At 60.0% G+C, this 432,460-nt stretch carries 367 protein-coding genes, 3 tRNA genes, 2 other RNA genes and 3 pseudogenes (1 of these 375 running past the window's edge); 207 read left to right on the forward strand and 168 right to left on the reverse strand.

Annotated features, from left to right (window positions below):
- The 6 genes from CRX69_RS07545 to CRX69_RS07570 form a co-directional block, all read right to left on the reverse strand.
- On the reverse strand, positions 1-410 hold the beginning of the coding sequence (locus CRX69_RS07545) for a phosphatidate cytidylyltransferase (RefSeq protein WP_047229452.1). The gene continues 523 nt to the left of window position 1, outside the view; 410 of the gene's 933 nt are visible here — the first part of the coding sequence; its start codon is at positions 408-410; its stop codon lies beyond the left edge, outside the window.
- A 1-nt stretch (position 411) separates the two neighbouring features.
- Complete coding sequence (locus CRX69_RS07550; protein ID WP_107321793.1) at positions 412-1,032, reverse strand: lysophospholipid acyltransferase family protein; 621 nt, start codon at positions 1,030-1,032, stop codon at positions 412-414.
- A 175-nt stretch (positions 1,033-1,207) separates the two neighbouring features.
- Positions 1,208-1,663 carry a hypothetical protein gene (locus CRX69_RS07555; protein WP_107321794.1) on the reverse strand — a complete coding sequence of 152 codons (456 nt, stop codon included), beginning with the start codon at positions 1,661-1,663 and terminating at the stop codon, positions 1,208-1,210.
- Entirely contained in the window at positions 1,653-2,996 is a 1,344-nt protein-coding gene (locus CRX69_RS07560; protein WP_107321795.1) for a phosphatase PAP2/dual specificity phosphatase family protein, read from the reverse strand. The genes CRX69_RS07555 and CRX69_RS07560 overlap by 11 nt, the downstream gene beginning before the upstream one ends.
- Complete coding sequence (locus tag CRX69_RS07565) at positions 2,996-4,753, reverse strand: bifunctional alpha/beta hydrolase/class I SAM-dependent methyltransferase (RefSeq protein ID WP_107321796.1); 1,758 nt, start codon at positions 4,751-4,753, stop codon at positions 2,996-2,998. Before CRX69_RS07565 ends, CRX69_RS07560 begins: the two co-directional genes overlap by 1 nt.
- A 10-nt stretch (positions 4,754-4,763) precedes the next feature.
- Complete coding sequence (locus tag CRX69_RS07570) at positions 4,764-5,387, reverse strand: CDP-alcohol phosphatidyltransferase family protein (protein ID WP_107321797.1); 624 nt, start codon at positions 5,385-5,387, stop codon at positions 4,764-4,766.
- Positions 5,388-5,641: 254 nt separating this feature from the next.
- On the opposite strand from CRX69_RS07570, the gene CRX69_RS07575 reads away from it, so the two are divergent.
- Positions 5,642-6,100: a GNAT family N-acetyltransferase gene (locus CRX69_RS07575; RefSeq protein WP_047229458.1), complete on the forward strand. Its 459-nt coding sequence runs from the start codon at positions 5,642-5,644 to the stop codon at positions 6,098-6,100.
- Between the two features lie 506 nt (positions 6,101-6,606).
- Positions 6,607-7,881 (forward strand): glycoside hydrolase family 68 protein, encoded by a 1,275-nt coding sequence (locus tag CRX69_RS07580; RefSeq protein ID WP_107321798.1) that lies wholly within the window; start codon positions 6,607-6,609, stop codon positions 7,879-7,881.
- A gap of 576 nt (positions 7,882-8,457) precedes the next feature.
- Here CRX69_RS07580 and CRX69_RS07585 read toward each other — a convergent pair.
- The 5 genes from CRX69_RS07585 to CRX69_RS07605 all read right to left on the reverse strand — a co-directional run bounded on the left by CRX69_RS07585 (position 8,458) and on the right by CRX69_RS07605 (position 17,550).
- Complete coding sequence (locus tag CRX69_RS07585) at positions 8,458-10,548, reverse strand: AIPR family protein (RefSeq protein ID WP_107321799.1); 2,091 nt, start codon at positions 10,546-10,548, stop codon at positions 8,458-8,460.
- Between the two features lie 16 nt (positions 10,549-10,564).
- The gene (locus tag CRX69_RS07590; protein ID WP_157952116.1) at positions 10,565-11,503 is read right to left on the reverse strand and encodes a PD-(D/E)XK motif protein; all 939 of its coding nucleotides are present in this window, start codon (positions 11,501-11,503) and stop codon (positions 10,565-10,567) included.
- Positions 11,487-14,225: a Z1 domain-containing protein gene (locus CRX69_RS07595; protein WP_107321801.1), complete on the reverse strand. Its 2,739-nt coding sequence runs from the start codon at positions 14,223-14,225 to the stop codon at positions 11,487-11,489. The genes CRX69_RS07590 and CRX69_RS07595 overlap by 17 nt, the downstream gene beginning before the upstream one ends.
- The gene (locus CRX69_RS07600) at positions 14,222-15,688 is read right to left on the reverse strand and encodes an ATP-binding protein (protein ID WP_107321802.1); all 1,467 of its coding nucleotides are present in this window, start codon (positions 15,686-15,688) and stop codon (positions 14,222-14,224) included. The genes CRX69_RS07595 and CRX69_RS07600 overlap by 4 nt, the downstream gene beginning before the upstream one ends.
- A gap of 236 nt (positions 15,689-15,924) precedes the next feature.
- The gene (locus CRX69_RS07605) at positions 15,925-17,550 is read right to left on the reverse strand and encodes a DNA cytosine methyltransferase (RefSeq protein ID WP_107321803.1); all 1,626 of its coding nucleotides are present in this window, start codon (positions 17,548-17,550) and stop codon (positions 15,925-15,927) included.
- 28 nt (positions 17,551-17,578) lie between these two features.
- Here CRX69_RS07605 and CRX69_RS07610 point away from each other — a divergent pair, with 28 nt between their 5' ends.
- A complete protein-coding gene (locus tag CRX69_RS07610) occupies positions 17,579-17,986 on the forward strand; it encodes a very short patch repair endonuclease (protein ID WP_107321804.1) in 408 nt (135 codons plus the stop codon).
- Positions 17,987-18,510: 524 nt separating this feature from the next.
- Here the strand turns inward: CRX69_RS07610 and CRX69_RS07615 are convergent.
- The 9 genes from CRX69_RS07615 to exaC form a co-directional block, all read right to left on the reverse strand.
- On the reverse strand, positions 18,511-19,242 hold the full coding sequence (locus CRX69_RS07615; protein ID WP_107321805.1) for a LexA family transcriptional regulator: 732 nt from the start codon (positions 19,240-19,242) through the stop codon (positions 18,511-18,513).
- 194 nt (positions 19,243-19,436) lie between these two features.
- A complete protein-coding gene (gene ppa, locus CRX69_RS07620; protein WP_047229468.1) occupies positions 19,437-19,964 on the reverse strand; it encodes an inorganic diphosphatase in 528 nt (175 codons plus the stop codon).
- Between the two features lie 111 nt (positions 19,965-20,075).
- Entirely contained in the window at positions 20,076-20,888 is an 813-nt protein-coding gene (locus CRX69_RS07625) for a M90 family metallopeptidase (RefSeq protein WP_107321806.1), read from the reverse strand.
- 6 nt (positions 20,889-20,894) lie between these two features.
- Positions 20,895-21,551, reverse strand: coding sequence for a DedA family protein (locus CRX69_RS07630; protein ID WP_107321807.1), 657 nt, complete (start codon positions 21,549-21,551; stop codon positions 20,895-20,897).
- 466 nt (positions 21,552-22,017) lie between these two features.
- Complete coding sequence (locus tag CRX69_RS07635) at positions 22,018-22,479, reverse strand: GNAT family N-acetyltransferase (protein ID WP_076383489.1); 462 nt, start codon at positions 22,477-22,479, stop codon at positions 22,018-22,020.
- A 106-nt stretch (positions 22,480-22,585) separates the two neighbouring features.
- Positions 22,586-23,410, reverse strand: coding sequence for an ethanolamine ammonia-lyase subunit EutC (gene eutC / locus CRX69_RS07640; RefSeq protein WP_107321808.1), 825 nt, complete (start codon positions 23,408-23,410; stop codon positions 22,586-22,588).
- Between the two features lie 27 nt (positions 23,411-23,437).
- Complete coding sequence (locus CRX69_RS07645; protein WP_107321809.1) at positions 23,438-24,832, reverse strand: ethanolamine ammonia-lyase subunit EutB; 1,395 nt, start codon at positions 24,830-24,832, stop codon at positions 23,438-23,440.
- A gap of 57 nt (positions 24,833-24,889) precedes the next feature.
- A complete protein-coding gene (gene eat, locus CRX69_RS07650) occupies positions 24,890-26,338 on the reverse strand; it encodes an ethanolamine permease (RefSeq protein ID WP_107321810.1) in 1,449 nt (482 codons plus the stop codon).
- A gap of 224 nt (positions 26,339-26,562) precedes the next feature.
- Entirely contained in the window at positions 26,563-28,083 is a 1,521-nt protein-coding gene (gene exaC / locus CRX69_RS07655) for an acetaldehyde dehydrogenase ExaC (protein WP_092394646.1), read from the reverse strand.
- A gap of 498 nt (positions 28,084-28,581) precedes the next feature.
- Between exaC and CRX69_RS07665 the strand changes: the two genes are divergently transcribed.
- The 4 genes from CRX69_RS07665 (at position 28,582) to CRX69_RS07680 (ending at position 33,017) form a co-directional block, all read left to right on the forward strand.
- On the forward strand, positions 28,582-30,486 hold the full coding sequence (locus tag CRX69_RS07665) for a sigma-54-dependent Fis family transcriptional regulator (protein ID WP_107321811.1): 1,905 nt from the start codon (positions 28,582-28,584) through the stop codon (positions 30,484-30,486).
- Between the two features lie 260 nt (positions 30,487-30,746).
- The gene (gene mpl, locus CRX69_RS07670) at positions 30,747-32,096 is read left to right on the forward strand and encodes a UDP-N-acetylmuramate:L-alanyl-gamma-D-glutamyl-meso-diaminopimelate ligase (RefSeq protein WP_076383495.1); all 1,350 of its coding nucleotides are present in this window, start codon (positions 30,747-30,749) and stop codon (positions 32,094-32,096) included.
- Positions 32,093-32,740: a flavin prenyltransferase UbiX gene (gene ubiX / locus CRX69_RS07675; protein ID WP_047229478.1), complete on the forward strand. Its 648-nt coding sequence runs from the start codon at positions 32,093-32,095 to the stop codon at positions 32,738-32,740. Before mpl ends, ubiX begins: the two co-directional genes overlap by 4 nt.
- The gene (locus CRX69_RS07680) at positions 32,733-33,017 is read left to right on the forward strand and encodes a YceK/YidQ family lipoprotein (protein ID WP_047229479.1); all 285 of its coding nucleotides are present in this window, start codon (positions 32,733-32,735) and stop codon (positions 33,015-33,017) included. The genes ubiX and CRX69_RS07680 overlap by 8 nt, the downstream gene beginning before the upstream one ends.
- Before the next feature lie 146 nt (positions 33,018-33,163).
- On the opposite strand, the gene CRX69_RS07685 is transcribed toward CRX69_RS07680, so the two are convergent.
- The 3 genes from CRX69_RS07685 to CRX69_RS07695 form a co-directional block, all read right to left on the reverse strand.
- Positions 33,164-33,805 carry an oxidoreductase gene (locus tag CRX69_RS07685; protein WP_047229480.1) on the reverse strand — a complete coding sequence of 214 codons (642 nt, stop codon included), beginning with the start codon at positions 33,803-33,805 and terminating at the stop codon, positions 33,164-33,166.
- A gap of 27 nt (positions 33,806-33,832) precedes the next feature.
- The gene (locus CRX69_RS07690; RefSeq protein WP_107321812.1) at positions 33,833-35,551 is read right to left on the reverse strand and encodes a C13 family peptidase; all 1,719 of its coding nucleotides are present in this window, start codon (positions 35,549-35,551) and stop codon (positions 33,833-33,835) included.
- A gap of 97 nt (positions 35,552-35,648) precedes the next feature.
- The gene (locus CRX69_RS07695; protein WP_107321813.1) at positions 35,649-36,104 is read right to left on the reverse strand and encodes a MaoC family dehydratase; all 456 of its coding nucleotides are present in this window, start codon (positions 36,102-36,104) and stop codon (positions 35,649-35,651) included.
- Positions 36,105-36,297: 193 nt separating this feature from the next.
- Between CRX69_RS07695 and CRX69_RS07700 the strand changes: the two genes are divergently transcribed.
- From CRX69_RS07700 to CRX69_RS07710, 3 genes are read left to right on the forward strand one after another with little or no spacing between them, the layout of a single operon-like run.
- Positions 36,298-36,663: a CidA/LrgA family protein gene (locus CRX69_RS07700; RefSeq protein WP_047229483.1), complete on the forward strand. Its 366-nt coding sequence runs from the start codon at positions 36,298-36,300 to the stop codon at positions 36,661-36,663.
- Positions 36,660-37,376: an LrgB family protein gene (locus CRX69_RS07705; RefSeq protein WP_047229484.1), complete on the forward strand. Its 717-nt coding sequence runs from the start codon at positions 36,660-36,662 to the stop codon at positions 37,374-37,376. Before CRX69_RS07700 ends, CRX69_RS07705 begins: the two co-directional genes overlap by 4 nt.
- Before the next feature lie 10 nt (positions 37,377-37,386).
- Positions 37,387-37,977 (forward strand): LON peptidase substrate-binding domain-containing protein, encoded by a 591-nt coding sequence (locus CRX69_RS07710; protein ID WP_047229485.1) that lies wholly within the window; start codon positions 37,387-37,389, stop codon positions 37,975-37,977.
- Between the two features lie 68 nt (positions 37,978-38,045).
- On the opposite strand, the gene CRX69_RS07715 is transcribed toward CRX69_RS07710, so the two are convergent.
- Complete coding sequence (locus CRX69_RS07715; RefSeq protein ID WP_107321814.1) at positions 38,046-39,362, reverse strand: bifunctional DedA family/phosphatase PAP2 family protein; 1,317 nt, start codon at positions 39,360-39,362, stop codon at positions 38,046-38,048.
- A gap of 157 nt (positions 39,363-39,519) precedes the next feature.
- Positions 39,520-40,200, reverse strand: coding sequence for a DNA-3-methyladenine glycosylase (locus tag CRX69_RS07720; RefSeq protein ID WP_107321815.1), 681 nt, complete (start codon positions 40,198-40,200; stop codon positions 39,520-39,522).
- A gap of 186 nt (positions 40,201-40,386) precedes the next feature.
- On the opposite strand from CRX69_RS07720, the gene CRX69_RS07725 reads away from it, so the two are divergent.
- The 12 genes from CRX69_RS07725 to lipA all read left to right on the forward strand — a co-directional run bounded on the left by CRX69_RS07725 (position 40,387) and on the right by lipA (position 51,842).
- Positions 40,387-41,658 carry a glutamate-5-semialdehyde dehydrogenase gene (locus tag CRX69_RS07725; protein WP_047229488.1) on the forward strand — a complete coding sequence of 424 codons (1,272 nt, stop codon included), beginning with the start codon at positions 40,387-40,389 and terminating at the stop codon, positions 41,656-41,658.
- 1 nt (position 41,659) lies between these two features.
- The gene (nadD, locus tag CRX69_RS07730; protein ID WP_047229489.1) at positions 41,660-42,346 is read left to right on the forward strand and encodes a nicotinate-nucleotide adenylyltransferase; all 687 of its coding nucleotides are present in this window, start codon (positions 41,660-41,662) and stop codon (positions 42,344-42,346) included.
- A gap of 73 nt (positions 42,347-42,419) precedes the next feature.
- Entirely contained in the window at positions 42,420-42,914 is a 495-nt protein-coding gene (rsfS, locus tag CRX69_RS07735; RefSeq protein WP_014340379.1) for a ribosome silencing factor, read from the forward strand.
- A 9-nt stretch (positions 42,915-42,923) separates the two neighbouring features.
- Positions 42,924-43,391 carry a 23S rRNA (pseudouridine(1915)-N(3))-methyltransferase RlmH gene (rlmH, locus tag CRX69_RS07740; protein ID WP_047229490.1) on the forward strand — a complete coding sequence of 156 codons (468 nt, stop codon included), beginning with the start codon at positions 42,924-42,926 and terminating at the stop codon, positions 43,389-43,391.
- A gap of 10 nt (positions 43,392-43,401) precedes the next feature.
- On the forward strand, positions 43,402-45,297 hold the full coding sequence (mrdA, locus tag CRX69_RS07745; protein WP_047229491.1) for a penicillin-binding protein 2: 1,896 nt from the start codon (positions 43,402-43,404) through the stop codon (positions 45,295-45,297).
- 31 nt (positions 45,298-45,328) lie between these two features.
- Positions 45,329-46,432, forward strand: a complete 1,104-nt coding sequence (rodA, locus tag CRX69_RS07750) for a rod shape-determining protein RodA (RefSeq protein WP_047229517.1) — start codon at positions 45,329-45,331, stop codon at positions 46,430-46,432.
- 17 nt (positions 46,433-46,449) lie between these two features.
- The gene (mltB, locus tag CRX69_RS07755; RefSeq protein WP_047229492.1) at positions 46,450-47,460 is read left to right on the forward strand and encodes a lytic murein transglycosylase B; all 1,011 of its coding nucleotides are present in this window, start codon (positions 46,450-46,452) and stop codon (positions 47,458-47,460) included.
- Entirely contained in the window at positions 47,460-48,485 is a 1,026-nt protein-coding gene (locus tag CRX69_RS07760) for a septal ring lytic transglycosylase RlpA family protein (RefSeq protein WP_107321816.1), read from the forward strand. Before mltB ends, CRX69_RS07760 begins: the two co-directional genes overlap by 1 nt.
- Positions 48,486-48,656: 171 nt before the next feature.
- Positions 48,657-49,814 (forward strand): D-alanyl-D-alanine carboxypeptidase family protein, encoded by a 1,158-nt coding sequence (locus tag CRX69_RS07765; RefSeq protein ID WP_107321817.1) that lies wholly within the window; start codon positions 48,657-48,659, stop codon positions 49,812-49,814.
- Between the two features lie 81 nt (positions 49,815-49,895).
- Complete coding sequence (locus tag CRX69_RS07770) at positions 49,896-50,171, forward strand: DUF493 domain-containing protein (protein WP_047229495.1); 276 nt, start codon at positions 49,896-49,898, stop codon at positions 50,169-50,171.
- Positions 50,171-50,818: a lipoyl(octanoyl) transferase LipB gene (gene lipB, locus CRX69_RS07775; protein ID WP_107321818.1), complete on the forward strand. Its 648-nt coding sequence runs from the start codon at positions 50,171-50,173 to the stop codon at positions 50,816-50,818. Before CRX69_RS07770 ends, lipB begins: the two co-directional genes overlap by 1 nt.
- A gap of 1 nt (position 50,819) precedes the next feature.
- A complete protein-coding gene (lipA, locus tag CRX69_RS07780) occupies positions 50,820-51,842 on the forward strand; it encodes a lipoyl synthase (RefSeq protein ID WP_047229497.1) in 1,023 nt (340 codons plus the stop codon).
- Positions 51,843-52,425: 583 nt separating this feature from the next.
- Here the strand turns inward: lipA and CRX69_RS07785 are convergent.
- Positions 52,426-52,620: a nucleoid-structuring protein H-NS gene (locus CRX69_RS07785; protein ID WP_080962927.1), complete on the reverse strand. Its 195-nt coding sequence runs from the start codon at positions 52,618-52,620 to the stop codon at positions 52,426-52,428.
- 103 nt (positions 52,621-52,723) lie between these two features.
- Here CRX69_RS07785 and CRX69_RS07790 point away from each other — a divergent pair, with 103 nt between their 5' ends.
- A complete protein-coding gene (locus CRX69_RS07790) occupies positions 52,724-53,680 on the forward strand; it encodes a S66 peptidase family protein (protein WP_047229498.1) in 957 nt (318 codons plus the stop codon).
- 103 nt (positions 53,681-53,783) lie between these two features.
- On the opposite strand, the gene CRX69_RS07795 is transcribed toward CRX69_RS07790, so the two are convergent.
- The 5 genes from CRX69_RS07795 to leuS all read right to left on the reverse strand — a co-directional run bounded on the left by CRX69_RS07795 (position 53,784) and on the right by leuS (position 59,997).
- Complete coding sequence (locus CRX69_RS07795) at positions 53,784-55,106, reverse strand: lytic murein transglycosylase (protein WP_107321819.1); 1,323 nt, start codon at positions 55,104-55,106, stop codon at positions 53,784-53,786.
- A 73-nt stretch (positions 55,107-55,179) separates the two neighbouring features.
- Positions 55,180-55,344 (reverse strand): alternative ribosome rescue factor ArfA, encoded by a 165-nt coding sequence (gene arfA / locus CRX69_RS07800; protein WP_047229500.1) that lies wholly within the window; start codon positions 55,342-55,344, stop codon positions 55,180-55,182.
- Between the two features lie 275 nt (positions 55,345-55,619).
- Complete coding sequence (gene holA, locus CRX69_RS07805; RefSeq protein WP_047229501.1) at positions 55,620-56,657, reverse strand: DNA polymerase III subunit delta; 1,038 nt, start codon at positions 56,655-56,657, stop codon at positions 55,620-55,622.
- A 39-nt stretch (positions 56,658-56,696) separates the two neighbouring features.
- A complete protein-coding gene (locus tag CRX69_RS07810; RefSeq protein ID WP_107321820.1) occupies positions 56,697-57,302 on the reverse strand; it encodes an LPS-assembly lipoprotein LptE in 606 nt (201 codons plus the stop codon).
- 88 nt (positions 57,303-57,390) lie between these two features.
- On the reverse strand, positions 57,391-59,997 hold the full coding sequence (leuS, locus tag CRX69_RS07815; protein ID WP_047229503.1) for a leucine--tRNA ligase: 2,607 nt from the start codon (positions 59,995-59,997) through the stop codon (positions 57,391-57,393).
- Between the two features lie 293 nt (positions 59,998-60,290).
- Between leuS and CRX69_RS07820 the strand changes: the two genes are divergently transcribed.
- Together CRX69_RS07820 and CRX69_RS07825 are read left to right on the forward strand one after the other, a co-directional pair.
- Positions 60,291-60,611 (forward strand): hypothetical protein, encoded by a 321-nt coding sequence (locus CRX69_RS07820; protein WP_047229504.1) that lies wholly within the window; start codon positions 60,291-60,293, stop codon positions 60,609-60,611.
- Positions 60,612-60,714: 103 nt separating this feature from the next.
- Complete coding sequence (locus tag CRX69_RS07825) at positions 60,715-61,476, forward strand: YdcF family protein (RefSeq protein WP_107321821.1); 762 nt, start codon at positions 60,715-60,717, stop codon at positions 61,474-61,476.
- Positions 61,477-61,617: 141 nt separating this feature from the next.
- On the opposite strand, the gene lnt is transcribed toward CRX69_RS07825, so the two are convergent.
- The 5 genes from lnt to miaB all read right to left on the reverse strand — a co-directional run bounded on the left by lnt (position 61,618) and on the right by miaB (position 67,054).
- Complete coding sequence (gene lnt / locus CRX69_RS07830) at positions 61,618-63,141, reverse strand: apolipoprotein N-acyltransferase (protein ID WP_076383507.1); 1,524 nt, start codon at positions 63,139-63,141, stop codon at positions 61,618-61,620.
- 27 nt (positions 63,142-63,168) lie between these two features.
- Entirely contained in the window at positions 63,169-64,008 is an 840-nt protein-coding gene (locus CRX69_RS07835; RefSeq protein WP_025215634.1) for an HlyC/CorC family transporter, read from the reverse strand.
- Between the two features lie 40 nt (positions 64,009-64,048).
- Positions 64,049-64,507: an rRNA maturation RNase YbeY gene (gene ybeY, locus CRX69_RS07840; protein WP_047229507.1), complete on the reverse strand. Its 459-nt coding sequence runs from the start codon at positions 64,505-64,507 to the stop codon at positions 64,049-64,051.
- Complete coding sequence (locus CRX69_RS07845) at positions 64,500-65,510, reverse strand: PhoH family protein (protein ID WP_047229508.1); 1,011 nt, start codon at positions 65,508-65,510, stop codon at positions 64,500-64,502. Before CRX69_RS07845 ends, ybeY begins: the two co-directional genes overlap by 8 nt.
- Positions 65,511-65,725: 215 nt before the next feature.
- Positions 65,726-67,054, reverse strand: a complete 1,329-nt coding sequence (miaB, locus tag CRX69_RS07855; RefSeq protein WP_172833785.1) for a tRNA (N6-isopentenyl adenosine(37)-C2)-methylthiotransferase MiaB — start codon at positions 67,052-67,054, stop codon at positions 65,726-65,728.
- Positions 67,055-67,187: 133 nt separating this feature from the next.
- On the opposite strand from miaB, the gene CRX69_RS07860 reads away from it, so the two are divergent.
- Positions 67,188-67,517 (forward strand): DUF1820 family protein, encoded by a 330-nt coding sequence (locus tag CRX69_RS07860; RefSeq protein ID WP_016773045.1) that lies wholly within the window; start codon positions 67,188-67,190, stop codon positions 67,515-67,517.
- A 140-nt stretch (positions 67,518-67,657) separates the two neighbouring features.
- On the opposite strand, the gene CRX69_RS07865 is transcribed toward CRX69_RS07860, so the two are convergent.
- The 4 genes from CRX69_RS07865 to CRX69_RS07880 all read right to left on the reverse strand — a co-directional run bounded on the left by CRX69_RS07865 (position 67,658) and on the right by CRX69_RS07880 (position 71,179).
- The gene (locus CRX69_RS07865; RefSeq protein ID WP_047229510.1) at positions 67,658-68,212 is read right to left on the reverse strand and encodes a tetratricopeptide repeat protein; all 555 of its coding nucleotides are present in this window, start codon (positions 68,210-68,212) and stop codon (positions 67,658-67,660) included.
- A 218-nt stretch (positions 68,213-68,430) separates the two neighbouring features.
- Positions 68,431-69,714 (reverse strand): glutamate-1-semialdehyde 2,1-aminomutase, encoded by a 1,284-nt coding sequence (gene hemL, locus CRX69_RS07870; protein ID WP_107321822.1) that lies wholly within the window; start codon positions 69,712-69,714, stop codon positions 68,431-68,433.
- 24 nt (positions 69,715-69,738) lie between these two features.
- Complete coding sequence (thiE, locus tag CRX69_RS07875; protein WP_047229512.1) at positions 69,739-70,365, reverse strand: thiamine phosphate synthase; 627 nt, start codon at positions 70,363-70,365, stop codon at positions 69,739-69,741.
- 16 nt (positions 70,366-70,381) lie between these two features.
- Positions 70,382-71,179 (reverse strand): hydroxymethylpyrimidine/phosphomethylpyrimidine kinase, encoded by a 798-nt coding sequence (locus CRX69_RS07880; protein ID WP_076383510.1) that lies wholly within the window; start codon positions 71,177-71,179, stop codon positions 70,382-70,384.
- 313 nt (positions 71,180-71,492) lie between these two features.
- Here CRX69_RS07880 and CRX69_RS07885 point away from each other — a divergent pair, with 313 nt between their 5' ends.
- The 4 genes from CRX69_RS07885 (at position 71,493) to CRX69_RS07905 (ending at position 78,401) form a co-directional block, all read left to right on the forward strand.
- Entirely contained in the window at positions 71,493-73,877 is a 2,385-nt protein-coding gene (locus CRX69_RS07885; protein ID WP_107321823.1) for a hybrid sensor histidine kinase/response regulator, read from the forward strand.
- 74 nt (positions 73,878-73,951) lie between these two features.
- Positions 73,952-75,601 (forward strand): acyl-CoA dehydrogenase family protein, encoded by a 1,650-nt coding sequence (locus CRX69_RS07890; RefSeq protein WP_107321824.1) that lies wholly within the window; start codon positions 73,952-73,954, stop codon positions 75,599-75,601.
- A gap of 576 nt (positions 75,602-76,177) precedes the next feature.
- Positions 76,178-77,677, forward strand: a complete 1,500-nt coding sequence (gene amn / locus CRX69_RS07900) for an AMP nucleosidase (RefSeq protein WP_160893475.1) — start codon at positions 76,178-76,180, stop codon at positions 77,675-77,677.
- A 157-nt stretch (positions 77,678-77,834) separates the two neighbouring features.
- Positions 77,835-78,401, forward strand: a complete 567-nt coding sequence (locus CRX69_RS07905) for a pseudouridine synthase (protein ID WP_160893474.1) — start codon at positions 77,835-77,837, stop codon at positions 78,399-78,401.
- Here CRX69_RS07905 and CRX69_RS07910 read toward each other — a convergent pair.
- Positions 78,396-78,605, reverse strand: a complete 210-nt coding sequence (locus CRX69_RS07910; protein WP_047230243.1) for a DUF2788 domain-containing protein — start codon at positions 78,603-78,605, stop codon at positions 78,396-78,398. The two genes, CRX69_RS07905 and CRX69_RS07910, sit on opposite strands and share 6 nt — an antisense overlap.
- Before the next feature lie 129 nt (positions 78,606-78,734).
- Positions 78,735-80,180: a SulP family inorganic anion transporter gene (locus CRX69_RS07915; protein WP_107321825.1), complete on the reverse strand. Its 1,446-nt coding sequence runs from the start codon at positions 80,178-80,180 to the stop codon at positions 78,735-78,737.
- Between the two features lie 345 nt (positions 80,181-80,525).
- Between CRX69_RS07915 and CRX69_RS07920 the strand changes: the two genes are divergently transcribed.
- The 4 genes from CRX69_RS07920 (at position 80,526) to CRX69_RS07935 (ending at position 84,742) form a co-directional block, all read left to right on the forward strand.
- Positions 80,526-81,875 carry a GntT/GntP/DsdX family permease gene (locus CRX69_RS07920; protein WP_107321826.1) on the forward strand — a complete coding sequence of 450 codons (1,350 nt, stop codon included), beginning with the start codon at positions 80,526-80,528 and terminating at the stop codon, positions 81,873-81,875.
- Positions 81,876-81,902: 27 nt separating this feature from the next.
- Positions 81,903-82,763: a MurR/RpiR family transcriptional regulator gene (locus CRX69_RS07925; protein ID WP_047230240.1), complete on the forward strand. Its 861-nt coding sequence runs from the start codon at positions 81,903-81,905 to the stop codon at positions 82,761-82,763.
- A 1-nt stretch (position 82,764) separates the two neighbouring features.
- Positions 82,765-84,237, forward strand: a complete 1,473-nt coding sequence (locus tag CRX69_RS07930) for an N-acyl-D-amino-acid deacylase family protein (protein ID WP_107321827.1) — start codon at positions 82,765-82,767, stop codon at positions 84,235-84,237.
- Between the two features lie 136 nt (positions 84,238-84,373).
- Entirely contained in the window at positions 84,374-84,742 is a 369-nt protein-coding gene (locus CRX69_RS07935) for a glyoxalase superfamily protein (RefSeq protein ID WP_047230238.1), read from the forward strand.
- A 150-nt stretch (positions 84,743-84,892) separates the two neighbouring features.
- Here CRX69_RS07935 and CRX69_RS28190 read toward each other — a convergent pair whose 3' ends face one another.
- The 3 genes and pseudogenes from CRX69_RS28190 to katG all read right to left on the reverse strand — a co-directional run bounded on the left by CRX69_RS28190 (position 84,893) and on the right by katG (position 89,445).
- Positions 84,893-85,756: a methyl-accepting chemotaxis protein gene (locus tag CRX69_RS28190; protein ID WP_409936843.1), complete on the reverse strand. Its 864-nt coding sequence runs from the start codon at positions 85,754-85,756 to the stop codon at positions 84,893-84,895.
- Positions 85,757-85,798: 42 nt separating this feature from the next.
- Positions 85,799-86,815, reverse strand: a pseudogene (locus CRX69_RS28195) (methyl-accepting chemotaxis protein); the annotation flags it as partial.
- Positions 86,816-87,180: 365 nt separating this feature from the next.
- Positions 87,181-89,445 carry a catalase/peroxidase HPI gene (katG, locus tag CRX69_RS07945; protein WP_076383515.1) on the reverse strand — a complete coding sequence of 755 codons (2,265 nt, stop codon included), beginning with the start codon at positions 89,443-89,445 and terminating at the stop codon, positions 87,181-87,183.
- 362 nt (positions 89,446-89,807) lie between these two features.
- Here katG and CRX69_RS07950 point away from each other — a divergent pair, with 362 nt between their 5' ends.
- From CRX69_RS07950 to CRX69_RS08000, 10 genes and pseudogenes are all read left to right on the forward strand, one after another.
- Entirely contained in the window at positions 89,808-90,398 is a 591-nt protein-coding gene (locus CRX69_RS07950) for a hypothetical protein (RefSeq protein WP_107321829.1), read from the forward strand.
- Positions 90,399-90,515: 117 nt separating this feature from the next.
- On the forward strand, positions 90,516-91,544 hold the full coding sequence (locus CRX69_RS07955; RefSeq protein ID WP_107321830.1) for a homoserine dehydrogenase: 1,029 nt from the start codon (positions 90,516-90,518) through the stop codon (positions 91,542-91,544).
- Positions 91,545-91,945: 401 nt separating this feature from the next.
- The gene (locus CRX69_RS07965; protein WP_047230248.1) at positions 91,946-92,632 is read left to right on the forward strand and encodes a hydrolase; all 687 of its coding nucleotides are present in this window, start codon (positions 91,946-91,948) and stop codon (positions 92,630-92,632) included.
- 272 nt (positions 92,633-92,904) lie between these two features.
- Positions 92,905-94,743: an amidohydrolase gene (locus tag CRX69_RS07970; protein ID WP_047230233.1), complete on the forward strand. Its 1,839-nt coding sequence runs from the start codon at positions 92,905-92,907 to the stop codon at positions 94,741-94,743.
- A gap of 2 nt (positions 94,744-94,745) precedes the next feature.
- A complete protein-coding gene (locus tag CRX69_RS07975; protein ID WP_107321831.1) occupies positions 94,746-96,344 on the forward strand; it encodes an MFS transporter in 1,599 nt (532 codons plus the stop codon).
- A gap of 24 nt (positions 96,345-96,368) precedes the next feature.
- A pseudogene (locus CRX69_RS07980) lies at positions 96,369-96,473 on the forward strand (LysR family transcriptional regulator); the annotation flags it as partial.
- Positions 96,474-96,484: 11 nt separating this feature from the next.
- Positions 96,485-97,267, forward strand: a complete 783-nt coding sequence (locus CRX69_RS07985) for an alpha/beta hydrolase (RefSeq protein ID WP_107321832.1) — start codon at positions 96,485-96,487, stop codon at positions 97,265-97,267.
- Positions 97,233-100,406 (forward strand): sensor histidine kinase, encoded by a 3,174-nt coding sequence (locus CRX69_RS07990; protein WP_157952117.1) that lies wholly within the window; start codon positions 97,233-97,235, stop codon positions 100,404-100,406. The genes CRX69_RS07985 and CRX69_RS07990 overlap by 35 nt, the downstream gene beginning before the upstream one ends.
- Before the next feature lie 29 nt (positions 100,407-100,435).
- Positions 100,436-101,041, forward strand: coding sequence for a response regulator transcription factor (locus CRX69_RS07995; protein WP_240539588.1), 606 nt, complete (start codon positions 100,436-100,438; stop codon positions 101,039-101,041).
- A gap of 108 nt (positions 101,042-101,149) precedes the next feature.
- Positions 101,150-101,764 carry a helix-turn-helix transcriptional regulator gene (locus tag CRX69_RS08000; protein ID WP_107321834.1) on the forward strand — a complete coding sequence of 205 codons (615 nt, stop codon included), beginning with the start codon at positions 101,150-101,152 and terminating at the stop codon, positions 101,762-101,764.
- A 406-nt stretch (positions 101,765-102,170) separates the two neighbouring features.
- Here the strand turns inward: CRX69_RS08000 and CRX69_RS08005 are convergent, their stop codons facing one another.
- The 6 genes from CRX69_RS08005 to CRX69_RS08030 form a co-directional block, all read right to left on the reverse strand.
- Entirely contained in the window at positions 102,171-103,106 is a 936-nt protein-coding gene (locus tag CRX69_RS08005) for a restriction endonuclease (RefSeq protein WP_107321835.1), read from the reverse strand.
- 26 nt (positions 103,107-103,132) lie between these two features.
- Entirely contained in the window at positions 103,133-104,518 is a 1,386-nt protein-coding gene (locus CRX69_RS08010) for a restriction endonuclease subunit S (protein ID WP_107321836.1), read from the reverse strand.
- Complete coding sequence (locus CRX69_RS08015) at positions 104,511-106,061, reverse strand: class I SAM-dependent DNA methyltransferase (protein ID WP_107321837.1); 1,551 nt, start codon at positions 106,059-106,061, stop codon at positions 104,511-104,513. Before CRX69_RS08015 ends, CRX69_RS08010 begins: the two co-directional genes overlap by 8 nt.
- A gap of 66 nt (positions 106,062-106,127) precedes the next feature.
- Positions 106,128-107,639: an RNA-binding domain-containing protein gene (locus CRX69_RS08020; RefSeq protein ID WP_107321838.1), complete on the reverse strand. Its 1,512-nt coding sequence runs from the start codon at positions 107,637-107,639 to the stop codon at positions 106,128-106,130.
- Between the two features lie 96 nt (positions 107,640-107,735).
- Entirely contained in the window at positions 107,736-111,200 is a 3,465-nt protein-coding gene (gene hsdR, locus CRX69_RS08025) for a type I restriction-modification system endonuclease (protein ID WP_107321839.1), read from the reverse strand.
- Between the two features lie 199 nt (positions 111,201-111,399).
- Entirely contained in the window at positions 111,400-112,416 is a 1,017-nt protein-coding gene (locus tag CRX69_RS08030; protein ID WP_240539589.1) for a hypothetical protein, read from the reverse strand.
- A gap of 174 nt (positions 112,417-112,590) precedes the next feature.
- Between CRX69_RS08030 and CRX69_RS27830 the strand changes: the two genes are divergently transcribed.
- The 4 genes from CRX69_RS27830 (at position 112,591) to CRX69_RS08045 (ending at position 118,079) form a co-directional block, all read left to right on the forward strand.
- Positions 112,591-113,307 carry a hypothetical protein gene (locus CRX69_RS27830; protein ID WP_240539590.1) on the forward strand — a complete coding sequence of 239 codons (717 nt, stop codon included), beginning with the start codon at positions 112,591-112,593 and terminating at the stop codon, positions 113,305-113,307.
- Positions 113,207-114,049: a hypothetical protein gene (locus CRX69_RS27835; protein WP_240539591.1), complete on the forward strand. Its 843-nt coding sequence runs from the start codon at positions 113,207-113,209 to the stop codon at positions 114,047-114,049. The genes CRX69_RS27830 and CRX69_RS27835 overlap by 101 nt, the downstream gene beginning before the upstream one ends.
- A gap of 63 nt (positions 114,050-114,112) precedes the next feature.
- Complete coding sequence (locus CRX69_RS08040) at positions 114,113-117,481, forward strand: TM0106 family RecB-like putative nuclease (RefSeq protein ID WP_107321840.1); 3,369 nt, start codon at positions 114,113-114,115, stop codon at positions 117,479-117,481.
- A complete protein-coding gene (locus CRX69_RS08045; RefSeq protein WP_107321841.1) occupies positions 117,474-118,079 on the forward strand; it encodes an ankyrin repeat domain-containing protein in 606 nt (201 codons plus the stop codon). The genes CRX69_RS08040 and CRX69_RS08045 overlap by 8 nt, the downstream gene beginning before the upstream one ends.
- Here CRX69_RS08045 and CRX69_RS08050 read toward each other — a convergent pair.
- The gene (locus CRX69_RS08050; protein WP_107321842.1) at positions 118,045-118,920 is read right to left on the reverse strand and encodes a BrxR family helix-turn-helix transcriptional regulator; all 876 of its coding nucleotides are present in this window, start codon (positions 118,918-118,920) and stop codon (positions 118,045-118,047) included. The genes CRX69_RS08045 and CRX69_RS08050 overlap by 35 nt on opposite strands.
- Before the next feature lie 120 nt (positions 118,921-119,040).
- Between CRX69_RS08050 and CRX69_RS08055 the strand changes: the two genes are divergently transcribed.
- Both CRX69_RS08055 and CRX69_RS08060 read left to right on the forward strand, forming a co-directional pair.
- Complete coding sequence (locus CRX69_RS08055) at positions 119,041-119,298, forward strand: hypothetical protein (RefSeq protein WP_107321843.1); 258 nt, start codon at positions 119,041-119,043, stop codon at positions 119,296-119,298.
- A gap of 9 nt (positions 119,299-119,307) precedes the next feature.
- The gene (locus CRX69_RS08060) at positions 119,308-120,360 is read left to right on the forward strand and encodes an ADP-ribosylglycohydrolase family protein (RefSeq protein WP_107321844.1); all 1,053 of its coding nucleotides are present in this window, start codon (positions 119,308-119,310) and stop codon (positions 120,358-120,360) included.
- A gap of 334 nt (positions 120,361-120,694) precedes the next feature.
- On the opposite strand, the gene CRX69_RS08070 is transcribed toward CRX69_RS08060, so the two are convergent.
- From CRX69_RS08070 to CRX69_RS08085, 4 genes are all read right to left on the reverse strand, one after another.
- Complete coding sequence (locus CRX69_RS08070) at positions 120,695-122,284, reverse strand: dynamin family protein (protein WP_107321846.1); 1,590 nt, start codon at positions 122,282-122,284, stop codon at positions 120,695-120,697.
- Positions 122,285-122,364: 80 nt separating this feature from the next.
- The gene (locus CRX69_RS08075) at positions 122,365-124,605 is read right to left on the reverse strand and encodes a dynamin family protein (RefSeq protein ID WP_107321847.1); all 2,241 of its coding nucleotides are present in this window, start codon (positions 124,603-124,605) and stop codon (positions 122,365-122,367) included.
- Entirely contained in the window at positions 124,602-126,689 is a 2,088-nt protein-coding gene (locus CRX69_RS08080; protein ID WP_107321848.1) for a dynamin family protein, read from the reverse strand. Before CRX69_RS08080 ends, CRX69_RS08075 begins: the two co-directional genes overlap by 4 nt.
- Complete coding sequence (locus tag CRX69_RS08085; protein WP_107321849.1) at positions 126,679-130,383, reverse strand: patatin-like phospholipase family protein; 3,705 nt, start codon at positions 130,381-130,383, stop codon at positions 126,679-126,681. Before CRX69_RS08085 ends, CRX69_RS08080 begins: the two co-directional genes overlap by 11 nt.
- Before the next feature lie 460 nt (positions 130,384-130,843).
- Between CRX69_RS08085 and CRX69_RS08090 the strand changes: the two genes are divergently transcribed.
- The 8 genes from CRX69_RS08090 to CRX69_RS27840 all read left to right on the forward strand — a co-directional run bounded on the left by CRX69_RS08090 (position 130,844) and on the right by CRX69_RS27840 (position 137,522).
- Positions 130,844-131,512 (forward strand): GTPase domain-containing protein, encoded by a 669-nt coding sequence (locus CRX69_RS08090; protein ID WP_107321850.1) that lies wholly within the window; start codon positions 130,844-130,846, stop codon positions 131,510-131,512.
- The gene (locus tag CRX69_RS08095) at positions 131,509-132,024 is read left to right on the forward strand and encodes a hypothetical protein (protein WP_107321851.1); all 516 of its coding nucleotides are present in this window, start codon (positions 131,509-131,511) and stop codon (positions 132,022-132,024) included. The genes CRX69_RS08090 and CRX69_RS08095 overlap by 4 nt, the downstream gene beginning before the upstream one ends.
- The gene (locus CRX69_RS08100) at positions 131,979-132,863 is read left to right on the forward strand and encodes a hypothetical protein (protein WP_152668447.1); all 885 of its coding nucleotides are present in this window, start codon (positions 131,979-131,981) and stop codon (positions 132,861-132,863) included. Before CRX69_RS08095 ends, CRX69_RS08100 begins: the two co-directional genes overlap by 46 nt.
- A gap of 76 nt (positions 132,864-132,939) precedes the next feature.
- Positions 132,940-133,476 (forward strand): LasR-specific antiactivator QslA, encoded by a 537-nt coding sequence (locus CRX69_RS08105; RefSeq protein ID WP_107321852.1) that lies wholly within the window; start codon positions 132,940-132,942, stop codon positions 133,474-133,476.
- 1,069 nt (positions 133,477-134,545) lie between these two features.
- Positions 134,546-135,946 carry a YfjI family protein gene (locus tag CRX69_RS08110; RefSeq protein ID WP_107321853.1) on the forward strand — a complete coding sequence of 467 codons (1,401 nt, stop codon included), beginning with the start codon at positions 134,546-134,548 and terminating at the stop codon, positions 135,944-135,946.
- Entirely contained in the window at positions 135,939-136,292 is a 354-nt protein-coding gene (locus tag CRX69_RS08115) for a hypothetical protein (protein ID WP_039592343.1), read from the forward strand. Before CRX69_RS08110 ends, CRX69_RS08115 begins: the two co-directional genes overlap by 8 nt.
- Positions 136,276-137,256, forward strand: a complete 981-nt coding sequence (locus tag CRX69_RS08120) for an integrase domain-containing protein (protein WP_039592342.1) — start codon at positions 136,276-136,278, stop codon at positions 137,254-137,256. Before CRX69_RS08115 ends, CRX69_RS08120 begins: the two co-directional genes overlap by 17 nt.
- Entirely contained in the window at positions 137,253-137,522 is a 270-nt protein-coding gene (locus tag CRX69_RS27840; RefSeq protein ID WP_107321854.1) for a hypothetical protein, read from the forward strand. The genes CRX69_RS08120 and CRX69_RS27840 overlap by 4 nt, the downstream gene beginning before the upstream one ends.
- Positions 137,523-137,686: 164 nt before the next feature.
- Here the strand turns inward: CRX69_RS27840 and CRX69_RS08130 are convergent, their stop codons facing one another.
- From CRX69_RS08130 to CRX69_RS08165, 8 genes are all read right to left on the reverse strand, one after another.
- Positions 137,687-138,952, reverse strand: coding sequence for an integrase domain-containing protein (locus tag CRX69_RS08130; RefSeq protein WP_107321855.1), 1,266 nt, complete (start codon positions 138,950-138,952; stop codon positions 137,687-137,689).
- 187 nt (positions 138,953-139,139) lie between these two features.
- Positions 139,140-139,533: a transfer-messenger RNA gene (gene ssrA / locus CRX69_RS08135) on the reverse strand.
- Between the two features lie 99 nt (positions 139,534-139,632).
- Positions 139,633-139,920 carry a hypothetical protein gene (locus CRX69_RS08140; RefSeq protein ID WP_047229080.1) on the reverse strand — a complete coding sequence of 96 codons (288 nt, stop codon included), beginning with the start codon at positions 139,918-139,920 and terminating at the stop codon, positions 139,633-139,635.
- A gap of 96 nt (positions 139,921-140,016) precedes the next feature.
- A complete protein-coding gene (locus CRX69_RS08145; protein ID WP_107321856.1) occupies positions 140,017-142,884 on the reverse strand; it encodes an FAD-binding and (Fe-S)-binding domain-containing protein in 2,868 nt (955 codons plus the stop codon).
- On the reverse strand, positions 142,881-143,552 hold the full coding sequence (locus tag CRX69_RS08150) for a LutC/YkgG family protein (RefSeq protein ID WP_076383522.1): 672 nt from the start codon (positions 143,550-143,552) through the stop codon (positions 142,881-142,883). The genes CRX69_RS08145 and CRX69_RS08150 overlap by 4 nt, the downstream gene beginning before the upstream one ends.
- On the reverse strand, positions 143,549-145,006 hold the full coding sequence (locus CRX69_RS08155) for a LutB/LldF family L-lactate oxidation iron-sulfur protein (protein WP_047229077.1): 1,458 nt from the start codon (positions 145,004-145,006) through the stop codon (positions 143,549-143,551). Before CRX69_RS08155 ends, CRX69_RS08150 begins: the two co-directional genes overlap by 4 nt.
- The gene (locus CRX69_RS08160; RefSeq protein ID WP_107321857.1) at positions 145,003-145,827 is read right to left on the reverse strand and encodes a (Fe-S)-binding protein; all 825 of its coding nucleotides are present in this window, start codon (positions 145,825-145,827) and stop codon (positions 145,003-145,005) included. Before CRX69_RS08160 ends, CRX69_RS08155 begins: the two co-directional genes overlap by 4 nt.
- Positions 145,828-145,978: 151 nt before the next feature.
- On the reverse strand, positions 145,979-147,673 hold the full coding sequence (locus CRX69_RS08165) for a lactate permease LctP family transporter (RefSeq protein ID WP_107321858.1): 1,695 nt from the start codon (positions 147,671-147,673) through the stop codon (positions 145,979-145,981).
- 263 nt (positions 147,674-147,936) lie between these two features.
- On the opposite strand from CRX69_RS08165, the gene CRX69_RS08170 reads away from it, so the two are divergent.
- On the forward strand, positions 147,937-148,704 hold the full coding sequence (locus tag CRX69_RS08170) for an FCD domain-containing protein (RefSeq protein WP_047229074.1): 768 nt from the start codon (positions 147,937-147,939) through the stop codon (positions 148,702-148,704).
- Between the two features lie 154 nt (positions 148,705-148,858).
- On the opposite strand, the gene smpB is transcribed toward CRX69_RS08170, so the two are convergent.
- Entirely contained in the window at positions 148,859-149,341 is a 483-nt protein-coding gene (smpB, locus tag CRX69_RS08175; protein ID WP_047229073.1) for an SsrA-binding protein SmpB, read from the reverse strand.
- Between the two features lie 118 nt (positions 149,342-149,459).
- On the opposite strand from smpB, the gene CRX69_RS08180 reads away from it, so the two are divergent.
- The 3 genes from CRX69_RS08180 to CRX69_RS08190 are packed head-to-tail and all read left to right on the forward strand — an operon-like array spanning position 149,460 to position 151,613.
- Positions 149,460-150,863 (forward strand): sodium-dependent transporter, encoded by a 1,404-nt coding sequence (locus CRX69_RS08180; RefSeq protein WP_047229088.1) that lies wholly within the window; start codon positions 149,460-149,462, stop codon positions 150,861-150,863.
- Positions 150,864-150,870: 7 nt separating this feature from the next.
- Complete coding sequence (locus CRX69_RS08185) at positions 150,871-151,314, forward strand: type II toxin-antitoxin system RatA family toxin (protein WP_047229072.1); 444 nt, start codon at positions 150,871-150,873, stop codon at positions 151,312-151,314.
- A complete protein-coding gene (locus CRX69_RS08190) occupies positions 151,311-151,613 on the forward strand; it encodes an RnfH family protein (RefSeq protein ID WP_107321859.1) in 303 nt (100 codons plus the stop codon). The genes CRX69_RS08185 and CRX69_RS08190 overlap by 4 nt, the downstream gene beginning before the upstream one ends.
- Positions 151,614-151,671: 58 nt before the next feature.
- Here CRX69_RS08190 and CRX69_RS08195 read toward each other — a convergent pair whose 3' ends face one another.
- Positions 151,672-152,199, reverse strand: coding sequence for an outer membrane protein assembly factor BamE (locus tag CRX69_RS08195; protein ID WP_047229070.1), 528 nt, complete (start codon positions 152,197-152,199; stop codon positions 151,672-151,674).
- Positions 152,200-152,296: 97 nt separating this feature from the next.
- On the opposite strand from CRX69_RS08195, the gene fur reads away from it, so the two are divergent.
- The gene (gene fur / locus CRX69_RS08200) at positions 152,297-152,707 is read left to right on the forward strand and encodes a ferric iron uptake transcriptional regulator (protein ID WP_076383526.1); all 411 of its coding nucleotides are present in this window, start codon (positions 152,297-152,299) and stop codon (positions 152,705-152,707) included.
- A gap of 55 nt (positions 152,708-152,762) precedes the next feature.
- Here the strand turns inward: fur and recN are convergent, their stop codons facing one another.
- Positions 152,763-154,436 (reverse strand): DNA repair protein RecN, encoded by a 1,674-nt coding sequence (gene recN, locus CRX69_RS08205; RefSeq protein ID WP_047229068.1) that lies wholly within the window; start codon positions 154,434-154,436, stop codon positions 152,763-152,765.
- A gap of 241 nt (positions 154,437-154,677) precedes the next feature.
- Between recN and grpE the strand changes: the two genes are divergently transcribed.
- The 8 genes from grpE to CRX69_RS08245 all read left to right on the forward strand — a co-directional run bounded on the left by grpE (position 154,678) and on the right by CRX69_RS08245 (position 165,239).
- Positions 154,678-155,244, forward strand: coding sequence for a nucleotide exchange factor GrpE (grpE, locus tag CRX69_RS08210; RefSeq protein WP_076383527.1), 567 nt, complete (start codon positions 154,678-154,680; stop codon positions 155,242-155,244).
- A gap of 101 nt (positions 155,245-155,345) precedes the next feature.
- Positions 155,346-157,262 (forward strand): molecular chaperone DnaK, encoded by a 1,917-nt coding sequence (dnaK, locus tag CRX69_RS08215; protein WP_047229066.1) that lies wholly within the window; start codon positions 155,346-155,348, stop codon positions 157,260-157,262.
- A 366-nt stretch (positions 157,263-157,628) separates the two neighbouring features.
- On the forward strand, positions 157,629-158,753 hold the full coding sequence (gene dnaJ / locus CRX69_RS08220; RefSeq protein WP_047229065.1) for a molecular chaperone DnaJ: 1,125 nt from the start codon (positions 157,629-157,631) through the stop codon (positions 158,751-158,753).
- Positions 158,754-158,762: 9 nt separating this feature from the next.
- Entirely contained in the window at positions 158,763-159,569 is an 807-nt protein-coding gene (gene dapB, locus CRX69_RS08225; RefSeq protein WP_107321860.1) for a 4-hydroxy-tetrahydrodipicolinate reductase, read from the forward strand.
- 294 nt (positions 159,570-159,863) lie between these two features.
- Positions 159,864-161,000 (forward strand): glutamine-hydrolyzing carbamoyl-phosphate synthase small subunit, encoded by a 1,137-nt coding sequence (gene carA, locus CRX69_RS08230; RefSeq protein WP_047229063.1) that lies wholly within the window; start codon positions 159,864-159,866, stop codon positions 160,998-161,000.
- Between the two features lie 105 nt (positions 161,001-161,105).
- Entirely contained in the window at positions 161,106-164,327 is a 3,222-nt protein-coding gene (carB, locus tag CRX69_RS08235) for a carbamoyl-phosphate synthase large subunit (RefSeq protein ID WP_047229062.1), read from the forward strand.
- 2 nt (positions 164,328-164,329) lie between these two features.
- A complete protein-coding gene (gene greA / locus CRX69_RS08240; protein ID WP_027911987.1) occupies positions 164,330-164,806 on the forward strand; it encodes a transcription elongation factor GreA in 477 nt (158 codons plus the stop codon).
- 28 nt (positions 164,807-164,834) lie between these two features.
- Complete coding sequence (locus tag CRX69_RS08245; RefSeq protein WP_047229061.1) at positions 164,835-165,239, forward strand: hypothetical protein; 405 nt, start codon at positions 164,835-164,837, stop codon at positions 165,237-165,239.
- A 10-nt stretch (positions 165,240-165,249) separates the two neighbouring features.
- Here the strand turns inward: CRX69_RS08245 and CRX69_RS08250 are convergent, their stop codons facing one another.
- Positions 165,250-165,558, reverse strand: coding sequence for a YhbY family RNA-binding protein (locus tag CRX69_RS08250; protein ID WP_003177852.1), 309 nt, complete (start codon positions 165,556-165,558; stop codon positions 165,250-165,252).
- A gap of 107 nt (positions 165,559-165,665) precedes the next feature.
- On the opposite strand from CRX69_RS08250, the gene rlmE reads away from it, so the two are divergent.
- From rlmE to CRX69_RS08335, 17 genes are all read left to right on the forward strand, one after another.
- On the forward strand, positions 165,666-166,316 hold the full coding sequence (rlmE, locus tag CRX69_RS08255; RefSeq protein ID WP_047229060.1) for a 23S rRNA (uridine(2552)-2'-O)-methyltransferase RlmE: 651 nt from the start codon (positions 165,666-165,668) through the stop codon (positions 166,314-166,316).
- Between the two features lie 191 nt (positions 166,317-166,507).
- Positions 166,508-168,421 carry an ATP-dependent zinc metalloprotease FtsH gene (gene ftsH / locus CRX69_RS08260; RefSeq protein ID WP_047229059.1) on the forward strand — a complete coding sequence of 638 codons (1,914 nt, stop codon included), beginning with the start codon at positions 166,508-166,510 and terminating at the stop codon, positions 168,419-168,421.
- Between the two features lie 8 nt (positions 168,422-168,429).
- Positions 168,430-169,281, forward strand: a complete 852-nt coding sequence (gene folP / locus CRX69_RS08265) for a dihydropteroate synthase (RefSeq protein ID WP_107321861.1) — start codon at positions 168,430-168,432, stop codon at positions 169,279-169,281.
- Positions 169,282-169,297: 16 nt separating this feature from the next.
- A complete protein-coding gene (glmM, locus tag CRX69_RS08270; RefSeq protein ID WP_107321862.1) occupies positions 169,298-170,635 on the forward strand; it encodes a phosphoglucosamine mutase in 1,338 nt (445 codons plus the stop codon).
- A gap of 66 nt (positions 170,636-170,701) precedes the next feature.
- Entirely contained in the window at positions 170,702-171,457 is a 756-nt protein-coding gene (gene tpiA, locus CRX69_RS08275; protein WP_107321863.1) for a triose-phosphate isomerase, read from the forward strand.
- Between the two features lie 4 nt (positions 171,458-171,461).
- Positions 171,462-171,845 (forward strand): preprotein translocase subunit SecG, encoded by a 384-nt coding sequence (secG, locus tag CRX69_RS08280; protein WP_047229055.1) that lies wholly within the window; start codon positions 171,462-171,464, stop codon positions 171,843-171,845.
- Between the two features lie 21 nt (positions 171,846-171,866).
- Positions 171,867-171,952: transfer RNA gene (locus tag CRX69_RS08285), tRNA-Leu, on the forward strand.
- Positions 171,953-172,049: 97 nt separating this feature from the next.
- Positions 172,050-172,126: transfer RNA gene (locus CRX69_RS08290), tRNA-Met, on the forward strand.
- A gap of 140 nt (positions 172,127-172,266) precedes the next feature.
- Positions 172,267-172,725, forward strand: coding sequence for a ribosome maturation factor RimP (gene rimP, locus CRX69_RS08295; protein ID WP_025211790.1), 459 nt, complete (start codon positions 172,267-172,269; stop codon positions 172,723-172,725).
- Between the two features lie 59 nt (positions 172,726-172,784).
- A complete protein-coding gene (nusA, locus tag CRX69_RS08300; protein ID WP_047229054.1) occupies positions 172,785-174,266 on the forward strand; it encodes a transcription termination factor NusA in 1,482 nt (493 codons plus the stop codon).
- Between the two features lie 27 nt (positions 174,267-174,293).
- Positions 174,294-176,816 carry a translation initiation factor IF-2 gene (gene infB, locus CRX69_RS08305; protein WP_047229053.1) on the forward strand — a complete coding sequence of 841 codons (2,523 nt, stop codon included), beginning with the start codon at positions 174,294-174,296 and terminating at the stop codon, positions 176,814-176,816.
- Between the two features lie 159 nt (positions 176,817-176,975).
- The gene (rbfA, locus tag CRX69_RS08310; protein WP_003177871.1) at positions 176,976-177,377 is read left to right on the forward strand and encodes a 30S ribosome-binding factor RbfA; all 402 of its coding nucleotides are present in this window, start codon (positions 176,976-176,978) and stop codon (positions 177,375-177,377) included.
- Between the two features lie 3 nt (positions 177,378-177,380).
- Positions 177,381-178,298 (forward strand): tRNA pseudouridine(55) synthase TruB, encoded by a 918-nt coding sequence (gene truB / locus CRX69_RS08315; RefSeq protein WP_076383530.1) that lies wholly within the window; start codon positions 177,381-177,383, stop codon positions 178,296-178,298.
- Positions 178,299-178,440: 142 nt separating this feature from the next.
- A complete protein-coding gene (gene rpsO, locus CRX69_RS08320; RefSeq protein ID WP_024684882.1) occupies positions 178,441-178,710 on the forward strand; it encodes a 30S ribosomal protein S15 in 270 nt (89 codons plus the stop codon).
- A 175-nt stretch (positions 178,711-178,885) separates the two neighbouring features.
- Complete coding sequence (pnp, locus tag CRX69_RS08325; RefSeq protein ID WP_047229052.1) at positions 178,886-180,991, forward strand: polyribonucleotide nucleotidyltransferase; 2,106 nt, start codon at positions 178,886-178,888, stop codon at positions 180,989-180,991.
- A gap of 125 nt (positions 180,992-181,116) precedes the next feature.
- Positions 181,117-181,192: transfer RNA gene (locus CRX69_RS08330), tRNA-Thr, on the forward strand.
- Between the two features lie 201 nt (positions 181,193-181,393).
- Positions 181,394-181,699 carry a DUF6388 family protein gene (locus CRX69_RS08335; RefSeq protein WP_047229051.1) on the forward strand — a complete coding sequence of 102 codons (306 nt, stop codon included), beginning with the start codon at positions 181,394-181,396 and terminating at the stop codon, positions 181,697-181,699.
- Positions 181,700-181,737: 38 nt separating this feature from the next.
- On the opposite strand, the gene nadC is transcribed toward CRX69_RS08335, so the two are convergent.
- Complete coding sequence (gene nadC / locus CRX69_RS08340) at positions 181,738-182,586, reverse strand: carboxylating nicotinate-nucleotide diphosphorylase (protein WP_047229050.1); 849 nt, start codon at positions 182,584-182,586, stop codon at positions 181,738-181,740.
- 288 nt (positions 182,587-182,874) lie between these two features.
- Here nadC and CRX69_RS08345 point away from each other — a divergent pair, with 288 nt between their 5' ends.
- The 4 genes from CRX69_RS08345 (at position 182,875) to CRX69_RS28200 (ending at position 188,847) form a co-directional block, all read left to right on the forward strand.
- Positions 182,875-185,085 (forward strand): DUF1631 domain-containing protein, encoded by a 2,211-nt coding sequence (locus CRX69_RS08345; protein WP_107321864.1) that lies wholly within the window; start codon positions 182,875-182,877, stop codon positions 185,083-185,085.
- A 64-nt stretch (positions 185,086-185,149) separates the two neighbouring features.
- On the forward strand, positions 185,150-185,710 hold the full coding sequence (gene ampD, locus CRX69_RS08350; RefSeq protein ID WP_047229048.1) for a 1,6-anhydro-N-acetylmuramyl-L-alanine amidase AmpD: 561 nt from the start codon (positions 185,150-185,152) through the stop codon (positions 185,708-185,710).
- The gene (gene ampE, locus CRX69_RS08355) at positions 185,707-186,543 is read left to right on the forward strand and encodes a regulatory signaling modulator protein AmpE (RefSeq protein WP_047229047.1); all 837 of its coding nucleotides are present in this window, start codon (positions 185,707-185,709) and stop codon (positions 186,541-186,543) included. The genes ampD and ampE overlap by 4 nt, the downstream gene beginning before the upstream one ends.
- Positions 186,544-188,142: 1,599 nt before the next feature.
- Positions 188,143-188,847, forward strand: a complete 705-nt coding sequence (locus CRX69_RS28200) for a methyl-accepting chemotaxis protein (protein WP_420821204.1) — start codon at positions 188,143-188,145, stop codon at positions 188,845-188,847.
- Positions 188,848-188,905: 58 nt separating this feature from the next.
- Here the strand turns inward: CRX69_RS28200 and CRX69_RS08365 are convergent, their stop codons facing one another.
- Together CRX69_RS08365 and cra are read right to left on the reverse strand one after the other, a co-directional pair.
- Positions 188,906-189,682, reverse strand: a complete 777-nt coding sequence (locus CRX69_RS08365; protein ID WP_047229045.1) for a TatD family hydrolase — start codon at positions 189,680-189,682, stop codon at positions 188,906-188,908.
- Positions 189,683-189,702: 20 nt separating this feature from the next.
- Positions 189,703-190,698 (reverse strand): catabolite repressor/activator, encoded by a 996-nt coding sequence (gene cra, locus CRX69_RS08370; protein WP_047229044.1) that lies wholly within the window; start codon positions 190,696-190,698, stop codon positions 189,703-189,705.
- A gap of 289 nt (positions 190,699-190,987) precedes the next feature.
- Here cra and ptsP point away from each other — a divergent pair, with 289 nt between their 5' ends.
- From ptsP to CRX69_RS08390, 4 genes are all read left to right on the forward strand, one after another.
- Positions 190,988-193,852, forward strand: a complete 2,865-nt coding sequence (gene ptsP, locus CRX69_RS08375; RefSeq protein WP_047229043.1) for a phosphoenolpyruvate--protein phosphotransferase — start codon at positions 190,988-190,990, stop codon at positions 193,850-193,852.
- Positions 193,852-194,793: a 1-phosphofructokinase gene (pfkB, locus tag CRX69_RS08380; RefSeq protein WP_047229042.1), complete on the forward strand. Its 942-nt coding sequence runs from the start codon at positions 193,852-193,854 to the stop codon at positions 194,791-194,793. Before ptsP ends, pfkB begins: the two co-directional genes overlap by 1 nt.
- A gap of 14 nt (positions 194,794-194,807) precedes the next feature.
- Positions 194,808-196,550, forward strand: a complete 1,743-nt coding sequence (locus CRX69_RS08385; RefSeq protein WP_107321866.1) for a PTS fructose-like transporter subunit IIB — start codon at positions 194,808-194,810, stop codon at positions 196,548-196,550.
- A gap of 200 nt (positions 196,551-196,750) precedes the next feature.
- Positions 196,751-198,292 carry an alkaline phosphatase D family protein gene (locus CRX69_RS08390; protein WP_107321867.1) on the forward strand — a complete coding sequence of 514 codons (1,542 nt, stop codon included), beginning with the start codon at positions 196,751-196,753 and terminating at the stop codon, positions 198,290-198,292.
- Between the two features lie 139 nt (positions 198,293-198,431).
- Here the strand turns inward: CRX69_RS08390 and CRX69_RS08395 are convergent, their stop codons facing one another.
- Both CRX69_RS08395 and CRX69_RS08400 read right to left on the reverse strand, forming a co-directional pair.
- Positions 198,432-200,957, reverse strand: coding sequence for a PepSY domain-containing protein (locus tag CRX69_RS08395; protein ID WP_107321868.1), 2,526 nt, complete (start codon positions 200,955-200,957; stop codon positions 198,432-198,434).
- Between the two features lie 191 nt (positions 200,958-201,148).
- A complete protein-coding gene (locus CRX69_RS08400; protein ID WP_047229038.1) occupies positions 201,149-202,312 on the reverse strand; it encodes a type III PLP-dependent enzyme in 1,164 nt (387 codons plus the stop codon).
- A 629-nt stretch (positions 202,313-202,941) separates the two neighbouring features.
- On the opposite strand from CRX69_RS08400, the gene CRX69_RS08405 reads away from it, so the two are divergent.
- Positions 202,942-204,387 (forward strand): DUF2599 domain-containing protein, encoded by a 1,446-nt coding sequence (locus CRX69_RS08405; RefSeq protein WP_107321869.1) that lies wholly within the window; start codon positions 202,942-202,944, stop codon positions 204,385-204,387.
- 50 nt (positions 204,388-204,437) lie between these two features.
- A complete protein-coding gene (locus CRX69_RS08410; protein WP_076383539.1) occupies positions 204,438-206,009 on the forward strand; it encodes a hypothetical protein in 1,572 nt (523 codons plus the stop codon).
- Positions 206,010-206,012: 3 nt separating this feature from the next.
- On the opposite strand, the pseudogene CRX69_RS08415 reads toward CRX69_RS08410, so the two are convergent.
- A pseudogene (locus CRX69_RS08415) lies at positions 206,013-206,203 on the reverse strand (glycine/betaine ABC transporter ATP-binding protein); the annotation flags it as partial.
- A 176-nt stretch (positions 206,204-206,379) separates the two neighbouring features.
- Here CRX69_RS08415 and CRX69_RS08420 point away from each other — a divergent pair.
- From CRX69_RS08420 to CRX69_RS08435, 3 genes are all read left to right on the forward strand, one after another.
- Positions 206,380-207,288 (forward strand): hypothetical protein, encoded by a 909-nt coding sequence (locus CRX69_RS08420; RefSeq protein WP_047229035.1) that lies wholly within the window; start codon positions 206,380-206,382, stop codon positions 207,286-207,288.
- A gap of 165 nt (positions 207,289-207,453) precedes the next feature.
- Entirely contained in the window at positions 207,454-209,037 is a 1,584-nt protein-coding gene (locus CRX69_RS08425; RefSeq protein ID WP_047229034.1) for a peptide chain release factor 3, read from the forward strand.
- 642 nt (positions 209,038-209,679) lie between these two features.
- Entirely contained in the window at positions 209,680-209,925 is a 246-nt protein-coding gene (locus CRX69_RS08435; RefSeq protein ID WP_047229033.1) for a hypothetical protein, read from the forward strand.
- Between the two features lie 197 nt (positions 209,926-210,122).
- Here the strand turns inward: CRX69_RS08435 and CRX69_RS08440 are convergent, their stop codons facing one another.
- The 8 genes from CRX69_RS08440 to CRX69_RS08475 form a co-directional block, all read right to left on the reverse strand.
- On the reverse strand, positions 210,123-211,103 hold the full coding sequence (locus CRX69_RS08440; protein WP_047229032.1) for a peptide ABC transporter ATP-binding protein: 981 nt from the start codon (positions 211,101-211,103) through the stop codon (positions 210,123-210,125).
- Positions 211,103-212,071 carry an ABC transporter ATP-binding protein gene (locus tag CRX69_RS08445; protein ID WP_076383541.1) on the reverse strand — a complete coding sequence of 323 codons (969 nt, stop codon included), beginning with the start codon at positions 212,069-212,071 and terminating at the stop codon, positions 211,103-211,105. Before CRX69_RS08445 ends, CRX69_RS08440 begins: the two co-directional genes overlap by 1 nt.
- 10 nt (positions 212,072-212,081) lie before the next feature.
- Positions 212,082-212,993: an ABC transporter permease subunit gene (locus CRX69_RS08450; RefSeq protein WP_047229030.1), complete on the reverse strand. Its 912-nt coding sequence runs from the start codon at positions 212,991-212,993 to the stop codon at positions 212,082-212,084.
- A gap of 10 nt (positions 212,994-213,003) precedes the next feature.
- On the reverse strand, positions 213,004-214,014 hold the full coding sequence (locus tag CRX69_RS08455) for an ABC transporter permease subunit (protein WP_107321871.1): 1,011 nt from the start codon (positions 214,012-214,014) through the stop codon (positions 213,004-213,006).
- 74 nt (positions 214,015-214,088) lie between these two features.
- Positions 214,089-215,684: an ABC transporter substrate-binding protein gene (locus CRX69_RS08460; protein ID WP_107321872.1), complete on the reverse strand. Its 1,596-nt coding sequence runs from the start codon at positions 215,682-215,684 to the stop codon at positions 214,089-214,091.
- A gap of 75 nt (positions 215,685-215,759) precedes the next feature.
- Positions 215,760-217,181, reverse strand: a complete 1,422-nt coding sequence (locus CRX69_RS08465) for an OprD family porin (protein ID WP_107321873.1) — start codon at positions 217,179-217,181, stop codon at positions 215,760-215,762.
- A gap of 171 nt (positions 217,182-217,352) precedes the next feature.
- The gene (locus CRX69_RS08470; RefSeq protein ID WP_047229026.1) at positions 217,353-218,954 is read right to left on the reverse strand and encodes an ABC transporter substrate-binding protein; all 1,602 of its coding nucleotides are present in this window, start codon (positions 218,952-218,954) and stop codon (positions 217,353-217,355) included.
- A gap of 304 nt (positions 218,955-219,258) precedes the next feature.
- A complete protein-coding gene (locus tag CRX69_RS08475) occupies positions 219,259-220,884 on the reverse strand; it encodes an ABC transporter substrate-binding protein (protein WP_076383545.1) in 1,626 nt (541 codons plus the stop codon).
- Between the two features lie 853 nt (positions 220,885-221,737).
- Here CRX69_RS08475 and CRX69_RS08490 point away from each other — a divergent pair.
- Positions 221,738-222,121, forward strand: coding sequence for a DUF6124 family protein (locus CRX69_RS08490; protein ID WP_107321874.1), 384 nt, complete (start codon positions 221,738-221,740; stop codon positions 222,119-222,121).
- A gap of 148 nt (positions 222,122-222,269) precedes the next feature.
- Here CRX69_RS08490 and CRX69_RS08495 read toward each other — a convergent pair whose 3' ends face one another.
- Positions 222,270-222,986, reverse strand: coding sequence for an SIMPL domain-containing protein (locus tag CRX69_RS08495; RefSeq protein ID WP_107321875.1), 717 nt, complete (start codon positions 222,984-222,986; stop codon positions 222,270-222,272).
- A gap of 368 nt (positions 222,987-223,354) precedes the next feature.
- Between CRX69_RS08495 and CRX69_RS08500 the strand changes: the two genes are divergently transcribed.
- The 4 genes from CRX69_RS08500 to CRX69_RS08515 all read left to right on the forward strand — a co-directional run bounded on the left by CRX69_RS08500 (position 223,355) and on the right by CRX69_RS08515 (position 227,994).
- The gene (locus tag CRX69_RS08500; protein WP_047229018.1) at positions 223,355-224,617 is read left to right on the forward strand and encodes an ATP-binding protein; all 1,263 of its coding nucleotides are present in this window, start codon (positions 223,355-223,357) and stop codon (positions 224,615-224,617) included.
- Positions 224,610-225,170: a response regulator transcription factor gene (locus tag CRX69_RS08505; protein ID WP_047229017.1), complete on the forward strand. Its 561-nt coding sequence runs from the start codon at positions 224,610-224,612 to the stop codon at positions 225,168-225,170. Before CRX69_RS08500 ends, CRX69_RS08505 begins: the two co-directional genes overlap by 8 nt.
- A 93-nt stretch (positions 225,171-225,263) precedes the next feature.
- Positions 225,264-226,991 (forward strand): ABC transporter ATP-binding protein/permease, encoded by a 1,728-nt coding sequence (locus CRX69_RS08510; RefSeq protein WP_047229016.1) that lies wholly within the window; start codon positions 225,264-225,266, stop codon positions 226,989-226,991.
- A 256-nt stretch (positions 226,992-227,247) separates the two neighbouring features.
- Positions 227,248-227,994, forward strand: coding sequence for a FadR/GntR family transcriptional regulator (locus CRX69_RS08515; protein ID WP_047229015.1), 747 nt, complete (start codon positions 227,248-227,250; stop codon positions 227,992-227,994).
- A gap of 33 nt (positions 227,995-228,027) precedes the next feature.
- Here CRX69_RS08515 and CRX69_RS08520 read toward each other — a convergent pair whose 3' ends face one another.
- Positions 228,028-228,237 (reverse strand): hypothetical protein, encoded by a 210-nt coding sequence (locus CRX69_RS08520; protein WP_107321876.1) that lies wholly within the window; start codon positions 228,235-228,237, stop codon positions 228,028-228,030.
- 305 nt (positions 228,238-228,542) lie between these two features.
- Here CRX69_RS08520 and kdgD point away from each other — a divergent pair, with 305 nt between their 5' ends.
- The 5 genes from kdgD (at position 228,543) to CRX69_RS08550 (ending at position 235,247) form a co-directional block, all read left to right on the forward strand.
- The gene (gene kdgD / locus CRX69_RS08525) at positions 228,543-229,454 is read left to right on the forward strand and encodes a 5-dehydro-4-deoxyglucarate dehydratase (protein ID WP_107321877.1); all 912 of its coding nucleotides are present in this window, start codon (positions 228,543-228,545) and stop codon (positions 229,452-229,454) included.
- 129 nt (positions 229,455-229,583) lie between these two features.
- Positions 229,584-231,029 carry an aldehyde dehydrogenase family protein gene (locus CRX69_RS08530; RefSeq protein ID WP_047228689.1) on the forward strand — a complete coding sequence of 482 codons (1,446 nt, stop codon included), beginning with the start codon at positions 229,584-229,586 and terminating at the stop codon, positions 231,027-231,029.
- An 85-nt stretch (positions 231,030-231,114) separates the two neighbouring features.
- The gene (locus CRX69_RS08535; protein WP_047228688.1) at positions 231,115-232,479 is read left to right on the forward strand and encodes an MFS transporter; all 1,365 of its coding nucleotides are present in this window, start codon (positions 231,115-231,117) and stop codon (positions 232,477-232,479) included.
- Positions 232,480-232,492: 13 nt separating this feature from the next.
- On the forward strand, positions 232,493-234,046 hold the full coding sequence (gene garD / locus CRX69_RS08540; RefSeq protein WP_047228687.1) for a galactarate dehydratase: 1,554 nt from the start codon (positions 232,493-232,495) through the stop codon (positions 234,044-234,046).
- A 259-nt stretch (positions 234,047-234,305) separates the two neighbouring features.
- On the forward strand, positions 234,306-235,247 hold the full coding sequence (locus CRX69_RS08550) for an AEC family transporter (protein WP_047228686.1): 942 nt from the start codon (positions 234,306-234,308) through the stop codon (positions 235,245-235,247).
- Between the two features lie 134 nt (positions 235,248-235,381).
- Here CRX69_RS08550 and CRX69_RS08555 read toward each other — a convergent pair whose 3' ends face one another.
- The 6 genes from CRX69_RS08555 to gatC form a co-directional block, all read right to left on the reverse strand.
- Positions 235,382-235,762 (reverse strand): carboxymuconolactone decarboxylase family protein, encoded by a 381-nt coding sequence (locus CRX69_RS08555; RefSeq protein WP_076383558.1) that lies wholly within the window; start codon positions 235,760-235,762, stop codon positions 235,382-235,384.
- Positions 235,759-236,820, reverse strand: coding sequence for a calcium/sodium antiporter (locus CRX69_RS08560; RefSeq protein WP_047228693.1), 1,062 nt, complete (start codon positions 236,818-236,820; stop codon positions 235,759-235,761). Before CRX69_RS08560 ends, CRX69_RS08555 begins: the two co-directional genes overlap by 4 nt.
- Positions 236,821-236,869: 49 nt before the next feature.
- Entirely contained in the window at positions 236,870-237,247 is a 378-nt protein-coding gene (locus CRX69_RS08565) for a septal ring lytic transglycosylase RlpA family protein (RefSeq protein WP_092394136.1), read from the reverse strand.
- A 194-nt stretch (positions 237,248-237,441) separates the two neighbouring features.
- Positions 237,442-238,887 (reverse strand): Asp-tRNA(Asn)/Glu-tRNA(Gln) amidotransferase subunit GatB, encoded by a 1,446-nt coding sequence (gatB, locus tag CRX69_RS08570; protein ID WP_047228683.1) that lies wholly within the window; start codon positions 238,885-238,887, stop codon positions 237,442-237,444.
- A gap of 10 nt (positions 238,888-238,897) precedes the next feature.
- On the reverse strand, positions 238,898-240,349 hold the full coding sequence (gene gatA / locus CRX69_RS08575; protein WP_107321878.1) for an Asp-tRNA(Asn)/Glu-tRNA(Gln) amidotransferase subunit GatA: 1,452 nt from the start codon (positions 240,347-240,349) through the stop codon (positions 238,898-238,900).
- 16 nt (positions 240,350-240,365) lie between these two features.
- The gene (gene gatC / locus CRX69_RS08580; RefSeq protein WP_047228681.1) at positions 240,366-240,653 is read right to left on the reverse strand and encodes an Asp-tRNA(Asn)/Glu-tRNA(Gln) amidotransferase subunit GatC; all 288 of its coding nucleotides are present in this window, start codon (positions 240,651-240,653) and stop codon (positions 240,366-240,368) included.
- 294 nt (positions 240,654-240,947) lie between these two features.
- On the opposite strand from gatC, the gene mreB reads away from it, so the two are divergent.
- The 8 genes from mreB to tldD all read left to right on the forward strand — a co-directional run bounded on the left by mreB (position 240,948) and on the right by tldD (position 252,181).
- Positions 240,948-241,985, forward strand: a complete 1,038-nt coding sequence (gene mreB, locus CRX69_RS08585) for a rod shape-determining protein MreB (protein WP_002555108.1) — start codon at positions 240,948-240,950, stop codon at positions 241,983-241,985.
- Between the two features lie 142 nt (positions 241,986-242,127).
- Positions 242,128-243,201: a rod shape-determining protein MreC gene (mreC, locus tag CRX69_RS08590; protein ID WP_076383560.1), complete on the forward strand. Its 1,074-nt coding sequence runs from the start codon at positions 242,128-242,130 to the stop codon at positions 243,199-243,201.
- Entirely contained in the window at positions 243,201-243,689 is a 489-nt protein-coding gene (gene mreD / locus CRX69_RS08595) for a rod shape-determining protein MreD (protein WP_047228679.1), read from the forward strand. Before mreC ends, mreD begins: the two co-directional genes overlap by 1 nt.
- A gap of 43 nt (positions 243,690-243,732) precedes the next feature.
- Positions 243,733-244,329 (forward strand): Maf family protein, encoded by a 597-nt coding sequence (locus CRX69_RS08600; RefSeq protein ID WP_047228678.1) that lies wholly within the window; start codon positions 243,733-243,735, stop codon positions 244,327-244,329.
- A gap of 56 nt (positions 244,330-244,385) precedes the next feature.
- A complete protein-coding gene (gene rng, locus CRX69_RS08605) occupies positions 244,386-245,843 on the forward strand; it encodes a ribonuclease G (protein WP_047228677.1) in 1,458 nt (485 codons plus the stop codon).
- A gap of 61 nt (positions 245,844-245,904) precedes the next feature.
- Entirely contained in the window at positions 245,905-249,708 is a 3,804-nt protein-coding gene (locus CRX69_RS08610) for a YhdP family protein (protein WP_107321879.1), read from the forward strand.
- 161 nt (positions 249,709-249,869) lie between these two features.
- Positions 249,870-250,733 carry a carbon-nitrogen hydrolase family protein gene (locus CRX69_RS08615; protein ID WP_047228675.1) on the forward strand — a complete coding sequence of 288 codons (864 nt, stop codon included), beginning with the start codon at positions 249,870-249,872 and terminating at the stop codon, positions 250,731-250,733.
- 5 nt (positions 250,734-250,738) lie between these two features.
- Positions 250,739-252,181 (forward strand): metalloprotease TldD, encoded by a 1,443-nt coding sequence (tldD, locus tag CRX69_RS08620; protein WP_047228674.1) that lies wholly within the window; start codon positions 250,739-250,741, stop codon positions 252,179-252,181.
- 45 nt (positions 252,182-252,226) lie between these two features.
- On the opposite strand, the gene yjgA is transcribed toward tldD, so the two are convergent.
- A complete protein-coding gene (gene yjgA / locus CRX69_RS08625) occupies positions 252,227-252,751 on the reverse strand; it encodes a ribosome biogenesis factor YjgA (RefSeq protein WP_003197830.1) in 525 nt (174 codons plus the stop codon).
- Between the two features lie 153 nt (positions 252,752-252,904).
- On the opposite strand from yjgA, the gene pmbA reads away from it, so the two are divergent.
- The gene (gene pmbA / locus CRX69_RS08630) at positions 252,905-254,251 is read left to right on the forward strand and encodes a metalloprotease PmbA (protein ID WP_047228673.1); all 1,347 of its coding nucleotides are present in this window, start codon (positions 252,905-252,907) and stop codon (positions 254,249-254,251) included.
- A 213-nt stretch (positions 254,252-254,464) separates the two neighbouring features.
- Here the strand turns inward: pmbA and CRX69_RS08635 are convergent, their stop codons facing one another.
- The 10 genes from CRX69_RS08635 to CRX69_RS08680 all read right to left on the reverse strand — a co-directional run bounded on the left by CRX69_RS08635 (position 254,465) and on the right by CRX69_RS08680 (position 261,471).
- Entirely contained in the window at positions 254,465-254,737 is a 273-nt protein-coding gene (locus tag CRX69_RS08635; protein WP_047228672.1) for an HPr family phosphocarrier protein, read from the reverse strand.
- A gap of 15 nt (positions 254,738-254,752) precedes the next feature.
- Positions 254,753-255,610 carry an RNase adapter RapZ gene (gene rapZ / locus CRX69_RS08640; protein ID WP_047228671.1) on the reverse strand — a complete coding sequence of 286 codons (858 nt, stop codon included), beginning with the start codon at positions 255,608-255,610 and terminating at the stop codon, positions 254,753-254,755.
- A 2-nt stretch (positions 255,611-255,612) separates the two neighbouring features.
- Positions 255,613-256,077: a PTS IIA-like nitrogen regulatory protein PtsN gene (gene ptsN / locus CRX69_RS08645; RefSeq protein WP_047228670.1), complete on the reverse strand. Its 465-nt coding sequence runs from the start codon at positions 256,075-256,077 to the stop codon at positions 255,613-255,615.
- A 12-nt stretch (positions 256,078-256,089) separates the two neighbouring features.
- Complete coding sequence (gene hpf / locus CRX69_RS08650; protein ID WP_047228669.1) at positions 256,090-256,398, reverse strand: ribosome hibernation-promoting factor, HPF/YfiA family; 309 nt, start codon at positions 256,396-256,398, stop codon at positions 256,090-256,092.
- Between the two features lie 76 nt (positions 256,399-256,474).
- A complete protein-coding gene (locus CRX69_RS08655; protein WP_047228668.1) occupies positions 256,475-257,968 on the reverse strand; it encodes an RNA polymerase factor sigma-54 in 1,494 nt (497 codons plus the stop codon).
- A gap of 163 nt (positions 257,969-258,131) precedes the next feature.
- The gene (gene lptB, locus CRX69_RS08660; protein WP_047228667.1) at positions 258,132-258,857 is read right to left on the reverse strand and encodes an LPS export ABC transporter ATP-binding protein; all 726 of its coding nucleotides are present in this window, start codon (positions 258,855-258,857) and stop codon (positions 258,132-258,134) included.
- Positions 258,857-259,405 carry a lipopolysaccharide transport periplasmic protein LptA gene (gene lptA, locus CRX69_RS08665; RefSeq protein ID WP_076383562.1) on the reverse strand — a complete coding sequence of 183 codons (549 nt, stop codon included), beginning with the start codon at positions 259,403-259,405 and terminating at the stop codon, positions 258,857-258,859. The genes lptB and lptA overlap by 1 nt, the downstream gene beginning before the upstream one ends.
- Positions 259,392-259,964, reverse strand: a complete 573-nt coding sequence (gene lptC / locus CRX69_RS08670) for an LPS export ABC transporter periplasmic protein LptC (RefSeq protein ID WP_047228665.1) — start codon at positions 259,962-259,964, stop codon at positions 259,392-259,394. The genes lptA and lptC overlap by 14 nt, the downstream gene beginning before the upstream one ends.
- A gap of 7 nt (positions 259,965-259,971) precedes the next feature.
- A complete protein-coding gene (locus CRX69_RS08675; protein WP_047228664.1) occupies positions 259,972-260,496 on the reverse strand; it encodes a KdsC family phosphatase in 525 nt (174 codons plus the stop codon).
- Positions 260,497-261,471, reverse strand: coding sequence for a KpsF/GutQ family sugar-phosphate isomerase (locus tag CRX69_RS08680; RefSeq protein ID WP_076383563.1), 975 nt, complete (start codon positions 261,469-261,471; stop codon positions 260,497-260,499). It abuts the gene before it with no gap.
- Positions 261,472-261,746: 275 nt separating this feature from the next.
- On the opposite strand from CRX69_RS08680, the gene CRX69_RS08685 reads away from it, so the two are divergent.
- From CRX69_RS08685 to hisC, 10 genes are all read left to right on the forward strand, one after another.
- Positions 261,747-262,556, forward strand: a complete 810-nt coding sequence (locus CRX69_RS08685) for an ATP-binding cassette domain-containing protein (RefSeq protein ID WP_047228662.1) — start codon at positions 261,747-261,749, stop codon at positions 262,554-262,556.
- Positions 262,556-263,353, forward strand: a complete 798-nt coding sequence (gene mlaE / locus CRX69_RS08690; RefSeq protein ID WP_047228661.1) for a lipid asymmetry maintenance ABC transporter permease subunit MlaE — start codon at positions 262,556-262,558, stop codon at positions 263,351-263,353. Before CRX69_RS08685 ends, mlaE begins: the two co-directional genes overlap by 1 nt.
- Complete coding sequence (gene mlaD / locus CRX69_RS08695; RefSeq protein ID WP_047228660.1) at positions 263,353-263,820, forward strand: outer membrane lipid asymmetry maintenance protein MlaD; 468 nt, start codon at positions 263,353-263,355, stop codon at positions 263,818-263,820. Before mlaE ends, mlaD begins: the two co-directional genes overlap by 1 nt.
- Before the next feature lie 11 nt (positions 263,821-263,831).
- Positions 263,832-264,485, forward strand: a complete 654-nt coding sequence (locus tag CRX69_RS08700) for an MlaC/ttg2D family ABC transporter substrate-binding protein (RefSeq protein WP_107321880.1) — start codon at positions 263,832-263,834, stop codon at positions 264,483-264,485.
- Positions 264,482-264,799, forward strand: a complete 318-nt coding sequence (locus tag CRX69_RS08705; RefSeq protein WP_047228658.1) for an STAS domain-containing protein — start codon at positions 264,482-264,484, stop codon at positions 264,797-264,799. The genes CRX69_RS08700 and CRX69_RS08705 overlap by 4 nt, the downstream gene beginning before the upstream one ends.
- Positions 264,800-264,913: 114 nt before the next feature.
- Entirely contained in the window at positions 264,914-265,153 is a 240-nt protein-coding gene (locus CRX69_RS08710) for a BolA family protein (protein WP_047228657.1), read from the forward strand.
- A 22-nt stretch (positions 265,154-265,175) separates the two neighbouring features.
- Positions 265,176-266,441: a UDP-N-acetylglucosamine 1-carboxyvinyltransferase gene (gene murA, locus CRX69_RS08715; protein ID WP_018614024.1), complete on the forward strand. Its 1,266-nt coding sequence runs from the start codon at positions 265,176-265,178 to the stop codon at positions 266,439-266,441.
- Between the two features lie 129 nt (positions 266,442-266,570).
- Complete coding sequence (gene hisG, locus CRX69_RS08720) at positions 266,571-267,206, forward strand: ATP phosphoribosyltransferase (protein ID WP_047228656.1); 636 nt, start codon at positions 266,571-266,573, stop codon at positions 267,204-267,206.
- Between the two features lie 123 nt (positions 267,207-267,329).
- The gene (gene hisD, locus CRX69_RS08725; protein ID WP_047228655.1) at positions 267,330-268,673 is read left to right on the forward strand and encodes a histidinol dehydrogenase; all 1,344 of its coding nucleotides are present in this window, start codon (positions 267,330-267,332) and stop codon (positions 268,671-268,673) included.
- On the forward strand, positions 268,670-269,722 hold the full coding sequence (gene hisC / locus CRX69_RS08730) for a histidinol-phosphate transaminase (RefSeq protein WP_107321881.1): 1,053 nt from the start codon (positions 268,670-268,672) through the stop codon (positions 269,720-269,722). The genes hisD and hisC overlap by 4 nt, the downstream gene beginning before the upstream one ends.
- A 195-nt stretch (positions 269,723-269,917) precedes the next feature.
- Here the strand turns inward: hisC and CRX69_RS08735 are convergent, their stop codons facing one another.
- The 3 genes from CRX69_RS08735 to algW form a co-directional block, all read right to left on the reverse strand.
- Complete coding sequence (locus tag CRX69_RS08735) at positions 269,918-270,637, reverse strand: DUF4198 domain-containing protein (protein WP_076383566.1); 720 nt, start codon at positions 270,635-270,637, stop codon at positions 269,918-269,920.
- A 12-nt stretch (positions 270,638-270,649) separates the two neighbouring features.
- The gene (locus tag CRX69_RS08740; protein ID WP_107321882.1) at positions 270,650-272,755 is read right to left on the reverse strand and encodes a TonB-dependent siderophore receptor; all 2,106 of its coding nucleotides are present in this window, start codon (positions 272,753-272,755) and stop codon (positions 270,650-270,652) included.
- 169 nt (positions 272,756-272,924) lie between these two features.
- Entirely contained in the window at positions 272,925-274,085 is a 1,161-nt protein-coding gene (gene algW, locus CRX69_RS08745) for a Do family serine endopeptidase AlgW (RefSeq protein WP_047228651.1), read from the reverse strand.
- A 104-nt stretch (positions 274,086-274,189) separates the two neighbouring features.
- On the opposite strand from algW, the gene CRX69_RS08750 reads away from it, so the two are divergent.
- The 3 genes from CRX69_RS08750 to cysN all read left to right on the forward strand — a co-directional run bounded on the left by CRX69_RS08750 (position 274,190) and on the right by cysN (position 278,025).
- Positions 274,190-274,948 (forward strand): Nif3-like dinuclear metal center hexameric protein, encoded by a 759-nt coding sequence (locus CRX69_RS08750; protein WP_047228650.1) that lies wholly within the window; start codon positions 274,190-274,192, stop codon positions 274,946-274,948.
- 251 nt (positions 274,949-275,199) lie between these two features.
- Positions 275,200-276,117 (forward strand): sulfate adenylyltransferase subunit CysD, encoded by a 918-nt coding sequence (cysD, locus tag CRX69_RS08760; protein WP_003178041.1) that lies wholly within the window; start codon positions 275,200-275,202, stop codon positions 276,115-276,117.
- A 9-nt stretch (positions 276,118-276,126) separates the two neighbouring features.
- Positions 276,127-278,025: a sulfate adenylyltransferase subunit CysN gene (gene cysN / locus CRX69_RS08765; RefSeq protein ID WP_047228649.1), complete on the forward strand. Its 1,899-nt coding sequence runs from the start codon at positions 276,127-276,129 to the stop codon at positions 278,023-278,025.
- Positions 278,026-278,220: 195 nt separating this feature from the next.
- On the opposite strand, the gene CRX69_RS08770 is transcribed toward cysN, so the two are convergent.
- From CRX69_RS08770 to CRX69_RS08780, 3 genes are read right to left on the reverse strand one after another with little or no spacing between them, the layout of a single operon-like run.
- On the reverse strand, positions 278,221-279,129 hold the full coding sequence (locus tag CRX69_RS08770) for an acyltransferase (RefSeq protein WP_047228648.1): 909 nt from the start codon (positions 279,127-279,129) through the stop codon (positions 278,221-278,223).
- Positions 279,130-281,229 (reverse strand): phosphate acetyltransferase, encoded by a 2,100-nt coding sequence (pta, locus tag CRX69_RS08775; protein ID WP_047228647.1) that lies wholly within the window; start codon positions 281,227-281,229, stop codon positions 279,130-279,132.
- A gap of 58 nt (positions 281,230-281,287) precedes the next feature.
- Positions 281,288-281,626 carry a DUF3565 domain-containing protein gene (locus CRX69_RS08780; RefSeq protein WP_076383569.1) on the reverse strand — a complete coding sequence of 113 codons (339 nt, stop codon included), beginning with the start codon at positions 281,624-281,626 and terminating at the stop codon, positions 281,288-281,290.
- Here CRX69_RS08780 and CRX69_RS08785 point away from each other — a divergent pair.
- From CRX69_RS08785 to CRX69_RS08795, 3 genes are all read left to right on the forward strand, one after another.
- Complete coding sequence (locus CRX69_RS08785; protein WP_047228645.1) at positions 281,595-282,080, forward strand: FKBP-type peptidyl-prolyl cis-trans isomerase; 486 nt, start codon at positions 281,595-281,597, stop codon at positions 282,078-282,080. The two genes, CRX69_RS08780 and CRX69_RS08785, sit on opposite strands and share 32 nt — an antisense overlap.
- Before the next feature lie 113 nt (positions 282,081-282,193).
- Positions 282,194-282,676: a glutathione peroxidase gene (locus CRX69_RS08790; RefSeq protein ID WP_047228644.1), complete on the forward strand. Its 483-nt coding sequence runs from the start codon at positions 282,194-282,196 to the stop codon at positions 282,674-282,676.
- Positions 282,677-282,835: 159 nt separating this feature from the next.
- A complete protein-coding gene (locus tag CRX69_RS08795) occupies positions 282,836-283,939 on the forward strand; it encodes an NADH:flavin oxidoreductase (protein ID WP_047228643.1) in 1,104 nt (367 codons plus the stop codon).
- A 129-nt stretch (positions 283,940-284,068) separates the two neighbouring features.
- Here the strand turns inward: CRX69_RS08795 and CRX69_RS08800 are convergent, their stop codons facing one another.
- Together CRX69_RS08800 and cysZ are read right to left on the reverse strand one after the other, a co-directional pair.
- Positions 284,069-285,268: a glycosyltransferase family 4 protein gene (locus CRX69_RS08800; protein WP_076383571.1), complete on the reverse strand. Its 1,200-nt coding sequence runs from the start codon at positions 285,266-285,268 to the stop codon at positions 284,069-284,071.
- Between the two features lie 39 nt (positions 285,269-285,307).
- Positions 285,308-286,063, reverse strand: a complete 756-nt coding sequence (gene cysZ / locus CRX69_RS08805) for a sulfate transporter CysZ (protein ID WP_047228641.1) — start codon at positions 286,061-286,063, stop codon at positions 285,308-285,310.
- 300 nt (positions 286,064-286,363) lie between these two features.
- Here cysZ and trxB point away from each other — a divergent pair, with 300 nt between their 5' ends.
- Positions 286,364-287,326: a thioredoxin-disulfide reductase gene (trxB, locus tag CRX69_RS08810; RefSeq protein WP_047228640.1), complete on the forward strand. Its 963-nt coding sequence runs from the start codon at positions 286,364-286,366 to the stop codon at positions 287,324-287,326.
- Between the two features lie 215 nt (positions 287,327-287,541).
- On the opposite strand, the gene CRX69_RS08815 is transcribed toward trxB, so the two are convergent.
- The 7 genes from CRX69_RS08815 to CRX69_RS08845 form a co-directional block, all read right to left on the reverse strand.
- Positions 287,542-288,792 (reverse strand): 2-aminoadipate transaminase, encoded by a 1,251-nt coding sequence (locus tag CRX69_RS08815; protein ID WP_047228639.1) that lies wholly within the window; start codon positions 288,790-288,792, stop codon positions 287,542-287,544.
- A gap of 304 nt (positions 288,793-289,096) precedes the next feature.
- Positions 289,097-289,435, reverse strand: a complete 339-nt coding sequence (locus CRX69_RS08820; protein WP_076383572.1) for a HopJ type III effector protein — start codon at positions 289,433-289,435, stop codon at positions 289,097-289,099.
- Positions 289,428-289,724: a DUF1244 domain-containing protein gene (locus CRX69_RS08825; protein ID WP_076383573.1), complete on the reverse strand. Its 297-nt coding sequence runs from the start codon at positions 289,722-289,724 to the stop codon at positions 289,428-289,430. The genes CRX69_RS08820 and CRX69_RS08825 overlap by 8 nt, the downstream gene beginning before the upstream one ends.
- Before the next feature lie 97 nt (positions 289,725-289,821).
- Positions 289,822-290,202 carry a dihydroneopterin triphosphate 2'-epimerase gene (gene folX, locus CRX69_RS08830; RefSeq protein WP_047228636.1) on the reverse strand — a complete coding sequence of 127 codons (381 nt, stop codon included), beginning with the start codon at positions 290,200-290,202 and terminating at the stop codon, positions 289,822-289,824.
- A complete protein-coding gene (gene folE / locus CRX69_RS08835) occupies positions 290,203-290,760 on the reverse strand; it encodes a GTP cyclohydrolase I FolE (protein ID WP_047228635.1) in 558 nt (185 codons plus the stop codon).
- A gap of 20 nt (positions 290,761-290,780) precedes the next feature.
- Positions 290,781-291,491 carry a dihydromonapterin reductase gene (gene folM, locus CRX69_RS08840; RefSeq protein ID WP_076383574.1) on the reverse strand — a complete coding sequence of 237 codons (711 nt, stop codon included), beginning with the start codon at positions 291,489-291,491 and terminating at the stop codon, positions 290,781-290,783.
- Between the two features lie 134 nt (positions 291,492-291,625).
- The gene (locus CRX69_RS08845) at positions 291,626-292,195 is read right to left on the reverse strand and encodes an antibiotic biosynthesis monooxygenase (RefSeq protein WP_047228633.1); all 570 of its coding nucleotides are present in this window, start codon (positions 292,193-292,195) and stop codon (positions 291,626-291,628) included.
- Between the two features lie 219 nt (positions 292,196-292,414).
- On the opposite strand from CRX69_RS08845, the gene CRX69_RS08850 reads away from it, so the two are divergent.
- The gene (locus CRX69_RS08850) at positions 292,415-293,374 is read left to right on the forward strand and encodes a MerR family transcriptional regulator (protein WP_107321885.1); all 960 of its coding nucleotides are present in this window, start codon (positions 292,415-292,417) and stop codon (positions 293,372-293,374) included.
- 23 nt (positions 293,375-293,397) lie between these two features.
- Here the strand turns inward: CRX69_RS08850 and CRX69_RS08855 are convergent, their stop codons facing one another.
- Complete coding sequence (locus tag CRX69_RS08855; RefSeq protein ID WP_047228631.1) at positions 293,398-294,003, reverse strand: hypothetical protein; 606 nt, start codon at positions 294,001-294,003, stop codon at positions 293,398-293,400.
- 54 nt (positions 294,004-294,057) lie between these two features.
- Complete coding sequence (locus tag CRX69_RS08860) at positions 294,058-294,534, reverse strand: PAS domain-containing protein (protein ID WP_047228630.1); 477 nt, start codon at positions 294,532-294,534, stop codon at positions 294,058-294,060.
- A gap of 156 nt (positions 294,535-294,690) precedes the next feature.
- Between CRX69_RS08860 and CRX69_RS08865 the strand changes: the two genes are divergently transcribed.
- The 4 genes from CRX69_RS08865 (at position 294,691) to CRX69_RS08880 (ending at position 298,165) form a co-directional block, all read left to right on the forward strand.
- A complete protein-coding gene (locus tag CRX69_RS08865) occupies positions 294,691-295,146 on the forward strand; it encodes a flavodoxin (protein WP_076383576.1) in 456 nt (151 codons plus the stop codon).
- Between the two features lie 158 nt (positions 295,147-295,304).
- Complete coding sequence (locus tag CRX69_RS08870) at positions 295,305-296,087, forward strand: class II aldolase/adducin family protein (protein WP_047228628.1); 783 nt, start codon at positions 295,305-295,307, stop codon at positions 296,085-296,087.
- The gene (locus CRX69_RS08875) at positions 296,087-296,989 is read left to right on the forward strand and encodes an alpha/beta fold hydrolase (RefSeq protein ID WP_076386551.1); all 903 of its coding nucleotides are present in this window, start codon (positions 296,087-296,089) and stop codon (positions 296,987-296,989) included. The genes CRX69_RS08870 and CRX69_RS08875 overlap by 1 nt, the downstream gene beginning before the upstream one ends.
- Positions 296,990-297,253: 264 nt before the next feature.
- Positions 297,254-298,165: an SDR family oxidoreductase gene (locus CRX69_RS08880; protein WP_076383577.1), complete on the forward strand. Its 912-nt coding sequence runs from the start codon at positions 297,254-297,256 to the stop codon at positions 298,163-298,165.
- Positions 298,166-298,208: 43 nt separating this feature from the next.
- On the opposite strand, the gene CRX69_RS08885 is transcribed toward CRX69_RS08880, so the two are convergent.
- Together CRX69_RS08885 and CRX69_RS08890 are read right to left on the reverse strand one after the other, a co-directional pair.
- Entirely contained in the window at positions 298,209-298,976 is a 768-nt protein-coding gene (locus tag CRX69_RS08885; protein WP_047228626.1) for an N-acetylmuramoyl-L-alanine amidase, read from the reverse strand.
- Between the two features lie 226 nt (positions 298,977-299,202).
- Complete coding sequence (locus tag CRX69_RS08890) at positions 299,203-301,476, reverse strand: S-type pyocin domain-containing protein (RefSeq protein ID WP_107321886.1); 2,274 nt, start codon at positions 301,474-301,476, stop codon at positions 299,203-299,205.
- A 635-nt stretch (positions 301,477-302,111) separates the two neighbouring features.
- Between CRX69_RS08890 and CRX69_RS08895 the strand changes: the two genes are divergently transcribed.
- From CRX69_RS08895 to CRX69_RS08905, 3 genes are all read left to right on the forward strand, one after another.
- Entirely contained in the window at positions 302,112-303,905 is a 1,794-nt protein-coding gene (locus tag CRX69_RS08895; protein ID WP_107321887.1) for a DUF1302 domain-containing protein, read from the forward strand.
- Between the two features lie 22 nt (positions 303,906-303,927).
- On the forward strand, positions 303,928-305,295 hold the full coding sequence (locus tag CRX69_RS08900; RefSeq protein WP_047228624.1) for a DUF1329 domain-containing protein: 1,368 nt from the start codon (positions 303,928-303,930) through the stop codon (positions 305,293-305,295).
- Between the two features lie 167 nt (positions 305,296-305,462).
- Entirely contained in the window at positions 305,463-308,015 is a 2,553-nt protein-coding gene (locus CRX69_RS08905; protein ID WP_107321888.1) for a helix-turn-helix transcriptional regulator, read from the forward strand.
- A 66-nt stretch (positions 308,016-308,081) separates the two neighbouring features.
- Here the strand turns inward: CRX69_RS08905 and CRX69_RS08910 are convergent, their stop codons facing one another.
- The gene (locus tag CRX69_RS08910) at positions 308,082-308,894 is read right to left on the reverse strand and encodes an IclR family transcriptional regulator (RefSeq protein ID WP_047228622.1); all 813 of its coding nucleotides are present in this window, start codon (positions 308,892-308,894) and stop codon (positions 308,082-308,084) included.
- Between the two features lie 163 nt (positions 308,895-309,057).
- On the opposite strand from CRX69_RS08910, the gene hmgA reads away from it, so the two are divergent.
- Genes hmgA through maiA form a run of 3 tightly spaced genes read left to right on the forward strand, consistent with a single transcriptional unit; the run spans position 309,058 to position 312,316 of the window.
- Positions 309,058-310,362, forward strand: a complete 1,305-nt coding sequence (gene hmgA / locus CRX69_RS08915) for a homogentisate 1,2-dioxygenase (protein ID WP_107321889.1) — start codon at positions 309,058-309,060, stop codon at positions 310,360-310,362.
- Between the two features lie 3 nt (positions 310,363-310,365).
- Positions 310,366-311,670 carry a fumarylacetoacetase gene (gene fahA, locus CRX69_RS08920; protein ID WP_076383583.1) on the forward strand — a complete coding sequence of 435 codons (1,305 nt, stop codon included), beginning with the start codon at positions 310,366-310,368 and terminating at the stop codon, positions 311,668-311,670.
- Positions 311,671-311,680: 10 nt separating this feature from the next.
- Positions 311,681-312,316: a maleylacetoacetate isomerase gene (gene maiA / locus CRX69_RS08925; RefSeq protein ID WP_047228619.1), complete on the forward strand. Its 636-nt coding sequence runs from the start codon at positions 311,681-311,683 to the stop codon at positions 312,314-312,316.
- A gap of 153 nt (positions 312,317-312,469) precedes the next feature.
- On the opposite strand, the gene CRX69_RS08935 is transcribed toward maiA, so the two are convergent.
- Entirely contained in the window at positions 312,470-313,273 is an 804-nt protein-coding gene (locus CRX69_RS08935; protein WP_076383584.1) for a SirB1 family protein, read from the reverse strand.
- Between the two features lie 186 nt (positions 313,274-313,459).
- On the opposite strand from CRX69_RS08935, the gene CRX69_RS08940 reads away from it, so the two are divergent.
- Positions 313,460-314,479, forward strand: a complete 1,020-nt coding sequence (locus CRX69_RS08940) for a Glu/Leu/Phe/Val dehydrogenase family protein (protein ID WP_047228617.1) — start codon at positions 313,460-313,462, stop codon at positions 314,477-314,479.
- Positions 314,480-314,551: 72 nt separating this feature from the next.
- On the opposite strand, the gene CRX69_RS08945 is transcribed toward CRX69_RS08940, so the two are convergent.
- The gene (locus CRX69_RS08945; protein ID WP_047228616.1) at positions 314,552-314,812 is read right to left on the reverse strand and encodes a YebG family protein; all 261 of its coding nucleotides are present in this window, start codon (positions 314,810-314,812) and stop codon (positions 314,552-314,554) included.
- Between the two features lie 305 nt (positions 314,813-315,117).
- On the opposite strand from CRX69_RS08945, the gene CRX69_RS08950 reads away from it, so the two are divergent.
- Positions 315,118-315,618, forward strand: coding sequence for a phosphate-starvation-inducible protein PsiE (locus CRX69_RS08950; RefSeq protein ID WP_076383585.1), 501 nt, complete (start codon positions 315,118-315,120; stop codon positions 315,616-315,618).
- On the opposite strand, the gene CRX69_RS08955 is transcribed toward CRX69_RS08950, so the two are convergent.
- Complete coding sequence (locus CRX69_RS08955; RefSeq protein ID WP_047228614.1) at positions 315,615-315,932, reverse strand: DUF3509 domain-containing protein; 318 nt, start codon at positions 315,930-315,932, stop codon at positions 315,615-315,617. The two genes, CRX69_RS08950 and CRX69_RS08955, sit on opposite strands and share 4 nt — an antisense overlap.
- A gap of 499 nt (positions 315,933-316,431) precedes the next feature.
- On the opposite strand from CRX69_RS08955, the gene CRX69_RS08960 reads away from it, so the two are divergent.
- Entirely contained in the window at positions 316,432-316,842 is a 411-nt protein-coding gene (locus CRX69_RS08960) for an HPF/RaiA family ribosome-associated protein (RefSeq protein WP_047228613.1), read from the forward strand.
- A gap of 85 nt (positions 316,843-316,927) precedes the next feature.
- Here CRX69_RS08960 and fecA read toward each other — a convergent pair whose 3' ends face one another.
- The 4 genes from fecA to CRX69_RS08980 form a co-directional block, all read right to left on the reverse strand.
- The gene (gene fecA, locus CRX69_RS08965; RefSeq protein ID WP_107321891.1) at positions 316,928-319,267 is read right to left on the reverse strand and encodes a TonB-dependent Fe(3+) dicitrate receptor FecA; all 2,340 of its coding nucleotides are present in this window, start codon (positions 319,265-319,267) and stop codon (positions 316,928-316,930) included.
- 110 nt (positions 319,268-319,377) lie between these two features.
- Positions 319,378-320,325, reverse strand: coding sequence for a FecR domain-containing protein (locus CRX69_RS08970; protein ID WP_172833786.1), 948 nt, complete (start codon positions 320,323-320,325; stop codon positions 319,378-319,380).
- An 8-nt stretch (positions 320,326-320,333) separates the two neighbouring features.
- Complete coding sequence (locus tag CRX69_RS08975; RefSeq protein WP_047228610.1) at positions 320,334-320,822, reverse strand: sigma-70 family RNA polymerase sigma factor; 489 nt, start codon at positions 320,820-320,822, stop codon at positions 320,334-320,336.
- A 129-nt stretch (positions 320,823-320,951) separates the two neighbouring features.
- Positions 320,952-321,827 carry a helix-turn-helix domain-containing protein gene (locus tag CRX69_RS08980; protein WP_107321892.1) on the reverse strand — a complete coding sequence of 292 codons (876 nt, stop codon included), beginning with the start codon at positions 321,825-321,827 and terminating at the stop codon, positions 320,952-320,954.
- 139 nt (positions 321,828-321,966) lie between these two features.
- On the opposite strand from CRX69_RS08980, the gene CRX69_RS08985 reads away from it, so the two are divergent.
- Positions 321,967-322,869 carry a DMT family transporter gene (locus CRX69_RS08985; protein WP_107321893.1) on the forward strand — a complete coding sequence of 301 codons (903 nt, stop codon included), beginning with the start codon at positions 321,967-321,969 and terminating at the stop codon, positions 322,867-322,869.
- A 42-nt stretch (positions 322,870-322,911) separates the two neighbouring features.
- Here CRX69_RS08985 and CRX69_RS08990 read toward each other — a convergent pair whose 3' ends face one another.
- The 4 genes from CRX69_RS08990 to CRX69_RS09005 all read right to left on the reverse strand — a co-directional run bounded on the left by CRX69_RS08990 (position 322,912) and on the right by CRX69_RS09005 (position 326,300).
- The gene (locus CRX69_RS08990) at positions 322,912-323,883 is read right to left on the reverse strand and encodes a 2-hydroxyacid dehydrogenase (protein ID WP_107321894.1); all 972 of its coding nucleotides are present in this window, start codon (positions 323,881-323,883) and stop codon (positions 322,912-322,914) included.
- Between the two features lie 263 nt (positions 323,884-324,146).
- On the reverse strand, positions 324,147-324,896 hold the full coding sequence (locus CRX69_RS08995) for a YkgJ family cysteine cluster protein (RefSeq protein WP_107321895.1): 750 nt from the start codon (positions 324,894-324,896) through the stop codon (positions 324,147-324,149).
- Between the two features lie 77 nt (positions 324,897-324,973).
- Positions 324,974-325,300: a hypothetical protein gene (locus tag CRX69_RS09000; protein ID WP_107321896.1), complete on the reverse strand. Its 327-nt coding sequence runs from the start codon at positions 325,298-325,300 to the stop codon at positions 324,974-324,976.
- A 97-nt stretch (positions 325,301-325,397) separates the two neighbouring features.
- Positions 325,398-326,300: a chemotaxis protein CheV gene (locus CRX69_RS09005; RefSeq protein ID WP_047228604.1), complete on the reverse strand. Its 903-nt coding sequence runs from the start codon at positions 326,298-326,300 to the stop codon at positions 325,398-325,400.
- Positions 326,301-326,332: 32 nt separating this feature from the next.
- On the opposite strand from CRX69_RS09005, the gene CRX69_RS27575 reads away from it, so the two are divergent.
- Positions 326,333-326,509, forward strand: coding sequence for a hypothetical protein (locus tag CRX69_RS27575; RefSeq protein ID WP_157952118.1), 177 nt, complete (start codon positions 326,333-326,335; stop codon positions 326,507-326,509).
- On the opposite strand, the gene norR is transcribed toward CRX69_RS27575, so the two are convergent.
- Positions 326,502-328,058 carry a nitric oxide reductase transcriptional regulator NorR gene (gene norR, locus CRX69_RS09010; protein ID WP_107321897.1) on the reverse strand — a complete coding sequence of 519 codons (1,557 nt, stop codon included), beginning with the start codon at positions 328,056-328,058 and terminating at the stop codon, positions 326,502-326,504. The genes CRX69_RS27575 and norR overlap by 8 nt on opposite strands.
- 151 nt (positions 328,059-328,209) lie before the next feature.
- On the opposite strand from norR, the gene hmpA reads away from it, so the two are divergent.
- The 7 genes from hmpA (at position 328,210) to cyoE (ending at position 335,869) form a co-directional block, all read left to right on the forward strand.
- Positions 328,210-329,391, forward strand: a complete 1,182-nt coding sequence (gene hmpA / locus CRX69_RS09015; RefSeq protein WP_107321898.1) for an NO-inducible flavohemoprotein — start codon at positions 328,210-328,212, stop codon at positions 329,389-329,391.
- 329 nt (positions 329,392-329,720) lie between these two features.
- Entirely contained in the window at positions 329,721-330,230 is a 510-nt protein-coding gene (locus tag CRX69_RS09020) for a disulfide bond formation protein B (RefSeq protein ID WP_047228601.1), read from the forward strand.
- 792 nt (positions 330,231-331,022) lie between these two features.
- Positions 331,023-331,970, forward strand: coding sequence for a ubiquinol oxidase subunit II (cyoA, locus tag CRX69_RS09030; RefSeq protein ID WP_047228600.1), 948 nt, complete (start codon positions 331,023-331,025; stop codon positions 331,968-331,970).
- Between the two features lie 3 nt (positions 331,971-331,973).
- Positions 331,974-334,004, forward strand: coding sequence for a cytochrome o ubiquinol oxidase subunit I (gene cyoB, locus CRX69_RS09035; protein WP_107321899.1), 2,031 nt, complete (start codon positions 331,974-331,976; stop codon positions 334,002-334,004).
- A gap of 3 nt (positions 334,005-334,007) precedes the next feature.
- Entirely contained in the window at positions 334,008-334,634 is a 627-nt protein-coding gene (locus tag CRX69_RS09040; RefSeq protein WP_047228598.1) for a cytochrome o ubiquinol oxidase subunit III, read from the forward strand.
- A complete protein-coding gene (gene cyoD / locus CRX69_RS09045; RefSeq protein ID WP_025211927.1) occupies positions 334,635-334,970 on the forward strand; it encodes a cytochrome o ubiquinol oxidase subunit IV in 336 nt (111 codons plus the stop codon). It begins immediately after the preceding gene.
- An 11-nt stretch (positions 334,971-334,981) separates the two neighbouring features.
- Positions 334,982-335,869, forward strand: coding sequence for a heme o synthase (cyoE, locus tag CRX69_RS09050; protein ID WP_047228597.1), 888 nt, complete (start codon positions 334,982-334,984; stop codon positions 335,867-335,869).
- A gap of 345 nt (positions 335,870-336,214) precedes the next feature.
- Here the strand turns inward: cyoE and CRX69_RS09060 are convergent, their stop codons facing one another.
- The 3 genes from CRX69_RS09060 to CRX69_RS09070 all read right to left on the reverse strand — a co-directional run bounded on the left by CRX69_RS09060 (position 336,215) and on the right by CRX69_RS09070 (position 339,181).
- Positions 336,215-336,919: a hypothetical protein gene (locus CRX69_RS09060; RefSeq protein ID WP_107321901.1), complete on the reverse strand. Its 705-nt coding sequence runs from the start codon at positions 336,917-336,919 to the stop codon at positions 336,215-336,217.
- Positions 336,920-337,057: 138 nt separating this feature from the next.
- Positions 337,058-338,071, reverse strand: coding sequence for a GGDEF domain-containing protein (locus CRX69_RS09065; RefSeq protein ID WP_047228595.1), 1,014 nt, complete (start codon positions 338,069-338,071; stop codon positions 337,058-337,060).
- A 192-nt stretch (positions 338,072-338,263) separates the two neighbouring features.
- The gene (locus CRX69_RS09070) at positions 338,264-339,181 is read right to left on the reverse strand and encodes a LysR family transcriptional regulator (protein ID WP_107321902.1); all 918 of its coding nucleotides are present in this window, start codon (positions 339,179-339,181) and stop codon (positions 338,264-338,266) included.
- A 98-nt stretch (positions 339,182-339,279) separates the two neighbouring features.
- Here CRX69_RS09070 and CRX69_RS09075 point away from each other — a divergent pair, with 98 nt between their 5' ends.
- Both CRX69_RS09075 and CRX69_RS09080 read left to right on the forward strand, forming a co-directional pair.
- The gene (locus CRX69_RS09075) at positions 339,280-340,455 is read left to right on the forward strand and encodes an aspartate aminotransferase family protein (protein WP_107323245.1); all 1,176 of its coding nucleotides are present in this window, start codon (positions 339,280-339,282) and stop codon (positions 340,453-340,455) included.
- 104 nt (positions 340,456-340,559) lie between these two features.
- On the forward strand, positions 340,560-341,294 hold the full coding sequence (locus tag CRX69_RS09080; RefSeq protein ID WP_076383595.1) for a YiaD family glycine zipper/OmpA-like lipoprotein: 735 nt from the start codon (positions 340,560-340,562) through the stop codon (positions 341,292-341,294).
- A 127-nt stretch (positions 341,295-341,421) separates the two neighbouring features.
- Here the strand turns inward: CRX69_RS09080 and ehuA are convergent, their stop codons facing one another.
- The 4 genes from ehuA to ehuB form a co-directional block, all read right to left on the reverse strand.
- The gene (gene ehuA, locus CRX69_RS09085; protein WP_370695169.1) at positions 341,422-342,291 is read right to left on the reverse strand and encodes an ectoine/hydroxyectoine ABC transporter ATP-binding protein EhuA; all 870 of its coding nucleotides are present in this window, start codon (positions 342,289-342,291) and stop codon (positions 341,422-341,424) included.
- Positions 342,291-342,947 (reverse strand): ectoine/hydroxyectoine ABC transporter permease subunit EhuD, encoded by a 657-nt coding sequence (ehuD, locus tag CRX69_RS09090; RefSeq protein ID WP_047228592.1) that lies wholly within the window; start codon positions 342,945-342,947, stop codon positions 342,291-342,293. Before ehuD ends, ehuA begins: the two co-directional genes overlap by 1 nt.
- Positions 342,944-343,603: an ectoine/hydroxyectoine ABC transporter permease subunit EhuC gene (ehuC, locus tag CRX69_RS09095; protein WP_047228591.1), complete on the reverse strand. Its 660-nt coding sequence runs from the start codon at positions 343,601-343,603 to the stop codon at positions 342,944-342,946. The genes ehuD and ehuC overlap by 4 nt, the downstream gene beginning before the upstream one ends.
- A 66-nt stretch (positions 343,604-343,669) precedes the next feature.
- The gene (ehuB, locus tag CRX69_RS09100; protein ID WP_047228590.1) at positions 343,670-344,527 is read right to left on the reverse strand and encodes an ectoine/hydroxyectoine ABC transporter substrate-binding protein EhuB; all 858 of its coding nucleotides are present in this window, start codon (positions 344,525-344,527) and stop codon (positions 343,670-343,672) included.
- A gap of 290 nt (positions 344,528-344,817) precedes the next feature.
- Here ehuB and ehuR point away from each other — a divergent pair, with 290 nt between their 5' ends.
- The 8 genes from ehuR (at position 344,818) to CRX69_RS09140 (ending at position 354,326) form a co-directional block, all read left to right on the forward strand.
- Positions 344,818-346,212, forward strand: coding sequence for a MocR-like ectoine utilization transcription factor EhuR (gene ehuR, locus CRX69_RS09105; RefSeq protein ID WP_047228589.1), 1,395 nt, complete (start codon positions 344,818-344,820; stop codon positions 346,210-346,212).
- Positions 346,213-346,425: 213 nt separating this feature from the next.
- On the forward strand, positions 346,426-347,397 hold the full coding sequence (gene eutB / locus CRX69_RS09110) for a hydroxyectoine utilization dehydratase EutB (RefSeq protein WP_047228588.1): 972 nt from the start codon (positions 346,426-346,428) through the stop codon (positions 347,395-347,397).
- A 24-nt stretch (positions 347,398-347,421) separates the two neighbouring features.
- Positions 347,422-348,414, forward strand: coding sequence for a cyclodeaminase (locus CRX69_RS09115; protein ID WP_076383598.1), 993 nt, complete (start codon positions 347,422-347,424; stop codon positions 348,412-348,414).
- Positions 348,415-348,455: 41 nt separating this feature from the next.
- The gene (gene doeA, locus CRX69_RS09120; RefSeq protein WP_107321903.1) at positions 348,456-349,646 is read left to right on the forward strand and encodes an ectoine hydrolase DoeA; all 1,191 of its coding nucleotides are present in this window, start codon (positions 348,456-348,458) and stop codon (positions 349,644-349,646) included.
- Between the two features lie 3 nt (positions 349,647-349,649).
- Positions 349,650-350,651 (forward strand): N(2)-acetyl-L-2,4-diaminobutanoate deacetylase DoeB, encoded by a 1,002-nt coding sequence (gene doeB, locus CRX69_RS09125; protein WP_047228585.1) that lies wholly within the window; start codon positions 349,650-349,652, stop codon positions 350,649-350,651.
- Between the two features lie 196 nt (positions 350,652-350,847).
- Entirely contained in the window at positions 350,848-351,327 is a 480-nt protein-coding gene (locus CRX69_RS09130) for an Lrp/AsnC family transcriptional regulator (RefSeq protein WP_076383599.1), read from the forward strand.
- A gap of 129 nt (positions 351,328-351,456) precedes the next feature.
- Complete coding sequence (locus CRX69_RS09135; protein ID WP_076383600.1) at positions 351,457-352,944, forward strand: NAD-dependent succinate-semialdehyde dehydrogenase; 1,488 nt, start codon at positions 351,457-351,459, stop codon at positions 352,942-352,944.
- A complete protein-coding gene (locus tag CRX69_RS09140) occupies positions 352,941-354,326 on the forward strand; it encodes an aspartate aminotransferase family protein (RefSeq protein ID WP_107321904.1) in 1,386 nt (461 codons plus the stop codon). The genes CRX69_RS09135 and CRX69_RS09140 overlap by 4 nt, the downstream gene beginning before the upstream one ends.
- 242 nt (positions 354,327-354,568) lie before the next feature.
- Here the strand turns inward: CRX69_RS09140 and CRX69_RS09145 are convergent, their stop codons facing one another.
- Entirely contained in the window at positions 354,569-355,006 is a 438-nt protein-coding gene (locus CRX69_RS09145) for a Z-ring associated ZapG family protein (RefSeq protein ID WP_047228581.1), read from the reverse strand.
- Positions 355,007-355,154: 148 nt separating this feature from the next.
- On the opposite strand from CRX69_RS09145, the gene CRX69_RS09150 reads away from it, so the two are divergent.
- The 3 genes from CRX69_RS09150 to zapE all read left to right on the forward strand — a co-directional run bounded on the left by CRX69_RS09150 (position 355,155) and on the right by zapE (position 358,359).
- A complete protein-coding gene (locus tag CRX69_RS09150) occupies positions 355,155-355,784 on the forward strand; it encodes an alpha/beta hydrolase (protein ID WP_107321905.1) in 630 nt (209 codons plus the stop codon).
- A 24-nt stretch (positions 355,785-355,808) separates the two neighbouring features.
- Positions 355,809-357,164, forward strand: coding sequence for a tryptophan--tRNA ligase (locus CRX69_RS09155; protein ID WP_107321906.1), 1,356 nt, complete (start codon positions 355,809-355,811; stop codon positions 357,162-357,164).
- A gap of 100 nt (positions 357,165-357,264) precedes the next feature.
- The gene (zapE, locus tag CRX69_RS09160) at positions 357,265-358,359 is read left to right on the forward strand and encodes a cell division protein ZapE (RefSeq protein ID WP_047228578.1); all 1,095 of its coding nucleotides are present in this window, start codon (positions 357,265-357,267) and stop codon (positions 358,357-358,359) included.
- 128 nt (positions 358,360-358,487) lie between these two features.
- Here zapE and CRX69_RS09165 read toward each other — a convergent pair whose 3' ends face one another.
- Positions 358,488-359,384 (reverse strand): GlxA family transcriptional regulator, encoded by an 897-nt coding sequence (locus tag CRX69_RS09165; RefSeq protein ID WP_172833813.1) that lies wholly within the window; start codon positions 359,382-359,384, stop codon positions 358,488-358,490.
- Positions 359,385-359,629: 245 nt separating this feature from the next.
- Between CRX69_RS09165 and CRX69_RS09170 the strand changes: the two genes are divergently transcribed.
- The gene (locus tag CRX69_RS09170) at positions 359,630-360,766 is read left to right on the forward strand and encodes an acyl-CoA dehydrogenase family protein (protein WP_047228576.1); all 1,137 of its coding nucleotides are present in this window, start codon (positions 359,630-359,632) and stop codon (positions 360,764-360,766) included.
- Between the two features lie 133 nt (positions 360,767-360,899).
- On the opposite strand, the gene CRX69_RS09175 is transcribed toward CRX69_RS09170, so the two are convergent.
- Positions 360,900-361,940, reverse strand: coding sequence for an NADP(H)-dependent aldo-keto reductase (locus CRX69_RS09175; protein ID WP_047228575.1), 1,041 nt, complete (start codon positions 361,938-361,940; stop codon positions 360,900-360,902).
- A 245-nt stretch (positions 361,941-362,185) separates the two neighbouring features.
- Here CRX69_RS09175 and rplM point away from each other — a divergent pair, with 245 nt between their 5' ends.
- The 7 genes from rplM to CRX69_RS09210 all read left to right on the forward strand — a co-directional run bounded on the left by rplM (position 362,186) and on the right by CRX69_RS09210 (position 367,061).
- A complete protein-coding gene (gene rplM / locus CRX69_RS09180; RefSeq protein ID WP_003205365.1) occupies positions 362,186-362,614 on the forward strand; it encodes a 50S ribosomal protein L13 in 429 nt (142 codons plus the stop codon).
- A gap of 14 nt (positions 362,615-362,628) precedes the next feature.
- On the forward strand, positions 362,629-363,021 hold the full coding sequence (rpsI, locus tag CRX69_RS09185) for a 30S ribosomal protein S9 (RefSeq protein WP_003205364.1): 393 nt from the start codon (positions 362,629-362,631) through the stop codon (positions 363,019-363,021).
- A gap of 256 nt (positions 363,022-363,277) precedes the next feature.
- Positions 363,278-363,871, forward strand: a complete 594-nt coding sequence (gene petA, locus CRX69_RS09190) for a ubiquinol-cytochrome c reductase iron-sulfur subunit (protein WP_047228574.1) — start codon at positions 363,278-363,280, stop codon at positions 363,869-363,871.
- A complete protein-coding gene (locus tag CRX69_RS09195) occupies positions 363,871-365,082 on the forward strand; it encodes a cytochrome b (protein ID WP_047228573.1) in 1,212 nt (403 codons plus the stop codon). Before petA ends, CRX69_RS09195 begins: the two co-directional genes overlap by 1 nt.
- Positions 365,082-365,864: a cytochrome c1 gene (locus CRX69_RS09200; protein WP_047228572.1), complete on the forward strand. Its 783-nt coding sequence runs from the start codon at positions 365,082-365,084 to the stop codon at positions 365,862-365,864. Before CRX69_RS09195 ends, CRX69_RS09200 begins: the two co-directional genes overlap by 1 nt.
- A gap of 149 nt (positions 365,865-366,013) precedes the next feature.
- Positions 366,014-366,631: a glutathione S-transferase N-terminal domain-containing protein gene (locus tag CRX69_RS09205; protein WP_047228571.1), complete on the forward strand. Its 618-nt coding sequence runs from the start codon at positions 366,014-366,016 to the stop codon at positions 366,629-366,631.
- Between the two features lie 16 nt (positions 366,632-366,647).
- Positions 366,648-367,061, forward strand: a complete 414-nt coding sequence (locus CRX69_RS09210) for a ClpXP protease specificity-enhancing factor (RefSeq protein ID WP_047228570.1) — start codon at positions 366,648-366,650, stop codon at positions 367,059-367,061.
- A gap of 1,132 nt (positions 367,062-368,193) precedes the next feature.
- Here CRX69_RS09210 and CRX69_RS09215 read toward each other — a convergent pair.
- From CRX69_RS09215 to CRX69_RS09230, 4 genes are all read right to left on the reverse strand, one after another.
- Positions 368,194-368,772, reverse strand: coding sequence for a BON domain-containing protein (locus CRX69_RS09215; RefSeq protein ID WP_047228807.1), 579 nt, complete (start codon positions 368,770-368,772; stop codon positions 368,194-368,196).
- Positions 368,769-369,362: a phosphoheptose isomerase gene (locus tag CRX69_RS09220; RefSeq protein ID WP_007928463.1), complete on the reverse strand. Its 594-nt coding sequence runs from the start codon at positions 369,360-369,362 to the stop codon at positions 368,769-368,771. The genes CRX69_RS09215 and CRX69_RS09220 overlap by 4 nt, the downstream gene beginning before the upstream one ends.
- Before the next feature lie 111 nt (positions 369,363-369,473).
- Positions 369,474-369,836, reverse strand: a complete 363-nt coding sequence (locus tag CRX69_RS09225; protein WP_047228808.1) for a YraN family protein — start codon at positions 369,834-369,836, stop codon at positions 369,474-369,476.
- Positions 369,836-371,647, reverse strand: a complete 1,812-nt coding sequence (locus CRX69_RS09230; RefSeq protein WP_107321907.1) for a penicillin-binding protein activator — start codon at positions 371,645-371,647, stop codon at positions 369,836-369,838. Before CRX69_RS09230 ends, CRX69_RS09225 begins: the two co-directional genes overlap by 1 nt.
- Before the next feature lie 209 nt (positions 371,648-371,856).
- Between CRX69_RS09230 and rsmI the strand changes: the two genes are divergently transcribed.
- The 18 genes from rsmI to lpxC all read left to right on the forward strand — a co-directional run bounded on the left by rsmI (position 371,857) and on the right by lpxC (position 391,302).
- Positions 371,857-372,729, forward strand: coding sequence for a 16S rRNA (cytidine(1402)-2'-O)-methyltransferase (rsmI, locus tag CRX69_RS09235; RefSeq protein ID WP_076383607.1), 873 nt, complete (start codon positions 371,857-371,859; stop codon positions 372,727-372,729).
- Between the two features lie 74 nt (positions 372,730-372,803).
- Positions 372,804-373,157, forward strand: an RNA gene (rnpB, locus tag CRX69_RS09240) — RNase P RNA component class A.
- 308 nt (positions 373,158-373,465) lie between these two features.
- Complete coding sequence (mraZ, locus tag CRX69_RS09245; RefSeq protein WP_003205355.1) at positions 373,466-373,921, forward strand: division/cell wall cluster transcriptional repressor MraZ; 456 nt, start codon at positions 373,466-373,468, stop codon at positions 373,919-373,921.
- Positions 373,918-374,865, forward strand: a complete 948-nt coding sequence (gene rsmH / locus CRX69_RS09250) for a 16S rRNA (cytosine(1402)-N(4))-methyltransferase RsmH (protein ID WP_047228811.1) — start codon at positions 373,918-373,920, stop codon at positions 374,863-374,865. The genes mraZ and rsmH overlap by 4 nt, the downstream gene beginning before the upstream one ends.
- Positions 374,862-375,155: a cell division protein FtsL gene (gene ftsL, locus CRX69_RS09255; RefSeq protein ID WP_047228812.1), complete on the forward strand. Its 294-nt coding sequence runs from the start codon at positions 374,862-374,864 to the stop codon at positions 375,153-375,155. The genes rsmH and ftsL overlap by 4 nt, the downstream gene beginning before the upstream one ends.
- Complete coding sequence (locus CRX69_RS09260) at positions 375,155-376,894, forward strand: peptidoglycan D,D-transpeptidase FtsI family protein (protein ID WP_172833814.1); 1,740 nt, start codon at positions 375,155-375,157, stop codon at positions 376,892-376,894. The genes ftsL and CRX69_RS09260 overlap by 1 nt, the downstream gene beginning before the upstream one ends.
- Positions 376,894-378,357 carry a UDP-N-acetylmuramoyl-L-alanyl-D-glutamate--2,6-diaminopimelate ligase gene (locus CRX69_RS09265; RefSeq protein ID WP_107321908.1) on the forward strand — a complete coding sequence of 488 codons (1,464 nt, stop codon included), beginning with the start codon at positions 376,894-376,896 and terminating at the stop codon, positions 378,355-378,357. Before CRX69_RS09260 ends, CRX69_RS09265 begins: the two co-directional genes overlap by 1 nt.
- On the forward strand, positions 378,350-379,717 hold the full coding sequence (locus tag CRX69_RS09270; protein WP_107321909.1) for a UDP-N-acetylmuramoyl-tripeptide--D-alanyl-D-alanine ligase: 1,368 nt from the start codon (positions 378,350-378,352) through the stop codon (positions 379,715-379,717). Before CRX69_RS09265 ends, CRX69_RS09270 begins: the two co-directional genes overlap by 8 nt.
- A complete protein-coding gene (gene mraY, locus CRX69_RS09275; RefSeq protein WP_047228816.1) occupies positions 379,717-380,799 on the forward strand; it encodes a phospho-N-acetylmuramoyl-pentapeptide-transferase in 1,083 nt (360 codons plus the stop codon). The genes CRX69_RS09270 and mraY overlap by 1 nt, the downstream gene beginning before the upstream one ends.
- A gap of 5 nt (positions 380,800-380,804) precedes the next feature.
- On the forward strand, positions 380,805-382,151 hold the full coding sequence (murD, locus tag CRX69_RS09280; protein ID WP_107321910.1) for a UDP-N-acetylmuramoyl-L-alanine--D-glutamate ligase: 1,347 nt from the start codon (positions 380,805-380,807) through the stop codon (positions 382,149-382,151).
- Positions 382,148-383,365, forward strand: a complete 1,218-nt coding sequence (gene ftsW, locus CRX69_RS09285; protein WP_047228818.1) for a putative lipid II flippase FtsW — start codon at positions 382,148-382,150, stop codon at positions 383,363-383,365. The genes murD and ftsW overlap by 4 nt, the downstream gene beginning before the upstream one ends.
- The gene (gene murG / locus CRX69_RS09290; RefSeq protein WP_107321911.1) at positions 383,355-384,425 is read left to right on the forward strand and encodes an undecaprenyldiphospho-muramoylpentapeptide beta-N-acetylglucosaminyltransferase; all 1,071 of its coding nucleotides are present in this window, start codon (positions 383,355-383,357) and stop codon (positions 384,423-384,425) included. Before ftsW ends, murG begins: the two co-directional genes overlap by 11 nt.
- On the forward strand, positions 384,418-385,878 hold the full coding sequence (murC, locus tag CRX69_RS09295) for a UDP-N-acetylmuramate--L-alanine ligase (protein WP_107321912.1): 1,461 nt from the start codon (positions 384,418-384,420) through the stop codon (positions 385,876-385,878). Before murG ends, murC begins: the two co-directional genes overlap by 8 nt.
- Positions 385,875-386,840, forward strand: coding sequence for a D-alanine--D-alanine ligase (locus tag CRX69_RS09300; protein ID WP_076383613.1), 966 nt, complete (start codon positions 385,875-385,877; stop codon positions 386,838-386,840). Before murC ends, CRX69_RS09300 begins: the two co-directional genes overlap by 4 nt.
- Before the next feature lie 2 nt (positions 386,841-386,842).
- Positions 386,843-387,709, forward strand: coding sequence for a cell division protein FtsQ/DivIB (locus CRX69_RS09305; protein ID WP_047228822.1), 867 nt, complete (start codon positions 386,843-386,845; stop codon positions 387,707-387,709).
- 15 nt (positions 387,710-387,724) lie between these two features.
- On the forward strand, positions 387,725-388,984 hold the full coding sequence (gene ftsA, locus CRX69_RS09310) for a cell division protein FtsA (protein ID WP_076383614.1): 1,260 nt from the start codon (positions 387,725-387,727) through the stop codon (positions 388,982-388,984).
- Between the two features lie 100 nt (positions 388,985-389,084).
- Positions 389,085-390,278 (forward strand): cell division protein FtsZ, encoded by a 1,194-nt coding sequence (ftsZ, locus tag CRX69_RS09315; protein ID WP_047228824.1) that lies wholly within the window; start codon positions 389,085-389,087, stop codon positions 390,276-390,278.
- A gap of 112 nt (positions 390,279-390,390) precedes the next feature.
- Entirely contained in the window at positions 390,391-391,302 is a 912-nt protein-coding gene (gene lpxC, locus CRX69_RS09320) for a UDP-3-O-acyl-N-acetylglucosamine deacetylase (protein ID WP_030139673.1), read from the forward strand.
- A gap of 754 nt (positions 391,303-392,056) precedes the next feature.
- Here the strand turns inward: lpxC and CRX69_RS09325 are convergent.
- The 5 genes from CRX69_RS09325 to CRX69_RS09345 all read right to left on the reverse strand — a co-directional run bounded on the left by CRX69_RS09325 (position 392,057) and on the right by CRX69_RS09345 (position 400,108).
- Positions 392,057-393,553 (reverse strand): sensor domain-containing diguanylate cyclase, encoded by a 1,497-nt coding sequence (locus CRX69_RS09325; protein WP_107323247.1) that lies wholly within the window; start codon positions 393,551-393,553, stop codon positions 392,057-392,059.
- Between the two features lie 245 nt (positions 393,554-393,798).
- Positions 393,799-395,166, reverse strand: a complete 1,368-nt coding sequence (locus tag CRX69_RS09330) for a heavy metal sensor histidine kinase (protein WP_171061319.1) — start codon at positions 395,164-395,166, stop codon at positions 393,799-393,801.
- Positions 395,163-395,834: a heavy metal response regulator transcription factor gene (locus tag CRX69_RS09335; protein WP_047228825.1), complete on the reverse strand. Its 672-nt coding sequence runs from the start codon at positions 395,832-395,834 to the stop codon at positions 395,163-395,165. The genes CRX69_RS09330 and CRX69_RS09335 overlap by 4 nt, the downstream gene beginning before the upstream one ends.
- 9 nt (positions 395,835-395,843) lie before the next feature.
- Positions 395,844-398,954, reverse strand: coding sequence for a multidrug efflux RND transporter permease subunit (locus CRX69_RS09340; RefSeq protein ID WP_107321913.1), 3,111 nt, complete (start codon positions 398,952-398,954; stop codon positions 395,844-395,846).
- Positions 398,951-400,108 (reverse strand): efflux RND transporter periplasmic adaptor subunit, encoded by a 1,158-nt coding sequence (locus CRX69_RS09345; protein WP_076383618.1) that lies wholly within the window; start codon positions 400,106-400,108, stop codon positions 398,951-398,953. The genes CRX69_RS09340 and CRX69_RS09345 overlap by 4 nt, the downstream gene beginning before the upstream one ends.
- Positions 400,109-400,344: 236 nt before the next feature.
- On the opposite strand from CRX69_RS09345, the gene CRX69_RS09350 reads away from it, so the two are divergent.
- Positions 400,345-400,599, forward strand: a complete 255-nt coding sequence (locus tag CRX69_RS09350; protein WP_047228828.1) for a hypothetical protein — start codon at positions 400,345-400,347, stop codon at positions 400,597-400,599.
- Positions 400,600-400,633: 34 nt separating this feature from the next.
- Here CRX69_RS09350 and CRX69_RS09355 read toward each other — a convergent pair whose 3' ends face one another.
- Positions 400,634-401,602: a LysR family transcriptional regulator gene (locus tag CRX69_RS09355; RefSeq protein WP_047228829.1), complete on the reverse strand. Its 969-nt coding sequence runs from the start codon at positions 401,600-401,602 to the stop codon at positions 400,634-400,636.
- Positions 401,603-401,913: 311 nt separating this feature from the next.
- On the opposite strand from CRX69_RS09355, the gene CRX69_RS09360 reads away from it, so the two are divergent.
- From CRX69_RS09360 to CRX69_RS09375, 4 genes are read left to right on the forward strand one after another with little or no spacing between them, the layout of a single operon-like run.
- Positions 401,914-403,386 (forward strand): efflux transporter outer membrane subunit, encoded by a 1,473-nt coding sequence (locus tag CRX69_RS09360; protein ID WP_047228830.1) that lies wholly within the window; start codon positions 401,914-401,916, stop codon positions 403,384-403,386.
- Positions 403,387-403,393: 7 nt separating this feature from the next.
- Positions 403,394-405,586, forward strand: a complete 2,193-nt coding sequence (locus CRX69_RS09365; RefSeq protein WP_107323248.1) for an FUSC family protein — start codon at positions 403,394-403,396, stop codon at positions 405,584-405,586.
- Positions 405,576-405,776 carry a DUF1656 domain-containing protein gene (locus CRX69_RS09370; protein ID WP_024617598.1) on the forward strand — a complete coding sequence of 67 codons (201 nt, stop codon included), beginning with the start codon at positions 405,576-405,578 and terminating at the stop codon, positions 405,774-405,776. The genes CRX69_RS09365 and CRX69_RS09370 overlap by 11 nt, the downstream gene beginning before the upstream one ends.
- 10 nt (positions 405,777-405,786) lie before the next feature.
- Positions 405,787-406,662 carry an efflux RND transporter periplasmic adaptor subunit gene (locus CRX69_RS09375; RefSeq protein ID WP_107321914.1) on the forward strand — a complete coding sequence of 292 codons (876 nt, stop codon included), beginning with the start codon at positions 405,787-405,789 and terminating at the stop codon, positions 406,660-406,662.
- A 118-nt stretch (positions 406,663-406,780) separates the two neighbouring features.
- Here CRX69_RS09375 and CRX69_RS09380 read toward each other — a convergent pair whose 3' ends face one another.
- The gene (locus CRX69_RS09380; RefSeq protein WP_107321915.1) at positions 406,781-407,605 is read right to left on the reverse strand and encodes an SDR family oxidoreductase; all 825 of its coding nucleotides are present in this window, start codon (positions 407,603-407,605) and stop codon (positions 406,781-406,783) included.
- A 31-nt stretch (positions 407,606-407,636) separates the two neighbouring features.
- Positions 407,637-408,101: a hypothetical protein gene (locus CRX69_RS09385; protein WP_047228834.1), complete on the reverse strand. Its 465-nt coding sequence runs from the start codon at positions 408,099-408,101 to the stop codon at positions 407,637-407,639.
- A gap of 173 nt (positions 408,102-408,274) precedes the next feature.
- Here CRX69_RS09385 and CRX69_RS09390 point away from each other — a divergent pair, with 173 nt between their 5' ends.
- Entirely contained in the window at positions 408,275-410,992 is a 2,718-nt protein-coding gene (locus tag CRX69_RS09390) for an RHS repeat domain-containing protein (protein ID WP_107321916.1), read from the forward strand.
- A 73-nt stretch (positions 410,993-411,065) separates the two neighbouring features.
- On the opposite strand, the gene CRX69_RS09395 is transcribed toward CRX69_RS09390, so the two are convergent.
- The 13 genes from CRX69_RS09395 to yaaA form a co-directional block, all read right to left on the reverse strand.
- The gene (locus CRX69_RS09395; RefSeq protein WP_047228836.1) at positions 411,066-412,517 is read right to left on the reverse strand and encodes a mannose-1-phosphate guanylyltransferase/mannose-6-phosphate isomerase; all 1,452 of its coding nucleotides are present in this window, start codon (positions 412,515-412,517) and stop codon (positions 411,066-411,068) included.
- A 151-nt stretch (positions 412,518-412,668) separates the two neighbouring features.
- Complete coding sequence (locus CRX69_RS09400; RefSeq protein ID WP_047228837.1) at positions 412,669-413,337, reverse strand: alginate O-acetyltransferase AlgF; 669 nt, start codon at positions 413,335-413,337, stop codon at positions 412,669-412,671.
- A 14-nt stretch (positions 413,338-413,351) separates the two neighbouring features.
- Positions 413,352-414,527, reverse strand: a complete 1,176-nt coding sequence (locus tag CRX69_RS09405; protein WP_107321917.1) for an alginate O-acetyltransferase — start codon at positions 414,525-414,527, stop codon at positions 413,352-413,354.
- 11 nt (positions 414,528-414,538) lie between these two features.
- Positions 414,539-416,104: an MBOAT family O-acyltransferase gene (locus CRX69_RS09410; RefSeq protein ID WP_047228839.1), complete on the reverse strand. Its 1,566-nt coding sequence runs from the start codon at positions 416,102-416,104 to the stop codon at positions 414,539-414,541.
- A 132-nt stretch (positions 416,105-416,236) separates the two neighbouring features.
- A complete protein-coding gene (locus CRX69_RS09415; protein ID WP_047228840.1) occupies positions 416,237-417,361 on the reverse strand; it encodes a mannuronate-specific alginate lyase in 1,125 nt (374 codons plus the stop codon).
- Between the two features lie 23 nt (positions 417,362-417,384).
- A complete protein-coding gene (locus tag CRX69_RS09420; protein ID WP_076383622.1) occupies positions 417,385-418,836 on the reverse strand; it encodes an alginate O-acetyltransferase in 1,452 nt (483 codons plus the stop codon).
- Positions 418,837-418,847: 11 nt separating this feature from the next.
- Positions 418,848-420,440, reverse strand: coding sequence for a mannuronan 5-epimerase AlgG (gene algG, locus CRX69_RS09425; RefSeq protein ID WP_047228842.1), 1,593 nt, complete (start codon positions 420,438-420,440; stop codon positions 418,848-418,850).
- Between the two features lie 26 nt (positions 420,441-420,466).
- Positions 420,467-421,951 carry an alginate export family protein gene (locus tag CRX69_RS09430; RefSeq protein WP_047228909.1) on the reverse strand — a complete coding sequence of 495 codons (1,485 nt, stop codon included), beginning with the start codon at positions 421,949-421,951 and terminating at the stop codon, positions 420,467-420,469.
- Between the two features lie 5 nt (positions 421,952-421,956).
- Positions 421,957-423,462 carry an alginate biosynthesis TPR repeat lipoprotein AlgK gene (gene algK / locus CRX69_RS09435; protein WP_269458132.1) on the reverse strand — a complete coding sequence of 502 codons (1,506 nt, stop codon included), beginning with the start codon at positions 423,460-423,462 and terminating at the stop codon, positions 421,957-421,959.
- Positions 423,463-423,477: 15 nt separating this feature from the next.
- On the reverse strand, positions 423,478-424,647 hold the full coding sequence (locus CRX69_RS09440; RefSeq protein ID WP_047228844.1) for an alginate biosynthesis protein Alg44: 1,170 nt from the start codon (positions 424,645-424,647) through the stop codon (positions 423,478-423,480).
- 35 nt (positions 424,648-424,682) lie between these two features.
- Positions 424,683-426,164 carry a mannuronan synthase gene (alg8, locus tag CRX69_RS09445; protein WP_420821199.1) on the reverse strand — a complete coding sequence of 494 codons (1,482 nt, stop codon included), beginning with the start codon at positions 426,162-426,164 and terminating at the stop codon, positions 424,683-424,685.
- Positions 426,165-426,264: 100 nt separating this feature from the next.
- Entirely contained in the window at positions 426,265-427,581 is a 1,317-nt protein-coding gene (locus CRX69_RS09450) for a nucleotide sugar dehydrogenase (RefSeq protein WP_076383623.1), read from the reverse strand.
- Positions 427,582-428,392: 811 nt separating this feature from the next.
- On the reverse strand, positions 428,393-429,172 hold the full coding sequence (gene yaaA / locus CRX69_RS09455) for a peroxide stress protein YaaA (protein ID WP_047228847.1): 780 nt from the start codon (positions 429,170-429,172) through the stop codon (positions 428,393-428,395).
- 177 nt (positions 429,173-429,349) lie between these two features.
- Between yaaA and CRX69_RS09460 the strand changes: the two genes are divergently transcribed.
- Both CRX69_RS09460 and CRX69_RS09465 read left to right on the forward strand, forming a co-directional pair.
- A complete protein-coding gene (locus CRX69_RS09460) occupies positions 429,350-430,474 on the forward strand; it encodes a polysaccharide deacetylase family protein (protein WP_047228848.1) in 1,125 nt (374 codons plus the stop codon).
- A 335-nt stretch (positions 430,475-430,809) separates the two neighbouring features.
- On the forward strand, positions 430,810-432,204 hold the full coding sequence (locus tag CRX69_RS09465) for a PhoH family protein (RefSeq protein WP_047228849.1): 1,395 nt from the start codon (positions 430,810-430,812) through the stop codon (positions 432,202-432,204).
- The last annotated feature ends 256 nt before the right edge of the window (positions 432,205-432,460 follow it).

The following is a 432,460-nucleotide window of genomic DNA, read 5'->3' on the forward strand; positions in this document are numbered from 1 at the left end:
CCCAGGGACGCCAGGATCGGCAGCAGCAGGAACACGTACACCGGGATAAAGATCGAAAACAGCCCGTACCAATCAAAATAAATCAGCAGGTATTGCAGCGGCAGCGCCAGGTAAAACGCCGCCACCAAGGCCGGGTAGTCGCTGCGTCGGGTCGGTGTCAGGGTCAGGAATTCCCGCAGGGCGTAAAACGACACGGCGTAGAACAGCAGGATGACCGCGGCGTTGCCCAGCCAGAACGCGGTGCCGATCACCAGCACCATCACCCACCAGGCGTTGATCCGTGCGTTGAGGTTATCGATGACCGAATTCGGCGCGCCTTTTGTCCGCAGTTTGAGAATGAAACCAATCACGGAGGCCAGCAGCAGAATTGCGCCGATCCCGCTAAACAGCATCAGGGTATGTCTATCCATGTCAGACGTGCTCCGGGGCCAGTGCCAGCAGCGCGGCCCGGCTGCGTTCAAGGAATTGCTCTTTGCCTTCATCTTCTTCGATGCACAGCGGCGCGCCGAAACTGGTGGTGCACAACAGCGGCAACGGCAGTACCCGACCCTTGGGCATGACGCGATTGAGGTTGGCGATCCACACCGGAATCACCTCGACCTCGGGGCGGCTTTTCATCAAGTGATAGATCCCGCTCTTGAACGGCAACAGGCCGTCCTCCGGGTTGCGCGTGCCCTCGGGGAAGATGATCAGCGAGTCGCCGTTTTCCAAGGCATCGAGCATCGGCTGCAAAGGGTTGTACGAAGGGTCCTTGCGCTCGCGGTCCACCAGCACGCCGTTGAACACCCGGTTGATGATGTAGCGCCGCAGCGGGCTGGTCTGCCAATAATCGGCGCCCGCCACCGGCCGGGTAAGCTTGCGCAGCGCCGGCGGCAACGAGGCCCACAGCAGCACGAAGTCGCCGTGGCTGCTGTGATTGGCGAAGTAGATCCGCTGCACCGGTTGCGGCGCGCAACCGAGCCACAGGCTGCGAGCGCCCGTGAGCATGCGGGCGGCGGAGGTGATGAGGCTGGCGACCACGGGTTCGAACATGAGGATTCCTTGTCCTGAGAAACATAAGCGTAACTGTGGCGAGGGAGCTTGCTCCCGCTGGGCTGCGCAGCAGCCCCCAAGAGGCTGAACACAATCAATCTGATACACCGCAGTGCTTGGTTTTGGGGCTGCTTCGCAGCCCAGCGGGAGCAAGCTCCCTCGCCACAAAAGCTATCTAGATACCTGAAGTTAGCCAGGGACTTGTGAGGATCAAGCCCAGCGTCAAGACAACTTGCGTGGCCAGCAACAACGACTGGCGGCGCAGCAGCAACAACGCGCCGTGCCGGCGCTCGGTCCAGAGGCGACCGCTGCGTTCGACCGGTTGCAGGCCGAGGGCGGTGAGGGCTTGATCCAATGTATAGGTTCGTTCGGCCAGCGATTGGGTGCTGTCCGCCATGCGCTGGAACAGGTCGGCATCAAACGCCACGCGCTGCGCCCAGTACTTTTGCAGCACGCCAAGCATGAATATCACGACGCTAAAGCACAGCAGCCACGGATTGACGCTACCGACCAAAAGTTGAGCCAGCCCCAGCAGCGCCGCTAACAGGGTCAGCCCCGTGGAAAGCTGATCCAACGAGTGACCTCGGCGCAACAGGCTCGCCACCGTGTGGAGTTCCATATCACTGATCATGGTCATTCCTCGTGCTTGTGGATAACCGTTCCAACGCCCGACGGTGCGCCGGATGCAAAACAACCTGCGGGCGGGCCCGCTGGATTTGGACGATGGCCGCATCGACGCTGGCGGCCCGGCCAGTGTGCAACAACCACGCGGCCACAGCGCTGGCGCTGCGCGAATAACCCAAGGCGCAGCAGACCAGCAGCGGCCCATGCTGACGAAGGTTCTCGATCATCCGTGCAGCTTCCAGGCACTGCTCGGCACTGGGCGCGGTCAGGTCAAGCACCGGCAATGCGCGATAGGCGATGCCGGTGCTGTCCATGGACATTTCGGCGCAAAGGTCGAGCACGCCGGTAAACGCACTGTCCTTCAATTCCATCGGCGTGGGAATGCGCCCCAGCCAGACGTTATCGGCCACCTGATCGGCCTGCGGATGCTTGCGCGTCCACCATCGGGAATTGATCCACGCCGCCGCTAGGTAAGGCGCCAACAGCCAGCGCACCGCCGGGCTCAATCGGCCATCCGCGCGCTTCTGAAAGCCATCGGCACCGAACACCAGGTAATTCAGCGCCACCCCCAGCACCGCCACCGCCGGCCAGATCAACCAGAGCCACGCGCCACCCAAGGCAAACGCCGGAACGAAAAACGCCGCAGCCCCTAAACCATAGCGCAAAGCCAATCGCAGACGAGCCGGGTCCGCGGTCACACGCGCATTTTTCAGCGGGCTGGGCCGATCCAGCGGCCACAACCAGACACACAACCACCCGGCCAACGCACCTGTGGGCAGGTCAATAAAGTGATGTTGATACGTGGTCAGCACCGACACGCCAATTAGCGCGAACCAACCGTGCATCAGCCAACGCCAGAGCCCTTGCAGGTGCCGCTGATAACACACCCACAGCACCACCAACAACGCGATGTGCAGTGACGGTGCCTGATTGAACGGCTTGTCGAACCCGGCCAGCACGTCGAACAGCCAACCGAACACCCCATCCATTTCCGGCCGGGCGAAGGTGAAGCGCAACGGCCAGATCAGAAAACAACTGACCGCAATCGCCTGGGCCGTGAGCAGACGCAAGGCGTGGCGTTTGAGTTCTTCGCGGCTGTTGGGCAACAGCAGGGACAGGCCGTACAGCAGATCAATCGACCAATAGGGCACGATGGTCCAGGCCATGAACGGCATGTAGCTTTCCCAACCAAACACCAAGCTGCCCACGTCGTCCCGCTGAGACGTCACCCAAGTGGCGAAGCCATAGGTGCTGAAAAACAACGGCGCCAACAGCAGTAACCACAGCACCGCCGGCTTCAACAGGCCGGGCTCGCGGGTCGGGGCGATGACGGCGCTCATCACTGCACTCGCTGAGCCAGCGAAACGCTGAAGATGCCCCACTCATCGACCCGCAAAGTGATCTTGCGGAAACCCGCCGCCTCCACCAGTTGATCCATCTCCGCCTGCGTGCGCCTGCGCATCACCCAGGCCTGCCCGGCGCGGTGGCTGGTGAGGGCGCGGGCGATCAGTTCCAGTTGTGGGTGCCACGGCTGCCCGGTGTAGACCAGGAATCCGCCAGGCTCCACCGCCTCGGCCAGGCCGGCGAGGGAGTCACCGACCATCTGATTATCGGCAAACAACTCATACAAACCGGACACCACCGCGAGCGTCGGTTTGGGCTCCAGCGCCGCCAGATTCGGGCGATCAAAGGCATCACCTTTGACGAACTGAGCGATATCGCCCAAGCCCTTCTCAAGAATCAGCGCACTGCCGTCCCGCACGTTGATGTCGCTGTAGTCGCGCAGCAGGATCGACTCCGGCAACGGACTGACACCTTGCAGCGCTTCGAGAATGTAACGGCCATGACCCGCGGCGATGTCGACAATGCGCACTTCGCGGTCCTGCTCGCGCAAACTGCCCATGGCCAAACGCAGCAGCTCCTCGACGTGCAACTTGCGCTGACGAATCCCGCGCCAGCCGATGGAGTTCAGGTAATTCTGGTCAATCATCCGTCCCAGGGCCGAGGTGCCGGTGGGGCGATTGCGGTAGACGTAATCCAGCGTGCTGCCGGAGTCGAAGCCGGTGTCGAAACCCAACTTCACCCCAGCCGACAACTTGCTGCCAAAGCGCATGCTGGCGCGGGTCATGCGCCAGTACAGGTCGCGCAACGAATTGTGCGGCAGCGGCGTCGCCAAGGCTTCGGACTCGGCGCAGGTCGCGCCCAGGCGATCAGCGTCCAGCAGGGAAGGGCGGTCCAGCGGGCGGGCAAAGTTTTGCAGAATGAACCGACGGGCACTGGCAATGGCCGGCGCTCGGTTTTTCTCGCCGAGGGTGTCGTGGAAGAACCCCGGCAGAATGTGTTTCTCCTTGTGCACACTGCCCAGCCGCTCGAAGAACTGCTCCTGGGGTTTGCGCTGCACCACAAAGTCGGAACCTGAGATCAACAACTGCGTCGGCACCTGAATCGCCTGGGCATCGGCCACCACGCGGTCGGCGGCTTCGTACAGGCCCAGCAGCACATTCACCGAAATCGCCTTGGTGATCAGTGGATCGCTGTCGTAGGACGCCACCCGCTCCGGGTCATGGCTGAGGAATTTCGCCTTGACGTAACTGTTGACGAAAAAGTTGCCGCGAAACCGCCGCATCAGCGCCAGGCCCGGACGAGCGAAAGGCACGTAAAGCTTGACCTTGAACGCCGGCGACGCCAGCACCAGCGAGCGAATGCGCGGCGCGTAATCGTGAACCCAGGTCGACGCAATCACCGCCCCGACACTCTGCGCCACCACGGCGATATTCTGTTCGTCGATCTGATGCGTTGCGCCGATGTGATCGCAAAGCGTCTGCACATCCCGCGCACTGGTGGCAAAACTCGGACTGTCGCCGCGCGCGCCCGGCGACTGGCCATGGCCGCGTGCATCCCAGGCAAAGAAGTCGAACCCGGGCAAATCCAGCTCATCCACCAGATGCGCAATGCGCCCGGAGTGTTCATGACCCCGATGAAACAACAACACCGCCTGACGAGGCTCACCCGGCGCCGCATCGACGGCCGGCCAATGCCGGTAAAACAAATCCACGCCGTCAAAGGTGGTAAACGTCAGTTCCTGGGCTTCGCGCATTGCAACTTCCTTATGCTGAGGGAGCGTTTTCCGTCACTTGATTCAGGCCATGACGCACCCGATTGACCAAGGTATAAACCAGCAGGGCGGCTACCACCGCCATCACACCATCAACCCAGAGTGTCCCGAGCCAACCCAGGGCAATCCCGGTCGCCAGCACGCCCAACACAAAGGCGCGATCACTCTTGCCCATCGGCCCGTCATAGCGCCGCGAAGCCCCCACCATCGCCCCCAGCACACCGGCGTATTCGCTGAACAACGCCAACAGCGTGACCAACAACACCAGCAACAGACTGGCATCGGCAAACAGGGCAAAAGGCAGGATCAAGGCAGCGTCGGCGATGATATCGCATAGCTCATTGAGGTAGGCGCCCAGATGCGATTGCTGCCCGAACTCCCGCGCCAACATGCCATCCACCGCGTTCAACGCCATGCGCAGAAGCATCCAGATCGGCACCAGGATAAACACCCCCGGATGATTGGCGAACCATGCCACCACGGCCCCCACCAGCACAGAGACAACGCCGGCGAGCAGGGTGACCTGATTGGCGGTGATGCCCTTGTCGTAAAGGCGCTGGACCATGGGGCGCAGCAGGTTCTGGAAGGCGGGTTTGAGCTGGTAGATGGAGGGCATGGGAATGAAATCTCGGCCGGTTACGGGGCTGGGCTTGTTCAGCTGCGAGATTACGATAGTTGGGGTTTGGCTGGAGGGGTAATTCTCGAGATGCGCGCGGGTAGGCATCTGGCAACGAATTCACCGGTGAATAAAGAACCCCTGTAGGAGCGGGCTTGCCACAAGCCTCTGTGGGAGCATAGCTTGCTCGCGATAGCGGTTCATCAGCCAAACAGGTCAACACCCTGTTGTCCCAAACATAAGGAACGCTCCAAATGCCGCAAATGGATTGGCTCGAAAACCACATGGACAAATGCGACCAGATGGCCGAGTGGCTTCACCAGGAATTCAGCTATGAATTCGCCCAGCAATCCCTCGCCAGTTGGCAGCAAGAGTTCGCTGCGGGCCAACGTGATGGACACTGGAAATGCCTGATCGCCACGGAGCAAGACCAGTTGCTAGGCGGCGTCTCACTGGCCAGCGACGACCTGCCCGACCGACCAGAACTCGGCCCATGGCTGGCATGCGTCTTCATCACCCCAACCGCCCGCCGCAGAGGCCTTGCCGCGCAACTGATCGAAGGCATCTGCAACCATGCCAGAGAAGCGGGATTCACCACCTTGTACTTGCACACCCACAACCAGCGCGACTACTACACCGGGCTTGGCTGGGAAGTGCTGGAGCGCTTTGAGGCATGGGGGAAAGAGCAATGGTTGATGTCGCGGCAGCTGTAGCCACCGCCGGGCCGCACACCAGCGAGTCGATTGTTCCTACGCGGATCCTGGGCATAGGCAACCCCCCGACACAACCCCAGCACCCATCAAGCATCTGACCCACCGCCATAGCAGTCATTTCGCGCATCCCCTGTGGGAGCGAGCCTGCTCGCGATAGCGATACACCAGTCAACATCAGCGCCACTGATTCACCACCTCACGAGCAGAACACGGCAATCCGCTCCCTCTATGCACTGCCTCCCATTGCGCAGTTACGCGCGCTTCCACCAATCAGCGATTCAAAGCACCGAGCGTGCAGGCAACGTCGCCGATCTACCCTGGAACTAACTTCTGCAAACGTTCATGGCTGAAACGTATCAGCTACAAGAAAAACCAAAATATGCACAAATGCATTTTTTCGCTTGACCCACATGGGTGAGCCTCTATAAGGTGGTTTCACTGTATGTGCATACAGTATTTCTAAAGCGTCATTTATTTGAATCCATTCATGGACGAGGCACTACCTTATGAAAACCAACACTGAAAAATTCGGTGTAACACCCCATCAACCCAGCCTTTGGACCCGCGCTGATGCGTTGAAAGTCCGGGCAGATGACCCCACCACCACTCAGCCGCTGGTCCGCGCGGATTTCCCGGTACTGAACAACGACGTATTCATCTGGGACACCATGCCCCTGCGCGACCTGGACGGTAACGTGACCTCCGTCGATGGCTGGTCGGTGATCTTCACCCTGACGGCCGATCGTCATCCAAACGACCCGCAGTACCTCGATGAGGACGGCAACTACGACATCCTCCGCGATTGGAACGATCGTCACGGTCGGGCAAAGATGTACTACTGGTTTTCGCGTACCGGCAAGAACTGGGAATTCGGTGGCCGTGTGATGGCCGAAGGCGTTTCGCCGACCGCTCGCGAATGGGCCGGTACGCCGATCCTGTTGAACGACCGCGGTGAAGTGGACCTGTATTACACCGCCGTCACCCCAGGCGCGACCATCGTCAAGGTGCGCGGTCGGGTGGTGACCACTGAACACGGTGTCAGCATGGTCGGCTTCGAGAAGGTCAAGCCGCTGTTCGAGGCCGACGGCAATATGTATCAGACCGAAGCACAAAACGCTTTCTGGGGTTTCCGCGACCCATGGCCATTCCGCGACCCGAAAGACGGCAAGCTGTACATGCTGTTCGAGGGTAACGTGGCCGGTGAGCGCGGCTCACATAAAGTGGGAGAGGCAGAAATCGGCGATGTGCCGCCAGGTTATGAAGATGTCGGCAACTCGCGCTACCAGACCGCCTGCGTTGGCATCGCCGTAGCCCGCGACGCGGACGGTGACGACTGGGAAATGTTGCCGCCACTGCTGACCGCCGTGGGCGTAAACGACCAGACCGAGCGCCCGCACTTCGTGTTCCAGGATGGCAAGTACTACCTGTTCACCATTAGCCATACCTTCACCTATGCCGACGGCGTGACCGGGCCGGACGGCGTGTACGGTTTCGTCGCGGACTCGCTCTTCGGCCCTTACGTGCCGCTGAACGGTTCCGGCCTGGTGCTGGGCAACCCGTCCTCGCAGCCATTCCAGACCTACTCGCACTATGTAATGCCAAACGGCCTGGTGACCTCCTTCATCGACAGCGTACCGACCGACGAAACCGGCACGCAGATTCGTGTGGGTGGCACTGAGGCACCCACGGTGGGCATGAAAATAAAAGGGCAGCAGACCTTCGTGGTGGCCGAGTACGACTACGGTTACATCCCGCCGATGCTCGACGTCACGCTCAAGTAAACCGACGCAGGGGTTTCAGGCAACGGGTTTGAGGTCGATGTCAAAATCGTTGTGGATATGATCGAGATATCCCGCCTGATTCATTGCGACGTTGCTCGCAAGCCCCATTGAATAACGAGTCGTAACCCTCTTCGCGACTGGCTGCAAGGATGCAGTCGGTCGCGAATGCGTTCCCTCGAGCAAACCCGCTCTGCCATTCCTATGTTTGAAATGCCTGACGTGTCGCCATTTTTGGATTTCAGCGACACGTTCTATCGTCATGTCGCCAGCAGCGACATATGCATACACGTTCCTCTGTGGGTGCGAGCCTGCTCTCGATAGCGGCTCATCAGCCAAATAGATCAGCAGCCTACAGACCAATCTGCAGCCCCGACACAACCCCAATATCCAGCCGACATCGCCTTGCGCTATTGCTTACAGTTGATTCGGAATGTCTGCTTGCCAATGGATATTGTTGAGGGTGAGGTAGGGCGTGACGCAAGCTGTCCTTCGGTCACAAAAAAGGTCTTGCATAGCAAGACCTTTCCGAAAACTAAGGTGGATATAAAAAAGACTAATCAATGAAATTCCACGCATTTATAGAGCAAGATAGCCGTCCTCAATCATCTGTCCCCGTAGTTTCCAAAGTTCTATACACTGACGTTCTGTAGGAAGCTTATGGGGGATTTGAGTTGCGATGCTCAATAGACTAACCTGCTTGGGCGAAAGTTTCCCCTTCTTGACCCCCCAATTTAATAGACGTGTCCATTCCGCGCCGGGCAAGTCTACGACCATAATTTGAAGTTGTATGCCATCATCTGTTTTTTGCATCGTCTTCGATTTTTTTCCATCCTCAACAGAGAGGCGCACATCCTGAAGAAAATCATCTGAGTTTAAAACTAGCTTTACTTTGGTGTTCTTTACTTGTTCCCAACAGGCTTGCATTTTTGCCCATTCAGTGACGTTATCCTTGGGTCTGTCAGGATCGGTAAGCACGAGAAAAACTTTTTCTGCAATTATAGATAGTTGGTCGCATAGTGCCTGCGGAACAGCCTGTAGGTCCCAAATAGCTCTGAAGTTGAATTGCTTGCCCAGTGCGTCCTCAGATATCAAATTATGAAGCTTAGCGATCGAGTAGGTTACGATGTTTGCACGATAACCCCCTTGGTACCATATCTGTTGGCTAACTAGAGACTCCGTTTTTCTGAAGATTATAGCTAGAGCAACTATGCTGCGAAAGTACTCTTCGTTATAAGTCTTGCCGTCCGATGTCCATGATTTTGAAATGATGTCAGCAAAAAATATAAAGTTTTTTTGCGCCCCCATGCTTACTCTATGGGGTTGCTCGCGCCAACTATTTTCATATTTTGCAACATCGGTTTTTGTAAATAGCTGGTTTTTTGGGTTCTGTACTAAGAAGTGGTTTTTTTGTGCGCTTGTGAGCTTGGCTTGTTCATTAAAATACTGACCTCTAGCTCGCTCATAAAACCAATGTGTTCCAAATTGTGCCCCAGTTTTGGGCGAGGTGAACAGTCGTCGAGAGAATTCTTGAAGGCGAATATGAAACGGGTGATTGGAGAAAAAGTCTGCATCGCTAACTTTATTCTGGCTATTCGCGTAACGTGCAATTTCCGGAGTTAATTCCCCAGCTTTTTCCGGTGGCAGAACAGAAAGTTTCATCTGCACCATAACTTTTGAGAGGTCCAAGCAGTCTTTACGTGCAGTACCACCTCTCTTTGCAAACGCTAACGATGCCGTGGTTTGTCCTCCGTTCACAATTTGAAGGTTCACCGCGCTTCGAATACGCATCCCCCCCCCCGCATCCTCCTCTAGTACAACGTTTTCAGCAGTCGCCGCAATTCCATTATTGAATGCAAAAAACATCTCTGGCTGATTACGAATCGTGTTTTGTATTGCAGCGTTCACCTTGCCTTTTGTACTCAAAAAAGTTCGAACATTACCTTCAAGCAATCGGCTGCCGTAAATGTCGTATATATCCGCTAAAGTGTCGCCGGGAATCATGCAAAGATAAGCGCTATAGTCCCCCTGAGATTCGGCAGCAGCAAGGCATTTCAGACCGCTCGTTTCGTTTGTCGAAAAATCAACAACAAGATCATCCCGTCCAGTAGCTGAGATATAAGCTGAATGAAATCGTCCGATATCCCAGATATGGAATTCGACAGGAGTACCGCTCACGGCATCTTCAGGCCATCCTTTCTGACGAGTTTTTAGCATGCCATCGCTGACGAAATAGAAACGGTATTTCGTTATTTTCGAATGCCAATTCATTAAGTCACATGCGAAGCCAAAGCCTGGTTGGCTTTCGTCTACACTACCGTCAGTTAAATTACCCTCCAATGCCTCTTCAAGAAAGGCCCGCAAATCACCGAGTGCAGCCTTTGCATCGGAAGTAATAAACGAGGGCACTTCATCCTCATTAAAAAAGTCAGCTATCAAAAGAGCCATAGAGTTGTCGGCATCATCGAATGAATAGCCATCCACTCGGAGTCTTTTGCGCTTTCCATTGACGCCCTCAAATCTGCACATTTCGAAGGAAAGAAGCTCCTCCGCCTCTACCAGCCTCTCTCCGCACTCCTCCACAAATGTGGTGCGAATAAAGTCGCGCGAAGATTCGGCTTTTGAACGGACGGTTTCTATGATGTCTTTATGAAATGTGAGGAGATCCATATGACTTACCCGTGCGCTATATCTGAAAAGGGATGCAGCTTTGGAGATTTAGTTTGTATTTGACACTACGAATTCCTGGTGATAGATCTTGTGGGCGAATACAGGGAAAACCAGCGCTGACTTTATAGCGGGTTACTTTTCCTAGAGTCATTACCCACGCGTCATATTCGGGGCGTATAACATAGCCAGATCTTAGTAGCGCACTTTCAAATGCTGAATACGTATCAAAATCTGATTTAATTGTTCTTCGAATTTCATCAATCAACTGATTCAGTGTGAAGCCAGCTTCCGTATCCTCAGATCCACTACCGAGCTCGATAACAATGAGCTCCAACTCTCGTTGGGTGAAGTCAAGTTGTCTTTCTGAGGCTATTATAACCTCATTCGCCGCAGGCCAAATTGTTTTGACCTCCCACGCGTTTTTTTCAAATTGGAAGTCCTGATCAGCTCGATCGGGTCCTTTCCAGCTCTGAACTGCCGCTGATGCGCTAATAGTCCCAATTAATGTCTTTAGGTGAAGAAGCTCACCAGTCAATCCTCGAACTTGCCCTTCGGTCAATAAATCGAAATTCCCCCGTTCAAATAGCAAGCGCCAGCTAACAAGGCGAGCTAAAACAAATGGAAGGCCTCTAGATTTCTCCCCGCATTGACGTGAGGATTCAATTAGGTCTCCGCAGAAGAGCAAGAATAACTCGGAAAGCTCAGGTTTTTCTAATATGAAAAGTAGAGACCATTGGTTATCTTCTCGGAGCACGCTGTGAATTTTTACTGATTGGAGTTCCAACTCAATACTAGGGTTTTTTTGTGTAATCAACAGGAGTGTGAGCCGGCCCATTGAGTCCACACCTGCGTAAAAATCGAGTAAGTGCTCCGCGTCAATTCGGCGAAAACCGGATCCGACACCTTCCGATTTAATCGCCGTCCAGATGGATTTAACCTTATTCATCATCTTCATCGTCCTCATCATCGTTGTCGTCTATGGAGGGATTATCTCCAGACAAAATATTTCTGAGTTCGACAAGGTTAATACGATAAGCGACTCGGTGACTCGACACGTTAAGAGAGGGGAAGCTTAGACCTATTGCCACCAGCGCATCACAATCGGGCGGAAGCGTATAAGCGATTTCCTCATTGCTCTCATCTCTCGGTTGAATCAAATGGATCAGCAGCAGCGGCGCCTGCCTTACAGCAGCATATGCTTTACCTGGTATTGTTTGAACGCTTTTCTTGGACTCGCTTCGGAAACGAAGGTCTGCTGCCTGAACTTCAGTTTCAGATAATCCCACTTTCTCATCACCTGCAGAACCCACTCGAAGTTTGTTTCCGTTAACAAGCAAGGCTTTGATACTTTCATCAATGGAGATTTTCCGAATTCGCCTTTTTACTTCTATGTCACCAACAAATCTGATTGAATCTCCGCTACCTGTTGGTAAAGCCACATCCCAGTGATCGAGTTTGTCGTCATTTGATTTCTCGATAAATTCTGCCAAGCTCGATGTTTGTAGTTTGATGCTAAGGGGATGGTTGACAAATGCCTTTAAGAATTTTACAACCAATTGCTTCGGTACGGATCGCCATACCGGAAAGGAGCCATTCTCAGGTTTTGCAGTTGGGCACGAGATCACTGAACGTACGAAACTTTGTGCTTCCTTATAGTTGGCGGTAACTATAGAAGGGTCTTTCAATAATCTAGGCGACTCTAAACTTTCTTCAGTTATAGAAATGATTTGTATTATTTCGTCCGAGTCCCTCATTTTATTTCTGGCTGTAATGAGTAGTGACTCAGGGTGAGACCTTACGCGCAATCCAAAGTCAATTGGTTTAAGGCGCGAGTTCTGCATTCGACGCACTTCATTACGTAGTTCGTCGGTGGCCTCCGAAATATGGGCATACCAATCAGCGGTTTCCTCAGTCATCCAGATTTTACACAGATCTTCATAGCCAACGCGATAGCCGAACCACCGCCCCATTTGAAGCAACGCGTCGTACATCTGAGTAGATCTGTAGAAATAACTGACACACAGTCCTTCTAACGTTAAACCACGCGCCAAGCTATTACCGCCTACCGCTATAACTCTTAGTCCATGTTCTTTGTAGGCGGTGTAATCTAGGCTAGCTGGTCCACTTTTTTGGTTTACGGCCGTAGTTTGAATCGGTAGTGTGGAGGCCACAAGCTGGGCTTGGACTTGGCCCCAAGATACCTCCAAATTGGAAAAATGCCGTTGAAACTTATTAAAAAGAGTGCTTATGGTTTGGTTTTGTATCGCCTCATCGAAGGACAATGATGCATAATTCTGAATGTCACCCTGCATCAGGCGGACCTCATGGTCCAAGATATCTCTTACTTGATCTTGTATTAGTGTGAAATGACTCACGTTTACTAGCATGGATCTGTGCTTTGGCATACTCGCACGAATATCCATCAGTGTATTAACCAAAAAAAAGCACACAACAGCGTCTATTAGAGAGGGGGGAACACCCTCTATGTTGCTATCAGAGGTTTGCCCACGAGGAAAATATTCTTCCGCGTCGTGAATTACCTCTAAGCATTTCAAATCAGATGTTTCGCTGAAAATCCGGCTTGCCCCAACATAGTTTGTAGGGGCTTCCAAGGTGTAAATAAAATCACGAGGAAATAAATCATCCCCCTCAACATTGTTCGTGGTGTCGGGATTTATAAATACATTCGCGAAGGGAGTGGCGGTGAATCCAACGTAGCTGGATCTCGGAAAAACTTTTAGCAACCCTCGTATGGCCGAATTTATCGCAGTTGCTTTTTTGGGGTTTGTATTAATGGACGCATTATCTGCTTCGTCATCAATCAGCAGTAGGGGGATGTCAATATTTCCACCTGCACTTGCATTATAGTTAACCAGCCAGTCGGCAAGATTTTCGAGAATCCGCTTATTTTTTTTTACTACAAGGAGTACCGGTTCCCTATAGTCTCTTAACCTAAATCCTAACTGATTTACAGTTGTTGCCTTGAAGTCGCCTACTGTAGATGTAAAAACCCCTGCTGACCTCGCAGCGTCAATTAATCCTACCCCGATTTCTTTTCTATGGCGTTTTCTGTTATTAACGACGCCCGAACTATCAAGCCCAACGAAGCCCGCGTCCAAACGTTCTTGGGTTTGCCGTCTCAAACTTTCTAACGTGCCCGTCAACAGAATCACTAGCTTATAACCGGCATCTGCTGCTTTGCAGATTAGACCAGTGTAATTTGACGTCTTCCCCGACTGAACGTCGCCCATTACCAAGCCCCGACGAGGCCATCCGGTGCGACCCGATGGATCTCCCATCAAATCCAAGATCTCATCTGTAACCTTGTCTAGAGAATTAACGACCTTGGGGCCCCAACCTTGTTTCAAAAGGTCTGTTTTATAGCGATTCCAATAAAATGGGTCGATTTCGGCTTTTCGTGCTCTTAACCATGGGTTTTGTTCGTCGTAAACACAGTCTCCCAATCCCATGTCAACTGTAAGGGCCTCATGAAGTCGCTTAATAACAGTTTCAAACTCCTCGTCGGTGACTGTATAGGGTGGGATTGACCGAAGAGTGGAGGCTAAGTCTAAAATGCCTCCCTCGGTTGGAATCCCATCCACCGTCAGCGCCGTGATAACACCTAGTTCCAAACGTCGAGCGTTCGCTGACAATACCTTCCTGGAAGCCTCACTCATGACTCATATTCCTCAATGATTTTTTTTGTCAGCGCCGGATACAAATTAAATGGTTCAATCAAGTGGAGGGACATTAGCAGTTGTTTTCGAGCCGGTGAGTCCAAAGGCATATTGCTCAGAAGATCGGCGATCATGCCGTTAATGCTTTCGACTGAACTGTCGTTGGCGAAGTCAGATCTGATATCGCTCGCCATCCGATTATACAAGGCGTCTGCGGGGAAGGAGCTTTCGATAACGCCTAGGATCAGATTGAGCTGCATTCTCCCTTCTTTATCGAGAGACTTAGAAAACTCTGAAATTAGTGGGTGCTTTCGATTGATATCGAATCGGACCCCTGATCTATCGATAACTTCGTTCCATCCAGTAGCGACCTCAGAGTCAGAGACTTTTCGGCCTTTAAAAGTGATGGTTCGCCCACTTACGGCTCTAATTCTATCTACGGTTCGTTTCAGATTTAATCGGACTATCTCAGGAGGGTGGGCAGCCGATTTTTTTATGTCTAAGGTCCAAAGATGATCGAGCGCATTTGGAATGTCCACCCGAACGCGCGCAAGTTTGCTCAGCTCATCTTTTCGCGCCAAGCGAAACCATGTGCCCCAAATGATTAGTCGTCTATTTCTGTAAATATAAAAACCCTGCTGGCTTCGAACTCCCTCGGTTCCCCCAACAAGTTGTGTGTCGTTATTACTAAGTTTGCTTATGTGAGGCAAGATAAAGGGTTTGACCACGACCTTCTTGCCCTCTACGGAAAAAATTTCCTCATCCAATGGCTGTGTGGCTTTGTGATGGGTAAGGAACGGGTCAAACGGCACAATTAAAGAGCCGTTCAAAGCTATTGAAATTTTAGGTTTGCTTCCCTCTTTAACTAGGAATCTATGGAAAACAAGTGATAAATGCTCGCGAGCGGTCAACATCTTCATGCCTAGCGCACTTTCTGGATCTGTCTCTCCAATAAGTAATTTATCTAAGTTTTGCCACAATACGATTGTTCCAGTTTTCTGCAACGAAAGCTGATTAAAATGAGGTAGAGCTTGGTATTCTGATGCTTCTAGCTGAAGCATTACCCAGGCACCTTTTTCGATAACGACATCAAGGTCCCAGCAATAGGCACTTATGTTCGCATCTTGTTTCGAAATAACTGTCATGCGCCGGCATTGAGATATGGAAGCGGTTTTTAATCCTAAGCCGTAGCGGCCCATATCTTCTCCGCTTCTTTCTAAAAGGGGATTTTTACTGCCGTGTCGCATCGCGTTCTGTAGCGCCTCATGCGACATACCTTTTCCATCGTCTATAACCGCGATGTAAGGAGTATCGTTAGGGCGGAACTCGATATAAATCTCTTTTGCGTGGGCGGAGATACTGTTATCTATCAAATCCGCCACGGCCGAATCCAATGTATATCCAATAGATCGCATTGACTCGAGCAAGGAGGCTGCGTGGGGAGGGTGTTGAACCTCTTTCATCGCAGCCGCCTTCCGGTACGGAAGTCAATCGAAATGGTCTCGAACAGAAGCATCCTTGTCCCCCTGCGGGCTGGTGTTAATTCCTTGCAGTCCATCCTGCCGCGCAGCATGGCTTTGATCATAGATTAGCCGACAAGGCATGACATCTATTGGCCACCATTCTTTACACAAATTTAGCTATGTCGCAAGTCCGATTCGTTGGTGGCGTTGCGTTATGTACCGTAGCAACCCCGTTTTCAGCTGATCATGGAGGCCACATTCCTTTCGGGACGCTGAGAGGAGATTCTACCCTTGATAATACGCTCGACTACTCTCGCAATTTTACTTGCAAGTAGAGGAGGAACGGCGTTGCCGACTTGATGGTATTGTTGTGTGCGATTTCCCAGAAAAAAATAATTATCGGGAAAGGTTTGTAATCTGGCCGCTTCCCTTACAGTCAAACTGCGACATTGATTAGGGTCGTAATGAATGAAATAGTGTCCATCTTTCGAGATGTGGCTGGTTATGGTAGAAGAGTGCTGGCGATCAATTTGAACCCGAAAACGATCACTAAATTTACCACTTTCCCAGTTTTTATGGTCAGGTGCTAATCCAGGAAGATTGAATTCTTGATGACCCTTTGGAGAGTAGTGATGGGCCTGCGCGAAGACTGACGCATAAATATAGCGCTTAAGATCAGCGCTCATGTGGCTTCGAGCTTCGTGGTTGAGCCAAACGCCTAATTTAGAGTCTGTAAGCCAAGAATTTAGTTCGTCCGAGTTTACTGATCCACTCCAAGAGCTGGTTTTTTTAACGCGTAGTCCTCCATTGTTTAAACTTCCGCCCGAAAAAGAATCTCGAAATATCCTAAGTTTCATTTCTAAAGTGAGATCCTTTTTTTCGGACGAAATAAGATCCCTATGTAGGGTTTCGAGATGTCTCAAAATCTCGTTGCACCACTTGTCTGGGGTGTCATTTCCTCTGGAGAGTGTACTGCGCAGTGGAGGGAGGTTTCCAAGAACGTCCCTAACGGTGACAGGTGGAGCGGATGCAAGTTTGTGTTCGCTTATGCCGCCAACGTAATCCTCAGATACGCCTACTAGTATAACTCTGTGGCGACCTTGCGGAATGCCGTAATCTTCTGCGCGTATTATAAAATTATTAAAATCTATAGAGTCTGGCTCCATCCCAGATTCATAGATGTCATCTGAAACTAAAGAGCAGATTTTATATTTTTTTCCGGTTCCGTTTTTTATCCCCAGCGCCGCATCAGGGTCGGCAAGGTCTTGGAGTATTTGGGGGAAAATTTGCGTGCCACCAACTTTTGAGGAAAGAATTCCTTTGACGTTTTCCATGACAAATACAGCAGGGCGCTTTCTCTGGATTATTCGCAGGTATTCCCTATATAAAAAGTGACGATGATCATCTTCCGCTTTGTAGTCGATATTTCCTTTGTTGCGCGCGCGCCCAACAATTGAATAAGCTTGACAAGGAGGTCCACCAATTAATACCCAAGGCTTACTGGTATCCAGTCGTTTCTCCAGAATCCGGTCTAGTTCGGCATTTCCTTCTACGCTTCCGAGTTTAATTTGACGAGCTTCGGTGTCGGCATGTTGCCATTCTTTATAACTGTCTGAGCTCCAAGGTTGTGCCACACCAGCCGTTTCGCAGTAATAATAATAATCTTCAAGGGCTGCTGGGTTGTATTTTTTTAGCGCTCGATAAAATGCGCGAAGTCTCAGTGTGGATCGAGCGAACGGATCCATCTCGGCAGAGACTAATATATCAAAGCTTCTGCCCCCACTGAGTGAAGAGAACCCTTCACCTAGGCCGCCGGGGCCGGCAAAGAGATCCACGACCTGTAAAGGGTTGTCACAATTCATGAGCTACATCTGCCAAAGGTAATCGAAAGTGGATGTTGTAGATAAAGAGACCAGGTCGAGGATGATGGCAGCAATAACCGGCAAAAATACGCAGCCTGAGCTTGCGTTGCGCCGGTTCCTTCATGCCAATGGTTACCGCTTTCGCCTGCACCGCAAGGACCTCCCAGGGAAGCCTGACATTGTAATTCCCAAACTACGGACCTGTATATTTGTACATGGATGTTTTTGGCATCGCCATGCGGGGTGTCGGTACGCTACTACACCTAAGACCCGGAGCGAATTCTGGGCAGCAAAATTTTCCAGAAATGTTGAGAGAGACCTCGAAAATGTTTACGCCTTGAGGTCCCTCGGCTGGAGGGTTATTACCATTTGGGAGTGTGAGATCAAGCGAGGTTCCGAATGCCTTTCTCAGCTGCAACACGCCCTTCAGGAGTAGGGCAACCATCGACAGGGCTATGTTTTCCTAGCTCACTCATGGACGCTAGCATTCAAAGGTCTATCCAGAGAGGCTGGCTACTCAGCGACCAGAGCTTCCACAAAATCCTTCATACAACAAGGCTGTAAAGATTTGGAAAGTGAGGATAAATTTCTTGCGTGCATTAAAAAGCCGGCTTATGGCCGGCTTCTCGTTGACTAACTCAGTTCGTTTTTGACAAACCTCACCAGCCTTCAAAACGTACATCCGGCTCTTGCGGCCGGCTGTGGGACTTGGTCAGAAAGTGATCTGCCTTGTCGGTGCGAGCGTGGGCTCGCAAATGTGGGGCGGAGGATACGCGGGTTTGCTTCAGAATCCCAGTGGTAAGTGGTGTGGAATCATTGGGTTAGGGGTGATTCAGGGGGAAAGCAGGGGGCTGCTGCGCAGCCCAGCGGGAGCAAGCTCCCTCGCCACAAAAGCTTCTGCCACAGCCTCTGCCACGGCTCCTGCCACAATTCCCGCCACGGTTTCTGGCCTTGGGTGGGTTAGTCGAACACCGGCGGTCTCCGTTTGTTGAGGGTGGACCACCAGAACACCCAGCCGATTACCCGGATGTGTTGCGCTTCGATCTGTTCGGCGCTGAAGACCTCGTCAGGATACGCAGCACAGTTATGGCTACGCAGGCGTAGCCGATTACCGGGAATGCGGTGCAGGTATTTGATGCGCAGCATGCCGTCGTGCTCAAGCGCATAGATATGGCCGTCGACGATTTGGGTCAGGCCGCGGTCGATGGCGAGGGTGGAGCCGTCTTCGATGCGTTCGGCCATGCTGTCGCCGACCATGGTGGTGCAGATGGCGTCGCCGGGGTCGATTTCCAGGGATTCTAGGTGGCTGCGGGGCAGGCGGATGGTTTGGTCGGGGATTTCGATGATGTGGGTTTTGGTTTCGCCGGGGGCGATGGGGGCTTCCTTGTAGAGGGGCAGTTCGATGTCCGTGGTTTCTTGCACGCTGTAGACGCCATCGTTTTCGGCGGCTTCATAGGTGATGCCAGGGCCCAGGCCCAGTGGGGTCTGCGGGCCTTCGCCGGTGGCGAGCCATTGCGGGCTGACGGTCAGCAGGCTGGCGATGGAGTAGATGCGCCCTGGCGGGATGCCACGGTTGAACCAGTTGTTTATGTGCTGGGATTTCACGCCGTATAACTTCGCGAAGTCGGCGGATCGGATATTCGCTTCTTTTAGAAGGGCTCTGAAGCGGTCGCCACTGGAAAGTATTTTCATAAACGGAAAGTTTAGGGGCGACTGTGTTTTCGGCAATAAACAAGTCGTGCAAATATATAAGACGATCTTTCCGTTTGCAGGATTTGAAAGGGGCGGGCTAAACGGGGTTAAACGGTATTAATACAACTTTGTATTTATCATTATTAAGACATAAAAAACCCCGGTGCAAACCGGGGTTTTTCTTTACTTCAGTCTCAGCCTTTGTAGGCGGCAACCGACTTGGTGATCGCTTCGCGGGCGGCGTCAGCACCGGCCCAGCCTTCGATCTTGACCCACTTGCCTTTCTCGAGATCCTTGTAGTTCTCGAAGAAGTGTTCGATCTGCTGGATCAGCAGGGCTGGCAGGTCGGTGTATTCCTTCACGTCGACGTACAGCTGCGACAGTTTGTCGTGCGGTACGGCGATGACTTTGGCGTCGCCGCCGCCGTCGTCGGTCATGTTCAGGATGCCAACCGGACGGGCGCGGATGACCGAGCCTGGGGCGACTGGGTAAGGGGTCACGACCAGCACGTCGAGGGGGTCACCGTCGTCGGCCAGGGTGTTGGGGATGAAACCGTAGTTGGCCGGGTAGAACATTGGGGTGGCCATGAAACGGTCAACGAACAGGCAATCGCTGTCTTTGTCGATTTCGTATTTGATCGGGGCGTGGTTGGCCGGGATTTCGATCGCGACGTAGATGTCGTTCGGCAGGTCTTTGCCAGCCGGAATCTTGCTGTAGCTCATTGGGCGGTGCCCCCGTTAGTTGACCAAATGACTGGTCGGATTGACCAAAAAGTGGCGGCGATTATAGGCATATTCGGCCGTCGATGCCACGTTACAAGGGTCTTAGAGACCTTAGTATGACGCCTGATAGACCGGATCTTCGGCTTGAAGTTGCCGCAGCCGGGCCAGCGGGTCCTGGCGGTAGAACGCCTTGAGCTGTTCATAGACCCGCGGGTACGCCTGGTGCAGCAGGTCTGGGGCGCTGAAGAAGTATTCGCTGGTGACGGCGAAGAACTCCGCCGGATTCTCTGCGGCGTAGGGATCGATGACCGTTTCTGCGTCCGGATCCTGGTCCAGTTGGCGGTTGAGGTCGTCGAAAGCCTGTTGCATGGCGTCGGCCCAGTCTTTGACCCGCATGTCGGCATGCAGCGGTGGCAGGCCGTTGGCGTCGCCGTTGAGCATGTCGAGTTTGTGCGCCAGCTCATGGATCACCAGGTTGTAGCCGTCCCAGCCGCCGCTGGCGAGCACGCCGTCCCAGGCCAGGATGATCGGGCCCTGGGGCCAGGCTTCGCCGCTGTGTTCGCCGTCCCATTCGTGCTCGATGCCGCTGGCGTCACGGTAGCGCTGGGGGCTGAGGAAGTCGTCGGGGTAGAGCACGATTTCGTGGAAGCCCTGGTACCAGTTCAAGTCGCCGAGGTGCATCAGCGGCAATTGGGCCTGGGCGGCGAGCAGCAGGCGTTGTTCCTGGTGCAGTTCGACGCCGGGCAGGGCGCTCAGGTGTTTGTCATGCAGGAACAGTACGCAGGCTTCGCGCAGCCATTGGTCCTCGGTGGCGCTGATGCCGTCGAGAAAGCTCAACTGGTGACGCACCCGCTGCCAGGTTTCCTCGCTGACGGGATGTTTGGCGAGGGTGCGTTGCCGGCGCCAGCCGCTCAGGGACCACATGGGCGATCAGCGCGGATGGGCTTTCGAGGCGCTGGCGGCGAGGCGGCTGCGGATCACGCCGATGATCATCGGTACCAGCGACAGCAGGATGATGCCCAGCACCAGCAGCGACAGGTTCTGCTTGATGAATGGCACGTTGCCGAAGAAGAACCCGAGGGTGACCAGGCCGCCGACCCACAGGATGGTGCCCAGGACGCTGAAGGCGAAGAAGCGCGGGTAGGGCATTTTTGCAACGCCGGCGACGAAGGGGGCGAAGGTGCGGATGATCGGCAGGAAGCGCGCCAGGGTCACGGTTTTGCCGCCGTGCTTGTCGTAGAAGTCGTGGGTTTGTTGCAGGTAGTCGCGGCGGAAGATTTTCGAGTTCGGGTTGCTGAACAGCCGTTCGCCTGCGGTGCGGCCAATGATGTAGTTGGTGCTGTCGCCGAGGATCGCCGCCAGCATCAGCAGGCCACCGAGTAGCACCGGGTCCATGCCGCCACCGGCGGCTACCGCGCCGGCGATGAACAGCAGGGAATCGCCTGGTAGGAAGGGCATCACCACCAGGCCGGTTTCGCAGAAGATCACCAGGAACAGGATGGCGTAGATCCACGGCCCGTAGTTGGTCACCAGCAGGTCGAGGTACACATCGAGATGCAGAATGAGGTCGAGGGGGTTGAAATCCATGCAAAGCACCTGTGGTCGCGGCCTGACTGGGTGGGGCCTGTGGGTCGGGCTTCGAGTAAGGCTACAGCGCGTGTAGCTTTTTCTTACAAGCCGGGAAGAGCGGCATTATACGAGGTCGAGGGTGGTGTGCGTGGTGAGTTTGTAGCGGGGGATGTCGGGAGGCTTCTGGCTGGGTGAAGAACTCTGTGGCGAGGGAGCTTGCTCCCGCTGGAGCGCGAAGCGGTCCCAAATGCAGCCAACCCGGTCTGCCTGATGCACCGCGTGCTCAGGTTCTGGGGCTGCTGCGCAGCCCAGCGGGGATAAATCCCCTCGCCACAACGTTTCACCCAACCACAGGGGTTATCGATCGTTCCTACGCTCCGCGTGGGAATGCATCCCGTGACGCTCTGCGTCAAGCGGAACGCGGAGCGTCCCTGGCGGCATTCCCACGCGGGAGCGTGGGAACGATCAGTCCGCGGTAATCGGGTCAGAGCTCTTCGCTGATCGGCAACACGTAGTTCTTGAACTCGGTGTCTTCCTTGAAGCCGATGGACTCGTAGGTTTTCTGCGCCACCTCGTTGTTGCTGCTGGTGGAGACGCGCATGCGTACGGCGTTGGTTTCCTTGGCCATTTTTTTCGCGGTGCGGATCAGGTTGTCGGCCACCAGTTGGCGGCGGGCGTCTTCGGCGACGTAGATGTCGTTGAGGATCCACACGCGCTTGAGCGACAGTGACGAGAAGCTTGGATAGAGCTGGCAGAAGCCCAGCAACCGGTTGTCATCGTCATCAGGCAACGCCAGGTAGATCACCGATTCCTTGCGGCGCAGGCGTTTTTCGAGGAAGGCTCGGGACGAATCCGGGTAGGGCAGCGAGCCATAGAATTCCCGGTATTTGACGAACAATGGGGTCAGCAGGTCCAGGTGTTCCAGGGTCGCTTGGATAATCCGCATAGTAGGTCTCGTCTGCAAAGGTCGACAGATACTCGGACAACAACGGCGTTCTGCCGTGCTTCGATGCTGCCTGAAAGCGGATCAAAAACGCAAACTTGTAAACGGATCAGCTTCGGGGCGGCATCAGTAGGAAGTTACCTTTCATATCGGCGGTGTTTTCCGAGTCTAGAGTTTGGACCTGGGCTTCGTCCTTCAGATTGACCCCCGAGAGCTGTCTGCGGCAGGCCTCGCGCATCAGGTAGATCAGGCGGTGGGCGGCCATGCCGTAGCTCAAACCTTCAAGGCGGACGTTGGAGATGCAGTTGCGATACGCATCGGTCAGGCCGACCTTGGGGTTGTAGGTGAAATACAAACCCAGGCTGTCGGGGGAACTGAGGCCGGGGCGTTCGCCGATCAGGATCACCGACATTTTTGCGCCGAGCCTCTGCGCCACCTCATCAGCCACCGCGACGCGGCCCTGTTCCACCAGAATCACTGGCGAGGTTGACCAACCATCAGCGGCGGTCTGTTCTTCCAGCCGCGCCAGGAACGGCAAGGTATGCCGATGCACCGCCAGCGCCGACAGGCCGTCGGCCACCACGATGGCCAGGTCTACGCCGCCGGGATTGGCCGCTGCGTAGTCCTCCAGGATTTGTACGGAGGACTCGTCGAGCCGTCGGCCCAGGTCCGGGCGCTGCAGGTAGCTGTTGCGGTCGCTGGCGGCGCTGTGCAGCAGCAGGCTTTCACGGCCGCGTTCGGTTAACTGTGCGCGAATGCCCTGGTGATCAAACGCCAGGTGCACCGCATCGCGGGCCTGGGCATGGGCGTACTGGAAGTCCAGTTGCGCCGAGGTTGGCAGGCTGGTGCCGGTGCGTCCCAGGGCGATGCGCGCCGGGGTGAGGTTGCGCAGATTCAGCCAAGGGTTTTGTGGATCTACAGGTTTTTTATCCATGGGCAGTTCTCTCATCCCAAATGCGGCTTATCCCAAATGAGCTAATGCGTGACGAAACGCCGGTGGCAGGTTGTCGCCGAACCGCACCCGGCCATCGGCCTGGGTGAAAATGCCCATGTTCGCCAGCCACGTTTCGAATTCCGGCGCCGGCTTCAGGCCCAGGGTCTGGCGGGCGTAGAGGGCGTCGTGGAACGAAGTGGTCTGGTAGTTGAGCATGATGTCGTCGGAGCCGGGGATGCCCATGATGAAGTTGATTCCGGCCACGCCCAGCAGGGTCAGCAGAGTGTCCATGTCGTCCTGGTCGGCTTCGGCGTGGTTTGTGTAGCAGATGTCGCAACCCATCGGCACGCCCAAAAGCTTGCCGCAGAAGTGATCTTCCAGGCCGGCGCGGATGATCTGTTTGCCGTTGTACAGGTATTCCGGGCCGATGAATCCTACAACCGTGTTCACCAAAAACGGCTTGAAATGCCGTGCGACGGCGTAGGCCCGGGTTTCGCAGGTCTGTTGATCGACACCGTGGTGGGCGTTGGCTGACAGGGCGCTGCCCTGGCCAGTTTCGAAATACATCAGGTTGTTGCCCAACGTGCCGCGATTCAGGCTCAGCCCGGCGTCGTAGCCTTCCTGCAAGATGTTCAGGTTGATGCCGAAACTGGCGTTGGCCGCTTCGGTGCCGGCGATGGACTGGAACACCAGGTCCAGGGGCACGCCACGGTTCGCCGCTTCAATGGAGGTGGTGACGTGGGTCAGCACGCAGCCTTGGGTCGGGATGTCGTAGCGCTGGATGATGGCGTCGAGCATTTCCAGCATGGCGCAGATCGACGCTGTGCTGTCGGTGGCCGGGTTGATGCCGATCATGGCGTCGCCATTGCCGAAGAGCAGGCCGTCGAGGATGCTTGCGGCGATCCCGGCGGGTTCGTCGGTGGGGTGGTTGGGTTGCAGGCGGGTCGACAGCCGCCCGCGCAGGCCGAGGGTGCCGCGAAATTTCGTCACCACGCGGATTTTCTGCGCCACCAGCACCAGATCCTGCACGCGCATGATCTTCGACACGGCGGCGACCATTTCCGGGGTCAGGCCCGGGGCCAGCGCCCGCAGGCTGTGTTCGTCGGCCGCATCGCTGAGCAGCCAGTCGCGAAAACCGCCGACGGTGAGGTGGCTGACGGCGGCGAAGGCCTGTTTATCGTGGGTGTCGACGATCAGTCGGGTGACTTCGTCGTCCTCGTAAGGAATCAGCATTTCTTGCAGGAAATGGCTGAGGGGCAGGTCGGCCAAGGCCATTTGCGCTGCTACGCGTTCGCCATCGTTGAGCGCCGCGACCTCGGCCAGAAAATCCCCGGAACGCGCCGGGCTGGCCTTGGCCATCAGGTCTTTGAGGCTGTCGAAGCGGTAGGTCTGGGCGCCGACCGTGTGTGCAAAACTGGCCATACAGGTTCTCCGTGACGGCGCCGCTGGGCGGCGCCGTGGTTTTCGGCGTTTTACAACTCAGTGCAAGGCTTCTTCAGCTTTCTGAATGGCCGCGAATTCTTCTTCGGGCGTGCCTGCTACCAAGTGATGCCGACTGTAGAACGCGAAGTAAGCAATTAACACTCCATAGATGATCGCCGCGCCGATGACCACCCGCGGATCCACCAGAAAGCCCGCTACTACGGCGATGCACGCCAGCACCAGGGCCACGCCCGAGGTGAAGATGCCGCCCGGTGTGCGGTATGGCCGGTCCATTTTGGGGCGGCGGATGCGCAGGGTGATGTGCGCGGCCATCATCAGCACGTAGGAGATGGTGGCGCCGAACACCGCCACCAGAATCAGCAGATCGCCCTGGCCGGTCAGGGACAGCCCGAAACCGATGATGCCGGGGATGATCAGCGCCAATACCGGTGCTTTGCTTTTATTGGTTTCGGAGAGCTTGCGTGGCAGGTAACCGGCGCGAGACAACGCGAAGATCTGCCGCGAGTAGGCGTAGATGATCGAGAAGAAGCTGGCGATCAGGCCCGCCAGGCCCACCAGGTTGACGAAGTTGCCCATCCAGGTCGAGCCGCCGTAGGCCTTGGCCAGGGCTTCCACCAGCGGGTTGCCCGAAGCCATCAGCGCATTGGAACCCGCACCGCCTGGGCCGATCACCAGAATCAGCAGGGCAAACGCCACCAGCACCAGCATGGCGCCGATCAGGCCGCGCGGCAGGTCGCGCTTGGGGTTCTTGGTTTCTTCAGCCGCCAGCGGTACGCCTTCCACGGCCAGGAAAAACCAGATGGCATACGGAATGGCTGCCCACACGCCGACATAGCCGAACGGCAGGAATGGGCTGGCGCCCGTGGCTGCGGTGACCGGGATGTCCAGCAGGTTGGCGACGTCGAAGTGCGGCACCATCGCCACCAGAAACACGCCCAGCGCCAGGGCAGCGACGGCGGTGATGATGAACATCAGTTTGAGCGCTTCACCCACGCCGAATATGTGGATGGCGATGAAGATGATGTAGAACGCCAGGTAGATCATCCAGCCGCCAATGCCGAATAGCGATTGGCAATACGCGCCGATGAACACGGCAATCGCCGCCGGGGCGATGGCGTATTCGATGAGGATCGCCGTGCCCGTGAGAAACCCGCCCCAGGGCCCGAATGCGCTACGGGCAAAGCCATAGCCGCCGCCGGCGGTAGGAATCATCGAGGACAGCTCGGCCAGGGAAAAGCACATGCACAGGTACATCGCGGCCATCAGCAGCGTGGCAAGAAACATCCCGCCCCAACCGCCCTGGGCCAGGCCGAAGTTCCAGCCGGCGTAGTCCCCGGAAATGACATACGCCACCCCCAGGCCCACCAGCAGGACCCAGCCCGCCGCGCCTTTTTTCAGTTCGCGTTGTTGGAAGTATTCGGAGCCGACTTTTTCAAAGTCGACCGAGGACGTTGCCGGTTGCGGGTTTGCTTGATCGCTTGGCATAAGGGTTTACCTGTTTTTATTGTTTTTTGGCCCTGTTGGAGCGGGGCTGCTCTTGGAACCGGTGTGTTGCATACAGCAGGGATGCAAGCTTGATTGTTCCCACGCTCTGCGTGGGAACACAGCCAGGGACGCTCCGCGTCCCAAAGAGCCGAACGCGGAGCGTCCGTAGAGGCGTTCCCACGCAGAGCGTGGGAACGATCGGCCGGGCACAAATTTCCCGCAGGTTAGAAGAACCCCAACGGATTGATGTCGTAGCTCACCAGCAGGTTCTTGGTCTGCTGGTAATGGTCGAGCATCATCTTGTGGGTTTCACGACCCACGCCGGACTTCTTGTAACCACCAAACGCCGCATGAGCCGGGTAGAGGTGGTAGCAGTTGGTCCAGACGCGACCGGCCTTGATCGCCCGGCCCATGCGATAGGCGCGGTTGATGTCGCGGGTCCAGAGACCGGCGCCGAGGCCGAACTCGGTGTCGTTGGCGATGGCCAGGGCTTCGGCTTCATCCTTGAAGGTGGTGATGCTCACCACCGGGCCGAAGATTTCTTCCTGGAACACGCGCATCTTGTTGGTGCCCTTGAGCAGGGTTGGCTGGATGTAATAACCCGTGGCCAGGTTGCCCTCGAGTTTTTCCACCTTGCCGCCGGTCAGCAGTTCGGCACCTTCGCCCTTGGCGATTTCCAGGTACGAAAGAATCTTGTCGAATTGCTGCTCGGACGCCTGGGCGCCGACCATGGTGTCGGTGTCCAACGGGTCGCCGCGCTTGATCTGCAGGACTTTGTTCATCACAACTTTCATGAACTCGTCGTAGATCGACTCCTGCACCAGGGCGCGGGAAGGGCAAGTGCAGACTTCACCCTGGTTGAAGAACGCCAGCACCAGGCCTTCGGCCGCTTTCTCAATGAAGCTCGGCTCGGCCTGCATGATGTCTTCGAAGAAGATGTTCGGCGACTTGCCGCCCAATTCCACGGTAGACGGGATGATGTTCTCGGCCGCGCATTTCATGATGTGCGAGCCGACCGGGGTCGAGCCGGTGAAGGCGATCTTGGCGATGCGCTTGCTGGTGGCCAGGGCTTCACCGGCTTCCTTGCCGAAGCCTTGCACCACGTTCAGTACGCCGGGCGGCAGCAGGTCGCCGATCAGCTCCATCAGCACGCAAATACCCAATGGGGTTTGCTCGGCGGGCTTGAGCACCACGCAGTTACCGGCGGCCAGGGCCGGGGCGAGTTTCCAGGCGGCCATCAGCAGCGGGAAGTTCCACGGGATGATCTGCCCGACCACGCCCAGCGGTTCATGGATGTGATAGGCCACGGTGTTGCCGTCGATCTCGGCGGCGCTGCCTTCCTGGGCGCGCAGGCAACCGGCGAAGTAACGGAAATGGTCGGCGGCCAGGGGGATGTCGGCGTTGAGGGTTTCGCGCACGGCCTTGCCGTTGTCCCAGGACTCGGTGATCGCCAGAACCTCAAGGTTCGCTTCGATGCGGTCGGCGATTTTCAGCAGGACCAGCGAACGGGCCTGGGCGGACGTGGCGCCCCAGGCATCGGCAGCGGCGTGGGCGGCGTCCAGGGCTTTTTCGATGTCTTCGGCCGTGGAGCGCGGGAATTCGGCAATGGGCTGGCCATTGACCGGGGAAGTATTGGTGAAGTACTGACCTTTGACAGGCGCGACGAACTCGCCGCCGATGTAGTTACCGTATTTGCTCTTGAACGAAACGATAGCGCCTTCAGTACCGGGGTGAGCGTAACGCATGATGAGTTCTCCTTGGCTTTTGTGCTTATACGGGAGGCCGCGCAAAATTGAGCGCTGGTAATTAAGCCTAGAGCAAAGGTCGGGCCACTGCCTTGCAGGGCCCGTAAATCAAGACTTTAGGAGCAGTTCGTCGGACAAACGGATGCCCTGCGTGACGATAGCGATACAGCGGGTGTGACAGTTTGTGCCAGATGCGAGACAGTCTGTGACTGACAGGTCGCGCCAGCATTGCAAAGGTGGGTGGGCTGGAGGATGCTGGGCCTCACCAGTTGGCCTGCCCAGCAAAGTTGTGGCGAGGGGATTTATCCCCGTTGGGCTGCGAAGCAGCCCCCAAAGCAGCCAACTCGATCAATCTGATACACCGCATGCTTAGGTTTCAGGGCTGCTTCGCAGCCCAGCGGGGATAAATCCCCTCGCCACAGGTTAAGTGTTGAACATTGGTTAAATGTTAAACAGTTGCTCCAGTGAGGCAGGTCCTTCGAGGAGAAATAATAAGAAATGCACAGCAACCACTTGAGTCGCCATGCCCAACAAGTCCTGACGGTCACCCAGGGCAAGGCCCATTTGCAGGGCCCTGGCAGCGATCCGTCGATTGCCCGTTCCTGGCTGCGCTGCCTTGAGGACTATCACCTCGACCCGGCGCAAAACCTGGCGCCGACGGTGCTTGAGCATGGCCGGGTGCTGGAAAGCCGCGAGCGCCTGCAACAGGTGTTGCACATCGCCGGCACGGAAATGACCAGCCTGCATCAACAACTCTCCGGCGCCGGCCACGCGGTGCTGCTGACTGACGCGCGCGGCGTGATCCTCAACTGTGTCACCGCCCCCAGCGAGCGCAAGATTTTCGAACGGGCCGGCCTCTGGCTCGGCGCCGACTGGAGCGAAGCCTGCGAAGGCACCAACGGCATCGGCACCTGCCTGGTGGAGCGCCAGGCCCTGACCATTCACCAGGAAGAACACTTTCGCGGCCGCCACACCGGCCTGACCTGCTCGGCCAGCCCGGTTTTCGATCCCCATGGCGAACTGCTCGCGGTGCTGGATGTGTCATCGGCCCGGCCGGACGTGTCGCGCCAGAGCCAGTTCCACACCATGGCCCTGGTCAACCTCTCGGCGAAGATGATCGAGAGCTGCTATTTCCTGCGCTGCTTCGACAATCAATGGCTGCTGCGTTTTCACTTGCAGGCCGAGTCCGTGGGGTTGTTCAGCGAGGGGCTGCTGGCGTTCGACGGCGAAGGGCGGATCAGCGCGGTCAACCAGAGCGCGCTGAACCTGTTGGGGCATATTCGCGGTGGCTTGCTGGGTCAGCGGGTGGAAGACTTTTTCGATTGTTCACTGGATGAGCTGCTCGGACGGGCCAGCACCCAGGCCAGCGCCAGTTGGCCGTTGCGCACCCGTGACGGGCGGCACTTGTTTGCCGTGTTGCGGGGGCAGCCGCGCAGTGTGCCGGTCCCGGTCGTCCCTGCGTTTAAAGCCATCGAGCCCGCCCGGTTACCGGGCATCTGCCTGGGGGATGCGGTGTTGCAAGAGCATTTTCGCAAGGCGCTGCGGGTGTTCGAGCGCGATGTGCCGCTGCTGATCCATGGCGAAACCGGCTCTGGTAAAGAAGCCTTCGCCAAAGCCGTGCATCACGCCAGCCAGCGTGCCGGGAAAAACTTCGTGGCGCTTAACTGCGCAGCCATCCCGGAAAGCCTGATCGAGAGTGAGCTGTTCGGTTATCGCGGCGGCAGCTTCACCGGTGCGCGCAAGGAAGGCATGCGCGGCAAGCTGCAACAGGCCGACGGTGGCACGCTGTTTCTGGATGAGATCGGTGACATGCCCCTGGCCTTGCAGACCCGTTTGCTGCGGGTGCTGGAAGATCGCCAAGTGGTGCCCATCGGTGGCGAACCCGAAGCGGTGAACGTGCGCATCATCAGCGCCACCCACCGTCAGTTGCTTGATCGGGTGCGCGACGGCAGTTTTCGCGAGGACTTGTACTATCGCCTCAACGGCCTGGAGATCCCTTTGCCGGCGTTGCGCGAGCGCAGCGACAAGTCCCAGTTGCTGGATTTTCTGTTGGCCGAAGAAGCGGGCGCCGAAGCAGTTGCCATCGACGAACCGGCGCGCCAGGCATTGTTGAGTTTTGATTGGCCGGGCAACGTGCGGCAACTGCGCAATGTGCTGCGCACCCTTGCTGCGTTGTGCGACGGCGGGCGGATCGGGCTGGAGGATCTGCCGGCGATGATTCGCCAGTGTCCGGTGGCGTTGGTTGAAACCGTGGCGGAACGCCCGCTGGAAGATGCCGAACGGTTGGCGCTGCTCGATGCCCTGGAGCGCCAGCGCTGGCACATGACCCACACCGCCGAACAACTGGGCATCAGCCGCAATACTCTCTACCGGAAGCTGCGCAAGCACGCCATCGCCCGCTGAACCGCGTCGCGGCCATTCGCGAGCAAGCCCGCTCCCACATTCTGACCGCATTCTTCCTGAAAGAGCTCGGTCAACTGTGGGAGCGAGCCTGCTCGCGATGGCGGCAGCACATTCAGCATCGATGCAAACTGACCCACCGCTATCGCGAGCAAGCTCGCTCCCACAGAGGATTTGCGCTGTCCTGATGGTTGCAGTTCGAAACACAAGGTGCGATTTCCCCCTCCCTACGCTAACCTGCGGCCATGTTTACGAGGTCGACTATGCACATCCATATTCTCGGTATTTGCGGCACTTTCATGGGCTCGATGGCGGTATTGGCCAAGGAGCTGGGCCATCACGTGACCGGTTCCGACGCCAACGTCTACCCGCCGATGAGCACGCAGCTGGAGGCCCAGGGCATTGAGCTGACCCAAGGCTACGACCCGGCGCAACTGGACCCCGCGCCGGACCTGGTGGTCATCGGCAACGCCATGTCCCGTGGCAATCCGGCGGTTGAATACGTGCTCAACAAAGGCCTGCCTTATGTGTCCGGCCCGCAATGGCTGGCCGATCATGTGTTGCAGGGCCGTTGGGTCCTGGCCGTGGCCGGCACCCATGGCAAGACCACCACCAGCAGCATGCTCGCCTGGGTGCTGGAACACGCGGGCATGAGCCCAGGCTTCCTGATCGGCGGCGTGCCGCAGAATTTCTCGGTGTCGGCGCGCCTGGGTGGTACGCCGTTCTTCGTGATCGAGGCCGATGAATACGACAGCGCGTTCTTCGACAAACGTTCGAAGTTTGTCCACTACCGCCCGCGCACCGCGATCCTCAACAACCTTGAGTTCGATCACGCCGACATTTTCCCCGATCTGCCGGCCATCGAGCGGCAGTTCCACCATTTGGTGCGCACCATTCCAAGTGAAGGCCTGGTCATCCATCCGACCACCGAGCCCGCGTTGCAGCGGGTGATCGAAATGGGTTGCTGGACCCCGGTGCAAACCACTGGCGCCGGCGGGCAGTGGCAAGTGAAGTTGCTCAAGGATGACGGTTCGCAGTTCGAAGTCATGTTCGAAGGCGTGGCCCAAGGTGTGGTCGATTGGGACATGACCGGCCAGCACAACGTCGCCAACGCCCTGGCGACCCTGGCGGCGGCCCGTCATGTCGGCGTGGTGCCGTCCATGGGCATTGCCGCGCTGAGTGCGTTCAAAAGCGTGAAGCGGCGGATGGAAAAGGTCGCGGAAGTGCGCGGCATCACCATCTATGACGACTTCGCCCACCACCCGACGGCCATCGCCACCACCCTCGACGGTTTGCGCAAGCGCATCGGCGATGCACCGCTGATTGCCATCATCGAGCCGCGTTCCAACTCCATGAAACTCGGCGCCCACCGCGACGGCCTGCCGGAAAGCGTGGTGGATGCCGATCAGGTGATCTGGTACGCACCGGCCAACCTGGGCTGGGACCTGGGCGCCACCGCCGCGTTGTGCACGGTGCCGTCGATTGTCAGCGATTCCCTGGAAGGCATCATCGAGCGCGTGAAGAGCCAGGCCCAGCCCGGTACTCACGTGGTGATCATGAGCAACGGCGGCTTCGGCGGCCTGCACGGCAAGCTGGCCGAGGCACTGAAATGAACACGCGCCTGGAGAGCAACGGCCCCGACCGCATCACCCTGGCCATGACCGGTGCTTCCGGCGCCCAGTACGGCTTGCGCCTGCTCGATTGCCTGGTGCGGGAAGACCGCGAGGTGCATTTCCTCATCTCCAAGGCGGCGCAATTGGTGATGGCCACCGAGACCGACGTCACCCTGCCGGCCAAGACCCAGATGATGCAGGCCTTCCTCACCGAATACACCGGTGCGGCGGCGGGGCAGATACGTGTGTATGGCAAGGAAGACTGGATGTCGCCGGTGGCCTCGGGCTCCGGGGCGCCGGCGGCGATGGTGGTGGTGCCGTGTTCCACCGGTACGCTCTCGGCGATTGCCACCGGTGCCTGCAACAACCTGATCGAGCGCGCCGCCGACGTGACGCTCAAGGAGCGTCGCCAGTTGATCCTGGTGCCGCGTGAGGCGCCGTATTCGAGTATTCATCTGGAGCACATGCTCAAGCTGTCGAACATGGGCGTGACGATTCTGCCGGCCTCTCCGGGTTTTTATCACCAGCCACAGACTATCGATGACCTGATCGATTTTGTGGTCGCGCGGATTCTCAATCTGCTGAACATCCCCCAGGACATGCTGCCGCGCTGGGGCGAGTACCATTTGAGCAGTGATGAATAAGCTGCTGGTGGTGCTGCTGGCGCTGCAACTGACCGGCTGCGCCACCGCCCGTACCCTGGACGCCGCCAAACCCGGCGCGCCGGTGGTGTATGCGGGCACGCGCCTGGACTTGTATGCGCTTAACGGTGGCTGTTGCGCCAAGGACCGCTTTGGCGCCGAAGCGCCGCGTTACCCAGGCGTGGATCTGCCGGCCAGTGCGTTGCTCGATACCTTGTTATTGCCGTTGTCGTTGCTGACGGTGATTGGCGTGGGGTTTCAGGCTACGGGTGGGTTGTAACCAGCGCTACAATCCAACATGGATGTAAGCTGGGCCACCGCTATCGCGAGCAGGCTCGCTCCCACATTGGTACGCATTCCTTCTGAAGAACTCGGTCAACTGTGGGAGCGAGCCTGCTCGCGATGGCGTCCGCCCAGGCGCCGCAATTATTTGCCCAACTTACGCAACTCATCCGACTCCACCACCCGCACCCCTTCCTGTTCTTCCAGGGCCAGGCGCCACATGGCGCGGGCCAGTTGGCAGGCTTCGATGCCGTGGTACTTGCCGGGGATCAGCCTCGACAAGGGGCCGGCCAATTGTTCGGCCAACCGCGGTTCGGTGCGTTCGCCCAGTAGCAGGGAAGGGCGGCAGAGGGTCAGCTGTGGCCAGTCCTGGGCCTTGAGGGCGGCTTCCATTTCGCCTTTGACCCGGTTGTAGAAAATCGAAGAACTCGGGTCAGCCCCCAGCGCGCTGATCACGATCAGGTGCCTTGCGCCCAGCTCCCGGGCGCGCTTGGCGAAGGCCACCACCAGGTCCAGGTCCACCGCGCGAAACGCCTGTTCTGAACCGGCCTTCTTGATGGTCGTGCCAAGGCAGCAGAATGCGATGTCCACCTGGCCACTGAGGCGGGGCAGCAGTTCGGCTGTTTCACCGACCGGGTTTTCCAGGTGTGGATGCTCGGCCAGCGGCCGGCGTGAAGGCGCCAATACACGTGTGATGGTCGGCTCGTTGAGCAGCCGGTCCAGTAGATGTTCCCCGGTCAACCCGGAAGCTCCGGCAAGCAAAACATGCTGAGGCGTCAAGTACATAGTGTTTCCCCCTTGATACGATTCAGCTTAGTTGCTCTTTTGGGCCTCGTCGTTCAATGCCGTACTTTGTAATGCTTTTCGCGCCTGTTGCTTGCGCAATAGCTGCCAATGGGAAAGGACGGTCCTGGGCGCCCAGATCTGCGGCTCGGAGGCTTCGAAATTGTCCGCCTGTTCTCGCTCGGCCACGGTGGCCTTGGCACGCTTGAAGGCTTGCTCAAGATCGTCGGTCTGGTTCAGTGCCTGGGCGAACAGCGCGTCGCCGAAGTAGGTGAAGTTGGCCTCCTCGGAGCAGCCGAACGACACCCGATCGGCGCGGGAAGCGGTCATGATCAAGGTGCGTTCATCCTTGAGCGCCGGGATGAAGCCGCCGGAGTAACAGGCTGAAATCACCACGATCTTGTCGCGATCCTTCAGCGGCGCCAGCACCACGGCCAGTTCATCGGCGGGCAGGTCGGCCAGTTCCATGCGCGGCTGGTCGAGCACCAGTTCGTGTTCGCTGGTGCCGTGGCTGGTCAGGTAGATGAAGATCAGGTCTTCCGGGCCGCTGCGTTCGGCCAGGGCGCTGGCGGCGCGGCGCAGGCTTTCGCGAGTGGCCATGGGCCGGTCACCGAGGTGATCGCGGTGGTTGACCAGGCGGATCTGGCCGAACGCGCCAAAACGGCTGGTGAGCATGTTGGCGACATAGTCGGACTCGCGCAGGAACACACTCTGCTTGCCGTCGCCGCCCACCGTCAGGCTGTACAGCTCCACCGCGGGCGTCGAGGCCGGGATATTGGCCAGGGCATTTTCCAACAGGCGCCCCTGGGCCAAAAGGCCGAGCTCGAGCACATCCGGCAGTAGCCGCCCGCCAGCGTCGCGTACTCGCAGGCCGTTGGCCCAGGTGCCGCTTTGCACGGTGCCATCGGTCAGCGCCAGGGTGCCGCGCCCGTGGTAGGTGTCGTTCTCGAACTGGCCGATATAAAAGCTGCCGTCGGGCAGGTTCAGCCGGCCCTCGCCGCTAAAGCGCCAGTCATTGAATTGACCGAGGTAGTGGCTGCCGTCGGCACCGATCAGTTGGCCCTTGCCGGTGAGCGCGCCTTCCCTGAACTGGCCGATCCAGACATCGCCGTCGGCATTTTCATAACGACCGCGACCGCTGAGCTGGTTGTTCTTGAACCCGCCGATGTAGACGTCGCCCTCGGCGCTGTTGAAGGTGCCTTTGCCCTGGAGCTGGCCGTCGACGAAATTGCCGGTGAACTGGTTGCCGCTGGCGTCGAAGCGCTGGCCTTCGCCGTTGGGTTTGCCGTTGACGAACGGCCCCTGGTATTGGCTGCCGTCCTCAAGCTCCAGGCGCCCGAAGCCGGAATAGCGGTCGGCCTTGAATTCGCCGCGGTAGACCATGCCGTGTTCCTTGAGCGTACCTTCACCGTCGCGCCGGCCTTGCTTGAAGCCGCCGGTGTAGCTGCTGGTGGGCGTGGTCAGGCTACCCTGGCCGTTGAACAGGCCCTGCTGGAACTGGCCGCGATAGACCTCGCCATTGCTGCCGTGCCATTCCCCGGTGCCGTGCCACTGGCCTTTGTCGAACTGCCCGGCGTACCAACTGCCGTTGGGGTAGTCGACACGCCCCTGGCCTTGCAGCAAACCGTCCACCAGGTCGCCGCGATAGCGTCCGCCGTCGGGCAGGCGCGCGTCGGGAGGCAACAGCGATTCGCCGTCGCCGCAAGCGGTGAGCAGCAGGGTCAGGGCCAAAGGGAGAAATGAGCGCATAACGGGATCCAGATAATCAGGTCACGAGTATGCCGTAGCAATGCGCGTCAGGAGAAGCGATGCGAAACTGCCGCAGCGGCTTCGCATCCGCGAGGGGCTACACGAAGCAGAGCGACAGGGGCTCAGCGATGTAGGCCGGTTTGTCCGAACCTTCGATTTCCAGGGTGGCGATGGCCTTGAGCAGCCATTGGCCGGGTTTCTTCTCGGTCACGTCCACCAGGTCGACCTTGAGGCGGACCTTGGAGTCGACTTTCACGGGCTGGATGAAGCGCACGCTGTCCAGCCCGTAGTTGACGACCATCTTCACGCCTTCGGGCAGGATCAGGATGTCTTCCATGAGCTTGGGCATCAGCGACAGCGACAGGAAACCGTGGGCGATGGTGCTGCCGAACGGTGTCTGCGCGGCCTTGACCGGATCGACGTGGATGAACTGAAAGTCGCCAGTGGCTTCGGCGAACAGGTTAATGCGATCCTGATCGATGGTAAGCCATTCGGAACGTCCAAGTTCCTTGCCGACATAATCTTTGAGCGCTGCAACGGGAACGTAGGGCATTGAGACTCTCCTTGGGTTCATCGGTTTTGTCTTTTTTGGAACGGGGATCGGCGTCCCCGGAGAACCACTGTAGATCAACATGACGGGCAGGGCAGGTCATCGACCATGCTTTTTACGAATGCCGACCCATAGCGCGGGCGTGCTTATAATGCGCGCGCATTGTTTGCGTACGTGTTGCTGGGGAGGATGAAGGATGTTGCTACGGGGCCTGACCTGGCTGGTGCTGTTCCAATTGCTGGGCACCGCCATCAATCATTTGTTCCTGCCGGTGCTGCCGGGGCCGATCATTGGCCTGCTGTTGCTGCTGGGCTATCTGGTCATCCGTGGTGAAGTCGGCGAGCCATTGAACCTGGCGGCCGGCAGCCTGCTGCGCTACTTGCCGTTGCTGCTGGTGCCGCCAGCGGTGGGGGTGATGGTGTACGCCCGGGCCATCGCTGCCGATTTCTGGGCCATTGTCGGTGCGTTGGTGCTGTCGTTGATCCTGTCCATGGCGTTTACCGGTGTGCTGATGCAACGCCTGGCCCGGCGTCACGCCCCCGAGTCGGAGGATGGGCAATGATGCTTGACTGGCAGGGCGCCTGGAGTTCGGTGATCCATCATCCGCTGTTCGGTATCGGCATCACCCTGGGCGCCTATCAACTGGTGCTGGCGGCGTTCGAAAAGACCCGCTGGGTGTTTCTGCAGCCGGTGCTGATGTCGATGTTGCTGCTGATCGGTGTGCTGGTCGGCTGCGGCATCAGCTACGCCGAGTACCGTGAGAGCACGGAAATTCTCAGCATTCTGCTGGGGCCGGCCACCGTCGCGCTGGCGGTGCCCTTGTACCTGAACCTGCGACGGATCCGGCAATTGTTCTGGCCGATTTTTACTACGCTGGTGATAGGCGGGGTGTTCGCCACGGGCTCTGCGGTGGTGTTGGGCTGGGCTTTTGGCGCCGAACACATGATCCTGATGACCATGGCGCCCAAGTCGGTGACTTCACCGATCGCCATGCTGGTGGCCGAGCAGATCGGCGGCGTAGCGGCCATGGCGGCGGTGTTTGTGTTGATCACCGGGGTGCTCGGGGCGATTCTGGGCCCGAGCATTCTGACTAGGCTTGGGGTCCATAGCCCTGAAGCCCGTGGCATGGCCCTGGGCCTGACCGCTCACGCGGTCGGCACGTCCGTGGCGTTGCAGGAAAGCGAAGAGTCCGGCGCCTTTGCGGCGCTGGCGATGAGTCTGATGGGCGTGGCCACGGCGGTGTTGCTGCCGTTGGTGGTGTCGATGACGGTTTAAGGAACTGCTTATGAGCTTGCCGCTTTTCCCGTTGAACACGGTACTGTTCCCCGGTTGCATCCTCGATTTGCAGATTTTCGAGGCGCGTTACCTCGATATGATCGGTCGCTGCATGAAAATGGGCGAGGGGTTCGGCGTGGTGTGCATCCTCGATGGCGAGGAAGTCGGTATCGCCCCCGACGGCTTTGCGCGGGTGGGCTGTGAAGCGCGAATCACCGATTTCTCCCAGCAGGACAACGGGCTGCTGGGCATTCGTGTGCAGGGTGGACGACGTTTTATCGTGCACAGCAGCAGTGTCCAGGCCGATCAACTGACCGTCGCTGAAGTCGAGTGGCTGGAGGATGAGCCGGAACAACCGCTGCAGGATGAGGATGCCGACCTGGTGGCGCTGCTCAAGGCCCTGGCCGAACACCCGATGGTCGAGGCCCTGAACATGGGCACCGAAGCCACCGGCCAGCAGTCGCTCGCCAATCAACTGGCCTACCTGCTGCCCTTCAATGAACTGGACAAGCTCGACCTGCTGCAACTCGATGATCCTCAGCAGCGGCTGGATGCAATCCAGGCGTTGCTTGATGAGTTGCAGGGCGAACTGTTCGCCTGAGGCGCTAATCACTGACCAGGCTGATCTCTTGTGGGAGCGAGCTTGCTCGCGATAGCTGGCTGCCGGCCTCAATAGGCATACCGCAGCATCCCATTGGGCAGGTGGCGCAGTGCGAAGAAGCTGAATGCCGCCACCATCGCCGGCAGAATCAACCACCAGATTTTCGGCGGCATGGCCGGCAGCGGGGTCTGGCGCTGGCTCAGCCAGAGCATCGCTGCGCAGACACAGGCGGCGAGCATGGCGCCGGCGACGATGTCGCTCGGCCAATGGGCACCCAGATACACCCGCGACAGGGCAATGGCCAACGCCGGCAAACAGCCCAGCAACAGCCAGGTCAGGCGCAGGCGTGGCGGTTGCCCGCGACCGGCCAGGATGGCCAGCGCCAGGAACAGGGCAAAGGCGCCGGAGGCATGACCGCTGGGCATGCTGTAGCTGGTCAGCGGCTCGCTCAGGACTTCCGGGCGTACACGGGCGAAAAAGTGCTTGGTGCCGGTATTGGCCAATGCGGTGAACAGCATCGTGGCCCCGGCAAAGATTGCCTGGCGCCATTGGCGCGCCAGCAATAGCAACCCGGTCAGCAGGGCGCTGAAAATCAGCATGTAGTGGAATTCGCCGATCAGCGTGAAGGTCACGGCGATTTCGTCCATTGTCGGGCTGCGATGTTCCTGGACCAGCGCCACCAGCCCCTGATCGAAAGCTGTGAGGTAGCGAAAGCCGATGAACAGCCCGATCAGGATCACCAGGCCCAGACCTGCGATCAGCGCTGAGGCATGTCGATGGCGCCGCAGGCTGCTGTTGACGCTCAATGCGATCATCACCGCGATGCTGCCAATCACGACACCGGCCTGTGGCCAGAAACCCTCGGGCAACGGCAGGCGGATCGCTGCGCCAGTGGCCCAGCCGGGCAGCAGGTACGCCACGCTCCAGCCGGCGGCGGCCAACAGGCTGACGGCGGCGAAGCGCGGGAAGGGCATGTCGAACATCCCGGCCACCATCGGCAACATGGGTCGCAGCGGGCCAATGAAGCGCCCTACCAGCAGGCTGGCGATGCCGTAGCGCTGGAAATAGCTTTCCGCCGCGCTCATCCATTCGGGGTGATGCCGCAGCCCCGGCAGGCGCCGGATGTTCTGGTGAAAATGCCTGCCCAGGAAATACGACACCAAGTCCCCCAGCAAACCGCCCAGCAGGCCCAGCAGCAAAGTCTCGCCCAGGGACAACGCGCCGCTGCCGGCCAGGACCGCGACCGCAAACAACAGCACCGTACCCGGCACGAGCAACCCAGCGATGGCCAGGCACTCTACACAGGCAACGATAAACACCGCCGCCGCCAGCCATTGCGGGTTGGCGGTCAGCCAGCCAGTGATGCTATCGAGCCATGGGCCCATAAAAACAACTCCATTTCCATTGAGCATTAAGCGGCATGCATTTTTTACTGTGGGAGCGAGCCTGCTCGCGATAGCGGTGTATCAGCCAACCTCTGATTCGACTGACCTGGCGCCATCGCGAGCAGGCTCGCTCCCACAGGGTTGGGCAGTGTGGCGTTCAGGAAAGCAAAAAATAATCCCGCCCTTCGACCTGTCCGCGACGCAGCGGGTTCCGCGTGCACCAGGGTGCGTAGGCCGCGTCGACGAAGCGGTAGAGCAGGTGTTCATCCCGTCCCAGTGGGATGCCCAGGCGGGTAGTCTGGATCACGTTGACTGTCGGCACGCCCACGTCTTCCACCAGCAAGCGTTCCGGGTCGAAGCGTTTGGCATCCCACTGCGGCACTTTCAGCCCCAGGGCCTTGCACAACAACGTCTGGCCGGCGCAAAGCTTTTGCGAGGGGCGCGGGCGGCCTTGGGCGTCGGGGTTGTTGAGCAGCATCTGCGCCAGGCTCGCCGGGCCGGAAACAGTATCGACCCACGGGTATGCCGATTTGATCAGCACCGCATTGCCGGGGCCATGGGCGCTGAAATTCAGCGAATCGCCACCCCGGGCGTAATACATATAGATGTGGCCGCCATCCAGAAACAAAGCCTTACGTTTTTCCGTGTAGCCCAGCGAAGCGTGGCTGCCCTTTTCAGCGAAGTAATAGGCTTCGGTTTCGATGATCCGCGCGCTGAGCCACAGGTCACCGACCTTGTGGCGAATGACTTTGCCCAGCAGGTCACGGGCGAGCACCTGGGCATCGCGATCAAAAAAACTGTCCGGCAGGGCGTTTGGCAGTGGGGGCGAATCGGTCATGGCGTGAGACGAAGGGAGGCCAAAGGAAGCGCGATGATAGCAATGGAAAGCTTAATCGGCGCTGAACAGCGACTATTTGTACAGGTTTTGCTCTTCCGCCGGTCACCACTGTGAGTCCACGCTGTTAGTCGAGGGATACGACAGCTATAATCTGCCGCTTTCCCCTTTGCCAAGACCACACAGACCATGACTGAGTCCGTTCTTGACTACATGACCCGCCTGGGTCGCGCCGCTCGCCAGGCGTCGCGCATCATCGGCCGTGCCAGCACCGCGCAGAAAAACCGCGCCCTGCTGGCCGCCGCCAATGCGCTGGACGCCGCTCGCGCCGAGTTGTCCGCCGCCAATGAGCTGGACCTGGCCGCCGGCCGGGCCAACGGCCTCGAGCCGGCCATGCTCGAACGCCTGGCGCTGACCCCGGCACGCATCGACGGCATGATCGTCGGTCTGCGCCAGGTCGCGGCGCTGCCGGACCCGGTCGGGGCCATCCGGGACATGAGCTATCGGCCGTCGGGTATCCAGGTCGGCAAGATGCGCGTGCCCCTGGGCGTGGTCGGCATCATCTACGAGTCGCGGCCGAACGTGACCATCGATGCTGCGAGCCTGTGCCTGAAGTCGGGTAACGCGACCATCCTGCGCGGTGGTTCCGAGGCCATTCATTCCAACCGCGCGATTGCCGCCTGCATCCAGCGCGGTCTGGCCGAAGCCGATCTGCCGGCGGCCGTGGTGCAAGTGGTGGAAACCACCGACCGCGCCGCGGTCGGCGCACTGATCACCATGCCCGAGTTCGTCGACGTCATCGTGCCCCGTGGCGGCAAGGGCCTGATCGAACGGGTCAGCCGCGACGCCCGCGTGCCGGTGATCAAGCACCTGGACGGCATCTGCCACGTTTACGTCAGTGCCCACGCCGAGTTGCCCAAAGCCCAGCGCATTGCCTTCAACGCCAAGACTTACCGCTATGGTATCTGCGGCGCGATGGAAACCCTGCTGGTGGACCAGGCCGTTGCCCAGGACTTCCTGCCGGCGATGGCCGCCCAGTTCCGCGAAAAAGGCGTCGAGCTGCGCGGTTGCCAACGCACCCGGGCAATCATTGAGGCGGCCGAGGCCACCGAAGAAGACTGGAACACCGAGTACCTGGCGCCGATCCTGTCGATCCGCGTGGTCGACGGGCTGGACCAGGCCATCGAGCACATCAATCGCCATGGTTCCCACCACACCGACTCCATCGTCAGCGAACACCAGGGTGAAACCCGGCGTTTCGTGGCCGAAGTGGACTCGGCGTCGGTGATGATCAACACCCCGACCTGTTTCGCCGACGGCTTCGAATACGGATTGGGTGCCGAGATCGGCATTTCTACTGATAAGCTGCACGCCCGTGGCCCGGTGGGCCTCGAAGGCTTGACCTGCGAGAAGTACATCGTGGTCGGTGACGGCCAGTTGCGCGGACAGGAGCCGGTCTGACTTGGGCGACCTTGACCCGTCAGCCGCAGTGACGACGACAACTGCGCCCCAGCGCATCGGTATCCTGGGCGGCACGTTCGACCCAGTGCACATCGGCCACTTGCGCGGTGCGCTGGAAGTCGCCGATGCCCTGGCCCTCGATGAGCTACGCCTGACGCCCAGCGCCAGGCCGCCTCACCGGGATACGCCGCAGGTATCGGCCCAGGACCGTCTGGCGATGGTCGAGTGCGCGGTGGCCGGTGTGGCGCCGTTGGTGGTGGACGCCCGCGAATTGCTGCGGGACAAACCGTCCTACACCATTGATACCCTGGAGCTGATGCGCGCCGAACTGGCCGCCGATGCCCAGGTTTTTCTGCTTTTGGGCTGGGACGCATTTTGCGGCCTGCCCACTTGGCATCGCTGGGAAGAGTTGCTCCAGCATTGCCACATCCTGGTGTTGCAACGCCCGGATGCCGACAGCGAGCCGCCGGATGCCTTGCGCAACCTGCTGGCGGCGCGTTCGGTGAGCGACCCGCTGGCCCTGAAAGGGCCGAGCGGACAGATTGCATTCGTCTGGCAGACGCCGCTCGCGGTATCCGCCACCCAGATCCGTCAACTGCTGGCCAGCGGTAAGTCGGTACGTTTCCTGGTGCCCGACGCGGTCCTGGCCTACATCGATGCGCACGGGCTGTACCGTGCGTCGAACTGAAAAAAGGGCGCGCTTCAAGGCACGTGAATGCGTGTAGCGAAGCGCCCGAACATACGAGCAAAACGAGTTTTATATGACTGACAAAGACGTAAACAAAGTAAAGCGCAAGGGCACATTCAAGAGCGCCCCGCTTCCCGTAGAAGCTCATACTGGCGTGGTACTGGCCGGCGAAGAGCTGGTCAAGGTTGCCGTGGCGGCCCTGGAAGACGTCAAGGCCCAAGACATCCAGGTGATCGACGTTCGCGAGAAGCAGAGCATCACGGACTACATGATCATCGCCACCGGTACCTCCAACCGCCAGATCGGCGCGATGCTGGATAAGGTTCGCGAAGCGGTCAAGGCCCAGGGCGTCAAGCCGCTGGGTGAAGAAGGCAAGGGCGACAGCGACTGGGTGTTGCTGGATATGGACGACGTCATCGTGCACATGATGACCGCCTCGGCGCGCCAGTTCTATGACCTGGAGCGCCTGTGGGCCGGTGCCGAGCAAAGCCGTTCGGCCAGCGCCGCGCACCACAGCCCGGAAAACACCCATGAGCATTTCACCAAGCTCAACAAAGACCAGCAATAAGGGATCGCTGTGCGACTGCGCCTGATCGCCGTCGGTTCCCGCATGCCCAAGTGGGTGGAAGAAGGCTGGCATGAATATGCCAAGCGTCTTCCTTCCGAGCTGGCCCTGGAACTGGTGGAAATTCCGCTCAACACCCGCGGCAAGAACGCCGATGTGGCGCGCTTTATCCGTCAGGAAGGCGAAGCCATGCTGGCCAAGGTCGGGCCGAACGAGCGGATCGTCACGCTCGAAGTGCACGGCAAGCCCTGGAGCACCGAGCAACTGGCGGTCGAGCTCGATCGCTGGCGGCTGGACGCGCGCACGGTCAACTTCATGGTGGGTGGCCCGGAAGGGTTGGCACCGGAAGTCTGTGCCCGGGCCGATCAACGCTGGTCGTTGTCGCCTTTGACGTTGCCGCACCCGCTGGTGCGGATTCTGATCGGCGAACAGTTGTATCGTGCCTGGACAGTCCTGTCCGGGCACCCTTACCACAAGTAATCCTGCCCTCATGCCTCAGCCGATCCGCATCAAGGACCACGAAAAAGACGCCCGCCTGGTGCGTGGTCGCGTCGTGTTCGGTGCAATTGCGGTCGTGGCGCTGATTGGTGTGCTGATCGCGCGCCTGTATTTCCTCCAGGTGATTCAGTACGAGTACCACTCGACCCTGTCGGAAAACAATCGCGTGCATGTGCAGCCGATTCCGCCGACTCGCGGGTTGATTTTCGACCGCAACGGCGTGGTGGTGGCCGATAACCGGCCCAGCTTCAGCCTGAGCATGACCCGTGAGCGTTCCGGGGATTGGCAGAAGGTGCTCGACGTGATCGTCGAAGTGCTGCAACTGACCCCCGAGGACCGGGCGATTTTCGAGAAGCGCATGCGCCAGGGCCGGCGCCCGTTCGAGCCGGTGCCGATCCTGTTCGAGCTGACCGAAGAGCAGATCGCCCTGATCGCCGTGAACCAGTTCCGCCTGCCGGGCGTTGAAGTGGTGGCGCAGTTGGTGCGTCACTACCCCCAAGGCGCGCACTTCGCCCATTCGGTGGGCTACATGGGGCGGATCAACGAAAAAGAGCTCAAGAACCTCGACCCGGTCAATTACAGCGGTACCCACCACATCGGCAAGACCGGCATCGAGCGCTTCTACGAGGCCGAACTGCACGGCCAGGTGGGCTACGAGGAAGTCGAGACCAATGCCCGTGGCCGCGTGTTGCGGGTGCTCAAGCGCACCGACCCGATCCCCGGCAAGGACATCGTCCTGAGCCTGGACATCAAATTGCAGGAAGCCGCCGAAGCGGCGTTGGGCGGCCGGCGCGGCGCTGTCGTGGCGCTGGACCCGAACACCGGCGAGGTCCTGGCGATGGTCAGCCAGCCGAGTTTCGACCCGAACCTGTTCGTCACTGGCATCAGTTTCAAGGCCTATGCCGAGTTGCGCGATTCCATCGATCGGCCACTGTTCAATCGCGTGCTGCGCGGCCTCTATCCGCCGGGTTCGACCATCAAGCCGGCGGTGGCCATTGCCGGGCTGGACGCGGGTGTGATCACCGCTTCCAGCCGGGTCTACGACCCCGGTTATTACCAACTGCCGAACTACGACCACAAGTACCGCAACTGGAATCGCTCCGGCGACGGGTACGTGGATCTGGAAACGGCGATCATGCGGTCCAACGACACCTACTTCTATGACCTGGCCCACAAGCTGGGGATCGACCGGCTGGCGTCCTACATGGGCAAGTTCGGTCTCGGTCAGAAAGTGTCCCTGGACATGTTCGAAGAGTCGCCGGGCCTGATGCCATCCCGCGAGTGGAAGCGGGCGACCCGCCGCCAGCCGTGGTTCCCGGGTGAGACGTTGATCCTGGGGATCGGCCAGGGCTACATGCAGGCGACGCCGCTGCAACTGGCCCAGGCCACAGCCCTGGTGGCGAGCAAAGGCAAGTGGTATCGCCCGCATCTGGCCAAGACCATCGAAGGCCAGAAGCCCGTGGACCCCAACCCGGTGCCGGACATCATCCTGCGTAATCCGTCGGACTGGCAGAAGGTCAATATCGGCATGCAGCAGGTGATGCACGGCGCCCGGGGCACCGCGCGCAAGGCTGCCATCGGCGCGCAATACCGGATTGCCGGCAAGAGTGGTACGGCCCAGGTGGTCGCGATCAAGCAGGGCGAGAAGTACGACCGTTCCAAGGTTCAGGAGCGCCACCGCGACCACGCCTTGTTCGTCGGTTTCGCACCGGCCGAAAACCCGAAGATCGTCGTGTCGGTGATGGTCGAGAACGGCGAGTCCGGCTCCGGCGTTGCCGCGCCGGTGGTGCGCCAGATCATGGACGCCTGGCTGCTGGATGAACACGGCCAGCTCAAGCCCGAATACGCAAGCCCCATCACTGCGGAGGCTACGGCCCGTGAAGAATAATTTCGACCGGATCCTCTCCAGCGAAGATGTGATGCGTCGTCGCGCCACTCTGTTGCAGCGCATGCACATCGACGGTCCGTTGTTGATCCTGTTGCTGACACTGGCCGCCGGCAGCCTGTTCGTGCTGTATTCGGCCAGCGGCAAGAATTGGGACCTGCTGGCCAAGCAGGCCACTTCATTCGGCATCGGCCTGGTATCGATGATCTTTATCGCCCAACTGGAGCCTCGGTTCATGGCGCGCTGGGTGCCACTGGCCTATGTGGGCGGCGTGGTCTTGTTGGTGATCGTGGACATCATGGGCCATAACGCCATGGGGGCGACACGCTGGATCAACATCCCCGGGGTGATTCGCTTCCAGCCTTCCGAGTTCCTGAAAATCATCATGCCGGCGACCATCGCCTGGTATCTGTCCAAGCGCACCTTGCCGCCACAGCTCAAGCATGTGGGCATCAGCCTGCTGCTGATTGGGGTCCCGTTTATCCTGATCGTGCGCCAGCCCGATCTCGGCACCTCGTTGCTGATCCTGGCCGGCGGCGCCTTCGTGCTGTTCATGGGCGGGTTGCGCTGGCGCTGGATCCTCAGCGTGATCGCTGCCGCCGTGCCGGTGTCCGTGGCCATGTGGTACTTCGTGATGCACGACTACCAGAAGCAGCGGGTCCTGACGTTCCTCGACCCGGAGAGCGATCCGCTGGGCACCGGCTGGAACATCATCCAGTCCAAGGCCGCCATCGGCTCCGGCGGTGTGTTCGGCAAAGGGTGGTTGCTGGGTACCCAGTCGCACCTGGACTTTCTGCCGGAAAGCCACACCGACTTCATCATCGCCGTGTTGGGCGAAGAGTTCGGTCTGGTGGGTATTTGCGTGCTGCTGCTGATCTACCTGTTGTTGATCGGCCGTGGCCTGGTGATTACCGCCCAGGCCCAGACATTGTTCGGCAAATTGCTCGCGGGCAGTCTGACCATGACGTTTTTTGTTTATGTTTTCGTCAATATCGGTATGGTCAGTGGCCTGTTGCCGGTCGTGGGGGTGCCGTTGCCATTCATTAGCTACGGAGGAACTTCGCTGGTGACGCTACTGTCAGCGTTTGGGGTTTTGATGTCGATCCATACCCATCGCAAGTGGATCGCGCAGGTTTGAATAAGGTGAAGAGTTCAATGCAAGCAATGCGTGGCTGGTCGACGCGATTTGCGCCGTGGGTCGGCCTGTTCGGCCTCCTGGGCGGTGCGTCGCACGCCCTGGCCGGCGAATATGAAGGCTCGCCGCAAGTGGCCGAATTCGTCGGTGAAATGACCCGCGACTACGGTTTTGCCGGTGAACAGCTGATGGGGGTGTTCCGCGAGGCCCAGCGCAAGCAGTCGATTCTCGACGCGATCTCCCGGCCCGCCGAGCGGGTCAAGCAGTGGAGCGAGTATCGGCCGATGTTCATCTCCGAGGCGCGCATCGCCCGGGGCGTGGACTTCTGGCGCCAGCACGAGGCCGTGCTGGCTCGCGCCGAGCAGGAGTATGGCGTGCCGGCTCAGGTCATCGTGTCTATTATTGGTGTCGAGACGTTTTTTGGTCGTAATACCGGGAATTTCCGGGTGGTCGATGCGCTGTCGACCCTGGGCTTCGATTATCCGCCGCGCGCCGAGTTCTTCCGCAAGGAGCTGCGCGAGTTCCTGCTGCTGGCTCGGGAGGAACAGGTCGATCCGTTGACCCTCAAGGGCTCCTATGCCGGAGCCATGGGCTTGCCGCAGTTCATGCCCAGCAGTTTCCGCGCCTATGCGGTGGACTTCGACGGCGATGGCCACATTAATATCTGGACCAACCCGACCGATGCCATCGGCAGTGTTGCCAGCTACTTCAAGCGCCACGGCTGGGAGCCTGGCGAGCCGGTGGTCAGCCGTGCAGACGTGCGTGGCGACCAGGTAGACGAAGGCCTGACCACAGGCATCGAGCCGACGAAGACCGTCGGGGAGTTGCGGGCGCTGGGGTGGTCGAGTCATGATGCGCTGCGTGACGACATGCCAGTCACCGCGATTCGCCTGGAAGGCGAACAAGGCCCTGAGTACTGGATGGGCCTGAAGAATTTCTACGCGATTACGCGTTATAACCGCAGTGTGATGTACGCCATGGCCGTGCATCAGCTGTCTGAAGAGCTGGTCAAAGCACGGGGCGTCAAATAATGCAGGCATTGCCTACCTATCAACCCCTGAAAGCCGGACCCCTGAAGCTGGTAGCGCTGGCTGCACTGTCGTTGCTGGTCGTCAGTTGCTCCACCAGTCGCCCGCCGGCCCAGAAAACCTCTACTGCCGTGCGCGCCACGCCAGGCCTGGACATCAACCGGGCCCACAAGGACGGCGCGCCGTGGTGGGACGTGGATGTTTCGCGCATTCCCGACGCCACGCCAACCCTGCACACCGGCCCGTACAAGGCCAACCCGTACACGGTGCTGGGCAAGACGTATTTCCCGATGGCCGAATCCAAGCGTTACGTCGCTTCGGGCACGGCGTCCTGGTATGGCACCAAGTTCCACGGCCAGAACACCGCCAATGGCGAGGTTTATGACCTGTATGGCATGAGCGCGGCCCACAAGACCTTGCCGCTGCCCAGTTATGTGCGGGTGACCAACCTGGACAACAACAAGGCCGTGATCCTGCGGGTCAATGACCGCGGGCCGTTCTATTCCGACCGCATCATCGATCTGTCGTATGCGGCGGCAAAAAAACTCGGTTACGCTGAAACCGGCACCGCGCGGGTCAAGGTCGAAGGCATCGATCCGCAGGAATGGTGGGCCCAACGAGGCCGTCCGGCGCCTTTGATGCTCAACGAGCCAAAAGTGGCGCAAAATGCCGCGCCGACCGTGACGGCTTCCACCGGTACGGTCGAGCAATGGTCCCCGCCGCCGCAGCAACATGCCGCCGCCGTGGTGCCCGTGCCGCTCGACGCAAAAAAAAACGCTTCTGCAACAGCGTCTGGCCAGTATCTGCAAGTCGGCGCGTTCGCCAACCCGGACGCTGCCGAACTGTTGAGATCCAAGCTCAGCTCGATGGTCAGCGCGCCGGTCTTCATCAGCTCCATCGTGCGCAACCAGCAGACGCTGCATCGGGTGCGCCTGGGGCCGATCGGTTCTCCGGATGAAGTCCAGCAGGTGCAGAACAGTGTACGCCTGGCCAATCTCGGTTCGCCGAGCGTGGTTAGCGCGGAATGATTTGATTGAAGGCCCGCTAGCGGTTGGAGCGGGCCAGGTTGTTGGCTCTACGAATAACAAAAGCCCGGCAAGGGATGTGAGTGAGCAACTTAAATACGCGGCGACCCGTTAGAAGGTGGCCTGTTTAGTATTGCCCTTCGGGCAGTTTCCATTAGCGATTTCGAGAGACGGATGAACATCACCACCTTTGCCAAACGCCTTTGCCTGCTAGTCCCGCTGCTGCTCTCACCTGCCGCGTTCGCGGTCGAGATGATGCCCGCGCCCCCTCAACTGGCCGCCAAATCCTTTGTGCTCATGGATGCCAGCAGCGGCGAGGTCCTGGTGGAGAACAATGGTGACCAGCGCCTGCCACCGGCCAGCCTGACCAAACTGATGACCGCCTACATCGCCACCCTGGAAATCCGTCGTGGCCAGATCGGTGAAAACGATCCGGTGACCGTCAGCGAAAATGCCTGGCGCACCGGCGGTTCGCGGATGTTCATCAAGGTCGGTTCGCAAGTGACCGTCAGCGACCTGCTGCACGGCATCATCATCCAGTCCGGCAACGACGCCAGCGTCGCCCTGGCCGAGCACATCGCCGGCAGCGAAGATGCGTTCGCCGACATGATGAACAAGACTGCCAGCGACCTGGGTCTGACCAACAGCCACTTCATGAACCCGACCGGCTTGCCGAACCCGGAGCACTACTCTTCGGCTCACGACATGGCGATTCTGGCGCGAGCGATCATTCACGAAGACCCGGCGCACTACGCCATCTACTCCCAGAAGGAATTCTTCTGGAACAACATCAAGCAGCCTAACCGCAACCTGCTGTTGTGGCGCGACAAGACCGTCGATGGCCTGAAGACCGGCCACACCGAAGAAGCCGGCTATTGCATGGTGTCTTCGGCCGTTCGTGACGGCATGCGCCTGATCGCCGTCGTTTTCGGCACCAACAGCGAAGTGTCCCGTGCCGCTGAAACCCAGAAGCTTCTGACCTACGGTTTCCGCTTCTTCGAAACCCAGACCTTCTACCAGAAGGGCACCGAACTGGCCCAGGCCCAGGTGTGGAAAGGCACCACCAATCAGGTGAAGGCCGGCCTGGCCCAGGACCTGACCATGACCCTGCCAAAAGGCCAGCTCAAAAAGCTGGTCGCGACCATGACCATGAATCCGCAAATGATCGCGCCAATCGCCAAGGGCGACGTGATCGGCAAGGTGGAAGTCAAGCTGGACGACAAAGTGGTGCACAGCGCTGACCTGATCGCTCTGGACGCGGTCGAGGAAGGTGGTATCTTCCGCCGCATCTGGGATAGCATCCGTCTATTCTTCTACGGCTTGTTCAACTGATTGAAGTGTTGACCTGCATGGCCCCGTTCCTTTCCGGTGCGGGGCCATGTGCGTTACCACGGCTTACGAGGCCGTTACGCCATGACAGACTCAGAAGTAAAGGCGCCAAAGATCGAGTTCCCTTGCGAGGATTATCCGATCAAGGTAATTGGCGACACCGGTGTGGGATTCAAGGACAAGATCATCGCGATTCTTGAAAAACACGCCACCGTTGATCACAAGACCCTGGCCGAACGCCAGAGTACCAACGGCAAGTACACGACGATTCAGTTGCACATCATTGCCACCGGTCAGGAACAGCTGTACGACATCAACAGCGAGTTGCGAGCGACCGGGTTCGTGCACATGGTGTTGTGATGCCGGGCACGCTGGGCTTTCGCGAGCTGGGCCAGATGGCTTACGAGCCGGTCTGGCATGCCATGCAACGCTTCACCAACGACCGCGGCACCACCGCCGGTGACGAAGTCTGGCTGGTGCAACACCCGCCGGTGTTCACCCAGGGCCAGGCCGGCAAGGCCGAACACCTGTTGCTGCCGGGGAATATCCCGGTGGTGAAGACCGACCGCGGTGGCCAGGTGACCTACCATGGCCCCGGTCAATTGGTGGCCTATCTGTTGCTGGACGTACGCAAGCTGGGGTTCGGCGTACGCGAGCTGGTCACCCGCATGGAGACCTGCCTGATCGAACTGCTGGCCAGCTACGGCGTGACAGCAGCGGCCAAGCCGGATGCTCCGGGTGTCTACGTCGACGGGGCGAAAATTGCCTCTCTGGGTTTGCGCATCCGCCACGGTTGTTCGTTTCATGGCCTGGCGTTGAACGTGGACATGGACATGGAGCCGTTTCGACGGATTAATCCCTGTGGCTATGCGGGGCTGGCGATGACCCAGCTGTGCGATCACACAGGATCGATTGAATTTGCCGAGGTAAGTGCCCGGCTGCGCGCGCAGCTCGTCAAACACCTCGACTACGCTGAGCAGACGACCCTCACGGGCGGAATCGACTGATATGACTACTGATGCTGTGCAAACCATGATCCCGACGCTGGATGTTACCGAGCGTCCGGCCCCGCGTGCCAAGGTCGAGGCCGGCGTAAAGCTGCGCGGCGCCGAGAAAGTTGCACGCATCCCGGTCAAGATCATCCCAACCACCGAACTGCCGAAGAAACCCGACTGGATCCGCGTGCGCATCCCGGTTTCGCCGGAAGTCGACCGCATCAAGGCGCTGCTGCGCAAACACAAACTGCACAGCGTCTGTGAAGAAGCGTCCTGCCCGAACCTGGGGGAATGCTTCTCCGGCGGCACCGCTACGTTCATGATCATGGGCGACATCTGCACCCGTCGCTGCCCGTTCTGTGACGTCGGCCATGGTCGGCCGAAGCCATTGGACGTGAACGAACCCGAAAGCCTGGCCATCGCCATTGCCGACCTCAAACTCAAGTACGTGGTCATCACCTCGGTGGACCGCGACGACCTGCGTGACGGCGGTGCCCAGCACTTTGCCGACTGCATCCGCGAAATCCGCAAGCTGTCACCGAACGTGCAGCTTGAGACGTTGGTGCCGGACTATCGCGGTCGCATGGACATCGCACTGCAAATCACCGCCGCCGAGCCGCCGGATGTTTTCAACCACAACCTGGAAACCGTACCGCGCCTGTACAAGGCTGCGCGTCCGGGTTCGGACTACCAGTGGTCGTTGACCTTGCTGCAACGCTTCAAGCAGATGATGCCGCACATTCCGACCAAATCCGGCTTGATGCTGGGCCTGGGGGAAACTGACGAAGAAGTCATCGAGGTCATGAAGCGCATGCGTGAGCATGACATCGACATGCTGACCCTGGGTCAGTATCTGCAGCCTTCGCGTAGTCACCTGCCGGTGCAGCGTTTTGTGCACCCGGATACCTTTGCCTGGTTTGCTGAGGAAGGGTACAAGATGGGCTTCAAGAACGTTGCTTCCGGGCCGTTGGTGCGGTCTTCGTATCATGCGGATGAGCAGGCGAAGTTGGTTAAGGCTGAGTTGCTCGGGTCTTGATTTTCTAGCGTTGGTTTTTGGAGTGGTGTGTATATCCGTTTCTTCGGTAACGGCTACTTATGGTTCCGCCTTTACGGCGGGTCACTTTTGAAGAGCCCGGAAGCCGGCCCAGTCAAAAGTAACCAAAACGCTCTTGCCCCACCACTCGGTGCCTCGCCTAGGCTCGGCATGCCTTCACTCCGGCATTGGTTCGTGGGTAACCCGGCATCCATGCCGGGTTACCCACGAACCAATGCCTGCGTTCAGCCAGCGTGGTTAACGGGGCGCCCCAGATCAACGTCCACCGCGAGGCGGCCTGACAGCCGGCCTGGTTTGGGGGTATCGCGTTTCCCCTATGGGAGCGGGTTTGCTCGCGAAAGCGGTGGTTCAGATACATGGATACTGGCTTTGCTGGCCTCATCGCGAGCAGGCTCGCTCCCACAGGGGGGCTGCGGGTTATATGAGTGTTGTGGCTGCTGAAGATCAAGTGTGGGAGCGAGCCTGCTCGCGATAGCGGTGGTTCAGCCACATAGATGCTGGACATGCCCAGCTCTTGCTTTGCTTTGCTTTGGATCTTGATCTTGATCTTGATCTGGACGCCCCGTTAAACCACGCTGGCCGAACGCAGGTATTGCGCAGTGGGCATCCCGGCATGGATGCCGGGATAGCCGCGCTGGGCCATGGATGGCCCTTCGCGGCGGGCCCACGGAGCAATGCCTGCGTTCGGGCACACCGAGCCTAAGCGAGGTGCCGAGTGGTGGGGCAAAGCGTTTTTGGTTACTTTTGGTTGGTCCGGCATCCGGCTCTTCCAAAAGTGACCCGCTGTAAGAGCGGAACCGCCAGCCGCCGTTACGCAAAAAACGGATATACACCCATAAGCATGCCTAAAAACCGGGAGACTCATGGAACCCACTCACACCCTAAATCCACATCACCCCGTCCCAGCACTCCCGACCGAAGGCCTGATCGCCGTCATCGCCCCCGCCGGTCCAGCAAACCTGGAAACGGACAAAGCCATCCAATGGATGCGCGCCCGGGGCCATGAGCTGCGTATATTCCCAGGTGTGTACGAAAAGGACGGCTACCTGGCCGGCAGCGACGAAGTACGCCTCAACGACCTGCATGCCGCCTTCGCCGACCCAGAAGTAAAAGCGATCATTTGCCTGCGCGGCGGCTACGGCACCCCGCGTTTGCTGGATCGCATCGATTTCGACCTGTTGCGGCGCAACGCCAAGCCCTTCGTCGGCTACAGCGACATCACCGCCTTGCACCTGGCCATCAGCCGATATGCAGGGTTCGTCACCTTTCATGGCCCGTTGCTCAACGCCGATCTTCTCGGCGACAAGGAACCCTCCACCGTCACTTCTTTTTTCAGCCTGTTGCGTGGGCAGTTGAAGGCCGGCAGTGTGCTGAGCCATCCCGCAGCTTATCCATTGACTACCGTCGCACCCGGCATCGCCTGCGGGCGTTTGCTGGGGGGCAATCTGTCGATGATTGCCGCGACCATGGGCACGCCCTACGAAATCGATGCTGAAGGCGTGATCCTGTTGGTGGAAGACATCAACGAGCCGCTTTACCGCATCGACCGTCTGCTGACTCAGTTACGGCTGGCTGGCACGCTGGCAAAGTTGCGGGGTGTGTTGCTGGGGGATGTCGCCGGGGTGGACCTTGAGGCGTTGAACAAGCTGTTCCAGCAGACCTTCGAGCCGTTTGGCATCCCGGTGTTGTCCGGTTGGCGCAGTGGGCATTGCGATCCGAACCTGACGTTGCCCATGGGCGCGTTGGTGACGCTGGATGCGGGGGAGAAGAGGTTGGTGCTGGAGCAGGATGTGGTGGTCAGCCGAGCGCTTGTTGCCTGAAAGTCCCTCATCGCGAGCAGGCTCGCTCCCACACTGGACCGCGTTTGGTAGTCAGCTGTGGGAGCGAGCCTGCTCGCGATGAGGGCAGCGGCCATAAGGCGATCTAGCGGTTACGCAACCCTTCCAGCAGCTTGTGCGTCGGATAACCATCCGCGGGCCAGCCGAACGACTGCTGGGCGCTGCGTATGGCCTTGCGGGTGTTGGCGCCGATGATGCCGTCGGGCGTGCCGGCGTCGAAGTTGTGTTTGCCCAGCAAGGTTTGCAGTTCGAAGCGCTCGCTACGGCTCAAGGGCAGATCGTCCTTTGGCCATTGCCCGCTGATCAGCCCCGCGCCGGCGAAGCGTTCTGACAGCAAACTCACCGCCAGGGCGTACGACGAGGAATTGTTGTACTTGAGGATGGCGCGGAAGTTATCGAGCACCAGGAAAGCCGGCCCGCGATAGCCGGCCGGCAGCAGCAGGGCTGCCGACAAGTGTTCGGCGCCGGCTGGGACCTGGCTGCCGTTGGGCAGGCTGACGCCCAGTTGCAGCCATTCGGAGACGGGTTTGCGGATCGCGCCGTCGGCCAGCGGGTAGTCGAACCCTTCTTTGAGCTGTACCTCGAAGCCCCACGGCTGTCCGCGCTGCCAGCCAGAGCTTTGCAGGTAGTGCGCGGTCGAGGCCAGGGCGTCGGTGGCGCTGCCCCAGATATCGCGGCGGCCGTCACCATCGAAATCCACCGCGTGGGTGTTGTACGTGGTGGGAATGAACTGGGTCTGGCCCATGGCTCCGGCCCAGGAACCGAGCATTTTTTCCGGAGCGATGTCGCCGTCTTGCAGGATCTGCAGTGCGGCGATCAGCTGCGCATGGGCAAACCCCGGGCGCCGCCCTTCATAGGCCAGAGTCGCCAGGGAGTTGATCACCGACTTGGTGCCCTGGAACTGACCGAAGTTGCTTTCCATGCCCCACACCGCAACCAAGGCTTGGCGGTCGACGCCATAGCGCTGCTCGATGCTTTGCAGGATGTCGGCATGCTGTTGGACCAGTGTCTGGCCCCGGCGTACTCGCAGCGGCGACAGCGCTCCATCGAGGTATTCCCACACCGGACGGCTGAATTCCGGCTGGCTGCGGTCGGCTTTGATGACGCTCATGTCCGGGCTGACGCCGATAAAGGCGCGATCAAACAGGTCGGCACGGATTCCCGCGGCCAGGGCTTGCTTGCGAAACCCGGCTTGCCATTCGGCGAAAGTTTGCGTGGGGGCGATGACCAGGTTGTCACCGGTCGGGACCACGGGCGGCACGATGGCAGGAGCAGGCACGGCAGGGACGGTCTTGAGCGGTTGGGCGTCGGCGGCGGTAGGTTTTTCTGCGCAGGCGACAAGCAGAACGACGCTTGTGGCTGCAATCAATTGGCGCAGGGGCCAACGACGGGAAAGACAAAAGGGCATGCACGGGTCCAGATAAACAAATCAGATGCTGACCTTATCATGCGCAAAGGAGAATAGGGCTGGTCCGGGTGTTTCAAGCCGCCACAAAGCAAGAAGCCTCCCAGTTGTCAGACTGGAAGGCTTCGCGGCGGTAGCTGCCTTTGCCCTTGGCGGGTCGTTCCTGGCGGCTGCGGAACAGGGGCTGGGCGATGATGGATTTGGCCTTGTTGGGGCCATGCTTGGATGGCTTTTTGCTCATGATGGGATCTCTCGTGGGGTGGTTTTGCGGAGCAAATCATGGGGCAGAGTCGGGAGGTTGTCCAGTCCCTGGGGTGTGCAAGAAGTGTCATCAGACGGACACGCAACTTGTGGTGGAAGATGACCCGTGGCGAGGGGATTTATCCCCGCTGGGGCGCGAAGCGTCCCCATTACAAACTGCCTGACACTCCACGGCGCCTAGTTTTGGGGTTGCTTCGCAACCCAGCGGGGATAAATCCCCTCGCCACAGGTATGCAGTGTGCTTCTGCCGAGTGACTACTCAGCGGGCAAAGGGAGTCGCTGCCCAGCCATCAACAGCGACAAGCGGCTCAGGCTCATCCATGGCGACCCTGCCGCCTGACCTTTGATCTGCGCATCGATGCGCTGGGCTTCGAGCAGCAGTTGTGCCCAGCGCGGTGCCGAGTAGCGTTGCAGGGCCTTGCTCATCAGCGGCTTGCGTTTGTCCCACACCGGCGGACGGGCTTGGCTGAAAGCCTTGTCCAACGGTACACCCTGGCTGTATTGCAATGAGAGGTTGGCCAGCAGGCGTAACTCTCGGGCCAGAGCCCAGAGGATCACCGGAGGCTCGACGCCTTCGCCCCGCAAGCCCTCGAGCATGCGCAGGGCGTGGGCGGCTTCACCGTTGAGGATCGCATCGGTCAGCCCGAACACATCGAAACGCGCACTGTCGGCCACGGCGGCCTGTACCGTTTCCACGGTGATCTGCCCGCCCTCGGCCATCAGCTTGAGTTTTTCGATTTCCTGAGCGGCGGCCAGCAGGTTGCCTTCGACCCGGGCGGCGATCAGTTCCACCGCATCCTGGCTGGCCGATAAGCCGGCCTGGGACAGGCGCTGGCGGATCCAGCTGGGCAACTGGCTGACGTCCACCGGCCAGATCTGTACGAACTGGGTCTGCTGACCTTCAACCAGGGCCTTGCCCCATTTGGTTTTTTGCGCGCTGCCGTCGAGTTTTGGCAGGCTGATGAGCAACACCGTGTCTTCAGCCGGCCGTGAGCAATATTCGATCAGCGCGGCGGCGCCCTTGTCACCGGGTTTGCCGGATGGCAAGCGCAGTTCCAGCAGGCGTTTTTCCGCGAACAGCGACATGCTCGCCCCAGCCTGCAACAGCGTGCCCCAGTCGAAACTGGCGTCGGCGGCGAACACCTGGCGTTCGTCGAAGCCTTGCTGACGGGCGGCAGAGCGAATGGCGTCGGCGGCTTCCTGGCACAGCAGCGGATCATCGCCACTGATGATGTAGACCGGCGCGAGGGCGCCTTGCAGGTGTTTGCCGAGTTGGGCGGGAGCGAGCTTCATAAGAGAAGGCGAGCGGGGCGCCGGAGCGCCCCGCAAGGCTTATTCAGACGGGATTTGCATCGGCGACTGTTGCGGGGTTTCCGCTTCAGCCTTGCGTGCCGCTTCCAGTGCGTCGGCTTCTGCCTTGGCGCGGGCGTCGGCGGTCTGCTGCAACTGGTCCAGTTGGGCTGGGCTCAGTTGTTGCAGGCGCAGCATCATGCGTTGCACGAGGTCACGACGCATTTCAACACGCACTTCGCTCGACTCCTGGTCGGAACCGGTGATGTTGTTGCCATCGTGCAGGTAGACCTTCTGCACTTGCAGTTTGTCGTCCAGCAGCACCAGATTGTTCTGGCCGCGGATCTCATAGCTCAGGACGTTGTTGAGTTCGTACTCGGCCGAGCGACCGGCACCGGCGTAACTCAGACTGCGCTGGCTTTGCTGTTCACTGGTCAGCACCAGTTTGTACGGCGCGCCGTTGTAGACCTTCACGCCGCTGTTTTCCAGTGAGTCGCGCAGCATCTTCACGGTCTCGCCATAAGCGTCCCGGGCGCTGAGGTCCAGCTCCGTGATGGCCAGCTCGGTGGTGCCGGTGCCGCGCAGCTGGAAGCCGCAGGCGCTCAACAGGACCGCCAGGCCCATTACCAGCAGATTACGTTTGATCATCTTGTTGCTCCCCTTGAAACCCTATGGCTCGACAGTGCGGCCCCGCAGGTTATATTCGGCGCCCGGCCCAAGCCGGCGCCCGATCCAATTAGCTTGCGACGATGTTGACCAGTTTGCCGGGCACGACGATCACTTTGCGGATCGTCAGGCCATCGACGAAGCGCAACACGTTTTCATTGGCCCGTGCGGCGGCTTCGATTTCTTCGCGAGTGGCGGCGGCCGGCATTTCGATCTGGCCGCGCAGCTTGCCGTTGACCTGGATGACCAGGGTCAGGCTGTCCTGCACCAGCGCGGTTTCGTCCACCACCGGCCAGCTGGCGTCAATCACCGGGTCAGCGTGGCCCAGGCGGTTCCACAGCTCGTGGCTGATGTGCGGCGTGATCGGAGCCAGCAGCAGCGTCACGGCTTCCAGACCTTCGTGAACCAGTGCGCGATCCTGTTCGGTGCCTTGCGCGGCTTTTTCCAGGACATTCATCAGCGTCATCACCTGGGCGATGGCGGTGTTGAATTTGTGGTTCTGGCCGACGTCATGGCTGGCCTGCTTGATGGCCAGGTGGATCGAACGGCGAACGGCTTTCTGCTCGTCGTTCAGGCCGGCGACGTCCAGTTTACCCGGCAGGCCCTGAGTGACGTGGGCTTGAGCCAGACGCCAGACGCGCTTGAGGAAGCGGTGCGAACCCTCGACGCCGGAGTCGGACCATTCCGCGCTCATGTCGGGTGGCGAGGCGAACATCATGAACAGGCGGCAGGTGTCGGCGCCGAACTGGTCGATCATCGACTGCGGGTCGACGCCATTGTTCTTCGACTTGGCCATCTTCTCGGTGCCGCCGATTTCCACCGGCAGGCCGTCGGCGATCAGTTTGGCGCTGATGACCTTGGCTTTGCTGTCGCGTTCGAGTTCGACGTCGGCCGGGTTGTACCAGGTGTAGGCACCGTTGGCTTCGCGACGATAGTAAGTCTCGGCGATCACCATGCCTTGGGTCAGCAGGTTCTTGAACGGCTCGTTGGAGCTCACCAGGCCTTCGTCACGCATCAGCTTGTGGAAGAAGCGCGCGTAGAGCAGGTGGAGAATGGCGTGTTCGATGCCGCCGATGTACTGATCCACCGGCAACCAGTGGTCAGCCGCGGATTTTTCCACCAGGCCGCCTTCATAGTGCGGCGAGGCGTAGCGGGCGTAGTACCACGAGGACTCGACGAACGTGTCCATGGTGTCGGTTTCACGCCGGGCCGGCGCGCCGCATTTCGGGCAGCTGCATTCGTAGAACTCGGGCATGCGCGCCAGGGGCGAGCCGGCGCCGTCGGGTACCACATCTTCGGGCAGGACCACGGGCAGTTGATCTTCCGGTACCGGTACGTCACCGCAAGTATCGCAGTGCACGATCGGAATCGGGCAGCCCCAGTAGCGTTGGCGGCTGATGCCCCAGTCCCGCAGGCGGAACTGGGTGCGGGAGGCACCGAGGTTTTTCTTGATCAGGGCCACTTCGATGGCGTCGAACGCGCCGGGGAAGTCCAGGCCGTCAAACTCGCCGGAGTTGATCAGTTCGCCGTGTTCGCCATAAGCGTCCTGCCATGGCGCCGGGGTCTGGTCACCGGCGCTGGTACGCACCACGGCCTTGATCGGCAGGTTGTACTTGTGGGCGAATTCGAAATCGCGCTCGTCGTGGGCCGGAACAGCCATGACGGCGCCGTCGCCGTAGTGCATCAGCACATAGTTGGCGACCCATACCGGGAGTTTTTCGCCGGTGAGCGGATGCTCGACGAACAGCGAGGTCGGCAGGCCTTTCTTCTCTTGAGTGGCGACATCGGCTTCAGCGACGCTGCCACCTTTGCATTCGGCAATGAACGCCTGCAGCTCGGGGTTGTTGCGGGCGGCCAGGGTCGCCAGCGGATGCTCGGCGGCCACGGCGACATAGGTAGCGCCCATCAGGGTATCCGGACGGGTGGTGAAGACTTTCAGATTGCCCGCTTCGCCAATGGAGGCGACGTCGTAGGGGAACTGCACTTCCATGCCCCGGGACTTGCCGATCCAGTTGCGCTGCATGGTCTTGACCTGTTCAGGCCAGCCGGTCAGCTCGTCGAGACTCTCCAGCAGTTCATCCGCGTAGGCGGTGATCTTGAAGTAGTACATCGGGATTTCGCGCTTTTCGATCAGCGCGCCGGAGCGCCAGCCGCGACCGTCGATCACCTGCTCGTTGGCCAGTACGGTCTGGTCCACCGGGTCCCAGTTCACGGTGCCGTTCTTGCGGTAGATCACACCTTTTTCGAACAGGCGGGTGAACAGCCATTGTTCCCAGCGGTAGTAATCAGGCTTGCAGGTGGTGACCTCGCGGGACCAGTCCACCGCCAGGCCCAGGCTGCGCAGCTGGGTCTTCATGTAGGCGATGTTTTCGTAGGTCCACTTGGCGGGGGCCACGTTGTTCTTCATCGCGGCGTTTTCCGCCGGCATGCCGAAAGCGTCCCAACCCATGGGTTGCAGGACATTCTTGCCTTGCATGCGCTGGTAGCGGGAGATCACATCGCCGATGGTGTAGTTGCGCACATGCCCCATGTGTAGCTTGCCGCTGGGGTAAGGGAACATCGACAGGCAGTAGTAAGTCTCCTTGCCTGGCTGTTCACTGACTTCAAAGGACTTTTGCTCGTCCCAGAACGACTGGGCGGCGGCTTCGATTTCACGGGGCTGATAGTGTTCGTGCATGGCTACTTTTGTACTGAATGGGGTGGCCCAATCCTCTTCGTTGCCATGCTGGACGCAGACGACGCCTGATACGGCGTTTTCGATGCCCAGCCGAGCTGGAAGTGGAGTTACAGGAAGCGCCGTAGCATACATGACCGTGCTCTGCCGAGGGAAACCCTGATTGCGTGCCGGGGCATTGTCGATACCCGGTGACGGCCGCTGTTCAGGGCCGTTGGTCGCGGCGCCCTGCCGGTTTGCCCAGCGAAGCTAAGCTTCTCAATGGGGAGTGAGTCTTATCTTCAATGAGGTGAGGGATGGTTGAATCACAACGTAAAGTAACTACACCTGAGTTGTACGAAAAACTGATCGATCGTCTCGGGGTGGCCCTGGACGCTGCAAGAACCGCCGGTCGCTTGCGCGATGAACGCCCGGCAGAGCTGGAACTGCGTGGCTTGACCCCCGCAGAGTTCGAGCTGGTCAAGGCTTACCTTGAGCAGGTCGGGCATCAAGCCCCCACAAGTGGGGCTCAGCTACTCAAGCGCCTCGATACGCCCCGTTCGGCCAAGGTTGTATGGCTCAAGGATCGGACGCCCACCAGGGATGCTGTAAAAGTCCGGTCACTGCAGTTCAAGTAAAGCCGGATTCACGCTTGTCGCTTTTTTTGGTTCAAGGTTATTTCGAATCTGTTGTCGCTTTGCGTCAACCCACCTAGGCTTCGGGCATCTATGGAGATGCCCGATGCCGTTTCGCTATTTCATCAAACAACTTTTATTGCCGCCCGGCATTCTTTTGCTGCTGTTGGTGCTTGCCTGGTGGTGGCGCCACTCCCGGCCGCGCCTGGCTCGCCTGTGTTTCATTGCCGGGGTGGGCGGTTTCTGGCTGATGAGTTTGCCTGTGGTGGTGCAATGGAGCGCCAAGGCGTTGGAGCGCGAGCCACCGCTGCCTCGCAGCGAATGGGTGACGCTGGCGCAACGTGCCGATGCCATCGTGGTGCTTGGTTCGGGCCGCGATCGCGGTGACCTGGCCTGGGGCACCGACCAGCCCACCGGCATCGGTCTGGAGCGCCAGCGGTATGCGGCGCGACTGGCCAAGGCATCGGGATTGCCGGTGCTGACCAGCGGCGGCTTGCACTATGGCTCCCCGCCGAGTGAAGCGAAATTGATGGCCGATTCGATGCTCGATGATTTTGGTGTCACCGTGCGCTGGCAGGAAGGGCGCAGTCGCACGACCTGGGAAAACGCCAAGATGAGCGCCGAGATGTTGCTGCCGCAGGGCATCAGACGAGTCGTGGTGGTGACCCATGCGTCGCACATGCCACGGGCAGTCTGGAGTTTCGAGCGCTCGGGGTTTGAAGTGGTTCCTGCACCGGTGGGCTTTCTGGGGCAGGACAACGCCCGCCCGCTGGGCGGCTGGATGCCGGAGTTCAAGTCGATCTGGCAATCGGGGCAGTTGATGAACGAGGCGGTGGGGCAGGTGGGGTATAGGTTGTTTTATCGTTGAAGTGTTCCCGGATCGTTCCCACGCTCCTGCGTGGGTACGCCTCAAGGGACGCTCTGCGTTCCAAGGCGGGCTGGCGTCGGCCACCAATGACGCGGAGCGTCACGGGCTGCATTCCCACGCGGAGCGTGGGAACGAGCAACCTTAAACCGTCTTGGCCATCCGTCCCGCCATCAACGCCCAGCCCAGCAGCAACACGCACACGATGATCAACGGCCACGAGCGCCATTGCAGGTAGGGCGTCAGCCCGTGCATCGGCACGACTTCGCCGTACAGTACGCCACGCTCGAATTGTGGGATCTGTACGGTGATCTGGCCGAAGGGGTTGATCAGGCCGGTGACGCCGTTGTTGGTGGAGCGGATCATCCAGCGACCGGCTTCCAGGGCGCGCATCTGCGCCATTTGCAGGTGTTGCAACGGGCCGATCGAGGTGCCGAACCAGGTGTCGTTGCTGATGGTCAGCAGCAGGTCGCTACGCGCCGAGAGGCCGGCGGCGAACTCCGGGTAGACCACTTCATAGCAGATGAACGGCGCGATCTGGTAACCCTTGGCTTGCAGCAAAGGCTGGTCGGCCGGGCCTCGGGCAAAGTCCGACATAGGGAGATCGAAGAACGCGATCAACCCCCGCAGAATGTCCTGCAACGGCACATATTCGCCAAATGGCACCAGTTTTTGCTTCAGATAAGTGCCGTCACCTTCACCGGTCACGGTGATGCCGTTGAAGTAACGCTTCTGCTGGTGCACCAGTTGGCGAATCGGAACGCCGGTAATCAGCGCCGAATTTCGCTCGGCGGCGAAGGTGCCCATCATGTCCAGGTAGCCCTGGGCAGATTCCTTGAGCACCGGCACAGCTGTTTCCGGCCAGATCAGCAGGTCGACCCGTTTGGAGGCAAAGCTCATGTCGCGGTACAACGCCAGTTGCGCGTTGAGCTGCTCGGGGTCCCACTTCATGCTTTGTTCGATGTTGCCCTGGATCGCCGCGACGCTCAGCGCATCACCCGAAGGGCTGGTCCAGGCATGGTCTTTGAGCGCCATGCCGGCGACCCACGGGCCGATCAGCAGGATCACGCCCGCTGCGATAAAGCCTTTGCGCCCGGCGCGGATCAACCGTGGCGCGTTGTACAGCAGCGCGGCGGTCAGGGCCAGGGTGAAGGAAATCAGCCACATCCCGCCCAGCGGCGCGAGGCCGGCCAAGGGGCCGTCAAGTTGGCTGTAACCGGAATACAGCCACGGAAACCCGGTGAGGAACCAGCCGCGAAAGGCTTCCTGGCCCAGCCACAGGGCGGCGAAGGCCAAGGCGTCGGCCAGCGGAGCTTCGTTACGCCGCAACCACCGGGCCCAGAGCCAGGCGGGCAGGGCGAAAAACCAAGCAATGGCGGCGATGAACAGCAGCATCAAGAAACCGGCGAGCAGCACCGAGGCGCCGCCGAAGTTGTGAATGCTGACGTAGATCCAGCTGGTGCCGGCGCCAAACAGGCCGAAACCGAAGCACCAGCCACGGCCGAGGGCCTGGCGCGGTGAAAGCTCGCGCAGACCGGCATAGAACAGCCCGACCGCCAGCAGTGCCAGCGGCCAGATGTCGAACGGCGCCAGGGCCAGGGTGGTGATCGCGCCAGCCGCCATGGCCAGCAGGTTACCGGGCCAGCCGGGGCGGGTTGTCCAGCGCATGTGTGTCCTTAGCGGGTCTCGCAGGGTTTATCGGGCAATGGGTGACAGGCGCAGCAAGTGAATCCGACGGCTGTCGGCGTTCAGGATGCGAAAGCGCCAGGAACCGATTTCCGTGGTTTCATTGCGCTTGGGCAGGTGCCCGAAAGCACTCATCACCAGGCCGCCGACGGTGTCGAACTCATCGTCGGAGAATTGACTGTCGAAAAACTCGTTGAAGTTCTCGATCGGCGTCAGGGCCTTGATCAGGAAGTCGCCGCTGGGCAGCGGTTTGATGTAGCTGTCTTCCTCGACGTCGTGCTCGTCTTCGATGTCGCCGACGATCTGCTCGAGCACGTCTTCGATGGTGACCAGCCCGGCCACGCCGCCGTATTCGTCGATGACGATGGCCATGTGGTTGTGATTGGCGCGGAATTCACGCAGCAGCACGTTCAGGCGCTTGGACTCGGGCACGAAGGTGGCCGGGCGCAGCAAGTCCTTGATGTTGAAACTGTCGCCGTTCTCCTGAAGGATCAGCGGCAGCAGATCCTTGGCCAGCAGCACGCCCATGACGTCGTCATGGCTCTCGCCGACTACCGGGTAGCGCGAGTGAGCGGAATCGACCACGGCGGGCAGGAATTCGCGAGGTGTCTGGGTCGCCTTGATGCTGACCATCTGCGAACGGGGGACCATGATGTCCCGCACTTGCAGGTCAGCGACCTGGATGGCGCCTTCGACGATGGCCAGCGCTTCGCTGTCCAGCAGTTTGTTCTGGTGTGCATCGCGCAGCAGCTCCAGCAGCTCCTGGCGGTTTTTCGGCTCATGGGCAAAAGCCTGGGTGAGCTTGCCCAGCCATGACTTCTGCCCGTTGCTCGATCGATCTTCGCTCATAGCGATTACTCTGAATCCTTTGTCGTTACAGGTTGATGTATCAGTGTTCGTCGCCGGCGTAGGGGTCGGGGTGACCCAGCTCTGCAAGCAACGTTCGTTCCAGCGATTCCATTTCCTCGGCCTCGTCATCTTCTATATGGTCGTAACCCAATAGATGCAAGCAGCCGTGAATCACCAGATGGGCCCAGTGGGCCTCAGCGGTCTTGCCTTGTTCGGCCGCTTCGCGCTCCACCACCGGGATGCAGATCACCAGATCGCCCAGCAGCGGAATGTCGAGCAGTTCGTCGGGCACGTCGGCGGGGAACGACAACACATTGGTGGCGTAGTCTTTCTGCCGCCAGGTGTGGTTCAACTCGCGGCCTTCGGGCTCGTCCACCAGGCGGATGGTCAGTTCCGAGTCGGCGCTGCGCTGGCGCAGGGCCAGCTCGCACCATTGGCGTAACTGAGCCTCGCTGGGAGCGGGGCGTTCGCTGGCCAGTTGCAGGTCAAGTTCAAGCATCGTGGCGATTGCCCTTCTCAGCGGTCGCCAGCTCATCCTGATGATTCTCGAAGCGCTCGTAGGCTTCGACGATGCGCTGCACCAATGGATGGCGCACGACGTCCTTGGGCATGAAATGCGTGAAACTGATGCCCGGCACGTCCTTGAGCACCTGGATCACATGGTTCAGCCCGGATTTGGTGCCGCGGGGCAGGTCGACCTGGGTGATGTCCCCGGTGATCACCGCGGTGGAGCCGAAGCCGATCCGGGTCAGGAACATTTTCATCTGCTCGACCGTGGTGTTCTGGCTTTCGTCGAGGATGATGAAGCTGTTGTTCAGCGTACGGCCACGCATATAGGCCAGCGGCGCGACCTCGATGACCTGGCGTTCGATCAGTTTGGCGACGTATTCGAAGCCGAGCATTTCGTACAACGCGTCATACAGCGGACGCAAGTACGGGTCGATTTTCTGGGCCAGGTCGCCGGGCAGGAAACCGAGTTTTTCCCCCGCTTCAACCGCCGGACGCACCAGCAGGATACGGCGCACCTGTTCGCGTTCCAGCGCATCGACGGCGCAGGCCACGGCCAGATAGGTCTTGCCGGTACCGGCCGGACCGATGCCGAAGTTGATGTCGTTGCCCAGGATTTCCTTCACGTAGCGCTGCTGATTCAAGCCGCGAGGGCGAATCATGCCTTTTTTCGTGCGCAAGGCCACGGCAGGTTCTGACGGAGCGTGGTTCTCGAGTTCTTCGAGGGCCGACTCCTGCAGGAACAGGTGGACGGTGTCCGGCGACAGCTCGCTTCCCTTGGTTTCCCGATAGAGGCGGCGCAGCAGGTTTTCCGCGGAGGAGGTGTGCTTGGGTTCGCCGATCAGTTCGAACTGGTTTCCGCGGTTGCGGATCTCGATGGCCAGGCGCTGTTCGATCAAGCGCAGATGCTCGTCGAATTGCCCGCACAGATTGGCGAAGCGGCGAGCCTCAAAGGGCTCGAGAATGAAACGATGTGGTTCGATGGGTGCGTTCAAGGTCGTTTTTAGCCGCCCTGGGGCAATTAAGATGAAATCAAGGATAACGCCAGTAGGCTGGGTGCGAAAGCTCTTAAAGAGGCGAATCTGATCACAGGGTTGGCGCAACCCATTGTGGGAGCGAGCCTGCTCGCGATAGCGGCGTCACATTCAACATCGATATTGACTGTCACGCCGCTATCGCGAGCAGGCTCGCTCCCACAGGAAACTTTGTGTTACTGGACCAACGAACCGCGCAACGAGTGCGGTTGCGCGGCATCGATGTGGACGTCGGCGAACTGGCCGATCAGGGCCGGAGTGTCGCAGCGGAAGTTGACGATGCGGTTGTTTTCGGTCCGCCCTTGCAATTCGCCCGGGTCTTTTTTCGAGTAATCGGTCACCAGAATCCGCTGGACGGAGCCGACCATCTGTCGGCTGATCTCGAAACCTTGCTGGTTCAAGCGATGTTGCAAGGCGTTGAGCCGTTCTTTTTTCACTTCTTCAGGGGTTTCGTCCGCCAAATCGGCGGCCGGAGTGCCGGGACGCTGGCTGTAGACGAAGGAATAGGAAAAATCGAAACCCACGTCTTCGATCAGCTTCATGGTCTGCTGGAAATCTTTCTCGGTTTCGCCGGGGAAACCCACGATAAAGTCTGAACTGATGCAGATCCCCGGCACCGCCGCCCGCAGTTTGCGCAGCTTGGATTTGTACTCCAGCGCCGTGTGGTTGCGCTTCATGGCCGCCAGGATCCGGTCGGAGCCCGATTGCACCGGCAGGTGCAGATGCTTGACCAGCTCAGGCACTTCGGCATGGGCCTGGATCAGGCTGTCGGAGAACTCCAGTGGGTGCGAGGTGGTGTAGCGGATACGGTCGATGCCCTCCACGGCCGCCACCACGCGGATCAGCTCGGCGAGGTCCGCCAGGCGCCCGTCGTGGGTCAGGCCGCGATAACCGTTGACGTTCTGCCCCAGCAGCGTCACTTCCCGCACACCGTGTTCCGCCAGGTGGATGATTTCGGCGATGACGTCGTCGAACGGCCGGCTGACTTCTTCACCACGGGTATAGGGCACCACGCAGAACGTGCAGTACTTGCTGCAACCTTCCATCACCGACACATAGGCGCTCGGGCCGTCGATACGGGGTTCGGGCAGGTGGTCGAATTTTTCGATTTCCGGAAACGAAACGTCGACTTGCGGCAGTTTGGTGATGCGCGCGGCGTCGATCATCTCCGGCAGGCGGTGCAGGGTCTGCGGGCCGAAGACCACGTCTACGTAGGGCGCGCGGTCACGAATGGCAGCGCCTTCCTGGCTGGCCACGCAACCGCCCACGGCGATGACCATTTCCGGGTTGGCCAGTTTCAGTTCACGCCAGCGGCCGAGCTGGGAGTACACCCGGTCCTGGGCGCGCTCGCGAATCGAACAGGTGTTGAGCAGGATCACGTCGGCGTCTTCGGCACGGGCGGTGACTTCCAGGGCCTGGTGTTCACCCAGCAGATCGACCATGCGCGAGCTGTCGTACTCGTTCATCTGGCAACCGTGGGTTTCGATGTAAAGCTTCTTGGCCATGGACGGAGTCATCACGTGATTCAAAGAACCGCGCATTATAGGGAACAAGTCACCCGGTTCCTACCGCTGCGCGAGCAGTGGCTATGCTATAGTTCGCGCCCTCATTTTTACCCGCCGATGTGTTTCGCCTGCCATGACCAAACGTGAAGCTCCAATCTACAAGGTGATTTTCCTCAACCAGGGCCAGGTGTTCGAAATGTACGCCAAGCAGATCTATCAAAGTGATCTGTGGGGCTTCCTGGAAGTCGAAGAATTCGTCTTTGGCGAGCGCACGCAAATGGTCGTCGATCCGAGCGAAGAAAAGCTCAAGGCGCAGTTCGAAGGCGTGGTGCGCAGCTTCGTGCCGATGCATTCGATCGTGCGTATCGACGAGGTCGAGCGCCTGGGCACCCCGAAAATCAGCGAAGCCCGCGGCGCGGTCGGCAATGTCATGCCGTTTCCGATGCCGATGCCTGAGAAGTAAGCGCCAAGACAGAGTTGCCCCCAATCGCGAGCGGGCTCGCTCCCACACTGGATCTTCTGTGTGCACATTATTTGTGAACACCCGGGATTAACTGTGGGAGCGAGCCTGCTCGCGATTAGGCTCTCAAGGCCGTGGTGGATTCAGGGCAGTGGCGAGAAGGGCGTGCGCCCGTCGGCGTTCTGCAATTCCATCAGGTATTTGCGGAAGATCTGCCCCAGCACCTGGGTCGCGACTTCCAGTTCGTCGCGGGGCATCTGTTCGGCGACTTCGTCGGCGGTGTCCAGGGCTTCTTCGGCGCCATTGACCGCTGCCATCTTCAAGACAATGTAGGCCTGCACGTTGTTGGCCGGCACGCCTTCGCCATGGAAGAACATGCCGCCCAGCTTGTATTGCGCCTGGGCATGGCCTTGCAGTGAGGCTTTTTCGAAGTAGCTGAGGGCCAGTTTGAGGTCGCGCGGCGCAGCCTTGCCGTCGTAGTAGAACTCGCCCAACTCGTATTGCGCTTGTGCATCGCCCGCGTCCGCCGCTTTTTGACAGGCGTCGAGTGCCGGTGCGAGATCTTGTGGCTGGGTGTTGAGCGTGCAACGGCCCATCGCCGGGATCAACAACGAGTTGCCGCCTGCTTGTGCGTTCGCCAGCAGCGGCTGAAGGAGCAACAGGCAGCCCAGGGCAAGGGTGCGGCCGGTGCGGTTCATGGGAATCGACTTACCTCTGAGGGGCACGCGGACCCTCCGGGGGATCCAATAAGCGCGCATTATGAAATAAGCAGGGCCATCCTTACAAAGTCTTTACTCGTTTTTCTGCTGCGAGGGAGCGCTAACGGCAGCTTCGAGGGGTAATACGTAGGAAAAGGGGCAAGAGGTTGTCGTCAATCACTGACGCCAGCGTCAGCCGGCGTCAGTTATCCACAGGCTTACTTCAATGCGGCGAAGGCCCGCTCGGCGGCGTCGAGGGTGATCTTCAGCTCGGCCTCGCCATGGGCGATGGAGGTAAAGCCGGCTTCGAACGCGCTCGGTGCCAGGTACACGCCACCGTCGAGCATCAGGTGGAAGAAACGCTTGAAGCGGTCAGCGTCGCTGGCCATCACATCTTCGAAGGTCACGATGTCATCGGCGCCACTGAAGTACAGGCCGAACATGCCACCGGCCTGGGTGGTCACGAACGGAATGCCCGCTGCGTCGGCACGAATCTGCAAACCGTCGAGCAGACGGGTGGTGTAGTCGGTCAGCTCGGCGTGAAAGCCCGGGCGGCTGATCAGACGCAGGGTGGTCAGGCCGGCGGCCATGGCCAGCGGATTGCCTGACAGCGTACCGGCCTGGTAGACCGGACCCAGCGGCGCGATGCATTCCATGATGGCACGCTTGCCGCCGAAGCAACCGACCGGCATGCCGCCGCCGATGATCTTGCCGAAGGTGCTCAGGTCCGGTGTCACGCCGTAGTGGGCCTGGGCGCCGCCGAGGGCTACGCGGAAACCGGTCATCACTTCGTCGAAAATCAGCACCACGCCGTGCTGGTCGCACAGGCTGCGCAGGCCTTCGAGGAAACCCGGCGCCGGCGGTACGCAGTTCATGTTGCCAGCCACAGGCTCGACGATGATGCAGGCCACTTCCTGGCCGACTTCGCTGAGCATCTTCTCGACTTCTTCGAGGTCGTTGAACGGCAGGGTCAGGGTGTGCTTGGCAAACGCTGCGGGCACGCCGGCCGAACTTGGTACACCTTGGGTCAGCGCGCCGGAACCGGCCTTGACCAGCAGGCTGTCGGAGTGGCCGTGGTAGCAGCCTTCGAACTTGATGATGCTGTCGCGACCGGTGAAGCCCCGTGCCAGGCGAATCGCACTCATGGTTGCCTCGGTGCCGGAGCTGACCATGCGCACCATTTCCATCGACGGCACGATCGAGCAGACCAGGTCGGCCATCTCGGTTTCCATAGCGGTCGGGGCACCGTAGGACAGGCCGTGCTGCAACTGGTTGCGCACCGCTTCCACCACGTCCGGATGGCTGTGGCCCAGAATCATAGGGCCCCACGAACCGACGTAGTCCACATAGCGCTTGTCATCTTCGTCCGTCACGTACGCGCCTTCGGCGTGTTTGAAGAACAGCGGGGTGCCGCCAACGCTCTTGAACGCACGAACGGGGGAGTTCACGCCGCCGGGGATGTGCTTTTGGGCATTGGCAAACAGGGTTTCGGAACGGGACATGGTTGGGCTCTCGAAATCGAAAAATTATTTGATCTGCAACAGATCGTTGAAGGCACGGGCGCGGCGCGTCACTTCCTGGGGGCTGTCGGCGCCGAACAGACCATGGACCACGGCCAGCAGGTCGACACCGTGAGCCACCAGCGGGGCGGCGTTGTCCAGGGTGATGCCGCCGATGGCGCACACCGGTATATGCAGTTTGATCCGGGCCTGGTCGAGCAGTTCAAGGTTTGCACTGGGTGCGCCGGGCTTGGTGTTGGAGTTGAAGAAGCGTCCGAACGCGACATAGCTCGCGCCCTCGCTGGCGGCCTGTTCGGCCAGTTCCAGGCTGGAATGACAGGTGGAGCCGATGATTGCGTCGCGCCCCAGCAGCGCCCGTACTGGCGCCAGAGGGCCATCGGTCTGGCCCAGGTGAACGCCGACGCCCAGGCGCGCGGCCAGTTCGGCGTCGTCGTTGATGATCAATCGGGTCTTGTAGCGCTCGCATAGATTGCGCAGCGCTTCGGCTTCGCGCAGACGACGGGCTTCGTCGCTGCTTTTATCACGGTATTGCAGCAGGGTGACGCCACCTTCCAGTGCCGCTTGCACATACGCGAGGAATTTGCCGGCCAGCAGTTGGCTATCGGTGATGGCGTAAAGGCCACGTAGTTTCATTCCACAGCCTCCGGGGCTACGAGCAGAAATCCAGCGGCAGGCGACGCGGGACGAACTGGCCTTTGCCCAGCTGTTCGGCATCGCGCAGGGTGCGCCAGGTGTAATCCAGTGCTGTCTTGACCGCGCTGGCGAGGTGTTCGCCCTGGGCCAGTCGTCCAGCCAGGGCGCTGGCCAGGGTGCAGCCGGAACCATGGTAGCTGCCGGGCAAGCGCTGGCAGGTGAAGGTTTCGCGGCGACCATCGCGGCTGTACAGGCGATTGTGGACTTCATGTTCGTCGCCGTGACCACCGGTGATCAACAGGTGCTTGACGAAGGGCAGCAGTTTTTCGGCGCATTCATCGGCGCTGCCCTCTGGCAGTTCAGCGAGGATGCGTGCTTCCGGCAGATTGGGGGTGGCGATGATTGCCAGGGGTAACAGGCGTTCGCGCATGGCGTAGCCGACTTCATCCTTGCCCAATCGTCCGCCGCCACCGGCTCGCAGCACTGGGTCGCAGACCATGGGCAAATGCGGGTGCGCCTGCAGCAGTTCGACTACCGTGTCGACCATTTCCAGTGAGCCGAGCATCCCCAGCTTGACCGCCGCTACCTGCGAATCGTTGAGCACGGCATTGGCTTGCGCCAGCACCCACTCCCGATCGAGCACGCGGAAATCGCTCACGTTAACCGTGTCCTGCACGGTCAACGCGGTAACGGCCGGGGCGGCATGACAACCCTGGGCGAGCAGGGCTTCGATATCTGCCTGCAAACCGGCGCCACCACTGGGGTCGTGGCCGGAGAGACAGAGGACAACGGGGCGAGAGCTGTAGATATTCATGGTGCGCGAGCTTACCACCAAACCTGTTTTGTCGGTGGTCGGACTCTGAGGGTTTTATGCTGGACTGCTTGCTCTGATGATTGCTTTTGATCCACCCGTTGCCGACCTGACCAAAGCAACAGCTCTATCTCAATGCTTGGCGCTGGAACGCCCGTTCTAGAGCCATCTGTAGGAAAAATTTCAATGGTGCAAATTGGCCATCAGCGGCTATGCTAGAAATGGATCCAACCAATAACAGGTAATGCCGGTTTTACGTCTACTCAGGGAATGGGGGGCTTCCTGATTCAACCGGACAGGCCACGCTGGGGCTTAAATGCGCTATTTGCTGATGTTGCTGCTGTGCTTGCCCGCTTTGGCAAGCGCCCTCGAATTCGATGAATTCACCCAAAGCCTGCCCTTGGGCCATGCCCTGCAGGTGTTCGAAGACACCCACGGTACGGCCACCATCGACGATGTCCTGGCAGAGGCCGCGGCGGGTCACTTCAAGCCCCATGACAAAGCCACGCTGAACGCTGGTTATTCGCGCTCGGCATTCTGGCTGAAAATAGACCTGCACTACCGTCCCGGCAATCCGGACGCCCAACGCACCTGGTTGTTGGAGCTGGCCTATCCGCCGCTGGACCATTTGGACTTGTATCTGCCTGACAGCGCCGGGGCGTATCGCCTGGTTCGCCAGACCGGCGATGCCTTGCCGTTCGCCAGCCGTGAAATTCGCCAGAACAACTACCTGTTCAGCCTGGACTTCAAACCTGAACAACGCCAGGCCGTGTACCTGCGCCTGCAAAGCCAGGGGTCGATCCAGGCGCCGCTGACGTTGTGGTCGAGCACGGCCTATCTTGAGCAACAACCTGTGCGCTTGTACGTGTTGGGCACCATCTATGGCGTACTGCTGGGGATGCTGGTCTACAACCTGTTCATTTACCTGAGCGTGCGGGACACCAGTTACCTTTATTACATCGTTTATATCGCCTCGTTCGGCTTGTATCAGTTGTCGGTCAACGGAGCGGCCGTGGAGTATTTCTGGCCGGACAACCCCTGGTGGGCCAATGCCGCAACCCCCTTTTTCATCGGCTGTGCGGGTCTGTTCGGCAGCCAGTTTGCGCGCAGCTTCCTGCAAACCGCGCAACACAGTCGTTGGCTTGACCGGCTGCTGCTGGCGCTGATCGCCTACAGCGCCGTAGTGGTGGGCCTGTCGCTGATGACCAGTTACGCCCTGGCCTTGCGCCTGGCGACGGCATTGGCGCTGGTGTTTACCGTGGTGATTTTCGCCGCCGGGCTGTTCGTCTGGTGGCGTGGCCTGCGGGTGGCGCGTTATTTCATCATCGCTTGGTCGGCGTTTCTGCTGGGGGGCGTGGTCAACACGATGATGGTGCTCGGTTATCTGCCGAACGTATTCCTGACCATGTACGCCAGCCAGATCGGCTCGGCCATCGAAGTAGCGCTGTTGTCCCTGGCCCTGGCCGACCGTATCAATGCCATGCGCGAGCAGCAGGCCCAGACGCTGTTCGACGCCGGGCAGAAACTTGAAGTGCTCAACCAGCAATTGGCCCATGGCAACAAACTCAAGGATGAATTCCTCGCCACCTTGACCCATGAGCTGCGCACGCCGATGAATGGCGTGATCGGTTCGCTGGAGTTGATGGAAACCGTCGAAATGAATGAGGAGCTGACCCAGTATCAACAGACCGCCGCAGGTTCTGCGCGGGACATGATGCGCATGGTCAACGGCATCCTCACCCTTACAGAGTTGCAGGCCGGCAAGCTCAAGGCCTACCCGGCGCCGTTCAGTCTGCGCGCGATGGTCGACGCCTTGCAGGTGCAGTTCGGTGCCAATGCGGCGGTCAAGAGCCTGGATTTCAAGGTCGACGTGGCACCCGGCCTGACGGACCGGCTGATCGGTGACAGTGGCAAGCTGGCCCAATGCCTGGAATGCCTGCTGGACAACGCCGTCAAGTTCACCCGCACAGGGGGCCTGGCGCTGCGGGTCAGTGGCAGACCGTCGGGGCTCGATCGGCTGGTGTTGTCCTTTGCCGTGATCGACACCGGTATTGGTTTCACGGACCTTGGAGAGGCGAGCTTGTACCAGCGCTTCTTCCAGCTGGACGGTTCCATGACCCGGGAATACGGCGGTCTCGGCGTGGGGCTGGCGATCTGTCGGCAGCTGGTGGAGTTGCTGGGCGGACGCCTGACTCACACCTCCGAACCCGGTCGCGGCAGCCGATTCCAGTTGGATGTCGAGGTGGAAATGGCCGTGCCCGTGGAGGCGCCCACGCCATTTTCGTTCAGCCCGCGAGAAAGCGCGCGGTTGCCCCAGGATTGCACGGTGTTGCTGGCTGACGACAACAGCATTGATCTGCTGGTGATGCGCGGCATGTTGCTCAAGCTCGGTTACCGGGTGCGTACCGCCGACAGCGGCCGCGCGGCACTGGATGTGCTGCAGGGCGAGAGTGTTGATGCCGTGCTGCTCGATTGCCAGTCGCCACCGCTGGACGGGGTGTCGGTCTGCTGTCAGATCCGTACGCTCGCCGGCTGCGAGGACCTGCCGGTGTTTGTGGTCAGTCCCAATCCGAATCACGAGCGCTGCACGTCGGGCGCGTTGACCGATTACCTGAGCAAACCGGTGAAATTCGAGGTGTTGCGCACGATTCTGCAACGGCGGGTACTTTGTCAAAAACAGGGTGAAAGCGCCGATATTTAGGCGGGTATGACACTTTGTTCGGCCTTGGGGCGGTGCTTAACTGAACCTCTGCTGGCCGACCAAGGAGCCCTGTCATGAACCTGCACCAGTTCGCCGAAACCCACGAGGTCACCAATCAGCCACCGTCCCTGGATGGCGCCAACCTCTATCGCATCGACCTGCCGCTGCAACAGTGGTCGCAGCGTTTTGGTGCGGGTTGGGCGCAAGGGCGGATCGATGCGTATGGCGAGTTGGCCGGTGGGCCGCTGATGGAAGCGGGGTTTCTGGCGAACCAGAACAAGCCGGTGTTTTCCAGTCACGACCGCTACGGCCATCGCATCGATCTGGTGGAATTCCATCCCGCTTACCACCAGTTGATGCGCACCGCCGTCGAGCATGGCTTGCCCAGCCTGCCATGGGCCCAGCCGCAACCCGGCGCCCACGTCGCCCGAGCCTCGATGACTTATCTGCACAGCCAGGCTGAAGCCGGCACCGGTTGTCCGCTGACCATGACCTTCGCCAGCGTCCCGGCGTTGCGTTTGCAACCGGACCTGGCCGAGCTCTGGGTGCCCAAAGCGCTCGCCACCGAGTACGACCCGCGAAACGTCGGCATGGCCCACAAGGCCGGGGTGACCCTCGGCATGGCGATGACTGAAAAGCAGGGCGGCACCGACGTGCGGGCCAACACCACCAAAGCTTATCCGGTGGGCGCCAGCGGTCCGGGCCAGGCCTATGAGCTGGTGGGCCACAAGTGGTTCTGCTCGGCGCCGATGTGCGATGCCTTCCTGACCCTGGCCCAGACCGACAAGGGCCTGAGCTGTTTCCTGCTGCCGCGCCATCGCCCGGACGACACCCGTAATCAGTTCTATATCCAGCGGCTGAAGAACAAGCTGGGCAACTGTTCCAACGCCTCCAGCGAAGTTGAATTCCGCGGTGCGCTGGCCTGGATGGTCGGTGAAGAAGGGCGAGGCGTGCCGACGATCATCGAGATGGTCGCCATGACCCGCTTCGATTGCATGGTCGGTTCCAGTGCTCTGATGCGCCAGGCCCTGACCCAGGCCAGCCATCACTGCGCGCACCGGAAGGTCGGTGGCAAATTGTTGAGCGAACAGCCACTGATGCAAAACGTGCTGGCCGACCTGGCGCTGGAAAGCGAAGCCGCGCTCGCCCTGAGCCTGCGCATGGGCCGGGCGCTGGACCACTTGAGTGACGAACACGAGGCCAAGTTCGCGCGGCTGGTGACTGCGGTGGGCAAATACTGGATCTGCAAACGCGCCCCCGCGATGATCAACGAAGCCGCCGAATGCATGGGCGGCGCTGGTTACGTCGAAGACAGCATCCTGCCGCGCCTCTATCGTGAAGCACCAGTGAACTCGACCTGGGAAGGCTCCGGCAATGTGCAGTGCCTGGATGTCTTGCGGGCGCTGTCCAAGGAACCGGGCGTGCTTGAAGTGCTGTTCACCGAGCTGGGTGACGGCCACGGCGACAAACGCCTGGCTGCCCACATCGATCGGTTGCAGGCGGCGTTCAAGGATACCGCTGACATCCAGTACCGCGCCCGGCAATTGACTGAAGAGATCGCCATCGGCCTGCAAGCCAAGCTGCTGCTGGAAGCGGGTAACAGCGACGTCAGCGATGCCTTCATCGCCAGCCGCCTGGGTTCGGCTGGCCGGGCATACGGCGCCTTGCCCCGAGGCCTGAATGTCGAGGCCATCGTGGCACGCTCCACGCCCCAAGGTTTCTAAACGCCGAACCTGTGGGAGCGAGCTTGCTCGCGAAGGCGTAGATACATCCAACATCTTTGCTGACTGATACACCGCTATCGCGAGCAGGCTCGCTCCCACAGGGGATCTGCGGTGAATGAAGAACCTGCGGCTGGCGGCGATCAAGTGTGGGAGCGAGCCTGCTCGCGATGGCGGCGGCACATTCAACATCTCTGGTGACTGATACAGCGCTATCGCGAGCAAGCTCACTCCCACAGGGGATCTGCGGTGAATGAAGAATCTGCGACTGGTGGTGATCAAGGGTGGGAGCGAGCCTGCTCGCGAAGGCGGCGGCACATTCAACATCTCTGGTGACTGATACAGCGCTATCGCGAGCAGGCTCGCTCCCACAGGGGATCTGCGGTGAATGAAGAACCTGCGGCTGGCGGCGATCAAGGGTGGGAGCGAGCTTGCTCGCGATGGCGTCGGCACATTCAACATCTCTGGTGACTGATACACCGCTATCGCGAGCAGGCTCGCTCCTACATGGGGATTTGTGGTGGATGATCGATCGCGCCCAATACGCCACTGTTCCCGTCGGCCGACGATGCAGGCAAGATGAAGGCCTGCAAGTCAGAACACAGGAAGCTGATCGTGACCGAAGCGTTTATTGTCGTTCAAACCGCCGAACAAGCCGTGGATCGTCTGGCGGCCCTGCACGAGCGTGCGACCACTGCGCTGAACCAGGCGCTCAAGCGGTACCTCAAGGATCGCATCGAGCCGGATGCCGAACAGCGGGCGTTGTTTCGCTATCCCGCCCTGCGCCTGACCTATCACTGCCATGGCGAAGTCCCGCAAACCACCCGCGCCTACGCCAAGGTCCAGTTGCCGGGCACCTACAGTGTCACCGTCACCCATCCGGCTGCGTTCCGTAAATACCTGCTGGAGCAGTTGGTCCCGCTGATGCACGACTTTACCGTCACCGTCGAAGTGGGTGTCAGCGAGCAGAACATTCCCTATCCCTACGTGGTGGAGCAGGGTGATGAACTGGCCGGCTCCGGCGTGACTGCCGCGGTGCTGGCGCGAGTGTTCCCCAGTACCGACCTGTCGGCCGCCACCGATGGCATTGCCGACGGCCTCTATGACTGGGAAAACACCGACCCGCTGCCGCTGGCGTTGTTTGACGCGGCGCGGGTGGACTTTTCCCTGCGTCGGCTGGTGCATTACACCGGCAGCGACTGGCGCCATGTGCAGCCGTGGATCCTGCTGACCAACTATCACCGTTATGTGGATCAGTTCATTGTCCATGGCTTGGAGCAACTGCGCAGCGACCCGCGTTTTGTGCGCATGGTCCTGCCGGGCAACGTGATCATCGAAAAGAGCATGGACCACGGTGAAGCCTCGGCGATCGCCGCGGGCGTGGTCTGGCACCGCTACCAGATGCCGGCCTATCACCTGCAGGCCAGCGACGGCCACGGCGTGACGCTGGTGAACATCGGCGTCGGGCCGTCCAACGCCAAGAACATCACCGACCACCTCGCCGTGCTGCGCCCCCACTGTTGGCTGATGATCGGTCACTGCGGTGGGCTGCGGCAGTCCCAGACCATCGGCGACTACGTGCTGGCCCACGCTTACATGCGTCGCGATGGCATCCTCGACCGGGTCGTGCCGCCGAATATTCCGATCCCGGCCCTGGCTGAAGTGCAGATGGCCTTGCAGCAAGCGGCGGCCAATGTCACCGGTGAAAAGGGCGACGAGCTGAAGAAGCGCCTGCGCACCGGCACTGTACTGACCTACGACGACCGCAACTGGGAATTGCGCTGGGCCCAGGAGCGTCCGTTGATCAACCTGTCCCGCGCCGTGGCGGTGGACATGGAAAGCGGCACCATCGCCGCTCAGGGATACCGCTTGCGGGTGCCGTACGGCACGTTGCTTTGTGTCTCGGACAAACCGCTGCACAGCGAGATCAAATTGCCGGGTTCGGCCAACGCGTTTTACGAACGGGCGGTCAACCAGCACCTGAAGATCGGCATCGCGGCGCTGGACCTGTTGCGCAACGAACTCAACTCGCTGCACTCGCGCAAGTTGCGCAGCTTCGACGAGCCGCCGTTCCGCTGATGAACTGATCCCGGTTGAAGGGGCAGTGGTTATTTAACGGTCGGGCCACTAGCATGGTTGGCCCAGACCGTTAGATGTTGTGTTTGCCATGCCTCGTCCGCCACGTCCCGCTTCCCGCCGCCCTGGCGCGAAACCTCCCGCATCCGCCCCGCGCCGTGTGGCCAAGGCCCCGCCGGCCGAGCCGAGGCTGATCCTGTTCAACAAACCCTTCGATGTGCTGACGCAGTTCAGTGACGATCAAGGGCGGGCGACGCTCAAGGACTTTATCGACGTGCCCGGCATTTATCCCGCCGGGAGGCTGGATCGCGACAGCGAAGGGTTGCTGCTGCTGACCAACGACGGGCAGTTGCAGGCCCGCATCGCCGACCCCCGGCACAAACTGGCCAAGACCTATTGGGTGCAAGTAGAAGGCGAGCCCAGTGCCGAGCAATTGCAGCGTCTGTGCGCTGGCGTGGAACTGAACGACGGCATGACCTTGCCCGCACAAGCGCGACAACTGGACGAACCGCAACTATGGCCGCGCAACCCGCCGGTGCGCTTTCGTAAAAGCGTGCCGACCAGCTGGCTGGAATTGGTGATTCGCGAAGGGCGCAACCGTCAGGTACGGCGCATGACCGCCGCGGTGGGCTTGCCGACATTGCGTCTGGTGCGGGTCAGGATCGGTGACTGGACGCTTGAAGGGCTGGATCAGGGACAGTGGAAGGAAGTGCCGGCGCGTTTATAAGGTGCCCGTCTCGATCAGGCCGATCACCACGCTCTTGATGACGAATGCCGCCACGCCCAGTCCCAGCACAAAAAACAGGATGAACGAGCCAAAACGCCCGGCCTTGGACTTCTTCGCCAGATCCCAGACGATGAAACCCATGAAAATGATCAGGATGCTGACAAGGCCAGTCATCATCCACTCTTCGAAAACCACAGGATCCATCGAAACACTCCGGCGTGGGCGAGGTTGAAAAGGCGGGGCGAGTATACGGCATGGAAAGAGGGCGAAGGATTGGGCTGCGACGGTGTGTCGCAGCTATTCATCGCCTGGGCTGACGCAGCGGTGTTCTCTTCAGTCGTGGTGGACACCGGCCCGCTTGAGCATCTGTTTGCAGCGTTCGGACAAGTGAAACACCCGCAGGTGCTTGCCGGCCTTGCTATAGCGTTCACGCAGGGTCTTGAGCGCCGCGATGGCCGAATAGTCGACAAAGCTCAAGTGACGGCAGTCCAGGGTCACCTGGGACGGATCGTTGGCCGGGTCGAACTGGTTGAGAAACGGCGTGGTCGAGGCGAAGAACAGGGTGCCGTGCAGGCGATAGAGCTTGCTGCCGTCCGCTTCCAGATGCGTATCGGCGTACAGCTCCCGGGCCTGTTGCCAGGCAAAGTTGAGCGCCGCAATGATAATGCCGCACAGCACGGCGGTGGCCAGATCAGTGAATACCGTGATGGTCGTCACCGCGATGATCACCAACACGTCATTGACGGGCACTTTGTTGATCACCCGCAGCGAGGCCCAGGCAAAGGTCTGCTGGGACACCACGAACATCACGCCTACCAGCGCGGCCAATGGGATGCGTTCGATCAACGGCGACAGAAACAACACGAACAGCAGAACCATCACCCCGGCAATCACGCCGGATAACCGGCCGCGCCCGCCCGAACTCAGGTTGATCACGGTCTGGCCGATCATCGCGCAACCGCCCATGCCGCCGAACAGTCCTGAGGCCATGTTGGCCGCGCCCAACGCCACGCACTCGCGGTCCGGGTAGCCGCGGCTCTCGGTGATCTCGTCGGTCAGGTTCAGGGTCAGCAGGGTTTCCAGCAGGCCGACCATTGCCATCACCACCGCATAGGGCGCGATGATCCGTAAGGTATCCAGGTTCCAGGGAATGTCCGGCCAGACAAAAGCCGGCAGGCCGCCAGCGATATGCGCCATATCACCCAGGGTGCGGGTCGGCAGCCCGAAAAAGTACACCGCCAGGCCAACCCCCAGGATCGCCACCAGGGCCGGCGGAACACTGCGGGTCAGGCGTGGCAACAGGTAGACGATGGCCATGGTCAGCGCCACCAGGCCGATCATCAGGTACAACGGGCCGCCGCTGAGCCAGGTCTCGCCGCTCTTGAAGTGCTCCAGTTGCGCCAGGGCGATGATGATCGCCAGGCCGTTGACGAAACCGAGCATCACCGGGTGCGGCACCATGCGCACCAGTTTGCCCAGCCGCAACAGCCCGAACGCCATCATGATCAACCCGCCCAGCAGCACAGTCGCCAGCAGGTATTGCACGCCGTGTTGCACCACCAGCGCGACAATCACCACGGCCATCGATCCCGCCGCGCCAGACACCATGCCTGGCCGCCCGCCGAACAGCGCGGTCAGCGTGCAGATGATGAAAGCGCCGTACAACCCCATCAGTGGGTTGAGATGAGCCACCAGGGCGAACGCGATGCATTCGGGCAGCAAGGCAAAAGAAGTGGTGAGGCCGGCGAGGGCGTCGGCGCGAAGACGTGCTGGTTTCATGATTGTCCTGGCGGGGCAGCGCCTGAGAGTCGACTGCCGTGGGCGTGGTGCAAAAACAGGGTGGGGATGGTACGGAATTGAGTGCGGTGCGGCCAGTGGTTGGTCGTCGTGTGGATGATTTCGGGGCGGCTTCGCAGTGCGCAAGGCGCACGCTTCCTCGCCACGGGAGACGGCCAGGGATGAAAATCCTGCGCTGAATTTACATGGCATTTGGTGAGCGATGTCCGTCAGCGACATTTCTTGTCTGTGTACGAAAATTACTTTCAGTACGTTTGAAGATTGCTCCTCGAAATGATTTATGAGTTTCACAAACACAACGACGTGACCCCATTCGAGGAGTAACGCATGGCCCCTGCATTCGGTTATTGGCTGTTGGTCTACGCGGCCATCGCCATCATTGCGCTGATCGTTTTGATCGCCCGATATCGGCTTAATCCGTTCATTGTCATTACGCTGGTGTCCATTGGCCTGGCGCTGCTGGCCGGGATGCCGCCGTCCAGTGTGGTCGGGGCGTATGAGGCGGGCGTGGGCAAGACCCTGGGGCACATCGCGCTGGTGGTGGCCTTGGGCACGATGCTCGGCAAGATGATGGCCGAGTCCGGCGGGGCCGAGCGCATGGCGCAAACGCTGATCGAGCGCTTCGGCGAGCGCAACGCCCATTGGGCGATGGTGTGTATTGCCTTCCTGGTGGGGCTGCCGTTGTTTTTCGAAGTCGGCTTCGTGCTGCTGGTGCCCATCGCGTTCACCATTGCCCGGCGCGTGGGCGTGTCGATCCTGATGGTGGGGTTGCCGATGGTCGCCGGTCTCTCGGTGGTGCATGCCCTGGTGCCGCCGCACCCGGCAGCGATGCTGGCGGTGCAGGCGTTCCAGGCCTCGGTGGGGCAGACCTTGCTGTACGCGATCCTGATCGGTATTCCTACCGCGATCATTGCCGGCCCTGTGTATGCCAAGTTCATCGTGCCGCGCATCCAACTGCCGGACGATAACCCGCTGGCGCGACAATTCCTCGACCGCGAACCCCGCGCCAATCTGCCAGGTTTCGGGATAACCCTGGGGACCATCCTGTTGCCGGTGGTGCTGATGTTGATCGGCGGTTGGGCCAACCTGATCTCCGAGCCGGGTAGCGGCTTCAATCAGTTCCTGCTGTTCATCGGCAACTCGGTGATTGCCTTGCTGCTGGCGACCCTTCTCAGCTTCTGGACGCTGGGCCTTGCCCAGGGCTTCAACCGTGAGTCGATCCTCAAGTTCACCAATGAATGCCTGGCGCCAACGGCCAGTATTACGTTGCTGGTGGGCGCTGGCGGTGGTTTGAACCGGATCCTGGTGGACGCCGGGGTCACTCAACAAATCGTCGGCCTGGCCCAGGAATTTCAACTATCACCACTGGTCATGGGCTGGCTGTTCGCCGCCCTGATGCGTGTCGCCACCGGCTCGGCCACGGTGGCGATGACCACGGCCTCCGGTATCGTCGCCCCCGTGGCGATCGGTCTGGGCTATCCCCATCCCGAGCTGCTAGTGCTGGCCACCGGCGCCGGCTCGGTGATCTTTTCCCACGTCAACGACGGCGGCTTCTGGCTGATCAAGGAATACTTCAATATGACCGTCACTCAAACTTTCAAGACCTGGACCGTACTCGAAACGCTGATCTCTCTGGTTGCGTTCGGCCTGACCCTAGGACTTGCGCGCTTGCTTTAATCGCAGCGCTCCAACACAGGTGCCGTCATGGACATCCTTTACCAGATTCGCTCCCGTCAGGATTCCTTCAGCGCCGGCGAAGGAAGAATCGCCCGGCTGATGCTCGACGACGTAGGGTTCGCCGCCTCGGCCAGCCTGGATGAACTGGCCCAGCGGGCCGAAGTCAGCAGTGCCACGCTGTCACGGTTTGCCCGTACCGTTGGCTGCCGCGACCTGCGGGACTTGCGCCTGCAACTGGCCCAGGCCAGTGGCGTCGGCAGCCGGTTTCTCGACCCCGCCGGCGCGCCCGAGCAATCGGCGTTTTATGGGCAGATCGTCGGCGATATCGAGACGACGCTGCGTCAGCACCTGTCGGCATTCGAGGAGTCTCGGTTCAGCGACGCGGTGCGGATGCTCGGCAAGGCGCGGATGATTCATGCGTTCGGGCTCGGCGGTTGGTCGGCGTTGTGCGGCGAGGAGTTACAAGTACGGCTGGTGCGTTTTGGCTACTCGATCGCCGCCTGCCGGGATCCGGTGATGATGCGCATCACCGCCACCTCATTGAGCCAGGAGCATTTGGTCATCGCCTGTTCACTCACCGGCATCACCCCGGAACTGCTCGGCGCGGTGGAACTGGCGCGCAGTTATGGTGCGCCCATCCTGGCCATCACCCGCGCCGACTCACCGTTGGCCCGACTGGCCGATGTGGTGCTGCCCCTGCAAGGCGCGGAAACCTCGTTCATTTATAAGCCCACGGCGGCGCGCTACGGCATGCTGCTGGCCATCGATGTGCTCGCCACCGAGCTTGCGCTGGCCCACCCCGAAGACAATCAAGAGCGTCTGCGGCGAGTCAAACTCGCCCTGGACGATTACCGCGGTGGCGATGATCACTTGCCGCTGGGAGACTGAGATGCTGTACGACACGCTTATCCGCAACGCACGGGTCATCGATGGCAGCAACACCCCCGGTTACAGCGCCGACGTGGCGATCCGTGCCGGTCGCATCGAGCGCATCGCCGACCTGCGCGATGCCCGGGCAATCGAAGAAATAGACGCCGCCGGCCGGGTGCTGGCTCCAGGGTTCATCGATGTGCACACCCACGACGACACGGTGGTCATTCGCCAACCGCAGATGCTGCCCAAACTCAGCCAGGGCGTGACCACGGTGATTGTCGGCAATTGCGGTATCAGCGCTTCGCCGGTGAGTTTGCGGGGCGAGCCGCCGGACCCGATGAATTTGCTCGGCACCGCCCAAGCGTTCGTCTATCCGGGTTTCGATGATTATCGTTCGGCGGTGGAAGCAGCCACGCCGGCGGTCAACGTGGCGGCGCTGGTGGGGCACACGGCGCTGCGCAGCAACCACATGGATGATTTGTTGCGCACCGCCAGCGTGGGAGAAATCGCCGCCATGCGTCAGCAACTGCGCGAAAGCCTGGAGGCCGGCGCACTGGGGTTATCCACAGGCCTGGCCTACGCCAACGCCTTTTCGGCCTCCACCGACGAAGTCATGCAACTGACCCAAGAGCTGAGCGCATTCGGTGCGGTCTACACCACCCATCTGCGCAGCGAATTCGAACCGGTGCTTGAGGCCATGGACGAAGCGTTCCAGATCGGCCGTCACGCCCGCAGCCCGGTGATCATTTCCCACCTCAAATGTGCGGGTGCCGGTAATTGGGGGCGCAGTCCGCAGGTGCTCGCGGCGCTGGAGAATGCGGCGAAAACCCATCCGGTCGGTTGTGATTGCTACCCCTATGCGGCCAGCTCCTCGACCCTGGATCTCAAGCAGGTGACCGATGCCCATCGCATCACCATCACCTGGTCGACGCCTCATCCGCACATGGGAGGGCGCGATCTGGCTGACATCGCCGCCGAATGGGATGTGCCGCTGCTGGAGGCCGCGCGGCGCCTGCAACCGGCCGGCGCGGTGTACTACGGCATGGACGAAAGCGACGTACGACGAATCCTCGCCCACCCGTTGTCCATGGTCGGCTCCGACGGTTTGCCGGAGGATCCGTTTCCGCATCCGCGCTTGTGGGGGGCTTTCCCGCGGGTGCTGGGGCATTTCAGCCGAGACATCGGGCTGTTTGCGTTGCACACCGCCGTGCACAAGATGACCGGCCTGTCGGCGGCGCGCTTCGGCCTGAAGGACCGTGGGGAAATTCGGGAAGGGCATTGGGCGGATCTGGTGTTGTTCGATCCTCATACCATCAGGGATGTCGCCGATTTCAACGAGCCGCAACGGGCCGCCGAAGGTATCGATGGGGTTTGGGTCAACGGCGTCTTGAGCTACCGCGAGGGCCGGGCGAATGGGCGCAGGCACGGGCGGTTTCTGGCGCGAGAAGGGGATCTACGCCGTGGATTCAGTTCGTCACCCGGCGCTTGAGAGGTGGAAACACAATGGAATGCCCTTGTGATCTGCTTCTCAGTGGTGGCATTGCGATATTAAAGAAGCCGGTGATATAGCCGAAGCAATGAGTTCAACCCATCTAAACTGGGTCTTTTCAGCCAGGGAGCAACCCATGAGCTTCGGTAAAACCACCCCGATCCTGCGGATCTTCGATGAAACCAAGGCATTGGCGTTCTATGTCGACTTCCTGGGATTTACCGTCGACTGGCAACATCGCTTTGGTGACGATTTTCCGCTGTACCTGCAAGTCTCTCGCGACGGATGCGTGCTGCACCTGTCCGAACATCATGGCGACTGCACCCCGGGCTCGGCACTGCGTATCGAAACGGATGAACTGGAAGCTTTCCAGGCGCAACTGCTGGCCAAGCAATACCCCTTCGCCCGCCCTCAGATTCAGGCCATGCCGTGGGGTAGCCAGGACATGACGGTGGTCGATCCGTTTGGCAATCGGTTGGTGTTTACCAATGGGATTAGTGTGTAACGAGGTTGGATACATTGATGGGCGAGCGGGGGCGTTGGGCTAGATCTGCCGCCACGTGACGAAAGAGCCAAGGTGATGGATCTTTTTGACTGATTGTAATGACATTGCGCAAAGCGCCCATTTCTTCCGGGAAATGGGCGCTTGTCATGATCAAACCCGGAAGTGACTCACCATCATCTGCAACTGATTACCCAAGCGGGCCAGTTCAACACTGGACGCTGCGGTTTCTTCGCTGGCGGCGGCGGTCTGTTCGGACACGTCGCGTACGTTGATGATGCTGCGGCTGATCTCCTCGGCCACGGCGCTTTGCTCTTCGGCGGCGGCGGCGATCTGCTGGTTCATCGACTGGATGTTCGACACCGTGCGGGTGATGTTTTCCAGTGATACACCGGCCTTGCGGGTCAGGGCTACGCTGCTGTCGGTAAGGCTGCGGCTGTTGTTCATCACGGCGGCCACTTGTTGGGTGCCGTTCTGCAGACCGGCCACCAGGCCTTCGATTTCCTCGGTGGACTTTTGTGTGCGCTGGGCCAGGCCACGGACTTCGTCGGCAACCACCGCGAAGCCACGACCGGCTTCACCGGCGCGCGCCGCTTCGATTGCCGCGTTCAGGGCCAACAGGTTGGTTTGTTCGGCGACGGCCTTGATCACGTCCATGACACTGCCGATCTTGTCGCTTTCCTGTTGCAGCACGGTCATGGCGTCGGTGGAGCGCTCCACTTCACTGGCCAGGCGCTCGATCTGGGCGATGGCTTCGTTGACCACCTGGTCGCCGGCACGGGCTTCACCGTCTGCCGCGGCGGCTGCCTGGGATGCCTCTTCGGCGTTGCGGGCAACTTCCTGAACCGTGGCGGTCATCTCGTGCATGGCGGTCGCCACCTGATCGGTCTCGACTTTCTGGCTGTTGACGCCGGCGCTGGTCTGCTCGGTTACTGCGGACAATTGTTCGGCAGCACTGGCGATCTGGGTCACGCCATCACGGATGCCGCTGATCAAATCGCGCAGGGTCACGCCCATGCGTGCGATGCCCTGTTGCAGTACGCCCAGCTCATCGCGACGGGTAACGATGAGGTTGTGCGAGAGGTCGCCACTGGCAATGCGATCGACCACGGCCAGGGTTTCGCGCAGCGGTCGGGTGATCTGGCGAGTGATGATGACCGCCGCGATGATGCCTACCAGCAATGCCAACAACGTGCTGACCAGTTGCAGGGTGCGGGCCTGGGCGCTTTCGGCATCGCGACGGTCGAGCTGGATCTGATACAGCTGTTCGCTCAGGGAGACGATGGTCGTGCCCTGGTCGGTCATTTCCTTGCGAGCCTGCGCCGCCTCGGCAATGGCCAGGGTGAAAGCCTGGACGGAGCTGCGGTATTGAGTCAGGGCAGCTTCGAGCTGACGCAGCTCACCTTGCCGGGTGCTGGCGAAATACGCATTCAGCGGTTGGAGCGAAGCGAGGGCGGCGTCCAGTTGGGCGACGGCCTTGCGTTCGTTTTCGGGGTTGCTGTTGGCGGTGTAGCCGCGCACTTCATAGCGGGCCAACATGAACGCCTGCTTGGCCTCGGTGATGGCCTGGTACTGTTCCAGGCGCTGGTCGCTCGAGAGCATTTGCTGAACGTCGGTATTGATCGTCTCGATCAGCTGGTAAGCGGTCCCGGCGTTGGCAGTCATCGCGTCGCGGGCGGTGTTGGCGCTGCGGTAGGCGTTGCGCATTTTGTTCAGGGACACCTGATAGGCGCTGATCGTCGCGCTCTGCTCCTTGAGCAGCTTGACGTTTTCCGGGCTCTTGAAGCTGCTCAGCAGCGCGTTCTGTTGCGCAACGAAACTATCGAGGGTGGTTTGCACATTCTGTGCGGCGGTCTCGTCGCCATTGGTGAGCATGTATTGCAGGCGCACGACCCGAAGTTTGGTCAAGCCGGCATTGAGCTTGGTGATGTCGCTCATCCAGTTGCTGCGGTCGATCAGCCCTCCCAGGCTGGTCCAACTGGTCAGCGCCAGGACGCAGGTCAGTACCAGCACCAGGCCAAAGCCCAGGCCCAGTTTCATGTTGACGCTAATGTTGCCAAACCAGCTATTCATCATATTCCTCCAGGAACGTTGTGCTGCTTGATCGTCGGTACGCTGGAAGATTGTTGTTTTTGAGCCAGCTAAAACGTGTAACAGGGCTGTATCGGCTGCCGACTCTGGATCTGAAAGGATTTTTTTGGAGTGTCAGGCATTGGCTGGAGAATTTGCTGCGCGCCTCAGGGTTATCCTGAATTCCAGGCAAAAAAAAGCCCGCGGGAGGGCGGGCTAAAACCTTAGTTTCTTGAATGAGCGAGGGGACTTTACCCAATCACGCGAACGCGTGGGGTGAAGAAAAGTTCATGAGAGGCGGGTGGCAATGAGCAGAGAACGAAGCCCTCAACCTGGATCAGATTGAGGGCTTCTCTCAGCGCCTGACAACCTCACCTCAGATCAAACCGATCCAGGTTCATCACCTTGACCCACGCCGCGATGAAGTCGCTGACGAACTGCTCCTGCGCATCGGCGCTGGCATACACTTCGGCCAGGGCCCGTAGTTGGGCGTTGGAGCCGAAGACCAGATCGACACGAGTGCCGGTCCATTTGACCTGACCGGTCTTGCGGTCGCGGGCTTCGAACGTTTGCTGGTCGTCTGAGAGCGGTTTCCATTCCACGCCCATGTCCAGCAGGTTGACGAAGAAGTCGTTGGTCAACGCACCTGGCCGTTGGGTGAAAACCCCATGCCGGGTTTGGCCGACATTGGTATCGAGTACGCGCAGGCCGCCGATCAGTGCGGTCATTTCCGGTGCACTGAGGGTCAGCAGTTGCGCCTTGTCGATCAGCAGTGCCTCGGCGGATACGCGATACCTGCCCTTGAGGTAGTTGCGAAAGCCATCGGCGATGGGTTCAAGAAAGCCGAACGACTCGACGTCGGTCTGCTCCTGGCTGGCGTCCATACGCCCCGGCGAGAAAGGCACCGTCACGCTGAGCCCGGCATTCTTCGCCGCCTGTTCAATGCCGGCGCTGCCAGCCAGCACGATCAGGTCCGCCAGGGAGATTTTTTTACCACCAGACTGGGCACCGTTGAACTCGTCCCGGATTTTTTCGAGAGTCGCCAGCACCTGCGCCAATTGTTCCGGCTGGTTGGCCGGCCAATCTTTCTGCGGGGCCAGACGCAGCCGGCCACCGTTGGCACCGCCGCGCTTGTCGGAGCCACGGAAGCTGGACGCGGCCGCCCAGGCGGTGGACACCAGTTGTGAAACCGACAGGCCCGAGGCCAACAGCTTGCCTTTGAGGGACGCGATGTCGCTGTCGTTGACCAGGGCATGGTCCACTGCCGGGATAGGGTCCTGCCAGAGCAGCTCTTCGTTGGGCAGTTCCGGGCCGAGGTAGCGCGAGAGCGGGCCCATATCGCGGTGGATCAGCTTGAACCAGGCCCGGGCGAAGGCGTCGGCCAATTGGTCCGGGTTCTCCAGGAAGCGCCGTGAGATTTTTTCGTAGATCGGGTCGAAGCGCAGCGCCAGGTCAGTGGTCAGCATGGTTGGATTGCGACGCTTGGACGGATCATGGGCGTCCGGAATGATGCCCGCGCCAGCACCGTTTTTCGGGGTCCACTGATGCGCACCGGCCGGGCTCTTGGTCAGCTCCCACTCAAACCCGAACAGATTCTCCAGATAATTGTTGCTCCAGCGGGTGGGCGTGGTGGTCCAGGTCACTTCCAGACCACTGGTGATGGTATCGGGGCCTTTGCCGGTGCCGAATGCGTTCTTCCAGCCCAGGCCCTGTTGTTCCAGGCCGGCGGCTTCAGGCTCGGCGCCGACATTGTCCGCAGGCCCTGCGCCGTGGGTCTTGCCAAAGGCATGGCCGCCGGCAATCAGGGCCACGGTCTCTTCATCGTTCATCGCCATGCGGCCAAAGGTTTCGCGGATATCCAGCCCGGCAGCGACCGGGTCAGGTTGACCCTCGGGGCCTTCCGGGTTGACGTAGATCAGCCCCATCTGCACGGCGGCCAGCGGGTTCTCCAGATTGCGCCCCAGATCGGTACGGCTTTCTTCATTGCCCGGCTCGGCCACCAGTTGTCCTTCGCCGGGATCTTGCATCGCGGCTTTATCCGGCTTGCCGTAGCGGGTGTCGCCGCCCAACCATTTGTTTTCGGAACCCCAGTAGACGTCTTCATCCGGCTCCCAGACGTCGGGACGACCGCCGGAAAAACCGAAGGTCTTGAAGCCCATGGATTCCAGCGCGACGTTGCCGGTAAGCACGATCAGGTCGGCCCAGGAGATGTTGCGACCGTACTTCTGCTTGATCGGCCATAACAGCCGGCGCGCCTTGTCGAGGCTGACGTTGTCCGGCCAGCTGTTGAGGGGCGCAAAACGCTGTTGGCCGGAGCCTGCGCCACCGCGCCCGTCGCCGGTGCGGTAAGTGCCGGCGCTGTGCCAGGCCATACGGACAAAGAGCGGGCCGTAGTGCCCGAAGTCCGCCGGCCACCAGTCCTGGGAGTCGGTCATCAACGCATTCAGGTCATTTTTCAGGGCCTGGAAATCCAGGCTTTTGAATGCTTCGGCGTAGTTGAAATCCTCGCCCATGGGGTCGGACAGCGGGGAGTGTTGGTGCAGGATTTTCAGATTCAGCTGGTTGGGCCACCAGTCACGGTTTGTGGTGCCACCACCCGCAGCATGATTGAACGGGCATTTCGATTCGTTTGCCATGAGGAGCTACCTTGGTCGTATTCATCCAGCTATCCAGCCCGCGCGGGCTCTATAGCGACAGGTGAAAATCAATACGTAGATGCAGGGCTCACAGTTCGCTCATTGATCGTTCGGCCTTCCGGCAATCGACGTCGATTGCCCGCATCGTGGCCCACGGCAAGCCCAGTACGTTTCGAACGCTTTCGTATCTCTTATCAGGTCTGATCCGGCCAGCTTACGCTGGCGCTGAATCAAGGCTAGTCTTTCTGTGGCAGATCGCTAATAGCCGCAGTATTAATGGTTAATAGGCAGATTCTTTTACCCGGCTTGCCGGTCGAGGCAGATGATAGGGCCAGCGCTTGGTTACGGGAGAGGACCGGACCATGAACGAACGCCCCCGCAGCACGGCCATCCACGAAGCCGGCCACGCCTTGGCTTTTTGGTGGAACGGCCAGCCTATAAAACGCGTCACCGTACGCACCCGGGCTGAAGCCCGCGCGGGACCGATGTTCGACCTGCTCGGTCACCCGCAACACGCCGAAGGGTTAGTGGAGGCCGATTACCTCGTCCTGCGCCCGGCCTTCACCGCCCGGGGAATTGCTGAATATTTGCCATCGATGGTCGACTTTATTGAACGCGACCTGATCCATTGCTTTTCAGGGCCTGTGGCCGAAGCGATCTACCGACATCGCCAATCCGACCGGCTGTTCCGAAGCAGTGGCCGCGCAGACCTCGTCCGGGGGCATGAACTGATCAGCCTGCTGCCCCCACGCCTGTTGCTCGACGCCGAATCCCGAGCCATCGCCCGTAGCAGTTGCCTTGTGCATCGTTACTGGTTTGCCGTCCGCGCGGTGGCGGACCTTTTGCAGGAGCAGGGGGCGATCGAGGGAGAGACCGTCACCGCACTGCTGCACGAGATTACTGGGGAGGCGCCGGTGCGGTTGGGGAATGAGGTGAGGAGTCTTGATGCTTGAGTTGTAGCGGATGATGTAAAAGCTTGGTGATGCCGGGGTTTGTGGGGGAAGCGTTGGCTGTGGCAAGCGGCAACCGAGCGGCTTACCATGCCAAGCAGAGGCCAAAGGAGCGAACTCATGCAAACGCTCAAAGTTGCAATCGCCGGATTCGGCGGCGTCGGACGTGCCACAGCCGACCTGCTCCTGTCCCGACACGAGCGCTATCGCCAGGTTTACGGCGTGGACGTTAGCCTGGTCGCGGTGTGCGGATCACGTGCAGGCCTGGCTGACGCGAACGGCCTGCACCCGCATCAGTTGAATGCACTGCAGGCGGGTCTTTCAGGGCCGGATTTCGTGATGGCGAGCGGCGCAGACGTTCTTATCGAGGCAGGGCCGAGCGATTTTCGCAGCGGCGAGCCGGGTCTTGCCTACCTTCGTACGGCGCTGTCGGCCGGTCTGGACTGCATCGTTATATCGAAGGGCGCTCTGGTCCACAGCGGGCGACAATTGCGCGAACTCGCGCAGGCCTCGGGGGCGATGCTCAAACTCAGTGGTGCAGCCGCTGCCGCCCTGCCGACACTCGATCTTCTCGACCATAGCCTGGCCGGCTGCAAGGTGCTCGCCCTCGAGGGCATCCTCAACGCCACGACCAACTACCTGCTTGACGCCATGAGCACACAGGGCCTCAGCTTCGATGCGGCGTTGCGTGAAGCGCAGGCAGGAGGGTTCGCCGAAGCTGACCCGCGCAACGACACGGAAGGCTGGGATACCGCGTGCAAGCTCCTGCTACTGGCCAACTTCGGTCTTGGTGCCGATCTGACGATGGACGACCTGGTGGTCGAAGGTATTCAGTCGGTCACGGCAGAGCGCATCGAGGCGTGGCGCGAGAGGGGGCTCGTTCCCAAGCTGATCGCCAGCCTCACCTGCGCAGACGGTGTTATCCGCGCCAGCGTCGGCATCAAGGCCTATCCGCTGTCCGACCCGTTCGCCCACGTCAGCGCAAAGAGCAAAGCGATCCGTATCAGCAGCGACGCAATGGGCGAGACGCTGGCAATCGGCTGTGGCGCTGAGCCGATCGCCACCGCAGCGGCCGCGCTGAAGGACCTCGAACACATCCTCATGGCCAGGACTGCTCGGTACTCATCTCTTTCGCAACCCCCATCCTGACCCTGCGTACCTTGCCACTGTGCCGCAATCAGGCCTTCTCCCATGGGCCAAACGTACTCGGTCTGCAGTTTTTCATCCCGAAGTCCGTGGCGCACGATTCGAGCACTGGTTACTGGGGCATGCGAGTGGGCTGGCCACGTCAGGCATGGACCCTGTCAAGAAGGGCCCGTAGAAACCAACGGCCCTAAAGCCACACATTCACCGCATAAATGTTCCAGAACCGTAAGCCTGTCCAATTCGCAGGCATCCGCTCTGGAGATAGTACCCATGGCTTTCAGCAAGATTGAGGGACTGAGGGCCTACTAAAAATTGGCCTATCTACGACATCGCCATGACTGCAGCACTGCGTTTACGCCATGGCGATCATCAGCATTCACGCGCGAACACACCAGGTGATTGAAATGACCAATCCAAAACTCGAAGTGCTGACACCAAGCAATTGCCAAGTGATCTTCATCGATCAACAGCCGCAAATGGCATTTGGGGTACAAAGCATTGATCGGCAGACATTGAAGAACAACACCGTGGGCCTAGCCAAGGCCGCGAAGATTTTCTCTATTCCAACCATCATCACCACGGTCGAAACAGAAAGCTTTTCGGGTCATACCTATCCGGAATTACTGGCCGTTTTTCCTGAGGCACCGATCCTTGAGCGTACCTCGATGAACTCCTGGGACGACCAGAAAGTACGCGATGCGCTGAAAAAGAATGGCCGTAACAAGGTGATCGTCTCTGGCTTGTGGACCGAAGTCTGCAATACGACTTTCGCACTGTCCGCGATGCATGATGCCGGCTATGAAATTTATATGGTGGCCGATGCCTCTGGCGGTACCAGCCAAGCTGCGCACGATTACTCCATGCAACGCATGATTCAGGCTGGAGTTGTCCCGGTGACCTGGCAGCAAGTTCTGCTGGAGTGGCAGCGTGACTGGAAGAACCGCGATACCTACGACGCCGTTATGGCATTGGTCAAAGAGCACTCTGGCGCATATGGCATGGGCGTCGACTACGCCTACACCATGGTGCACAAGGCTCCTGAGCGGGTAACACACGGGCCGACGCTGGAGCCTGTTGCGGCGAAGATCTGACCTCTGTCGGGTCGGCACTATAGGTCGACCCGACTTCAAATCGGTTCGGGTCTACCCGCCGTAACGGAGCTGGCTGGATTCGAGTGATCGCCAGGCGCCTGGCTCAACCCACAACGCCACGAGGAATGATCATGAGTGAAGATCTGTCAGACAAAGGCCGTCGCCGGTTTCTCGCTACCAGCTCCGTTCTCGGAGCAGCGGGAGCACTCTGGTCTGCCCTGCCTTTTGCCGGCTCCGCCGGCAGCTCTTTCGCCAACCCTGCGGGAGGTTCCATGGAAGCCGATCTGATTCTTTACAACGGCCGTCTGCACACCGTGGATCGTGAAAAGCCGCAAGCAACAGCTGTGGCCATTAAGGACGGAAAGTTCATCGCCGTGGGCAGCGACGCAGAGGCCATGGCGGTCCGCGGAGATGCGACCCAGGTTGTCGACTTGCAAAAGCGTACGGTGATCCCAGGTCTCAATGACTCGCACCTGCACCTGATCCGTGGTGGCCTGAATTACAACCTGGAACTGCGCTGGGAGGGTGTTCCATCTCTCGCTGACGCGTTGCGGATGCTCAAGGATCAGGCTGATCGCACGCCTGCTCCGCAATGGGTTCGGGTCGTGGGGGGCTGGAATGAATTCCAGTTTGCCGAGCGTCGCCTGCCTACCCTGGACGAATTGAACAAGGCCGCACCAGATACGCCGGTATTCGTTCTGCACCTTTATGACCGCGCCCTCCTGAATCGGGCGGCACTGCGCGTTGTCGGCTATACCCGCGATACGCCTAATCCGCCGGGCGGAGAGATTGTCCGCGACAGCAATGGCGAACCCACCGGCATGCTGGTAGCCAAACCCAACGCGATGATTCTCTATTCGACCCTGGCCAAGGGGCCAAAGCTGCCGCTGGAATACCAGGTCAACTCGACACGCCAGTTTATGCGCGAACTCAACCGCCTTGGCGTGACCAGTGCCATCGATGCTGGTGGTGGTTTTCAGAACTATCCGGACGACTATGAAGTGGTCCGCGAGCTGGCCAAGCACAACCAGTTGAGCGTGCGCATCGCCTACAACCTGTTCACCCAGAAACCCAAGGAAGAGCTGACCGACTTCAAGAACTGGAGCGCCATGGTCAAGCCTGGCGATGGCGATAACTTCTTCCGGCACAACGGTGCCGGTGAAATGCTGGTGTTCTCTGCCGCAGACTTCGAAGACTTCCTCGAACCTCGGCCAGACCTTGCGCCGACTATGGAGCAGGACCTGGAACCCGTGGTCCGTCACTTGGTCGAGCAGCGCTGGCCGTTCCGGCTGCACGCGACCTACGACGAATCCATTTCGCGAATGCTCGATGTGTTCGAGCGAGTCAATCGCGACATTCCGTTCAATGGCCTGCCATGGTTCTTCGATCACGCTGAAACCATCAGTCCGAAGAACATCGAGCGGGTACGCGCCCTTGGCGGTGGCATTGCCATTCAGGACCGCATGGCCTTCCAAGGCGAGTATTTCGTCGACCGTTATGGCAGCAAGGCCGCTGAACAGACCCCGCCAATTCAACGCATGCTGGCTGAAGGTGTACCAGTCGGTGCAGGGACTGATGCAACTCGCGTCTCCAGCTACAATCCCTGGACCTCGCTTTATTGGCTGGTCAGCGGCCGAACCGTTGGAGGGCTGGAGCTGTACCCCAACGGCCTTTCGCGTGACACCGCCCTGCAGCTCTTTACCCATGGCAGTGCCTGGTTTTCGTCAGAGCAAGGCAAGAAGGGCCAGATCAAGGTCGGGCAACTGGCTGACCTCACGGCCCTGTCGGCGGACTTCTTCAGTGTCGAGGAAGAGGCGATCAAGTGGATCGAGTCGGTGCTGACCGTCGTCGACGGCAAAGTGGTCTACGGCGCCGCGGAATTCGACCAGCTGTCGCCGCCGAGCCTGCCGGTCATGCCGGACTGGTCACCGGTTGCCAAGGTCCCCGGCCACTGGCGTCCCGCTTCACCGCTGCTGACTCAGGTGCATCAATGCTCAGGCCCTTGCGCGGTGCATGCGCATAGCCATGACAAGGTGCGTCGGTCATCCGTACCCGTCAGTAACTACCAAGGTTTCTGGGGTGCCTTCGGCTGCTCCTGTTTCGCTTTCTGAACATGGACACGACTATCGAAAAGCGCTCCCCCTGGAGCGCGCTGCGCCATAGCACTTTCCGCTGGCTATGGCTGGCCAGCATTGCCTCCAACATCGGCACTTGGATGCACGAAGTAGGGGCCGGCTGGTTGATGACGACGCTTTCAGCCAGCCCCATGCACGTTGCCTTGGTGCAGGTTGCAGGCTCCGCGCCGATGTTCTTTCTTGCTCTTCCAGCGGGAGCCATGGCCGACATCGTCGACAAGCGTCGCTACCTGCTTATGGTGCAAGTGTGGATGGCCGCGGTGGCGATGCTCCTGGCTCTGCTCACGCTAAACGGCATGATGACCGTCGCGCTGCTGCTCCTCCTGACCCTGAGCATGGGCGTGGGGACTGCACTGATGATGCCGGCCTGGTCAGCTTTGACGCCCGAACTGGTCGACAAGCGCGACCTCGGTTCGGCCATCGCCCTGTCCAGCCTTGGCATCAACGTCGCCCGGGCCATCGGACCGGCAATTGCCGGGGTACTGGTCAGCCTCACCGGCCCCTGGGCCACCTTCGCGCTGAACGCCGTATCGTTCCTCGCGGTGATGGCGGTGCTGTATACCTGGAAACGCGAGCAGACACCCGCGTTGTTCCCGGCGGAACGGCTGCTCGGTGCCATGCGCGCAGGCTGGCGCTACAGCCGCAGCTCCCAGCCGTTGCAAGCGGTGCTGGTGCGGTCGGCGGCGTTCTTCGTCGGTGCCAGTGCCGGCATGTCGCTGCTGCCGCTGATCGTACGCGCTGAACTGAACGGCAGCGCCAGCGATTTCGGTCTGCTGCTCGGCAGTGTCGGCGTCGGTGCAGTGCTCGGCGCTACTTTACTGCCGCGCATCCGTGATGCGGTGAACCCCGATCACCTGGTGGCCGGCTCCAGCCTGCTCTACGCCCTGGTGCTTTGCGCGCTGGCCGGGGTGCGCAACCTGTACTGGCTGATACCGGTGATGATGATCAGTGGCGCGGCCTGGATCGCCGTGTTGTCGAGCCTGCAAATGGCAGCACAGACTTCCGTACCCAACTGGGTGCGGGCGCGGGCACTGTCGGTATACATCCTGGTGTTCTTCGGCAGCATGGCGGCCGGCGGCGCGCTGTGGGGCTTCGTCGCCAGCCACCTGTCGATCAGCCTCACCCTGCTGATCGCAGGCGGGGTTCTGCTGGTGGGCATCGTACTGACCCTGCACTTCCATTTGCCGGTCACCGAGACCGAAGACCTGGCCCCGTCCCTGCACTGGCCTGCACCGATCCTTGCCGATGACCAGGACCAGGAACGCGGTCCAGTGATGATCACCCTTGAGTATCAAGTCGACCCGTCGCAGGCAGAACAGTTTCGCCTTGCCATGCAGGATGTACGCAGCATGCGAATGCGCAATGGTGCCTTTTCCTGGGGGCTGGTCCAGGACAGTGAGCATTCGCAACGTTGGCTGGAGTTTTTCTTTGATGAGTCCTGGCTTGAACATCTGCGCCACCACGGCCGGGTAACCCGTGCCGAACAACGCATCGAGGCTGCGGCTCGCCAGTTCCAAGCGGTCGGGGTCGCCATACGCATTCATCACTACCTGACCCCCACTAAGTCCCACACCTGAGCGCATTCACAAAGGAGTCAACGCATGAACCGCAATGACATGCGCAAGGTGGATCTCAATCTGCTGATTCTTATTGAGGCGTTGATGCACGAGCGCAATCTCACTCGCGCCTCGGAAAAACGCTTCTTATGGGATCAGGGATGAATACAACCGTGCTATTCATACATGGCGAATGGCTGTCTGCCGCCGCCTGGGATAATTTCTCCAGTCGCTATCGGGCATGCGGCTACACCTGTATCGCGCCACCTTGGCCCTTATCGGAGGGGCCGCCAGAGAGGCTGCGCAGCGCGCCACATACCGATTTCCCACGGCTTGGGATCAGACAAATTATTGAGCACTATGCAGCGCTGATTCGGCGCATGCCTCAGCCGCCCTTGCTGATTGGCCACTCGCTGGGCGGTCTGCTCGTTCAGATGCTGTTGGATCGTGGTCTTGGCTGTGCCGGCATTGCGATTGCAGCGATACCCCCTCGCGGGGTAATACCGCGCTTGAGCGTTCTCTCCAGGGCGATACCCATGCGCATGGCTTGGGGCAGTTGGAAGCGAGTCATGTATTTTCCGCTACCAGAATTTACCCAACAATTTACCCAGGCTATGGCGATCCAGGATATTGCGCTGCTATATGCAAACCATATCGTGCCAGCACCGGGGCGGATTTTCTTTGAAGCGGCTTTCGGTATTGGCACCTATGTCGATTTTGCCAATGACCGCAGAGCACCGCTGCTGTTGATCGCCGCCGAGAACGATCACAGCGTACGGCCATGCGTGGTGACGTCGAACTATCGGCACTACAACCGCTCTGCGGCCAGCACCTCGCTCAAGTGCTTTGCCGGGTACAGCCATTGGCTCATCACCGAACCAGGTTGGGAGCAAGTAGCTGACTACACAATTGAATGGGCGCAAACTCAGCTGGGTCGTTTTTGATTTTTTTCAGGTTCGCGCGGTGATTAGCGTATTGGGATCTTACCCAACCAAACAGCAGTTGCTCACCCCAGGAAATCGCTGGCGCACATGCACGGCGTTGGCAATCCATATGCTGTTGGTTTGCCTGCCATGGTTCAGTACGACGGCAACGGCCTCCGACTACTTACTGGACACGCTGGAGCACCACCGTTGGACCGTCGCTGATGAGGGACCTAGCCAGGTAGGGGCTTTGGCCCAGACCCGAGACGGTTATCTCTGGCTCGGAACCAACGATTCGCTCTATCGCTTTGATGGTCTGGACTTCGCGCGCTATACCCCGCCAGACGGTAACCCGCTTGGCATCATTTCCGTACTCAAGGCGGAGGATGAGGGCCTGTGGGCCGGTCTCCGTACTGGGGGCATAAGCCTGATCACCGACACGGGCATAACCACTTACCCAGTCAGCGCTGGGTTGCCTGGCGGAGTGGTCTATAGCATCGCCAAGGATCACAGTGGCGCAGTCTGGATCGCCGCAAATGATGGTTTGGCACGGTTTGACGGTAACGCCTGGCAACGTATCGGTACCGACTGGAACTTTCCGGGACGACATGCCCGCGCGGTACTCCTCGACCGCGATGGGACGCTATGGGCAGCCAATGAAGATCGCCTGTTCTACCTGCCGTCGGGTGCCCGAGCGTTTGTCGATGCAGGCATTGCGGTGGGTTGGGTGAGTCAAATGGCTCAGGCTCCAGATGGGGCCATCTGGATGGCCGAACGCTATGGCGGTTCGCTGCGCCGAATCGTGCCAAGCGAAGGCGATGCGGCGACCCAGGTGACCGTAATCGACGGTGCTAATGGTTTGTTATTCGACAGCGCCGGGGCGATATGGGTGGGTACCAGCGGTAAGGGCGTTCGCTATGTGCCAGCCTCTGCCAGCCGCAACGCTCTATCGATAACTGACGCCCTCAATCACCAAGAAGCGTTTATGGCCAAGGATGGCTTGAGTGCAGATAACGTTCTCCCAATACTCGAAGATGTCGACGGCAATATTTGGGTGGGCACTAGCGCCGGGCTAGACCGTTTTCGGCCAAGTGCTATGGTCTCGGCCGCATTTCCACACAACGCCCAGAATTTCGCATTGGTTGCCGGTGCGGCAGGCAGTGTCTGGGCAGGTACCAGCAACCTACCTGCAATGCGCCTGAGCAGTACGGGGTTGACCACTCTGGATATACCGGCACCGATTAGTAATGCCTTCGGTGATGCTAACGGTAATATCTGGATGGCTGGCAGCAACGGTATATGGCGTGCGCAAGGAGACAAAATCGAGCGAGTTGCCTCATTGCCAACTCAGGATGCGCTTGACTCAGCCGTACGCGCGATGACTCTCGATCAGGCGGGCGACCTGTGGGTTTCGATCAACCGCAAAGGGTTGTTCGTTCTTCGAGACGGACGTTGGTCAATCGTTGCCCCGCCTAATGCTGATCCAAGCCAGTTAATGCCTGTCAGCGCTACCACTGATCCTCTTGGCAGGCTCTGGTTCGGCTACCGCAATAACCTGATTGTGACTCACGACGGCAAGGTACAACGACACTGGGGGGCGGACGAAGGCTTAAAGGTTGGTCATGTCACCGCGATGCTACATCAGGGCCATCTCACCTGGGTTGGTGGCCAGCGTGGAGTGGCCTTCTTCGATGGTGAGCGCTTCCACAGCCTTCATCTACCGGACAATGGACTGTTCGACAATATCTACGCGATTCTAGCCGTACCTCCCAGAGAACCTGAAGGCGACGGTAGCTATGATCTCTGGCTCCACGGCAAAGCCGGGGTCTATCAGTTGACCGCTCGTGAATTAAAGCGCGCCATCGCTGACCCGCTATATCAGATAAGTTACCGCAGCTATGAGGTGATTGGTGGCCTGGCCAACGACCCCCACCAAGTACTTCCATTACCCACTGCAGTGCGTAGTACGGATGGACGTCTATGGTTTAGCACCAGTAAGGGCGTGACCTGGATCGATCCAACTCGATACGTGCAGAGTAAAGCCGCCCCCAAGGTAGTTATCCAATCATTCAATGTCGATGGTAAGGAACCCCCACCCAGTGAGTTGTCACGGCTGGGAGCAGAGCCAAGAAGCATCGAAATCTCTTACACAGCGCTCAGCCTCTCAGGTATGCAAGGCTTGCACTTTCGCTATTTGTTGGAGGGGTTCGACACAGACTGGCAGCAGGCGGGTTCAAAACGTAGCGCCATCTATACGGGGCTCGGCCCCGGAGATTACAGGTTCCGCGTATTAGCCTCCAATCAGGATGGGCTACTGAGCACCGAAGAGGCCGTGCTGAGCTTCAGTATTCGACCCGTTTTCTACCACACCCCACTGTTTATAGTATTGAGCGGTCTAGCAGTGGTAAGCGTTTTGTGGATGCTGCATCGCTTCAATATTCGCCGTTCGGCCCAGAATCTGCGGGACCGCCTTGAGGAGCGACACGCCGAGCGCGAGCGAATCGCCCGTGAACTGCATGACACCCTACTTCAGGGTGTGCAGGGCCTTATGTTGAGTTTCCAAGCCGCCACTGAGCAAATACCCAGTACTCATCCGGCTCGAGGCAGAATGGAGAGAGCGCTAGACCGTGCAGATCAGGTTTTGGTGGAGGCACGAGAGCGGGTGAATAATCTGCGTGATCTGAACGAGCCTGCTCTGAACCTGATCGATGCATTTGCCGCTGTCACGAGTGAGTTGCAACTAGAAGGCAGTACGCGCTTTACCCTGAGCAGCCACGGCACGCCACTGCCGCTGCACCCTATAGTCGGTGAAGAAAGCTACCGGATAGGCTGTGAAGCGATCATGAACGCCTTTCGACATGCCAATGCGCAGAACGTGGAAATCCAGATCGTCTACACCAAACACGCATTTCAGCTGAGCGTTGGCGATAATGGTAGCGGCATCAACCCACAGTATCTGCCGCCCAATATCCGCCCCAATCACTGGGGCTTACACGGCATGCTGGAGCGGGCCGAAAAAATCGGCGGACGGCTGTCTATTCAAAGAGGAGCCCACAGCGGCACTGAAATTCAACTGACTGTACCCGCGGCAACGGCCTATCGACGTATCCCGCGACGACTTAGCCAGTGGCTACGTGTATTGACCCAATTGAGGCCCTGAGTGTGCACCCAGAGAATGAACAGATACGCGTGCTGGTCGTCGATGACCACCCTCTGCTGCGCGAGGGCATAGCCGCCGTCCTTGAAGCCCAATCAGACATAGCGCTGGTCGGCGAGGCGACCAATGGGCACGAAGCGCTTCAGCTATTTCGCTCGCTGCGCCCGGACGTCACCCTGATGGATCTACAAATGCCCGAGATGGATGGCATCGAGGCGATTCATGCCATTCGCGCCGAGTTTCCTTGCGCACGCATTGCCATTCTGACCACCTATCGGGGTGATGTACGGGCCTTACATGCAATCAAGGCGGGAGCTATCGGCTACTTATTGAAAAGTAGTCTACGCAAGGAGTTGCTGGATGCCATCCGCTCTATTGCTGCAGGTAACAACCATTTCCCGGCAGAGATAGCTGTTGAACTGGCTGATCACCTAAGCCACGACTGCCTGACCGCTCGTGAAATCCAAGTTCTGCAATGTGTGGCAATGGGTAAACCCAACAAGCAAATCGCCGCGGAACTCATGATCACGGAAGACACCATCAAGGGGCATTTAAGAAATATCATGGACAAGTTGGGTGCCAGCAATCGCACCCATGCGGTCACTCTCGGCATTCAGCGCGGCATCATCACTGTGTAATACCCCACTTTTGAGGGGGGCGCGCGCCCCCCATTGTTGTCTTATGTGCGATCAGTGCACGGCGTAGCATGGCGCCATGGACATAAAGATCCACAGTGGAGCACCGCCATGCGTGCCACCTTGCATGCCGTTACCCCGGCAACTGCAGTAGACAGCCAGACTCAGCGCTGTATTTCCGACGAGGCTTATGACGGCGTCATGCAATTGCTTAGAGATGCTCAAGCGCACCTGAGCATTGACCGTGATTCAGCCTGCCTATGCCTGACCCGCGCCCTGGTCATGTTGCAAAAGAGCGATAGTCAGTTAAAAAGCCGCCACGGCTGCCTATCCAGTTGGCAAGCCAAACGGGTGGTTGACTACATCGACGCTAACCTCGACTCATCAATACGCACAAATCAGTTGGCCGCTGTTCTCAGCTTGAGTGTCAGTTACTTCTCGCATGCTTTCAAAAATACCTTTGGTGTAACGCCGCTGGTCTACGTCGCACGTCGTCGCATCGAATCTGCGCGTCAGATCATGCTCACGACCGACTCCTCGCTGACCGACATCGCCCACAGCCACGGATTCTGTGACCAATCCCATTTCATCCGTACCTTCCGCCGCCAGATCGGGGTTACACCTCAGGCCTGGCGACGTTTGTGCGATGCCGGGTTATACGAGGAACAGACCAGTTCCACCCCCAGAACACTGGCCATTGTCAGGGCCTCAGCGTGCAACGCATAGCGCAGGGCTATCGCTCCCGGATATCGAAGCGCAGGAGCTTGCCGCCAGCGCTTATCCAAATTGCTGAATTCGAAACAATGAGCCTAGAGGCCTTCGCTGCGGCAGGCGGATGACTGTGAGTTGGAAATCGTATGCCATCAGGGCGAGTATGGCCGGGGTAATCTGAAATAAGCCTGTAGAAAGCTGATTTTATTGACTAATAGTTGATGAGTCCAATTGCTTGGAATACCACTTGGAATGCTGCGTAATCTGGCTTCCCATGGATGATGCTTGTTGAGCTCAGCCTCTATAAGGATTCTAGGTCGAAGTGTAGCCGACGGCGTTTGATAACTACTTTCATCCCTAAATTTAAGTTGCTTAGGAGCGACACCCAGTTGCGCTCAGGTATTTGGGCTGCAACTTCGGCTCAGCCGAGTGATTCGTCAAAGTAATCGCTGTCGAGCCTGGGCACCTTGTAAAGCTGCGAGCTGATGCCCACCTCGTGGTCGAGCATCAAATTGACCAGGCGTTTGCCGTCGACCAGCACCAGCCCCTCGACCGAGCGAGCGAAGTCAACGGCCTGGACGGTGTAGCCGGAAGTGGTGATGAACACACCGCGTGTGGCTTTCTGCCCGGCCAGGGCGCCATAAAACGCTTGCAGGTCGGGGCGGCCGACGGTGCTCTGCCAGCGCTTGGCCTGCACGTAGACCTTCTCCAGCCCCAGCGCGTCCAGCGAGATCACGCCGTCAATGCCGCCGTCGCCACTGCCGCCGACTTGTTGCAGCGCCTGACGGTTCGCGCCGTAGCCAAGGCTGTGCAGCACGTCGAGTACGATGTGCTCGAAGCGCGTCGGGCTCGCTTGCAGCAGGCTGTCCAGCAGGTCGCCCGCAACGCTAGTACGCAGTTCGAGTATGGCTTGGTTCAGCCGTTCCTGCGGGCTGCTAGTGGCGAGGTCGGTCTGGGCAATCGGCGTTGACGTGTCGTTGCTTTCATCCAGCGAGGCGGCGTCCGGCGCTGTCTTCAGCTTCACGCTCATGAAGTTCACAGCTAGATGCTCTACCAGTTCTGCGCTCAATGGGGCAGGGTTGGCCTGAGCGAATGCGCGCCCGGTGTCGGTCAGCTGCCAGTAGCCACGCTTTGCGCTGCTGGAATAGCCGGCGCGCTTCAGCCGATCATGCGCCCAGCCTGAGCGGTTTTTATAGGTGGCCTGGCCGCTGGCGATGGTCTCCTGCCGCTGCGCTTCGCTCAGGCCAAGCGTCAGGGCAGCTGCTTCGTGAGCCTCGCCCGCAGTGGCACCCTCCGGATGGGCGGCGAGAAAACGCAGGACGGGCTCGATGAACTGATCGTAGGTCGGAACGGACATGGTTTGTTTTCTTCCTGATGTCAGGCTTAGTCTTCCGTGGTGGATCGGCGACCGCGCTTGTTTTTAGGGGCGGCGGCGCGTTGGGCCTTGATGCGATCCAGCAGCAGGTCGGCTGGTTCGTCGTTCGGGTCTTGCGGCACGAGATCGCCTCTGAGTGCTTTGGCGAGAATGCTTTGGGTCAGGCGGTCAATACGTATTCTGGCGTCACTGATTCTGGCTTCCAACCGTTCAGCGAAAGAGAACAGTTGGTCGACGCAACGGACTATTTCAGTTTGCTCCTCAGTGGAGGGCAGACCAAACCGGAAATCAGCCAGTTTTTTTGCGTTGATATTTGACTGGCTGACCCCATCGGTTTTGACTTGCCAACAGTAATCTTTCCCTTGAGGGCTGTTCAGGCAGTAGTTTAGGAAGTCAGAGATAAGGTGCTCGGAGCACCTGACTCGAATCAGATACCCCGCATAAATGGCAGGTTGTTCTCCCTTGTACGTCGCAGTTTTGCCGACCAGCTCAGGGCTGTTTGTTCTGTTGAATAGCACGTCCCCCACCTGCAGAGAGTACTTCTTGAGTTCCTCCGGGTTGGAAGAAAAGACCAAGTCATCCCAAACCAAACGGCCGCCTTGGATATTCCCCATTCGAAGGACAGGAATATCTCCGGCACGTTGAGATTTGGCAGAGCTGCCATATGAAAAGTCTAAAGCTACATCTCCGAGGCGAACCATAGGCCATGCAAACTCTTCTGAAGTCTCCGCCGCCGAGCCTTCTACTTCTATTTTGGCGCCGTTCTTCGCGCGCCATTCCTCCGTTAACCGCCCGGAAACTGCGGCAGCGAGCACGGATTGACGAAAGCGTTTGAGCAGCTCGGGGATGCCGTCGATACGGGCTTTCAGGGTATCGACTTGAGCCAGCAGTTCGTCGAGCTTGGCGGCGATGCGGGTTTGTTCAGCCGCCGGCGGTACCGGCACTAAATAACGCTCTACAAATTGCTTGGGCACCCGACGCAGACCAACAGCGCCTGTCATGTTTTCCGCCCCCCCGAGTAGGAAGTCGTAGCTCTTGACCAAGGCCAGCAGATACTTAGCCGATACCCCATCGCAGCTGGGGCGGAGCACGAAAAACTCGCTGCTTCCAGCACCCACGCCGTTAGGCAAACCTTCAACAAAGGCCGCCTTGCCGTTCTCAAAGCAGGGAGTGACCTTGGCGAAAATTACGTCTCCGTCTTTAAAGTTTGTGTAAGCCTTTTTAATCTCGCCCCACGGACGCTCATCGAAACGCAGTTTGTCGCGAAAGCTGGTGGGTGCGTGGGACATAGGTACAAAACCAGCGACGGTTTCATCATCGAATGCTTGCTTTGGGTTCAGGTCGGCCAAGTCACCAATGCACGCTTTGGTCCACCCGTTTGGCAACTCACTCATCCCCATTCTCCTGAGCCACCGCCAACCCCATCACCTCCGCGATTAACTGCTTCTGTGCCACCACCTCATCCCCCGCCCCCAGCGCCTTCATCAGCTCTTCCAACTCATGCAGCGCCTCGGTCAGTTCAGCCATGGCCTCACCCGCTAATACTTCCGGAGCGGGCAGATCGGCGGCATCTAGGGTGCTTTCGTTTTTCAGCCAACTGATGTCTAGCGAGTCGCCACGTTCGTTGCGGATGTAATCTCGGGTAAAACTGCGGAAGCGGCTGGCTTCACCAATACCCTCGACGTTCTCCGCGCGAAGGCTTCCGCCGTTGAGATCATCGCCATAGGCATCTTCAAACGGCTTGAGGTGGGTCGGGCCGAAGGGGGTGCGCTTGCCGAAGCTGGGCATGTTGCTGCGCAGGTCATAGATCCACACGCGCTTGGTGCAACCTTCCTCCTGGCGCGGGTTTTCCACGGTGCCCTTCTGAAAGAACAGCACGTTGGTCTTAACTCCCTGTGCGTAGAAGATGCCTGTAGGCAGACGCAGGATGGTGTGCAGGTTGCACTTGTTCAGCAGGTCGCGGCGCACGTCAGTGCCGACCCCGGCCTCGAACAGCACGTTGTCCGGAAGCACCACGGCGGCGCGGCCGCCCGGCTTGAGGCCACGGTAGATGTGTTGGAGAAAGGCCAACTGCTTGTTACTGGTGCGGTAGGTGAGGTCATCACGAGTCGGGCCGCCGCCACCCTTGGCCGTGCCGAATGGTGGGTTGGAGAGGATGACGTCGACCTTGGGTAAGTTGGCCCCGGTCTGACCTAGGGCGTTCCCCAAGTGCACCACGCCTTCTTCGTCGCCTTCCATGCCATGCAGCAGTGTGTTCATTAGCGCCAGACGGCGAGTGCCCGGCACTAGTTCTACGCCGACAAAGGCGCGATTGCGCTGGAATGCCTGGGCTTTGGCGTCGAGGTCGTAGTAATCGTCGGTTTGACTTTTGATATAGGCGTCAGCAGCGATCAAAAAGCCCGCAGTACCGGCGGCTGGGTCTTGTATGGTCTCGCCCGGCTGCGGCTTGATGCAGCGGATGATGCTGTCGATCAGCGGGCGCGGGGTGAAGTACTGGCCGGCGCCGGACTTGGTCTCGCTGGCGTTCTTTTCCAGCAGGCCTTCATAAAGATCGCCGAGGCCGTCTTGGCGGGCGCTGAACCAGTCGATGCCGTCGAGGCTCTTGATCAACTGCTCGAGGTGGCGCGGTTCCTTGAGGCGAGTCTGAGCGTCGGCGTAGATGGCGGCGATCAGCGGGTCAGGGTTTTTGCCAAGGTCCAGCAGCATCTGCCGGTAGTGATCGAGCAGGTTAACGCCGGACTTGCCAGCCAGGTCTGGCCAGCGCGCGCCTTCGGGCAGCTTGTGGCCGAAGCTGTCGTTGTTCTGCACCTGTTCGTATTCCATCTTGATGAACAGCAGAAGCACGAGCTCGGTGACGTAGTCGCTGTAGTTGATGCCATCGTCGCGCAGGACGTCGCAGAGGTTCCAGAGTTTCTGGACGATATCGGAGTTGGTCATGGGGTACCTGTGGCGAAGTGTGTAAAGCGCCAGATTGCGCTGGCGCAAAGAAGTGGTTGTCTGGGCTCAGTCGCCTGAGGAGCGTTGTTCGGCCTTTAGCGCTCGGCCGGCCGCAGTCAGGCGATAGCGTTGCTTGCTGCTGTTGGGCTTGTCTGGAATGGTCATCTCGACCACGCCAATCGTCAGTAGTGGGGTCAAAACCTGCTCGCGGAACTTGCTGCGGTTTCTGCGCCCGACGAAGGTCATTAGCTCTGGCGCAGTGTGATCGCCTGTCATTTTGCACAGCATCGTTATCTGCTCTTGCTGCAAAGACAGGTGAGTTTCGGCTTGTTCTTCTTCGACAGCGGACTCAGTCCCTACTTGGTCCCTACTTGGTCCCGACTTAGTCCCTACTTGGTCCCCACTTGGGGCCGAAAGAGGCCCTTTTTCAACGGCGCGCTGAATCACCACCTTGAACTGATTACTCTGCCGGTCGTCCTCCAGCCGGATCATTGGCCAAGCATCGATAGCGCGCGGGATGCCGGTGCCCAAACCGCGATAGGGAAGAATGTGCACAGCATGGGAGGTGAGCGTCGGGTTGCGACGGTTGGACAGGCCAAATCGAATTTTCTCGGTATCGAGCACGTCAGGCAGGTGCCCGGGGCTGATCAGTTCGATGCGATCGGCGAAGATCATGATCCGGATGGAGGCGCTGACAAAGTAGTCGCGGTGGATCAGGGCATTGACCAACAGTTCTTCAAACACCTCCTCCGGCACTTCCAGCTGGCCGAGGGTATTGAAGCCCTGCTGGCGCTGCACGTGGTGTAGGTTGCGCTTTATGAAGGCAAGGCTGCGTCGGTACTGTTCCTGCAGATTGCCGTCGATATCTTCGCTGTCTAGATAGTGGCGGTCATGCAGAACCGTGCCCGGAAACGCCACGGCCTTGATATCGAACGCCGGGCACAGGCGTTGTGGCGCTTGGCCGAAGAGCAGCAAACCGGCCAAATTGGGTGTGTCGCCACTGGCGAGGCCAAGATTTTCCAGGATGCGGGTGGTTTCCAAACCTGTCTGTTCGGGGCTCTGCCGAAAGCGTCTTTGGAAGTACTCGCCAAGCGCTTTGGCGTCGATATCCGCCACGCTGCTGCCCGCGACCGGTACCGCATCGGCGCGCACCAGCCCGGCCTGCTGGAACAAACGCTGCAGTTCTTCACGGGCCGTGACCCGACGCTTGTCGGCGCCGTTCTTTACCCAGATGCGACCCTGGTTGTCGACATAGGGTTTATTCAGCCCTTGTTCGACTGTCACCACCATGACCAGCCCGTGCTCGGTCTGAAGGTTGCTGGACAATGGATTGATCGCCGGGCGGACATTCTGTGAGGCCGCGTTGGAGAGCAGCTGATTGAGTCGCGAAATGTCCGCGCTGCTCAACCCGCTCACAGTGCCGGAGTCGTCTACGCCAATCAGCAAGTAGCCACCGGACGTATTAGCGAGCGCCACCAACTCGGCTGCCAAGGCATCGATATTGTTGAAATCGCGCTTGAACTGATGGCGACTGTCTTCACCACGGGCAAGGATCTGATGAAGCTCAGCAGGGGTCATGAGGCGTCTCTAGGTATCGCGGCCGATAAGTCATATAGCAGGGGCATTATCCCTTATGAACGAACACGCTGGCCAATCCGGCGTTCCAGATCGGTCTCATCCCGTTTGTGCCCAAAGGTTGTCGTTCAGGGCATCCAGCACCACGCCCAGGTTGCCGCCGAGCATTTTGTCCAGCCGCGTGCTGCCGCCATCGCCCTTGAACGCTTCACCAATCTGCTTCTTGTCAATAATGACCTCGTGAACCAGCTGCTTAGCCAGGCGGTCCAGCCACTTACGCTGAACTTGAGTCCAAGGCTGCAGGGCGTAAATCGTCTCCATCGCCTTGGTTACGCGCTGCTCGAATGGCAGCAAAGCCTCTCCGAGGGCAGCGCGGCGGATGAAGCCGACGATACTGGCAGCGATTTCCTGGTTCGTCTGGTTGCGCCAGGCGCTTTGCAGGTTCACCTCGCTGTAGCCATGCCCGTCGAGCAGCAGGCGCACTTCGCGCAGTTGTTCACGAGTCAGGTCTTGCGGGCGGTTGATCACTACGCCGAGGGCCACCGACTGGTTCAACTGATTTTTGATGAAGTCGTTGAAGCTTTCCAGATAGTCCGCAGGCTTTTGGTAACTGCCGTAGTTTTGCTCACGGACCATCAGTTCGTCCGTGTGAGTGGAGATCACCGGATAGTTCAGCGATCCCAACAGGGCATTAACTGTGGCGAGCTGATCGAGCAGTTGGGCATGCTGTTGGATGAACTGGGCAGCTTGCTGTGGGCCGAGCTGGTGCAGGTGCTGATGCAGTTTGTCCGGGGCTATGCCCCAGGTGTTTTCCAGTTCGGCGAGCTTGGCCTTTAGGGTTGGCTTTTGCTCGGCCTTATGGCTGGCCTTACGCAGGATGCGCATGACCCGCTGGCTAAACTGGTCCAGGACGTCGTGGGCATGGCTAGTGTCCGGCTGGTTACCAGGAGCATCGAGGCTGGCTGGGTTAGTTAGCTCGCTGACCAGCTGTTCGAGGCTGATGTTCGGGTCTTTCACCAGCGGCTTCATTGTATCTACTGGTTCGAGGGCAGCGTACAGGTCAACTGGGTCATAGATCCTGAATACCGTCTTGCCGATTCCATCGCAGCGGCGAGTCGCGCGGCCCTTCATCTGTTCGTAGAGGATGCGCGAACGCACCCGGCGCATGAACACCAAGTGGCAAATGCGCGGTACGTCGATACCGGTGGTCAACAGGTCGACCGTGATGGCAATGCTCGGGTAGCGCTCGTTCTTGTACTGGCGGATCAGTTGTTTGACCTTGTCACTTTGCCCGGTGATGATCTGTACAGCCGCCTGGTTGTAATCCTCGCCGTGAACGTACTTGAAGGCTTCGTCGAGAAGGTTTTTGACCCGCTCGGCATGGGCTTGGTTAACGCAAAAGATCATCGTTTTTTCGTCGCCCAACGGGTCGAGCTCTTGTGCCAGTTGCTCGCAGATGACCTTGTCGAAACCGGGCGTAATCACGCGGCGATTGAAAGACTCGATTTCGAAGTCGAGTTCGTCCTCGAGTTCGGCGACATCCACCTCGCCGGTGCTCGTATCGATGACGCTGACGCTCTCGCCCTTGCCAAAGTGGATGCCATTATCGCTCAGCAGGGTCTTGTAGCGGATTGGCGGTTCATGATCGATCAGCCAGTCGTCAGCTACGGCCTCACGGTAGCTATAGGTGAATATCGGGGCACCGAAGACCTCGCTGGTGTGCTTGGCTGGCGTGGCTGTGAGGCCGATGCGGCAGGCGTCAAAGTAATCGAGCACGCGCCGATACTGCGACAAGTACTGGTTGAAGTCGCGCACCGCCAGTTCGCCTTCAGTCATTTCCTGGTCGAGGGTGTAACCGCGGTGGGCTTCGTCGACGATGATGCAATCGAAGGCATCGATGGGCGGCGGAGTATCCGACTGGAAGATGCGCTTGACCATGGCCTGTACGGTAGCGACCTGAACCCGTGTTTCTGCTTCGGCAGCCATGTCACCGAGTTCTTTGACGTCGTAAATTTGCGCCAGCGTGTGGTTCTGTTCCAGCGTCGCCTCGTTGAAGGCTTCAATGGCTTGCTCCCCCAGTGCGCTGCGATCAACCAAGAAAAGAATACGGCGAAAGCGCTCTGCCTTCAGCAGGCGGTACATCAAGCCAATGATCGTACGCGTTTTGCCGGTTCCTGTGGCCATGGCCAGCAGGCATTGGCGGCGATTGGCGGCCAGCGCCTGCTCGACGGCGCGTATGCCGTTTTCCTGATAGTCGCGCAGCTTGAGGTAGGCGAAGCCTTCCTGCTGTAGCTTCGCCTCGGCGTCTTCACGGCTGCGCTTGAGCAGGTCGAGCAGGCCGTCTGGTGTGTGGAAGTCCTGCAACGGCCGGCGCAGATTGGCCGGGTTGCGCAAGTCGCGAAACCAGATGCCGGACAGCTCGGCGAGTTGCTTAATGAAGGGGCGACCATTGCAGGCGAAGGCGAACGGGACCTTGAAGTGGCTGCCCTGGCCGTCGGCCCACCCCACGCTCTGCCCGGCCGGTTGCAGATCGTTAGTCACGATCAACTGGCGTGAATAGCGCTCGGCTTGGGGAATGCGGTCGGCTATGTTGACGCGCTTGCGTTTGGCTTCGACGATGGCGACAGGCATGAGGCCGGCAAACAGCACGTAATCAGCGTTCTCTTTCGCCTTGCTGGTTGGCCATTCGGCGATGGCCTTGTTTTTGCCCTTCTCGGGCCGAGCGCCGTTGCTGTAGGTAAGGTCGAGCGAATCGGCCTCCCAGCCCGCATCGTTCAACTGTTGATCGATGAGAATGCGGGTGAGGTCTTCGTTGAGATCGAACTGGCTGCTCGCCTGCTGGGTTTTGCGCGTGACCTGTTGGGCAGCTTGGGGCTGATCCTCAAGTTGTTGCTGCAGCACTTTCAGCCGCGCTTCGAAATCGGCTCGGGCCTTGGATAGCTCTGCCTCGCGCTCCAGAGCAATCTGCTCGTAGATGCGCGCTTCCTCGTTCATTTGTCCGGCGAGACTGGCTTGCTCTTGCTTTTCTTGCGCCAATAGCTCGGCTAACTGGTGGTTGCTCTCAAGTTGCTGACGGCTGTCGCCCAGCTCTGCACGTAGTTTTTCGATCTGTCCCTGCAGCTCACGCAGAGGCTCACTCGGATCGACCGGAACCGTGAAAGGCCCGGGCTTGAAGGCGCTGCCGCCCTTGCCGAATGACTGGTGGTACCAGATCGCCAAGGCGCGGGCGACCCTCAGCCCATCCAGTGCTTCGCGATGCAGGGTGCGGAATTCGTGGGTAGCCTTGTTGCCTTCGACTCGCAGCGTATGGAACAGGTTACGGATGTTGCCGTCGAGCTTGATTTCACGACTCAGGCGGTACAGCAGGTCAGCTTGGGACGTGGTGGCATCGAACTCAATGCCTGCTCTTACCGCCAGATCCTGGGCGAGCGCTTCGCCCAATTGACGCAGTTTGATCAGCGTCGTGTTGGGGTCACTGGAAAAAACTCGCTCGGCCATATTGGCAAGTTGAAAAAAGACCGAATCGTGTTCTTTGAAGAAGGCGAAGTTGCTGCTCTCTGCCATGTTCCATCCTTGAGTGAGTCACCGGTCATCCCGAGAGTGCCGACGCAATGAGGGCATAATGCCATGCGAAGCGTGGTGCGTGCATTACAGTGTGTGCTTACGAACGCTTAGAAAAACAGCCCCGTGTGGTGACAGGGCGCTTCTACATTTTATGCGACTGTGTCGATAACCATCACAGATCGTAGGTAAGCGCGCAAAGCTAATCCCCGGCGTACCCTTCAACCTCGCAAGGCTCCCAATAAAACGTAAACAGCACCAACTGCTCTACCGGCTCATAAAACATCATGATCAGATCCGCCCCCCAGCTCTGATAATGATAGGCGGGCACGCTCGCCACGTGATGAAACAGATGGCCAGCGGGGCTGCGCGGGTATCCGGCTGTAACTCCGTGTTCCTCGCTTTCCACATAACCAAGCGAAAGACTGGAAGTCGGAAATTTCGAGTAGTCCGCAACTCCGCCAATCTGCTCGACAAACGTCATCTGTTCAACGTCGTACAGGGGGACACTTTCGGCTAGCGCTGATGGGGAGAACAGGCGACCCGAGTTCCGATAAAGCTTTTTGGCCGCTTCATAGGCTGTTTTCTGATCCGCATACATTCTCTGCAAACTCAATCGCGCGTCCTCATACGGGTCGGCCAAATCCTGGTTGCCCGGATGAAGGAAGAAATAGCGCGGGTCGCCCATCAGGCGATACTGCCCTTGCTCGACCTTGAAACCAATCCAGTTGGTATGCACGAGCGGAGAATGCCACCAGGTCTCTTCGGTCGCTTGCCCCACAAATTGGTGTTCTGTCGGCTCCATGGGCCCCAGCATGGTCAGATGCCCGGACCATTCGGGATTGACCATACTGAGGTCGATGCCAAAGAACGGTTGCAAGTGATCGATGAGCTCCGCATGTTCGGGCACGAAAACTGTTTCGGGGTCCGGGAACGGGTACAGCCCATACGGCACCTCGGTGTAATCCGGCCAACGCCGCTCAAGCTCACGAAGCACATCTGTGGCCTCAGAGTCTTTGTGCAATCCTTTCCTGTAGTCGCTCACCAGGGATTGTGCCACAGCAAAATGCTCCGAACTAAGCTGCCCCAGATCATCCGCGGACACCACATGTCTGTAAGGGGCTCGCATCGACCGCACGATCGATCGTACACATTTCGCGGAGGCACTGTGGTCGTTGACGAGCACGTCCTTGTATCTGAGAAAGGCGGATTCGCTCATGTTTTGTCGTCCTTACTACATGTCCGTGAGTGCCCCCCATATTTTTGCCGGAGAGAATTTTTCTGAGCCTCATAACCTGTTCCAATTGTTTACCTGTATGAACAGACAACATGGACGGGCCCGGCCCTTTTGCTTAGGGTATGGCCATTCGATACTACCTGCAAGGCAGCCGGCATGAAGCATGAACAGTTTTTGCTCCAACCTGAAGTCGAGGCTTTTGTTGAATGGCTGGCGACGAATTTGCCAACCCTGACGTTCAAGCTTCGTTTCAAATCCAGCAAATTTGTACCGGGCGGTTTGCAGGAGGATGTTCGCGGTTTCGAGCAGGTGCTGGCACATTATCGTTGGAAGGCCAGTTGGCTGGATAGCAATCAGACATCGGTGGACTCGCAAACCTGGGCGCAAACGCAACGCTCTCTCGGTCAGCTTCGTGAGTGGCTCAAGAGTGCAGTCGAGCGGGGCGATGAGCCGCAAGCGCTGCAGGCGTGTTTGCAGATTCTTCGCTGGGGAGGCGTGCGCGGCGCCATTCCGTTTTTGCATCGTCTGGCCGACCAGGGTGAGTTGTCCGCTTATCTGCGAAAAATGGCCGGGCTCATGGCGCTGGATGGCGACAATGACCTGGATGAGCTTGACGCGAACAGCGTTGAGCGTTTCGACGCTGGTCTGACCAAGATTCACGCACTGCTCGATGCGTCGGGTTCGCCGATTTATGACAGCCGCGTCGGTGCTGCCATGGGCATGCTCTATTCGTTGTTTCGTGAGCAATGGACGGGGGGGGGGCAAACCGTTGTTGTCGTTCCCGTCCGGTGGCGCGCGTGGCAGCCAGATCCGCAATCCCGGAGCGTTTACCAACGGCTTGGCGGCGCCGCAGTTTTCTTCGATTCGCTATGAGGCATGGGCTCGCTGCCAGGTGCGCCTGGGGTGGATCATCCGTGCCCTGCTTGAGCGTACCGAGTGGTTCACCGACCAAGGCACGCTGCCTGCGCGGTGCCATGCGTTCGAGGCCAGCCTGTTCATGCTCGGCTATGACCTGCGCTGCTTTGGCGGGGCACTGAAAACTGCCGCGCTCCTGGAGGATGAGGACAAACCCGATCGCGAGAGCACGGGTTGGGTGCCGACGGGGAATACGTTCAATCGGGTGATCGCGGATTATCTGGAGTTCCGCCGCGACGGTGGGCAGCCGGATAAACCCTCATTCGTCGACTGGCAGGTAGCGAAACGTGCTGTGTCCCGCTCGACCGCGCAAGGCAACTGTTTTGCGTTTTCCATGCAGGAGTTCGACCTGTTCAACCGTTCACTCGAAGAGCTGGAGCGGATCGCCGCCGGTGGCGAAGACGGGTTGCGAGCGGCCTTGTCCAGCGAGGTGCTGGAGTCCTTCATCCTGGGGGAGGAGCGGGTCAGCGTGTGCCTGGTGGATGTATTGATCACGGGGCGGGCGTACCAGCGAGAGGCGACGGGCGGGGCGCGTGTCGAATCGATCCTGGCCGCTGGCTACGCAGGCACTCCCAATTCCGCCAATACGCTCATGGCCTTGGGTCGCAACGTCGGCAAGCACTTTGGGCTGCTCGACGCCGAGTATTTGCCAACGCCGCTGTTCGAGCAGTTCTTTGGCGAGTGCTCGCTGGAGGCCTGAGCCTCACATTCACTTCGATTACCGTGCAGCGGTCCCGGGCACATCACAGGATTAGTCTCGACCATGCAACTGCGCAATGGCACACGTCTTTATTCCGCCTCGGACCTCTGCGGTTTTCTTGAGTGTCAGCACCTCACGGCGCTGGATCTTGAGCACCTGCTCAACCCGATGGCAAAGACGCCGTCGAGTGAACAGAATCGCTTGATTCAGGACAAGGGCCTGGCCCACGAGGCGGCTTATTTGCAGCGCCTCAAAAGCCAATATGCGAATGTCGTCGACATTGCCGAGGGCGACCCGAGTTTTGCGCGCCGCGTCGAGCTGACGATTCTGGCGATGCAAGCGGGTGCAGACATTATTTTCCAGGCATCGCTGCAGGACGGTTCCCTGATTGGCCATGCCGATTTTTTGCGCAAAGTGCCGCGAGCGTCGGCACTGGGTGAGCACAGCTATGAAGTGATCGACACCAAGCTGGCGAAAACCGCCAAGGCCAAGTTCTTGGTGCAGACGGCACTGTATTCGCGCCTGTTGGTGCCGATCCAGGGTGTGCAGCCGCATTACATGTACGTGGTGCTCGGTGATGCGGCGCGCACGGAGCAGGCCTTTCGCGTGGCGGACTACGCCGACTATCTGGAACATGTGCTACAGAGTTTCAACGCCTTCACAAGTCTTGCCGAGCCGCCCGCCACTTACCCAGACCCCTGTGGGCATTGCGGGTTCTGTAGTTGGCGCGAGCGCTGTGACGAGCAACGCCGGCAAGACGATCACCTCTCGGCGGTCGCAGGTATCAGCCGCTCGCAGATCAATAAACTGCACCACGCTGGCGTAACTACGCTGCGCCAATTGGCCCAAAGTCCGGACACCTTGCGTGTCGCCAACTTGCAGGGGGAGTCGTTGAGCAAGTTGCGTCATCAGGCGCGTATGCAGCTGCAGGGGCGCTCCAGTGATCGACCTCTGTTCGAGCTGCTGCCGGCAGCCGGCGCGCACCGGGGTTTCAATCGGATGCCGTCAGCAGTCGAGGGCGATCTGTTCTTTGACATGGAAGGCAATCCGCTGGAAGAGGGCGGCCTTGAGTACTTGTTCGGGCTCTACATCAATGAGGGTGGCAAGCAAACTTTCAAAGCCTTCTGGGCGCATAGCCGCGCGGAAGAGCGAATCGCTTTCGAGCAATTCATCGACTGGGTGACCGCCCATCTCAAGCGTTACCCCGACGCGCATATCTACCACTACGCCAGCTATGAAGAGACGGCGATCAAGCGCCTGATGAGCCAGTACGGTACCCGCGAGGCACAAGTGGACGGCTTGCTGCGCAACGGCAAATTGATCGACCTTTACAAGGTGGTGCGTGAAGCGATCCGGGTGTCGGAGCCCAGTTATTCGATCAAGAACATCGAGCACTTTTACATGGCTCAGCGCGAGGGCGATGTGACCAATGCCGGCGCCAGCATCGTGTTTTATGAGCAGTGGAAGGAGACCGGCAAGTCGGCATTGCTTGAGCAGATCGAGCGCTACAACGAAGACGACGTGAAATCCACTTTTCTCCTGCGTGACTGGCTGCTGGGCATCAAACCGGCAGATGCTGGCGGGTTTTGCCTACCTGAGCCCGTCACCGTGACCTCCAGCGCCGAACCCACTGATGTGGAGATTCGGCTGGAAAGCTATCGCCAGCGGCTGCTCGATGAAGCGCACGCCGAGGACCCGGTGCGCGTGCTGACCTTCCAGCTGCTCGACTTCCATCGTCGCGCCGACAAGCCGACTTGGTGGCAAATGTTCAGTCGCCGCGATATGACTTCCGAGGAACTGCTGGAAGATATGGAGAGCCTCGCGGGTTTGCAGCGCACGTCGACACCGCGTGAACCGATCAAGCGGTCGTTCTTGTACGAGTACCGTTTTGAGCCGCAGGAGACCAAGTTGCGGACGGGCTCGAGAGGCCTAGTCGCCGAGACCCAGGCCAGCATCGAATTGCATCACCTGGACTTCGACCTGGGGCTGGCGACCTTCAAGGCTACGGAAGAAAAGGCTCCGCCTGAATATTTCGACATGATCCCCGACCGGCCAATCCCGACGGATCCGCTGCGCGACGCGTTGTTGCGTTATGCCGACAGCGTGCTGGCCGGCGGACAACGTTTCCAGGCCGTGACCGACTTCCTGCATCGACGTGCTCCACGGGTGAACGGCGTGGCGCCGGGAGCGCCGCTGCTCGACCCAGGCCTGCCACCGTTGGACGCCATCAAGCAAGTGGTGGGCAATCTGGACCAGAGCGTGCTTTTTATTCAGGGCCCGCCAGGCACCGGCAAGACTTACACCGGCTCGCACGTCATTGTCGATTTGCTCAAGGCGGGCAAGCGCATCGGCGTCACGTCCAACTCGCACCACGCCATTAATAACCTGCTGGCGGCGGTGGAAGCGCGAGCGCTGGAAGAGGGCGTCACGTTCAGCGGCTTGAAAAAGTCTGCGGACGGGGACGGCAATGAATTCGAAGGCCGCTGCATTCGCTCCATCGAAAACAAAAAGGCATTTCTCGCTGCATGCGGGCCTTCGATTGGCTTGACCGCCGGTACGGTCTGGATACTGGCGAACGAGGCGTTTACCGAAGAGTTGGACTACCTGTTCATCGACGAAGCCGGGCAGGTGAGTGTCGCAAACCTGGTCGCCATGGGCATGGCGGCGCGCAACATCGTGTTGATGGGGGATCAGATGCAATTGTCGCAGCCGGTGCAGGGTGTGCACCCGGGACGCTCCGGGGACTCCATACTCGACTACCTGCTGGACGGCACGCCCACCATTGCGGCGGATCGTGGCGTGTTCCTGGCAACCACCTGGCGAATGCACCCGGATGTGTGCTCGTTCATTTCCCAGGCGGTTTACGAAGGGCAGCTGTGTTCGGCGCCCGGCACCGAGCGACAGGTCCTGCTGCTGGACGGTCAACGTCCGCAGATACCCGCCAGCGGGCTGATGTTCTGCCCTGTTCAGCACGACGGCAACAGCCAGAGTTCGAACGAGGAGGCCACGCAGGTCAAAGCGCTTTACGCCTACTTTTTAGAGCAACGGTTTATCGACAGCGAGGGTGAGGAGCACGCGATCAGTATCGAAAACATATTGGTCGTGGCGCCGTATAACTTGCAGGTTCAAGTGCTCAAACATGCACTTCCCGCAGGTGCCCGGGTAGGTACCGTGGATAAATTTCAGGGGCAGGAAGCAGAGATTGTCATCGTATCAATGGCGACTTCCAACGAAAACTACCTGCCGCGTGACATCGGTTTTCTGTACTCGAAGAACCGCTTGAACGTGGCGGTCAGTCGCGCCAAATCCCTCTCCTGCATCGTTGCCAGCCCGGACCTTACCGCTGTCCGCTGCGTGACACCCCACGAGATGAGCCTGGTAAACGGTTTGTGCATGGCCGTCAGACACGGTGCGGTAGAAAGCCATGCTTGAGCACATGGAAGACAGAGCCGAGCTTGGCCTGAACGATTGGCACCTGTGTGTATTGCTCGACGTTATAGCGCCGCTCGATCCTGTGGGCATGAATCAGCGTGATCTGGCCGGCGATACGCCGCTGGACATGGCCTACCGCCTGAGCCGCCGGGAACGGATGGACACGCTTGAGTCACTGGGTGCGTTTGGCGATCGGCAGTTTCGCGATTGGCCCGGTTTGGGCACTTTCATGCCCCACGACAAGTACATTCACCAACCTGCCCGATACGGCAATGTCAAAATCCTGCACGCGCGTCACCAGCTCGGCGGCAGCCTCAACGACCGTGACGTGCTGGGCAATACGCCGCTGCATCTGCTGGTGACCCATGGGCACTTGAAGGCCGCCCGGTATTTCATCACTCACTACGCCAGATACGGCCTTGATCTGTACGCGAAGAACAGCGACGGCAATACCCCACGAAATATTGCCCAGCTCCAGGGCGAACACGCGCTGGCGCAAGCGCTACTCAACGCTGAGGTCGACAACAGTGTGCGAGCGCTGCGCGTCTGGCGAGAAATGGGTCTTAATCATGCAGGAGCCATGGACGCAGCTCCTTGATATTGCTGACCACGATCTGCTGGGCTTCGGGGTTGGTTGCCTGGTTTCTCGGGTCGACCTGATAGCGTCGCAATACGTACTTCACCAATGCCTTGCGACTGGGGACGACCAGTTGGCCATCCGTCATGCCGAAGTCGGTTTCGATGATGGCTTGCTGCGCGGCGTTCAAGCGGCCATCGGGGGTGAAGATGATCGGCACTTCGGTGTTCCACTCTTCATCCAGCTCGCGGGTGTCCTGCGACTCATCGAGCAGATCCGGTTCGCCGCGCAGGCGGCTGAGTACAAAGTCGCGGTACTGGCGGTTTTTCTCGCAATACGCGCGCACATGCCAACGCATGCCGGTGTAGACCAGAGTGTGAGGGGCAATCAGGCGGATTTCCACGTTTGGCGTGTTGAGCGATACGTATTCGGTTTCCAGGCGCAGACCATCGCGGCAAGCCTTGAGTAATGGACGCAGAACCTCCGGCCGGATCGGACGATCCGGGACTTCCAGTACCTTGGTATGGGCGTAGGCCAGGGCGAGCCCATCGATGTGCAGAGCGCGTTCGTTGTTCTGGTAAAGCAGATGCAAGTAGGCGCTGGCGCTGTCGTCGATAAACAGCGGCGAGAACGTCTTGCTGGGGACGTAGCCTTTTATTTTTTTGTCATATGTAAGGTTTTTAGGCGCATGTTCCGTGATGTACGTGTTGATGTCCTTGGACGCCTGCTGACGGCTGATGCCGAAGCTCTGGATCAGGTGTCCCGTGGTCAACCGGCCCTCCCACCAGGCAACGGTCTCGATCAAACGATAGCGAAGTGCCAGATCCCAGCGAACCTGCTCGATGGATTGCTTGCGTTTCATACCCTCTCCATGTGCGCGAATACTTTACCTGTATAAGTCTACATTCTAGACCTGTCGCTTAGTACTACATATCGTGTGTCTGGCATTCGAGATGAATTGAAGTCACGGAAGGAAGTGGACATGAGTATGTCGGAAATGGTTTCGACAGGGGCGTTTGTGATGATGGTGGCAATCCTGCTGGTGTTACTGCATCAGTGCCTGAGATTGCGTGAACTCTGGCATATGGCTCTGGGCTGCCAAAAAAATGCACGCACAGCGCAGATCTCTGAAGTGGAAAACCGCGAACTGCGTTCGGCGTTGCGGGCCGAGAAAGAGCACGTTCAGCAGTTGCAAAGAAAGTTGGTGATTTTGCAGGAATTGATCCCGGCAGAGGGATGAGGAAAGGACATGAACAGACTTGAACGGATCAAGGGTTGCCTGCTCGGCGGCGCAGTCGGTGATGCGCTGGGCGCCCCGGTGGAGTTTCTCGAGTGGTCTGCAATTGAAGCCAGGTTCGGTCCACAAGGTATCGTTGATTTTGCTCCGGCATTCGATACCCTCGGCGCCATCACTGACGATACGCAGATGATGCTTTTCACGGCAGAAGGTTTGCTGCGAGCCTATGTGTGCGGCAGCGCTCGAGGGGCTTGCCACGTCCCCAGCATCATTCATCATGCATTGCTGCGCTGGCTGATAACCCAGGACTACCCTGCGGCAATGCCGATCGATGTGGACGGCTGGCTGATCAAGCAATCGCAGCTCTGGTCTCGGCGCGCCCCTGGCACGACTTGCCTGGGTGCACTCAAGGCCAGTCCGCGGCTGGGCGCAGTTGCCGAGAACAACAGCAAAGGCTGTGGCGCCTTGATGCGCGTTGCACCATGCGCTTTTTTTGCCAACGCCTTTGACTACGCTGCCCAGTCGGGGCGCCTGACTCACGGACATCCTACGGGTTATCTGGCAGCCGGGTTGTTTGCCGATATTCTCCAGCGCATTGTCGATCGGCAAGACAGCCTGGAGCATGCGGTTACTCAGAGCCTGGCCAAATATGGACAGACGCCGGGTATGGAAGAAACACGCAGTCTCATTGAGCGTGTACTTTTCTTCTTTTACGAGGGCTATCAGCCGACGCCTCAACGGATAGGCGAGCTCGGTGGTGGATGGGTCGCCGAAGAAACGCTGGCTATCGGATTGTGGTGCGCCCTGGCAGCGCCTTCGCTTGAAGAAGGCGTGATCATGGCAGTGAATCACAGTGGCGATAGCGACAGTACCGGGCTCATCACCGGGCATTTGTTGGGTGCTCAGTATGGTGCTGCGGCTATTCCTGCTCGGTGGTTTGAGCCATTGGAGTTACGTGAAGTCATCGTGCAAGTTGCCGAGGATATAGAGCGTATTCCGCAGGAGTACTGTGGGTATGGCGGAGAGTTTGATCAGCGGATCGAGCAGGCATATCCCGCTTGCTGAGCGTGCTGAAGGAAATGACCATGTATAAATGTTCAGGAGAGCCGCAATGCCAATCAAACCCAAACCTTTCACTTTTGTGTGTGATGAGTGTGGTTGGAAAAAAACTGTAGCACCCCGAAGCGATGCATTGGGGCCCGGTGACTGGTTTGCTCGCTGCCCCAAATGCGGTAGCGAGGCGTTGAGCCATCGGCCAGCGGACGTTATCGATCGGACAGTGGCTGAATGGCTGGCTCGGCTGCGACGCTTATGAGTGCTCGTTGTGACGCGTAGTGATGTCATACGCTGCAGTCGAGTGTGTATCGCCTGCAACCTTCTCAGGTCGCTGGCGAAGCGCTCATGTTGCTGCGTGCGGATTGCGGATCGCCAGGGTGACATGCACATCATCCACAAGGCGAACTTCACCGTGCAGTAGACTGCCCTTGACCAGCACCTGCGGGTCGATTCGCAGGCCTGCGCGAATCATGCTGAAGCTCAGGCCAGTGGTGGCAATCGCGCTGCCGAACTCCACGATGATCTTTTTCACATCGAGCTTGATCGCCAGCACCCGAATCTCGAACTGCTCGCCAATGACTAGCGGACGATTGAGCCATGAGCGGCGAAATCGGTAGATCAGTTCGTGGCCGCGTTGTACCTCTTCGTCTTCGGCTACACCACCGACGATGCGGGTTATCGTTTCAAGCATCTCCTGCTTGAGTTCACCGAAGGCGCCGACCATTTCGTTGAGTCGGCGCTGGTCATTGCGTAAGCGTTCGATCTGCTGCTTTAGCGTTGCACGCCGTTTCTCAGCCAAATTTTCGGCGATAGGCAAGAGCTCGTTCAAGGCAGCCAGTAGCTCACGGTTATTGGCCACAGCATTACTGTTGTGGGCGACGATGGCGTCCATTACTCGTGCGCAGGCCAAACGCTTCTGGGTGCGCTTGCGCTGGTTATTGAGCGTATCCAGCCAGGCGCGTACGTCATCGCCGGCAACGTGCTGACCCGTGAGATCACCCAGTGGGGCGGCCCAGGCCATCAGCCCGGCTCGGATGATGCCAGCCTCGTCGAGTGCCTGCGCTGTGCTGTTGAGGATCACCTGGATGCGTGAACGACCGACCAGATCCGCTTGGGTGACGACGAAGAAGATGGGTTTTGGGTGGTTGAGGGTCCGCAGAAACTCCAGGTCATCACGGCGGATGGAGCCATTCTTGGCACTGAGCAGCCAGATCACGTGGTCGGCGTCGGCCAGTTGGCGCTGGGCGATCCGTGCATCGCTATGCATGGCGTCGTTGCGGTCAGCCTTGCTGTAGCCGGGCGTGTCGAGGAATGCGAGGCGCTGCCACAGGCCGGGCAAATGGATCATCAGCAGGCGCAGGACATGAGCGAAACCAACCTCCACGCCGAGCGTTTCCTGGTAATGCTTCTGGAAGGCATGGGTGATTGCCTGCAGAGCGCTGCGATCCAGCGCGACCTCCTGGGTGAAGCTGTTCAGCGCAATGATTTCCTCACGCTCACCCTGCACGATGTAACTGGGAATCGCGGTGGTGGGCTCAAGCGATTCAGGTAGCACATCGACACAGAGCAGACTGTTGAGAAAGCGTGACTTGCCCGCACTGAAGCCGCCGCCGACACCAATTACTGTCTTGTTGGCCAGGTCGGGGAAAGCAACCAGGTCCTCCAGCGACTGCTCAAGCGCCACCAACTCGCGATAGGCTTGTGCCTCGGCCGGATAGTCGTCGCGTGCGGCGAGATTGACGAAGCTCTGGTGGATCAGTTGGTGCAAACGGTGTAACTGCCGACGATGTTCGCTGTGGATCACGCCCTGAGGCTGGGCGATCAGTCGGGTGATAAGTTGGAGGCCCAGTGCCGAATCTGCCAGATAAGGGTTGGCAGTTTCGGCTTCGGCGGCCTCCAGTTCTTCGAGGGAGAAGCTGAAATCAAGGGACATTTAGAATTCTTCTGTTTGCAGGCCACTGTCTCGTGTTGGCTGATATTTCATCGCGGTATCAGGCGCTCGGCACTTCACCATCACAGCGCCGCCAGTGCTTTTGCTACCGCCTGGCGGGCTGCAGTGATCTGCTGGATGCTCTGCTCCTTGTTGGCGATGTCTTCTCGCAAGTGGGTCAGGCTCTGCTGGATGTCGCGGCTCATGTTTTCGACAAAGGTCTGGCCGGTGCTGCCCAGGCTGTTTTCGATAGCCTCCACCTTGCCCTTCACTTCGCCTTCCAGGTCGCGAATGATCGCGGCCACAGCTTCGCGTTGGGCCTCCTTGAGGCCGTTGATCTGGCTCTCTGAAACCCGTTCGCTGCCAAACGATTTAATGATGCTGATGCTGTAGTCCTTGTCGCCGAAGCTAACATTCGGAATGGTGATGCGGCGCAGGCTCTTGTTGACCTCTGCCAGCATCAGTTCTGCATCGAAGTCGGCGCTGCCGGTGTCGAACAGTGACATCGCCGCGACACCCACTTTTCGGCGCAGCTCATCGAGATCGACGCAGCCGATGATTGCCTTCTGCAGAGCCTTGGTGGTCTGCAAGGCGAAAACCTGGACCTGTTCGATGGCATCCTGGGCGCTGGCGTAGGTGGTGACCACGTCGCGGTAGCGCGTTTCCCAGTCATGGCCGAAAAAACCGCCGAACCACGAAGTGTCGACCTGATAACTCTCTGTGGTTGTCTCTCGAACAACCTGTATTCGTGAATATTTCTGTGCCTGCTCGCGAATGTCTGTCTTCAACAGCGCGAACTGCTGGCTGGCTTTGACCAACTGCTCGTCAAACACGCCTTCCAGGCGCGCCTTGCCGCCTTTCATACGCCTGAGCATGTCCTGCTCGATTCTCTCCAACTCCCCGATGTCGCCGTTGCGAACCTGTTCGCTACGCGCCTGCAGGCTGAGCTCAATCTGTTGCAGGCGTTCACGTGTTCCGTTGTGCACGCCTTCGATCAGATGCTGTTCCTTGCTGGCGATCAGGTGCTGCTTGTATTCGCGCTGGGCGAGGATCTCGTCGCGTAGCGCCGTAATGTTGGAGAGTTGCCGCAGGCTGTTCGGTTCAAAGGCAAAACCGGTGGCGGTGCATAGCTGATCGAGTTGTTCGCGGTCTTCTTCGGACAGGGAGTTGAAGTGCTCGGCGACCAGCCACGCCCAGCTGGAAATGAATCGTGGCGCGGATTTTTTGACAGCGCTGAGGATGCGCCGGGTCTTGTTGTCCTGGCCGGGCTGGTTGATCTGCGCCTCCAGCGTCAGGCTGGCCTGATCCGTCATTTTCTTGTCCAGCAGCTGCAGCATCGCACCGGTTCGTACAGCAGAACGTTTCTCGGCGGGTGCCCGTTCGGCGAGCTTGCTGGCTGTGATGGCTATGCCACGATCCTGGCGCAGGGCGAGATCGCGCTGCGAACCGACCAGGAACACCGCCTTTTCGTCGATACCCGCTTCGGGTAGTTGCTCGCGCAGCACCGCCATGTCGGAGGAGGTGAGGAACTGGCTGACTGCCGAGAGCAGAAAGATCACGTCGCACTGGCCAAGGAAGCTACGGGTGATTTGGCCACGGGAAACCACCGGGTCGTTGAAACCGGGGGTATCGATTATTTCTAGGCCCTGCAGGCGCTTGTCGTCGACATGCAACACGGACATCTTGGTGATGGCGGTGAAGCGTCCGCCGCTGCCAACATATTCCTGCAGTGCATAGGCCAGGTTTTCTGCGCCACCAGCGACGTCCAGTACCTCGGTTTTACCCAGGTAGTCGTGTACGTCGAGGCCCTTCCTGCGTGTCATTTCCACCAGCTCTTGCGAGGAGCGGATGGCTTCGGGAACGTGGCGATCGATCTCCTCCGCTGTGCGCGCGCGAGGTGTCGCGAGAACTTTGGCGAAAGGGCTGTCGCTCTTCGGCGGCTCCCTCAGCTTGCGCTCTGCTTCGGCATAGGCCTTGGGGTACTCGTTGGCGCGTTGTTCGATGTCGGCCCAGTCGTCGGCGCTGTAGAACACCACTTCAGCCTTGGCCTTGGGGGCGTAGACAATCTTGGTCAAAGCAGCGGTCATCGGCGTGTCAGCCTTGGGCAGCAGGTCGCGGCCGAAAAAGGCAGCATTGAGGAACGAAGACTTACCGGCCTTCATCTGGCCAACGACAGCGATGCGCAGGTCGCGACCGCTCTCGCGCGCAGCGTGGAGATTGACTTCAAGCCCGTCGAGCAAGGTTTTCAGACTACTGAGTTGTTCGGCGTCAATAACAGTGGCATGCGGGGTTAGCGAAGCCAGGGTGAAAGTTTTGGCGGTCATAGCGAATTTTTCCCGAGAATTTTTTGCCAAGTCGCAAATGTGCCAGGCGACCAAAAGGGGCCAATTGCTTGTTGTTTCTTGAGCAGTGAAGATGCTTTGGCATGATCTTGTGCAGCCGCCTTCTCCAGCCAGCTGATAGCGTGAGCGGAGTTTTTTCTCAGTCCTTCGCCGTTTAAGTAGCGACGGCCAAGTTCAAATTGGGCATCGGCATGCCCTGCCTCGGCCGCTGTGCGGTAAGCCACAATGGCTTTTTCCAGGTCCTGGGAAACACCCAGGCCTTTTTCGTAAAGTACCCCTAAAGCGTATTGCCCGGCGGGGCTGCCATTTTTGGCTGATCGTGTGATCACGTAGAAGCGGGCTTCCTCGTGACCTTGCCTGGCTGCTTTTTCAAACCAATACAGTGCCTGCTCGTCGTCTTTGGCAATCCCTTCTCCCCTGGTCAGGCAAATGCCCAGGTTGTATTGAGCCTCGGCGTGTCCTTGCTCCGCGGCCTGGAGGTAACAGGCGATGGCGCTTTGCAGATTTTCTGGAACGCCTACACCGTTCTCGTAGCAGACGCCTAGGTAGAACTGGGCCTGCACATGACCCTGGTGTTTGGCCTTGCGGTACCACTGCGCCGCAAGGCGTTCGTCTACGCACACGCCTTGCCCAAGCTCGTGATAGATGCCGAGTTGAAACTGGGCAGCGGCGTTCCCCTGTTCTGCGGCGTGCTGGAAGAAGACAGCCGCTGAGTCGTAATCGCCTTCCTCATGAAGTGCCAAGCCCTTGCCGTAGAGCTCTTCGATGGAAAGCGCATCAATGGCCAGGTCACCGATGATCTGCGCGATGATTTCCTGCATTTCGTTCTTTAAAACGGTGAAGGCGTCGACAAGTTCGGCAAAGACTTTCTGCCGGGTACGTTGCTCCTGGAGCAGTTCCTGTAGCGTTGCCTGTTCACTTTGAGGCAGTTTTTCCTGAAGTGGCAGAAGGGTATTGAACAGCGATAATTTTCGGCGGCTGTTGGACAGGTTTTCCCGGTTGTGCTGGATATAACCGTCTAGGACACGTTCGCAAGTGCGCCTGTGGTGGGTGTACTTGGGAGCCTCGTCCAGCGTTTGGAGCCACACGCGAATATCGTCACCAGCAATCAACGCTCCCTGTTCGGCTCCCAGCGGTGCTGCCCAGGCCATCAGTCCGGCGCAAGGAATGCCCGAAGCCTCGATCGCCTCTGCGGTGCTGTGCAGGATGGCGTCGATAGAGGAGCGGCCGACCAGATCGGCCTGAGTGACGACGAAGAAAATCGGTCCGGGATGATCGAGACTGCGCAAAAATGCCAGATCGTCCTGGCGAATCGAACCGTTCCTGGCGCTGAGCAGCCACATCACATGATCGGCTTCGGTCAGTTGCTTGAGGGCAATGGTTTCATCGCTGTCAGTGCTACCAAGGGCGTCTACCTTGCTGTAACCAGGCGTATCAAGGAAGGCCAGGTTGCTCCAGGCGAAGCTTGCGCAGTGGAGCATCAACAGCTTGAGCACGTGGGCAAAACCGAACGCCTCGTCGAGACTGTCGCGGTAGTGGCTGGTGAAGGCGTGGGTGATGGCCTGCAGGCCGTCGCGGTCCAGTCGAATCTGCTGGTTGAAGGTGTTCAGCGCAACGATACCGTCTTCGCCACGGGTGATGAAACTGGGAATCGCCGTGGTTGGCTCCAGCGACTCCGGTAGCAGATCGACGCCGAGCAGGGTGTTGAGCAGGCGCGACTTGCCGGCGCTGAAACCACCCCCGACGCCGACCACGGTCTTGTTGGCCAGGTCGGGAAACAGAGCAAGGTTTTCCAGTGACGCTTCCAGCGCCTGCAGCTCGCGCAACGCCTGGGCTTCACCGGGAAAGCTGCCTTTGGACGTAAGCTCGATGAAGCGCTCATTGATCAGTCGGTGCAGCGCGGCGGGCAGTTGCTGCCGTTGCGCCTTGCCCACGTTCGGACGTGGCTGTCCGACCAGGCTGGCAATCAGTTGCAAGCCTTTACCGGGATCTCTCAGGTAAGGGTTGGTGGTGGCCGATTGCGCGGCCTCCAGCTCTTCGAAGGATAAGCTGAAATCAAGCGACATTGGCGCAGGCCTCCGCAGGTCGGGATTGTTGCTGGCGGCTGTGGTCGAGCAGTCGAGCGACGCTGTTCAGCGCCTGTTCGGCCTTGTCCTGGATATGTTGCTTGCGGTCACGGTCTGCTACCAGTTGCTGTTCGATGCGATCGAGGTTCTCCCGTTGCGTCGTCAACTGCGCGGCTAATCTGTCGCACATATCGCCGATGAACTGACGGGCATGCTTGTCGAGTGCATCGGGAATCAAGCCTTGCAACTGGCTGATGACCGTTTCAATCGCCTCATTGGCTTTGCCTTCGGCTTCGCTCTCCTTGTTGCTGCGCGAAGCGAACAGGCCGATCGCACCGCCAACTAGGCCGCCGATCAGGGTGCCAACCACCGGCACTATGGTGCCGATAGCCGCCCCAGCTGCTGCGCCGGCCGCTGAGGCACCCAAACCATAGTCGGCCTCTATTCCCGCCGGGCCGTCGCCGGAGAGTTGCGGCCCCTCAAAGGCGCTGAACTCGATATGACTGCCCAGGCGTTGGCAGGCGTCCATGAGACGCGGGGTCAGGTTCTGCTCAATGGCCAACTGGCAAGCGTTACGTGCATCGGCGGTGAGCAGCGGACCAATGCCTTGGCCAGCCAGCAGCATCTGTTTGTAGGCCTGGCGACGACTGCGCAGGTAACTGTTGACGGTGGCCAGCACCTGATGGCTGATCGCTGCGCGGCAGTCGCGTAGCAGGCTGTCCTGTTCGTTGGCATGGTTTTCTTCGAGTCGGGCCATGCCCTTGTCGAGGATCTTCTGCTGTTCGAGCAGTTGCTCTGCGCTGGTGTCCATCGCCAGTTGCTGGCGAATCAGGCGTTCGGCCTGAACCAACAACGCCTTGATCTGCGCAGCGAAGCGTTCTTGGAACAGGATTGCCTTCTGGGTTTCGAGGCCGGCGAGCAAGTCTTCGAAGCCACTCAGATCGCCCTCACGCGCAGAGCAGCCACGGGTCGGTTGGCTTGAGTCTAGGCCGGCCTGTTCGGCGAGGGAGCGGCGCAGGGGTTCGCGCTGCTGACGGCTGTTCAGTGCCTCCTGGCAGACCAGTAGGGAAAACGTCTGACCCAAGGAGCGCTGGCGATCAATGAAGGCCAGCTCGTCGATACCGACCTGACTGATACGGGTGACGCAGAGGATGCACGACACAGCTTCTCCGATGTATTGCTCTAGCGCACGTTCATGTTGGCCGTTGCTGGAGCCCAGGCCCGGCGTGTCGACCAGCACCAGATCAGGGTGACGGGCGAGGGCAGTGCGGCACAGGTGCAGTTCTACGAACAGGGGTGGCCGGGCGGTAGTGCGCGGATCGTCGAGTAGCGCGGCGTAGGCTGTGAGCGGTTTTTCCTCGCGCCGTACCTGGCCAGTCCCGGCGTCCTCCAGCCAGTGGATCACCAGCTTTTCCGCGCCCGGTTCGGCGTAGTGGAATTCAGTGGCCAGACTGGTGCAGGCGCCGAGGTCGTCCTTCTGAATATCCTCGCCCAGCCAGCAGTTGAGCAGGGTCGACTTACCAGCACTGAACTTGCCGATCAGCGGTACCTTGAGGTGGAAACCGGTGATCTGCTGGCGTAGGGCGTTGATCTCCCCGGCGAAGCTCTTGGGCAGGATGTTTTCCCCCAGCAGGTCGTCAAGCACTTGCAGTTGCCCCAGCCAGTGCTCCTTGTACTGACTCAGGTCGCTGCTGCGTACCACCGAAAATCCGGCGCACTGGAGGTGGTAGAGCAGTTCGGCGAGAAAGTCCCAGGCGGGTAGCGCCGTTGCCGCGCCATACCCCCAGCGTGCCGTTACGCTGTCGGTGTCCGTCGGCGCAGTACCGCCGCGTAAATCAAGCAACCAAAGGGCGGTCGGGTTGAACAGGTTAGCCTGGGGCAGCGCGGCCAGTTGCAGGGTAAGTGCCTGCAGACAGGCCGGTTGCTCGCTCAACTGGGTGCAGAACTCGCCGATCTGCACGGGGTGAGCATGATCCAGCCCGACGAGCAGGCACATTTCTTTGAGGCTGTTCAGCTCGTGGACTGTCCACTGGCCGTCGGTGAGGCGAAAGAAGTCGTTGGCCAGACAGCTGAGACGCAAGGCCGCAGGCAGTTCGCTGAGCGCCTTGCCGTCAAGATGACGCCTATTGGGATGTAGTAGCCAGTCGTGCAAGCGGCTGGTGCGTTCCAGGGCGTCGAGGCGGTTCTCATGTATACTCAGGCGGTCGCGTAGCTTGCAGTAGACTCCGGCCAGCGAGCGGTAGACGCGCCGCAGATCCTGATTATGACGATCTCCCAGTCGCTGGATTTCGGCGAGTGCGCCGTTCAGGCGGTTTTGCAAGGTGCAGGCGAACTCGAGGGTGATTGCACCTTTTTCCTGAACTGCAGCAATCAGGCGCAGGGCGGCGAATTGCGCCTGGGCCACGTCGCGGACATTCTCGGCGGCAATCTGCTGGTTTTTGCCGGTGATAGCGCCCATGAAGCGCGACAGTAATCCCTGCTCACGCAGGTAGGTGGCGCGTCCGCTGACTGGAGAAAGGGTGGCGAGGGCGTCCAGCACCGAGATTTCGACCGCCCGGCGGTTGTTGCTGTTCTGGGCCAGGAAACTGTCGACGGCAGTTTCGAGTTGCTGACGCTCGATGTCAGCCAGCAGCGCAGTGTTGTCCAGAGCCAGGTGCTCGAGTGCGAGAGGCATATCGTCGTCGGCCAGGTCGAGCTTCTGGCTGAAATCGTCGTTGCGAACTTGCCGGTCGAAGTCATGGATATCGTCGACAGCCTTGCTGTGTTTACGGTCCACGTCGTACAGGTTGTCGCTGAGCTTGCGCTCCTGTTCGGCGGCCAGGCGGGCGCGCTCCCACAGGGCTTCGTACTGAGCTTCGTTGTCGAGGAACAACTGCAGGTGGCGGAAGATCTGCAGGCCGTCGGCATAGCCCTGTTCCATGCGCCTTGCGGCTCCTTCGTTGGAAAAGTCGAGGGTGGCGGTGACGCCGCCCAGACTGTTGGCAGGAACGATCGGCAAAATGCGCACCCCGGGATAGTGGCGCGGGTCGATGCTCAGGTCGTCGGGCGACAGATACACCACCACGATGGTGTCGCAGCCGGCCTCGATCAGTGGCCGGATCGGGGTGTTATCAATCTGTTTATGCGGCAAGCCCCAGTAAAAGCCGCCATCGGTATAAATGCCGTCGTCAATGGCGACCTCATCGAAGATCAGGGGCAGGGCCGCCGTACCGAGCAGCATGTCCGCTGCAGTGTGGGTGTCGCGTACCGAGAGGTAATCGACCCGGTTGGCGGCAGTGTTGTGCAGCGCCACGCTCAGCGGCAGCGCCGAAGAAGCCAACCTGCCTGCGTCCAGGCCTTCGGCGATCATGCTCTTGAGGCCATCTTGCTTGAAAAAGCCTTTGGTACTGATCAAGTGGCTGAGCATCGGCGAGATCACGCCGCTTGTTGTCAGCAGCGCCAGTCGTGACGCCAGCCCTGGCACGTCCTGTACGGAAAGCATGTTGCGGCTTTCGATGTTCAGCCACATGGATTTGGCCTGATCGAGTTTGTCTTGAGCGAACATCGCGCCGTTGAGACCACCTACCGAGGTGCCAGAGATGGCGCTCAGTTGGCTGTCCAAGCCCAGGTCGCGCATAGCCTGCCAGACGCCGATCTGATAGGCCCCCTTGCCGCCGCCGCCAGATAGGGTAAGACCGAGTTTCCTGAATTTCATGCTCTGCTCCATGAGGGGGGCGGCGTCTCTAAGAGGGCTCGTCCGAGTCTTCCAAATGAGGGATAGCGAGGGAGGGGCGGTACGATTTTTCGGAAGGTCAGGGAATCGTCGCTGCCCGATAACTCACTGCAGACGGCCTCTTTTGTCGGGCGCGGGGGGAGGGGCATTCCAAGTTCCTTTTGACTGAAGCAATTTCCATGGTGGCGTTCTGCCCTTGAAGGCCGGTATGCTGACTTTGTGTGAAAGATTTTGCAATTGGTCAGACGCGCCGTCTGACTTCATGGGCTATGCAGTTCAGGTCGACGCATAGTGGCTAGCCGGCTCTCCCACAGAATAAAACCCGCCGCTTACTTAAGTGCGGCACTGGTTAGCCGATAGCCTCTCCATGCTTACGCACGGGTTATAAGCAAATGGGCCACAATGCTGGCCATTCGAGAAACGAAGGACAGGGACTGCTCGTATGGGTTGGGAGAGACTAATCGTTGCCGGAGCCGCAGCTGTGGTCGCGGCTGGCGTCGCTTACTGGAAACGTGAAGAAATCAAAGATGGCTGGGACAGCATGATCATCAGCCTCAAAGGTAAGCGCGTGGCGATATTGGGAGAGCGCAATGTCGGCAAGACAGCTCTATTGAAGTTCCTTGCCAGTGGTGAGGTCTCCGACGAGTACATGCAAACCACGCTGACCGAGAAAGTCCAAGGAACACGGTTTGCAATGGGTGACCTGAAGCTGGACCTCAAGGAAACCCGCGACGTTCCCGGTGCGCCTGATGCAATCGAGGACTGGAAAACACTGCACAATGAAGCGGACATCGTCCTTTATCTGGTCAATGCTCAAGAGGTCAATCAACAACGTATCAAGCGCGATCTCGAAAAGATTGAAAGCTGGAGGAAGGCTCCGGCGCCATCGCCCAAGCTGGTCGTGATCGTCACGCATATGGACCTCGACCCTACGTACGTCGCCACACCCGTGTCCGGTCAGGGGCATTTCCGTGATCGTTTCGTCAAACTCCACCTTGATGCAGGCCTGTCGAAACTAAGTCAACGGCCGCCGATCATTCTCGGCAGTCTGGTGAGTCGAGATCAGGCGGCGAGATTGGTCGCGACGTTGATCAATACGGTAACAGCATGATGCATGCCAAGGTTTTCCAAGCTCAAGCACTGGACAACAGGTCCTCGGACTATTTGCGTCTGGCGGAGTGTGGAGCGGAACTTAGCAGCCCGGTCCGAGAGCAAACGTATTCCGCACTGACCAGCATCAGCGTGCGAGGTACTGTTCTGTTTGCACAAGATGGCGTGAAGCTGTTCGTCAAAGGCAACGCAGCCGTTTTGCAAGTTGTCGCGGAGGAGCGGGACCGCGCGGGCCGGCTGGCGCCAGTGGTTTGCTGGATCGAGCATAATACCGGGCAGGGGCCAGGAGCGACTGGTGTCGATGCGGTGTGGGCGTCGCTCGAGCAATTCGCTACCTCCATCGGGCGCAGCTTTTCAGAGCCTAAACGCTTGGCTGCACGGGAGGCGCTTGAGCAATTCGAAAAAAAGCAGCCGAGCCAGAGCTTCATAGCCCTGGCGATAACACTTTTACAGCGCGAGTGGGCAGCGTGGCTCAGACGCGCACTGGCGGCGCTGAAAACTTTCGGCAAATGAACGAACAGGGTACGCGCATCGCGCGAAAGGGGAGCAATGTGGCAACAGGCAAGATTCCGCTGGACCATGGCGCACGCAGAGTGATGCTCGTGTTGGATGAGAACACGATCAATGAGTGTCTCTATGATCTCGAGCCCGAAGCCAAGGGGTTTCTATTTGATCCCCAGTCCCACATCCTGCAGTACCCGCTTACGGTCGATGAGCCAGATAGCCAGGCGCTGCAGAATATTATCGATGCTGACCTGCTTCGACCGGGCGCGGTGCTCTTACAGAGCCCGTATGACCGTAACGCCTATGTGGACCTGAGCCAGGCCACGGATCAGTTCGCGATTGAGAAGCTTCGGCATTTTTCGCGGCTCTGCCAATACCTGGGAGCTCGGGACGTAACCGTTGAGCAGGTCGAAGTCAGCAAGGACTCCTCGTCCCAAGTGTACGAGTTGCACGGCAAAGCTCCTGTTGCCAAGCTCGATGTCAAAGTCGAAAACAAAGTGGGCAATTCACTGGCCAGAAAGTTTTCCATCAATGCCTCGTTTCGCGGAGGCAAACCCAACACCGAGGCAGCTGAAAAATACCTGCGTGGCAAACAGCTGTGGGGCGATGTGGTAATGCGTAGCCTGGTCGAGCAGTGCGCTGATGAAGACAACCAGATCCTTGAACAGAAGGTGGTGATCAGCCTGTCGAGTGAATCGAAGCGTTCCCTGGGCGTAGTGGCCAAGCTTAACCTGCCAGCCAAGGGGCTAGGGCTAACGGCAAATTACCTGGACAGTGCTCATTCGATCGAAGAGTACCTTCTGACCTTGACGGTAAAATTTGACAGCCCTGAAACCGATAGTTTGTAGCGGTGCGTCGCATGATTACCATCGCCTAACCTGGACTATCATATTTGATACCGGGTGGGCGGGCTTGGATTCCGCGATGTTTGAATTCTCGCTTCTCATCGGCCTCCCCAAACCCAGCAGCATCGATACTTCATCGCTTACCCCTGAAGATGCAGCGGTTAAATTGCGGCAGGCTGCCACTCTCCGGCTTAACGGAGCCCAGAGTATTCTGCTTCATTTTCCGCAAGACGTTGAGCTGGCAGTAGAGCTGTTGGATGACGCCGCCGTGTTGTACGACAAGGCATTCCGGAATTTAACTGGCATTCCGGCTCAAAGCGTTCATCAGCAGATCCATGAGTATGTCTCTGTCCCGTCCGCTGAAGGGGCTCCCGCGATCCAAACACCGTGGGGTAATGAGTTCGCTCCGGTAATAAAGGAGGGTGTTCGTTGCGCAGAGACTTGGCTCGAGGGTTCATCATTACCGTTATGGTGGGCGCTGTCTCAGAACCGAAAGCGTCATCGTCCAGGGGACTATCAGGAAGCATTTGAAGCAGGCTTTCTGCTGCGGTTGCAGCAGACGCTGATCATGCGGCGCGAAGCCCCCACTTCCCAATCAACCCGCTTTGATGCCTGAGTCTTCGATTGAAGTTTGAGACTTTGCTTTTCCCGCCAAACCCTCCGATCAAGCGATCTTTGATCGTGCCGATCGGAGGGTTCATTCGCTTTTTCTCGAAGCCGCCGCGTTCCACCCTCCTATTTTCACATTTAATTAACGCCACGATTATTTTTACCCGTCAGTAACTCCCCCGCGATTTCTATCGAGCGCAGCGCCATTCAGTGTGTGTGCGGATCTTTCGGGGGCATGGATGTAAGTGTGGCGACAGCGGCGACAGCGGCGACAGCCCGCGTAGAACGTGACCTGGAACGTGGCGACAGAAGTGGCGACAGTCGCCACTTTCTGAGCGCTTTGCCCGTGACGCTTGACCGTCTTTTCGAGTGGGTATAAAAATTGGCGCACGGATCGCTGTCGTTGACAGCACCTGCCCAGGTAGCCAGAGCCTTTAAGGCTACGCCACTTGCGTGGTGGTTCTTCCCTAAGTGCGATTAGCGTCCGGCGGCTCGCACGGTCACTCCCCAAGAGTGACGGATGCCTTCTCTACCAATCTGTCCACTGCGGCAGACGATGGACCTATCTAGCTGCACTGCAGCTGCCTCACCCTTCGGCACACATCGCTGCGCCAGACCGCACCCGTCTCTTTCTCCTGGAAAGAGACGGGCGCTCGTACCAGTGCTGCAAGCCACGTAGTACAAGGCATTGCCGCAACTCTCCTCGTGACAATCGACCCGACAAATCCGATTCGTCGCCATCCGCAATGACACTGGCACCGGTGCCGCAGCCAATGGAAAGGCTGCACCTGACTGACAGTCAGGCATGCCCCAGGTGTCCATGTCGTTGCCTTCTCCTACTCAGGATCTCCAGGTGCCGAACTCGTCAGTCGGCACAGCCTCCACCCGCCCGCATGTTCGGATGCGTCTAGGGAGGCCAGATTCAAGGGTTCATGCCCTTGCTCCCGGTCGTAAGGAGCCGTTCGTTCCGCGTCAGTGAACACCTCACAGGCCGCAGGGGCCTTGATCCCTGATAACACTCAGCAGCCTTGGCGGGACGACGTGAGGACAACTAGCAATGAACGAGGAGAGGGCCCATGCAGCAGTTAGATCCGAAGCTTGAACTACCACGACCACCTCGACCGTTGATTGAGTCGAATCCCGTGGCCCAGCCTTATCCGGTGCAGGCGCTGGGTGGGATTCTTGGACCTGCGGTGGAGCGCATGGCCGAGGTCATCGGCGTACCCCAGGCATTGGCTGCACAATCGGTGTTGGCTGCCTCGGCGCTGGCTACCCAAGGTCATGCCGGCTTACAGCTCGACGGGAGAAATTATCCCCTCTCGCTGTACCTGATCACGGTGGCAGCTTCGGGGGATCGTAAAACGGCGACAGACCGATCTGCATTGCTGCCAGCACGCCAATGGGAGCGTGAGCAGTGGCAGCGCTACCGCGAACAGCTTGCCCGGTACCGCGCCGCACAGCGCCAGATGCAGCGTATCAACCCTGCCGATCCCGACTTCGCGAACGGTGTACCGCTCGAAGCGGAGCCCTCTGCACCGAGGCTGATTACCACGGACCCAACTATTGAAGCGCTGATCAAAGGGCTTTGCCATGACCTGCCGAGCATGGGGTTGTTCTGCGATGAAGGGGGACAATTCCTCGGCAGCAGCACCATGAGTCGGGACAACCGTTTGAAAGCGGTTACGACCTTGTCGTCACTCTGGGACGGAAGTCCGATAGATCGCGCGCGGTCTATGGCGGGTGAAAGCTTGCGAGCTTACGATCGACGCTTAAGCCTGCACCTGATGCTGCAACCGTATCTAGCCATGCAGTTACTCAGTGACCCATTGCTGCAGGGGCAAGGCATTCTCGGTCGCTGCCTCATCACCTGGCCCACCAGCCTGGCCGGACAACGCAGTTACCAGTCTGTCGACTTGTCCAAAGACCCCGCCCTAAAGCGATATCACCACCGTCTTTCGGCCCTGTTTCATCAGCCTTGGTCACTTTTCGCTGACGGGGCCTTGCGGCTATCACCGCTGACACTAAGTCCCTTAGCCCGCCGTCGCTGGATTGATTTGCATGATGCTATCGAAGCTCAGCTGGGGGAGTTTGGCGAGCTGGCCAGCGTACGGCCCAGCGGATCAAAGGCTGCCGATAACCTGCTGCGCGTCGCCGGCATTCTTGCAGTTGTGGAGGAGAGCAGCGTCGTGGAGGTCGACCATATCCAACGGGCCTCCGCTTTAGTCGGCTACTACCTCACCGAGATCCAGCGCCTGACTGAGCAGGAGCCAGTGTGTCGAGTAAAAGAGGAGGCAGACCGGCTGCTGCGATGGCTGCAGGTCAAAGATTGGAAGCGTTTCAGTATTCGTGAATTGAATCGCAACGGTCCCCGCTTTGCCCGCAAGAGCAGTCGTCATGCCGCCAAGCTGTTGGTCGAGTTGATTGATCATCAGTGGTTGATCACCGATGGCCACACCTTCGAGGTACGCCATGTTTAATCTTGATGAAGCGCTGCGCAACCATCTGGCTCAGCGTCAAAAGGAGCCCAAAGCGCGATTTGTCGCCGCTACTGTCGCCACTTTGTCGCCATGCTCAAAACCAGGCAGGACAAGGGTTGTCGCCGCTGTCGCCAGTGTCGCCACCACCCATAAAGCTATCGCCTCTACCACAGCCATTATTCAATGGTTGAAAGAGGAGGGTGCGCATCTTTACGTCACCGGCAACACGCTGTGTTTTCGCCCGACTGATTGGGCGCAGATTCCCATCGTGAGCGCGCACTGGCGAGCCCTTTTGCATGATCTCGCTGCAATCGATCAGGAACAGAAAAATGGCTCGAGTTGGTAAGCGATCTGGGCGCAATTTCGGCTTCGGTCGCCAGCTCAGCTATGCCGGACCGCAAGCCTTGAAAGATCTATTTGGCGATGGCCATTTTGCTACCGTCAAAGCCCATAGCGATCGGTGGCAGGCGTTCGTGCATTGGTGTCGATCCGATGAAGGACCGAGAGTCAACGACGCGCGCCAGATAGACCGCGAGATACTCATGCGGTACGCCGTCCACGTGCGGGAGCAGGTTGATCAGGGCAACGTCGGCATTGCCACCGCGCAGAACCGACTGTCCAGCGTGAACCGAACGATGGCCGCGCTGCGTGGTGATCAGTTCGTCAAAATCCCCAGTCCGAGCAAGGCGCTGGGCTTGCAGCGCTCAAGCGTTCGTAGTGAGGCACCGCAAGGCCAAGACCGTGCCAAGGTCAGGCTGATTGCGCAAGCGCTGTCAGAGCGACAGCAGTCCAGGGTTAGTGCCATTGTGCTCCTTGCCCGAGAGACCGGCATGCGCCTGCGCGAAGCGATCTTGGCGGACCTGCCACGGCTGCAACGAGAGGCTCAGCGACTGGGGAAGATCAATATCCAAGACGGCACTAAGGGTGGTCGATCAGGGGCCTCGGCACCGCGCTGGATTACGGTAACGGATCAAGTTCGCGATGCCCTGGATTGGGCCAGCGCGAACACACCCAATGGCAGCCGGAATTTGTTGGCGCCCGACGAAAGCTACAAAGACTTTATGCAGGCAGTTGTGCGACCGGCACGGGACATCCTGCATGAGCATGGATTGAAAGGTTTTCATGAGCTGCGGGCGGCTTACGCCTGTGAGCGCTATGAGCAACTAGTCGGCTTTCCTGCACCCGCTAATGGTGGTCGTGTTCATCAAGAGGATCGAGCACTCGATCAACGAGCCCGTAAGCAGATCAGCCACGAATTGGGACATAACCGCATCGATGTGGTGAGTGCCTACATCGGAGGCCGGCGATGACGACCGAGTTCGACATAGCGTTGTTCCTACAGCCCATGCTCAAAGGTGCACATGCCACGCAGCAGCGGCACATCAGGCAAGCAGAAAGGATGCACGAGGTGATTCGTGAGCGCTGGGGTTGCGCGACTCCCTGGTCCTGGAGGGAAAAACACGTGAGATGGTTTCTGAAGCACTATTTGCGATGCTCAGCTCCAGCTACCATCTACTACTACGAGTTAACAGCGGGGTTGATCCGCCGTAGAAAGGCAAAAGTCGTGGTTGCCTGATAGACCTTTAAGCGTGAGCCCCCGAGTATGGGAATGCGGAGCCTTCCCATACTCAGGGGCTTTGACTAAGGAGCGCAGGCGTACGAGAAATTTGGGGATAGTCGTAAAGTCTGGCGCCATGCTGTACTACGCGGTTACACGGTTTTTCGCCGGTGCTACCGGCCTCAGGATACTCCCCGTATCGGTACGACGTTGAGGTCTCTGGTGTGTTTGATCGCGGCTACCGACAGGCTGCCGGTAGCCGCCTTCTGGATATGTTCACTCCACCAAGCCATCATCGGACGCCGGCGTTCAATATAATCCGCCCGGTTGTAGGCGCTTCGAACCTCGTCTTTATCGACATGCGCCAACGCGACTTCGATTAGTTCCGAATCCCACCCATGCTCGTTCAGGATTGTGCTGGCCATTGAGCGCATGCCGTGGCTGACCAAGCGGTCCTGAAAGCCCATGCGCTTCAACGCCATGTTGGCTGTCTGGCTATTGGCGTGAGTACGTGGGTTTCGGTCTGCCGGGAAGACATACTCTCGATGACCGCTATGGGATTTGAGTATTTCCAGCAATGCCATGGCTTGATCGCTTAACGGGATGCTGTGTGGGCGTCGCTTTTTCATCCGCTCCGGAGGAATGGTCCAGACACGCCTTTCGAAATCGAGGTCTGCCCAGCGAGTAGTCGCCGCTTCAGCAGGGCGAGTCATGGTATGCAACTGCCATTCGATAAGGCAGCGTGTCGTGCGCTTGATACTGGCGTTTGCGAGTTCCAGCATGAGCTCGGGTAGCTCTTCGGGCGGGAGCGCGGCCATGTTTTCTTTCTTGGGTTTCTTGAATACCGCCCGGATGCCACTCAGCGGGTTGGCGAAGATCAGGCCGGAGTTCACGCCGTAGGTCATGATCTCGTTAAGCCGCTGACTAAGGCGCTTAACCGTCTCCAGGCTGCCTTTCGCTTCGATTGGACGAAGCAGCTCGATCACCATCGGCGCGGTGATTTTCGCGAGTGGAGTCGTCTTCAATTCGGGGAACACATGCAGCGTGAGCGATCGCCAAATATCCTCGGCGTAGGCCGGCGTGACCGAGTCTTTCTTAAGCTCGAACCAGGCAGTGGCTACGTTCTCGAAAGTGTGTTCCGTTTCTGCGCGCTTGGCCTCATTTAGCGTATCGCGCTGCACTTTCGGATCGATGCCCAGGGCGAGCAGCTCCCGTGCTTGCACTGCCATCTTTCGGGCGTTCGCCAATGAAAGCTCTGGGTAGGTACCCAAGCCCATGTTAATTCGGTTTTTAGTCACCGGTTCACGGTAGTTGAAATTCCACAGCAGAGAGCCGTTGCTGCGTACACGGAGTTGCAAGCCGTCCCCGTCGGTGAGGACGTAATCCTTGGACGCGGGTTTGACTCCCTTGAGCTGTCGATCGGAAAGGCGGAGGGTTTGAGCAGTCATGAGATTTCCCTCAGGCACTGATTTGGTATTCCAAAGGTTAGCACCGGAGGGGATGGAATACCGTATGGAATACCAAAACTTCTGGAACTCCAAGAATCTACAAAGACCTCAATAGCCGCTAAATCCTTGTATTTACTGGATTTCAGGCACAAAAAAAGACGTCCGTGGACGTCTTTAGATGATGAAGTGGTGGAGCCGGGGGGATTTGAACCCCCGTCCGCCAGTACTCCGCTGTCGGTACTACATGCTTAGCCGTGTCTATTAAGTTAACCCTCAGCGACCCGACGGGCAGGGTGCTTTGGGCGAGTTGTGTAAGTTTTAGCCGATTCGTCCACAACGTACTGCACGGCGATTCCGTTCTATATGACAATCACTTTGGGTTTACGGACATCCCCTGGTGATTGCTGGACCCGAAGGTACCAGAAGGGAAGGGCTAAGGCTGCTTACGCAGCGAGAGCGTATTCCCCGTAGGTTTCGTCATTGGCAACTATAGGAAGTTGCAACAGTGGATTTACGAGTTCTGTTACCAACTCGGCATGCACCTAAAGTTTCGCAACCGGCGTCGAATCCTAAACGGCCCCGAGCCTGTAGCTCCGTGAATCAGCTGGAGCGACAAGCCTGTGCAGTGTACGCCAATACGCGGCTGAGGCCAACCCGAAGGTTGGCCTGACGCGAGGTTACTACTGATCGCCTTTGGTGTTGTTCTGCAATTTCTGAATGGCCTGAGTGGTCAGCGAGATGCAGTTCTTGGTGCCTTCCTCGGTGCCTTTGGCCTGTTCCGCCGTGGCTTGTCCGACGGTGGCGTCAATTTCGGTTTTCATGCCTTCGCTCATCTGCTCGGTGCTGACCTGGGCGTCTTTGATTTTCTGCAGATTGATCTGGCAAAGGTCTGCCTGGTTATCTGCGAACACCGGAGAGGCCAACAGCGCAGCGGAAATGAACAAGCCAGCAAATGCAGTGTGCTTCATGTGTATCTCCTTGAACGTTTGGTCTCGGTGCTGCCGGACATCGCCGCCAGGCCCGAGTCAATAAAGGGCCCGACGGCGTCGGGCCTATTCAAGTGACTACAGCGAAACGCAGGAATTCGATTTTTCTTCGGGTGCGATGGGGAGCCCCTCAGCGTCGGCGAATTTGGGCCGGGTGACGCGATCCACCAGATACACCAGGCCGTGGTAGTCGATTTCGCCATGGCGCGTCAGACCGATCTCGCAGGTGCGGCTGGTGGAGACGCCTTCGCTGCAAAACTGCACCGCGTCCTTGAGGGTTCGCAGTGAGTGGGCGTTGAGCTCGGGTGTAGTGAAGCCTTTGTCTCCGGCAAAACCACAGCAGTGGATGCCTTCGGGGATCACGACTTGCTTGCTGCATTTGCGCGCCAGGTCGATCAGCGCCTGGCTCTCGCCCAAGTGCTGGGTACTGCAAGTGACGTGTACGGCAATCGGTGCATCCTGCGGGGTGAATTCGAGACGGTCCATCAAGTGCGTACGAATGAAACGTACCGGGTCGTACAGGTCCAATCGAACATTTCCCAAGTCCTGGACCAGGCGCAGCGTGCAAGGGCTGGTGTCGCAGTAGATCGGGTCGATCCCGCCGCGGCTGGCGTGGAGCAGGGCGCCGATCAACTCCTGGCGCTTGTGCTCGGCCTGTTCCGCGTAGCCTTTGGATGCGAAAGGCTGGCCGCAGCACAGGCTGTCCACGTTGTCTGGAAAGACCACCTGATAACCGGCTTTTTCCAGCAGTCGTTGGGTTTTTTCATACAGCGACATCTGTTCTTTGTCACCCGCCGCCGGCGCCATGGCGCGCGACACACACGCGGCCAGATAGACCACGCGCGGGCGTTCGTCGCAGACGGCAGGGCTGAAGCGGATGGCTTTTTCCGGCTGCGGTATGGCGTTGTCCCACTGGGGAACCTGACCCTTCGACAGCCGGGTCAGGCCGGCTGACAGGCGGGCCAGTCGCGGCGCGCCCAGCAGCATTCGGGCACCGTTGGCGACGTGCAGGGTAAAGCGTGCGCCTTGCAGGGCGATGGCGAAATTGCTTGCCAGCCAATCGGCGGTTTTCGTACGCGTTGCGCTGCGGCTACGGAGTTTTTTCACCAGCTCGCCGGTGTTGATGCCGACTGGGCAACGTTGTGCGCATAACCCGGTGGCGGCGCAGGTGTCGATGCCGTGGTATTGGTAGGCCGTTTCCAGCGCTGAAGTGTCGATGCCTGCGCGCTTTTTCGCCTGGATGTCCCGCCAGATCACGATGCGTTGGCGCGGGCTTAAGGTCAGGTCTTTGGACGGACAGACCGGCTCGCAGAAGCCGCACTCGATGCACTTGTCCACTATCTCGTCGGCCGCCGGCAGCGGCTTGAGGTGCTTGAGGTGGATTTGTGGATCTTCGCTGAGCACCACGTCCGGGTTGAGGATGCCGTTAGGGTCGAGCAGGCGTTTGAGTTGCCACATCAACTGGTAGGCGTCGCTGCCCCACTCCAGCTCGACGAATGGCGCCATGTTGCGGCCGGTGCCGTGTTCGGCCTTCAGCGAACCGCCGAACTCCACCGCCACCAACTGCGCCACGTCATCCATGAACGCTTGATAGCGCGCAACTTCTTCGGCGTTATTGAAACCTTGGGTGAAGACAAAATGCAGATTGCCTTCCAGCGCGTGTCCGAAAAGAATCGCCTCGTCGTAGTGATGTTTGTCGAACAGCTCGATCAGGCGGTTCACGCCAAGGGCCAGCTGCTCGACCGGGAAGGTCACGTCTTCGATGATCACCGTGGTCCCAGTTTTGCGTACCGCGCCCACCGCAGGGAAAGTGTCTTTGCGGATGGCCCAGAGTCGCGCGTTTTCTCGCGGGTCTTCGGTGAAGTCGACCTGTTTTTCCACAGGGAAACCGGCCAGCGATGCCATGATCCGGGCCAGTTGCTCTTGCAGCAAAGATGACGAAGCCGCGCGGGATTCAATCAGCAGTGCGCAGGCATTTGTCGACAGATGCTGTACGAAATCCGGCATGCCCGGTTTGTCCTGCACCGAACGCAAGCTGCGCCGGTCCAGCAGCTCCACCGCCGATACCGGCTGGCTTTTCAACACCGTGACCGCGTTGCAGCAGGTTTCCACGTCCGTGAAGACGATCAGCGCCGAGGCTTTGTTCGGGTGATCGATGACGGTGTTGTAGGTCACCGCGCTGATGAAGCCGAGCGTGCCTTCGGAACCCACCAGCAGGTGGCTCAAGATATCCACAGGCTCGTCGTAATCCACCAAGGCATTGAGCGACAGGCCAGTGGTATTTTTCAGACGGTATTTGTGGCGAATTCGAGCCGCCAGTTCGGTGTTGGCGCGGGTCTCGCGGCCAAGGGTTGCCAGACGTTCCAGCAGTTCGCCATGGCTTGTACGAAAGGCCGCCACGCTGGTTTCATCTTCAGTGTCCAGACGGGTGCCATCGGCCAGTACCAGGCGGATGCCGGCGAGGGTGTGATAGGTGTTTTGCGCGGTGCCGCAGCACATGCCGCTGGCATTGTTGGCGACGATGCCGCCGATCTTGCAGGCGTTGATCGATGCCGGATCGGGACCGATCTTGCGGCCGAACGGTGCCAGCCAGGCATTGGCCTGGGCGCCGATCACGCCGGGCTGCAAGCGGATCTGCATGCCCTCGCCGCGAATTTCGCGAGCGTTCCAGTTATCCCCCAGCACGATCAGTACCGAGTCGCTGATGGCTTGCCCGGACAGGCTGGTGCCGGCGGCGCGGAAGGTGACCGGCACCTGGTCGCGTTGGGCCAGTTGCAGCAGTGCTACCACTTCATCTTCGGATTCGACGCGTACCACCAGTTTCGGAATCAGCCGATAGAAACTGGCGTCGGTGCCGAAGGCCAAGGTCGACAGCGGGTCGTCGAAACGGCGCTTTGGCGGGATCAGCTGCTGTACGTCGCGCAGGAAAGGGGCCGGAAGCGTCATTGGTCCTCCAGAATCAGAACCACCAGATCCTTCGGACCATGGGCGCCATAGGCCAGCACCTGTTCGATGTCGGCCGTCTTGGAGGGACCCGAGACCAGCAGCGCGTTGGTGGGCATGCCCTGGGCCCAGGCGAATTCCTGTTGCACTTCATAGAAGTTGTCGCGGATTTCGCTGGCCTTGAGCAAAGCGAAATGCACCGGCGGAACGAGGCTCATCAACCGCGGTTCTTCCCGCGTCGGCCAGAGAATCAGGCTGCCGGTTGCCGCGATGGCACCCAGGGTCCCGGTCAGGCTGGCGGGGGTGTCGTTGAACAGTTCGGCTTTCCATTGCTCGACAGGCCGGTCGTAGGCCTTGAGCGTTGGCAGCTCGGGATTGTTCGCCCAGAACTGTGTGATTTTTTGCCCGTGAGGCGTCGTCGGGGCGATGAGCAGGCTGGGTAATTGACGGTCGCGCAGCAACTGCGCCAGCAGCGCCGGCCAACCTTCGCCAGACGTCAGATGGATCTCGGTGTGCACCGCTTCCATCAGTTTGCGCAGTTGAGCGATGCGCTCCTCGGGGGCGTAGCGATAGGTTTTCGTCACCAGGTCGACATCGAAGTTGTCGGCCACTGGTGTGGTGCCGGTCAGACTTTTACGCAGCTTGGCGAGGATATTGTCCTTGGCGCTCATCGACGGTCTCCCTGCTGGTTCAGGTGTTCGCGGGCCAGGTCATGCAATGAGCGGGCGGCGGGTTTGGGGGCGCTGTGGTTCTGCGTCCATGGGCCGACGTTGTCGGGCGTCAGGGCGCGCAGGCGCGTGGCGAGGAAAGCGAACAGCCGATACAGGCGCGGCGAACTGTTGAGTCGGGCCCAGGCATTCCAGATGAAGCGCTCCTTGGGCGAATACTTACTGCCCTGGCCACGCATCACCGGGTTTGGACTGTCCGGTGCCTTGACGTTTTCTTCGCGCAGGCGCCGCAACAGCGCCGGAATTGGAATCTTCACCGGGCACACTTCGCCGCAGGCACCGCACAGTGAAGAGGCGCTTGGGTGGTCCGGCACTTTGGCCAGGCCCACCATGTGCGGCGTGATGATTTTTCCGATAGGCCCCGGGTAAACCTCGCCATAGGCATGACCACCGATGCGGGTGTAGACCGGGCAATGATTCATGCAGGCGCCGCAACGAATGCAGTTCAGGGTCTGGCGCAGTTCGCTGTCGGCAAATGCCTGGCTGCGCCCGTTGTCCAGCAGGACCAGGTGCACTTGCTGGGGGCCGTCCAGTTCGTCGGCCTTGCGTGGGCCGGAGATCATGTTGACGTAGGTGGTGATCGGCTGGCCGAGGGCCGAGCGGGTCAGCAGCGAGAGCAGCGGCACCACGTCCCGCAGGTTCTCCACGACTTTTTCGATGCCGGTCACGGCAATGTGAACCGGTGGCACGGTGGTGGACATCCGCCCGTTGCCTTCGTTTTCCACCAGCAGCAACGTGCCGGTTTCGGCCACGGCGAAGTTGACGCCGGATACGCCGATGTCAGCCTCGAAGAATTTCTGCCGCAAGACCTTGCGACCGATCTGAATGAGTTGGTCAACGTCCTTGGTGTACTCCACGCCAAGTTTGTCGTGGAACAAGGACGCGACCTGACCGGCGTTCTTGTGGATCGCCGGCATAATGATGTGTGAAGGCTTCTCGTGGTCGAGCTGGACGATGTATTCCCCCATGTCGGACTCGAGACATTCGATGTCCCGACCCTCGAGGAAATGGTTCATCTCCATCTCTTCGCTGACCATCGATTTGCCCTTGATCACTTGCCGCGCCTCGTGAGCGCGGATGATCGAGAGGACGATGCCATTGGCTTCGTCCACCGTTTCCGCCCAGTGTACTTTCACACCGTTGCGGGTCAGGTTGGTTTCAAGCTGCTCGAGCAGGTCGGGCAACTTCGATAACGCACGAGCGCGGACGGCATTGCCCAGCACTCGCAGATGTTCTCTTTCGTGGGCATCGCTGAAGGACGCTGCCCGCTTGGTCATCAGTGAATCCATCGCTGTGCGAAAGTTGTTTCGCAGTTGCGTGTCGTCCAGTGCCTTGTGGGCCCTGGCGCGAAAATCTTCCTGCACCTCAACGGTCGGAATCAGCGTCGGTGTGCTCATACGACACCCCCGGTGCGCTGCCAGAGGAAGCTCGCCAGGTGCTGCCCCCGTAATGCTTGCTGCTGTTTCTCCAGGGCGCCATTGATATTCATCAGGCAACCGCAGTCGGCACTGACGACCTGGTGCGCGCCGGACTCCTTCAGCGCGCGGGTCTTGTCGGCCACCATCGCGCCGGAAATATCCGGCATGCGCACGCTGAACGTCCCACCAAACCCACAGCATTCACTTTCATGGCTGTGTTCGACGCGCTCCACGTTGTCCAGCTGCGCCAGCAAGGCGCGGCCATGCAAGTGGGTGTTCATTTCCCGTCGTGCCGAGCAGGAGGTATGCAGCGCGACCTTCACCGGTTCGCCACTGTCGTTCAACTGCACCTTGCAGACAAACAGCAGGAACTCGGCCAATTCATAGGTCCTGGCCGCCAGGGCCTGGACCTGTTTGAGCGTATCGGGTTCGTCCTTGAACAGGTCGGCGTAATGCTCGCGCAGCATGCCGGCACAGGAGCCCGACGGCACCACCACCGGATAATCCCCGGCAAACAACGCCAATTGCGCCCGCGCTACCGTCCGGGCCTGCTCGGTGTAACCGGAGGTGTACGCCGGTTGCCCGCAACAGGTCTGCCCTTGCGGGTAGTCCACCCGTATCCCTTCGCGCTCCAGAAGATGAATCGCATCCATCCCGGCTTCGGGATAGAACAGGTCCACCACGCAGGTTCCGAACAGGTAAACCCGTTCGGGCTTGTTGCTGGGGTACTGCCGAGGCTCGGGCAATGGCGGGGCGACACGGGTCGCATTCGGCACGGCGTTGTAAAAAAGCTCGCTCATCAGGCGTGTCTCCGGGTGGTCCCGGTTATCCGTCCGCTGAGGCTGCTGAATATAGATAAGGAATCTTTCAGCAGCCTTGCAGACCCGGTTATCAATAGCAGACGCCGAATCGTGGTTCGGCGTCGTTCTTTTTCGGTGTTAGCTGTTGTGCTTAGTGCACCAGCATGCCGGTGAACCAGTAGGCCTGGGCCAAGGTGATCAAGCCTACGATCGTTGCAAAGAATAGGCTGTGTTTCAGGGTGAAACGGAACAGATCCGATTCCTTGCCCACCAGGCCGGTCGCAGCGCAGGCCACGGCAATGGACTGTGGCGAAATCATTTTGCCGGTCACGCCGCCACTGGTATTGGCTGCAACCAGTAATGTGTCGTTGACGCCGATCTGGTGCGCGGTGGTGGCTTGCAGTGAGCCGAACAGCGCGTTGGACGAGGTGTCGGAACCGGTCAGGAATACTCCCAGCCACCCCAGGAAGGGCGAGAAGAACGGAAACGCCGCGCCCGTGCCGGCCAATACCAGGGCCATGGTGGACGACATGCCCGAGAAGTTGGTGACGAAGGCGAACGCCAACACCATGCCAATGGACAGGATAGGCCAACGCAGCTCGTAGAAGGTTTCTTTTAAAGTGGTAAGACCAGTTCTGAGGTTGATCTTCAGCACCAGCATCGAGATCAATGCGGAAAAGAAAATCGCCGTACCGGTGGCGGAAATCGGATCAAGTTTGAAGATCGCCGGGATGGCTGTTGGATTGGTCACGATCGGCGCGACCTTGATCACCATCTGATCCAGGTGTGGGATGGCGAAATTGAACACCCAGCCGTACATCGATCCGCCCGGGGCGAACATCGCCTTGAACGGTTTGAGCGTCCAGATCGTCACCAGCACGGTGAGGATCAGGAACGGTGACCAGGCCTTGAGGATTTCTCCCAGGCTGTAAGGGGACGCCACGGTGCTGCGTGGCTGGCCGAAACCGCCGACGCTGGCGGTAATGGTTGCGCTGGAGGTGGCGCCGGCAATCTGGGCACCTGCGGTGCGTTTTGGCTGCCAGATTTTCAGGAACAGAGTCAGGGAAACCAGGCTGGCCAGGGCAGATGTGATGTCCGGCAGTTCCGGGCCGATGAAGTTGGAGGTGAAGTATTGGGTGATGGCGAAGCTCAAGCCTGCCACTAGCGCCGCCGGCCAGGTTTCCCGAACGCCGCGCAGGCCATCCATCATGAACACCAGCCAGAACGGTACAAACAGCGACAGCAATGGCAATTGACGGCCCGTCATGGCGCCGATCTTGAACGCGTCGATCCCGGTGACCTGGCCGGCCACGATAATCGGAATGCCTAGGGCGCCGAAGGCCACGGGGGCGGTGTTGGCGATCAAGCAAAGGCCGGCGGCGTACAGGGGATTGAAGCCCAGGCCGACCAGCAGCGCCGCGGTAATCGCTACCGGCGCGCCGAAGCCGGCGGCACCTTCCAGAAATGCCCCGAAGCAAAAGCCGATCAACAGCACCTGAAGGCGCTGGTCATCGGTGATCGACAGCACCGAGCTGCGGATCACTTCGAACTGGCCGCTCTTGACGGTCAGTTTGTACAGAAACACCGCCGCGACGATGATCCAGGCGATAGGCCACAGGCCATAGGCAAAACCATAACCGGCAGCAGCGAACGCCATGTCCGCCGGCATTTGAAACGCGAAGATCGCCACGGCAATCGCCAAGGCCAGGGTGATGCTGCCGGCCACATGTCCCTTGAGGCGAAACACCGCCAGGGCCAGGAAGAAAAATACGATGGGGATGACGGCCGCAAGTGCGGACAAGCCGAGGCTGCCGAGCGGGCTGTAGAGCTGTTGCCAGGTTTGCATAGTGGGTGGGCCCCTAATTGTTGTTGGTCAGGCACTGGTCAGCGATTTTGGATAATTGGTAAGACCAATTTACAAGCGCTGTCGGCTAGGGTAAAAGCCTTGGTTGTCGCATGTCAATTTGCCGCTCTGAAACTTTCGTCGAATGAGTGCGGCCGATGGCATCTGATCTGTGGGTCGAAGTGGCTTGTGGAGGGTGTCGGCGGGGCGCGGATAGGCGAGAATAGAGAGCCCGGCGAGCCGTCGGGATCGTGGAGAGTCGAGTTATGGGGTTTGATCAGATTCGTCAGCGCCGTTTGTCTGACGATATTGTCGAGCGGCTTGAAGGAATGATCCTTGAAGGCACGCTGAAGTCCGGCGAACGCCTGCCCGCCGAGCGTGCCTTGGCCGAGCAGTTCGGCGTGTCACGCCCTTCGTTGCGCGAAGCGATTCAGAAACTGGCGGCCAAGGGCTTGCTGGTCAGCCGCCAGGGCGGTGGCAACTATGTGGTGGAGTCGCTGGGCTCAACCTTCAGTGATCCCCTGTTGCAGTTGTTGGAAAGCAATCCTGAAGCGCAACGTGATTTGCTGGAGTTTCGCCATACGCTGGAAGCTTCCTGCGCTTACTACGCGGCACAGCGGGCCACGGACGTGGACCGCGAGCGGCTGACGGCGGCGTTCGAGGAGCTTCAGGATTGCTATTCACGCCATGAAAATGTGAGTCGGGCTGAGGAGGGCGCGGCGGATGCGCGGTTTCACCTGGCCATCGCCGAAGCCAGTCACAATGCAGTGTTGCTGCATACGATTCGGGGTCTGTTCGATCTGCTCAGGCGCAACGTCGTCACCAACATTGGCGGCATGTACAAACAGCGCAGCGAAACCCGAGACATGCTGATCAGTCAGCATCGGGAGTTGTACCAGGCCATTATGGGCGGGCACGCCGAGCAGGCGCGGGAAGTCTCCAGCCGGCATATTCTGTATGTGCAGGAAGTGTTGGAGGAGGTGCGTCAGGAGGTGCAGCGGGTGGCGCGGGCAGAGCGGCGCAAGGGGATGTAGTCAGTGGGTTCTATAGTGATTGGACCCCTGTGGGAGCGAGCCTGCTCGCGAAAGCGGTCTGTCTGACACATCAAGGTTGCATGTGCCTCCGTCATCGCGAGCAGGCTCGCTCCCACATTGGATCTTCAGCGAACGCATAACCCAGGCGAAAGAATCAGTCTTCCTTGCCCTTGTTGCGTACCGCGCGTTGCAGCTCGCGACCGGCGTCGCGTTCGCGCTCGGTATCACGCTTGTCGTATTCCTTCTTGCCTTTGCCCAGCGCAATTTCGCATTTGATCAAATGCTTGCTCCAGTACAACGACGTGCAGACGCAGGCGTAGCCTTTTTGCTGCACGGACGCGAAGAGCTTTTCCAGCTCGCGCTTGTTGAGCAGCAGCTTGCGCGAACGTGTCGGATCGGCGATCACGTGGGTGCTGGCGGTGGTCAGGGGCGTGATATGGCTGCCCAGCAGCCAGGCCTCGCCGTCCTTGAGCAGCACATAACTGTCGACCAGTTGCGCCTTGCCTGCACGTAAGCTCTTTACTTCCCAGCCGGCCAGGACCATGCCAGCCTCGAAACGTTGTTCGATGAAGTAGTCGTGTCGCGCTTTTTTATTTTGCGCGATGGTCCCTGTGGGGTGTTTCTTCTGTTTAGCCATAGGGGCGGCATTATAGGCAGTTGCGGGCGTGTCGGCTACGGTGAAGCTACGTGCTTGAGCAGGTTGAATGAATCCCGGACAATGCGGCCTCTTTTTCGAACGCTTGGGCGTGATCACGATGTCGACAGACAAGGTTTCTGTCCACGGCAGTTGGGCTAGCCGCTGGGTCTTCATATTCGCCGCAACCGGTTCGGCCGTGGGGCTGGGCAGTATCTGGAAGTTTCCCTACATGGTCGGCGTCTATGGTGGCGGTGCCTTTGTATTGATGTTTCTGGCGTGCATCGCGCTCATCGGCGCGCCGGTGATGCTGGCCGAAACCCTCATCGGTCGTCGCGCCCGACAAAGCCCGGCCAATGCCCTGAAGGTGCTGGCAGTGGAGGCCGGGCACTCGGCCAAGTGGTCGTGGGGCGCGTTTGCCGGAATGATCACGGCGCTGCTGATCCTGTCTTTCTACAGTGTGGTCGGCGGCTGGTCGCTGGACTACATCATCGATATGGGGCGCGGGGACTTTCAGGGGGTGACACCCGATCAGGTCGGCGCTTACTTCGGTGATGTGATCTCCGATCCCTGGCGGCTGACACTTTGGCATACGATTTTCATGCTGCTTTCTGCGGTGGTGATTGCCCGCGGGGTGGTTGCGGGGCTTGAGCGCAGCCTGCGAATCATGATGCCGCTGCTGTTCGTGATGATCCTGGTATTGCTGGGCTACAGCATGACCACCGGGCACTTCATGGAAGGCGTTCACTTCATGTTCGATTTCCAGCCGGAGAAAGTCATGGATGGCCTGCTGCCGGCCATGGGGCATGCGTTTTTCTCCCTGAGCGTGGGGGTGGGCTCGATCATGATCTATGGCGCCTACATGCCCAAGAGCGCCTCGCTGACCAAGACCGTTGTAGGTGTCGCGCTGCTGGATACCTTTGTATCGTTGCTGGCCGGGCTGGCGTTGTTTCCGATTGTCTTCGCCGCCGGCCTGAACCCCAGCGAAGGGCCGGGGCTGATGTTCGTCAGCCTGCCATTCGCTTTCGGCAACATGGCATTTGGTCAATTCATGGGGGTGGTATTTTTTCTCCTGGTGGCCATTGCTGCCTGGAGTTCGGCCATTTCCCTGCTGGAACCCATGGTCGCTTATCTGGTGGAGCGAACCCGGCTCAGTCGCGCCTGGGTGACGTTCTGGCTGGCCTTTACCTGTTGGTTCGTTGGCCTGGGGACGGTGTTTTCCTTCAATATATGGAAGCAAGCGAAGTTTTTCGTGAACGAAGGCGGGATGTTCCATCTCTACCAGTGGGGAGCAACCGGAGGGCTGGATTTCTTCGGCGTGATTGATTTCTTCACATCACGGATCATGCTGCCGCTGGGTGGTTTGTGTTTCGTGGTGTTTGCAGGATGGGTCATGGGGCGTGAGGCGGTGCGTGACGAATTGTCGTTGCGCAGCCCTGTACTGTTTACCTTGAGCCTGTTCTTGATGCGCTATGTAGCGCCCATCGGCATTCTTGTAGTGTTTGCCGCCCAGCTGTGGAAGTGACGCTTACATGACGACACATATTCAACGCTCGGCCTTGCTGCCCTATCCGGCGCAGGCGTTGTACGACCTGGTCAACGATGTGGCAAGTTACCCGCAATTTTTGCCTTGGTGCTCGTCCGCCGAAGTGCTCGAAAGCTCTGAAGCCCATATGCGCGCCAGGCTCAATGTCGCCAAGGGCGGATTGAGCCAGCACTTTGTCACGCGCAACACCCTGGTGCCTGGACAGTCCATTGAAATGAACCTGGAAGAGGGGCCTTTCAATCAGCTCCACGGCGTCTGGGTGTTCAAGGCGCTGGGAGAGAAGGCCTGCAAGATCAGCCTGGATCTGTCGTTCGACTATGCAGGTCCGTTGGTGCGAGCCACGCTGGGGCCGTTGTTCAATCAGGCGGCCAATACCCTGGTCGACGCGTTCTGCCAGCGCGCCAAGCAAAACGCCGAGCTTGCCCGTTGATTGAGCTGGAAGTGGTGTATGCCGGCGTCGATCGTCAGGTCTTGCGCGTATTTTCCGTGCCGGAAGGCACCAGTGTTCGGGCGGCGTTAGAGGCGTCCGGCATTGCTGCTGAGTTTCCGCAACTGGATCTGGCCACTTGCCCGGTGGGGATTTTTGGCAAGGTGGTTGCCGATCCGGATCGCCAGGTGGTGCGGGCGGCTGATCGACTTGAAATTTATCGACCGTTATTGGCAGATCCAAAAGAGATTCGGCGGCTGCGTGCCGCCAAGGCCGCCCAGGCGCGCCAAGCTGATCAATAGTCAGCTCTGAATTGCAGGCAATAAAAAACCCGGTAAGCCGGGTTTTTTATTGAGCAATTTATTGCGGCGAAGTATCCAGTGGTTCTGGCGTCGGGACCGGTACGGTCTCGACGTTGTCCACGTCCTTCTGGATCTGATCGAGCAACGAGCCTGGCTTGACCGGTTTTTCCGGTTTCGGCTGCTCGGCATTCTGGGTTGGGTCGGTCACCGTAGTGCCGCTGTCCTGGCCCATAATGGCCTCGTCGCGGCTCACGCCGGGCATGAAATCGCCAGACAGGCTGACAAGTTGGTCATTGGCGTTGAAGATAACGCTGATGCGTTCCTGTTGGCGTTCACCACCACCTGGTTGCAGGCTGTACAAATAATCCCAGCGATCGGCATGGAACGTGTCGGTCAGCAGAGGGTTACCCATGATAAACCGTACTTGCCGACGGGTCATTCCCGGGCGTAACTGGTCTATCATGTCCTGCGTGACGACATTGCCCTGCTGGATGTCGATTTTGTAAACCCCGGGGAATGAACAACCGGCGAGTGCGAGCAGTCCCACAAAGGTGAAACTGGTTAGCAAGAGCTTGGTGTTTTGCATCGGTGGGCGACTTCCACTATCTTGGCTGGGACAACGTAAACGCCGATCATACCCGCATTAAGAGAAGCTGCGAAGCAGCATCGCGAGAAAGCTGACCATGGTTGAAAATAGCGAACTACGCAAAGCCGGCCTCAAAGTGACCCTGCCACGGGTCAAAATTCTGCAGATGCTCGATTCCGCCGAGCAACGCCACATGAGTGCCGAGGATGTCTACAAGGCGCTTATGGAAGCTGGCGAGGACGTCGGTCTGGCCACGGTTTACCGTGTCCTGACTCAGTTCGAGGCGGCGGGGCTGGTGGCTCGTCACAATTTCGATGGCGGTCATGCGGTCTTTGAATTGGCCGATGGGGAACATCACGACCACATGGTGGACGTGGAAACCCGTGAGGTCGTCGAATTCACTTGTCCGGCAATCGAAAAGCGCCAAAAGGAAATTGCTGAAGAGCATGGCTTCGAGTTGATCGATCACCATCTCGTCTTGCATGTGCGCAAGAGAAAGCCGGTTTAAAGCTGTTGAAACGCAAAAAGGCGACCCCAGGGTCGCCTTTTTGCGTTTGGGCTGTTCAGATTTTTGCCGCGACGACCATTTTTTTCGCGTGAGCCAGGGACTCCTTGGTGAGGTCGATGCCGCCCAGCATCCGTGCCACTTCTTCCACGCGCTCGTTCTTATTCAGCTTGGACACGGCGGTGCGAGTGGCGTCCTCGTCACGCACCTTGTGCACAAATAAATGCTGGTGTCCTTGGGCTGCGACCTGGGGCAGGTGAGTCACTGTCAGCACCTGGCCGCGCTCCCCGAGTCGACGCAGCAACTGGCCGACAATTTCCGCCGTAGGGCCGCCAATACCCACGTCCACTTCGTCGAATACCAGCGTCGGCACACGCGAGGTCTGTGCGGTGATGACCTGGATGGCCAGGCTGATGCGTGACAACTCGCCGCCGGAGGCGACTTTGGCCAGGGCCTTGAGCGGTTGGCCAGGGTTGGCGCTGACCAGCAACTCCACCTGCTCCAGCCCGTTGGGCTGAAGCTCGTCCCCCGCGTTGGGGTGCAGCTCGATGGTGAAGCGCCCGCCGGGCATGCCCAGGCGCTGGATTTCCTGCTCAACGGCACTGGCCAGCCCGGTCGCGGCCTGCTGACGCAGCTCACTGAGCTCCCTGGCTTTTTCCTGATAATGACGGGCATAGGACGCCAGTTCGTCTCCCAGGCGCTCAATGGATTCGTCGTTGGCGTTCAGGGTTTCCAGCTCTTCAAGCAGGCGCTGCTGCAGTTCGGCGACATCGGTTGGCTGGACGCGATGCTTGCGCGCCAGCGTATAAATAGTGTCCAGGCGTTCTTCCAGATATTGCAGGCGCGCCGGGTCGGCGTCGAAATGATCCAGAAACCGGTTCAGTTCCCCGACGGCCTCCTCGACCTGGATCTGTGCGCTCGTGAGCAGATTGGTCGCTTCGCTCAGGGCGCCTACCGAATTGTTGACGCTGGACAGCCGGTTCAGGCTGGCGGTCAGTGCATTGAGCACGTTACCCGAGTCGCTTTCACTGCATTGCTCGACCACTTGCCGGCAAATGCCCAGCAGGGTTTCGGCATTGGTGAGGTTCTTGTGTTCCTGTTCCAGTTCCGCCAGCTCGTTTTCACCCAGGGCCAGGTTCTCCAGCTCTTCGAGCTGATAACTCAACAACTGGTGGCGGGCACGTTGTTCGTCACCGGAGTTGGAGAGGCGATCCAGTTCCTGGCGGGTCTGGCGCCACCGCTGGGCGGCCAGTTGAACCTGGCGGGCCAGGTCGGTGGCGCCGGCGTATTCGTCGAGCAGGCGGCGATGGGTCTCGGTCTTGAGCAGGGACTGGTGTTCATGCTGGCTGTGAATGTCGATCAGCAGCTCGCCCAGGGCCTTGAGGTCGCCGAGGGGGCAGGGCGTACCGTTGATGTAACCCCGGGAGCGACCTTCGGCGGTGATGACCCGGCGCAATATGCACAGGCCGTCGGTATCTAGGTCACGTTCCGCCAGCCAGGCGCTGGCCTCGGGGATGTCGATCAGGTCGAAGGTGGCCAGGATGTCGGCCTTGTCCGCACCGGGGCGTACCACGCCGCTGTCGGCGCGATCGCCCAGCGTCAGGCCCAGGGCGTCGAGCATGATCGATTTGCCGGCACCGGTTTCACCGGTGATCACGCTCATGCCCCGATCGAGTTCGAGGTCGAGGTGTTCGACGATGGCGTAGTTGTGTACGGACAGGTGCACCAGCATAAAGGCCGCTCCCAGGCTTAGGTCTGGTTATTTATACAGTGTTTTGTTTCGGCCTGACAATGCCTTCGCTTAGCTCGATTTGCTTGGGTGGAAGACTTTCTTAGCGCCGGGAGGAATGAATATGCAGGGGTTTTTTGTAAGGTTAATTCGTCGGACCGCCCTTGAAGCTGGAAAACACGGCCCCATATACCGGGGCAGAAGCGCGAGTTGAGCTCGCGGACGAAGTTGAAAGGAGAAATCTATGGCTGACGAACAGACGCAGGACACGCAAAATCTAGACGCCAATCAGGCTCCCCAGGATTCGGGTGACGACCTGGCGGCACGTGTACAAGTGCTCGAAGAGCAACTGGCCGGTGCGCAGGATCAGGCGCTGCGTGTAGCCGCCGACCTGCAGAATGTCCGCCGTCGCGCCGAGCAAGATGTTGAAAAAGCTCATAAATTCGCCCTGGAGCGGTTCGCAGGCGACCTGTTGCCGATCATCGACAGTCTGGAGCGCGGCCTGGAGCTGTCCAATCCGGACGACGAAAACATTCGTCCGATGCGTGAAGGTATCGAGCTGACCCTGAAGATGTTCCAGGACACGCTCAAGCGCTATCAGCTTGAAGCCATTGATCCGCATGGCGAGCCCTTCAATGCCGAGCACCATCAGGCCATGGCGATGCAGGAAAGTGCGGACGTCGAGCCCAACAGCGTATTGAAGGTTTTCCAGAAGGGCTATCTGCTCAACGGTCGCTTGCTGCGCCCGGCCATGGTTGTGGTCAGCAAGACGCCGGCGCCGGTTTCGCCTTCTATTGATGAGCAGGCTTGAAATTTAGCGCAGCGGCCCCATTTAGAAGTCAAGCGTTTAAGTGCTACCGCAGTTAGCCACCACTGCTGCGGCAACAAAATCCAAGTTCCGGGAGAGTTAACATGGGCAAGATTATCGGTATCGACCTGGGGACCACCAACTCGTGCGTCTCCGTGCTGGAAAACGGCAAGGCCAAAGTAATTGAAAACGCTGAGGGCGCGCGTACTACGCCGTCGATCATCGCGTACGCCAACGATGGCGAAATTCTGGTTGGCCAGTCGGCCAAGCGTCAGGCAGTGACCAATCCGCATAACACCCTCTACGCGGTGAAGCGTCTGATCGGTCGCAAGTTCGACGAAGAAGTCGTTCAGAAAGACATCAAGATGGTGCCTTACAAAATCGCCAAGGCTGACAACGGCGACGCCTGGGTTGAAGTGAACGGCCAGAAAATGGCGCCGCCACAGATCTCGGCGGAAATCCTGAAGAAAATGAAGAAAACCGCCGAAGACTATCTCGGCGAAGCGGTGACCGAAGCGGTCATCACTGTTCCGGCCTACTTCAACGACAGCCAGCGTCAGGCGACCAAAGACGCCGGCCGCATCGCGGGCCTGGACGTCAAGCGCATCATCAACGAACCAACCGCGGCCGCTCTGGCTTACGGTATGGACAAGGCCAAGGGCGATCACACCGTGATCGTTTATGACCTGGGTGGTGGTACCTTCGACGTCTCCGTGATCGAGATCGCTGAAGTCGATGGTGAGCACCAGTTCGAAGTACTGGCCACCAACGGTGACACCTTCCTCGGTGGTGAGGACTTCGACATTCGTCTGATCGACTACCTCGTCGACGAATTCAAGAAAGAAAGCGGCATGAACCTCAAGGGTGACCCGCTGGCCATGCAGCGTCTGAAAGAAGCTGCCGAAAAAGCCAAGATCGAGCTGTCCTCGAGCCAGTCGACCGACGTGAACCTGCCGTACATCACTGCAGATGCCACGGGGCCGAAGCACCTGAACGTGAAAATCTCCCGCGCCAAGCTCGAAGCGCTGGTGGAAGACCTGGTTCAGCGCACCATCGAACCTTGCCGCATTGCAATGAAAGACGCCGGTATCGACGTTGGCTCGATCAACGACGTGATCCTGGTCGGCGGCCAGACCCGTATGCCGCTGGTTCAGAAGCTGGTAACCGATTTCTTCGGTAAAGAAGCGCGTAAAGACGTGAACCCGGACGAAGCCGTTGCCATGGGTGCCGCCATCCAGGGTGCTGTTCTGGCCGGTGACGTGAAAGACGTTCTGCTGCTCGACGTCAGCCCGCTGACCCTGGGTATCGAAACCATGGGTGGCGTGATGACTGCGCTGATCGAGAAAAACACTACGATTCCTACCAAGAAATCCCAAGTGTTCTCGACCGCCGATGACAACCAGAACGCCGTGACCATTCACGTGCTGCAGGGTGAGCGCAAGCAAGCCGCGCAGAACAAGTCCCTGGGCAAGTTCGACCTGGCCGAGATTCCGCCAGCTCCACGTGGCGTGCCACAAATCGAAGTGACCTTCGACATCGACGCCAACGGCATCCTGCACGTTGGTGCGAAAGACAAGGCCACCGGCAAGACCCAGTCGATCGTGATCAAGGCCAACTCCGGTCTGTCCGAGGAAGAAATTCAGCAGATGGTTCGCGATGCTGAAGTCAACGCCGAAGAAGACCGCAAGTTCGAAGAGCTGGCCAGTGCCCGCAACCAGGGTGATGCCCTGGTGCACTCGACTCGCAAGATGGTCGCTGATGCTGGCGATAAAGTGACCGCTGAAGAGAAAACTGCCATCGAGGCAGCTGTGGTTGCTCTTGAAGCGGCTGTCAAAGGTGACGACAAGGCGGCCATCGAGGCGAAGATCGAAGAACTGTCCAAGGTCTCCGCTCCAGTGGCTCAGAAGATGTACGCCGAGCAGGCTCAGCCGGCTGAAGGCGCAGCGCAGCAAGGCGAGTCGGCCGAAAAAGCCGATGATGTCGTTGATGCCGAGTTCGAAGAAGTGAAAGACCACAAGTAATCGCTTGTTGGTCGGCCGGTTGACTGCATTTGTGCGGTGACTGGTAGGATGTCGCCGCGCGGGAGCTTGCTCCCGCGTTGGCGTGTCTGGAGTCAGTGAATTTTTACAGCATGCGACAGCGTTCGGATGCTGGCGGTGTGATCGGGAATGCTCCTGCTTTCCGAGCGAGAGACGCCGCGTTTTGGCCGGTTCCCTGGCTGAAAGATGTGGGTTTGTACGAATCGTCGCTCAGCCACTTTTCGTACAGGGCCCAAGACCAGGATCGTTGAATTGACGTGAGTTGGGTCCGGGCCTGTATTGGGGCTCAACGAGTTTGGCAAGGTTCAGGAGAGGTTTGCCGGACGTCCTATAAGAGTGCAAAGACTAATGGCAAAGCGTGACTATTACGAAGTATTGGGTGTCGAGCGTGGTTCAAGCGACGCGGACCTGAAAAAGGCCTACCGTCGTCTGGCAATGAAGCACCACCCGGACCGTAATCCCGACGACAAAGCGTCGGAAGAGTTGTTCAAGGAAGCCAATGAGGCTTACGAAGTACTGTCCGATTCCAGCAAGCGTGCGGCTTACGACCAGTACGGTCATGCCGGTGTCGACCCGAGCATGGGCGGCGGCGGTGCCGGTTTTGGCGGGCAGAACTTCTCCGATATTTTTGGCGACGTGTTCAGCGACTTCTTCGGTGGCGGTCGCGGTGGTGCTCGTGGCGGCGCCCAGCGCGGCAGCGATTTGCGCTACACGCTGGAGTTGAACCTGGAAGAGGCGGTGCGCGGTACCACCGTCAACATCCGCGTTCCCACGCTGGTCAATTGCAAGCCGTGTGACGGTTCGGGCGCCAAGAAGGGCTCCTCGCCCGTCACCTGTCCGACTTGCGGCGGCATCGGTCAGGTGCGCATGCAACAGGGTTTCTTCTCTGTGCAGCAGACCTGTCCGCGTTGCCATGGCCAGGGCAAGATCATTTCCGATCCGTGCGATTCCTGCCACGGCGAAGGGCGCGTCGAAGAGTACAAGACGCTGTCGGTGAAAGTGCCGGCCGGTGTCGATACCGGTGACCGCATCCGTTTGTCTGGCGAAGGCGAGGCGGGTGCCCAGGGCGGTCCGACTGGCGACCTGTACGTGGTCATCAACGTGCGTGAGCACGCGATCTTCCAGCGCGACGGCAAGCATCTGTTCTGCGAAGTGCCGATCAGTTTCGTCGATGCGGCCTTGGGCGGTGAGCTTGAGATCCCGACCCTCGATGGTCGCGTGAAGCTGAAAATCCCCGAGGGCACGCAAACCGGCAAGCAGTTCCGGATTCGCGGCAAGGGTGTTGCGCCGGTGCGTGGCGGCGGTGCGGGTGACCTGATGTGCCGTGTTGCGGTGGAGACTCCGGTCAATCTGAGTCGGCGTCAGCGCGAATTGCTGGAAGAGTTCCGCAGCTCGCTGGCGGACGATAACAGCCATTCCCCGAAAACCACCGGTTGGTTCGAAGGCGTGAAGCGCTTCTTCGGCGATCTGTAAGGAGCTCGCATGCGACGTATAGCTGTGATGGGCGCTGCCGGGCGCATGGGCAAGGCGTTGGTCGAGGCGGTGCAGCAGCGCTCGCCGCTCTCGGGCCTGACAGCTGCTATCGTCCGGCCCGACAGTACGCTGGTCGGTGCTGATGCGGGCGAGTTGGCCTCCCTGGGGCGTATCGGGGTGCCGATGTCCGGTGGCCTGGAAAAGGTCTTGGATGAGTTCGATGTCCTGATCGATTTCACCCTGCCGCAAGTGATGCTGAAAAATCTGGCCATTTGCCGCAAGCATGGCAAGGCCATGGTCATTGGCACGACCGGGCTGGATGCTGCGCAAAAGCAGTTACTGGCCGAGGCTGGCAACGATATTCCGATCGTTTTTGCGGCGAACTTCAGCGTGGGTGTGAATCTGTCGTTGAAGCTGCTGGAGATGACGGCTCGGGTTCTGGGTGACGATGCGGATATCGAAATCATCGAGGCTCACCACCGGCACAAGATCGACGCGCCTTCGGGCACGGCCCTGCGCATGGGCGAAGTGATTGCCGATACCTTGGGTCGCGATCTGCAGAAGGTGGCCGTCTACGGACGCGAAGGGCATACCGGTGCCCGTGAGCGCGACACCATCGGTTTCGCCACGGTTCGTGGTGGGGATGTGGTGGGGGATCACACCGTGCTGTTCGCCACAGAGGGCGAGCGTCTGGAGATCACTCACAAGGCGTCAAGCCGCATGACCTTCGCCAAGGGTGCGGTGCGTGCCGCGTTGTGGCTGGATGGCCGCCCGGCTGGTCTGTACGACATGCAGGATGTTCTCGACCTGCGTTGATGTTGCGGTGTGCTGTCTGGCAAACCTTTTGCCAGACGCAGCGCCAGAAAGCGGGGTTCAGGTTATACTGAGCCCCGTTTTACACCGCCTCGCGACGACCTGTCGCATTCCCCTGCCTTTAAGGCTCATTAGCGGTGGACCCAAAAAGCCTTTTTCTGTAAGCTACAGCTTTAGTGTGTCCACTAAAAGCGCGCAGAATAATTCAGTGAACAAGCGGGGTGACGTGTCCATACGTCACTCCGCTTTTTTACAACCTGCGATCGCCCTTTCAGGCTTTATTTACGGGAGGTCTTCTTGACTAAGCCAGCCATACTCGCCCTTGCTGATGGCAGCATTTTTCGCGGCGAAGCCATTGGAGCCGACGGCCAGACCGTTGGTGAGGTGGTGTTTAACACCGCAATGACCGGCTATCAGGAAATTCTTACCGATCCTTCCTACGCCCAGCAAATCGTTACTTTGACTTACCCGCACATCGGCAACACCGGCACCACGCCGCAAGATGCCGAGTCCGATCGTGTCTGGTCCGCCGGCCTGGTCATCCGTGATCTGCCGCTGGTAGCGAGCAACTGGCGTAACACCATGTCCCTGTCCGACTACCTGAAAGCCAACAACGTTGTGGCAATCGCCGGTATCGACACCCGTCGCCTGACCCGCATCCTTCGTGAGAAGGGCGCGCAGAACGGCTGCATCATGGCTGGTGACAACATCACTGAAGAAGCCGCCATCGCCGCTGCCCAGGGCTTCCCTGGCCTTAAAGGCATGGATCTGGCGAAAGTCGTCAGCACCAAGAAGCAGTATGAGTGGCGCTCCACGGTCTGGGACTTGAAAACCGACAGCCACGCGACGATCGAGGCTTCCGAGCTGCCGTACCACGTGGTTGCGTACGACTACGGCGTCAAGCTGAACATCCTGCGCATGCTCGTGGAGCGTGGTTGCCGCGTGACCGTGGTGCCGGCGCAAACTCCGGCGGCAGATGTCCTGGCCCTCAATCCTGACGGCGTGTTCCTGTCCAACGGCCCGGGTGATCCCGAGCCTTGCGACTACGCGATCCAGGCGATCAAGGACGTGCTGGAAACCGAGATCCCGGTGTTCGGCATCTGCCTCGGTCATCAGTTGCTGGCCCTCGCTTCGGGCGCCAAGACCTTGAAAATGGGGCACGGCCACCACGGCGCCAACCACCCGGTCCAGGACCTGGATACTGGCGTGGTGATGATCACCAGCCAGAACCACGGCTTTGCGGTGGATGAGGCGACCCTGCCGGCAAACGTGCGGGCGATCCACAAGTCGCTGTTCGACGGCACGCTGCAAGGCATCGAGCGTACCGACAAGAGCGCATTCAGCTTCCAGGGCCACCCTGAAGCGAGCCCTGGCCCGAACGATGTAGCGCCGCTGTTCGATCGCTTCATCACCGAGATGGCCAAGCGACGCTGACCGCGTGAAGCCTGAGGGCGGCCCCGAAACCGGTGGTCCCCTTGGGCGCTGCAAAGATTGTTCGACGGCCTAGCCGACTGACCTGCGGATTTGAGTGACAAACCCATGCCAAAACGTACAGACATAAAAAGCATCCTGATTCTCGGCGCTGGCCCGATCGTGATCGGCCAGGCCTGCGAATTCGACTACTCCGGCGCCCAGGCCTGTAAAGCCCTGCGCGAAGAGGGCTATCGCGTCATCCTGGTGAACTCCAACCCGGCCACCATCATGACCGACCCGGCCATGGCCGACGCCACCTACATCGAGCCGATCAAGTGGCAGACCGTTGCCAAGATCATCGAAAAGGAGCGCCCGGACGCACTGCTGCCGACCATGGGCGGCCAGACTGCATTGAACTGCGCCCTGGACCTGGAACGTGAAGGCGTCCTGGAGAAGTTCGGTGTGGAAATGATCGGCGCCAACGCCGACACCATCGACAAGGCCGAAGACCGTTCGCGCTTCGACAAGGCGATGAAATCCATCGGCCTGGACTGCCCACGCTCGGGCATCGCCCACAGCATGGAAGAAGCCAACGCCGTCCTGGAGCGCCTCGGCTTCCCGTGCATCATCCGTCCGTCCTTCACCATGGGCGGCACCGGTGGCGGCATCGCTTACAACCGTGAAGAGTTCGAAGAAATCTGTGCCCGTGGTCTGGATCTGTCGCCGACCAAAGAGCTGCTGATCGACGAATCCCTGATCGGCTGGAAAGAATATGAAATGGAAGTTGTCCGCGACAAAAAGGACAACTGCATCATCGTCTGCTCCATCGAAAACTTCGACCCGATGGGCGTGCACACCGGTGACTCCATCACCGTCGCACCCGCCCAGACGCTGACTGACAAGGAATACCAGATCCTGCGGAACGCCTCCCTGGCGGTACTGCGCGAGATCGGCGTGGAAACCGGCGGCTCCAACGTCCAGTTCGGCATCTGCCCGAACACCGGTCGCATGGTGGTCATCGAGATGAACCCGCGGGTATCCCGTTCCTCGGCCCTGGCCTCGAAAGCCACCGGCTTCCCGATCGCCAAGGTCGCGGCCAAACTGGCTGTGGGTTACACCCTGGACGAACTGTCGAACGACATCACCGGTGGCAAGACCCCGGCGTCTTTCGAGCCGTCCATCGACTACGTCGTCACCAAGCTGCCACGTTTCGCCTTCGAGAAATTCGCCAAGGCCGACGCCCGCCTGACCACTCAGATGAAGTCGGTCGGTGAAGTCATGGCCATCGGCCGGACCTTCCAGGAATCCCTGCAGAAAGCCCTTCGCGGTCTGGAAGTAGGTGTTTGCGGCCTCGATCCGAAGCTGGACCTGAGCCACCCGGACGCCATGAGCGAGCTCAAGCGTGAGCTGACCGTGCCGGGCGCCGAGCGGATCTGGTACGTGGCGGACGCCTTCCGTGCCGGCATGACCGTCGAGCAGATCTTCGGCATGAACATGATCGACCCTTGGTTCCTGGTGCAGATCGAAGATCTGATCAAGGAAGAAGAGAAGGTCAAGACCCTGGGCATGTCCAGCATTGACCACGACACGATGTTCCGCCTCAAGCGCAAGGGCTTCTCCGACATGCGCCTGGCAAAACTGCTGGGTGTGACCGAGAAGAGCCTGCGCAGTCATCGCCACAAGCTTGAAGTGTTCCCGGTCTACAAGCGCGTGGACACTTGCGCCGCCGAATTCGCCACCGACACTGCTTACCTGTACTCCACGTACGAGGAAGAGTGTGAAGCCGCGCCGTCGACGCGTGACAAGATCATGATCCTGGGTGGCGGTCCTAACCGGATCGGCCAGGGCATCGAGTTCGACTACTGCTGCGTGCACGCGGCACTGGCCCTGCGCGACGACGGGTACGAGACCATCATGGTCAACTGCAACCCGGAAACCGTGTCCACCGACTACGACACCTCTGATCGCCTGTATTTCGAACCAGTGACCCTGGAAGACGTGCTGGAAATCGTCCGTGTCGAGAAGCCAAAAGGCGTGATCGTCCAGTACGGTGGCCAGACCCCTCTGAAACTGGCACGTGCCCTTGAAGCGGCCGGTGTGCCGATCATCGGGACCAGTCCGGATGCCATCGACCGTGCCGAAGACCGTGAGCGCTTCCAACAGATGGTTGAGCGTCTGAACCTGCGTCAGCCACCTAACGCTACCGTGCGCAGCGAAGACGAAGCGATTCGCGCCGCCGCCAAGATCGGTTACCCGCTGGTGGTGCGGCCGTCCTATGTGCTGGGCGGTCGGGCGATGGAAATCGTTTACCAGGAAGACGAACTCAAGCGCTACCTGCGCGAAGCGGTTCAGGTGTCCAACGACAGCCCGGTGCTGCTGGACCACTTCCTCAACTGCGCCATCGAAATGGACGTGGATGCGGTCTGTGACGGCAAGGACGTGGTGATCGGCGCGATCATGCAGCACATCGAGCAGGCCGGTGTTCACTCCGGTGACTCCGCTTGTTCGCTGCCGCCTTATTCGTTGCCGGCCCACATCCAGGACGAAATGCGCGAGCAGGTCAAGAAAATGGCCCTGGAGCTGGGCGTGGTCGGCCTGATGAACGTGCAACTGGCCCTGCAGGGCGAGGACATCTACGTCATCGAAGTCAACCCGCGCGCGTCCCGTACCGTACCGTTCGTCTCCAAGTGCATCGGTGTGTCCCTGGCGATGATCGCTGCACGGGTCATGGCCGGTAAGACCCTGAAAGAGCTGAACTTCACCAAGGAAATCATTCCGAACTTCTACAGCGTCAAAGAAGCGGTGTTCCCGTTCGCCAAGTTCCCTGGTGTGGACCCGATCCTCGGCCCTGAAATGAAGTCCACCGGCGAAGTCATGGGCGTGGGCGATACCTTCGGCGAAGCTTTTGCCAAGGCCCAGATGGGCGCCAGCGAAGTTCTGCCAACTGGCGGCACGGCGTTCATCAGCGTGCGTGATGACGACAAGCCGCTGGTTGCAGGCGTGGCCCGTGATCTGATCAACTTGGGCTTCGAAGTGGTCGCCACTGCCGGTACCGCCAAGCTGATCGAGGCGGCTGGCTTGAAGGTGCGCCGCGTGAACAAGGTGACCGAGGGGCGTCCGCACGTGGTCGACATGATCAAGAATGACGAAGTCACGCTGATCATCAACACCACCGAAGGTCGCCAGTCGATCGCCGATTCGTATTCCATTCGTCGCAACGCGCTGCAGCACAAGATCTACTGCACCACGACCATTGCTGCGGGCGAAGCTATCTGCGAAGCGCTCAAGTTCGGTCCCGAGAAGACCGTGCGTCGCTTGCAGGATCTACATGCAGGATTGAAGGCATGAGCATAACCAAGTACCCGATGACGGTTCAGGGCGCGAAGGCCCTGGAAGAAGAACACGCTTTCCTGACCAAGGTCGAGCGTCCGCGCTTGAGCCAGGCGATTGGCGAAGCGCGTGAGCTGGGCGATCTCAAGGAAAACGCCGAATACCACGCTGCCCGCGAGGAGCAGGGTATGGTCGAGGCGCGAGTCCGTGATATCGAAGGTCGCATGCAGAATGCCGTGATCATCGATGTCACGACGATCCCGCACACTGGCAAGGTCATTTTCGGCACCACAGTGGAAATCGCCAACGTTGAGACTGATGAAAGCGTCACTTACCAGATCGTTGGTGAGGACGAGGCGGACATCAAGCTTGGCAAGATTTCCGTCGGCTCCCCCATTGCTCGTGCCTTGATTGCCAAGGAAGAGGGCGATGTAGTGGTTGTGAAGACGCCGGGTGGTGTCATCGAGTATGAGATTGTCGAAGTCCGTCACATCTGAGCGAAGGCGTCCGCTGCGAGCCGGCGCCATGATCTGGCAGCTCACCCAGATGTTGTGGGTGGGCGGCGTCTGGTTGTTGCACGTCGGTTTGCTGCCGGTGCTGGGTCGAATCGGCCTGGCACCGCTGCTCATCGATGAAATCGCAGCTATGCTGACGTCGCTTCTGGTGGGTTTTTCCTCGGCATGCGTAGTGTTTCAGGCTTTGGTGCTGGTTCAGGCCGAGGGGCTTGACAGTCTATGGCGCGACATTCGTGGGCAGTTGCTGCTCATGTCGTTGTATGCGTGCGGGATGTTTCTTGCTGTACGTCTCGGCTGGCCGGATGCGAGCCTGTGGCAGGTATTCAGCTACCTGGTGCTGGGTTTTTCCGGGTTGGTGCTGGTGTTGCAACCGGTACCCGGATGGAGCAGCAGGGTGCGCGAAGCACACCCTTGACCCTTTGGCATTACTTGAAGCGGTGAACGTTCGACAGTTGCTTGTTGACGCTGAAATTCTTGCGATAAATCAGTGCCATCTTGCCGATGACCTGCACCAGGTCTGCCTTGCCGGTCTTGCACAGTTCGGCAACGGCAGCCAGGCGGGCTTCGCGATCGAGAATATTGAGCTTGATCTTGATAAGCTCATGATCGCCCAAGGCGCGTTCCAGTTCAGCTAGAACACCTTCAGTCAAACCGTTGTCAGCCACAGTCAAAACCGGTTTCAGATGGTGGCCAATGGATTTGTATTGTTTCTTCTGCTCTTGAGTGAGCGGCATAATCTGACCCCTGCGTCTGATCTTGTAAAAAGCGGCGGCCAGTTTACCCGAGCGAGTCCGGGACCGCCCAGTTAATCACGACCCGTTTTATTTTTTAGAGGTGGCCCGTGGCCCGTTCCAAGACTAGCCAGAACTGGCTCAGAGAGCATTTCAACGATCCGTACGTCAAAATGGCGCAAAAAGACGGCTATCGTTCTCGTGCCAGCTATAAATTGCTCGAAATCCAGGAAAAGGATCGTCTGATCCGTCCTGGCATGACCGTGATCGACCTTGGCGCCGCGCCGGGGGGATGGTCTCAGGTGACCAGTCGTCTGATCGGCGGTCAGGGGCGATTGATTGCTTCCGACATCCTGGAAATGGACAGCATCCCCGACGTGACCTTCATCCAGGGCGATTTCACCGAAGACGCCGTGCTGGCGCAGATTCTGGAGGCTGTCGGAAATACGCAGGTTGACCTTGTGATTTCCGATATGGCCCCCAATATGAGTGGATTGGCGGCTGTCGACATGCCTCGAGCAATGTTCCTCAGCGAGCTGGCCCTGGATCTTGCCGGGCGGGTGTTGCGCCCAGGTGGTGATTTTTTGATCAAGGTCTTCCAGGGTGAAGGTTTTGATGAATACCACAAGGGGATGCGCAAGCTGTTCGACAAAGTGCAGATGCGCAAGCCATTGTCGTCGCGCGATCGCTCTCGTGAGCAGTATCTGCTGGCGCGGGGCTTCCGGGGAATTGAAGGCGCAGCCAGTGATGAGCGTCTTTGATAAAGGCCGATAGTTTTTTTGTCTCGCCTTGCAAGAGCCGTGTTACGAAAATTACGCGGTCAGAGTTTCACAAAGGGTTACAGACGGCGCCTGCCAGAGTCGTAGGTAATGTAGTAAGTTAGGCCGGTGAATATCATGCGAAGCGCGCGCCAGTAGCGGAGCTTGCTTCAGAGGGTAGTTAATTGAACGATATGGCAAAGAATCTGATCCTGTGGTTGATCATCGCCGCTGTCCTTGTGACCGTGATGAACAACTTCTCCAGCCCTAACGAGCCGCAGACCCTCAACTATTCCGACTTCATCCAGCAAGTCAAGGATGGCAAGGTCGAGCGCGTTGCCGTCGATGGTTATGTGATTACCGGCAAGCGCACCGATGGCGACAGCTTCAAGACCATTCGTCCGGCGATTCAGGACAACGGCCTGATCGGCGACCTGGTGGACAATCATGTCGTGGTCGAAGGCAAGCAGCCTGAGCAGCAGAGCATCTGGACCCAGCTTCTGGTGGCCAGCTTCCCGATCCTGGTGATCATCGCGGTGTTCATGTTCTTCATGCGCCAGATGCAGGGCGGTGCCGGTGGCAAGGGTGGGCCGATGAGTTTCGGCAAAAGCAAGGCCCGACTGCTCTCCGAAGACCAGGTGAAAACCACCCTGGCCGACGTCGCCGGGTGCGATGAGGCCAAGGAAGAGGTCGGCGAGCTGGTTGAATTCCTGCGTGATCCGGGCAAGTTCCAGCGCCTGGGCGGCCGTATCCCACGCGGCGTGCTGATGGTTGGTCCTCCGGGTACCGGTAAAACCTTGCTGGCCAAGGCGATTGCCGGCGAAGCCAAAGTGCCGTTCTTCACGATTTCCGGTTCCGACTTCGTGGAAATGTTCGTCGGTGTGGGCGCCAGTCGTGTGCGTGACATGTTCGAACAGGCCAAGAAACACGCGCCTTGCATCATCTTCATCGACGAAATCGACGCTGTCGGTCGCCATCGTGGCGCCGGCATGGGTGGTGGTCACGACGAGCGCGAGCAGACCCTCAACCAGTTGCTGGTCGAGATGGACGGTTTCGAAATGAATGACGGCATCATCGTGATTGCCGCCACCAACCGTCCGGACGTGCTCGATCCTGCGCTGTTGCGTCCAGGCCGTTTCGACCGTCAGGTCGTGGTGGGGCTGCCGGACATTCGTGGTCGCGAACAGATCCTCAAGGTTCATATGCGCAAGGTGCCGATGGGTGACGACGTCGCTCCGGCAGTGATCGCTCGTGGTACACCGGGTTTTTCCGGTGCCGACCTTGCGAACCTGGTCAACGAGGCGTCGCTGTTCGCTGCTCGTACCGGCAAGCGTGTCGTTGAGATGAAAGAGTTCGAACTGGCCAAAGACAAGATCATGATGGGCGCGGAGCGCAAATCCATGGTCATGTCCGAGAAAGAAAAGCAGAACACGGCGTATCACGAGGCGGGTCACGCGATCGTTGGTCGTGTGGTGCCCGAGCATGACCCGGTCTACAAGGTCTCGATCATCCCGCGCGGTCGTGCCTTGGGTGTGACCATGTTCCTGCCAGAAGAAGATCGTTACAGCCTGTCCAAGCGTGCGCTGATCAGCCAGATCTGTTCGCTCTACGGCGGCCGTATTGCCGAAGAAATGACACTGGGCTTTGACGGTGTAACCACCGGCGCGTCCAACGACATCATGCGTGCCAGCCAGATCGCCCGGAACATGGTCACCAAGTGGGGCCTGTCCGAAAAACTGGGCCCACTGATGTACGCCGAAGAAGAGGGTGAAGTGTTCCTCGGTCGTGGTGGCGGTGGCCAGCACGCAAGCTTCTCTGGCGAGACGGCAAAGCTGATCGACTCTGAAGTACGCAGCATCATCGACCAGTGCTATGGCACCGCCAAGCAGATCCTCACGGATAACCGTGACAAGCTCGACGCCATGGCTGATGCCCTGATGAAGTATGAAACCATTGATGCCGAGCAGATCGACGACATCATGGCAGGTCGCGAGCCTCGCGAGCCTCGTGACTGGTCGGGCGGCGGCACCGGTACGTCCGGTACGCCTCCGGCGGTACAGGGCGAGCGTCCGGAGACACCGATTGGCGGTCCGGCTGCTGACGTTTAAGGCTTGAAATGACTTCTGTTCAGTCCTCAACCCGGTTGCCTTGCGGCAACCGGGTTCTTGATTTGTCCCATGTCCATGTCATGGGCATTCTCAATGTCACTCCCGATTCCTTTTCCGATGGCGGTCGATTCAGTCAGCTTGATGCTGCGTTGCGGCATGCCGAGGCGATGGTCGTCGCCGGCGCAACGCTGATCGATGTCGGCGGTGAGTCGACCCGGCCAGGCGCGCGGGCAGTCTCGCCCACCGAAGAGCTGGAGCGGGTGGCGCCGATTGTCGAGCGCATTCATCGCGAACTTGATGTCATCATCTCGGTGGATACATCCACGCCCGCGGTCATGCGTGAGACTGCACGGCTTGGAGCGGGGTTGATCAACGACGTTCGCTCCTTGCAGCGCGATGGTGCCCTGGATGCCGCAGCGGCTACGGGGTTGCCGGTGTGTCTGATGCATATGCTGGGCGAGCCCGGAACGATGCAGGACGACCCGCACTATCATGATGTGACCAGGGAAGTCGGAGAGTTTTTGGTAGAGCGCCTGGATCAATGTGCCGCCGCAGGTATTCCTGCGCAGCGGATCATTCTTGATCCCGGGTTCGGCTTTGCCAAGACGCTGGCTCACAATCTGAGCCTGTTCAAACATATGGAAGCCTTGCATACCCTGGGGCGGCCCCTGTTGGTCGGGGTTTCGCGAAAGAGCATGATAGGCAATGCCCTGGGTCGTCCCGTGGGGGAGCGCCTGTACGGCGGTCTTGCGCTGGCGGCCCTGGCTATTACAAAAGGCGCACGCATATTGCGGGTGCATGATGTGGCCGAAACGATGGATGTTGTGCGGATGATCGCAGCAGTGGATTCAGCCGAATAAGAATGACGGAGCACTTATGAGCAAGAAATACTTTGGCACCGACGGTATTCGTGGTCGGGTCGGCGAATACCCCATTACCCCTGATTTCATGCTCAAGCTCGGCTGGGCTGCCGGTATGGCATTCCGCAAGATGGGCGCCTGCAAAGTGCTGGTTGGCAAGGACACGCGAATTTCCGGCTACATGTTCGAATCGGCGCTCGAGGCTGGCCTGACTTCGGCGGGCGCCGATGTGATGCTGCTCGGCCCGATGCCGACGCCGGCCATTGCCTACCTGACGCGTACGTTCCAGGCCCAGGCAGGCATCGTGATCAGTGCTTCACACAACCCGCATGATGACAACGGCATCAAGTTCTTCTCCGGCCAGGGTACCAAGCTGCCGGATGATATCGAGCTGATGATCGAAGAGCTGCTGGACGCGCCGATGACTGTGGTTGAGTCGAGCAAGATCGGTAAAGTGTCGCGGATCAACGATGCGTCAGGTCGTTATATCGAGTTCTGCAAAGGCAGCGTGCCCACCGGTACGAGCTTTTCGGGTCTGAAAATCGTCGTCGATTGTGCTCATGGTGCGACCTATAAAGTCGCGCCAAGCGTATTTCGCGAATTGGGAGCGGAGGTTGTCGTGCTCTCCGCCCAGCCTAACGGGCTGAACATCAACCACAACTGCGGCTCCACTCATACCGAGGCGCTGCAAGCGGCCGTGCTGGCCGAGCAGGCTGACCTCGGGATTGCCTTTGATGGTGACGGTGACCGGGTTCTGATGGTCGATCACACCGGCACTGTCGTCGATGGTGATGAGCTGCTGTTCGTCATTGCTCGCGATCTGCACGGGCGCGGCAAGCTGCAGGGCGGCGTGGTGGGGACGTTGATGAGCAATCTCGGGCTCGAGTTGGCCCTGGCGGACCTGGATATTCCCTTCGTGCGGGCCAATGTCGGTGATCGCTATGTGATCTCGGAGCTGCTGGAGCGCAATTGGGTGATCGGGGGCGAGAACTCCGGGCATATCGTTTGTTTTGACCACACCACCACTGGCGATGCGATTATTGCTGCCTTGCAAGTACTGATGGCACTCAAGGCGCGCAATGAAGGGCTTGCGCAGTCGCGTCAGGCGTTGCGCAAATGCCCGCAGGTGCTGATTAATGTGCGTTTCGGCGGTGGTGCGAACCCTCTTGAGCATGCGACGGTCAAGCAAGCCAGCGAGCGCGTAACGCAGGCTATGGCCGGGCGTGGGCGCGTGCTATTGCGCAAGTCTGGTACCGAGCCGTTGGTGCGGGTCATGGTCGAAGGCGAGGATGAAGCACAGGTCCGCGGTTATGCCGAAGAGCTGGCGAAGCTTGTTAGTGAAGTTTCTGCCTGAATTCGGCTTGCCAGTCATCAATCGGTTGGGTAACATCTGCGCCCACTTTGACCGACGAGGTACAGCATGCGTCGCCCTATGGTAGCTGGTAACTGGAAGATGCACGGTACCCGCGCCAGCGTCGCTGAGCTGATCAAAGGCCTTCGTCATCTGGCCTTGTCAAGCGGTGTTGACGTCGCGGTATTCCCGCCTTGCCTGTATATCAATCAAGTGGTTGATGGTTTGAAAGGCAAGTCGATTGCGGTTGGTGCGCAGAATTCCGCGGTGGAATCCATGCAGGGCGCGTTGACCGGTGAAATTGCGCCGAGTCAGCTGGTGGATGCAGGTTGTTCCCTGGTTTTGGTCGGGCATTCCGAGCGCCGCATGATCATGGGCGAGCAGGACAAGACCTTGATCCGCAAGTTTGCTGCGGCCCAGGCCTGCGGTCTGACTCCGGTGTTGTGCATAGGGGAAACCCTTGTGCAGCGTGAAGCCGGCAAGACCCTTGAAGTTGTCGAGCGTCAGCTGGGCAGCATCATCGAGGAGCTGGGTGTCGGTGCTTTTGCAAAGGCGGTCATTGCTTACGAGCCGGTCTGGGCCATTGGCACCGGACTGACTGCTTCGCCGCAACAGGCGCAGGATGTGCACGCCGCCATCCGCGCGCAGTTGGCGGCAGAGAATTCTGAAGTGGCACGAGGTGTGCGGCTTCTATACGGCGGCAGCGTGAAGGCGGCCAATGCGGTCGAACTGTTCGGCATGCCGGATATCGATGGGGGGCTCATTGGTGGAGCGTCCCTGAATGCAGATGAGTTCGGTGCGATCTGTCGCGCCGCGGGAAACTGAAAAAATGCTGGAAACAGTCGTAGTCGTTTTTCATCTGCTGGGTGCATTGGGTGTAGTTGCCCTGGTATTGCTGCAGCAGGGTAAAGGTGCGGATGCTGGTGCGTCTTTCGGTGCAGGTGCTTCAAATACTGTGTTCGGAAGCCAAGGTTCCTCTACCTTTCTTAGTAAGTTTACTGCTATACTTGCCGCCGGTTTCTTCATAACCAGCTTGGGGTTAGGTTACTTTGCTAAAGAGAAGGCTCAAGAGCTGACTCAAGTAGGTTTGCCAAACCCAGCAGTGTTGGAAGTACCAAAGCAACAACCGGCTTCTGATGATGTACCGGTGCTTCAAGAGCAACAGTCGGCCAATCCGGCGACTGACGTGCCTCCAGCTCAAGAGCAGAAGTAAGAAGGTTTCAAACGCTGTATTGCCGAGGTGGTGGAATTGGTAGACACGCAACCTTGAGGTGGTTGTGCCCATAGGGTGTAGGGGTTCGAGTCCCCTTCTCGGTACCAATTATCAGGAGAGCCCGCGATTGCGGGCTTTCTTGTAGGTGGAAGGGTTACATTGACCCTGTAAGGGATCGGTCGTATACTTCCGCCCCAGCTTTGTCGCGGGATGGAGCAGTCTGGTAGCTCGTCGGGCTCATAACCCGAAGGTCGTCGGTTCAAATCCGGCTCCCGCAACCAGTTTCAGGGGCCCCTTCCAAGGGGCTTTTTGTTAGCTGGACACTTTATAACGCCGCTGTTCAACGGCGTTTCAGGGATGGGCTATTCGCCCATTTTTTTTTATTTGCACAGCATGCACAAACATGCACGAGGGGGTTCAGGTGTCGAGCAAGCTAGAACAGTTGCAGGCCTTGTTGGCCCCGGTGGTCGTGGCCCTTGGCTATGAATGCTGGGGTATTGAGTTTTCGGCTCAAGGTCGCCACTCACTGTTGCGCGTTTATATCGATAAGGAAGGCGGCGTATTGGTGGATGACTGCGCCATCGTCAGCCGTCAGATCAGCGGTGTATTGGATGTCGAAGATCCAATCACTTCCGAATACACCCTTGAAGTTTCCTCGCCTGGCATGGAACGCCCTCTGTTCACCCTTGAACAGTTCGCTTCGTTTGCCGGTGAACAAGTGAAGATCAAGCTGCGCTCGCCCTTCGAGGGTCGACGCAACTTTCAAGGCCTTCTGCGCGGTGTAGAAGAGCAGGATGTCGTGGTGCAGGTAGAAGACCATGAGTTCCTGTTGCCGATCGATATGATCGACAAGGCCAACATTATTCCCAGTTTTGACTGATACGTGCCAGATACTGCGGATCCCGCGGATCCAATGGCTTGCGAAAGGCGAGGCGTACGATGAGCAAAGAAGTACTGCTGGTTGTTGAGTCGGTATCCAATGAAAAGGGCGTACCGGCTAACGTTATTTTTGAAGCGCTGGAGCTGGCTCTGGCCACTGCTACCAAGAAGCGGTTTGAAGACGAAGTTGATTTGCGTGTGGAAATCAATCGCCACACCGGTGCCTATGAGACTTTCCGTCGCTGGACGGTCGTCGAAGAAGCCGACCTAGACGATCCGGCTATCGAAACCTGGCCAAGCAAGGTTGCAGAAACGCATCCTGGCGCCAAGGTAGGTGATGTAGTCGAAGAGAAGATCGAATCCATCGAGTTCGGTCGTATTGCTGCGCAGACCGCCAAGCAGGTCATTGTGCAGAAAGTTCGCGAAGCCGAGCGTGCGCAAGTCGTCGATGCTTATCGCGAGCGCCTGGGTGAAATCATCTCCGGCACCGTGAAGAAAGTCACCCGCGACAACGTGATTGTCGACTTGGGCAACAACGCTGAAGCGTTGCTGGCTCGTGAAGACATCATTTCTCGCGAAACTTTCCGGGTTGGCGTGCGACTGCGTGCGCTGCTCAAGGAAATCCGCACCGAGAACCGGGGCCCGCAGCTGATCCTGTCGCGTACCGCGCCGGAAATGCTGATCGAGTTGTTCCGCATCGAAGTGCCGGAAATTGCTGAAGGCCTGATCGAAGTAATGGCCGCCTCCCGTGATCCGGGTTCGCGTGCCAAGATCGCGGTCCGCTCCAAGGACAAGCGCATCGACCCGCAAGGTGCCTGCATTGGCATGCGTGGTTCGCGTGTCCAGGCCGTATCCGGCGAGTTGGGCGGCGAGCGTGTGGATATCGTCCTGTGGGACGACAACCCGGCTCAGTTCGTGATCAACGCCATGTCGCCTGCTGAAGTGGCGGCAATTATCGTCGACGAAGATGCCCATGCAATGGACATCGCCGTTGGCGCAGACAATCTCGCTCAGGCCATCGGTCGCGGTGGTCAGAACGTGCGTCTGGCTAGCCAATTGACTGGCTGGACACTGAACGTGATGACCGAATCGGACATCCAGGCTAAGCAGCAAGCTGAAACCGGCGATATCCTGCGCAACTTCATCGAAGAGCTTGAAGTCGATGAAGAACTGGCGCAGGTGCTGGTGGATGAAGGCTTTACCAGCCTGGAAGAGATTGCCTACGTACCGGTGGAGGAAATGCTCAACATCGACGGCTTTGACGAGGACATCGTCAACGAGCTTCGCGCTCGGGCCAAGGATCGTTTGTTGACCAAAGCCATCGCTACTGAGGAAAAGCTGGCAGACGCCCATCCGGCCGAAGACCTGCTCTCGCTTGAGGGCATGGACAAGGATTTGGCGATGGAACTGGCGGTGCGCGGCGTAATTACCCGCGAAGACCTGGCCGAGCAGTCTATTGACGATCTGCTCGACATCGACGGCATTGACGATGATCGTGCCGGCAAGTTGATCATGGCCGCCCGAGCCCACTGGTTCGAGTAATTAGGCGCGGCCTGAGGAGAGAAGTGCATGACGCAAGTCACGGTGAAACAACTGGCCGATGAGGTCAAAACACCGGTAGAGCGCCTGTTGCAGCAGATGCGTGAGGCAGGTCTGCCGCACACCGCCGCCGAGGAACATGTGACCGACAGTGAGAAGCAGTCCCTGCTGACTCACTTGAAGAGCAGTCACAAGGCGAAAGTGGAAGAACCGCGCAAGATCACTCTGCAGCGTAAAACCACCAGCACCCTGCGTGTTGCCGGTAGCAAAAGCATCAGCGTTGAAGTACGCAAGAAGAAAGTCTTCGTACAGCGCAGCCCGGAAGAAATCGAAGCCGAGCGCAAACGCGAACTGGAAGAACGTCGCGCAGTAGAAAATGCTGCACGTCAGAAGGCTGAAGAAGAAGCCAAGCGTCGCGCCGAAGAAGAAGCGCGTCGCCAGCCTGCTGCTGCGCAATCCGCTCCGGCCGAAGCCGTTGCGGCTCCAGCCCCGGCAGCCGAGCCTGTGCGTGAAAGCGCGCCGGTCCCGGCACCCGCTCCAGCACCTGCGGCCGATACCCGCAAGCGCGACGAACAGCGTCGTCCGGACAAACCACGTGCCGACGACAACCGTCGGGGCAGTGGCGATGGCGAGCGCAAAAACGCTCCTCATCGTGCTTCGGTCAAGGAAAAGGCGCCAGCGCCACGCGTTGCGCCACGTACCACCGACGAAGAAAGCGATGGCTTCCGTCGTGGCGGTCGCGGCAAGGCCAAGCTGAAGAAACGCAACGCCCACGGTTTCCAGAGCCCTACCGGCCCTGTCGTGCGTGAAGTGAAAATCGGCGAGACCATCACTGTGGGCGATCTGGCCCAGCAGATGTCGGTCAAGGCTGCTGAAATCATCAAGTTCATGTTCAAGCTGGGTACGCCGGCCACCATCAACCAGGTACTGGATCAGGAAACTGCCCAACTGGTTGCTGAAGAGCTGGGCCACAAAGTGACCCTGGTCAGCGACACTGCCCTGGAAGATTCCCTGGCCGAGTCCCTGAAGTTTGAAGGCGAGGCGGTTTCCCGTGCTCCGGTCGTGACCGTAATGGGCCACGTTGACCACGGTAAAACCTCCCTGCTCGACTATATCCGTCGTGCGAAGGTTGCGGCAGGCGAGGCGGGTGGTATCACCCAGCACATCGGCGCCTACCACGTTGAAACCGACCGCGGCATGGTGACGTTCCTCGACACCCCGGGTCACGCTGCGTTTACCGCAATGCGTGCCCGTGGTGCCAAAGCGACCGACATCGTGATCCTGGTGGTCGCAGCGGACGACGGCGTGATGCCACAAACCATCGAAGCCGTTCAGCATGCCAAGGCAGCTGGCGTCCCTCTGGTGGTTGCGGTGAACAAGATCGACAAGCCGGGCGCCGATCTCGATCGCATCCGTAGCGAACTGTCGGTTCACGGCGTGACTTCCGAAGAGTGGGGTGGCGACACTCCATTCGTACCGGTCTCCGCGAAGATGGGTACCGGCGTTGACGAGCTGCTCGAAGCCGTTCTGTTGCAAGCCGAGGTTCTGGAACTGACCGCTACACCTTCGGCTCCTGGCCGTGGCGTGGTCGTCGAATCGCGTCTCGACAAGGGCCGTGGCCCGGTTGCGACCGTTCTGGTTCAAGACGGTACCCTGCGCCAGGGCGACATGGTGCTGGTCGGTTCGAACTATGGCCGCGTGCGCGCCATGCTCGACGAGAACGGCAAGCCCATCAAGGAAGCAGGTCCTGCTATCCCGGTCGAGATCCTCGGCCTGGACGGCACTCCGGACGCTGGCGACGAGATGAGCGTTGTGGCTGACGAGAAGAAAGCCCGTGAAGTGGCTCTGTTCCGTCAAGGCAAGTTCCGCGAAGTCAAACTGGCTCGTGCTCACGCCGGCAAGCTGGAAAACATCTTCGAGAACATGGGCCAGGAAGAGAAGAAGACGCTCAACATCGTCCTCAAATCCGACGTCCGTGGATCGCTGGAAGCGTTGAACGGTGCCTTGAATGGCCTGGGTAACGACGAAGTGCAAGTGCGCGTGGTCGGTGGCGGTGTCGGTGGTATCACCGAATCCGACGCCAACCTGGCACTGGCCTCCAACGCTGTACTGTTTGGCTTCAACGTGCGTGCCGATGCCGGCGCTCGCAAGATCGTCGAGCAGGAAGGTCTGGATATGCGTTACTACAACGTGATCTACGACATCATCGAAGACGTCAAGAAAGCCCTGACCGGTATGTTGGGCAGCGATGTTCGCGAGAACATCCTGGGTACCGCTGAAGTGCGTGACGTGTTCCGTTCGCCGAAGTTTGGCGCGATCGCCGGTTGCATGGTGATCGAAGGTGTCGTTCACCGTAACCGTCCAATCCGTGTACTGCGTGAAGACATCGTTATCTTCGAAGGCGAGCTGGAATCCCTGCGCCGCTTCAAGGATGACGCTTCGGAAGTCCGCGCTGGCATGGAATGCGGTATTGGCGTCAAGAGCTACAACGACGTCAAGGTCGGCGACAAGATCGAAGTCTTCGAGAAGGTCCAGGTTGCTCGCAGCCTCTGACTCGCGTACTTCAAGAGCCGCACCGGGCAGTCGCATGAACATGCGCTGCCTCTCAGGCGGACTCTAAACGCAACGCCCGGTCTGGCTTTTGTCAGGCCGGGCGTTTGCCGCTTTCAGACCTCACGGGTTTGACCGTGGGGCAGTAACAGGTAACAAGACATGGCAAAAGAATATAGCCGTACCCAACGAATCGGCGATCAGATGCAGCGCGAGCTGGCCCAACTGATCCGTCGCGAAGTCAAAGACCCGCGCGTCGGCCTGGTCACCATTACCGCAGTGGAAGTCAGCCGTGACGTCGGTCATGCAAAGATTTTCATCACCGTGATGGGGCAGGACAGCGCCGAAGAAATCGCCCAAAGCATCAAGGTGCTCAACTCGGCTGCCGGTTTCCTGCGGATGCAGTTGGCCCGGGAGATGAAGCTGCGCAGCGTTCCACAGTTGCACTTCCACTACGACGAAAGCGTCGTGCGGGGCGCGCACCTGTCGGCCCTGATCGAGCGCGCCGTGGCTGAAGACAGTCAGCACCCGGTTGCGGCTGAACCCGAAGACACCAAGGAGTAAATGGTGGCTCAGGTCAAACGTATCCGCCGTAACGTCAGCGGCATCATCCTGCTCGACAAACCGCTGGGGTTCACCTCCAACGCGGCGTTGCAGAAGGTTCGCTGGCTGCTCAATGCCGAGAAAGCCGGGCACACCGGCAGCCTTGATCCGCTGGCTACCGGCGTGTTGCCACTGTGTTTTGGCGAGGCGACCAAGTTCTCTCAGTATTTGCTCGATTCGGACAAGGGTTACGAAACCCTGGCGCAACTGGGCAAGACCACCACCACGGCGGACGCCGAAGGTGAGGTGTTGCTGGAGCGGCCGGTGACCGTTGGTCAGGCTGATATCGAGGCTGTGTTGCCGGGTTTTCGCGGACAAATCAGCCAGATACCGCCGATGTACTCTGCTCTCAAGCGTGATGGCCAGCCGTTATACAAACTGGCCCGTGCAGGCGAAGTAGTGGAGCGTGAACCGCGTTCTGTTACTATTGCGCGCTTGGAATTGCTGGCCTTTGACGGTAATACTGCGCGGCTGGCAGTCGATTGCAGCAAGGGCACCTATATCCGCACCCTAGTGGAGGATATCGGTGAAAAGCTCGGCTGTGGTGCGTACGTGGCCGAACTGCGACGGACCCAGGCCGGACCTTTCACGCTGGCCCAGACGGTCACGCTGGAAGAGCTCGAAGCGGTACATGCCGAAGGCGGCAACGAAGCGGTTGACCGTTTCCTGATGCCATCGGACAGCGGCCTGCTGGACTGGCCGCTGTTGCAGTTCTCCGAGCACAGCGCGTTCTACTGGCTCAACGGCCAACCGGTACGTGCTCCGGATGCACCGAAGTTCGGCATGGTACGGGTACAGGATCACAATGGCCGCTTCATCGGTATCGGTGAAGTGAGCGAAGACGGGCGCATTGCGCCGCGTCGACTGATTCGGTCGGAATGACCGGAACCAGCCTGTGTAACAGCAGGTTGGCGAGTGTGGCTGTTAACAGGCACGGTCACTACTCATTTATAGATACAGGGATTTGTCCCTGGCCTGTTGGTACGGTTTCCTTGGGAACGGTACCTTACAAGAGGAAAGCCACATGGCACTCAGCGTTGAAGAAAAAGCTCAGATCGTGACCGACTACCAGCAAGCTGTTGGTGATACTGGTTCGCCAGAAGTGCAAGTTGCACTGCTGACCGCCAACATCAACAAACTGCAGGGTCACTTCAAGGCCAACGGTAAAGATCACCACTCCCGTCGTGGTCTGATCCGCATGGTAAACCAGCGTCGTAAGCTGCTGGATTACCTCAAGGGTAAGGACGTAAGTCGTTACAGCACCTTGATCGGTCGCCTGGGTCTGCGTCGCTAATCAGCGATTGCGCTATGAGGTTGGTTGTCTGCCTGTTGCCTGCGTTTTGCGCCGGCAGCCGGCAGGCTCCCAGCCTCAAGTTTTATCTGGACAGTCGTTGGGCCGATTCCCCGCACTGCCCAAGAATTTCGCAAGAAGACAAGTTCCCCAAGAGCCACAAAGAAGGTAGGACACCGTGAACCCGGTAATCAAAAAATTCCAGTTCGGTCAGTCGACCGTTACCCTCGAGACTGGCCGTATCGCCCGTCAGGCCTCCGGCGCAGTGCTGGTCACCGTTGACGACGACGTCAGCGTATTGGTGACCGTTGTCGGTGCCAAGCAAGCCGATCCAGGCAAGGGCTTCTTCCCTCTGTCTGTCCACTACCAGGAAAAGACTTACGCTGCCGGTAAGATCCCTGGCGGTTTCTTCAAGCGCGAAGGCCGTCCTTCCGAGAAGGAAACCCTGACTTCCCGACTGATCGACCGTCCGATCCGTCCGCTGTTCCCAGAAGGCTTCATGAACGAAGTGCAGGTTGTCTGCACCGTCGTTTCCACCAGCAAGAAGACTGATCCGGACATCGCTGCGATGATCGGTACTTCGGCCGCGCTGGCGATCTCCGGCATTCCTTTCGATGGTCCGATCGGCGCTGCCCGCGTTGCGTTCCACGAAAGCACCGGCTACCTGCTGAACCCGACCTACGAGCAACTGAAAGCTTCGAGCCTGGACATGGTCGTGGCCGGTACTTCCGAAGCCGTGCTGATGGTTGAATCCGAAGCCAAAGAGCTGACCGAAGACCAGATGCTGGGCGCTGTACTGTTCGCCCACGACGAGTTCCAGGTGGTGATCAACGCCGTCAAGGAACTGGCCGCCGAAGCCGCCAAGCCAACCTGGACCTGGGCTCCGCAAGCCGAAGCCACCGAGCTGCTGGGCGCGATCCGTGCCGAGTTCGGCGAAGCGATCTCCCAGGCTTACACCATCACCGTCAAGGCCGACCGTTATGCGCGCCTGGGCGAGCTGAAAGACCAGGTGGTTGCCAAGCTGTCCGGTGAAGAAGGCCAGCCGACTGCCGCTGAAGTCAAAGCCGCTTTCGGTGAAATCGAATACCGCACCGTTCGCGAAAACATCGTCAACGGCAAGCCACGTATCGACGGTCGCGACACTCGCACCGTACGTCCGCTGAACATTGAAGTCGGCGTTCTGCCAAAGACCCACGGTTCGGCGCTGTTCACCCGTGGCGAAACCCAGGCCCTGGTCGTTGCAACACTGGGCACCGCCCGTGACGCGCAACTGCTGGACACCCTGGAAGGCGAGAAAAAAGACCCGTTCATGCTGCACTACAACTTCCCTCCGTTCTCGGTGGGCGAGTGTGGTCGCATGGGTGGCGCCGGTCGTCGCGAAATCGGTCACGGCCGTCTGGCCCGTCGTTCGGTCCAGGCCATGCTGCCAGCCGCTGACGTGTTCCCGTACACCATTCGCGTGGTATCGGAAATCACCGAGTCCAACGGTTCGAGCTCCATGGCTTCGGTCTGCGGCGCTTCCCTGGCCCTGATGGACGCCGGTGTGCCGATGAAGGCTCCGGTTGCCGGTATCGCCATGGGTCTGGTGAAAGAAGGCGAGAAGTTCGCCGTCCTGACCGACATCCTGGGTGACGAAGACCACCTGGGCGACATGGACTTCAAAGTGGCCGGTACCGCCAAAGGCGTGACCGCACTGCAGATGGACATCAAGATCAAGGGCATCACCGAAGAGATCATGGAAATCGCCCTGGGCCAAGCCCTGGAAGCGCGCCTGAACATCCTGGGCCAGATGAACCAGATCATTGGTCAGTCGCGTACCGAGTTGTCGGAAAACGCTCCGACAATGATCGCGATGAAAATCGACACCGACAAAATCCGTGATGTCATCGGTAAAGGCGGCGCGACCATCCGTGCGATCTGTGAAGAAACCAAGGCTTCGATCGACATCGAAGACGACGGCTCGATCAAGATCTTCGGCGAAACCAAGGAAGCGGCAGAAGCAGCACGTCAGCGCGTCCTGGGCATCACCGCAGAAGCCGAGATCGGCAAGATCTACGTGGGCAAGGTTGAGCGTATCGTCGACTTCGGCGCGTTCGTCAACATCCTGCCGGGCAAGGACGGTCTGGTTCACATCTCCATGCTGAGCGATGCTCGCGTCGAGAAAGTGACCGACATCCTCAAAGAAGGTCAGGAAGTGGAAGTGCTGGTACTGGACGTGGACAACCGCGGTCGTATCAAGCTGTCCATCAAGGACGTAGCGGCAGCCAAGGCGTCGGGCGTTTAATCACCCCCTCGCTTAGCCGCTGAACAAGCAAACGCCCCGACTGGTTCGGGGCGTTTTGCTGTGTGCGGGAAATCACCGTGTCGCAGGTTGCCTGGCCATAAGCTCAGTGCTAGGTTTAGCCCACCGCCCGTGTAGCTCAGCCGGTAGAGCAGCGCACTCGTAACGCGAAGGTCGCAGGTTCGATTCCTGTCTCGGGCACCAGGTTCTTCTCACTTGCGGTTGTTGCACAGGCTTGTGTCTCTGTTAGGATTCCCCTGTCCCAAAAAGCACACACATTTGTTTTCAGATGATCCCCGAATGGTTCTGAAGGCCAGATAAACCGGGCTTCACACGGTTTTTTGCGTCAGAGAGATCCTTGATGATCCAGATCCATCTTCCATTCCCCAGATCAACGAGAACGCCATGACTGCTAAAGCATTGACCCAGGAAGCCAGACACGAAGAAGCACTGAAGAAGTACGTGCTGGATGCGCCCCAGTTGCTCGAAGAGATCAAGGACCTGAGCGCCGACGATCAAAAAGACCAGATCCAGTGGGCGTTCGAGGATGAGGCCGAAGCCCAGGGATTACAGCCTTGGGAGTTGACGCTCAAGTACACCAGCACACCTGAAGAGTTCGAGGAACAGCGCCTTGCCTTGCACAAGGAAGCGGCCGAGGTACTGGGTGTGGAATGGGATGAATACTGCGAGATGAATAATCTGGTGGTCTGATAAAAACGCCAGCCTTTTGAGGCTGGCGTTTTTTGTTGTCAGAGACTGAGCCGCATCGACAGGTCCACCGCTTTCACATCCTTGGTCATTGCCCCGATCGAGATGTAGTCCACCCCGGTCTCGGCAATCGGGCGCAACGTGCTTTCGTTGATCCCGCCGCTGGCCTCCAGCTTCGCCTTGCCGCCGTTCAGGCGTACGGCTTCGCGCATGTCATCCAGGCTCAGTTCGTCGAGCATGATGATGTCGGCATTGGCCGCCAGCGCTTCTTTCAATTCTGTCAGGCTTTCCACTTCGATTTCCACCGGTTTGCCCGGTGCGATCTTGTGGGCGGCGGCAATGGCCTGGGCGATGCCGCCGCAGGCTGCGATGTGGTTTTCCTTGATCAGGAAGGCATCGTAGAGGCCGATGCGGTGGTTATGGCAACCGCCACAGGTGACGGCGTACTTCTGGGCCAAGCGCAGCCCTGGGAGGGTTTTGCGAGTGTCCAGCAGCTTGACCTGGGTGTCGGCCACAAAGTCGGCCAAGTAGCGGGCTCGGGTGGCCACGCCAGAAAGCATCTGCAGAAAGTTCAGCGCGCTGCGTTCGCCGGTCAGCAGCGAGCGGGCCGGGCCTTCGAGGTGGAACAGCGCCTGGTCGGGGCTTGCCCGGTCGCCATCGCGTACTTGCCAATGCACGGCGACGCGCGGATCCAGTTGCCGGAACACGGCATCGACCCAGGCCGTGCCGCTGATGACTGCGGCTTCCCGGGTAATGATGGTGGCTTTGGCCAGGCGTTCGGCGGGGATCAGTTGCGCGGTGATGTCGCCGCTGCCGATGTCTTCGAGCAACGCGCGGCGCACGTTGGCCTCGATTTCGGCGGTCAGATCGGCGAGACGTAGATTCGGCATAACGGGCTCCACAAACAAAGTGGCCCGATTATAGGGCCAGTGGCTTGTCTCACAAACAATGTTCCTTATGGGGGACGGCGCCGGACGTCTGCGCCAGGCATCGAAACCTGCATTTGGTCGCATCCTCGCAACATTTCCCCGATTGTCCGGTCACTTATTGCGGAGTATTTCGACCTGGGTCACAGAGTCTGCTGGCATGACCGGGTTCTTTTACCAGATAATCCGCCTTTCGATTGACGTCATGGCTTTGACGTTTCGAGCGCAAGAGCACCCTTTCAGGAGACCAGGATGCACAACGACGGGAATGTAGTGCCCTTGCACAAGGTTTCTACCGATCAGGCGAACCGTTCGCCGCTCGCCCGCCTGCCTGTGATTCTGCTTCAGGTGCGCGACAAGGCCGCCCAGCAGTTGCGCCTTGGTTTGCAGGGGCTGTTCGACAATGCCGACGACACGCTGTTTGAAATGGCCGATCGGGCGCGCAACGATGTCGATCAGAACCTGTTCTTCGAAGCCATGCGGGACTTGCGCCTCAAGCGCAAAAGCATTGAGCGCGAATTTATCGAGCAGTTTTTCGAAGCCTTTGTCAGCCTCGCCCAATACGATCCGACCCAAGCCACCTTGGCGCCGGCGCACGCCTCCGGCCCTCAGGTTCAGCGCACGCATGATGACCTGGAGCGCCATCTGGCGGTGGAGGCCATGGTCACCCGTGTGCTCAGTCGCGATAGCGTGGCTCTTGAGCAACTGACTGCACGGCTCAGCGTCTTGCTCACCAGGCCGCTGGCAAACCAGCAGAACCCTTTGAGCCCAGCGCTGCTGTGTGAAAACTTTCTACAGGCCGGTCGCAACCTGGGGGTGGAGATCAAGGTCAAGCTGATCTTGCTCAAATTGTTCGAGCGCTATGTGCTCAGCGAGTGCGATCAACTGTATACCGAGGCCAACCAGTTGCTGGCCGCTACGGGCATCCTGCCGGATCTCAAGATTTCACCCTCGCGACGAGCGTCGGATCGCGCCGATGAGGCCCCGCGTACCAAGACTGAAAGTGCCGGCCCCAAGGCCGCCGAAGTCGATGACAGCGTGCAGGAAGTATTTGCTGCGTTGCAGAAACTATTGATGCAGGTGCGTGGCAGCGTGGCCCCGACTCTGGAGGCCAGCGCACCGGCTCAACCGATCTCGACCCGTGATTTGCTGCGCCTGCTCTCCCATTTGCAGCAGTACGTGCCGGCGCCTGCCATAGAGGATGAGTTCGACCTGCGCAGCCAACTCGAACAGCTGCTGACCCGGGTCAGCGTCAGAAGCGGCAAGTCGCGGGTGGTCGACGACGCCGATGAAGACGTGATCAACCTGATCTCGATGATGTTTGAATTCATCCTCGACGACGATAACCTGCCGGACTCCTTCAAGGCGTTGATCGGCCGTCTGCAGATTCCGATGCTCAAGGTTGCGGTGCAGGACAAGAGCTTTTTCAGTCGGGGCAATCATCCGGCCCGACGGCTGCTCAATGAAATCGCCGCTGCTGCCACCGGCTGGGGCGATTGCGACGACCATCAGCGCGACAGCCTCTATCTGCGCATCGAACAGGTGGTGCAGCGGTTGTTGAATGACTTTGTCGATGACCCGGCGATCTTCTCTGAATTGCTGGCCGATTTCCTGGCCTTCACCAGCGATGAAAGACGTCGCAGCGAATTGCTCGAACAGCGTATTCGTGACGCCGAAGAAGGTCGGGCCAAGGCCGAACTGGCGCGCCTGCGCGTCGAAGGCGTGCTGAACCAGGTCATGCTGGGCAAAGTGTTGCCGCAAGCGGTGGTGGAGTTCGTGCAGCACGCCTGGAGCCAGGTGTTATTGCTGACCTGCTTCAAGCACGGCAAATATTCAGCCGAGTGGCAGGCCGACGTTTTGACGCTGGAAGAACTGATCTGGAGCGTCCAGCATCACGAAGAACCGGATGCCGGCCTGCGCTTGCTGACGATAGTGCCGCAGCTGCTCAAAGCCTTGCGTGAAGGCCTGAGCCGTTCGGCGTTCGACCCGTTTGCCACCAGCGAGTTTTTCAGCGAGCTGGAAACCCTCCACGTGCTGGCCCTCGAACGCATGGGACAGGCAACGGAACAAACCCAGTCGTTCAATTCGCCGGTCATGGTCCAGGTCTCGGAGAAAATTGTCCTGCGCACCGCTCAAAAGGCCCCGGAAGACAGTGCGGCGGTGCACTTGCCGGCCGATGATGTGGGCCTGCTTCAGGTCGATCAGTTGCGATTGGGAAGCTGGGTTGAGTTCCAGGAGGACGATGACAACAGCCTGCGTTGCAAACTGGCGGCGATCATCGAGGCCACCGGCAAATATGTCTTCGTCAACCGCACGGGCCTCAAAGTGCTGGAGCACAGCCGCACCAGCCTGGCCCTGGAATTTCGCCGAGGGACGGCGCGTCTGTTGGACGACACCTTGCTGTTCGACCGGGCGCTGGAATCGGTGCTGGGCAATCTGCGTCAGCTCAATCGCGGCAAGTGATCGCACAGCCAGGGCCGATCGCGGCATACTGGCGGCATTCACTGACGTCATCGAAGGAACCTGTATGCAGTTGGACCCCGCCAGTGGTTGGTGCGATGGCGTGCGGCATTGCCCATCACCCAACTTCAATGCGCGCCCCGAAGGCGAAATTTCACTGCTGGTGATCCACAACATCAGCCTGCCGCCGGCACAGTTTTCCACGGGCAAGGTGCAGGAGTTTTTCCAGAATCGTCTGGATGTCACGCAACACCCCTATTTTGCCGGTATCGCCGATCTGCGCGTGTCTGCGCATTTTCTGATCGAGCGTGACGGCGCGATTACCCAGTTTGTCTCCTGTCTGGATCGTGCCTGGCACGCGGGCGTTTCGTGTTTCGAAGGGCGGGAGACGTGTAACGATTTTTCCCTGGGCATCGAGCTGGAAGGCACCGACGATCTGCCCTTCACTGACGCGCAATATGCCGCATTGGTCTGCCTGACCCGGCAGTTGCAGGCGGCGTTCAAGGCGATCACGCTGCAGCGCATCTGCGGGCACAGCGACATCGCCCCGGGTCGCAAGACCGATCCGGGACCGGCATTCGACTGGGCGCGCTATCGCGCTGCCTTGATAGAAGGGGAAGGGCAATGAGTTTTCTGGTGCTGCTGCTGGCGATCTGGATCGAGAAATTCTCGGCGTTGCGCCATCGGATCCAGCGTGACGGCGGTTGGCTGCGCGAACTGAACAAACTCGAGACGAACCCACGCTGGGTCAACCGGCCCTGGCTGGTGCTGGTTGTGCTGGTCCTGCTGCCCGTGGCGCTACTGGCCTTGTTACTGTGGGTATTGGAGCCGGTGGCCTATGGTCTGCTGGCACTACCGGTGCATCTGCTGGTGGTGATTTACAGCCTCGGTCGAGGGGATCTGCTCGCTGACCTGGGGCCGTTTCGTGACGCCTGGCGACGGGAAGACCTGCAAGCGGCCGACCATGTGGCCAAGCGCGACCTGAATATCGAGGCCGATAGCGGCGAGCAGTTGCTGGAGCGGGTCCAGGGGCACCTGCTGTGGCAGGCCTATCAGAGTTTTTTCGCGGTGATTTTCTGGTATTTCCTGCTGGGGCCGGTCGCGGCGCTGAGCTATCGCCTGCTGGCGCTGGCCGCCGAGCACAGTCAGAACCCCGGCGTGGCCGAGCGGGCGACGCAGTTGCGCCATGCCTTCGATTGGGTGCCGGTGCGGTTGCTGACCGCGAGCTTCGCCCTGGTGGGCAACTTCGTGGCAGTCAGCCGGGTCATGCTGCATGAGTTGCTGAACTGGAACATCAGCGCAGCAGACCTGATCGGCAAGGTCGGGCTGGTGGCCGGCGAGATTCCCGACCCTGTCGCGGGCCCGGACGGCATCAACAGCCTGGATCGGCTGTGGGAGCTGTTGTTGCGTGCGGCGGTGCTCTGGTATGCCGGGTTTGCACTGTGGACAGTGCTGGCTTAGGCAAACGCACGCTCTGTGGCGAGGGGATTTATCCCCGCTGGGATGCGCAGCAGCCCCATTGATTGCGGGCTTTAAGATAGCTAGGGGCCGCTTCGCGCCCCAGCGGGGATAAATCCCCTCGCCACAAGAACCGTGCCACGGCTCGTCGTTAACCTTAAGTTACAAATCTTCCCGCCGATTTAGGCTATACAGGGACAGCGCCCAAATAGTGGCTATCTGCTGTCTCTGTGCGCCTGCCCATAAAAACAAGAAATACAACCGGGAGACTTCCTTGTGAAGAGTTTGCTCTGGCCCGCCGTCGCGCTGATGAACCGCCTGAGCTTCGGCATGAAGTTCAGCCTGATCAGCGTGTTGTTCCTGCTGCCGATGCTGGTGACCAATTTCTTTTTGGTGCGCGATTCCTATCGCGAATTCCAGGGCACGCAAGTGGAGCTGCAAAGCCTCGATCTGCTGGGCAACAGCCTGACCCTGCGGCGCGACCTGGAAACCCTGAACAATCTGGTGCAGATCAATGCCAGCCTCGGTCAGTCCGGCAAGGCCGGGGACGTGGAAGCGAAGATCGGCACCCTTGAAAAGCAGGTGCTGGCGCGGTTGCAGAGCTTGAAAGCCATGGCCGTCGATCCTGAACAGGTCAGCGCCTTCGATGCCAAGCGCGACGAAATGATTGCCGCTTTCAAGGCCCAGCAGGCCGAGCGCTCCCTGCAAAGCAAAAGCGCACTGATTGGCAAGCTGCTCAACAGCGCGCAGATGTTCAGTCAAATCATCGCCAGCCAGGCTGGCCTGAGCCGCGACAACCAGGGCGACATCCGCCAACTGAGCGAATTGATCATCAGCGTGACCCCCAACGTGACCCAAACCCTCGGTGAAGGCCGTGCGCTGGGCGCTGCGTCCCTGGGCCTGGGCTTTCTCAATTCGGCGTCGAGCACCCGGTTCGACGAGTTGCTGGGGCAAATCGAAAAGCTGCAGGGTGAATATGACCTCAAGCTTCAGGACGCCCTGGGTTCCAGCCAGGCGGCCGAGCAGGCGCTTGCCAGTCAGGCCGAAGGCAGCAAGGCAACCTTGAAGAAAGCCGGTGAGCTGATCGAAGATCAGGTGGTGATGGCTGACACGCTGGATGCTCCATGGCTGCCGTTTTACGAGCAGGTCAGCAGTCTGATGGAGCAAACCTACCGACTGAACGACGTAACCCTGGGTTTTCTGGATGTTCAGTTGCAGCATCGCCTGGAGCAGAACCGCAGCCACATGGTGCTGCAAGCCGTTGCGCTGGTCGCCGTATTTCTGCTGATCTTTTACCTGTACGCCGGCTTCTACGCCTCGACCCGTACCACACTCAAACATCTCGGCGAGATGATGGACAAGGTCGCAGCGGGCGACATGACGGTCAACTTCGTGGCGCGCAGCAAGGATGAGTTGGGGGAGTTGGGTGAAGTGTTCAATGGCACGGTGGCGAAGATCCATGACCTGATCGAACAGGTCGGCCGGACCGTTGCCGAGGTCGAGCGCCAGGCCGGGCAGGTGGAGGCGGTGTCGGCCCAGAGCAACCAGGCCGTGTCCGGGCAGCGCAGCCAGATCGAACTGGTCGCCACGGCGATGAACCAGATGTCGGCCACCGCCCAGGAAGTGGCTCGTAGCGCCGCCGCGGCGGTCAGTAGCGCCCACAGCGTGAACGACGAAACCCTCAGCGGGCGCGGGCTGGTGGAGTCGCAACAGAGCAGCATCGTGCGCTTGGCCAGCGAGATCGATCAGTCGGTGCAGGTGATCAATCAACTGGCGACTGACAGCCAGGCCATCAGTCGTGTGCTGGACGTGATCAAGAGCATTGCCGAACAGACCAACCTGCTGGCGCTCAACGCCGCGATCGAAGCCGCACGAGCCGGAGAGCAGGGGCGCGGTTTCGCGGTGGTGGCTGACGAAGTGCGGACCCTGGCCAAGCGCACCCAGCAATCGACCGAAGAAATCGAAGAAATGATCACCCGCTTGCACGGCGGCGTGGGCGCTGCCGTCAAAGCCATGGGCATCAGTCATGAGATGGCCAGTGGCACGGTGGGGCAGTCGGAAAAGGTCCAGCAGGCGCTGGAAAATATCCTCGGCGCCGTCGGCATGATCGTCGACCAGAACCAGCAGATCGCTGCAGCGGTGGAGCAGCAGACGGCCGTGGCCCATGACATCGACCAGAACATCGTCGAGATCAATCGCGCCGGTGAACGCACCGCCGAAGGCGCGCACCAGACCGAAGACGCCAGCCGTGAGTTGTCCGCCCAGGTGGTGCAGCTCAAGCAGTTGATCAATGCGTTTCGGGTGTAGTTAAAGGATGGTGCTCACCACCGATCCAATGTGGGAGCAAGCCCGCTCCCACAGGGGGTCACCAATTGAACAATTGGCGGGCGTTGGCCGTGCTGGCCTCTGCCAGCTGCTCAGGGCTGATCGCCATGATCCCAGCCAGTGCTTCACAAATGGCCGGTAAATGCGCCGGGCTGTTGCGTTGGCCGGGGAACATCGCCGGGGCCATGTCCGGCGAATCGGTTTCCAGCACCACCGCGTCCAGCGGCAGTTTTGCCAGTACCCGATGCATGCGCAGGGCCTGAGGCCAAGTGGCGGCGCCACCAAGGCCGAGCTTGAAGCCGAGCTTGATGTACTCGCGAGCCTCCTCAAAACTGCCGGCGAAGGCGTGGATAATCCCCCCGCGCTTGAGGTCAATGCGCTTGAGGGTGGCGATCACGGCGGCGTGGCTGCGGCGCACGTGGATCAGCGCCGGCAATTGGAATTCCGCCGCCAGTTGCAGTTGCGCCTCGAACAATGCCTGCTGGCGCTCCCGATCCAGGGTTTGGATGAAGTAGTCCAGACCGATTTCCCCCACCGCACACAACTGCCGATGCCCAGCCAGGCGGATCAGCCATTGGCGCAATTGCCCCAGATCATCGGGGCGATGCTGGTCGAGATACACTGGATGCAGGCCCAGCGCGGCGTGCAGGTCCGGGTCGCTTTGCACCAGATCCCACACCCGTTGCCAGTTATCCCGATACACCCCCAGCACCACCATCTGCCGCACGCCCAAGGCGCGGCTTTCGGCCAGCAGCGCCGGGCGATCCGCATCGAAGTCGGGGAAATCCAGATGGGTGTGGGTATCGATCAGTTCCATGCTTCAATCCTGAAGAATGCTCAGCCCTGATGAATGCGCTGCTTGAACGTGCGTGGGATGGCCTGCACACCGGGTTGGTAATCATCGTTTTCGATGGCGGCCAGGGCCAGCGCCAGGGCTTTGTCGGCGATCAGTTGGTGCTGCTGGGACATGGCGTTGACCGGCAGCGGCAGGAAGTCCAGCAGTTGCGTATCACCAAAGGTGCCCAACCGTAGTGGGCGCGACTTGAGCGGGAAGTCGTGCAGGGCGTCGAACACCCCTTGCAGCAGCACATAGGAGGTGGTGATCAACGCATCAGGCAGGTGCCCCAGTCGCGCGAGCAATTCGTCCATCAACTGGCGACCGCATTCACGGCTGAACGACTCGCCGTGCTCGATCAGCACCTGGCCTTCGAACCCGGCCAGGGCTTCGTTGAACCCGGCGGTGCGTTCCTGGCTGATGCTCAATTCGGGCCGGGCGCTGATCAGCGCGATCTGGCGGGGATTGGTTTCCAGCAGGCTACGGGTCAGTTGCAGGCTGGCCTGGCGGTCATCGCTGATCACCGAGCAGAAGTGCGCAGGCTCCATCACCCGGTCGATGGCGATGATCGGGATACCCTTGGCCTGTAACTGGCGATAACTGTCGTCCCCGGCAGGCAGGCAACTGGCGACAATCAGCGCATCGCAACGTCGGGCGCGGAACAGTTGCAACAGTTGCCGTTCGCTCTCGGGCGCATCGTCGGAGCTGGCGATCAGCAATTGATAGCCCCGCGCTCGGGCACCCTGTTCCAGCAGTTTGGCGATGCGGGCGTAACTGGGGTTTTCCAGGTCCGGCAGGATGAAACCCAGCGTGCGCGTATGCCGGCTGCGCAACCCGGCAGCCTGGGGGTTGGGCGTGAAGCCATGCTCCTCGACCACGGCGCGTACACGTTCGACGGTGGCGCTGCTGATGCGTTGCTGTTCGGCCTTGCCATTGATGACATAGCTGGCGGTGGTCACGGACACACCGGCCAACTGGGCGATATCACTGAGTTTCAACCCGGTTTTCCTTGTTTTTTCGAGTTTGCCCCGACAATGAGGGGCATCCTACCCGATTCAGGACGACGGTTACTGTCGCGACAGCGGCGACAAGTTGCACTTCAAGGATGAGAGATTATCGAGTAACGTGCCAATCTTTCTAGATTAAACGTTTCAGCAGGCGTATTTTCAAGGTTAGCAGGATTTTTTGGCCCGTCTGCCGCGATAGCGCCAAATGCCGTCCTGTAACGCTAAGCTGATTCATTCAAAACAATACCTGGCGCCAACCCGACGCCAAAAAGGAGAAAGCATGCTCGAGCTCACTCTAGAGCAGATATCCATGGCCCAGACGGCTGTGGATAAAGACGCCGCGCTGCAATTGCTCGCTGACAAACTGGTGGCCGATGGCCTTGTAGCCGAGGGTTACCTGGCCGGCTTGCAGGCTCGCGAGGCCCAGGGCTCGACCTTTCTTGGCCAAGGTATTGCCATCCCCCACGGCACCCCGCAAACCCGCGATCTTGTGTACTCCACCGGTGTGCGTCTGTTGCAGTTCCCCGACGGTGTGGACTGGGGTGACGGTCAGATCGTTTACCTGGCGATCGGTATCGCGGCCAAGTCCGACGAACACTTGCGTCTTTTGCAACTGCTGACCCGCGCCCTCGGCGAGACCGACCTGGGCCAGGCCCTGCGCCGCGCAGGTTCGGCCGAAGCGCTGTTGAAGCTGCTGCAAGGCGCGCCACAGGAACTGGCCTTGGATGCGCAGATGATCGGCCTCGGCGTGTCGGCCGACGATTTCGAAGAGCTGGTCTGGCGCGGTGCCCGTCTGCTGCGCCAGGCCGACTGTGTGAGCAACGGCTTTGCTGGAGTGTTGCAGCAGGTCGAGGCGCTGCCATTGGGCGATGGCCTGTGGTGGCTGCACAGCGAACAGACGGTCAAGCGTCCGGGCCTGGCCTTCGTCACGCCGGACAAGCCCATCCGTTACCTCGGTCAGCCCTTGAGCGGTCTGTTCTGTCTCGCCAGCCTCGGCGAGGCTCACCAGGCTTTGCTCGAAAGGCTCTGCGCGTTGTTGATCGAAGGCCGCGGCCATGAACTGGGTCGCGCCACCAGCAGCCGCAAGGTGCTGGAAGTGTTGGGCGGCGAACTGCCCGCCGATTGGCCCAGCGCCCGCATCGGTCTGGCCAATGCCCATGGTTTGCACGCGCGTCCGGCGAAGATCCTCGCGCAACTGGCGAAAAGCTTCGAAGGCGAGATCCGCGTGCGCATCGTCGACGGCCAGGACAGCGCCGTGTCGGTCAAGAGCCTGAGCAAATTGCTGAGCCTGGGCGCTCGTCGCGGCCAGGTCCTGGAGTTCATCGCCGAACCGAGCATCGCCGCTGACGCCTTGCCGGCGCTGCTGGCCGCCATCGAAGAGGGCCTTGGCGAAGAAGTCGAGCCGCTGCCGCCACCGAGTGCGCCACAGCAAACCACCATGGCCGAGGTTGCTGCCGTCGTGCTGGCGCCCGAATCCGGCAGCTTGATCCAGGCCGTTGCCGCCGCTCCGGGCATTGCCATCGGCCCGGCCCACATCCAGGTGTTGCAGGCCTTCGAGTATCCATTGCGCGGCGAATCAGCGGCCATCGAGCGTGAGCGCCTGCAAAACGCCTTGAACCAAGTGCGCCGCGACATCGAAGGTCTGGTCGAACGCGCCAAGGCCAAGGCCATCCGCGAAATCTTTATCACCCATCAGGAGATGCTCGACGACCCGGCGCTGACCGATGAGGTCGACACTCGATTGAAGCTGGGCGAGAGCGCGCAAGCGGCGTGGATGGGCGTGATCGAAGCGGCTGCCAAAGAACAGGAAGCGCTGCAGGACGCACTGCTCGCCGAACGTGCCGCCGACCTGCGGGACGTCGGTCGGCGTGTGCTGGCGCAGTTGTGCGGCGTCGAAACCCCGAGCGAACCCGAGCAACCTTACATTCTGGTGATGGACGAGGTTGGCCCATCCGACGTCGCCCGTCTGGACCCCGCCCGCGTAGCGGGGATTCTCACCGCGCGCGGCGGCGCCACCGCCCACAGTGCCATTGTCGCCCGAGCCCTGGGGATCCCGGCGCTGGTGGGGGCCGGTGCGGCGGTGTTGCTGCTGGCGCCGGGCACTTCACTGTTGTTGGACGGCCAGCGCGGTCGCCTGCACGTGGACCCCGACGCGCCCACGCTGCAACGGGCCACCGAAGAGCGCGACACCCGCGAGCAACGTCTCAAGGTCGCTGCCGAACAACGTCATCAACCGGCGCTGACCCGTGACGGTCATGCCGTGGAAGTGTTCGCCAACATCGGCGAGAGCGCCGGGGTCACCAGTGCGGTGGAGCAGGGCGCCGAAGGCATTGGCCTGTTGCGCACCGAACTGATTTTCATGGCTCATACCCAGGCTCCCGATGAAGCGACTCAGGAAGCCGAATACCGCAAGGTGCTCGATGGCCTGGCCGGGCGACCGCTGGTGGTGCGTACCCTCGATGTGGGCGGCGACAAACCGCTGCCGTACTGGCCGATCGCGAAAGAGGAAAACCCGTTTCTCGGCGTGCGAGGCATTCGCCTGACCTTGCAACGTCCGCAGGTCATGGAAGCGCAATTGCGCGCCTTGTTGCGTTCTGCCGACAACCGTCCGTTGCGGATCATGTTCCCGATGGTGGGCAGCGTCGATGAGTGGCGTCAGGCCCGGGACATGACCGAGCGCCTGCGCCTGGAGATCCCGGTGGCGGACCTGCAACTGGGGATCATGATCGAGGTGCCGTCCGCGGCATTGCTGGCGCCGGTGCTGGCCAAGGAAGTCGACTTCTTCAGTGTCGGCACCAACGACCTGACGCAATACACCCTGGCCATTGACCGCGGTCACCCAACCCTTTCGGCTCAGGCTGACGGCCTGCACCCGGCGGTGCTGCAACTGATCGACATCACCGTGCGTGCCGCCCATGCGCATGGCAAGTGGGTCGGCGTGTGCGGTGAGCTGGCGGCCGACCCTTTGGCGGTGCCGGTGCTGGTGGGCCTGGGCGTAGACGAGCTGAGTGTTTCGGCACGCAGCATTGCCGAGGTCAAGGCGCGGGTACGCGAAGTGAGCCTGGCGCAGGTAAAAATCCTCGCCCAAGAGGCCTTGGCCGTGGGCAGCGCCAATGACGTGCGCGCATTAGTGGAGGCGCTGTAATGGCCAAGATCCTTACCCTGACCCTCAACCCGGCGCTCGACCTCACGGTGGAACTGGCGCGCCTGGAACCCGGTCAGGTCAACCGCAGCGATGCCATGCACAGCCACGCCGCCGGCAAGGGCGTGAACGTGGCCCAGGTGCTGGCTGACCTCGGCCACACTGTGACCGTCAGTGGCTTTCTCGGTGAAGACAACGCCCAGGCATTCGAAACGCTGTTCGCCCAGCGCGGTTTTGTCGACGCCTTTATTCGCGTCCCAGGGGAGACCCGCAGCAACATCAAGCTGGCCGAGCAGGACGGACGCATCACCGACCTCAACGGTCCAGGCCCGGTGGTTGATGACGCCGCGCAGCAAGCGTTGCTTGAGCGACTGGAACACATCGCCCCGGGCCACGATGCCGTGGTAGTGGCGGGCAGCCTGCCCCGGGGCGTCAGCCCGCAATGGTTGCAGGCGCTGATCATTCGCTTGAAGGCACTGGGCTTGAACGTGGCCCTCGACACCAGCGGCGAAGCCTTGCGCGTCGCCCTCGCGGCGGGGCCGTGGCTGATCAAGCCAAACACCGAGGAACTGGCCGATGCGCTGGGTTGCGACGTGGTGAGCGAATTTGCCCAGGCGGAAGCGGCGCAACGATTGCACGCCCAAGGCATCGAGCATGTGGTGATTTCCCACGGCGCCGACGGCGTGAACTGGTTCAGTGTCGGTTCGGCGCTGCATGCCTCGCCGCCCAGCGTCACTGTCGCCAGCACCGTGGGGGCCGGCGATTCGCTGCTGGCCGGCATGCTGCATGGCCTGCTCAGCGCCGATACGCCGCAACAGACCCTGCGCACCGCCACGGCCATCGCCGCCATGGCCGTGACGCAGATCGGTTTTGGCATCCATGACACCGCGTTGCTGGCGTCGCTTGAACAGGGCGTGCGCGTGCGCCCCCTGACCGAACAATAAGAGGGTTCGCAAGAATGAAATTAGCCATTGTGACGGCCTGCCCGAACGGCATGGTCACCAGTGTGTTGTGCGCCCGCCTGCTGGACGCGGCAGCCCAGCGCCAGGGTTGGAGCACCAGCGTGGAAGTCCATGACGCGGCCCATCCGGAGCGCCAATTATCGGCGGCGACCCTGGAAGCGGCCGAGTGGGTGTTGCTGGTAGCCAGCGGCCCGGTGGATATGTCGCGGTTCGTCGGCAAACGTCTGTTCCGCAGCACCCCGGCCCAGGCCCTGCAGGATGTCGATTCGGTGCTGCGTCGCGGCGCCGAAGAGGCCAAGGTTTTTGTCGAGTCGGATGTGCTGGAAGAGGCACCTGCGGTTTCGGCTGAGCGGGCTCCTCGTCTGGTCGCCATCACTGCTTGCCCAACCGGCGTGGCCCATACCTTCATGGCCGCCGAGGCGTTGCAGCAGGCAGCGAAGAAGCTCGGTTACGACTTGCAAGTGGAAACCCAGGGCTCGGTGGGCGCCCGCAATCCGTTGAGCCCCGAGGCCATCGCCGAGGCCGACGTGGTGTTGCTGGCCACCGACATCGAAGTCGCCACCGAGCGTTTTGCCGGCAAGAAAATCTATCGCTGCGGCACCGGCATTGCCTTGAAGCAGGCCGAAGCCACCCTGAACAAGGCGCTTGCCGAAGGCCGCCAGGAAAGCGCGTCGGGCGGTGCCAGTGCTGCGGCAAAAACGGAGAAGACCGGTGTCTATAAGCACCTGCTGACCGGCGTGTCGTTCATGTTGCCGATGGTGGTGGCCGGTGGTCTGTTGATCGCCTTGTCGTTCGTGTTTGGCATTACCGCGTTCAAGGAGCCCGGCACGCTGGCGGCGGCGCTGATGCAGATCGGCGGTGACACCGCGTTCAAACTGATGGTGCCGTTGCTGGCCGGCTACATCGCCTATTCCATCGCCGACCGTCCCGGCCTGGCGCCCGGCATGATCGGCGGGATGCTCGCAAGCACCTTGGGCGCGGGGTTCATCGGCGGGATCATCGCCGGTTTCCTGGCCGGTTACGCGGCCAAGGCGATCAACCGCTACGCGCGCCTGCCCCAGAGCCTGGAAGCGCTCAAGCCGATCCTGATCATCCCGCTGCTGGCGAGCCTGTTTACCGGTCTGGTGATGATCTACATCGTCGGCAAACCGGTGGCGGGCATGCTGGATGGCCTGACCCATTTCCTCGACAGCATGGGCACCACCAACGCGATTCTGTTGGGTGTTTTGCTGGGGGCGATGATGTGTGTCGACCTTGGCGGGCCGATCAACAAGGCCGCCTATGCGTTTTCCGTGGGACTGCTGGCGTCGCAAAGTTATGCACCGATGGCGGCGGCCATGGCCGCTGGCATGGTGCCGCCGATTGGCCTGGGCATCGCAACCTTTATCGCCCGTCGCAAGTTTGCCCAGACCGAACGCGAGGCCGGTAAAGCGGCGCTGGTGCTGGGGCTGTGCTTCATCTCCGAAGGGGCGATTCCGTTCGCCGCCAAGGACCCGTTGCGGGTGATCCCGGCCAGCATCGCCGGCGGCGCACTGACCGGTGCGCTGTCGATGTACTTCGGCTGCAAACTGATGGCGCCTCACGGTGGGCTGTTCGTGATGCTGATCCCCAATGCCATCAACCATGCGTTGTTGTATTTGCTGGCGATCGTGGCGGGGAGCCTGCTGACGGCGGTGTCCTATGCGCTGCTCAAGCGGCCGGAAGTGGTGGAGATGGCGTTGGAGCCGGCCAAGGCCTGATCACTTTAGTTTGAACAATGAAAATTCCCTGTGGGAGCGAGCCTGCTCGCGATAGCGGTGTATCAGTCGACAATGGGTTGCCTGATACTCTGCAATCGCGAGCAGGCTCGCTCCCACAGTGGTTTTGGGGTGTTCACAAGATCCCTGTCACGCCTGATTAACACTGCCATGCTTAAGTTTCCCCATTTGGGGGAAACACCATGAGCGAATTTGACCTAGGCCGTCGCCGTGTGATGCAAGCCGTGGGGGCGGGGTTGTTGTTGCCGGGGCTGGCGCCGGCGGTGATTGCCTCAGTCAAGGATCGCCCGGTGCTCACCGATGGCGTGCAGTCTGGCGATTTGCAGGGCGACCGGGCGATGATCTGGAGCCGCTGCGACCGCCCGGCCCGGATGGTGGTGGAATGGGACACCCGCAGCCAGTTGCCCAACCCGCGGCGTTTTGTCTCGCCACTGGTTGACAGCCGCAGCGATTTTACCGCTCGGGTCGAGCTCACCGGGCTGCCGCCTGACCAGGCAATTTTCTACCGCGTGCATTTTGAAGACGCCCAGACCGGTGTCGCCAGTGAGCCCTGGCTCGGTCACCTGCGCAGCGTGCCGCAGTTCAAGCGCAACATCCGGTTTGTCTGGAGCGGCGACACCGTCGGCCAGGGCTTCGGGATCAACCTGGATATTGGCGGCATGCGCATCTACGAAGCCATGCGTTTGCGCCTGCCGGATTTTTTTATCCACAGCGGCGACACCATCTACGCGGACGGTCCGGTGCCGGCGCAGATCACCACCGAAGGCGGGCGCATCTGGCGCAACCTCACCACTGAAGCCAAGAGCAAGGTCGCCGAGACTCTGGACGAGTATCGTGGCAACTACCGCTACAACCTGATGGACGAGAACGTGCGCCGCTTCAACGCCGAAGTGCCGCAGATCTGGCAATGGGACGATCATGAGGTGGTCAACAACTGGTCGCCGGGCAAGCAACTGGATGAACGTTACCAGACCAAGGATATCCACAGTCTTGTTGGCCGTGCGCGGCAGGCCTGGCTGGAATACGCCCCCATGCGCTTGCAGAAGGCCGACGGCGGCGGGCGGATCTACCGCAAGCTCGCTTACGGGCCGATGCTGGATGTGTTCGTGCTGGACATGCGCAGCTACCGCGAAGCCAACGACGCCAACCTCGGCGGGGCCAAACCCTTTCTCGGTCGCGAGCAGTTGGACTGGCTCAAGGGCGAATTGAAGCAGTCCCGTGCCCAGTGGAAAGTCATTGCTGCCGACATGCCCATCGGCCTGGGTGTGCCCGACGGCGAAGTCAGCCCCGGCGTGTCGCGTTGGGAAGCGGTCGCCAACGGTGATCCGGGGCCGGCCCAGGGCCGTGAGCTGGAGATCGCCGAGTTGCTCGGCTACCTGCGCAAGCATCAGGTGCGCAACTACGTCTGGCTCACCGCTGACGTGCACTATTGCGCCGCCCACCATTACCACCCGGAACAGGCCGCGTTCCAGGATTTCGAACCCTTCTGGGAGTTTGTCGCCGGGCCGTTGAACGCCGGCAGCTTCGGGCCCAATCCTCTGGACAAGACGTTCGGTCCCGAAGTGGTGTTCCAGAAAGCCCCCCCGGCGCAGAACACGTCGCCGTTTGCCGGATACCAGTTCTTTGGCGAGGTGAACATCGACGGCCAGAGCGGGGAGATGAGCGTGGTGTTGCGGGATCTGGAGGGCGTGGCAGTGTTCGAGAAGAAGTTGCAGCCGGTCTGAGTTTCAAGTACGCCACCAATCAATGTGGGAGCGAGCCTGCTCGCGATGCGCTGTGTCAGTCGACAAAAGTGCCGTCTGATACTCCGCTATCGCGAGCAGGCTCGCTCCCACAGAGGGCAGTGTTTTAGCGGGTGGCTTGTCAGTAGACATCCCGCCTGTACCGGCCCTGTTCGATCAAGCGCTCCACTGCCGCGGCGCCGAGCACGTCGTTGAGCACCTGATCCACGCCCGACGCCATGCCCTGCAAGCTGCCGCAGACATAGATCGCCGCACCGTCGGCCAGCCATTGCTTGAGCAGGGCCGAGGATTCGCGCAGGCGGTCCTGGACGTAGATTTTCTGTTCCTGATCCCGAGAAAACGCCAGGTCCAGGCGTTCCAGATCGCCGGAGGTCACCCATTCCTGTAACTCATCACGGCAGTGGAAATCATGCTCGCGCTGGCGCTCGCCGAACAGCAGCCAGTTGCGCTGCATGCCCTCGGCCACCCGCGCCTTGAGCAGGCTGCGCAGGCCGGCCAGACCGGTGCCGTTGCCCAGCAATATCATGGGCACGCCCTGAGGCGGCAGATGGAAGCCGCTATTGCGGCGTACCCGCAGGCTGATGGCACTGCCCAGCGGCGCATGCTCGGTGAGCCAACCGGAACCGATACCCAGGTTGCCATCGGCGTGACGTTCCTGGCGCACAATCAGCTCCAGCAGGCCATCGGCGGCAATCGAAGCGATGGAATATTCGCGCAGTGCCAGTGGCGCCAGGGCATCCACCAGGGCCTGGGCATGCATGCCCACCAGATGGGCGCGATTTTCCGGCAGTTGGCGGTTGGCCAGGGCCTGATCGAGGCGCTGGGGCAAGCCATCGACCTGCACGCGAGCAACGCCGGCGATGCCCAGGCCCTCCAGGAAATGGTCGATGGCCGACAGGTCATTGCGCGGCAGGATTTCCACCAGGTCACCGGCCAGCCAACTGCTCGGGCCGGGCGCGGTGAGGCCCAACAGATACACGCCAGAGCCGCTGCTCTCGGGGTTGAGCAAGGTGCGCTGGTGCAGTGTCCAGTTCTCGAAACTGGGCGCCTGCCAAGTGTCCAGCGGAGCCTGGCCGGTCAGTTCGGCCAATTGCTGTTGCCAGTGACGCAAGGCGTAAGGGTCGCCACTGTCGACTTCCACCGGAGCGAACAGAGTCTTGCCGCCGTGCTCCGACAGCCAGGTGTGCAGGCGTCGGGCGAAGCCGCAGAAGTTTTCGTATTGCCGATCGCCCAGGCCCAGCACCGAATACTGCAGGCGCTCCAGGCTCATGGCCCGACCCAACACGTTACGCTCGAAACCCCGGGCGCTGTCCGGTCCTTCGCCGTCGCCAAAGGTGCTGACGACGAACAAGGCGTGGCTGCAATTGCTCAGCTCCTGCTCGCTGACACCGGCCAGCGGCTGGACCTTCACCGGCAAACCGGCCGCCTGGAGCTGGCCGGCGGTCTGCCAGGCCAGTTGCTCGGCGAAACCGCTCTGGCTGGCGAACCCGATCAGCCAGGCGGGCGCATCGCTGCGGTTGGCACCCAGCTCCTGGCGGGCATTCTTGATTTGGCGCTTCTTGCGGCGACGGTCCAGGTACAGCAACCAGCCGGTGATGAAGAACAGCGGCATGGTCAGCGCGGCGACCGTCACCAGGATCCGCCCGATCAGGCCGAAATAGCTGCCGATATGCAAGGCGTAGACGCTGGTCAGCAACTGCGCCTTGAGGCTCTTATCGCTGTAGCGGCTGTGACCACTGATGACACCGGTGGCCGGGTCGAGGATGAGCTGGTTCAGCGCCCGGTCATGAGGCGAGTTTTTCAGCAGGTAGAACACCGTTGCCGGTTGCCCGGCCACCGGCGGCATGCGCACGTTGTAGGCGATCAGGCCAGGGCCCGCGGCGCTGTAGATGCTGCTCCACATGGCCCGATAGTCGGCCACCGGCGGCGGGCCGCTCGGCGCTGGGCCGCGGTTGCGCACCCGTTCTTCTTCGGGGGAATCGGAGAGCAGGTGAGTCACGCCTTTGTTGTACCAATCGTAGGACCAGGTCAGGCCGGTCAGGGCCGCCAGCAGATAGAACGCCAGGCACCAGGTGCCCGCCACCGAGTGCAGGTCCCAGTTGAAGCTGCGGCCTTTTTTCGCCCAGTCGAGGGTTAGCCAGGCACGCCAGCTTTTCCATTGGCGTGGCCAGCGCAGGTACAGCCCGGACAGGCAGAAAAACACCAGGATCAGCGTGCAGGCACCGGTAATCTGTCGACCTACATCCTCCAAGGCCAGGACGCGATGCAGCCTGAGTATCAGAGCGAAGAGATCCTGGCCCACCACATCGCCCATGAATTGTGCGTTGTACGGGTTGAAATAGCGCATGGGCCCGCGCTTTTCCCCAGGCGGGGCGGCGAAAATTGCCCGTGCGGCGTGGCCGCTCTCGGTCTCGACCCAAAGCATGGCGACGGTTTTACCGGAAGCGGCCTCGATCTGTTGCACCAGCTCGGCAGGCGGCAGGACGCCTTCCGGTTGTTTCGGGACCATCAACACCTGGGGGTTCAACGCCCGCAGGATTTCGTCCTGAAACGACACCGCGGCACCGGTAATGCCCATAAACGCCAGGACCAGCCCGGCGCTGATGCCGAAAAACCAGTGCAACTGGAACAGGGTTTTCTTAAACACGTCACTCGCCTTTCAGTCATTGCTGTTCATCATGGCGCGCATGTTATCGAGAACCATTCATAAACACACATAAAAGCCACATGATTCAGACAAGCCTGAAGTCAATAGCATTGCGCTGATGGGCGCGTTTTGCGCTATTGCAAAAAAGCCCGTGACACAGTCACGGGCTTTCGGGTCCAGCGACCAGCGAATTACACGTAGAACGACTTCAGCGGCGGGAAGCCATTGAATTCCACCGCGCTGTAGCTGGTGGTGTAGGCACCGGTCGACAGCCAGTACAGACGGTCACCGATGGCCAGGTTCAGCGGCAAACCGTACTTGTAGTTTTCGTACATGATGTCGGCGCTGTCGCAAGTAGGGCCGGCGATGACCACTTCTTCCATCTCGCCTTTCTTCTCGGTCCAGATCGGGAACTTGATGGCTTCGTCCATGGTTTCGATCAGGCCGGAGAACTTGCCCACGTCCGTGTACACCCAGCGCTCGACGGCGGTACGGGATTTACGGGCCACCAGCACCACTTCGCTGACCAGGATGCCGGCGTTGGCGATCAGCGAACGGCCCGGCTCCAGGATGATCTCCGGCAGTTCGTCGCCGAAGTCTTCCTTGAGGAAACGGATGATTTCCTCTGCGTAGGTTTCCAGGCTGTTGGTGCGGGTGATGTAGTTGGCCGGGAAGCCACCGCCCATGTTGATCAGCTTCAACACGATGCCGTCTTCTTCTTTCAAGCGCTCGAAGATCACTTTGACCTTGGCGATGGCCGCGTCCCAGACGCTGATGTCACGCTGTTGCGAACCGACGTGGAAGGAAATGCCGTACGGCACCAGGCCCAGGTCGCGGGCCAGGATCAGCAGGTCCATGGCCATGTCGGTCTGGCAGCCGAACTTGCGCGACAGCGGCCAGTCAGCGGTGGTCGAGCCTTCGGTAAGAATGCGCACGTAGACTTTCGAGCCTGGCGCGGCCTTGGCGATGTTGCGCAGGTCGGCTTCGGAGTCGGTGGCATACAGGCGCACGCCCTTCTCGTAGAAGTAGCGGATGTCCCGGGATTTCTTGATGGTGTTGCCGTAGCTGATCTGATCCGGGCCTACGCCACGGCTCATGACTTTATCCAGCTCATAGATCGAAGCGATGTCGAAGTTCGAGCCTTTATCCTTGAGCAGGTCGATGATTTCCACTGCCGGGTTGGCCTTGACGGCGTAATAGACCTTGGCGAATTCGAAACCTGCGCGCAGGTCATCGTAGGCCTGGGAGATCATCGCGGTGTCGATCACCACGAACGGGGTTTCCTGCTTGTCGGCGAACGCCTTCATTTTCTGAAAGGTCTCGCGCGCGAAATAATCTTCGACCTGGATCGACATACTTGGGACTCCTACTGGCAAACATCAGGATCAATGGGTGTAAGGGCAAGCAGCCCTCGTGAACGTCCTCCGTATCCCCACTTTGGTTCGCCTACTTCCCAAGGCATGTCGCCGAAAGCAAAAAGGCCACGGGATGCTTGATTCCCTTGGCCTTGCTGTCTCGTCGTCAGTACTTGAGCCGGATGGATCGTTTCCAGCATGGACGTTCGGCGCGAACTTTAGGGCGTGAGGGGCCTGAGATCAACAAAAAATGTCGCGTTTTTGCACTCATTCGTCGTGCGGCCCGCGACAGCTCCTGATGTAACCGACCTGTGTGACAGTCAGATGTTCCTCGGCAATGCGACACAGGCCTCCAGGCTGGCCATTTGCACATGGCAGCTTGGAAGGGTGTTTCATGGCAGATCATTTGTTGACTGATTGGCGGCCGGTTATGAGGAAATCGTTTAAACAGATCTAAAAAACTGTAAGTGTCGACAGTGGGCGCGACGAAGCGATCATCGAATACTCAAGACTCCAGTTGTACTCGCCGCTGAATAAAACCGGTGTTGGGTTTATGCCGGGAACGCAGGTTATTAGGCGAGATTGCATAACTGATTGAGCTGAGCGATGAAAAGCTCTAGGAGAGAGTCATGCGCAAGCGTCGGGTCATACGGATATTAAACATTTCTTTGTTTCTCGGTTTTGTATCGGGCTCCAGCCTGTTGCAGGCAAGCCCTGGCACCGATACGGCCAAATTGATGGAGTACTGGTATCGATTGACCGCACGGGATTGTGGAAGTGGCAGGTTGGCGTCTGATTGCTCTGGGTTGATACTTCGAGGGATCGCCAGTAAACAAAGTTATTTGCCGTGGGATCCCAGCCCGTTATCGCATAGCCTGGAAGCGGGAGGCACCGGTATAGCGGCCGGAGGTACATCGGTTTCATATTTAAGAAAAGATGTGGAGTTCAATGGTCTTGGCATGCTCAGGTTCAATGGTTTTGCCTTGGTGCCCAATGATTTTGTGAATGAAAAGACGCAATTCAAAATCAAAGTGTTGTGTGCCTTTCCTATTGATTCCTGGACGAATTATCGAAACAACAGCGGCTGCGGCGATTATCAGGAGAATGGGAACTCCCTCGGCGTTGTCGAGGACTATTGCCAGAAGCTGGGCATCAGCAATGCCAAGGCGTGGATGGAGCACTATGACCGTCAAACCCGAGACCCTGAAGCCACGAAAGCGCACAAGTTTCAATGCGGCTTTGATACCACGAGAGACTACTTCGGTACCTATAACAAGGCTGATGCATTCAATACGTTTGTCGAAGCACGAAAAATTTTGGCCAATGATCCTGAGGAAAAGGACGATGCGATCCATACCCAGTCGGAGCTGCGAATTGAAACCTGGCCGGATAATAAATACTGGAAAAGGGACTGGGGCAGTCAGGAACGGGTGAAGTTTGATGCGCCTGTCGCCAGTGACAGCGACTCAGCAAAAGCCACGTACCTGGAGCTCCCTATCGCTGCTTTTATTTATGAGAGTGGTATTGATTACATTGACAGAACTACAAAGACTTTTACGTCTCGTGAGTTTGCTCGAGATGATCAGCGCCGATGGGTAGAGCAAGGCAATACGTGGAAGCCGATCATAAAAATACAATTTCCGAACTCGATCGCTGAGGACGCGAAATTTGCTTACTACCCCGCCGATCAGCATGTTCAAGCCCCGGTGGATAGTCGTTCCTGCGATAACTACATAGAAAAGATCGAGTGGGATAACAATTATGTAGAACCCGTATTGGGAAAAATTTCATCGCTTAAGGTCACGCCCACGGCCTGCGGAAGAAAAGCCGGCGTAGGGAAAACCAATGTCGTGCTGGCCGAGCTGGCGATCAAGGCTGCTGCCCTTGATCCGAATCGCAAGGACTGGAATTTCGATAACATGGGCAGCAGCATGCGCCGTCAGTTGGCCTGCCATCTTGATTCCCCCGATATCGCCGAGAATAAACCTACGTGGAGCCTTGAGCCCGCTCGTCCCTATGTGGCCCACGATGTGATTATTAAATTGCCGGGTGATAACCGGTGTAATCCTCATTGAAAGGGTCAGATCAGCCTGCTGACCCGACCGGGATACTCAAGACGACGAACATGGCAACTCTCACGCTTAAAAAATCAACAAAGCTGCTGATTCTACTGGGCAGTCTTTGTGTTTCGCCGCTGTCCTTTAGCGAAGCGCTCGTGGCCACGAGCGTGCAATCAGGAGAAGCAACCGCAGCCGCCTTGACCCGCAACTACTACGACACCGCGGTCAACTGTGGCGCTGCCACGGCACCGGCTTTTTTATGCACGGGTGTCGTGGCACGCACAACCAACGCAGGAAACTTCGATCCTTGGGACCATAGCGAATTTTCCAGGACCAGCGGCGCGGTTTCATTTTCCTACCTGAGGGCCGACGCCAAGTTCGGTGGTGCGCCATGGGGCAACAACGAAGCGCGGCATGGCTATATTTTTTATCCCACCCTCCGGGCTCCGCAGGGAAAAATAAGGCCCTCGATCATCTGTTATTTTCCCTACGATGGCGCGACGATCTATCGCAGCAAACCGGGCGCCCGCGGTTGCCGTGACAGCATTACTCAGTTCGTCTATCCCCTGAGTAAACCCTGTAATGAACAGAATATTTTCACTGCCAGGGCCTGGCTGACCCATTTTCGAAGGGTCAGTTACGGAAATCCTGCCAGTTGCGCGTGGATGCTCAACGATGCGTTGAATGAGCAAGCCGTGGCTAACTTCAATGCGGGATTGCAAGTCAGAAAACTTGTTGAGCTTGAGGCAGGGGGTGCCGATTTCAATTTCAAGAATCACAACGAGCTTCGCATCGAAGCCTGGCCGGAAAAAAATCCGGCTGCGCTGCCCATCCAGGCGTTTTTCTGGATCACCGGCTCAAACGATCTGGAAGCCTCCCGAATCGACCAAAAAAAATATCATGAGCGCACCAACGGTCTTTTTATCCCCATCGTTCGCGTCACATTGCCTCCCAGCCCACAAGGTCATTTCAGTTTCCAATATGTGAGTGCGGACCAAGCGATCTCCCCGGTTATCCCGATGCCCGCTTTTGCTGCACCCACCATTCCCAAGGCTTACAGCACAGTCTCTGGCGACCGTCTGAACACTCAGGATATCTATAGGGATGAATACCTCATCGTGCAATTGCCCACCGAAGCAATTGCCGCCTCCGATATCTTGAGCGTTCGGTGGGGAGGCCGAGTGCCATACAGCAGTCCGCCGGTCGCATACGGCGAGCTTCCCGCGAACAAACAGGTGCTGATTCCCCGCACTGAGGTCGTCGATAGCATCGGGCTCACCGTACCGGTGAGCTACACCATCAAGAAAAGCGGTGCCGGTGAAACCCTGGAGTCTGGGGTGCGGTTTCTGACCATCGATCCCCAGGCGCTGGTGCTTCCGGCACCCAGTTATGCCTCGGGGACAGTCACAGTCAACTCTCCAGCTCCGTCGGGCTCGACCCTGCGCGTACGTGTCATAGGGGAAACCTTCCTTGATACGGCCCATCAGCTGGTTACGGCCGGTAAGCCCAACTCTTTCGTTCTTGACCCGACCTGGGTCTCGAAACACAAGGGAAAAACGGTGCTGATCAATTATTCGGTGTTTACCAAACTCAGCCCGCAGTGGTTGTTTTCCCAAGTGCTCCGGGTCCAGCTATAAACGTCAGGCCAACGCTGTCTCGGCTGGCGAAACAATACTGGTCTTACCCCACGGGACTTGCCGGAGCTTAGGTACTCGGCATCGATTCATTCGCTCAGGTACTGCGAGCAGGCGCCGTTCTGACGGTGCAAGTCGCGGCGTCGTACAAAACCCTGGGCCTTGTTCTGATTGCTCTCGCTGATCACTTCTTCTCTGGTGGATTAAGGAGGAACACTCGGTTTTTTATTTCAAATAAGTATTGAGCACTGTGAAAGTTGACAGGTGTTCGAAGGGGAGCGCTCTTGTAGCGTAGATAAAACTGTTAACGGAAAAAGCCTGAAAAAGACATAGCTTACTTAGAGCCTTGTCTGTTCATGTATGGGAGTCTGAAATGAAAAGACAATTTTGCATTGTGCTGTTTTTATTGTTGACGGCTGGCTGTGCAACACATGAATTGGATAGGAGCACTATTGATGAGCCGTCAGGACAGGCTGTTGGCGTCCAAGGCGCAGGTACCGGTCCAGAAATAGCGGCCTATCTCACGGAAGCCTATAACAACGTCTTGACCATGTGTCGCAACAACCCCTCGGCGCCGTCGTTTTTATGCACAGGGGTGACGCTACGGGCAACCCAACACTCCACGCAGTTTCATTTTTGGAATCCCAACCCAGCATCGACGGGCGTCTCTTTTTCCTGGCTGCGTAAAGACGCGAAGTTCAGCAAATTAGTATTTGGCTACAATAACGGCTTTATTCTTTATCCCGATTTTTTTAAACCGACAGGAAAGATCGCATTGGCGGTGCTGTGCTTCTTTCCAGTCGACGGCGCCACTGACCATCGACCTGACGAAGGTTGTGGTCAATATCCCAATCGCCCCAACAGCCGACCTTGCCAATCCCAAGGTATTACCACAGCCGCGCACTATATTGCCCATTTCAACGCTAACGCAGGTATGTACGGTGCATTGTGTGGCTTCGATGTTCGTGACGAGCTGGATGAACGAGGCGCCGTTGCGTTCACCGAGGGCGTGAAGGCCCAGGGGCAACTTCCAGCCTCCGCATTTGGTACGCAGAATGAATTTCGCGTGAGAAAGTGGGCTCAGAATATTGGTCAGACCCTTCCGATTGAGGCCGTTTTTTACATCAATGATACGGGTAAGGTTGGCGCTCAATATGATCAACGGGACTTTAAAACGCAGACCGGCATTTGGATCCCCATGATCAAGATTACGCTTCCCCAAACGGCCGCAAATGACGCGAGATTTGAGTTTATTCCCGCTGATCAGGCTATCTCATCCTGAACCTCTGGGGCTGGGCAGCGGTGATGAAGATGTCTGATTCTTGCGTTGGACGTGTGCCGTCGAGGGGGGGCGAGTCGTTAGGCTGCTCTTGCGCAGGTGGTCCATAGAGGGGGTTCTGGGCTATAATCGCCGCCCTTTTTTGAATCACCTGCCAGGCGATTTCCCATGACCAAACAGGCCGCCGAAGTCGCGAAACGCCGCACTTTCGCCATTATTTCCCACCCCGATGCCGGTAAGACCACCATCACCGAAAAGCTCTTGCTGATGGGCAAGGCGATTGCGGTGGCCGGCACGGTGAAATCTCGCAAGTCCGACCGCCATGCCACCTCCGACTGGATGGAAATGGAAAAACAGCGGGGTATTTCCATTACCACGTCGGTCATGCAGTTCCCGTATCGCGATCACATGATCAACCTGCTCGACACCCCGGGCCACGAAGACTTCTCCGAAGACACCTACCGCACCCTCACGGCGGTGGACTCGGCGCTGATGGTCCTCGACGGCGGTAAAGGCGTCGAGCCACGGACCATCGCCCTGATGGACGTCTGCCGTCTGCGGGACACGCCGATCGTCAGCTTCATCAACAAACTCGACCGTGACATCCGCGACCCGATCGAACTGCTCGACGAGATCGAAGCGGTCCTGAAGATCAAGGCCGCGCCGATCACCTGGCCGATCGGCTGCTATCGCGACTTCAAGGGCGTGTACCACCTGGCCGACGACTACATCATCGTCTACACCGCCGGGCATGGTCATGAACGCACCGAAACCAAAATCATCGAGAAGCTCGACTCCGACGAAGCCCGCGCCCACCTGGGCGACGAGTACGACCGTTTTGTCGAGCAACTGGAGCTGGTGCAAGGCGCCTGCCATGAGTTCGACCAGCAGGAATTCCTCGACGGCCAACTGACCCCGGTGTTCTTCGGTACGGCGTTGGGCAACTTCGGTGTCGACCATGTGCTCGACGCCGTGGTCGATTGGGCACCGCGCCCGCTGGCCCGCGTCGCCAACGAGCGCACCGTGGAGCCGGTGGAAGAGAAGTTCACCGGCTTCGTGTTCAAGATCCAGGCGAACATGGACCCCAAGCACCGCGACCGCATCGCCTTCATGCGCATCTGCTCGGGCAAATACGAAAAAGGCATGAAGATGCGCCATGTGCGCACCGGCAAGGACGTACGCATCGGTGACGCCCTGACGTTCTTCTCCTCGGAACGCGAGCAACTGGAAGAAGCCTTCGCCGGTGACATCATCGGCCTGCACAACCACGGCACCATCCAGATCGGCGACACCTTCACTGAGGGCGAAGCCCTGGGTTTCACCGGCATCCCGCACTTCGCCCCGGAACTGTTCCGCCGCGTGCGCCTGAAAGACCCGCTCAAGTCCAAGCAACTGCGCCAGGGCCTCCAGCAACTGGCCGAGGAAGGCGCCACCCAGGTGTTCTTCCCGACCCGCAGCAACGACATCATCCTCGGCGCTGTCGGTGTGCTGCAGTTCGACGTCGTCGCCAGCCGTTTGAAGGAGGAATACAAGGTCGAGTGCTCCTACGAGCCGATCACCGTGTACTCCGCTCGTTGGGTCGAATGTGGCGACAAGAAGAAATTCGAAGAGTTTTCCAACAAGGCCGTGGAAAACCTCGCCTTGGATGGCGGCGGTCACCTGACCTACCTGGCCCCGACCCGTGTCAACCTGGCGCTGATGGAAGAGCGCTGGCCGGATGTGAACTTCCGTGCGACGCGTGAGCATCACTAAGCGCTGAGCTTTACACCCAGAACCCCGCACCGAAAGCTGCGGGGTTTTTTATTTCCACTTAACGACTGGGCACCACCAACCCCCGGTGGGAGCGAGCCTGCTCGCGATGGCGCAGTGCCAGTCAATCTCAAAGCTGCTGACCCACCGCCATCGCGAGCAGGCTCGCTCCCACACTGGAACTTCAGCGGGCAAAAAAATTGTGTTCGGCCCAGATTCCTCCGTGGGAGCAAAGCTTGCTCGCGATAGCGGAGTGTCAGTCAATCTCAAAGCTGCTGACCCACCGCCATCGCGAGCAGGCTCGCTCCCACACTGGAACTTCAGCGGGCAAAAAAATTGTGTTCGGCCCAGATTCCTCTGTGGGAGCAAAGCTTGCTCGCGATAGCGGTGGGTCAGCTTGCGGGATGTTGAATGTGCCTTCGCCATCGCGGGCAAGCCTTGCTCCCACAAGGTTTCTGGGGTGGGTTGGTAAGTAGGCTCAGTTCATAACCGTTCGGGATAATCCTTATTCGAAACCATTCTGTGCCCGCATGGCATTTCTGTCCGTACATAGGCGTCTTATCTGAGGAACCGACCGTTCAGGATCAGCGTTTCTTGAACGCCGTCAGGCTTAGGGCTTTAACCAGAGAAAAAAAGGAATCGGCTATGAACGCATTTCTACGCGCGATGATTTTGCTGAAGGTTTTGCTGATGCTGTCGCTCGGTTCGTCAGCGGCTTGGGCCGAATGCGATGAGCATGAAAAACAAGCGGCGAACGGACACGTGGCGCAGGGCGAATGGATGCTTGCCGCCAATGAAGAACAGCAACCCGGCGATCAGGATGATGACGATTCGACGATTGATGATGACCCGGATGCCGATGATGGTGGTGAGGGTGATAGCCAGACGTAGAGTTCAGACAAAGAAAACCCCTGCTGCCCGATCCTATATTTGACCGGGCAACAGGGGTTTTTCATGTTCGCAAGTGCATTACGCGTGGCGAGGGAGCTTGCTCCCGCTGGGGCGCGAAGCGGCCCGGTTTTTCAGGACTGCTGCGCAGTCCATCGGGAGCAAGCTCCCTCGCCACAAGTGCTGTATTGCCTTTTGGTTTACGCCGCGCCGTCGAGGAATTGCTCGGCGTAGTGACACGCCACCTGCCGGTTATCCAGCAACCGCAAGGCCGGTTCTTCGGTCTGGCAGCGCTCGGTGGCGTATGGGCAGCGCTTGTGGAAGGCGCAGCCGGACGGTGGGTCGAGCGGGTTGGGCAGTTCGCCGACGATTTTGATCTTCGGCTTGTTCGGGTCCGGGTGGATGGTCGGGGTGGCCGAGAGCAGCGCCTGGGTGTACGGGTGCAGCGGACGGCTGTAGATGGACTCGTTAGGGCCCATTTCCACCGGACGGCCGAGGTACATCACCATCACGTCGTCGGCCACGTGCTGCACCACCGCCAGGTTGTGGGAGATAAACACGTAAGCGGTGTTGAACTCCTGCTGCAGATCCATGAACAGGTTCAGCACCTGGGCCTGGATCGACACGTCCAGCGCCGACGTCGGTTCGTCCGCCACCAGCACCTTGGGTTGCAGCATCATGGCGCGGGCCAGGGCGATGCGCTGGCGTTGGCCGCCGGAGAACATGTGCGGGTAGCGCTGGTAATGCTCGGGGCGCAGGCCCACCTGCTTCATCATCGCCTGGACTTTCTCCCGCCGCTCGGTGGCCGACAGGTTGGTGTTGATGAGCAAGGGCTCGGCCAGTTGATCACCGACTTTCTGCCGTGGGTTGAGGGACGCGTACGGGCTCTGGAACACCATCTGCACGTCTTTGCGCAACTGCTTGCGCTCGGCCTTGTTCGCGCCGGCCACTTCCTGGCCGGCGATCTTCAGGGAGCCGGTGGACGGTTCCTCGATCAGCGTCAGGGCCCGGGCAAGGGTGGATTTGCCGCAACCGGATTCACCCACCACGGCGAGGGTCTTGCCGGCTTCCAGTTCGAACGACACGCCGTTGAGGGCGCGCACGGTCGCATGGCCCTTGAACATGCCACGGGACACTTCGTAATGACGGGTCAGGTCACGGGCGGTAAGTACGACGGCCATCACGCCACCTCCTGGTTCAACGGGTAGAAGCAGCGGGCGAGGCTGTTGGATTTCGGATCGAGGGCCGGGCGTTGTTGACGACAGTTGTCCTGCACATACGGGCAGCGCGGCGACAGCAGGCAGCCTTGCGGACGGTCGTAGCGACCGGGGACGATACCTGGCAGCGTCGCCAGGCGCTCGGCGCCCATGCTGTGTTCCGGAATCGCCGCCAGCAGCGCTTCGCTGTACGGGTGGGCCGGGATGTCGAACAGCTCGGGGACCTTGCCTACTTCCACGGCCTGGCCTGCGTACATCACGCACACGCGCTGGGCGGTTTCAGCCACCACGGCCAAGTCGTGGGTGATCAGCACCAAGCCCATGTTCTGCTCTTTCTGCAGGGCCAGCAGCAGGTCCATGATCTGCGCCTGAATGGTCACGTCGAGGGCGGTGGTCGGTTCGTCGGCGATCAACAGTTTCGGCTCGCCGGCAATCGCCATGGCAATCGCCACACGCTGGCTCATGCCGCCGGACAGTTGGTGCGGGTAGGCGTTCATGCGGCTGGCGGCGCCCGGGATTTCGACTTTCTCCAGCAGTTCGATGGCGCGCTGGCGGGCGGCCTTGCCGGACATCTTCAGGTGCAGGCGCAGCACTTCTTCGATCTGGAAACCCACGGTGTAGCTGGGGTTGAGTGCAGTCATCGGGTCCTGGAACACCATCGCCAGGTCCTTGCCGACGATCTGCCGACGCTGGCGGTTGCTCAGCTTGAGCATGTTCTTGCCATCGAAGTTCAGCGCGTCGGCGGTGACGATGCCGGGGTGCTCGATCAGCCCCATCAGCGCCATCATGGTCACGGATTTACCCGAGCCTGATTCACCGACGATGGCCAGTACTTCACCCTTTTCCACGCTCAGGTCCAGGCCGTCGACCACCGGCACGGCGGTGGCGTCGCCGAAGCGTACGTTGAGATTCTTGATTTCTAGCAGTGACATGGGAATCTCCTCAGGCGGCATTCTTGAGTTTCGGGTCCAGCGCATCGCGCAAACCGTCGCCCATCAGGTTGATTGCCAGCACGCTGAGCAAAATGGTCAAGCCAGGCAGGCTCACCACCCACCAGGCGCGTTCGATGTAGTCTCGGGCCGAGGCCAGCATGGTGCCCCACTCCGGGGTTGGCGGCTGGACGCCCAGGCCGAGGAAGCCCAGGGCGGCGGCGTCGAGGATCGCCGAGGAAAAGCTCAAGGTTGCCTGCACGATCAGCGGCGCCATGCAGTTGGGCAGCACAGTGATGAACATCAGGCGCGGCAGGCCGGCACCGGCCAGGCGGGCGGCGGTCACGTAGTCACGGTTGAGTTCGCCCATCACCGCGGCGCGGGTCAGGCGCACGTAGGACGGCAGCGACACGATGGCGATGGCGATCACGGTGTTGATCAGGCCAGGGCCGAGGATGGCGACAATCGCCACGGCCAACAGCAGCGAGGGCAGGGCGAGCATGATGTCCATCAAACGCATGATGGTCGGGCCGAGCAGGCGCGGGAAGAACCCGGCGAACAGTCCCAGCAGGATGCCCGGGATCAGCGACATCACCACCGACGACAAGCCGATCAGCAGCGACAGACGCGAACCCTGGATCAGCCGCGACAGCAAATCGCGCCCCAGTTCGTCGGTGCCCAGCAAAAATTGCATCTGACCGCCTTCGAGCCAGACCGGCGGTGTCAGCAAAAAGTCGCGGTATTGTTCGCTCGGGTCATGGGGGGCGACCCACGGGGCGAAGATCGCGCAGAACACGATCAGGGTCATGAACATCAGCCCGGCCACGGCGCCCTTGTTGCGGGAAAACGCCTGCCAGAATTCTTTGTAGGGGGACGGGTACAGCAGGCTTTGATCGACTGCTACCGAGGTAGTTGGAGTACTCATGGTTTTGATCTCAGCGCTGGTGACGAATACGTGGGTTGGCAAAGCCGTAGAGGATGTCCACGACGAAGTTGACCAGAATCACCAGGCAGGCGATTAACAGGATGCCGTTCTGCACCACGGGATAGTCCCGGGCGCCGATGGCTTCGATCAGCCACTTGCCGATACCTGGCCAGGAGAAGATCGTTTCGGTCAGCACCGCACCGGCCAGCAATGTGCCGACTTGCAGGCCGACCACGGTCAGCACCGGGATCAGCGCGTTGCGCAGGCCATGCACGAATACCACTCGCGAAGGCGACAGGCCCTTGGCGCGCGCGGTGCGGATATAGTCTTCGCGCAGCACTTCGAGCATCGAGGAACGGGTCATGCGGGCGATCACCGCCAGCGGAATAGTACCCAGCACGATGGCCGGCAGGATCAGGTGGTGCAGGGCGTCGAGGAACGCGCCCGGCTCATCGGCCAGCAGCGTGTCGATCAGCATGAAGCCGGTTTTCGGCTCGATGTCGTAGAGCAGGTCGATCCGTCCCGACACCGGCGTCCAGCCCAGGGACACCGAGAAGAACATGATCAGGATCAGGCCCCACCAGAAGATCGGCATCGAATACCCCGCCAGGGAGATGCCCATCACCCCATGGTCGAACAGGGATCCTCGCTTGAGTGCCGCGATCACCCCGGCCAAAAGGCCCAGGATACCGGCGAACAACAGGGCGGCCATGGACAGCTCCAGGGTCGCGGGAAACAGGGAACTGAACTCGGTCCAGACGCTTTCGCGGGTGCGCAGCGATTCGCCGAGATCGCCCTGGGCCAGTTTGCCGATGTAGTCCAGGTACTGGGCATACAGCGGTTTGTTCAGGCCAAGGCGTTCCATTGCCTGAGCGTGCATTTCGGGATCGACCCGACGTTCGCCCATCATCACTTCCACGGGGTCGCCGGGGATCATGCGAATCAACGCGAAAGTCAGCAAGGTGATGCCGAAGAACGTGGGGATCAATAATCCCAGTCGGCGGGCAATAAAACTAAACATCTTAAGGTGTACCTCATCAGCCGGTTAGGCGTGCCCGACAGCTCCTGGATAAGAGTTGCCGGGCGTTTTCTTATCTACCTCACCTGGGTGGTGGCGAAGTTATTGGTCGTAAGCGGGCTAATCACATAGCCCTCTACGTTCTTGCGCATTGCGGTAAACATTCGGGTGTGGGCCATGCTGATCCACGGCTGGTCCTGGTTGAAAAGCACCTGGGCCTGTTCATAGAGCTTGGTGCGCTCCTCGGGGTTCACTGTGGCGCGGGCCTGGTCGATCAGCGCCTGGAATTGCTCGTTGCACCAGCGCGCGTAGTTTTCGCCGTTCTTGGCCGCTTCGCAACTGAGCATAGGCGTCAGGAAGTTATCCGGGTCGCCGTTATCGCCCGCCCATCCGGCGGAAACCATGTCGTGCTCGCCGTTCTTGGCGCGCTTGAGCATTTCGCCCCATTCCATCACGCGGATGTCGACCTTGATCCCGACTTTGGCCAGGTCGGCCTGCATCATCTGCGCGCCGAGCATCGGGTTGGGGTTGGTCGGGCCGCCGCCGTTACGGGTGAACAGAGTGAACACGGTGCCTTCAGGTACGCCGGCTTCCTTGAGCAGTTGACGGGCTTTGTCCAGGTCCCGGGGCGGATTTTTCAGATCATGATTGAAGCCCAGCAGCGTCGGTGGGTACGGGTTGACCGCCACGGTGGCATTGCCCTTGCCGAACAGGGCGTTGACGTAGGCTTCCTTATCGAAGGCCAGGTCGATGGCTTTGCGCACCCGCACATCGCTCATGTATTTGTGGCTGGTATTCAGGGCGGTGTAGGAAACGGTCATCGCGTCCAGTTCCGTCACCTTCAGGTTCGGGTCTTTCTTGATGCTGGGGATGTCATCGGGTTTTGGATACAGCGCGATCTGGCACTCGTTGGTCTTGAGCTTTTGCATGCGCACGTTGTTGTCGGTGGCGATGGCCAGGATTAGCGCATCGGCCGGTGGCTTGCCACGGAAGTAGTCCGGGTTGGCCTTGAAACGAACCTGGGCATCCTTGTTGTAGCGCTGGAAAATGAACGGGCCGGTGCCGATCGGCTTGCTGTTGAGGTCGCCGGTCTTGTTTGCCTTGAGCAACTGGTCGGCGTATTCGGCCGGGTAGATCGAGGAGAAGGCCATGGCGATGTCCGCCAGAAATGGCGCCTCGCGGCGGGTCAGGCTGAACCTGACTGTGTGCTCGTCGACTTTCTCGACGCTCTTGAGCAGCTCTTTGAAGCCCATGCTTTCAAAGTAGGGGAAGCCTACGCTCGACAGCTTGTGCCAGGGATGATTCGGGTCCAGCTGGCGCTGAAAACTCCAGACCACGTCGTCGGCATTCATGTCGCGGGTCGGCTTGAAATAATCGGTGGTGTGAAACTTGACGCCTTTGCGCAGATGAAAAGTGTACGTCAGGCCGTCGTCACTGATGTCCCAGGATTCGGCCAGGGCCGGAATCACTTCGGTGGTGCCGGGCTTGAAGTCGGCCAGGCGATTGAAGATGGTTTCTGCCACGGCATCGGCAGTGACTGCAGTCGTGTACTGGACCATGTCGAAGCCTTCCGGGCTGGCTTCTGTGCAAACCACCAGGGGTTTGGCCGTGGCGCCTACGGCGACACTCAGCAACGCAGCGGCGATGGCTGCGCGTAGGGGATTCATGTTCATCGGCTATCCTCTGCAATCGGTTCAATGGCAAAAACCGAACGACCGACCTTGTGAGTCGACCGTTCGGTGGATGGTTTAGAGAATGTTGAACGGGATGGTGGTGACCAGGCGGAATTCGTTGATGTTGCCATCAGCCTGGTTTTCGCTGGCGCGGTGCGTGGTGTATGTCGCACGAATCGCGGTGGCCTTGAGCGGGCCACTTTGCACGGCGTAGGAGGCGCCAACACCGTATTCGTAGTGAGTTTCGCCGTCCATCAGGCTCAGGTCGCCGCGCTGGGTACCTGGTGCGGTGTAGGCCGTGCCACGGTAATGCGTGCCGTCGATGCCCCAGCCGCGTGCCTGATAGATGTTGAGCTTCAGGCCCGGTACGCCGTACTCGGCCATGTTGAGGCCGTAGGCGATCTGGAACGATTTCTCGTTCGGGCTGTTGAAGTCCGACAGCAAGGAGTTGGCCAGGTAGATGCCATTGGTTTCGTGCAGGTAGTCGAAGTACTCGTCGCCGTTCACTTCCTGATAGGAGAACGTCAGGCTATGGGCCTGGTGAGCAAGGCCGAGCGACAGGGAGTAGGTATCGTTATCGATATTCCCCATCAGCTTTTTGCCCTCATCAACGGTTTTGTAGTAGTTCAGGCTGGTGGTCAGACTCAGCACCTGGCTGTCACCCAACTCGTGGGTCGCGCCAAAGTAGTACTGGTTCCAGAAGTCTTCAACATTGGCGCCATACAGGCTGGTTTTCAGGCTCTTGAACGGCTGGTAGTTCACGCCGGCGGTGAGGACTTTGTCGGTTTCCACGCCAGTGGCGGAGTACTCGCTGCGGAACTTCGACAAGCTCTGCTCGGTACGCGGCGAAACGCGATCGAAACCGGCCACGTCGAACGACAGGTTGTTGAATTCCTCGCTATGCAGACTCACACCTTCGAAACTCGAAGGCAGTGCGCGGTTGCCGATAACGTCGACGATAGGCGTACTGAAATTCTGACGACCGGCGGTGAGCGTTGTGTTCGATACGCGGAACTTGACGTTGGCCAGACCCAGCTTGCTCCACTGGTCGACGGCATCACCGTTGGAGTCGGCCAGGGTGCGGTTGGAACCGCCGGCGATGTGCTTGCGGTCTTGATCCAGCACGATGGCGTTGTAGGCGGCTACTTCCGTGCTGACGCCGACTGTGCCTTGGGTAAAGCCCGAGGTGTAGTTAACGATGGTGCCCTGAACCCAGTTGATACGACGTGCGATGGGCGTAGCCGGCACGGAAGGATCATTTTTTACGCTGTTAGGCTTATAGCTGAATCGGTCATCACGACGTTTCAGTTCGTTGGCGTACCAGTTACGGGTCGTGCCGCCCAAGCTCTGTCCATCGATAAAACCTTTAGCCTCGCTTTGAGCGCTGCTGCCAGCCAGGGTGGTCGGGACGAATTCCTGACTTGCAGACTCAGCATAGGCTGTGGCCGTAACGCTGCTGATGGCCAAGGCCAGTAACGCGGTGTTGCTCAGTTTCATCGGTAACGCTCCTTTTCTTTCTTTTTAATGCCGGTCTTTTTTAGTGATACGGCTATCGGTTTTTGCAACTCATCTTGGCTTCGCAAACGTTTGCACTACGCCTGAACGGTGAATTTCGGCAAGACGTCTGCGTGAGGGCACCAAATGGGGCCCTGCTGTATGGCTAATCAGTTATGGGTTCAGGCTGACGCCCGAGAACACGTTGCGACCGAAGGGGCTGACCTTGAACCCTTCGACTTTGGCGCTCAGCGGCTGGTTGACCGTCGAGTGAGCGACAGGGGTGATCGGCACTTGCTGCTTGAGCAATTGCTGGGCCTGTTTGTAGAGCACGGTGCGCTGGTCGCGATCGGTGACGACCTTGGCCTGCTTGATCAGCTTGTCGTAGTCCTGATCGCACCACATGGAGTAGTTGTTGCCGCCAATGGCATCGCAGCTGTACAGCGTGCCCAGCCAGTTGTCCGGGTCCCCGTTGTCACCGGTCCAGCCGATCAGGCTGACATCGTGCTCGCCGTTCTTGGTGCGCTTGATGTATTCGCCCCATTCATAGCTGACGATCTTCACCTTCAGGCCGATTTTCGCCCAGTCGGCCTGAAGCATTTCGGCCATCAGCTTGGCGTTGGGGTTGTACGGGCGTTGTACCGGCATGGCCCAGAGGGTGATTTCGGTGCCTTCCTTGACCCCGGCAGCCTTGAGCAACTCCTTGGCTTTTTCCGGGTTGTAGGCGGTGTCCTTGATCGTATCGTCGTAAGACCACTGGGTCGGCGGCATGGCGTTGACCGCCAGTTGCCCTGCGCCCTGGTACACGGCGTTGAGGATGCTCTGCTTGTTCACCGCCATGTCCAGCGCCCGGCGCACTTCGACCTGGTCGAACGGTTTGTGACGGGTGTTATAGGCGATGTAGCCGAGGTTGAAACCGGGTTTCTCGATCAGTTGCAGTTTCGGGTCGTTCTTCAAGGCCGGCACATCGGCTGGACGTGGATGCAGGGTGACCTGGCATTCGTTGGCCTTGAGTTTTTGCACCCGTACCGAGGCATCGGTGTTGATGGAGAAGATCAGGTTGTTCAGCTTGACCCGCTCCGGCGCCCAGTACTGTTTGTTGGCGACATAGCGGATGTTGGAGTCTTTCTGGTAGCTCTTGAACTCGAACGGCCCGGTGCCGATCGGCTTCTGGTTGATGTCGCTGGGCTTGCCGGTCTTGAGCAACTGATCGGCGTATTCGGCCGACAGGATCGCGGCGAAACTCATGGCGATGTTCTGGATGAACGCGGCGTCCACGCTGTTGAGCGTCATGACCACGGTCAGCGGCCCGGTGGCCTCGACCTTGGCGATGTTCTTGTTCAGGCTCATGCCGTTGAAGTATGGAAACTCGGTCGGGTAGGCCTTACGGAAGGGGTGCTGCGGGTCAAGCATGCGGTTGAAGGTGAACAGCACGTCGTCGGCGTTGAAATCCCGGGTCGGCGTGAAGTAATCGGTGGTATGAAACTTCACCCCTTCGCGCAGGTGAAAGGTGTATTTCAGGCCGTCTTCGGAAATGTCCCAGCTAGTCGCCAGGCCAGGTACGACGTTGGTCGCGCCCTTTTCAAACTCGGCCAGGCGGTTGTACAGCGGTTCGGCGGCATCGTTGTCAGTGGCGGTGGTGTATTGCGCGGTGTCGAAACCGGCGGGGCTGCCTTCGGAGCAGAACACCAGACTGCCGCCGGCGGCCTGGGCCATGGAAGTGGCGGCCAGCAGGCCGGTGCCCAGCAATGCGGATAAAACCAAGGTATGGCGCATGACGCTCCCTCTCTCTATGGGGTGTTTAACAGTGACCGGCGCCCTTGCAGGGCCTGTCCGGGCACTGAGTTCAATCCATTGCGAACAGCGATGCCGCAGCGCCAGCAGATCGACCTGGCTCCCGACGGTATGGGCCGCGGGCCAGGCAGTAAATGCGTAACGCCTGAAAGACTTGTGGGAAAAGGCGATACGTCCTAAACCAGCTGCTGTGGTACGCAGTGCTTTTGGATGTAGGCGTTTTCCTGAGTCTTGGTCTCGGCAGATAAAGCAACGGCGCCGTCAGAAACGCCGCCGTTGCCTACCTTTATTTGCTGACGCTGACGCCGTAGAAGGAGTTCAAGCCAAACGGGCTGATCTTGAAGTCCTGCACATTGGCGCGCATGGGTTGATACACCGTCGAGTGAGCGATAGGTGTCATTGGCACAGCGTCCTTGAGGACGTGTTGCGCCTGTTTGTACAGTTCGGTGCGCTTGGCCTGGTCGGTCGTGCGCTTGGCCTGCTTGACGAGGTCGTCGAACTTCTTGTCGCACCATTTGGAGAAGTTGTTACCGGCCAGCGAGTCGCAGCCGAACAGCACGTTGAGCCAGTTGTCCGGGTCACCGTTGTCACCGCTCCAGCCAATGATCATGGCCTGGTTCTCGCCGCCCTTGGAGCGCTTGATGTACTCGCCCCACTCATAGCTGACGATGTTGACGTTCAGGCCGATCTTCTTCCAGTCGGACTGCAGCATTTCAGCCATCAGCTTGGCGTTCGGGTTGTACGGACGCTGTACCGGCATCGCCCACAGGGTGATGTTGGTGCCTTCCTTGACGCCGGCTTCCTTGAGCAGCGTCTTGGCTTTCTCAGGGTCGTACTTGGCGTCCTTGATGGTGGTGTCGTAGGACCATTGGGTCGGCGGCATGGCGTTGACCGCCAGTTGACCAGCGCCCTGGTAGACCGAATCGATGATCTGCGGCTTGTTGACCGCCATGTCCAGCGCCTGGCGAACTTTCAGGTCGGCCAGAATGTTCGGCTCGTTGCTGCCCTTGATCTTGTCCATCACGTTGTAAGCGATGTAGCCCAGGTTGAAACCCGCCTGGTCAGGCATCTTCAGTGCCTTGTCTTCTTTCAGCGCCTTGAGGTCGGCTGGGCGTGGGAAGAGGGTGACCTGGCACTCGTTCTTCTTCAGCTTCTGGATGCGTACCGATGGGTCGGTGGTGATGGCGAAGATCAGGTTGTCGATCTTCACGTCTTCAGGCTTCCAGTAATCCTTGTTCCCGGTGTAGCGGATGTTGGAGTCTTTCTGGTAGCTCTTGAACACGAACGGGCCGGTGCCGACCGGCTTCTGGTTGATGTCGGGGGCCTTGCCTTCCTTGAGCAGTTGGGCCGCGTACTCAGCGGACTGGATCGAGGCGAAGCTCATGGCCATGTTCTGAATGAACGCGGCGTCAACATCCTTGAGGGTGAACTTGACGGTGTGGTCGTCGACTTTATCGATCTTGGTGATGTTGGTGTCCATCCCCATGTCGGTGAAGTACGGGAATTCGGTCGGGTAGGCCTTACGGAACGGGTCATCCTTGCTGATCATGCGATTGAAGGTGAACAGCACGTCGTCGGCGTTGAATTCACGAGTCGGCTTGAAATACGGGGTGGTGTGGAACTTGACGCCTTCACGCAAGTGGAAGGTGTAGGTGAGGCCGTCTTCGGAAATGTCCCATTTGGTCGCCAAGCCAGGAATCACAGCGGTGCCGCCGCGTTCGAACTGGGTCAGGCGGTTGAACATGGTTTCTGCAGAGGCGTCGAAGTCGGTTCCGGTGGTGTACTGACCAGGGTCAAAACCGGCCGGACTCCCTTCGGAGCAGAACACCAGGTTAGTCGCCGCATGGGCGAAAGGTGCGCTGGCTAACAAGCCTGCGCCGACTAAAAACGGAATGACCGCGTGTTTAAGCATGTTGGCCTCATGATTTGTTGTCATTTTTGGATTTGAGGGCGACCTCGTGAGTCGTCCTGCGGATACTTATGCAGGCCCCATACCCAATGCAAGATCCAGAGCGGTTACAGGCCTGAAACAGTGGCACGAACGTACCTTAATGTCGCATCTGTGTAACTTCTGACGCATTTGATCGTTTGCGGGGCCGTTTTTGATACAAGTTGCGCCCGATTCCTGTGCGCCTCGAAGGTATTTGTGCACCGCATTGGGGCAGGTATCACCCCATGAAACCCGCGAGATAGAGGGGTGCAACCCAAGGGTCTTTATGTGTTTATCGACGCGGCCTTTGTGTGTATTGCGCGCTACTGGGTTAGCTCGGGTTGGTGACGTGGCGGCCTGCTAGCCGGCCTGTTTCTTGCGGTTGTACCCCGATCCAATGGTGGGAGCGAGCCTGCTCGCGAGGGCGGTCCGGCAACCGACGCCTACGCTTCGTCGAACACCAGACCCGTGGCGAGGGAGCTTGCTCCCGCTGGGCTGCGTAGCAGCCCAAAACCTGACACCTCGGTTTGTCAGATGAATGGCGTCGCTGTTTTTAGGGCCGCTTCGCGCCCCAGCGGGAGCAAGCTCCCTCGCCACGGGGTTTGCGGCGTCAGGAAGCGAAGCGGCACGAGTCATTCATTTGTGTCGGAAGGATCACCGGCCCCGAACCGAAACATCCCACAGTTTTTTAGGGTTGCCGCTCGGAAGTGGGCTCTCTAACCTTTTTCTTGTCGCTGCGATTCAGCGACCGGGAGTGGGAACCCGAAATTAATAGGTCGTAAGCCTCACGACCATAACGGCAAGTGATGGCTCCAATTTCATCAGGAGCATGCACATGAACGAAGGAAAGACTGAACCGAACTTCAACAGAACAAATCCATTGGCGGATTTCGATTCCATCGAAGACCTACTCAAAGACCGAGCCGCCGCAGAGCGGGCACTCAATCATTACCTCAATCCAAAAAAACCAGAGCCAAGCACCGATCCGCGCATCGACAGCCTGTTTTCCGTCACAGCGGAAGCCGACGCCGACACGCTGCTGACCAGCACCTCCGAAACCCTGGCCTCGATAAAAGCCATGGCCGAGGACCTGGCCTTTGAAGTGGAGGGCACGCGGCGTAGTGTGGCGTTGGGGATTCATCAGTTGGTGGAGTTGTGCCAGTTGCTGGTGGATAAGGCGTTGGATCAGCTTGAAGTGCCGGCCAGTCCGGCACCTTGATCCCCTCGCCACGGAAGTTGATCGTTCCCATGCTCCGCGTGGGAATGTAGCCCGGGACGCTCTGCGTCCCTTTCCAAAGCCGAACGCGGAGCGTCCGTGGAGACATTCCCACGCGGAGCGTGGGAACGATCGGCAACGATCAGGCGGGTTACTGCATCAACACCTCAACCACCCCATCCGCCGTCATGTTCACTTTGCTGGTGCCTGCTTCGACTTCCGGCGTGACGGATTCAGCATCCATGGACGCGGCTTTCATCATCATTTGCGGGCGCATGTAGGGCTGTGGGTAGCCGTTGCTGTTGAGGTTCAGGTTGACGATTTTGTAACCCTTGCCGCCCAGGGCTTCGGTGGCCAGTTGGGCGCGGGCTTTGAAGGCGTTGACGGCGTCCTTGAGCAGAGCGTCTTCGCTGGTCTGGCGGGTGGCGGTGGAGATGGTGAAGTCCATGCCGCCCATTTTCAGGTCGGTGAGCAACTCGCCGGTGAGTTTGGACAGGGCCGCGAAGTCGGCGCTTTCCAGGCGCAGTTCAGCGCGTTCGCGCCAGCCGGTGATTTTCTGGCCTTTGTTGTCGTAGACCGGGTAGCTGTTGCGGCTGCCCTGGCGCAGGGTGATGTCCTTGACCTGCTTGGCCTGGCCAATGGCTTTGTTCAGCGTGGTGGTGACGGCCGCGGCGAGTTTGGCCGGGTCGGTGTTTTGTTCCTCGGTGTAGAGGGTGACGATCATCAGGTCGCGGGCGACTTCCTGGCTGGCTTCGGCGCGCAGGGAAATCTGGTTGTAGTGAAGCTCATCGGCGGCCAGGGCCGGCAGGCTGGCGACGGTGCCGAGGCTGAGGGCGAGCAGGGCGGCGTGACGACTGAACGTGTGCATGAAAGCTCCTTGGGATGAGGCGCAGGGGTGAGATCCGGACCTGCGTGAACGGTAAGACTCTAGCTTTTATGGGCGGGTTCGCACAGTTACAACTTCTATACAGATGCGAAGGTCAGGGGAGCTTTTGTGGCGAGGGGATTTATCCCCGCTGGACTGCGCAGCAGTCCCAGAGTTGTCATGATCTAGCTCAGCGTGGTGCCCGACCTTATTTTGGGGGCCGCTTCGCGCCCCAGCGGGGATAAATCCCCTCGCCACAATGGTTAGTGTGTCATTTCGGGGCTGTGGCGCTTTGCCGCATAGCTGCCTGTGCAAGCCGCGCCTTGGTTATACTCCGTGCGATCCGCCTGGAGCGCTCATCAGGAGAGCTCATGCTCGCCCCTTTGCAAATGACTTCCGCCTCTCGCCAGAACCTCTGGCGTCTGACGTTTATCCGAATTCTGGTCCTGGCCGCCCAGGCCGGCTCCGTGGGGCTCGCCTATTGGTTCGAGCTGCTGCCGCTGCCCTGGCTGCAATTGGCGATCACCCTGGCCTGCTCTTCGATACTGTGCGCGCTGACCGCCATCCGTCTGCGCACCTCGTGGCCGGTGACTGAGCTGGAATACGCCGTGCAACTGGCCTGCGATCTGTTTATCCACAGCGCGTTGCTGTATTTCTCCGGCGGCTCCACCAACCCTTTTGTGTCCTATTACCTGGTGCCGCTGACCATCGCCGCGGTGACGTTGCCGTGGCGGTATTCGCTGATCCTGTCCGGCATCGCCCTGGCGCTGTACACCTTGTTGCTGGCGCGCTTCTATCCGCTGGAAACTTTCCCTATCGCTCGGGAAAACCTGCAGATCTACGGCATGTGGCTGAGTTTCGCCCTGGCGGCGGCGGTCATTACGTTTTTTGCTGCGCGCATGGCCGAAGAGTTGCGTCGTCAAGAAGAGCTGCGGGCCATTCGCCGTGAAGAGGGCCTGCGGGACGAGCAATTGCTGGCCGTGGCGACCCAGGCCGCGGGTGCCGCCCATGAGTTGGGCACGCCGTTGGCCACCATGAGCGTACTGCTCAAGGAGATGCGCCAGGATCATCACGACCCGGCGCTGCAGGAAGACCTCGGTGTGTTGCAGGATCAGGTCCAGCTCTGCAAGGAAACCCTGCAGTACCTGGTGCGTGCCGCGGAGGCCAATCGCCGGCTGGCCATCGACATGCAGGACGTCACCGACTGGCTCGACGAGGCCCTGAATCGCTGGCACCTGATGCGCCCGGAGGCCAGTTATCGCTTCCAGCGTCTGGGTCAAGGACCGGTGCCGCGCATGGCGCCGCCGCCGGACCTGACCCAGGCGTTGCTCAACTTGTTGAACAACGCCGCCGACGCCTGCCCCGAAGGCCTGGAAGTGGCGCTGGACTGGAATGCCTACGAGCTGACCATCAGCATCCGCGACCATGGCGCCGGTGTGCCGCTGGCGATTGCCGAGCAAATCGGCAAGCCGTTCTACACCACCAAGGGCAAAGGTTTCGGCCTGGGCCTGTTTTTGAGCAAGGCCAGCGTGACACGCGCCGGCGGCTCGGTGAAACTCTACCCCCATGAGGAGGGCGGCACGCTCACCGAGCTGCGCCTGCCCCATGCCGACCGAGGAGACGAACATGAGTGACGAGATCCAAGTCGACGGCGAAGAACTGCCGCATCTGTTGCTGGTGGACGACGACGCCACCTTCACCCGCGTCATGGCCCGGGCCATGTCCCGTCGGGGCTTTCGCGTGAGCACCGCAGGTTCCGCCGAGGAGGGCTTGAGCATCGCCCAGGCCGACCTGCCGGACTACGCCGCGCTGGATTTGAAAATGGACGGCGACTCCGGCCTGGTGCTGTTGCCCAAGCTGCTGGAGCTGGACCCGGAAATGCGCGTGGTGATCCTCACCGGCTATTCGAGCATCGCCACCGCGGTCGAGGCGATCAAGCGCGGCGCCTGCAATTACCTGTGCAAACCGGCCGACGCCGATGACGTGCTGGCGGCGCTGTTGTCCGAACACGCCGATCTGGACACCCTGGTGCCGGAAAACCCCATGTCGGTGGACCGCCTGCAATGGGAGCACATCCAGCGGGTGCTGACCGAGCACGAAGGCAACATTTCCGCCACTGCCCGCGCCCTGGGCATGCACCGGCGCACCTTGCAGCGCAAATTGCAGAAGCGCCCCGTGCGTCGCTGAACCTGCGCTGAACAGATGTTGTCCACCCTCGCGGCAAATCGGGCCGTTGTTCTATGATCGGCCCGAGTTTTTTTTCTTTACAGAGCCTTAACCATGAATCAGAACGCTGAATATTCCGCGGTCAATGATGCGGTGCGCGGGCAGTTTTTCCGCCGTGTCTGGCAAATGACCACGCCGTACTGGCGCAGTGAGGAGAAGGGCAAGGCCTGGACGCTGTTGATAGCCGTTATCGTGCTGTCGCTGTTCAGCGTGGCGATTTCGGTGTGGATCAACAGTTGGTACAAGGATTTCTATAACGCCTTGCAGGAGAAGGACAGCGTCGCGTTCTGGCGGTTGATCCTGTATTTCTGCGGCATCGCTGCAGTGGCGATCCTGGGCGCGGTGTATCGCTTGTACCTCACGCAGATGCTCACCATTCGCTGGCGGGCCTGGCTCACGGAGAAACACTTCGCCCGTTGGCTCAATGACAAGAATTACTACCGGCTGGAGCAGGGCGGTTACACCGATAACCCGGACCAGCGGATTTCCGAAGACCTCAACAGTTTTACCAGCAACACCTTGGGCCTGGGCCTGGGGCTGCTGCGCACCGTGGTCAGCCTGGTGTCGTTCTCGATCATTTTGTGGGGCGTGTCGGGCAGCATCCAGGTGTTTGGCTACACCATCCCCGGCTACATGTTCTGGTGTGCGCTGGTGTATGCGGCGGTGGGCAGTTGGCTGACGCACCTGATCGGCCGTCGCTTGATCGGCCTGAACAACAACCAGCAACGCTTTGAAGCCGACCTGCGCTTTTCCATGGTGCGGGTGCGTGAGAACGCCGAGAGCATTGCTTTGTACAACGGCGAACCCAACGAGAACCGCCGCTTGAGTGGCCGCTTTGGTCTGGTCTGGCACAACTTCTGGGACATCATGCGGGTGTCCAAGCGCTTGACCTTCTTCACCTCCGGCTACGGCCAGATTGCGATCATCTTCCCGTTCATCGTCGCCGCGCCGCGCTACTTCGCCGGCAAAATCCAGCTGGGCGAGCTTATGCAGATCAACTCGGCGTTCGGCAATGTGCAGGAGAATTTCAGTTGGTTCATCAGCGCGTACACCGACCTCGCCGCGTGGCGCGCCACGTGTGACCGTCTGCTGAGCTTCCGCCAGGCCATGAGCGACAACGAAGACCGCGTGCCGGCCATCGATGTGCAGAACCAAGGCCATGCATTGAAAGTGCAAAACCTGGGGTTGGACCTGGCCGATGGCCGCCATCTGCTCAGCCATACCGACATGACCGTCGAGCCGGGCGAACGGGTGATGCTCAGCGGGCGTTCGGGCAGCGGTAAATCCACCCTGTTCCGGGCAATGGGGCATTTGTGGCCGGATGGCCACGGCGCGATCCGGTTGCCCGCGGCGCGTTATCTGTTCCTGCCGCAAAAACCTTATCTGCCCATTGGCACGTTGCGCGAAGCGCTGAGTTATCCACAACCGGGCGACACGTACCCGCCAGAGCGTTATGCCCAAGTGCTGGAAACCTGTCGCCTGCCGCATCTGGTGGCGCGACTGGACGAAGCCAACCATTGGCAGCGCATGCTCTCGCCCGGCGAGCAGCAACGCCTGGCGTTCGCCCGCGCATTGCTCTACGCACCACAATGGTTGTATATGGACGAAGCCACGTCGGCGATGGACGAAGAAGATGAAGCGACGCTGTACCAGGCGCTGATTGATCAGTTGCCGGGGCTGAGCATTGTCAGCGTTGGCCATCGCAGCAGTTTGAAACGGTTCCATCCGCGACATGTGCGTATCGAAAATGGCCAACTGGTGGAGCAAGCTGTAGTCGCCTGATTGTCATTGCCGAACACCGTTGTGACGAGGGGATTTATCCCCGTTGGGTGCGAAGCGCCCCTTCAAAATCAAAGGTCAACGATATTGATCTGCTGGTAGATCAAGAGGGCTGCTCCGCAGCCCAGCGGGGATAAATCCCCTCGCCACAACGGTGCATGGCGGCAAACTTTGCCAAGACCGCCAGGGAGCACGGTGATCGTACAACCACGTTGCGCTATCATGATGCGCATTCAGCCGCTTGCCGAGACACAGACACATGGAAAGACCGATCGACGTACCACGCCTTCCCCGCAAGCGCCGCAGCCTGGCGCAGGAGCTGGTGACGGTGTTGACCGAGCAGATTCGCGACGGTCTTCTCAAGCGTGGCGATAAATTGCCCACCGAGTCGGCGATCATGGAAGCCCATGGCGTCAGCCGCACCGTGGTGCGCGAGGCGATTTCCCGTTTGCAGGCCGCCGGCCAGGTGGAAACCCGCCACGGCATCGGCACCTTCGTGCTGGACACGCCCAGCCCGAGCGGCTTTCGCATCGACCCGGCGACGGTGGTCACCTTGCGTGACGTGCTGGCGATCCTGGAGTTGCGCATCAGCCTGGAAGTGGAATCGGCAGGCCTTGCAGCCCAGCGCCGCAGCGACGAGCAACTGGCTGCGATGCGCGCTGCCCTGGATGCGCTGAACGAAAGCGCGGCCCACGCCAGCGACGCGGTGGCCTCGGACTTCGCCTTCCACCTTGAAATCGCCCTGTCCACCGGCAACCGCTACTTCACTGACATCATGACCCACCTGGGCACCAGCATCATCCCGCGCACCCGGTTGAATTCGGCGCGCCTGGCTCACGACGACCACCAGCACTACATGGACCGCCTGAGCCGTGAGCACGAGGAAATCTACGAAGCCATCGCCCGCCAGGACTCCGACGCGGCCCGTGCGGCCATGCGCTTGCACCTGACCAACAGCCGCGAACGGCTGCGCCAAGCTCATGAAGAGGCGCAGGCGCAGGGTTAGAGGCGCTTCACTGCTCTTTTGGCTAGGGAGGATTCAAGCCTCATCCGTTTCGTAATCAACGTATTCGACAGAACCATCAAAAAGGACCTTGAATTTTTTTTGGGTAACCACCCATTCAGTTCCCGGTATCGCTTCAAACTCAATACGGTCGCCGATACTGACATGGAAGTCGAAATCGGACGGCAACTCTTGCACGTTGCGTCCCGTTACCTTAGGGAAATGAAATCGATGTTGGGTTTTCATGGCCTATGGACCTGCTCGTGGAGGGAGGAGGCGATTTTCAATCTCCCTCACCCGCGTCCGAAACTGTAATAACTTACAGTCGCGATGAGCGGTCCGCTGCCCTCGCAGGGCAAGATTCCTCAGTTTGCCAGCAAACCTCAAAGGCCCGATCTCAAAGGCTTTTCGCCAAACTCCGCGCACCTGACCCCCGACAAAAGACGAAATGCAGTTGACGTTCGCATTTTAAGTTGTACGATGACTTACAACTTCTCTTGAAGCTGAACCGTTTCCTACAACACAACATTTGCGTCCAGGGTGTTCGAATAATGAATCCACAAGAACTGAAGTCCATCCTCTCGTCTGGCCTGCTGTCTTTCCCGGTCACCGATTTCACTGCTCAAGGCGATTTCAATCGCGACAGCTACGTCAAGCGCCTCGAGTGGCTGGCCCCGTATGGCGCCTCGGCACTTTTCGCGGCCGGTGGCACCGGTGAGTTTTTCTCCCTGGCCGCCAGCGAGTATTCGCAAGTCATCAAGACAGCTGTTGATACCTGCGCCACCAGCGTGCCAATCCTCGCCGGTGTCGGCGGTGCTACCCGCCAGGCCATCGAGTACGCTCAGGAAGCCGAGCGTCTGGGCGCCAAGGGCCTGTTGCTGCTGCCGCACTACTTGACTGAAGCCAGCCAGGACGGCGTAGCCGCCCACGTTGAAGCCGTGTGCAAATCGGTGAAGATCGGCGTGGTGGTTTACAACCGCAACGTCTGCCGCCTGAACGCCACGCACTTGGAGCAACTGGCCGAGCGCTGCCCGAACCTGATCGGCTATAAGGATGGCCTGGGCGATATCGAATTGATGGTGTCGATCCGCCGTCGTCTTGGCGATCGTTTCAGCTACCTGGGCGGCCTGCCGACCGCAGAAGTCTATGCCGCGGCCTACAAGGCCCTGGGCGTGCCGGTCTACTCCTCGGCGGTGTTCAACTTCATTCCGAAAACCGCGATGGATTTCTACCACGCCATTTCCCGTGAAGATCACGCGACCGTCGGCAAGATCATCGACGACTTCTTCCTGCCTTACCTGGACATTCGTAACCGCAAGGCCGGTTATGCCGTGAGCATCGTCAAGGCTGGCGCGAAGATCGTCGGCTACGACGCAGGCCCTGTGCGTACGCCGCTGACCGACCTGCTGCCGGAAGAATACGATGCCCTGGCCGCGCTGATCGACAAGCAAGGCAAGCAGTAACAGATCCGACGAAGCCGCTGAGCAATCAGCGGCTTTTTGCGTAAGGCTTGATCGTTCCCACGCTCCGCGTGGGCACGCAGCCAGGGACGCTCTGCGTTCCTAGACAGCTATTGTAGAAGGAGTAGCTCCGTGGCAGATTCAAAGCGTTTCGATAACTACATCAACGGTCAGTGGGTGGCCGGTGCCGACTATTGCACCAACATCAACCCGTCTGACTTGTCCGATGTCATTGGTGAATACGCCAAGGCTGATGCAGCTCAAGTCAATGCCGCCATCGAAGCCGCCCGCGCCGCGTTCCCGGCCTGGTCGACCTCGGGCATCCAGGCCCGTCACGATGCGCTGGACAAAGTCGGCAGCGAGATCCTCGCCCGTCGCGAAGAACTCGGCCAACTGTTGGCCCGGGAGGAGGGCAAGACCCTGCCCGAAGCCATTGGCGAAGTGACCCGCGCCGGCAATATTTTCAAGTTTTTCGCTGGCGAGTGCCTGCGCCTGTCGGGCGATTACTTGCCGTCGGTGCGCCCGGGCGTCAACGTCGAAGTCACCCGTGAAGCGTTGGGTGTGGTCGGTTTGATCACGCCGTGGAACTTCCCGATCGCGATCCCTGCCTGGAAGATCGCCCCGGCGCTGGCCTACGGCAACTGTGTGGTGATCAAGCCCGCCGAATTGGTGCCAGGTTGTGCCTGGGCCCTGGCGGACATCATTTCCCGCGCCGGTTTCCCGGCCGGTGTGTTCAACCTGGTGATGGGCAGCGGCCGTGTGGTCGGTGAAGTCCTGGTCAACAGCCCGAAGGTCGACGGTATCAGCTTCACCGGTTCCGTGGGCGTGGGGCGGCAGATCGCGGTCAATTGCGTGGCGCGCCAGGCCAAGGTGCAACTGGAGATGGGCGGCAAGAACCCGCAGGTCATCCTCGACGACGCCGATCTCAAACAGGCTGTCGAACTGGCGGTGCAGAGCGCGTTCTACTCCACCGGCCAGCGTTGCACGGCTTCGAGCCGCCTGATCGTGACCGCCGGCATCCACGACAAGTTCGTCGCTGCCATGGCCGAGCGCATGCAGTCGATCAAGGTCGGTCATGCCTTGAAGGCCGGCACCGATATCGGGCCGGTGGTTTCCGAAGCCCAGCTCAACCAGGACTTGAAGTACATCGACATCGGCCAGAGCGAAGGTGCGCGGCTGGTCAGCGGTGGCGGCCTGGTGACGTGCGACACCGAAGGTTATTTCCTGGCACCGACACTGTTTGCCGACAGCGAAGCCTCGATGCGCATCAGCCGCGAAGAAATCTTTGGCCCGGTGGCCAACGTCGTGCGTGTGGCCGATTATGAAGCGGCGCTGGCGATGGCCAACGACACCGAGTTCGGGCTGTCCGCCGGTATCGCCACCACCTCGCTCAAATATGCCAACCACTTCAAGCGTCATTCCCAGGCGGGCATGGTGATGGTCAATCTGCCGACCGCCGGCGTGGATTACCATGTACCGTTCGGCGGCCGCAAAGGTTCGTCCTATGGCTCGCGCGAGCAAGGTCGCTATGCGCAAGAGTTCTACACCGTGGTGAAAACTTCTTACATCGGATCGTAATTGCGACACCGGCCGGAGCGGGACAACCCGCCCGGCCGTACAACCAGATTTCCCGTATAAAAATAAATAGTGGAAGTAGATTTAAATGCAAGAAACCAAGCCGACTCGCGTCCGCTATTTGATCCTGCTCATGCTGTTTCTGGTGACAACGATCAACTATGCCGACCGCGCAACCATCGCTATCGCCGGCTCCAGCCTGCAGAAAGACCTCGGCATCGATGCCGTTACCCTCGGTTATATCTTCTCCGCCTTCGGCTGGGCCTACGTGGCCGGGCAGATCCCGGGCGGCTGGCTGCTTGACCGGTTCGGGTCGAAAAAAATCTATGCCTTGAGCATTTTTACCTGGTCGCTGTTCACCGTGCTGCAAGGCTATGTCGGTGAATTCGGTGTCTCCACCGCCGTGGTGGCGCTGTTCATGCTGCGTTTTCTGGTGGGGCTGGCCGAGGCGCCTTCCTTCCCGGGTAACGCCCGCATCGTCGCGGCCTGGTTCCCCACCGCTGAACGCGGCACCGCTTCGGCGATTTTCAACTCCGCCCAGTATTTCGCCACGGTGTTGTTTGCGCCGCTGATGGGTTGGATCGTCTACCGCTTTGGCTGGCAGCACGTGTTCATCGTGATGGGCGTGGTCGGTATCGTGTTCTCGCTGGTCTGGCTGAAGGTTATCCACAGCCCGCGTCAGCACCCGATGATCAATGAGGCCGAGTTCAATCACATCGCCGCCAACGGCGCGATGGTCGACATGGACCAGGACAAGGGCAGGGGTAAGAAGACCGACGGTCCGAAGTGGGATTACATCCGCCAACTGCTGACCAACCGCATGATGCTCGGCGTGTACCTGGGCCAATACTGCATCAACGGCATCACCTACTTCTTCCTGACCTGGTTCCCGGTGTACCTGGTGCAGGAACGCGGCATGACCATCCTCAAGGCTGGTTTCATCGCCTCCTTGCCGGCGATCTGCGGCTTCATCGGTGGCGTGCTAGGCGGGGTGATTTCCGACTACCTGCTGCGCAAGGGCCACTCGCTGACCTTCGCTCGCAAGGCGCCGATCATCGCCGGCCTGCTGGTGTCCAGCAGCATCGTGGCGTGCAACTACGTGGACATCGAATGGATGGTGGTGGGCTTCATGGCCTTGGCCTTCTTCGGTAAAGGCGTAGGCGCACTGGGTTGGGCCGTGGTGTCCGACACTTCGCCAAAACAGATCGCCGGTCTGAGTGGCGGCCTGTTCAACACCTTCGGCAACCTGGCATCGATCACCACGCCGATCGTCATCGGCTACATCATCAGCTCCACCGGTTCGTTCAAATGGGCGCTGGTGTTCGTGGGCTGCAACGCGCTGATGGCGGTGTTCAGTTACCTGGTGATCGTCGGGCCGATCAAGCGTGTCGTGCTCAAAGAGCCCGCGGCCCGGGATGATCAACTTTCCAGCCTGTCTGAAGCGAAATCCTGAAGGAGCGATGTCGATGCAACTGATTGAACATGCCGATTCGCCCCGTTACATCCGCCTGAATGAGCGGGACAACGTGGTCATTGTGGTGAACGACCAGGGCGTGCCAGCCGGGACTGAGTTCCCGGATGGCCTGGTCACCGTGGACTTTGTACCGCAGAGCCACAAGGTCACCCTGGAAGATATTCCCGAGGGCGGCGAGGTGATTCGCTACGGCCAGGTCATTGGCTACGCATTGCAACCAATCCCCCGTGGCAGTTGGGTCAAGGAAGACCAACTGCGCATGCCCACCGCGCCGCCGCTGGACAGCCTGCCGCTGTCCACCGACGTGCCGGCGGCCGAAGCGCCGTTGCAAGGCTACACCTTCGAGGGCTATCGCAACGCCGACGGTACCGTGGGCACGCGCAACATCCTGGGCATCACCACCACGGTGCAGTGCGTGACCGGGGTGCTGGACCATGCGGTCAAGCGCATCAAGGACGAATTGCTGCCCAAGTACCCGAACGTCGATGACGTGGTGGCGCTGACCCACAGCTACGGCTGCGGCGTGGCGATCACCGCCACCGACGCTTACATCCCGATCCGCACCGTGCGCAATCTGGCACGCAACCCGAACCTGGGGGGCGAAGCGCTGGTAATCAGCCTGGGCTGCGAGAAATTGCAGGCCGGGCAGGTGATGCATGAGAACGACAGCTCGGTGGACCTCAGCGAGCCGTGGCTGTATCGCTTGCAGGATTCCAGTCACGGTTTCATCGAAATGATCGAGCAGATCATGGAACTGGCCGAAACCCGGCTGAAGAAACTCGACCAGCGCCGCCGCGAAACCGTGCCGGCCTCGGAGCTGATCCTGGGCATGCAGTGCGGCGGCAGCGATGCGTTTTCCGGCATCACTGCCAACCCGGCCCTGGGCTATGCCTCGGACCTGCTGCTGCGGGCCGGGGCGACGGTGATGTTTTCCGAAGTCACCGAAGTGCGCGATGCGATCTACCTGCTGACCTCCCGGGCGCAAACCCGGGAAGTCGCCCAGGAGCTGGTACGCGAGATGGACTGGTACGACCGTTACCTGGCCAAGGGCGAGGCCGATCGCAGTGCCAACACCACACCGGGCAACAAGAAGGGCGGGCTGTCGAACATCGTCGAAAAATCCCTGGGCTCGATCGTCAAGTCCGGCAGCAGTGCGATCAACGGCGTGTTGGGTCCGGGCGAGCGCTTTAAGCAAAAGGGCCTGATCTTCTGCGCCACGCCGGCCAGTGATTTTGTCTGCGGCACGTTGCAACTGGCGGCGGGGATGAACCTGCACGTATTCACCACCGGCCGTGGCACGCCGTACGGCTTGGCCATGGCGCCGGTGGTAAAGGTCTCGACCCGCACCGAACTGGCCCAGCGCTGGCCGGACCTGATCGACATCGACGCCGGCCGGATCGCCACCGGGCGCGCCTCCATCGAGGAACTGGGCTGGGAACTGTTCCATTACTACCTGGACGTGGCCAGCGGCAAGAAACAGACCTGGGCCGAGCGGCACAAGCTGTACAACGACATCACCTTGTTCAACCCGGCGCCGATTACTTGATGATTTCGTGATCGCTGGAGATCCAGTGTGGGAGCGAGCTTGCTCGCGATGACGGCGGTACATTCAGCATTTATGCAAGCTGACACACCGCTATCGCGAGCAAGCTCGCTCCCACAGGGGTTTGTGGTGAATATGGATTTTGTGTTCACCCAGGAACAAATGTGGGAGCGAGCCTGCTCGCGATAGCGGTCTACCAGACGCCAGTGTCGTTAGTGGCTATCATTAGCCACCTAACGACACCCTTCTCAAGGTCCCCGGCATGCTGGCAATTTTCCTCGAAACCCTGAACATCACCGCACCGGTGTTTGCCATGTTGTTTCTGGGGACGTTGCTCAAGCGCATCTATTGGATCAACGACAACTTCATCCACATGGCCTCGTCCCTGGTGTTCAACGTCACCATGCCGGCGCTGTTGTTCCTCGGCATCCTGCATGCCGATCTCCACGCGGCATTGCAGCCGGACCTGCTGATCTATTTCTCCATTGCCACCCTGGTGTGCTTTGCCGTGGCCTGGGGCTGGGCGATCTGGCGTTGCCCGCGTGAGGACCGTGGCATCTATACCCAGGGCGCCTTTCGCGGCAACAACGGCGTGATCGGCCTGGCACTGGCGGCGAGCATGTATGGCGACTACGGGATTTCCCTGGGGTCGATACTCGCGGCGCTGGTGATCCTGTTCTACAACACCCTGTCGACCATCGTGCTGGCGGTCTACAGCCCAGTGATCAAGTCCGACCCCTGGAGCATCTGCAAAAGCGTGGTCAGCAACCCGCTGATCATCAGTGTGGTCGTAGCCGCGCCGTTGGCCTATTGGCAGATAGGCCTGCCGAACTGGTTTGAAACCTCGGCCAAATACCTTGCCCAGATGACTTTGCCGCTGGCGTTGATCTGCATCGGCGGCACGCTGTCGCTGGCGGCGCTGCGCAAAAGCGGCAAGATGGCCCTGAGTTCGAGCCTGGTGAAAATGATCGGCCTGCCGTTGCTGGCGACCCTGGGGGCCTGGCTCTGGGGCTTTCGCGGGGCGGAGCTGGGAATTCTGTTCCTGTACTTTGGCAGCCCCACCGCCGCCGCCAGTTACGTCATGGCCCGCGCGGCCGATGGCAACCATGAACTGGCCGCGGCGATCATCGTCATCACCACGCTGATGGCGGCGATTACCACCAACCTGGGGATTTTTGTGTTGCAGTGGGGTGGGTGGATCTAGGTTCTGGGTTGTGGTGTTCTTGAGGGCCCATCGCGAGCAGGCTCGCTCCCACAGTAGATGGCGGTGTACACAAGTTTCCAGTCCGCCTGCGATCACGTGTGGGAGCGAGCTTGCTCGCGATAGCGATCTCCCAGTCACTCAGATTTCTGATAACTATCGATCACTTCCTGCGCCGCCCGAAACGCATCAATCGCCGCCGGCACCCCCGCATACACCGCGCAATGCAGCAACGCCTCGCGAATCTCTTCCACTGTACAGCCGTTGTTCAAGGCCCCGCGCACGTGGCCTTTCAATTCCTGCGGGCATTTGAGGGCGGTGAGGGCGGCGAGGGTGATCAGGCTGCGGGTTTTGAGCGGCAGGCCTTCGCGGCTCCAGACGCTGCCCCAGGCATGCTCGTTGACGAAATCCTGCAGCGGCTGGGTGAATTCGGTGGCGTTGCCCAAGGCACGGTCGACGAACGCGTCGCCCATCACCTGGCGGCGCATGTCCAGGCCGGTCTTTGGAGTGTCGGTCATGGCAAATCCCTCTTGTGGTGTTGACGGCGCCAGGCGCGCAAGGAACTGAACAGCAAAAACGCGAGCAGGGCCGGCAGCACATAGAACAGCATCAGTCGTTCCAGTTGGCCGGCCAGAGGCATGCCGGTAGTGAACGACACCACATGCAGCCCATAGGCCAGGTACAAGCCCAAAAACAGCAGGCCTTCGGCGCGGGTGACGCGGTAGCCGGAATAGAACACCGGCAGGCACAACACCGCCACGCCGAGCATCACCGGCAGGTCGAAATCCAAAGCATTGGGGGAAACCGAGAGCGGCGAGGGCGCGGCGAGGGCCGTCACCCCCAGCACGCCCAGCAGGTTGAACAGGTTGCTGCCGATCACGTTGCCCACGGCAATGTCTCGCTGGCCCCGCAGGGCGGCGATCAGCGAGGTGGCGAGTTCCGGCAGCGAGGTGCTGACGGCGACGATGGTCAGGCCGATGATGCGTTCCGACAGCCCCAGGTCCGTCGCCACTTCCACCGCCGCGCCCAACAGCAAGTGCCCGGCGAAAATCAGCATCGCCAGGCCCACGACCATCATCGACAGGCTTTTGGGCCATGACACTTGCGCCACGTCCACGCCCATCCCATGCGGTCGCCCCGAATGCCGCGACTGGCGCAGCAACAGGCCCAGGTACACCGCCAGGGCCATCAACAGCAACGCGCCGTCCAGTTGCGTCAGTTCCTCGTTCCAGGCCAGCACGAACACCAGCAGGCTGGCGCCGATCATCAGCGGGATGTCCAGGCGCACCAGTTGACGCGAGACGCGCAACGGAATGATCAGCGCCGACAACCCGAGGGTGACGAGGATGTTGAAGATGCTGCTGCCGATCACGCTGCCCACGGCGATGTCGGCGTTCTGCGCCAGTGTCGCTTGCAGGCTGACGGCCATTTGCGGGGCGCTGCTGCCAAAGGCGACCACGGTCAGGCCGATGATCAGCGGACGCACCTGCAAACGTGCCGCCAGGCCCACGGCGGCGCGCACCAGCAGCTCGGCCCCGGCGATCAGCAACAGCAGGCCACCGAACAGTTCGATCAGGCTCAGCAGCGGGATGGCATTGAGTAGGGAAATGTCCGGGCTCCGTCTATCAATCGTCGAGGGCTTGCACACGCACCCGTGCGGTGCCGCTGCGTAGCATGCCCAGTTGCTCGGCGGCAGCGCGGGATACATCGATCAGGCGGCCACGAGTGTAGGGGCCACGGTCGTTGATGCGGACCACGACACTGTCGTTGTTTTTCAGGTTGGTGACTTTCACCCGTGTGCCGAACGGCAACTGGCGATGGGCGGCGGTCAGGCCATGCTGGTTGAAGCGCTCGCCGCTGGCGGTGCGCTTGCCATGGTGCCTGGCACCGTAATAAGAGGCGACGCCGGTCTGGTCATAGCCGTGTGGATCGACCGTCCCGCTCTGGCTGGCACAACCGGCCAGCAGGGACAGCAGGGCGCAGGCGCCGAGGAGACGCTTCATGTAGGGGTTTCCAACTACAGATAGGGGCGCTGGCCAGTGAGAGAAAAGCCTGTGGGAGCAAAGCTTGCTCGCGACGAACGATAACGCAGTCCACTGATGGATCAAGGTGTCTTCATCGCGAGCAAGCTTTGCTCCCACAGGATCTCTCCCACAAGGGAGAGTGGAGCCAGGCTTGAAATCTGGCTCCATGGTCATCAGCCCTCAAGCTTGCTTTTGAGCAGTTCGTTGACCTGTTGCGGGTTGGCCTTGCCCTTGGAGGCTTTCATGGCCTGGCCGACGAAGAAACCGAACATCTTGCCGCGCTTGGCTTCGTCTGCCGCGCGGTATTGCTCGACTTGCTCGGCGTTGGCCGCGAGCATTTCATCGAGTACGGCGCTGATCGCACCGGTGTCGGTGACTTGCTTCAGGCCGCGCTTCTCAATGATCTCATCGGCGCTGCCTTCACCGTTGGCCATGGCTTCGAAGACCATTTTGGCGATCTTGCCGGAAATGGTGTTGTCCTTGATCCGCAACAGCATGCCGCCCAGTTGCTCGGCCGATACCGGCGACTGGTCGATCTCCAGGCCCTGCTTGTTCAGCAGGCTGCCCAACTCGACCATCACCCAGTTGGCCGCCAGCTTGGCGTCGCCGCCGATGCTCACGACTTTTTCGAAGTAATCGGCCTGTTCGCGGCTGGTGGCCAGGACGTTGGCGTCATAGCTCGACAGCCCGAACTGCGCCTGGAAGCGCTCGCGTTTCTGGGGTGGCAGTTCCGGCAAGGTGGCACGTACGTCATTGAGGAACGAGTCCTCGATCACCACCGGCAGCAGGTCCGGGTCGGGGAAGTAACGGTAGTCGTTGGCTTCCTCTTTACTGCGCATCGGACGGGTCTCGTCCTTGTTCGGGTCGTACAGGCGAGTCTGCTGGATGACCTTGCCGCCGTCCTCGATCAGTTCGATCTGGCGCTGGATCTCGCTGTTGATCGCCTTCTCGATGAAACGGAACGAGTTGACGTTCTTGATCTCGCAGCGGGTGCCGAATTCAACCTGGCCCTTGGGCCGGATCGACACGTTGCAGTCGCAACGCAGCGAGCCTTCGGCCATGTTGCCGTCGCAAATGCCCAGGTAGCGCACCAGCGCGTGGATCGCCTTGACGTAGGCCACGGCTTCCTTGGCACTGCGCATGTCCGGTTCAGAGACGATTTCCAGCAACGGCGTGCCGGCACGGTTCAGGTCGATGCCGGTGGCACCGTTGAATTCTTCGTGCAGGCTCTTGCCGGCGTCTTCTTCCAGGTGCGCACGGGTGATGCCGACGCGCTTGACCGTACCGTCTTCCAGGGCGATGTCCAGGTGGCCCTTGCCGACAATCGGCAACTCCATCTGGCTGATCTGGTAGCCCTTGGGCAGGTCCGGATAGAAGTAGTTCTTGCGGGCGAATACGTTGTGCTGGCCAATCTCGGCGTCAATCGCCAGGCCGAACATCACCGCCATGCGCACGGCTTCGGCGTTGAGCACCGGCAACACGCCGGGCATGCCCAGGTCGACCAGGCTGGCCTGGGTGTTGGGCTCGGAGCCGAACGTGGTGGAGCTACCGGAAAAGATTTTCGACCGGGTGGTGAGCTGGGTATGAATCTCCAGCCCGATCACGACTTCCCATTGCATGTGTTTCTCCTCAGAAGCCGGTTGGGGTGCGGGTGTGCCAGTCAGTGTTCAACTGATACTGGTGAGCCACATTGAGCAGGCGGCCTTCCTGGAAGTACGGTGCGAGCAACTGCACACCCACCGGCAGGCCATCGACGAAACCGGCCGGCATGGACAGGCCCGGCAGGCCAGCGAGGTTGGCGGTGATGGTGTAGACGTCTTCCAGGTACTCAGCGACCGGGTCGCTGCTCTTGGCGCCGAGTTTCCAGGCCGGGTTCGGCGTGGTTGGGCCAAGGATGATGTCGACCTCGTTGAAGGCGGCCATGAAGTCGTTCTTCACCAGGCGACGGATTTTCTGCGCCTTGAGGTAGTAGGCATCGTAGTAGCCGGCGGACAGCGCGTAGGCACCGACCATGATCCGGCGCTGCACTTCGGCGCCGAAGCCTTCGCCACGGGAGCGCTTGTACAGGTCCATCAGGTTGTCCGGATTTTCGCAGCGATAGCCGAAGCGCACGCCGTCGAAACGCGACAGGTTCGAGGACGCTTCCGCCGGGGCGATCACGTAGTACGCCGGAATCGCGTGCTGCATGTTCGGCAGGCTGATTGGCTTGATCACCGCGCCGAGCTTCTCCAGCTCCTTGATGCTGTTGTGGGTCAGCTCGGCGATGCGCGGGTCCAGGCCGGCGCTGAAATATTCCTTCGGCACGCCGATGCGCAGGCCCTGCAACGAGCCGTTGAGGCTGGCGCTGTAGTCCGGCACCGGTTCATCGATGCTGGTGGAGTCGTTCGGATCGAAGCCAGCCATGCCTTGCAGCAGGATCGCGCAGTCTTCGGCGGTGCGGGCCAGCGGACCGCCCTGGTCGAGGCTGGAGGCGTAGGCGATCATGCCCCAGCGCGATACGCGGCCATAGGTCGGCTTGAGGCCCGTGAGGTTGGTAAACGCCGCCGGCTGGCGAATCGAACCGCCAGTGTCGGTGGCGGTGGCGGCCGGCAGCAGGCGCGCGGCCACGGCGGCAGCGGAACCACCGGACGAGCCACCCGGTACGTGTTCCAGGTTCCACGGGTTTTTCACTGCGCCGTAGTAGCTCGACTCGTTGGCCGAACCCATGGCGAATTCGTCCATGTTGGTCTTGCCCAGGGTCACGGCGCCGGCTGCGGCCAGTTTGGCGACCACGGTGGCATCGTACGGGGCCTTGAAGTTGTCGAGCATCTTCGAGCCGCAACTGGTGCGGATGCCCTGGGTGCAGAACAGATCCTTGTGGGCAATCGGTGCGCCGAGCAGGGCGCCGCTCTCACCGTTGGCGCGACGGGCGTCGGCGGCCTTGGCCTGGCTCAGGGCCAGTTCTTCGGTGAGGCTGATGAAGCTGTTGAGCTGCGGGTCGAGCTGGGCGATGCGCGCCAGGAGGGCCTGGGTCAGCTCTTCGGAAGAAAACTTTTTATCGGCGAGTCCGCGGGCGATCTCGGCCAGGGTCATGTGATGCATGAGAGGCTCTTTCCCTTTAGTCGATGACTTTCGGAACCAGGTACAGGCCGTTTTCGACCGCTGGTGCGATGGACTGGTAGGCCTCGCGGTGATTGGACTCGGTCACGACGTCGGCGCGCAGGCGCTGGCTGGCTTCCAGTGGGTGGGCCAGGGGTTCGATGCCGTCGGTGTTGACCGCCTGCATCTCGTCGACCAGCCCCAGAATGCTGTTCAGGGCAGAAGTAATGTGTGGAAGATCGGCTTCATCGAGGCCCAGACAGGCCAGGTGAGCGATTTTTTCCACGTCGGAGCGTTCAAGCGCCATGGGATTCTCCAGTGGAAAACAAAACGGACGCAATCTGTCCGTGTGTTAGATTGTCGGAACACTACCGCATTTCTACGGTCCAGTGCCCTGTATCACAAATACTGTTCCTTTTTGACGGCCTCTATTGTCGTCAACAAAGGAACGTATCTGCGAAACAGGGCATTGGCCGCGATTTCGGGGTTTGGTGCACAGAAAAGCGGCCAATTTAACATATTGGCGCCTTGCCCAAAATCCCTGTCGTTGTTAGAGTTTGCCGCACTTTTTTACCCACGCGTTGCCTAGGGTCCCTTTCCCATGTTCAAGAAACTGCGTGGCATGTTTTCCAGCGATCTTTCCATTGACCTGGGCACTGCCAACACCCTTATTTACGTGCGCGAGCGCGGTATCGTCCTGAATGAACCCTCGGTCGTGGCCATCCGCACCCACGGTAACCAGAAGAGTGTCGTGGCTGTCGGTACCGAAGCCAAGCGCATGCTGGGCCGTACTCCGGGCAACATTGCAGCCATTCGCCCCATGAAGGACGGCGTGATCGCCGACTTCAGCGTCTGCGAAAAGATGCTGCAGTACTTCATCAACAAAGTTCACGAAAACAGTTTCCTGCAGCCCAGCCCTCGCGTGCTGATCTGCGTGCCCTGCAAGTCCACCCAGGTGGAGCGTCGTGCCATCCGTGAGTCGGCCCTTGGCGCCGGTGCCCGTGAAGTGTTCCTGATCGAAGAACCGATGGCCGCTGCCATCGGTGCCGGCCTGCCGGTCGAAGAGGCCCGTGGTTCGATGGTCGTCGATATCGGTGGTGGTACCACTGAAATCGCCTTGATCTCCCTCAACGGTGTGGTCTACGCCGAGTCCGTACGTGTGGGCGGCGACCGTTTCGACGAAGCGATCATCACCTACGTGCGCCGCAACTACGGCAGCCTGATCGGCGAATCCACCGCCGAGCGCATCAAGCAGGAAATCGGCACGGCCTATCCGGGCGGCGAAGTACGTGAAGTCGACGTTCGCGGCCGTAACCTGGCTGAAGGCGTTCCACGTGCCTTCACCCTCAACTCCAACGAAGTGCTCGAAGCACTGCAAGAGTCGCTGGCGACCATCGTGCAGGCGGTCAAGAGTGCTCTGGAGCAGTCGCCGCCGGAACTGGCGTCGGACATCGCCGAGCGCGGCCTGGTGCTGACCGGTGGTGGCGCGCTGTTGCGTGACCTCGACAAGCTGCTGGCTCAGGAAACCGGCTTGCCGGTGATCGTTGCCGAAGACCCGCTGACTTGCGTTGCCCGCGGCGGTGGCCGTGCATTGGAAATGATGGACAAGCACACCATGGATCTGCTCTCCAGCGAATAAGCCCGCCTGGATGGTCTATGTTGTTCGCTCCCCGGGCAGCACTTTGCAGTGCTGCCCGTTGACGTTTATCTTCTGTCATTCGTATCCAGGCCGGTTTGATGCCGTATGAATAAAGAAAACATTTGCCTGGGAGGAGCGGCTTATTAAACCGCTTTTCGCCAAAGGCCCCTCATTGGGTGTGCGCCTGCTGGTGCTGACCGTGCTGTCGGTCGCGCTGATGGTGGTCGATGCCCGTTTCACGCTGCTCAAGCCAGTGCGCAGCCAGATGTCGCTGGTATTGATGGAATCCTACTGGATCACCGATTTGCCGCAGCGCTTGTGGCAGGGTGTGGCCAGCCAGTTTGGCAGCCGGACCGAGCTGGTGGCCGAAAACGAAAAACTCAAGACCGAGAACCTGCTGTTGCAGGGACGCATGCAGAAGCTGGCGGCCCTCACCGAGCAAAACGTGCGGCTGCGCGAGTTGCTCAATTCCTCGGCGCTGGTCAACGAGAAGGTCGAAGTGGCCGAGTTGATCGGCATGGACCCCAATCCCTTTACCCACCGCATCATCATCAACAAGGGTGAGCGCGACGGTGTTGTCCTCGGCCAGCCGGTACTCGATGCTCGCGGCCTGATGGGGCAGGTGGTGGAGTTGATGCCCTACACCTCTCGCGTGCTGTTGCTGACCGATACCACCCACAGCATTCCCGTGCAGGTCAACCGCAACGGCTTGCGGGCGATTGCCAGTGGCACCGGTAATCCGGAGCGCCTGGAGCTGCGGCACGTCGCAGACACCGCCGACATCAAGGAAGGCGACCTGCTGGTCAGTTCCGGTCTCGGTCAGCGATTCCCGGCCGGGTATCCGGTGGCGACGGTCAAGGAGGTCATACACGACTCAGGTCAGCCGTTCGCTATCGTGCGTGCGGTGCCAACGGCTGCGCTGAATCGCAGTCGATACCTGCTGCTGGTATTCAGCGACAACCGCACCCCGGAAGAGCGCGCCAACGACGCCGCCGTGGCCCAGGAGGCCGAGGATCGGCAGAACATCGACTCGACCGCGACCCCGGTTACCCCGGCGACAGTCCCGGGCACAACACCGGCACCTGCCCCGGCTGCAACGACCCCGGCGCCAACGCCGGCCACCCAAGCCCCGGCGACTCAACCCGCAAGGCCCGCGGCCAAACCGCCTGTCTCCACGCCGGCCACCGCGCCAGCCACCAGGGGAGCACGAGAATAATGAGCAGTACACATTCCGGTAACGGCTGGATGGTCTGGCTGACGTTCGCCATCGGCCTGTTGCTCAGCGTTTCGCCGCTGCCACAATTCATGGAAATCCTGCGCCCGCTGTGGCTGGCGCTGCTGCTGGCATTCTGGGCGCTGGCGCTGCCGCACAAGGTCGGCATGGTCACCGCCTGGTGCCTGGGGCTGGCCGAAGACGTGCTTTATGGCACGTTGCTGGGGCAGAACGCGCTGATCCTGACGCTGATCACGTTCCTGGTGCTATCGCTGCAACAACGCCTGCGGATGTTCCCCATGTGGCAGCAGTGCCTGGTGATCCTGGTGATTTTCGGCCTGGCGCAGCTGGTGCAGCTGTGGCTCAGCGCGCTGACCGGCAATCGACAGCCGACCCTGGCGCTGGTGTTGCCGGCACTGGTCAGTGCCTTGCTCTGGCCGTGGGTCAGCTTCGGTTTGCGTGGCTTGCGCCTGCGTTTCAAAATCAACTGATTCGGTCAGGCATTGGCCCGCACCTTGAGAGGGAGATGTCTTGATGAAACCGCTTTACCTCGCCTCGGGCTCGCCGCGTCGGCGTGAGTTGCTCACGCAGATCGGTGTGCCATTCACCGCCGTCAGCGCAGACATCGACGAAACTCCCCTGGATGACGAAACCCCTTCGGCCTATGTCGAACGTCTGGCGCGCGGCAAGGCTGAGGCCGGGCGACGTGCTTTGCCCGCAGGCATGGACGGCTGCGTGCTGGGTGCCGACACCGCCGTGGTGCTGGACGGGCGGATTCTGGGCAAGCCGCTGGATCAGGCCGACTCAATGGCGATGCTTTTGAGCCTGTCCGGTCGTGACCATGAGGTGCTGACCGCCATTGCGGTACTGGACGGGCAACGTTGTGAATCCTGTGTGGTGCGCAGCCGGGTCAGCTTTCGCTCCATCACCGAACAACAAGCGCTAGCCTATTGGAACAGCGGTGAGCCCCGGGACAAGGCCGGCGGCTATGGTATTCAGGGCTTGGGGGCGGTATTCGTCGCCGGGCTTGAAGGCAGCTATTCAGCTGTGGTCGGCCTGCCGCTGTGCGAAACCTCGGAGCTGTTGGGCCATTTCGGCATACCCTGTTGGCAAACCCTGAGCGCGCGCTGAGCGCCGTCTGACTTGATGCGGCCATTATCGTGAACACGCCTGAACGAGACCCTGCCATGAGTGAAGAGATCCTGATCAACATCACGCCGATGGAATCGCGCGTGGCGGTGGTTGAAAACGGTGTTCTGCAAGAAGTTCACGTCGAGCGCACGCAAAAACGTGGCATCGTCGGCAATATCTATAAAGGCAAGGTGGTGCGGGTGTTGCCGGGCATGCAGGCGGCGTTCGTCGATATTGGCCTGGATCGTGCGGCGTTCATTCATGCCTCGGAAATATCCATGCGTGAAGGCCCGGCCGTGGAGAGCATCAGTGCCCTGGTTCATGAAGGCCAGAGCCTGGTGGTCCAGGTCACCAAGGACCCCATCGGTTCCAAGGGCGCGCGCTTGACCACGCAGCTGTCGATTCCGTCGCGCTACCTGGTGTACATGCCGCGTACCGCTCACGTCGGCATTTCCCTGAAGATCGAAGATGAAGCCGAGCGCGAGCGCCTCAAGCAGGTGGTCAGCGATTGCGTGGAGAAAGAGGGCATCAAGGAAGCTGGAGGTTTCATCCTGCGCACCGCCGCCGAAGGGGCCGGGGCCGATGAAATTCTCATGGACATCCGCTATTTGCGCCGGCTCTGGGACCAGATTGCCGATCAGATCAAGACCATCGCCACCCCCAGCGTGATCTACGAAGACCTCGGTCTGGCATTGCGGACCCTGCGGGACCTGGTCAGCCCCAAGATTGAGAAAATCCGCATCGATTCCCGGGAAACCTTCCAGAAAACCACCCAGTTTGTGGCGGAGCTGATGCCGGAAATCGCTGATCGTCTCGAGCATTACCCCGGCGAGCGGCCGATTTTCGACCTGTACGGCGTCGAAGACGAAATCCAGAAGGCCCTGGAGCGTAAGGTGCCGCTCAAGTCCGGCGGCTACCTGGTGGTGGACCCGGCCGAGGCCATGAGCACCATTGACGTCAACACTGGGGCGTTCGTCGGCCATCGCAACCTCGAAGAAACCATCTTCAAGACCAACCTGGAAGCGGCCACCGCCATCGCCCGTCAGCTGCGCCTGCGCAACCTGGGCGGAATCATCATCATCGACTTCATCGACATGGAGCACGAAGAGCACCAGCGCCAGGTGCTGCGGACCCTGGAAAAACAACTCGAGCGCGACCACGCCAAGACCAACATCATCGGGATCACCGAGCTGGGCCTGGTGCAGATGACCCGCAAGCGCACTCGCGAGAGCCTTGAGCAGGTGCTGTGCGAACCGTGCAGCAGTTGCCAGGGCCGGGGCAAGCTCAAGACCCCGGAAACCGTGTGTTACGAAATCTTCCGGGAAATCCTCCGGGAGGCACGCGCTTACCAGGCCACAGGTTATAGAGTGTTGGCGAACCAGAAAGTGGTGGATCGCCTGCTCGATGAAGAGTCAGGGAACGTTGCGGAACTGGAGGCCTTTATCGGTCGCACGATTCGCTTTCAGGTGGAAACCATGTATTCCCAGGAACAATACGACGTGGTGCTGCTCTGAAGTGGCTTGATGAGCGGCAGCCCCGCGGATTTGAATACTTTTGCCAGGGGAGCCCGCTGACATGGAGCGTCTGACACGCATTTTGGCCGCGCTGACCCGTTGGGGCCTGGGCCTGTGCGCGCTGCTGTTGGTGCTGGTGGCACTGTATGTCAGCCTCGGGCGAGAACTGGCTCCGCTGGTGGCCGAATACCGCGCCGAGGTCCAGACCCGCGCCAGCGAAGCGTTGGGCATCCCCGTGCATATCGGCAGCCTGGACGGTAGCTGGAGCGCCCTGGCCCCCATCCTGCTGGCCCACGACGTGATGGTCGGCGAGGGCGCCAATGCCTTGCATCTGGATCAGGTGCGGGCCGTGCCGGACTTGTGGGGCAGCCTGGTGGCGCGTCAGGTGCGCATTGCTCACCTGGAACTCAGCGGCCTGAAGATCAGCCTCAAGGAAGGCGCCGACGGCAAGTGGGCCCTGGAGGGGCTGCCAGTGCAGGACGATCAGCCCTTGGATCCCCAGCAACTGCTCGAGCGCATGCAGATGATCTCGAAGCTGTCGGTGCTCGACAGCCAGGTGACCTTGCAGCCGCTGGAACAACCACCGCTGACCCTGACCTATGTTGGCCTGAGCCTGCGCACTGGTGTTGCCCGTCAGCGTCTGGATGCCCGACTGACCCTGCCTGACGGCCAACCCGTCGCGATCAACCTGCGCACCCGTATCCGTGCCAGCGACTGGCAGAACGGCCAGGCTGATGTCTACCTGAGTCTGCCGCAAAGCGATTGGTCCAAATGGCTGCCGGAACGCCTGACCCGACAATGGCATTTTTCCCGGATCAAGGCTGGCGCAGAGTTCTGGCTGAGCTGGGGCGCGGGCACCGTGCAAAGCGCGGCCATTCGACTGAACGCGCCGGACATCCAGGGCGCCTATGCCGAGCGCAAGCCGGTGCAGATCCATAACCTGGCGCTCAACGGGTATTTCCAGCGCAGCGACCAGGGATTCAGCGCAACCTTCGATTCCCTGGCAATGAGCCTGGGCGAAACCCGTTGGGAATCGCGCCTGCAGTTGCAACAGAACAACGCCACCGAAAAAACCGAAGAACTCTGGCACGTGCAGGCTGATCGCCTCGACCTCACGCCGCTGACGCCGTTGCTCCATGCCCTGGCGCCGTTGCCCGAAGGCGTTGCCACGGCAATCGACCGGCTCAAGTTCACGGGCGGCCTGCGCAACGTGCTGGTGGACTACCGCCCGCAGAACAGCGGTGATCAGAAAGTCAGCTTCGCCACCAACCTGGACACCGTAGGCTTTGATGCCTATCGCGGCGCCCCGGCGGCGCGCAACGTGTCCGGGAGCCTGAGCGGCGACCTGGGCGGCGGTGAGCTGCGCATGGACAGCAAGGATTTTTCCCTGCACCTGGACCCGATCTTCGCCAAGCCCTGGCAATACTTGCAGGCTAACGCCCGGCTGACCTGGAAATTGGACAAGCAGGGTTTCACGCTGATTGCGCCGTACCTGAAGGTACTGGGGGAGGAGGGCCGGATTGCCGGTGACTTCCTGATTCGCCTGCATTTCGACCACAGCCAGGAAGACTACATGGACCTGCGGGTCGGCCTGGTGGATGGCGACGGTCGCTATACCGCCAAGTATCTGCCTGCTGTCCTGAGCCCTGCGCTGGATGAGTGGCTGCGCACGGCAATCGTCAAGGGCGCGGTGGATCAGGGTTTTTTCCAGTATCAAGGTTCGCTGAACCACGGTGCCGAAGACGCGGCACGCAGCATCAGCCTGTTTTTCAAGGTGCATGATGCCGAGCTGGCCTTCCAGCCGGGGTGGCCTTCGGTGAGCAAGGTCAGCGGGGATGTTTTCGTCGAAGACAGCGGCGTGCGCATCTTTGCCAGCCAGGGGCAGTTGCTGGACACCCAGGTCAGGAATGTTTCGGTGAACATCCCCCATGTGCCCAGCGGCCAGAATTCCCATCTGCTGTTGGACGGCGAGTTCGCCGGTGGCTTGGGCGACGGTTTGAAGATCCTGCAGACGGCGCCGATCGGTACGGCGCAGACATTCGCCGGCTGGGAAGGCGAGGGCGACCTGCAAGGCAGTGTGAAGCTGGATATTCCTTTGGCGAAAGGCGAGCAACCGAAGATTCTGGTGGACTTCAAGACCGACAAGGCCCGGCTCAAGCTCAGCGAGCCGGTGCTGGAGCTGACGCAGCTCAAGGGCGATTTCCGCTTCGACAGCAACAAAGGACTGAGCGGCAAGAATATCGCGGCCCGAGCGTTCGACCGGCCCGTGACCGCGCAGATTTTTGCCGAAGGCCGTGCCGGTGAACTGACTACGCGGGTGGCCGCCTCCGGACAGGTGGAGGTCAAGAAACTCACTGACTGGCTGAAGGTTACACAACCATTGCCGGTGACTGGCGTGGTGCCGTATCAGTTGCAGGTGATCCTCGACGGTGCCGACAGCCAACTGTCGGTCAGTTCCAGTCTCAAGGGCGTGGCCGTGGATCTGCCCGCGCCCTTCGGGTTGGCGCCCGATGCCGGGCGTGACACGGTGTTTCGCATGACCTTGCAAGGCGCGGAGCGCCGTTACTGGGTGGATTATGGCGACCTGGCCAGCTTCACCTACGCGGCGCCGAATGGACAGGTTGCAGACGGTCGCGGTGAACTCTTGCTCGGTAACGGTGATGCGATTCTGCCGGGAGGCAAGGGCCTGCGCCTGCGCGGGACGCTGTCGCAGCTGGATGTGAGTCCGTGGCAGGAGCTGGTGGGCAAGTATGCGGGGCAGGATCCGGGCGGTAGCGCCAAACAGCTGCTTAGCAGCGTCGATCTGAACATCGGCAAGCTCACCGCCATGGGCACGACCCTGGACCGGGCTTCGGTGCAACTGGACCGCAAGCCTGACGCCTGGGCTTTGCGACTTGCCAGCGAGCAGGCCAAGGGCACCGCCAGTCTGCCGGACGCGAAGGCCGCACCGATCGGTATCAAGCTTGACTACATTCGCCTGCCGGCCGCCGACCCGACGGTCCAGACCGACGAAAACGCGCCGGACCCGCTGGCTTCGGTCGATCCTCGCAACATTCCGGCCATGGATATTGTCATTGACCAGTTGTTCCAGGGGCCCGACCTCATTGGTGCCTGGTCGTTGAAGGTGCGTCCGACAGGCAAGGGCATTGCCTTGAACAACCTGGACATGGGCCTCAAGGGCATGGTCTTGAGCGGCAACGGTGGCTGGGAAGGCGTCCCCGGCTCCACCAGCAGTTGGTACAAAGGCCGCATTGGTGGCAAGAACCTGGCCGATGTGCTCAAGGGCTGGGGCTATGCGCCGAGCGTGACCAGCGAGAAATTCCGCCTGGACGTCGATGGTCGCTGGCCTGGCTCGCCAGCGTGGGTCGCCACGAAGCGCTTCTCCGGGAGTCTGGATGCGTCGCTGAGCAAGGGCCAGTTCGTCGAGTTGGAAGGCGGCGCCCAGGCGCTGCGGGTATTTGGCTTGCTGAACTTCAACTCCATCGGCCGCCGATTGCGCCTGGACTTCTCTGACCTGTTCGGCAAAGGCTTGAGTTACGATCGGGTCAAGGGGCTGCTGGTGGCGAGCGACGGTGTTTACGTGACCAGTGAACCCATCACCCTGACGGGACCGTCGAGCAACCTGGAGCTCAACGGCACACTGGACATGGTGGCCGATCGGGTCGACGCCAAGTTGCAGGTGACGCTGCCGGTGACCAACAACCTGCCGATTGCAGCGCTGATTGTCGGCGCGCCAGCGGTGGGTGGGGCGCTGTTTCTGATCGACAAACTGATTGGCGACCGTGTGGCGCGCTTTGCCAGCGTAAGATACGACGTCAAGGGGCCGTGGAAAGAGCCGAAGATTACCTTCGACAAGCCGTTCTGACAGGCGATGACATCCCCCTTGTGGGAGCGAGCCTGTGGGAGCAAAGCTTGCTCGCGATTGCGGTGTATCAGCCAGCCTATATGTTGGATGTAACTGCCTCATCACGAGCAAGCTTTGCTCCCACAGCCGCCTCGAGCGAGGATAAAAAAGAGGGAAGCACCATGCCAGTGGCAGTGATTCAGATGGTCAGTCAAAGCGATGTGCTCGCCAATCTGGCCCGCGCTCGTGTGCTGCTGGAACAGGCTGCCGCTGGCGGCGCAAGGCTGGCGGTGCTGCCTGAAAACTTCGCGGCCATGGGCCGGCGGGATGTGGCGGACATCGGTCGTGCCGAGGCCTTTGGTCAGGGACCGATCCTGCCCTGGTTGAAACAGACCGCCCGTGACCTCAAGTTATGGATTGTGGCCGGCACGTTGCCGTTGCCGCCGATGGAACAACCGGACGCCAGGGTGCATGCCTGTTCGTTGCTGATCGATGATCAGGGCCAGATTGTCGCGCGCTACGACAAGCTGCACCTGTTCGATGTGGACGTGGCAGACAATCGCGGTCGTTATCGCGAGTCTGATGACTATGCTTATGGCTACAACGTGGTAGTGGCCGATACACCTGTAGGGCGGGTTGGTCTGACGGTTTGTTATGACTTGCGTTTCCCGGAACTCTATAGCGAGCTGCGCGCCGCCGGGGCTGAATTGATCACCGCGCCTTCGGCGTTTACCGCAGTGACTGGCGCTGCCCATTGGGAGGTGTTGATTCGCGCCCGGGCCATCGAGACCCAGTGTTATGTGCTGGCAGCCGCTCAGGGCGGGCTGCATCCAGGGCCACGGGAAACCTTTGGCCATGCAGCGATAGTCGATCCATGGGGCCGCGTGCTGGCGCAACAGGATCAAGGCGAGGCCGTTTTGCTGGCCGAGCGCGACAGCAGCGAACAGGCGTCCATCCGGGCGCGTATGCCGGTGGCTAGCCATCGGCGCTTTTTCTCGCAGGGCGCTCGACAGCGGCCTGTCCAAGACGACGAATTCAAGGCGTAGAACATATGAGCGGGTTGTTATCCTCAGTCAGTGAACACCTTTTAGCCCCCGGTGGCGTCACCCTCGAAAGCCTGCAAGGGGTGCTGGGCGACTTGGCCGGCCCGGGCATCGATGCAGCCGACCTATATTTCCAAGGAATGATCTCCGAGTCCTGGTCGCTGGAAGACGGCATCGTCAAGGAAGGCAGTTTCAACCTTGACCAGGGTGTGGGCGTGCGTGCCCAGTCCGGGGAAAAAACCGGCTTTGCCTACAGCAACGCCATCACCCTTGAAGCACTGGGCGCCGCAGCCCGTGCCGCTCGTTCGATTTCCCGGGCCGGGCAGAACGGCAAGGTACAGGCCTTCAGCAGCCAGGACGTGACGCAGTTGTATGCGCCGGACAACCCGCTGGAAGTCATGAGCCGCGCCGAAAAGGTCGAGCTGCTCAAGCGCATCGACGTCGCCACTCGCGCCCTTGATCCACGCATCCAGCAAGTATCGGTGAGCATGGCCGGGGTCTGGGAGCGGATCCTGGTGGCGTCCACCGACGGCGGTCTGGCGGCGGACGTCCGGCCGCTGGTGCGTTTCAATGTCAGTGTGATCGTCGAGCAGAACGGTCGTCGCGAGCGCGGCGGCCATGGTGGCGGCGGACGTACCGATTACCGTTATTTCCTCAGCGAAGATCGCGCCATGGGTTACGCCCGCGAAGCGCTGCGCCAGGCCCTGGTCAACCTGGAAGCGATCCCGGCGCCGGCCGGCACATTGCCGGTGGTGCTGGGTTCTGGCTGGTCCGGTGTGCTGCTGCACGAAGCGGTGGGGCACGGTCTGGAAGGCGATTTCAACCGTAAGGGCAGCTCGGCCTACAGCGGCCGCATGGGCGAAATGGTCGCTTCGAAACTCTGCACCATCGTCGATGATGGCACCCTGGCCGGGCGTCGCGGCTCCCTGAGCGTCGACGATGAAGGCACCCCGACCGAATGCACCACCCTGATCGAGAACGGCGTGCTCAAGGGCTATATGCAAGACAAGCTCAACGCCCGCCTGATGGGCGTGGCCCGTACCGGCAATGGTCGCCGCGAGTCTTACGCGCATCTGCCGATGCCGCGCATGACCAACACCTACATGCTGGGCGGTCAGAGCGATCCGGCGGAAATCATCGCTTCGGTGAAAAAGGGTATTTACTGCGCCAACCTCGGCGGCGGCCAGGTGGATATCACCAGCGGCAAATTCGTGTTTTCCACCAGTGAGGCTTACCTGATCGAAGACGGCAAGATCACTGCGCCGGTCAAGGGCGCGACCCTGATCGGCAACGGGCCGGAGGCGATGAGCAAGGTGTCGATGGTCGGTAACGATCTGGCGCTGGACAGCGGCGTGGGGACGTGCGGCAAGGATGGGCAGTCAGTACCGGTGGGTGTCGGTCAGCCGACCCTGAAGATTGATGCGATTACCGTGGGTGGCACGGGCGCATGACGGGAGCGCTGGGTGGAGTGCGAGGCCTCCACCCACGGTCGTTACTCAGCGCAGGCCGCGTTGGGTTTCGTCCAGCTCACGAATGTATTTGAAGATTTTACGGCTCGAGGCCGGTGGCTTGTTTTGCGCCAACTCGTGCTGGGCCTGACGGATCAGGGAGCGCAGTTGCTGACGGTCAGCCTCCGGGTAGTCGATGACGAATTTTTCCAGTACGCCGTCATCGCCTGCGATCAGGCGATCGCGCCAGCGCTCCAGGTTATGGAAGCGTTCGTTGTACTGCCGGGTAGAGGCATCGAGTTGATCGAGCAGAACCAGGATGGCGTCAGTGTCCTGGTCGCGCATCAGTTTGCCGATGAATTGCAGGTGCCGTTTACGCGCGATATTCGCGGTGTGCTTGGGCGCATCGGCCAGGGCCCGGCGCAAGGCGTCGGTCAGAGGCAGTTTGGCCAGCAAGTCAGGCTTGAGTGTTGTCAGGCGCTCGCCGAGGTCAACCAGAGCATGCAGCTCGCGTTTGACCTGGGATTTGCTTTTTTCACCCTCGTAGAGGGAGTCGTCGTAAGAATCAACCATGGTGGCAGTCCGCAAAGAAACGCCGCCATGATAACCAGTCGGGGGCCGCTTGTCCGGCCCGGTCGCACGAAGGCCTCAGGTTTGTACGCAAAGTCGCGAAGGCACTATTCGTACAAACCCTGACCGAAAGCAGAATTTGAGTGGAGATACACCATGAGTGCAGTTCAGAGCGTCGGCCCGCAAGCATTGCCGGCACTGCAGGAACAAGTCGAGCAGATCCTTGCCGAAGCCAAGCGACAGGGCGCCAGCGCGTGTGAGGTGGCGGTCTCTCTGGAACAAGGTTTGTCGACATCGGTTCGCCAGCGCGAGGTGGAGACCGTCGAATTCAATCGCGACCAGGGGTTTGGCATCACGTTGTACGCCGGCCAGCGTAAGGGCTCGGCCAGCACGTCGGCCAGTGGTCCTGACGCCATTCGTGAAACCGTTGCCGCTGCGCTGGCGATCGCCCAGCACACCTCCGAGGACGAAGCTTCGGGCCTGGCCGATGCGGCGCTGATGTGCAAGGAACTGCGAGACTTCGACCTGTTCCACGCCTGGGACATCACCCCGGAACAAGCCATCGAGCAGGCGTTGCGCTGTGAAGCGGCGGCTTTCGACGCCGACCCGCGAATCAAAAACGCCGACGGCACGACCCTCAATACCCATCAGGGCTGCCGTGTATACGGTAACAGCCACGGTTTTATCGGTGGTTATGCGTCGACCCGGCACAGCCTCAGTTGCGTCATGATCGCCGAAGCCAACGGCCAGATGCAGCGCGACTACTGGTATGACGTGAACCGCCAGGGCAATCGTCTGGCAGATCCGGTGAGTATTGGCCGCAAAGCCGCGCAGCGGGCGGCCAGCCGCTTGGGTGCGCGGCCGGTGCCGACCTGTGAAGTGCCGGTGCTGTTTGCCGCCGAACTGGCCGGCGGGTTGTTTGGCAGCTTTTTGTCGGCGGTCTCCGGCGGCAATTTGTATCGCAAATCATCGTTTCTCGAAGGGGCACTCGGCCAGAAACTGTTCCCGGAGTGGATGACCATCGATGAGCGTCCGCACCTGATGCAGGCCATGGGCAGCTCGGCCTTCGACGGCGATGGCCTGGCCACCTACGCCAAGCCATTCGTGGAGAATGGCGAACTGGTGTCCTATATTCTCGGCACCTATTCCGGTCGCAAGCTTGGCATGCCCAGCACCGCCAATGCCGGTGGCGTGCATAACCTGTTCGTGACCCATGGCGAAGAGGACCAGGCAGCCTTGCTGCGTCGCATGGGCCGTGGCCTGCTGGTGACGGAACTGATGGGGCATGGCCTGAACATGGTCACCGGGGACTATTCTCGTGGCGCGGCGGGGTTCTGGGTCGAGAACGGCGAGATTCAGTTTGCCGTCCAGGAAGTCACCATCGCTGGTAACATGCGCGATATGTTCAAGCAGATCCTGGCGGTGGGTAACGACCTGGAACTGCGCAGCAACATCCGCACCGGCTCGGTGTTGATCGAGCGAATGACGGTAGCGGGTAGCTGACCTTCAGCGCAGTAAAAAAGGCGCGTCATCCAAGTGGATGACGCGCCTTTTTATATTTAGAGGAACCTTGTGGCGAGGGGATTTATCCCCGTTGGGGTGCGAAGCGCCCCATTCAAACTGCCTGACTCATCGCCGTGTCAGGTTTTGGGGCTGCTTCGCACCCCAGCGGGGATAAATCCCCTCGCCACAATGAATCTGCTTCAGAGCTTAAGGCTATTCGCCTTCATCGAAGTAGTTGTTGATCAGCCCCACCAACGCATCCAGCGCCTCCTGCTCCTGTTCACCTTCGGTTCGCAGATGGATTTTGGTGCCTTGGCCGGCTGCCAGCATCATCATGGCCATGATGCTTTTGCCATTGATCATTTTCTCGGGGTCACGGCCCACGAGGATCTCGCAAGGAAACTGACCTGCCACACCGACGAACTTGGCTGACGCGCGGGCATGCAAGCCCAGCTTGTTGATGATTTCAATTTCCAGAGCGGGCATCGCGATGTGAATCCTTTAGCTGAGGTCGCGGTGGCGAACCTGGACGTTCTTCAGGGACTGTTGCAGGAGCTGACCCAAACGTTCGGTCAGGTAGACGGAGCGGTGATGGCCACCGGTACAGCCAATGGCAATCGTGACGTAGGCGCGGTTGCTCGCGGCAAAGCGCGGCAGCCATTTGAGCAGGTAGCTGGAGATGTCTTGGTACATTTCCTCGACATCCGGCTGGGCGGCCAGGTAGTCGATCACCGGCTGGTCGAGCCCCGATTGTTCGCGCAGCTCCGGTTTCCAATAAGGATTGGGCAGGCAGCGCACATCGAACACCAGGTCGGCGTCTACCGGCATTCCGCGCTTGAAACCGAACGACTCCACCAGAAATGCCGTACCCGGTTCCGGCTGGTTCAGCAGACGCAACTTGATGGTGTCGCGCAGTTGATACAGGTTCAGGTGGGTGGTATTGACCTTCAGGTCCGCCAGGTCGGCGATCGGCCCCAGCAGCTGACTCTCGTCATGAATGGCTTCGGCCAGGGAGCGGCTTGCGTTGCTCAGGGGATGACGCCGACGGGTTTCGGAGAAACGCTTGAGCAGCGTCTCCTCATCGGCATCCAGATACAGCACATCGCACTGGATGTGCCGATTGCGCACTTCCGCGAGCAGCTCCGGGAACCGCGACAGGTGGCTCGGCAGATTACGTGCATCGATGGAGACAGCCACCAGCGGTTGCGCCAGTTCGGTATGGATCAGGGCGCGCTCGGCCAGTTCCGGCAGCAGGCCGGCCGGCAGGTTGTCGATGCAGTAGTAGCCGCTGTCCTCAAGCACGTTAAGCGCCGTGCTTTTACCGGAGCCGGAGCGTCCGCTGACAATGATCATGCGCATGTTTAATGACCGTTCTGCTCGTCCAGGACAACCTGATACAAGGCTTCGTTGCTCGGCGCGCTGCGCAATTTCTCGCGCACTTCCTTGCGGTCCAGCATGCTGGCGATCTGGCGCAGCAGCTCAAGGTGCGCATCGGTCGCCGCTTCCGGTACCAGCAGTACAAACAGCAGGTCGACCGGTGCGCCGTCGATGGCGTCGAAATCTATGGGTGCTTCAAGGTGCAGCAACGCACTGATCGGCGCTGTACAGGCCTTGAGGCGGCAATGGGGAATGGCGATACCGTTGCCAAAGCCGGTGGAGCCCAGTTTTTCACGGGCAAACAGGGCCTCGAAGACATCCTGCATTTCCAGATCCGGTACCTCTCGGTGGATCAGGTTGGCAATTTGTTCGAGGGCTTTCTTTTTACTGCCACCCGGCACGTTCACCTGGGAACGGCCGGGGGTCAGGATGGATTCTAGTCGGATCATGGATTAGGGGGGTTAACGACCGGTCGCGCCCTGGAGGAGGCTCTGGGTCTTTTCCTTATGCTTTTTGAGTTGGCGATCCAGCTTGTCGGTCAGCAGGTCAATCGCGGCATACATGTCTTCATGCGCAGCATTGGCAACCACCTCTCCGCCGGGGATATGCAACGTGGCTTCGATTTTCTGCAGCAGCTTCTCGACGTTCATCGTGACTTGCACGTTGGTGATCTTGTCGAAATGCCTCTCCAATCGTTCGAGTTTTTCGCCGATGTATTCGCGAAGAGGTTCGGTCACTTCCAGTTGGTGTCCACTGATGTTGACTTGCATACAGCTTCTCCTTCGTTGCCAGTGCATAAAGCGGCAGGCAGAAATGCCTGCCACTGGAACGCTGTGGCGTGGCCTGTTACATCAACCGCTTGCGTTCGCTCGAAGGTGCGATCCCGAGGGATTCACGGTATTTGGCGACGGTACGGCGGGCCACCTGAATGCCTTGTGCCTCCAGTAAACCAGCGATCTTGCTGTCACTCAACGGCTTTTTCTGATTTTCCGCGGCCACCAGTTTTTTGATGATCGCGCGGATGGCTGTGGACGAGCATTCACCGCCTTCGGAGGTACTGACGTGGCTGGAGAAAAAGTATTTCAGTTCATAAATGCCCCGGGGGGTATGCATGAATTTCTGGGTGGTCACCCGCGAAATCGTCGACTCGTGCATGCCCACTGCCTCGGCAATGTCGTGCAGGACCAACGGCTTCATGGCTTCGTCGCCGTACTCCAGGAAGCCGCGCTGATGCTCGACGATCTGGGTGGCTACTTTCATCAGGGTTTCGTTGCGGCTTTGCAGGCTCTTGATGAACCAGCGCGCTTCCTGCAACTGGTTGCGCATGAAGGTGTTGTCGGCGCTGGTGTCCGCGCGCTTTACGAAGCCGGCGTACTGGGCGTTGACCCGCAGCTTGGGCACCGATTCCTGGTTCAGTTCCACCAGCCAGCGGTCGTTGTGCTTGCGCACGATCACGTCGGGAACCACGTATTCGGGTTCAGTGGACTCGATCTGCGAGCCTGGGCGCGGGTTGAGGCTCTGGACCAGTTCGATCACCTGGCGCAGTTCATCTTCCTTGAGCTTCATGCGACGCATCAACTGGCTGTAGTCGCGACCGCCCAGCAAGTCGATGTAGTCGGTGACCAGTCGCTTGGCTTCGGCCAGCCAAGGCGTCTTGGCGGGTAACTGACGCAGTTGCAGCAGCAGACACTCGCCCAGGTTGCGAGCACCGATGCCGGCGGGTTCGAACTGCTGGATGCGGTGCAGGACGGCTTCGATTTCGTCCAGCTCAATGTCCAGCTCGGGGTCAAAGGCCTCGAGGATTTCTTCAAGCGTCTCGTCCAGGTAGCCCTGATTGTTGATGCAGTCGATCAGGGTCACGGCAATCAGACGATCGGTATCGGACATCGGCGCCAGGTTCAGTTGCCACAGCAAGTGGCTCTGCAGGCTTTCGCCGGTGGAGGTGCGGGTAGTGAAGTCCCACTCGTCGTCATCGCTGCTGGGCAGGCTGCTGGCGCTGGTCTGGTAGACGTCTTCCCAGGCAGTATCCACGGGCAGATCGTTGGGGATGCGTTCATTCCATTCGCCATCCTCAAGGTTATCCACCGTCGGGGCGGTTTCCTGATAGGACGGTTCCGGGATTTCGGTGTTGGTCTTTTGCTCGACGTTATCGGCCAGCGGATCGGTGTTGTCGAAGTCGTCGCCTTCTTCCTGGCGTTCGAGCATCGGATTGGACTCCAGGGCCTCCTGGATTTCCTGTTGCAGGTCCAGGGTCGACAATTGGAGCAGGCGGATGGCCTGTTGCAGCTGCGGTGTCATCGTCAGCTGCTGGCCCATTCTCAAGACTAGCGATGGTTTCATGGCTGGGGCTTAACACCTTATTCGCCGGCGCACATGCGCCATCCACTACAGGGCGCCGAAGCGCCAAACTTAAGCAAATTATATGCCTGAAACTGAAGTGTTTGCCTAGGGCGTCACGTAATAAAATTAGCGACGCCGAGGTGATTGACCAGACACTTTTCGCTTACAGGCGGAACTCATGGCCCAAATACACTTCCTTGACCAGTTCATTGGCCAGGATGGTCGCGGAGTCGCCTTCGGCAATCAACTGGCCATCATTGACGATATAGGCGGTTTCACAGATATCCAGCGTCTCGCGAACGTTGTGGTCGGTGATCAATACGCCGATGCCCTTGGCCTTGAGATGGTGGATGATCTGCTTGATGTCGCCGACCGAAATCGGGTCCACGCCAGCGAATGGTTCGTCCAGCAGGATGAACTTCGGTGCGGTGGCCAGGGCGCGAGCGATTTCCACGCGGCGCCGTTCGCCACCGGACAGGCTCATGCCCAGGTTGTCGCGGATGTGGCTGATGTGGAATTCCTGCAGCAGGCTTTCCAGTTCCTGGCGGCGACCGGCCTTGTCGAGTTCCTTGCGGGTCTCGAGGATCGCCATGATGTTGTCGGCAACCGACAGTTTGCGGAAGATCGACGCTTCTTGCGGCAGATAGCCGATACCGGCCTTCGCCCGGCCATGCATCGGCTGGTGGCTGACGTCCAGGTCGTCGATCAGGACGCGGCCCTGATCGGCCTGAACCAGGCCGACGATCATGTAGAAACAAGTGGTCTTGCCCGCGCCGTTGGGGCCGAGCAGGCCGACGATCTGGCCGCTGTCGATGGACAGGCTGACATCACGCACGACTTGGCGGCTCTTATAGCTCTTGGCCAGGTGCTGAGCTTTCAGAGTTGCCATTACTGGGCCTTCTGCTCGTCGGTTTTCTTTTTCGGCTGGATGACCATGTCGATCCGTGGACGCTGCTCGGTGACCTTGCTGCCAGTGGCGCGGCCGGCGCTGGCCAGCTTCTTGACCGTGTCGTAGACGATTTTCTCGCCCTGGGTGATGTTGTTGTCCTTGTCGACGACCTTGGCGCGATCGATCAGCACCACGCGGTCTTTGGCGGCGTGGTACTGAATGGTTACCCCGTAGCCTTGAACCGGCTTGGTGTCGCCCGCGGTTTGCATCTGCTCGAAGTAGGCCAGATTGCCCACCGAGGTGACGACGTCGATGTCGCCGGACTGGGTGCGGGTGATGGTCACGGTGTTGCCGGTGACCTTCATCGAACCCTGGGTGATGATCACGTCACCTTTATAGGTGGCTACACCGTTCTTGTCGTCCAGTTGGGCGTCGTCGGCCTGGATGCGGATAGGCTGGTCGCGGTCGGTGGGGAGGGCCCAGGCGCTCGCGCTTCCCAGTGCTGCGCCCAGACTGAGCAAAATAGGGAGGGTTTTAGCGAGCTTCATACTGTCCTCTTACGTTCGATAGCAGGTGTATCCTGCTTTCCTTCAAATACGCTTTCATTCCCGTGCCGGTCGACACACCACCGGCGCCGTCGATTCTAACGGGTTGCTCGGTCTGCGCATATTCTCGCTGCGGGAAGACTGTCATACGACTGCTGGTAATGATGGTCGTACGGTTCTTCTCATCGGTCCGGGCGATGCGTACCGAATCAATCAGTTCCACTTCGGTGCCGTCGGGATTGACCTCGGCGCGTTCGCTCTGCACGTGCCACGGAAACTCGGTGCCCCTGAACATGTTCAGGTCTGGCTTGGTGACCAGTGTGATTTCGCTGGCCTTGACGTGGTCGACTTTGTCGGACGTCATTTCATACTGCACTTTGCCATCGGGCAGGTATTGCAGGGTATGCGTGTTGGTCGCATACCAGTCGATATCATTTTCCTGGACCTTGACCGCAGGGCGGTCGAGGAAGCGTTCCGGGCTGATGTTCCAATAGCCGACCGCCGCGAAAATCGCTGCGATGCAGCCGAACACCACGATGGTGCGAATTTTCTTGCTTAGCATAAATGGCTCACAGATACGCGGCGTTGGCCGCCTCGAGGCGGCCTTGGGCGCGCAGGATCAGTTCACAGAATTCACGAGCGGCCCCTTCGCCGCCTCGCGCCGTGGTGATGCCGTGGGCGTGCTCGCGCACGAAGCCGGCCGCGTTTGCCACCGCCATGCCCAGGCCGACCCGACGAATCACCGGCAGGTCCGGCAGGTCGTCACCGAGGTAGGCGACCTGTTCATAGCTTAGGTTGAGTTGCCCCAGAAGCTCGTCCAGCACCACCAGTTTATCTTCTCGTCCCTGATACAGGTGGGGGATGCCGAGATTCTTCGCGCGCCGTTCGACCACTGGGGTCTTGCGGCCACTGATGATGGCGGTCTGCACGCCGGCGGCCATCAGCATCTTGATGCCCTGGCCGTCGAGGGTGTTGAAGGTCTTGAATTCGCTGCCGTCTTCGAGGAAATAAAGGCGGCCGTCGGTCAGGACGCCGTCCACGTCGAACACGGCCAGTTTGATCGCTTTGCCACGTTGCAGCAGGTCTGTGTTCATTTACATGACTCCCGCACGCAGCAAGTCGTGCATGTTCAGGGCGCCCACTGGGCGGTCTTCGTCGTCGACCACCACCAGGGCGCTGATCTTATGGTCTTCCATGATTTTCAAGGCCTCGGCGGCGAGCATCTCGGCGCGGGCAGTCTTGCCGTGGGGGGTCATGACCTGCTCGATGGTCGTACTGTGAATGTCGATCGGGTGGTCCAGGGTGCGACGCAGGTCGCCGTCGGTGAAGATCCCGGCGAGTTTGCCGTCAGTTTCGAGAATGACCGTCATGCCCAGACCCTTGCGGGTCATTTCCATGAGTGCATCCTTGAGCAGCGTGCCGCGTGGCACCTGTGGCAGCTCCTGACCTGCGTGCATCACGTTTTCCACTTTCAACAGCAGGCGACGGCCCAGGGCGCCGCCGGGGTGGGAGAACGCGAAGTCTTCAGCGGTAAACCCCCTGGCTTCCAGCAACGCCACGGCCAGGGCATCACCCATGACCAGGGTGGCGGTGGTGGAAGAGGTCGGCGCCAGGTTCAACGGGCAGGCTTCGTGCTCGACATGAACATTGAGATTGACCTCGGCGGCTTTGGCCAGGGGCGAATCCGGATTGCCAGTGACACTGATCAGTTGGATCCCCAGGCGCTTGATCAACGGCAGCAGGGTGATGATCTCATTGGTGGAGCCAGAGTTGGACAGGGCCAGGATGATGTCTTCCCGAGTGATCATGCCCATGTCACCGTGGCTGGCTTCGGCCGGATGGACAAAAAATGCCGGAGTGCCGGTGCTGGCCAGGGTGGCGGCGATCTTGTTGCCGATGTGTCCGGACTTGCCCATGCCGACCACGACCACCCGACCCTTGCTGGCCAGAATCATCTCGCAGGCACGTACGAAATCAGCGTCGATATGGGGCAGCAAGCCTTGTACGGCTTCGAGCTCGAGGCGGATGGTACGTTGTGCCGATTGAATCAGGTCGCTGGTTTGGTTCATGTCAGAGATCGTATGGCTCGATGAAAAGGCGGCGATTATAGCGGCAATGAACAATTCCCTCACGTTAGTTCGTCATGCTTTGTTCGAGCGATTCACATGACTTGATACAAAGTCTCTTCTTTTAGCTGTATCCGGACTGAACGGGCGCGGGCTTGGGCCTTGGGCGCTTGGGTGTTGCAGTGATATAGTTCGCCGCCGGTTCGGGTGCCCGGCAGTCCGGCGTTTGTCGGTTGGCCAGGGCATTCGGATGTGAGGCTGCATCGCAAGGAGTTTAGATGAGTGCCGACAACGCCTACGCGGTCGAGCTGAAGGGATTGTCCTTCAAGCGAGGGGCGCGCAGCATTTTCAATGACATCGATATCCGCATTCCCCGTGGCAAGGTCACCGGCATCATGGGGCCTTCCGGGTGCGGCAAGACCACGCTGTTGCGGCTGATGGGTGCACAGTTGCGCCCCAGTGCCGGCGAAGTCTGGGTCAATGGGCAGAATCTTCCAAAGCTGTCGCGCAGCGATCTGTTCGATGCGCGCAAGCACATGGGCGTGCTGTTCCAGAGCGGCGCATTGTTCACCGATCTCGACGTGTTCGAGAATGTGGCGTTCCCCTTGCGGGTCCATACCGACCTGCCGGAAGAGATGATTCGCGACATCGTCCTGCTCAAATTGCAGGCGGTCGGGCTGCGGGGTGCCCTGGACTTGATGCCGGACGAACTGTCCGGTGGCATGAAGCGCCGCGTCGCCCTGGCCCGGGCGATTGCCCTTGATCCGAAGATCCTCATGTATGACGAACCCTTCGTCGGCCAGGACCCGATCGCCATGGGCGTGCTGGTGCGCCTGATCCGTCTGCTCAACGATGCGCTGGGTATTACCAGCATTGTGGTATCCCACGACCTGGCCGAAACCGCCAGCATTGCGGACTACATCTACGTGATCGGCGATGGCCAGGTGCTGGGGCAGGGTACGCCCCAGGAATTGAAGGCCTCGGACAGCCCGCGCATTCGTCAATTCATGAAGGGTGATCCGGACGGGCCTGTGGCGTTCCATTTTCCGGCCACGGATTACCGCACCGATCTGCTGGGGAAGCGCTGATGCGCAAGAAATCACTGATAGAAAGAGTTCGCCTGTTTGGTCGTTCCGGCATCGATGTGGTGGCAGTGCTGGGCCGTTCCTCGCTGTTTCTGATGCATGCCCTGCTGGGGCGCAACACGACGGGTGGCGGGTTTGGGCTGCTGGTGAAGCAACTGCACTCGGTGGGCGTGATGTCCCTGGTGATCATCGTGGTCTCCGGGATCTTCATCGGTATGGTCCTGGCGCTGCAGGGGTTCAATATCTTGTCCAGCTACGGTTCGGAGCAGGCGGTTGGACAGATGGTCGCGCTGACATTGTTGCGTGAGCTGGGACCTGTGGTGACCGCGCTGCTGTTTGCCGGGCGTGCCGGTTCGGCGCTGACGGCCGAAATCGGTAACATGAAGTCCACCGAACAGTTGTCCAGTCTGGAAATGATCGGTGTCGACCCGCTCAAGTACATCATTGCCCCGCGCCTGTGGGCCGGTTTCATTTCCCTGCCGGTGCTGGCGATCATTTTCAGCGTCGTGGGGATCTGGGGCGGCTCGTGGGTGGCTGTAGACTGGCTGGGGGTCTATGAAGGTTCCTACTGGTCCAACATGCAGAACAGTGTCGATTTTCTCGACGACGTGCTCAACGGCGTTATCAAAAGTGCCGTATTCGCTTTCGTGGTGACCTGGATCGCCGTGTTTCAAGGCTATGACTGTGAGCCCACGTCAGAGGGGATCAGCCGTGCCACAACCAAGACCGTGGTGTACGCCTCGCTGGCGGTCCTGGGCCTTGACTTTATTCTGACCGCCTTGATGTTTGGAGATTTCTGATGCAAAACCGCACCCTGGAAATCGGTGTCGGCCTTTTCTTGCTGGCTGGCATCCTGGCTTTGCTGTTGTTGGCCCTGCGGGTCAGTGGCCTGGCGCCGACCGCAAGCACCGACACTTATAAACTTTATGCTTATTTTGACAATATCGCCGGTTTGACGGTCAGAGCCAAAGTGACCATGGCTGGTGTAACCATCGGCAAGGTCACGGCAATCGATCTGGACCGCGACAGTTTCACCGGTCGGGTGACGCTGCAGCTGGAAAAGCGCGTGGATAACCTGCCGACTGACTCCACTGCATCGATCCTCACTGCTGGGCTGCTGGGCGAGAAATACATCGGTATCAGCGTTGGCGGTGAAGAAGCTTTGCTCAAGGATGGCGGGACCATCCACGATACGCAGTCGTCGCTGGTGCTTGAGGACCTGATCGGTAAATTCCTGCTCAATACCGTTAGCAAAGACGCCAAATGAGGAGCTTTTGAATGATCTCTATCTTGCGACGTAGCCTGTTGGTGCTGCTCGCGGCGCTGCCGCTGATGGCCAACGCCGTGGCCGCGCCTTCGGCCCATGAAATCATCCAGGACACTACCACCCGGTTGCTGGCAGACCTGGCCGCCAACAAAGAGAAATACAAGCAGGATCCGGGGGCTTTCTACGACGCGCTGAACGGCATCGTCGGTCCCGTGGTGGATGCCGACGGTATTTCCCGAAGCATCATGACCGTCAAGTACTCGCGCAAGGCGACCCCGGCGCAGATGACACGCTTCCAGGAAAACTTCAAGCGCAGCCTGATGCAGTTCTACGGCAACGCCTTGCTCGAATACAACAACCAGGGCATCACCGTTTCGCCGGCCAAGGACGAAAGCGGCAACCGCACCAGCGTCGATATGCAGGTCAAGGGCAATAACGGCGCCATTTACCCTGTGTCCTACACACTCGAGAAAATCAATGGCGAGTGGAGGGTGCGTAACGTGATCATCAATGGCATCAACATCGGCAAGCTGTTCCGCGATCAGTTCGCTGATGCGATGCAGCAAAACGGCAATGATCTGGACAAAACCATAGACGGTTGGGCCGGTGAAGTCGCCAAGGCCAAGGAAGTTGCCCAGGATGCTCAAGAGAAGCAGGCGCAATGAGTGAGTTGGCGAGTGAGTCGGCCGTTCGTTTGGGCGAATCTGGCGAGCTGTTGCTCAGTGGCGTGCTGGACTATCGCACTGGCCCGGTCTTGCGCAAGCAGGGCCAGGCGCTGATCGGCTCCGCCGGCGCCGCAGAACTGGTCATTGACTGCTCGGCGGTGCAGAAGTCCAGCAGTGTCGGCCTGTCCCTGCTGCTGTGCTTCATGCGTGACGCCAAAGCTGCCGGAAAAACCTGGAGCATCCGTGGGATGCCCGAAGACATGCGCGAAATAGCCCAGGTCAGCGAACTGACCGAACTATTGGTGCACTCCTGACCCACATCCCTGAAAAAGCCCCCCGTCAGAGTCCTGCTTCGCGGGGTTCGCAGGCGCGGGGCTTTTTTGTATGATGTGCGACCCGTGCGCACAGGGCGCCGATAGAGGTTGAGCATGCAGGCCGTAGAAGTGAAGAGCTTCCTTGAAGGAAAGCTGCCCGAAACTGTCATTGAAGTTGAGGGCGAAGGCTGCAACTTTCAGCTGAACGTGATCAGCGATGAACTGGCGGCGTTGAGCCCGGTGAAGCGTCAGCAGCAGATCTATGCCCATTTGAACCCGTGGATCGCCGATGGCAGCATCCATGCGGTTACTATGAAATTTTTCAGCCGCGCGGCCTGGGCCGAGCGCACCTGAGCCCAAGGGCGTCGAGATTCTTATGGATAAACTGATTATTACCGGCGGCGTTCGTCTTGATGGCGAAATCCGCATCTCCGGGGCAAAGAACTCCGCCCTGCCGATCCTGGCCGCGACGTTGCTGTGCGATGGCCCGGTGACCGTGGCGAACCTGCCGCACTTGCACGACATCACCACCATGATCGAGCTGTTCGGTCGCATGGGCATTGAACCGGTGATCGACGAAAAGCTCAGCGTCGAGATCGACCCGCGCACCATCAAGACCCTGATCGCCCCGTACGAACTGGTGAAGACCATGCGTGCGTCGATTCTGGTACTGGGACCGATGGTCGCCCGTTTTGGTGAAGCCGAAGTTGCCTTGCCGGGTGGTTGCGCCATCGGCTCGCGTCCGGTGGACCTGCATATCCGCGGCCTGGAAGCCATGGGTGCGGTGATCGACGTCGAGGGTGGCTACATCAAGGCCAAGGCGCCTGAAGGCGGCCTGCGCGGCGCTCACTTCTTCTTCGATACCGTCAGTGTGACCGGTACCGAGAACATCATGATGGCGGCCGCACTGGCCAAGGGCCGCAGCGTGCTGCAAAACGCCGCTCGCGAGCCTGAAGTGGTCGACCTGGCGAACTTCCTGATCGCCATGGGCGCCAAGATCAGCGGCGCCGGCACCGATACCATCACCATCGATGGTGTTGAGCGCCTGCATTCGGCCACTTACAAAGTGATGCCGGACCGGATCGAAACCGGCACCTATCTGGTGGCTGCTGCTGTCACCGGTGGCCGCGTCAAGGTCAAGGACACCGATCCGACCATTCTTGAAGCCGTCCTGGAGAAACTCAAGGAAGCCGGTGCCGAAGTCACCTGCGGCGAAGACTGGATCGAAGTGAACATGCACGGCAAGCGGCCTAAAGCCGTCAACGTGCGGACCGCCCCGTACCCGGCGTTCCCGACCGACATGCAGGCGCAGTTCATCTCCCTCAACGCCATTGCCGAAGGCACCGGTGCGGTGATCGAGACGATCTTCGAAAACCGTTTCATGCATGTCTACGAACTGCACCGCATGGGCGCCAAGATCCAGGTCGAAGGCAACACCGCCATCGTGACCGGTACCGAGAAACTCAAGGGCGCGCCAGTGATGGCCACCGACCTGCGGGCTTCGGCCAGTCTGGTGATTTCGGCCCTGGTTGCCGAAGGCGACACCCTGATCGACCGTATCTACCACATCGACCGTGGTTACGAGTGCATCGAAGAGAAACTGCAGATGCTCGGCGCCAAGATCCGTCGCGTACCGGGCTAGGTCCGGCTGCATGGGCGCAGGGACGCGCCTGTTGATTTCGTTTCAGGTCGAGGGTGGTAACACCCTCGATGTGTGTCCGGCGCCGCTTGCGACCGGGCATGAGTACCTTGATAAGGACTGACGTTTCCCATGTTGACCATTGCACTGTCCAAGGGCCGCATCCTTGATGACACCTTGCCGCTTCTGGCTGAAGCGGGCATCGTGCCGACCGAGAATCCGGACAAGAGCCGCAAGCTGATCATTCCTACGACTCAAGCCGATGTACGCTTGCTGATCGTGCGCGCCACCGATGTTCCGACTTACGTTGAACATGGCGCCGCCGACCTGGGCGTTGCCGGTAAGGACGTGCTGATGGAGTACGGCGGCCAGGGCCTGTACGAGCCCCTGGACCTGCGGATCGCCCGCTGCAAGCTGATGACCGCCGGCAAAGTCGGTGCGCCAGAACCCAAGGGCCGTTTGCGGGTGGCGACCAAGTTCGTCAACATTGCCAAGCGTTATTACGCCGAGCAGGGCCGTCAGGTCGATATCATCAAGTTGTACGGTTCGATGGAGCTGGCGCCGCTGATCGGCCTGGCGGACAAGATCATCGATGTGGTCGACACCGGCAACACCCTGCGGGCCAATGGCCTGGAGCCCCAGGATTTCATTGCCGACATCACCTCCCGGCTGATCGTCAACAAGGCTTCGATGAAAATGCAGCACGCCCGTATCCAGGCTCTGATCGATACCCTGCGCAAGGCAGTGGAATCGCGACACCGCGGCTGATTCACCTGCGCGACCTTGAGTCGCGCCCGTCTATCCGTGTCATAGCCAATTTTCTCAGGTGCCCACGCGAATGGACTGGTAGCTTAGGGCGCCTGAGCATTTGCCATTAATGAGGCCCTCGCTATGACCGCTCCCACTTCGATTCGCCGACTCAACGCTGCCGACCCGGATTTCGCACATCATCTGGATCATCTGCTGAGCTGGGAAAGTGTGTCTGACGACTCGGTCAATCAGCGGGTGCTGGACATCATCAAGGCTGTGCGCGAGCGTGGCGATGCAGCTTTGGTGGAATTCACCCAGAAATTCGATGGCCTGCAAGTGGCGTCCATGGCTGATCTGATCCTGCCGCGCGAGCGCCTGGAACTGGCCCTGACCCGGATCACGGTGCCGCAGCGCGAAGCCCTGGAAAAAGCCGCATCGCGGGTGCGCGACTATCACGAGAGGCAGAAACAGGACTCCTGGAGCTACACCGAAGCCGACGGCACGGTGCTGGGCCAAAAGGTCACGCCGCTGGACCGCGCCGGTCTGTACGTGCCGGGTGGCAAGGCGTCGTATCCATCCTCGGTGTTGATGAACGCGATCCCAGCCAAGGTCGCTGGCGTGACCGAAGTGGTCATGGTGGTGCCGACCCCGCGCGGCGAAATCAATGAACTGGTGCTGGCCGCTGCCTGCATCGCCGGGGTGGACCGGGTGTTCACCATTGGTGGCGCCCAGGCCGTGGCTGCGCTGGCCTATGGCACCGAGAGCGTGCCGCGGGTCGACAAGGTGGTGGGGCCTGGCAACATCTATGTCGCCACCGCCAAGCGCCACGTGTTCGGTCAGGTCGGTATCGATATGATCGCCGGCCCGTCGGAGATCCTGGTGGTGTGCGACGGCCAGACCGACCCGGACTGGATCGCCATGGACCTGTTTTCCCAGGCCGAGCACGACGAAGACGCCCAGGCGATCCTGGTCAGCCCGGACGCCGAGTTCCTCGACAAAGTGGCTGCCAGCATCGACAAGCTGCTGCCGACCATGGACCGCGCCGAGATCATCAACACCTCGATCAACGGCCGTGGCGCGCTGATCAAGGTCGAGAACATGGAACAGGCCATCGAGGTCGCCAACCGCATCGCGCCGGAGCACCTGGAGTTGTCGGTCGCTGACCCGCAAGCCTGGCTGCCGCAGATCCGCCACGCCGGTGCGATCTTCATGGGCCGCCACACCAGCGAAGCCCTGGGTGACTATTGTGCAGGTCCCAACCACGTCTTGCCGACTTCCGGTACGGCGCGTTTCTCGTCGCCGCTGGGGGTGTATGACTTCCAGAAACGTTCGTCGATCATCTTCTGCTCCGAGCAAGGTGCGTCCGAACTGGGCAAGACCGCTTCGGTGCTGGCCCGTGGCGAGTCGCTGAGCGCCCACGCCCGCAGTGCCGAATACCGCATCCTTGATGAGCGCTCCATTGAAGGGCAGGGGAAACTGAAATGAGTAAATTCTGGAGCCCGTTCGTCAAGAACCTGGTGCCTTACGTGCCGGGCGAACAGCCGAAGCTGACCCGCCTGGTCAAGCTCAACACCAACGAGAACCCCTACGGCCCGTCGCCCAAGGCCCTGGCGGCGATGCAAACCGAGCTGAACGACAACCTGCGCCTGTACCCAGACCCCAACAGCGATCTGCTGAAAAGCGCCGTGGCCCGCTATTACGGTGTGCAGAGCAACCAGGTGTTCCTGGGCAACGGTTCGGACGAAGTGCTGGCGCACATTTTCCACGGGCTGCTGCAGCACGATCAGCCGCTGTTGTTCCCGGACATCAGTTACAGCTTTTATCCGGTGTATTGCGGGCTGTACGGCATCCAGTTCGACGCGGTGCCGCTGGACGCGCAGTTCCAGATCGACCCGGCGGACTATGCCAGACCAAACGGCGGGATCATCTTCCCCAATCCGAACGCTCCCACCGGCTGCCTGCTGGCCCTGGAAGCGGTCGAGCAGATCCTCAAGGCCAGTCCGGACTCGGTGGTGGTGGTTGATGAAGCCTATATCGACTTCGGCGGCGAGACCGCCATCAGTCTGGTGGACCGCTATCCGAACCTGCTGGTGACCCAGACCCTGTCCAAGTCCCGCTCATTGGCAGGATTGCGGGTGGGCCTGGCGGTGGGCCATCCGGACCTGATCGAAGCGCTGGAGCGGATCAAGAACAGCTTCAACTCCTACCCGCTGGATCGCCTGGCGAATGTCGGGGGCGCGGCGGCGTTCGACGATCGGGAGTATTTCGAGCAGACCTGCCGGTTGGTCATCGAGCACCGTGAATGGGTGGTGGCGCAGTTGCAGGCCAAGGGCTTTGACGTGTTGCCTTCGGCGGCCAACTTCATCTTCGCCCGTCACCCCCGGCACGATGCGGCAGGGCTGGCGGCGAAATTGCGCGAACAAGGCGTGATCGTGCGGCACTTCAAGCAGGAGCGGATTGCCCAATTCCTGCGGATCAGCATCGGCACGCCGGAGCAGAACCAGGCGCTGATCGAAGCCCTGGGTGAACTCTAAAGTTAAGGAAGGGGGCTGATGGCCTTATCGCGAGCAGGCTCGCTTCCACAGTAGAGTTGTTGCGAATACAAATTTTGTAACCAGCAGAGACACCCTGTGGGAGCGAGCCTGCTCGCGATGGCGTAGTGTCAGTCAACATCCATCTGGCTGATCCACCGTCATCGCGAGCAGACTCGCTCCCACAGTTGTTGGGCCTTACTCGTGATGCTCTTCACCCAGGAAGGTCAGCGAGGTGAACACCCCGCGCGTGGCCACGTCCTTGTTGTCCTTGAGCGCAATTTCCATCTGCGCGGCGATCACATTCAAACCCTCGTTACGCACCAGCACCTTGGCCCGGCCTTCGGCGTCGGTTTCTGCTGATACGGTGTCCGGTGCGCTGCGGTAATCACCCACCAGCTTCACCCCAGCCGCCGGTTTACCGTCCAGCAGCACCCGTACCGGCAGTGGCTGGCCCGGGCCTACGGTCAGCGGGTCGACTTCCGGCAGGATCAGGAACTTGACCTGATCAAGTTTCGGCAACTTTGCTCCCGGCTCGTAGATCGCCAGGCTGTACTTGAAGGTGTGGGTCGATTCAATCGCCCCGGGCACCTTGCTGCGGCCTTCGTTGATCCATTTCTTGTCAGCGGTCTGGGACCACATGCCGTTGTCCAGTTCCACGGCCATCACGGCCGGTGGCTTGAGGGGTTGCAAGCGAGCATGGTCGGGCAAGCGTTCGACGGTGACCGGGATCATCTTGCCGCCCAGGTCATAGGCCCACGCACCGCTGATTTTCTGCGCCTTGAAGGCATTGTCCTCGGCGCCGTGGCCGTAGATCACTTCGATGTTGCCGCGCCGTTGTTCGGTCCACAGGCCATGGGCCGAGGCTTGGGTGGCCAGGAACAGGCTAAGAAGGGCGAAGGTCTTGGGGTATTTCATTGATTTTCCTTTTTACAGATCAAGGGTGAGGCTGACGGTAAAGTTGCGTGGCTCGCCGGGGTTGACCCAGTAGTTGCTGTACGAGCGCTCGTAGTATTTTTCGTCGAAGACGTTGTTCAGATTCAGGCCCACGGTGACGTTGTCGCTGGCCTTGTAATGGGCCAGCAGATCCACGGTGTGGTAGGCCGGCAGTTCGAAGTCCTTGCCGGCTTCGCCGGAGCGATCTCCGACGTATGTGAATGCCGCACCCACGTCGGAGCCGCGCAGGTGGCCGTCCTGGAATTCGTAGACGCCGAGCAGGCTGCCGCTGCGCTTGGCGACGCCAAGAATCCGGCTGCCAGTGGGAATGGTTTCGTCACCCTTGGTCACTTCGGCATCGATGTAGGCGAAGGCGCCGATCACCCGGATGGCGTCAGTTACCTGCCCGGTGAGCTGCAGATCGAGTCCCTGGCTGCGGGCCTTGCCCATGGCGCGGTTGGAGTCTGTGGCCGGGTCCCGCGCCAGGACGTTTTCCTTTTCGATATGGAACGCCGCCAGGGTGGTGCTCAGGCGATCATCGAACAGCTCGCTCTTGATCCCCACTTCATAGCCAACGCCTTCCTCCGGATCGAAGGTTTTGCCCCCGGCATCCAGGCCATTGTTGGGCTTGAACGAGGTGGAGGCGTTGGCGAACAGTCCGACCTCGGGTGTCAGTTGGTACAGCAGGCCGGCCCGTTGCGTGAAGGTGTCATGACGCTGGCGGCTGGTGAGCTGCGTGGTGTGGTCGTCAATGCTCTGCTCGAAATGCTCATAACGCACGCCGAGCATGCCCCGCAGTTTGTCGGTGAAGACGATCTGGTCCTGAAGATTCAGCGCACGGCTTTTCACACGCTCGAAAAAATCGGTGCCGGTACGTTGACCATCAGGTTTCGGCTGGCCATAGACCGGTTGATAGATGTCGATGGGGTAAGTGCCACCGTTGATCGTGGTCACGCGCTCGTTCTTGCGATAGTCCTCGTATTCGGTGCCGATCAGCAATTCGTGCTGCCAGGGCCCGAGGTCAAACAGTCCGCGTAATTCAAGCTGGGTAATGCTGTCGTGCCAATTGTTGTCGCGCTCGCGGTAGCGGCGGTTCACCGTACGACCGTCGGCGTTCAGCGGCCGCGCTTCGGAGGCGAATCCCCAGAGTTCGCCCTGTTTGTAATGGCTGGCCAGGCGCAGTTGCCAGGCGTCGTTGAGCTGATGTTCGAGGGCCGCCTGGAGCATGTTGTTGTGGTTGTCGATGTCGCCGTCGTTGGGTTCGCCCAAAAAGGTCGAGCGGGAAACACCGTTCCAACGGTTGTTCGGCGCCACGATGCCGCGATCGAACGTTGAACTGTGGCGCACGATTTCGCTTTCCACCAGCAGGCGCGTATCGGGGCTCAGTTGCCAACTGAGGGAGGGGGCGACGAAGACGCGCTTGCTCTGGACGTGATCGCGAAAGCTGTGATTGTCCTCGACCGCCAGGTTGACCCGCGACAGCACATTGCCCTCAGCGTCCAGTGGTGTGTTGACGTCCAGCGCGGTGCGGTAGCGATCCCAACTGCCGGCGCTGGTTTGCAGGGTGGTGAAGGCTTCGGGCTGGGGCTTCTTGGTGACGATGTTCACCGTACCGCCGGGGTCGCCGCGCCCGTACAGGCTGGCCGCCGGTCCTTTAAGCACCTCGATGCGTTCAATGTTGGCCGCATCCGGCGTACTCGGATAACCGCGGTTGGCGCTGAAGCCGTCCTTGTAGAACTCCGAAGTGGTAAAGCCACGCACGCTGTATTCGTAGAGTGTCAGGCCGCCGAAGTTGTTTTGCTTTGACACGCCGCCGGCATATTCCAGGGCCCGTTCGACGTTGGTGCTGCCCAGATCATTGAGGACGCTGGCGGGGATCACACTGATCGATTGCGGGATGTCCCGCAGGGCGGTGTCGGTTTTGGTGGCGCTGGCGGAGCGAGTGGCGCGATAGCCCGTCACCGGCCCGGTAGGGGATTCGTAGTCGGCAGAGACGTTGATGGCGTCCAGTTCCATCGGCTGGATTTCCTCGGCGATCACCGGGTCACCCAGCAGACCCAAGGCCAGGCTGGCGAGGGAAATCCGTTTTAGAGATGACATGTTATCTTGTTCCAATTTTTAGTATTGAAACAATATAACACTACTAATGAGAATTTATGCTATTCCTGGCCGACTAAAATAACCGAGGCGAACACGGTTTTTGTGGCGAGGGAGCAAGCTCCCTCACCACAAGGGACCCTTGGCCAGCAAGGCCGTTGCTATCGCGCAGTTACTCTTCTTCCTTCACCACCACCGGTGCCGGCGGTGGGCGCAAACCGATTTCTGCGGTGAGCTTGAGCTCCTTGCCGTTGCGCATCACCTGGATGGCGACCTTGTCGGTGGGTTTGATCCGCGCCACCTGGTTCATCGAGCGACGGCCGTCACCGGCGGGTTCGCCGTCGATGCTCAGGATCACGTCGCCCAGTTGCAGGCCGGCCTTCTGGGCCGGGCCATCGCGGAAAATGCCTGCTACCACGATCCCGGGACGCCCGGACAGGCCGAAGGACTCCGCCAGCTCCTGGGACAGCGGCTGCACTTCAATACCCAGCCAGCCCCGAATCACCTGGCCGTGTTCGATGATGGACTTCATCACTTCCATGGCCAGCTTCACCGGAATCGCAAAACCGATGCCCTGGCTGCCGCCGGACTTGGAGAAGATCGCCGTGTTGATCCCGGTCAGATTGCCGTTGGCATCCACCAGCGCGCCGCCGGAGTTTCCGGGGTTGATCGCGGCATCGGTCTGGATGAAGTCTTCGTAATTGTTCAGGCCCAACTGATTGCGCCCAGTGGCGCTGATGATGCCCATGGTCACGGTCTGGCCGACGCCGAAGGGGTTGCCGATGGCCAGGGTGACATCGCCGATGCGGATGCTGTCCGAACGCCCAATGGTGATGGCCGGCAGGTTCTTCAGGTCGATCTTCAGCACCGCAAGGTCGGTTTCCGGGTCGCTGCCGATCACCCGGGCCAGGGTTTCGCGACCATCCTTGAGCGCCACCACAATCTGGTCGGCGCCGCTGGTGACGTGGTTGTTGGTCAGGATATAACCTTCAGGGCTCATGATTACGCCCGAACCCAGGCTCGACTCCATGCGTTTCTGCTTGGGTGAGTTGTCGCCGAAGAAGCGCCGGAACTGCGGGTCTTCGAACAGGGGATGGCTGGATTTGTTGACGACCTTGGTGGTGTACAGGTTGACCACGGCCGGTGCCGCGATCGTCACGGCATCGGCGTAGGACACCGGCCCTTGTTGCAGTGCCTTGGTCTGTGGCGCCTGCTGCAGGTTGACGTCGAGGCTCGGTAGGCCGACCCACTCCGGATAACGCTGGATAATCAGTAGAGCGACAAGCACGCCGGCCAACAGAGGCCAGCCGGAAAAACGCAGCGCCTTGAGCATTAAGCACGTCCTACAAAGGTTGCAGGCGGTGTGAGACCGCCCATAATGTCGCGCATTATACGAGGCCGCGCGCGCCTCTGAACGGGATATTTAGGAGTCTTTTCATGGCCGTAGCCCTGAACACCCTGGTAGAAGAAGCGGATCGTTACCTGGCCGCCGCCAGGATTGCCGATTACTGCCCCAACGGTTTGCAGGTCGAAGGCGCCCCTCAGGTGACGCGCATAGTCAGCGGTGTCACCGCCAGCCAGGCATTGCTCGATGCTGCAGTGGAGGCTGACGCTGATCTGGTGCTGGTGCATCACGGGTATTTCTGGAAAGGCGAAAATCCGTGCGTCACCGGCATGAAGCAACGTCGCCTCAAAACCTTGCTCAAGCACGATATCAGTCTGCTGGCCTACCACTTGCCGCTGGATCTGCATGCCGAGGTGGGCAATAACGTGCAATTGGCTCGCCAGTTGGACATTACCGTCGAAGGGCCGCTGGACCCGGACAACCCCAAGGTCGTCGGCCTGGTGGGCTCCTTGTCCGAACCGATGACGCCTCGGGACTTCGCCCGTAAAGTGCAGGAAGTCATGGGCCGCGAACCTTTGTTGATCGAAGGCGAGCAGATGATCCGCCGGGTCGGCTGGTGCACGGGCGGAGGCCAGGGCTACATCGATCAGGCCGTGCTGGCCGGGGTTGATCTGTTTCTCAGTGGCGAGGCGTCCGAGCAGACCTTTCACAGCGCCCGGGAAAACGGCATCAGCTTCATCGCCGCCGGGCACCATGCGACCGAGCGCTATGGTGTGCAGGCATTGGGCGATTACCTGGCGCGGCGCTTTGCTTTGGAGCATATCTTCATAGATTGCCCGAATCCCATCTGACTAACGCTGAACTGAATGTGGGAGCGGGCCTGTGGGAGCAAAGCTTGCTCGCGATAGCGGTATTGCATGTGCCGACGTCATCGCGAGCAAGCTTTGCTCCCACGGAGGCCACCGCAACGCCCGAACCGGCAGGCATATCCATATGCTGTTTCGATCTAGTTGGCGCCCTGATTAGAAGAGGTCGCTGTGCTAGGATTCCCCGCTCGAACACGGCCCGCTGGCCGTTCATAAGAAAGTTTTCGTGAGTAGCCATGGTCGACAAACTGACGCATCTGAAACAGCTGGAGGCGGAAAGCATCCACATCATCCGCGAGGTGGCCGCCGAGTTCGATAACCCGGTGATGCTGTACTCCATCGGTAAAGACTCCGCCGTGATGCTGCACCTGGCACGCAAGGCGTTTTTCCCCGGCAAGCTGCCGTTTCCGGTGATGCATGTCGACACCCGCTGGAAATTCCAGGAAATGTACAAGTTCCGCGACCGCATGGTTGAAGAGCTGGGCCTGGACCTGATCACTCACGTGAACCCGGACGGTGTGGCGCAAGGCATCAACCCGTTTACTCACGGCAGCGCCAAGCACACCGACATCATGAAGACCGAAGGCCTGAAACAGGCTTTGGACAAGTATGGTTTCGACGCCGCTTTTGGTGGTGCCCGCCGCGATGAAGAGAAGTCCCGCGCCAAGGAGCGCGTGTACTCGTTCCGCGACAGCAAGCATCGCTGGGATCCGAAGAACCAGCGCCCGGAGCTGTGGAACGTCTACAACGGCAAGGTCAACAAAGGCGAGTCGATCCGCGTATTCCCGCTGTCGAACTGGACCGAGCTGGACATCTGGCAGTACATCTACCTCGAAGGCATCCCGATCGTGCCGCTGTACTTCGCCGCCGAGCGCGAAGTGATCGAGAAGAACGGCACGCTGATCATGATCGACGACGAGCGCATCCTCGAGCACCTGTCCGATGAAGACAAAGCCCGTATCGTCAAAAAGAAAGTGCGGTTCCGCACCCTTGGCTGCTACCCGTTGACGGGCGCGGTGGAGTCCGAGGCCGAAAGCCTGACGGACATCATTCAGGAAATGCTCCTGACGCGAACTTCCGAGCGCCAGGGCCGGGTCATCGACCACGATGGCGCAGGCTCGATGGAAGATAAGAAACGTCAGGGTTATTTCTAAGGGGTTGTCATGTCGCACCAATCTGATTTGATCAGCGAGGACATCCTCGCTTACCTGGGCCAGCACGAGCGCAAAGAGCTGCTGCGTTTTTTGACCTGCGGTAACGTCGACGACGGCAAGAGCACCCTGATCGGGCGCCTGCTGCACGACTCCAAGATGATCTACGAAGATCATCTGGAAGCCATTACCCGCGATTCGAAGAAAGTCGGCACCACCGGTGACGACATCGACCTGGCGTTGCTGGTCGATGGCTTGCAGGCCGAGCGCGAGCAAGGCATCACCATCGATGTCGCGTACCGCTATTTCTCCACGGCCAAGCGCAAATTCATCATCGCCGACACCCCGGGCCATGAGCAGTACACCCGCAACATGGCCACCGGAGCTTCCACCTGTGACCTGGCGATCATTCTGGTGGATGCCCGCTACGGCGTGCAGACCCAGACCCGTCGCCACAGCTTTATCGCCTCGTTGCTGGGCATCAAGCACATCGTCGTGGCCATCAACAAGATGGACCTCAAGGACTTCGACCAGGGCGTGTTCGAGTCGATCAAGGCCGACTATCTGAAGTTCGCCGAAGGCTTGAAGATGAAGCCCACCAGCATGCACTTCGTGCCGATGTCGGCCCTCAAGGGCGACAACGTGGTGAACAAGTCCGAGCGCTCGCCTTGGTACACCGGCCAGTCGCTGATGGAAATTCTCGAGACCGTGGAAGTGGCGGGCGACCGTAACTTCACCGACCTGCGTTTCCCAGTGCAGTACGTCAACCGTCCGAACCTGAACTTCCGCGGTTTCGCCGGCACCCTGGCCAGCGGCATCGTGCACAAGGGCGACGAAGTGGTGGTGCTGCCTTCGGGCAAGAGCAGCCGCGTGAAGTCCATCGTCACTTTCGAAGGCGAGCTGGAACACGCGGGCCCTGGCCAGGCAGTGACGCTGACCATGGAAGATGAGATCGACATCTCCCGTGGCGACCTGCTGGTGCATGCCGACAGCGTGCCGCCGGTCACCGACAGCTTCGAAGCGATGTTGGTGTGGATGGCCGAAGAGCCGATGCTGCCGGGCAAGAAATACGACATCAAGCGCGCCACCAGTTACGTGCCGGGCTCGATTGCCAGCATCGTCAACAAGGTCGACGTGAACACCTTGGAAGAAGGCCCGGCCAGCGCGTTGCAGCTCAACGAAATCGGCAAGGTGAAGATCGCCCTGGATGCGCCGATCGCCCTGGACGGTTACGAGAGCAACCGCACCACCGGCGCGTTCATCGTCATCGATCGCCTGACCAATGGCACTGTCGGCGCCGGCATGATCGTCGCCCAGCCGCTGGCTCACGGCACCAGCACGCACCACGGCAAACTGGCTCATGTGTCGGTGGAAGAGCGCGCCCAACGCTTCGGCCAGCAACCGGCCACGGTGCTGTTCAGCGGCCTGTCGGGTGCTGGCAAAAGCACGCTGGCCTATGCGGTGGAACGCAAGCTGTTCGACATGGGTCGTGCGGTCTTCGTGCTCGATGGCCAGAACCTGCGTCATGACTTGAACAAGGGCTTGCCACAGGACCGTGCCGGACGTACCGAGAACTGGCGTCGTGCGGCCCACGTTGCCCGTCAGTTCAACGAAGCCGGGCTGCTGACCCTAGCCGCGTTCGTCGCGCCGAATGCAGAAGGGCGCGAGCAGGCCAAAGACCTGATCGGCAAGGAACGTCTGCTGACGGTCTATGTCCAGGCCTCGCCAATCGTCTGCGCCCAGCGTGATCCGCAAGGTTTGTACGCTGCTGCCGGCGACAACATCCCCGGTGAGTCCTTCCCGTATGACGTGCCGCTGGACGCCGATCTGGTGATCGACACCCAGTCGCTGACCCTGGAAGAGAGCGTCAAGCAGGTGCTGGATCTGCTGCGCAAGCGTGGGGCGATCTAGGGAAGCCGCTGCAAGCTTCTAGCTTCAAGCGACAAGAAAAAGCCCGCAGATGAGCGATCATCTGCGGGCTTTTTCTTTTCAAGGAACAACTCGGTCAACTGTGGGAGCGAGCCTGCTCGCGATAGCGGTGGGTCAGTCTCCATTTATCCAAGCTGAGACACCGCAATCGCGAGCAGGCTCGCTCCCACAAGGGATTCAATGGCGGTCTGGATACTCCCGATGCATCTGTTCCAGCAACGCATCTTTATCCTGCCACAACTGATTGATCCAGCCCTGGAACTCCAGGCGATAGGCGCCGTCCTGGTCGTAGTTCCTGCCGATGAACTGCGGCGGAATCTTCAGTTCCTGGAAATGCACCACCACTTCGTCAACTTTTCCGCAGAGCAAATCCCAGTACCCCGGTCGGCCGCCGGGATAGTGGATGGTCACGTTGATGATCGACTCCAGCTGTTCGCCCATGGCATCGAGCACAAACGCAATCCCACCGGCCTTGGGTTTGAGCAGGTAGCGAAACGGTGACTGTTGCTGGGCATGCTTGCCTTCGGTGAAGCGTGTGCCTTCGACGAAGTTAAAGATACCCACGGGGTTGTTGCGAAATTTCGCGCAGGTCTTGCGGGTGGTTTCCAGGTCCTTGCCTTTCTTTTCCGGGTACTTCTCCAGGTAAGCCTTGGAGTAGCGCTTCATGAACGGGAACCCCAGGGCCCACCAGGCCAGGCCGATCACCGGTACCCAGATCAGTTCCTGCTTGAGAAAGAACTTCAATGGGCGAATGCGCCGGTTCAGCACGTACTGCAACACCATGATATCGACCCAACTCTGGTGGTTGCTGGTGATCAGGTACGAGTGCTGGTAGTCCAGGCCTTCCAGGCCGCTGAGGTGCCAGCGGGTGCGGCGCAGCAGGTTCATCCAGGCCTTGTTGTTGCTGATCCAGGCTTCATGAATGTGGCCCATCAGCCAGTCGGTGAAACGCTGGGCGGCGGGGAAGGGCAGCAACAGCTTGAAGATGGCCACGATGAACAGCGGGGTGCAGCAGGCGATGGTGTTCAACGCCAACAGCAGCGAGGCAATGACGCCGCGCACAGGAGCAGGCAGGAAATCCAGCATTTAAATATCCATGGGTCGGTTGGCGGCCTGGATCGCGGTCAGGGCGATGGTGTACACGATGTCGTCGACCTGAGCGCCGCGGGGCAAGTCGTTTACGGGTTTGCGCAGGCCTTGCAGCATTGGCCCGAGGCTGACGCAATCGGCGCTGCGTTGCACGGCCTTGTGGGTGGTGTTGCCGGTGTTCAGGTCCGGGAAGATGAACACCGTCGCCCGGCCGGCCACCTGGCTATTGGGCGCCAGTTGTCGGGCCACGGTTTCGTTGGCGGCGGCGTCGTATTGCAGCGGCCCGTCGATCAGCAAGCCGTGTTGCGCCTCGTGGGCCAGCAGGGTGGCTTCGCGGACTTTCTCCACCTCTTCACCGCTGGCCGACTCGCCGCTGGAATAGCTGAGCATTGCCACCCGTGGCGTGATGCCGAACGCGGCAGCCGAGTCGGCGCTTTGCAGGGCAATCTCCGCCAGCTCCGCGGCACTGGGATGCGGGTTCATCACGCAGTCGCCATAGACCAGCACTTCTTCGGGGAACAGCATGAAAAACACCGAAGACACCAGCGAGCATCCCGGGGCGGTTTTGATCAGTTGCAAGGCCGGGCGGATGGTGTTGGCGGTAGAGTGGATAACACCGGACACCAGCCCGTCGACCTCATCGAGCGCCAGCATCATGGTGCCGATCACCACGGTGTCTTCCAGTTGCTGTTCGGCCATCGGCGCGTTCAGGCTTTTGCTCTTGCGCAGCCGCACCATCGGTTCGACGTAACGCTCACGAATCGAATCCGGGTCGAGGATCTCCAGCCCCGGCGGCAGTTCGATGCCCTGGGCTCGAGCCACTGCCTCGACGTCCGCCGGTTTGGCCAGTAGCACGCAGCGAGCGATGCCTCGGGCCTGGCAAATGGCGGCGGCCTGGACTGTCAGCGGTTCACTGCCCTCAGGCAGCACAATGCGTTTGTCGGCGGCCTGGGCGCGCTGGATCAATTGGTAGCGGAACACGGCCGGCGACAAGCGCATTTCCCGTGGCGTACCGCAACGCTGATGCAGCCATTTGGCATCCAGGTGGCTGGCGACAAAATCGGTGATGATCTCCGCACGTTCGCGGTCGTCGATCGGAATTTCCTTGTTCAAGCCATTGAGCAGGTTGGCGGTGTCGTAAGACCCGGTACTGACCGACAGCACCGGAAGCCCCGCCTGTAAGGCGCCTCGACAAAGGTCCATGATGCGCGGGTCGGGCAGGGTGTCGCTGGTCAGCAGCAGGCCGGCCAACGGTACGCCGTTGAGCGCTGCCAGGCTCACGGCCAGGATGATGTCGTCGCGATCACCCGGGGTCACCACCAGCACGCCGGGCTTGAGCAGCTCCACGGTGTTGCGCATGGTGCGGGCGCAAATAATGATGTTGCTCATGCGCCGGGTTTCGTAATCGCCGGCATTGAGCACCTGCGCGCCCATCAGGTCGGCCACGTCACGGGTGCGTGGGGCGTTGAGTTCGGGGCGGAACGGGATGCAACCCAGCAGGCGGAAATCGCCGCTGCGCAACAGTGGCGAGTGCTCCTTGAGCCGCGCGGAGAAGGCCTCCATGCTTTCCTCGGTATGGACTTTGTTCAGGATCACGCCGAGGACTTTTGGGTCTTTGGGCCCGCCGAACAACTGCGCCTGCAGCTCGACGCGACCGGAAAGCTCGGTCAGCACTTCGTTCTCCGGCGCCGACACCAGGATGACCTCGGCGTCCAGGCTCTTGGCCAGGTGCAGGTTGACCCGCGCGGCATAGCTGGCGTTGCGGGTCGGGACCATGCCCTCGACGACCAGCACGTCCTTGCCGATGGCAGCCTGCTGGTAGAGGGTGATGATTTCTTCCAGCAACTCATCGAGCTGGCCGTCGCCGAGCATGCGTTCGACGTGCGCCAGGCCCAGCGGCTGCGGCGGCTTGAGGCCGTGGGTGCGGGCCACCAGTTCGGTGGAGCGTTCCGGTCCGGTATCGCCGGGATGGGGCTGGGCGATAGGTTTGAAAAAACCGACTTTCAGCCCGGCCCGTTCGAGTGTGCGCACCAGCCCGAGGCTGATGGAGGTCAGACCCACACCAAAATCGGTGGGCGCGATAAAAAAAGTTTGCATGCGGATTCTCTAAAGGTGCATGGCAAAGGCGAGGCTATAACTGCCGTCTACCGTCAATTCAGGCGCCAAGGTTATCGCTAACCGGGGCCTGTGCGCACCAGCCGCAGTCAAAGGACTGGCCTATTTTTTCAATACGTTGCGCCGGGTCCAGCACCCAGGCCCGGGACTGCCACGGCGGCAGGTGGCGCAGATGCTGGGTGTGCCCACAGGACAGCTCGGCCACCCAGTGCCCGTCCTCATCCTGATGAAAACCGGTGACCGTCGGTCTGTTCGAACAAGCCCGTTTGTCCGGGTTCCGTTCGCTTTCGGGCAAATCCTTGTTTAGACTTGTCCGTTCTTCATTCTTATGCAAAAGGTCTCGCCCCATGCTGATCGCCGCCAATAAGGCTGTCTCCATCGACTATACCCTGACCAACGACGCTGGTGAGGTCATCGACAGCTCTGCCGGCGGCGCTCCGCTGGTCTACCTGCATGGCGCAGGCAACATCATCCAGGGTCTGGAAAAAGCCTTGGAAGGTAAAACTTCCGGTGACGAGCTGAACGTTACCGTTGAGCCGGAAGATGCTTATGGCGAATACTCCGCCGAGCTGGTCAGCACCCTGAGCCGCAGCATGTTCGAGGGCGTGGATGAGCTGGAAGTAGGCATGCAGTTCCACGCTTCGGCCCCCGATGGCCAGATGCAGATCGTCACCATCCGCGACCTGGAAGGCGATGACGTCACCGTTGACGGCAACCACCCGTTGGCCGGTCAGCGCTTGAACTTCCAGGTCAAGATCGTCGACATTCGTGATGCCAGCCAGGAAGAAATCGCCCATGGTCACGTCCATGGTGAAGGTGGCCATCACCACTGATTTGTGCGCTACGCTCAAGTGAACTGGAAAGGCGCCTTACGGCGCCTTTTTAGTCTGTTGCTGTTAGCATCGTCCATGGCTGTTCGAAAAGATCCGCAAACCTGGAGTTCGTCATGAGTGCTTTCCACGACCTTAAACTTAAAGCCCTGGATGGTCAGGAACTTGATCTGGCGCCGTTCAAGGGGCAAGTCGTGCTGGTGGTCAATGTCGCCTCCAAATGTGGCCTGACACCTCAGTACGCTGCGTTGGAAAACCTCTATCAGCAATACAAGGCCAAGGGGTTCTGTGTGCTGGGCCTGCCTTGCAACCAGTTCGCCGGACAAGAGCCGGGGACGGAACAGGAAATCCAGGATTTCTGCAGCCTCAATTATGGTGTGACGTTCCCGTTGTCCAGCAAACTGGAAGTGAACGGGCACGACCGTCATCAGTTGTACCGTCTGCTGGCAGGCGAGGGGGCCGAGTTTCCGGGGGACATCACCTGGAACTTCGAGAAGTTCCTGCTGGGCAAGGACGGTCGGGTGCTGGCGCGTTTCTCACCGCGCACGGCGCCGGATGATCCGGCCGTGATCCAGGCTATCGAAAAAGCCTTGAGCTGAACCTCTGGAGCAACCATCACCCTGTTGTGTGCGGGCACACTCCTCTCGGCTTCCTTTTGATCCACAATCATTCAAATCAATAGTGCTACCCATTGCTTTCCACGGTCCATATTATCGCTGTCATATTCGACCTGCGACCCTGTTTCCGTGGAGTGTCCCATGCCTGTAAAAGCCTTGTTCAAACCCTTCCATCTCGGTGCGCTGGAGCTGCCGACCCGGGTCGTGATGGCGCCGATGACTCGCTCCTTTTCCCCAGGCGGCGTGCCGAACGCCAAGGTCGTGGAATATTACCGCCGTCGCGCGGCGGCCGGCGTCGGTCTGATCATTACCGAAGGCACGACCGTCGGGCATAAGGCCTCCAACGGTTATCCGAACGTGCCGCATTTTTACGGCGAGGCCGCGCTGGCCGGCTGGAAACAAGTGGTTGATGCCGTGCATGCCGAAGGCGGCAAGATCGTTCCGCAGCTCTGGCACGTAGGTAACGTGCGGCGCTTGGGGACCGAGCCGGACGCGAGCGTGCCGGGCTATGGTCCTTCGGAAAAACTCAAGGACGGCCAGGTCGTGGTTCACGGCATGACCCAGGCGGATATCGACGAAGTCATCGCAGCGTTCGCCCAGGCGGCGAAAGACGCCCAGAGCATCGGCATGGACGGCGTGGAGATCCACGGCGCCCATGGTTACCTGGTGGACCAGTTCTTCTGGGAGGGCAGCAACCAGCGCACCGACGGTTATGGTGGAAGTCTGGCCAACCGATCGCGCTTCGCCATCGAACTGATCCGCGCCGTGCGTGCTGCGGTAGGTGAAGGGTTCCCGATCATCTTCCGTTTCTCCCAATGGAAGCAGCAGGACTACACCGCGCGCCTGGTGCAAACGCCAGAGGCCTTGGGCGAATTCCTCAAGCCTTTGGCAGAGGCCGGTGTGGATATTTTCCATTGCTCGACACGTCGCTTCTGGGAGCCTGAATTCGAAGGCTCCGAGCTGAATCTGGCGGGCTGGACCCGCAAGCTGACCGGCAAGCCAACCATCACCGTCGGCAGCGTTGGCCTGGATGGCGAGTTCCTGCAGTTTATGGTCAACACCGACAAAGTCGCGCAGCCGGCCAGCCTGGAGAAACTGCTGGAGCGCCTGAACAATGATGAGTTCGACCTGGTGGCGGTGGGGCGAGCCCTGCTGGTAGACCCGGATTGGGCGCAAAAAGTGCGTGAAGGCCGGGAGCAGGAGATCTTGCCGTTCAGCCGTGAGGCGTTGATGACACTGGTTTAAGCGGCGCCTGCCATCGCGAGCAGGCTCGCTCCCACACCGGATTTGGGTTGTTCACCGAACGTGTGATCAACACAACACCCTGTGGGAGCGAGCCTGCTCGCGATGGCGGCCCCAGCATCACTGAAAAAATCAGCGCACCGTCGGCGCAGCTGGCATCACCTGTTCACCGACACAAACCCCGCGCAACTGCGTCTCGAACTGCTCGATCACCGATGGCCAGCCCTGGCGACTGGCATGCTGGCGCGCATTGAGCCGCACACAACGCAAGGTTTCACGCTCCTCCAGCAGCCACCGGGCCGCGTCGCAGAACGCCTCTTCATCCCCCGGCATGGCCAGCACGCCGTTGTGACCGTGACGGATGTGTTGCGCCGCCGCGGCCTGATCATAGGCCACCACACCCAGCCCGGACGCCAGCGCCTCCAGCACGACATTGCCGAAGGTTTCGGTCAGGCTCGGAAAGACGAATACATCCCCGGACGCATAGTGGCAGGCCAGCGATTCGCCACGCTGGGCCCCACAAAAGATCGCGTCGGGCAGTTCCTGTTGCAGCGCGGCCCGTTGTGGACCGTCGCCTACTACCACCAGTTTCAGCCGCCGCTCCGGGAAAGCGCTGCACAGTGTGTTGAAACTACGTTTGAGCAGACCCAGGTTCTTCTCCGACGCCAGACGCCCGACGTGGATCAGCGCAATATCGTCATCGCCCAAGCCCCAGGCCTCACGCAGGGTTGTCGAGCGTTTGATCGGATGGAACAGTTGGCTGTCCACACCGCGGGACAACAGCGCCACACGCTCGAAATGCCGGCGTTCCAGCTCCATGCGCTGGCTGAGGCTCGGCACCAGGGTCAGGCTGGAGCTGTTGTGGAACCAGCGCAGGTAATGGGTGAGGGCCCGACTCAACAACCCGAGGCCATACTGCTGGGTGTATTGCTGGAAATTGGTGTGGAAGCCACTGACTACCGAGATGCCCAGGCGCCGGGCCGCCCGCAATGCCGATAAACCCAGCGGCCCTTCCGTGGCGATATACAGCACGTCCGGGCGATGACGTTTCCAGCGCCGCAGCAGCTTGTGCATCGAAGCCTGGCCCCACTGCAAGCCCGGATACCCCGGTAGCGGCCAGCCTCGGCACAGCAACAACTGCTCGTCGCTGGCCTGGCGTTGGTCGCCAGCCTGACGGGGCCGTATCAATTCCACCTGATGCCCGCGAGCGCGCAAGCCGTCGCACAGGCGGCCCAGGGTATTGGCCACGCCATTGATTTCCGGCGGGAAGGTTTCGGTGATGAGGGTGATATGCAGGTGTGTGCTCATGACCCCAGTGTCGACCGGGGCCATTTCGCCATTGTGACGCTTGAATGATGGATTTGTGACCGGTCAGCCCTGGCGGGCCAACGCGGTCTCGGCGCCTTGCTCGCGCACCCAGAACAAGGTCGCGCCGGCCACCGCTGCCGGCATCATCAGGATGTTGACCACCGGGATCAGCAGCACCAGGTACACGCTGCCGCCAAAACCCAGGCTCTGCCAGCGTTTTTCCCGCAGCCAGGCGAGCATTTCGTTCCAGCCCAGCTTGTGGTTGTCCGCCGGGTAGTCGATGTACTGGATCGCCATCATCCACACCCCGAACAGCAGCCATAACGGCGCCGCGACGATATTGATCACCGGAATGAAGGACAGCACCAGCAGGCCCAGGGCGCGGGGCAGGAAGTAGCCGAGCTTGCGTGCCTCCCGGGCCAAGGTGCGAGGGATCATGGCGATCAACTCGCCCCAGCTGAAGGCCGGGAAGTCGTCGGTGCCACGGATCACCACTTCGACTTTCTCCGCGAGAAAACCGTTGAACGGCGCGGCGATGACATTGGCGAGCATGGTGAAGGTGAAAAACACCATCAGCACCACAAGCACCACGAACAGCGGCCACAGGACATAGTTGAGAAAGCTCAGCCAATCCGGTAACGACGGCATCAGCGTGTCGACCCATAGGCTGAACTGATGGCCGGCCAGGTAGATCAATCCGACGAACAGCACCAGGTTGATCACCAATGGCAACAGCACAAACAAGCGCAGACCCGGGCTTAAGACCAGTTTGAGTCCTTCTCGCAAATATTGCGGGCCGGACAGGACGGGGGCGGGCATAAGAGGCTCCGAGCGAAGATGAACGCGCCGACCATACCGGCTTTGCCGGGCTCGGGAAAGCATCGACATGGCGTGTAACAACGTTTGCCGAGTTTATTGAACTGACTGATCTGGATAGAGCTCACCTATGAGCTGGATTGTTAAACCGTATTTCCTTAATCTTCGCTCCCTCGATACGCTGCACCCATTCTTTTCAGGACTGTCGAACCCAAGCCTTCCCCAAGTGCGTCAACAGTCCCTTTTATTCGCGCCGCTCACCCGGCGTTCCGGCCCGCAAGGGCCGGTCAACAGGAGCAGGTCATGTCTGAAGTGCGTCATTCGCGAGTGATTATTCTCGGTTCCGGCCCTGCCGGTTACAGCGCTGCGGTGTATGCCGCCCGTGCCAACCTCAAGCCGCTGCTGATTACCGGCATGCAAGCCGGCGGTCAATTGACCACCACCACCGAAGTCGACAACTGGCCGGGCGACGTCCACGGTCTGACCGGCCCGGTGTTGATGGAGCGTATGAAAGAGCACGCCGAGCGCTTCGAGACCGAGATCGTTTTCGACCACATCAATGCCGTGGATTTCGCCGCCAAGCCGTACACCCTGACCGGTGACAGCGCGACCTACACCTGCGATGCCCTGATCATTGCAACCGGCGCCAGCGCTCGTTACCTGGGCCTGCCATCGGAAGAAGCCTTCATGGGCAAAGGCGTTTCCGCCTGCGCCACTTGCGACGGCTTCTTCTACCGCAACAAGCCAGTGGCTGTGGTGGGTGGCGGTAACACCGCCGTCGAGGAAGCCCTGTACCTGGCCAACATCGCCAGCACGGTCACCCTGATCCACCGTCGCGAAACCTTCCGCGCCGAGAAGATCCTGATCGACAAGCTCAATGCCCGTGTGGCTGAAGGCAAGATCATCCTCAAGCTCAACGCCACCCTGGATGAAGTGCTGGGCGACAACATGGGCGTGACCGGTGCCCGGCTGAAGAACAACGACGGCAGCTTTGACGAGATCAAAGTCGACGGTGTGTTCATCGCCATCGGCCACACTCCGAACACCTCGTTGTTCGAAGGCCAGCTGGAACTCAAGGACGGCTACCTGGTGGTCAAGGGCGGCCGCGACGGCAACGCCACCGCCACCAGCGTCGAAGGTATCTTCGCGGCCGGCGACGTGGCGGACCACGTCTACCGTCAGGCGATTACCTCGGCGGGTGCCGGTTGCATGGCAGCCCTGGACACCGAGCGTTACCTGGATGGTCTGCAGAACGCTTCGTTCTGATTCAACAGGTACAAAAAAACCGGCTTCGGCCGGTTTTTTTATGCGCGGGATTTTTCTGTTCAGTGGACAAGATGTTTTGTTCACCACAACCCCCCCTGTGGGAGCGAGCCTGCTCGCGATGGCGCCGGGTCAGCTTGCATCAGTGTTGGATGTGCCACCGAATCGCGAGCAGGCTCGCTCCCACAGTTTTTTGTGTGGTCAGGGGAATCTGTATTTCAAGACAGCTTCGCCAAGCACGTCTCCAGAATATCCAACCCTTCCTCCAACACCGCCGCCTCGGTCGTCAACGGCGCCAGCAGCCGAATGATGTGCCGCGATTTACCGCTGGGCATCAGCAACAAACCAGACTCCCGCGCCAAGGCCAGCAATTGTGTCAATTGTGCCGAAGCCGGGCTGCCGTCGGCATGGGCCAGTTCGATGCCGCGCATTGCCCCGACGCCAGTCAGGCGGCCCAGGTAAGGGGACAGCCCGCGACTGCGCCATGACGCGTAGCGGCTGACTATCGCCTCTTCCTGTTGCGTGCCCCAGGCTTGCAGGTTTGCGTCGGTCATTTCCTCCAGGGTTGCCAATGCGGCGGCGCAGGCGATGGGATTGCCTGAGTAAGTGCCGCCCAAGCCACCTTTGGGCAGATTGTCCAGCAGCGCCTTGCGCCCCACCACGGCGCCCAGGGGGACGCCGCCGGCAATGCTTTTACCCAGCAGGATCAGGTCCGGCTCGATGCCCAGTCGCGAGAACGCAAAGCGCTGGCCGGTGCGACCGAAGCCGGACTGGATTTCATCGATGATCAGCACGATGCCTTTCTCGTTGCAGAACTGTCGGAGGGCCTGGGCAAAGGCAATATCCATCGGCAGGAAACCGGCTTCGCCCTGCACAGGTTCGACGATGAAACACGCCACGTCATTCACGTCGATTTCGACGCTGAACAACCGCTCCATGGCCTTCAACGCTTCTTCGCAGGTGACGCCGTTGTCCTTGCTGGGGTAGGGCAGGTGATAGACCGGTCCGGGCAGTACGCCGACTTTCTGTTTGTAGGGCGCGACCTTGCCGTTGAGATTGAGAGTGGCCAGGGTTCTGCCGTGGAAGCCGCCATCAAAGGCGATGACGGCCGTGCGCCCCGTGGCGCCGCGCACGATCTTCAAGGCGTTTTCCGCGGCTTCGGCGCCGCTGTTGGTGAGCATGCCGCTGACCGGGTAATCCACCGGGATAAATGCTGCCAGACGCTCCATCAATTCGATGTAGGGTGCGTGCGGGGCGGCGTTGAAGGCGTAGTGCGTCAGCCGGGTTGCCTGTTCGCGGATGGCTTCGACGACACGGGGATGGCAGTGGCCAAGGTTCAACACGCCGATGCCGCCCACGAAATCGATGTAGCGTTTGCCGTCGGTGTCCCAGACCTCGGCATTTTTGCCGTGGCTGAGGCTGACAGGGTGCACGGTGGAAATCGATTGGCTGATGGTTTCACTGCTCATGGATGACGGCTCGGAGGAAGGAAAGATTCCCTTTATCTAAGCCGCGAGCAGAGGTGGCCGGCAAACGAAATAAAGTTGCCGGGTCAATCTTAAAAGTCGGGATGTGAGATCAGTGAGTCTGGCGAGAACTGTTTCTGTGGCGAGAGAGCTTGCTCCCGCTGGACTGCGCAGCAGTCCCAAATCAGCACGCCTGGTGCATCAGTTCACATGCCGGGGCCGTCTGGGGGCTACTTCGCAGCCCAGCGGGAGCAAGCTCCCTCGCCACAGAAAAGCGGACCTCGGCACAGAGGGGAGGCGCGTTGGGTCAGCGCCGCCGCAACGGCTGAGTCTCGAACTTCACACCCGCCAAGCCATGGGCCATCAGCGCCCGGATATTGCCGTGGTCGCTGCCCTCAGGCGTGGCCAGTACCGACCGGTAATGTTCGCCGAACGCCAGCAGCGCTTCTTGATCGCTCAAGCCTTCGAGCAGCGCCAGGCCCAGGGTCTTGCAGGAACCTTCGTTCTGCCCGGCGGCGTTGTCGACGTCACCGTTTTTAAAAGGCTGAGGCTGGTAGTCGTAGCCATTGGCGATAAACGCCAGGGTGTCGGCAAAAATGTGTTCGCCGCTCTTGAGGCTGGCGCGCAGGGTGTTCAGGTCAGGCATCGGGTTTTCCTTTGGCGAACGCCGCTTGCTGTTCGGCGCTGGCTTCTTGCTGGTATTGGGCTTTCCACTCGGCGTAGGGCATGCCGTAAACCACTTCGCGGGCGTCATCGAGGCTGACCTCGATCTGGCGTTCATCGGCAGCTGCCTTGTACCACTTGGACAGGCAGTTACGGCAGAAGCCGGCGAGGTTCATCAGGTCGATATTCTGCACATCCTTGCGGCTGTCCAGGTGGGCAACCAGCCGACGGAAAGCGGCGGCTTCAAGTTCGAGGCGTTGTTGGTCGTTCATGGTGGTCTCTGCGAGACAGCTTCAAGTGGCAAGCTTCAAGCTGCAAGTGGGTTTGCGGTCATCAGGCTTGAAGCTTACAGCTTGTAGCTTTTAGCGGCTACGAAGTAGCCCGGCTGGCGGCGAGCGTAATCGATACTGACTCGGCAAATCGCAAGGCGTGGGGCTTGTCGACTTCGACTTCGGCATACAGCACCGATTCGTTGGCCATGACCAGATCGAGCAGTTCCTGGGTCAGGCGTTCGAGCAGGGCGAAACGGTTGCCTTCCACGTGGGCGATGATCGCCTTGGTGATGGTGCGGTAGTTCAGAGCGTGGTCGATGTCGTTGTCGCGCACCGCATCCTGGGCCGCGTAGAGGATGGTCAGGTTGATCAACACATCCTGTTTGTTGAGGATTTCGTCCTCGTTGATGCCAATGAACGTGCGCAAGCGCAAGTCCTTGACCTTGATGCGCGCCATGGCGGGTTGAAGTTGTGGCATTTACTTGCTCCGTCGAATCAATTGCAGGAACTCCTGGCGGGTGGTGCTGGATTCGCGAAAGACGCCGAGCATCACCGAGGTGTTCATGGTCGAGTTCTGTTTTTCGACACCGCGCATCATCATGCACATGTGCTGGGCTTCGATCACCACCGCAACGCCGGCCGCCTGGGTGACCTGCTGCACCGCGTCGGCAATTTGCCGGGTGAGGTTTTCCTGGATTTGCAGGCGGCGGGCGAACATGTCCACCAGCCGGGCGATCTTCGACAGCCCCAGGACCTTGCCCGTAGGAATATAAGCCACATGAGCCTTGCCGATGAAGGGCAGCAGATGATGTTCGCACAGGGAATAGAGTTCGATGTCGGCGACGATCACCATTTCATCGCTGTCGGAGGCGAACAGGGCGCCGTTGACGATCTGTTCGACGCTTTGTTCATAGCCGTGACAAAGGTACTGCATGGCCTTGGCCGCGCGCACCGGAGTATCCAGCAGGCCTTCGCGTTCCGGGTCTTCACCCAGGCCGATGAGGATCTCGCGATAGTTCTGGGGCGATAGCGCCATGGTGCATCCTCGAAGCAAGGCTATTTGACGTGCCGGCCGCCGTTGACGGTCAGGGTCGTGCCGGTGACGTAGGGGTTGTCCAGCAGATAACGCAGGCTCTGATAGATCACTTCACTGCCGGGCTCGATGCCCAGCGCGGACTTGGCCAGGGCCTTGGCACGGTAGGCCGCGTCGTCTTCGGGATTGAACAGTAGCAGGGCCGGGGCAATTGCGTTGACCTTGATGTGTGGCGCGTATTTCGCCGCGAACGACAGGGTCAGGCTTTCGAGCCCGGCCTTGGTGGCGCAATAGGCGATATGCCGGCTGCTGCCCTTGCGCGTGACGTCATCGCTGATGTGCACGATATCCGCCGGGGTTGAGCGTTGCAGCAGCTCGGCACACTGCAGGTTGATCAGGTAGGGGGCGAGCATATGCACGGCGAACATGGCGTTGAACGCAGCGGCTTCGTGGCCGGGCGTCTCGGTCAGCCATGCCGAGGCGTTGTGGACAATGGCGCGCAATCGGTCGGTGTGCTGCTTGAGCTGATCAATGAAGGCCGAAATCCCGGTTTCATTGGAAAAGTCAGCGAACAGCACGATCGCCCCCAGATCCCGCAACGCCTGCACGCCCGGGCGCTCGGTGCGGAAAGTGGCGATTACCGGATGACCGTCTTCGAGCAATCGACGGGCGCAGTGCAAACCGACGCGCTGGGCTGCGCCAGTGATCAGGATCGGAGCGGTGGCGCTGGGCATAGGAAGGCTCGGTTCACGGCAATCGTAAAACTATAACAGCGACGCAAGGTGGCGACGACTCTGTGGGAGCAAGCCCGCTCCCACAGTGACCCTTGTTGAACGCGAACGCTGCGGCCGACGAGAACGGCCCGGCATCACTGATTCTGCGTAGCCGGCTTGGCTGGCAGTGCTTTGGGCGCTGCACCGTTCAACCAACCCGCCAGCAGGTGAGTCGACATCGGAATAAACAGATAGACCATCAATGGCGTCAGAATGAGTGTGCTGATCAGCACGCGGCTCATCATTCCCAGCTCACTGAGCAATGGCCCCAGCAGAAAGTTGAACAGCAGCGACACCGGAAAGAACGCGAGCCAGATGGCCACGGCCTGTTTCCAGCGCGGTGGCCGTTGATCGCCGGCGCCAAACCAACCGTCGATACCGCGCACCCTGTGTTCCGAAGGGTGGGCAAACAGCTCGCTGCCTCGCGCCAGCCACGCCGTGCGCGAGGCCGAGTGCTCCCAGGCATGCAGGGTCTGCTCGTCGGCAAAGCGGAAAATAATCTGGAATTCATCGCTCTGAGGCGGTGGCGCGAGTACACCGGAACCCAGGTAGCCGGGAAAGTCGGTGGCCAATTGTTCGCCTTCGCGCAACCAGACGATCAGGTCCTGATAGCGCCCATTGGCGACACGACGGGCCACCATCAAGGTGACGGGTGAGGTAGACATTATGTATCTCCGTAAAACAGGTGCGGTACTCCGGGTAGGAGATTCGCGGGAACGCCCCAGGGTGGTGGGGCGCGTCCGTTCGCCAAAAAGCACGCAAGGTTTATTCCTTCTTGAGTGAAAAGCAACAAAATCGCGCATCAGTGGCGTTTGTTCTTGTCATCCTATGACTCAGAGGGAGTACACTGGGATCCAATTTGCCAGCCGGAATTGTCTGCCAAAATGAGCGTAATCACTGAGGATAACTTCGTTTTCCAGGCAACCACTGCCTTGAGGCAGGAGGAACTGTTCCCCATCCGCGAAGTAGCGCGGTTGACCGGCGTGAACCCCGTGACCTTGCGCGCGTGGGAGCGTCGCTACGGTCTGATTCAGCCCACGCGCACCGAAAGCGGGCATCGCTTGTACTCCGTCGGCGATATCGAAAAGGTGCGCAGCATCCTCGCCTGGATTGAGCGCGGGGTGGTCGTGAGCAAAGTGGGAAAGATCCTGACCAAGACCGAATCGGTGCAACCGGTTTCCGCGCTTATTTCCTCAGATCTGGTGAAAGCCGACTATGCCCAGTGGCAACAACAGGTGGCTGGCGCGGTTGGCAACTTTGACGATATAGAGCTGGACCGTCTCTACGGGCAGATATTTTCCACCTACGCCGTGCCGATCGTATTTCAGGACATCCTGATGCCGGTCTGGCGACAGTTGCAGCAACGCCAGCAGGAGTTCGGACAAACCAGCGAATGGGTGTTTTTCGATGGGTTCCTGCGCTCACGCATCATCCAGCGACTCCTGCTCAAGCGCGAAGCCCAGTCGCGACGGGTGTTGGTCGTGGGCATTGTCGGTCAATGTCGAGAGCTGGAGTTGCTGGTCACGGCGCTGTTCGTCTCCAAGGCGGAAGTCGGCGTCAGGGTGTTGACCATTGGGCTGCCATTCGACGAACTGACCCTGGTGTGCCAAAAGGTCCAGCCGTTGGCGTTGGTGCTGGTTTCCAACCATGCACCGCCTGCCGAGTTACCTAAGCGCCTGAACAAGTTGGCGATGGGCCTGGACTGCCCACTGATGCTGGCCGGTGACGCGTCCGATCTGCTTCAGGACAGCCTCGCCGGGTCGTCGATCGGTTGCCTGGGCAGTGAAGGGACCTTGATACATCAGCGGTTGCGACAGCTATTGGCGGGAAATCTGGATACCTGATAACCGGCAGGTCAAGCCGTGCACTAGATGTGCATGGCCGGATGGGTCAGACGGTGTTGCTGAAGGATGTATTGGCGCAGGCGCTCGGTCTCATCCTCGTCATTCTGGCTCAGGTGGTAGGCGTACAGGCCCTGATCGGTTTCCCGTTCCAGTGTGCCGCGCAAGGAAATCCTTTCATAACCTGATGGGCTGAACCACAAGGCAAATTGCTTTGGCGGCTTGGTCCGACTGCGGTTTTGCAACAGGATTCCTTTGCAGGACACCTCATGGGCCCAGAGCGGCCCGGGCAGGCCTTTGGCATTTTCCAGCGCCACCGGCTCGTCAAGCGTGAGGCGCCATGGCCGAATTTTCGGCCCATCTTCGTAGATGCTGGGCACACCCAGACGCAGGTGCATTGCGTGGAATTCGTCTTCCACCAGGTGCAACGGAAAAGTCATTTGCTGGTTTTCGAAGTTGGCTTGCAGCGTCACCTGTTCGTTGGCCGCCAGACGCGTCAGCAAGTCACGAATCTGCGACCCGCCGTTTACCAGCAAGCTCGACGTTACATCCCGCTCGTTGAGTTGCGGGTTGTGCTGCATGGTCCGGATGAAATCCAATTCATCCTGCGTCAGTAGGGCGTCGCGCTGCATGATGTGCTCGAAAAGAGGATTTACACTTTCACTGGTGATTGTAGTGACTGACCGCTAATTCGCCGGTTTGTTTGCGCCGTTCGTCGCTTCGAGTCGGGCAATGGTTGCTCGTGCTTCGGCCAGCTCCTTTTCCAGCTGGGCGACGCGTTGCTGAGCCTTGACCTGAGCGGTCACGTCTTTTTGCACGCCCACGAAATAAGTGCGTCCGTCAGCCTCGTTTTTCACCGTCGACAGAGACAACTCATTCCAGAAAGGGCTGCCGTCCTTGCGGTAGTTGCGCAGAATTTCCCGGCAGGCACCGTTCTGCTTGAGGGCCGTGCGAATCTGCTCCAGGGCCGGCTGGTCGCGATCACCTGACTGCAGGAATCGGCAATCCTGATAAAGAATCTCTTCACTGCTGTAGCCGGTCAGCCGTTCGAAAGCCGGGTTTACATAGATCAGGATATTGTCTTCATCGCCTTCTTTTTCAGCGATGACAATGCCGTCGTTCGAGGCGTTGATGACCAGTTGCATCAGTTGAGCATTAATCATGGGCGACATCCCTTGAACATCCCTGTGTGCGCTGCATTTTAGAAGAACCTACCGCGATGTCTACTGGCCATTATTGGATGTTGAGAGTCAATCGCAGCGTTGCGTCTGAGCCTGCTACTATCGCCGCTCTTTTTATTCAGGTTCAGGATCAGATTGATGAAAGTCGCCATCCTTTCGGGTTCCGTCTACGGGACCGCCGAAGAAGTCGCTCGGCACGCCGCCAAACTGCTCGGTGAAGCGGGTTTTGAAACGCTGCACAACCCGCGCGCAAGCCTTGCGGACATTCAGGCGTTTGGCCCGGCGGCCTTGCTGGCCGTGACTTCCACGACGGGCATGGGAGAGTTGCCGGACAACTTGATGCCCTTATATTCGACGATTCGCGACCAATTGCCAGCCTTTTTTCGTGACCTGCCGGGTGCCGTGATAGGCCTGGGCGACGCCAGTTATGGCGATACCTTCTGCGGCGGTGGCGAGCAGATGCGCGAGTTGTTCGCCGAGCTGGGCGTGCGCGAGGTATTGCCCATGTTGCGTCTGGATGCCAGCGAAAGCGTCACCCCGGAAACCGATGCCGAACCTTGGCTGGAGGCGTTGATCGACGCGCTGCGTCGCTAACGTAATGTGAGGTGAACGGTCACCCCCGGATGACTCGCTCGGCCAGTAAGCTGGCTGCCAATGCAACTACCGACCTCGCGGGAGCTGACTAGACTGGTTAGCTTGTTCATGACTGTTTCAGAACAAGCACCTATAACTAGAAAGCAGAGGTCAGAGCCGTGAGCGTAGCGCCCGTCCCATCGACACTCAGCATCAAGGATCAGGTCAGTGCCGCCGAATGGCAAACCCGCGTCGATCTGGCCGCCTGTTACCGGCTAGTCGCCCTGTATGGCTGGGATGACCTGATTTTCACGCATATATCCGCCAAGGTGCCCGGGACCGATGATTTTTTGATCAACCCGTTCGGGTTGATGTTTCATGAGGTCACCGCCTCGAGCCTGGTCAAGGTCGATCAGGCCGGCAACAAGCTGATGGACAGCCCCTACGAGATCAATCCGGCCGGTTATACCATCCACAGTGCGGTGCATGAGGTGCGGCACGATGTGGTGTGTGTGCTGCATACCCACACGGCGGCCGGCGTTGCTGTGTCGGCACAGAAGCAGGGTGTGTTGCCTATCAGCCAGCAATCGTTGTTCGTATTGTCGAGTCTGGCGTATCACGCCTATGAAGGCGTGGCCCTCAATCACGAAGAGAAGGCCCGCCTGCAGGCGGATCTGGGCGCCAATAATTTCCTGATGCTGCACAATCACGGTCTGCTGACCTGTGGCGGCACCATTGCCGACACCTTCCTGATGATGTTCACCTTCCAGCGAGCCTGTGACATCCAGGTCCTGGCGCTCAACGGTGGGGCTGAACTGATCGCCATCGAGCCGCAGATACTGGCCGGCGCCCGGGCGATGATTGCCGGGGTGACCAAAAGCGCCCAAGGCATGGGAGGCGCGCTGGCATGGCCGGCGTTGCTGCGCAAGCTGGATCAACAAGATTCGGGTTATAGATGCTGATGCCTCTGGTCCAGATTCCCCTGCGTATTTGGCGCCAGCGCGGCCAGACTTTGATGTTCCGTGGCCACGCTATCCGGTATTGGGTGGCGGGGCACGGCGAGCCGTTGTTGCTGATCCATGGTTTCCCCACCGCCAGTTGGGACTGGCATTACCTGTGGCAGCCGCTGGCACAGCGTTATCGGGTGATCGCCTGCGACATGCTCGGTTTTGGCGACTCGGCCAAGCCGACGGATCATGCCTACAGCCTGTTGGAGCAGGCTGACCTGCAGCAGGCTTTGCTGGCACATTTGAATGTGAAGCAAGCCGTGCATGTACTGGCCCATGATTATGGTGACAGCGTGGCCCAGGAACTGATCGCCCGTCACTACGAGGCGCGCATCGAACTCGCCAGTTGTGTCTTTCTCAACGGCGGTCTGTTTCCCGAAACCCATCGTCCGGTGCTGATGCAAAAACTGTTGCTCAGCCCCTTGGGCTGGCTACTGGGCCGAGCTTTTTCCCGAGAAGGCCTGGTCAAGAGTTTTCGCCAGATATTCGGCCCCAGGACTGGCCCGACCGAAAGCGAGCTGGACGATTACTGGAGCCTGGTCGAAACCCATAACGGACCGCGGATCATGCACAAACTCATTGCCTACATTCCCGAACGGCGTGTGCAGCGTGACCGCTGGGTGCAGGCCATGCAGCGCGGCGAGGTGGCGCTGCGGGTGATCGACGGCGCGGTCGATCCGATTTCCGGTGAACACATGGTGGCGCGCTACGAGGCGCTGATCCCCAACCCTGACACCGTACTGCTGCCCGACATCGGCCACTACCCGCACACCGAAGCCCCGGTGCAGGTACTCAAGCATTACCTGGAGTTTCGCGAAAACATGGCCGCACCGGTCAGGCAGGTGGTCTGCTCATAACTGTTGAAGGTTGGAGCACTATCGCGAGCAGGCTCGCTCCCACGGAGAGGCGAGTCTACGCAGGCCTGTGTGGGAGCGAGCCTGCTCGCGATGGCAGCGACTCGGTCCCGCCTCTGGTGAGGGTCACGGAGCCCACAGCAGATCCGGCTCGTATCATCCCCTCACCTTATTGGCCACCATTCACTTGCAACCCTGTTGATTGTGACCAACCGCCCTGTGCCCGACACTCGGGGCATTGTCCTATTGCCTGCTGGAGTTCTGCCCATGAGTGAATCTGTGCGCTTCGAAGATAAAGTCGTGATCGTCACGGGAGCTGGCGGTGGCCTGGGGCGAGCCCATGCCCTGTTGTTCGCCAGGCAGGGGGCCAAAGTGCTGGTCAACGACCTCGGCGGCTCTGCCCAGGGAGAAGGGGCCAACGCCTCGGCGGCGGATCGGGTGGTCGCTGAAATTCGCCAAGCCGGCGGCATTGCCGAAGCGAACCACGACTCCGTCACCGATGGCGACAAGCTTGTTCAAAACGCGCTCGACGTGTTTGGCCGGGTCGATGTAGTGGTCAACAACGCCGGGATCCTGCGGGACAAGACCTTCCACAAAATGGAGGACGCCGACTGGGACCTGGTCTACCGCGTCCATGTCGAGGGCGCCTACAAAGTCACCCGCGCCGCCTGGCCACACCTGCGTGAGCAGAATTACGGGCGGGTGATCTTTACGGCCTCCACGTCCGGCATCTACGGCAACTTCGGTCAATCCAACTACGGCATGGCCAAGCTCGGCCTTTATGGCCTGACGCGCACTCTGGCCATCGAAGGTCGCAAGAACAATATTCTGGTCAATGCCATCGCGCCCACCGGTGGCACCCGCATGACCGAAGGCCTGATCCCGCCGCAGGTGTTCGAACAGCTCAAGCCTGAACTCGTCAGCCCGTTGGTGGTGTACCTGGCCAGCGAGACCTGCCAGGAAACCTCCGGGTTGTTCGAAGTGGGCGGCGGCTGGATGGGCAAGGTGCGTTGGGAGCGCAGCCTGGGTGCCGGCTTCGATCCAAACAAAGGTTTCTCGCCCGAAGACGTCGCGGCCCACTGGCAGCAAATCTGTGATTTCGAGGGTGCGGTACACCCCAATGACAACCTTGAAGCGTTGAAGGAAATGATGGCGAACTTGCAGCGCTACACCGTTTGACCTTGCGGCCTCGACCCGTTGTCGTCAGACGCGGCAACGGTGGTCAGGGGACGTATTTCTTCACCAGCGCCGCCAGATTCGCGGCAGTCTCGATGTCCATCACACCGTCGTATTTCGCTGGACGAAAGTGCAGCTGAAAGGCTCGCACCAAACGCTGAAAACCCGCACTTGTGGCGGCTGCCGACGTGTCATACCCATATTTGCGGAACAAGCCGAGCAGTTGCTCGCGAGTCGGCAGGCCGTTGCATTGGTAGGCACGGGTGTAAGCTTTCTGCGTGGGTTCATCGAACCATGCGCCGATGCCCTTCAGATACAGCGTATGCCAAGGGAACATCGGGCCGGGATCGCTTTTCCTGCCAGCAGCAATATCCGAGTGTCCCACCACATTGACCGGGCTGATGTCCGGATAGCGCTTGAGGATGTTCAACGCCAGGTATTCGATCGCCTCGACTTGCTGAGGTTGATAAGGCGGGAAAGTGAATTGCCCGTGGTTATCGGTGGCTAGGTTGACGATTTCAACACCGATCGAGGTGTCGTTCAGATTCGTGCGACCACCCCAACTGCTCACCCCCGCGTGCCAGGCTCGTTGGTTCTCGTCGACCAGATTGAAAATCTGCGGTTCCTGGAAACCTGCTTTCAAGTAACTCGGGTCGCTGAAGTCCGGGATGAGGTAGTGGGCGCTGACAGAGGAACCGGTCAGTGCGTTGATGGAGGATGAAAAGTTCGCGGCGGTGTAATGAAAGACTAGAAAACGAATTCTATTGTTGAAGCCTTTTACCGAGCGATAGCTGTTGTAGTTGATAAGTGTCATAAAAACTCACTGAGGTTTAAAGTCAAAACAGAATGCTGTGACTGACATTCAGCCTAACAGTGAGTTTTTGATGGGGCCGTAGTGGGATTCTTGCTTTGTTGTAGGAATAGGCCTTAGAAGGTTTGGGAGTCTGCTGTTGGTAAAAGTAAGGCGCAAAAATAATCTTGTAGCATTTAAAAAGTGTCGCTGAGATTTCAGCGGCCAAGTTGCTTGGGTATAGTATGTGTCAGGTGTATCTCTTCTCTAACATGAATTTAGGCGCTTTCCAGTTTGGACCTTTGATGCATAGCCCTTTATCACCGCTTATCAATACTCCTGCTTCGAAAAGTTTTATGTAAGCTTTTTCAAGTTCTCCATGCTGTACAAGCTCACGATTGTGGCGTCTGATCAGCATGTCTAAATGTGGGTGTGCTCTCAGTAACGCAAATACCGTGACGATCTCTTCCAATGGCTCGTTCTTGACTATTTGCTCAACAGTGTTCATTGCGACATCTCCTTCAGAAGCTGCTGGTAATCTCTTTCGTCCTGTAGGTTTGCTTTTGCTAAGGCATCCGACGTATAAAACAATGTTCTCGCGATCTGAGATTTTATAATCTTCGAGCGTTGCGGTATGAGCATTATTCCAGTCAGGTGAGCCTTCTTTGGGTGAAAAGTTATCAGCCAGTCCCATAGCTCGAAATCTTTCGAGTTCCCTGATTTCGTGAGTGTAGTACCGTCGATCTGTATCGGTGACATCGACCTTGCCACTCACAATACTCTGAAGCCGTTCGACCATGACATCATTCGCATCAGACTGATTCAGTCGTACGATATGCAGCTTCACGGCGTCTATCCCCTCCTGAGTAATCGTCGCTGTCCGCCAATCCAGCTCAAGAATAGGTCCACCTGCCTGCTCCGGATTAAAGTCGCGTCCACTGTGCTCACCCTTGGTAGTCGCGCCCTCATAAGGACTGTTGAAGACGGTATAGATCGGTGGAAGACCCGATTCAACGGGGAACACCGTGACAAACCCACCAAAACTGTAGAGATCAAACTCCGGGTGCGTATCGATTCGCCCGTCTACCGCCATCGGGGTAGGGCCTTTGTAGGCGGTCACGTTTGGCATGGCCGCCGGCAATACTGTGGACGCGCTACCCGGCTTCACTATGGGCGTCCAGATCATGCTGGTGGAAGTGGCGTCGGGGCTGTAGGACCTGTAAAAATTACCGTGGGGATCAGGCGTGGCGAACCGAACCGGTGCTTTGGAGCGCGCCGATGTACTGTTGCCACCTGTCACGACAAATTCCGTTCTGTTACCCACAGTTCTGGAGCCAATAACGACCGGCAGGTTGACCTCACCTTGCGCAGCTGCGATGGCGTGCAGATCGTCGGAATTACCCGGTGCAAGTTCGGACAGCGGGACGCTCAAGGCATAGAGGTCACCGTTGCCCAGTTCCGATGGATAAAGCAGGGCCGCAAATCCTGCCAAAGCCGGTGCGGCTACTGCGATGGCCGATTCGATAGCCATGGCTATCGCAGTTCGTAACGCAGCCTGGATTGCCGAGGTTGTTGCCGGATTTGTGATCAGACTACTGCCAGCGAGTGTGAACACTGGACCGGCTGCGACTGCCGCGCCCAGTACGGGGAATGCTCCGTCAGCCAGAGCGTGGCGCAACGCTTGTTCCTGAGTTTGGCGTCGGGTCTCCGCCTCGGCTGCCTTACGTGCATGAGCAGCGGCACTGCGTTTGGCTTCAGCCTGAGCAGCGGCTTTTTCAGCCGCTGCCAGACGTTGTGCCTCTGCCGCAAACCGTGCTCGTTCTTCGGCAACGCGTTTAGCCTCGGCATCAGCTGCCTTGCGTGCCTTCTCAACAGCCGCACGTTTGGCTTCGGTCTGGGCCTTTGCCTGCGCTGCGGCTTTTGCTGCGGCTGCTGCTTTTGCCGCGGTGCTGGCAATGGTTTTGTTATGCGTGGCTAAGCGAGCGTCCAGTAGCTCTATCTGCGCAGCCAGGAACTTCGCTTGGAAGGCCGCGGCGTAAGAAATATTCCATTTGGCTATTGCGTTGTAATAACGCCTTTGCCCTCCGAGACGACCAAGAAGCTCAAAACCCTTATAGGAAGGATCTCGAGTTTTATGGGTTAGTGGGTCATGGCCATAATAAAGGTTGGCCGTTTCTATTTGTTGCTGAAAGTCTGTCCTTGCTCTGAAAATCTGTAGCTTCAGTGTCCGTAAGTCAATTTCGAGAGCATCGGTTTCACGGGGGACCACAGCACGAACGGCCGCTCGTGTTTTTGCGAGTTCGGCATCGGTTATGCGTTTGATATTTTTTATGTTTTCTTTGAATAGTGTCTCGGTGAAGTCATTGCTTTCAATCAGCCATTCAATGGCATAGTCAACTGCGTCGTATGCACGATCGGAGTGGTCGGGGCCTGACACGCCTCTAGCACTGAATCCGTATCCAGGAGACGACGAAGGCTTACGAGGTATACCTCTATTTACAAGTATGTTTTTTTCTTGTTGCATATCGATTTCCTTTTCGATACGTGCATTTCAAATGTCCCTGCCAGTACTCACTGTATGCAGCCGTGCCTGTTCATTTATTCGTCACCATCAAGGCGGCGAAAAAGACTATAAGTTCGATTGCATAGGCTGGGCAGGTGAGAGATTCCGACCATGTTGTAGGAATCGAGAAGTTTCACGCAGGAAATCAACCCACATAAAAAAAGGCCGCTGCAAAAAGCAGCGGCCTGAAAATGACGTTGCAAAGGAGCAAAAAACCAACGTCAGTGAACACGGGAGGTGATGGACCGATGCGCCAATCCATCCGAATGACGGTGCGCCGGTCGCGAGGGACGCGATGGCGGCTTGTGCCTGCAGGCCCGTTGCCCTGAAAGCCCGGCCAGCATAGGGATTGGGCATCGTCGGAAACAGCCCGGATCCGGACATGCACCGTTGCAGGGCGCGCAACAGTTAACAGGCCCGATGAATATGCACGGCGCTGATGACCCATCATCCAGTGCGTCCATGCGCGGCGCAAAGCCCCATATTTCATGACCTGTAATCCTTTCGGGGTACAGCGCGAATACCTCCTTGGTGCGCTTATCGCCCATGTCGTGCGGCAGTAGGGTGAAGGCTCTGTCACTCACCGGGGAAGACGCATGACAACAATAACAATGCGCGCCATCTTCAAACCGCAGGCGCTGGCCGTCGCGGTGGCCTTGGGTTGCTCTGCCCAGGCGCAGGCCGTTTCATTCAATATTGGCGAGATCGAGGGGCAGTTCGACTCCTCGTTGTCCGTGGGCGCGAGCTGGGGCATGCGCGACGCCGACCGGGACTTGGTCGGCAGCGTCAACGGCGGTACGGGGCAGTCGTCCACCGGTGACGATGGGCGGCTGAACTTCAAGAAGGGCGATACCTTTTCCAAGATATTCAAAGGCCTGCACGATCTCGAACTCAAGTACGGTGATACTGGCGTGTTCGTGCGCGGCAAGTATTGGTATGACTTCGAACTCAAGGACGAAAACCGGCCGTTCAAGGACATCAGCGACAGCAACCGCAAGGAAGGCTCCAAGTCGTCAGGGGCGCAGCTTCTCGATGCGTTTGTCTATCACAATTACTCCATCGCCGACTTGCCGGGTACGGTGCGTGCGGGCAAGCAGGTGGTCAGTTGGGGTGAAAGTACCTTCATCGGCAACTCCATCAACAGCATCAACCCGGTGGACGTCTCCGCGTTCCGCCGTCCGGGTGCCGAGATCAAGGAAGGCCTGATCCCGGTGAACATGCTGTTCGCCTCCCAGGGCTTGACCGACAAGCTCACCATCGAAGGTTTCTACCAACTGGAATGGGACCAGACGGTCGTCGATAACTGCGGCACTTTCTTTGGCAACGACGTGGTGGCCGATGGCTGCACCAGCGGCTACACCGTGGGCAGCCCGGCGATTGCGCCATTCGTACCATTGACTCAGGCCTTTGGCCAAGGCATCCAGGTGAATGACGAAGGCGTTGTCATTGCTCGCAGCGGTGACCGTGACGCCCGTGATTCCGGCCAGTGGGGCACGGCGTTGCGCTGGCTCGGTGACGACACCGAGTACGGCCTGTACTTCATGAACTACCACAGCCGCACGCCAACCGTGGGCACCACCACCGCCGGCCTGTCTACATTGTCGGCACTGCCGGGAATGGTCGCGATTGCAGAAGGGCTTGCCCCTGGCAGCGGTTCGGGGCTGGCGCAAAGCGTGATGCTGGGGCGCGGTCAGTATTACCTTGAATACCCCGAGGACATCCGTCTGTACGGTGCCAGCTTCGCCACCACGCTGCCTACCGGCACCGCGTGGACCGGGGAAATCAGCTACCGCCCCAACGCACCTGTGCAGCTCAACACCAACGATCTGACCCTGGCCTTGCTCAACCCGATCGCAGGCGGTGCAGCTTCGCCCATCGCGACCTCGCCCGGGGCCGATAACACCGGTTATCGTCGTAAGGAATTGACCCAGATCCAGAGCACCCTGACGCACTTCTTCGACCAGGTGCTGGGCGCTGATCGCCTGACCGTGGTGGGCGAGGCGGCGGTGGTGCACGTCGGTGGCCTGGAATCCAAGGACAAGCTGCGTTATGGCCGTGACTCGGTCTACGGCCAGTACGGGTTTGGCGGTGACACCGACGGCTTCGTCACCTCGACCTCGTGGGGCTATCGCGCCCGGGCAATTCTTGACTACTCCAACGTCGTTGCCGGTATCAACTTCAAGCCCAATGTCTCCTGGTCCCATGACGTGGCCGGCTACGGCCCCAACGGCTTGTTCAACGAAGGTGCCAAGGCCATCAGCCTGGGTGTCGATGCCGACTACCGCAACACCTATACCGCCAGCCTGAGTTACACCGACTTTTTCGGCGGCGACTACAACGTCCTCGAAGACCGCGACTTCCTCGCGTTGAGCTTTGGCGTGAACTTCTGATCTGGCTGACAAGGAAAAACCAATGCGCAAGATGATTCTGCAATGCGGCGCCCTGGCCCTGAGCCTGCTGGCCGCGAACGTGATGGCGGCAGTTTCGCCGGATGAAGCAAACAAATTGGGCACCAGCCTTACGCCGCTGGGCGCGGAAAAGGCAGGCAATGCCGATGGCTCGATTCCGGCCTGGACCGGTGGCATCGCCAAAAACGCCGGGGCGGTGGACAGCAAAGGCTTTCTGGCCGATCCCTTTGCCGGGGAAAAACCGCTGTTCACCATCACCGCCGAGACCGTGGACAAGTACAAGGACAAGCTTTCCGAAGGCCAGATAGCGATGTTCAAGCGCTATCCGCAAACCTACAAGATTCCGGTCTATCCGACCCATCGTAGTGTCTCGCTACCGCCCGAGATCTACGAGTCGGCCAGGCGCAGCGCCCTCAACGTCACCACCATCAATGACGGCAACGGCCTGGCCAATTTCACCGGTAACCGTTACTACGCATTCCCGATCCCCAAGAACGGCGTGGAAGTGCTGTGGAACCACGTCACCCGCTATCACGGCGGCAACGTGCGGCGCATCATCACCCAGGCCACCCCACAAACCAACGGCAGCTTCACCCCGATCCGCTTCGAAGAAGAGATCGCCGTGCCGTTTCTGATCAAAGACGCCGATCCGGAAAAGGCCAGCAATGTGCTGACCTATTTCAAACAGTCGGTCACCGCGCCGGCACGTCTGGCCGGTAACGTGCTGCTGGTGCATGAAACGCTTGACCAGGTGAAGGAGCCGCGCCTGGCCTGGATCTACAACGCCGGCCAGCGCCGTGTGCGTCGCGCCCCGCAAGTGGCCTACGACGGCCCGGGCACCGCCGCTGACGGGTTGCGTACCTCCGATAACTTCGACCTGTTCTCCGGCGCGCCGGACCGCTACGACTGGAAGTTGGTGGGGAAGAAGGAAATGTACATCCCCTACAACAGCTACAAACTGGATTCCCCCAGCCTCAAGTATGACGACGTGATCAAGGCCGGCCACATCAATCAGGATCTGACCCGCTATGAACTGCATCGGGTCTGGGAAGTGGTCGGTACGGTCAAGCCAAACGAACGTCACATCTACGCCAAGCGCCACATGTATTTCGATGAAGACAGCTGGCAGGCGGCACTGGTGGATCACTACGACGGTCGCGGTCAACTGTGGCGGGTGGCCGAAGGTCATGCCCAGTTCTACTACGCCAACCAGAATCCGGGCTACACCCTTGAGGCGCTCTACGACATCATCGCCGGCCGCTACATCGCGCTGGGGATGAAGAACGAAGAGAAGCGCAGCTACGAGTACGGTTTCGAAGCCAGGGCTGCTGACTTCACGCCAGCGGCGCTGCGCTCGACGGGAGTTCGTTAAGACCTGGCGGTTTGAAGCTGACTGTGGCTGCCGTTAGATAATCGTGAGGACCGGCAATCGATTTGCCGGTCTTTTTTTATGGGCGCCAATCAGCGCGCTGAATACTTCTCCAAAGGTGAGCGCCACAGGACTAGGGTGATGAAACAATAATAAACTGGACTTCGCACATGACCGCCATGACCCCGTGTCCGGACCGTCCTGGATTGCTGCCCCGCCTGTCTTCGACCCATGTGCCGCGCAGGTCCTTGAGCGAGCCCTTGCTGGCCTCCGAGGCGCGGGTAAAACTGCTTTGCGCACCGGCGGGCAGTGGCAAGAGTGCGTTGTTCGCTGAGTGTTTCCTGCAAGCCCCCGCCGCTTGCCGGTTGCATTGGTTGCCGCTTGGGGGCGCAATGCTGGACGCGGCGCAAATGTGCGAGCGGCTGGCGCAGACCCTCGGGCTGCCGTTGCTGGATGAAGGGGGGCTGCTGGCTCACCTGGCGGGCTTGCAAGCACCGACCTGGCTGTTCCTGGATGATTACTGTCGGGTACCCAACCCCGAGCTGGATCAGTTTCTCGATCGTCTGTTGAGCATCAGCAGTCCGGCGCTTCACCTTTGGTTGAATGGTCGCCGTCGTCCTCACTGTAACTGGCCGCGCCTGCTACTTGATGACGAACTGCATGAGTTCGATGCCCAGGCGCTGGTCTTCACCCATGACGATGTCCAGCAATTGCTCAAACATTTGCCCGGTCCCCAGGGCGCTCGCACCGCGCGCGAGGTGATACAGCGCAGTGGCGGTTGGTGCGCCGGGGTGCGTATCGCCCTGCTTGAACGTTGTGAATGGGCGCGCAGCCACGCGTCGCCGGGGCGGCCCGGGACCCTGCATGACTACCTTGAATATGAGCTGTTCAGTACGCTGACCCCGGACCTGGCACAGGCCTGGCGAGTGCTGGCGCATCTGCCGCGCTTCAATGCCCGGCTCTGCGAGCATCTGTTTGGTGACACGGTGGGCGCCGAATGCCTGCCCTTGTTGTTGGACCTGGGCTGTTTTATCGAACCGTGGGAGCAGTCTTCGGACTGGTTGCAGATTTTCCCGGCGCTGGCCCGACTGGTGCGTGATGAGCCCTGGCCGCAGGGACGCTCCTGGCATCGCCGGGCTTGCCAGTGGTTTGCCGCCGAGCAGGATTGGCAAATGGCATTCGAGCAGGCCATGCATGCGCAAGAGTTCGAGGCTGCCGTCAGTTTCCTGCAGCATCTGAATTTTGAACATGTACTGCAGCGCAGCAACGTGACGCTGTTGCTGAAGCTGCATGATCAACAAGGTGAAGCGCTGACACTCGGTACACCGCAATCGGTGGGGTTGGTCACGGCTGCGTTGCTGTTCGCCGGACGCTTCGATCAGGCATCGGTGTGCATCGACCAACTGGCCAGGTTCATGCCGCAACCTTCGGCCTGCCTGCAGCGGCAACTGCTGGCCCGGTGGCAGGTTCTGCTGGGCTGGCTGCTGCACCTTTCGGGGGATGGCGAGCAGTCCCGCGAGCACTTGCTCCAGGCCCAGGCGAGCCTCGACCCAGAGGCCTGGGCCTTGCACCTGTTGTGCCAGTTGGGGCTGACACAGCAGGCACTGCTCAAGGGGGAACTGGCCACTGCGCAATGGATCAACCGCCAGGCCCTGTGCCTGGCGCGCGCCCAAGGCTCACTGGTCTTCGAGGGCTTGCTGGAACTGGATCACGCCCAAGTCCTGGAGCAACGCGGAGCTCCTCACCGGGCCGATCATCTGTTGAGCGCAGTTCAGGGGTTGCTCGATAAGCCTGGCCAGGACTTTTCTGCCTTGCTGGGACGTATTGCCTTGCGCCGTGGCCGTCTGGCTTTGCGCATGGGGTTGGCCGAGCAGGCTGCCGAGCAGTTCCAGGCGGGCCTGGAAACGGGCCTGCATTGCCAGGACAAACAAGTGCTTTATGGTTTTCTCGGCAAGGCCACCCTGGCGGCCAATGGCGGCGACTATGGCGAGGCTTTCCTGCAACTGCGCGATGCCGAGCGGATCATGCAACAGCGGCACATCCCCGACACGGTGTACCGTGGCGTGCTGTTGCAAACCAGTTGCCAGTTCTGGCTGCAACAGGGACGCCCGGAACTGGCCCTCGAGGCCCTGACCCGAGTCTTGCGTCATTTTCGCGGGCCGCAGGCCAAGCATGCCCCACCTGCGACCCTGGAGTTGATTCCTCGGCTTGAGTACCTGCTGGTGCTGACCGAGGTTTATCTGCATCGGGCGCAAGACCCTCAAGCGCAACTCAAGGCAATGATCGCCCGGGCACAGCACTGTGAAATGCATGGCCTGGAGACCGAACTGTATCTGGCGCTGGCTGAAGTCGTCTGGCTGTCCGCTGATCGTTCCCAGGCACGATCGCTTGTGCAAGAGGGCCTCAAGCGAGTTGCCTGTTGGCGCGCCCAGCAAGCCTTGTGCGAGTTACGCGCGCGTCAGCCCGATCTGTTGGGCTGGGCGCAATCGGCTGAGCACATCGAGCAGCCGGCGGTGGCAGTCGAAGACACGTTGTTGAGTCATCGAGAATTGGAAGTGCTGGAGCTCATTGCGCAGGGCTATTCAAATCAGCAGATTGCCGAACGTTTGTTCATATCCTTGCACACGGTAAAAACCCATTCGCGGCGGATACACAGCAAGTTAGGCGTTCAGCGGCGCACGCAGGCGGTCGCCAAGGCCAAAGTCATGGGCGTTATGAGATAAAGAATTCCCAAGGGCAAGACGATTAGCTGCCACCGCTACGTATCACCGCTCACATCAATGGTGTGATCAGGATTGGCCCGTTGGCTGATCCGATCCTGCGCCTGCCTCATACCCCATCCGCCAGCTCACGGCCCGGGTCGCCGCCAGCAGTCGTTGTGCCGCCGGGCCGTTTTCGTCGGCATGGAACAGGGAAGTCGGGCCGACAATGGTCATCACCGCCGTCACTTGGCCGACAGCATTGAATACCGGGGCTGACAGGGCATCCACGCCGGGCATCAGCAAGCCATGCACATGGTGCAGGCCGCGACTGCGTATTTGCTGGCACAGGGTGGCATAGGCCTGGTCGTCGGCCAGGGCGTGGGCGGTGGAAGCGCTCACTTCCTGTTCGCGCAAGCCGATCGTTTCGCGCGTCGGCAGGTAGGCGCTGAACACCAGCCCCGTGGACGAGCTGAGCAGCGGCAATACCGACCCCAGTTGCGTCACCACGGTCACTGCCCGTATGGCGGGTTCGATCCGAACGACGGTGGCGCCGTGATTGCCCCACACCGCCAGGAAACAGGTTTCGTTCAAGTCATCGCGCAGTTCGGCCAAGGGCAGGGCGGCCACTTGCAACACGTCCATGCCGTTCAACGCCGCCAGGCCCACGCGCAAGGCTTCGCGCCCGAGGCCGTAGTGGTTGGTGGACGTGTTCTGTTCAGCGAAACCGCTGGCGATCAAGGCCTGCAGGTACCGATGAACCTTGCTCGCCGGCATTTGCACGTGTTCGGCCAGACGCGACAGCGACGTGGAGGGCGACAGTTCGGCCAGGGCCTTGAGGATGTCGGTGCCGACTTCGGCCGAGCGGACTTTCTGTTTACCGTTGCTGAGCGGGGTTTCCATGGAGGCGCTGAGTCCAGAGGCGAATGGGCGTCTTTATAGCTTGACGGTCGCTGTCGAGCAAATTACGTTATGCGTAATTGAATTACGATAAAAATAACCTGTGCGCCTGACGTTTCTTCGTGGAACGACGAGGTCGTACCCAGTCCTGTGTTCAGGAGGCTCCATGACCCTCGATTCCACAGTGTCGGACCTGGCTTATCAGTCAGGCTTTGGCAATGAATTTGCCAGCGAGGCGCTGCCCGGCGCCTTGCCCGTTGGCCAGAACTCCCCGCAAAAAGCCCCTTACGGTCTCTATGCCGAATTATTCTCCGGCACTGCCTTCACCATGGTTCGCAGCGAAGCGCGGCGGACCTGGATGTATCGCATCCGGCCTTCGGCCAATCATCCGGCCTTCGTCAAGCTTGAACATCAGATAGCGGGCGGTCCTCTGGGTGAGGTCACGCCCAATCGCCTGCGCTGGAACCCGTTGGATATTCCTGCCGAGCCAACCGATTTCATCGATGGACTGGTGCGCATGGCGGCCAATGCCGGCTCGGACAAACCGGCCGGTATCAGCGTCTACCACTACCGCGCCAACCGTTCCATGGAACGGGTGTTCTTCAACGCTGACGGGGAATGGCTGATCGTGCCGCAGCTGGGACGGCTGCGGATCGCCACCGAGCTGGGCGTGCTGGAACTGGCGCCGCTGGAAATTGCCGTGATCCCCCGGGGCCTGAAATTTCGCGTCGAGCTGATTGATCCACAAGCCCGCGGCTATATCGCCGAAAACCATGGCGCGCCGTTGCGCCTGCCGGACCTTGGGCCGATCGGCAGCAACGGCCTGGCCAACCCGCGGGATTTCCTGGCGCCGGTCGCTCATTACGAAAACCTCGCCCGACCGACTGCGCTGGTGCAGAAATTCCTCGGTGAGATGTGGGGTTGCGAGCTGGATCATTCGCCCTTCGATGTGGTGGCCTGGCATGGCAACAACGTGCCTTACAAATATGACCTGCGCCGTTTCAACACCATCGGTACGGTCAGCTTCGACCACCCGGACCCGTCGATCTTCACCGTATTGACCTCACCCACCAGCGTCCACGGCCTGGCCAATCTCGATTTCGTGATCTTCCCGCCGCGCTGGATGGTCGCGGAAAACACCTTCCGTCCGCCGTGGTTCCATCGCAACCTGATGAATGAATTCATGGGCCTGATCCAGGGCGCCTACGATGCCAAGGCCGAAGGTTTCCTGCCCGGCGGCGCCTCCTTGCACAGTTGCATGAGTGCCCATGGCCCGGACGGCGAGACCTGCACCAAGGCGATCAACGCCGAGCTGACGCCTGCGAAAATCGACAACACCATGGCCTTCATGTTCGAAACCAGCCAGGTCCTGCGCCCGAGCCGTTTCGCCCTGGACTGCCCACAATTGCAAACTGACTACGACGCCTGCTGGGCCTCGCTGCCGGTCACTTTCGACCCGACCCGGAGATAACCCATGACTCAACTTTCCCCTGCCCGTAGCTGGGTCGCCTCTGCCAATGGCCATGCCGACTTCCCGCTGCAGAACCTGCCGCTGGGCATCTTCAGTATCGATGACGGTGCTCCCCGTAGCGGCGTGGCGATTGGTGAGCAGATTTTCGATTTGCAGGCCGCGTTGCAGGCGGGCTTGTTTGACGGCGCGGCGCGCGAAGCCGTCGAAGCCATGAAGGACGGCCAGTTGAATGCATTCTTCGACCTCGGCCGCAGCGCTCGGGTGGCCCTGCGTGAACGCTTGCTGGAGCTGCTGCGCGAAGACAGCTCGCTGCGGGGCAAGATCGAAGCCCAGGGCGCGAAACTGCTGGTCCGCGCAGCCGACTGCCAGATGCATTTGCCGGCCAGGATCAATGACTACACCGACTTCTACGTCGGTATCGAACACGCGCAAAACGTCGGCAAGTTGTTCCGCCCCGACAATCCGCTGTTGCCCAACTACAAGTACGTCCCCATCGGTTATCACGGTCGCGCCTCGACCATTCGCCCGTCCGGTACCGACGTGCGTCGCCCCAAGGGTCAGACGCTGCCCGCCGGCCAGACCGAGCCGACCTTCGGCCCGTGCGCGCGACTGGACTATGAGCTGGAACTGGGCATCTGGATCGGCAAGGGCAACGCCTTGGGCGAACCCATCGCCATCGGTGATGCTGCCGAGCACATTGGCGGTTTCTGCCTGCTCAACGACTGGTCGGCCCGGGATATCCAGGCCTGGGAATACCAGCCGCTGGGGCCCTTTCTGTCCAAAAGCTTCCTGACCAGTATCTCGCCATGGGTGGTGACGGCCGAAGCCCTTGAACCGTTCCGTCGCCCACAACCGGCGCGTCCGGCAGGCGATCCGCAGCCGTTGCCATATCTGCTGGACAAGCGTGACCAGGCCGGTGGGGCCTTCGACATTGAACTGGAAGTCCTGCTGCTGACCGAAGCCATGCGCGAGCAGAACCTGCCGGCCCATCGCCTGACGTTGAGCAACACCCAGTACATGTACTGGACCGTAGCGCAGATGGTCGCCCACCACAGCGTCAATGGTTGCCAGTTGCAGGCCGGTGACCTGTTCGGTTCGGGCACCTTGTCGGGGCCTGAGAGCGGTCAGTTCGGCAGCCTGCTGGAGATTACCGAGGGCGGTAAAAAGCCAATCGAGCTGGCCTCTGGCGAAGTGCGCAAATTCCTTGAGGACGGTGACGAGATCATCCTGCGGGCCCGTTGCCACCGCGAAGGTGTTGCGTCCATCGGCTTTGGCGAATGCCGGGGCAAGATCCTGCCGGCGCGGTGAGGGACAGGGCATGGAACTCTACACCTACTACCGCTCCACTTCGTCCTACCGGGTGCGCATTGCCCTGGCGCTCAAGGGCCTGGATTACCAGGCCCTGCCGGTCAACCTGATCGCTGCGCCTGGGGGCGAACATCGTCAGCCGGCCTATCTGGCGATCAACCCTCAGGGCCGGGTTCCGGCGCTGCGTACCGACGAAGGCGCGTTGCTGGTGCAGTCACCCGCCATCATCGAGTACCTGGAGGAGCGTTATCCACAGGTGCCGTTGCTCAGCGCCGACCTGACGGTTCGGGCTCATGAGCGAGGCGTCGCGGCATTGATCGGTTGCGATATTCATCCGCTGCACAACGTCAGCGTACTCAACCAGCTGCGGCAGTGGGGCCACGATGAAACGCAGGTGGCGCAGTGGATCGGGCATTGGATCAGCCAGGGACTGGCGGCGGTGGAACAGTTGATTGGGGATGACGGCTACTGCTTCGGTGCAGCACCCGGGGTCGCGGACGTGTATCTGATCCCGCAGGTATACGCGGCAGAACGGTTCAATGTCTCCCTGGAGGCGTATCCACGGATCCGTCGCGTTGCGGCGTTGGCGGCTGCGCATCCAGCGTTTCAACAGGCGCATCCGGCAAATCAGCCTGATACACCTTGAGCCCCCTGTGGGAGCGAACCTGTTCGCGATGGCGGTGGTTGAGCTTACAAACATGTTGTCTGACACACCGCTATCGCGAGCAGGCTCGCTCCCACCGAAGGAGAGGGGGCGAGCCGTTGGGTTACCACCTCGTCATCCGCGATCTACACCTGCTCAATGCACAATTGAATTGGGCGGCAGATGCCCCAGCCGTTCCGTCAGCCGGATTCGCTGGATCGGGTCTTCGCTGAGCATCAGCGCGTGCTCCAAGTCGAATCGTTCGGCGTTGGGACAGTCGAGCCGTTGGTACAGGCTGGCGCGGGCCAGGTAATCGGCGGCGCTGGCGTTGCCCAGTTCAAGCACCCGTTCGGCGTCGATCAGTGCAGCAATGTAGTCGTCGTTGGTCAGATGCAATTGGCGAAGATTGCGCGACAGGCGCTGGAGCATCTGCATGGGCTCGGCACTGACCAGGTGCTCGGCTTTGAGGGGCATGTTGGCGCCGTATTGGCGTTGCAGCAGTTCCCGACAGTCGTTGGGGTACAACCGGCGTCCGCCACACGGGTCGAGCAGATGATCGGCACCGGGGACCCGCAACAGGAAGTGACCGGGGAAATTGACACCGACCATCGGAATCTCCAGGCCACGAGCCAGCTCCAGGGCGATCAGGCCGAGGGCCAGGGGCTGTCCACGTTTACGCGTCAGCACCTTGTCGAGCAACGCGGCCCGTGGGCGCAGGGGCGTGAAATCGTCCTGGGCGAATCCAAGGTCATTGAGGCGGCGCAGCAAGGGTTGGCCCAGTTCGCTGACGGGCAGCATCGGCAGGTCATGGCTGACACGCTGTTGCAGATCCTTGAAATCGTTCAGCAACGCCGGTACGTCCACTTCGCGATCATGTTCGGCAGCAATCCACAACGCTGCTTCGAACAGCGCCGGTGGGGAGCGGTGCAGGCAATCAAAAAAGGCTTGGCGCGGTGTCATCACAGTCTCCGGGCTATGCCTCGTTTTTAGCTCTGCTGCGGGCTTTCGTCCAGTCTCGTCCGGGGAAGGAATCAGGTTATGCCCAAAAGACTGGCCGTCCGGTCGACTTATTCCGGCGCGCTCCAGCAAATTTTGAGCGCACGCCTATACTGGCGGAACAAACAAAAGTGATTCGGGAGCCTGTCGATGTTTGCTCTCATGCAAAGCTCCCGCCTTGAATCGCTGCACCTGAGCGTAGACCCGGCCACCGGGTTGAAGGCGGTGATTGCCATTCATTGCAGCCGTCCTGGGCCTGCTCTGGGTGGATGTCGTTATCTGTCCTACCCCGACGATGAAAGTGCCGTGGTCGACGCCGTGCGCCTGGCCCAAGGCATGAGCTACAAGGCCGCACTGGCCGGCTTGCCGGTGGGCGGCGGCGTGGCCGTGATCATGCGTCCGGCCCATGTCGAAAGTCGGGCTGCGTTGTTTGAGGCATTTGGGCGCTGCATCGAGCAATTGGATGGCCGCTATATCACCGCCATCGACAGCGGCACCTCGGTGGCGGACATGGACTGCATCGCCCAACAGACCCGTCATGTGACCAGCACCACGGCTTCGGGAGACCCAGCGCCTCACGCGGCGATGGGGGTATTCGCCGGCATCCGTGCCACGGCCATGGCCCGCCTGGGCAGCGATAACCTGGAAAGCCTGCGGGTAGCGATCCAGGGCCTGGGTAATGTCGGTTTCGCCCTGGCCGAACAGTTGCACGCCGCAGGCGCCGAACTGTTGGTCAGCGACATTGACCCTGGCAAGGTTCAACTGGCGATGGAGCAACTGGGCGCGCATCCGATCGCCAACGATGCACTGCTCAGTACCCCGTGCGACATCCTCGCCCCCTGTGGCCTGGGCGGGGTGCTCAATAGCCAGAGCGTGGCGCAACTTCGCTGCTCGGCGGTTGCCGGGTCGGCCCATAACCAGTTGAGCAACCTGCAGGTGGCCGATCAATTGGAACGGCGCGGGATCCTCTATGCGCCGGATTATGTGATCAACTCCGGAGGCCTGATCTATGTCGCCTTGAAGCATCGCGGCGAAGAGCTGTCGACGATCACCGCGCATTTGTCGAAGATCGGCGCCCGGCTTACGGAAGTCTTTGCCCACGCCCAGGCAGAAAAACGCTCACCGGCCAGGGTGGCCGATGAATTGGCAGAGCGTTTGTTGTACCGATAAAAAAGATCGCAGCTTTCGGCAGCTCCTTGGTGGATTCCATGGAGCTGCCGAAGGCTGCGATCTTTTCAAGGCTTATTCAGCAGGGGCATTGAGCAGTTCGGACAAGGCGTCCGGTTGACTCTTGAACGCCTTGGCGAACACATCGCGATTTTTCGCCATGTAGATGCCGGCTTCCTCAACCTGTTTCTCGCTCAGCGAGGGAACGGCTTTTTGCAACACTTCGGCCAGCAATTCGGCGAGTTCCAGCATTTTGTCATGACGGTCAGCTTCGGCTTTATCCATGAACAAGCGCTCCAGATCTCGGCTGCTGCGGTATACCACTTCGACGGCCATTCACCACCTCACATGCCTTCACATTGGTTATCTTTGTGACTACTGTATTTATATACAGCCAAAAGGATAAGCGAATCCCTTCCCTTTGGATAGTGGCTTTTTAATGTAGACGTATTTGCACATTTGTCGCGAGCGCTGGTGTGGGAGCCAGCCTGCTCACGACAGGGCGGCATCAACATCGCAAAAGTGTCGGGTTGCGGCCCATCGCCATCTCACCCTCAGCCGCTGGCCTTTTTTCTGCATGCAGAACAACCGTCACGTCCAACCCGCATCATCCGGTCGAGTCGACCTAAGGAAACTACATCGTGAAAATCAACTGGGCCGAGAACCTGCGCCAGAACGTACATCAGTTGGCCGAATCCCTGGGCAATCTGTTCGTCGAGACGTTCCATTACCTGGCACTGTTTGCCATCGGAGCGGTGACCGCCTGGGCGGCGGTGATGGAGTTTTTGCAGATGCTCGAGCAGGGGCACATCAAGATCGATGACATCCTGCTGCTGTTCATCTATCTGGAATTGGGAGCGATGGTCGGGATCTACTTCAAGACCAACCACATGCCGGTGCGGTTCCTGATCTACGTGGCGATCACGGCGCTGACGCGCTTGTTGATTTCCAACGTCTCCCACCACAGTCCGCCTGACCTGGGCATCATCTACTTGTGCGGCGGCATCTTGCTGCTGGCGTTCGCGATCCTGGTGGTGCGTTACGCTTCGTCGCAGTTCCCTTCGGTGAAAATCGAGCACCCGCACCGTAAGGTTGGCGCGGGTTCCAGCGAGCACGCCGAAGTGGAGAAGGGCGAGATCTAGAAACCGGCGGGGGCGGATGTCGCGCCCTGCGTCTGCGGTGGTGGCAGCTTGACGTTGTCACCGCCGGTCATGGCTTCGAGGATCGCCACAGCGCTGTGGCCCTGCTCGATGGCGATGCCGAACTGGATGCTCTGGACCAGGCGCCGCAGGCGTTCCGGGTCATTGCGTTGCTGGGCGCTGATCATGCGCTTGGCGACGATGCGCCCGGCCTTGGAGAGGGTCAGCATGATGCTGCCGTCCAGGCCCTGGATGCTCAGATTGATTTGATACTGCGGCGCAAAAGCGTCGGTAATGAGCTGAAAAGGGTTGTCCATGATGCGTCACCGCCTGATTGAACGTGCAGTTGTTGACCGGCCGTGATCGGGATTAGTTCGCGATACCGGACCACCGGCCATTCCATGATCGTGCTTCATCCAGAGCCAGGCAGAGGCCGGATCGAAAGATCCCAACCTGCGACCGCTCCAGCAGAGAGGTAGCAAGGGGCATGCCGGAAAAACTGTCGGACAATGATCACGGCGCATAGGCGCTGAAGGCCTTGGCATGCGGCCTGGGAGGCTGCCCGTTTCTGTGCAGGAATGGGCGAATGGTCGCTGACGGTGCAGGGTGAGCGCAGAATTTTCGTGGGGTAAGCAAGGCGAGGCAACTCCCGACATTAACAGCGCTTTTGTCCGTTGTCCGGCTTTATTTGCGTATGAATATTTATCTTTTCGAAGGGGTTGAATTGTTCTGCCGCCAGCCCGACTCTGTATTCAAGGGGTCGTCGCGCTACCGTCGATTGGCCCCTGGCGAGCTAGCCGAAATAAGGGATGAACTATGCAAATCCAAGTCAACAGCGATAACCATATTCAAAGCAGCATCCGACTGGAGGAGTGGGTACGTACTACCATCGAAAGCACGCTCGAACGTTATGAAGAAGACCTGACACGGGTCGAGGTCCATTTGCGGGACGAGAACGGCGACAAGCCCGGTCCCCATGACTTGCGTTGTCAGCTGGAAGCACGGCCAAAGGGCCTGCAACCGGTCTCGGTGACACACAAGGCCGATACGCTGGAATTGGCCATCGAAGGGGCGGCCACCAAGCTTGAACATGCCCTGGAGCATCTGTTCGGCAAACTGCGCGTCAAACGCGCCACCGCTGAGAAACCGACAGAGTCGGTGGCCTTGGCCGATGCGATGCTGGAAGAAGAATTCCTGGAGAACGAACGGGCTGCACTCAACGGCTGAGCCCGATCATTTAAAATTACCCACCGAACAGACGGGCCTGCAATCGCAGGCCCGTCTTGTTTCAGCGATCCATCGCAGCCCCTGATCAGAACGCCACGGACGTCTGCACATACAGCGTGCGCGGTTCCCCTACGTATTTGCCCCGGTTGTTATCGTCGAACGAGCGGGTGAAATACTGGGTATTGAAGATGTTCTTCACACCCACCGCCACGTTCAGGTCCGACAGTTGCGGGCCGAAATCATAGGCGGCGCGGCTGCTGAACAGCATATAGCCAGGGATATTGCCGGTACTGCCGTCGGCGCTTTCGGCGCGGGTATTGGCGTTGTCGGCAAACTGCGCGCTCTGATAGGTGCTGTCCAGGTTCAATTTCCACGGCCCGTCCGTGTAACCCACGCCCAGTGTGCCTTTGTGCTTGGAAGAAAATGGCACGCGGTTGCCTTTGTTCGGTCCGTCTTCCCGAATGGTGGCATCGACGAAGGCATACGTGGCATATACGTCAAAACCGGCCAGCGCCGGACTCAGGCCGTCGAGGGCGTAGTTGATGCTGGTTTCGATGCCCTGGTGGCGGGTTTCGCCACGGGCAATCACCGAATCGTTGGTTTGGTTGCTTTCGTATTGGTTGTCGAAGTTGATCAGGAACGCACCGATCTCCGCCCGCAGGTTGCCATTGTCATAGCGGGTTCCAAGTTCCCAGGTGCGGGCTTTCTCCGGTTTCACTTCACCGCTGCTCACACGGTTGGGCATCTGGCTGTACTGCACACTGCCGAATGAACCTTCGGTATTGGCATACAGATTCCATTCGTCGGTCAGGTGGTACAGCACATTCAGCGCTGGCAGGGCGGTGTTGTAGTCGCCCTTGTATTTCACGTTGGTCAGATTGTTTGTCTGCTGCGATTCGATCATTTCGTAACGAATACCGGGCGTGATCGTCCATTTGCCAATATCGATCCGATCATCGATGAAAATTGCATTGGCTTCGGTTCCACCCCGTGTATCGCGGTCGTTTCGGCTGGAGGTTGTCGGCAATTCGTTGCTGGCGATCGGCGTGCGATAACGCAGTTCATGGCCGGCCTCGTTGATGTAGCGATAGCCGACGCCGACCTCGTGGCTGGTCGGCCCGAGGTCGAAACCTTGGGCAAAACGGGTTTCCAGGCCGCGTACCCAATATTCGCGAGGCGACAGGGACAGGAAGGTGCCCTGGTCCAGGTAGCCGCTGCGCAAAGTCTTGGTGAAAAACGTGCTGGCGGTAAATTCGCGTCGATCCTGCTGGTAGCGGTAGCCGAAGTTGACCAGGGTGCGACGGCCCCAGAAGCGGTCATTCTGACGGGTGGACTGATACGGGTTGGCGTCGTAGTCGGCCACATTCAGGCCGCCGGGCATGTCGGCCTCGCCTTCGTAGTATTGGGCCATGGCATTAAAACTGTTGGCCTCGTCCAGTTGGTAGTTGCCCTTGAGGATCAAGTCGTCGATTTGTGTGTCGCTGTGTTCGCGCCAGTCGCCGCCGCGAGTGCCGGAGTACAACAGGGCACCGCCAAGACCGTTGTCGGCGGTGCCGCCGGCCAGCAGGTTGGCGGATGTCTTGAAGCCGTCGTGGCTGGAAGACGGGCTGGTCTCGGTCTGGAAGCCGCCCTTTACCGTCGGCGCCTCGGGAATCGCCCGCGTCACGAAGTTGACCACGCCACCGACGTTTTGCGGACCGTAGCGCACCGCGCCGCCTCCGCGCACGACATCCACCGCGTCCATGTTGCCCATGCTGACCGGCGCGAACGATAGCTGCGGTTGGCCGTAGGGTGCGAAAGGCACCGGGATGCCGTCCATCAGCACCGTGGAACGTGAGGCCAGGCGAGGATTGAGCCCGCGGATACCAAAGTTCAGCGCCATGTCATGGCTGCCGGTGCCGTTGTTTTCCGGTGCGTTGACGCCAGGAATGCGATTGAGCACATCCCGGGCCTGGGTCGCGCCCTGGCGTTCGAACGCCTCACGACGGATGACGTCTCGGGCACCGGCGTGTTCGAAGACATTGGTCGGCGCGGCATCGCCGAGCCAGTCACCGACCACGGTGGTGGTGCCGATGTCCAGCGCGGTGCTGGCGGCCGGTTGCAGGCTGAAGGCGTTGTCTGCCTCAGGGCGGGCTTGCAGGCCTGTGCCTTCGAGCAGCGCGCTCAGCCCTTGCTCTGGGCTGTAGCTGCCTTCCAGGCCACGACTCTGCAGGCCTGCGGTCGTCTGTGAGCTGAAGGAAATCAACACCCCAGCCTCGCGTCCGAATTGATTGAGGGCATTTTCCAGTGACGACGGCGCGATGTGATAGGGCTTGGCATCTGCAGCCTGTACGCAAGGCAGTACGACGAAACTCAAGCTGGCCCCCAGGAGCAATTGACGCACGGTACGGGCGAGCGGGGTGAGACGGGTGGGTTGTTGCGGCATGGATGAGAATCCCGAGAAGGTTGTATCGAAGTGCTTTCCTTCTCTGTCACCCCAGGTGTGGAAAACGGCTCACTGGTGCATCACTTTTTTTCAGCTGGGGTGGCCGTGGTTCAGGCTCGAGCTTCGACCGAGATCCAATAGCGGGTGAAACGACGCACTTTTACCGGCAGGCTGACTTCCAGCAGATCGAGGATTCGCTCGCTGTCGTCCAGCGGATAGGTTCCGGAGATCAGAAGGTTGGCGACCGCCTCGTCGCAGTGCAATTGGCCACGTCGGTAGCGGCCTAGCTCGTCGAGAAAGTCTGCCAGGCGCATGTGCGCCGCTACCAGCATGCCCTCTGTCCAGGCGCCGCTGTTGGCATCCAGGGCCGTGGCGGGCCCGGCGCCGTTGATGCCAAGGCTCAGTTGCCGTGACGTCGCCAGCAACAACGCCGGGCCGTGTCGGCTACGAATGTCCACCTGGCCTTCAAACACCGCCACCTGGGTGTGGTCCGGATACTCGCGTACGTTGAACCGGGCGTTGCGGCTTTCCAGCAGGCCATGGGCGGTCAGCACTTGCAGGGGCCTTGGGTCGCGGGCAGCGGTCAATAACAGTTCCCCCTCCAGCAGGTGGATCAAGCGGCGTTGAGCGTCGAAGCGAACGTCTACCGCACTGCCGCTGTTGAGCTGCAACTGACTGCCGTCATCCAGCGTCAGACGACGCCGTTCGCCTACCGGGCTGCGAAAATCGGCCATCAATGGGGGTAGCAGTTGGCGTTCACGCAGGCTCCAGGTCAACGCTGAACCGGCCCCAAGCACCAACAACATTTTGAGCGCTCGACGCCGCGCAGCGGACTTCGGTGCATTGAGGGCCGCATGGGCCAACGGAGAGGGCACGCTGCGCAGCCGCTGATTGACCCGCTGGATATGCTCCCAGGCGCGGCGATGTTCGTTGTGAGCATTGAGCCATTGCTCCCAGGCTTTCTGCCGGCGAGTATCGAGTGGGCCTTGCTGCATTTCCAAAAGCCAGTGCACGGCCTGTTCGGCCACTTTCGCACTGACATCTGGTGCGCTGTTCATCGCTGGGGTCATAAGGCGAAGTAGCAGCGCATCGCTGCCTTGTTCAAATGACGCTTGACCGTCGCCAATGAAATTCCCAGTTCACGGGCTATTTCGTTGTAGGTCAGGCCATCGACCTGGGCCAGCAGAAACGCCTGCTTGACCGCTCGCGGCAAACCATCGAGCAGTTGGTCCAGTTCCATCAGGCTTTGCAGGATGATTGCCCGTTCTTCCTCCGACGGCACCACCTGCTCCGGCAGTTGGGCGAGGGTATCGAGGTAGGCGCGCTCAAGGTCCTGGCGTCGGTAGTGGTTGAACAGTACGCGCTTGGCAATGGTCGTAAGAAACGCCCGGGGTTCCAGGACAGGCTGCGGGTCGCGCGCAGTCAGTACGCGCATGAACGTGTCCTGGGCCAGGTCGGCGGCACTGTCGGGGCAGCCGAGTTTTCTTCGCAACCAGCCGTTAAGCCAACTGTGATGGGCGTTGTAGAGCACTTCGACGGTGTGTGCAGGCGGCAACGAGGAGCATCCCGACAGCGATGAGCTGTGCTAGAGAACAAGAATTGTTCGCATTGTAGGGGCGCGGCGGTGGCTACGGCAATCGGGATCAGTACCTGCTTGTTTCATTTGACCGGGGCACGTTGATGCCTAGCGCAAAAACGCCTGTCGATACTCGCCGGGTGTCGCGCCGAGGGCCTGCCGGAAACGATTCGTAAAATGGCTGGCGCTGGCGAACCCGCAGGTCAACGCGACCTCACCCAGCGGTTTTGACGTGCTGCGCAGCCAGTGCCGCGCGTGGGCCAGACGTCGTGCCAGTACGTATTGATGGGGCGGCAGGCCGAAGCTTTCGCGGAACATCCGGGCAAAGTGGTATTCGGACAGCGCACACAGCGCCGCCAGTTGGCCGAGGCTGATGGCGTCGGCCAGATGGCTGTCGATGTAGTCCACCAGCATTCGCCGCTGGTGAGCGGCCAGCCCGCCCTTGAGGCGAAGCCCCTGGCGCTGGCCGACCTGGCTCAATAGCAGATGGTTGAGCAAGTCATGGGCCAGGCTGGTGGTCAGAAGGCGTTCACCGGGCTCATCCCAGTTCAGGGCGATCAACTGGCGAAAGCGCTGTGCCTGTTGCGGGTCGTCGAGAAAGGTGGCTTCGCGCAGTTGCACTTGCCGCGGCTCGCGATCCAGCAGCGTGACGCAACCGAGGGCGAATTGCTCAGGGCTGAAGTACAGGTGCGCGAGGCGAATGTCGCCATTGATGACCCAGGCCGATTCATGCCCGGCCGGCAGGACGCAGAGTTTGCCAGGTGCCCCGGTGGTGTCGGGGCGTTCGCGGCGAAACGTGCCGGTACCACCGGCGATGTAGCACGACAGCGTGTGGTGAGTCGGCGCCTCGTAGTCTTGGGCGTCGTGATGGTTGCTCCACAAAGCGGCCGCCATGCCGTCTCCAAGCTCGGCACTGTGCTCAAGGCGAGCATTGGGCGAACTGTTGAGGGCTTGAAAGACTTGCAGGGTTTGCAGTGTGGGCATGATCGGGTCTCTCCAACGCCTTGCATCCTACTCCGTCGGTCGGCTCATGCCAGCCTGCAAAGCGACAAAACCGCAAGTTTACGCAAGCGCCCGGTGGTGGGCGGCGCAACACTGGCGGTCATTGTCAGGAGTTGCCGTCATGAACCTCTCGTTGTATCTACTTACCGTGCTCATCTGGGGCACCACCTGGATTGCGCTGAAATTGCAGTTGGGCGTGGTCGCCATCCCCGTGTCGATTGTCTATCGCTTCGGCCTGGCGGCGCTGATTCTGTTTGTGATGCTCTTGCTCAGCCGACGTCTGCAAGCCATGAACCGGCGTGGTCATTTGATTTGCGTGGCCCAGGGCCTGTGCCTGTTTTGCATCAACTTCATGTGTTTCCTCACTGCCAGCCAATGGATTCCCAGCGGGTTGGTCGCGGTGGTGTTCTCTACCGCCACGCTCTGGAATGCCCTCAATGCCCGCGTGTTCTTCGGCCAAAGGATCGCCCGCAACGTCTTGCTGGGCGGCGCCTTGGGCTTGCTGGGGCTGGCGCTGCTGTTCTGGCCGGAGCTGGCGGGTCATAGCGCAAGCCCGCAAACGCTGCTCGGGTTGGCCTTGGCGCTGCTGGGAACCTTGTGCTTTTCGGCGGGTAACATGCTCTCGAGCTTGCAACAGAAGGCCGGTCTCAAACCGTTGACCACCAACGCCTGGGGTATGGCTTATGGTGCGGCGATGCTGGCGGTGTGGTGCCTCTTCAAAGGCATTCCGTTCGATATGGAATGGAACGCGCGCTATGTCGGCTCGCTGTTGTACCTGGTGATCCCAGGTTCAGTGATCGGCTTCACCGCCTACCTGACGCTGGTGGGGCGCATGGGGCCGGAGCGGGCGGCGTATTGCACGGTGCTGTTTCCGGTGGTGGCGTTGAACGTCTCGGCGTTGGTCGAGGGCTACCAATGGACGGCGCCGGCACTGCTCGGGCTGGTGTTGGTGATGTTGGGGAACGTGCTGGTGTTTCGCAAACCCCGGCCCGTGGCGACGCAAGCCGCCCTGGGCGCACGCTGAGCCAGGGCATGGCAGGCCCGGACCCGGCGCCTGCCCGATGGTTTACTTCCAGACTTGTGGGTTGACCAGGTTCTTCGGTCGCTCGCCCAGCAAAGCGCTGCGCAAGTTTTCCACGGCAAGATTGGCCATGGCTTCACGGGTTTCGTGGGTGGCCGAGCCGATATGGGGCAGGGTTACGGCGTTTTTCAGCTGGAACAGCGGCGATTCGGCCAATGGTTCTTTCTCGTAAACGTCCAGCCCGGCGCCGCGGATGCGGTTGTTCTGCAAGGCTTCGATCAGCGCCGGCTCATCCACCACTGGGCCGCGGGAAATATTGACCAGAATGGCACTCGGTTTCATCAGGGCCAGTTCACGCTGGCCAATCAGGTGGCGGGTCTTCTCACTCAATGGCACCACGAGGCAAACAAAGTCTGCTTCGGCGAGCAACTGATCCAGATCGCGAAATTGTGCGCCCAACTGATCTTCCAGTTCGGTCTTGCGGCTGTTGCCGCTGTAGAGAATCGGCATGTTGAACCCCAGCCGGCCACGCCGGGCAATGGCGGCGCCGATGTTGCCCATGCCGACAATCCCCAGGGTCTTGCCGTGCACGTCAGTGCCGAACAGCTGCGGGCCGACCGTCGCCTGCCATCGGCCGGCCTTGGTCCAGGCGTCCAGTTCAGCGACGCGCCGAGCGCTGCTCATCAGCAGGGCGAAGGCCAGGTCAGCGGTGCTTTCGGTGAGCACGTCAGGGGTGTTGGTGAGCATGATTCCACGCTCATTGAAGTAGGCCAGGTCATAGTTGTCGTAACCCACCGACACGCTGGACACCACTTGCAGATTCGCGGCGCTCTGCAGTTGTTCGCGGCCGAGCTTGCGTCCGACACCGATCAGGCCATGCACGTGGGGCAAGGCTTCGTTGAACTGTGCATTGATGTCGCCGTTCGACGGATTGGGCACGATCACGTCGAAATCCTGTTGCAGTCGTTCGACCATCTTGGGTGTGACACGGCTGAAGGCAAGTACGGTTTTTTTCATCGCAGAAGGCTCATCAGGCAAGGAATACCAAGCACGCTAACATTCTGGATGTGGGTTAGGCGAGAGGGGAGCGTCGATTGAGGCGAGTCAGTGGCAGGAATGGAGTACTTATGGGCAGTACCTATGGGGGAGCATCTATGTTGGATGTGGGAGCGAGCCTGCTCTCGATGACGGCGGCACATCCACCATCACTGCAAACTGATCCACCGCTATCGCGAGCAGGCTCGCTCCCACAAGGGATTTCTATTTCATCCCTGGGGTGTTTACGCCGCCCGCAGCGAAATAAACGCGTAGTTGACCGGTGCCTCAGTGGCAACCCGTGCTCCACTGGCCAGGACCTGGCAGGCCACGTCATCACCGGACAAATGGAACTGCCATTCACTGGCCGCTTGCTCCAGTGGCTGCAAACGGACCTGATCAATGACTGCGGCGAATGCGCTCATGTCCGGCAGGTACGCGGTAAACCCGTCGCCCTTCAGCGCGGTGGTGAGGATGCCCAGCGAAGCGCAGATGCGCTCCTTGATCCGGATTTCCTCGCGATCGGCCTGACGTGAGCGTTCGATCAACTGCGCCAGTTCCCTGTCGACCAGTTCACCGCCGAGTATCAGTTGCGGTCCGGTCTCCCACGACTCTGGCGGGCATTCCTTTACGGCAATGTTGAGCGGGATGTGCGGGTTGATTTCCATCGGATAGATACGGCACACCAAGGGGCGGCGCTCGTAGATGCGGCACAGGTTTTCTTCGTCAAGATTGCGGCAGCGCCCGGCGTTATAGGCGGCGAAGGTGATTGCCACCAAGGCCTCGGTGGTGCCGCTGTGGACCCGCGCCGAACGGCGCTCAGCGTGTTCGCGTTGCGCCGCCGGCAGGCCGAGGCCGTTGGGCAGGAAGGCTTCCACCAGGACAATCACCTGGCCGCCGTCGTCAGCCCACATCCGTGCCTCGTCGAGGGTCAGGGGGACATGGTGATCGGTGCAGCATTTGCCACAGCCTACGCAGGAAAACGTTGTGTTCATTGAGCGCCCGGTCAAAAGCTGGAAGGCGGCGACAGAAAAACGCCGCGATTAACCGATGCGAAGCAAGTTGTGCGCCATCACCGGCTGTTGTCGGCGGGGCGGATGGAGTCCCACTCGGTCACGTAGGCGGTCTTGGATTTCTTGCGGTAAAGGCACAGCTCGGTGCCCGTCGCGCCTTTCATGTGTTTCTGCGGATACTGGCCTTGCAGCAACAGCGCGGTATAACCCACCCGGTCATCGAACTGCGCGGCAGTGCCCACAGGCTCGGCGTTCTTCAAGCCGCTGGCCTTGATGCAACTGGCAAGCACGGCTTTGTCATGGGTGGCCCAGGCTTCTGGGCTGGAGGCGTGGGCCTGGGCGGTGAGGGCCGTGAAGCCCAAAAACATGAGTGCGTGGATTTTCATCAGCAAGATCCTTGTTCTGGGAAGCCAGGACAGGAGTATGCCTGAGGTGCCGGGATGATCATTCCCTATACGCGTGGGAATGATCATCAGGCATGACTCAGTGGCCTTGCTCGGCAACCGCCTTGGCGGCCGTGATCAGGCACTTGGTCAGCTCCGGTGAGGAGAACTTGGTCAGCACGCCATTGGCCCCGGATAGCCGAGCCTTCTCGCTGTTCATAGCGCTGTCCAGCGAGGTGTGCAGCAACACATAGAGGTGGGCGAAGTCCGGCGTTTCCCGCAGGGTCCGGGTAAGGGCGTAGCCGTCCATCTCCGACATTTCGATGTCGGAAACGATCAGGTTGATCTGCTGTGCGGTGCCTTGCAGGTCCAGCAGGCATTCGATGGCTTCCTTGGCGCTGCGAGCGGTGTGGCATTGCAGGCCGAGGTTGCGCAAGGTGTGTACCGATTGTTGCAACGCCACCTGACTGTCATCGACCACCAGGATCCGCGCGTTGCCCAGGACTTCGGCGTCTTCCATGCTCAGCTCGGTGGGCGCCGTTTCAATCTGCGCCGGGGCGATACCGTGGATGACTTTTTCGATGTCCAGCACCTGCACCAGCGTGCCATCCACCGACGTCACGCCAGTGATGAAGGCGCGTACGCCGCCTGAGCCGAAAGGCGGGGGTTTGATGTCGGTGGTCAGGCAATGCACGATCTTGCTCACCGCCTGCACATGCAGACCCTGTTTGGATCGACTCACATCGGTGACGATCAGGCAGCCGCCATCCGGATCTTCCAGGGGCCGTTCGCCGATGGCGCGGCTCAGGTCGATCACCGACAACGAGGCCCCGCGCAGGGTGGCGATGCCTTTGACGTGCGGGTGCGACTCCGGCAGTTTGGTCAACGGCGGGCAGGGAATGATTTCGCTGACTTTGAGCAGGTTGATTGCCATCAGCTTGCCGCTGCGCAAGGTAAACAGCAGAAGCGAAAGTGAATCTGCGCGGGCTTTGTTGGAAGACATAAAAACCTTCTGTGGAAAAAGGTGGGGCGAGCGTGAAGAACGCCAAAACAGCTTTTGATATTGGGTTATCGACCCGATGGGGGCTGGCTTTAGGGCGAAACCCACAGACAATCGATTTCAGCTCAGTGGCCTGGGAATGCATACGCTATGGTCAGGCGATAAATGCCCTCGCCGCATGGGGCGTCGGTGGTACAGAAGGTTTTATTTGAGTCCCAACCGCTTGGCCATCCGCCCCAGGTTCGCCCGATCCAGACCCAGTTCCCGAGCGGCGCTGGCCCAGTTGTGCTGATGCCGTTCCAGGCAGGCGATGATCAGCTTGCGTTGAAAATCGTCCATGGCTTCACGCAAGTCCCCCGTGACCCCCTCCAGGGCAGGTGCGGGGCTGGCGGATGAAGGTGGCGGGTGTTCTTCCGGGCTGCGGGGCAAGTCCAGGTCCTGGGCGCTGAGGCTGAGGATCTTTGGCCGCACCGGACACCGGCCCAAGGCTTTCAAGGCGCTTCGGCCGATCAGGTGCTCCAGTTCACGTACGTTCCCCGGCCAGTCATACGCCAGCAATGCGGCCTGGGCGTCACTGGTCAGGCGCAGGCTGCCCAGGCCCATGCGCGAACGGTTCTGCTCCAGGAAAAAACCGCTGAGCAGCAGCACATCGCGCCCACGATCCCGTAGTGCCGGCACCAGCAACGGGTACACGCTCAGGCGATGATAGAAGTCGGCCCGATATCGCCCGTTGCGCACTTCTTCGGCCAGATCGCGATTGGTGGCCGCAATCAGGCGTACATCGACCCGATGTTCCTTGTCCGAGCCCAGCCGTTGCAACTGGCCGCTCTGCAACACTCGCAGTAGCTTGGCCTGCACGGTCAAGGACAACTCGCCCACTTCATCGAGGAACAACGTGCCGCCATCGGCCAGTTCGAATTTGCCGCGCCGGTCGTTCGTGGCCCCTGTGAAGGCGCCGCGTACGTGGCCGAAGAGTTCGCTTTCCACCAGGGTATCCGGCAGTGCGGCGCAATTTAGGCTGATAAGCGGCTGCTCGGCGCGCTTGGAGGCCGCGTGTATGGCTTGGGCGACCAGCTCCTTGCCAACCCCGGTTTCGCCAGTGATCAGCACCGTCAGGTCGCTGCCCCCCACCAGGTTGATTTCTTCCACTAATCGCTTGTGGGCCTTGCTCTGGCCGACCATGTCGCGAGGTAGCTGGCCGCTGGCCTGGCGGTAGACCTCGGCGCGGCGATGTTCGTCTTCGGCTTTCAAGGCCAGCCGATCAATGCGTTCGGCTGCGCTGACCGTGGCGGCGGCCAGGCTGGCAAAGGCCTGCAAGGCGCTCAGGTCGATGGGCTCGAAGCGTTCGGGGTTCAGCGCGTCGAGGGTCAGCAGGCCCCACGGTTGCTCGTCGACGAACAGTGGGCAGCCCATGCAGTCGTGGACCTCCAAGTGCTCCTCCAGACCTTCGACCAATCCGTCGTACGGGTCGGGCAGCTCACTGTCGGCGGCAAAGCGAGTGGGCTGCGGGCTGGCCAGCAGTGCCTGGAAGCGGGGGTGTTCGCTAATCCGGAAGCGTCTGCCCAGGGTATCGGTACTCAAGCCATCCACCGCCAGCGGCACCAGACAGTCTCCGTCCAGGCGCAACAGCGCGGCGGCGTCGCAGGGCAACAGGGCTCGCAGCGCGCCAAGCAGGCGACGATAGCGCTCGCCTTCCGGCAACTCGCGGGAGAGGTCGGCCACCAGCGGAAGCAGCGAGGTCAGCAGGGAGGTTGCGGTCATAATGACTCCATGTGGTCCTTAAGACTATAAGGCGTGTCGTGTCTTTATGACTATAAAATTCATAAGATATTGAAAAATATGAATAATTTTTATGGCATGAAACCTGATAGGCATAGGTATCAGTTTTTCGTAATACGCCAGGAGTCACCTTATGCTCAGCCGAGAAGAACGCGCCATCATCCGCTCCACCGTGCCCTTGCTTGAAAGCGGTGGTGAAGCGCTCATTACTCACTTTTATCGCATGATGCTGTCCGAATACCCGCAAGTGCGCCCGTTGTTCAACCAGGCTCACCAGGCCAGCGGTGATCAGCCCCGTGCCCTGGCCAACGGCGTATTGATGTATGCCCGGCACATTGACCAGCTCGATCAGTTGGGCGACCTGGTGGCCAGAATCGTCAACAAGCACGTCGCCCTGCAAATCCTGCCGGAACATTACCCCATTGTGGGGGCCTGCCTGTTGCGGGCGATCGCCGAGGTGCTGGGTGAAGAGATCGCCACGCCGCAAGTGATTGCCGCGTGGGGCGCTGCCTATAACCAGTTGGCCGATATCCTGATCGGTGCCGAAACCGGCATGTACGAGCAGAAAGCCGCAGCGCCGGGCGGCTGGCGGGGCGAGCGTGAGTTCATCCTGGCAGCCAGGGTGCAGGAGAGCTCGGAAATCACTTCGTTCTACTTCGAACCGGCGGACAAAGGCGCGATCCTGGTGGCCGAACCAGGCCAGTACATCGGCATGAAACTGGTGTTGGATGGCGAGGAGGTCCGCCGCAATTATTCGCTGTCGGCCCTGGCGGACAACGGTCAGTATCGCATCAGCGTCAAGCGCGAGCCGGGCGGGCGCGTGTCCAACTATCTGCACCATCATTTCCCGATTGGCAGCAGCATCCAGTTGTTTCCACCGTCAGGGGACTTCTTCCTGACCCAGAGCGATAAACCGCTGGTGTTGATCAGCGGCGGCGTCGGCATCACCCCGACCCTGGCGATGTTGCAGGCGGCGCTGCAAACCGAGCGGCCGGTGCATTTTATCCACTGCGCACGTAACGGCGGCGTGCATGCCTTCCGTGACTGGATCGATGACCTGGCCCAGCGGCATCCACAACTCAAGCGCTTCTATTGCTACGACGAAGATGACGGCTTGAGCCCGGCGGCTGACAAGGTCGGCTTGTTGAGCCAGGAACAACTGGCGCAATGGTTGCCGCAGCAGCGTGATCTGGATGCCTACTTCCTTGGGCCCAAAGGCTTCATGGCCGCCGTCAAGCGCCACCTCAAGGCACTGGGCGTGCCGGACGGGCAAAGCCGCTACGAATTCTTCGGCCCGGCGGCGGCGCTGGAGTAACGGCGGGCGAGCCGGGGTGATCCGGTTCGTCTGCATCGCGAGCAGGCTCGCTCCCACAATGGATTTGCGGCGGGCACGATTGGGTGATCAACGCAAAGACAACTGTGGGAGCGAGCCTGCTCGCGATAGCGGCGCCATGTTCACCCCATCCCGTCTGACTTCTCCAAGCAAAATTAATCCGTACTTAACCTCCCTCCTGTTTATTCCCCTCAATGTGGGCGGCAGCCGCTCGTTCTCTGTCATGGTCAGCGTGTAGACTTTGGCCATCCGACAGTGCGCCGGGTTTCTCTAGGCTGCGCGTCGATCCAATGCATACAAAGGGAAACGCAATGAATGAGCAAATGCTGCGCTTAGGCCGTGAACGGCGCTATCTGGTGCTGTTGGGGCTGATCTGTCTGGCGCTGATCGGCGGTGCGCTGTACATGCAGGTGGCGCTCGGCGAGGCGCCGTGCCCGCTATGCATCCTGCAGCGGTATGCATTGTTGCTGATCGCTATTTTCGCCTTCATTGGCGCGGCCATGCGTACCCGTCGCAGCCTGACGGTTTTCGAAGGCCTGGTGGTGCTCAGTGCCCTGGCCGGTGCGGCGGTAGCGGGGCATCACGTGTACACCCAGTTCTTCCCGGCGGTCAGCTGTGGCGTCGACGTGCTGCAACCGATTGTCGATGACCTCCCGCTGGCGAAGATCTTCCCGTTGGGCTTCCAGGTCGACGGCTTTTGCTCCACCCCGTATCCGCCGATCCTGGGCTTGTCCCTGGCACAATGGGCACTGGTGGCGTTCGTCCTCACGGCGATCCTGGTGCCGTTGCTGGTGTCGCGCAATCGCAAACAACTGCCCTAAAGCGCCTCAATCAGACGCCCCGGTTTTCTGTAGGAAGCCGGGGCGTTTTGCGTTTCAGTCTTACTGCGTGCCAGCCTTGATCCGAGACAATAATGAGCCGCGACAGCGTGCGACACGTTGTCACACATTTGCTGTCATCCGGCCACTTGCTGCGCGAATAAGCACCTCGTTCTGCAATGAAAAATCAGCCGTTGCAGGCTCCATCCGGCTAACTGCCTCCCCCCGTAGCAGGCATTTCTAACAATCGGGCGTCTTGCCGCTCAGCCCCCGAATGACGGGGGCTCTACGGGCATAAAAACCCTCTTTAATCAACGCAAGCTGTCTAAATCGGGCGTAGTAGACCTACGTTTTCTGGGGTTCTTGTTGAGAATGAATTTCGATAAGATGCCGGCTTGTTTCGAATTCTGCGAAAGATTGTTGCTCGATTTGATGAAAATTATTTCAGGATAAGACATGGTCTCCGGCGTCTCAGCTCACTACAATCGCCCGCACCGAATTTCCGACCCGGCTCAGGCTTGAGCCCGTGAGGTGGTCGAAGGGCTCAAAGCCCCATGCGACCCCAGGTGTCGGTGCCTTCCAACTACCCGCACCAAATGGAATTGGGCTGTAACAAGGCCTTTGACCTACGAATTCGAATAAGAACTCACTGCTGGCCCGGGATGTGTCGAACAGCGTCTGACGCTGCGACGGTCAGCCCTTATTCAATCCAAGAAAAATGCCAACCCTTGGCAGGGTGAAGTGTTGGCGATCAAAACCCAACTGCATTGCGCAAGCTGCTTTAGAGGTCGTGAGATGAGTAAAAACAGGTACCCCCGATTACTAGGCTTGTTGCCTTTGCTCGGCACGTTGTTGCTGGGAGGCTGCAACATGACCTTGCTCGATCCCAAGGGTCAGGTCGGCCTGGATGAACGTAATCTGATCATCACCGCTACGCTGTTGATGTTGCTGGTCGTCGTGCCGGTTATCGTCATGACCTTCCTGTTCGCCTGGAAATACCGCGCGTCCAACACCAGTGCCACGTACACGCCCAAGTGGTCGCACTCGACCAAAATCGAAGTGGCGGTGTGGACTATTCCGGTACTGATCATCATTGCTCTGGGTTACATCACCTACAAGTCCACCCATGCCCTTGACCCGTATCGTCCGCTGGACTCCGACGTCAAGCCGATCACCATTGAAGTGGTCTCGATGGACTGGAAGTGGCTGTTCATTTATCCGGAACAAGGCATCGCCACGGTCAACAAGATCGTGTTCCCGGCCCACACGCCGATCAATTTCAAAGTCACCTCCGACACCGTGATGAACTCGTTCTTCATCCCGGGCCTGGGCGGCCAGATCTACGCGATGGCGGGCATGCAGACCAAGTTGCACCTGATCGCCAACCAGAACGCCGAACTCGACGGTATCTCCGCCAACTACAGCGGCGCGGGTTTCACCGGCATGAAGTTCAAAGCAATCGCCACGACCCAGGAAGAATTCGACGCCTGGGTCAACGATGTGAAGAAGGCACCTAAACAGCTTGAAAAAGCTGAATACGAAGCCCTTTCCAAACCGAGCCAGAACAACCCAGTCGAGCTCTACTCTTCGGTCACGCCGAACCTGTTCCAGACCATCATCGACAAGTATGAAGGGATGAACCCGGGCAAGCCGATGCACCACGAGAAGAACGAAAAGGAAGTGGCCCACAACATGGAAGGGATGGACATGAGTTCGCATTCAGCTGCCGGGGCAGAGGAGTAAACGATGTTTGGTAAATTAAGTTGGGAAGCGATCCCGTTCCACGAGCCGATTGTCATGGTGACCCTCGCCATCATCGCGCTCGGTGGTCTGGCGTTGTTCGCGGGGATTACCTACTTCAAGAAGTGGACCTACCTGTGGACCGAGTGGCTGACGTCGGTCGACCACAAGAAAATCGGCGTGATGTACATCATCGTCGCCATGATCATGCTGCTGCGCGGTTTTGCCGACGCCATCATGATGCGTACCCAGTTGGCCATGGCCACCGAGGGTTCGCCTGGCTACCTGCCGCCTGAACACTATGACCAGATATTCACCGCCCACGGCGTGATCATGATCATCTTCATGGCGATGCCATTCTTCACCGGCCTGATGAACCTTGCAGTGCCGCTGCAGATCGGCGCGCGTGACGTGGCCTATCCGTTCCTGAACTCCTTGAGCTTCTGGCTGCTGGTTTCCGGTGTGGTACTGATCAACCTGTCCCTGGGCGTTGGCGAGTTTGCCAAGACCGGTTGGGTTGCCTATCCACCGTTGTCGGGACTGCAATACAGTCCGGGCGTGGGGATGGATTACTACATCTGGGCGCTACAGCTATCGGGACTTGGGACAACGCTAACGGGGGTCAACTTCCTGGCCACCGTGCTGAAGATGCGTACCCCGGGCATGAAGCTGATGGACATGCCGATCTTCACCTGGACCTGCACCTGGGCCAACGTCCTGATCGTCGCTTCGTTCCCGATCCTGACCGCTACCCTCGCTTTGCTGACGCTTGACCGCTACATGGATTTCCACATTTTCACCAATGAACTGGGTGGAAATCCGATGATGTACGTCAACCTGTTCTGGGCCTGGGGTCACCCCGAGGTGTACATCCTGATTCTGCCGGCGTTCGGGATTTTCTCCGAAGTCATCTCGACGTTCTCCGGCAAGAAGCTGTTCGGCCACCACTCGATGATCTACGCCAGCGGCGCGATCTCGGTGCTGGGTTTCATGGTCTGGCTGCACCACTTCTTCACCATGGGTTCGGGTGCCAGCGTCAACGCCTTCTTCGGTCTGGCGACGATGCTGATTTCGATCCCGACGGGTGTGAAGCTGTTCAACTGGCTGTTCACCATCTACCAGGGCCGTCTGCGTTTCACCAGCCACGTGCTGTGGACCCTGGGCTTCATGGTGACCTTCGCCATCGGCGGCATGACCGGCGTACTGCTGGCCATCCCGGGTGCGGACTTCGTGCTGCACAACAGCCTGTTCGTGATCGCGCATTTCCATAACGTGATCATCGGCGGCGCTGTATTCGGCTACATCGCCGGCTTCGCCTTCTACTTCCCGAAAGCGTTCGGCTTCAAGCTGCACGAGGGCTGGGGCAAGGCTGCATTCTGGTTCTGGATCTCGGGCTTCTTCGTCGCGTTCATGCCGCTCTATGCACTGGGCTTCATGGGCATGACCCGTCGTCTGAACGCCACCACCAACCCTGAGTGGGTGCCGTACCTGTACGTCGCCATGTTCGGCGCGGTGATGATCGCCGTGGGTATCGCCTGCCAGCTGATCCAGTTGTACGTCAGCGTGCGTGACCGCAAGAAGCCAGAGAACATGTGCGAGCACGGTGACCCGTGGAATGCCCATACCCTGGAATGGTCGACCTCGTCGCCTCCACCGTTCTACAACTTTGCCGTGCTGCCACAAGCCGACGTCATCGACCCGTTCACCGAAGCCAAGGAAAACGGTACCGCGTACCAGACTCCGGCCAAGTACGCGCCGATCCACATGCCCAACAACACCGCGACCGGTGTGGTCATGGGTGCGCTGTTGACCGTGTTCGGTTTCGCGATGATCTGGCACATCTGGTGGCTGGCCATCGCCAGTCTGGTCGGCACCGTGGTGTATTTCACCATTCATGCCGCCCGTGACGATCAGGGCTACATGGTGCCGGTGGATGTCATCGAGCGCATCGAAGCCGAGCAGCACAAACGTCTGGTCGCGGCAGGGAAAGTCCCAGCCACCGCCACCCGTGTTGAAACCTCGTTGGAACAGGCTTAAACCATGTCGAACTTAGTGACCAATGTTGGACACGCCCATGGTCATGACCATGGGCACGATGACCATCACCACGACTCGGGCGAGATGACCGTATTCGGTTTCTGGCTCTACCTGATGACCGACTGCATTCTGTTTGCGTCGATCTTCGCGGTGTACGCGGTGCTGGTTAACAACGTCGCCGGTGGCCCGTCGGGCCACGACATCTTCGAGCTGCCGTATGTGCTGGGCGAGACCGCACTGCTGTTGTTCAGCTCGATCACCTACGGCTTCGCCATGCTGGCGTTGTTCAAGGGCAAGAAAACCCAGGTACTGGGCTGGCTGGCGATGACCTTCCTGCTGGGCGCCGGCTTTATCGCCATGGAGATCAACGAGTTCCACATCCTGATCGCCGAAGGCTACGGCCCTAGCCGCAGCGGCTTCCTGTCCGGGTTCTTCACCCTGGTCGGCACCCACGGTCTGCACGTGACCAGCGGCCTGATCTGGATGGCGATCATGATGTACCAGGTCCACAAAAACGGCCTGACCGCCACCAACAAGACGCGCCTGAGCTGCCTGAGCCTGTTCTGGCACTTCCTGGACGTGGTGTGGATCTGCGTATTCACCGTTGTTTATCTGATGGGGACCCTGTAAATGGCTAACGCACATTCCCACGATGGCCACGACGCCGGCCACGGCAGCGTCAAGTCCTACGCCATCGGTTTCATTCTGTCGGTGATCCTGACGGTTATTCCGTTTGGCCTGGTGATGTACCCGACGCTGCCGAAAAGCCTGACCCTGTGGATCATCCTGATCTTCGCCGTGGTCCAGGTACTGGTGCACCTGGTGTACTTCCTGCATCTGGACCGCTCCGCTGCCCAGCGTAACAACGTGGTCGCGTTTGTCTTTGCCGCGATCGTCATTGTCCTGCTGGTCGGCCTGTCGTTGTGGATCATGTTCAGCATCCACACCAACATGATGGCGCACTGAGGAAAGTCCGGATGTCCTTAAAGCACTTTATCCAAATCACCAAGCCGGGGATCATTTTCGGTAACGTGCTTTCTGTGGCAGGCGGGTTTTTCCTGGCCTCGAAAGGGCATGTCGATCTGGCCATCTTTCTGGCGGCGATGATCGGCACTTCCCTGGTGGTGGCGTCCGGTTGTGTATTCAACAACTGCATCGACCGCGACATCGACATCAAGATGGAGCGCACCAAGAACCGCGCCCTGGTCCAGGGCCTGATCCCGGTGCAACTGGCCCTGGCGTTCGCCACGGTGCTGGGTGTCGCCGGTGTGGCGCTGCTGTACTGGGTGGCCAACCCGTTGGCGGCGCTGTTCGCGGTGATCGGGTTTGTCATCTATGTCGGTTTCTACAGCCTGTACCTCAAGCGCAAGTCGGTCCACGGCACGCTGGTGGGCAGTCTGTCGGGGGCGATGCCGCCAGTGATCGGTTACGTGGCGGTGAGCAACAGCTTCGACATGGCGGCGCTGACGCTACTGGTGATGTTCAGCCTGTGGCAGATGCCGCATTCCTATGCCATTGCGATCTTCCGCTTCAACGATTACCTGGCCGCCTCGATTCCGGTGCTGCCGGTCAAGCGCGGCATCCAGGTGGCCAAGAAGCACATCCTGCTCTACATCCTGGCCTTCCTCGTGGCGACCTTGATGCTGACCTTCAGCGGCTACGCCGGCATGAGCTACCTCGCCGTCGCCGCCGCCATGGGCATGTACTGGTTGTACATGGCCTGGACCGGCTACAAGGCGGTGGATGACACGGTCTGGGCACGCAAGCTGTTCGTGTTCTCGATCTTCACCATCACCGCCCTGAGCGTCATGATGTCCCTGGACTTCAAAGTGCCGAGTGAGTTGTTGCTGACTTACGCGCCTTAAGCTTCAGACGCCACACAAAAAGCCCCGCCTTCGAGAGAAGCGCGGGGCTTTTTTGTGGGTGTTGCTTCGAACTGTCGACACTCCTGTGGGAGCGAGCTTGCTCGCGAAAGCGGTGGGTCAGCTGAGGTGATGTTGACTGACAGGGCGCATTCGCGAGCAGGCTCGCTCCCACAGGTGCTACGGCGAGCACATAATCTGCGAACGCCGCTGATCCATTGTGGGAGCGAGCCTGCTCGCGATGACGCCGGCCCATTCAACATCGATGCAAGCTGACCCACCGCTATCGCGAGCAAGCCCGCTCCCACAGGTTCTGGCGGCGGGCTGACAACCACCGAACAAGAAGGCTTATTGCTGGGCGATGCTGTAGCCGTCGAACGCTTTCTGCTGTTGCAGGGCGGTGGCGATGCTTTTGCGGGTGACCGGTTGTTCGGTGCCGTCGTTGTCCAGGAAGATGTCATTTTCCAGCTCGGCCTGGTCGCCTTCGCCGACGAAACTGAAGCCCAGGAATTCGAAGGCCTCGCGGTCGACGTTCGGCTTGGAGCGTGGGGTGCGCAAGGGCAGGGTGACGCTGATGCCGTCCTTGCTGATGACAAACACTTCGGCCTCTTTCTTGGGCCGCGAGGCTTTGCCTTTGCTGCCGCTCGGATTGCTGATGGCCTGGTGGGTCTGGTTCAGCACTTTCAGGGCCAGGCCATAAACCAGTTCCTGGAAGGTCGGGTCGTCCTTGTAGCTGGACAGGATACGGCTGATGGGGAAGCGGCTGCTCAGGTCTTCCAGTGCCGCGAAATCGGCGGCTTCGGCGTCCTTGAGCTGCTTGAGCTGGCCCATCAGTTCGTAGGCCTTGTCATCGTCGAACGCGTCATGGGCCTGGCGGATGGCGTTGCGCAGCTCACGGATCTGATCGCTTTCGCGGTTCGACTGAAACGCATCGAGAACCATCTCACTGATGCTTTTGGCCTGAGGCAGATGCTGTGAAAGATTGATGGAGTTTTCGTATTCCGCTTTGGACGACAGGGTGACTACGGATTCAGCGGTATTGGAATCGGACATTGAAATTTCACTACTTCTGTTAGCTGGATGAGGCGAGAAAGGCGTTGAGCTTTTTTCCGGTCGCCTAATCTATTGGACCCGGGCGGCGTTGTCACGGTTGAACCGGTGCCTGGTCGGCATTTGTTGTTCAGGTACGCATCATTGGCAGATCACATTCTTGCCGGCCACCTTGGAGCGATACAGCGCCTGGTCCGCCCGGTCCAGCAGCATCGTGTGCTGCTCATCCCCACGCCGCTGTACCACGCCAAAACTCATGGTGACCTGGAAATCGCCCACCGGCAGCAGATCGGACAGGCTACGGCGAATGGTTTCAGCCATCAGGCAGGCGTCGGCGAGGGAGGTATTGGGCAAAATCATGATGAATTCATCACCCCCCCAACGTGCGAGCAAGTCGCCGTCGCGTTCGCAGCGTTTAACGGCTTGCACCACTTGCACCAGCGCTGCGTCGCCGAAAGCATGACCGTAACGATCATTGATGTCCTTGAAGTCATCGACGTCCATGGCGATCAGTGACAACGGCTCGCGAAAACGCTGGGCACGCTCGCAGGCCAGCGGCAGGGCCTGTTCGAGGCGATAGCGGTTGGCAACCCGCGTCAGGGCGTCGGTTTCGGCAAGCCTGCGGTTTTCGTCGAGCTGGATCTGCAACTGGTGGTTGACCCGGGACAGTTCCAGGGTGCGCTCCTGGATAACGGCTTCCAGCGATTTGTTGCGCCGTTCCAGTTGTTCGAACAGACGCTTCTTGTCGTCAATGCTGCGATGGGCGCCGATCATCCGCGCCACCGTGCCGTCGGGGTTACGGGCGATCACATAACCACGGTCCTCGATCCACATCCAGGAGCCGTCGCGCGTGCGACAGCGGTATTCGGCCTGGTAGTGATGGGAGCGTTGTTGCAGGTGGTCGTCGAACAAAGCCATCACCTGCGGATAGTCATCGGGATGGATCACGCTTTCCCACGTCAGCACGGTGTTATCGAGTGAGTGAGGCGGATACCCCAGCATCGTGTACCAGCCAGGGTTGCGGTAGACGAAACCGGTGTTGGCGTTCCAGTCCCAGATGCCATCGCTGACCAGCTCAAGGATGGTGTGCAGCACACCTTCGTCCAGACCGGACAGGTCGAGGCGCAGCATATCGATGTTCGAGGCGTCGCCCATCGTCGTTTCCTCAATCAGCCTTGATATCAAAATGCTCGTCCAAGGAAGAAGAGTAGCCGATGGGGCGGGGTGGCACTAGCGGGGTTACGCTCTGTTGGGGTGCTGACGAGGGCCGGGGGTGGACGGTCTGTGTGGGACTCAAGCGTTGGGGGGAAGATCGCAGCCTCGTTGCACCCGTCAGCTCCTACTTTGTCATTCGGGTTGGGTTTGGGGTTTGCCCCATTGCTGCATCGCAAATTCGACAAAGCTGCGCAGTTTGGGCAACCGATAGCGATCCTGGGCATACATCAGGTTCATTGGCCGGTGGGGAAGTTGATAGTCCTGCAGCAGCGCGACCAGATGGCCTTCTTCCAGGTCTTGCGCCACCAGTGCATCGGGCAGCATCACCACGCCCATGCCGGCCAGGGCCGCGCGATGCAGTCCTGAGGAGCTGTTGATCAGCATCGGCCCAGTCACCGGTACTTTGATTTCACCTTCCGGCCCGTTGATGGGCCAGTGATCCTGGGCGAAGCGCCACTCGTCGCCGGCGGAATAGGCGAAGGACAGGCAGTCGTGCTGCTCCAGGTCAGCGGGTTTTTGCGGTGTGCCGCGGCGCGCCAGGTAGGCCCTGGATGCGCAGATGGTCAGGGTGTAGTCCATCAACGGTCGGGCGATCAGCTTAGGGTCGGTGGGGCCGAGACGGATGGCGACGTCGAAACCATGATCCAGCAGGTCCAGGCGTTGGTTGGTCAGCACCACGTCGAGTTTAAGCTGGGGATGGAGCCGGCTGAATTCGGCCAGCGCCGGGGCAAGGCGCTCGGTGCCAAAGGTCAGTGGCGCGGTGATGCGCAAGGTGCCGGTGGGCTCGCCTTGCGTCTGCTCGGCCAGTCGTTCGGAGTCGGCCACCAGCCCGAGTACTTCCAGGCAGCGCTGGTAATAGGAAGAGCCGAATTCCGTCAGGCGCTGGCGCCGCGTCGTACGGTTGATCAGGCGCACGCCAAGACGTTCTTCCAGTGCGCGAAGGTGATTACCCACCATGGTGGTGGACATTTCGCACGCCTGGGCCGCCGCTGTCAGGCTCCCGGTTTCCACCACTTTGACGTAAACCGTCATTGCCTGAAAAAGATCCATTATCAAGCCTGGCTTTAAAATGATTGAAGGAATGTAGCGTTTATCCAGCAAGGGTGGCTAACCATACTGGAAAAAACCACCTGATGGAGCTTGAAGCCATGACCGCCGCCTGCCTGATGACCACCTACCAACCCCTGGCGCTGAATTTCACCCATGGGTTGGGTACGCGCCTGTGGGATCAGGACGGTCGCGAGTACCTGGATGCGGTGGCGGGCGTGGCTGTGACCAACGTCGGCCATTCCCACCCTCGACTGGTGGAGGCTATCAGCGAGCAGGCTGGCCTGCTGCTGCACACCTCCAACCTGTACGGCATCGACTGGCAGCAACGGTTGGCGAAAAAACTCACTCAGCTCTCAGCCATGGATCGGGTGTTTTTTAACAACTCTGGTGCCGAGGCCAACGAAACCGCACTGAAACTGGCGCGCCTTTATGGCTGGCACAAAGGTATCGAGCAGCCACTGGTGGTGGTCATGGAGAATGCGTTTCACGGACGCACATTGGGCACCTTGTCCGCCAGTGATGGCCCGGCGGTGCGCTTGGGCTTCAATCGGTTGCCGGGGGATTTCATCAAGGTGCCATTCGGTGATCTGGCGGCGCTGGAAAATATTCAGCAGGTTCATGGCGAGCGCATCGTTGCGGTACTGGTGGAACCGATCCAGGGCGAAAGCGGTGTGCAACTGGCGCCGCCCGGCTATCTCAAGACCTTGCGTCAACTGTGCACCCGGCGCGCCTGGTTGCTGATGCTCGACGAGATCCAGACCGGTATCGGCCGCACCGGCCAATGGTTTGCCTTCCAGCACGAAGGCATCGTGCCGGACGTCATGACCCTGGCCAAGGGCTTGGGCAATGGCGTGCCCATCGGCGCCTGCGTGGCCCGGGGCAAAGCGGCCGAACTGTTTACCCCTGGCAGCCACGGCAGCACCTTCGGCGGTAATCCGCTGGCCTGCCGGGTGGGCTGCACGGTGCTGGACATCATCCAGGAGCAAGGTTTGCTGGACAACGCCAGGCATCAGGGTGAACAGTTGCTCAACCGGCTGACGGCCGAACTGGCGGACAACCCGAACGTGCTGGCGATTCGCGGCCAGGGCTTGATGATCGGCGTCGAACTCAAGCAACCGGTCCGCGACCTGAGCCTTTGTGCCGCACGTGACCACGCTCTGCTGATCAATGTCACTCGCGGCAAGACCATCCGCCTGCTGCCCCCGTTGACCATTGATGGGCGGGAAGTGGAGATGATCGTCAGGGGGGTGAGCCGGTGCCTGGCGCAGGATTAAGGCAAGTGCGACACGGCTGGACGGAATTTTTGCCAATTGCCGTGTTCCAACGCCAGCCAGAGTCGATACTGGCACTTCAGAATTAAAATACCAGGAGCACCTTCATGTTCACCTCGCGTCGCTTGATTGTTGTCGCAACCGCTGTGGCCCTGCTGTCCGGCTGCGCGTCGCCTAATCCTTATGACAACCAGGGGCAGGCCTCCACAGAGTCCTCCGGCATGAGCAAGACTGCCAAGTACGGCGGCCTCGGTGCCCTGGCCGGTGCGTTGGCCGGTGCGGCCATCGGTCACGATAACCGTGGCAAGGGTGCATTGATCGGCGCTGCGGTCGTGGGGGCTTCCGCGGCCGGCTACGGTTACTACGCCGACCAGCAGGAAAAGAAACTGCGTGCCAGCATGGCCAATACCGGCGTTGAAGTGCAGCGCCAGGGCGACCAGATCAAACTGATCATGCCGGGCAACATCACCTTCGCCACCGACTCGGCGAACATCGCATCCAGTTTCTACCAGCCGCTGAACAACCTGGCCAACTCCCTCAAGGAGTTCAACCAGAACCAGATCGAAATCGTGGGTTATACCGACAGCACCGGCAGCCGCCAGCACAACATGGATCTGTCGCAACGTCGTGCACAGAGCGTGGCGACCTACCTGACGTCCCAAGGTGTCAGTGGCGCCAACCTGACGGCCCGCGGTGCCGGCCCGGACAATCCGGTGGCCAGCAACGCCGACGTCAATGGCCGCGCGCAAAACCGCCGTGTCGAAGTCAACCTCAAGGCCATTCCGGGCCAGCAATACCAGACAGCGCCGCAGCAGGGGCAGACTTACCAGCAGTACCCATAACTGCTGGGCGGTAAATGAAAGGGGGCCCCTGAAAACAGGGGCCCCCTTTTTTGCGGCTAGCGTTTGGACCTTTGTGGCGAGGGAGCAAGCTCCCTCGCCACAACAGTGTTCACTTTAGTAGATAGGTTCAGTTAGCCTCTTTCACCGCACTCAAGAACGCGCACGTGCGCTCCTGCTGCGGGTTTTCGAAGATCTGCGCCGGAGTGCCCTGTTCGTGGATCTGCCCTTTGTAGAAGAAGCACACCCGGTCGGCGAATTCCCGGGCGAAGCCCATCTGGTGGGTCACCATCAGCATGGTCAGGTTGTGCTCGGCCCCCAGTTTGCGGATCACATTCAGCACTTCGCCACACAGTTCCGGATCGAGTGCCGAGGTCACTTCGTCAAACAGCATCACCTTGGGTCGCATCGCCAGCGCCCGGGCAATCGCCACCCGTTGTTGCTGGCCGCCGGACAACTGCGAAGGGTAATGGTCGAGCTTGCTGCCCAGCCCCACCAGCTCCAGTAAATCGGCGGCGCGCTCCCGGGCTTCCTTCGGATTCATGCCCAGCACCTGCACCGGCGCCTCGATCACGTTTTGCAGCGCGGTCATGTGGGGAAACAGATTGAAGCTCTGGAACACCATGCCGATCTTGCCGCGCACACGGCGGATGTGCCGGTCGTTGGCCGGCACCAGCACGCCGTTGCGGTTGGGCATGTGGGTCAGGGAGTCATCTTCGATGCGGATCTGGCCCTGGTCGATGCCTTCCAGGGTCATCAACACCCGCAACAATGTGGACTTGCCCGAGCCGCTGGGGCCGATGATCGCGACTTTTTCACCGGGCGCGACATCCAGGTTCAGATGGTCGAGCACCGTAAAGCTGCCATAGCTTTTGGTCACGTCCTGGAAACTCACGATCGGCCGGGACGGTGTCTGATCTTGCATGGCCGGGGCCTCCTGCTGCGACGCCAGCGTGCTGCGCCGGGACAAATCGGTGGGCGAGGACAGGGGTAAAGTCATTAGCGTAGCTCCATGCGCGTTTCAAGGCGCCGTACCAGATAGGCCAAGGCGAGGCTCAGGGCGAGGAAGAACAGGCCGACCATGGTGATCGGCTCCAGGTAACGGAAATGCTCGGAGCCGATGTTCTTGGCCTGCTGCATGATTTCCACCACGGTGATCGCCGACAGCACCGGCGTGTCCTTGAGCATCGCCACCAGGTAATTGCCCAGCGGCGGTATGATCGGCCGCAGCGCCTGGGGCAGGATGATGTTGCGGTAAGCGTTGTACGGAGCGATGTTCAACGCCGTCACCGCTTCCCACTGCGCCCGCGGCACCGCGTCGAGGCCGCTGCGATAGACCTCGGCGATGTAGCAGGCGTAGTGCAGGCCGATGCCCAGAATCCCCACTTGCATGGCCGTCAGGCTCAAGCCGTAGTTAGGCAGCACGTAATAGAGGAAATACACCTGGATCAGCAGCGGCGTACTGCGGATGAACTCGATCACGGCGGTGGCCGGCCATGACAGCCAGACTTTTCGGCTGCGCCGACCAATTGCCAGGAACAGCCCCAGGACAATCGCAATCAGAAAGCCGATCAGGGTGATGCCCACCGTATTGAGCGAGGCGCGCAGCAAGTCCGGCAGGATCTGTGCGGCGTAGGACCAGTCGAACAGGGTCATGACAGACCTCCACGCATCCGGCCCCGGCTCAGTCGTCGTTCGACATGGCGCATACCCAGGTTAATGGCCTGGGCGAGGATGAAATACATCACCAGCGCCAGGCTGAAGATCTCCAGGGTCTGGAAGGTTGCCTGATCCAGCTGCCGCGCGCGGAAGCTCAGGTCGGACAACGTGATCAACGACACCAGTGACGTGTTCTTCAGCAATTCGATCAGCAGGTTGGTGCCCGGTGGGATCGCCGCCAGCAGGGCCTGGGGCAGGATGATCCGCTTGAAGCGCTTGAAGCCGCTGAAATTCAGCGCCGTGCACGCTTCGTATTGCCCCTTGGCCACCGAGCTGATGGCGCCGCGCATGACTTCGGCACCATAAGCGCCGATGTGCAGGCCCAGGCCGACAATCGCCACAGCATAGGGGCTCAACTCAACGTTGAACGGCGGCAGTGGCAGCACGAAGAACAACCAGAACAACTGCACCAGCAGCGACGTGCCACGAAACACTTCGATGTAGGTGATGGAAAACCAGCGCAGCGCTCGCCACGGTGACAGTCGCCCCAAGGCCGCCAGGACCGCGGCGACGATCGCCAGCAGCGAGCCGAGAAAGGTCACCTGAAGCGTGACCCAGGCCCCTTGAATTAATAACGGAAGTAATTCGCCCATGGTTCAACCCGATATCCGATGAAGCAGGGAACAGGCATCACGCACTGCGCGTCATGCCCGTTTCGGCTATGGCTGAGCGCAGAGCTCGGCCGCGGTTTTGCTGGTCACGTTGGACTTGTCGAAACCGAACGGCGCAACGGCCTTGAGGTGTTCTTCAGAGCCTAGCCATTTCTTCAGCTCGGCATTGACGGCATCGCGCAGGTCTTTGTCTTCGGGGCGGAAGGCGAGGGCGCCGTAGCCGATGTGCGACGGGTCGTCCTTGAACTCGGTCATCGCCTCAACCTTGTCACCGCCCTTGCTGGCCAGGCCCTTCATGGTCAGTTGCGTGCCGACGGCAGCGTCCGCCCGACCGGCGCGCACCGCTTGCAACTGCGCGGTGGTGTCGGGGACCTGAAGGATCTGCTCATCCTTGACCCCGGAATCCCGGGCGTACGCCAGGTTCACCGTACCGGCCATGATTGCCAGCTTCACGTCCGGTTGTTTGGCGATGTCTTCATAGCTGTGCAGTTGCTTGGGATTGCCCTTGGCCACGAGCAGGGCATCGGGCAACTGGTATTGCGGATCGGTGAACAATACCTGCTTGCAGCGCGCCGGCGTGATGTACATCCCGGCGGCAATCACATCGAATCGGCCGGCGCGCAGGCCGGGAATCAGCGAGCCCCATTCGGTGAGCACGCCGTTGACCTGCTTGATGCCCATCTTGGCGAAGATGATCTTGGCGATTTCCGGTGATTCACCGGTAACGGTGCCGTCGGTTTCGGTAAAGGCGAACGGCGTTTCGTTGGCGTAGCCGATCCGGATGCTGCTGTTGCTTTTGACGGTATCGAGGGTGGCGGCGTGAACGCTGCCAGCCAGGCCAAGTACGGCACAAGTCATTAAGAGCCGACGCAGGGGCGCGCATGTGGCGGGAAGGAAATTGCTCATCGGTAAAATCTCCTGTTTCTTGTGGATCCGTCGTTTGACGGCTCTGTGGTAGGAGGCAGTGTTACAAGAGCAAAGCGTACAGCGGCTGATCCGGCCTTGGCCTGGAATCGGGAACGGCGCCGGTACAGGTCGATCCGGCTTTTTTGTCGGGGTGGTGAACCCGCCTGGATGACAACCTTGGACCGAGCATACAAAAGCCCCGGCACCGATTGTATTGCACTAGGACAATTGCTTTGTCGCCGTTGCCGCGGGATGCTGTGCGCACCAGAACACACGCGGGTTGCAGTGTCATGGAAAAGTGGAAATCAGCCTTGGACGCGGCCCGTAGCGGTGAGTCCAAATACAAGATTCTGGTACAGGCCATTGCTGACGATATCGAGCAGGGCGCCCTGGCCAATGACCAACGCCTGCCGCCGCAACGGCAAGTGGCCGACGCCATGGGCATCAGCGTGCAGACCGTTACTAATGCCTACAAGGAGCTGGAGCGCCAAGGGCTGGTGCGCTGTGAAGTGGGGCGCGGCAGCTTCGTTTCGCGACGCATGAGTGATCGGGTCGCGACCTACATCCTCGACAGCCCCGAGCGAGCGCTGGTGGACTTTTCCATCACGCGAATCATGCACACCCGCGAGCACGACCAGTTCTGGCGCGACACCTGCCTTCAATTGAGCACCGAAGAAGATCAGCCGTGGATTCATGCTTTTCGTCCGATCGCAGGTTTTGAATCCCATCGCGAAGCGGCCGCCCAATGGATCGGCCGCCAGAGGTTGAAGGTTGATCGCAACGACATATTGATCACCAACGGCGCAGCCCATGGGATCTTCCTTGCTCTTGCTTCCCTGGCCGGCCCCGATGATGTGGTGCTCTGCGAAGGGGTGACCGACCACGGGGTGATCGGCAATTCCCAGGTGCTGGGTTTCACCCTCAAGGGCCTGGAGATGGATCGCTATGGCATCGACCCTGAACACTTCGAGGACATGTGCAGCAACGAGCGCATCACCGCGCTGGTGTGCACGCCGAACCTGAACAACCCCACCACCAGCCTGATGCCCGACACCCGCCGGCGGGAAATCGCCGAGATTGCCCGGCGCTTTGGTGTGCACATCATCGAAGATGACGTATACGGTCCGCTGCTGGACGAGCGCCGTGCGCCGCCCATCAGCCACTACCTGCCGGAGCTGTCGTTCTATTGCACCAGCATGACCAAGTCGGTGCTCACGGGGCTGCGCATCGGTTATCTGGTGGTGCCCAAGCGCCTGGCGCTACGCACCGAGAGCATCCTGCGGGTCAACAGCTGGATGGCCACGCCCATGGTCTCGGAGATCGCCGCCCGCTGGATTCGCGATGGCCGCGCCGAGTCGCTGGTGCAGCTGCAACGACGGCTGTTGGCCGGGCGGCAGGCGATGGTGACCGAGTACATGGGCGAGCATCTGCTGGGCCAGCATCCTCACGCCTTGAATGCCTGGATAGGCATCCCACCCCGGTGGGAGGTGGACAGCCTGGTGCGGGCGCTGCGGCACAAACACATCGCCGTGACCTCTCCCGACCCGTTCACCGTGCGCGGCACCCCCAAACCTCGTGCGGTGCGAGTATGCGTAGGCGCCGAATGCAGCGATGAGGAAATGCGCCATGCGCTGATCGGCATGCGCGAGATGTTTGACCAGTATCCGCAGGTGCATGATTTTTAACTGTGGGAGCGAGCCTGCTCGCGATAGCGGCGTAACAGCCAACAGAAACTGTGGCTGTACTGTCTCCATCGCGAGCAGGCTCGCTCCCACAGGGGATTTGTAGTGGTCGAGGATTTGGGGCCGGACAATCATTGATTAAATTGCCCTAGTACATTCATCACCACAATCCAGCCCTCTTAGACTGCGCCCAACACATCAGCTCGGGACGCGGTCATGGCAGTGTTGCAGCTACAGGATGTCTACCTCGCTCGCCAGCGCATCGAATCGCTGGTGCGGCGTACGCCCATGGAGCATTCCCCCAGCCTGTCACGGCTGATGGGGGTGGCGGTGTACCTCAAGCTTGAATCCCTGCAAATCACCGGCAGCTTCAAATTGCGTGGTGCGAGCAATGCCGTGGCCCAGCTCAGCCCCGAGCAAAAGGCCCTCGGCGTGGTCACCGCTTCGACCGGCAATCATGGTCGGGCGCTGGCCCATGCCGCTTCGCAACAAGGCGTCAAGGCGATTGTCTGCCTGTCGAACCTGGTGCCGGCCAACAAGGTCCAGGCGATCCGCGACCTCGGCGCGCAGGTGTGCATCGTCGGCCAGTCCCAGGACGATGCCCAGCGCGAAGCCGAACGCATCGCCAGAGAGCAGGGTGCGACCTTTCTGCCGCCCTTCGACCATCCAGCGATCATCGCCGGCCAGGGCACCCTCGGCCTGGAGATCCTCGAACAACAGCCGGATGTGGCCCAGGTGCTGGTGCCGTTGTCCGGTGGCGGCCTGTTCGCCGGCGTGGCGCTGGCGCTCAAAAGTGCGAATCCGGCGATTCAGGTGCATGGCATCAGCATGGCCCGAGGCGCCGCCATGGGCGCCAGCCTCGCCGCCGGGCATCCGGTGGAAGTCGAGGAGTTGCCCACTCTGGCGGACTCCCTCGGCGGCGGCATCGGCCTGGACAACCGCTACACCTTCGACATGACCCGGCAACTGAGCGATGACCTGCACCTGCTTTCAGAAGCTTCCATCGCCAATGCCTTGCGCCACGCCTATCACGAGGAACGCCTGGTGCTTGAGGGCGCTGCCGTGGTGGGTATTGCCGCTTTGCTCGACGGCCTGATCGAACCGCGCGGCCCCATTGTGCTGGTGATCAGCGGGCGCAACGTCGACACCGAACAACATGCCCGCGTGATCGCCGGGGCCCCTCAATAACCTTCAGCCGCAACGGAGCCAGCCATGAGTGAAGTCACCCTATTGAGCGAAGCGGATCTGCGCAGTTGCGTGGCCCTCGACTTGCCCAGCATCGACGCCATCGAGCAGGCCTTTGTGCTGCTGGCAACGGCAGCCGTGGCGATGCCGCCGATCCTGCGGCTGGACATCCCCGAACATAACGGTGAGGTGGATGTGAAGACCGCTTACCTGCCGGGTCTGGAGCGGTTTGCGATCAAAGTCAGCCCAGGCTTTTTCGATAATCCGAAACTCGGCCTGCCCAGCCTCAACGGCATGATGATGCTGTTGTCGGCGCGCACCGGTTTGCTCGAGGCGCTGTTACTCGACAACGGCTACCTCACTGCCGTGCGCACGGCCGCGGCCGGGGCGGTGGCGGCGCGCTGCCTGTCCCGCCCGCAGAGCCGCAGTGTCGCGTTGATCGGCGCTGGCGAGCAGGCCGCGTTGCAGCTTCAGGCACTGCGTCTGGTGCGGCCCATCGAGGAGGTGCGGGTCTGGGCTCGCGATGCCCAAAAGGCCCAGGCCTTCAGTGCCGAACTGGCACGTGAGACGGGGCTTTCGGTGACACCGTGCGCAACGCTCGACGCCGCGCTGGAAGGTGTGGACATCGCCATTACCTGCACACCCAGTCGTGAGCCGCTGATCGAGTCCCGGCATCTGCATCCCGGCCTGCATATCACGGCGATGGGCTCGGACGCGGAGCACAAGAACGAGATTTGTCCGCAAGCCCTGGCGGCAGTCGACTGCTACGTCGCTGATCGCCTGAGCCAGACCCGCGTACTCGGCGAATTGCATCACGCCCTGGCGGCCGGTGTCGTCGGCGATGAGTCGGCGTTGCTGGAGCTGGGCCAGGTACTGGCGGGGCAGCGGGCCGGGCGGACCGATGAGGCGCAAGTCACCTTGTGCGACCTCACCGGCACCGGCGCCCAGGACACCGCCATCGCCAACCTGGCCTTTGAGCGGGCGCGGGCGGCAGGCAAGGGTTTCCCATTCGGTCGTTGACCGATCTTTTATTCGTGCGTCATTGATCAGAGGGCAGGTGGATGTCAGAGATAGTCGTCAATCTTCCGTTCCAGCGGGAGGAATACGCCCAGCGCCTGGCGAAGGTCCGTGTGGCCATGCAGGTTCAGGGCCTGGAGCTGTTGCTGGTCACCGATCCGTCGAACATGGCCTGGCTCACCGGCTACGACGGTTGGTCGTTCTACGTACACCAGTGCGTGCTGCTGGCGCTGGACGGCGAGCCCGTGTGGTTCGGTCGCGGCCAGGATGCCAACGGTGCCAAACGCACGGTGTTCATGCAGGCCGAGAATATCGTCGGCTACCCGGACATCTACGTGCAGTCGCGCGAACGCCATCCCATGGACTACCTGTCCCGGGAAGTGATCAGCGCTCGTGGCTGGGGCGCGCTGACCATCGGCGTGGAGATGGACAACTACTACTTCAGCGCCGCCGCATACCTGTCGCTGCAAAAACATTTGCCGCAGGCCAAACTGGTGGACGCGGTGGGCCTGGTGAACTGGCAGCGGGCGGTTAAGTCCCCCCAGGAAATCGCCTACATGCGCATCGCCGCGCGCATCGTCGAGAACATGCACGCTCGGATTCTGGAGCGGATCGAGCCGGGTATGCGCAAGAACGAACTGGTGGCCGAGATCTACAGCAGCGGCATCCTTGGGGCCGATGGTCATGGCGGCGATTACCCGGCCATCGTGCCCTTGCTGCCCACTGGTGCCGACGCCAGCGCGCCGCACCTGACCTGGGACGACTCGCCGTTCGAGAAGGGCGCCGGGACTTTTTTCGAGATTGCCGGTTGCTACAAGCGTTACCACTGCCCGCTGTCACGCACCATCTACCTGGGCAAGCCGCCGCAGCATTTTCTCGACGGCGAAAAAGCCGTGGTCGAGGGCATCGCCGCCGGCCTGGACGCGGCCAAGCCGGGCAACACCACGGGCGACATCGCCGTGGCGTTTTTCAAAGTGCTGGAGAAGTTCGGCATCCACAAGGACAGCCGTTGCGGCTACCCGATCGGTATCAGTTACCCACCGGATTGGGGCGAGCGCACCATGAGCCTGCGCCCCGGTGACACCAGCGTGTTGCAGCCGGGCATGACGTTCCACTTCATGCCGGGATTGTGGATGGACGATTGGGGCCTGGAAATCACCGAAAGCATCCTGATCACCGAAACCGGCGTCGAGATGCTGTGCAACGTGCCTCGTCAATTGTTCGTGAAGGATTGAGCCATGACTGACTTGCCTGCCAATCCCATCAGCGCCACGGTCGATTTCACCCGCGAGGGCGTACAGCACGGTTTCCTCAAACTGCCGTATTCGCGAGACGATTCGGCCTGGGGCGCGGTGATGATTCCCATCACCGTGATCCAGCGCGGCAGCGGCCCGACGGCGTTGCTCAGTGGTGGCAACCACGGCGATGAGTACGAAGGCCCGGTAGCCCTGAGCAAGCTGGCACAACGGTTGACCGCGCAAGAGGTGAGCGGAAGGGTGATTATCGTGCCGTTCATGAACACCCCGGCGTTCCATGCCGCACGCCGGACTTCGCCCATCGACAAGGGCAATCTCAACCGCAGTTTTCCCGGCAAGCCGGACGGTACCGTCACTGAGAAAATCGCTGACTATTTCAACCGTACGTTGCTGCCTTTGGCCGACATCGTCCTGGACATCCACTCCGGTGGCCGGACCCTGGACTTCCTGCCGTTCGCCGCCTGCCACGTGTTGCCGGACAAGCAGCAACAGGCCCGTTGCGAGGCGGGGATGCTGGCGTTCAATGCGCCGTATTGCATGCGCATGCTGGAACTGGACGCCGGGGCGATGTACGACACTGCCGCCGAATCCCAGGGCAAGGTGTTTGTCACCACCGAACTGGGCGGTGGCGGCTCATCGACGGCCCGCAGCGTGGCGATTGCCGAGCGCGGCGTACGCAATCTGCTGATCCACGCCGGCATCCTGCGCGGCGAAATCGAGCTACAGCCATCGATGATGCTCGACATGCCCGATGCCAGTTGCTTCATCGCCAGCGAACACGACGGCCTGCTGGAAATGTGCCGCGACCTGGGAGAACACGTGACCCTGGGCGAGGTGGTGGCGCGTATTTACGACGCCACCCGCAGCGGCGTCGCCCCCATCGAATACCGCGCCGCCCGCAGCGGACTGCTGGCGGCCCGGCACTTTCCGGGGCTGGTGCGATGTGGCGATACCTTGGCAGTGATTGCGGATGTGTTGGCGTGAGTCGGGTTGGGCACTGAACTTGTGGCGAGGGGATTTATCCCCCGCTGGGTTGCGCAGCGACCCTACAACCTGACACTTCGGTATGGCAGACAGATTGAGTCAGTAACTTGGGGGCTGCTTCGCAACCCAGCGGGGATAAATCCCCTCGCCACAATTGATGTATGCCTTGAGTTTTTAATCACCGGGAGCCCGGCCCATGCACAAGCTCGACCGCTATGACCTCAAGATCCTGCAGATCCTCGCGGAGGATGGACGGATCACCAAGTCGAGTCTGGCCGAGGCGATCAACCTTTCGGTGACGCCGGCCTGGGAGCGGGTGCGCAAGCTGGAAATGGCAGGGCTGATCACCGGCTATCGGGCGCAGATCGACTGGGGCGCGGTGTTCAAGCGTCAACAGGTGCTAGTGGAAATCACCCTGGCCCGACACACCGCCCAGGACATGCGTCGCTTCGAGCAGCGCATGGCCACCGCCCCGCAAGTCGCGTTCTGTTACGCCACCGGCGGCGGGGTGGATTACCTGGCGATGATCCAGTCTCCGGATATCGATCACTACCAGCGCTTTGTCGATCAACTGCTGCTCGAAGACCTCGGCATCGAGCGCTATTTCACCTACATCGTCACCAAAACCATCAAGACCGGCGGCGCCTTGCCGGCGGAGCTGGCACCGTCAACCTGAGCACCGCAGAAATCACTTTTACAGCCCCTTGTTTCAGAAAAAACCAAGCAATGACCTACGGCAAACACCCGATTATCCAAGTGCCGCTGCCCTAGCATGGTTTCACGCACACGGTCTGGAGTGAACGTCATGACTTATCAACATCCGCTGCTGTTCAAAGCGCTTTGCTACATCGACGGCCAGTGGGTCCACAGCGACAGCGGCCAGAGCATTGCCGTGCACAACCCCGCCACCCGCACGGTGATCGGCCATGTGCCGATGCTCGATCAGCCGCAGATTGTCGCGGCGGTGGACGCGGCCCAGCAAGCATTCCCCGCGTGGCGTGAACAGAGCCTGGATGCCCGGGGCGAGATTCTACGACGCTGGGCGGCGTTGATCGTCGAACACAGTGAAGACCTGGCGCGCATCCTCAGCCTGGAGCAGGGCAAATCCCTGGCCGAATCCCGCGGCGAAATCGCCTATGCCGCAAGCTTCATTCCCTGGTTCGCCGAAGAAGCCCGGCGCTTGTACGGGCAGAATATCCCCAGCCACATTCCCAACGCCCACCTGGGCACCCTCAAGGAACCGGTGGGCGTCTGCGCGCTGCTCACGCCGTGGAATTTTCCGTCGGCGATGATCACCCGCAAGGCCGCCGCTGCCCTGGCTGCCGGTTGCACCGTGGTCATCAAACCGGCCCACGAAACGCCGTACTCGGCTTTGGCCTTGGCGCAACTGGCCGAGGAAGCGGGATTTCCCGCCGGGGTCTTCAACGTGGTGTTGGGTGAGCCGCAGATGACCATGGAAACCCTGGTCAAGGATCGCCGTGTCCGCTCAGTGAGTTTCACCGGCTCGACTCGGGTCGGCAAACTGGTGCTGCAAGCCGCCGCCCATGATGTGAAGAAAGTCGCCCTGGAGTTGGGCGGCAACGCGCCGTTCATTGTCTGCGCCGATGCTGACCTGGCGCTGGCGGTAAAAGTCGCCGTGGAGGCGAAGTTCCAGACCTCGGGCCAGGATTGCTGCGCGGCGAACCGGATCATGGTCCAGCGCCCGGTTTATCAGGCGTTCCTCAGCCGTTTCGCCGCGGCGGTTCGGGCGTTGCGGGTCGGCCCGGCCATGGTCGATCAGCAGGAGCAGGATGTGGATATTGGCCCGTTGATGCACCAGGCGGCATTCGACGTAACTGCCGACCGGGTCGCCGATGCGCTGGCCCTTGGCGCCCAGCGCCTGGTCGGTGGCGAAGCCCATGCCTTGGGCGGGTTGTTCTACCAGCCAACGGTGCTGGCCGATGTCACGCCGCAAATGCGTATCTACCGCGAAGAAAATTTCGCGCCCATCGCCGGGGTGATGCCGTTCGACACCCTGGATGAAGCCATCGAAATGGCCAACGACACCGAATACGGTCTGGCAGCCTATATTTGCTCCAACCGCCTGGACCTCATTTATCCACTGATTCGCCGTCTCGACCACGCCATGGTCGCGGTCAACGGCGTCAAGTTCACCGGCCATCCGATCCCCTTCGGTGGCATGAAAGCCTCGGGCCTTGGTCGCGAGGGTGGCAGCGAGGGCTTCGAGCCCTTCGTCGAAACCAAATACTTTTGCCTGCACCATCAAGGCCAGTTCCCAGGAGAATCCGCATGAGCCAGGAATTCAACACGCTGTTCGAACAAGACCGTGCGCATTTCATGCACCCCTCGACCCACGCCCATGACCACGCCAGCGGTGCGCTCAAGGGCCGGATCATCAAGAGCGCAGCGGGCATCCGCATTCGCGACCATGAAGGCCGTGACTTCATCGACGCCTTTGCCGGCCTCTACTGCGTGAACATCGGCTACGGCCGCACCGAAGTGGCCGATGCCATCTACAAGCAGGCCAAGGAACTGGCCTACTACCACACCTACGTCGGCCACTCGAGCGAGGCGATCATCGAACTGTCCAGTCGCATCATGGACTGGGCACCGGAAGGGATGAAAAAGGTCTACTACGGCCTGTCCGGTTCCGATGCCAACGAAACCCAGGTCAAACTGGTGCGTTACTACAACAACGTGCTGGGCCGGCCGCAGAAGAAGAAAATCATCTCTCGCGATCGTGGCTACCATGGTTCGGGCATCATGACCGGCAGCCTGACTGGGCTGGCGACCTTCCACCAGCATTTCGACCTGCCGGTGGAAGGGGTCAAGCACACCGTGTGCCCCCATTGGTATCGCAAGGCCCCGGCGGGCATGGACGAAGGCACGTTCGTACGCTACTGCGCCGATGAGCTGGAAAAAATGATCCTGGCTGAAGGGCCGGACACCGTGGCGGCGTTCATTGGTGAGCCTTTGATGGGCACGGGCGGGATCATTGTTCCGCCGGCCGGTTATTGGGACGCGATCCAGGCGGTGCTGAAAAAGTATGACGTGTTGCTGATTGCCGATGAAGTGGTCTGCGCCTTCGGTCGCCTGGGCTCGAAGATGGGCAGCCAGCGCTACGGCATGAAGCCGGACCTGATCACCACCGCCAAAGGCCTGACCAGCGCGTATGCACCGTTGTCGGCGGTGATCATCGGGGAAAAGGTCTGGAGTGTGATTGAAAAAGCCTCCCAGACCGAAGGCGCCATGGGGCACGGCTGGACCTATTCAGGACATCCGATCTGCGCGGCGGCGGCACTGGCCAACCTCGACATTCTCGAGCGGGAAAACCTCACCGCCAACGCCGAGGATGTCGGCGGCTACCTGAACCGCCGGCTGCGTGAAAGCCTCGAAGGCCATCCGCTGGTGGGTGAAGTGCGCGGTGATGGCATGCTTGCGGCGGTGGAGTTCATGGCTGATCGCGAGCAGCGCAGCGCTTTTGATCCGGCGCTGAAAGTCGGCCCCAGGGTCTCGGCCGCTTGCCTGGAACGCGGCATGATCGCCCGCGCCATGCCCCACGGCGACATCCTGGGCTTCGCCCCGCCGCTGATCCTGACCCGCGAAGAGGCGGACCTGATCGTCGACATCACCAAAGGGGCTATCGATCAGGTGGCGGGTGAAGTGTTGGGGTGAGGGCAGGGTGGCGCAGAACCTGTGACACCAGCTCCCACAGGAGATGGGTGCGGGCACAGACTTTGTGAACACCCCAATCAAAACTGTGGGAGCGAGCCTGCTCGCGAAAGCGGTGTGTCTGAAACGGTGATGCTGGACGTGCCGCCGACATCGCGAGCAGGCTCGCTCCCACAAGGCGTCGGAGTCAAAAAAAAGCCCGCCCGATCATGCGATCGGGCGGGCTTTTGGGTGTCGCTTGGAGTTTACTTCTTCAAACCGTAATGCTCATCGAGCATGCCGGGTGAATTTGGGGCCTTGGGGGCGTAGTCCCGGGGTGGTTCCTGGACCTCTTTTGGTGGGGTCAGGCGTTCCCGTGGTGTCTGCGCCGCATCAGCATGCAGGGCGGCCAGCAGGCGTTGGCGAGTCTGCTCGTCGAGGGCCAGGCGATTGGCACCCTCGGACAAATGATCCTGGACGTCCTGGTAGCTCTGAGTGAGTTTTTTCACCAGAGAAGCGGTGCTGTTGAAGTGAGTGACCACTTCATTCTGATAACTGTCGAAACGTTCCTGAATGTCGTCCAGCTGACGTTGCGTGCTGTTAGGCACCGCATTGGGCAGCAGTCGGGCAAGCAGGAATCCAATGGCGACACCGGCAACCAGGGCAAGAGTCGGCAACAGCCAAACTAAGAGCGAGTGTTCCACGAGTCCTTCCTCTATAAACGGCTTTGCTTTACGTTAACGGCTCGGACCTGCGCTGTATACCGCGAAGAACATCGCAATCATGCCAGGCACAGACTTTTAGCTAGACGAGTCGACCCTATTCGAGGTCACGGAGTTCTTTCCCTTGCTTATGCGCGAAACCCCTGTAGTCATTGATGGCCCCGTGGGCCAACTGGAAGCCTTGTACCTGGACAGCGAAGCGCCCCGTGGCCTGGCGCTGATCTGCCACCCCAACCCGGTGCAGGGCGGGACCATGCTCAACAAAGTCGTCTCGACCTTGCAACGCACTGCCCGTGATGCTTGCCTGGTTACGTTGCGTTTCAATTATCGCGGGGTCGGCGCCAGTGCCGGCAGCCATGACATGGGCACTGGCGAAGTCGACGACGCCCAGGCTGCAGCCGATTGGTTGCGGGAAAAATACCCGCAACTGCCGCTCACCCTGTTCGGTTTCTCGTTTGGCGGCTTCGTTGCCGCAAGCCTTGGCGGACGTCTGGAAGCCCAGGGCCAGCCACCCAAGCACCTGTTCATGGTGGCCCCGGCGGTGATGCGCCTGGACGCGCAATCGCCCTTGCCGATGAGCGGCGAGTTGACCGTGATCCAGCCGGAAACCGACGAAGTGGTCGACCCCCAGCTGGTTTACCAATGGTCGGACGCGCTCCAGCGCCCCCATGAGCTGCTGAAAGTGGCAGAATGCGGGCACTTTTTCCATGGCAAGCTGACCGATCTCAAGGATCTGCTCCTGCCGCGCCTCTCGAATTGACAGCAGTCTGACAAGCGATAACCCATGACGACTCGTACCCGCATCCTGACCGGCATCACCACCACCGGCACCCCGCACCTGGGCAACTACGCCGGCGCTATCCGTCCGGCGATCCTCGCCAGCCGCGACAGCAACGCCGATTCGTTCTATTTCCTGGCCGACTACCACGCCTTGATCAAATGCGATGACCCGTTGCGCATCCAGCGCTCGCGTCTGGAAATCGCCGCGACCTGGCTTGCCGGTGGCCTGGACGTGGACCGCGTGACCTTCTATCGCCAGTCCGACATTCCCGAAATTCCGGAACTGACCTGGCTGCTGACCTGCGTCGCCGCCAAGGGGCTGCTCAATCGCGCCCACGCCTACAAGGCGTCGGTGGACAAAAACGTCGAGGCCGGCGAAGACCCGGATGCCGGCATCACCATGGGGCTGTACAGCTACCCGGTGCTGATGGCCGCGGACATCCTGATGTTCAACGCCCACAAGGTGCCGGTCGGTCGCGACCAGATCCAGCACGTGGAAATGGCCCGCGACATCGGCCAGCGCTTCAACCATCTGTTCGGCCAGGGCAAGGAGTTTTTCACCATGCCCGAGGCGCTGATCGAGGAGAGCGTCGCCACCCTGCCGGGCCTTGATGGCCGCAAGATGTCCAAGAGCTACGACAACACCATCCCGTTGTTCAGCAGCGCCAAGGACATGAAGGACGCGATCTCGCGGATCGTCACCGACTCCCGCGCACCGGGCGAAGCCAAGGATCCGGACAACTCCCACCTGTTCACCTTGTTCCAGGCCTTCGCCACGCCAGCGCAGTCCGACGAGTTCCGCAGCGAACTGCTGCAGGGCCTGGGTTGGGGCGAAGCCAAGAACCGCCTGTTCCAATTGCTCGACAGTGAACTGGGCGAGTCCCGCGAACGTTATCACCAGTTGATCGAACGCCCGGCGGACCTTGAAGACATCCTGCAACTGGGTGCGAAAAAAGCCCGGGCCGTGGCCACACCGTTCCTCAACGAACTGCGCGAAGCCGTCGGCCTGCGTTCGTTTGTCAGCCAGGTTCAGGTGGCGACCAGCACGAAAAAGAAAGTGGCCAAAGCCGCACGTTTCGTGAGCTTTCGCGAAGGCGACGGCAGTTTCCGCTTCCGTCTGCTGGCCGCCGATGGCGAGCAATTGGTGTTGTCGCGCAATTTTGCCGATGGCAAGACCGCGGGCCAGGTCACCAAGCAACTGCAAGCCGGCCAGCCACTGGACGTGCGCAGCGACGAGCTGAGCTTCAGTGTCTGGCTTGACGGCGCCTGTGTGGCCGACAGTCCGGCCTTTGCGGACAGCGCCGCTCGGGATGCTGCCATCGAGGCTTTGCGCGTGGCCCTGACGCCAGTTCAGGACTGAACCGGGGCTATTCCGACCATCGGCTCGAATAAGGGCCGATTGCCATTCCCGCGGGCCGTCGCTACAGTGACGGCCCGTTTTTGTTGCCTTGCTAACGAATATGACGCCCCTAGAACGATATCAAGCTGATCTGAAACGCCCGGAGTTCTTCCACGACGCAGCCCAGGAAACGGCAGTGCGGCATTTGCAGCGCCTGTACGACGATCTGGTCGCCGCGTCGAACAACAAGCCGGGCTTGTTGGGCAAACTGTTCGGCAAGAAGGATCAGGTCCCGGTCAAGGGCCTGTATTTCTGGGGCGGTGTCGGCCGTGGTAAAACCTACCTGGTCGACACCTTCTTCGAGGCGTTGCCGTTCAAGGAGAAGACACGGACGCACTTCCACCGCTTCATGAAGCGTGTGCATGAAGAAATGAAGACGCTGGGCGGCGAGAAGAACCCGCTGACCATCATCGCCAAGCGGTTCTCCGACGAGACGCGGGTGATCTGCTTCGATGAGTTTTTCGTTTCCGACATCACCGACGCCATGATTCTCGGCACCTTGATGGAGGAGTTGTTCAAGAACGGCGTGACTTTGGTCGCCACCTCGAACATCGTGCCGGACGGCCTTTACAAGGACGGCCTGCAACGCGCGCGCTTCCTGCCGGCCATTGCGCTGATAAAGGAACACACCGACATCGTCAACGTCGACAGCGGGGTGGACTATCGCCTGCGTCACCTGGAGCAGGCGGAGCTGTTTCACTTCCCCCTGGACGCCGCAGCTGAAGAAAGCCTGCGCAAGAGCTTCCGGGCCCTGACGCCGGAATGCACCCAGGCGGTCGAAAATGATGTGTTGGTCATCGAGAATCGCCAGATCCGCGCCGTGCGGACCTGCGATGACGTGGCCTGGTTCGACTTTCGTGAACTGTGCGATGGCCCTCGTAGCCAGAACGACTACATCGAGCTGGGCAAGATCTTCCACGCGGTACTGCTCAGCAACGTGGAGCAAATGAGCGTCACCACCGACGACATTGCCCGCCGGTTCATCAACATGGTCGACGAGTTCTACGACCGTAACGTGAAGCTGATCATTTCGGCCGAAGTCGAACTCAAGGATCTCTACACCGGCGGTCGCCTGACCTTTGAGTTCCAGCGAACCTTGAGTCGTTTGCTGGAAATGCAATCACACGAATTCCTGGCGCGGGCGCATAAGCCGTAATCCGGTTCGGATAAAAAAAGGCCTGCAATTGCAGGCCTTTTTTGCGCGTGCGAGCTCAACGGCGCACCGCATAACCCTGTGGGAGCGAGCAGGCTCGCTCCCACATTGGACTGTATTCAACCCTTGATTCACGCCGCCTGCTGAAATTGCTGTCGATACTGGTTCGGCGATAACTCGGTATGTTGGCGGAACAGCCGTGCGAAGAAGCTCGCATCGTCGTAGCCGACTTCATAGCTGATGGTCTTGATGCTTTTGCGGCTGCCGGACAACAAGCCCTTGGCGGTTTCTATACGCAGCCGTTGCAGGTAATGCAGCGGTTTGTCTCCCGTGGCGGTCTGGAAGCGGCGCATGAAGTTGCGGATGCTCATACCGTGCTCCCGAGCGACGTCCTCAAAGCGGAACTTGTCGGCGAAGTGTTCTTCGAGCCAGTGCTGGATCTGCAGGATGATCACATCCTGATGCAGTTTCTGGCCCCCGAAACCGATTCTTCCCGGTGAGTAGCTGCGCTGCACTTCATAGAGAATGTCTCGTGCCACGGCCTGGGCCACGTTGGCGCCGCAGAACCGTTCGATGAGGTAGATATAGAGGTCGCAGGCCGAGGTCGTGCCGCCGGCGCAGAACAGGTTGTCGGCGTCGGTCAGGTGCTTGTCCTGGTTGAGGTGGACCTGGGGGAAGCGCTCCTTGAAGGCGTTGAAGAACCGCCAGTACGTGGTGGCTTCCTTGCCATCGAGCAGCCCGGCCTCGGCCAGCCAGAACACCCCGGTCGCCTCGCCGCAGAGCACTGCGCCACGGGCATGCTGTTCCCGCAGCCAGGGCAGGACCTGCGGGTAACGTTGGCAGAGGGTGCCGAAATCATCCCAAAAAGCCGGGAGGATGATCACATCGGTATTTTCCAGGCCGCCGTCCACCGGCATGATCACGTCGCTGAAGCTGTTCACCGGTTTGCCGTCGGGACTGACCAGCCGGGTTTCGAACGCCGGTGTCAGGCCGTGGCCCAGTTGTTTGCCGTAGCGCAGGCTGGCCAGGTGGAAAAAATCCTTGGCTTGCATGAGGGTGGAAGCGAAAACCCGGTCGATAGCCAGGATGCTGACGCGCCGCAAAGGCGTGGAGACGTGTTTGGACATAATTGATCTTTATTTTTATAGGGGAAAGTGGTCACCAGACGGCTGGATCGTCTTATTTTTTGTCGGATGTGTCCAGTGTCCTGTCATCCCCCGCAGGCTTAGGCTCTGTTGGATAACCCCATCGAACAATAATGCAAAGGTGTCCCATGATCCCCAGAACCCTGTTCAGTTCCGAACACGAACTGTTTCGCGACAGCGTACGAACCTTCCTCGAAAAAGAAGCGGTGCCGTACCACAGTCAGTGGGAAAAACAGGGGCATGTGGATCGTCAGTTGTGGAACAAGGCGGGGGAGGCGGGGATGTTGTGCTCGCATCTGCCAGAGGCTTATGGCGGGCTGGATGCCGATTTTCTCTACAGCACCGTGGTGATTGAAGAAATCGGAAGATTGGGGCTGACGGGCATTGGCTTCTCGCTGCACTCCGACATCGTTGCGCCCTACATCCTGCACTACGGCAGTGAAGCGCTGAAACACAAGTACCTGCCCAAACTGGTGTCTGGTGAGATGGTCACGGCCATCGCTATGACCGAGCCGGGCGCCGGTTCCGACCTGCAAGGCGTGAAGACCACGGCGGTGCTGGAGGGTGATGAGTACATCATCAACGGCTCGAAGACCTTTATCACCAACGGCTTTCTGGCCGATCTGGTGATTGTGGTTGCCAAGACCGATCCGAAAGCAGGCGCCAAGGGCACCAGTCTGTTCCTGGTGGAAGCGGGTACGCCTGGCTTCGAAAAAGGCAAGCGCCTGGAGAAGGTCGGGATGAAGGCTCAGGACACTTCGGAGCTGTTTTTCCAGGATGTTCGCGTGCCCAAGGAAAACCTGCTGGGGCAGGCCGGGATGGGCTTTGCCTACCTGATGCAGGAACTGCCCCAGGAACGCCTGACGGTGGCTATTGGTGGCCTGGCGTCGGCCGAAGCGGCGCTGCAATGGACGCTGGACTACACCCGCGAGCGCAAGGCTTTTGGTAAATCCATCGCGGACTTCCAGAACACCCGGTTCAAACTGGCGGAAATGGCGACCGAGATCCAGATCGGTCGGGTCTTCGTCGACCGCTGCCTGGAACTGCATCTGCAAGGCAAGCTCGACGTGCCGACGGCGGCGATGGCCAAGTACTGGGGCACTGACCTGCAGTGCAAGGTGCTCGACGAATGCGTGCAGCTGCATGGCGGCTACGGGTTCATGTGGGAATACCCGGTCGCCCGGGCGTGGGCCGACGCGCGGGTGCAGCGCATCTATGCCGGGACCAATGAAATCATGAAGGAAATTATTGCGCGGTCGCTTTGATGTCGTAGTGACTGTTAGACCGCTATCGCGAGCAGGCTCGCTCCCACATGGGCTCTGTGTCGATCACAATGTTGTGGTCAGACATAAATCCAATGTGGGAGCGAGCCTGCTCGCGATGGGGGCTATGAACTGATCAAGGCGCCGGGTTCGGCTGATCCTTGTGAATCGCCTCGATCCCCGCCAGCACTTCATCGGACAGCTTCAGGTCGAAGCTGGCGATGTTGCTGTCCAGTTGCTCCAGCGTGGTGGCGCCAATGATGTTGCTGGTCACGAATGGTTGTCGGGTAACGAAGGCCAGGGCCATCTGTGCCGGGTCCAGGCCGTGTTCCCGCGCCAGGGCCACATAACGACTGCATGCGGCTTCCGATTGTGGATTGAAATAGCGCATGAAGCGGCTGTAGAGCGTCAGGCGGCCCTTGGCTGGCCGTGCGCCGCCTTCATACTTGCCCGACAGGAAACCGAACGCTAATGGCGAGTAAGCCAGCAGGCCACACTGTTCGCGGATGGCGATTTCCGAAAGCCCGATCTCGAAACTGCGGTTGAGCAGGTTGTAGGGGTTCTGGATCGACACTGCCCGCGGCCAGCCACGGGCTTCGGCCAGGGCGAGGAACTTCATGGTGCCCCACGGCGTTTCGTTGGACAGGCCGATGTGGCGGATCTTGCCGGCCCGGACCTGCTCGTCCAGGGCCTCGAGGGTTTCCTCCAGCGGGGTGAAATCTTCGTCGGCCTTGTGCTGGTAGCCCAACTGGCCGAAGAAATTGGTGCTGCGTTCCGGCCAGTGCAGTTGGTAGAGATCGATCCAGTCGGTCTGCAGGCGCTTGAGGCTGGCGTCCACCGCTTCGACGATATGGCGGCGGTTGTGCTTGAGGTTTTTGTCGCGGATGTAGTCGATGGTGTTGCCGGGGCCCGCGATCTTGCTCGCCAGGATCCAGTCGGCACGGTCGCCGCGGCTCTTGAAATAATTGCCGATGTAGCGCTCGGTGGTGGCGTAGGTCTCGGCCTTGGGCGGTACCGGATACATCTCGGCGGTGTCGATGAAATTGATCCCGGCACCCTTGGCGCGTTCGATCTGGGCGAAGGCCTCGGCCTCGCTGTTCTGCTCACCCCAGGTCATGGTTCCGAGGCACAGGGCGCTCACGTTTAGATCGGTACGGCCTAGCTGGCGATAATCCATCGGGAACTCCTTGGGCAAAACAATCATAAAAGCAGGTTGAATTATTTTTCGCAATCTGCATAATTGCGCACCTCTTTCTGCAGTGGAAGTGATGCGCCGCCGCCGAAGAATCTTGCCGTTGAACGGACGCGCCGACCCGAGCCCCCGAAAGCGTCTGTATCCGGCTGCCTTTGACTTGTCAAAGTACGCACTATTCAGTAAGATCCGCCGTCTAATTTACAGGGCGGCCCCTGAGGCTATAAAGAATGAAAACTTTTACTGCTAAACCGGAAACAGTAAAGCGCGACTGGTTTGTCGTCGACGCTGCTGGTCAGACCCTGGGTCGTCTGGCCACCGAAATCGCGAGCCGTCTGCGTGGCAAGCACAAGCCTGAGTACACCCCTCACGTCGACACCGGTGACTACATCGTCGTCATCAACGCTGAGCAAGTACGTGTTACTGGCGCTAAAACCACTGACAAAATGTACTACTCCCACTCCGGTTTTCCTGGCGGCATCAAGTCGATCAACTTCGAAAAGCTGATCGCCAAAGCCCCTGAGCGCGTGATCGAGACCGCGGTTAAAGGCATGCTGCCTAAAAACCCACTGGGTCGCGACATGTATCGTAAGCTGAAGGTTTATGCGGGCGCTGCTCACCCTCATACTGCTCAGCAGCCCCAAGAACTGAAGTTTTAACGGAATAGTTCATTATGTCGGCGACTCAAAATTACGGCACTGGCCGTCGCAAGACTGCAACCGCACGCGTTTTCCTGCGTCCGGGCACTGGTAACATCTCCATCAACAACCGCTCCCTGGATAACTTCTTCGGCCGCGAAACTGCCCGCATGGTAGTTCGTCAGCCGCTGGAACTGACCGAGACCGTCGAAAAATTCGACATCTACGTCACTGTTATCGGTGGTGGTGTAAGTGGTCAAGCTGGCGCAATCCGCCACGGCATCACTCGCGCACTGATGGATTACGACGAAACTCTGCGCGGTGCACTGCGCAAAGCCGGCTTCGTAACTCGCGATGCTCGTGAAGTTGAACGTAAGAAAGTCGGTCTGCGTAAAGCGCGTAAGCGTCCGCAGTACTCGAAGCGTTAATTTCGCTTTCGCGTTCAAAAGGCGCCCAGTTCCTCACGGAGCTGGGCGTTTTTTTATGCGCGAAAGATTTATGCTGTGACAACTTGCCACATCCGTGAAGCCCCTATACTACAAGGCTTGGCGGTTGGGTCGCTTGGTAATTACCTTGTCAGAACTGGGGCTTTTCATTACCATTCGGCAAAATTTTTATAAGTTCAGATTTTTACTTAGTAGACGCCTGATTTAACAGGCCACAAAGCTGATGGGAGAGGACTGAATGAGCAATGACGGCGTGAATGCAGGCCGGCGTCGCTTCCTGGTAGCAGCCACATCCGTGGTGGGTGCTGCAGGAGCGGTGGGGGCTGCGGTCCCGTTCGTGGGGTCATGGTTTCCCAGTGCCAAGGCGAAAGCCGCAGGTGCACCGGTGAAAGTGGATGTCAGCAAGATCGAGCCAGGCCAGCAGATGATTGCTGAGTGGCGCGGTCAGCCGGTGTTCATCGTCCGCCGTACAGAGGAAATCCTGGGGAATCTGAAAAAGATCGAGGGCCAGTTGTCTGACCCTACCTCCAAGAACTCGACGCAACCGACCTATGTCGATCCGGAGACACGCTCGATCAAGCCGCAAGTCCTGCTGCTGATCGGGATTTGTACGCACCTGGGTTGCTCGCCAACGTTCCGTCCTGAGGTAGCCCCTGCCGACTTGGGCAAGGACTGGGTCGGTGGTTATTTCTGCCCTTGCCACGGCTCCCATTACGACCTGGCGGGTCGCGTCTACAAATCGCAGCCTGCACCTCTGAACCTGCCAGTTCCCCCGCATTCCTATGAGACCGACGACATCATTGTCGTTGGCGTCGATACGGAGACAGCGTGATGAGCAAATTCATGGATTGGGTTGATGCGCGCTTTCCCGCGACCAAAATGTGGGAAGACCATCTCAGCAAGTATTACGCTCCGAAAAACTTCAACTTCTTCTACTTCTTTGGCTCCTTGGCATTGCTCGTTCTGGTCAACCAGATCGTCACCGGTGTCTGGCTGACCATGAGTTACACCCCTTCGGCGGAAGAAGCGTTTGCCTCCGTCGAATACATCATGCGTGACGTCGAGTACGGCTCGATCCTGCGTCTGCTGCACTCCACCGGCGCTTCGGCGTTCTTCATCGTGGTTTACCTGCATATGTTCCGTGGTCTGCTCTACGGTTCGTATCAGAAGCCTCGTGAGCTGGTGTGGGTCTTCGGCATGCTGATCTACCTGGCGCTCATGGCGGAAGCCTTCATGGGCTATCTGCTGCCGTGGGGCCAGATGTCCTACTGGGGCGCCCAGGTGATCATCTCGCTGTTCGGTGCAATCCCGGTCATCGGTGATGACCTGACCCAGTGGATTCGCGGTGACTACCTGATCTCGGGCATTACCCTGAACCGCTTCTTCGCCTTGCATGTGGTGGCCCTGCCGATCGTGATCCTCGGTCTGGTGGTGCTGCACATCCTGGCGCTGCACGAAGTCGGCTCGAACAACCCCGATGGCGTGGACATCAAGAAGTACAAGGACGAAAACGGTGTACCGCTGGACGGCATCGCCTTCCACCCGTACTACACCGTCAAAGATATCGTCGGCGTGGTAGTGTTCCTGTTCATCTTCTGCTCCATCGTGTTCTTCTTCCCAGAGATGGGTGGTTACTTCCTCGAGAAGCCTAACTTCGAGCAGGCGAACGCCTTCAAGACCCCTGAGCACATTGCTCCGGTCTGGTACTTCACACCGTTCTACGCGATTTTGCGGGCGGTTCCAGACAAGCTGCTGGGCGTCATCGCCATGGGTGCGGCGATCGCCGTGCTGTTCGTCCTGCCGTGGCTGGACCGCAGTCCGGTCAAGTCGATGCGCTACAAAGGCTGGCTGAGCAAAATCTGGCTCTGGGTGTTCTGCATCTCGTTCGTGATCCTGGGTGTGCTGGGCGTACTCGCTCCAACGCCGGGCCGGACGCTGCTGTCGCAGGTCTGCACCTTCCTGTACTTCGCCTACTTCATTCTGATGCCGTTCTACACCAGGCTCGAGAAGACCAAACCGGTTCCGGAAAGGGTGACTGGCTGATGAAAAAGCTATTTTCTGTACTGATTCTTGCTGCTATGCCTGTACTGTCCTTTGCGTCCGCATCCGGTGGTCCTGAGCTGGAAAAAGTCGACATCGACGTTTCCGACAAAGCTGCCATGCAGGATGGCGCGCGTACGTTCGCCAACTACTGCATGGGCTGCCACAGCGCCAAGTTCCAGCGTTACGAGCGCGTAGCTGATGACCTGGGCATTCCCCATGAGTTGATGCTCGAGAAGCTGGTGTTCACCGGTGCCAAGCTGGGCGATCACATGAACATCGGCATGCAGCCGGCAGACGCCAAGACCTGGTTCGGGGCTGCACCGCCCGACCTGACCCTGGTGGCACGCGTGCGTGGCACCGACTGGCTCTACGGTTACCTGCGTTCGTTCTATGAGGATCCCGCGCGTCCTTGGGGCGTGAACAACAAGGTCTTCCCGAACGTCGGCATGCCAAACGTTCTGGTCGGCCTGCAGGGTCGTCAGGTGGTAGGCTGCAAACAGGTTCAAATCGTCGAGGACGGCAAGAAGCAATACGATCCGCTGACCGGCACCGCTTTGACTCACGAAGCCTGCGACCAGCTGACCGTGTTGCCGAACACCGGCAGCCTGACTGAAGAGCAGTTCGACGAGAAGGTCAAGAATCTGGTGACCTTCCTGGCCTACTCGGCCAACCCGGTGAAGCTGGAGCATCAGCGCATCGGTACTTATGTGTTGCTGTATTTGGCGTTCTTCTTCGTATTCGCTTACCTGCTCAAGCGCGAATACTGGAAAGACGTGCATTGATAAAGCTGTAAACCGTTGCTGTTAATCGTGCGCGCCCAAGGGCGTCTCTGGATGTAACGAACCTGGTCCGCCAGGTGTTACGGGAGGCGCCCTTTGGGCGCGCTCGTTTTTCCGTTTTTCGATAATTTCAACAAGCGAGGAGGATCGCCATGGGCGTGACCAATCGGTTGGCCTGTTACTCCGACCCCGCCGACCACTACTCCCACCGGGTACGCATCGTACTGGCAGAGAAGGGTGTCAGCGCCGAGATCATTTATGTCGAAGCGGGCCGTCAGCCGCCGAAGCTGATCGAGGTGAACCCTTACGGCAGCCTGCCCACGCTGGTCGATCGTGACCTGGCATTGTGGGAGTCGACAGTGGTGATGGAATACCTGGATGAGCGTTATCCGCATCCGCCTTTACTGCCGGTATATCCTGTTGCGCGGGCCAACAGCCGTTTGCTGATCCATCGCATCCAGCGTGACTGGTGCGGGTTGGTGGACCTGATCCTGGATTCACGAACCAAAGAACCTGCGCGGGTCGTGGCGCGCAAAGAATTGCGTGAAAGCCTGACTGGCGTATCGCCGCTGTTCATCGACAAGCCATTCTTCCTCAGTGAGGAACAAAGCCTGGTGGATTGCTGCCTATTGCCAATACTCTGGCGTTTGCCGATTCTGGGTATTGAACTGCCGCGGCCTGCCAAGCCGTTGCTTGATTATATGGAGCGCCAATTTGCGCGTGAGGCATTCCAGGCGAGTCTGTCTGGTGTCGAACGTGACATGCGCTAAGGCTTAGGGAGCCGCTATGAACTCCAGTCGACCTTATCTGGTCCGCGCGCTCTACGAGTGGATTGTGGACAACGATTGCACCCCGCACATGCTGGTCAACGCCGAGTATCCATCGGTGCAGGTGCCGCAGGGTTTTGCCAACGATGGGCAAATTGTCTTGAACGTATCACCGGCCGCCGTGCGTCACCTGCACATGGACAATGATGCGGTCAGTTTCGAGGGACGTTTCGGGGGTGTGCCACACACCCTGTACGTGCCTATCGCCTCGATCCTGGGGATTTATGCCCGGGAGAATGGTCAGGGTATGGTGTTCGAGCTGGAATCGCCGTTGGACGGCGAAGAAGAGTTCGAGGCTGATGATGACCTGCCGCCACCGGATGACGAGCCGCCGCGTCCTAGCGGGCGGCCTAGTTTGAAAGTGGTGAAATAAGTGGCCGGGGTATGAAAAAAGCCATCCAGCCATAAGCCGGGTGTCGCAACTTGGTTAAGAAAATGCCCGTATCGTGAGATGTGGGCATTTTTTTTGTAGTGTCATGGTTGGTGTGTATATCCATTTCTTCGGTAACGGCTGCTTATGGTTCCGCCCTTACGGCGGGTCACTTTCGAAGAGCGCGAAAGTAACCAAAGCGCTTTGCCCCACCACTCGGCACCTCGCTTAGGCTCGGTGTACCCTCACTCCGGCACTGCTCCGTGGGCCCGCCGCGAAGGGCCATCCATGGCCCAGCGCGGCTATCCCGGCATCCATGCCGGGATGCCCACTGCGCAATGCCTGCGTTCGGCCAGCGTGGTTTAACGGGGCGTCGAGATCAAGATCAAGATCAAAAGCAGAGCAAGAGCAAGAGCAAGAGCAAGAGCAAGAGCAAGAGCAAGAGCAAGAGCAAGAGCAAGAGCAAGAGCAAGAGCAAGAGCAAGAGCAAGAGCAAGAGCAAGAGCAAGAGCAAGAGCGGGGTAGATGCCAGTATCTATTTAGCTGAACTACCGCTATCGCGAGCAGGCTCGCTCCCACATTGATTTGTGTGTGCTCACAGTATTTGCAAGCGACACAAAACCTGTGGGAGCGAGCCTGCTCGCGATGACGCCGGTACATCCAAGCATCACTGCAAACTGACCCTCCACTTTTGCGAGCAAGCTCGCTCCCACAGGGGAAACCCGTTCGCTCCAGAACAGGCCGGCTGTCAGGCCGCCTCGTTTTTGATTTTGATCTGGGGCGCCCCGTTAACCACGCTGGCCGAACGCAGGTATTGCGTAGTGGGCACCTCGGCATGGATGCCGAGGTAGCCGCTCTGGGCCATGGATGGCCCTTCGCGGCGGGCCCACGGAGCAATGCCGGAGTGAGGGCATGCCGAGCCTAGGCGAGGCACCGAGTGGTGGGGCAAAGCGCTTTTGGTTACTTTTGGCGCTCTTCCAAAAGTGACCCGCTGTAAGAGCGAAACCATAAGCAGCCGTTACCGCAGCAACGGATATACACACCAATCACCCCCACAAAAAAAATGAAGCCAAAAAAAACGGCGCTTTCCGTCTCGGAAGAAGCGCCGTTTTTCTTGAGCACCTGAAGTTCAGTATCAGTCAATGTACTCAAACAACTTGACGATCTTCTGCACCCCGGAAACCCCTTGCACCAGATTGGTCGCCTGCGCAGCCTCCTGCTTGGTCAGCAGCCCCAGCAGATAGACGATGCCATTCTCAGTCACGACCTTGATGCGCGAGCCGGGAATGCTGGCGTCGGTGAGCATCTGCGTCTTGATCTTGGTAGTCAGCCAGGCATCGTTCTGACGCGCCAGCAACGAGGAAGGTGGCAGGACCTGCAGTTCGTTGTGCACGGTCTTGACCCGCTGCACGGCGCTTGCAGCCTGTTCGGCCTTGGCCTTGAGGTCCGCGCGTGGGGTCTGGCCGGCCAGCAGCACGACACCGTTGAAGCTGGTGACGACGATGTGCGAGTTGTTGTCCAGGTCCGGGTCGGCCTTGGCGATGTTCACGCCTGCCTTGGTTTCGATCAACGAATCGTCGATCTTGCTGCCGAAGGTGCGGGTGCCGCGGTCGTCTTCAATCGGCTTTTCCCGGCTGGCGTTAACCACCGATGTGCAGCCGCTGATGCCGAGGCACAGGGTCAGGGCCAGAAGGCCTAGGCGATTAGGGGTCATTCTTCACTCCCGAACAGTTGGCTGTCGATCAAGTCGCAAAGACAATGAATCGCCAGCAGGTGGACTTCCTGAATGCGTGCAGTGACATTGGCCGGTACGCGAATCTCGACGTCCTCAGGCAACAGCAGTGACGCCATGCCGCCGCCATCGCGACCGGTCAATGCTACGACAATCATTTCGCGATCATGTGCGGCCTGGATCGCCTGAATAATATTGGCCGAGTTGCCGCTGGTGGAGATCGCCAGCAACACATCGCCGGGCTGGCCCAGGGCGCGGATCTGTTTGGAGAACACTTCGTTGTAGCTGTAGTCATTGGCGATCGAGGTGATCGTCGAGCTGTCGGTGGTCAATGCAATGGCCGGCAGGCTGGGGCGCTCGCGCTCGAAGCGGTTGAGCAGCTCCGATGAGAAATGCTGGGCGTCGCCGGCAGAACCGCCATTGCCGCACGAAAGCATTTTGCCTTCGTTGAGCAGGGCGTTGACCATCACTTGGCTGGCTTGCTCGATGTGCGGTGCAAGTACGTCCATCGCCTGTTGCTTGGTGTCGATACTGGCCTGAAAAAGCTGGCGAATTCGCGATTGCATGTCCATCTGTGTGACCTTAAGTAGCGCGGCTTATCGGCACAAGCATGTGCGGCGCGCAAAGCAAAGAGCAAAAATTGGGTGAAGGTGTCCGGCTCGGCTCGTCATGGGTGTTGACGTTCAACTGTCGAAGGCATTCTGCAACCAGTTCAACTGATCGGCGTTGCTGTCGATGGCAACCACGTCGAAGCGGCAGGGATGATCGGCCCAGCGAGACTCGATTTGCAGGAAATACTGCGCGGCGAAAACCAGCTTCTGGCGCTTGCGTGCATCGATGCTGTCGAGCGCGCCACCCCATTGAGTATTTTTTCTGTAGCGGACTTCGACGAATACTACTGTATCGCCGTCAAGCATGACCAGATCAAGCTCGCCACGTTTACACAGCCAGTTCTTCGCCAGCAGCCGCAGACCTTGTTGCTGAAGATGCGCGAGAGCCTGGCTCTCGGCATCCCGTCCGCTTTGCTGGCGAGATCGGTCAGGCATCAGCGCTGAGTGTCTGGCAGGCGCTGCACCTGACCGTTGACGAATTCGGCCCACGGCAGTTGACGTTGCACGCGCTGGGACTGCGACACTGCCAGGCTGCCCGACAACCCCTCGATGCGGGTGTCCGGTAATGTCTTTAGCTGACCCAGGCGCGGAGCCAGACGATAAGCATCCGCTCCCATCGCGTACAACCGACCCAGGCTACCGCCGGCCTGGGGCCACTGGGCGGTGACCTGCTTGCGCAGCGGGTCGTTGGCATCGAGCAGCCACGGGGTTTCGCAGAAGCGCACGCCGCTCATGTCGTTGTACTGATTCTGGTCGCCACTGGCGCTGAACACATGCGAGGTGGCGTACACAGGTACGTCGCCGGCGTACTGGAAGTTCAGGGTCGGCTTGATCTGCTGGGCCTGTTGCGGGGTCGAGGCCAGGAACAGGAATTCGATGTCCTGGCGGCGGGACGGCTGGGCCGCGACGGCGGTGTCGACTGTGCTTTGCAGGCGCTTGGCGCGACCTTCGCTCTGGCGCAGATGGAACATGTCGGCAATCTGCTGGGCCAGTTGTACGGGTTGATCGATACGTTCGACAGCGATGATGGTGCCGCCATTGGCCTGCCAGTCCTCGCTGAAGGCTTTGAGGACGCGATCGCCCCATTCACCTTTTGGCACCATGACGGCGGCACGATGCAGGCCGTCCGTACGGGCGCGACGCGATACTTCGCGGGCTTCGTCTTCCGCGGCCAGGCCAAACTGGAACAGTTGGGCCGGGCCTTGCTCGCCTTCGCTGTAATTGAGCGCGAGGGTCGTGATCGGCAGTTGCGGGCGGGTGCTGAGCTGCTTGACCAAGGGTTTTTCCAGCGGGCCGACCACCAGTTGCACGCCGTCGGCCTGCGCCTTGCGATAGAAATCATCCAGGGAGGTCAGGCGCGAGCTGTCATAAAACTGAATGCTTGGCGGGTTCTGCCCGGCTTGTTGGGCCTGATAGTGGGCAGCCATGAAACCTTCGCGCAAAGCTCTGGCGACCGAGGACAGCGGGCCATCCTGGGGCAGCAGCAAGGCGATCTTGCTCAGGGGCTGGCTCGCCAGTTCCTTGAGCTTGACCAGCGGCGTCGGCAACTGGAGCGCGGCCGGGTGCTTGGGGTTCTGCTCGCGCCAGCTGTCGATAGCCGCCTGTTGCTGTTCCAGCGTACCGGCAGTTTTTACAGCCTGGGCCAAACTCAGCCAGCCACCCAGGTCGTCGGTGGTGGTCGGTTGCAGTTGATCGGTGGGCAGCGAGGCGATCAACGACCAGATCGCCTCGTGGTTTTTCGCCGCCGCTTCGTTTTCAAGCAGGGGCGCAATGAAGATCCGTTCCTTGGCGGCGGCCAGGGTCTGGCCATCGGCCTCGAGGGCGCGGGCGTGGACGGTGCCGGTACGGACCTGCTGTTCCACCGGTAGCTCGCCCAGGTGCTGCAGGCTCGGGTGGCTCAGGGCGCTCAGCGCTGCTTTGGGTTGATTGCGCGTCATTGCCAGTTCGGCCGCCAGAGTGCTGGCGAAAATCTGCTGGCCGGGCTTGAGTTGCTCCATCGGCACCTGTTGCAGGATCTGCGCGGACTGGCCGGCATTGCCCTGGCGGTAGGCCAGGTCTGCTGCACTCAGGCGCAACAGGGCGGCTTTTTCCGGGGTTTTGCTTTGAGTGGCCTGTTCGAGCAACTGCTCGATACTGGCATCCGGGGTCCGTGGAAGTTCGCCAAGGCTGGAGGAGGGCGAGCTGGCGCAGGCCGCCAGAAGGGCAGCGAGGCAGAGGGCGGAGAGCAGCCGCAGGCAAGCGATCATGTAAATGTTCCTGATACGAGATCAAATTAGCGTCGAATTGTACCCAAGCACTGGCCGGGGCGCGATGTTAGTGGCGTGAATCGATCAATTTAGGTATTTCAAATGTTGCGGCGCAGCACGGCAGGTCGCCGGACAGCGAGGCGCTGCGGGCAGTCGTGACGCACACTACGCGCTACAATGGCGGTTTTACCGATCATGAGGTGTGCGCTTTGACTGCTCCAGGTGCTTTGAATTCCGCTGCCGGCTCGCTTTATGTGGTGGCGACGCCCATCGGCAACCTGGACGATATCAGTGCCCGGGCGCTGAAAATCCTGCAGGAGGTGGCCCTCATTGCGGCCGAAGATACGCGCCACTCTCAACGCTTGTTGCAACATTTCGGCATTTCAACGCCGTTGGCGGCCTGTCATGAGCACAACGAGCGGGAAGAAGGCAGTCGTTTTATCACTCGTTTGTTGGCGGGCGATAACGTCGCGCTGATTTCCGACGCGGGTACACCGCTGATTTCCGACCCTGGCTATCACCTGGTGCGCCAGGCTCGGGCGGCCGGTATCAGCGTAGTGCCGGTGCCGGGGGCGTGCGCCTTGATCGCAGCCCTTTCGGCGGCGGGCCTGCCGTCGGACCGTTTCATTTTCGAAGGTTTTCTGCCAGCCAAGGCGGTGGGGCGACGGGCGCGCCTGGAGTCTATAAAGGAGGAGCCGCGTACGTTGATCTTTTATGAGGCGCCGCACCGCATCCTTGAATGCCTGCAGGACATGGAGCTGGTGTTTGGTCCGGAGCGCCCGGCGCTGCTCGCCAGGGAGCTGACCAAAACCTTCGAAACCCTCAAGGGGTTGCCGCTGGCGCAGTTGCGCGCCTTCGTCGAAGGCGATAGCAACCAGCAGCGCGGTGAATGCGTCGTGCTGGTGGCGGGCTGGACGGCGCCGGACAATGAAGAGACCGTCAGCAGTGAAGCGATGCGCATCCTGGACCTGCTGCTTGAGGAAATGCCCCTCAAGCGCGCCGCCGCTCTCGCGGCGCAGATTACCGGCGAGCGTAAGAACGTCCTGTATCAGGTCGCGCTGGAAAAACAGAAGGGCCAGTGAAACCGGGGCGCGGGGCTGGCCAAGGGCTTTTAGCGCTTGTTCTTCGGCCGCTCTGCCGTTAACCTTCGCGGCGGAGAGTCGATCGGACAGTCGCTGCCCTCTATGAAAATTAGGGGGGGGAGGAAAGTCCGGGCTCCATAGGGCGAAGTGCCAGGTAATGCCTGGGAGGCGTGAGCCTACGGAAAGTGCCACAGAAAATAACCGCCTAAGCGTTTCGGCGCCGGTAAGGGTGAAAAGGTGCGGTAAGAGCGCACCGCACGGCTGGCAACAGTTCGTGGCTAGGTAAACCCCACTTGGAGCAAGACCAAATAGGGTCCCAAGGCGTGGCCCGCGCTGGGACCGGGTAGGTTGCTAAAGATGTCCAGTGATGGCCATCGTAGACGAATGACTGTTCAAGACAGAACCCGGCTTACAGATCGACTCTCCACCTTTTCCCCTCCTGCCAGAATCGCTGGCAGACGCAATTGCTAAGACCAAAAAAATCTTACTCTTAACAAATCACTTTAACTTCTGAGCGCAGCTTCCTGTGTTCGCTGAAGTTGTGGCGAAAAATCCTACGTCAGATTCCCATCGCCCCTCCAGATACGCTCCTAAATCTCCGATCTATAAGGCTTTTCCTTCACTCCGCGCCTTGACGGTGCGGTGGGCGCATTCCTATAGTGTGCGCAAGTGGCGGAAAGTGGCATGAAGTGGGTTTTTTGAGCGTAAAACGCAAAATTTTTGGAGAAACGCTGACGTGTTTCGCGGAGCTAACGCTATCAGTCTCGATGCAAAGGGCCGTCTCGCCATGCCGAGCCGGTACCGTGACGAGCTCGTTTCGCGTAGTTCCGGGCAGTTAATCGTCACGATCGACGCCGTTGACCCATGTTTGTGTGTTTACCCTCTTGATGAGTGGGAAATCATCGAAACCAAACTGCGCGCACTGCCTTCACTGCGTGAAGAAAACCGCCGCCTGCAACGCTTGCTGATCGGTAACGCCGTCGACCTCGAACTCGACGGCAGCGGTCGTTTCCTGGTTCCGCCGCGCCTGCGCGAATACGCCAAGCTGGACAAGCGCGCGATGCTGGTGGGCCAACTGAACAAGTTCCAACTGTGGGACGAAGATGCCTGGAATGCGGTCTCTGCCGCTGACCTTGCTGCTATTCAACAACCGGGCGCCATGCCTGATGAACTGCGTGATTTGATCCTGTGACTATTGATAGCGGCTTTAACCACATCACCGTACTGCTTGACGAAGCCGTCGAGGCTCTCGCCGTACGTCCTGATGGCTGCTATCTGGATGGCACGTTCGGGCGCGGCGGGCATAGCCGGCTGATCCTCAGCAAGCTCGGTCCGGACGGTCGGCTGCTGGGGTTCGACAAGGATCCTCAAGCGATTGCCACCGGGCAAGCGCTAGCGGCCGAAGACGGCCGCTTTGTCGTTGTGCAGCGCAGCTTTGCGGAGCTGGGATCGGAAGTCGCCCAGCGTGGCCTGGCTGGCAAAGTCAGTGGCGTCTTGCTTGACCTGGGCGTGTCTTCGCCGCAGTTGGACGACCCTGAGCGCGGCTTCAGTTTTCTCAATGATGGCCCGCTGGACATGCGCATGGATCCGTCCCGTGGAATCAGCGCCGCCGAATTCGTCAATACCGCTGCGGTGGAAGAAATCGCCCGTGTTTTCAAGGAATACGGCGAAGAACGTTTTTCCGGTCGCATGGCCCGTGCCGTGGTCGAGCGTCGCGATATCAAACCGTTCGAGCGCACCGGCGACCTGGCCGAAGTGCTGAAAGTCGCCAACCCGGCATGGGAGAAGGGCAAGAACCCGGCTACCCGGGCTTTCCAGGGTTTGCGCATCCACGTCAATAATGAACTGGGTGATCTGGAGGCCGGCCTTGAGGCGGCACTTGAAGCACTTGAGGTCGGCGGGCGACTGGTGGTGATCAGCTTCCATTCCCTGGAAGACCGTATCGTCAAACTGTTCATGCGCAAGCTCACCAAGGGTGAGGCCGATAACCTGCCGCGCAACCTGCCGGTGCGTTTCGAAGCCTTCGTGCCGAAAATCAAGATTCATGGCAAGGCGCAGTTCGCCTCCGAGGCTGAACTCAAGGCCAACCCGCGTGCCCGTAGCGCCGTCATGCGTGTTGCGGAGAAGTTGCGGTGAGCAAGCTCTTCGCCAAGCCCCTGCCTGGCGGCAGCTTTTTCATGCTGCTGTTGTTTATCGGCGTGCTCGTGTCGGCCATCGCCGTGTCCTACAGCGCGCACTGGAACCGGCAGTTGCTCAACACCCTTTACAGCGAACTGAGCGTGCGCGACAAGGCCCAGGCCGAGTGGGGCCGGTTGATCCTGGAGCAGAGCACCTGGACCGCCCATAGCCGCATCGAAGTACTGGCGACCGAACAGCTGAAAATGCGCATTCCCGGGGCTGCCGAAGTGCAGATGGTGGCGCCATGATGAAGCTCGAAGGGGCACTCTTTCCGTGGCGCTTCCGCCTGGTCCTGGGCCTGCTCGGGATCATGGTGGCGGCCATCGTCTGGCGGATCATCGATCTGCAAGTGGTCGACCGTGACTTCCTCAAAGAGCAGGGTGATGCCCGTAGCATGCGGCACATCCCGATCCCGGCTCACCGTGGCCTGATCACCGACCGCAATGGCGAACCGTTGGCTGTGAGCACCCCGGTGACTACCCTGTGGGCAAACGCCAAGGAAATGCAGCAGGCCAAGGAAAAGTGGCCGGCCCTGGCCGTCGCCCTTGGCCAGGACCCCAAGGCCCTGGCCGAACGCCTTGAAGCCCAGGCCAGCAAAGAATTCATCTATCTGGTGCGCGGGTTGACGCCCGAGCAAGGCCAGAGGGTGCTCGACCTGAAAGTGCCGGGCGTCTACGGCATCGAAGAGTTCCGGCGTTTCTACCCGGCCGGTGAAGTGACCGCCCACATGGTCGGCTTTACGGACATCGACGACCGGGGGCGAGAAGGGGTCGAGTTGGCCTACGACGAATGGCTCGCCGGGGTTCCCGGCAAGCGTCAGGTCATCAAGGATCGGCGTGGCAGGCTGATCAAGGATGTCCAGGTCACCAAAAACGCCAAGGCCGGCAAGCCCTTGGCGTTGTCCATTGATCTGCGCCTGCAATATCTGGCCAACCGTGAGCTGCGCAATGCCATCGTCGAGAACGGTGCCAAGGCCGGCAGCCTGGTGATTCTCGACGTGAAGACCGGCGAGATCCTGGCCATGGTCAACCAGCCCACCTACAACCCGAACAATCGCCGCAACCTGCAACCGGCGATGATGCGCAACCGCGCGATGATCGACGTGTTCGAACCGGGCTCGACCATGAAAGCCGTTTCCATGGCGGCGGCTCTGGAAACCGGGCGCTGGAAGCCGGGGGATACGGTCGAGGTGTATCCAGGCACTTTGCAGATCGGCAAGTACACCATTCGGGACGTCTCCAAGACCGAAGGTCCGGTGCTTGACCTGACCGGCATCCTGATCAACTCCAGTAACGTGGGCATGAGCAAGATCGCCTTCGATATCGGTGGGGAAACGATTTACCGTCTTGCCCAGAAAATCGGTCTTGGCCAGGGCACTGGCCTGGGCTTTCCTGGCGAGCGGGTCGGCAATCTGCCGAACTACCGTGAGTGGCGCAAGGCCGAAACGGCCACGTTGTCATACGGCTACGGTGTTTCCGTGACCGCGATCCAGTTGGCCCACGCGTTTTCGGTGCTGGCCAACAACGGCCGCATGACACCGCTGTCACTGATCAAAACCGACAAGGCCCCGGAGGCTACTCAGGTCATTCCGGAGGACGTCGCCAAGACCATGCAAGGCATGCTGCAACAGGTGATCGAAGCGCCGCGTGGGGTGTACCGCGCCCAGGTGCCGGCCTATCACGTGGGCGGCAAGTCGGGTACGGCCCGCAAAACCTCCGCGGGCGTCAAGGGCTATGCCGAGAATTCCTACCGTTCGCTGTTCGCCGGTTTCGGCCCGATGAGCGACCCGCGCTACGCCGTCGTGGTGGTCATCGACGAACCGAGCAAGGCCGGCTACTTCGGGGGGCTGGTTTCGGCACCGGTGTTCAGCAAAGTGATGTCCGGCACCCTGCGCCTGATGAATATCACCCCGGATAACCTGCCGCCGACCCAGCAAGCCAACACCGCGCCGGTCGTACCCTTGAAAGCCGAAGGAGGGCGTGGCTGATGTCCCTGAGCCTGAACAAGATTTTTGCCCATGCCGGCCACGATCTGCTGATTCGCGAATTGGCCCTGGACAGCCGCCACGTGCGTGCCGGGGATCTGTTCCTGGCCGTACCGGGTGCCCGGTTCGACGGTCGCGCCCACATCGCCGACGCCTTGAAGCGCGGCGCGGCTGCCGTGGCTTATGAAGTCGACGGCGCGACCGTGCTACCGATCACTGATGTGCCGCTGATTCCGGTCAAGGGCCTGGCGGCCCAGTTGTCGGACATTGCCGGGCGTTTTTACGGCGACCCGAGTCGTCACTTGAACCTGATTGGCGTGACCGGCACCAACGGCAAGACCAGCGTTTCCCAACTGGTGGCCCAGGCCTTGGATCTGCTGGGTCAGCATTGCGGCATCGTCGGGACCTTGGGTAACGGATTCCACGGCGCGCTGGAGAGTGGCCTGCACACCACGCCGAACCCGATCGCCGTGCAAGCAACCCTGGCCGACCTGAAAAAGGCCGGAGCCAAGGCTGTGGCGATGGAAGTCTCTTCCCATGGCCTGGATCAGGGGCGCGTGACGGCCTTGGCGTTCGACGTCGCGGTATTGACCAACCTGTCGCGCGATCACCTGGATTACCACGGCACCATGCAGGCTTACGGCGAAGCAAAAGCCAGGTTGTTTGCCTGGAATGACTTGAAGTGCCGGGTCCTCAATCTTGACGACGCGTTCGGCCGGCAATTGGCCGCCGATAAGCGCGAGTCCCGGTTGATCACCTACAGCCTGGAAGATGCCAGCGCCTACCTTTATGTACGCCAGGCGCAATTCGATGACGAAGGCGTGCGCGCGACCTTGGTTACGCCCCAAGGCGAGCACCACCTGCGCAGCACCTTGTTGGGGCGTTTCAACCTGAGCAATGTGTTGGCCGCCGTGGGTGCCTTGCTTGGCCTGGACTACGCCCTGGATGAAATCCTCAAGGTCCTGCCCAAACTCGAAGGGCCGGCCGGACGTATGCAACGGCTGGGCGGCGGAACGCAACCGTTGGTGGTGGTCGATTACGCCCATACCCCGGATGCGTTGGACAAAGTTCTGATGGCCCTGCGGCCACACGCCAAGGGCAAGTTGCTGTGCCTGTTCGGCTGCGGCGGTGATCGTGACCGTGGCAAGCGTGCGCTGATGGCCGAAGTGGTGGAGCGCTTGGCCGACGGCGTAGTGGTCACCGACGACAATCCTCGCACCGAAGACCCGTCGCAGATTTTCGACGACATCCGCGCCGGCTTCTCGGCGGTGGATAACGTCACCTTCGTGGCCGGTCGCGGCCAGGCCATTGCTCAGTTGATTGCCGGTGCGTCGGCGGACGACGTCATTGTCCTGGCCGGTAAAGGCCATGAGGATTATCAGGAAATCAACGGCGAACGCCATGCCTTCTCCGATTTGGTGGAAGCCGATCATGCCCTGACCGCGTGGGAGGTGGCCCATGCTTAAGGCTTTGAAACTCAGCGAGCTGACCAATGCCCTGCAGGCGCGACTGATCGCAGCAGACGCCAGTTTCGATGGGGTGAGCATCGACAGCCGGGCGATTGCCCCGGGGCAATTGTTCGTTGCCCTGGCCGGGCCGCGTTTTGACGGCCACGATTACCTGAACGACGTGGCCGCCAAAGGTGCGGTCGCGGCGCTGGTCGAGCGAGAAGTGACCAACAGCACGCTGGCGCAATTGCAGGTAAACGACACTCGCCAGGCCCTGGGCCAGCTCGGTGCATTGAACCGCGCCGCATACCGCAACCCGGTCGCGGCCATCACCGGCTCCAGTGGCAAGACCACGGTCAAGGAAATGCTCGCGAGCATCTTGCGCACCCGCGGTCCGGTGTTGGCGACTCGTGGCAATCTTAATAATGACCTGGGTGTACCCCTGACATTGCTGGAGCTGGCACCGCAACACAGTGCCGCGGTCATTGAGCTCGGTGCCTCGCGGCTCGGTGAGATCGCCTACACCGTGGGCATGACCAAACCTCACGTGGCCGTGATCAACAACGCCGGGACCGCCCACGTCGGTGAGTTCGGTGGTCCGGACAAAATCGTTGAGGCCAAGGGCGAGATTCTCGAGGGGCTGGATGCCGATGGCGTCGCCGTGCTGAATCTTGACGACAAGGCCTTCGAAATCTGGAAGACCCGGGCGGCTGGGCGCAAGGTCCTGACATTTGCCTTGAGCAATCTGGCGGCGAATTTTTACGCCAGCGACCTGGACCGCGATGCTCGCGGCTGCCCGGCCTTCAACCTGCACAGCCCCGACGGTGCAGAGCGGGTCCAGTTGAACCTGCTTGGCACCCATAACGTCGCCAACGCCCTGGCCGCTGCGGCCGCGGCCCATGCTTTGGGCGTGTCATTGCCGGGCATCGTGGCCGGCTTGAACGCGGTGCAACCGGTCAAGGGGCGTTCCGTTGCGCAATTGGCCAGCAACGGCATGCGCGTGATCGACGACACCTACAACGCCAACCCGACGTCCATGTGCGCCGCGGTCGATATCCTCGCCGGTTTCCCCGGCCGTACCGTGCTGGTGCTGGGAGATATCGGCGAGTTGGGCGAATGGGCGCAACAGGGGCATCACGATGTCGGCGCCTACGCGCGTGGCAAGGTCGATGCACTGTATGCCGTCGGTCCGATGATGGCCCATGCGGTGGCCGCGTTTGGCGAGCACGCACAGCATTTCAGCACTCAGGCCGAATTGATTCAGGCCCTGAGCGCCGAGCAGGACCCGAACACCACCTTATTGATCAAGGGCTCACGCAGTGCCGCGATGGAAAACATCGTCGCGGCGCTGTGCGGTTCCCGTATGGAGAAACATTAATGCTGCTGCTGCTAGCGGAGTACCTGCAACAGTTCCACAAAGGCTTCGCGGTCTTCCAGTACCTGACCCTGCGCGGGATCCTGGGTGTGCTGACCGCGTTGTCGTTGTCGCTGTTCCTGGGCCCGTGGATGATCCGCACCTTGCAGAACCTGCAAATCGGTCAGTCGGTCCGCAACGACGGCCCGCAATCGCACCTGTCCAAATCCGGTACTCCAACCATGGGCGGCGCGCTGATCCTGTCGTCCATTGGCATCAGTACCGTGCTCTGGGCCGACCTGGCGAACCGGTATGTGTGGGTGGTATTGCTGGTGACCCTGTTGTTCGGCGCCATCGGCTGGGTCGACGACTACCGCAAGGTCATCGAGAAGAACTCCCGGGGGCTGCCGAGCCGCTGGAAGTATTTCTGGCAGTCGGTATTCGGCCTCGGCGCGGCGATCTTCCTTTATATGACCGCAGCCTCCCCGGTGGAAACCACCCTGATTCTGCCGATGCTCAAGGATTACAGCATCCCGCTGGGCGCAGGCTTCATCGTGCTGACCTACTTGGTGATCGTCGGCTCGAGCAACGCGGTCAACCTGACTGATGGCCTCGATGGCCTGGCGATCATGCCGACCGTGATGGTGGGCGGCGCGCTGGGGATCTTCTGCTACCTGTCGGGTAACGTGAAATTCGCTGAATACCTGCTGATCCCTTATGTGCCGGGGGCGGGCGAGCTGATCGTGTTCTGCGGTGCGCTGATCGGTGCCGGCCTGGGTTTCCTGTGGTTCAACACCTACCCGGCGCAGGTCTTCATGGGCGATGTCGGCGCGCTGGCGCTGGGCGCGGCCCTGGGCACCATCGCCGTCATCGTTCGCCAGGAAATCGTCCTGTTCATCATGGGCGGTGTGTTCGTGATGGAGACGCTGTCAGTCGTCATTCAGGTTGCTTCCTTTAAATTGACCGGCCGCCGGGTATTTCGCATGGCGCCGATCCACCACCACTTTGAACTCAAGGGCTGGCCCGAGCCGCGTGTGATTGTCCGTTTCTGGATCATCACCGTAATTCTGGTCCTGGTCGGCCTTGCCACCCTGAAGCTGAGGTAGAACGAGTGTCCCTGATCGCTTCTGACCACTTCCGCATCGTTGTCGGCCTCGGCAAGAGCGGCATGTCCCTGGTTCGCTTCCTGGCGAACCGGGGCGTGTCGTTTGCCGTGGCCGATACGCGGGAAAATCCACCTGAGCTGGCCACGCTGCGTCGTGACTACCCGCAGGTGGACGTGCGTTGTGGCGAGCTGGATGTCGAGTTCCTGTGCCGCGCCGACGAGCTCTACGTGAGCCCCGGCCTTGCGCTGGCAACCCCGGCCTTGCAGGCCGCCGCCGCCCGTGGCGTGAAGTTGTCCGGTGACATCGAGCTGTTCGCCCGTCACGCCAAGGCGCCGATCATCGCCATCAGCGGCTCCAACGCCAAAAGCACCGTCACCACCCTGGTGGGTGAAATGGCTGCGGCGGCCGGTAAGCGGGTTGCCGTGGGTGGCAACCTGGGAACCCCGGCGCTGGATCTGCTCAGTGATGACGTCGAGCTGTACGTGATGGAGTTGTCGAGCTTCCAGCTTGAAACCACCGACCACTTGGGCGCCGAAGTGGCGACCGTGCTCAACATCAGCGAAGACCACATGGACCGCTATAGCGGCCTGCCGGCTTATCACCTGGCCAAGCACCGGATTTTCCGGGGGGCTCGGCAGGTAGTGTTCAACCGTCAGGACGCCCTGACTCGTCCGTTGCTGGGCGAGGGCATGCCATGCTGGTCCTTCGGCCTCGGTGTGCCGGATTTCAAAGGCTTCGGGTTGCGCGAAGAGAATGGCGAGAAATACCTGGCCTTCGAATTCCAGAACCTGATGCCGGTGCGCGAGCTGAAGATTCGCGGCGCCCACAACCAGGCCAATGCCCTGGCGGCGCTGGCCCTGGGACATGCGGTCGGTCTGCCGTTCGACGCCATGCTGTCGGCCCTGCGCACGTTTGCCGGGCTCGAGCACCGCTGCCAGTGGGTTCGCGATCTTGACGGGGTGGCCTGGTACAACGATTCCAAGGCCACCAACGTGGGTGCCGCGCTGGCTGCCATTGAGGGCCTGGGCGCGGACATCCAAGGCAAGCTCGTGCTGATCGCCGGCGGCGACGGCAAGGGTGCCGACTTCAAGGACCTGCGCGATCCGGTTGCGGTCAACTGCCGGGCCGTGGTGCTGATGGGGCGTGACCGCGAATTGATCGCCCAGGCCCTCGGTGACGGGGTGCCGCTGGTACGCGTCGCTTCGCTGGACGAAGCGGTGCAGCAATGCCGCGCCCTCGCACAGTCGGGCGATGCCGTGCTGTTGTCGCCGGCCTGCGCCAGTTTCGACATGTTCAAGAACTACGAAGAGCGCGGGCAGTTGTTCGCCCGGGCCGTGGAGGGCTTGGCATGAACCTGATGAACATCATCAAGCCATACCCGTCTCCGCTGATCACCGGGCGCGGCATCGACCTGGATTTCCCGATGCTCGTCGGTTGCCTGGCGCTGCTGGGCCTGGGCCTGGTGATGATCACTTCCGCATCGTCGGAAGTGGCTGCCGTGCAATCGGGCAATACCCTTTATCACATGATTCGTCACCTGATTTACCTGGTGATCGGTTTGGTCGCGTGCATTGTCACCATGATGGTGCCGATCGCCACCTGGCAACGCCTGGGTTGGATGATGTTGCTCGGTGCCTTTGGTCTGTTGGTGATGGTGCTGTTGCCGGGCATCGGTCGCGAGGTCAACGGTTCGATGCGCTGGATCGGCTTCAGCTTCTTCAACGTACAGCCTTCGGAGATCGCCAAGGTCTTCGTGGTGATCTACCTCGCCGGGTATCTGGTGCGTCGTCAGAAAGAAGTGCGCGAGAGCTGGATGGGATTTTTCAAGCCGTTCATTGTGTTGCTGCCGATGGCCGGCCTGCTGCTGATGGAGCCGGATTTCGGCGCCACGGTGGTGATGATGGGGGCCGCAGCGGCGATGTTGTTCCTCGGCGGTGTCGGGCTGTTTCGCTTCACCCTGATGGTGGCGCTGGCGGTCGGCGCGGTGACGGTGCTGGTGCAAGCGCAACCTTACCGGATGGCGCGTCTGATCACGTTCACCGACCCGTGGGCCGACCAGTTCGGTTCCGGTTATCAATTGACCCAGGCCCTGATCGCCTTCGGTCGCGGCGAATGGCTGGGCGTAGGCCTGGGCAACAGCGTGCAGAAGCAGTTCTATTTGCCCGAAGCCCATACCGACTTCGTGTTCTCGGTATTGGCCGAAGAACTGGGCGTGGTCGGTTCGCTGCTCACCGTCGGGTTGTTCGTCTTCGTCTGTGTGCGCGGCATGTACATCGGTTTGTGGGCCGAGCGGGCCAAGCAGTATTTCGCCGCGTACGTGGCGTATGGCTTGTCGTTCCTGTGGATCGGTCAGTTCCTGATCAACATCGGCGTGAACGTCGGCCTGTTGCCAACCAAAGGCCTGACGCTGCCGTTCCTCAGTTACGGCGGCAGTTCCCTGGTGATTTGCTGTGCCTGTCTGGGCTTGTTGTTGCGCATCGAATGGGAGAGTCGAACCCACCTGGGCAGCGAAGAGATGGAATTCCAGGAGAGCGACTTCGCCGAGGAGCCGACTCATGGGCGCTAACGTGCTGATCATGGCCGGCGGAACCGGGGGGCATGTGTTCCCGGCGCTGGCCTGTGCCCGGGAGTTCCAGGCGCGCGGTTACACCGTGCACTGGCTGGGCACGCCACGGGGCATCGAGAACGAACTGGTGCCCGCCGCCGGCCTGGAACTGCACCGGATCAGCGCCAGCGGCCTGCGGGGCAAAGGCAAGTTGTCGCTGCTCAAGGCGCCGCTGATGCTGCTCAAGTCGATCTGGCAGGCCCGGGCGATCATTCGTCGGTTGCGGCCGGTATGCGTGGTGGGCTTTGGTGGTTATGTGACCGGTCCTGGCGGTGTTGCGGCAAAACTGGCCGGTGTGCCGGTTATCGTTCACGAGCAGAACGCCGTGGCCGGTACCGCCAATCGGTTACTGGTGCCGTTGGCCGCTCGAGTCTGTGAAGCCTTTCCCGACACCTTTACCCTGTCGGGCAGCCGTCGTACCACCGGTAACCCGGTGCGTACCGAGCTGTTCCTCGATACACCGCGCCCGGCCCTGGCCGGACGCAAGGCGCGTTTGCTGATCCTGGGCGGAAGCCTGGGGGCGGAGCCGTTGAACAAATTGCTGCCCGAAGCCTTGTCGCAGGTCGCTCCCGAACTGCGGCCCGAGGTGTTTCACCAGGCCGGCAAAAACCACGATGAAGTCACCGCCGAGCGCTACCGCGCCGCAGGCGTCGAGGCGCAAGTGCAGCCTTTCATCAAAGACATGGCCCAAGCCTATGGCTGGGCCGACCTGGTGGTCTGCCGCGCAGGCGCGTTGACCATCAGCGAACTGGCCGCCGCCGGTCTGCCCTCGATGCTGGTGCCTTTGCCCCACGCCATCGACGACCACCAGACCCGCAACGCCGATTATTTGGCCCGTGAAGGCGCTGCCTTCCTGATGCCGCAAAGAACGACTGGTGCCGCGGATCTTGCCGCGCGCCTGACAGAGGTTTTGATGCAACCGCAAACAATCGAAGACATGGCCCGCGCCGCCCGTCGCCTGGCCAAACCCGACGCCACGGTTCAAGTGGTCGATACCTGCCTGGAGGTGGCCCATGGTTGAGAATCGCAAAGCCATGCCGCAACCGGAAATGCGCCGTATCCGCCGCATCCATTTCGTCGGTATCGGCGGCGTGGGCATGTGCGGGATCGCCGAAGTGTTGCTGAACCTGGGCTATGAGGTTTCCGGTTCCGACCTGAAAGCCTCGCCGGTTACCGAGCGCCTGGAATCCTTTGGCGCGCAGATTTTCATCGGCCACCGTGCCGAGAACGCCGCCAACGCTGATGTGCTGGTGGTCTCCAGCGCCGTGAACACCTCCAACCCGGAAGTTGCGACCGCCCTGGAACGGCGCATTCCCGTGGTGCCGCGTGCCGAGATGCTGGCCGAACTGATGCGTTATCGCCACGGCATCGCCGTTGCCGGTACCCATGGCAAGACCACCACCACCAGCCTGATCGCCTCGGTGTTCGCTGCCGGTGGCCTGGACCCGACTTTCGTGATCGGCGGTCGTCTGAATGCCGCGGGCACCAATGCCCAGCTGGGCACCAGCCGTTACCTGATCGCCGAAGCCGACGAAAGCGATGCGAGCTTCTTGCACCTGCAGCCGCTGGTGGCCGTGGTCACCAACATCGACGCCGACCACATGGCGACCTACGACGGTGACTTCAACAAACTGAAGAAAACTTTCGTCGAGTTCCTCCACAACCTGCCGTTCTACGGTTTGGCAGTGGTGTGCCTGGACGATCCGGTGGTGCGCGAGATCCTGCCGCTGATCAAGCGCCCGACCGTGACCTACGGTTTTGGCGAAGAAGCCGACGTGCGCGCCATCAACGTACGCCAGCAGGGCATGCAGACGTTCTTCACGGTGCTGCGCCCTGACCGCGAGCCGCTGGATGTGTCGGTGAACATGCCGGGCAACCACAACGTGCTCAATGCCCTGGCCACCATTTGCATCGCCACCGACGAAGGTGTCAGTGACGAAGCCATTGTCCAGGGCCTGTCCGGGTTCCAGGGCGTGGGACGACGTTTCCAGGTCTACGGCGAACTGCCGGTGGACGGCGGCAACGTGATGCTGGTGGACGATTACGGCCACCACCCGACCGAAGTCGCGGCGGTGATCAAGGCCGTGCGCGGTGGCTGGCCGGAGCGTCGCCTGGTGATGGTCTACCAGCCGCACCGCTACAGCCGTACCCGCGACCTGTACGACGATTTCGTCCAGGTTTTGGCCGACGCCAATGTGCTGCTGCTGATGGAAGTCTATCCGGCCGGCGAGGAGCCGATCCCGGGTGCCGACAGCCGTCAGCTGTGCCACAGCATTCGCCAACGCGGTCAGTTGGACCCGATCTACATCGAGCGCGGCGTGGACCTCGCACCGCTGGTCAAACCGCTGCTGCGCGCTGGCGACATCCTGCTGTGCCAAGGCGCCGGTGACATCGGTGGCCTGGCCCCGAAACTGTTGAAAAGTCCGTTATTCGCCGGGGCAATCGTGGCATCCAGCGAGGGGAAACTGAAATGACTGCTGCCTACGCCAACCTGGTTTCGACCCTGGACCCGAAAGCCTTCGGCCGCGTCGCCGTGCTGTTCGGCGGCAAGAGCGCCGAGCGCGAAGTGTCCCTCAAGTCTGGCAACGCCGTGCTGCAAGCCCTGCAAAGCGCCGGTGTCGACGCGTTCGGCATCGACGTAGGCGACGACTTTTTGCAGCGCCTGCTGAACGAAAAAATCGACCGCGCGTTCATCATTCTTCATGGCCGCGGCGGCGAAGACGGCAGCATGCAGGGCCTGCTCGAATGCCTGGGTATTCCCTACACCGGCAGCGGCATCCTGGCGTCTGCCTTGGCCATGGACAAACTGCGCACCAAGCAGGTCTGGCACAGTCTCGGCATTCCCACGCCCCGTCACGCCGTGCTGGCATCCGAGGCCGATTGTATTTCGGCGGCCACGGAACTGGGCTTCCCTTTGATCGTCAAACCGGCCCATGAAGGTTCAAGTATCGGCATGGCGAAAGTGACTTCGCTGCCTGAGTTGACCGCGGCATGGAAAGACGCCAGTTCCTACGATTCGCAAGTGTTGGTCGAGCAGTGGATCACCGGTCCCGAGTTCACCATCGCCACCCTGCGTGACCAGGTGTTGCCCCCGATTGCCCTGGGCACGCCGCACACGTTCTACGACTACGACGCCAAGTACGTGGCCAATGACACCCAGTACCGCATTCCATGCGGGCTGGACAGCGCCAAGGAAAAACAACTGATGGACCTCACGGCCAAGGCCTGTGAGGCGCTGGGTATTGCCGGTTGGGGCCGGGCGGACGTGATGCAGGACGCCGACGGGCAGTTCTGGTTCCTGGAAGTCAACACCGCCCCGGGCATGACCGATCACAGCCTGGTACCGATGGCGGCCCGTGCCGCCGGCCTGGATTTCCAGCAATTGGTGCTGTCGATCCTGGCCGCCAGTGTCGGCTCTCAAGAGCCAAGAGGTTAAGCATGCAAGGCGCATCGCTTCGTCATCAGCCATCCGCACCCGGTCGCAAGCCGGTGCCGCGGGGTGCCAGCCGAATGGTGGCCAAAGAGCCGATGTCGGCGCGCCTGCCGAAAGCCAACTTCGGTTTTCTCAAGAGTCTGTTCTGGCCGGTGTTGTTGGTGGCGTTGGGGTTCGGTACGTACGAAGGGGCTCAGCGGTTGCTGCCCTATGCGGATCGGCCGATCGCCCGGATCAATGTGCAGGGCGACCTGAGCTACATCAGTCAGCAAGCAGTGCAGCAGCGGATCGCCCCATTCGTGGCGTCGAGCTTCTTCACCATCGACCTGGCGGGCATGCGCAAGGAACTGGAGCAGATGCCCTGGATCGCCCATGCCGAAGTGCGGCGGGTATGGCCTGACCAGGTATCGATCCGCCTGGAAGAACAACTGCCCGTGGCCCGCTGGGGTGACGAGTCGCTGTTGAACAACCAGGGTCAGGCGTTCACGCCGCGGGAACTGGCCAACTACGAACATTTGCCACAACTGTTCGGTCCTCAGCGGGCCCAGCAGAAAGTAATGCAGCAGTACCAGGTGTTGAGTCAGATGTTGCGGCCGCTGGGCTTCTCCATCGCGCGCCTGGAGTTGCGTGAGCGCGGCAGCTGGTTCCTGACCACTGGCGCGGGCAGCTCGGGGCCGGGCATCGAGCTGCTGCTCGGGCGCGGCAACCAGGTGGAAAAGATGCGCCGCTTCATTGCCATCTATGACAAGACGCTCAAAGACCAGATTACGAACATCGCGCGCATCGATCTGCGCTACGCCAACGGCCTGGCTGTTGGCTGGCGGGAACCTGTAGCGCCCACGACGGCTGAACCCGCCGTCGCGAAGAATTAAGAAGAGGCAGGACCCATGGCAAACGTGCAAAGCGGAAAAATGATCGTCGGTCTGGATATCGGCACTTCCAAGGTGGTTGCGCTGGTAGGCGAGGTCGCGGACGACGGCACGCTGGTCATCGTCGGGATCGGTACCCACCCGTCCCGTGGCTTGAAAAAAGGCGTGGTGGTGAACATCGAGTCCACCGTGCAATCGATCCAGCGCGCCATTGAAGAAGCGCAGCTGATGGCCGGTTGCCGGATCCACTCAGCGTTCGTCGGTGTGGCAGGTAATCACATCCGCAGCCTGAACTCCCACGGCATCGTGGCGATTCGTGACCGTGAAGTCAGCTCCGCTGACCTTGAGCGCGTGCTCGACGCGGCGCAGGCCGTGGCGATCCCGGCCGACCAGCGTGTGCTGCACACCCTGCCGCAGGATTATGTGATCGATAACCAGGAAGGCGTGCGGGAGCCCCTGGGCATGTCCGGCGTGCGCCTGGAAGCCAAGGTCCACGTGGTGACCTGTGCCGTGAACGCCGCGCAGAACATCGAGAAATGCGTGCGCCGTTGCGGCCTGGAAATCGACGACATCATCCTCGAGCAACTGGCCTCGGCCTACTCGGTACTGACTGACGACGAGAAGGAACTGGGCGTGTGCCTGGTGGACATCGGCGGCGGCACCACCGACATCGCGATCTTCACCGAAGGCGCGATCCGCCACACGGCAGTGATCCCGATTGCCGGTGATCAGGTCACCAACGACATCGCCATGGCCTTGCGCACTCCGACCCAGTACGCCGAAGAAATCAAGATCCGCTACGCCTGCGCCCTGGCGAAACTGGCCGGTGCCGGTGAAACCATCAAAGTGCCAAGCGTTGGCGAACGTCCTCCGCGCGAGTTGTCCCGCCAGGCGTTGGCCGAAGTGGTCGAGCCGCGTTACGACGAGCTGTTCACGCTGATCCAGGCTGAGCTGCGTCGCAGTGGCTACGAAGACCTGATCCCGGCCGGCATCGTGCTGACCGGCGGTACGTCGAAGATGGAAGGCGCGGTCGAACTGGCCGAAGAGATTTTCCACATGCCGGTGCGCCTGGGCGTGCCCCATGGCGTCAAGGGCCTGGATGACGTGGTCCGCAACCCGATTTACTCCACCGGCGTGGGCCTGTTGATGTACGGCCTGCAGAAGCAGTCCGACGGGGTTTCGTTCTCGGGCATCGGCAGCCGCGACAGCTACAACAGCGACGAGCCGAAGGCGCCGCTTTTCGAGCGGCTCCAGGCTTGGGTGAAGGGCAATTTTTAGCAACAGGTTTAAAGCTTCAAGCGACGAGCCTCTGGCTTGGCACTGGAAGATGCAACAAACGCAGTAGGCGAAAAAACTAGAGAATGAAAGGAGAGGGAAAATGTTCGAACTCGTAGACAACATCCCCGCTAGCCCGGTTATCAAGGTAATCGGTGTCGGCGGTGGCGGCGGCAACGCTGTCAACCACATGGTCAAGAGCAACATCGAAGGCGTCGAATTCATTTGCGCCAACACTGATGCTCAAGCGCTGAAAAACATCGGCGCGCGAACCATCCTTCAACTGGGTACCGGCGTGACCAAGGGCCTGGGTGCCGGCGCCAATCCCGAGGTTGGCCGTCAGGCTGCCCTGGAAGACCGCGAGCGCATCGCTGAAGTCCTGGCTGGCACCAACATGGTGTTCATCACCACTGGCATGGGCGGCGGTACCGGTACCGGTGCGGCGCCGATCATCGCCGAAGTAGCCAAGGAAATGGGCATCCTCACCGTTGCGGTGGTGACCCGTCCGTTCCCGTTCGAAGGCCGCAAGCGCATGCAGATTGCCGATGAGGGCATCCGCGCGCTGAGCGAAAGCGTCGACTCGTTGATCACCATTCCCAACGAGAAGCTGCTGACCATCCTGGGTAAGGACGCAAGCCTGCTGTCGGCTTTCGCCAAGGCCGATGACGTACTGGCCGGTGCCGTTCGCGGTATCTCCGACATCATCAAGCGTCCAGGCATGATCAACGTCGACTTCGCCGACGTACGCACCGTGATGTCCGAAATGGGCATGGCGATGATGGGCACTGGCTGCGCCAGCGGTCCGAACCGTGCTCGCGAAGCCACCGAAGCGGCTATCCGCAACCCGTTGCTCGAAGACGTCAACCTGCAGGGCGCCCGTGGCATCCTGGTGAACATCACCGCCGGTCCGGACCTGTCCCTAGGCGAGTACTCCGACGTGGGTAGCATCATCGAAGCGTTCGCTTCCGACCACGCCATGGTCAAGGTCGGCACCGTGATCGATCCTGACATGCGTGACGAGCTGCACGTGACCGTGGTTGCCACTGGCCTGGGCGCGAAAATCGAGAAACCGATGAAGGTGATCGATAACACCGTTCAGACCTCCCTGGCATCGCAGCCGCAGCAACAAGCAGCCGCTCGTCAGGAACAACCCGCGGTGAACTACCGTGACCTGGACCGTCCGACCGTCATGCGCAACCAGGCTCAGGCCGGTGCTGCGACTGCCGCGAAGATGAATCCGCAAGACGATCTGGATTACCTGGACATCCCGGCATTCCTGCGTCGTCAGGCCGATTGATGAAATGTATCAGGGGGATACGGGTGATTGGTGTTCAGCAAAGGTCTGGTCTGCTATTATCGCCAGCCTTTGTTGATACCAGTTCGCAATTTGCGCTGAAGCGGCCCATGCCATGATTAAACAACGCACCCTGAAGAATATTATCCGTGCCACAGGTGTCGGCTTGCACTCCGGTGAGAAGGTCTACCTGACCCTCAAGCCCGCGCCTGTCGATACTGGCATCGTGTTTTGTCGTGCCGACCTCGACCCTGTGGTGCAGATCCCTGCTCGCGCGGAAAACGTTGGTGAAACCACTATGTCGACCACACTGGTCAACGGTGACACCAAAGTGGATACGGTGGAGCATTTGCTCTCGGCCATGGCTGGCCTGGGCATCGATAACGCCTACGTCGAGCTCTCCGCGTCCGAAGTCCCGATCATGGATGGCAGTGCCGGACCCTTCGTATTCCTGATTCAATCGGCTGGCCTGGAAGAGCAGGACGCAGCCAAGAAGTTCATCCGTATCCTGCGGGAAGTGACAGTGGAAGACGGCGACAAACGCGCCACTTTCGTGCCTTTCGAAGGTTTCAAGGTGAGCTTCGAGATCGATTTCGATCACCCGGTTTTCCGTGACCGCACCCAGAGTGCAAGCGTGGACTTTTCCAGCACTTCGTTCGTAAAAGAAGTCAGCCGCGCCCGTACCTTTGGTTTCATGAGTGATATCGAGTACCTGCGCAAGCACAACCTCGCACTCGGCGGCAGTGTTGAAAACGCGATCGTGGTTGATTCCGATGGTGTGTTGAACGAGGACGGCCTTCGTTATGAAGACGAATTCGTCAAGCACAAGATTCTCGATGCAATCGGCGACCTCTACCTGCTGGGCAATAGCCTGATTGGTGAGTTCAAAGGCTTCAAGTCCGGCCACGCGCTGAACAACCAGCTGCTGCGCAAGTTGATTGAGCAGAAAGATGCTTGGGAAGTCGTGACGTTCGAAGACGCCAGCACCGCACCAATCTCTTACATGCGCCCTGTAGCGGCCGTGTAAGCATAAAAACCTCTCTAGTTTTTAAAGGCTGCCTTCGGGTGGCCTTTTTTTATGGCTGCTTTCTGGGACGTTTGTGGCAATAGGGGGAATGCTGTTTTTTGAGTTGAGTTGAGTTGAGTTGAGTTGGGGTACATATCCGTTTCTGCGGTAATGGCCACTGGCGGTTCCGCCCTTACGGCGGGTCACTTTCGAAAAGCGCGAAAGTAACCAAAGCGCTCATGCCCCACCACTAGGTGCCTCGCTTAGGCTCGGCATGCCCTCACTCCGGCATTGCTCCGTGGGCCCGCCGCGAAGGACCATCCATGGTCCAGCGCGGCTATCCCGGCATCCATGCCGGGATGCCCACTCCACAATGCCTGCGTTCGGCCAGCGTGGTTAACGGGGCGCCGAGATCAACGTCCACCGCGAGGCGGCCTGACAGCCGGCCTGGTTCTTTCGGTCGTACACCTGTCAGATCTGTGGGAGCAAAGCTTGCTCGCGAAGGCGGCCTGACAGCCGGCCTATTTCTTGTGGTAGTACTCCGATCCAATTGTGGGAGCGAGCCTGCTCGCGAAGAGGCCGGCACATTCAACATCCTCATTGACTGAACCACCGTCATCGTGAGCAGGCTCGCTCCCACAGGATGAACGCGGTCATCAAAAAACAGGTCGGCTGTCAGGCCGCCTCGCGGTGGACGTTGATCTCGGCGCCCCGTTACCGCAGCAATGGATACACACCTACCCAAATCGGTCGAATAGCCACATGGAAGGGTCCGTTACATCGCACAAACCACACGATTGCGCCCACTGGCCTTGGCCTGGTATAGCGCCTTGTCAGCAGCGAACATGAGCTGCTCGAGTTCGCCATAAGGTCCTTGGGCCCAGGTGGCAATGCCAATGCTGACGGTCATGGGGGCTGCGCCGGTAATGAAGGGGGGCAACTGTTCCACCGCTTCGCGAATGTTCTGGGCCATGGTAAAGGCTCCGGCGGTGGTGGTTTCCGGCAGTACCACCGCGAACTCCTCACCGCCGTAGCGCGCTGCCAGGTCGGCCGGTCGGCGGACATGCCTGCCGATCAGATGCGCAAGGGTGCGCAAGGCCTCATCACCACTTGGGTGGCCGTGGCGATCGTTGAATGCCTTGAAGTGATCGGCATCGATCATCATGACTGACAGCGGTTGGCCCGAACGCTGGGCCCGCAGCCATTCCTGTTGCAGCGTTTCGTCCAGAGTCCGGCGGTTGGCCAGGCCCGTCAGCGAGTCGATGGACGCCAGTTGCGCCAGTTCCCGTTCAGCATGGTGGCGCCGCCTAAGTTCATGACGCAGCAGCCAGGTGAGCCAGAGCAAGCCGATGCACAATGCCCCCGTAGCACCGCTGACCAGCAGCGCCGTGCGTTTCCAGGAGGCGAAGACTTCATCGGAGGAGAGCGCTACCACCACGATCAAAGGCAGGTCGCCCACTTGGGAGAAGGTGTACAGGCGCGGCTTCTGGTCCTGACCGGATACGCTGGTGAAGCTGCCGTTGCCTTCGCGCAGGATGCGCATGAAGTTCGGGCGGTTGCTGAAATCCTTGCCAATCAGGTCCTCGGCCAGGGGCGGCTCCTGGGCCAACAGAAAGCCTTCGCTGCTCACCAGATTGACTGTGCCGCCATGACCGATGTTCAGGCTCTTGAACAATTGGTTGAAATAGTTCAAGCGCATCGCGGCTTCCGCCACGCCCAGGAACTCCCCTTGTTCGTCGTTTAGTCTGTAGCTGAAACTGATACGCCAGTCCTGCGCGGCACTTCTGGAGCGAAACGGGCGACTGATCATCATGCCCGGGCTTGGGTTATGGACATGGGACTGGAAGTATTCCCGGTCGGCGTAGTTGCCCTTTCGTGGCTCGATCGAGGCGGAGTCGGCGACTACATTGCCGCGCTTGTCGAGCAGCAGGATGTCGCCTTTATAGGGGGCGGCGGTGGCACGGTCGAAGAGGGCCAAGTGGCGAATCGTCGGCGAAACGTCTTTCAGGTCGTCGCGTTGGGTGGCGGCGACCAAACCTTGTAGCGACAGATCGTAGAGCTCCACGTTGCGCAGCACGTCGGCATCAATCAGTTGCACGATATTGGTCGCCGAACGTGTCGCGGCCTGTTGGGCAGCGGCGTATTCGCGGATCAGCAGGAAGGTCACGATGCTCAGGATGGCAATGACAACCAACGAACTGGCCAGTACGAGTACCCGTTCCGAGCGTATCGAAAACGGGGTATTGCCGGGTGTCGCACTGCTCGCGCTCATGGTTCCGATGTCTGCATTTGTCATGTGGCTGGGATCCGTCCCAAAGGGTTGCATAACCGGCAATGCACCAGATGCTGGCCTTTTGCTGATTGTGCTTGGATCGGTGAGAGCGGGCAATCAGTGTTCGCGCAATAACGCGTGAGCGCTGCCGAAGGCGGAGATCTTTTTACTTTGCTTGATATGGCTTTCATCCAGCATTCAATCGCCTGGAATTCATCCCAATACGATCTAAACAGCGTGGGGTGTCAGGCCGGCAAGCGGATCCCGAAGGTATTCACGCCCCGGTCACTGCGCACGAAGACATCCCCGCCGTGCATCAGCGCAATCGCCTTGACGATGGCCAGCCCCAACCCGTGGTTGGCGCCACTGTTGCTGCGGGAGGCATCTACCCGGTAGAACCGTTCGAACAGGCGTGGCAGGTGTTCATCGGCAATCGGTTCGCCGGGGTTGGTGACGGCGAGGGTGATCTGGTCGCCCAGGGCCTCGATGCGCACATTGATCACTTGCCCCGGGGCGGTGTGTCGCACCGCGTTGCTCAGCAGGTTGATCAGTGCGCGGCGCAGGTGGGCGATCTCGATGTTGGCCTGGGCGTCACCGCTGACCCTGACCTGGACCTGGGCGTCTTCAAGGATGAAGTCCAGGTAGTCGAGGGTGGTCGCCACTTCGCCGGCCAGGGAGGTGCTGGTGAGTTTGGTGGCTTTGTTGCCCTGGTCGGCGCTGGCGAGGAACAGCATGTCGTTGATGATCGAGCGCAGTCGCTCCAGCTCTTCGAGATTCGATTGCAGCACCTCGAAGTAATGTTCGGCCGAGCGCCCACGGGTCAGCGCCACCTGGGTCTGGCCGATCAGGTTGGTCAGGGGCGAGCGCAGTTCATGGGCGACGTCGGCGTTGAACGACTCCAGTCGCGAGTACGCCTGTTCGACCCGGTCGAGGGTGGCGTTGAAGGAACTGACGAATTGACTGAGCTCCGGCGCCAACGGTGACATCTGCAAGCGCCCGGACAAGCGCGGTGGTGTCAGGCGTCTGGCCTCATCGGACAGTTTGATCAGCGGCTTGAGGCCGATACGCGCTACCCAGTAGCCCAGCAAGGAGGCCAGGATCACCCCGACAATCGCCAGGCTCACCAGTGCCACGAGCAAATAGTGTTGGGTCTGGTAGAACGTCTGGGTGTCGATGCCGATCATGAAGCGCAACGGTGGACGCTGGTCCTTGGCCGGGAACTGGCTGACGAGCACTTTCATCGGGTATTGCTGGGCCGCCAGTTTCAGGTCGCGCTTGCCCAGCGAACCTTCGGCGAAGGCACGAATCTGTGGATCGGGGTTGCCATATTCAAAGCGTGGATCGCCACTGACGATCCAGAAGTGAATGCGTTTGTCTTCCTCTCCCAGCAGGCGCAACTTGTTATTGATCTTCACCCAGTGCTCGGGTGTGCCGTAGCGACCGACCGTGGATTCGAGCACGCTGTAGCGCGCATCGAGTTCGGCTTCCGGCAGCAGGCCCAGACCCTTTTCGACTTGCTGGTACAAGGCTCCGCCGATCAACAGGAACACCAATGCCGCCACCAGCGTGAACATGCCGCTCAGGCGCAGGGCAATACTGTCGGGCAAAGTCACTCTCTGCTCTCCAGCACATAACCCATTCCACGAATCGTGTGCAGCAGTTTCTGTTCGAACGGCCCGTCGAGCTTGGCCCGCAAGCGTTTGATGGCCACTTCCACCACATTGGCGTCGCTGTCGAAGTTGATGTCCCAGACCATTTCGGCAATGGCGGTTTTCGACAGTATTTCGCCCTGGCGACGTGCCAGGACGCTGAGCAGCGAGAACTCCTTGGCCGTCAGGTCCAGGCGTTGGCCTGCTCGGGTGGCCTTGCGGCTGATCAGGTCGATCCACAGGTCGGCGATGCTGACCTGCACCGGTTCATGACTGCCGCTGCGGCGGGTCAGGGCTTGCAGGCGGGCCACCAGCTCCAGGAAGGAGAACGGCTTGCCCAGGTAATCATCGGCGCCGTCTCGCAAGCCCTTGATGCGGTCTTCGACACGTTCACGAGCGGTGAGCATGATCACCGGCGTCTGTTTGCGGGCGCGCAGGGCCCGCAGCACGCCGAAGCCGTCCAGGCCTGGCAGCATGACGTCCAGCACGATCACCGCGTAGTCGCTTTCCAGCGCCAGGTGCAGCCCCTCGACGCCGTCCGGCGCCACATCTACGGTGTAGCCCTGTTCGCTCAGGCCGCGATGCAGATAGTCCGCGGTTTTTTCTTCGTCTTCGATGATCAGAACGCGCATGGTCCCGCCTCAGTCTGTGGTCGCCAGCGTCGTCGGCGCAGGTCCGGGCTGCTGGACGGGCCGATGAAACAGTCGCTCGAGCCATAAGTATATGACCGGTGTAGTGAACAACGTCAGCGCCTGGCTCACCAGCAGGCCGCCGACCACTGCAATGCCCAACGGCTGGCGCAGTTCTGCGCCGGGGCCGGAGCCGAGCATCAGCGGCAGGGCGCCCAGCAGGGCGGCCAGGGTGGTCATGATGATCGGGCGAAATCGGGTCAGGCATGCCTGGAAAATCGCTTCCTGGGGCGTCAAGCCACCCTTGCGCTGGGCGTCGAGAGCGAAGTCGATCATCAGGATGCCGTTTTTCTTGACGATGCCGATCAGCAGCACCAGCCCGATCAGCGCCATGATCGAAAAATCCTGGCCCAGCAACCACAGCATGACCAGCGCGCCGAGGCCGGCCGAGGGCAGGGTGGAGATGATCGTCAATGGATGCACGAAACTCTCGTAGAGCACGCCGAGGATGATGTACACCGCCAACAGTGCGGCGAGGATCAGCCATGGCTGGCTGGCCAGGGAACTTTGGAACGCCTGGGCCGCGCCCTGGAAGTTGCCGGTAATGGAGGCCGGCATGCCGACCTCGTTCTTGGCCTGGTCGAGCATGCGCACCGCATCCCCCAATGCCACGCCGGGCGCCAGGTTGAACGACAGGTTGGCGGCCGGGAACATGCCGTCATGGGCAATGGACAGCGGGCCGTTGGTCGGCGCATCGAAGCGGGCCAGGGCCGAGAGCGGGACCATCTCTCCACTGAGCGGCGAGCGCAAGTAGAAATAGGCCAGGCTCTCGGCCTTGCCGCGTTGCGCGGTGTCGAGCTCCAGGATCACGTTGTACTGGTTGGTTTCAGTCTGGAATTCGTTGATCTGCCGCTGGCCGAAGGCGTCGTACAGGGCCTGGTCGACATCGCTGGCGGTGAGGCCAAAGCGCGCCGCCGCGCTGCGGTCGATGTTGATGTGGGTGATGCTGCCGCCCAGTTGCAGGTCGTTGGAGATGTCCCGGAACGCGGGGTTACCGCGCAGCCTGTCGGTGAGTTTTTGTGTCCAGGTGTTCAGCGTCGGTCCGTCGTTGCTCTTGAGCACGTATTGATACTGGGCGCGGCTCGGACCGGGACTGAGGTTGATGTCCTGCCCGGCCCTCAGGTACAGCACCACGCCGGGGATGCCCAGCAGTTTGGGGCGGATCCGGTCGATGAACGCGCTGGCCGACACGTCACGCTGATCCTGGGGCTTGAGGGCGATCCAGAAGCGACCATTGGCGATGGTCTGGTTGGAACCCGAGACGCCGACAGCGTGAGAAAAGCTCTGCACCGCCGGGTCGGCGGCGACGATCTCGGCCAGGGCCTTGTGTTTGGCCACCATGTCCGGGAATGACACGTCGGCGGCGGCTTCGCTGGTGCCCAGCACCAGGCCGGTGTCTTGTACCGGGAAGAAACCCTTGGGAATGAATACGTAGCCCGCCACTGCCAGCACCAGGCTCACGCCGAACACGCCGATCATCAGCCTCTGATGGGCCAGGGCCCAGCGCAGTGTCCGTTCATACCCACCCAGCAGGCGTTCGCCGAAACTTCGCTTGCCATGGGCATGAGGCGTCGGGGCGCGCATGAACAGCGCGGCCAGGGTCGGTGCCAGGGTCAGGGACACCACCACCGAAATCAGGATGGTCGAAGTGGCGGTCAGGGCAAACTCCTTGAACAGACGCCCGACCACGCCGCCCATGAAGAGCAAGGGAATGAACGCGGCTATCAGCGAAAAACTGATGGAGATCACCGTGAAGCCGATTTCGCCAGCTCCTTTGATCGCCGCTTCGCGCATGCCATCACCCGCCTCCAGGTGCCGGTGAATGTTCTCCACCACTACAATCGCATCGTCCACCACGAACCCGACCGAGATCACGATAGCCACCAGGGTCAGGTTGTTCAGACTGAAGCCCATCACATACATCAGGGCGAAACTGGCGATCAGCGACACGCCCAGGACCGCTGAGACAATCAGGGTCGCCGAGAGCTGGCGCAGGAACAGCGCCATCACCGCCACCACCAGCAGCACCGCGATCAGCAAGGTGATCTCCACCTCATGCAGCGAAGCGCGGATAGTCTGTGTACGGTCGTTCAGTACCTTGACTTGCACGGCCGCAGGCAGCATGGCTTCCAGGGTCGGCAAGGCTGCCTGGATGCGGTCGACGGTGTCGACGATGTTCGCCCCCGGCTGACGGAAAATCACCAGGTTGAGCCCCGGTTGCTCATCGGACCAGGCCTGAATGTAGGCGTCTTCCGAACCATTGATGACTTTGGCGACGTCCTTGAGATGAACCGGTGCCCCATCCTTGTAGGACACGATCAACTCACCATATTCCTCCGGCTGGAACAGCTGATCGTTGGTGGACAGGGTGGAAACGCTCGACTCGCCGTAAAGCGCCCCCTTGGCCAGGTTGAGGCTGGCCTGCTGGAGCGCCACGCGAATGTCGGCCAGGGTCAGACCGATGGCGGCGAGTCGGTCCGCCGAGGCCTGTACCCGGATCGCCGGACGTTGCTGGCCGGTGATGTAGATTTGTCCCACGCCATCGATCTGGCTGAGTTGCCGGGCGAGCAGGGTTTCGACGTAGTCGCTCAATTCGGTGCCGGGCATCAGGCTGGAGCTGATGCTGAGGATCAACACCGGGCTGTCGGCCGGATTGACTTTGCGCCAGGTGGGCAGATTCGGCATGTCCTGGGGCAGTTTGCCGGAGGCGGTATTGATGGCCGCTTGCACTTCCTGGGCGGCGGTGTCGATGCTTTTGTCCAGGCTGAACTGCAAGGTCAGGTTGGTCGAGCCCAGGGCACTGCTTGAGGTCATCTGGGTAATGCCGGAAATGGCGCTGAATTGCACTTCCAGTGGGGTCGCCACCGACGACGCCATGGTTTCGGGGCTGGCGCCGGGCAACAGAGCCCTGACCTGGATGGTCGGGAATTCCGCTTCAGGTAACGGCGCGACAGGCAGGCGAGGAAAGGCGATCAATCCCAGCAGTATCAGGGCGAAGGTCATCAGGACCGTGGCGATGGGATGGTCGATGCACCACGCCGAAACCGAACCGCGGCCCTTCATGGTTTTGGCTCCGACACATTGGCCTGGGCCACTGGGTCACCGAGCACCTGGATGCGGCTGCCCGGCTTGAGCCGTGACTGACCGTCGCTCACCAGTTGATCGCCCGCGCTCACCCCTTTGATGATGTGCAGGTCACTGTCCTGGTAGACCATCACCACCGGTACGCTCTCTACCCGGTCGCCGGTGATTCGGTACACGAAAGGTTGCTCCAGGCCGCGCTGAACCACGGTCGGTGGAACCACCAGGGCGTCCTTGTCGAGTGCGGTCTGGATTTTCAATGTCACCAACTGCCCTGGCCATAGCCGTTGCGCGGCGTTGCTGAATTCAGCCTTGGCCCGCAGGGTGCCGGTGTTGGCGTTGATCTGGTTGTCGATCAGGCTCAGGCGGCCCTCGCCGAGCATTTCACCGGAGGTCCCATCAGCGCCTATGTAGGCCTGGACCAGCGCTTGCTCGGGGGCGGCCATCAACCGTTGCAAGGTGGGCAGCATTTGTTGGGGCAGGGCGAACTCCACTGCGATCGGGTCGATCTGGGTCACGGTGAACAAGCCCTCGGTGTCGCTGGTGCGCAGGAAGTTGCCTTCGTCCACGTTGCGAATGCCGACGCGACCGGTCACCGGGGAGCGGATCCGGGTGTAGGACAACTGCACCTGGGCGGCATCGATGGCCGCCTGATTGCCCTGGGCGGTGGCCTTGAGCTGGTTGACCAGTGCCTGTTGCTGGTCGTAGGTCTGTTTCGATACGCCGTCGTCGACACTGAGCAATTTGTAACGCTTGAGATTGACCTGGGCGACCGCCAGTTGTGCCTGGCTTTCACCGAGTTGGGCCCTGGCCTGGTCAAGGCTGGCGCGGATCGAGCGGTCGTCGATGGTGGCCAGCAGTTCCCCCTTCTTGACCTGTTGCCCTTCCTTGACCAGCAGTTGAGTGAGGATGCCGTCGATCTGCGGGCGGATCACCACGCTGTGCAGTGACAACACCGTGCCGATGCCACTGGCAAAGCGCGGCACATCCTTTTGCACCACGCTGACGACCCTTACCGGCACGGCCACGGGCGCGCCGGGCTTGGCGGTGACAGGCTTCATGACATACCAGAGGGCGACAGCTGCCAGAGCGACCAGGAGCGCGACGAGCAAGACGGTTTTTTTCTGGATGTGCATGGATGTGGGAGGCCGGTTCAGGACAGAGGGATTTTTATCTTTCTTATATAGCGTTGTGAGGTGGTCAGGAAGGTGACGCCTAACTGACGGGCTTGTCAGTTTTGTCCCGACTTGCTGTCAGACGAGTGAAGGGCCGATTGAATCCGCCCTGCGCGCGCTGGTATCGGGCGGGTATACTGCCGACTTTCGCGGCTCGCTCTCCGGGCCCGACTTGCACGCATTACCCGGAGCTTTACATGACTTCCCCAACACCTTCGCCCGCGGACGAACGCCCGAACGGCGAACAGGCCGACCGGCCCGACAGCGATGTTTCCAGCGGCGAGAGCGTCAACGCGATCCCGACCTTCAAGTTTCCGTTCAAGCCCGGTGAGCTGGCCGCGGCCAAAGGGGCCGGGCAGCAGCCTTGGTACAAGAACGGCGCGAAGAACGGTCATACCAAGACCCCTGGCGCCGCGCCTCCCGGCACGCGTCGCTCGATGGGCAAGCGCTGATATCACCCTTGGAGCACGGGCGCGAAACGCGAAATCAGTTCGCGACCCGTGCACCGGCCAGACTGCCACTCAACTCATAGGCAGTCAGTTCGGCCTGGTGCGCCGCGAGGATTTCCGGCAGCGAGCCGCGCAGGTACTCGACCCAGGTCTTGATCTTCGCATCCAGGTACTGGCGCGAAGGATAGATGGCGTAGAGGTTCAGTTCCTGGGAGCGGTAGTTGGGCATGACCCGCACCAGCGTGCCATTGCGCAAGCCCTCAATGGCGGCATACACCGGCAACACGCCCACGCCCATGCCACTGGTGATCGCGGTTTTCATGGCATCGGCGGAGTTCACCAGGAACGGTGAGTTGCTGATGGTGACCATCTCTTGGCCTTCGGGGCCGTCAAATACCCATTTCTCCAGCGGAATGACCGGGCTGACCAGGCGCAGGCAGGCGTGGTTGAGCAGGTCGCCGGGTTTCTGCGGGCAGCCGCTGGCTTTCACGTAGGCAGGTGATGCGCAGACGATGCTGTAGGTGATCCCCAGGCGCTGGGAGACAAAGCCCGAGTCCGGCAATTCGCTGGCCAGTACGATGGAAACGTCGTAACCCTCGTCCAGGATGTCCGGCACACGATTGGCCAGGGTCAGGTCGAAAGTCACGTCGGGATGGGTTTTACGATAGCGGGCGATGGCATCGATCACGAAATGCTGGCCGATGCCGGTCATGGTATGGACCTTCAACTGCCCGGCAGGACGTGCGTGAGCATCGCTGGCCTCGGCTTCAGCCTCCTCGACATACGCCAGGATCTGCTCGCAACGCAGCAGATAGCGTTTGCCGGCCTCGGTCAGGGCGATGCGGCGGGTGGTGCGGTTGAGCAGGCGGGTTTGCAGATGGGCTTCCAGGTTGGAAACCGCACGCGAAACGTTGGCTGTGGTGGTATCCAGTTGCACGGCAGCGGCGGTGAAACTGCCCGCTTCAGCAACACAGCTGAACGCACGCATGTTTTGCAAAGTGTCCATGGGAGGCTCTCTTGGGAGATGGCAAATTGTGACACGAAGTTACAGCGCAGCGGACCCCGACTAATGGATTATCGCAGTAACGGTAACAAAGATTCGCAGAAAGGTCGGCTTATCGCCGTTCGATGGGGTGCCTAGAATTGCGGCCAATCCTGGATCGCTGATTGCTGTGGGAGCGAGCCTGCTTGCGATGGCGGCATCACATTCCCCTCAATGTGTCTGCCTGGACGCTATCGCGAGCAGGCTTGCTCCCACAGTTGCGTCACCGGGCATTCAGCCTCTTCACGCCTCCCCATCTCAGGAATTTTGCGCAAGTGCCGCGTTGCATCAGCAGAGAGCTGAAGACTCTCAGTGTTTGGCTTTTAACGTTCACCATCAGCGGTTGCATCGGCACGGGAGGGATTGCGCCGCAAGGCCAGGCATTGTCGGCCAATCAACTGGCCACCGATGAAGCGATCCGCGAGGCTGCCCGTGATGCTCACTGGCCCACCGGCCAGTGGTGGAATGCCTATGGCGACCGGCAACTGGATCGCTGGATCGACCTGGCCGTGCATGACAGCCCGAGCCTGGCCCTGGCCGCTGCCCGCGTGCGGCAGGCCAAGGCCATGGCCGGTGTCGTCGAGGCTGCCGAGTCGCTACAGATCAATGGTCAAGCGACCCTCAAGCGCCACAACTGGCCCACCGATCAGTTCTATGGCCCTGGCGAGTTGGCCGACACCACCACTTGGGACAATAACGCGGGCCTGGGCTTGAGCTATGCGCTGGACCTGTGGGGCCGCGAGCGCAACGCCAGTGAGCGGGCCGTCGACCTGGCTCATGTCAGCGTGGCCGAGGCGCGGCAGGCGCAGTTGGAGTTGCAGAACAACATCGTGCGCACCTATATCCAGTTCGCGTTGCACTATGCCCAGCGCGATATCGTCGTGGCGACCCTCCATCAGCAGGAGCAGATTCTCGAACTGGCGCAAAAGCGTCTGGACGGCGGCATCGGCACCCATTTCGAAGTCAGCCAGGCCCAGGCGCCACTGCCTGAGACCCATCGGCAACTCGACGCCCTCGACGAAGCCATTGCCTTGAGCCGCAATCAACTGGCGGCGCTGGCGGGCAAAGGGCCAGGAGACGGGGCGCGGCTGCAGCGCCCGACCCTGGCCCTCGGTGCGCCCTTGAAGTTGCCGTCGGCCTTGCCCGCCGAATTGCTCGGCCAGCGTCCGGACGTGGTGGCCGGGCGTTGGCAAGTGGCCGCTCAGGCACGGGGTATCGATGTCGCGCGTGCCGGGTTTTATCCCAATGTCGACCTGGTGGGCAGTATCGGCTACATGGCGACCGGTGGCGGGGCGCTGGAGTTCTTGACCGGCAAGAAGCTCAACTACAGCGTCGGACCGGCCATCACACTGCCGATTTTCGACGGTGGGCGCCTGCGCTCACAGTTGGGGGAGGCGGCGGCCGGTTATGACATCGCCGTGGCCCACTACAACCAGACGCTGGTCGATGCACTCAAGAGCATTTCCGATCAGTTGATCCGCCGTGAGTCCATGGACAAGCAACACGTCTTCGCTGCTGAGTCGGTGGCCGCCGCGCAACGCACCTACGACATCGCGATGGTTGCGTTCCAGCGCGGGCTCACTGACTACCTCAACGTGCTCAACGCCCAAAGCCTGTTGTTCAAGCAGCAACAGGTGCAGCAGCAAGTGGAGGCGGCGCGCCTGACGGCCCACGCCGACCTGGTGACGGCGTTGGGCGGTGGCCTGGACGCCGGCAAGGACATCCCTGACTTGAGCCATGTTGAGTAGTTCTATTGTGATGTCTTTATTCGCTCCTGCCCGCTGGCTGTACCGCCTCGAATGGCGCCGTGGTTTCTTCGACTGGGCTCGCAGCGACGGTGTGACGTGGGTCTACATTTTCAAAGTGCTGCTCGCCGCCTTCCTGGCATTGTGGCTGGCGATGCGTCTGGAGCTGCCGCAACCGCGCACGGCCATGATCACGGTGTTTATCGTCATGCAGCCCCAGAGCGGGCAGGTGTTCGCCAAGAGTTTCTATCGCTTGCTCGGCACGCTGGCCGGCTCGGCGGTGATGGTGGCGCTGATTGCCTTGTTCGCCCAGAACACCGAACTGTTTCTGGGCAGTCTGGCGATCTGGGTCGGCGTCTGTTCAGCGGGCGCGGCGCGTTATCGCAACTTCAGGGCCTATGGTTTTGTGCTGGCCGGCTACACCGCGGCCATGATCGGTCTGCCGGCCCTGGCTCATCCGGAAGGCGCGTTCATGGCGGCGGTCTGGCGTGTGCTGGAAATTTCCCTGGGGATTCTCTGCGCGACCCTGATCAGCGCCGCGATCTTGCCGCAAACCGCCAGCGCCGCCATGCGCAACGCCCTGTACCAACGCTTTGGAGTGTTCGCCCTGTTTGTCACGGATGGCTTGCGTGGACGCAGCAAACGCGAGGCATTCGAGGCGCGTAACGTCGGTTTCATTGCCGAAGCCGTGGGCCTGGAAAGCCTGCGCAGCGTGACGGTGTTCGAAGACCCGCACATGCGTCGGCGCAACGGTCGGCTCAGCCGCTTGAACAGCGAGTTCATGGGCATCACCACCCGATTCAACGCCTTGCACCAGTTGCTCGAACGTCTACGCAGCCGCGGGGTGGATCATGTGGTGAATGCCATTAAACCGGGTCTGCTAACGTTGGCCGAGTTGCTGGACGGTTTTAGCGCCCGCGCCTTGACCGATAAAGACGCCGCGCGCCTGGCGGCGGAGCTGGCAACCTATAAAGCCGATTTGCCGGCACAGGTCCGCAGGCTGCGTGGGGTGTTCGAAGAAACAGATCCGAGCGAGGCAGAACGGCTGGATTTCCACACCGCCTATGAGCTGCTGTATCGCTTCGTCGATGACTTGCACGGCTACGCCCAGACCCATGCGTCGCTGGCTGATCATCGCCACGAACGCGAGCAATGGGACCAACCTTTCATGCCGCAGACCAACGGTCTGGCGGCTGCGGCGTCGGGGTTTCGGGCAGCGTTCATCCTGCTGGTGCTGGGCAGCTATTGGGTCGCCACGGCCTGGCCGAGCGGTGCGACCATGACGATGATTGCCGCCGCCACGGTGGGCTTGTCGGCCGCCACGCCCAACCCCAAACGCATGGCGTTCCAGATGGCGTGTGGCACGCTGCTCGGGGCCTTGATCGGTTTCGTCGAGATGTTTTTCATCTTCCCGCTGATCGATGGCTTTCCCTTGCTCTGCGTGATGTTGGCGCCGGTGATCATGTTGGGCTCATTCCTCAGCTCGCGACCGCAATACGCCGGGGTCGGGTTGGGGTTGTTGATCTTCTTCTGCACAGGCTCGGTGCCCGACAACCTGACGGTCTACAACCCCTACACCTTCATCAACGATTACCTCGCGATGATCCTTGGCATGCTGGTATGTGCCGCTGCCGGGGCAATCATTCTGCCGCCCAACAGTCGCTGGTTGTGGCGCCGGCTCGAACAAGACCTGCGCGAGCAGGTGGTGTTTGCCATCAGCGGCCGGCTCAAGGGCCTGGCCTCGGGCTTTGAAAGTCGCACCCGGGACTTGCTGCATCAGGCTTATGGGCTGGCGGCGGGGCAACCTGGGGTGCAGCGGGATCTGTTGCGCTGGATGTTTGTGGTCCTGGAAGTCGGCCACGCGATTATCGAATTGCGCAAGGAACAGGCGATCTTGCCCGTGCATCCGGCCTATGCCCCAAGCCAGCCCTGGCGCCAGGCGATCCGCGTGATGGGGCGGGCGTTGGTGCGGCTGTTTCGTCAGCCCGGCCAGAGCAATCTGGAGCGCGCCCTGCTGGCGGTCGACCATGCCATCAGCCGCGTACAGGCCAGTGACGAACCCTTCGCCCCGCATTTCGACACCTCAGCCCTGCGCCGGGTGAAAAGCTACCTGCATTTCATCCGCACCTCGCTGTTGGACCCGCAATCGCCATTGGCGGCCTACGCCAGGCCGCTGCCCCAGGAACCCGAACATGCCTCGTGAAATCGCCTTCCATGGCGTGTACATGCCCACCATGACCCTGATGTTTTTCATCGCCGCCGCCCTGGCCTGGGCCCTGGATCGTTTTCTGTCGGGGTTGGACCTGTACCGCTTCTTCTGGCACCCGGCGCTGCTGCGCCTGAGTCTGTTTACCTGCCTGTTTGGCGCGCTGGCGCTGACGGTCTACCGTTGAGATCAATGCGATGAAAAAGTTTTTCAGCCTGCTTGCGACGCTGTTGGTGCTGGCCCTTGCCCTGTGGATCGGCCGGGTGTTGTGGGTGCACTACATGAACACTCCGTGGACCCGTGATGGTCGGGTACGCGCCGACATCATCAACGTCGCCGCCGACGTCAGTGGTGAGGTGGTCGAGGTACCGGTGCGTGATAACCAGTTGGTAAAAAAGGGCGACCTGCTGATGCGCATCGACCCCGAGCATTACCGCATTGCGGTGAAACAGGCTCGCTCTTTGGTGGCCTCGCGCAAGGCGACCTGGGAAATGCGCAAGGTCAACGCGCATCGGCGTGCCGACCTGGACAGCCTGGTGATCTCCCGGGAAAACCGTGACGACGCCAGTAACATTGCCGACTCGGCCCTGGCCGATTACCAGCACGCCCAGGCGCAACTGGAGGCCGCCGAACTGAATCTCGCCCGTACCCAGGTCCGCGCGGCGGTGGACGGTTATGTCACCAACCTCAACGTGCATCGGGGCGACTATGCGCGCATCGGCGAGGCGAAAATGGCCGTGGTGGACATGAATTCGTTCTGGGTCTACGGCTTCTTCGAAGAAACCAAGCTGCCCAAGGTGCGGGTCGGTGATTCAGCGCAGTTGCAGTTGATGAGCGGCGAGGTGCTCAAGGGGCATGTGGAAAGCATCTCGCGGGGCATCTACGACCGTGACAACCCCGCAAGCCGCGAGTTGATCGCCGATGTGAACCCGACCTTCAACTGGGTTCGCCTGGCGCAGCGGGTGCCGGTGCGGATCCATATCGACGAAGTGCCGGACGGCGTGCTGCTGGCGGCGGGGATGACCTGTACGGTGGTGGTCGAGCCCAAACCGAGCGCTGACGCCCACGGATAATTGTGGGCGCGAGCCTGCTCGCGATAGCGGTGTTTCAGTGGGCAAGGAGGTTGGTTGTGCCGTCGCTATCGCGAGCAGGCTCGCTCCCACAGGGTTTCATGCGTGTTTACCCTGTGTTTTACAGCGACCCACCCAACCCGAACCGCTTCATCAAGCCTTTTTCCAGCAACCCCTTGGGCAGCAAACCGGCCATCAACGGCAACGCCCGGCTGCCATTGCCCAAGCGCAGCAGGCGCGGGGGCCTGGGTTGCTGCACGGCCTTGAGCAGTCCTGCGGCAAAATCGCTGGCCGGGGTCGGGTTGTCCTGGGACGCCTTGGCGCGGCTGCGGATGCCGTCGCGCAGAGGCCACCAAGGTGACTGTTCGCTGATCAGTTGCTCGGCTTCATGGCCGGCATTTTTGGCAAAGCTGGAGGCGATGGCGCCGGGCTGGACTTCCATCACGCGGATCCCGAACGGTGCCAGTTCCATGCGCAGCGCATCGCTCAAGGCATGCACCGCCGCTTTCGAGGCGCAATAGGCGCCAGCAAATGGCGTCACCAGTACGCCGGAAACGCTGCCGATGTTCACCACCAATCCCTTGGCCCGGCGCAGCACCGGGAATAGTGCGCGGGTCACTCCGACGACCGCGAACACGTTGGTTTCGAACTGGCGCTGCATGGCCGGCACACCACCGTCCAACAATGGACCCATGGCGCCGTAGCCGGCATTGTTGATCAGCACATCGAGACCGCCGTGTTGTTGGTTGATGCGTTCGCTCAACTGTTCCAAGGCCGGGCCATCATTGACGTCCAGTTGTACGGCGGTAAACCCGGCAGCACTGAGCAGCGCCACGTCCTCATCCTTGCGTGCACTGGCCCATACTTGATAGCCGGCGGCCTTGAAGGCATCGGCGAGGGCGCGGCCGATGCCGCTGGAACATCCGGTAATCAACGCAACGGGCATAGCCATTCCTTATGCAAACAGTGAGAGGGGATCAGTTGGAGAAGCTGCCTTGCAATCGTTCGGCGCGAAACTCCAGGGTTTGTGGGCGGTAGCCGGGACGCAGTGGCGGCAGGGGCAGGCAATCCTGCCAGTCCGCGCCGGGCTGCAACTCGCCTGGGCCTCTGTAACGAGGTGCGGTGTACTGATTGTCGGCCAGGTTGATGGTGTCGCCGGGTGCATACGCCGCGATTCGCCAGCGCAGTTCGATCAGCGGTACATCGTTGCCATTGGTCATGTTCAGCAACAGCGGACGGTCGGCCGGGCAGCGTTCGGGGGCGTAAGTGACGCGCAGATCCAGGCGCGCCAGTTGCCGGGTTTCGCGGCTGTCCTCCCAGAGTACCCACGCGGCCACCAGTCCCAGCCCGACGAACGCCGCCAGGGACACCGGCAACGCCTTGGCCGGATAGCGCAGCAGCAGGATGAGCCAGGTGATGACCAGCAAGACGCCGATAAGCATGGTTGAAGCCTCCGTTACCGTCACACCATCCTACCGGAGGGGGCGGGCCGTGGGTATTCATCCGTCTCGGGCCGTCGGTCGCCGCTGTCATATCTGACAGTAGGCAAGGGTTGTCTGCCCTTGTTAGATGCCGTTTACGACGCTGCGGTGCTACGACCAAGAGGTCTGATTAGATGGGCATGGATCAGAGAACCCCGAGGCTGATGGCCTTTGACCCAAGGAATTTACCGGTTCGTTCGGTCGACTATTGGCGCAACATCGAGAACGGGCCCACGCAAGAGCGCGTCACTCGCAGCCTTTTCGATGCCGCCGGTCGTTTGGCAAAACAGTGGGATCCTCGATTGTGGCGCTTGCAACCAGACGATCAGTCGGCGCCGGCCAACCTTACGACGGTTTATTCGCTGTCCGCTGCCGCGCTGCGTACCGATAGCGTCGATGCGGGCAGGCAGATCGATCTGCCTGGGCTCGCCGGCGAGGGTTTGCGGGCGTGGGACGGTCGGGGCACGCATCGCGAGGTGGGCTACGACGACCTGCTCCGTCCCGTGGTGGTGCTCGAACAAGGCGCCGGGCAACTGCGTCGGTGCATGGAGCGGTTGAAGTACGGTTCCCCGGGCCGGGGCGATCGCGACCATAACCAGTACGGGCAGTTGATCCGCCACGATGACCCGGCGGGTAGCGTGCTGCTGGAGTCGTTTTCCCTCACCGCGCAAAACCTTGTCCAGAACCGTCGCTTCATCCTTGATGCCGTCACTCCCGACTGGCCGGAGCCGGAAGCCGAGCGCGAAACACTGCTCGAGCCCGGCGAGGGCGCCCGGTCAACCTGGTGCCTTGGCCCCCAGGGTGACGTGCTGGAGCAAATGGATGCCCTGGGCCATCGACAACGCAAGAGACTGACCCGTGATGGCCGGTTGCATGAAAATCACTTGTTATTAAACGGGCAGGACACATGGCAGCCGCTGGTCAGGGATATCCGTTACAGCGCCGAGGGGCAAATAGAGCAAGAAACGGCCGGTAACGGCGTGCAGACCACACTTCGATACAGTCCCGATGATGGCCGGTTGATGGAACGCCACGCCAGGTGCGCGGAACAGGTGCTGCAAGACCTGTTCTACACCTATGACCCCATGGGTAACGTGCTGAGTATCGAGGACAAGGCCCTGCCGGTGCGCTACTTCGCCAATCAGCGTATCAACCCGATCAGTCGTTTTATCTACGACAGTCTCTACCAATTGCTTGAAGCCAGCGGCTGGGAGGCGGGCGCTGCCAATCAGGGACCGCAGTCCGTTGGTCGCGTCGACCCGGCGGCGGTGAGCAACTACCGGCAGACCTATCGCTACGACGAAAGCGGCAACCTGCTGGAGCTGACCCATGTCGGCGCTCAGAATCATGGCCGCCAGTTGCAAGCGGCCCGCTACAGCAATCGTTGTTTGCCGTACCGCAACGGCGTGCCGCCAACGGAAGATGAAATCTGCGCCGCGTTCGATGCGCGGGGCAATTGTCTGGAACAGGACGAGGGGCGTTTCCTGGCTTGGGATCTGCGCAACCAGTTGAGTTCGGTCACCCCCATCGAACGCGCCTCAAGGCTTAACGACGGTGAGATTTATGTTTACGACGGCAGCGGTCTGCGCGTTCGCAAATTGCGCACTCTGCAAGCCGGTGCCCGGACGCTGACCGCCGAGGTGCGTTATTTGCCTGGGCTGGAACTGCGTGCCGACAGCGGCACTGGGGAGTCTCTCCAGGTCATCATCGTCCAGGGTGGGCTCAACAGTGTGCGGGTATTGCATTGGGAAAGCCCATCACCTGCGGGGGCCAATGACTTCTATCGATACAGTTTTACCGACCAATTGGGTTCGACCAGTCTGGAGCTTGCCCAGGACGGGAGAATCATCAGCCGCGAGCACTTCTATCCTTTCGGCGAGACCGCGTACCTGGCCGGGGAAGATGTGATCGAGGTCAGTTACAAGACGGTTCGTTACTCGGGCAAGGAGCGGGATGCGACAGGGTTCTATTACTACGGCTATCGGTACTACATGCCCGGTCTGCAGCGCTGGCTGAATCCGGACCCTGCGGGAGATATCGATGGGCTGAATCTGTACGCGATGGTGAGCAATAACCCGCTGACTTTTCGGGACGCCGACGGGCTCAACAAGACTGGCAAGTACGAAATAGAAGTGGGCGTAAAAAACCGACTGAAGCTCACAGCGGCAGCGCTTACGAGCAGGGTTGGCGTGTTCAAGGAAGCCACAGGAAAGTTCAGCGATGTGAATGACTTCAAAGTGGTGGAGGTCGGTGCATTCAATGACTATCTGGTGGGAGGGGATGAGGTCAAACAGAATCTACAACGCTACAAGCAACGCTATAAAGCCCTCTCCAGCGAAACATCGAGTTCGAAGGTCGTTGGGCAACCTTCAAACTTCGGTCTGGGGGCAAGCATTTCCAGTTACATGTTGCGCAGTGCCAATGATGTATTCGTGGACGAGCCGATCGATCCGGACGCGTTGAACAGGCACCCTGATTTCGTCGTTGAGCGGCGCTTTTTCGCGGTCATGAAAAAATCCGACAAGTTGAAACCACCTGAAGAGCGACAGATTTATGGTCTGGCCGAATTGAACGCGTTTACAACGAAGGGAAAAACCGAAGTGGATGTTGTGCAAGTGGTCGTCCACCCTGAAACCCAGGATGGCGGGACCTTGAAGAAAGAGGCGTTGGCGCAGGCCACCTCAGTGGCGCGACTGCCGATCCTGAAGGGGGTGGGTACATTCTTGACGGTGCATGCAATCAAGGCCATTTCGAAGGGCGCGGACATCAGAAAAATCAGAACGGACGCGGTCAATCCGCGCTCGGCCAGGATTGCCGAAAAGTTTGATGCCAAGCGAGTGGTCAATCAATAAAAAAGCCCCCACCCAACCCACTGCGGATAGGGGACGCAGTGGGCTGGACGGGGGCTTCTTGTTCTGCTGATCGTTATTGGGCGATGGTTTTCACCGACACGCCGCGTTCGACCGGGGTGGAGCGACCGTAGATGTCTTCGAAGCGTTCGATATCGTCTTCGCCCAGGTAGCTGCCGGACTGCACTTCGATGATTTCCAGCGGGATCTTGCCCGGGTTGCGCAGGCGATGAACCGAGGCGATCGGGATGTAGGTCGACTGGTTTTCGCAGAGCAGGAACACGTTCTCGTCGCAGGTCACTTCAGCGGTGCCGCTGACCACGATCCAGTGTTCGGCGCGGTGGTGGTGCATCTGCAGCGACAGGCATGCGCCCGGCTTGACCGAGATGTGCTTGACCTGGAAACGACCGCCCATGTCCACCGAGTCATAGGAACCCCATGGACGATAGACCTCGCAGTGGTTCTGGGTTTCGGTGCGGCCCTGGGCGTTGAGGGTGTTGACCATTTGCTTGACGCCTTGGACCTTGTCCTTGTGGGCGATCATCATGGCGTCCTTGGTTTCGACCACCACGATGTTGTCCAGGCCGATCACCGACACCAGCTTGCCATTGCCGTGGATCATGCAGTTGCGGCTGTCCTGGACGACGACGTCGCCCTTGGTGACGTTGCCGTTGGCATCCTTGGCGTTGACTTCCCACAGCGACGACCAGCAGCCGACATCGCTCCAGCCGGCCGACAGTGGCACCACGCAGGCGCGCTGGGTCTTTTCCATCACCGCGTAGTCGATGGAGTTGTCCGGGCAGCAGGCGAAAGTGGCTTCGTCAAAGGTGATGGTATCGGCCGTCTGTTCGCTGCGCTCCAGGGTCAGCAGGCAGGTGTCGTAGATGTCCGGATCGTGTTTTTTCAGCTCTTCGAGGAAACGGCTGGCGCGGAACAGGAACATGCCGCTGTTCCAGAAGTAACCACCGGCTTCGACGAACTCGGTGGCGCGCTTGACGTCGGGTTTTTCCACGAAGTGCGAAACGCGGCTCACCCCTTCAGGCAGCAGGGCGTCGTTGGTCGACTTGATGTAGCCATAACCGGTTTCCGGTTTGGTGGCCGGTACGCCGAACAGCACCATTTCGCCACGCTCGGCGGCCACGGTGGCCAGGGCCAACGCACGTTGCAGGGCTTTCTGGTCTTCCAGCACGTGGTCGGCCGGCAGGACCAGCATCAGCTCGTCGCGGCCTTCATTGACCAGCATCATCGCCGTCAGGGCCACGGCCGGCGCGGTGTTGCGCCCGAACGGTTCCATCAGGATGCGCTGGGCTTCCAGCTTGCGGTTGGTCAACTGCTCATTGACGATGAACCGGTGGTCTTTGTTGCAGACCACGATCGGGGTGTCCATGCCTTCGAACACCAGGCGCTCGAGGGTCTGCTGGAACAGGGTGTGTTCGCCGGTCAGGGCCAGGAACTGTTTAGGGAATTGCTTGCGCGAAAGCGGCCAAAGACGTGAGCCGCTACCACCTGACAAGATCACCGGAATCATGTTTGTTACTCCTACAAATCGAAATGGTTTTTAGAGCTACTGCGTTCTGTCGTTTCACTCTCTTGTTGTTGTTCCTGCGGCAGTGGCAAGCCTTGAGCTTCAAGCTGCAAGCAAAAGCTTGCCGCTTGAAGCTGGAAACTTGCCGCTGCTCTTATCGGGTCGACACCGGGCGTTTTACCCACACTGGCGACAGGCTGCTGCCGGAGCCGGTGACGTACAGCACGGCCGCTTCGCCGCGTTCCAGGGCCACGGGCTTGAGGTCGCCGACTTTCTTGTCGCCGTCGAACAGCGCCAGGCTCACTTTCACCGGGTTGATTTCACGCTCGCCACGGCTCTTGGCCGCTACGGTCTTGACCACTTCGGTCTTGCCGTCGGCGGTCTTGAGGGTCAGCGGCTTGTCGCTAAGGTTCTGCACGCGAACCAGGGATTTCTGCTTGTTCTTGAATGGCGGTTCTTCGATCAACTGAGGCTGGCCGCTAGCGTTGTTGACCAGGGTGTAATAGTGATCGGGAGCCAGCTTTACCGGGACGGTCTGGCTGCCGACCTTGGCACTGTAGTCGCCGCCAGGCATGAAGCTGAAGTCGGTGCTGGCCAGTGGTGCTACGTCGCTCAGGTTGGTGCTGCCGACGGTCGCGCTGACTTCGGCGTTGCTGGCGTTGTAGATCCGCACGAAGCTCGACCCTTTTGGCGCAACCGGGCCATACAGGGCCGAGTCACCTCCGGCAAAGGCAGACAGTGAAAGGGCGCTCATGCTGGCAACCAGGGCAACGGCCTTGAGGGAGCGAGCGGCGAGACGGCGAGGAGTTGTAGTGAAAGTCATGGTGGACCTCTCTTTCAGTTTTGCGCCCGGTCGGGCGTCTCGGATGGGGTGTTGGCGGCTACGTTCTGTTGGCGTGCGCCGGCTTGCTTGAGTTCTGCGACCCACTGCGGGTCGGCGTCACCGATTTCGTTGTTCACAGGCAGATAACGTTCAGGAAACTCCCAGATCAGCACCTGGGGCGGGCTGTTCTTGAAGGCGTCGCTCTTGAGGTAGCTGAGCATCGGCAGAATCGGGCCATGGCCGTCTTCGGCGTAGTTCACGACGTCGCTGTTCAGGGCCTGCTTGAGGGCACCGACGAAGTTCCAGGTGGGGTTGGCGCTGTAGCTGGTGCCGATCAGCGCCACGGGCACTTGGGCATCGGCAAACAGCGCGTCGCCTTCGGCCGGCTGATCGTCGGCTTCACGGGTGGTGCGCTTGACCAGCGGCTCCTGGGCTGGCATCAGGTTTTCGAACAGCGGGTCCAGAGGCAGGAACTGACGCAGGTCGCCCTTGTGGATGATTTTTTCCGCTGGCGTTGTCACGAAACGTTGTGGCTCGCCGTTGAGTGGGGTGCGCTCGGCAATCGTCTTCGCCAGCATCTCGGCGGCGACCTGCGCGCCTTCGGGAGTCCAGTGGGTGTCGGTGCGCAGGAACACTTGTTGGCCGTTTTGCTTGGCCTGTTGCATCGGGCCGAGCAGGTCAGGGGCCAGGATCTTGTCTGCCGCCACACGGGCATGGAAATCCTGATAGAGGTTGGCGTGAATGCTGGACGGCTTCACTTCACCCAAGTGTTCCGGGTAGAGGCGCGCCTTGGCTGGCACGATCGCCATCACCAGGGTAATGCCCTGTTCCTTGAGCTTCTGGCGCACGCCTTCGACCAGCGCGTAGTTGCCTTGCAGGTTTTGCTCTTCGTTGACGATCGGATTGAACTCTTCGTCGCTGTACAGCCACTGATCGCGACCCAGGACCACGCCTTTGCGGCCCTCGTTGAACAGCTTGTAGTCCAGTGCCGCCCAGATGTTGGTGCCCAGGCGCTTGATCGGGAACTCGTCGTCGTAGTGCGTCTCGACGGCTTTGCTCCAACGACCGTTGAGCACGGTCGCATCGGGGTTGGTGCTGAAGCCGAAGAAGCTGCGCACCGACCACAGGCCCAGGACCGTCAAGGTCAGCAGGAACAGTGCGATGTAGAAGATGCGTAATGAGCGGGTCATGTTCAGATCCCTCAGAACTGGAAGTAAAGGAACGGCGAGAAGCTTTGCGCCGAGAGTTTGAGAATCGAGGCGATGAACAGCACCAGCACCAGCGTGCGCATCACGTAGCGCGGCCAGTCAGCGACCCAGTACGCCGGTTGCACCTGGGCTTCGACGCCCACGGTGTAGCCCGGTTGATGAATGCTCGACGGGTTGTCGCCCGGTACAGCCTTGATCAGTCCAGGTTGTGCAGTGGCCGGGCCATCGGCCTCGGTGTTCACTTCAGGCTTGGTCTTGACCGGTGGACGATTGGTGTAGAGATCGCGCAGGCCAAAGAAGGCGAGGGTGGCGTAGGCCACCGCCAGCGTGGCGATTTGCAGGCCGGTGAGGTTGGCACGGGTCAGTTCCGACAGCGACAAGTCACCGAAGCTGAACATGGCGCCATACATGCGGCCGGCCACGTGCAGGTTTTCGGCACGGAAGATCACCCAGCCCATCACCACCAGCAGGAACGTCAGTGCCCAACGGATCGGGTTGATGCTGCGTGGCGTGGTGTTGATACCCACCGCTTTTTCGATGGCCAGCCACATACCGTGCCAGGCACCCCAGATCACGTAGGTGATGTTCGCGCCGTGCCACAGACCACCGAGCAGCATGGTCAGGAACAGGTTGCGATAGGTCATCAGCGTGCCTTTGCGATTGCCGCCCAGGGTGATGTAGAGGTAATCGCGTAGCCAGGTCGACAGGCTGATGTGCCAGCGCCGCCAGAACTCGGTAATCGACTGGCTGATGTAGGGCTGCTTGAAGTTCTCCATGAAACGGAAGCCCATCATCAAGCCCAGGCCGATGGCCATGTCGCTGTAGCCGGAGAAGTCGAAGTACAGTTGCGCGGTGTAGGCCAGGGCGCCGAGCCAGGCATCGCCCGTGGTCGGGTTCTCCAGGGCAAAGCAATGATCGGCCACCACCGCCAGGGTGTCGGCGATGAACACCTTCTTGATGAAGCCCTGCATGAAGCGCGTGCAGCCTTCGGAGAACTTGTCCAGGGTGTGGGTGCGGTTGTTGAACTGATCGGCCAGGTCGCGGAAACGCAACACGGGGCCGGCGATCAGGTGCGGGAAGATCGCCACGAACGCTGCGAAGTCGATCAGGTTGTGGGTCGCCGGGGTATCACCGCGATACACGTCGATGATGTAGCTGATGGACTCGAAGATGTAGAACGAGATCCCGATCGGCAACAACACGTGGGTCAGGATGAACGGATTGAGACCGAAGCCGGTAATGATCGCGTTGAGGCTGTCCACACCGAAGTTGGCGTACTTGAAGTAGCCCAGGATGCACAGATCCACACCCACGCCGAGCAACAGCCAGCGCTGGGCGGGTTTGGTGCGCACGCCGGCGGCGCCGACTTTCAGGCCGATCCAGTAGTTCCACAGGGTGACGCCGGCGAACAGCGCAAGGAAGTCCACGCGCCACCAGGCATAGAACACATAGCTGGCCAGCAATAACAGCAGGTTGCGATAGCGTTGCCCGCTCAAGTAGTACAAGCCGAGAAAGATCGGCAAGAACAGGAACAGGAACACATTGGATGAAAATACCATCCCGATCTCTCCATGTTGAATCAACAGTCAAGGGCCAGAGCCCCCCCAACCCCCCCCATGAAAACCGGGAGGTTTTATTACATTTCAGACGCTTTGCTCCCACAGCTCCCCTGCCAGGCAGGGGATACGGCATCAGCTACCTTTTTCGCCTTTTTCCCATGACGGGTCGTACACCTTGGTCAAGTCCCCGCCGAGGCGGAACGTCTTGAACGGTTGCATTTCATGCTTGCGTTCCAGCACATCCTCGGGGCATGTGTAGAGGCTGCAGAACGGTTCCAGCCAGGCGAACTTGGAATCGATTTTCAGATCCTTCATGTCCTGCTCATCGCCGTTCTTGTCTTCGAATATCTCCGGGTCTTTCACCCCGGCCAGCACCTGGTCACCCAGGCGCTTGAGGGCGCCGTTGTTTTCCTGGCGCAGGTCCACGCCGTTGACCTGGGCGAAACTGGCGATCATCGCCAGGGGCGGCAGGGCATAGTTGTGATAGGACAGCGCCCGTTGCTTGCGCTTGAGTTCGTTGGGCAAGAAGCCCTCGGCGTCGACTTGGTTGACGCCGACCTTGTATTCCTTGACGGCCCAATCGAACAGGTCGCGGCGGTTGGTCGCCACGGCGGTGGCCATCACCGACCAGGCGGCCCAGTAGGAGTGGTTGTTGATTTTTTTCAGCGGCAGGTTGTCCCAGTCGCTCACCACCTGATCGGCCATCTTGCTGAACCAGCCTTCGATCAGTTGCGCCTGCTCCTGGTGATTGGCCAGTGGGCGAGACTCGGAGAACTTCAGGCGTACGTAGGCCGAAGCCATGCTTCCCAGGGCCCATTTGCGCATGGACTTGCCGGTGTGGTTGAAGTCCTTGGACATCAGCGCATCGGCCTTGGCCCAGGCGGTCAGCCAGTTCAGGGTGCATTCCAGCTGCTCGGGGCGGCCGTCACGCATGAATTGCATCACTTGTTTGCTGACGCCGCGTTCGATCCGGGTGATGTCGGAAGTGGCATCACGGAAGGCTTTTTCCGATTTCACGTTCAGCGTTGCGCGGGCCTTGTCGGAACCCTCGTACTTGCTGCGAAATTGCAGGGCGCCCGTGTAGGGCGTTGGTACTGCCTCGCAGCGCTCGTCAGAGCTGCCCGTCTTGAATTTTTCAATCGGTGCGAAGTAACCCTGGGGCGGGCGTAGCGGGGCCGCGGCCTGCGTCGCGCCGGCGAATATCGCCAGGGTCAGCAGGGACGGCGCCAGCAGCGTTTTCAACGTTCGGGTGCGCATGGTTCTAGTCATGAGACGAGACCTCATTGTCCGATTTGAGCCGTTTGTTGCCCGGCTTGCGGAGATGCGTTGCGTTTGCAGACTTTCGCTTCGATTTGCTGTGGCTCGGCACCGGCTTCAGGTCCCTGGACTTCTACAGCCAGCAGGTTCTGGGAAGCCCAGTCCTCGTCGGTGCGCAATTGGAAGGCGAAACGTCCGTCGGTTTCGGAAGTGTCCGGTTTTTCGATCTTGATATCCTCGTGGCGCCCATTCATGTACCAGAGGGTGGCTTGTAAGGTTTTCACCGACGTATCGGCGAAGCGGATATCGATCTGGTGGCTGCCGTTACGCAGGTCCATGTTCTTGCTGTTGACCATCAATTCGTTCTTGCCGGGCTTGAGGGCAGTCTTGCTGCTCATCAGCGCGGGCTTGCCTTCGCAACCGTTGTTGTCCAGCAGCGCCATCATCTGGCGATAGATGGTTTCCTGGTCCAAGCGATACAGCGGCGAGAATTCCCAGATGAGGATTTTCGGCGGGCTCTTCTGGAATTCTTCGCTGCCCAGGTACTGGATCATCGCGCCTTCCAGACCGCCGCCGGGGAAGGCGACGTTGAGGACGTCGGCGCCGATGGCTTCTTGAAGGAAGCCGGCGAAGTTGTAGTTCTTGCCGCTGTGACTGGTGCCCACGAGGGTGATTTGCGGATCACTGGAGTCGCCGAACAGGTCGCCGTCGCCGGCCTCGCCTTTAGGCTCGGTGGTGAACTGGTCCATGTACTGGACCGCGTAGCTGGTGCCGCACAGCTGGCCGGCCATGTTGTGCAGGGTGCCGGTCTTGCCCATGCGGCCGGACTTCTTGGTCTCGAACTCACGCTTGGGAATGTCGGCAAAGGCCGGGATCTGCTTGACCTTCTCGGCCACGATCTTCGCCGTGCGCTGGGCGCCGTACGGGGTCCAGTGCTGGTCGCCACGGAAGTAGAAATCGTGGGCCGGCAGGGTGTCGGGCAGGTTTTCGTTGGTCAACGGCGACAGGTCCGGCACTACATAACCCATCTGCGCGAAACGCCCGAGCATGCTCTTGTAGTTGGTCAGGGCCTTGTCGAAGTCGTAACTGGCCTTTTCCTGAGGGTTGAGTTTGTTGCGGTTCACCAGGCCCCGGGTCGGTTGATACACAAGCACCAGCTCAACGCCTTTTTTCTTGAACGCGTCGTGCAACTGCTGCATGCGCTTGTAGCCGGCCGGGGTGGTATTGAATTCGGTACGCAGGTCTTCCTGGGTACGGAACAGCCAATCACCCTGGGCCTGTACCAGCGTGGTGAAGTTCTGCTGATAGCGCGTGGTGTAGTTCTTCGCGTCATAAGCAGCCGGGCACAGGTTGCAGCACGGTTCGGCAGTGAACACAGGCGCTGTGGTTTCAGCGGCGCGCGCGCCGCTTGTGGCGGCGAGAATGCCGGCAGTCAGGGCGGACAGGCCCAGAAGTTTGATCATCTGTGGGTTCATAAAGGTCATCCTCAGTCCCGCAATTCAGTCTGGCGTTCGACAGGGTCGATCAGCACGGCTTTCTGCTGGCGCACCAGCAGGTCGAGAATTTCATCCTGGCGCTCGCCCAGGATCCCCGAGAAGCTGATGCCGCTGGATTTGGTCGGCGCGAGCATGGACACGCGGTAGAGCTCAACGCTCAACGGTGAGTCGATGGACAATGGGCCGCTGCCGTTGGCAGCCAGTTCACCGCCGACCACGATCAGCGAGACCTGGGCGTCGAACGGGTCGAGCTTGATGTCCCGGTCGGTGTCGGACAGGTCCTTGATGTGGCCGTAAAGACCGGTCAGGCCGTTGGCCATGGACACGTTTTCGTAAAGGCGGATGTTCACGCTGTTACGAATCCGGATGCCGTGGCGCCGGTTGCTGATCACTTTGTTGCCCCACAACAGGTTGTCACCACTCTCGTAAAGCGTGATGCCGTCGGTGTGGTTCTTGTAGATCTCGTTGTAGGCGATCAGGTTGTTCACGCTGTTACGGTCGATCACCAGGCCCGAGAGTTTGTTGTCGTAGCTGCGGTTGTTGAAAATGAAGCTGTCGTTGACCTCACGGGAAATAATGATCCCGTGCTTCTTCTTGGTCCCGTAGACGGTGTTGTCGGCGATGATCAGCCGATGGGAACGGTCGTGGGGGTCAATGCCGTAGACGATGTTGTCCTTGTAGGTGTTGCCCTTGACCACAAAGTCGTTGGTTTCGTAGCAATAGAAGCCGTACCACATGTCCGAGAACTCGGAATCGATGATCCAGCCGGTCGGTTCCGGGCGCTTGAGGACCTTGGCCATGTTGGGCGTGTACTGGGAAATACTGACCCCGTACGACTTACTGTTGGCGTAGCCGAAGCTGGCCATTTTGGTATTGACGATGTAAGTCTCGGTGCCGCCCCAGGACAGCAGGAACGGACGGAATTCGTTGGCCGAGCGGAACGTGGCGGGGCCATTGTCCTTTTCGCGCCAGCCAGTGACCTTGGTGTCGCGGATGAACATCTTTCCATCGTTGACCAGGAAGGAGCCGCCCTCTTGGGACAGGCGCAGTTCCTGGGTCTGTTGGTCGATTTCCAGAATGCCTTTTTCACCCACCACAATCGGAATCCTGGCCAGGAAGACACCTGGCGAGGTTTCCCTGAGGTACTGCTTGGGCACTTTCTTGGCCAGGTCCTTGAGGTTCATGTAGCCATCGTCGATGAAGATGGCCTGTGGGATGCCGTGCTGGCGCACCACCCACTCGGCCATCTTGTTGTCACCGCCGATGAAGTCCTTCAAGGCGTTTTCCTGCATCATCCTGCGCACGCTGACCTTGCCGGGCTTGCTGCGCACGATCTTGGCCGCGGCCGCTTCGGCGGTGAAGCCTGTGAGGTCGGGCAGGGTCGGCGCAGCCAGTTCCAGCGGAGCGGTCGGCGCGCTGCTGACGGTGTAGGTCTTGGCCTGCTGCAGTTCCTTGACCACGTTGCCCGGTTTGACCACCGGTTCAACGTTGGCGAACGCCGACGAGCCGGCCAGCAGCATCGCTGCGGCCAACAGGCTGATCGAACCTTTCATCGCCTGGCTGTTCCTGAGGTAGCGGTTCATATCGGGCACTCCCATGGTCATTCGCATCAGAAGCGCCAGATCACGTCGACAAAGGCGCGATGCATGTATGAATCGACCTCTTTGCCGTAGGCGTCGCCAGGCTTGAACACACCGCCGCGAAAGCGCACCAGCGCCGACGGCTCGTCGATGGACTGGCTCAGCGCTGCCGGCAGCAGGCCTTGCTTGAAGTACTTGGTGACCACAAGGTCGACTTCCTGGCCCAGGTCCTTGTTACCGTCGCGCAGTGGCAGGGACGAGGTGGACAGGATTGCGCCGGTCACATCGTCGGTGTTGTTTTCCACCGCGTTGATGCCGTTACTGCCCACGGGCTTGTTGCCGTCCACGCGCCAGAACTTGTGGTACACCAGGCTTGCGTCGTATTCGTCACGCAACTGCCAGGAACCGAACAGGCTGGCGCTCTGGGTGTTGGCCATTTCGCCACGGAAGGCTTCACCGAAACGGTGGACCCGCGAGCGGGTACCGGTGTAGTTCGAGCGGTTGCTTTGCAGACCGTTCTGTTCGTAGTCCTCGCTGGCGCGGGCATAGGCCGCACCGACTTGCCACTGCGGATCCAGGCGCAGACGGATGCCCAGGTCGGTGGCCCAGCCATCGACGTCGTCACTGCGCTTGAGTTGCGTGGGGCGCGTGCCATCGGCGTTGAGCGGGTTGACGGTGTCGCGATCGCCGGTCATGCCGGTCAGGCTGGCCCAGTAATTGACGGTGTTGGTGTTACGCCAGTTGTAGGCGTCACTGTTGGCTTCCAGGCCCAGCCAGGACAGGTCACCGTTCTGGGTCTTGTCCAGGGAATCGGTGGCTTCGCCCGGGGTCGGGTAATCGAGACTGCCATTGTCGTGGGTATGGTGGGCACGGATTCCGGCCCACTGGCCTGGCATCCACTGGTAGCCCACGTCACCGTAGACGTGCAGGCGGTCCTTGTCGTCAGGCGACAATTCCTTGAGGTCGGTGCGGTATTCGCTGAAGCGCTCGGCGACACCCAGGTTGGCCCGCAACAAGGTGGTATCGAAGGTCCAGTTCAGGGCTTCGATGTTGGTGTCGCGCCATTGGCCGTCTTCGTTGCGCAGGCGTTGGCGACCGAATTTCAGCTGTTCGCCCGGGTAAGGGGTCAGGCCCCGATAGCCAATCCAGAATTCGCGCATGGCCAGGTAGTTCTTCTTGACTTCGCGATCACCGCTGTCGGTTTGCGCGGTCGCGTCATCGGACTGTTGCAGGGTGTCGGTCTCGATGGTGTCGGTAGACGTCACGGCCTGGGCCATGGCGTAGGCGCTCCAGGCCCCGCGCTCACCGTAGATCCACGGACGCAGGTCCAGACCGATACCGTTGACGTCGCCGCCGCGCTGGGTGCCGAGGTCGCGATCGTCTTCGGACTGGGCGGTGATTTTCACGTCCAGGCCGAAGTTCTGGTCTTCAGTCAGGGCCGCCAGGGTCGGACAGGACCACAGCAGGGCAAACGACAGGCCAATACCGGCCTGCACAAAAGGATTGAGCTTCAAAGGCTTCATAGAGGTTCCTCGCCGTCATCTTCTTTTAGGGCTTGCAGTTCCAGCGTATCGGGGCTCATGGAGCCGCGAATGGCCTGCTCTTGTTGTAGCAGGCGCTGGGCTTGTGCAAGCTGGTTCGGCGGTAATTGGGCTTCGAGGGTCTGGGCAAGCTCGATGGCTTGCGGGGTGTTCTGGGCCTTGGCCAATTGACTGAACACATAGGCATTGACCGGGTCGGGCTTGGTGCCCTTGCCTTGGGAGAACAACTGGGCAATGGCGAAATCGGCGCTGTTCTGGCCGTTACGGGCGGCCTTGAGCAGATGGTCCAGGGCCTTTTGCGAGTACACCTGGCCCAGGTAACCACGGCGATAGATCTGGCCCAGGTAGTAATCGGCGGCCACTTCGCGGCCAACGGCTTTCTGGAAATGCGCTTCGGCGACCTTGGCGTCAGCCGGCACCCATTTGCCTTCGTAGTACAGCTTGCCCAGCAACAGATCGGCACGTGGCTGATCGGCGGCGCGGCCGTTTTCCAGGTACTGCATCATCTTGTCGACGTCACCCAACTCGGGGAAGTCGTAGAGAATCTGCGCCAGGCTGACCCAGGCAGCGGGATAGCCAGGGGCGATGCCTTCGAGCAACGACTGTGCGGTTTTTTCGTCGGTCTTGCCCAGGCTCGCATCGGCCAGGACACGGGCGACGCTGTCCACACGCTGGGCGGAGACGGTGCCACTCTGGTGACCGGCCTGCATTTGCTTGAGCAACTCGGCCTGCTGTTCAGGCTGGCCGCGTTTCTGATAGACCGTGGCCAGTTCGACGTAGCAGATGTCGGTGGTGGCCAATGCCGCCTTGCAGACTTTTTCCACTTCATCCAGATGCTGGTCGTAGGTCCCCTGGGTGCGATAGAGCAGAATCTGCGCCAGGCCCGCTTCCGGGTAACCGGCGCTGCGCCATTGGCTGATCTGCTGCTGAGCGTTGACGTTCGGGAAGCTTTGGGGATATTGCAGGTACAGCATCGCCAGCGGGATCAGGGTGCCGCCCTGACCGTTGGCGAAGGCTTTCTTCAACAGGCCTTCGGCTTCGTGCTTTTCCGCTTCGCTGGAGCCTGGCTTGGCCACCAGCAGGCGGCCCAGGCGAGCCTGGGCCCGTGGCGAGATATCGGCCGCGGCGCGGTAAGTCGCCTCGGCCTTTTTCATCTGCTCGGGGTCGCGGCTGTCCACCTGGATGTCGGCCAGGCCGACCTGGGCTTCGCTGTAGCCCAGGTCTGCCAGTTGCTGATAGTTCTGCTGCGCCAGCGTCGTGTCACCGCGCTTGAGGGCTTCGTTGGCCAGGCGCTGGTCGGGCAGACCGGCGCAGCCGCTGAGGCCGATTGCCAGCGCCAGCGCACACAACGCATACCCTGTGTGGGAGCGAGCCTGCTCGCGATGCGGGCGGCTCGATACACCAGGCACACCGCTTTGATCCCATCGCGAGCAGGCTCGCGCCCACAGGGTATGCGGCGTCTTGTTGTCTTGTGGAGTCGTCACGAGCATGTCCTCCGCTTAAATACCGACAGCCATGGCTTTGTCGATCAGCCAGTTCAGGTTCGGGCCACGGTCGCTGGTAACTTCTACCGGCCGGCCGGCCAGCGAGCTGTCCAGGGGTTCGTCAGGCTGGATCAGTACGCGGATATCGGACGACAGGTCGGCACTTTTCAGGCTGGTGCTGCTGACGATCTTGCCGGTACGGGTGGTGTCTTCGCCGGCAACCTGGAAGCTGACCGGAGTGCCTGGGCGCACGTCGCCGAACTGGCGATAGGAGAAGCGTGCTTCAACGTTGGCTTCGGTGCCCCGTGGGACCAGTTGGAAGATCACGTCACCCTTGCTGGCGTACTGACCGTCGGACACCAGTTGCTGGGACACGATGCAGTCGCACGGCGAGGTCAGGGTGCCGGTCATTTGCTTGCCGAACAGCTCCTCGACCTTGGCCGGTTGCAGCTGGTTGTCGTCCAGATGGCCCTTGAGCACATCGAGCATGCTGGTGCTGAACGTGGCCAGCGGGGCGCCTTTGGCAGCAACGCCGTCAGCCTTGACCAGACTCTGCACGGTGCCGTCGCGCGGCATGGTGATAGCCATGCCCGGTACGTTCACCAGGCCCGCCTGGGCGTGGCTGACGAAGTACATGCCGTACACCGACTTGAAGATGAAGCCGAATGCCGCCAGGCCGACGATAAAAATCGCCAGGCTGAAGGTCACTGCCCGCAGGCGGCCCAGTGCGGTCATGCCACCGTTGTCGTCCTTCTGCTTGCGCGCCTTGGTGAAGTTGTCGCGTTGCAAGGTCGCCAGCACATCGCCGACGCCGACGATGTCGCCGGCCAGGTGCGAGGTGATGATGTGACGCAGCGTCGAGATGTCCCGAGGCTCCAGATTCTGGAACTGGCAACCGGTACGACCGGTCTGGCGGTCGTAGGAGCGAACCTGCAGTTCCACGTCCATGGCCAGGCCAAGGTTGTCGATCACGAATTGCAGGCGGCCTTTGTACGCTTCGCCGACCTTGAGCGGCATCTGGCCGGCGTTGAAGCACAGGCCTCCGGCCGACAGGTCCAGGACCTTGACTTCCATGGGGGTACGGTCGGGACCGAAGAAGCGCAATTTGGCCGGGATTTTCACTCGGGCGTGTTGGCGCTGGGCTTCGGATTCATGCACTACGTTGACATTCACGGCGGTGTTCATAGGGGCGATTTCCTAGTTAATTCAGGCGAGTTCGGTCAGACCATCATCAGCAGCACGGCAACGAAAACGCTGCCGGCGGAGAAGGTCATGGTCCGAGACGACCAAGTGTTGAACCAACGTTGAAAGCTGGCGAGATCACGGGTCAGATGGGTGGGCTGGCGAGTCCAGGACTGTTGGTCGAGGCGGAAGAACACGTAGATCTTCACCAGCGCGCCAACGATCTGGTTGTAATAAAGAATCGCCGGGTAGGCCGGACCGATCCGGTGTCCGGAGCACGACAGCAACAGGGTCAAGAGCAACCGGGTGATGCCGATCCACAGCAGGTACACCAGGATGAACGCGGTGCCGTACTTGAAGCTGGCAATCAGCGCCACGGTCAGGCCCAGCAGCGAGGTCCACATCGACACGCGCTGGTCGAACAGCACCACCGAGGTGAACAGGCCCAGACGCTTCATGCCCAGGCCCAGTGCCCGGGAGTTCTGCCGCAGGTTGTTGCCATACCAGCGGAACATCAGCTTGCGACTGGCCTTGATGAAGCTTTTTTCCGGCGGGTGCTCGACGGTGTTGATCGCCGCATCGGGTACGTAGAACGTGTCGTAGCCCAGGCGCATCAGGCTGAACCAGCTCGATTTGTCGTCGCCGGTGAGAAACTTGAAGCGGCCCAGGCGCCAGTGTTGCAGCGAGTCGCTTTCCACGTCGGCGATGAAATCCGGGTTGGTGACCACGGTGGCGCGGAACACCGACATGCGGCCGGTCATGGTCAGCACACGCTTGGACAGGGCCATGGAGCACATGTTGATGTGGCGCTGAGCGAAGCGCAGTTTGTGCCATTCGCTCATGATGTAGCCGCCGCGCACCTCGCAGAACTCGTTGGTGGTCAGGCCGCCGACGTTGCCGAACAGCTGGAACCACGGCACGGTCTTGCGCACCACGCCTTCGCCGAGCACGGTATCGCCATCGATCACGGCGACCACTGCACGGTCGTCCGGCAAGTGGCGGGAGATGGCGCGGAAACCGAAGGCCAGGCCGTCACGCTTGCCGGTGCCAGGAATGCGCACGAAGTCCAGCTTGACGTGCTCTGGCGGGTTCATGCGGGCCCAGAGGCTCTTGACCAGTAGTTCGTCGGACATTTCCACGATGGAGCAGACCACAGTGGTCGGCAGCCCGCAGTCGATGGCTTCGCGAATTACCGAACTGTAGACCTGGGCGGTCGTCAGCGCGTCGATCCGGAAGCTGGTGACCATCAGGTATACGTGGGACGGATCCGCCGCCTTGCCCAGCTTGCGTACCTTGCGGCGCAGATGCGGGTAGACGATGTACAGGAAGATCATGCCGCGCACGAAATGCGTCGCTCCCATGGAGTAACGCCAGACGCCCACGGCGCCGATCAGGAAAATGAAATCCTTGGATTCGGAATCGAACGTGGACGTGGGCAACGCCATGGCGATGCCCATCAATAAACTCAAGTAAAACAGCCAACCGGCGGCCTGAAGCAGGCCGTGCTTTAGCCTGTGCATAATCTGCATCCGTCTCTATCTCGGGCGGGCCTTGTGGGCGGCCCGATGGGTTAAGGCAGGCGAAAGGCCGGCCGGGCCTGGGCCCGGCCGGCAAACAGACTTACCAGCAGATGCCTTCGGTCCGGCCACTCGGGTTGGTGGCCTTGGACATGAAGCCAACCAGGTCGATGACCTGCTTGCCTTCCGGTACGTTCTCGGTCAGCGCGCGGAACTTCTCGTCGCGGTTGCCCAGGATGATGATGTCGGAGCCGTCGATCACCGAGTCGAAGTCGGAGTTGAGCAAGGACGAGACGTGAGGGATCTTCGACTCGATGTAATCCTTGTTCGCACCGTGGACGCGGGCGTATTCGACGTTGCTGTCGTAGATTTTCAGGTCGAAACCCTTGCCGATCAGCATTTCCGCCAGTTCCACCAATGGGCTTTCACGCAGGTCGTCGGTGCCGGCCTTGAAGCTCAGGCCCAGCAGGGCGACTTTGCGCTTGTCGTGGCTGGAAACGATGTCGAAGGCGTTCTGCACCTGGGATTCGTTGCTGCGCATCAGCGAGTTGAGCAGCGGCGCTTCCACGTCCAGGGAACCGGCGCGGTAGGTCAGGGCGCGAACGTCCTTGGGCAGGCACGAGCCGCCGAAGGCGAAGCCTGGGCGCATGTAGTACTGGGACAGGTTCAGGGTCTTGTCTTGGCAGACCACGTCCATCACTTCACGGCCATCGACGCCGACTGCCTTGGCGATGTTGCCGATCTCGTTGGCGAAGGTCACCTTGGTGGCGTGCCAGACGTTGCAGGTGTACTTGATCATCTCGGCGACAGCGATGTCCTTGCGGATGATCGGCGCATCGAGCTCTTCGTACAGCGATTGCAGAACGTCGCCGGAGGCTTTGTCGAACTCGCCGATGACGGTCATCGGTGGCAGGTCGTAGTCCTTGATCGCGGTGCTTTCACGCAGGAACTCAGGGTTGACCGCGACGCCGAAATCGACACCGGCTTTTTTGCCGGAGCAGTCTTCCAGAATCGGGATGACCACATTCGCCACGGTGCCTGGCAGCACGGTGCTGCGAACCACGACGGTGTGGCGGGTGGTCTTGTCGCGCAGGACAAAACCGATCTCGCGGCACACCGCTTCGATGTAGTTGAGTTCCAGATCGCCGTTCTTCTTGCTCGGTGTACCGACGCAAATCATCGACAGGTCAGTATCACGAATCGCTTCGGCGAAGTTGGTGGTTCCGCGCAGACGGCCTGTTTCAATACCTTGTGCCAACAGCTCGCCCAGACCGGGTTCAACGATCGGCGATTTACCGGCGTTGATCATGTCGATTTTGTCTTTGGCGACATCTACGCCAACGACATCATGGCCCCGTGCAGACAGGCAACCGGCACATACTGCACCGACGTAACCCAAACCAAATATGCTAATGCGCATCGCATTTACCTCTGTTTTTCACGCCATTAAATGGCCGGAGTTAATAGTGTTCAGCGGTCATAGTGCACTCGGAAGTGTGGAATGCAGGCGCCACAGTGCCGTGTGCAGGCATACTAAGTTCCGAGTGTCTAAATAAGTGCACTCAAGTTGTGCGCAATGCGGCCTAGTTGTTATGACCTGCCCTGTTATGCAGCCAGTCCTCGTATTCGGGAACGTTCGTGCAAAGGTCCTTCACCTCCGATCTCTGGCAAAAAGCCCACAAAATCAGAAGCTTGTGTGCTCTGGCGAGCACGTTATAGGGGCGCAGCCTTGGCCTTGTAGGGGATAGTAATGGTGCGTTATCTCCTGTCCTTTATAAGATGGATCCAAATAGGCGACCGTTTCGCTAAATTGCCATGACAACTTGGTTACTTGGATCGACGGCCTATGTAAGTCATCTCTTACACGCACGGCGAGAATCGTTACGGGTGGTATGAGCCGTGCAATTTCACATAGTTCCGATCCGCTCATCGCGATTTTCGAAATTTTTCGAAATATTATGAAAGATGGCACTGACCTCATGATGATGGCACTCACCGTTTTGACCTTTGATAACGGGGAGTTAAGGGGGGTAGATATTTTTGTGCCACTACCGAATAAAAAATTTGGTGCCACTACGTAAAAAACTGACAGGTGTCGAGTGAAACAAAAGTTAGCGAGGGAAGGGGGCGATTTATTGGCGTCATGGAACTGACGAAGTGGGCGGGGAAGTTGGATGACGTGTTCGGGTTTGATCAAGGCCCCTGATCAAGGGGCCATATAAAGATGTGCTTTATTCGGGGGCATGGTCACGCAGGAACACCAGTTTGTCCGCGCTCGATTGTTGAGCATTGAAACGGTAGCCCTGGGCATCGAACTGCTTGAGTGCTGCTGGATCGTTGATGCGTTCCTGAATCACGAAGCGGCTCATCAGGCCGCGGGCCTTCTTGGCGTAGAAGCTGATGATTTTGTACTGGCCGTTCTTCAGGTCCTTGAACTCGGTATCAATGACCCGCGCTTTGAGCGCGCTGCGTTTGACCGCCGAGAAGTATTCATTGGAGGCCAGGTTCAACAGTATGTCGTCGCCCTGGTCAGCCAGCGCTTCGTTCAGCCATTCGCTGATGCGTGTGCCCCAGAAGGCATACAAGTCTTTGCCGCGGGCATTGGCCAGCTTCGTGCCCATCTCCAGGCGATAGGGTTGCATCAGGTCCAGTGGGCGCAGCAAGCCATAAAGACCGGAGAGCATGCGCAGATGCTCCTGGGCATAGTCGAAATCGGCTTCGGCAAAGCTTTGTGCATCGAGGCCGGTGTACACATCACCCTTGAAAGCCAGCAGAGCCTGTTTGGCATTGGCCGGGGTGAACGCCGGCGTCCAGCTGCCGAATCGTGCGGCATTGAGACCGCCGATCTTGTCGGAGACGTGCATCAGCTCGCTGATCTGTGCCGGCGAGAGTTCGCGCAACTGTTCGATCAGTTCCTGGGAATGATCCAGGTACTGCGGCTGGGTAAAACGCTCGGTGGCCGGCGGTGTTTCGTAATCGAGGGTCTTGGCGGGGGAAATCACCATCAGCATGTAATCGTCTCCTTCAAAGGTGCGGCGATTCTAGGGGGTTGTCCGGGTGGACTCCAGCTATTGGGGTGATAGGTGATGGATGGGCAAGCCTTGCTCCCACCGAGTCCTCTGACCACAAGGGTATTGCGTCAGGATCGGCTATGATGCGGCGCGGGTTTCGTTATGGAGACATCCCTTTTGCGCATCGTCCTTCTATTGTCGGCCTGGTTCCTGAGTTTCGCGGCCATTGCCGCACCCAGCGACATCGCCACCCTGGACCGCAGCACCTGGCCGGAACAGCTCACCAGCCCGACGCTGTTCGACGTGGCCTCGCGAGCCGAGATCCTGATGTTCGCCCGGGTCCTGCTGGACACCGATGCCATGGACGAAATCGCCCTCAAGCAGCACCTGGGGCTGCGCACAATCAATATGGCGGCGATCGACACCCTGCGCGCGCGGTTGTGGCAGCGACTGCTGAGCAACTACAACTTCGCTCAGCAAAGCTGCGATCAGGACGCTTCGTTCTGTTTTCTGGTGGAAGACCTGGCGACGTTGCGCGAAGAGGCGGGCAGGCTCACGCTCGATGAAAACTCCTACTACATCAAGTGGGCTGAGCCGAGCCGGATCTTCCACGCTCAATATCTGGACGAGTTGCTGCGCAAGGCCGCGTTGTTTCCGCAGACCAGCAGCGAAATTGCGCGTTTCGGCGATTACGAGCGCAACGGTGATGATCTGAATGACCGGCTGTTCCTGCTGACCTTCGACAGCGCGGCCAACATCACGCCGGACAATACCCCGTGGCTGACTGAATACCTGCGCAAGTCGAACATGAACGGCACCTTCTTCGTGCTGGGCAAGGACATCCAGGCGCGGCTTGCAGAGCGCTCGGTCAACCACCTCCAGGCCTTGTATTCGGGGCAATGCGTCGGTGTCCAGGGTTGGGAGTTCCGCTCCCACAGCCATTGGCAGGATTGGCAGGACTCCGTGCGGCGCAGCGTCGATCTGGTCAAGGGCAAGCTGCCGGAAAACTACGTGCCGTTGTTCCGCCCGCCCCAGGGCCAGCGCCGTGGCGATGCCGGCGCATTTTTCCGCAACCAGGGCCTGCAGGTGGCGCTCTGGGATATCGACCCCCAGGACAGCGCCGGCCGGCTCAACCCCGAGCAAAGCGCCCAGCGCACACTGACCCTGATGCTGTTGTGGCGCCGCGGCGTGATCAATTTCAACGTCAAACAGGATGCGCTGAAAACGGCGCTGCCCTGGCTCATTACGCAAACGGCGCAAAGCGGGATCGGCTGGGAAGATTGTCGGGTCGCGTTTCGCTGATTTGGCCAAAGGCCCGGAAACACTGGGGGAGGAGGAGAATTCGGCGCACTTTCATGACGACCGGACTTCCGACTTTAACGGCGCAACGGCGCAACGCCAAGCGTTATTCGTCACTCTGAAAAATAAACTTCAAAAAAGCGTCAAAGTGCTTTTTCCTGTCATGTGTTTTGGAGTATCAAGAAGTCAGACCGCCGAAACCTGCAACACAGGTGGCGTCTTCCAAGACCCAGTTGTGTGCAGTTCACCTCAAGCCTTGCGGGTGAATTCGGTGGCTACTTCGAGGCGCAGCACTGTCACGGTATTGCGTCGAATGGCCCCCACAAAGGTGACCGAGTATGGATGACCACGGACGTAGCCCTTCCTCCAACCAGCCAATCCTCTATGTACTCGATACCAACGTATTGATCCACGATCCAAACGCACTCCTGAACTTCGAAGAACACCATGTTGCCATCCCGATGACCGTGCTCGAGGAGCTGGACAAGCTCAAGAGCGGGCATCACAGTGTCGCCGCCGAATGCCGGCAGGCGATCCGCCTGATCGACAAGACCCTGGGAGACGCGTCGCCCGAGGACGTTGAACTGGGTGTGCCGATCCAGCGTGGCAAAAGTGGTCCCAAAGGCCTGCTCTCGATCCTGATGAGCAAGCGCACCGAACCCAACCTGGTGCTGCCCGAACACCTGAACGACAACATCATCATCAACCAGTTGATCGACCTGCACGCGCGCAACCAGGATCAGGCCGTGGTGCTGGTGACCAAAGACATCAACATGCGCCTCAAGGCCCGCGCCTGCGGGATCGCGGCGGAGGACTACAGCACCGACCAATTGGTCGACGACGTATCACTGCTGCCCAACGGCTATCACACCATGACCGGCTCCTTCTGGGACCGGGTGAGCAAGGTCGAGACCCGTCAGGACCATGGTCGCACCTGGCACCAGGTGCAGTTGATCGACAATCTGCCGGCGGTGCACATCAATGAGTTCATCATCGACGAACAGGGTTTCGTCGGCTGGATCAAGGAAATCCAGGTCGACAAGCTGCTGATTCTCGATCTGCACCAGGAACCCCTGCTGCATCAGGAGGCCTGGGGCCTCAAGCCGCGGGATATCTACCAGAGCCTGGCCTTGTTCGCCTTGCTCGACCCGGATATCCACCTGGTCAACCTGTCCGGCGCCGCCGGTTCGGGCAAGACCATCCTGGCGCTGGCCGCCGCCATCGAACAGACCATGGTCAGCAAGCGCTACCGGCGCATCATCGCCACCCGTAGCGTGCAGGGCCTGGACCAGGAAATCGGCTTTTTGCCCGGCACCGAAGCGGAAAAAATGGAGCCTTGGCTGGGCGCCATCACCGATAACCTTGAAGCCTTGCACATGGATGACGAAAGCACTCATGGCAGCGTCGACTACATCCTCAGCAAAGTGCCGTTGCAGTTCAAATCCCTCAACTACATTCGCGGCCGCAGCTTCCAGCAGAGCCTGATCCTGATCGACGAATGCCAGAACCTCACCCCGCACCAGATGAAAACCATCATCACCCGTGCCGGCGCCGGTTCCAAAGTGGTGTGCCTGGGCAACCTGGCACAGATCGACACCCCTTACCTGTCCGCGACCAGTTCCGGGCTGACCTACCTGACCGAACGCTTCAAAGACTTCCCCAACGGGGTCCACATCACCCTGCAGGGTGTACCGCGCTCGATCCTGGCCGAATACGCCGAATCTCACCTGTAACTGACCATCAGAACCGGGCGACCTCAAGGTCGCCCGGTTTTTTTATGACTGTACGAAAACCCCTGTGGGAGCGAGCATGAACTGGTCAAGTAATTCTGGACACCAGTTAAGGTTTCACGCCGCCAGTTTCTCCATGGCTACCGGCGACCGGTAGTCGTTGTAGCTATGGAGCCTGACGTTGTTGTATCGCATCACATAACGTTGCACATCCACGCGGGCTTCATGCTCCGAGCTGTAGCCATCGTCTGGCACCCAC

The organism is Pseudomonas rhizophila (genome assembly GCF_003033885.1).
GTDB classification, from domain to species: domain Bacteria; phylum Pseudomonadota; class Gammaproteobacteria; order Pseudomonadales; family Pseudomonadaceae; genus Aquipseudomonas; species Aquipseudomonas rhizophila.

Coding starts and splice junctions, on each gene's coding strand:
- CRX69_RS07550 (WP_107321793.1), bottom strand. CDS start 1,032: ATGTTCGAACCCGTGGTCGCCAGCCTCATCACCTCCGCCGCCCGCATG.
- CRX69_RS07555 (WP_107321794.1), bottom strand. CDS start 1,663: ATGATCAGTGATATGGAACTCCACACGGTGGCGAGCCTGTTGCGCCGA.
- CRX69_RS07560 (WP_107321795.1), bottom strand. CDS start 2,996: ATGAGCGCCGTCATCGCCCCGACCCGCGAGCCCGGCCTGTTGAAGCCG.
- CRX69_RS07565 (WP_107321796.1), bottom strand. CDS start 4,753: ATGCGCGAAGCCCAGGAACTGACGTTTACCACCTTTGACGGCGTGGAT.
- CRX69_RS07570 (WP_107321797.1), bottom strand. CDS start 5,387: ATGCCCTCCATCTACCAGCTCAAACCCGCCTTCCAGAACCTGCTGCGC.
- CRX69_RS07575 (WP_047229458.1), top strand. CDS start 5,642: ATGCCGCAAATGGATTGGCTCGAAAACCACATGGACAAATGCGACCAG.
- CRX69_RS07580 (WP_107321798.1), top strand. CDS start 6,607: ATGAAAACCAACACTGAAAAATTCGGTGTAACACCCCATCAACCCAGC.
- CRX69_RS07585 (WP_107321799.1), bottom strand. CDS start 10,548: ATGGATCTCCTCACATTTCATAAAGACATCATAGAAACCGTCCGTTCA.
- CRX69_RS07590 (WP_157952116.1), bottom strand. CDS start 11,503: ATGAAGATGATGAATAAGGTTAAATCCATCTGGACGGCGATTAAATCG.
- CRX69_RS07595 (WP_107321801.1), bottom strand. CDS start 14,225: ATGAGTGAGGCTTCCAGGAAGGTATTGTCAGCGAACGCTCGACGTTTG.
- CRX69_RS07600 (WP_107321802.1), bottom strand. CDS start 15,688: ATGAAAGAGGTTCAACACCCTCCCCACGCAGCCTCCTTGCTCGAGTCA.
- CRX69_RS07605 (WP_107321803.1), bottom strand. CDS start 17,550: ATGAATTGTGACAACCCTTTACAGGTCGTGGATCTCTTTGCCGGCCCC.
- CRX69_RS07615 (WP_107321805.1), bottom strand. CDS start 19,242: ATGAAAATACTTTCCAGTGGCGACCGCTTCAGAGCCCTTCTAAAAGAA.
- ppa (WP_047229468.1), bottom strand. CDS start 19,964: ATGAGCTACAGCAAGATTCCGGCTGGCAAAGACCTGCCGAACGACATC.
- CRX69_RS07625 (WP_107321806.1), bottom strand. CDS start 20,888: ATGTGGTCCCTGAGCGGCTGGCGCCGGCAACGCACCCTCGCCAAACAT.
- CRX69_RS07630 (WP_107321807.1), bottom strand. CDS start 21,551: ATGGATTTCAACCCCCTCGACCTCATTCTGCATCTCGATGTGTACCTC.
- CRX69_RS07635 (WP_076383489.1), bottom strand. CDS start 22,479: ATGCGGATTATCCAAGCGACCCTGGAACACCTGGACCTGCTGACCCCA.
- eutC (WP_107321808.1), bottom strand. CDS start 23,410: ATGGATAAAAAACCTGTAGATCCACAAAACCCTTGGCTGAATCTGCGC.
- CRX69_RS07645 (WP_107321809.1), bottom strand. CDS start 24,832: ATGGCCAGTTTTGCACACACGGTCGGCGCCCAGACCTACCGCTTCGAC.
- eat (WP_107321810.1), bottom strand. CDS start 26,338: ATGCCAAGCGATCAAGCAAACCCGCAACCGGCAACGTCCTCGGTCGAC.
- exaC (WP_092394646.1), bottom strand. CDS start 28,083: ATGCGTTACGCTCACCCCGGTACTGAAGGCGCTATCGTTTCGTTCAAG.
- CRX69_RS07665 (WP_107321811.1), top strand. CDS start 28,582: ATGCACAGCAACCACTTGAGTCGCCATGCCCAACAAGTCCTGACGGTC.
- mpl (WP_076383495.1), top strand. CDS start 30,747: ATGCACATCCATATTCTCGGTATTTGCGGCACTTTCATGGGCTCGATG.
- ubiX (WP_047229478.1), top strand. CDS start 32,093: ATGAACACGCGCCTGGAGAGCAACGGCCCCGACCGCATCACCCTGGCC.
- CRX69_RS07680 (WP_047229479.1), top strand. CDS start 32,733: ATGAATAAGCTGCTGGTGGTGCTGCTGGCGCTGCAACTGACCGGCTGC.
- CRX69_RS07685 (WP_047229480.1), bottom strand. CDS start 33,805: ATGTACTTGACGCCTCAGCATGTTTTGCTTGCCGGAGCTTCCGGGTTG.
- CRX69_RS07690 (WP_107321812.1), bottom strand. CDS start 35,551: ATGCGCTCATTTCTCCCTTTGGCCCTGACCCTGCTGCTCACCGCTTGC.
- CRX69_RS07695 (WP_107321813.1), bottom strand. CDS start 36,104: ATGCCCTACGTTCCCGTTGCAGCGCTCAAAGATTATGTCGGCAAGGAA.
- CRX69_RS07700 (WP_047229483.1), top strand. CDS start 36,298: ATGTTGCTACGGGGCCTGACCTGGCTGGTGCTGTTCCAATTGCTGGGC.
- CRX69_RS07705 (WP_047229484.1), top strand. CDS start 36,660: ATGATGCTTGACTGGCAGGGCGCCTGGAGTTCGGTGATCCATCATCCG.
- CRX69_RS07710 (WP_047229485.1), top strand. CDS start 37,387: ATGAGCTTGCCGCTTTTCCCGTTGAACACGGTACTGTTCCCCGGTTGC.
- CRX69_RS07715 (WP_107321814.1), bottom strand. CDS start 39,362: ATGGGCCCATGGCTCGATAGCATCACTGGCTGGCTGACCGCCAACCCG.
- CRX69_RS07720 (WP_107321815.1), bottom strand. CDS start 40,200: ATGACCGATTCGCCCCCACTGCCAAACGCCCTGCCGGACAGTTTTTTT.
- CRX69_RS07725 (WP_047229488.1), top strand. CDS start 40,387: ATGACTGAGTCCGTTCTTGACTACATGACCCGCCTGGGTCGCGCCGCT.
- rsfS (WP_014340379.1), top strand. CDS start 42,420: ATGACTGACAAAGACGTAAACAAAGTAAAGCGCAAGGGCACATTCAAG.
- mrdA (WP_047229491.1), top strand. CDS start 43,402: ATGCCTCAGCCGATCCGCATCAAGGACCACGAAAAAGACGCCCGCCTG.
- rodA (WP_047229517.1), top strand. CDS start 45,329: ATGCGTCGTCGCGCCACTCTGTTGCAGCGCATGCACATCGACGGTCCG.
- mltB (WP_047229492.1), top strand. CDS start 46,450: ATGCAAGCAATGCGTGGCTGGTCGACGCGATTTGCGCCGTGGGTCGGC.
- CRX69_RS07760 (WP_107321816.1), top strand. CDS start 47,460: ATGCAGGCATTGCCTACCTATCAACCCCTGAAAGCCGGACCCCTGAAG.
- CRX69_RS07765 (WP_107321817.1), top strand. CDS start 48,657: ATGAACATCACCACCTTTGCCAAACGCCTTTGCCTGCTAGTCCCGCTG.
- CRX69_RS07770 (WP_047229495.1), top strand. CDS start 49,896: ATGACAGACTCAGAAGTAAAGGCGCCAAAGATCGAGTTCCCTTGCGAG.
- lipB (WP_107321818.1), top strand. CDS start 50,171: ATGCCGGGCACGCTGGGCTTTCGCGAGCTGGGCCAGATGGCTTACGAG.
- lipA (WP_047229497.1), top strand. CDS start 50,820: ATGACTACTGATGCTGTGCAAACCATGATCCCGACGCTGGATGTTACC.
- CRX69_RS07785 (WP_080962927.1), bottom strand. CDS start 52,620: ATGCCGGACCAACCAAAAGTAACCAAAAACGCTTTGCCCCACCACTCG.
- CRX69_RS07790 (WP_047229498.1), top strand. CDS start 52,724: ATGGAACCCACTCACACCCTAAATCCACATCACCCCGTCCCAGCACTC.
- CRX69_RS07795 (WP_107321819.1), bottom strand. CDS start 55,106: ATGCCCTTTTGTCTTTCCCGTCGTTGGCCCCTGCGCCAATTGATTGCA.
- arfA (WP_047229500.1), bottom strand. CDS start 55,344: ATGAGCAAAAAGCCATCCAAGCATGGCCCCAACAAGGCCAAATCCATC.
- holA (WP_047229501.1), bottom strand. CDS start 56,657: ATGAAGCTCGCTCCCGCCCAACTCGGCAAACACCTGCAAGGCGCCCTC.
- CRX69_RS07810 (WP_107321820.1), bottom strand. CDS start 57,302: ATGATCAAACGTAATCTGCTGGTAATGGGCCTGGCGGTCCTGTTGAGC.
- leuS (WP_047229503.1), bottom strand. CDS start 59,997: ATGCACGAACACTATCAGCCCCGTGAAATCGAAGCCGCCGCCCAGTCG.
- CRX69_RS07820 (WP_047229504.1), top strand. CDS start 60,291: ATGGTTGAATCACAACGTAAAGTAACTACACCTGAGTTGTACGAAAAA.
- CRX69_RS07825 (WP_107321821.1), top strand. CDS start 60,715: ATGCCGTTTCGCTATTTCATCAAACAACTTTTATTGCCGCCCGGCATT.
- lnt (WP_076383507.1), bottom strand. CDS start 63,141: ATGCGCTGGACAACCCGCCCCGGCTGGCCCGGTAACCTGCTGGCCATG.
- CRX69_RS07835 (WP_025215634.1), bottom strand. CDS start 64,008: ATGAGCGAAGATCGATCGAGCAACGGGCAGAAGTCATGGCTGGGCAAG.
- ybeY (WP_047229507.1), bottom strand. CDS start 64,507: ATGCTTGAACTTGACCTGCAACTGGCCAGCGAACGCCCCGCTCCCAGC.
- miaB (WP_172833785.1), bottom strand. CDS start 67,054: ATGGCCAAGAAGCTTTACATCGAAACCCACGGTTGCCAGATGAACGAG.
- CRX69_RS07860 (WP_016773045.1), top strand. CDS start 67,188: ATGACCAAACGTGAAGCTCCAATCTACAAGGTGATTTTCCTCAACCAG.
- CRX69_RS07865 (WP_047229510.1), bottom strand. CDS start 68,212: ATGAACCGCACCGGCCGCACCCTTGCCCTGGGCTGCCTGTTGCTCCTT.
- hemL (WP_107321822.1), bottom strand. CDS start 69,714: ATGTCCCGTTCCGAAACCCTGTTTGCCAATGCCCAAAAGCACATCCCC.
- thiE (WP_047229512.1), bottom strand. CDS start 70,365: ATGAAACTACGTGGCCTTTACGCCATCACCGATAGCCAACTGCTGGCC.
- CRX69_RS07880 (WP_076383510.1), bottom strand. CDS start 71,179: ATGAATATCTACAGCTCTCGCCCCGTTGTCCTCTGTCTCTCCGGCCAC.
- CRX69_RS07885 (WP_107321823.1), top strand. CDS start 71,493: ATGCGCTATTTGCTGATGTTGCTGCTGTGCTTGCCCGCTTTGGCAAGC.
- CRX69_RS07890 (WP_107321824.1), top strand. CDS start 73,952: ATGAACCTGCACCAGTTCGCCGAAACCCACGAGGTCACCAATCAGCCA.
- amn (WP_160893475.1), top strand. CDS start 76,178: ATGAAGGCCTGCAAGTCAGAACACAGGAAGCTGATCGTGACCGAAGCG.
- CRX69_RS07910 (WP_047230243.1), bottom strand. CDS start 78,605: ATGGATCCTGTGGTTTTCGAAGAGTGGATGATGACTGGCCTTGTCAGC.
- CRX69_RS07915 (WP_107321825.1), bottom strand. CDS start 80,180: ATGAAACCAGCACGTCTTCGCGCCGACGCCCTCGCCGGCCTCACCACT.
- CRX69_RS07920 (WP_107321826.1), top strand. CDS start 80,526: ATGGCCCCTGCATTCGGTTATTGGCTGTTGGTCTACGCGGCCATCGCC.
- CRX69_RS07925 (WP_047230240.1), top strand. CDS start 81,903: ATGGACATCCTTTACCAGATTCGCTCCCGTCAGGATTCCTTCAGCGCC.
- CRX69_RS07930 (WP_107321827.1), top strand. CDS start 82,765: ATGCTGTACGACACGCTTATCCGCAACGCACGGGTCATCGATGGCAGC.
- CRX69_RS07935 (WP_047230238.1), top strand. CDS start 84,374: ATGAGCTTCGGTAAAACCACCCCGATCCTGCGGATCTTCGATGAAACC.
- CRX69_RS28190 (WP_409936843.1), bottom strand. CDS start 85,756: ATGGGCGTGACCCTGCGCGATTTGATCAGCGGCATCCGTGATGGCGTG.
- katG (WP_076383515.1), bottom strand. CDS start 89,445: ATGGCAAACGAATCGAAATGCCCGTTCAATCATGCTGCGGGTGGTGGC.
- CRX69_RS07950 (WP_107321829.1), top strand. CDS start 89,808: ATGAACGAACGCCCCCGCAGCACGGCCATCCACGAAGCCGGCCACGCC.
- CRX69_RS07955 (WP_107321830.1), top strand. CDS start 90,516: ATGCAAACGCTCAAAGTTGCAATCGCCGGATTCGGCGGCGTCGGACGT.
- CRX69_RS07965 (WP_047230248.1), top strand. CDS start 91,946: ATGACCAATCCAAAACTCGAAGTGCTGACACCAAGCAATTGCCAAGTG.
- CRX69_RS07970 (WP_047230233.1), top strand. CDS start 92,905: ATGGAAGCCGATCTGATTCTTTACAACGGCCGTCTGCACACCGTGGAT.
- CRX69_RS07975 (WP_107321831.1), top strand. CDS start 94,746: ATGGACACGACTATCGAAAAGCGCTCCCCCTGGAGCGCGCTGCGCCAT.
- CRX69_RS07985 (WP_107321832.1), top strand. CDS start 96,485: ATGAATACAACCGTGCTATTCATACATGGCGAATGGCTGTCTGCCGCC.
- CRX69_RS08000 (WP_107321834.1), top strand. CDS start 101,150: ATGCGTGCCACCTTGCATGCCGTTACCCCGGCAACTGCAGTAGACAGC.
- CRX69_RS08005 (WP_107321835.1), bottom strand. CDS start 103,106: ATGTCCGTTCCGACCTACGATCAGTTCATCGAGCCCGTCCTGCGTTTT.
- CRX69_RS08010 (WP_107321836.1), bottom strand. CDS start 104,518: ATGAGTGAGTTGCCAAACGGGTGGACCAAAGCGTGCATTGGTGACTTG.
- CRX69_RS08015 (WP_107321837.1), bottom strand. CDS start 106,061: ATGACCAACTCCGATATCGTCCAGAAACTCTGGAACCTCTGCGACGTC.
- CRX69_RS08020 (WP_107321838.1), bottom strand. CDS start 107,639: ATGACCCCTGCTGAGCTTCATCAGATCCTTGCCCGTGGTGAAGACAGT.
- hsdR (WP_107321839.1), bottom strand. CDS start 111,200: ATGGCAGAGAGCAGCAACTTCGCCTTCTTCAAAGAACACGATTCGGTC.
- CRX69_RS08030 (WP_240539589.1), bottom strand. CDS start 112,416: ATGAGCGAATCCGCCTTTCTCAGATACAAGGACGTGCTCGTCAACGAC.
- CRX69_RS27830 (WP_240539590.1), top strand. CDS start 112,591: ATGAAGCATGAACAGTTTTTGCTCCAACCTGAAGTCGAGGCTTTTGTT.
- CRX69_RS08040 (WP_107321840.1), top strand. CDS start 114,113: ATGCAACTGCGCAATGGCACACGTCTTTATTCCGCCTCGGACCTCTGC.
- CRX69_RS08045 (WP_107321841.1), top strand. CDS start 117,474: ATGCTTGAGCACATGGAAGACAGAGCCGAGCTTGGCCTGAACGATTGG.
- CRX69_RS08050 (WP_107321842.1), bottom strand. CDS start 118,920: ATGAAACGCAAGCAATCCATCGAGCAGGTTCGCTGGGATCTGGCACTT.
- CRX69_RS08055 (WP_107321843.1), top strand. CDS start 119,041: ATGAGTATGTCGGAAATGGTTTCGACAGGGGCGTTTGTGATGATGGTG.
- CRX69_RS08060 (WP_107321844.1), top strand. CDS start 119,308: ATGAACAGACTTGAACGGATCAAGGGTTGCCTGCTCGGCGGCGCAGTC.
- CRX69_RS08070 (WP_107321846.1), bottom strand. CDS start 122,284: ATGTCCCTTGATTTCAGCTTCTCCCTCGAAGAACTGGAGGCCGCCGAA.
- CRX69_RS08075 (WP_107321847.1), bottom strand. CDS start 124,605: ATGACCGCCAAAACTTTCACCCTGGCTTCGCTAACCCCGCATGCCACT.
- CRX69_RS08080 (WP_107321848.1), bottom strand. CDS start 126,689: ATGTCGCTTGATTTCAGCTTATCCTTCGAAGAGCTGGAGGCCGCGCAA.
- CRX69_RS08085 (WP_107321849.1), bottom strand. CDS start 130,383: ATGAAATTCAGGAAACTCGGTCTTACCCTATCTGGCGGCGGCGGCAAG.
- CRX69_RS08090 (WP_107321850.1), top strand. CDS start 130,844: ATGGGTTGGGAGAGACTAATCGTTGCCGGAGCCGCAGCTGTGGTCGCG.
- CRX69_RS08095 (WP_107321851.1), top strand. CDS start 131,509: ATGATGCATGCCAAGGTTTTCCAAGCTCAAGCACTGGACAACAGGTCC.
- CRX69_RS08105 (WP_107321852.1), top strand. CDS start 132,940: ATGTTTGAATTCTCGCTTCTCATCGGCCTCCCCAAACCCAGCAGCATC.
- CRX69_RS08110 (WP_107321853.1), top strand. CDS start 134,546: ATGCAGCAGTTAGATCCGAAGCTTGAACTACCACGACCACCTCGACCG.
- CRX69_RS08115 (WP_039592343.1), top strand. CDS start 135,939: ATGTTTAATCTTGATGAAGCGCTGCGCAACCATCTGGCTCAGCGTCAA.
- CRX69_RS08120 (WP_039592342.1), top strand. CDS start 136,276: ATGGCTCGAGTTGGTAAGCGATCTGGGCGCAATTTCGGCTTCGGTCGC.
- CRX69_RS27840 (WP_107321854.1), top strand. CDS start 137,253: ATGACGACCGAGTTCGACATAGCGTTGTTCCTACAGCCCATGCTCAAA.
- CRX69_RS08130 (WP_107321855.1), bottom strand. CDS start 138,952: ATGACTGCTCAAACCCTCCGCCTTTCCGATCGACAGCTCAAGGGAGTC.
- CRX69_RS08140 (WP_047229080.1), bottom strand. CDS start 139,920: ATGAAGCACACTGCATTTGCTGGCTTGTTCATTTCCGCTGCGCTGTTG.
- CRX69_RS08145 (WP_107321856.1), bottom strand. CDS start 142,884: ATGACGCTTCCGGCCCCTTTCCTGCGCGACGTACAGCAGCTGATCCCG.
- CRX69_RS08150 (WP_076383522.1), bottom strand. CDS start 143,552: ATGAGCGCCAAGGACAATATCCTCGCCAAGCTGCGTAAAAGTCTGACC.
- CRX69_RS08155 (WP_047229077.1), bottom strand. CDS start 145,006: ATGAGCACACCGACGCTGATTCCGACCGTTGAGGTGCAGGAAGATTTT.
- CRX69_RS08160 (WP_107321857.1), bottom strand. CDS start 145,827: ATGAGCGAGCTTTTTTACAACGCCGTGCCGAATGCGACCCGTGTCGCC.
- CRX69_RS08165 (WP_107321858.1), bottom strand. CDS start 147,673: ATGCAAACCTGGCAACAGCTCTACAGCCCGCTCGGCAGCCTCGGCTTG.
- CRX69_RS08170 (WP_047229074.1), top strand. CDS start 147,937: ATGGGGTTTGATCAGATTCGTCAGCGCCGTTTGTCTGACGATATTGTC.
- smpB (WP_047229073.1), bottom strand. CDS start 149,341: ATGGCTAAACAGAAGAAACACCCCACAGGGACCATCGCGCAAAATAAA.
- CRX69_RS08180 (WP_047229088.1), top strand. CDS start 149,460: ATGTCGACAGACAAGGTTTCTGTCCACGGCAGTTGGGCTAGCCGCTGG.
- CRX69_RS08185 (WP_047229072.1), top strand. CDS start 150,871: ATGACGACACATATTCAACGCTCGGCCTTGCTGCCCTATCCGGCGCAG.
- CRX69_RS08195 (WP_047229070.1), bottom strand. CDS start 152,199: ATGCAAAACACCAAGCTCTTGCTAACCAGTTTCACCTTTGTGGGACTG.
- fur (WP_076383526.1), top strand. CDS start 152,297: ATGGTTGAAAATAGCGAACTACGCAAAGCCGGCCTCAAAGTGACCCTG.
- recN (WP_047229068.1), bottom strand. CDS start 154,436: ATGCTGGTGCACCTGTCCGTACACAACTACGCCATCGTCGAACACCTC.
- grpE (WP_076383527.1), top strand. CDS start 154,678: ATGGCTGACGAACAGACGCAGGACACGCAAAATCTAGACGCCAATCAG.
- dnaK (WP_047229066.1), top strand. CDS start 155,346: ATGGGCAAGATTATCGGTATCGACCTGGGGACCACCAACTCGTGCGTC.
- dnaJ (WP_047229065.1), top strand. CDS start 157,629: ATGGCAAAGCGTGACTATTACGAAGTATTGGGTGTCGAGCGTGGTTCA.
- dapB (WP_107321860.1), top strand. CDS start 158,763: ATGCGACGTATAGCTGTGATGGGCGCTGCCGGGCGCATGGGCAAGGCG.
- carB (WP_047229062.1), top strand. CDS start 161,106: ATGCCAAAACGTACAGACATAAAAAGCATCCTGATTCTCGGCGCTGGC.
- CRX69_RS08245 (WP_047229061.1), top strand. CDS start 164,835: ATGATCTGGCAGCTCACCCAGATGTTGTGGGTGGGCGGCGTCTGGTTG.
- CRX69_RS08250 (WP_003177852.1), bottom strand. CDS start 165,558: ATGCCGCTCACTCAAGAGCAGAAGAAACAATACAAATCCATTGGCCAC.
- ftsH (WP_047229059.1), top strand. CDS start 166,508: ATGGCAAAGAATCTGATCCTGTGGTTGATCATCGCCGCTGTCCTTGTG.
- folP (WP_107321861.1), top strand. CDS start 168,430: ATGACTTCTGTTCAGTCCTCAACCCGGTTGCCTTGCGGCAACCGGGTT.
- glmM (WP_107321862.1), top strand. CDS start 169,298: ATGAGCAAGAAATACTTTGGCACCGACGGTATTCGTGGTCGGGTCGGC.
- tpiA (WP_107321863.1), top strand. CDS start 170,702: ATGCGTCGCCCTATGGTAGCTGGTAACTGGAAGATGCACGGTACCCGC.
- secG (WP_047229055.1), top strand. CDS start 171,462: ATGCTGGAAACAGTCGTAGTCGTTTTTCATCTGCTGGGTGCATTGGGT.
- nusA (WP_047229054.1), top strand. CDS start 172,785: ATGAGCAAAGAAGTACTGCTGGTTGTTGAGTCGGTATCCAATGAAAAG.
- infB (WP_047229053.1), top strand. CDS start 174,294: ATGACGCAAGTCACGGTGAAACAACTGGCCGATGAGGTCAAAACACCG.
- rbfA (WP_003177871.1), top strand. CDS start 176,976: ATGGCAAAAGAATATAGCCGTACCCAACGAATCGGCGATCAGATGCAG.
- rpsO (WP_024684882.1), top strand. CDS start 178,441: ATGGCACTCAGCGTTGAAGAAAAAGCTCAGATCGTGACCGACTACCAG.
- CRX69_RS08335 (WP_047229051.1), top strand. CDS start 181,394: ATGACTGCTAAAGCATTGACCCAGGAAGCCAGACACGAAGAAGCACTG.
- nadC (WP_047229050.1), bottom strand. CDS start 182,586: ATGCCGAATCTACGTCTCGCCGATCTGACCGCCGAAATCGAGGCCAAC.
- CRX69_RS08345 (WP_107321864.1), top strand. CDS start 182,875: ATGCACAACGACGGGAATGTAGTGCCCTTGCACAAGGTTTCTACCGAT.
- ampD (WP_047229048.1), top strand. CDS start 185,150: ATGCAGTTGGACCCCGCCAGTGGTTGGTGCGATGGCGTGCGGCATTGC.
- ampE (WP_047229047.1), top strand. CDS start 185,707: ATGAGTTTTCTGGTGCTGCTGCTGGCGATCTGGATCGAGAAATTCTCG.
- CRX69_RS28200 (WP_420821204.1), top strand. CDS start 188,143: ATGTCGGCCACCGCCCAGGAAGTGGCTCGTAGCGCCGCCGCGGCGGTC.
- CRX69_RS08365 (WP_047229045.1), bottom strand. CDS start 189,682: ATGGAACTGATCGATACCCACACCCATCTGGATTTCCCCGACTTCGAT.
- ptsP (WP_047229043.1), top strand. CDS start 190,988: ATGCTCGAGCTCACTCTAGAGCAGATATCCATGGCCCAGACGGCTGTG.
- pfkB (WP_047229042.1), top strand. CDS start 193,852: ATGGCCAAGATCCTTACCCTGACCCTCAACCCGGCGCTCGACCTCACG.
- CRX69_RS08385 (WP_107321866.1), top strand. CDS start 194,808: ATGAAATTAGCCATTGTGACGGCCTGCCCGAACGGCATGGTCACCAGT.
- CRX69_RS08390 (WP_107321867.1), top strand. CDS start 196,751: ATGAGCGAATTTGACCTAGGCCGTCGCCGTGTGATGCAAGCCGTGGGG.
- CRX69_RS08400 (WP_047229038.1), bottom strand. CDS start 202,312: ATGTCGATCCAGGTCGAAGATTATTTCGCGCGCGAGACCTTTCAGAAA.
- CRX69_RS08405 (WP_107321869.1), top strand. CDS start 202,942: ATGCGCAAGCGTCGGGTCATACGGATATTAAACATTTCTTTGTTTCTC.
- CRX69_RS08410 (WP_076383539.1), top strand. CDS start 204,438: ATGGCAACTCTCACGCTTAAAAAATCAACAAAGCTGCTGATTCTACTG.
- CRX69_RS08420 (WP_047229035.1), top strand. CDS start 206,380: ATGAAAAGACAATTTTGCATTGTGCTGTTTTTATTGTTGACGGCTGGC.
- CRX69_RS08425 (WP_047229034.1), top strand. CDS start 207,454: ATGACCAAACAGGCCGCCGAAGTCGCGAAACGCCGCACTTTCGCCATT.
- CRX69_RS08435 (WP_047229033.1), top strand. CDS start 209,680: ATGAACGCATTTCTACGCGCGATGATTTTGCTGAAGGTTTTGCTGATG.
- CRX69_RS08440 (WP_047229032.1), bottom strand. CDS start 211,103: ATGGCCGTCGTACTTACCGCCCGTGACCTGACCCGTCATTACGAAGTG.
- CRX69_RS08445 (WP_076383541.1), bottom strand. CDS start 212,071: ATGTCACTGCTAGAAATCAAGAATCTCAACGTACGCTTCGGCGACGCC.
- CRX69_RS08450 (WP_047229030.1), bottom strand. CDS start 212,993: ATGAGTACTCCAACTACCTCGGTAGCAGTCGATCAAAGCCTGCTGTAC.
- CRX69_RS08455 (WP_107321871.1), bottom strand. CDS start 214,014: ATGTTTAGTTTTATTGCCCGCCGACTGGGATTATTGATCCCCACGTTC.
- CRX69_RS08460 (WP_107321872.1), bottom strand. CDS start 215,684: ATGAACATGAATCCCCTACGCGCAGCCATCGCCGCTGCGTTGCTGAGT.
- CRX69_RS08465 (WP_107321873.1), bottom strand. CDS start 217,181: ATGAAACTGAGCAACACCGCGTTACTGGCCTTGGCCATCAGCAGCGTT.
- CRX69_RS08470 (WP_047229026.1), bottom strand. CDS start 218,954: ATGCGCCATACCTTGGTTTTATCCGCATTGCTGGGCACCGGCCTGCTG.
- CRX69_RS08475 (WP_076383545.1), bottom strand. CDS start 220,884: ATGCTTAAACACGCGGTCATTCCGTTTTTAGTCGGCGCAGGCTTGTTA.
- CRX69_RS08490 (WP_107321874.1), top strand. CDS start 221,738: ATGAACGAAGGAAAGACTGAACCGAACTTCAACAGAACAAATCCATTG.
- CRX69_RS08495 (WP_107321875.1), bottom strand. CDS start 222,986: ATGCACACGTTCAGTCGTCACGCCGCCCTGCTCGCCCTCAGCCTCGGC.
- CRX69_RS08500 (WP_047229018.1), top strand. CDS start 223,355: ATGCTCGCCCCTTTGCAAATGACTTCCGCCTCTCGCCAGAACCTCTGG.
- CRX69_RS08505 (WP_047229017.1), top strand. CDS start 224,610: ATGAGTGACGAGATCCAAGTCGACGGCGAAGAACTGCCGCATCTGTTG.
- CRX69_RS08510 (WP_047229016.1), top strand. CDS start 225,264: ATGAATCAGAACGCTGAATATTCCGCGGTCAATGATGCGGTGCGCGGG.
- CRX69_RS08515 (WP_047229015.1), top strand. CDS start 227,248: ATGGAAAGACCGATCGACGTACCACGCCTTCCCCGCAAGCGCCGCAGC.
- CRX69_RS08520 (WP_107321876.1), bottom strand. CDS start 228,237: ATGAAAACCCAACATCGATTTCATTTCCCTAAGGTAACGGGACGCAAC.
- kdgD (WP_107321877.1), top strand. CDS start 228,543: ATGAATCCACAAGAACTGAAGTCCATCCTCTCGTCTGGCCTGCTGTCT.
- CRX69_RS08535 (WP_047228688.1), top strand. CDS start 231,115: ATGCAAGAAACCAAGCCGACTCGCGTCCGCTATTTGATCCTGCTCATG.
- garD (WP_047228687.1), top strand. CDS start 232,493: ATGCAACTGATTGAACATGCCGATTCGCCCCGTTACATCCGCCTGAAT.
- CRX69_RS08550 (WP_047228686.1), top strand. CDS start 234,306: ATGCTGGCAATTTTCCTCGAAACCCTGAACATCACCGCACCGGTGTTT.
- CRX69_RS08555 (WP_076383558.1), bottom strand. CDS start 235,762: ATGACCGACACTCCAAAGACCGGCCTGGACATGCGCCGCCAGGTGATG.
- CRX69_RS08565 (WP_092394136.1), bottom strand. CDS start 237,247: ATGAAGCGTCTCCTCGGCGCCTGCGCCCTGCTGTCCCTGCTGGCCGGT.
- gatB (WP_047228683.1), bottom strand. CDS start 238,887: ATGCAATGGGAAGTCGTGATCGGGCTGGAGATTCATACCCAGCTCACC.
- gatA (WP_107321878.1), bottom strand. CDS start 240,349: ATGCATCACATGACCCTGGCCGAGATCGCCCGCGGACTCGCCGATAAA.
- gatC (WP_047228681.1), bottom strand. CDS start 240,653: ATGGCGCTTGAACGCTCCGACGTGGAAAAAATCGCTCACCTGGCCTGT.
- mreB (WP_002555108.1), top strand. CDS start 240,948: ATGTTCAAGAAACTGCGTGGCATGTTTTCCAGCGATCTTTCCATTGAC.
- mreD (WP_047228679.1), top strand. CDS start 243,201: ATGAGCAGTACACATTCCGGTAACGGCTGGATGGTCTGGCTGACGTTC.
- CRX69_RS08600 (WP_047228678.1), top strand. CDS start 243,733: ATGAAACCGCTTTACCTCGCCTCGGGCTCGCCGCGTCGGCGTGAGTTG.
- rng (WP_047228677.1), top strand. CDS start 244,386: ATGAGTGAAGAGATCCTGATCAACATCACGCCGATGGAATCGCGCGTG.
- CRX69_RS08610 (WP_107321879.1), top strand. CDS start 245,905: ATGGAGCGTCTGACACGCATTTTGGCCGCGCTGACCCGTTGGGGCCTG.
- CRX69_RS08615 (WP_047228675.1), top strand. CDS start 249,870: ATGCCAGTGGCAGTGATTCAGATGGTCAGTCAAAGCGATGTGCTCGCC.
- tldD (WP_047228674.1), top strand. CDS start 250,739: ATGAGCGGGTTGTTATCCTCAGTCAGTGAACACCTTTTAGCCCCCGGT.
- yjgA (WP_003197830.1), bottom strand. CDS start 252,751: ATGGTTGATTCTTACGACGACTCCCTCTACGAGGGTGAAAAAAGCAAA.
- pmbA (WP_047228673.1), top strand. CDS start 252,905: ATGAGTGCAGTTCAGAGCGTCGGCCCGCAAGCATTGCCGGCACTGCAG.
- CRX69_RS08635 (WP_047228672.1), bottom strand. CDS start 254,737: ATGCCCGCTCTGGAAATTGAAATCATCAACAAGCTGGGCTTGCATGCC.
- rapZ (WP_047228671.1), bottom strand. CDS start 255,610: ATGCGCATGATCATTGTCAGCGGACGCTCCGGCTCCGGTAAAAGCACG.
- ptsN (WP_047228670.1), bottom strand. CDS start 256,077: ATGATCCGACTAGAATCCATCCTGACCCCCGGCCGTTCCCAGGTGAAC.
- hpf (WP_047228669.1), bottom strand. CDS start 256,398: ATGCAAGTCAACATCAGTGGACACCAACTGGAAGTGACCGAACCTCTT.
- CRX69_RS08655 (WP_047228668.1), bottom strand. CDS start 257,968: ATGAAACCATCGCTAGTCTTGAGAATGGGCCAGCAGCTGACGATGACA.
- lptB (WP_047228667.1), bottom strand. CDS start 258,857: ATGGCAACTCTGAAAGCTCAGCACCTGGCCAAGAGCTATAAGAGCCGC.
- lptA (WP_076383562.1), bottom strand. CDS start 259,405: ATGAAGCTCGCTAAAACCCTCCCTATTTTGCTCAGTCTGGGCGCAGCA.
- lptC (WP_047228665.1), bottom strand. CDS start 259,964: ATGCTAAGCAAGAAAATTCGCACCATCGTGGTGTTCGGCTGCATCGCA.
- CRX69_RS08675 (WP_047228664.1), bottom strand. CDS start 260,496: ATGAACACAGACCTGCTGCAACGTGGCAAAGCGATCAAACTGGCCGTG.
- CRX69_RS08680 (WP_076383563.1), bottom strand. CDS start 261,471: ATGAACCAAACCAGCGACCTGATTCAATCGGCACAACGTACCATCCGC.
- CRX69_RS08685 (WP_047228662.1), top strand. CDS start 261,747: ATGAGTGCCGACAACGCCTACGCGGTCGAGCTGAAGGGATTGTCCTTC.
- mlaE (WP_047228661.1), top strand. CDS start 262,556: ATGCGCAAGAAATCACTGATAGAAAGAGTTCGCCTGTTTGGTCGTTCC.
- mlaD (WP_047228660.1), top strand. CDS start 263,353: ATGCAAAACCGCACCCTGGAAATCGGTGTCGGCCTTTTCTTGCTGGCT.
- CRX69_RS08700 (WP_107321880.1), top strand. CDS start 263,832: ATGATCTCTATCTTGCGACGTAGCCTGTTGGTGCTGCTCGCGGCGCTG.
- CRX69_RS08705 (WP_047228658.1), top strand. CDS start 264,482: ATGAGTGAGTTGGCGAGTGAGTCGGCCGTTCGTTTGGGCGAATCTGGC.
- CRX69_RS08710 (WP_047228657.1), top strand. CDS start 264,914: ATGCAGGCCGTAGAAGTGAAGAGCTTCCTTGAAGGAAAGCTGCCCGAA.
- murA (WP_018614024.1), top strand. CDS start 265,176: ATGGATAAACTGATTATTACCGGCGGCGTTCGTCTTGATGGCGAAATC.
- hisG (WP_047228656.1), top strand. CDS start 266,571: ATGTTGACCATTGCACTGTCCAAGGGCCGCATCCTTGATGACACCTTG.
- hisD (WP_047228655.1), top strand. CDS start 267,330: ATGACCGCTCCCACTTCGATTCGCCGACTCAACGCTGCCGACCCGGAT.
- hisC (WP_107321881.1), top strand. CDS start 268,670: ATGAGTAAATTCTGGAGCCCGTTCGTCAAGAACCTGGTGCCTTACGTG.
- CRX69_RS08735 (WP_076383566.1), bottom strand. CDS start 270,637: ATGAAATACCCCAAGACCTTCGCCCTTCTTAGCCTGTTCCTGGCCACC.
- CRX69_RS08740 (WP_107321882.1), bottom strand. CDS start 272,755: ATGTCATCTCTAAAACGGATTTCCCTCGCCAGCCTGGCCTTGGGTCTG.
- algW (WP_047228651.1), bottom strand. CDS start 274,085: ATGCTCAAGGCGCTGCGTTTTTCCGGCTGGCCTCTGTTGGCCGGCGTG.
- CRX69_RS08750 (WP_047228650.1), top strand. CDS start 274,190: ATGGCCGTAGCCCTGAACACCCTGGTAGAAGAAGCGGATCGTTACCTG.
- cysD (WP_003178041.1), top strand. CDS start 275,200: ATGGTCGACAAACTGACGCATCTGAAACAGCTGGAGGCGGAAAGCATC.
- cysN (WP_047228649.1), top strand. CDS start 276,127: ATGTCGCACCAATCTGATTTGATCAGCGAGGACATCCTCGCTTACCTG.
- CRX69_RS08770 (WP_047228648.1), bottom strand. CDS start 279,129: ATGCTGGATTTCCTGCCTGCTCCTGTGCGCGGCGTCATTGCCTCGCTG.
- pta (WP_047228647.1), bottom strand. CDS start 281,229: ATGCAAACTTTTTTTATCGCGCCCACCGATTTTGGTGTGGGTCTGACC.
- CRX69_RS08785 (WP_047228645.1), top strand. CDS start 281,595: ATGCTGATCGCCGCCAATAAGGCTGTCTCCATCGACTATACCCTGACC.
- CRX69_RS08780 (WP_076383569.1), bottom strand. CDS start 281,626: ATGGAGACAGCCTTATTGGCGGCGATCAGCATGGGGCGAGACCTTTTG.
- CRX69_RS08790 (WP_047228644.1), top strand. CDS start 282,194: ATGAGTGCTTTCCACGACCTTAAACTTAAAGCCCTGGATGGTCAGGAA.
- CRX69_RS08795 (WP_047228643.1), top strand. CDS start 282,836: ATGCCTGTAAAAGCCTTGTTCAAACCCTTCCATCTCGGTGCGCTGGAG.
- CRX69_RS08800 (WP_076383571.1), bottom strand. CDS start 285,268: ATGGCCCCGGTCGACACTGGGGTCATGAGCACACACCTGCATATCACC.
- cysZ (WP_047228641.1), bottom strand. CDS start 286,063: ATGCCCGCCCCCGTCCTGTCCGGCCCGCAATATTTGCGAGAAGGACTC.
- trxB (WP_047228640.1), top strand. CDS start 286,364: ATGTCTGAAGTGCGTCATTCGCGAGTGATTATTCTCGGTTCCGGCCCT.
- CRX69_RS08815 (WP_047228639.1), bottom strand. CDS start 288,792: ATGAGCAGTGAAACCATCAGCCAATCGATTTCCACCGTGCACCCTGTC.
- CRX69_RS08820 (WP_076383572.1), bottom strand. CDS start 289,435: ATGCCTGACCTGAACACCCTGCGCGCCAGCCTCAAGAGCGGCGAACAC.
- CRX69_RS08825 (WP_076383573.1), bottom strand. CDS start 289,724: ATGAACGACCAACAACGCCTCGAACTTGAAGCCGCCGCTTTCCGTCGG.
- folX (WP_047228636.1), bottom strand. CDS start 290,202: ATGCCACAACTTCAACCCGCCATGGCGCGCATCAAGGTCAAGGACTTG.
- folE (WP_047228635.1), bottom strand. CDS start 290,760: ATGGCGCTATCGCCCCAGAACTATCGCGAGATCCTCATCGGCCTGGGT.
- folM (WP_076383574.1), bottom strand. CDS start 291,491: ATGCCCAGCGCCACCGCTCCGATCCTGATCACTGGCGCAGCCCAGCGC.
- CRX69_RS08845 (WP_047228633.1), bottom strand. CDS start 292,195: ATGTCTACCTCACCCGTCACCTTGATGGTGGCCCGTCGTGTCGCCAAT.
- CRX69_RS08850 (WP_107321885.1), top strand. CDS start 292,415: ATGAGCGTAATCACTGAGGATAACTTCGTTTTCCAGGCAACCACTGCC.
- CRX69_RS08855 (WP_047228631.1), bottom strand. CDS start 294,003: ATGCAGCGCGACGCCCTACTGACGCAGGATGAATTGGATTTCATCCGG.
- CRX69_RS08860 (WP_047228630.1), bottom strand. CDS start 294,534: ATGATTAATGCTCAACTGATGCAACTGGTCATCAACGCCTCGAACGAC.
- CRX69_RS08865 (WP_076383576.1), top strand. CDS start 294,691: ATGAAAGTCGCCATCCTTTCGGGTTCCGTCTACGGGACCGCCGAAGAA.
- CRX69_RS08875 (WP_076386551.1), top strand. CDS start 296,087: ATGCCTCTGGTCCAGATTCCCCTGCGTATTTGGCGCCAGCGCGGCCAG.
- CRX69_RS08880 (WP_076383577.1), top strand. CDS start 297,254: ATGAGTGAATCTGTGCGCTTCGAAGATAAAGTCGTGATCGTCACGGGA.
- CRX69_RS08885 (WP_047228626.1), bottom strand. CDS start 298,976: ATGACACTTATCAACTACAACAGCTATCGCTCGGTAAAAGGCTTCAAC.
- CRX69_RS08890 (WP_107321886.1), bottom strand. CDS start 301,476: ATGCAACAAGAAAAAAACATACTTGTAAATAGAGGTATACCTCGTAAG.
- CRX69_RS08895 (WP_107321887.1), top strand. CDS start 302,112: ATGACAACAATAACAATGCGCGCCATCTTCAAACCGCAGGCGCTGGCC.
- CRX69_RS08900 (WP_047228624.1), top strand. CDS start 303,928: ATGCGCAAGATGATTCTGCAATGCGGCGCCCTGGCCCTGAGCCTGCTG.
- CRX69_RS08905 (WP_107321888.1), top strand. CDS start 305,463: ATGACCGCCATGACCCCGTGTCCGGACCGTCCTGGATTGCTGCCCCGC.
- CRX69_RS08910 (WP_047228622.1), bottom strand. CDS start 308,894: ATGGAAACCCCGCTCAGCAACGGTAAACAGAAAGTCCGCTCGGCCGAA.
- hmgA (WP_107321889.1), top strand. CDS start 309,058: ATGACCCTCGATTCCACAGTGTCGGACCTGGCTTATCAGTCAGGCTTT.
- fahA (WP_076383583.1), top strand. CDS start 310,366: ATGACTCAACTTTCCCCTGCCCGTAGCTGGGTCGCCTCTGCCAATGGC.
- maiA (WP_047228619.1), top strand. CDS start 311,681: ATGGAACTCTACACCTACTACCGCTCCACTTCGTCCTACCGGGTGCGC.
- CRX69_RS08935 (WP_076383584.1), bottom strand. CDS start 313,273: ATGACACCGCGCCAAGCCTTTTTTGATTGCCTGCACCGCTCCCCACCG.
- CRX69_RS08940 (WP_047228617.1), top strand. CDS start 313,460: ATGTTTGCTCTCATGCAAAGCTCCCGCCTTGAATCGCTGCACCTGAGC.
- CRX69_RS08945 (WP_047228616.1), bottom strand. CDS start 314,812: ATGGCCGTCGAAGTGGTATACCGCAGCAGCCGAGATCTGGAGCGCTTG.
- CRX69_RS08955 (WP_047228614.1), bottom strand. CDS start 315,932: ATGGACAACCCTTTTCAGCTCATTACCGACGCTTTTGCGCCGCAGTAT.
- CRX69_RS08960 (WP_047228613.1), top strand. CDS start 316,432: ATGCAAATCCAAGTCAACAGCGATAACCATATTCAAAGCAGCATCCGA.
- fecA (WP_107321891.1), bottom strand. CDS start 319,267: ATGCCGCAACAACCCACCCGTCTCACCCCGCTCGCCCGTACCGTGCGT.
- CRX69_RS08970 (WP_172833786.1), bottom strand. CDS start 320,325: ATGAACAGCGCACCAGATGTCAGTGCGAAAGTGGCCGAACAGGCCGTG.
- CRX69_RS08980 (WP_107321892.1), bottom strand. CDS start 321,827: ATGCCCACACTGCAAACCCTGCAAGTCTTTCAAGCCCTCAACAGTTCG.
- CRX69_RS08985 (WP_107321893.1), top strand. CDS start 321,967: ATGAACCTCTCGTTGTATCTACTTACCGTGCTCATCTGGGGCACCACC.
- CRX69_RS08990 (WP_107321894.1), bottom strand. CDS start 323,883: ATGAAAAAAACCGTACTTGCCTTCAGCCGTGTCACACCCAAGATGGTC.
- CRX69_RS08995 (WP_107321895.1), bottom strand. CDS start 324,896: ATGAACACAACGTTTTCCTGCGTAGGCTGTGGCAAATGCTGCACCGAT.
- CRX69_RS09000 (WP_107321896.1), bottom strand. CDS start 325,300: ATGAAAATCCACGCACTCATGTTTTTGGGCTTCACGGCCCTCACCGCC.
- CRX69_RS09005 (WP_047228604.1), bottom strand. CDS start 326,300: ATGTCTTCCAACAAAGCCCGCGCAGATTCACTTTCGCTTCTGCTGTTT.
- norR (WP_107321897.1), bottom strand. CDS start 328,058: ATGACCGCAACCTCCCTGCTGACCTCGCTGCTTCCGCTGGTGGCCGAC.
- hmpA (WP_107321898.1), top strand. CDS start 328,210: ATGCTCAGCCGAGAAGAACGCGCCATCATCCGCTCCACCGTGCCCTTG.
- CRX69_RS09020 (WP_047228601.1), top strand. CDS start 329,721: ATGAATGAGCAAATGCTGCGCTTAGGCCGTGAACGGCGCTATCTGGTG.
- cyoA (WP_047228600.1), top strand. CDS start 331,023: ATGAGTAAAAACAGGTACCCCCGATTACTAGGCTTGTTGCCTTTGCTC.
- cyoB (WP_107321899.1), top strand. CDS start 331,974: ATGTTTGGTAAATTAAGTTGGGAAGCGATCCCGTTCCACGAGCCGATT.
- CRX69_RS09040 (WP_047228598.1), top strand. CDS start 334,008: ATGTCGAACTTAGTGACCAATGTTGGACACGCCCATGGTCATGACCAT.
- cyoD (WP_025211927.1), top strand. CDS start 334,635: ATGGCTAACGCACATTCCCACGATGGCCACGACGCCGGCCACGGCAGC.
- cyoE (WP_047228597.1), top strand. CDS start 334,982: ATGTCCTTAAAGCACTTTATCCAAATCACCAAGCCGGGGATCATTTTC.
- CRX69_RS09060 (WP_107321901.1), bottom strand. CDS start 336,919: ATGTCCGATTCCAATACCGCTGAATCCGTAGTCACCCTGTCGTCCAAA.
- CRX69_RS09065 (WP_047228595.1), bottom strand. CDS start 338,071: ATGGGCGACGCCTCGAACATCGATATGCTGCGCCTCGACCTGTCCGGT.
- CRX69_RS09070 (WP_107321902.1), bottom strand. CDS start 339,181: ATGGATCTTTTTCAGGCAATGACGGTTTACGTCAAAGTGGTGGAAACC.
- CRX69_RS09075 (WP_107323245.1), top strand. CDS start 339,280: ATGACCGCCGCCTGCCTGATGACCACCTACCAACCCCTGGCGCTGAAT.
- CRX69_RS09080 (WP_076383595.1), top strand. CDS start 340,560: ATGTTCACCTCGCGTCGCTTGATTGTTGTCGCAACCGCTGTGGCCCTG.
- ehuA (WP_370695169.1), bottom strand. CDS start 342,291: ATGACTTTACCCCTGTCCTCGCCCACCGATTTGTCCCGGCGCAGCACG.
- ehuD (WP_047228592.1), bottom strand. CDS start 342,947: ATGACCCTGTTCGACTGGTCCTACGCCGCACAGATCCTGCCGGACTTG.
- ehuC (WP_047228591.1), bottom strand. CDS start 343,603: ATGGGCGAATTACTTCCGTTATTAATTCAAGGGGCCTGGGTCACGCTT.
- ehuB (WP_047228590.1), bottom strand. CDS start 344,527: ATGAGCAATTTCCTTCCCGCCACATGCGCGCCCCTGCGTCGGCTCTTA.
- ehuR (WP_047228589.1), top strand. CDS start 344,818: ATGGAAAAGTGGAAATCAGCCTTGGACGCGGCCCGTAGCGGTGAGTCC.
- eutB (WP_047228588.1), top strand. CDS start 346,426: ATGGCAGTGTTGCAGCTACAGGATGTCTACCTCGCTCGCCAGCGCATC.
- CRX69_RS09115 (WP_076383598.1), top strand. CDS start 347,422: ATGAGTGAAGTCACCCTATTGAGCGAAGCGGATCTGCGCAGTTGCGTG.
- doeA (WP_107321903.1), top strand. CDS start 348,456: ATGTCAGAGATAGTCGTCAATCTTCCGTTCCAGCGGGAGGAATACGCC.
- doeB (WP_047228585.1), top strand. CDS start 349,650: ATGACTGACTTGCCTGCCAATCCCATCAGCGCCACGGTCGATTTCACC.
- CRX69_RS09130 (WP_076383599.1), top strand. CDS start 350,848: ATGCACAAGCTCGACCGCTATGACCTCAAGATCCTGCAGATCCTCGCG.
- CRX69_RS09135 (WP_076383600.1), top strand. CDS start 351,457: ATGACTTATCAACATCCGCTGCTGTTCAAAGCGCTTTGCTACATCGAC.
- CRX69_RS09140 (WP_107321904.1), top strand. CDS start 352,941: ATGAGCCAGGAATTCAACACGCTGTTCGAACAAGACCGTGCGCATTTC.
- CRX69_RS09150 (WP_107321905.1), top strand. CDS start 355,155: ATGCGCGAAACCCCTGTAGTCATTGATGGCCCCGTGGGCCAACTGGAA.
- CRX69_RS09155 (WP_107321906.1), top strand. CDS start 355,809: ATGACGACTCGTACCCGCATCCTGACCGGCATCACCACCACCGGCACC.
- zapE (WP_047228578.1), top strand. CDS start 357,265: ATGACGCCCCTAGAACGATATCAAGCTGATCTGAAACGCCCGGAGTTC.
- CRX69_RS09170 (WP_047228576.1), top strand. CDS start 359,630: ATGATCCCCAGAACCCTGTTCAGTTCCGAACACGAACTGTTTCGCGAC.
- CRX69_RS09175 (WP_047228575.1), bottom strand. CDS start 361,940: ATGGATTATCGCCAGCTAGGCCGTACCGATCTAAACGTGAGCGCCCTG.
- rplM (WP_003205365.1), top strand. CDS start 362,186: ATGAAAACTTTTACTGCTAAACCGGAAACAGTAAAGCGCGACTGGTTT.
- rpsI (WP_003205364.1), top strand. CDS start 362,629: ATGTCGGCGACTCAAAATTACGGCACTGGCCGTCGCAAGACTGCAACC.
- petA (WP_047228574.1), top strand. CDS start 363,278: ATGAGCAATGACGGCGTGAATGCAGGCCGGCGTCGCTTCCTGGTAGCA.
- CRX69_RS09195 (WP_047228573.1), top strand. CDS start 363,871: ATGAGCAAATTCATGGATTGGGTTGATGCGCGCTTTCCCGCGACCAAA.
- CRX69_RS09200 (WP_047228572.1), top strand. CDS start 365,082: ATGAAAAAGCTATTTTCTGTACTGATTCTTGCTGCTATGCCTGTACTG.
- CRX69_RS09205 (WP_047228571.1), top strand. CDS start 366,014: ATGGGCGTGACCAATCGGTTGGCCTGTTACTCCGACCCCGCCGACCAC.
- CRX69_RS09210 (WP_047228570.1), top strand. CDS start 366,648: ATGAACTCCAGTCGACCTTATCTGGTCCGCGCGCTCTACGAGTGGATT.
- CRX69_RS09215 (WP_047228807.1), bottom strand. CDS start 368,772: ATGACCCCTAATCGCCTAGGCCTTCTGGCCCTGACCCTGTGCCTCGGC.
- CRX69_RS09220 (WP_007928463.1), bottom strand. CDS start 369,362: ATGGACATGCAATCGCGAATTCGCCAGCTTTTTCAGGCCAGTATCGAC.
- CRX69_RS09225 (WP_047228808.1), bottom strand. CDS start 369,836: ATGCCTGACCGATCTCGCCAGCAAAGCGGACGGGATGCCGAGAGCCAG.
- CRX69_RS09230 (WP_107321907.1), bottom strand. CDS start 371,647: ATGATCGCTTGCCTGCGGCTGCTCTCCGCCCTCTGCCTCGCTGCCCTT.
- CRX69_RS09260 (WP_172833814.1), top strand. CDS start 375,155: ATGAAGCTCGAAGGGGCACTCTTTCCGTGGCGCTTCCGCCTGGTCCTG.
- CRX69_RS09265 (WP_107321908.1), top strand. CDS start 376,894: ATGTCCCTGAGCCTGAACAAGATTTTTGCCCATGCCGGCCACGATCTG.
- CRX69_RS09270 (WP_107321909.1), top strand. CDS start 378,350: ATGCTTAAGGCTTTGAAACTCAGCGAGCTGACCAATGCCCTGCAGGCG.
- mraY (WP_047228816.1), top strand. CDS start 379,717: ATGCTGCTGCTGCTAGCGGAGTACCTGCAACAGTTCCACAAAGGCTTC.
- ftsW (WP_047228818.1), top strand. CDS start 382,148: ATGAACCTGATGAACATCATCAAGCCATACCCGTCTCCGCTGATCACC.
- murG (WP_107321911.1), top strand. CDS start 383,355: ATGGGCGCTAACGTGCTGATCATGGCCGGCGGAACCGGGGGGCATGTG.
- murC (WP_107321912.1), top strand. CDS start 384,418: ATGGTTGAGAATCGCAAAGCCATGCCGCAACCGGAAATGCGCCGTATC.
- CRX69_RS09300 (WP_076383613.1), top strand. CDS start 385,875: ATGACTGCTGCCTACGCCAACCTGGTTTCGACCCTGGACCCGAAAGCC.
- CRX69_RS09305 (WP_047228822.1), top strand. CDS start 386,843: ATGCAAGGCGCATCGCTTCGTCATCAGCCATCCGCACCCGGTCGCAAG.
- ftsA (WP_076383614.1), top strand. CDS start 387,725: ATGGCAAACGTGCAAAGCGGAAAAATGATCGTCGGTCTGGATATCGGC.
- ftsZ (WP_047228824.1), top strand. CDS start 389,085: ATGTTCGAACTCGTAGACAACATCCCCGCTAGCCCGGTTATCAAGGTA.
- lpxC (WP_030139673.1), top strand. CDS start 390,391: ATGATTAAACAACGCACCCTGAAGAATATTATCCGTGCCACAGGTGTC.
- CRX69_RS09325 (WP_107323247.1), bottom strand. CDS start 393,553: ATGAGCGCGAGCAGTGCGACACCCGGCAATACCCCGTTTTCGATACGC.
- CRX69_RS09335 (WP_047228825.1), bottom strand. CDS start 395,834: ATGCGCGTTCTGATCATCGAAGACGAAGAAAAAACCGCGGACTATCTG.
- CRX69_RS09340 (WP_107321913.1), bottom strand. CDS start 398,954: ATGAAGGGCCGCGGTTCGGTTTCGGCGTGGTGCATCGACCATCCCATC.
- CRX69_RS09345 (WP_076383618.1), bottom strand. CDS start 400,108: ATGCACATCCAGAAAAAAACCGTCTTGCTCGTCGCGCTCCTGGTCGCT.
- CRX69_RS09350 (WP_047228828.1), top strand. CDS start 400,345: ATGACTTCCCCAACACCTTCGCCCGCGGACGAACGCCCGAACGGCGAA.
- CRX69_RS09355 (WP_047228829.1), bottom strand. CDS start 401,602: ATGGACACTTTGCAAAACATGCGTGCGTTCAGCTGTGTTGCTGAAGCG.
- CRX69_RS09370 (WP_024617598.1), top strand. CDS start 405,576: ATGCCTCGTGAAATCGCCTTCCATGGCGTGTACATGCCCACCATGACC.
- CRX69_RS09375 (WP_107321914.1), top strand. CDS start 405,787: ATGAAAAAGTTTTTCAGCCTGCTTGCGACGCTGTTGGTGCTGGCCCTT.
- CRX69_RS09380 (WP_107321915.1), bottom strand. CDS start 407,605: ATGCCCGTTGCGTTGATTACCGGATGTTCCAGCGGCATCGGCCGCGCC.
- CRX69_RS09385 (WP_047228834.1), bottom strand. CDS start 408,101: ATGCTTATCGGCGTCTTGCTGGTCATCACCTGGCTCATCCTGCTGCTG.
- CRX69_RS09390 (WP_107321916.1), top strand. CDS start 408,275: ATGGGCATGGATCAGAGAACCCCGAGGCTGATGGCCTTTGACCCAAGG.
- CRX69_RS09395 (WP_047228836.1), bottom strand. CDS start 412,517: ATGATTCCGGTGATCTTGTCAGGTGGTAGCGGCTCACGTCTTTGGCCG.
- CRX69_RS09400 (WP_047228837.1), bottom strand. CDS start 413,337: ATGACTTTCACTACAACTCCTCGCCGTCTCGCCGCTCGCTCCCTCAAG.
- CRX69_RS09405 (WP_107321917.1), bottom strand. CDS start 414,527: ATGACCCGCTCATTACGCATCTTCTACATCGCACTGTTCCTGCTGACC.
- CRX69_RS09410 (WP_047228839.1), bottom strand. CDS start 416,104: ATGGTATTTTCATCCAATGTGTTCCTGTTCCTGTTCTTGCCGATCTTT.
- CRX69_RS09415 (WP_047228840.1), bottom strand. CDS start 417,361: ATGCGCACCCGAACGTTGAAAACGCTGCTGGCGCCGTCCCTGCTGACC.
- CRX69_RS09420 (WP_076383622.1), bottom strand. CDS start 418,836: ATGAACCCACAGATGATCAAACTTCTGGGCCTGTCCGCCCTGACTGCC.
- algG (WP_047228842.1), bottom strand. CDS start 420,440: ATGAACCGCTACCTCAGGAACAGCCAGGCGATGAAAGGTTCGATCAGC.
- CRX69_RS09440 (WP_047228844.1), bottom strand. CDS start 424,647: ATGAACACCGCCGTGAATGTCAACGTAGTGCATGAATCCGAAGCCCAG.
- alg8 (WP_420821199.1), bottom strand. CDS start 426,164: ATGCACAGGCTAAAGCACGGCCTGCTTCAGGCCGCCGGTTGGCTGTTT.
- CRX69_RS09450 (WP_076383623.1), bottom strand. CDS start 427,581: ATGCGCATTAGCATATTTGGTTTGGGTTACGTCGGTGCAGTATGTGCC.
- yaaA (WP_047228847.1), bottom strand. CDS start 429,172: ATGCTGATGGTGATTTCCCCCGCCAAGACCCTCGATTACGAAACACCG.
- CRX69_RS09465 (WP_047228849.1), top strand. CDS start 430,810: ATGGATGACCACGGACGTAGCCCTTCCTCCAACCAGCCAATCCTCTAT.